Source organism: Corticibacter populi (assembly GCF_004217315.1).
GTDB lineage: Bacteria > Pseudomonadota > Gammaproteobacteria > Burkholderiales > Burkholderiaceae_C > Lampropedia > Lampropedia populi.
In genome coordinates, this window is the sequence record NZ_SGWR01000002.1 from 231757 (window position 1) to 693129 (window position 461373).

At 66.7% G+C, this 461373-nt stretch carries 404 protein-coding genes, 2 tRNA genes, 8 pseudogenes and 1 riboswitch (2 of these 415 cut by a window edge); of the genes and pseudogenes, 182 read left to right on the top strand and 232 right to left on the bottom strand.

Annotated features, from left to right (window positions below; genetic code table 11):
- Positions 1–170: the 3' end of a threonine ammonia-lyase, biosynthetic gene (gene ilvA / locus EV687_RS07240; protein ID WP_122230794.1), read on the top strand. Its footprint begins 1399 nt before the window's first position; only the last 170 of its 1569 coding nucleotides appear in the window; its start codon lies off the left edge, out of view; it ends in the stop codon at positions 168–170.
- Between the two features lie 147 nt (positions 171–317).
- On the opposite strand, the gene EV687_RS07245 is transcribed toward ilvA, so the two are convergent.
- From EV687_RS07245 to EV687_RS07270, 6 genes are all read right to left on the bottom strand, one after another.
- The gene (locus EV687_RS07245; RefSeq protein ID WP_122230796.1) at positions 318–2108 is read right to left on the bottom strand and encodes an acyl-CoA dehydrogenase; all 1791 of its coding nucleotides are present in this window, start codon (positions 2106–2108) and stop codon (positions 318–320) included.
- A 113-nt stretch (positions 2109–2221) separates the two neighbouring features.
- Complete coding sequence (locus EV687_RS07250; protein WP_122230798.1) at positions 2222–3166, bottom strand: electron transfer flavoprotein subunit alpha/FixB family protein; 945 nt, start codon at positions 3164–3166, stop codon at positions 2222–2224.
- Between the two features lie 18 nt (positions 3167–3184).
- Positions 3185–3937, bottom strand: coding sequence for an electron transfer flavoprotein subunit beta/FixA family protein (locus tag EV687_RS07255; protein ID WP_122230800.1), 753 nt, complete (start codon positions 3935–3937; stop codon positions 3185–3187).
- A gap of 163 nt (positions 3938–4100) precedes the next feature.
- Positions 4101–5516: a mechanosensitive ion channel family protein gene (locus EV687_RS07260; RefSeq protein ID WP_242612528.1), complete on the bottom strand. Its 1416-nt coding sequence runs from the start codon at positions 5514–5516 to the stop codon at positions 4101–4103.
- A 52-nt stretch (positions 5517–5568) separates the two neighbouring features.
- Entirely contained in the window at positions 5569–5769 is a 201-nt protein-coding gene (locus EV687_RS07265; protein ID WP_122230802.1) for a hypothetical protein, read from the bottom strand.
- Between the two features lie 44 nt (positions 5770–5813).
- Entirely contained in the window at positions 5814–6767 is a 954-nt protein-coding gene (locus EV687_RS07270) for a histone deacetylase family protein (protein ID WP_122230804.1), read from the bottom strand.
- Positions 6768–6910: 143 nt separating this feature from the next.
- Here EV687_RS07270 and EV687_RS07275 point away from each other — a divergent pair, with 143 nt between their 5' ends.
- The 4 genes from EV687_RS07275 to mltB are packed head-to-tail and all read left to right on the top strand — an operon-like array spanning position 6911 to position 12216.
- Positions 6911–7831 carry an AAA family ATPase gene (locus EV687_RS07275; RefSeq protein ID WP_122230806.1) on the top strand — a complete coding sequence of 307 codons (921 nt, stop codon included), beginning with the start codon at positions 6911–6913 and terminating at the stop codon, positions 7829–7831.
- Positions 7832–7833: 2 nt separating this feature from the next.
- The gene (locus tag EV687_RS07280) at positions 7834–8811 is read left to right on the top strand and encodes a DUF58 domain-containing protein (protein ID WP_122230808.1); all 978 of its coding nucleotides are present in this window, start codon (positions 7834–7836) and stop codon (positions 8809–8811) included.
- Positions 8812–8869: 58 nt separating this feature from the next.
- The gene (locus EV687_RS07285; protein WP_122231195.1) at positions 8870–10948 is read left to right on the top strand and encodes a transglutaminase TgpA family protein; all 2079 of its coding nucleotides are present in this window, start codon (positions 8870–8872) and stop codon (positions 10946–10948) included.
- Positions 10945–12216 carry a lytic murein transglycosylase B gene (mltB, locus tag EV687_RS07290; protein ID WP_122230810.1) on the top strand — a complete coding sequence of 424 codons (1272 nt, stop codon included), beginning with the start codon at positions 10945–10947 and terminating at the stop codon, positions 12214–12216. Before EV687_RS07285 ends, mltB begins: the two co-directional genes overlap by 4 nt.
- A 244-nt stretch (positions 12217–12460) precedes the next feature.
- Here the strand turns inward: mltB and bioB are convergent, their stop codons facing one another.
- Together bioB and EV687_RS07300 are read right to left on the bottom strand one after the other, a co-directional pair.
- On the bottom strand, positions 12461–13558 hold the full coding sequence (gene bioB / locus EV687_RS07295) for a biotin synthase BioB (RefSeq protein ID WP_122230812.1): 1098 nt from the start codon (positions 13556–13558) through the stop codon (positions 12461–12463).
- Between the two features lie 166 nt (positions 13559–13724).
- A complete protein-coding gene (locus tag EV687_RS07300; protein ID WP_242612582.1) occupies positions 13725–15014 on the bottom strand; it encodes a branched-chain amino acid ABC transporter substrate-binding protein in 1290 nt (429 codons plus the stop codon).
- 462 nt (positions 15015–15476) lie between these two features.
- Between EV687_RS07300 and EV687_RS07305 the strand changes: the two genes are divergently transcribed.
- Positions 15477–16235 carry a sulfite exporter TauE/SafE family protein gene (locus tag EV687_RS07305; protein WP_122230816.1) on the top strand — a complete coding sequence of 253 codons (759 nt, stop codon included), beginning with the start codon at positions 15477–15479 and terminating at the stop codon, positions 16233–16235.
- 17 nt (positions 16236–16252) lie between these two features.
- Here the strand turns inward: EV687_RS07305 and mrdA are convergent, their stop codons facing one another.
- The 4 genes from mrdA to EV687_RS07325 are packed head-to-tail and all read right to left on the bottom strand — an operon-like array spanning position 16253 to position 20918.
- Positions 16253–18337: a penicillin-binding protein 2 gene (mrdA, locus tag EV687_RS07310; protein WP_122230818.1), complete on the bottom strand. Its 2085-nt coding sequence runs from the start codon at positions 18335–18337 to the stop codon at positions 16253–16255.
- Positions 18334–18858 (bottom strand): rod shape-determining protein MreD, encoded by a 525-nt coding sequence (gene mreD, locus EV687_RS07315; protein WP_242612529.1) that lies wholly within the window; start codon positions 18856–18858, stop codon positions 18334–18336. The genes mrdA and mreD overlap by 4 nt, the downstream gene beginning before the upstream one ends.
- Positions 18858–19814 carry a rod shape-determining protein MreC gene (gene mreC / locus EV687_RS07320; protein WP_122230820.1) on the bottom strand — a complete coding sequence of 319 codons (957 nt, stop codon included), beginning with the start codon at positions 19812–19814 and terminating at the stop codon, positions 18858–18860. The genes mreD and mreC overlap by 1 nt, the downstream gene beginning before the upstream one ends.
- A 57-nt stretch (positions 19815–19871) precedes the next feature.
- The gene (locus EV687_RS07325; protein WP_122230822.1) at positions 19872–20918 is read right to left on the bottom strand and encodes a rod shape-determining protein; all 1047 of its coding nucleotides are present in this window, start codon (positions 20916–20918) and stop codon (positions 19872–19874) included.
- Between the two features lie 226 nt (positions 20919–21144).
- On the opposite strand from EV687_RS07325, the gene gatC reads away from it, so the two are divergent.
- The 7 genes from gatC to EV687_RS07360 all read left to right on the top strand — a co-directional run bounded on the left by gatC (position 21145) and on the right by EV687_RS07360 (position 28501).
- On the top strand, positions 21145–21444 hold the full coding sequence (gene gatC / locus EV687_RS07330; protein WP_122230824.1) for an Asp-tRNA(Asn)/Glu-tRNA(Gln) amidotransferase subunit GatC: 300 nt from the start codon (positions 21145–21147) through the stop codon (positions 21442–21444).
- Between the two features lie 85 nt (positions 21445–21529).
- The gene (gene gatA / locus EV687_RS07335; RefSeq protein WP_122230826.1) at positions 21530–23029 is read left to right on the top strand and encodes an Asp-tRNA(Asn)/Glu-tRNA(Gln) amidotransferase subunit GatA; all 1500 of its coding nucleotides are present in this window, start codon (positions 21530–21532) and stop codon (positions 23027–23029) included.
- Between the two features lie 16 nt (positions 23030–23045).
- Positions 23046–24497, top strand: coding sequence for an Asp-tRNA(Asn)/Glu-tRNA(Gln) amidotransferase subunit GatB (gene gatB, locus EV687_RS07340; protein ID WP_122230828.1), 1452 nt, complete (start codon positions 23046–23048; stop codon positions 24495–24497).
- 11 nt (positions 24498–24508) lie between these two features.
- Positions 24509–25402 (top strand): Imm49 family immunity protein, encoded by an 894-nt coding sequence (locus EV687_RS07345; protein ID WP_122230830.1) that lies wholly within the window; start codon positions 24509–24511, stop codon positions 25400–25402.
- 154 nt (positions 25403–25556) lie between these two features.
- The gene (locus EV687_RS07350) at positions 25557–26201 is read left to right on the top strand and encodes a DUF2621 family protein (protein WP_122230832.1); all 645 of its coding nucleotides are present in this window, start codon (positions 25557–25559) and stop codon (positions 26199–26201) included.
- 206 nt (positions 26202–26407) lie between these two features.
- Positions 26408–27172 carry a glucose 1-dehydrogenase gene (locus tag EV687_RS07355; RefSeq protein ID WP_122231199.1) on the top strand — a complete coding sequence of 255 codons (765 nt, stop codon included), beginning with the start codon at positions 26408–26410 and terminating at the stop codon, positions 27170–27172.
- A 342-nt stretch (positions 27173–27514) separates the two neighbouring features.
- Entirely contained in the window at positions 27515–28501 is a 987-nt protein-coding gene (locus EV687_RS07360; protein ID WP_122230834.1) for a Bug family tripartite tricarboxylate transporter substrate binding protein, read from the top strand.
- A gap of 94 nt (positions 28502–28595) precedes the next feature.
- Here EV687_RS07360 and EV687_RS07365 read toward each other — a convergent pair whose 3' ends face one another.
- Positions 28596–29150 (bottom strand): YaeQ family protein, encoded by a 555-nt coding sequence (locus EV687_RS07365; RefSeq protein WP_122230836.1) that lies wholly within the window; start codon positions 29148–29150, stop codon positions 28596–28598.
- A 152-nt stretch (positions 29151–29302) separates the two neighbouring features.
- Between EV687_RS07365 and EV687_RS07370 the strand changes: the two genes are divergently transcribed.
- Both EV687_RS07370 and EV687_RS07375 read left to right on the top strand, forming a co-directional pair.
- On the top strand, positions 29303–30538 hold the full coding sequence (locus tag EV687_RS07370; RefSeq protein WP_122230838.1) for an MFS transporter: 1236 nt from the start codon (positions 29303–29305) through the stop codon (positions 30536–30538).
- Between the two features lie 233 nt (positions 30539–30771).
- A pseudogene (locus EV687_RS07375) lies at positions 30772–31009 on the top strand (DUF3363 domain-containing protein); the annotation flags it as partial.
- Positions 31010–31070: 61 nt separating this feature from the next.
- Here the strand turns inward: EV687_RS07375 and EV687_RS07380 are convergent.
- Genes EV687_RS07380 through EV687_RS07410 form a run of 7 tightly spaced genes read right to left on the bottom strand, consistent with a single transcriptional unit; the run spans position 31071 to position 35238 of the window.
- Entirely contained in the window at positions 31071–31550 is a 480-nt protein-coding gene (locus EV687_RS07380) for a DUF2269 family protein (RefSeq protein ID WP_122230840.1), read from the bottom strand.
- A 22-nt stretch (positions 31551–31572) separates the two neighbouring features.
- Positions 31573–32226 carry a cytochrome b/b6 domain-containing protein gene (locus tag EV687_RS07385; protein WP_122230842.1) on the bottom strand — a complete coding sequence of 218 codons (654 nt, stop codon included), beginning with the start codon at positions 32224–32226 and terminating at the stop codon, positions 31573–31575.
- Positions 32226–32678, bottom strand: a complete 453-nt coding sequence (locus tag EV687_RS07390; RefSeq protein ID WP_122230844.1) for a c-type cytochrome — start codon at positions 32676–32678, stop codon at positions 32226–32228. The genes EV687_RS07385 and EV687_RS07390 overlap by 1 nt, the downstream gene beginning before the upstream one ends.
- Before the next feature lie 47 nt (positions 32679–32725).
- On the bottom strand, positions 32726–33898 hold the full coding sequence (locus tag EV687_RS07395) for an FAD-dependent oxidoreductase (protein WP_242612530.1): 1173 nt from the start codon (positions 33896–33898) through the stop codon (positions 32726–32728).
- A gap of 10 nt (positions 33899–33908) precedes the next feature.
- A complete protein-coding gene (locus tag EV687_RS07400) occupies positions 33909–34355 on the bottom strand; it encodes an anthrone oxygenase family protein (protein ID WP_122231203.1) in 447 nt (148 codons plus the stop codon).
- Positions 34356–34380: 25 nt separating this feature from the next.
- Positions 34381–34749, bottom strand: coding sequence for an antibiotic biosynthesis monooxygenase family protein (locus EV687_RS07405; protein WP_122230846.1), 369 nt, complete (start codon positions 34747–34749; stop codon positions 34381–34383).
- Between the two features lie 36 nt (positions 34750–34785).
- On the bottom strand, positions 34786–35238 hold the full coding sequence (locus tag EV687_RS07410) for a MarR family winged helix-turn-helix transcriptional regulator (RefSeq protein ID WP_122231205.1): 453 nt from the start codon (positions 35236–35238) through the stop codon (positions 34786–34788).
- 119 nt (positions 35239–35357) lie between these two features.
- Between EV687_RS07410 and EV687_RS19140 the strand changes: the two are divergent.
- Both EV687_RS19140 and EV687_RS07420 read left to right on the top strand, forming a co-directional pair.
- Positions 35358–35435: pseudogene (locus EV687_RS19140) on the top strand (LysR family transcriptional regulator); the annotation flags it as partial.
- 61 nt (positions 35436–35496) lie between these two features.
- A pseudogene (locus EV687_RS07420) lies at positions 35497–35780 on the top strand (transposase); the annotation flags it as partial.
- 54 nt (positions 35781–35834) lie between these two features.
- Here EV687_RS07420 and EV687_RS07425 read toward each other — a convergent pair.
- The 9 genes from EV687_RS07425 to EV687_RS07465 form a co-directional block, all read right to left on the bottom strand.
- Complete coding sequence (locus EV687_RS07425) at positions 35835–36581, bottom strand: carbonic anhydrase (protein WP_207226410.1); 747 nt, start codon at positions 36579–36581, stop codon at positions 35835–35837.
- A gap of 186 nt (positions 36582–36767) precedes the next feature.
- Entirely contained in the window at positions 36768–38012 is a 1245-nt protein-coding gene (locus EV687_RS07430) for a Zn-dependent hydrolase (protein ID WP_122230850.1), read from the bottom strand.
- 137 nt (positions 38013–38149) lie between these two features.
- Positions 38150–39406: an amidase gene (locus tag EV687_RS07435; protein ID WP_122230852.1), complete on the bottom strand. Its 1257-nt coding sequence runs from the start codon at positions 39404–39406 to the stop codon at positions 38150–38152.
- Positions 39407–39479: 73 nt separating this feature from the next.
- Entirely contained in the window at positions 39480–40508 is a 1029-nt protein-coding gene (locus EV687_RS07440) for an ABC transporter ATP-binding protein (protein WP_122231209.1), read from the bottom strand.
- A 121-nt stretch (positions 40509–40629) separates the two neighbouring features.
- Positions 40630–41631, bottom strand: coding sequence for an ABC transporter ATP-binding protein (locus EV687_RS07445; protein ID WP_242612585.1), 1002 nt, complete (start codon positions 41629–41631; stop codon positions 40630–40632).
- Positions 41632–41732: 101 nt separating this feature from the next.
- Entirely contained in the window at positions 41733–42662 is a 930-nt protein-coding gene (locus tag EV687_RS07450; RefSeq protein WP_122230856.1) for an ABC transporter permease, read from the bottom strand.
- Positions 42663–42666: 4 nt separating this feature from the next.
- Positions 42667–43620, bottom strand: a complete 954-nt coding sequence (locus EV687_RS07455; RefSeq protein ID WP_122230858.1) for an ABC transporter permease — start codon at positions 43618–43620, stop codon at positions 42667–42669.
- A gap of 182 nt (positions 43621–43802) precedes the next feature.
- Positions 43803–45476 (bottom strand): ABC transporter substrate-binding protein, encoded by a 1674-nt coding sequence (locus tag EV687_RS07460; RefSeq protein ID WP_122230860.1) that lies wholly within the window; start codon positions 45474–45476, stop codon positions 43803–43805.
- A 301-nt stretch (positions 45477–45777) separates the two neighbouring features.
- Positions 45778–46554: an IclR family transcriptional regulator gene (locus EV687_RS07465; protein WP_122230862.1), complete on the bottom strand. Its 777-nt coding sequence runs from the start codon at positions 46552–46554 to the stop codon at positions 45778–45780.
- Between the two features lie 254 nt (positions 46555–46808).
- On the opposite strand from EV687_RS07465, the gene EV687_RS07470 reads away from it, so the two are divergent.
- The 3 genes from EV687_RS07470 (at position 46809) to EV687_RS07480 (ending at position 48798) form a co-directional block, all read left to right on the top strand.
- Positions 46809–47774 (top strand): DnaJ C-terminal domain-containing protein, encoded by a 966-nt coding sequence (locus EV687_RS07470; RefSeq protein WP_122230864.1) that lies wholly within the window; start codon positions 46809–46811, stop codon positions 47772–47774.
- A complete protein-coding gene (locus tag EV687_RS07475) occupies positions 47771–48103 on the top strand; it encodes a chaperone modulator CbpM (protein WP_122230866.1) in 333 nt (110 codons plus the stop codon). The genes EV687_RS07470 and EV687_RS07475 overlap by 4 nt, the downstream gene beginning before the upstream one ends.
- Before the next feature lie 128 nt (positions 48104–48231).
- Positions 48232–48798: a DUF2799 domain-containing protein gene (locus tag EV687_RS07480; RefSeq protein ID WP_122230868.1), complete on the top strand. Its 567-nt coding sequence runs from the start codon at positions 48232–48234 to the stop codon at positions 48796–48798.
- A 51-nt stretch (positions 48799–48849) separates the two neighbouring features.
- On the opposite strand, the gene EV687_RS07485 is transcribed toward EV687_RS07480, so the two are convergent.
- A complete protein-coding gene (locus EV687_RS07485; protein WP_122230870.1) occupies positions 48850–50304 on the bottom strand; it encodes a sodium:solute symporter family protein in 1455 nt (484 codons plus the stop codon).
- Positions 50305–50411: 107 nt separating this feature from the next.
- Positions 50412–50544: riboswitch (TPP riboswitch) on the bottom strand.
- 68 nt (positions 50545–50612) lie between these two features.
- Entirely contained in the window at positions 50613–52187 is a 1575-nt protein-coding gene (locus EV687_RS07490; RefSeq protein ID WP_423201073.1) for an aminotransferase-like domain-containing protein, read from the bottom strand.
- 126 nt (positions 52188–52313) lie between these two features.
- Here EV687_RS07490 and EV687_RS07500 point away from each other — a divergent pair, with 126 nt between their 5' ends.
- Complete coding sequence (locus EV687_RS07500; protein ID WP_122230872.1) at positions 52314–52943, top strand: LysE family translocator; 630 nt, start codon at positions 52314–52316, stop codon at positions 52941–52943.
- Between the two features lie 93 nt (positions 52944–53036).
- Positions 53037–53636 carry a YqhA family protein gene (locus EV687_RS07505; RefSeq protein ID WP_122230874.1) on the top strand — a complete coding sequence of 200 codons (600 nt, stop codon included), beginning with the start codon at positions 53037–53039 and terminating at the stop codon, positions 53634–53636.
- Positions 53637–53695: 59 nt separating this feature from the next.
- Here EV687_RS07505 and EV687_RS07510 read toward each other — a convergent pair whose 3' ends face one another.
- Both EV687_RS07510 and pyrE read right to left on the bottom strand, forming a co-directional pair.
- Positions 53696–54343 (bottom strand): DUF4124 domain-containing protein, encoded by a 648-nt coding sequence (locus EV687_RS07510; protein ID WP_122230876.1) that lies wholly within the window; start codon positions 54341–54343, stop codon positions 53696–53698.
- A 56-nt stretch (positions 54344–54399) separates the two neighbouring features.
- Entirely contained in the window at positions 54400–55101 is a 702-nt protein-coding gene (pyrE, locus tag EV687_RS07515) for an orotate phosphoribosyltransferase (RefSeq protein ID WP_242612531.1), read from the bottom strand.
- 14 nt (positions 55102–55115) lie between these two features.
- On the opposite strand from pyrE, the gene EV687_RS07520 reads away from it, so the two are divergent.
- The 9 genes from EV687_RS07520 to rfbC all read left to right on the top strand — a co-directional run bounded on the left by EV687_RS07520 (position 55116) and on the right by rfbC (position 64222).
- Complete coding sequence (locus EV687_RS07520; protein WP_242612532.1) at positions 55116–55937, top strand: exodeoxyribonuclease III; 822 nt, start codon at positions 55116–55118, stop codon at positions 55935–55937.
- Positions 55938–56015: 78 nt separating this feature from the next.
- Positions 56016–57080, top strand: a complete 1065-nt coding sequence (locus EV687_RS07525; RefSeq protein WP_122230878.1) for an alpha/beta hydrolase — start codon at positions 56016–56018, stop codon at positions 57078–57080.
- Between the two features lie 47 nt (positions 57081–57127).
- Positions 57128–57766, top strand: a complete 639-nt coding sequence (locus EV687_RS07530) for an MBL fold metallo-hydrolase (protein WP_122230880.1) — start codon at positions 57128–57130, stop codon at positions 57764–57766.
- 8 nt (positions 57767–57774) lie between these two features.
- Entirely contained in the window at positions 57775–59205 is a 1431-nt protein-coding gene (locus tag EV687_RS07535; RefSeq protein ID WP_122230882.1) for an AmpG family muropeptide MFS transporter, read from the top strand.
- Between the two features lie 141 nt (positions 59206–59346).
- Positions 59347–60066 carry a response regulator transcription factor gene (locus EV687_RS07540; protein WP_122230883.1) on the top strand — a complete coding sequence of 240 codons (720 nt, stop codon included), beginning with the start codon at positions 59347–59349 and terminating at the stop codon, positions 60064–60066.
- 78 nt (positions 60067–60144) lie between these two features.
- A complete protein-coding gene (locus EV687_RS07545) occupies positions 60145–61377 on the top strand; it encodes a sensor histidine kinase (protein ID WP_122230885.1) in 1233 nt (410 codons plus the stop codon).
- Positions 61378–61606: 229 nt separating this feature from the next.
- The gene (rfbB, locus tag EV687_RS07550) at positions 61607–62695 is read left to right on the top strand and encodes a dTDP-glucose 4,6-dehydratase (protein WP_122230887.1); all 1089 of its coding nucleotides are present in this window, start codon (positions 61607–61609) and stop codon (positions 62693–62695) included.
- Positions 62692–63588 (top strand): glucose-1-phosphate thymidylyltransferase RfbA, encoded by an 897-nt coding sequence (rfbA, locus tag EV687_RS07555; protein WP_122230889.1) that lies wholly within the window; start codon positions 62692–62694, stop codon positions 63586–63588. The genes rfbB and rfbA overlap by 4 nt, the downstream gene beginning before the upstream one ends.
- An 85-nt stretch (positions 63589–63673) precedes the next feature.
- Entirely contained in the window at positions 63674–64222 is a 549-nt protein-coding gene (gene rfbC / locus EV687_RS07560) for a dTDP-4-dehydrorhamnose 3,5-epimerase (RefSeq protein ID WP_122230891.1), read from the top strand.
- A 56-nt stretch (positions 64223–64278) separates the two neighbouring features.
- On the opposite strand, the gene gmhB is transcribed toward rfbC, so the two are convergent.
- The 8 genes from gmhB to msbA form a co-directional block, all read right to left on the bottom strand.
- Positions 64279–64818 (bottom strand): D-glycero-beta-D-manno-heptose 1,7-bisphosphate 7-phosphatase, encoded by a 540-nt coding sequence (gmhB, locus tag EV687_RS07565; protein WP_122230893.1) that lies wholly within the window; start codon positions 64816–64818, stop codon positions 64279–64281.
- Positions 64812–65513, bottom strand: coding sequence for a nucleotidyltransferase family protein (locus EV687_RS07570; protein WP_122230895.1), 702 nt, complete (start codon positions 65511–65513; stop codon positions 64812–64814). Before EV687_RS07570 ends, gmhB begins: the two co-directional genes overlap by 7 nt.
- A gap of 1 nt (position 65514) precedes the next feature.
- A complete protein-coding gene (locus tag EV687_RS07575) occupies positions 65515–66099 on the bottom strand; it encodes a D-sedoheptulose 7-phosphate isomerase (protein WP_122230897.1) in 585 nt (194 codons plus the stop codon).
- A complete protein-coding gene (locus EV687_RS07580) occupies positions 66096–67124 on the bottom strand; it encodes a GHMP family kinase ATP-binding protein (RefSeq protein WP_122230899.1) in 1029 nt (342 codons plus the stop codon). Before EV687_RS07580 ends, EV687_RS07575 begins: the two co-directional genes overlap by 4 nt.
- A 20-nt stretch (positions 67125–67144) precedes the next feature.
- Positions 67145–70702, bottom strand: a complete 3558-nt coding sequence (locus EV687_RS07585; protein ID WP_122230901.1) for a glycosyltransferase — start codon at positions 70700–70702, stop codon at positions 67145–67147.
- A 36-nt stretch (positions 70703–70738) separates the two neighbouring features.
- Positions 70739–71611 carry a glycosyltransferase family protein gene (locus EV687_RS07590; RefSeq protein ID WP_147474994.1) on the bottom strand — a complete coding sequence of 291 codons (873 nt, stop codon included), beginning with the start codon at positions 71609–71611 and terminating at the stop codon, positions 70739–70741.
- A 72-nt stretch (positions 71612–71683) separates the two neighbouring features.
- Positions 71684–72484, bottom strand: coding sequence for a hypothetical protein (locus EV687_RS07595; protein WP_122230905.1), 801 nt, complete (start codon positions 72482–72484; stop codon positions 71684–71686).
- Positions 72485–72539: 55 nt separating this feature from the next.
- Positions 72540–74327, bottom strand: coding sequence for a lipid A export permease/ATP-binding protein MsbA (gene msbA / locus EV687_RS07600; RefSeq protein ID WP_162846645.1), 1788 nt, complete (start codon positions 74325–74327; stop codon positions 72540–72542).
- Between the two features lie 312 nt (positions 74328–74639).
- Between msbA and galE the strand changes: the two genes are divergently transcribed.
- The 4 genes from galE (at position 74640) to EV687_RS07620 (ending at position 78407) form a co-directional block, all read left to right on the top strand.
- Positions 74640–75680 (top strand): UDP-glucose 4-epimerase GalE, encoded by a 1041-nt coding sequence (gene galE, locus EV687_RS07605; protein ID WP_122230909.1) that lies wholly within the window; start codon positions 74640–74642, stop codon positions 75678–75680.
- A 63-nt stretch (positions 75681–75743) separates the two neighbouring features.
- Positions 75744–76553, top strand: a complete 810-nt coding sequence (locus EV687_RS07610; RefSeq protein WP_122230911.1) for a glycosyl transferase — start codon at positions 75744–75746, stop codon at positions 76551–76553.
- A gap of 10 nt (positions 76554–76563) precedes the next feature.
- Entirely contained in the window at positions 76564–77667 is a 1104-nt protein-coding gene (locus EV687_RS07615) for a glycosyltransferase (protein ID WP_122230913.1), read from the top strand.
- On the top strand, positions 77664–78407 hold the full coding sequence (locus tag EV687_RS07620; RefSeq protein ID WP_122230915.1) for a polysaccharide deacetylase family protein: 744 nt from the start codon (positions 77664–77666) through the stop codon (positions 78405–78407). The genes EV687_RS07615 and EV687_RS07620 overlap by 4 nt, the downstream gene beginning before the upstream one ends.
- Before the next feature lie 19 nt (positions 78408–78426).
- Here the strand turns inward: EV687_RS07620 and EV687_RS07625 are convergent, their stop codons facing one another.
- From EV687_RS07625 to EV687_RS07655, 7 genes are all read right to left on the bottom strand, one after another.
- Complete coding sequence (locus tag EV687_RS07625; protein WP_122230917.1) at positions 78427–79482, bottom strand: glycosyltransferase family 2 protein; 1056 nt, start codon at positions 79480–79482, stop codon at positions 78427–78429.
- A complete protein-coding gene (locus EV687_RS07630; RefSeq protein ID WP_122230919.1) occupies positions 79479–80627 on the bottom strand; it encodes a glycosyltransferase in 1149 nt (382 codons plus the stop codon). Before EV687_RS07630 ends, EV687_RS07625 begins: the two co-directional genes overlap by 4 nt.
- A gap of 29 nt (positions 80628–80656) precedes the next feature.
- Entirely contained in the window at positions 80657–80881 is a 225-nt protein-coding gene (locus tag EV687_RS07635; RefSeq protein WP_122230921.1) for a zinc-finger domain-containing protein, read from the bottom strand.
- A 98-nt stretch (positions 80882–80979) separates the two neighbouring features.
- Positions 80980–81393 (bottom strand): glycerate kinase, encoded by a 414-nt coding sequence (locus tag EV687_RS07640; protein ID WP_122231216.1) that lies wholly within the window; start codon positions 81391–81393, stop codon positions 80980–80982.
- 10 nt (positions 81394–81403) lie between these two features.
- Positions 81404–82837: a hydroxysqualene dehydroxylase HpnE gene (hpnE, locus tag EV687_RS07645; protein WP_242612533.1), complete on the bottom strand. Its 1434-nt coding sequence runs from the start codon at positions 82835–82837 to the stop codon at positions 81404–81406.
- Between the two features lie 62 nt (positions 82838–82899).
- Positions 82900–83745, bottom strand: a complete 846-nt coding sequence (gene hpnD / locus EV687_RS07650) for a presqualene diphosphate synthase HpnD (RefSeq protein ID WP_122230925.1) — start codon at positions 83743–83745, stop codon at positions 82900–82902.
- Between the two features lie 91 nt (positions 83746–83836).
- The gene (locus EV687_RS07655; protein ID WP_242612534.1) at positions 83837–84535 is read right to left on the bottom strand and encodes a GDSL-type esterase/lipase family protein; all 699 of its coding nucleotides are present in this window, start codon (positions 84533–84535) and stop codon (positions 83837–83839) included.
- A 193-nt stretch (positions 84536–84728) separates the two neighbouring features.
- Between EV687_RS07655 and proB the strand changes: the two genes are divergently transcribed.
- On the top strand, positions 84729–85898 hold the full coding sequence (gene proB / locus EV687_RS07660; RefSeq protein ID WP_122231220.1) for a glutamate 5-kinase: 1170 nt from the start codon (positions 84729–84731) through the stop codon (positions 85896–85898).
- Between the two features lie 137 nt (positions 85899–86035).
- Here proB and EV687_RS07665 read toward each other — a convergent pair whose 3' ends face one another.
- From EV687_RS07665 to EV687_RS07690, 6 genes are all read right to left on the bottom strand, one after another.
- Positions 86036–86326 carry an STAS domain-containing protein gene (locus EV687_RS07665; RefSeq protein ID WP_122230927.1) on the bottom strand — a complete coding sequence of 97 codons (291 nt, stop codon included), beginning with the start codon at positions 86324–86326 and terminating at the stop codon, positions 86036–86038.
- Positions 86327–86524: 198 nt separating this feature from the next.
- Positions 86525–87181, bottom strand: coding sequence for an MlaC/ttg2D family ABC transporter substrate-binding protein (locus tag EV687_RS07670; RefSeq protein WP_122231222.1), 657 nt, complete (start codon positions 87179–87181; stop codon positions 86525–86527).
- Between the two features lie 216 nt (positions 87182–87397).
- Positions 87398–88252, bottom strand: a complete 855-nt coding sequence (locus EV687_RS07675) for an MlaA family lipoprotein (RefSeq protein WP_162846646.1) — start codon at positions 88250–88252, stop codon at positions 87398–87400.
- 79 nt (positions 88253–88331) lie between these two features.
- Complete coding sequence (gene mlaD / locus EV687_RS07680; protein ID WP_122230931.1) at positions 88332–88895, bottom strand: outer membrane lipid asymmetry maintenance protein MlaD; 564 nt, start codon at positions 88893–88895, stop codon at positions 88332–88334.
- Between the two features lie 51 nt (positions 88896–88946).
- A complete protein-coding gene (gene mlaE, locus EV687_RS07685) occupies positions 88947–89729 on the bottom strand; it encodes a lipid asymmetry maintenance ABC transporter permease subunit MlaE (protein WP_122230934.1) in 783 nt (260 codons plus the stop codon).
- Entirely contained in the window at positions 89726–90571 is an 846-nt protein-coding gene (locus EV687_RS07690) for an ABC transporter ATP-binding protein (protein WP_122230936.1), read from the bottom strand. The genes mlaE and EV687_RS07690 overlap by 4 nt, the downstream gene beginning before the upstream one ends.
- Positions 90572–90857: 286 nt before the next feature.
- Between EV687_RS07690 and EV687_RS07695 the strand changes: the two genes are divergently transcribed.
- From EV687_RS07695 to EV687_RS07705, 3 genes are all read left to right on the top strand, one after another.
- A complete protein-coding gene (locus EV687_RS07695; RefSeq protein ID WP_147474995.1) occupies positions 90858–91436 on the top strand; it encodes a hypothetical protein in 579 nt (192 codons plus the stop codon).
- Positions 91437–91448: 12 nt separating this feature from the next.
- Positions 91449–91718, top strand: coding sequence for a translation initiation factor IF-1 (gene infA, locus EV687_RS07700; RefSeq protein ID WP_122230940.1), 270 nt, complete (start codon positions 91449–91451; stop codon positions 91716–91718).
- A gap of 180 nt (positions 91719–91898) precedes the next feature.
- The gene (locus tag EV687_RS07705; protein ID WP_122230942.1) at positions 91899–92183 is read left to right on the top strand and encodes an RNA recognition motif domain-containing protein; all 285 of its coding nucleotides are present in this window, start codon (positions 91899–91901) and stop codon (positions 92181–92183) included.
- Positions 92184–92361: 178 nt separating this feature from the next.
- Here the strand turns inward: EV687_RS07705 and EV687_RS07710 are convergent, their stop codons facing one another.
- Positions 92362–94425 carry a TonB-dependent receptor gene (locus EV687_RS07710; protein WP_122231224.1) on the bottom strand — a complete coding sequence of 688 codons (2064 nt, stop codon included), beginning with the start codon at positions 94423–94425 and terminating at the stop codon, positions 92362–92364.
- A gap of 435 nt (positions 94426–94860) precedes the next feature.
- On the opposite strand from EV687_RS07710, the gene EV687_RS07715 reads away from it, so the two are divergent.
- The 6 genes from EV687_RS07715 to EV687_RS07740 all read left to right on the top strand — a co-directional run bounded on the left by EV687_RS07715 (position 94861) and on the right by EV687_RS07740 (position 101223).
- The gene (locus EV687_RS07715) at positions 94861–97182 is read left to right on the top strand and encodes an NADP-dependent malic enzyme (RefSeq protein WP_122230944.1); all 2322 of its coding nucleotides are present in this window, start codon (positions 94861–94863) and stop codon (positions 97180–97182) included.
- Positions 97169–97654: a guanyl-specific ribonuclease gene (locus EV687_RS07720; RefSeq protein ID WP_122230946.1), complete on the top strand. Its 486-nt coding sequence runs from the start codon at positions 97169–97171 to the stop codon at positions 97652–97654. The genes EV687_RS07715 and EV687_RS07720 overlap by 14 nt, the downstream gene beginning before the upstream one ends.
- 188 nt (positions 97655–97842) lie before the next feature.
- Positions 97843–98310, top strand: coding sequence for a barstar family protein (locus tag EV687_RS07725; RefSeq protein ID WP_122230948.1), 468 nt, complete (start codon positions 97843–97845; stop codon positions 98308–98310).
- A gap of 112 nt (positions 98311–98422) precedes the next feature.
- Complete coding sequence (gene creB, locus EV687_RS07730) at positions 98423–99241, top strand: two-component system response regulator CreB (RefSeq protein WP_122230950.1); 819 nt, start codon at positions 98423–98425, stop codon at positions 99239–99241.
- Between the two features lie 36 nt (positions 99242–99277).
- Complete coding sequence (gene creC / locus EV687_RS07735) at positions 99278–100744, top strand: two-component system sensor histidine kinase CreC (RefSeq protein ID WP_122230952.1); 1467 nt, start codon at positions 99278–99280, stop codon at positions 100742–100744.
- 29 nt (positions 100745–100773) lie between these two features.
- Positions 100774–101223: a group III truncated hemoglobin gene (locus tag EV687_RS07740; protein WP_122230954.1), complete on the top strand. Its 450-nt coding sequence runs from the start codon at positions 100774–100776 to the stop codon at positions 101221–101223.
- Positions 101224–101229: 6 nt separating this feature from the next.
- On the opposite strand, the gene EV687_RS07745 is transcribed toward EV687_RS07740, so the two are convergent.
- Positions 101230–101892 carry a hypothetical protein gene (locus EV687_RS07745; protein ID WP_122230956.1) on the bottom strand — a complete coding sequence of 221 codons (663 nt, stop codon included), beginning with the start codon at positions 101890–101892 and terminating at the stop codon, positions 101230–101232.
- Between the two features lie 153 nt (positions 101893–102045).
- Between EV687_RS07745 and EV687_RS07750 the strand changes: the two genes are divergently transcribed.
- A complete protein-coding gene (locus EV687_RS07750; RefSeq protein ID WP_122230958.1) occupies positions 102046–103176 on the top strand; it encodes a 2Fe-2S iron-sulfur cluster-binding protein in 1131 nt (376 codons plus the stop codon).
- Positions 103177–103224: 48 nt separating this feature from the next.
- Here EV687_RS07750 and EV687_RS07755 read toward each other — a convergent pair whose 3' ends face one another.
- The 4 genes from EV687_RS07755 to dnaA form a co-directional block, all read right to left on the bottom strand.
- A complete protein-coding gene (locus tag EV687_RS07755; RefSeq protein WP_122230960.1) occupies positions 103225–104148 on the bottom strand; it encodes a DMT family transporter in 924 nt (307 codons plus the stop codon).
- Positions 104149–104274: 126 nt separating this feature from the next.
- Positions 104275–106878, bottom strand: a complete 2604-nt coding sequence (gene gyrB, locus EV687_RS07760) for a DNA topoisomerase (ATP-hydrolyzing) subunit B (protein ID WP_122230962.1) — start codon at positions 106876–106878, stop codon at positions 104275–104277.
- Positions 106879–107103: 225 nt separating this feature from the next.
- Positions 107104–108237, bottom strand: a complete 1134-nt coding sequence (gene dnaN, locus EV687_RS07765; protein WP_122230964.1) for a DNA polymerase III subunit beta — start codon at positions 108235–108237, stop codon at positions 107104–107106.
- Positions 108238–108439: 202 nt separating this feature from the next.
- Positions 108440–109981 carry a chromosomal replication initiator protein DnaA gene (gene dnaA, locus EV687_RS07770; protein ID WP_242612536.1) on the bottom strand — a complete coding sequence of 514 codons (1542 nt, stop codon included), beginning with the start codon at positions 109979–109981 and terminating at the stop codon, positions 108440–108442.
- Positions 109982–110478: 497 nt separating this feature from the next.
- Between dnaA and rpmH the strand changes: the two genes are divergently transcribed.
- From rpmH to yidC, 4 genes are all read left to right on the top strand, one after another.
- Positions 110479–110616, top strand: a complete 138-nt coding sequence (gene rpmH, locus EV687_RS07775) for a 50S ribosomal protein L34 (RefSeq protein ID WP_122230968.1) — start codon at positions 110479–110481, stop codon at positions 110614–110616.
- A 66-nt stretch (positions 110617–110682) separates the two neighbouring features.
- Entirely contained in the window at positions 110683–111243 is a 561-nt protein-coding gene (locus EV687_RS07780; RefSeq protein ID WP_242612537.1) for a ribonuclease P protein component, read from the top strand.
- Complete coding sequence (gene yidD / locus EV687_RS07785) at positions 111240–111530, top strand: membrane protein insertion efficiency factor YidD (protein ID WP_122230970.1); 291 nt, start codon at positions 111240–111242, stop codon at positions 111528–111530. The genes EV687_RS07780 and yidD overlap by 4 nt, the downstream gene beginning before the upstream one ends.
- The gene (gene yidC, locus EV687_RS07790; protein WP_122230972.1) at positions 111527–113218 is read left to right on the top strand and encodes a membrane protein insertase YidC; all 1692 of its coding nucleotides are present in this window, start codon (positions 111527–111529) and stop codon (positions 113216–113218) included. Before yidD ends, yidC begins: the two co-directional genes overlap by 4 nt.
- A 114-nt stretch (positions 113219–113332) precedes the next feature.
- Here yidC and EV687_RS07795 read toward each other — a convergent pair whose 3' ends face one another.
- Entirely contained in the window at positions 113333–113680 is a 348-nt protein-coding gene (locus EV687_RS07795; RefSeq protein WP_122230974.1) for a winged helix-turn-helix domain-containing protein, read from the bottom strand.
- Positions 113681–113933: 253 nt separating this feature from the next.
- Here EV687_RS07795 and EV687_RS07800 point away from each other — a divergent pair, with 253 nt between their 5' ends.
- Complete coding sequence (locus tag EV687_RS07800) at positions 113934–114146, top strand: TOBE domain-containing protein (RefSeq protein WP_122230976.1); 213 nt, start codon at positions 113934–113936, stop codon at positions 114144–114146.
- Between the two features lie 32 nt (positions 114147–114178).
- Here the strand turns inward: EV687_RS07800 and EV687_RS07805 are convergent, their stop codons facing one another.
- From EV687_RS07805 to EV687_RS07845, 9 genes are all read right to left on the bottom strand, one after another.
- Positions 114179–114994 carry an ABC transporter ATP-binding protein gene (locus tag EV687_RS07805; protein ID WP_122230978.1) on the bottom strand — a complete coding sequence of 272 codons (816 nt, stop codon included), beginning with the start codon at positions 114992–114994 and terminating at the stop codon, positions 114179–114181.
- Entirely contained in the window at positions 114991–115938 is a 948-nt protein-coding gene (locus EV687_RS07810; RefSeq protein WP_122231228.1) for a FecCD family ABC transporter permease, read from the bottom strand. The genes EV687_RS07805 and EV687_RS07810 overlap by 4 nt, the downstream gene beginning before the upstream one ends.
- A 116-nt stretch (positions 115939–116054) precedes the next feature.
- Positions 116055–117152, bottom strand: a complete 1098-nt coding sequence (locus tag EV687_RS07815) for an ABC transporter substrate-binding protein (RefSeq protein ID WP_242612538.1) — start codon at positions 117150–117152, stop codon at positions 116055–116057.
- Entirely contained in the window at positions 117149–117730 is a 582-nt protein-coding gene (locus EV687_RS07820; RefSeq protein ID WP_122230982.1) for a DUF2478 domain-containing protein, read from the bottom strand. Before EV687_RS07820 ends, EV687_RS07815 begins: the two co-directional genes overlap by 4 nt.
- Positions 117731–117774: 44 nt before the next feature.
- A complete protein-coding gene (locus tag EV687_RS07825) occupies positions 117775–119814 on the bottom strand; it encodes a TonB-dependent receptor plug domain-containing protein (protein ID WP_122230984.1) in 2040 nt (679 codons plus the stop codon).
- Between the two features lie 103 nt (positions 119815–119917).
- Positions 119918–120616, bottom strand: a complete 699-nt coding sequence (locus EV687_RS07830; RefSeq protein ID WP_242612539.1) for an ABC transporter ATP-binding protein — start codon at positions 120614–120616, stop codon at positions 119918–119920.
- Complete coding sequence (gene modB, locus EV687_RS07835) at positions 120613–121308, bottom strand: molybdate ABC transporter permease subunit (protein WP_242612540.1); 696 nt, start codon at positions 121306–121308, stop codon at positions 120613–120615. The genes EV687_RS07830 and modB overlap by 4 nt, the downstream gene beginning before the upstream one ends.
- Positions 121309–121454: 146 nt before the next feature.
- Positions 121455–122249, bottom strand: coding sequence for a molybdate ABC transporter substrate-binding protein (gene modA, locus EV687_RS07840; RefSeq protein WP_122231231.1), 795 nt, complete (start codon positions 122247–122249; stop codon positions 121455–121457).
- 152 nt (positions 122250–122401) lie between these two features.
- On the bottom strand, positions 122402–123760 hold the full coding sequence (locus EV687_RS07845; protein ID WP_122230987.1) for an NCS2 family permease: 1359 nt from the start codon (positions 123758–123760) through the stop codon (positions 122402–122404).
- A 175-nt stretch (positions 123761–123935) separates the two neighbouring features.
- Between EV687_RS07845 and EV687_RS07850 the strand changes: the two genes are divergently transcribed.
- Positions 123936–124847, top strand: a complete 912-nt coding sequence (locus EV687_RS07850) for a LysR family transcriptional regulator (RefSeq protein ID WP_122230989.1) — start codon at positions 123936–123938, stop codon at positions 124845–124847.
- Positions 124848–124919: 72 nt separating this feature from the next.
- Here EV687_RS07850 and EV687_RS07855 read toward each other — a convergent pair whose 3' ends face one another.
- Positions 124920–125789, bottom strand: a complete 870-nt coding sequence (locus EV687_RS07855; RefSeq protein ID WP_122230991.1) for a nuclear transport factor 2 family protein — start codon at positions 125787–125789, stop codon at positions 124920–124922.
- A gap of 96 nt (positions 125790–125885) precedes the next feature.
- Here EV687_RS07855 and EV687_RS07860 point away from each other — a divergent pair, with 96 nt between their 5' ends.
- The 3 genes from EV687_RS07860 to EV687_RS07870 all read left to right on the top strand — a co-directional run bounded on the left by EV687_RS07860 (position 125886) and on the right by EV687_RS07870 (position 127794).
- Positions 125886–126476 carry a TetR/AcrR family transcriptional regulator gene (locus tag EV687_RS07860; protein ID WP_207226411.1) on the top strand — a complete coding sequence of 197 codons (591 nt, stop codon included), beginning with the start codon at positions 125886–125888 and terminating at the stop codon, positions 126474–126476.
- 96 nt (positions 126477–126572) lie between these two features.
- Positions 126573–127169, top strand: a complete 597-nt coding sequence (locus EV687_RS07865) for an NAD(P)H-dependent oxidoreductase (RefSeq protein WP_122230993.1) — start codon at positions 126573–126575, stop codon at positions 127167–127169.
- A gap of 22 nt (positions 127170–127191) precedes the next feature.
- Entirely contained in the window at positions 127192–127794 is a 603-nt protein-coding gene (locus tag EV687_RS07870; RefSeq protein ID WP_122230995.1) for a TetR/AcrR family transcriptional regulator, read from the top strand.
- A 145-nt stretch (positions 127795–127939) separates the two neighbouring features.
- Here the strand turns inward: EV687_RS07870 and xdhC are convergent, their stop codons facing one another.
- From xdhC to EV687_RS07895, 5 genes are all read right to left on the bottom strand, one after another.
- Positions 127940–129016, bottom strand: a complete 1077-nt coding sequence (xdhC, locus tag EV687_RS07875) for a xanthine dehydrogenase accessory protein XdhC (RefSeq protein ID WP_122230997.1) — start codon at positions 129014–129016, stop codon at positions 127940–127942.
- Positions 129000–131438 (bottom strand): xanthine dehydrogenase molybdopterin binding subunit, encoded by a 2439-nt coding sequence (xdhB, locus tag EV687_RS07880; RefSeq protein ID WP_122230999.1) that lies wholly within the window; start codon positions 131436–131438, stop codon positions 129000–129002. Before xdhB ends, xdhC begins: the two co-directional genes overlap by 17 nt.
- 48 nt (positions 131439–131486) lie before the next feature.
- Positions 131487–133118 carry a xanthine dehydrogenase small subunit gene (gene xdhA / locus EV687_RS07885; RefSeq protein ID WP_122231001.1) on the bottom strand — a complete coding sequence of 544 codons (1632 nt, stop codon included), beginning with the start codon at positions 133116–133118 and terminating at the stop codon, positions 131487–131489.
- A 159-nt stretch (positions 133119–133277) separates the two neighbouring features.
- A complete protein-coding gene (locus EV687_RS07890) occupies positions 133278–134267 on the bottom strand; it encodes a PDR/VanB family oxidoreductase (RefSeq protein WP_122231003.1) in 990 nt (329 codons plus the stop codon).
- An 11-nt stretch (positions 134268–134278) separates the two neighbouring features.
- Positions 134279–135307, bottom strand: coding sequence for an aromatic ring-hydroxylating oxygenase subunit alpha (locus EV687_RS07895; protein ID WP_122231235.1), 1029 nt, complete (start codon positions 135305–135307; stop codon positions 134279–134281).
- A gap of 312 nt (positions 135308–135619) precedes the next feature.
- Between EV687_RS07895 and tsaA the strand changes: the two genes are divergently transcribed.
- Positions 135620–136111, top strand: a complete 492-nt coding sequence (gene tsaA / locus EV687_RS07900) for a tRNA (N6-threonylcarbamoyladenosine(37)-N6)-methyltransferase TrmO (RefSeq protein WP_122231005.1) — start codon at positions 135620–135622, stop codon at positions 136109–136111.
- Between the two features lie 259 nt (positions 136112–136370).
- Here tsaA and EV687_RS19375 read toward each other — a convergent pair whose 3' ends face one another.
- Genes EV687_RS19375 through EV687_RS07915 form a run of 3 tightly spaced genes read right to left on the bottom strand, consistent with a single transcriptional unit; the run spans position 136371 to position 140279 of the window.
- Positions 136371–136541 (bottom strand): hypothetical protein, encoded by a 171-nt coding sequence (locus tag EV687_RS19375; protein WP_423201084.1) that lies wholly within the window; start codon positions 136539–136541, stop codon positions 136371–136373.
- A gap of 40 nt (positions 136542–136581) precedes the next feature.
- Entirely contained in the window at positions 136582–137949 is a 1368-nt protein-coding gene (locus EV687_RS07910; protein ID WP_122231007.1) for an alpha/beta hydrolase, read from the bottom strand.
- Between the two features lie 8 nt (positions 137950–137957).
- Positions 137958–140279, bottom strand: a complete 2322-nt coding sequence (locus EV687_RS07915) for a FepA family TonB-dependent siderophore receptor (RefSeq protein ID WP_122231009.1) — start codon at positions 140277–140279, stop codon at positions 137958–137960.
- Positions 140280–140414: 135 nt separating this feature from the next.
- Here EV687_RS07915 and EV687_RS07920 point away from each other — a divergent pair, with 135 nt between their 5' ends.
- The gene (locus EV687_RS07920) at positions 140415–141488 is read left to right on the top strand and encodes a helix-turn-helix domain-containing protein (protein ID WP_165392813.1); all 1074 of its coding nucleotides are present in this window, start codon (positions 140415–140417) and stop codon (positions 141486–141488) included.
- A 179-nt stretch (positions 141489–141667) separates the two neighbouring features.
- On the opposite strand, the pseudogene EV687_RS07925 reads toward EV687_RS07920, so the two are convergent.
- The 3 genes and pseudogenes from EV687_RS07925 to EV687_RS07935 form a co-directional block, all read right to left on the bottom strand.
- Positions 141668–141917, bottom strand: a pseudogene (locus tag EV687_RS07925) (transposase); the annotation flags it as partial.
- 54 nt (positions 141918–141971) lie between these two features.
- Positions 141972–142361, bottom strand: a complete 390-nt coding sequence (locus EV687_RS07930) for a DUF4280 domain-containing protein (protein WP_122231013.1) — start codon at positions 142359–142361, stop codon at positions 141972–141974.
- A gap of 27 nt (positions 142362–142388) precedes the next feature.
- A complete protein-coding gene (locus tag EV687_RS07935; RefSeq protein ID WP_162846647.1) occupies positions 142389–142997 on the bottom strand; it encodes an OmpA family protein in 609 nt (202 codons plus the stop codon).
- A 198-nt stretch (positions 142998–143195) separates the two neighbouring features.
- Here EV687_RS07935 and EV687_RS07940 point away from each other — a divergent pair, with 198 nt between their 5' ends.
- Together EV687_RS07940 and EV687_RS07945 are read left to right on the top strand one after the other, a co-directional pair.
- A complete protein-coding gene (locus tag EV687_RS07940) occupies positions 143196–144236 on the top strand; it encodes an ABC transporter substrate binding protein (protein ID WP_162846648.1) in 1041 nt (346 codons plus the stop codon).
- Positions 144223–146145, top strand: a complete 1923-nt coding sequence (locus EV687_RS07945; RefSeq protein WP_122231019.1) for an ATP-binding response regulator — start codon at positions 144223–144225, stop codon at positions 146143–146145. The genes EV687_RS07940 and EV687_RS07945 overlap by 14 nt, the downstream gene beginning before the upstream one ends.
- Positions 146146–146356: 211 nt before the next feature.
- Here the strand turns inward: EV687_RS07945 and EV687_RS07950 are convergent, their stop codons facing one another.
- The 4 genes from EV687_RS07950 to EV687_RS07965 all read right to left on the bottom strand — a co-directional run bounded on the left by EV687_RS07950 (position 146357) and on the right by EV687_RS07965 (position 155005).
- Positions 146357–149944 (bottom strand): two-partner secretion domain-containing protein, encoded by a 3588-nt coding sequence (locus tag EV687_RS07950; RefSeq protein WP_162846649.1) that lies wholly within the window; start codon positions 149942–149944, stop codon positions 146357–146359.
- 13 nt (positions 149945–149957) lie between these two features.
- Positions 149958–151748 carry a ShlB/FhaC/HecB family hemolysin secretion/activation protein gene (locus EV687_RS07955; protein ID WP_242612541.1) on the bottom strand — a complete coding sequence of 597 codons (1791 nt, stop codon included), beginning with the start codon at positions 151746–151748 and terminating at the stop codon, positions 149958–149960.
- Between the two features lie 26 nt (positions 151749–151774).
- Positions 151775–153988, bottom strand: coding sequence for a CHAT domain-containing protein (locus EV687_RS07960; RefSeq protein WP_122231024.1), 2214 nt, complete (start codon positions 153986–153988; stop codon positions 151775–151777).
- Positions 153989–154273: 285 nt separating this feature from the next.
- The gene (locus tag EV687_RS07965) at positions 154274–155005 is read right to left on the bottom strand and encodes a response regulator (RefSeq protein ID WP_122231239.1); all 732 of its coding nucleotides are present in this window, start codon (positions 155003–155005) and stop codon (positions 154274–154276) included.
- 270 nt (positions 155006–155275) lie between these two features.
- Here EV687_RS07965 and EV687_RS07970 point away from each other — a divergent pair, with 270 nt between their 5' ends.
- The 10 genes from EV687_RS07970 (at position 155276) to tssE (ending at position 167827) form a co-directional block, all read left to right on the top strand.
- Entirely contained in the window at positions 155276–156277 is a 1002-nt protein-coding gene (locus EV687_RS07970; protein ID WP_165392814.1) for a TraB/GumN family protein, read from the top strand.
- A 49-nt stretch (positions 156278–156326) separates the two neighbouring features.
- Positions 156327–157772 carry a type VI secretion system baseplate subunit TssK gene (gene tssK / locus EV687_RS07975; protein ID WP_122231028.1) on the top strand — a complete coding sequence of 482 codons (1446 nt, stop codon included), beginning with the start codon at positions 156327–156329 and terminating at the stop codon, positions 157770–157772.
- A 34-nt stretch (positions 157773–157806) separates the two neighbouring features.
- Complete coding sequence (locus EV687_RS07980; RefSeq protein WP_122231030.1) at positions 157807–159180, top strand: DotU family type IV/VI secretion system protein; 1374 nt, start codon at positions 157807–157809, stop codon at positions 159178–159180.
- Positions 159181–159233: 53 nt separating this feature from the next.
- A complete protein-coding gene (locus EV687_RS07985) occupies positions 159234–162881 on the top strand; it encodes a type VI secretion protein IcmF/TssM N-terminal domain-containing protein (protein ID WP_122231032.1) in 3648 nt (1215 codons plus the stop codon).
- Between the two features lie 13 nt (positions 162882–162894).
- On the top strand, positions 162895–164007 hold the full coding sequence (gene tssA / locus EV687_RS07990; RefSeq protein WP_122231034.1) for a type VI secretion system protein TssA: 1113 nt from the start codon (positions 162895–162897) through the stop codon (positions 164005–164007).
- A 185-nt stretch (positions 164008–164192) separates the two neighbouring features.
- Entirely contained in the window at positions 164193–164726 is a 534-nt protein-coding gene (gene tssB, locus EV687_RS07995; RefSeq protein ID WP_122231036.1) for a type VI secretion system contractile sheath small subunit, read from the top strand.
- Between the two features lie 73 nt (positions 164727–164799).
- Positions 164800–166287, top strand: a complete 1488-nt coding sequence (gene tssC / locus EV687_RS08000) for a type VI secretion system contractile sheath large subunit (protein WP_122231241.1) — start codon at positions 164800–164802, stop codon at positions 166285–166287.
- 77 nt (positions 166288–166364) lie between these two features.
- Positions 166365–166856, top strand: a complete 492-nt coding sequence (locus tag EV687_RS08005; protein WP_122231038.1) for an Hcp family type VI secretion system effector — start codon at positions 166365–166367, stop codon at positions 166854–166856.
- A 16-nt stretch (positions 166857–166872) separates the two neighbouring features.
- Positions 166873–167364: a peptidoglycan-binding domain-containing protein gene (locus EV687_RS18925; RefSeq protein ID WP_162846651.1), complete on the top strand. Its 492-nt coding sequence runs from the start codon at positions 166873–166875 to the stop codon at positions 167362–167364.
- Position 167365: 1 nt separating this feature from the next.
- Positions 167366–167827 (top strand): type VI secretion system baseplate subunit TssE, encoded by a 462-nt coding sequence (gene tssE, locus EV687_RS08010; protein ID WP_162846652.1) that lies wholly within the window; start codon positions 167366–167368, stop codon positions 167825–167827.
- Positions 167828–167876: 49 nt separating this feature from the next.
- Here tssE and EV687_RS08015 read toward each other — a convergent pair whose 3' ends face one another.
- Positions 167877–169895 carry an ATP-binding response regulator gene (locus EV687_RS08015; protein ID WP_122231243.1) on the bottom strand — a complete coding sequence of 673 codons (2019 nt, stop codon included), beginning with the start codon at positions 169893–169895 and terminating at the stop codon, positions 167877–167879.
- Between the two features lie 35 nt (positions 169896–169930).
- On the opposite strand from EV687_RS08015, the gene EV687_RS08020 reads away from it, so the two are divergent.
- Positions 169931–170908: a PfkB family carbohydrate kinase gene (locus EV687_RS08020; protein WP_162846653.1), complete on the top strand. Its 978-nt coding sequence runs from the start codon at positions 169931–169933 to the stop codon at positions 170906–170908.
- On the opposite strand, the gene EV687_RS08025 is transcribed toward EV687_RS08020, so the two are convergent.
- On the bottom strand, positions 170892–171707 hold the full coding sequence (locus EV687_RS08025; protein WP_122231042.1) for a GntR family transcriptional regulator: 816 nt from the start codon (positions 171705–171707) through the stop codon (positions 170892–170894). The two genes, EV687_RS08020 and EV687_RS08025, sit on opposite strands and share 17 nt — an antisense overlap.
- Before the next feature lie 135 nt (positions 171708–171842).
- Here EV687_RS08025 and EV687_RS08030 point away from each other — a divergent pair, with 135 nt between their 5' ends.
- The 8 genes from EV687_RS08030 (at position 171843) to EV687_RS08065 (ending at position 186323) form a co-directional block, all read left to right on the top strand.
- Complete coding sequence (locus EV687_RS08030; protein WP_122231044.1) at positions 171843–172892, top strand: phosphate/phosphite/phosphonate ABC transporter substrate-binding protein; 1050 nt, start codon at positions 171843–171845, stop codon at positions 172890–172892.
- A gap of 257 nt (positions 172893–173149) precedes the next feature.
- Positions 173150–175033 (top strand): MltA domain-containing protein, encoded by a 1884-nt coding sequence (locus EV687_RS08035; protein WP_122231046.1) that lies wholly within the window; start codon positions 173150–173152, stop codon positions 175031–175033.
- Positions 175034–175215: 182 nt separating this feature from the next.
- Positions 175216–177054: a type VI secretion system baseplate subunit TssF gene (gene tssF / locus EV687_RS08040; protein WP_122231048.1), complete on the top strand. Its 1839-nt coding sequence runs from the start codon at positions 175216–175218 to the stop codon at positions 177052–177054.
- Positions 177055–177060: 6 nt separating this feature from the next.
- Entirely contained in the window at positions 177061–178185 is a 1125-nt protein-coding gene (gene tssG, locus EV687_RS08045; RefSeq protein WP_122231050.1) for a type VI secretion system baseplate subunit TssG, read from the top strand.
- The gene (tssH, locus tag EV687_RS08050) at positions 178176–180839 is read left to right on the top strand and encodes a type VI secretion system ATPase TssH (protein ID WP_122231053.1); all 2664 of its coding nucleotides are present in this window, start codon (positions 178176–178178) and stop codon (positions 180837–180839) included. Before tssG ends, tssH begins: the two co-directional genes overlap by 10 nt.
- Before the next feature lie 11 nt (positions 180840–180850).
- A complete protein-coding gene (tssI, locus tag EV687_RS08055; protein ID WP_122231056.1) occupies positions 180851–183196 on the top strand; it encodes a type VI secretion system tip protein TssI/VgrG in 2346 nt (781 codons plus the stop codon).
- Between the two features lies 1 nt (position 183197).
- Entirely contained in the window at positions 183198–183833 is a 636-nt protein-coding gene (locus tag EV687_RS08060) for a peptidoglycan-binding domain-containing protein (RefSeq protein WP_162846655.1), read from the top strand.
- A gap of 24 nt (positions 183834–183857) precedes the next feature.
- On the top strand, positions 183858–186323 hold the full coding sequence (locus tag EV687_RS08065) for a hypothetical protein (protein ID WP_122231061.1): 2466 nt from the start codon (positions 183858–183860) through the stop codon (positions 186321–186323).
- Between the two features lie 282 nt (positions 186324–186605).
- On the opposite strand, the gene EV687_RS08070 is transcribed toward EV687_RS08065, so the two are convergent.
- From EV687_RS08070 to EV687_RS08105, 8 genes are all read right to left on the bottom strand, one after another.
- Positions 186606–187526: an SDR family oxidoreductase gene (locus EV687_RS08070; protein WP_122231063.1), complete on the bottom strand. Its 921-nt coding sequence runs from the start codon at positions 187524–187526 to the stop codon at positions 186606–186608.
- A gap of 138 nt (positions 187527–187664) precedes the next feature.
- Complete coding sequence (locus tag EV687_RS08075; RefSeq protein WP_122231065.1) at positions 187665–188684, bottom strand: NADP-dependent oxidoreductase; 1020 nt, start codon at positions 188682–188684, stop codon at positions 187665–187667.
- A 68-nt stretch (positions 188685–188752) separates the two neighbouring features.
- Positions 188753–189178 carry a PaaI family thioesterase gene (locus EV687_RS08080; RefSeq protein WP_122231067.1) on the bottom strand — a complete coding sequence of 142 codons (426 nt, stop codon included), beginning with the start codon at positions 189176–189178 and terminating at the stop codon, positions 188753–188755.
- Positions 189179–189204: 26 nt separating this feature from the next.
- A complete protein-coding gene (locus EV687_RS08085; protein WP_122231069.1) occupies positions 189205–189999 on the bottom strand; it encodes an SDR family oxidoreductase in 795 nt (264 codons plus the stop codon).
- 106 nt (positions 190000–190105) lie between these two features.
- Positions 190106–190426: a Dabb family protein gene (locus tag EV687_RS08090; protein ID WP_122231071.1), complete on the bottom strand. Its 321-nt coding sequence runs from the start codon at positions 190424–190426 to the stop codon at positions 190106–190108.
- Positions 190427–190429: 3 nt separating this feature from the next.
- Positions 190430–192274: an acyl-CoA dehydrogenase gene (locus tag EV687_RS08095; RefSeq protein ID WP_122231073.1), complete on the bottom strand. Its 1845-nt coding sequence runs from the start codon at positions 192272–192274 to the stop codon at positions 190430–190432.
- Between the two features lie 237 nt (positions 192275–192511).
- The gene (locus tag EV687_RS08100) at positions 192512–192697 is read right to left on the bottom strand and encodes a DUF1328 domain-containing protein (protein ID WP_122231075.1); all 186 of its coding nucleotides are present in this window, start codon (positions 192695–192697) and stop codon (positions 192512–192514) included.
- 168 nt (positions 192698–192865) lie between these two features.
- Positions 192866–193372, bottom strand: coding sequence for a MarR family winged helix-turn-helix transcriptional regulator (locus EV687_RS08105; RefSeq protein ID WP_122231077.1), 507 nt, complete (start codon positions 193370–193372; stop codon positions 192866–192868).
- A gap of 187 nt (positions 193373–193559) precedes the next feature.
- Between EV687_RS08105 and EV687_RS08110 the strand changes: the two genes are divergently transcribed.
- Entirely contained in the window at positions 193560–194741 is a 1182-nt protein-coding gene (locus tag EV687_RS08110) for an MFS transporter (RefSeq protein WP_207226413.1), read from the top strand.
- A gap of 194 nt (positions 194742–194935) precedes the next feature.
- Here EV687_RS08110 and groL read toward each other — a convergent pair whose 3' ends face one another.
- From groL to EV687_RS08125, 3 genes are all read right to left on the bottom strand, one after another.
- The gene (gene groL / locus EV687_RS08115; protein ID WP_122231079.1) at positions 194936–196573 is read right to left on the bottom strand and encodes a chaperonin GroEL; all 1638 of its coding nucleotides are present in this window, start codon (positions 196571–196573) and stop codon (positions 194936–194938) included.
- Between the two features lie 112 nt (positions 196574–196685).
- Complete coding sequence (locus tag EV687_RS08120) at positions 196686–196976, bottom strand: co-chaperone GroES (RefSeq protein WP_122231081.1); 291 nt, start codon at positions 196974–196976, stop codon at positions 196686–196688.
- A 301-nt stretch (positions 196977–197277) separates the two neighbouring features.
- Positions 197278–199317, bottom strand: a complete 2040-nt coding sequence (locus EV687_RS08125; protein ID WP_122231083.1) for a lytic transglycosylase domain-containing protein — start codon at positions 199315–199317, stop codon at positions 197278–197280.
- Between the two features lie 16 nt (positions 199318–199333).
- Between EV687_RS08125 and EV687_RS08130 the strand changes: the two genes are divergently transcribed.
- Both EV687_RS08130 and EV687_RS08135 read left to right on the top strand, forming a co-directional pair.
- The gene (locus EV687_RS08130; RefSeq protein WP_122231085.1) at positions 199334–199906 is read left to right on the top strand and encodes a 5-formyltetrahydrofolate cyclo-ligase; all 573 of its coding nucleotides are present in this window, start codon (positions 199334–199336) and stop codon (positions 199904–199906) included.
- A 43-nt stretch (positions 199907–199949) separates the two neighbouring features.
- On the top strand, positions 199950–201242 hold the full coding sequence (locus EV687_RS08135) for a multifunctional CCA addition/repair protein (RefSeq protein WP_122231087.1): 1293 nt from the start codon (positions 199950–199952) through the stop codon (positions 201240–201242).
- 32 nt (positions 201243–201274) lie between these two features.
- Here EV687_RS08135 and EV687_RS08140 read toward each other — a convergent pair whose 3' ends face one another.
- The 5 genes from EV687_RS08140 to tal all read right to left on the bottom strand — a co-directional run bounded on the left by EV687_RS08140 (position 201275) and on the right by tal (position 205521).
- Positions 201275–202144: an SDR family oxidoreductase gene (locus EV687_RS08140; protein WP_122231089.1), complete on the bottom strand. Its 870-nt coding sequence runs from the start codon at positions 202142–202144 to the stop codon at positions 201275–201277.
- A 79-nt stretch (positions 202145–202223) separates the two neighbouring features.
- Complete coding sequence (gene lptC / locus EV687_RS08145; RefSeq protein ID WP_122231091.1) at positions 202224–202877, bottom strand: LPS export ABC transporter periplasmic protein LptC; 654 nt, start codon at positions 202875–202877, stop codon at positions 202224–202226.
- On the bottom strand, positions 202874–203431 hold the full coding sequence (locus EV687_RS08150) for a KdsC family phosphatase (RefSeq protein ID WP_122231093.1): 558 nt from the start codon (positions 203429–203431) through the stop codon (positions 202874–202876). Before EV687_RS08150 ends, lptC begins: the two co-directional genes overlap by 4 nt.
- A gap of 80 nt (positions 203432–203511) precedes the next feature.
- Positions 203512–204522, bottom strand: coding sequence for a KpsF/GutQ family sugar-phosphate isomerase (locus tag EV687_RS08155; protein ID WP_122231096.1), 1011 nt, complete (start codon positions 204520–204522; stop codon positions 203512–203514).
- Positions 204523–204573: 51 nt separating this feature from the next.
- Entirely contained in the window at positions 204574–205521 is a 948-nt protein-coding gene (tal, locus tag EV687_RS08160; RefSeq protein ID WP_122231098.1) for a transaldolase, read from the bottom strand.
- A 168-nt stretch (positions 205522–205689) separates the two neighbouring features.
- Here tal and EV687_RS08165 point away from each other — a divergent pair, with 168 nt between their 5' ends.
- The 11 genes from EV687_RS08165 to EV687_RS08215 all read left to right on the top strand — a co-directional run bounded on the left by EV687_RS08165 (position 205690) and on the right by EV687_RS08215 (position 216944).
- Positions 205690–206130 carry a DUF2069 domain-containing protein gene (locus EV687_RS08165; protein ID WP_122231100.1) on the top strand — a complete coding sequence of 147 codons (441 nt, stop codon included), beginning with the start codon at positions 205690–205692 and terminating at the stop codon, positions 206128–206130.
- 67 nt (positions 206131–206197) lie between these two features.
- Entirely contained in the window at positions 206198–207658 is a 1461-nt protein-coding gene (locus EV687_RS08170) for an FAD-binding oxidoreductase (protein WP_122231102.1), read from the top strand.
- Positions 207651–208478: a thymidylate synthase gene (locus EV687_RS08175; RefSeq protein ID WP_122231104.1), complete on the top strand. Its 828-nt coding sequence runs from the start codon at positions 207651–207653 to the stop codon at positions 208476–208478. The genes EV687_RS08170 and EV687_RS08175 overlap by 8 nt, the downstream gene beginning before the upstream one ends.
- Positions 208479–208861: 383 nt before the next feature.
- Positions 208862–210037 carry a branched-chain amino acid ABC transporter substrate-binding protein gene (locus EV687_RS08180; RefSeq protein WP_122231249.1) on the top strand — a complete coding sequence of 392 codons (1176 nt, stop codon included), beginning with the start codon at positions 208862–208864 and terminating at the stop codon, positions 210035–210037.
- Between the two features lie 72 nt (positions 210038–210109).
- Positions 210110–211039, top strand: a complete 930-nt coding sequence (locus EV687_RS08185; RefSeq protein WP_122231106.1) for a branched-chain amino acid ABC transporter permease — start codon at positions 210110–210112, stop codon at positions 211037–211039.
- A gap of 4 nt (positions 211040–211043) precedes the next feature.
- Positions 211044–212201, top strand: a complete 1158-nt coding sequence (locus EV687_RS08190) for a branched-chain amino acid ABC transporter permease (RefSeq protein WP_207226414.1) — start codon at positions 211044–211046, stop codon at positions 212199–212201.
- A complete protein-coding gene (locus EV687_RS08195; RefSeq protein WP_122231108.1) occupies positions 212198–212986 on the top strand; it encodes an ABC transporter ATP-binding protein in 789 nt (262 codons plus the stop codon). Before EV687_RS08190 ends, EV687_RS08195 begins: the two co-directional genes overlap by 4 nt.
- Complete coding sequence (locus EV687_RS08200; RefSeq protein WP_122231110.1) at positions 212983–213690, top strand: ABC transporter ATP-binding protein; 708 nt, start codon at positions 212983–212985, stop codon at positions 213688–213690. The genes EV687_RS08195 and EV687_RS08200 overlap by 4 nt, the downstream gene beginning before the upstream one ends.
- Positions 213691–213705: 15 nt before the next feature.
- Positions 213706–215019 carry an amidase gene (locus EV687_RS08205; RefSeq protein ID WP_122231112.1) on the top strand — a complete coding sequence of 438 codons (1314 nt, stop codon included), beginning with the start codon at positions 213706–213708 and terminating at the stop codon, positions 215017–215019.
- 21 nt (positions 215020–215040) lie between these two features.
- Positions 215041–216324: a M20 family metallo-hydrolase gene (locus EV687_RS08210; protein WP_122231114.1), complete on the top strand. Its 1284-nt coding sequence runs from the start codon at positions 215041–215043 to the stop codon at positions 216322–216324.
- 23 nt (positions 216325–216347) lie between these two features.
- The gene (locus tag EV687_RS08215) at positions 216348–216944 is read left to right on the top strand and encodes a cupin domain-containing protein (RefSeq protein ID WP_423201074.1); all 597 of its coding nucleotides are present in this window, start codon (positions 216348–216350) and stop codon (positions 216942–216944) included.
- 193 nt (positions 216945–217137) lie between these two features.
- Here the strand turns inward: EV687_RS08215 and EV687_RS08220 are convergent, their stop codons facing one another.
- The 5 genes from EV687_RS08220 to EV687_RS08240 form a co-directional block, all read right to left on the bottom strand.
- A complete protein-coding gene (locus tag EV687_RS08220; protein ID WP_122231117.1) occupies positions 217138–218280 on the bottom strand; it encodes a CaiB/BaiF CoA transferase family protein in 1143 nt (380 codons plus the stop codon).
- A 22-nt stretch (positions 218281–218302) separates the two neighbouring features.
- Positions 218303–218752 (bottom strand): PaaI family thioesterase, encoded by a 450-nt coding sequence (locus EV687_RS08225; protein WP_122231119.1) that lies wholly within the window; start codon positions 218750–218752, stop codon positions 218303–218305.
- Between the two features lie 115 nt (positions 218753–218867).
- Entirely contained in the window at positions 218868–219857 is a 990-nt protein-coding gene (locus EV687_RS08230) for a tripartite tricarboxylate transporter substrate binding protein (RefSeq protein ID WP_122231255.1), read from the bottom strand.
- Positions 219858–220206: 349 nt separating this feature from the next.
- A complete protein-coding gene (locus tag EV687_RS08235; protein WP_122231121.1) occupies positions 220207–221211 on the bottom strand; it encodes a Bug family tripartite tricarboxylate transporter substrate binding protein in 1005 nt (334 codons plus the stop codon).
- 194 nt (positions 221212–221405) lie between these two features.
- Positions 221406–223109: an acyl-CoA dehydrogenase family protein gene (locus EV687_RS08240; protein WP_122231123.1), complete on the bottom strand. Its 1704-nt coding sequence runs from the start codon at positions 223107–223109 to the stop codon at positions 221406–221408.
- A 163-nt stretch (positions 223110–223272) separates the two neighbouring features.
- Here EV687_RS08240 and EV687_RS08245 point away from each other — a divergent pair, with 163 nt between their 5' ends.
- On the top strand, positions 223273–224199 hold the full coding sequence (locus EV687_RS08245; RefSeq protein WP_122231125.1) for a LysR substrate-binding domain-containing protein: 927 nt from the start codon (positions 223273–223275) through the stop codon (positions 224197–224199).
- Positions 224200–224239: 40 nt separating this feature from the next.
- Here EV687_RS08245 and EV687_RS08250 read toward each other — a convergent pair whose 3' ends face one another.
- The 6 genes and pseudogenes from EV687_RS08250 to EV687_RS08275 all read right to left on the bottom strand — a co-directional run.
- Positions 224240–225226 carry a tripartite tricarboxylate transporter substrate binding protein gene (locus EV687_RS08250; protein ID WP_122231127.1) on the bottom strand — a complete coding sequence of 329 codons (987 nt, stop codon included), beginning with the start codon at positions 225224–225226 and terminating at the stop codon, positions 224240–224242.
- A 74-nt stretch (positions 225227–225300) separates the two neighbouring features.
- Positions 225301–226503, bottom strand: a complete 1203-nt coding sequence (gene pcaF / locus EV687_RS08255) for a 3-oxoadipyl-CoA thiolase (protein WP_122231129.1) — start codon at positions 226501–226503, stop codon at positions 225301–225303.
- A gap of 36 nt (positions 226504–226539) precedes the next feature.
- Positions 226540–227556: a tripartite tricarboxylate transporter substrate binding protein gene (locus tag EV687_RS08260; RefSeq protein ID WP_122231130.1), complete on the bottom strand. Its 1017-nt coding sequence runs from the start codon at positions 227554–227556 to the stop codon at positions 226540–226542.
- Between the two features lie 69 nt (positions 227557–227625).
- Positions 227626–228807, bottom strand: a complete 1182-nt coding sequence (locus tag EV687_RS08265) for an acyl-CoA dehydrogenase family protein (protein ID WP_122231132.1) — start codon at positions 228805–228807, stop codon at positions 227626–227628.
- A gap of 90 nt (positions 228808–228897) precedes the next feature.
- Complete coding sequence (locus EV687_RS08270; protein ID WP_122231134.1) at positions 228898–230100, bottom strand: CaiB/BaiF CoA transferase family protein; 1203 nt, start codon at positions 230098–230100, stop codon at positions 228898–228900.
- Positions 230097–231428: pseudogene (locus EV687_RS08275) on the bottom strand (3-hydroxyacyl-CoA dehydrogenase); the annotation flags it as partial. The pseudogene EV687_RS08275 and the gene EV687_RS08270, both read right to left, overlap by 4 nt.
- A gap of 201 nt (positions 231429–231629) precedes the next feature.
- Here EV687_RS08275 and EV687_RS08280 point away from each other — a divergent pair.
- On the top strand, positions 231630–232556 hold the full coding sequence (locus tag EV687_RS08280; RefSeq protein WP_122231138.1) for a LysR family transcriptional regulator: 927 nt from the start codon (positions 231630–231632) through the stop codon (positions 232554–232556).
- A 367-nt stretch (positions 232557–232923) separates the two neighbouring features.
- On the top strand, positions 232924–233157 hold the full coding sequence (locus tag EV687_RS08285; protein ID WP_130466472.1) for a hypothetical protein: 234 nt from the start codon (positions 232924–232926) through the stop codon (positions 233155–233157).
- A 201-nt stretch (positions 233158–233358) separates the two neighbouring features.
- Here EV687_RS08285 and EV687_RS08290 read toward each other — a convergent pair whose 3' ends face one another.
- Together EV687_RS08290 and EV687_RS08295 are read right to left on the bottom strand one after the other, a co-directional pair.
- Entirely contained in the window at positions 233359–234312 is a 954-nt protein-coding gene (locus EV687_RS08290) for a diacylglycerol kinase catalytic domain-containing protein (protein WP_122231143.1), read from the bottom strand.
- Positions 234309–235361, bottom strand: coding sequence for an SPFH domain-containing protein (locus EV687_RS08295; protein WP_122231257.1), 1053 nt, complete (start codon positions 235359–235361; stop codon positions 234309–234311). Before EV687_RS08295 ends, EV687_RS08290 begins: the two co-directional genes overlap by 4 nt.
- Before the next feature lie 141 nt (positions 235362–235502).
- Here EV687_RS08295 and EV687_RS08300 point away from each other — a divergent pair, with 141 nt between their 5' ends.
- Positions 235503–236234, top strand: a complete 732-nt coding sequence (locus EV687_RS08300) for an NUDIX hydrolase (protein ID WP_122231145.1) — start codon at positions 235503–235505, stop codon at positions 236232–236234.
- Positions 236235–236350: 116 nt separating this feature from the next.
- On the opposite strand, the gene EV687_RS08305 is transcribed toward EV687_RS08300, so the two are convergent.
- From EV687_RS08305 to sucC, 11 genes and pseudogenes are all read right to left on the bottom strand, one after another.
- Positions 236351–237520: a D-alanyl-D-alanine carboxypeptidase family protein gene (locus EV687_RS08305; protein WP_122231147.1), complete on the bottom strand. Its 1170-nt coding sequence runs from the start codon at positions 237518–237520 to the stop codon at positions 236351–236353.
- Positions 237521–237635: 115 nt separating this feature from the next.
- A complete protein-coding gene (locus tag EV687_RS08310; RefSeq protein WP_122231149.1) occupies positions 237636–238295 on the bottom strand; it encodes an alpha/beta hydrolase in 660 nt (219 codons plus the stop codon).
- 43 nt (positions 238296–238338) lie between these two features.
- On the bottom strand, positions 238339–239691 hold the full coding sequence (locus tag EV687_RS08315) for a PQQ-dependent sugar dehydrogenase (RefSeq protein ID WP_242612542.1): 1353 nt from the start codon (positions 239689–239691) through the stop codon (positions 238339–238341).
- A 203-nt stretch (positions 239692–239894) separates the two neighbouring features.
- Positions 239895–240791: an ABC transporter ATP-binding protein gene (locus tag EV687_RS08320; protein ID WP_162846656.1), complete on the bottom strand. Its 897-nt coding sequence runs from the start codon at positions 240789–240791 to the stop codon at positions 239895–239897.
- Positions 240788–241651, bottom strand: coding sequence for a hypothetical protein (locus tag EV687_RS18930; RefSeq protein WP_162846657.1), 864 nt, complete (start codon positions 241649–241651; stop codon positions 240788–240790). Before EV687_RS18930 ends, EV687_RS08320 begins: the two co-directional genes overlap by 4 nt.
- A gap of 11 nt (positions 241652–241662) precedes the next feature.
- Positions 241663–242400 (bottom strand): ABC transporter permease, encoded by a 738-nt coding sequence (locus EV687_RS08325; protein ID WP_130466473.1) that lies wholly within the window; start codon positions 242398–242400, stop codon positions 241663–241665.
- Positions 242401–242574: 174 nt separating this feature from the next.
- Positions 242575–242943 carry a hypothetical protein gene (locus EV687_RS08330; protein WP_130466474.1) on the bottom strand — a complete coding sequence of 123 codons (369 nt, stop codon included), beginning with the start codon at positions 242941–242943 and terminating at the stop codon, positions 242575–242577.
- Positions 242944–243057: 114 nt separating this feature from the next.
- A pseudogene (locus EV687_RS19035) lies at positions 243058–243157 on the bottom strand (prepilin-type N-terminal cleavage/methylation domain-containing protein); the annotation flags it as partial.
- Between the two features lie 607 nt (positions 243158–243764).
- Positions 243765–244406, bottom strand: coding sequence for an FHA domain-containing protein (locus EV687_RS08340; protein WP_162846658.1), 642 nt, complete (start codon positions 244404–244406; stop codon positions 243765–243767).
- Between the two features lie 593 nt (positions 244407–244999).
- The gene (gene sucD / locus EV687_RS08345; RefSeq protein WP_122231161.1) at positions 245000–245893 is read right to left on the bottom strand and encodes a succinate--CoA ligase subunit alpha; all 894 of its coding nucleotides are present in this window, start codon (positions 245891–245893) and stop codon (positions 245000–245002) included.
- Between the two features lie 13 nt (positions 245894–245906).
- Entirely contained in the window at positions 245907–247082 is a 1176-nt protein-coding gene (sucC, locus tag EV687_RS08350) for an ADP-forming succinate--CoA ligase subunit beta (protein ID WP_122231163.1), read from the bottom strand.
- 352 nt (positions 247083–247434) lie between these two features.
- On the opposite strand from sucC, the gene argC reads away from it, so the two are divergent.
- Both argC and EV687_RS08360 read left to right on the top strand, forming a co-directional pair.
- Entirely contained in the window at positions 247435–248367 is a 933-nt protein-coding gene (gene argC, locus EV687_RS08355; RefSeq protein WP_122231165.1) for an N-acetyl-gamma-glutamyl-phosphate reductase, read from the top strand.
- Positions 248368–248596: 229 nt separating this feature from the next.
- On the top strand, positions 248597–249319 hold the full coding sequence (locus EV687_RS08360; RefSeq protein ID WP_122231167.1) for a MarC family protein: 723 nt from the start codon (positions 248597–248599) through the stop codon (positions 249317–249319).
- Positions 249320–249475: 156 nt separating this feature from the next.
- On the opposite strand, the gene EV687_RS08365 is transcribed toward EV687_RS08360, so the two are convergent.
- The 3 genes from EV687_RS08365 to recA form a co-directional block, all read right to left on the bottom strand.
- Positions 249476–250039 (bottom strand): hypothetical protein, encoded by a 564-nt coding sequence (locus EV687_RS08365; protein ID WP_130466475.1) that lies wholly within the window; start codon positions 250037–250039, stop codon positions 249476–249478.
- A gap of 465 nt (positions 250040–250504) precedes the next feature.
- Positions 250505–251155, bottom strand: a complete 651-nt coding sequence (locus tag EV687_RS08370) for a regulatory protein RecX (protein ID WP_122232008.1) — start codon at positions 251153–251155, stop codon at positions 250505–250507.
- Positions 251155–252225 (bottom strand): recombinase RecA, encoded by a 1071-nt coding sequence (recA, locus tag EV687_RS08375; protein WP_122232009.1) that lies wholly within the window; start codon positions 252223–252225, stop codon positions 251155–251157. Before recA ends, EV687_RS08370 begins: the two co-directional genes overlap by 1 nt.
- Before the next feature lie 189 nt (positions 252226–252414).
- On the opposite strand from recA, the gene EV687_RS08380 reads away from it, so the two are divergent.
- The gene (locus EV687_RS08380) at positions 252415–252936 is read left to right on the top strand and encodes a MarR family winged helix-turn-helix transcriptional regulator (protein WP_122232010.1); all 522 of its coding nucleotides are present in this window, start codon (positions 252415–252417) and stop codon (positions 252934–252936) included.
- Positions 252937–253313: 377 nt separating this feature from the next.
- Here the strand turns inward: EV687_RS08380 and EV687_RS08385 are convergent, their stop codons facing one another.
- From EV687_RS08385 to EV687_RS08410, 6 genes are all read right to left on the bottom strand, one after another.
- Entirely contained in the window at positions 253314–259331 is a 6018-nt protein-coding gene (locus EV687_RS08385) for a hybrid sensor histidine kinase/response regulator (RefSeq protein WP_122231720.1), read from the bottom strand.
- 108 nt (positions 259332–259439) lie between these two features.
- Positions 259440–261608, bottom strand: a complete 2169-nt coding sequence (locus EV687_RS08390; RefSeq protein ID WP_122231841.1) for a methyl-accepting chemotaxis protein — start codon at positions 261606–261608, stop codon at positions 259440–259442.
- 20 nt (positions 261609–261628) lie between these two features.
- On the bottom strand, positions 261629–262195 hold the full coding sequence (locus tag EV687_RS08395) for a chemotaxis protein CheW (protein ID WP_122231842.1): 567 nt from the start codon (positions 262193–262195) through the stop codon (positions 261629–261631).
- 2 nt (positions 262196–262197) lie between these two features.
- Positions 262198–262572, bottom strand: coding sequence for a response regulator (locus tag EV687_RS08400; RefSeq protein WP_122231722.1), 375 nt, complete (start codon positions 262570–262572; stop codon positions 262198–262200).
- 14 nt (positions 262573–262586) lie between these two features.
- Positions 262587–262967, bottom strand: coding sequence for a response regulator (locus EV687_RS08405; RefSeq protein ID WP_122231725.1), 381 nt, complete (start codon positions 262965–262967; stop codon positions 262587–262589).
- Between the two features lie 103 nt (positions 262968–263070).
- Positions 263071–263241, bottom strand: a complete 171-nt coding sequence (locus EV687_RS08410; RefSeq protein ID WP_122231727.1) for a rubredoxin — start codon at positions 263239–263241, stop codon at positions 263071–263073.
- A 269-nt stretch (positions 263242–263510) separates the two neighbouring features.
- Between EV687_RS08410 and hemL the strand changes: the two genes are divergently transcribed.
- The gene (hemL, locus tag EV687_RS08415) at positions 263511–264809 is read left to right on the top strand and encodes a glutamate-1-semialdehyde 2,1-aminomutase (protein WP_122231729.1); all 1299 of its coding nucleotides are present in this window, start codon (positions 263511–263513) and stop codon (positions 264807–264809) included.
- A gap of 189 nt (positions 264810–264998) precedes the next feature.
- Here the strand turns inward: hemL and EV687_RS08420 are convergent.
- Positions 264999–265877 (bottom strand): annotated as a pseudogene (locus EV687_RS08420) (ZIP family metal transporter); the annotation flags it as partial.
- Positions 265878–266092: 215 nt separating this feature from the next.
- Between EV687_RS08420 and EV687_RS08425 the strand changes: the two are divergent.
- Positions 266093–266168 (top strand) — tRNA-Arg (locus EV687_RS08425).
- Positions 266169–266364: 196 nt separating this feature from the next.
- Positions 266365–267825 carry a DUF4139 domain-containing protein gene (locus EV687_RS08430; protein WP_207226415.1) on the top strand — a complete coding sequence of 487 codons (1461 nt, stop codon included), beginning with the start codon at positions 266365–266367 and terminating at the stop codon, positions 267823–267825.
- A 13-nt stretch (positions 267826–267838) separates the two neighbouring features.
- Here the strand turns inward: EV687_RS08430 and arsC are convergent, their stop codons facing one another.
- Both arsC and ppk2 read right to left on the bottom strand, forming a co-directional pair.
- Complete coding sequence (gene arsC, locus EV687_RS08435) at positions 267839–268210, bottom strand: arsenate reductase (glutaredoxin) (protein ID WP_122231844.1); 372 nt, start codon at positions 268208–268210, stop codon at positions 267839–267841.
- Positions 268211–268306: 96 nt separating this feature from the next.
- Positions 268307–269167, bottom strand: coding sequence for a polyphosphate kinase 2 (gene ppk2, locus EV687_RS08440; protein WP_423201081.1), 861 nt, complete (start codon positions 269165–269167; stop codon positions 268307–268309).
- Positions 269168–269424: 257 nt separating this feature from the next.
- On the opposite strand from ppk2, the gene ypfJ reads away from it, so the two are divergent.
- On the top strand, positions 269425–270285 hold the full coding sequence (gene ypfJ, locus EV687_RS08445; protein ID WP_122231845.1) for a KPN_02809 family neutral zinc metallopeptidase: 861 nt from the start codon (positions 269425–269427) through the stop codon (positions 270283–270285).
- A 69-nt stretch (positions 270286–270354) separates the two neighbouring features.
- On the opposite strand, the gene EV687_RS08450 is transcribed toward ypfJ, so the two are convergent.
- Complete coding sequence (locus EV687_RS08450) at positions 270355–271266, bottom strand: NUDIX hydrolase (RefSeq protein WP_165392815.1); 912 nt, start codon at positions 271264–271266, stop codon at positions 270355–270357.
- A gap of 123 nt (positions 271267–271389) precedes the next feature.
- Between EV687_RS08450 and EV687_RS08455 the strand changes: the two genes are divergently transcribed.
- From EV687_RS08455 to EV687_RS08465, 3 genes are all read left to right on the top strand, one after another.
- Complete coding sequence (locus EV687_RS08455; protein WP_122231735.1) at positions 271390–272307, top strand: SDR family NAD(P)-dependent oxidoreductase; 918 nt, start codon at positions 271390–271392, stop codon at positions 272305–272307.
- A gap of 78 nt (positions 272308–272385) precedes the next feature.
- Positions 272386–273342 (top strand): ribosome biogenesis GTPase YlqF, encoded by a 957-nt coding sequence (gene ylqF / locus EV687_RS08460; RefSeq protein WP_122231846.1) that lies wholly within the window; start codon positions 272386–272388, stop codon positions 273340–273342.
- A gap of 70 nt (positions 273343–273412) precedes the next feature.
- Positions 273413–273488 (top strand) — tRNA-Thr (locus EV687_RS08465).
- 307 nt (positions 273489–273795) lie between these two features.
- Here the strand turns inward: EV687_RS08465 and EV687_RS08470 are convergent.
- Positions 273796–275730 carry a sensor histidine kinase gene (locus EV687_RS08470; RefSeq protein WP_242612543.1) on the bottom strand — a complete coding sequence of 645 codons (1935 nt, stop codon included), beginning with the start codon at positions 275728–275730 and terminating at the stop codon, positions 273796–273798.
- Positions 275731–275733: 3 nt separating this feature from the next.
- A complete protein-coding gene (locus tag EV687_RS08475) occupies positions 275734–276441 on the bottom strand; it encodes a response regulator (RefSeq protein ID WP_122231848.1) in 708 nt (235 codons plus the stop codon).
- Between the two features lie 288 nt (positions 276442–276729).
- Here EV687_RS08475 and EV687_RS08480 point away from each other — a divergent pair, with 288 nt between their 5' ends.
- Genes EV687_RS08480 through EV687_RS08490 form a run of 3 tightly spaced genes read left to right on the top strand, consistent with a single transcriptional unit; the run spans position 276730 to position 280577 of the window.
- On the top strand, positions 276730–277431 hold the full coding sequence (locus EV687_RS08480) for a gluconate 2-dehydrogenase subunit 3 family protein (protein ID WP_122231738.1): 702 nt from the start codon (positions 276730–276732) through the stop codon (positions 277429–277431).
- A gap of 2 nt (positions 277432–277433) precedes the next feature.
- A complete protein-coding gene (locus tag EV687_RS08485) occupies positions 277434–279203 on the top strand; it encodes a GMC family oxidoreductase (protein WP_122231739.1) in 1770 nt (589 codons plus the stop codon).
- Between the two features lie 15 nt (positions 279204–279218).
- Complete coding sequence (locus EV687_RS08490; RefSeq protein WP_122231740.1) at positions 279219–280577, top strand: cytochrome c; 1359 nt, start codon at positions 279219–279221, stop codon at positions 280575–280577.
- Between the two features lie 117 nt (positions 280578–280694).
- Here the strand turns inward: EV687_RS08490 and EV687_RS08495 are convergent, their stop codons facing one another.
- Positions 280695–281126 carry a DciA family protein gene (locus EV687_RS08495; RefSeq protein ID WP_242612544.1) on the bottom strand — a complete coding sequence of 144 codons (432 nt, stop codon included), beginning with the start codon at positions 281124–281126 and terminating at the stop codon, positions 280695–280697.
- 78 nt (positions 281127–281204) lie between these two features.
- Between EV687_RS08495 and EV687_RS08500 the strand changes: the two genes are divergently transcribed.
- The 8 genes and pseudogenes from EV687_RS08500 to EV687_RS08535 all read left to right on the top strand — a co-directional run bounded on the left by EV687_RS08500 (position 281205) and on the right by EV687_RS08535 (position 291192).
- Positions 281205–282218 (top strand): M23 family metallopeptidase, encoded by a 1014-nt coding sequence (locus tag EV687_RS08500; protein WP_122231850.1) that lies wholly within the window; start codon positions 281205–281207, stop codon positions 282216–282218.
- Between the two features lie 279 nt (positions 282219–282497).
- Entirely contained in the window at positions 282498–285233 is a 2736-nt protein-coding gene (gene secA / locus EV687_RS08505) for a preprotein translocase subunit SecA (RefSeq protein WP_122231851.1), read from the top strand.
- 243 nt (positions 285234–285476) lie between these two features.
- On the top strand, positions 285477–286586 hold the full coding sequence (locus EV687_RS08510) for a hypothetical protein (protein WP_122231741.1): 1110 nt from the start codon (positions 285477–285479) through the stop codon (positions 286584–286586).
- A 144-nt stretch (positions 286587–286730) separates the two neighbouring features.
- The gene (gene argJ / locus EV687_RS08515) at positions 286731–287978 is read left to right on the top strand and encodes a bifunctional glutamate N-acetyltransferase/amino-acid acetyltransferase ArgJ (protein ID WP_122231742.1); all 1248 of its coding nucleotides are present in this window, start codon (positions 286731–286733) and stop codon (positions 287976–287978) included.
- 17 nt (positions 287979–287995) lie between these two features.
- Positions 287996–288865, top strand: a pseudogene (locus tag EV687_RS08520) (ATP-binding protein); the annotation flags it as partial.
- Between the two features lie 161 nt (positions 288866–289026).
- Complete coding sequence (locus EV687_RS08525; RefSeq protein WP_122231744.1) at positions 289027–289470, top strand: NUDIX domain-containing protein; 444 nt, start codon at positions 289027–289029, stop codon at positions 289468–289470.
- Positions 289471–289479: 9 nt separating this feature from the next.
- Positions 289480–289998, top strand: a complete 519-nt coding sequence (locus EV687_RS08530; protein WP_122231745.1) for a retropepsin-like aspartic protease family protein — start codon at positions 289480–289482, stop codon at positions 289996–289998.
- 39 nt (positions 289999–290037) lie between these two features.
- Positions 290038–291192, top strand: a complete 1155-nt coding sequence (locus tag EV687_RS08535; protein WP_162846674.1) for a tetratricopeptide repeat protein — start codon at positions 290038–290040, stop codon at positions 291190–291192.
- Here the strand turns inward: EV687_RS08535 and EV687_RS08540 are convergent, their stop codons facing one another.
- The 4 genes from EV687_RS08540 to EV687_RS08555 all read right to left on the bottom strand — a co-directional run bounded on the left by EV687_RS08540 (position 291193) and on the right by EV687_RS08555 (position 298069).
- Positions 291193–291504, bottom strand: a complete 312-nt coding sequence (locus EV687_RS08540) for a DUF2149 domain-containing protein (protein WP_122231747.1) — start codon at positions 291502–291504, stop codon at positions 291193–291195.
- A gap of 2 nt (positions 291505–291506) precedes the next feature.
- Positions 291507–292013 (bottom strand): MotA/TolQ/ExbB proton channel family protein, encoded by a 507-nt coding sequence (locus tag EV687_RS08545; protein WP_242612545.1) that lies wholly within the window; start codon positions 292011–292013, stop codon positions 291507–291509.
- A 66-nt stretch (positions 292014–292079) separates the two neighbouring features.
- Positions 292080–296099, bottom strand: coding sequence for a cobaltochelatase subunit CobN (gene cobN, locus EV687_RS08550; RefSeq protein WP_242612546.1), 4020 nt, complete (start codon positions 296097–296099; stop codon positions 292080–292082).
- Positions 296099–298069, bottom strand: coding sequence for a TonB-dependent receptor domain-containing protein (locus EV687_RS08555; RefSeq protein ID WP_122231749.1), 1971 nt, complete (start codon positions 298067–298069; stop codon positions 296099–296101). The genes cobN and EV687_RS08555 overlap by 1 nt, the downstream gene beginning before the upstream one ends.
- 77 nt (positions 298070–298146) lie before the next feature.
- On the opposite strand from EV687_RS08555, the gene EV687_RS08560 reads away from it, so the two are divergent.
- The gene (locus EV687_RS08560) at positions 298147–298368 is read left to right on the top strand and encodes a hypothetical protein (protein ID WP_242612547.1); all 222 of its coding nucleotides are present in this window, start codon (positions 298147–298149) and stop codon (positions 298366–298368) included.
- Positions 298369–298425: 57 nt separating this feature from the next.
- On the opposite strand, the gene EV687_RS08565 is transcribed toward EV687_RS08560, so the two are convergent.
- From EV687_RS08565 to EV687_RS08605, 9 genes are all read right to left on the bottom strand, one after another.
- On the bottom strand, positions 298426–299397 hold the full coding sequence (locus EV687_RS08565; RefSeq protein ID WP_122231853.1) for an arsenic resistance protein: 972 nt from the start codon (positions 299395–299397) through the stop codon (positions 298426–298428).
- Between the two features lie 38 nt (positions 299398–299435).
- Complete coding sequence (locus EV687_RS08570; protein ID WP_122231751.1) at positions 299436–300596, bottom strand: NAD(P)/FAD-dependent oxidoreductase; 1161 nt, start codon at positions 300594–300596, stop codon at positions 299436–299438.
- Positions 300597–300704: 108 nt separating this feature from the next.
- Positions 300705–300857 (bottom strand): type B 50S ribosomal protein L36, encoded by a 153-nt coding sequence (gene ykgO, locus EV687_RS08575; protein ID WP_122231752.1) that lies wholly within the window; start codon positions 300855–300857, stop codon positions 300705–300707.
- A gap of 32 nt (positions 300858–300889) precedes the next feature.
- Positions 300890–302908: a TonB-dependent receptor domain-containing protein gene (locus EV687_RS08580; RefSeq protein ID WP_242612548.1), complete on the bottom strand. Its 2019-nt coding sequence runs from the start codon at positions 302906–302908 to the stop codon at positions 300890–300892.
- A gap of 191 nt (positions 302909–303099) precedes the next feature.
- A complete protein-coding gene (locus EV687_RS08585) occupies positions 303100–304350 on the bottom strand; it encodes a hypothetical protein (protein WP_122231754.1) in 1251 nt (416 codons plus the stop codon).
- A gap of 237 nt (positions 304351–304587) precedes the next feature.
- A complete protein-coding gene (gene cysK, locus EV687_RS08590) occupies positions 304588–305508 on the bottom strand; it encodes a cysteine synthase A (RefSeq protein ID WP_122231755.1) in 921 nt (306 codons plus the stop codon).
- Between the two features lie 56 nt (positions 305509–305564).
- On the bottom strand, positions 305565–306131 hold the full coding sequence (locus EV687_RS08595) for a Dps family protein (RefSeq protein WP_122231756.1): 567 nt from the start codon (positions 306129–306131) through the stop codon (positions 305565–305567).
- Positions 306132–306332: 201 nt separating this feature from the next.
- Positions 306333–307325, bottom strand: a complete 993-nt coding sequence (locus EV687_RS08600; RefSeq protein WP_122231757.1) for a LysR substrate-binding domain-containing protein — start codon at positions 307323–307325, stop codon at positions 306333–306335.
- A gap of 24 nt (positions 307326–307349) precedes the next feature.
- Positions 307350–308117 carry a class II glutamine amidotransferase gene (locus tag EV687_RS08605; RefSeq protein WP_122231758.1) on the bottom strand — a complete coding sequence of 256 codons (768 nt, stop codon included), beginning with the start codon at positions 308115–308117 and terminating at the stop codon, positions 307350–307352.
- A 295-nt stretch (positions 308118–308412) separates the two neighbouring features.
- Between EV687_RS08605 and EV687_RS08610 the strand changes: the two genes are divergently transcribed.
- Positions 308413–309918, top strand: a complete 1506-nt coding sequence (locus EV687_RS08610) for a DEAD/DEAH box helicase (RefSeq protein WP_122231854.1) — start codon at positions 308413–308415, stop codon at positions 309916–309918.
- 108 nt (positions 309919–310026) lie between these two features.
- Positions 310027–311301: an MFS transporter gene (locus EV687_RS08615; protein WP_423201075.1), complete on the top strand. Its 1275-nt coding sequence runs from the start codon at positions 310027–310029 to the stop codon at positions 311299–311301.
- Positions 311302–311312: 11 nt separating this feature from the next.
- Here EV687_RS08615 and EV687_RS08620 read toward each other — a convergent pair whose 3' ends face one another.
- Complete coding sequence (locus EV687_RS08620; protein WP_122231760.1) at positions 311313–312119, bottom strand: SAM-dependent methyltransferase; 807 nt, start codon at positions 312117–312119, stop codon at positions 311313–311315.
- The gene (locus EV687_RS08625; RefSeq protein WP_122231761.1) at positions 312116–312727 is read right to left on the bottom strand and encodes a Maf family protein; all 612 of its coding nucleotides are present in this window, start codon (positions 312725–312727) and stop codon (positions 312116–312118) included. The genes EV687_RS08620 and EV687_RS08625 overlap by 4 nt, the downstream gene beginning before the upstream one ends.
- A gap of 124 nt (positions 312728–312851) precedes the next feature.
- On the opposite strand from EV687_RS08625, the gene EV687_RS08630 reads away from it, so the two are divergent.
- The 13 genes from EV687_RS08630 (at position 312852) to EV687_RS08690 (ending at position 324112) form a co-directional block, all read left to right on the top strand.
- On the top strand, positions 312852–313418 hold the full coding sequence (locus tag EV687_RS08630; protein ID WP_162846675.1) for a YceD family protein: 567 nt from the start codon (positions 312852–312854) through the stop codon (positions 313416–313418).
- 190 nt (positions 313419–313608) lie between these two features.
- The gene (gene rpmF / locus EV687_RS08635) at positions 313609–313794 is read left to right on the top strand and encodes a 50S ribosomal protein L32 (RefSeq protein ID WP_122231763.1); all 186 of its coding nucleotides are present in this window, start codon (positions 313609–313611) and stop codon (positions 313792–313794) included.
- 157 nt (positions 313795–313951) lie between these two features.
- Positions 313952–314956 (top strand): phosphate acyltransferase PlsX, encoded by a 1005-nt coding sequence (gene plsX / locus EV687_RS08640; RefSeq protein WP_122231855.1) that lies wholly within the window; start codon positions 313952–313954, stop codon positions 314954–314956.
- A 132-nt stretch (positions 314957–315088) separates the two neighbouring features.
- Complete coding sequence (locus EV687_RS08645) at positions 315089–316066, top strand: beta-ketoacyl-ACP synthase III (protein WP_122231764.1); 978 nt, start codon at positions 315089–315091, stop codon at positions 316064–316066.
- Positions 316067–316122: 56 nt separating this feature from the next.
- Positions 316123–317076: an ACP S-malonyltransferase gene (gene fabD, locus EV687_RS08650; protein ID WP_122231856.1), complete on the top strand. Its 954-nt coding sequence runs from the start codon at positions 316123–316125 to the stop codon at positions 317074–317076.
- Entirely contained in the window at positions 317073–317831 is a 759-nt protein-coding gene (gene fabG / locus EV687_RS08655) for a 3-oxoacyl-ACP reductase FabG (RefSeq protein ID WP_122231765.1), read from the top strand. Before fabD ends, fabG begins: the two co-directional genes overlap by 4 nt.
- Before the next feature lie 162 nt (positions 317832–317993).
- A complete protein-coding gene (acpP, locus tag EV687_RS08660; protein ID WP_122231766.1) occupies positions 317994–318233 on the top strand; it encodes an acyl carrier protein in 240 nt (79 codons plus the stop codon).
- 66 nt (positions 318234–318299) lie between these two features.
- Positions 318300–319544, top strand: a complete 1245-nt coding sequence (fabF, locus tag EV687_RS08665) for a beta-ketoacyl-ACP synthase II (protein WP_122231767.1) — start codon at positions 318300–318302, stop codon at positions 319542–319544.
- 65 nt (positions 319545–319609) lie between these two features.
- Entirely contained in the window at positions 319610–320107 is a 498-nt protein-coding gene (locus tag EV687_RS08670; RefSeq protein WP_122231768.1) for a hypothetical protein, read from the top strand.
- Positions 320108–320198: 91 nt separating this feature from the next.
- Positions 320199–320828 (top strand): RNA polymerase sigma factor RpoE, encoded by a 630-nt coding sequence (gene rpoE / locus EV687_RS08675; protein WP_122231769.1) that lies wholly within the window; start codon positions 320199–320201, stop codon positions 320826–320828.
- Between the two features lie 119 nt (positions 320829–320947).
- Positions 320948–321637, top strand: coding sequence for a sigma-E factor negative regulatory protein (locus EV687_RS08680; protein ID WP_242612549.1), 690 nt, complete (start codon positions 320948–320950; stop codon positions 321635–321637).
- A gap of 272 nt (positions 321638–321909) precedes the next feature.
- On the top strand, positions 321910–323424 hold the full coding sequence (locus EV687_RS08685; RefSeq protein WP_242612550.1) for a DegQ family serine endoprotease: 1515 nt from the start codon (positions 321910–321912) through the stop codon (positions 323422–323424).
- A 220-nt stretch (positions 323425–323644) separates the two neighbouring features.
- The gene (locus EV687_RS08690) at positions 323645–324112 is read left to right on the top strand and encodes a 2TM domain-containing protein (RefSeq protein WP_122231858.1); all 468 of its coding nucleotides are present in this window, start codon (positions 323645–323647) and stop codon (positions 324110–324112) included.
- Positions 324113–324148: 36 nt separating this feature from the next.
- Here EV687_RS08690 and EV687_RS08695 read toward each other — a convergent pair whose 3' ends face one another.
- The 6 genes from EV687_RS08695 to EV687_RS08720 all read right to left on the bottom strand — a co-directional run bounded on the left by EV687_RS08695 (position 324149) and on the right by EV687_RS08720 (position 331919).
- Complete coding sequence (locus tag EV687_RS08695; RefSeq protein ID WP_122231771.1) at positions 324149–325540, bottom strand: GspE/PulE family protein; 1392 nt, start codon at positions 325538–325540, stop codon at positions 324149–324151.
- An 87-nt stretch (positions 325541–325627) separates the two neighbouring features.
- On the bottom strand, positions 325628–328060 hold the full coding sequence (gene gspD / locus EV687_RS08700) for a type II secretion system secretin GspD (protein WP_122231772.1): 2433 nt from the start codon (positions 328058–328060) through the stop codon (positions 325628–325630).
- Between the two features lie 26 nt (positions 328061–328086).
- The gene (gspN, locus tag EV687_RS08705; RefSeq protein WP_341273251.1) at positions 328087–328905 is read right to left on the bottom strand and encodes a type II secretion system protein N; all 819 of its coding nucleotides are present in this window, start codon (positions 328903–328905) and stop codon (positions 328087–328089) included.
- Complete coding sequence (gspM, locus tag EV687_RS08710) at positions 328906–329412, bottom strand: type II secretion system protein GspM (protein WP_122231773.1); 507 nt, start codon at positions 329410–329412, stop codon at positions 328906–328908.
- Positions 329409–330659: a type II secretion system protein GspL gene (gene gspL / locus EV687_RS08715; RefSeq protein WP_122231774.1), complete on the bottom strand. Its 1251-nt coding sequence runs from the start codon at positions 330657–330659 to the stop codon at positions 329409–329411. Before gspL ends, gspM begins: the two co-directional genes overlap by 4 nt.
- A gap of 177 nt (positions 330660–330836) precedes the next feature.
- Positions 330837–331919 carry a Bug family tripartite tricarboxylate transporter substrate binding protein gene (locus tag EV687_RS08720; protein WP_242612551.1) on the bottom strand — a complete coding sequence of 361 codons (1083 nt, stop codon included), beginning with the start codon at positions 331917–331919 and terminating at the stop codon, positions 330837–330839.
- A gap of 32 nt (positions 331920–331951) precedes the next feature.
- Here EV687_RS08720 and EV687_RS08725 point away from each other — a divergent pair, with 32 nt between their 5' ends.
- The 4 genes from EV687_RS08725 to EV687_RS08740 all read left to right on the top strand — a co-directional run bounded on the left by EV687_RS08725 (position 331952) and on the right by EV687_RS08740 (position 335097).
- Positions 331952–332863: a M23 family metallopeptidase gene (locus EV687_RS08725; RefSeq protein WP_122231775.1), complete on the top strand. Its 912-nt coding sequence runs from the start codon at positions 331952–331954 to the stop codon at positions 332861–332863.
- 70 nt (positions 332864–332933) lie between these two features.
- Positions 332934–333542: a LemA family protein gene (locus EV687_RS08730; RefSeq protein WP_122231776.1), complete on the top strand. Its 609-nt coding sequence runs from the start codon at positions 332934–332936 to the stop codon at positions 333540–333542.
- Positions 333543–333583: 41 nt separating this feature from the next.
- Positions 333584–334534 (top strand): TPM domain-containing protein, encoded by a 951-nt coding sequence (locus EV687_RS08735; RefSeq protein ID WP_122231777.1) that lies wholly within the window; start codon positions 333584–333586, stop codon positions 334532–334534.
- Positions 334528–335097, top strand: a complete 570-nt coding sequence (locus EV687_RS08740; RefSeq protein ID WP_122231778.1) for a TPM domain-containing protein — start codon at positions 334528–334530, stop codon at positions 335095–335097. Before EV687_RS08735 ends, EV687_RS08740 begins: the two co-directional genes overlap by 7 nt.
- Here EV687_RS08740 and EV687_RS08745 read toward each other — a convergent pair.
- Positions 335071–337431, bottom strand: coding sequence for a heavy metal translocating P-type ATPase (locus tag EV687_RS08745; protein WP_122231779.1), 2361 nt, complete (start codon positions 337429–337431; stop codon positions 335071–335073). The genes EV687_RS08740 and EV687_RS08745 overlap by 27 nt on opposite strands.
- A 148-nt stretch (positions 337432–337579) precedes the next feature.
- Between EV687_RS08745 and EV687_RS08750 the strand changes: the two genes are divergently transcribed.
- Both EV687_RS08750 and cueR read left to right on the top strand, forming a co-directional pair.
- Entirely contained in the window at positions 337580–337780 is a 201-nt protein-coding gene (locus tag EV687_RS08750) for a heavy-metal-associated domain-containing protein (protein WP_122231780.1), read from the top strand.
- Between the two features lie 10 nt (positions 337781–337790).
- Complete coding sequence (gene cueR, locus EV687_RS08755; protein ID WP_122231781.1) at positions 337791–338294, top strand: Cu(I)-responsive transcriptional regulator; 504 nt, start codon at positions 337791–337793, stop codon at positions 338292–338294.
- On the opposite strand, the gene EV687_RS08760 is transcribed toward cueR, so the two are convergent.
- The 3 genes from EV687_RS08760 to EV687_RS08770 form a co-directional block, all read right to left on the bottom strand.
- Positions 338258–338953, bottom strand: a complete 696-nt coding sequence (locus EV687_RS08760; protein WP_122231782.1) for a response regulator transcription factor — start codon at positions 338951–338953, stop codon at positions 338258–338260. The genes cueR and EV687_RS08760 overlap by 37 nt on opposite strands.
- A gap of 140 nt (positions 338954–339093) precedes the next feature.
- A complete protein-coding gene (locus EV687_RS08765; RefSeq protein ID WP_242612552.1) occupies positions 339094–340290 on the bottom strand; it encodes a TFIIB-type zinc ribbon-containing protein in 1197 nt (398 codons plus the stop codon).
- A gap of 55 nt (positions 340291–340345) precedes the next feature.
- On the bottom strand, positions 340346–341416 hold the full coding sequence (locus tag EV687_RS08770; RefSeq protein ID WP_122231862.1) for an SPFH and helix-turn-helix domain-containing protein: 1071 nt from the start codon (positions 341414–341416) through the stop codon (positions 340346–340348).
- Positions 341417–341561: 145 nt separating this feature from the next.
- Here EV687_RS08770 and EV687_RS08775 point away from each other — a divergent pair, with 145 nt between their 5' ends.
- On the top strand, positions 341562–341975 hold the full coding sequence (locus EV687_RS08775) for an acyl-CoA thioesterase (RefSeq protein ID WP_122231783.1): 414 nt from the start codon (positions 341562–341564) through the stop codon (positions 341973–341975).
- 34 nt (positions 341976–342009) lie between these two features.
- Here the strand turns inward: EV687_RS08775 and lgt are convergent, their stop codons facing one another.
- Positions 342010–342822, bottom strand: coding sequence for a prolipoprotein diacylglyceryl transferase (gene lgt / locus EV687_RS08780; RefSeq protein ID WP_122231784.1), 813 nt, complete (start codon positions 342820–342822; stop codon positions 342010–342012).
- 104 nt (positions 342823–342926) lie between these two features.
- Complete coding sequence (locus EV687_RS08785) at positions 342927–343919, bottom strand: tripartite tricarboxylate transporter substrate-binding protein (protein WP_122231785.1); 993 nt, start codon at positions 343917–343919, stop codon at positions 342927–342929.
- A gap of 233 nt (positions 343920–344152) precedes the next feature.
- Between EV687_RS08785 and EV687_RS08790 the strand changes: the two genes are divergently transcribed.
- Positions 344153–345379, top strand: a complete 1227-nt coding sequence (locus EV687_RS08790; protein WP_162846676.1) for a GGDEF domain-containing protein — start codon at positions 344153–344155, stop codon at positions 345377–345379.
- On the opposite strand, the gene EV687_RS08795 is transcribed toward EV687_RS08790, so the two are convergent.
- The 4 genes from EV687_RS08795 to gph form a co-directional block, all read right to left on the bottom strand.
- Entirely contained in the window at positions 345321–346004 is a 684-nt protein-coding gene (locus tag EV687_RS08795; RefSeq protein ID WP_122231787.1) for a histidine phosphatase family protein, read from the bottom strand. The two genes, EV687_RS08790 and EV687_RS08795, sit on opposite strands and share 59 nt — an antisense overlap.
- Positions 346005–346108: 104 nt before the next feature.
- Positions 346109–346843 carry an alpha/beta fold hydrolase gene (locus EV687_RS08800; RefSeq protein WP_122231788.1) on the bottom strand — a complete coding sequence of 245 codons (735 nt, stop codon included), beginning with the start codon at positions 346841–346843 and terminating at the stop codon, positions 346109–346111.
- 17 nt (positions 346844–346860) lie between these two features.
- A complete protein-coding gene (locus EV687_RS08805) occupies positions 346861–348042 on the bottom strand; it encodes a patatin-like phospholipase family protein (protein ID WP_122231789.1) in 1182 nt (393 codons plus the stop codon).
- A complete protein-coding gene (gene gph, locus EV687_RS08810; RefSeq protein WP_122231790.1) occupies positions 348039–348818 on the bottom strand; it encodes a phosphoglycolate phosphatase in 780 nt (259 codons plus the stop codon). Before gph ends, EV687_RS08805 begins: the two co-directional genes overlap by 4 nt.
- A 105-nt stretch (positions 348819–348923) precedes the next feature.
- Between gph and rodA the strand changes: the two genes are divergently transcribed.
- The 4 genes from rodA to EV687_RS08830 all read left to right on the top strand — a co-directional run bounded on the left by rodA (position 348924) and on the right by EV687_RS08830 (position 353848).
- The gene (gene rodA, locus EV687_RS08815; protein ID WP_122231791.1) at positions 348924–350138 is read left to right on the top strand and encodes a rod shape-determining protein RodA; all 1215 of its coding nucleotides are present in this window, start codon (positions 348924–348926) and stop codon (positions 350136–350138) included.
- A 92-nt stretch (positions 350139–350230) separates the two neighbouring features.
- On the top strand, positions 350231–351754 hold the full coding sequence (tldD, locus tag EV687_RS08820) for a metalloprotease TldD (RefSeq protein WP_122231863.1): 1524 nt from the start codon (positions 350231–350233) through the stop codon (positions 351752–351754).
- A 46-nt stretch (positions 351755–351800) separates the two neighbouring features.
- Positions 351801–352811 carry an LLM class flavin-dependent oxidoreductase gene (locus EV687_RS08825; protein ID WP_122231792.1) on the top strand — a complete coding sequence of 337 codons (1011 nt, stop codon included), beginning with the start codon at positions 351801–351803 and terminating at the stop codon, positions 352809–352811.
- The gene (locus EV687_RS08830; protein WP_162846677.1) at positions 352808–353848 is read left to right on the top strand and encodes a phytanoyl-CoA dioxygenase family protein; all 1041 of its coding nucleotides are present in this window, start codon (positions 352808–352810) and stop codon (positions 353846–353848) included. Before EV687_RS08825 ends, EV687_RS08830 begins: the two co-directional genes overlap by 4 nt.
- Before the next feature lie 9 nt (positions 353849–353857).
- Here the strand turns inward: EV687_RS08830 and EV687_RS08835 are convergent, their stop codons facing one another.
- Both EV687_RS08835 and EV687_RS08840 read right to left on the bottom strand, forming a co-directional pair.
- Positions 353858–354163 carry a hypothetical protein gene (locus EV687_RS08835; RefSeq protein WP_122231794.1) on the bottom strand — a complete coding sequence of 102 codons (306 nt, stop codon included), beginning with the start codon at positions 354161–354163 and terminating at the stop codon, positions 353858–353860.
- A 130-nt stretch (positions 354164–354293) separates the two neighbouring features.
- On the bottom strand, positions 354294–355421 hold the full coding sequence (locus EV687_RS08840; protein ID WP_122231795.1) for a 3-deoxy-7-phosphoheptulonate synthase: 1128 nt from the start codon (positions 355419–355421) through the stop codon (positions 354294–354296).
- Positions 355422–355921: 500 nt separating this feature from the next.
- Here EV687_RS08840 and EV687_RS08845 point away from each other — a divergent pair, with 500 nt between their 5' ends.
- On the top strand, positions 355922–356455 hold the full coding sequence (locus tag EV687_RS08845; protein WP_122231796.1) for a c-type cytochrome: 534 nt from the start codon (positions 355922–355924) through the stop codon (positions 356453–356455).
- A gap of 182 nt (positions 356456–356637) precedes the next feature.
- On the opposite strand, the gene EV687_RS08850 is transcribed toward EV687_RS08845, so the two are convergent.
- The 5 genes from EV687_RS08850 to EV687_RS08870 form a co-directional block, all read right to left on the bottom strand.
- Positions 356638–357018, bottom strand: coding sequence for a roadblock/LC7 domain-containing protein (locus EV687_RS08850; RefSeq protein WP_122231797.1), 381 nt, complete (start codon positions 357016–357018; stop codon positions 356638–356640).
- A 74-nt stretch (positions 357019–357092) separates the two neighbouring features.
- Positions 357093–357494, bottom strand: coding sequence for a hypothetical protein (locus tag EV687_RS08855; RefSeq protein ID WP_122231798.1), 402 nt, complete (start codon positions 357492–357494; stop codon positions 357093–357095).
- Positions 357495–357607: 113 nt separating this feature from the next.
- The gene (locus EV687_RS08860; RefSeq protein ID WP_162846678.1) at positions 357608–358921 is read right to left on the bottom strand and encodes a phosphatase domain-containing putative toxin; all 1314 of its coding nucleotides are present in this window, start codon (positions 358919–358921) and stop codon (positions 357608–357610) included.
- Between the two features lie 11 nt (positions 358922–358932).
- The gene (locus EV687_RS08865; RefSeq protein ID WP_122231800.1) at positions 358933–359544 is read right to left on the bottom strand and encodes a GTP-binding protein; all 612 of its coding nucleotides are present in this window, start codon (positions 359542–359544) and stop codon (positions 358933–358935) included.
- Positions 359545–359583: 39 nt separating this feature from the next.
- Positions 359584–360042, bottom strand: a complete 459-nt coding sequence (locus tag EV687_RS08870; RefSeq protein WP_130466478.1) for a hypothetical protein — start codon at positions 360040–360042, stop codon at positions 359584–359586.
- Positions 360043–360286: 244 nt separating this feature from the next.
- Here EV687_RS08870 and EV687_RS08875 point away from each other — a divergent pair, with 244 nt between their 5' ends.
- The 5 genes from EV687_RS08875 (at position 360287) to pbpC (ending at position 371657) form a co-directional block, all read left to right on the top strand.
- Positions 360287–360787, top strand: coding sequence for an NUDIX hydrolase (locus tag EV687_RS08875; protein WP_207226416.1), 501 nt, complete (start codon positions 360287–360289; stop codon positions 360785–360787).
- A gap of 13 nt (positions 360788–360800) precedes the next feature.
- Positions 360801–362195, top strand: a complete 1395-nt coding sequence (locus EV687_RS08880; RefSeq protein ID WP_122231803.1) for an aminopeptidase P N-terminal domain-containing protein — start codon at positions 360801–360803, stop codon at positions 362193–362195.
- 158 nt (positions 362196–362353) lie between these two features.
- Complete coding sequence (locus EV687_RS08885) at positions 362354–362938, top strand: bactofilin family protein (protein ID WP_122231804.1); 585 nt, start codon at positions 362354–362356, stop codon at positions 362936–362938.
- A 231-nt stretch (positions 362939–363169) separates the two neighbouring features.
- Positions 363170–369277, top strand: a complete 6108-nt coding sequence (locus EV687_RS08890; protein ID WP_122231805.1) for an alpha-2-macroglobulin family protein — start codon at positions 363170–363172, stop codon at positions 369275–369277.
- A gap of 4 nt (positions 369278–369281) precedes the next feature.
- Positions 369282–371657: a penicillin-binding protein 1C gene (pbpC, locus tag EV687_RS08895; RefSeq protein WP_122231806.1), complete on the top strand. Its 2376-nt coding sequence runs from the start codon at positions 369282–369284 to the stop codon at positions 371655–371657.
- A 138-nt stretch (positions 371658–371795) separates the two neighbouring features.
- On the opposite strand, the gene EV687_RS08900 is transcribed toward pbpC, so the two are convergent.
- The 7 genes from EV687_RS08900 to EV687_RS08930 form a co-directional block, all read right to left on the bottom strand.
- Positions 371796–375314: a pilus assembly protein gene (locus EV687_RS08900; protein ID WP_122231807.1), complete on the bottom strand. Its 3519-nt coding sequence runs from the start codon at positions 375312–375314 to the stop codon at positions 371796–371798.
- Between the two features lie 18 nt (positions 375315–375332).
- Entirely contained in the window at positions 375333–376019 is a 687-nt protein-coding gene (locus tag EV687_RS08905) for a pilus assembly protein PilX (protein WP_242612553.1), read from the bottom strand.
- The gene (locus EV687_RS08910) at positions 376016–377098 is read right to left on the bottom strand and encodes a PilW family protein (RefSeq protein ID WP_122231808.1); all 1083 of its coding nucleotides are present in this window, start codon (positions 377096–377098) and stop codon (positions 376016–376018) included. The genes EV687_RS08905 and EV687_RS08910 overlap by 4 nt, the downstream gene beginning before the upstream one ends.
- A complete protein-coding gene (locus EV687_RS08915) occupies positions 377095–377490 on the bottom strand; it encodes a type IV pilus modification PilV family protein (RefSeq protein ID WP_242612554.1) in 396 nt (131 codons plus the stop codon). Before EV687_RS08915 ends, EV687_RS08910 begins: the two co-directional genes overlap by 4 nt.
- An 87-nt stretch (positions 377491–377577) precedes the next feature.
- Positions 377578–378255, bottom strand: coding sequence for a pilus assembly FimT family protein (locus EV687_RS08920; protein ID WP_242612555.1), 678 nt, complete (start codon positions 378253–378255; stop codon positions 377578–377580).
- A 15-nt stretch (positions 378256–378270) separates the two neighbouring features.
- Complete coding sequence (locus EV687_RS19275) at positions 378271–378717, bottom strand: type IV pilin protein (protein WP_170164191.1); 447 nt, start codon at positions 378715–378717, stop codon at positions 378271–378273.
- A 487-nt stretch (positions 378718–379204) separates the two neighbouring features.
- A complete protein-coding gene (locus EV687_RS08930) occupies positions 379205–380107 on the bottom strand; it encodes a LysR family transcriptional regulator (protein ID WP_122231810.1) in 903 nt (300 codons plus the stop codon).
- Between the two features lie 142 nt (positions 380108–380249).
- On the opposite strand from EV687_RS08930, the gene EV687_RS08935 reads away from it, so the two are divergent.
- Positions 380250–381488 (top strand): MFS transporter, encoded by a 1239-nt coding sequence (locus tag EV687_RS08935; protein ID WP_122231811.1) that lies wholly within the window; start codon positions 380250–380252, stop codon positions 381486–381488.
- A 57-nt stretch (positions 381489–381545) separates the two neighbouring features.
- On the top strand, positions 381546–382370 hold the full coding sequence (gene dkgB, locus EV687_RS08940; protein ID WP_122231812.1) for a 2,5-didehydrogluconate reductase DkgB: 825 nt from the start codon (positions 381546–381548) through the stop codon (positions 382368–382370).
- A gap of 71 nt (positions 382371–382441) precedes the next feature.
- Here dkgB and alr read toward each other — a convergent pair whose 3' ends face one another.
- Positions 382442–383569 carry an alanine racemase gene (alr, locus tag EV687_RS08945; RefSeq protein WP_122231813.1) on the bottom strand — a complete coding sequence of 376 codons (1128 nt, stop codon included), beginning with the start codon at positions 383567–383569 and terminating at the stop codon, positions 382442–382444.
- 211 nt (positions 383570–383780) lie between these two features.
- Here alr and lplT point away from each other — a divergent pair, with 211 nt between their 5' ends.
- Both lplT and EV687_RS08955 read left to right on the top strand, forming a co-directional pair.
- Entirely contained in the window at positions 383781–385091 is a 1311-nt protein-coding gene (gene lplT, locus EV687_RS08950; RefSeq protein ID WP_122231814.1) for a lysophospholipid transporter LplT, read from the top strand.
- 33 nt (positions 385092–385124) lie between these two features.
- Complete coding sequence (locus EV687_RS08955; protein ID WP_242612556.1) at positions 385125–385946, top strand: nucleotidyltransferase family protein; 822 nt, start codon at positions 385125–385127, stop codon at positions 385944–385946.
- Between the two features lie 34 nt (positions 385947–385980).
- Here EV687_RS08955 and EV687_RS08960 read toward each other — a convergent pair whose 3' ends face one another.
- The 3 genes from EV687_RS08960 to EV687_RS08970 form a co-directional block, all read right to left on the bottom strand.
- On the bottom strand, positions 385981–386886 hold the full coding sequence (locus EV687_RS08960; protein WP_122231816.1) for a formate dehydrogenase accessory sulfurtransferase FdhD: 906 nt from the start codon (positions 386884–386886) through the stop codon (positions 385981–385983).
- A 121-nt stretch (positions 386887–387007) separates the two neighbouring features.
- On the bottom strand, positions 387008–387301 hold the full coding sequence (locus EV687_RS08965) for a hypothetical protein (protein ID WP_122231817.1): 294 nt from the start codon (positions 387299–387301) through the stop codon (positions 387008–387010).
- A gap of 184 nt (positions 387302–387485) precedes the next feature.
- Positions 387486–388037, bottom strand: coding sequence for a DUF2478 domain-containing protein (locus EV687_RS08970; protein WP_162846679.1), 552 nt, complete (start codon positions 388035–388037; stop codon positions 387486–387488).
- A 114-nt stretch (positions 388038–388151) separates the two neighbouring features.
- Here EV687_RS08970 and moaC point away from each other — a divergent pair, with 114 nt between their 5' ends.
- Positions 388152–388691: a cyclic pyranopterin monophosphate synthase MoaC gene (gene moaC, locus EV687_RS08975; RefSeq protein ID WP_122231819.1), complete on the top strand. Its 540-nt coding sequence runs from the start codon at positions 388152–388154 to the stop codon at positions 388689–388691.
- Here moaC and EV687_RS08980 read toward each other — a convergent pair.
- Genes EV687_RS08980 through moaA form a run of 3 tightly spaced genes read right to left on the bottom strand, consistent with a single transcriptional unit; the run spans position 388668 to position 391069 of the window.
- Positions 388668–389483: a HesA/MoeB/ThiF family protein gene (locus tag EV687_RS08980; protein ID WP_122231820.1), complete on the bottom strand. Its 816-nt coding sequence runs from the start codon at positions 389481–389483 to the stop codon at positions 388668–388670. The genes moaC and EV687_RS08980 overlap by 24 nt on opposite strands.
- 36 nt (positions 389484–389519) lie before the next feature.
- Positions 389520–390074 carry a molybdopterin-guanine dinucleotide biosynthesis protein B gene (gene mobB / locus EV687_RS08985; protein WP_122231821.1) on the bottom strand — a complete coding sequence of 185 codons (555 nt, stop codon included), beginning with the start codon at positions 390072–390074 and terminating at the stop codon, positions 389520–389522.
- The gene (gene moaA, locus EV687_RS08990) at positions 390071–391069 is read right to left on the bottom strand and encodes a GTP 3',8-cyclase MoaA (protein WP_122231867.1); all 999 of its coding nucleotides are present in this window, start codon (positions 391067–391069) and stop codon (positions 390071–390073) included. The genes mobB and moaA overlap by 4 nt, the downstream gene beginning before the upstream one ends.
- Before the next feature lie 354 nt (positions 391070–391423).
- Between moaA and EV687_RS08995 the strand changes: the two genes are divergently transcribed.
- The 4 genes from EV687_RS08995 to mog are packed head-to-tail and all read left to right on the top strand — an operon-like array spanning position 391424 to position 394651.
- Positions 391424–391672 (top strand): MoaD/ThiS family protein, encoded by a 249-nt coding sequence (locus EV687_RS08995; RefSeq protein ID WP_122231822.1) that lies wholly within the window; start codon positions 391424–391426, stop codon positions 391670–391672.
- 10 nt (positions 391673–391682) lie between these two features.
- Positions 391683–392765 carry a molybdenum cofactor guanylyltransferase MobA gene (mobA, locus tag EV687_RS09000; RefSeq protein WP_242612557.1) on the top strand — a complete coding sequence of 361 codons (1083 nt, stop codon included), beginning with the start codon at positions 391683–391685 and terminating at the stop codon, positions 392763–392765.
- Between the two features lie 2 nt (positions 392766–392767).
- On the top strand, positions 392768–394036 hold the full coding sequence (locus EV687_RS09005) for a molybdopterin molybdotransferase MoeA (RefSeq protein ID WP_165392816.1): 1269 nt from the start codon (positions 392768–392770) through the stop codon (positions 394034–394036).
- Positions 394037–394051: 15 nt separating this feature from the next.
- On the top strand, positions 394052–394651 hold the full coding sequence (gene mog / locus EV687_RS09010) for a molybdopterin adenylyltransferase (protein ID WP_122231824.1): 600 nt from the start codon (positions 394052–394054) through the stop codon (positions 394649–394651).
- Here mog and fdhE read toward each other — a convergent pair whose 3' ends face one another.
- From fdhE to EV687_RS09035, 5 genes are all read right to left on the bottom strand, one after another.
- Entirely contained in the window at positions 394652–395551 is a 900-nt protein-coding gene (fdhE, locus tag EV687_RS09015) for a formate dehydrogenase accessory protein FdhE (protein WP_122231825.1), read from the bottom strand.
- On the bottom strand, positions 395548–396201 hold the full coding sequence (locus EV687_RS09020; protein WP_122231869.1) for a formate dehydrogenase subunit gamma: 654 nt from the start codon (positions 396199–396201) through the stop codon (positions 395548–395550). The genes fdhE and EV687_RS09020 overlap by 4 nt, the downstream gene beginning before the upstream one ends.
- Positions 396202–396212: 11 nt before the next feature.
- Positions 396213–397145 (bottom strand): formate dehydrogenase subunit beta, encoded by a 933-nt coding sequence (fdxH, locus tag EV687_RS09025; RefSeq protein WP_122231826.1) that lies wholly within the window; start codon positions 397143–397145, stop codon positions 396213–396215.
- Entirely contained in the window at positions 397142–400234 is a 3093-nt protein-coding gene (gene fdnG / locus EV687_RS09030; RefSeq protein WP_122231870.1) for a formate dehydrogenase-N subunit alpha, read from the bottom strand. Before fdnG ends, fdxH begins: the two co-directional genes overlap by 4 nt.
- Positions 400235–400837: 603 nt before the next feature.
- Complete coding sequence (locus tag EV687_RS09035) at positions 400838–401437, bottom strand: nitroreductase family protein (RefSeq protein ID WP_122231827.1); 600 nt, start codon at positions 401435–401437, stop codon at positions 400838–400840.
- A 473-nt stretch (positions 401438–401910) separates the two neighbouring features.
- Between EV687_RS09035 and EV687_RS09040 the strand changes: the two genes are divergently transcribed.
- Together EV687_RS09040 and EV687_RS09045 are read left to right on the top strand one after the other, a co-directional pair.
- The gene (locus EV687_RS09040) at positions 401911–402615 is read left to right on the top strand and encodes a tetratricopeptide repeat protein (RefSeq protein WP_130466479.1); all 705 of its coding nucleotides are present in this window, start codon (positions 401911–401913) and stop codon (positions 402613–402615) included.
- A gap of 74 nt (positions 402616–402689) precedes the next feature.
- Entirely contained in the window at positions 402690–403106 is a 417-nt protein-coding gene (locus EV687_RS09045) for a VOC family protein (protein ID WP_122231829.1), read from the top strand.
- Between the two features lie 51 nt (positions 403107–403157).
- On the opposite strand, the gene EV687_RS09050 is transcribed toward EV687_RS09045, so the two are convergent.
- Both EV687_RS09050 and EV687_RS09055 read right to left on the bottom strand, forming a co-directional pair.
- Positions 403158–404306: a M48 family metallopeptidase gene (locus tag EV687_RS09050; RefSeq protein WP_122231830.1), complete on the bottom strand. Its 1149-nt coding sequence runs from the start codon at positions 404304–404306 to the stop codon at positions 403158–403160.
- A complete protein-coding gene (locus tag EV687_RS09055; protein ID WP_122231831.1) occupies positions 404306–405688 on the bottom strand; it encodes a DUF898 family protein in 1383 nt (460 codons plus the stop codon). The genes EV687_RS09050 and EV687_RS09055 overlap by 1 nt, the downstream gene beginning before the upstream one ends.
- 380 nt (positions 405689–406068) lie before the next feature.
- On the opposite strand from EV687_RS09055, the gene EV687_RS09060 reads away from it, so the two are divergent.
- A complete protein-coding gene (locus EV687_RS09060; RefSeq protein WP_122231832.1) occupies positions 406069–407544 on the top strand; it encodes a mechanosensitive ion channel in 1476 nt (491 codons plus the stop codon).
- 207 nt (positions 407545–407751) lie between these two features.
- Entirely contained in the window at positions 407752–408546 is a 795-nt protein-coding gene (locus EV687_RS09065; protein WP_122231833.1) for a YoaK family protein, read from the top strand.
- Positions 408547–408703: 157 nt separating this feature from the next.
- Here the strand turns inward: EV687_RS09065 and EV687_RS09070 are convergent, their stop codons facing one another.
- From EV687_RS09070 to EV687_RS09090, 5 genes are all read right to left on the bottom strand, one after another.
- Positions 408704–409960 carry a THUMP domain-containing class I SAM-dependent RNA methyltransferase gene (locus EV687_RS09070; RefSeq protein WP_122231871.1) on the bottom strand — a complete coding sequence of 419 codons (1257 nt, stop codon included), beginning with the start codon at positions 409958–409960 and terminating at the stop codon, positions 408704–408706.
- A gap of 107 nt (positions 409961–410067) precedes the next feature.
- Positions 410068–411624, bottom strand: a complete 1557-nt coding sequence (gene rpoN, locus EV687_RS09075) for an RNA polymerase factor sigma-54 (RefSeq protein WP_122231834.1) — start codon at positions 411622–411624, stop codon at positions 410068–410070.
- 7 nt (positions 411625–411631) lie between these two features.
- Positions 411632–412426: an LPS export ABC transporter ATP-binding protein gene (gene lptB, locus EV687_RS09080; RefSeq protein ID WP_122231835.1), complete on the bottom strand. Its 795-nt coding sequence runs from the start codon at positions 412424–412426 to the stop codon at positions 411632–411634.
- On the bottom strand, positions 412423–413100 hold the full coding sequence (gene lptA / locus EV687_RS09085) for a lipopolysaccharide transport periplasmic protein LptA (protein ID WP_122231836.1): 678 nt from the start codon (positions 413098–413100) through the stop codon (positions 412423–412425). Before lptA ends, lptB begins: the two co-directional genes overlap by 4 nt.
- A gap of 145 nt (positions 413101–413245) precedes the next feature.
- Positions 413246–413905, bottom strand: a complete 660-nt coding sequence (locus tag EV687_RS09090; protein ID WP_122231837.1) for a thiol:disulfide interchange protein DsbA/DsbL — start codon at positions 413903–413905, stop codon at positions 413246–413248.
- 191 nt (positions 413906–414096) lie between these two features.
- Between EV687_RS09090 and EV687_RS09095 the strand changes: the two genes are divergently transcribed.
- Positions 414097–415503, top strand: coding sequence for an FAD-binding oxidoreductase (locus EV687_RS09095; protein ID WP_122231838.1), 1407 nt, complete (start codon positions 414097–414099; stop codon positions 415501–415503).
- Between the two features lie 52 nt (positions 415504–415555).
- Here the strand turns inward: EV687_RS09095 and EV687_RS09100 are convergent, their stop codons facing one another.
- On the bottom strand, positions 415556–417106 hold the full coding sequence (locus EV687_RS09100) for a M48 family metalloprotease (RefSeq protein WP_122231872.1): 1551 nt from the start codon (positions 417104–417106) through the stop codon (positions 415556–415558).
- 221 nt (positions 417107–417327) lie between these two features.
- Between EV687_RS09100 and EV687_RS09105 the strand changes: the two genes are divergently transcribed.
- Complete coding sequence (locus tag EV687_RS09105; RefSeq protein ID WP_122231839.1) at positions 417328–417756, top strand: DUF2721 domain-containing protein; 429 nt, start codon at positions 417328–417330, stop codon at positions 417754–417756.
- 15 nt (positions 417757–417771) lie between these two features.
- Here the strand turns inward: EV687_RS09105 and EV687_RS09110 are convergent, their stop codons facing one another.
- Complete coding sequence (locus EV687_RS09110; RefSeq protein WP_122231840.1) at positions 417772–419481, bottom strand: SulP family inorganic anion transporter; 1710 nt, start codon at positions 419479–419481, stop codon at positions 417772–417774.
- 327 nt (positions 419482–419808) lie between these two features.
- Here EV687_RS09110 and EV687_RS09115 point away from each other — a divergent pair, with 327 nt between their 5' ends.
- The 3 genes from EV687_RS09115 to EV687_RS09125 all read left to right on the top strand — a co-directional run bounded on the left by EV687_RS09115 (position 419809) and on the right by EV687_RS09125 (position 422706).
- A complete protein-coding gene (locus tag EV687_RS09115) occupies positions 419809–421221 on the top strand; it encodes a YncE family protein (protein ID WP_207226418.1) in 1413 nt (470 codons plus the stop codon).
- Positions 421222–421423: 202 nt separating this feature from the next.
- Entirely contained in the window at positions 421424–422455 is a 1032-nt protein-coding gene (trpD, locus tag EV687_RS09120; protein WP_122230565.1) for an anthranilate phosphoribosyltransferase, read from the top strand.
- 14 nt (positions 422456–422469) lie between these two features.
- Complete coding sequence (locus EV687_RS09125) at positions 422470–422706, top strand: hypothetical protein (protein ID WP_122230563.1); 237 nt, start codon at positions 422470–422472, stop codon at positions 422704–422706.
- Between the two features lie 7 nt (positions 422707–422713).
- Here the strand turns inward: EV687_RS09125 and dapB are convergent, their stop codons facing one another.
- Positions 422714–423526 (bottom strand): 4-hydroxy-tetrahydrodipicolinate reductase, encoded by an 813-nt coding sequence (gene dapB / locus EV687_RS09130; protein ID WP_122230560.1) that lies wholly within the window; start codon positions 423524–423526, stop codon positions 422714–422716.
- A 118-nt stretch (positions 423527–423644) separates the two neighbouring features.
- Positions 423645–424196: an outer membrane protein assembly factor BamE gene (locus tag EV687_RS09135; RefSeq protein WP_122230558.1), complete on the bottom strand. Its 552-nt coding sequence runs from the start codon at positions 424194–424196 to the stop codon at positions 423645–423647.
- A gap of 104 nt (positions 424197–424300) precedes the next feature.
- Here EV687_RS09135 and fur point away from each other — a divergent pair, with 104 nt between their 5' ends.
- The gene (fur, locus tag EV687_RS09140; protein ID WP_122230556.1) at positions 424301–424723 is read left to right on the top strand and encodes a ferric iron uptake transcriptional regulator; all 423 of its coding nucleotides are present in this window, start codon (positions 424301–424303) and stop codon (positions 424721–424723) included.
- Positions 424724–424886: 163 nt separating this feature from the next.
- Positions 424887–425678: a hypothetical protein gene (locus EV687_RS09145; protein ID WP_122230554.1), complete on the top strand. Its 792-nt coding sequence runs from the start codon at positions 424887–424889 to the stop codon at positions 425676–425678.
- Here the strand turns inward: EV687_RS09145 and hprK are convergent.
- The 3 genes from hprK to hpf all read right to left on the bottom strand — a co-directional run bounded on the left by hprK (position 425658) and on the right by hpf (position 427651).
- Positions 425658–426644, bottom strand: coding sequence for an HPr(Ser) kinase/phosphatase (hprK, locus tag EV687_RS09150; RefSeq protein ID WP_122230552.1), 987 nt, complete (start codon positions 426642–426644; stop codon positions 425658–425660). The genes EV687_RS09145 and hprK overlap by 21 nt on opposite strands.
- Before the next feature lie 29 nt (positions 426645–426673).
- Positions 426674–427153 carry a PTS sugar transporter subunit IIA gene (locus EV687_RS09155; protein WP_122230550.1) on the bottom strand — a complete coding sequence of 160 codons (480 nt, stop codon included), beginning with the start codon at positions 427151–427153 and terminating at the stop codon, positions 426674–426676.
- Between the two features lie 162 nt (positions 427154–427315).
- Positions 427316–427651 carry a ribosome hibernation-promoting factor, HPF/YfiA family gene (gene hpf, locus EV687_RS09160; RefSeq protein ID WP_122230548.1) on the bottom strand — a complete coding sequence of 112 codons (336 nt, stop codon included), beginning with the start codon at positions 427649–427651 and terminating at the stop codon, positions 427316–427318.
- Between the two features lie 306 nt (positions 427652–427957).
- Between hpf and EV687_RS09165 the strand changes: the two genes are divergently transcribed.
- A complete protein-coding gene (locus EV687_RS09165; RefSeq protein WP_122230629.1) occupies positions 427958–428866 on the top strand; it encodes a phosphoribosylaminoimidazolesuccinocarboxamide synthase in 909 nt (302 codons plus the stop codon).
- Between the two features lie 101 nt (positions 428867–428967).
- Here EV687_RS09165 and corA read toward each other — a convergent pair whose 3' ends face one another.
- The 12 genes from corA to EV687_RS09225 form a co-directional block, all read right to left on the bottom strand.
- Positions 428968–429951 carry a magnesium/cobalt transporter CorA gene (gene corA / locus EV687_RS09170; protein WP_122230546.1) on the bottom strand — a complete coding sequence of 328 codons (984 nt, stop codon included), beginning with the start codon at positions 429949–429951 and terminating at the stop codon, positions 428968–428970.
- Positions 429952–430273: 322 nt separating this feature from the next.
- Positions 430274–431125 carry a uracil-DNA glycosylase family protein gene (locus EV687_RS09175; protein WP_122230544.1) on the bottom strand — a complete coding sequence of 284 codons (852 nt, stop codon included), beginning with the start codon at positions 431123–431125 and terminating at the stop codon, positions 430274–430276.
- A complete protein-coding gene (gene rimI, locus EV687_RS09180) occupies positions 431122–431697 on the bottom strand; it encodes a ribosomal protein S18-alanine N-acetyltransferase (protein WP_242612558.1) in 576 nt (191 codons plus the stop codon). The genes EV687_RS09175 and rimI overlap by 4 nt, the downstream gene beginning before the upstream one ends.
- 102 nt (positions 431698–431799) lie before the next feature.
- Positions 431800–433074 carry an amidohydrolase family protein gene (locus tag EV687_RS09185; RefSeq protein ID WP_122230540.1) on the bottom strand — a complete coding sequence of 425 codons (1275 nt, stop codon included), beginning with the start codon at positions 433072–433074 and terminating at the stop codon, positions 431800–431802.
- Positions 433075–433140: 66 nt separating this feature from the next.
- Positions 433141–434067, bottom strand: a complete 927-nt coding sequence (locus EV687_RS09190; RefSeq protein WP_122230538.1) for an ABC transporter permease — start codon at positions 434065–434067, stop codon at positions 433141–433143.
- 338 nt (positions 434068–434405) lie between these two features.
- The gene (locus EV687_RS09195; RefSeq protein WP_122230536.1) at positions 434406–435476 is read right to left on the bottom strand and encodes an ABC transporter permease; all 1071 of its coding nucleotides are present in this window, start codon (positions 435474–435476) and stop codon (positions 434406–434408) included.
- On the bottom strand, positions 435473–437044 hold the full coding sequence (locus EV687_RS09200) for an ABC transporter ATP-binding protein (RefSeq protein ID WP_122230628.1): 1572 nt from the start codon (positions 437042–437044) through the stop codon (positions 435473–435475). Before EV687_RS09200 ends, EV687_RS09195 begins: the two co-directional genes overlap by 4 nt.
- Positions 437045–437225: 181 nt before the next feature.
- A complete protein-coding gene (locus EV687_RS09205) occupies positions 437226–438218 on the bottom strand; it encodes a BMP family protein (RefSeq protein WP_122230534.1) in 993 nt (330 codons plus the stop codon).
- A 146-nt stretch (positions 438219–438364) separates the two neighbouring features.
- Positions 438365–439021, bottom strand: coding sequence for a TetR/AcrR family transcriptional regulator (locus tag EV687_RS09210; RefSeq protein ID WP_122230532.1), 657 nt, complete (start codon positions 439019–439021; stop codon positions 438365–438367).
- Between the two features lie 11 nt (positions 439022–439032).
- On the bottom strand, positions 439033–439665 hold the full coding sequence (upp, locus tag EV687_RS09215; RefSeq protein WP_122230530.1) for a uracil phosphoribosyltransferase: 633 nt from the start codon (positions 439663–439665) through the stop codon (positions 439033–439035).
- A gap of 89 nt (positions 439666–439754) precedes the next feature.
- Positions 439755–441068 carry a DUF1688 family protein gene (locus EV687_RS09220; protein WP_122230528.1) on the bottom strand — a complete coding sequence of 438 codons (1314 nt, stop codon included), beginning with the start codon at positions 441066–441068 and terminating at the stop codon, positions 439755–439757.
- A gap of 10 nt (positions 441069–441078) precedes the next feature.
- On the bottom strand, positions 441079–442323 hold the full coding sequence (locus tag EV687_RS09225; protein ID WP_122230526.1) for a GTP cyclohydrolase II: 1245 nt from the start codon (positions 442321–442323) through the stop codon (positions 441079–441081).
- 293 nt (positions 442324–442616) lie between these two features.
- On the opposite strand from EV687_RS09225, the gene leuS reads away from it, so the two are divergent.
- The 7 genes from leuS to EV687_RS09260 all read left to right on the top strand — a co-directional run bounded on the left by leuS (position 442617) and on the right by EV687_RS09260 (position 450852).
- A complete protein-coding gene (leuS, locus tag EV687_RS09230) occupies positions 442617–445361 on the top strand; it encodes a leucine--tRNA ligase (RefSeq protein WP_122230627.1) in 2745 nt (914 codons plus the stop codon).
- 61 nt (positions 445362–445422) lie between these two features.
- On the top strand, positions 445423–445941 hold the full coding sequence (locus EV687_RS09235) for an LPS-assembly lipoprotein LptE (protein WP_122230524.1): 519 nt from the start codon (positions 445423–445425) through the stop codon (positions 445939–445941).
- A gap of 153 nt (positions 445942–446094) precedes the next feature.
- Positions 446095–446718 (top strand): HdeD family acid-resistance protein, encoded by a 624-nt coding sequence (locus EV687_RS09240; RefSeq protein ID WP_122230522.1) that lies wholly within the window; start codon positions 446095–446097, stop codon positions 446716–446718.
- Between the two features lie 51 nt (positions 446719–446769).
- Positions 446770–447855 (top strand): DNA polymerase III subunit delta, encoded by a 1086-nt coding sequence (gene holA / locus EV687_RS09245; protein WP_122230520.1) that lies wholly within the window; start codon positions 446770–446772, stop codon positions 447853–447855.
- 174 nt (positions 447856–448029) lie between these two features.
- On the top strand, positions 448030–449319 hold the full coding sequence (gene gshA, locus EV687_RS09250; protein ID WP_122230518.1) for a glutamate--cysteine ligase: 1290 nt from the start codon (positions 448030–448032) through the stop codon (positions 449317–449319).
- A 122-nt stretch (positions 449320–449441) separates the two neighbouring features.
- A complete protein-coding gene (gene rfbD / locus EV687_RS09255) occupies positions 449442–450332 on the top strand; it encodes a dTDP-4-dehydrorhamnose reductase (protein ID WP_122230515.1) in 891 nt (296 codons plus the stop codon).
- Positions 450333–450549: 217 nt separating this feature from the next.
- A complete protein-coding gene (locus EV687_RS09260) occupies positions 450550–450852 on the top strand; it encodes a hypothetical protein (RefSeq protein WP_122230513.1) in 303 nt (100 codons plus the stop codon).
- A 35-nt stretch (positions 450853–450887) separates the two neighbouring features.
- On the opposite strand, the gene EV687_RS09265 is transcribed toward EV687_RS09260, so the two are convergent.
- Entirely contained in the window at positions 450888–451847 is a 960-nt protein-coding gene (locus tag EV687_RS09265; RefSeq protein ID WP_122230511.1) for a homoserine kinase, read from the bottom strand.
- 105 nt (positions 451848–451952) lie between these two features.
- Positions 451953–452351 (bottom strand): hypothetical protein, encoded by a 399-nt coding sequence (locus tag EV687_RS09270; RefSeq protein ID WP_130466480.1) that lies wholly within the window; start codon positions 452349–452351, stop codon positions 451953–451955.
- A 95-nt stretch (positions 452352–452446) separates the two neighbouring features.
- Between EV687_RS09270 and polA the strand changes: the two genes are divergently transcribed.
- The 3 genes from polA to EV687_RS09285 all read left to right on the top strand — a co-directional run bounded on the left by polA (position 452447) and on the right by EV687_RS09285 (position 456752).
- Entirely contained in the window at positions 452447–455293 is a 2847-nt protein-coding gene (gene polA, locus EV687_RS09275) for a DNA polymerase I (protein WP_122230507.1), read from the top strand.
- Between the two features lie 74 nt (positions 455294–455367).
- The gene (locus EV687_RS09280; RefSeq protein ID WP_122230505.1) at positions 455368–456036 is read left to right on the top strand and encodes an HAD family hydrolase; all 669 of its coding nucleotides are present in this window, start codon (positions 455368–455370) and stop codon (positions 456034–456036) included.
- Between the two features lie 44 nt (positions 456037–456080).
- The gene (locus EV687_RS09285) at positions 456081–456752 is read left to right on the top strand and encodes a nitroreductase (protein ID WP_122230503.1); all 672 of its coding nucleotides are present in this window, start codon (positions 456081–456083) and stop codon (positions 456750–456752) included.
- 11 nt (positions 456753–456763) lie between these two features.
- Here the strand turns inward: EV687_RS09285 and EV687_RS09290 are convergent, their stop codons facing one another.
- From EV687_RS09290 to EV687_RS09300, 3 genes are all read right to left on the bottom strand, one after another.
- The gene (locus EV687_RS09290) at positions 456764–457885 is read right to left on the bottom strand and encodes a cytochrome-c peroxidase (protein ID WP_242612559.1); all 1122 of its coding nucleotides are present in this window, start codon (positions 457883–457885) and stop codon (positions 456764–456766) included.
- Between the two features lie 11 nt (positions 457886–457896).
- Positions 457897–460563, bottom strand: a complete 2667-nt coding sequence (locus EV687_RS09295; RefSeq protein ID WP_242612561.1) for a TonB-dependent receptor — start codon at positions 460561–460563, stop codon at positions 457897–457899.
- Between the two features lie 177 nt (positions 460564–460740).
- On the bottom strand, positions 460741–461373 hold the 3' portion of the coding sequence (locus EV687_RS09300; RefSeq protein ID WP_162846642.1) for a FecR family protein. 441 nt of this gene lie beyond the right edge of the window; only the last 633 of its 1074 coding nucleotides appear in the window; the start codon falls outside the window, past its right edge; it ends in the stop codon at positions 460741–460743.

Consider the following 461373-nt stretch of genomic DNA (forward strand, 5'->3'; position numbering starts at 1 on the left):
TGTTCCACTACCGCAACCAGGGCGCCGACTACGGCAAGATCCTGGTGGGCATCCAGGTGCCAGCCGAGGACGACGCGGCCTTCCAGGCCTTCCTCGACAGGCTGGGCTACCCGTACGTCGATGAGAGCGGCAACCCCGCCTACCAGCTGTTCCTGAAGGCTTCCGACTGAGAAAACCTTCGAGAGGTGTTCAATGCAAAAGGGGCGCTGCATGCATCATGCAGCGCCCCTTTTGCATTGGCATCCGGACTGCGTCGCACCGTGAGTGGCATCGGCGGCGCTGCCACTCAGCATGAGCGGGTCAACGCACCCTGCCCATCAGTACGCATCCATCGGCAGTTCCATCACGCTGTGGGCACCGCCGATGATGGCATCGCGCAGCGCGTGGGTGCGCGGCAGCAGATGCTCGGCATAGAAATGCGCGGTGGTGATCTTCGCCTGCATGAAGCCGGCGTCATTGCCTTTGGCCAGTTCGGCCGTGGCCACCAGCAGGGCCCGGCCCAGTTGCCAGCCAGCCACCAGGTTGCCCGCCAGCATCAGGTAGGGCACGCTGCCGGCAAAAGCGGCGTTGGGATTCTCCCGGGTGTTGGCGACGATGAACTCCACCACCTCGAGATAGCTCTTGCGCGCGGCCTCCAGCGCCTTGGCCACGGCCTGCGCCGGCTCGCCAGGCAAAGCCTTGAGTTCGGCTTCGGTCTTCTCGATCTGCGCGGCCACTGCCTTGGCGACCTGGCCGCCATCGCGGCTGGTCTTGCGGCCCACCAGATCGTTGGCCTGGATGGCGGTGGTGCCCTCGTAGATGGTCAGGATCTTGCAGTCGCGGTAGTACTGAGCGGCGCCGGTCTCCTCGATGAAACCCATGCCGCCATGCACCTGCACGCCCAGGCTGGTGACTTCCTGGCTGATCTCGGTGCTGTAGCCCTTGACCAGCGGCACCAGGAATTCGTAGAAAGCCTGGTTCTCGCGGCGGGTTTCGGCATCGGGGTGGCGGTGCGCGGCGTCGTAGGCTGAGGCAGCCGTGATGGCGGTGGCACGCGTGCCTTCGGTGAGGGCGCGCATGGTCATCAGCATGCGGCGCACGTCCGGGTGATGAATGATGGTGGCGCTGCCCTTGACCGAGCCGTCGACCGGACGGCTTTGCACACGCTCACGCGCATAAGCCACGGCATGCTGATAGGCGCGCTCGGAAACGGCGATGCCCTGCACGCCGACGGCGTAACGCGCCGCGTTCATCATGATGAACATGTACTCGAGGCCACGGTTTTCCTCGCCCACCAGGTAGCCGATGGCACCGCCATGGTCGCCGAATTGCAGCACGGCCGTGGGCGAGGCCTTGATGCCCAGCTTGTGCTCGATGCTGACGCAGTACGCATCATTACGATCGCCCAGCGTGCCGTCGGCGCCCACGAGGAACTTGGGCACGACGAACAGGCTGATGCCCTTGACACCCTCGGGTGCACCCTGCACGCGCGCCAGCACGAGATGGACGATGTTCTCGGCCATGTCATGCTCGCCATAGGTGATGAAGATCTTGGTGCCGAACACCTTGTAGCTGCCGTCGGGCTGCGGCTCGGCACGGCTGCGCACCAGCGCCAGGTCGGAGCCGGCTTGCGGCTCGGTCAGGTTCATGGTGCCGGTCCACTGGCCGGAGATGAGCTTTTCCAGATAGGTGGCTTTGAGCGCGTCGCTGCCGGCCGTGACCAGCGCTTCGATGGCACCATCGGTCAGCAGCGGGCACAGCGCAAAGCTCAGATTGGCGCTGTTGAGGATTTCCTGGCAGGCTGCGCCAATGGTCTTGGGCAGGCCCTGGCCGCCGTATTCGGGTTCGTGCTGCAGGCCTTGCCAGCCGCCTTCGGCGTATTGCTTGAAGGCTTCCTTGAAACCCGGCGAGGTGGTGACGACGCCATCCTTCCAGCTCGATGGCTGGGTGTCACCCACGACGTTGAGTGGCGCCACCACGTCCTCGTTGAACCGCGCACATTCCTCCAGCACGGCCTGGGCCGTGTCCAATCCGGCATCCTCACAGCCGGGCAGCTGGGCCACGGCCTCGATGTTCGCCAGGTGTTCGATGTTGAACAGCAAATCCTTGACAGGTGCTTTGTAGCTCATGGGAATCCTTGTGATGCTTGGTGAGAGTCTCTTGGTGAATCGGGCTCCGGCTTGAAAAAAAATGGCATCGCCAGGGATGCCATTTTTCAGTCGAGCCTGTACGCAGCAGTCGCTCAGAGCTTTTCGATCAGCTCCGGCACGGCAGTGAAGAGGTCTGCCACCAAGCCGTAGTCGGCCACCGAGAAGATCGGCGCTTCCTCGTCCTTGTTGATGGCGACGATGACCTTGGAGTCCTTCATGCCGGCCAAATGCTGGATGGCGCCGCTGATGCCCAGCGCGATGTACAGCTCGGGCGCGACGATCTTGCCGGTCTGCCCCACCTGCAGGTCGTTGGGCGCGTAGCCGGCATCGACGGCGGCGCGGCTCGCACCGATGGCCGCGCCCAGCTTGTCGGCCAGCGGCGTCAGCACTTCCTTGAACTTCTCCTCGCTGCCCAGGGCACGGCCACCGGAGACGATGATCTTGGCCGAGGTCAGCTCTGGGCGGTCGCTCTTGCTGACTTCGCGGCCGACAAAGCTGCTCTTGCCCGAATCGGCCACGGCGGCAACACTCTCCACCGGCGCCGAGCCACCGCTGGCGGCGGCCGCATCAAAGCCGGTGGCGCGCACGGTAATGACCTTCTTGCCATCGCTGCTCTGCACGGTGGCAATGGCGTTGCCCGCATAGATGGGGCGCTCGAAAGTATCGGTGCTCACCACCTTGATGATGTCGCTGATCTGCGCGACGTCGAGCTTGGCGGCCACGCGCGGCGCAACGTTCTTGCCCGATGCGGTGGAGGGAAAGAGGATGTGGCTGTAACCCTCAGCCTCATTTTCTACGATAGCCAGGACCTGCGCGGCCAGATTCTCGGCCAGGCCGTTTTCCAGCGCAGCGCCATCGGCGTGAATGACCTTGGCAACCCCGGCGATCTGGCTGGCGGCCTTGGCGGCTTCGCCGGCGTTGTGGCCGGCCACCAGCACATGCACGTCACCGCCAATGGCGGTGGCGGCGGCCACGGTGTTGAGGGTGGCGGCCTTGAGGCCGGCATTGTCGTGTTCGGCAATAACGAGTGTCGTCATGTGTGTGTCTCCCGTCGATCAGATGACCTTGGCTTCGTTCTTGAGCTTGTCGACCAGCGCGGCCACGTCGGGCACCTTGACGCCGGCGCTGCGCTTTGGCGGTTCGCTGACCTTGAGGGTTTTCAGGCGCGGCGTCACGTCCACTCCCAGATCCTCGGGCTTGAGATTCTCCAGCGGCTTCTTCTTGGCCTTCATGATGTTGGGCAACGTGACGTAGCGCGGCTCGTTGAGGCGCAGGTCGGTGGTGATGACCGCCGGCAGGCTGACGGTGATGGTCTCCAGGCCCGAATCGACCTCGCGGGTGACGGTGGCCTTGTCACCGGCGACCTCGACCTTGGAGGCGAAGGTGGCCTGCGGCAGGTCGGCCAGCGCGGCGAGCGACTGGCCGACCTGGTTGGCGTCGTCATCGATGGCCTGCTTGCCCATGATGATCAGGCCCGGCTGTTCCTTGTCCACCAGCGCCTTGAGCACCTTGGCCACGGCCAGCGGCTGCACTTCCTCGCTGGTCTCGACCAGGATGGCACGGTCGGCCCCGATGGCCAGCGCGGTACGCAGCGTCTCCTGCGCCTGCGGCACACCGATGGAGACGGCAATGACTTCGGTCACGGCGCCCTTTTCCTTCAGACGCACGGCCTCTTCGATGGCGATCTCGTCGAAGGGGTTCATGCTGTGCTTGACATTGGCGATGTCCACACCGGAGTTGTCGGATTTCACGCGCACCTTGATGTCTTTATCCACCACGCGCTTGACGGGTACCAGGACCTTGGTCATTTGGCTGTCTCTCCTGCTTGGTTGTTGCCTTGGGTTTTCGGAAGTATTGCAATCACAAACGTTCCATTCTAGTCACACTTGCCCGGGCCGCGAACGAGAGTGGCTCGCATTGGCCCGCCGGCACAGGCAGTGCGGCTTGCGCATGGACGGATGATGCGCACCATCATGTCCCCTTGGCGACACCTTTGACTGGCGCAGGCTGCTCCCGCTGCGGTTCAACGAGCGTAAGAGGTGCATCGGCATTGCCGGCCCAATGCAGTGTGCGCTGCGGGTACGGAATGGCCACACCATGAGCGCGCAAGGCCTTCAGAATGGCCAGATTGACCTTGGAGAGCAAATCCTCGTTGTCGCCATTGTGGGGATCGGCAATCTCGAACTCGATCTTGAAGCGCAGGCCATCGGCACCGAACTCCAGCAGCAGCGCCTCTGGCGCCGGTGCGGCCAGCACTTCGGGCACCGAGGCCACCGCCTGGGCCAGCAGCGCGCGCACCTGATCGACGTCGCAGTCGTGAGCCACCGAGACGGTGGTGGACTGCTCGGAGGCCCGGTGCTCGGACGACAGGTTCTCGACCATGGAATTGGTCATCAACTCGTGCGGCACGATGGCCTGGCGCCCGCTGGTCGAAACGATCGATGTGTAGCGTCCCGACATGTCCACGATGGTGCCCTGGAAACCATTGACTCGCACCACATCCCCTACACGCACGCTGCGCTCGACCATCAGCACGAAGCCGCTGACGTAGTTGGCCGCCAGCCTTTGCAGGCCCAGGCCGATGCCGACCCCGAGCGCACCGCCGAAAACCGACAGGGCCGTCAGGTCGATGCCGGCCATGTTCAGCGCCACCAGCATGCCGATCAGCAGCAGCACCGCCCGCACCATGGTGGTGATGACCTTGTGCACCGGCAGCCGCGCACCGATCACCGAATGCATCATGCGGCTCTCGATGGCGGACGAGACCCACAGGCTGATCAGCAGCGAGGCCACGGCAGTGACCAGCGCCTCGAGCAGCCGCCGCAGCGAAATCGTGCGCGCGCCGATGGTCCAGTGCACCTGATCGAGCTCGTGCATCAGCGTCGGCCCCAGGCCGGTGATCCAGGCCACCACGCAAAACCACATGAACCAGGAAAAGCTGCGCGCAATCGGCTCGAGCCAGGCTCGGCCCGGATAGGCCAGCCGCAACACCTTGATGCTCAGGCGGATGGCCAGCAGCGAGACCAGAATCGGCATGGCCAGCGGCCACAGATGCAGTGGCTGCAGGGGCGCCAGCAGGGGTTGCACCAGCCGCAACCCCGCCAGGCCCAGCAGGGGCAGCAGCACGCCATCGGCGCCATTGGCGCCGAACAGCACGGAATCGGCGTTTTGGTAGTTCAGGGCGGCACGCAGGCCGCGCAGCAGCAGCCAGATCAGCAGCAGCACGGCGGCGATCACCGCCAGTTCCAGCAGCGCGCGCGGGCCATCGAACTGGCGCAGCCAGTCGCCCAAGGTGGAGCCGGCCAGGGCCGTGCCCATTTCGGGAATCTGGGTCGCAGATGCAGCGGCAGCATCCGTATCGGTGGAGGCAGGCAGAACGGTCGGCATGACAGGGCAAACGGCTGCGCCCCACCACAGCAGTGGGTCGCGCCAGCAGAAATCAGGTGGATGGCGGACAAGCGGCAGACACTTGGCAAGCATCGCCGCACCGCACCGATGCTACCAGCGCGGCGGTGGCAATGCCCTGCACTTTGGCGATACGCGGCACCGGCAATTGGCGGAGGGTCAGCATCAGCCGGGCGCACTGGCGAAACAACGCCTCGTACCACGGCTGGTCGGGCTGGTCGGGCTGGGCAGCCATGTCCTTGGGGTTGTGTTCCGCGCAAAAGGCGCGCCCCGCCGGCTTCACAGTCCGGCCAGCACGCGCAGGTGGGCCTCGACGCTGCGCGCCAGCGCATCGGGCACATAGCCGCCTTCCAGGCTGGAGACGATACGTCCCGCCGCATGCCGGTCGGCGATGTCTTTGATGATCTGTGTCATCCAGGCATAGTCGTTCTCGCCCAGCTGCATCTGCCCCATGTCGTCCTCGCGGTGCGCATCGAAGCCGGCGCTGATGAAGATCAGCTGCGGCCTGAAGGCCTCCAGCCGCGGCACCCACATCATGTCGATGACTTCGCGCACGTCCATGCCTTTGGTGTAGGCCGGCAGTGCGATGTTGAGCATGTTCTCGCCCTTGGGCTTCTCGCCGCTGAACGGGTAGAACGGATGCTGGAAGAAGCCGACCATCAGCGCGCCGGCCTCGCCGGCAAGGATGTCCTCGGTGCCGTTGCCATGGTGCACGTCGAAATCGACCACGGCCACGCGTTCGAGCTGGTGGCGGTGCAGCGCGTACTTGACGCCCAGCGCCACGTTGTTGATGAAGCAAAAGCCCATGGCCTTGTCGTGCTCGGCATGGTGGCCGGGCGGGCGCACGGCGCAGAAGGCGTTGTCCAGCTCGCCGCCGAGCACCGCATCGGTGGCCGCCAGCACCGCGCCGGCGGCGCGCAGCGCGGCGTTCCAGGTGTGCGGGCAGAACTGGGTGTCCGGGTCAACCTGCGAATAGCCATCGCCTCCGGCGAGCAGTTCCTCCTGCATGAAGAGATCAAGCCCGCGCAACGCCGCCACGTGCATGCGCGTGTGCGCCAGTTCCAGGTCATGGATGGAGGCCTTGGGCGCCTCGCGCCGCTGCAGCATGTCCATGACGCCGGCGATCAGCAGCCGATCCTCGATGGCATCGAGCCGCGCCGGGCATTCCGGATGGGCCGCGCCCATCTCATGCAGCCAGCAGTCGCGGTGCGTGTAATAACCTGTCCCCGCCATTGTCTTGCCCCTGATGTCTTACCATTGATGGTTTTTAATTACAGGCCATTACACATCGGATGGATCGGATGCGTATGCGCCCCGCACCGGGCGCCAGCCGCACTCAGGCCTGCTTTGTTTTGTCCACCTACTGTACCTTCAAAATGGACCTGCACCAGAAAATCCGGACGACGCTCGAGCAGCTCAACCGGCTCGTCGTCGGCAAACAAGGGCAGGTGCTCGACTGCCTGACCTGCCTGGCCGCCGGCGGCCATCTGCTGATCGAGGACGTGCCTGGCGTGGGCAAGACCACGCTGGCCCACGGCCTCGCGCACAGTCTCGGGCTGCAGTTCTCGCGCGTGCAGTTCACCGCCGACCTGATGCCCAGCGACCTGACCGGCGTGTCGGTCTACGACCGGGTGCAGGAGCGCTTCGTGTTCCACCCGGGGCCGGTGTTCTCGCAGATTCTGCTGGCCGACGAGATCAACCGTGCCAGTCCCAAGTCGCAGAGCGCGCTGCTCGAGGCCATGGAAGAGCAGCAGGTCTCGGCCGAAGGCGAAACCCGCCCGCTGCCGCAGCCCTTCTTCGTCATTGCCACGCAGAACCCGCGCGAGCAGCTCGGCACCTATCCGCTGCCCGAGTCGCAGCTCGACCGCTTTCTGATGCGCGTCTCGCTGGGTTACCCGGACCGCGCCTCCGAACGCAGCCTGCTGCGCGACAACGGTCACCGCCAGCAGGCCCGCCAGCTGGTGCCGCAGCTCAGTGCCGAGGAGGTGCTGCAACTGCAACAGGCCGTCACCGCCGTGCATGCCGCCGACGCCGTGCTCGACTATGTGCTGGACCTGATCGAAGCGACACGCTCGGGCCTGTGGTTCGTGCAGGGCCTGAGTCCGCGCGCGGGCATCGTGCTGCTGCGCGCCGCCAAGGCTCGGGCGTTGCTCGAAGGGCGCGACTACGTCTCGCCCGACGACGTGCAGGCCATTGCCGTGCAGACCATGGCGCACCGCCTCACACCCCTGGCCAGCGCCGGCTTCGATGCCAGCGAGCAGGTGCGCGCCATGCTGCTGGCCACCCCCATCCGCTGAGCATGAGCACCCCTGCCCTGCCCGGCCGGCTGCGCCAGCGCTTCGGCAACTGGTTCGAGACGCGGCTGCCGCGCACCGACCACTGGGTGCTGACGCAGCACCGAATCTACGTGCTGCCCAGCCCGGCCGGCTGGTTTCTCGCGCTCACGGCGCTGCTGCTGCTGATCGCCTCGATCAATTACCAGATCAACCTCGGCTTTCTGTTCACCTTCATGCTGGCAGGCGTGGGCTTCATCAGCGTGCTGGTCGCGCATGGCAACTTGCGCGGCCTGCAACTTCAGCTGCGGGCGCCCGAGGCCGTGTTCGCCGGCCAGCCCGTGCCGCTGCACATCCTGCTGCAACATGCCGGGCGCCGCAACCGCTATGCCATCGTACTGCGCAGCCACGGGCCGGCAGCGCCGGTGCTGGTGGACGTGCCGGCCGGTCAGGCCGCCACTGCCACGCTGGCGCTGGCCGCCATGGCCCGCGGGCGCCACCTGCTGCCGCCCATCACCATCGAGACACGATACCCGATCGGCGCCTTTCGCGTCTGGTCGATCTGGCGCCCGGCCAGCGCCGTGCTGGTGTGGCCAGCCCCGGAACCCGACGCGCCGCCGCTGCCGCAGAGCCTGGCCGCCGGCCAGGCGGGTGCGGCCTCGGCGCGTACCCAATCCTTCGAGATGGACGGCTTTCGCGCCTACCAGCGCGGCGACCCGATCAAGACCATTCTGTGGAAGAAGACCGCCACGGCCATGACCACCGGCTCGGGCGACTGGGTGCGGCGCGACCCGAGCCAGATGCACGAGACGCAGCTGTGGCTGGACCATGCCGCCACCGGCCTCTCGCACCCCGAGGCCGTGCTGGCGCGCCTGTGCGCCTGGGTGCTCGAAGCCGACCAGCAAGGCATCGCCTATGGCCTGAAGCTGCCGCACACGCACATCGCCCCGGCCACCGGCCCGGCCCACCGGCACCAATGCCTGGAAGCGCTGGCACTGGCATGAGGCGCCTGGCATCCTGCATGACACCCGCCCGCCACCACGCTGATCCCCTATGCCGTCCATGCCGACCGCCCCGCTGACAAGCCGCCTGACCGCCCTGCCCCGCCCCACCCGCGACACGCTGTTCCTGCTGGCGGTGCTGGGCCTCATCGCGCTGCAAATGGCGCGGGTGCTGCCGCTGTGGGCTGCCGCGCTCGGGCTTGGCCTGCTGGCCTGGCGCGTCATGATCGCCGTGCGCGGCACGGCGCTGCCGGGCCGGCCCGCGCTGCTGGCGCTGCTGGCGCTGGGCGTGGCTGCGGCGCTCTACGAGGCGCGTGCTTCATCGATCTCCGGCGCCGCGCTGGCCTTTCTGCTGGTGCTGCTGGCCCTGAAGACGCTGGAGATGAACAGCCGGCGCGATGCCTTCGTGCTGTTCTTCCTCGGCTTCTTCTGCATCGTCAGCAACTTCCTGTACGTGCAGAGCATCGGCGTGGCGCTGGCGATGCTGCTGGCGTTCTGGGGCCTGCTGACGGCGCTGGTCAATGCACAGCGTCCTCTGGGGCCGGCGCCGCTGCGCGAATCGGCCCGCACCGCCGCGCAGCTGGTGCTGCTGGGTCTGCCGCTGATTGCCGCGCTGTACCTGGTGTTTCCGCGCTTTCCGCCGCTGTGGGGCCTGCCGGTGGCACCCGGCCAGCAGGGCATCACCGGGCTCTCCGGCCAGATGCAGGTCGGCAGCATCGCACAACTCGCGCAGGACCAGCGCGTCGCGCTGCGGGTGCGCTTCGACGCGGACAGCCCGGTACCGGCGCAGCAGCAGCTGTATTTCCGTGGCCCGGTGCTCTCGCGCCTCAATGGCCGCCAATGGACCGCCGAAGATCCCCTGCCCACCAGCGCCGAGGCCGCCCCCGGCAGCGCGCAGAATCCGATCGAGCCGCTGGGCGAGCCGCTGCGCTACGAGATGATGCTCGAGCCACACCAGCAACGCTGGTTGCTGCCACTCGATGTGCTGCCCGAGCCGCCCCAGGGCAGCCTGCGGGCCATGATGACGCAGGAGATGGTCTGGCTCTCCTACCGCCCGCTCAACGGCGCCACGCGCTATCACGCCAGCAGCTACACCCGCTATCAGAGCGGCCGCACCGCAGGCGGACCGGCACTGCAGCGCTACCTGCGCCTGCCCGCGGAGGACAACCCCCGCACGCGGGAATGGGCCCTGCAGCTGCGCCAGCAATTCGGCCTGGCGCAGGCCTCTGGCGGCGACATCTTGCAAAGCACCCGGCAGGACGCCCAGCAGGCCCTGATCGACCACGTGCTGGCCCGGCTGCGCGAGCAGGACTACCAGTACACGCTGGAGCCCCCCCTCTATGGGCCGGACACCGCCGATGACTTCTGGTTCACCCACCGCCAGGGCTTTTGCGAGCACATCGCCTCGGCCTTTGCGATTCTCATGCGTGCCGCCGGCATCCCGGCCCGCATGGTCACCGGCTACCAAGGCGGCGAACTCAATCCGGTCGACGGGGTCTGGACCGTGCGCCAGGCCGACGCCCATGCCTGGACGGAGGTGTGGCTGGCAGGCGAAGGCTGGCGCCGCATCGACCCCACCGCCGCGATCTCGCCCGAGCGCGTCAACCTCTCGCGCATCCAGGCGTTGCAGGGCGGCAATGGCGCTGCCAGTGGCCGCAGCGGGGGCGTGCCCGGCTGGCTCTGGCAGGCCCGCTCACTGATGGAGGCGGTGGACTACCGCTGGACGCAGTGGGTGCTCAACTACAACCAGGACGAGCAGCAGACCCTGCTGCAGCGCCTGGGCGTGGGCCGCCTGGACTGGGCCCAGTTGGCCGGACTGACGGCAGCGCTGCTGGTGCTCACGGCGCTGCTTTATCTTGCCCTGCCGCTGCTGCGCCGCCAGCGCCGCGACCCCTGGCTGCGCCTGCTCGAGCGCACGCGCGAGCGCCTGCAAGACGCCGGCCTGGCGCTGCCGGACAACACGCCGCCGCGCGCCATGGCACAGCAGGCGCAAAGGTTTTTCGGCACCGAGGCGGCCCCTGTATCACAATGGCTGATCGAGATGGACCGGCTGCGCTATGCGCAGCATTCCGACACCGATCTGGCCAGATTGGCGCGCCGCTGGAAAGCCTTGCCCTGGCCACGCGCCCCGAAAGCATGACCTTGCGACCACGCCCTTGCCCTGCCCCCACGCCGCTGCTGCAACGGCCCGGCCCCGCCCTCCGCCGCTGGTGGCTGCGCCTGACCCTGGCCTGCTGGGCCGGCGCCACCGGCCTGGGCCTACAGGCCCAGGGCAGCGCGCCACCGCAGCCCGCCGCACCTACAGCGCCCGGTACGCCTGCCACTCCAGTAGCACCCGGCGTCCCAGTCCCCAGCGCCTCCGACAACGGCGATGCCACCGAGGATGTGCAGTTGACGGCCGCCTCGCCCTGGCAAAACCAGCTGCACGCATTCGCCGGCAGCCTGGCGGGCGACCCCACGCTCAGCGCCAACTGGGTCGAGACCGTGCTCTCCCAGGCCCAGCACAACAGCCGCGTCAAGCGCCTGATGACGCCCGCGCCCAATGCCACCACCACGGTGCGCGACTGGCAGGCCTACCAGCGACGCCTGGTCACTCCCGCGCGCATCGATGCGGGCGCCTTGTTCTGGCGCACCCACCAGAGCACGCTGCGCGCGGTGGAGGCGCAATGGGGCGTGCCAGCCAGCGTCATCATCGGCATCATCGGCATCGAGACCTTCTACGGCCAGAACACCGGCAACATCCGCGTGCTGGACGCGCTGGCAACGCTGGCGTTCGACTTCCCAGCCACGCATCCGCGCGCCAGCGAACGCGCACGCTATTTCCGCCGCGAGCTCGAGCAGTTCCTGCGCCTGTGCCAGGCCAATGGGCTTGATCCGCTGGCGCTGCGCGGCAGTTTTGCCGGCGCCATGGGCATTCCGCAGTTCATGCCTTCGAGCTGGCTGCTCTATGGGCAGGATTACGACGGCAATGGCAGCAGCCACCTGATCGACAGCCCGGCCGACGCCATCGCCTCGGTCGCCAACTACCTCAGCGCCCATGGCTGGAAGAGCGGCAAGCCCGCCTACTTCGACGTCGATCTGCATGAGGCCGACGCCACCAGCCTGGCGATCCTGCTGGGACCGGACATCCTGCCGACCTTCGAGCAGGCCGCACTGCGCCAGTTCGGTGCTCAGCTCCTGCCGGTCGAGACGCACTATGGCGGTCTGCTGGCACTGGTCGAGCTCAAGAACGGGACGGCCGCGCCGCAATACGTGCTGGGCACCGAGAATTTCTACGCCATCACCCGCTACAACCAATCGAGCTACTACGCCATGGCGGTGCTGCAGTTGGGCGAGGCGGTCGAGCGCAAGATGCAGCTGCAAAGCGCGCTGCCACCTTCACCGCCAACCGCGCCGGCAGCGCCCTGAAGACCTGCGGGCAGACGGTGGCCGGCAGCTGGCCGCACTGTGCGTACACAGTGGGAACACCGTGCATACGCCACCACCCACCACGCCACCGGCCTGCCAAGTGCTTGCCGCTGAACCTGTTGACCATCTTTTACGGGGAAACCCGAGGGGCAGGAGGTCAAAAACGCACCGGGCCGCGTTGCCCGCGCCCAATGCATTTTCACCTCCTGCGTGAACCACGAAAAGATCGTCAGCAGGTTCTCAGTCAGGCGCCCGGCTGAGCTTGGCAGGCATCGATGCGGGCATGCGCGTGGGTGTGCGCATGGTGCTCGTCCTCGACCTGCGTGGGCCGGCCGTTGATGCCCAACTTGGCCAGCAGCCGCGCGTCGTCGGAGGCCTCGGGATTGCCCGTCACCAGCAGTTTGTCGCCATAGAAGATCGAGTTCGCGCCAGCCAGGAAGCACAGTGCCTGCACCGCCTCGCCCAGCTGCTGGCGACCGGCCGAGAGGCGCACACGCGCCCGTGGCATGGTGATGCGCGCTACCGCGATGATGCGCACGAAGTCGAGCGGGTCGACCGGATCGGAATCGGCCAGTGGAGTGCCCGGCACCGGCACCAGGCTATTGATGGGCACCGACTCGGGATAGGGGGCGAGATTGGCCAGTTGCGCGATCAGTCCGGCGCGATGCACCGGCGCCTCGCCCATTCCGATGATGCCGCCGCAGCACACGCTGATGCCCGCGGCGCGCACGTGATGCAGGGTGTCGAGCCGGTCCTGGTAGTGACGGGTATCGACCACCGACTCGTAGTACTCGGGCGCGGTGTCGAGGTTGTGGTTGTAGTAGTCCAGCCCGGCCTCGCGCAGCGCCACTGCCTGGTGCGGCTGCAGCATGCCCAGCGTGGCACAGGTCTCCATGCCCAGGCCCTTGACGGCGGCCACCAGCCGGGCCACCTTTTCGATGTCGCGGTCCTTGGGCGCGCGCCAGGCCGCCCCCATGCAAAAACGGGTGGCGCCAGCCTCCCTGGCCGCCCGCGCGTTGGCGAGCACCTCATCGACTTCCATCAGCTTCTGCGCCTTCACGCCGGTGTCGTACTCGGCCGATTGCGGGCAGTAGCCGCAGTTCTCCGGGCAGCCGCCGGTCTTCACCGACAGCAGCGTGGCCAGCTCCACATCGCCCTTGGGCCAGTGCGCCCGGTGCACGCTTTGCGCGCGGTAGAGAAGGTCCATGAAGGGCATGTCCAGAAGGGCCTGGACGGCGGCGACCGACCAGCGTTCGGGCAAGACTGCAGGCCTTGCGTCAGCCGTCGCGCGCGCGACCGGCCGATGAAAGACCAGGGGCTGGATGGTTTCGTCGTGTGGCATGGGCGTTGGTGTCCATCTGTCTATCTGAATCTGGAAACGATGGGGCGGCATGGCCGGCGCCTGCGGCGAACAGGCCAGGCGCCTGCAAAACCGAATCCCCGGGCGAGCTCATCGTCTCTCGCCACGCAGCCGCATGGGTTGCGCCGCGAGACTTCGAACACGGCCCTCAGGGCCGCTGCATCTGGCATTGATGCGACATCTGGGCCTGCTGCGGGCTGAGCGCGCGGATCACCTCGAAGCCGTAGCCGGAGCCCTCCACGTCGAAAGGCACGGCCTCGCTGCCGGCCTTTTGCATGCGGCCCACCAGCAGCGATTGCTGGAACTGGTGGTCCTCGCCCCGCATCCAGCCCTGCTGGCCAAAGAGTTCCACGCGCACGTTCTCGAGCGCCTCGGCCACCGCCTGCGGCTCGGTGCTGCCCGCCTGTGCAATGGCGCTGGCCAGCGCCTCGACCAGCAGTTGCATGCGCATGTGCACGTAGTCATCCTCGGGGCGCGGGAAGCGCTGCCGGAAGGATTCGTAGAACGCGCGGCTTTGCGCTGTCGGGTTGTTGGGGAACCAGTCGGCCACGGCGATCACCTTGCCGATGCCGGCATCACCAATCGCCGCCGGCGCGCCCAGTGCATTGCCGTAGAAGGTGTAGAAGCTGCCATCGAAGCCAACTTCATTGACGGCCTTGACGAACAGCGTCAGGTCATTGCCCCAGTTGCCGGTGATGACGGCCTGCGCACCGCTCGCCCTGATCTTGGCGCCATAGGGCGCGAAATCCTTGACGCGGCCGATCGGGTGGTATTCCTCGGCGACGATCTCGATGTCGGGGCGGCGCTCGGCCAGCTGGCGGCGCGCTTCCTGCAATACGGCGCGGCCAAAGCTGTAGTCCTGCCCGAACAGGTAGACCTTGTGCACCGAGGCGTCCTCCTGCAACACATCCATCAGCGCGTTCATGCGCATGTTGGCGTGCGCGTCGAAACGGAAGTGCCAGAAGCTGCACCGCTCGTTGGTCAGCGCCGGATCGACCGCCGAGTAATTGAGAAACAGCATCTTGTGCGCCGGGTCGCGCTGGTTGTTCTTCTCGATGGCATGGAGGATCGCCTCGGCCGTGGCCGAGGAGTTGCCCTGCAGGATGAACTGTGCACCGGCATCGCGCGCGGCCTGCAACGCGGCCAGGGCTTCCTCGGTCTGCCCCTTGCTGTCATAGCGCAGCAGCTGCAGCGGCCTGGCGCCGCCCTGGCTGTCCGGCAGCGGCACGCCGCCGCGCGCATTGACCCGCTCGGTGGCCCAGAGCAGGTTGCGGAACACCGCCTCGCCGGTATTGGCGAATGGTCCGGACAGGCTCTCGACCAGTGCCAGCTTGATGGGCGCGCCAACCGGTGCGGCCGCGGCACTGCCAGCTGCTTGCGCCATGCCGAGCACACCGGCACCGGCTGCCAGCAAGCCCCCGAGCAGCGCCCGGCGCATGTATTGAATGCTCTTCATTCCCTGTGACTCCATTCCGTGGTTTCCATGGCATTGCCGTGCCGAATGCATCCAGCATGCATGCAGCAATGGCCGCGATTGGCTCGCAAAAATTATGGACCGAGTCCCACAGAACACGCCAACCAGAACAAATGTGCAAAATTGCACAAAATAGTTTGCACAAATTAATATCAATTGGATCAATTTGATTGGCAATGACGGAAGATCGAAGACACAAGAAACCCCATTGATTTGCGGAATGGGGTCATGACAGCCATCATCCCCTCTCACCCATCCTCCAAAATAATTTGGCGACTTTTAGTGTCCCTTGACCGAGGTTTTGACTTCATCTTTGCCGCATACGCGGGATTGCCGGGATGGGGTGCGCCCCAGACCGCGTGCTTGCAGCCGCGCCCAGCCCCGCTTCGGCGCCACGAGATGGCACCAGCTCCATAATCTCGCCCCATGGAATGGATCATCGTCTCTCTGGCCTCGCTGTTCGCCGGGTTCGTGGATGCCATCGTCGGCGGTGGCGGGCTGATTCTGGTGCCCGCGCTGTTCGCGGTGTATCCCAATGCCGCGCCGGCCACGCTGTTCGGCACCAACAAGACCGGCTCGATCTGGGGCACCAGCTTCTCGGCCTGGAAGTATGCCCGCAGGGTGCGCTTCAAATGGATCGTCATCCTGCCGGCCGTGGCGGCCGCGTTCGGCGGCTCCATGCTGGGCTCGTGGGCGGTGACGGTGGCCTCGGCCGACATCCTGCGCAAGGCCTTGCCTTTCGTGCTGCTGGGCGTGCTGGTCTACACACTGGCCAAAAAGGACCTCGGGCAGCACCACCGACCGCTGGGCGACACTCGCCGGGAACTGGCACTCGCCTGCGCCATCGGCCTGCTGATCGGCTTCTACGATGGCTTCTTCGGCCCCGGCACCGGCAGCTTTTTCGTCTTTGCCTTCGTGCGTCTGCTGGGCTACGACTTCCTCAACGCCTCTGCCAATGCCAAGCTGCTCAACATCGCCACCAACCTGGCCTCGATCCTGCTGCTCGGTTTCAAGGGCTACATCTGGTGGCACCTGACCATCGCGCTGGCGCTGGCCAACATCGCCGGCAGCCTGCTGGGCACCCACATGGCGCTCAAATACGGATCGGGCTTCGTGCGCTGGATATTCGTCGCGGTGGTCAGCGTGCTGATTGCCCGCACCGCGTGGGATGCCTTCCTGCGCTGAAAACCCCCGTCCCGGGCTCAGGGCACCAGCGGCGGCACCGCGTCGCCATCCAGTATGTCATCCTCCTCGGGCAGCTCAGGCAAGGCTGCTGGCAGAGCCACCTCCGCGGACGCCCTCGGCGGCAATGGCGAGCGCTCGTCCCAGATCCGCCCGATCGGCATGCTGGCGCCGGGCAGCACCACGTCCTCGACGCGCCGCTGCACTCCGATGGGCGGGCCGGCCTTGCCCTGCCGCAGCGCGGCGATGTCTTCCTCGCTCGGATAGAGACCGGCCAGCCAGTAGTCCATCACGCGGCGCACGATAGGTGCGGCGTGCGTGGCGCCGAAACCGGCGTTCTCGACGATCACCGCCACGGCGATCTGCGGATTCTCAACGGGCGCGAAGGCAATGTAGAGCGAATGGTCGCGCTGGTGTTCGGCCAGCTTGGCCGCGTCGTAGCGCTGGCGCTGGCCCACGGTGGCAGCCTGCGCGGTGCCGGTCTTGCCGGCCGACTGGTAGGCTGCGCCGGCGAAAATGCGGCGCGAGGTGCCCTCGCGCGTGACACCGATCATGCCTTCGTGGATGACGCGGACGTTCTCCGGCCGGTAGCCGAGATCGACGCCCTCGGGCTGTGTCAGCAACGCAGGCTCGTTGTGCAGCGCGTCAATGCGCGCCTTGCCCAGGTGCGGCCGGTAGCTGGTGCCGCCATTGGCGAGCGTGGCCACCGCGTGCGCGAGCTGCAGCATCGTGAAGCTGTTGTAGCCCTGACCGATGCCCAGCGAGATGGTGTCGCCCGGAATCCAACTCTTCCTGCGCGGGTCGCTGAAGGCGTTGCGCTTCCATTCCCGGCTCGGCAGGATGCCGCGGCCTTCGCCAACGAGGTCAATGCCGGTGACCTGGCCGAAGCCCAGAGGCTTCATGAAGTCGTGGATCTTGTCCACCCCCATCTCGTAGGCCAGCGAGTAGTAGTACACGTTGCTCGAGCGCACGATGCTCCGGCGCATGTCCACCGGCCCGAGCGCATGGCCGCTGCGGTAGTTGTGGCCGCCGAAGGTCCAGGTGCCATTGTCCTGGATCACCTTGCTGGCATTGCGGGAGCCGGTTTCCAGCGCCGCCAGCGCCATGAAGGGCTTGTAGGTCGAGCCGGGCGGATAGGTGCCGCGCAGCGCGCGATTGAAGAGCGGGCGATCGATCGACTCGTTGAGCGCCTGCCAGCTTTCCTGGTCGATACCTTCGACGAACAGGTTGGGGTCGTAGGTCGGCATGCTGACCATGGCCAGGATCTCGCCGTTGTTCGGGTCCATCGCCACCAGCGCGCCGCGGCGCTGGCCGAACATGTCCTCGATCAGACGCTGCAGCTTGATGTCCAGCGACAGCACCACGGTGTTGCCGGCGCGCGCCGGCGAACTGTCGAGCGTGCGGATGGGCCGGCCGGAGGACGATTTCTCCAGTTGCTCGACGCCGGTGATCCCGTGCAGCTCACGTTCGTAGCTGTCCTCGATACCCTGCTTGCCGATGTGCGTGGTGCCGCGGTAGTTGGCCTCGTCGTCACGCTCCTCGATGCGCTCGAGATCCTGCTGGTTGATGCGCCCGATGTAGCCGATCACATGGCTGCCGGTACTGCCCATCGGATAGGTGCGAAAAAGCCGCGCGGCCACCTCGACGCCAGGGAAGCGGTAGCTCTGCGCGGCAAAGCGCGCCACCTCCTCGTCGGTGAGCTGGGTGCGGATCGGCAGCGAATCGTAGCGCCCGGCCTCGCTGCGCAGGCGCTCGAAGCGGCGCCGGTGGATCGGCTGGATGTCGATGATCTGCGCCAGCTCGTTGATGGTCTTGTCCAGGCTGGCCACGCGCGCCGGCGAGATCTCCAGCGTGTAGGCCGAATAGTTGGTGGCCAGCAGGATGCCATTGCGATCGACGATGTGGCCGCGGTAGGGCACGATGGGCACCACCGCCGTGCGGTTGGATTCAGCCCGCTGCATGAATTCGTCATGCCGCAGCACCTGCAGGTAGTAGGCCCGCATGCCCAGCAGCGCCAGCCCGAGCAGCACCACCAGCGCCACCACCCAGAGCCGGCGCACGAAGCCGGCAACCGCCACCTCCCCGTCCTGCAGCCGCGTCGTCATATCGGGCGGCGCTCCCGCGCCGACGGCGGGCTCATCTGCGGCACGAGCAGCAGGCGGCGCAGTGGTACCCACAGCAGGGCCTGCAGCAGCGGCGCCAGCAGCAGCCAGGGCGATGGCAGCACGCGGCTCGATGCCGCCCCCACAACGAACAGGCACAGATGCGTCAGCGCAAAGGGCAGCAGCAGCAACACGGCCTGCTGCCAGCCGCTCTGATACCACAGCAACCGGTTCTGCATGGCCTGCACCACGAACACCAGCACGCAGTAAGCCAGCGCATGCTGGCCCAGCAGGCTGGCGCCCTGCACGTCCATGGCCAGGCCCAGCATGAAGGCCACGCCAATGCCGATGCGCTGCGGCTGGTGGAGCGCCCAGAAGGCCAGCACCACCATCAGCACATCCGGCCACCAGGCCAGGTGCCCCAGCGGCAGCAGCTGCAGGCAAAAGCCCGTCAACAGGCTGACCACGATGAAACTGGGCCGGGCCGGGCGCAGGATCTGCTCGGCGCGCATGGATATGGCCATCAGCGGTTCCTCCCGGTAGTCCTGGCTGCCGGTGCGGCGGTGGAAGCCGCCGGAGCTGGCGTCGGCTCCTGCGCAGCGTCGGTTTGAGGCTCCGGCCCGTGCTCGCCCTGCAATCCCACCGGCTCGAGCACCACCACATAGCGCACGCTCACGGTCTGGGCCACCGGCTCGGCATAGATGCGCAGGAACGGCGTGTCATTGTGCGATTCGACCTGGCTGACCTCAGCCACCGGAATGCCCGGCGGGTAATAGCCGTCGATGCCACTGGTCACCAGCGCATCGCCGACCTGCACGTCCGCGCCGGTGGGCACGTAGCGCAACTCCATGCCGCTCCCCGGACGCGCCAGGGCCTCGCCAAAAGCCACCATGCGCATGCCGGTGCGCAGGTTCATCACCGGCACGGCCTGCTCACGGTCGGAGACCACCCGCACTTCGCTGGTGAAGGGATAGACCTGTGTGACCTGGCCGAGCACGCCGTAGGAGTCGAGCACCGGGGCCCCCAGGCGCACGCCGGCGGCCGCGCCCTTGTCGATCACCAGCCGATTGGTATAGGGGTCGGGGGCTTCGTAGGTCACCTCGGCGGTCAGCGAACGGGCCGAGGCGCGCTCGCGCAGACTCAGCAGCGCGCGCAGCTGCTGGTTTTCCTGCACCAGGTAGTCGATCTGGCCGGCCTTCTCCGAGAGCGCCAGCAACTGCCGCTGCGCCTGATCGGCCGCCTCGCGGGCCTTGCTGACATCCTCGAAATAGCTGCTGGCGGTGCGCACCAGCCGCACCGGCTGCAGCATCAGCCACTGCAGCGGGTAAATCGCCGCGCCAACGACCTGGCGCACTGGCCCGGTGATCTGGAAGCGGCTGTCAGCCACCATGAGAAACAAGGCCAGCGCACCATACACCAGCAGCTTGGACGCTGGCGATGGGCCATGGGCGAAGATCCGCGGTGTCCGGCGCTCAAACATGGGCTGGCAAGCACCGACTGGTCATGGGGATGAATGGGCTGGAGTGCGGGCGGGTGCTCAACCCTCGTCCGTGAAGATGCTGGCCATCTGGTCGATGGTGTCGAGCGCCATGCCGCAGCCGCGCACCACGCAGGCCAGCGGGTTCTCGGCCACCAGCACCGGCAGGCCGGTTTCCTCGGCCAGCAGGCGGTCGAGGTCGCGCAGCAGCGCGCCGCCGCCGGTGAGCATCATGCCGCGCTCGGCAATGTCCGCGCCCAGTTCGGGCGGCGTCTGCTCCAGCGCCGTCTTGACGGCCGAGACGATCTGGTTGAGCGGCTCGGTCAGGGCCTCGAGCACTTCGTTGGAACTGATGGTGAAGCTGCGCGGCACGCCTTCGCTGAGATTGCGGCCCTTGACCTCCATCTCCATGACCTGGCCACCGGGGAAGGCCGAGCCGATCTGCTTCTTGATGAGTTCGGCCGTCGGCTCACCGATCAGCATGCCGTAGTTGCGGCGGATGTAGTTGACGATGGCCTCGTCGAATTTGTCACCGCCCACGCGCACGCTGCCCTTGTAGACCATGCCTCCCAGCGAGATCACGCCGACCTCGGTGGTGCCACCACCGATGTCGACGACCATCGAGCCGCGCGCTTCCGAGACCGGCAGGCCGGCGCCGATGCCGGCGGCCATCGGCTCCTCGATCAGGTAGACCTTGGTGGCACCGGCCTTGAGGGCGGCGTCCTTGATGGCGCGACGCTCGACCGGCGTCGAGCCGCAGGGCACGCAGATGATGATGCGCGGGCTCGGCGCCATCATCGAGCGCGGGTGCACCATGCGGATGAACTGCTTGATCATCTGCTCGGTGATGACGAAATCGGCGATCACGCCGTCCTTCATCGGGCGGATCGCCTCGATGTTGCCGGGCACCTTGCCCAGCATGGCCTTGGCCTCGTGGCCGACGGCCTGGATCACCTTCTTGCCGTTGGGGCCGGCGACGTGGCGGATCGCCACCACCGAGGGCTCGTCGAGCACCACGCCCTTGCCGCGGGCGAAGATCAGGGTGTTGGCGGTGCCGAGGTCAATGGCAAGATCGGTGGAGAAATAGCGACGCAATGGTCCGATCATCGAAAAATCCTTTGCGGCTGCCGCCCGGAAATCGAGGAGCGCAGCCTCCTATGCGAAAGAGGCTTGTTCATGCCAATGCGCACAAACAGGCCCCCAAATATTCTGAACATACAGTAAAAGACAGATAATACCCCATCCCTTGCTTTTCACCGGTCTTTTGCCCCCCATTTCGGGCCTGCCGGGCACAAATTTACATTGCGCCGGCAGCCAGGCTGCACATCCCATCATGCCCCTATCCCTTCAAGACATCCAGCGCATTGCACAGCTTGGCAAGCTCGCCTTCCCGGCGGCCGAGAGCGAGCGCCTGCAGGGCCAGATCAACAGTTTCTTCGAGCTGGTCGAGAAAATGGAAACGGTGGACACCGACGGCGTCGAACCGCTGTTCCACCCGGTCTCCACCATCCAGGACATCACGCTGCGCCTGCACGATGACGTGGCCGATGCCACCGACCGGCGCGAGGCCAACATGCAGAACGCGCCCGAGGCCGAGGACGGCCTGTTCCTGGTGCCCAAGGTCATCGAGTGAGACCGTGAACCGGGGCCGTGCCAGCGCGCGGCCCACCTTCCGCACTCCACCGTCCCGCCGCACCCGACCGACCCCCATTTCCGCCATGAGCACAAGCCAACACCCCCTGCACGCGCAAGGCGTGCGCGCCCTGACTGCGGCGCTCAAGAACCGTCAGGTCTCCGCCACCGAGCTGGCCCGCCACTTCCTCGACCGCGCCCAGGCCCACCCCGAACTGGGCGCCTTTCTCGCCATCGACGAGGCGGTGACGCTGGCCCAGGCCCAGGCCGCCGATGCGCGCCTGGCCACCGGCAGCGCCGCGCCGCTCGAAGGCCTGCCGCTGGCGCACAAGGACATCTTCGTCACCAAGGATTTCCCCAGCACCGCCGCCTCGAAGATGCTGGCCGGCTACCGCTCGCCCTTCGATGCCACCGTGGTGCAAAAACTGGCCGAGGCCGGCGCCGTCACGCTGGGCAAGCTCAGCTGCGACGAGTTCGCCATGGGCTCGGGCAACGAGAACACCGCCGTACCCGCCGTGGGCGGCACGACGGCCCGGCCGGTGCGCAACCCTTGGCACCTGGAGCATGTACCTGGTGGCTCCTCCGGCGGCAGCGCCGCGGCCATCGCCGCAGGCCTGGTGCCAGCGGCGACCGGCACCGACACCGGCGGCTCGATCCGCCAGCCGGCGGCCTTCTGCGGCATCACCGGCATCAAGCCCACCTATGGCCGCGCCAGCCGCTACGGCATGATCGCCTTCGCTTCCAGCCTCGACCAGGCCGGCCCGATGGCCCGCTCGGCCGAGGATTGCGCGCTGCTGCTGAGCGCCATGGCCGGCCCCGATGGCAAGCACGACTCCACTTCGCTGGACGTGCCCGCCGAAGACTTCAGCCGCAACCTGAACGATGCGCTGGACGGCCTGCGCATCGGTATTCCCAAGGAGTTCTTCGGCGAAGGCCTGGCCGATGATGTGCGCGCCGCCATCGACGCCGCACTCAGGGAATACGAAAAGCTCGGCGCCAGGCTGGTGCCCATCAGCCTGCCGCGCACCGAGCTGTCGATCCCGGTCTATTACATCATCGCGCCAGCCGAGGCCAGCTCCAACCTCAGCCGCTTCGATGGCGTCAAGTTCGGGTTCCGCGCCAAGAACTACGGCGACCTCAACGACATGTACGTGCAGACCCGCAGCCAGGGCTTTGGCGACGAAGTCAAGCGCCGCATCATGGTCGGCACCTACGTGCTCTCGCACGGCTACTACGATGCCTACTACCTCAAGGCACTGAAGATCCGCCGCCTGATCGCGGGTGATTTCCAGAACGCCTTCAAGGAATGCGACGTGATCGCCGGCCCGGTGGCCCCCACCGTGGCCTGGAGGATCGGCGAGAAGAGCCAGGACCCGCTGGCCAACTATCTTGCCGACATCTTCACCCTGCCCGCCTCGCTGGCGGGCCTGCCGGGCCTGAGCCTGCCGGCCGGCTTTGGCGCCGGCGGCCTGCCCGTGGGCCTGCAGCTCATCGGCAACTACCTGCAGGAGGCGCGCCTTCTGAACGCCGCGCACCGCTTCCAGCTGGCCACCGACTTCCACCTGCAGCGCCCCGCCGGTTTCTGACGCCCACCGAACACCCATGACAGCAGCACCCAAACTCATCCAGGGCTACGAAGTCGTCATCGGCTTCGAGACGCACGCCCAGCTCGCCACCGAGAGCAAGATCTTCAGCCGCGCCGCCATCGGCTTTGGCGCCGCGCCCAACACCCACACCAGCGCGCTCGACTGCGCGCTGCCCGGCACCCTGCCGGTGATGAACAGGAAGGCTGTCGAGCACGCCATCCGCCTGGGTCTGGCGCTGAGCAGCACGGTGGCGCCGCGCAGCATTTTCGCGCGCAAGAACTACTTCTACCCCGACCTGCCCAAGGGCTACCAGATCAGCCAGTTCGAGATTCCCGTCGTGCAAGGCGGCGAAGTGGGCTTCTTCCTCGGCGATGAAAAGAAAACCGTGCGCCTGGTCCGCGCGCACCTGGAGGAAGACGCCGGCAAGTCCGTCCACGACCAGTTCCCCGGCGAATCGGGCATCGACCTCAACCGCGCCGGCACGCCGCTGCTGGAGATCGTCACCGAGCCGGACATGCGCTCCACCGAGGAGGCCGTGGCCTACGCCAAGGAACTGCACAAGATCGTCACATGGATCGGCATCTGCGATGGCAACATGCAGGAAGGCAACTTCCGCTGCGATGCCAACGTCTCGGTGAGAAAGCCCGGCGCCCCGCTGGGCACGCGCCGCGAAATCAAGAACCTCAACAGCTTTCGCAACATGCAGATCGCGATCGACTTCGAGATCCGCTGGCAGATTGAGCAGATCGAGGACGGCCACGAAATCCAGCAGGCCACCGTGCTGTTCAACCCCGACACCGGCGAGACCCGCGCCATGCGCACCAAGGAAGACAGCGCCGACTACCGCTACTTCCCCGATCCCGACCTGCCGCCGCTGGTCATCGCGCCCGAATGGATCGAACAGGTCAAGTCCGGCATGCCCGAGCTGCCGCGCCACATGGCCGAGCGCTTCGTCGCCGACTATGGCCTGCCCGAGTATGACGCCACCACGCTGACGCAAAGCCAGGCCATGGGCGCATACTTCGAAGCGGCCGCCAAGGCCTGCGGCCAGCCCAAACTGGTGAGCAACTGGGTGATGGGCGAGATCTCGCGCCGCCTGAACAACGAGGAAGTCGGCATCGAGGCCGCGCCCGTCCAACCGGCGCAGCTCGCCGCGCTGATCGGCCGCATCCATGACGGCACCATCTCCAACAACGCCGCCAGGCAGGTGTTCGAGGCCCTGTGGAGCGGCGAAGACCGGGAAGTGGACGCCCTCATCGAAGCCAAGGGCCTCAAGCAAATGAACGACAGCAGCGCGCTGGAAGCCATCATCGACGAGGTGATTGCCAACAACGCCGCCAATGTCGAGCAATACAAGGCCGGCAAGGAAAAGGCCTTCAATGCGCTGGTCGGGCAGGTGATGAAGGCCTCGAAAGGCAAGGCCAATCCGCAGCAGGTCAATGCGTTGCTGAAGGCAAGACTGAGCTGAACGGACTGCCCATGAGCGAGGAGGACAGCAACGACCACACACGCAGCGTCAAAGCCTCGCTGACCTGCCTCACCATGGAGGATATGGGGGCAGCAATGCTGCAGAACGAGGTCATCCCCAGTTACCGAAACGGCAAGGTCGCACAAACGGAATGCCTTGACTTCATCTGTCTGCTGTCCGAGGAACGGGCGCTGCGCGCTTGGTTCAGCGGCAAGGATCTGGCTGCGTTCAAACAGCAGGCCTTTGTGCTGGCCCAAGCACACATCATCAAGGAAAGAAACGACCACGCGGAATGTTCATGGCGCTGGGTGGAGAACCACACCTTCAGCCTGAAGGCGGTGTTCTGGGCTCTGGCCAGTGGGAACACCCAGGTGCTGGCATGGTGGCAGAATCACACGCCCCCAACGCCCCCATTGAATGACCCGATCATCAAGAAAAGAATCCGCACCTTCCCAAGCGTGCAGGCAACGATTGACGTTACCGCCTTGATCCGGCAGCAACTCGCGCTGGGGTTGAACGGCCGCTGGGACGCGCTACGGACATCCACCCAACAGTATTTCAGCGCGAATGGCTATGCCGCTGCCGGATACCGCCCGGTACTCGACTTTTTCGAAAATTTCCTGGCGGCCCTGGCAAGCCGGGATTCATCAAAGATGCAGACCATTCTGCAGCAGATGTGCTCGCCAGAACAGCGGGATATCGGCTATGGATATGAGCCAAACGGACAGGCTCGCGGCTTTCTGATGCTGTATGCCTGCACATTGGCCATGCTGGCATGGCACCATGGATTGGAAGTACATCCCGACACGCCATGGATTCCCAGCGAGTGGTTGCCGCGCACGTCCAATCAGACATACACGCTGCCTGATTGGCCCTTTCTCCAGGATGGCATAGTCCTGTTTTAACGGACCAGACTCGCCACCCACAAGAAAGAGTCCCTTTGCCTGTGGCAGCGCATATGATCTTTGCGTTCATCACAAAAACGCCCTGCCGACCGCCACGACATGGAATCGCGGCCATTCGGTGTCTGCCCATTCAACTCCGCTCGTGAGCCCCACCATGTTCTACGGCATCAGCCATCTCATCGTTCCGACCACCGACCTGGAACGCGCCGTCACGCTGTGGCGTGACGTTGTCGGCTTTGCCGAGGCGCGCCGTGGCGAGGGTTATGTCGACATCGACTCCGGCAACGTGCAGTTGCGGCTGATGCAGGTGCCGGCGATTGAAGCCAAGGTTTCGCTGCGGCTGAATGTGGGCGACGTCCGCAGCACCTGGCAGGCGCTGCTGGCCGCCGGTGCGGCGCCCCGCTATGCGCCGATGAAGACGCCCGAGCTCGAAGAAATGGCCTGCGTCACCGACCCTGACGGCCACAGCATTCTGCTGTGGCGCGCGTTGACGGAGGACGAGTGGGACTTCGTGCCCGAGCTGCCCAAGCAACAGGGCGAGTGGACGCCCGAGGCCGAGGAACTGCTCAAGCGCCTGCTGGCCCATGTGCCGGCGCTCTTTCGCATGCTGGCGCGGCGCAAGACCACACGCGTGATCGAGATGATGGCGGCCGAAGCCGGCAGCCCGGTCACGCGCGAACTCGTCATCCGCGGCTACATCACCTCGTCTGCCAAGGCCACGCGTTTCAGGCTGGTCGAGCCGCTGCGCGCCGAAGGCATCAACCCGGACGATTACCGCGCGGATTTCGATTACGAGTGAAGCCCCGACGGTGCGACGCACCGCCGGAGGTCGCAGCGTGCTGGTGGCGCGCGCCATCCATCTCGCGGGCCAGGTTGACGCCCTTCCGGGGATTACCCTAGACTGGACCAATGCACAGACTTTGTGCATTCCACGGGAAGCGCCGGAGGACTCAGAAAGTGCGAATGAACCCGACGCATCCCGTCCACTTCTGAATGGAGAGATTCATGGGACGTGTATCCGGTAAAGTCGCGCTCGTCACGGGCGCCGCATTGGGCATTGGCAAGGCCACCGCCGAACTGCTGGCGCGCGAAGGCGCCAAGGTTGTCGTCACCGACCTCAAGGAGGCCGAGGGCCAGGCGGTCGTCAAGGCGATCACCGACCAGGGCGGCGAAGCCATCTTCGTCAAGCACAACGCCGCCGACGAGGCCGAGTGGCAGCAGGCCATTGATGCAGCCTTCAAGGCTTTCGGCAAGCTCAACATCGTGGTCAACAACGCCGGCATTGCGCTGGCGAAGAACGTCGAGGAGACCTCGCTGGCGGAATGGCGCCACCTACAGTCCATCAACCTCGACGGCGTCTTCATCGGCACAAAGCTCGGCATCGAGGCGCTGAAGAAGAGTGGCGGCGGCTCCATCGTCAATCTCTCCTCCATCGAGGGCTTGATCGGCGATCCCGACCTCGCGGCCTACAACGCCAGCAAGGGCGGCGTGCGCATCTTCACCAAGTCGGCCGCATTGCACGTGGCGCGCGAAGGCTACAACATCCGCATCAACTCGGTGCACCCCGGCTACATCTGGACGCCGCTGGTGCAGGAGCTGGCCGAGGATGAGAACAACCCCAAGTACAAGCGCCTGGTGAGCCTGCACCCCATCGGCCGCCTGGGCGAGGCTGACGACATCGCCTACGGGATTCTTTACCTCGCGTCGGACGAGTCCAAGTTCACCACCGGCAGCGAACTGGTGATCGACGGCGGCTATACCGCGCAATGACGCCTGGCCGTCCCTGAGCCGCTGCGCCGCATGGCGCGGCGGTCACGTCACGGTCAGAAGGTCAGAGGCTGCGGCACTGGTCCTCCTTGTAGCCCTTGACGGCGTTGCCACCGCTGGCCGGGCCGCAACGGCTGGCCTTGCACTGGATGTTCATGGTGCTTCCCTTCCTGTCCTGCTGGTTGTAATGGTTGAACGGGCTGACTGGCGCCATATGACGAAGCGCATCAGGCCTCCACCGCCCCGCAGTCAGTATTTACCCCAGTGCGCATGGGTGGATTGAAGTCGCATACTGCTCGCCCTCATTCCAACCCACCGAGATGTTTTGTGACATCTCTGCCCGACATGAAACCATCCGCAGCCCTTCTCGCCTCCATCGCACTGACCGCTGGGAGCCTGCTCGCCACGCCAGCCCAGGCCCAGTCGGGCTGGCCCACGGAGCGTCCCGTCACCTTTGTCATCCCTTATGCCGCCGGCGGCTTCGCCGATACGCGCATGCGCCTGATTGCCCGCAAGCTGGGCGAGGAGCTCAAGACCACCATCGTGGTGGAGAACAAGGCCGGGGCCGGCGGCGTCATTGGCACGGCGTTCATCGCCAGGGCCAAGCCCGATGGCTACACGATCGGCAGCGGGCACCTGGGGCCGCTCTCGGTCAACCCCACGCTGGTGCCCAAAACCGTGACCTACGATGTCGCCAAGGATTTGACGCCCATCGTGCTGGTCGAAGAGGCTCCGCTAATCCTGAGCGCCAGCAACCAGACGCCCGCCCGTTCGGTGCAGGAACTGATTGCCTTGGCCAAAAAGGATCCGGGCGCAATTTCGTTCGGCTCGTCGGGCATTGGCGGCGCGCATCACCTCTCGGGGGAGATGTTCGCCCACGAGGCCGGCATCACGCTCTCGCATGTGCCTTACAAGGGCGGCGCACCAGCGGCGGCCGACCTGATGGCCGGCCATATCGCGATGATGTTCGAGATGGGCTATGCCGCCATGCCGGCCATCGAGGCCGGCAAGGTCCGTCCGCTGGCGGTGACGAGCAGCAAGCGCCTGGCACTGCTGCCGGATGTACCGACGCTGGACGAATCCGGCCTGACGGGTTTCGAGTCCTACAACTGGCAGGGCATCATCGCGCCGGCCGGCATTGCACCGGAAATCACGGCCCGCATCAATGCCGCCGTCAATGGCATCCTCCGGCAGCCGGATGTGGTGCAGCAGTTCGATGCGACCGGTGGCCAGGTGGCGGGCGGCACACCGGAGGATTTTGCCGGCTTCATCGCCACCGAGACCGCCAAGTGGGCCGACGTCATCCAGGCTGCCAATATCTCGAGCAATTGAGGGGATTGAAGGAATTGAGGGCAGCGGTGTCAGGGGCTCGCCCCAGGGCGGTAGAAAATTTCGTGCGGTCGACTATTTTTCGCCGTCCACGCCTCTAGCGATCAGCCGGCCCGCGCAAGACCTCCAGCGTGACGCTGGCATCGCCCCTGGTGCTGCTGACATAGGCGGTGCCATCCTGCACGCTGACGTGCAGCTCCATGTTGCGCTCGGCCAGTGCCGCCAGGGCCTGGGATGCCTCGGGCGCGACGGCAATCACCTGCAACCTGCGGGCCTTGGCGATCTTGCCGGCCACGCTCTTCCACCAGATCGGCACGGTGCGGCCATAGGCATAGACCCAGACCGCGTCGGCCTTGCCACAGGCCTTGAGCATGCGGCGCTCGTCGGGCAGGCCCAGCTCGATCCAATGTTCGATGGCGCCGGTGAGGTCCTTCTGCCAAAGATCGGGCTGCTCGGTATCACTCAGGCCCTTGGTGAACGCCAGCCGTTCCCCGGCATTGACGTGCAGCGCAAAAGCCAGCAGGCGCAGCATCAGGCGCTCGTCGGTCTCCGAAGGGTGCTTGGCCAGCGTCAGGCTGTGGCTGCCGTAGTAATGGCGGTCGTTGTCGGCAACATGCAGTTCGGCTTTGTGGATGGTGGCGTTGAGGGCCATGGCGACGTCTTGGAGCGGTGGCGGGGCTGCCACTGTACCCGACATGACAGGGATGGGCGGCGATGGGCGCGCCCTGCCCCTGATCGCCGGATCGACAAGCGCGCATGGCCGAAACTGCATAGACTTGCGGCTTCACATCACCGCCGCGCGCCATGCCATCCACCCCGCTCCCCCAGCCCCGCCAGCCCGTGCAGCAAGCCTCCAGCCGCCTGCTGTTGCTGATGGCCATTGCCTGCGGGTTGTGCGCAGGCTGCAACTACATCAACCAGCCGCTGCTGCATTCGATTGCGCACAGCCTGCAAGTAACCGAGGCACAGGCCGCCTACAGCGTGACGATCTCCCAGCTCAGCTATGCGGGCGGCCTGCTGCTGCTGGTGCCGCTGGGCGATTTGCTGGACCGGCGCGGCCTGGTCGTCGGCCTGATGGTGCTGGCCGCCGCCGGCCTGCTGCTGTGCGCGGTGACCGGGCAGATCGCGCTGTTCTGGTTCGGCTCGGCGATTGCCGGGGTGTTCTCTGTGGCGGCGCAAGTACTGGTGCCGATGGTGACGCTGCTGGTGGCGCCGCAGCAGGCCGGGCGGGCCGTGGGCATCCTGATGACGGGGCTGCTGATCGGCATCCAGTCCGCGCGCAGCGTCGCCGGCATCCTCTCGGGCACGGCCGGCTGGCAATCGGTCTACACGCTGACCGCGGTGCTGATGTTGCTGGTGGCCGCCGCCCTGTGGAAGCTGCTGCCCACACCTGCGGCACTGGGCGCGGCAGCGGCCACAGGCCGTACCGGCTATGGCGCGGCGATGCGCTCGATGGGACAACTGCTGGTCGCCGAGCCGCGCCTGCGCAGCCGCACGCTGATGGGCGCTTTCAGCTTCGCCAGCCTGAGCGTGCTGTTCTCCACCATGGCGCTGCTGCTGGGCAAGGCCCCGCACCATCTCAGCGACATGGGCATCGGCCTGATCAGCCTGGTGGGCGTCGCCAGTGCGTTGGTGGCCAAGCCGGTGGGCCAGCGCGCCGACCGCGGCCAAGAGCCGGCGACCTCGCTGGCCTTTGGCCTGGTGCTGGTAGCCATCTGGCCGCTGATGTGGCTGAGCACGCGCAGCATCACCGCCTTCGGCGTGGGTCTGCTGGTGCTGGGCGTGTGCATTGCCGCCATCCACATCAGCAACCAAAGCGTGATCTTCCGGCTGGCGGCGGCCTCGCGTTCGCGCGCCAATGCGCTCTACATGACGGGCTACTTCCTGGGCGCCTCGGCCGGCTCGGCGCTGGGCGTGGTGGCCTGGGATGCGGGCGGCTGGCCGGCCGTGTGCTGGCTGGGCCTGTTGCTTGCCCTCGGCGCGCTGGCCGCCACCGGCTATGACCGGCGCCTAGCGAGGCAGCAGCCCGCCATGGGCTGAGCCCACCCTTATCGTCCACCATGAAAAATGTCTGCTGTAAAGTCATTCGCGGGCAAAGCATCCGCGGGTAAAGGCCGTGAAGGAAAAGGCTATGTAGCGCGTATGGTTAGGGAAACTTTCAGGGCAGCGGGTACTTGGATGATCTGAGCATCAGGGGTCGCATAGCTGCATTGTCGTAGCAGGCATTGGCTCCATCTGCCGTGGGCTTGGAGCAAGCTGTGAATAACTGTCCGGCCCAAACCAGCCTGAAGCACCACCCGGTGGCGGACGGGCAGCGCGTGGCCGGGCATCTACCGGCGCTCCGTCATGCTCGCCAGCGGGCGTTACGCCATGCTCGATGACGGCATGGGCTTCAGCCTGGTGCCGTGGCGGCCGGTGATCGAGCAGCGGCTGGGGCAACAGATCGCTGCGACGGTGCGCGGCGGCGGGGTATCGTGGGAGATTGGTCGATCCAAAGGTATGGCCATTTGACGCAATCGCCCCGCAGTTCAGCGGGGCGATTCGGACATCAAATCAGGTTATAAGCAGAGACCTATGCGCTTCGCTGAAACTTCGGTTTGATCGTCGCCATGAATATCGCGGCAAGCGCAAAGAGAAGGTTTACACCGCCTAGAATGCTCTCTTTTAGCTTGACCGGCTGATAGGCATCCATCAAGTCACTATTGGCAGGAAGGTTCTTCGCTATGTCGAAAACTTCCTGACCCATCGGAATCAATATGGCTCCTGCATTGATGATGGCAAGGGCAGCAAGCACCATATGCGCAATAAGCCATTTGCGCTGCCCAAGCCCTTTTGATGTTTTTGCGACCATGAAAGCTCCGCTGATTGTCAGCAGGGCCAGCCCCGGAACCGTTAATGCCCATGTCGATATGTCGATCAATTGGCGCCCAACGAGGATCACGGAGTCGACCTCTCTCCCGCCAGGTACAAACCCCACCGTGATATGAATCGCAATACTGGCCATGAACATACAGAGGCCGATCAAGTGGGCATATTTCACATACTTATACATGGACGAATCTCAAATAGCTGGGTTAAATAAATTTCCTGGCTAGGGCGAGCAGAACGGCAGCCGCAACGACGATGGCAAACGCCGCAGCGGCAGGGGTGAATCGCAGTTCGGATGTACCTGATTGCACCGACTTCTTCCCTGAAAACATCGGCACGATCAGGTTTTCCCCGCGCAACATCCAATGCAGCAATACGGCGGCTATGTGGATCGCAACCAGGCCCGCGATGACGTAGGCCAAGGTCACATGCAGGCTGGTGACGGAATCAGATGCCACACGGCTAATCAAGTGAGCAAACGGGGCATCAAACCCGATGCCGTTGCTGGAGAACATGCCTGACAACGCCTGGACGAGTATGGTTGCCAGCAAGGCCAAGACCATCGCGGCCCCCAGGGGGTTGTGCCCAAGCGTCCTTGACTGGCCGGTGGCCAGATACGAGCGAATCGCGGATGGCCCCTTTGCGAAGTCACTGAATCGCGCTGTCTGACTTCCAATAAAACCCCATGCCAAGCGGAAGACCACGAGAACCCAAACAGCCTGCCCCATTGCGGCGTGAGCATCCATCCGTCCGGCATAGGCCGTCACGAAAAGCAATGTCATCAGCACGAACAACGCCCAATGGAACAGCCGAGTGGGCAAGTCCCATACGCGCATCTTGTGCATGTTCGGCTTGCTCATCAGCGCCCCTTCTTGTATTGCCGGTGGCAGGACACGCAACTGTCTTGGACTGCGCGCAGGCGCTGGGTCAGTACCCCGATGTCCACGTTATCAGCCCTTGCGGACGCTTCAAGCTGTTGCGAGCTGACTTGGAATGAATTTGCTTTCTGCGAGAAGTCTGGAAAGCTCTCCCAAATTTGGCCTTTGGCTTTCGAGAAGAATCCGCCCTTTGCATCTTCTGGATACAGGCTTGGAATCTTCTCTGCGAAGATGGCAAGCAACCTAGCCTGATCGGAAACCGTTAGTGCATCGCCTTTCTGGATGGCGTCTTCAATTCTCGCAATACTACGTTTGCTTTCCTTGAAGCCCTCGATGCGTTCATTCACCGGGTCGGCTGCACTCACGACAGGCACCAAACCAATTATCAGGCCCGCAGTCAAAAACGAGCGGAAGGTCAGGCTGCGTAATTTCATCGTTTGATCCTTTCAATGCGGATATGCCTTGCCACACAACCGCAGTTTCAATAGCCAGGAAACCTCTCGGCGCGCACGTCCGCCGGCTTCACGCCAGCATCCTTGAGCAGTTCTTCCATCGCAGACACCATTGCTGCCGGCCCTGCGACGTAATAGACGGGAGCGGTCATGTCGCCCACATGCTTGGAAAGCATCGCTGCCGTGATGTGGCCTCGCTCCACAGCGCCTTGCTGCGGGAGTGCGCTGTCTTCGGTGAATGTTGCGATGAACTTGAACCGTGGGTTCTTGCCTTCGAGTTGTCGCAATTCGGCTAGGAATGCCGCGTCCTCGGGCCTTCGGTTGCTGTAGAACAGGAACAGGCGATGCGGCAATGCGCGGTTCGTGGCGTCCAGGGCCATGCTGCGAAAGGGCGTGATGCCGATCCCGCCCGCAAGAAAGACCGCAGGGCGAGACGCATCCTCGTGCAGCACCAGATCGCCATAGGGGCCTTCAAGCTGGACGCTGGTGCCAGCGGGAGCATCGACCAGGTATCGTTTGAAGCTGCTATCGGTCTGCCGGGTCGCCATCTCCAGTTCCGAATCCTGCGGGGCGCTGGCGATGGAGAATGTTCTGATCTTTCCCTTGGCGTCCGCCGGTTTCAGGTCGGGGATGGTGACGTACACGGCTTGCCCGGCTGCGAACTCGAAGCCTTCGGGCTTGCTGACGCGAAACGCCAGCGTGCCTTTGGCGATTTCTTCCTGGCCAGCGAGGCGGGCCAAGTAAGTGGTAGCAGGCCGCAGGAAACTCTTGCGCCGCCATTGCGTAAGGGCCATCCCATCGCGCATGCTCAGGCCGAGCAGGGTGATATTCAACGCGCCAGCGGCCAGTTCGAGTGCCTGCACCGCATAGAACGCGATATCGAACTCTCCCGCCTTTGCCTTGGATGCGAGGAAGAATGCCGCCAGTATCAGCACCAGCAGGCCATTCGCGCCGATGAAGGGCATGCGCTTGAGCTTGACGCCGACCAACCCTTGCCGTTGCCCTTTCGACAGGAAGAAGCCAGAGCCGCCAGTCGCGGCCAAGGCCGGCACCAGCAGGAGAAAGCCCCAGGGGATCGCCGTCTTGACTGCGATCACCGTGGCCTGGGAGGCGAACAGTTCGGAGATGGCTGTCGAGAGCCAGAACGTCGCTATTGTGAGGATCGCGACCAGGCCGGCAAGTGGATGAATGATCCTTGGCATCGTGATTCTCCTAACGGGTGATGGCCACAATCCCAAGCACCGAAGCGACCAGTGCAAGAGCGATGCGGATGTTGTGCAGCAGCAGCCAGGAATCGAGCTTTGCGGACACCTGATCGAGCGCAATGGCCTTACCGGCAAAGGCTGCATTGCTCGGCACGAAATAGGCCATCGTGAAGGCGAGAACGGCAACGATGCAGGCGGCGGACGCAAGCCACAGTCCGCGAGAGGCAGGCACCTTCCAGTCGTGCCAGAGCGAGCCGGTCAGTCCGATCAGGGTCGGAACAACGACCAGCGGGATCGCGCGCATGACCAGGCTGCCATGTTGCGCGAACCAATCGAGGAACCCGGCAGGCGGCAGGCTTTTCCAGTAGCCGCCGAGGATCACGCCGATGGCGAGCATGACGCCTGCGAACATGGCCGATCCCGTGACCGCCAGGATTTGGAATAGAAGCCGCATCATCTTCTCCTGTCACGAACCGCGTTCAGACCGTGCAGATGCCGGTCACGGCAACTTTCTGGAACAGATGCGGGGCGGCAACGGCGGACGACGGATAGGCCGAGAGCTTGGCGATGAACTCGGGATGCGTGAAAGCTGCCCGGAACGCTTCGGTGGATTCCCACACCGCATAGTTCAGGTAGGTCGGGCTTTCGCCAATGGCGCGATGAAGCTGGGTGGAAATGAAGCCCGGCTGGCGCTTCATGAACTCTGCATCGTCCTTCCAGACATCCAGAAAGACCGGCTCGTCGGCCGCATCCAGTGTGAATACGTTGATGAGCACCACAGGCGCGGCCTCGATGCGTAGCTGACGTTGAATCGGGAACTTTTCATCCAGGGGCTTCATGAGAGACATGGGAAAACTCCATTCGTTAGAGAGCTTGTTGCAGGGTCATTCTTCCGGCCCGCGTCCATGAACCTGCGACATGGACGAGAGCACCCGGATTGCGGCATCCAGGTCGGTGGCACTGAATCCGGCAGCCATCTCCTGCACGTGCTTCTGCCATCGCTCGGTCAAGGCTTGATAAGTGGTCGCCCCCTTCTTGGTCAGTGAATACAAGGGCGAACGCTTGTGCATCGGATTGGGCTGGGGCTGGACTAAGCCCTCATCGACAAGCAGGTTGATCTGTTTCAGAACGCCTTGGCGGGTGACACCCATCGCCGCGGCTATCTGCGGGATGTTTGGAGGCTGCGGAGCCAGTGAGATTGCGCCTAGCACTTGCCAGCGCGCACTGGTCAGTCCGTGCGGTTGGGAGAACTGATTTCCCCACTCAATGAGCTGGCCGTTCAATCTGAAAACGGATAACGCGATGCTGGTCAACTTCTCTGCCTTGGTCGGATTCATATGCACCTCCAACATTGACAACCAGTTTACGTAATGGGAAACTGGTTGTCAATATCCGGTACGACTCGACTTGATCTATGCAGAGACGACTGATCTAGATCAAAGGAGGCGACGAGGATATGGAGCTTCCACACCTTCGCTGCTTCTTGGCCGTGGCCGAAGAACTGCATTTCGCTCGCGCAGCGGAACGGCTGCACTGGGCTGCTACCGGTTTCAAGGACACCTTGTTAAGGCGGAAGATGAAATTGGAGGTGGCAGATGGTCACGAGAAGGAAATTCAGTCGCGAGTTCAAGCTTGAAGCGGTCAAATTGGCCACCGAGCGCGGGGTGGCGGTGGCCCAAGCTGGCAAGGATCTGGACGTGCACGAGAACGTGCTGCGCAAATGGGTTCGTGAGCTGCGTGAGGAGCCCAAGAGGCGCTTCCTGGCAACGCGAAGCAAAGGGCCCAGGACGCGGAGATAGCGTGGCTGCGCAAGAAAGTGACTAAGATCAAGATGATGCGCGACATCCTGAAAAAACGCGCCATTGGCGCGTTGTGTGAACAGGTGCCGGCGCTTCGGTCGGCATGTCTTTCCTGGTTGGGCAGTGTCCCCGGTTCAGTCCGTGATCAAGCGGGCATTGAGCGGCTGCACCGGGCGGTTGTTGTGGTGCATGCGCTTTTCGAACTGGGCGAGCTGGCCTTCGCTCACGCTCAGCGGGGCCTTGAGCACCACCCAGGTCACGCCTTCCGAGCAAGGCGGTGTCGTCAACGAGCCGGAAAAGCGGTAATAGTCGTGGTTCTTCGGCAGCAGGTTGCTCAGATCCACGGGCTGCGTGAGCGCGCGGGCCGCATTTTCCTCATCGCTCAGCGCATTGAGCATGCCTTGCAGCTGCGGATTGTCCTGCCCTTGCTTGAACATGGCGGCGAGCACCAGCAGATTGCCATCGGCATCGGCATGCACAAAATGGCCTTCGAGCGGGAAGCTCAGGCCTTTGATCTGATTTTCACTGGGTGTGTGAAAATGGAATTGCTTGAGCGTGTAACGGTGATCGCCCAGCATCAGATAATCCGATTCATTGCCGATATTCACCTGAATCGTATGGCCGTTGTTGACGACCTCTTCCGGTGCAATCACATAGTGAAAGGACAGCGGATCAGCCGATGTCTTGTAGGTATGATCGATATTGACGGGGGACTGGTTCTTGCCGATTTTGCACGTGGCATATTCAGGCGATATTTCCGACCACTTTTCCGGATTGACATCGCCTTCATAACCCCAATGGGCACCGGCGTAGCAGGTTCCGAAAATGCCGATCAAGGCGGAAAATGCCGTCAGGCTTTGTTTGATTGTGTTTTTCTTCATGGTCTGTTTTGAATAGGGAATCGATTGATGCGAATCAATCGGGAGCGGATTCTATGCTCTGCATGGAAACCCGCTGCCCCCTATTCAAAAACCATGCGCATACCGTCTTTATTCCCCCACGCAGGCGTTGGCCGACAACACGGGCAGCAGGTCGGGCATGGCGTCCCGCCTGCCGGCTTCGGCACCTCAGCTGGCGTGCTTGAGCACCGCGTTGAGCAGCACGTGCGCGCCCGCGGCCAGGTGCTCGGGAGTCGCATCTTCCGCCTCGTTGTGGCTGATGCCATCCTTGCAGGGCACGAAGATCATGCCGGCAGGCGCCACGTCGGCCACGTAGACGGCATCGTGGCCGGCGCCGCTGACCACGTCCATGTGGCCCAGGCCCAGCGCCTGCGCGGCCGCGCGTACGCTCTCGATGCAGGCCTCGTCGAAATGGCAGGGAGGAAAATAGACGACCTGCTTCATATCGACCTGCAGGCGGGCATCGGCCTTCTGCAGTCCGGCGATGAAATCCTTGAGGTCGGCCTCCATGGCAAGCAGGTCGCCATCGTCGAGCGCACGGATGTCCACCGAGAATTTCACGGTGCCAGGGATGGTGTTGCGCGAGTTGGGCAGCACCTGCATGTAGCCCACCGTGCCGCGGCCATAGGGGGCGAAGTGCCTGCCCAGCGCGTTGACCTTCTCGACGATGCGGCTGGCCGCCAGCAGCGCATCGTGGCGCAGATCCATGGGGGTGGTGCCGGCGTGCGATTCCTGGCCGGTGACGACCACGTCGTACCAGCGCTGGCCCAGCGCGCCGGGCACCACGCCAATGGTCAGTTCATGGGCCTCCAGCACCGGGCCCTGCTCGATGTGCGCCTCGAAATACGCGCCGAACATGCCACCTGGCACCTGGCCTGGCGACACCTCGCCGGCGTAGCCGATCTTGCGCAGCTCATCCTGCACCGCCAGGCCGTCCACGTCGGTGGCGGCCAGCGCATGTTCGAGCGTGAAGGCGCCGGTGAACACGCCCGAGCCCATCATCACCGGCACGAAACGCGAACCCTCCTCGTTGGTCCAGGCGATCACCTCGATGGGCGCCTTGGTCTGGATGCCCTTGTCATTGAGAGTGCGCAGCACCTCCAGCCCGGCCATCACGCCATAGATGCCGTCGAACTTGCCGCCGGTGGGCTGGGTATCGATGTGGCTGCCCATGGCAATGACCGGACGGCTCGGGTCCGTACCCTCGCGGCGTGCGAAGATGTTGCCGATGGCGTCGATGCGCACCTCCAGGCCCGCCTCCTTGCACCAGTGCACGAAGAGATCCCGGCCCTGGCCGTCGAGTTCGCTCAGCGCCAGGCGGCACACGCCGCCCTTGGCCGTGCCGCCGATCCTGCCATGCTCCATCAGGGTGTTCCAGAGGCGTTCGCCATTGATCAGTAAAGGTTTGCTCATGTTGGTGGTCCTTTGCGTCGGTTGTCCGTGATTGGTTTTTCGTTGTGGCTCGTCCGTGGTGCTTGGCCTGTGGGGCGCATGCAGGCGCTGCGCCGATCCGGCGCCCATCCATCACCAAGGCGCGGGGAAAATGGCTATCAGCCTGCGGGCCTTGCCACGCCGGCCATGATGCGCGCGGCCAGCGCGATCAGCGACTGGTCGCTGCCGCGCGGTCCGAGCAGCGAGAAGCCGAGCGGCACACCTTCGATGCGCATCAGCGGCAGCGAAATCTGCGGCAGGCCCGCCAGACCCGAAAGGCACAGCATGTGGATGGCCTGGTTGCGGTAATCCTCCAGCTCGGTCTCGCTCTGGCTCAAGAGCGGCGCCACCTGCGGCATGGTGGGCATGAGCAGCACGCCGTCGCGCCCCAGCAGTGCTTCGAGGCGCTCGGTGAAGGCCTGGCGCAGCGCCAGTTGCGGCGCCACCTGCTCGGCCGTGATGTCCTTGGACCAGGCGAAACGGTCGCGCACGCCAGGGCCAAGCTGCAGGCCGTAGCGCTCGATCATCCCGCCCTGGCTGCGCCAGGCTTCCCAGCCCTGGATGATGCGAAACGCCCAGTACAGATCGATCGAGGGCATCAGCCAGGCATCGACCGGCTGCGGCTTCGTCCAGCCCACCCCTCCCTCGCCTTCCCCTCCTTGCGCGTCTGGCTTTCGCACCAGCTGCGCCAGCACGCCCTGCACGGCCGCCTGGACCTGCGTGTCGAGCGAGGCCAGGATGTCGGCCGCCAGCAGCAGCCGCGGCGCCGCCGGCAAGGGCTGCCGGTCTTCGCCCAGCAGCACCTCGCCGACCCTGGCGAACACTGCCATGTCGCGCGCGAACCAGCCGCAGGTGTCGAAGCCCGGCGCCAGCGGCATGCAGCCGGCCAGGCTGATGCGCCCGTGCGTGGGCCGCAGCCCGATCAGGCCGCAGTGGCTGGCCGGGCAGCGCACCGAGCCGCCGGTATCCGAGCCAATGGCGAAATCGCACAGGCCGTTGGAGACCGCCGAGGCCGAGCCGGAACTGGAGCCGCCCGGAATGCGATCGGGCGCGGCGCCGTTGCGCGGCGTGCCGAAATGCGCGTTTTTGCCGTTCATCGAGAATGCCAGTTCGTCGGTAATGACCTTGCCGGTGACGCGTGCGCCCGCCGCCTGCAGGGCCTGCACCACGGGTGCCGATTGCGTCTTGATGCCCGAGAGCGCGAGCGCATGCGGGTTGCCCCAGCCACTCGGATAGCCGGCCACGTCATAGATGTCCTTGACGGCGAAGTCGAGGCCGGCGAGCGGCCCTCCCCCCGCCGCTGGTGCTTTCTGCAGTGTTTCAGACGGTGCGGGATAAGGGATGAAGCAAAAGGCGTTGCTGTCGGCTTGGGTCATGGTCGGCGGTTCAGGTCAGCAGTTCAGATTGGAAGATGGCAGGAGTGAAAGGCGCAAGCAGGTCAGCTGCAGGTCATTCATGCAGGGCGGCATCGTCAGGCGCTGACGCTGGCGCTGGCGCTGGCGTGGCCGTGTCGCATTGCCACTCGTGCACACGGATGCACCGCACCAAGTGCTCGGGGCCGACCACCTCCGCCGGCGGTTGCTGCTCCCGGCAGGCGGGCCGAGCATGCGCGCAGCGCTCGGCAAACGCACAGCCCGGAGGCAGACGGGAGAGATCGGGCGGCGCGCCGCCGATGGTCTGCAGGCGCTGGCCCTTTTGCATGGCGCCATGGCTGCGGCTTTGCAGCAGCGCGTGGGTGTAGGGATGGCGGGGCTGGGTCAGCAAATTCACCGCCGGCCCCTGCTCGATGATGCGGCCGGCATACATCACCGCCATGCGGTCGGCCACCTCGGCGGCCGCACCGATGTCGTGCGTGACGAACACGATGGACAGGCCGAGCTCCTTCTGCAGCTCGCGCAGCAGCAGCAGGATCTGGATCTGCACCGTGGCATCGAGCGCCGTGGTGGGCTCGTCGGCCAGCAGCACCTGCGGGTTGCAGGCCAGCGCCAGCGCGATCATGGCGCGTTGGCGCATGCCGCCGGACATCTCGTGCGGATAGGCATCGAGGCGCCGCTCCGGGCTGGGAATACGCACCTTCTCGAAGAGCGCCAGCGCGCGCTGGCGCGCCTGCTGCCGGCTCACTTTTTCGTGGCGGAGAATGGTCTCGACGATCTGCTCGCCCACCGTGTAGACCGGATCGAGTGCCAGCAGCGGCTCCTGGAAGATCATCGCAATGGTCTTGCCGCGCAGGTCGGCCAGTTCCCTGCGGCCCATGCGCAGCACGTCGCGACCGGCTACCTCCAGCGCGCCGTGGTAGCGGGTGGAGCGCTCGTTGTGCAGCCGCATCATGGCCCGCAGCGTGACGCTTTTGCCCGAGCCGGATTCGCCGATCAGCGCCATGACCTCGCCCTGGCGCACATCCAGATCCACGCCGTTGACGGCCTGGACCCGCTTGTCCGGCGTGTGGAACTCCACGCGCAGTTCGCGCAGCGACACCATGGCCGGACGTGGCGCTGCGGGGTCCGCCCCGATCCCATCGATGCGCGTCTCGACGACGGTTTCGGCAACGACGCGGCCGTCGCCCGCGACGCCGATGGTCTCCGTGACCCGTTGGACGATGTCAGGCATGGCTCACCTCCTCGATCGGAATGCGGTAACCGGATCCGGGCTCATAGCGCAGGCAGGCCACGCTGTGGCCGGCGCCGGCCTCGGCAAAGGTCGGCTGCTTTTGTGCACACACGGCTTGCGCGAATGCGCAGCGCGTGTGGAAACGGCAGCCGCCCGGCGGGTTGATGGGGTTGGGCGGATCGCCCGAGAGCGGCGCCTCCATGGTGCGCTCGAGCGGGTTGGTGCTGGGCATGGAGCGCAGCAGCGCGGCCGTGTAGGGGTGGAAGGGGCGGTCGAACACTTCGTCGGCCGGGCCCACCTCGACCACCTGCCCGAGGTACATGACCAGCACGCGGTCGGAGATGAAGCGCACCACGTTCAGGTCATGGCTGATGAACACATAGGTGAGGCCAAATTCCTGCTTGAGGTCCATCAGCAGGTTCAGCACCTGCGCCTCCACCGATTTGTCGAGCGCCGAGACGGCCTCGTCCAGGATCACCAGCCTGGGCTCGAGCGCCAGGGCCCGCGCGATGTTGACGCGCTGGCGCTGGCCGCCCGAGAGCTCGTGCGGATACCGCCCGGCAAAGCGGCTGGGCGCCAGCCCCACGCGCGCCAGCAGGCTGTGCGCGCGCTCGAGCGCCTCCTGCGCCGGCGTGCCGTGCACGCTGGGCGCAAAGGCAATCGAATCCTCGATGGTCATGCGCGGATTCAGCGAAGAATAGCTGTCCTGGAACACCATCTGCGTCTGGCGGCGGAACTGGCGCAGCGGCAGGTCGGGGCCGCCGACGCTCTGGCCGTCGAAGATCAGCTCGCCACGGTCCTGCAGCGTCAGCTGCATCAAAAGGCGCGCGGTGGTGGACTTGCCGCAGCCCGATTCGCCCACCACGCCCAGCGTTTCACCCTTGAGGATGTCGAAGCTCACGCCGTCAACGGCGCGCACCGCCAGCCTCTCGCCGCGCCCGAAGCCGAAGCCCTTGCGCTTGATGGGAAAGTGCTTCTGCAGGCCGCGCACCATCAGCAGCGGCTGGGCCGGCCCGCCCAGGCCCTCGGCGCCAACGGTCGGGCGTGCTGGGCCGGGATTGATCAGCACCGGCTCCAGGGCATTCTTGAGCTTGCTCATTGCTTGACCTCCATGGCCGAGCGCAGGCCATCGGCCAGCATGTTGAAGGACACCGAGGTGATGAAGATGAACACGCCCGGCAGTGCCGCCACCCAGGGCTGGGTGTAGATGGCCGTGCGCAGCGTGTTGAGCATCAGCCCCCATTCGGGCTGCGGCGGCTTGACGCCCAGGCCCAGGAACGAGAGGCCCGATGCCAGGATCATCGCCACCGAGATCAGGCTGGTGGAATAGACGAAGATCGGCCCGACCACGTTGCCCAGCACATGCCGGCGCACGATGGTGAAGGCGCCGGCGCCCGAGGCGCGCGCCGCATCCACGTAATCGCTGCGGCGCACCTGCGTGGTCACACTCTCGGCGATGCGCGCGATCTGCGGCACGAACACGATGGTCAGCGAAATCAGCGAGTTGGTGATGCCCGCGCCCAACGCCCCCGAGAGCGCGATGGCCAGCAGCACCGAGGGAAACGCGTACAGCACGTCGATGCAGCGCATCAGCGCGGTGTTGACGAAGCCGCCCGCATAGCCGGCCAGGATGCCGATGGCGCTGCCGATCACGAAAGCCATGATGACGGGCGCGATGCCCATGAACAGCGACAGGCGCGCGCCCAGCATCAGGCGCGAGAGCAGGTCGCGGCCCAGCTCGTCGGTGCCCAGGAGGTGGCCCTCGGTGCCGATCGGCTTGAGGCGCTTGAGCATGGACGTGGCAAAGGGGTCGGCCGGCGAGATCCAGGGCGCGAAGATCGCCATCGCGACCAGCAGCACGATGATGGCCGCGGCCACCATGGCCACCGGATTGCGCACCAGGCGGCGCAGCACGTTGGCGCCATGTCCGCGCGAGCGTGCCACCGGGGCGTTCGCTGCGGCCGCGGCAGAGGTTGCTGCGGGCTTGACGGCGGCCGACAGGCCGGGGGTTGTTGCAGTGGTCATGGCCTCAGCCCCTTTCAATGCGTGGATCGAACACGGTCTGCAGCACATCGACCAGCAGGTTGAGCACCACGAAGAACAGCGCCAGCACCAGAATCGTGCCTTGCAGCAGCGGCAGGTCGCGCTGGAAGATGGCCTGATTGAGCAGGAAACCGGTGCCCGGCCAGGAGAACACCGTCTCGATCAGAATCGAGCCGCCCAGCAGGTAGCCCAGCTGCAGGCCCATCACGGCCAGCGCGGTGGGGGCGCTGTTCTTGACGACGTGCTTGAACACCTCCCACTCGCCCAGACCGCGGGCCCGCAGTCCCACCACGAACTCCTGCGAGAGGATGTCGGCCACCAGCGCCCGTACGGTGCGGGCGATGATGCCCATCGGGATGAAGGACATGGTGATGGCCGGCAGGATCATGTACTGGACATGCGCCCAGTCCCAGGCCCAGCTGTCGGAGCCGCCGGGCCCGGCACCGGTGGCCGGCAGCCACATCAGCTTGACCGAGAAGATGATGACCAGCACCATGCCCAGCCAGTAGTGCGGCATGCTCACGCCGATGATGGAGATGAAGGAGGCCAGCCGGTCCGCCCAGGAATTGCGGAAGTACCCGGCCACGAAGCCGAACAGGCTGCCAAAGAAGAAACCGATGGCGGTGGCCAGCAGGGCCAGCATCAGCGTGTTGCCCACCGCCTTCATGACCTCTCCGGTGACCGGGCGGCTGGTGGCGATGGAGGTACCCAGGTCGCCATGCAGGGCACGCCAGATCCAGGAGAGGAATTGCTCGGGCAGGCTGCGGTCGAAGCCGTAGAGCTGCATCATCTGCTGCTGCAGCTCGACCGAGGCATCGGCCGGCAGGATGGAAACCAGCGGATCACCCGGCGAGAGGTGCACCAGCAGAAAACACAGGAAGGAGACGCCCAGCATGATGGGCAAGGCATATCCCAGGCGTCTGAGCAGATAGGCAAGCATCGTGGAACCTCTGGGGGCTGTCTTTTTGATCGGCCGACCAATGCGCCGGCCGGGCCGGGCGGCAGTTGGTCAGAGGGAGGTCATGCAGGCACGGGCGGGGGCGGCAGGGCGAGGGGGTAACGGCCTTGCGGTCCTGCCGGCATGCCACCCGGTGGCACTGGGTGTCACCGGGTTTGCGACACTCAGTCCATCTGCATCGTCGCGATGTCGATGAACCAGCTCTTGGGCTGCACCACATTCTTGACCTTGGCGGACATGGCGCGCGGGCCCACGTCGTGCGCGACGAACAGGAACGGCGCTTCGTCCACGATGTACTCGTGCAGGTGGGCCAGCGCCACGTCGCGCTCGTCGGCATCGAAGGTGGTGCGGGCCTTGTCGACCAGCTCATCCATCTTGGGGTTGCTGTAGTAGCCCCAGTTGTTGGAGACCGGCGGCTGCGCCTTGGTGCTGACGAAGCGGACCATCGCGAAGAACGGATCCATGGTGGCGGCCGTCACATTGGTCGCGTGGGAGTTATGCGCGCCGGGGTCCTTGGCACCCAGGCGCCAGCCGGAGAACAGCGTGTTCCACTCCAGCACGTCGAACTCCACGTCGAAGTAGCAGTCCTTGAGGTTCTGCTGGATGAACTCGTTCATCGGCAGCGGCTGCATCTGGCCGGAGCCCGAGGCCGAGGTCTGGATCTTGACCTTGACCGGCTTGCTGGCCGAGAAACCGGCCTCCTGCATCAGCTTCTGGCCGGCCGGCACGTCGTACTTCACGTCGAAGGTCGGCTTGCCGTACCAGGGGTGTCCCTTGGCGACGATGCCCGAGGCCTCCTCCATCAGGCCGCCAAGCAGCACCTTGAGCGAGGCGCGGTCCACGCACAGGTTGGCGGCGTGGCGCACGCGCGCATCGGCAAACGGCGAATCTTCCAGGAAGGAGAACTGCCAGGGCCAGATGTGCGGCTGCGGGTTGGAGTACACGTTGAAGCCGCGGCCCTTGATGGCGTCGATGGCGTCGGGCGCGGGCGCCTCGATCCAGTCCACCTGGCCGGACATCAGCGCCGCCGTGCGGGCGCTGGGCTCGGGCAGCGGCAGCAGTACCACGCGATCGATGGCGGGGCGGCGCTTCTCGTCCCAGTAGGCCTCGTTCTTGACCATCTCGAAACGCTCGCGCGGCACGAAGCGCGCCGGCTTGAACGGTCCGCTTCCCGAGGCATCGGCGGCAAACGCGGCCCAGGCCTGCTTGCTGCGCTCGGCCGGATCCGTCACGGTCGCGGGCACGGCCTCGAACTTGGCCTGCCAGTGCGCGGGCGATGCCATGAAGAGGTTGGTCAGGTTGATCGGCAGGAAGGAGTCGGGCTCGGAGGTGACGAGTTCCACCGTCAGGTCGTCGATCTTGCGGGCGCTGCGCAGCGTCGGCATGCGCGAGGCGGTCGCGCCCACCTGGGCCGGGTCGTACTGCGGCGCATCCTTGCTCAGCACCTTGTCCACGTTCCAGACCACCGCATCGGCGTCGAAGTCCGAGCCGTCATGGAACTTCACGCCCGGGCGCAGCTTGAAGATCCATTTGGTCTTGTCCGCGTCGTCCACCGTCCAGGACTCGGCCAGGCCGGGGATCAGCACGCTCGGCTTGGTCTCGGAGCTCAGGTCCCACTGCGTCAGCGAGTCGTAGATCGGAATGCCGGTGAATCGGTTGCCCTCGAAGCCCTGGTCCGGCTGGCCGGAAGTGCGGGGAATGTCGCCGGCGGTCATGCCGATGCGCAGGATCTTCTCCTGCGCCATGGCCGAGGTGCCACAGGCTGCGGCCATGGCGGCCGTCAGCGCCAGACGGCCCAAATGCCGGGCCGAAAACTTCTTCGCGGGGGGACTGAACATGGAAACCTCCTGGGGGTTGTGGTGAGAGTTCCATGCTGCACAGCAATACACATGCCAATCGATTCACATGTATCGTTTATCGATTCCAAATATCATGAGCGCATTCAAAATCAATGCATTGCAAATCATCGGAAAATGCGAATCATCCTTGATTGAAGCCGATCATCGGCCCTTGCACCGCCTGCCATCGCTGCCTGCACCGTTGGCGCGCCTGTGCACGGACGCGCCACACCGCCATGCACCAATTGGCGGCATGCGACGAAAACAGGTCAAAACGGGTCAGCGCTGCATCGGAAATGCATCAGAAATGCGTCAGCGAACGGGAGATCGACCGCGCGCACTCCATCACCAATGGCGCCAGCCGCGCCACCGCCTCCTCGGGACTCCAGCGGCTCACGGCGGGCGAGACATGCACCGCGCCAAGCACCTGTCCGCCCGCCCCCGTGATTGCCGCGGCCACGCCCATGTCGCCCTCGAACAGTTCCTCGGCGTTGAGGGCATAGCCATGGCGACGGGCCTGCTGGATCAGCTGGAAAATCTTGCGGCGGTCGGTCTGCGTCGCCGGGGTGCGCGGCTCGATCTGCGAGGCATCGAGCACACCCCAGACCGGCTCGTCTCCGAGGCGGCTCAGATACGCGCGCCCGCTGCTGGTGCAATACATCGGAATGCGCATGCCCACCGGCGTGTGCACAGGCACATATTGCGTGGTCAGGAACTGCGAGACGTAGACCATGTCCAGCCCGCACGGCTCGGTCAGGCTGGCGGTCTCTCCGCTGGCGCGGCTCAACTCGGCCAGGTAGGGCTGGGCCAGCTGGATCATCGGGTGTCCGACCAGGTAGTTGAAGCCCAGCGCGACCACCTTGGGCAGCAGGTGGAACTGGCGGGTCTTGTCGCTCTTGCCCACATAGCCGAGCACCTGCAGCGTGTGCACCGAGCGCTGCGCCGAGGCCTTGCTCATGCCGGCGCGCTCCGCAATCTGCCCCAGCGACAGGCTTTTGTGGCCACCATCGAAGGCCGCCAGCACGGCCAGCCCCTTCTCCAGGGACAGGTTGAACAAGGGATCGCTGGGCAAGGGCATGGACGCAGGCATCTTCACAAGGGGTGAACCACGGGTCCGGGGGCCGGCCCAACACAGGCACCCATCATAGAGGACATGGCAGCGGCCTGCCGGCCGCCGCACCACCGCCAGCGCCTGTGCCAAAATCCGGGCAATGGCCGCCGCCCGGCGGGCCCGACCGGCACCACCCGGCACTCGACATCCGTCGTCCCCAAGGGCCACAATCGGGCCGAGGCTGACGCATTCAGCCACTGAAACTGTCTCAGAAAGATCGCATGGATTACAAGGACTACTACAAGATTCTCGGCGTGGCCAAGGATGCGACGCCCGACGACATCAAGAAGGCCTACCGGCGCCTGGCTCGCAAGTACCACCCCGACATCAGCAAGGAACCCGACGCGGCCGCACGCATGGCCGAGGTCAACGAGGCCAACACCGTGCTCTCCGACCCGGAAAAGCGCGCCGCCTACGACCAGCTCGGCGATGCCAGCCAGTTCCAGGGCGGTGCGGGCTTTCAGCCGCCGCCGGGCTGGGACGAAGGCTCGTTCCACTTCCGATCCGGCGGCACCGACGGCATGCCTGGCGGCGGCCAGGCGGGCGACTTCAGCAGCTTCTTCGAGGATTTGTTCGGCCGCGGTCAGCAGGCCCGCCGCCGCGGCCCGCCACCCGATGCGCGCGGCCAGGACCAGCACGCCAGCATCGAACTGACGGTGCCCGAGAGCTACAGCGGCGCCACGCGCGTGCTGCAATTGCGCGGCGTGGAACTCAATGCCGAAGGCCATGCCGTCGAGACGAACCGCGAGCTGCACGTGACCATTCCCAAAGGCGTCTACGAAGGGCAGATGATCCGTCTGGCCGGCAAGGGCCAGCCCGGCACCGGCAAGGGCGCGGCGGGCGACCTGCTGCTGCAGGTGCATTTCGCGCCCGATGCGCGCTGGCATGCCGAAGGCAAGGACGTCTACCAGCAACTGCCACTGACAGCCTGGGAGGCCGCGCTGGGCGGGCCGGTGAAGCTCGATACGCTGGCCGGCGCGCTGGAGATCAACGTCCCCGCCGGCAGCCAGCCAGGGCGCAAGCTGCGCGTCAAGGGCAGGGGTCTGCCGGCGCGCGAGCCCGGCGACCTGTACCTGGTGGTGCAGTTGGCCGTGCCAGCGCCGGTGACCGAAGAGCAGCGCGCCGCCTATGCGGCGCTGGCCAAGACCTTCCCCAACTTCAACCCACGACCAGGAGCGACAGCATGACCCAGACGCTCAATGCCCTGCCCGAACTGCTGGATGCGCAGTCGCTGACCATCACCGAAGTCGCGCGCGCCTGCCAGACCGATGAAGGCTGGATCATCCAGCGCGTCACCACCGGCGTGCTGCAACCCGACACCGACGCCACGCCGCCGAATGCGCAGGCCTGGCGCTTCAGTTCACGCGCGCTGCTGCGCGCGCGCCGCATCGCCGAGCTCGAGCGCACCTTCGACGCCGACCCGCAACTGGCCGCGCTGACCGCCGACCTGATGGAAGAGGTACGCGCGCTGCGCCGGCAACTGGCCTTCCATGGCCTGGACCTCAATGACCACTGAACGGCCACTGGCGCACTCCGCGCCGCCCTGGGGCCATCTGCCCTTTCCATCGCTGCTGCTGCCCTGTGCCGGCAGCGCGTGCCACGCAGCCCTCCAATCCGACCACTGACACGCCCAGGATCGCCCACATGCATGCCCCCTCCCCGCGCCGCCGCGCGCTGCCCGTCTCCATCACCCTGCCGGTCATCGCCGCAGCCACGCTCGCACTGAGCGGCTGCGCCAGCATGTCCAAGGAAGAATGCCTGAGCGCCGACTGGCGCGAACAAGGCATGCGCGCCGCGCTCGACGGCAAGCCGCGCTCGCACATCGAGGACGACCGCAAGGCCTGCGCCGATGTCGGCGTGGTGCCCGACCAGGCCCAGTACTTCGCGGGCTTCGCCGCCGGCATCACGCAATTCTGCACCGCCCACAACGGCGAGCAATGGGGCCGCCAGGGCAAGTACTACGCCCACAGCTGCCCGCCCGAGCTCGAAGGCCCCTTCCTCGAGCGCTACCGGTTAGGCACCAAGGTGAACGAGGCCGAAACCTCGCTGGAGCAGCTGCGCAACGAGCAGCGCGATGTGCAGCGCAAGCTGGAGAAGGCCAAGGACGACGCCGAACGCAACCAGTTGCGCGACCAGCTCCGCGAGCTGGACCGCCGCCTGCGCGATGCGCGCGACGACCTCGACCGCGCCGAACGCAATCTGCGCGGCTGAGCAGATCCGGCCTGGCTCCGCGCGTCCGGGCAGCCGCGCCTTGCGGCGCGGTCAGTCGGCCTGCGGCTGGTCAAGCCGGCGCACGCTGGCCGCCAGTGACTGCAGCTCGAACGGCGTGCGCCGTGGCCGCAGCAGGCGCAACAGGCCGACCACCAGGGCCGGCACCAGCGCGGCCAGCAGAAAGGCTTCGAGCAGGTGATCCATCGGCTGGCCCGGCCGCGGAAACACCAGCAGCCCTGCGGCCAGTCCGGCCAGCGTCGCCACGGTGGCATCGAAGCCATCGTGGCCTCGGCTGTAGAGTCCGAAGAACACCGGAAACGCCGCTGCCGCGCACAGCAGGTCCGCCAGCAGGAACAGGTACAGCACGCTGTAGCCCTGCGCCGCCACCACCATCACCGGGACGGCCAGCAACAGGATCAGCCAGCGCGCCAGGCGCATCAGCGTGGCCGGACGGGCCCGCGGCAGCAGGCGGCCGACATCGACCGCGATGATGCAGGAGACGGCACTGATGGTGGTGTCGGCGCTGCTCATCACCAGCGCCAGCCCGAGTGGAATCAGGGCCACCGCCATCCATACCGGCAGGCTGGGCATGACCACGCTGAAGAGCGCCACCGAGCTGTCGCCGCCGGGCGCCAGGGCCACGTAGGCCAGTCCGAACAGCCCCATCACGAAGATGAACGGCACCACCAGCACGCCGCCGAGCAGGAAGCCCCGGCGCATGTCGCCGATGCTGCGCGCCGAGTAGATGCGCTGCCAGTTGCCTTGATGGAAGATGCCCGTCAGCAGAATGGCCACGAAGAAGGTCAGCCCGGCCTTGATGCCCACCGGATCGGTAAGGTCGAGCAACTGCGGCGCCTTCTGCTGCAACCCCTCGATCACCGGCCGCGCCCCGCCCGCGGCATGCCAGCCGATGGCCACCAGCGCGAGCAGCAGCGGCACGATGATGACGATCTGTACCTTGTCGGTGAAGATCGAGGCACGCAGGCCGCCATAAGCGGTGTAGAGCAGCGTGAAGCCCAGCACGATGGCCGCCGTCAGCCACAGCGGCACGGGCGCCAGCAGCGTTACCAGCATGGCGATCGCGGTGATCTCCGCGGCCATCGCGATGAACATGTAGAACAGCATGATGAGCAGCGCCAGCGCATACATCGGGCGGCCATAGCGCGCCATCAGGAACTCGGTGAGCGAATGCCCGCGCGGCATCAGCTCACGCATGCGCTGGCCCAGCGGAATCATCGCCAGCCGGGGCGACATGGCGCCCAGCGCATAGCCGATCACCGCGGCCAGGCCGCCCCAGGTGGCGGCCTGCGGCGGCGAGAGCAGAATCCAGGCGCCCAGCGACGACGCCAGCAGCGTCAGCACCGTGGCCACCGAACCCTGGCTGTTGCGCGCGACGATGAAGTCCTCCAGGTCGCCGCGCACCCGCCGGGCATAGGCCATGCCGGCAAGGGCAAACCCTGCGGAGAAGAAAACGAGCCAGAAAAGCGCCGACGACGTGCTGAGCATCCATACCTCCCAATGAAAAGTCATGGGAAGGTGCGTGCCTGCGCTACCGCGCAATGCCGGATCAGCCGGCACACAGGCGAGGCAACCGCCTGGCCCCGGCGTGCGGCAAACCGCCTTGCATCCTTCCCTTCGCCGGCATGACCCGGATCAGGTTCAAAGGGTTACGGCGTGCCGCACACGCTCAAAGGCAGTCATGTGGCAACCGAGTCTCAGCCCGTCAGGGCACCCCCAGGAACGGCTGGATTATAGCGATCGCAACCGCTGGAACCTGTTGACGCCCGCATCGCCCCAACCCGGCTCAGCCCGACTCAACCCAGTGGCCGCTCCAGCAGCTCGCGCACGATCTGCCGGGTCGGTGCACTCTCGGCCAGCGAGACCGCAAAGCGCACATGCGTATCGGGTGCCTGCGACGGCGAGAACAGCCGCCCCGGCGCCAGCAACAGGTTGCGGGCGGCAGCACGGCGGGCGAGCTGCTCGCTGTCCTGCCGGCAATCGACCCACAGGAACATGCCGCCGACCGGCTGCGCTTCGATGCGCAGCCCCAGGTCGGCGAAGAAGCGCAGGCAACTGTGCCGCGCGGCATCCACCTGCTCGCGCACCCGCTGCAGGTGCCGCTGGTAGTGGCCGTCGGCCAGCACCTTCTGCACCACCCGCTCGGGCAGCTCCGGCGTCGTCAGGCCCGAGAGCAGCTTGAGGTCCGTCAGACTCCCGATCAAGGCAGGCGCCGCCGCCACGTAGGCCACGCGCAGGCTGGCCGCCAGCGTCTTGGAGAAGCCGCCGACGTGGATCACGCGCTCGAGTCCGTCGAGCGCGGCCAGCCGGATCGCGCCGCCCGGATGCAGCTCGCCATAGGTGTCGTCCTCGAACAGCAGAAAGTCGTGCCGCTCGGCCAGATTCAGGATGGCATGCGCCGAGCGTGCCGGCAGGCTATAGCCAGTCGGGTTGTGGATGGCACTGTTGATGATGAAAAGGCGCGGCCGGTGCTTGCGCGCCAGTTCCTCGAGCACCTGCAGGTCCGGCCCCGCCGGCGTGCGCGGCACGCCCAGCACCCGCACACCCGCGGCAGCCAGGCGCCCGAACACCAGGAACCAGGCCGGATCCTCGACCAGCACGGTGTCACCCGGGCGGGTGAAAGCGCGAAGTACCAGATCGACCGCATGCGTGACACCACTGGTGAGCAGCAGATGGCGCTCGCCATCTGCTGCGATGCCGATGCTTTGCAGCTGCGCAGCGATGCTGGCACGCAGTGGTGCATAACCCCTGGGCTGGCCATAGCCGAGCAGCGCGGCGTGCGCGCTGCGCCCGACGCTGCGCGTGGCCGCGGCCAGCAGTTCGGCATCGAGCCAATGGTGCGGCAGCAGCGCGGAACTGCCGGGAATGAAGCCGCCGCCCACGTCGCGCAGCGTGCTGCCCAGCAGCCAGGCCACATCGAGTTGGGGTTGCAGGAGCGGTGACGTGGCAGGCACCAGTGCGGCACAGGGTGGATCCATGCCAACCTCTCCGCCAACACCAACAGGAGCCGCGGTGTGTCCGGCCTCCCGCGCCTCCTGCGGCAGTTGTTGCAGTTGTTGCCCCTGAGACGCAAGCAAGCGCGTATCGATGGCTCCCCGGTCGGCAGGCACCGCACGGCCGCTGATGAAATAGCCGGCGCCCTGACGTGCCTGCAACCAGCCTTGCGCGACCAGCCGCTCATAGGCTTCCACCACCGTGAAGCGGCTCACGCCCAGGTGCTCGGCCATGGCCCGGATGGAAGGCAGTCGGCTGCCGGGTCGCAGCGCCAGCATGCCCAGGCGCTGCATGAGCATCGCAGCGATCTGATCGGTCAGCGGCATGTCGACATCGCGCCGTGGCGGCTCGAAGGCATCGACCAGCAAGGTTCTCATGATTTCCAACCAGTACAGTGAAATAACTATTCGAAAAATTGTATCGGTACTGTACAGGCATTCATTCCTATAGTGCGGGCATCCCGTGTTTCCACCTCTGCGGCCACGGCCGTGCACGAATTGCCCATGCCAGACTTCGCCCTTTTCTCGCCCCTTTCCCAGCAGACGACCAGCATCTGGCTGCCGATGGCTCTTTTCGCGTTTGCCTCATCGGTGACGCCCGGCCCCAACAACATCATGCTGGCGAGCTCCGGACTCAACCACGGCTTTCGCCGCAGCGTGCCGCACATGCTGGGCATCAGCGGCGGCTTCATGCTGATGCTGGTGGTGGTCGGTCTGGGGCTTGGCATGCTGTTCCAGGCCTGGCCCGCGCTGTATGACTGGCTGAAGATCGCCAGCGCGGCCTACCTGCTCTACCTGGCCTGGCGGATTGCCTCGGCCGGGCCGGTCACGGGTGAGGGCCAAACCAGCCGGCCACTGAGCTTCATGCAGGCAGCGCTGTTCCAGTGGGTCAACCCCAAGGCCTGGACGATGGCCCTGGGCGTGGTGGCGGTCTACATGCCGCAGACCGACTTCCTCGCGAACCTGCTCATCGGCGCGCTGCTGTGCGGCCTGGTCAACCTGCCCAGCATCTCCATCTGGACGCTGTTTGGCGTGGCGCTGCGCCGCTGTCTGCGCCAACCTGGCGCCGTGCGTGCCTTCAATATCGGCATGGCGCTGCTGCTGCTCGCATCGCTCTATCCGATGCTGCGGTAACGGGCCGGGATGACCGGGGACATGCGGTGGTCATGATTGCCATAGAATTCACCACCTTGCAATCCTGTCAAACCCGCACACCTCCACACCCCCATGTCCGACCCGAACCCGTCACGCCACTCTCCCCTGCGCCCGCTGCCGGCGCTGATCTTTGCCAGCCGCTGGCTGCAGTTGCCGCTCTACCTCGGACTGATCCTCGCGCAAGTCATCTACGTCTACCATTTCTGGGTCGAGCTGGTGCACCTGATCGAGGCGGCCTTCGGCAGCCAGGCAGCGCTTTCGGCGCTGGTCGAGAGCATCGGCTACAAACCCGACTTTCCGCCCACCAAACTCAACGAAACCATCATCATGCTGGTGGTGCTGGCACTGATCGACGTGGTGATGATCTCCAACCTGCTGATCATGGTGATCGTCGGCGGCTACGAGACCTTCGTCAGCCGCATGCACCTCGAAGGCCACCCGGACCAGCCCGAATGGCTCAACCACGTGAATGCCTCGGTGCTCAAGGTCAAGCTGGGTTTGTCGATCATCGGCATCAGTTCGATCCACCTGCTCAAGACCTTCATCAACGCCGACAACTACGCCGACCGGGTGCTGATCGCCCAGACGGCGATCCACATCACCTTCCTGCTCTCGGCCATGGCGATTGCCTTCACCGAGCGGCTGATGTCGCAAGGTCACGAGAAGCATTGAGCGCCCAGGCGGCCTGAACGGGCCCACGCGCCGGCCGCCGTGGCGGCCGCAAGGCTTCCCTAGCGCCCCCAGAGGGCCTTGAGCGCCCCGAGTTCGGCGTCATAGAGCGCGTCGATGCGGGCGAGCTCCTGGCGCTGCGCCTCGATGAAACGCTGCTGCTCCTCGACATCGCGGCGGTTGTTGTCGAACTGGCGCTTGAGGGCGTTGGGCGCCTTGGCCAGGTCGTTGCCATAGAACTCCAGCTCCGCATCGAGCTTTTGCCGGGCCTCTTGCAGCTGTTCCAGGCGCAGCTCGGAGCCGCGGATCACCGCCTGCACCTGCTCCTTGGCGATGGTGCGGGCCGCATCGTGGGCCTGCTGGTTGGGGTAGCGCATCAGCAACACGCGCTCGCGCTGGCGCTGGTCGCGCAGGCGGCGCTGCTCTTCCTGCCGGGCCTGCTGCTGGCGCTCGATTTCACGGCGCTCGGCCTCGGTGTAGCTGGGCGGCAGCACGCCCTGCTGGTGGCCGGTAACGCCATCGAGAATGCGCTGTTCACGGTCGATGCAGCTGGCGATCGGCCGGTCGGAGGTCAGGGTGCGGCCGCTGTTGTCGACACAGGTGTAGATGCGCTTGGCACCCGCCTGCTGGGCCAGAGCCGAAGGCGCCGGCAGCGCGCCCATCAGCAAGCCCAGGGCGAGGGCTTGGGCGGACCAGTTGCTTGTCTTCATGCGCGGCGATCTCCTCACTCCAGACTCTCAGATGGTAGCGGCCAAGGCGGCGTTGTTCACACGCCATACTGCTGACGGTAAGCCTGCACCCTGTCACGGTACTGCGCCAGATGGCCCGAATCCGCATCATGCTCGAGCACGCCCAGGATGTCGGCCAGCGTTGCGACCTTGCAGACCTGCAGGCCAAGCGCATTCTGCACATATTGCACCGCGCTGTGGGGTACATCCCGGCCATTTTCGGTGGCTTTCTCCTGCCGGTCGAGCGCGATGGCCAGCGCATACGGCGTGGCACCGGCGGCGCTGATGATGGCGATCGACTCTCGCACCGCGGTGCCGGCGGAAATCACGTCATCGATGATGAGCACGCGCCCTTCGAGCGGCGCGCCCACCAGCGTGCCGCCCTCGCCATGGTCCTTGGCTTCCTTGCGGTTGTAGGCAAACGGCACGTTGCGGCCCAGACGCGCGAGCTCCATGGAAACGGCCGCGGCCAGCACGATGCCCTTGTAGGCCGGGCCGAAGACCATATCGAACTGGATGCCGCTGGCGACAATGGCGTTTGCATAGAATTGCGCCAGTTGCAGCAGCTTGTGGCCATCGTTGAACAGCCCGGCATTGAAGAAATAGGGGCTCTGGCGGCCGGCCTTGGTGGTGAAGTCCCCAAAGCGCAACACGCCGCTGTCGATCGCAAACCGCACGAACGCCTGCGCAGGACTGATCGCCAGCATCCGGTTCGGTTCGTGCGTATGGCTGTCACTCATCGTTTTCTCATCCCATGCAAAAAGCACTGTTTCATCTCACCAGCCTCAATCTCAACGGCATCCGCTCGGCCATCAACAAGGGTCTGGAGGGCTGGCTCGAAGAGGCCAGGCCCGATTGTATGTGCGTCCAGGAAGTCAAGGCCCAACAGGCCGACATCGACAAGGCCGGGCTCGGCGAGCTCGCCGGCATGCAGGGCCACTTCCAGCTCGCGCAGAAGAAGGGTTACTCGGGTGTGGGCATCTACACGCGCCACACCCCCAGCGAGGTGATCCTCGGCTGGGACCGCAGCGAGTTCGATTCCGAGGGCCGCTACATCGAGCTGCGCTTTGACACACCGGCGCGCAAGCTCTCGATCATCAGCGCCTACTTTCCCAGCGGCTCCTCGGGCGAGGAGCGCCAGCTCGCCAAGTACCGCTTCCTCGACGGCTTCTTCCCGTGGCTGCATGCGCTGCAGCAGGAGCGCGACTTCATCCTCTGCGGCGACATCAACATCGCCCACCAGCAGATCGACCTGAAGAACTGGCGCAGCAACCAGAAGAACAGCGGCTTCCTGCCCGAAGAGCGTGCCTGGATGACGCGCCTGCTCTCCGACCAGGACAATGGCCGCACACCGCTGGTGGATGTCTACCGCCTGCTGCAGCCCGAGACGACCGACGCCTGCTACACCTGGTGGAGCAACCGCGGCCAGGCCTATGCGAAGAACGTCGGCTGGCGGCTGGATTATCATCTGGCCACGCCCGCGCTGGCAGCGCTGGCGCGCACCGAACACATCTACAAGGCACAGAAGTTCTCCGACCACGCCCCACTGACCGTTGGCTACGACTTTTCCCTGTGATGCGGCCCTGCCGCCAGCCACGAGGGTGGGCCGGCCATCATCCGGATCCAACCAGGCACCGCCGCCTTCCTCACCAACATGTCCTTCAGTGAACGTCCGTTGCATGACCATCCCAGCCAGCCATCGCGGCGGCGCCTGCTGCAGACCGGTGCCTGCCTTCCGCTGGCGCTGAGCCTGGCCGGCTGCGCCACCTCCACCACCATGATGTCCAGCCCTCCGCCGCTCTCCATTGCCGACCATCCCATGCACCCGACCCGGCTGCCACTCTCGGGCTGGCTGGACTGGGAAGACCCGCGCTCGGGCCACATCTGGCGCGTCTGGCTGCAAATGCCCGAGGCCCCGCCGCCGCCCGAGGGCTATCCGGCGCTGGTGGTGCTCGACGGCAACGCCATCTTCCCGCTGGCCGCGCAGTGGGCGCGCCTGCAGCAAACCCGGCCCGCCTATGTGCGCGGCGAACCCTGCGTCATCATCGGCATCGGCCACCCGGGCGACGCACTGTTCGATCCGGTCGCGCGACGGCGCGACTACACGCCACCAGCGCCCGGTGTCGAGCCGCCCGAAGGGGGCTCCGACGTGCTCCTGGACTTTCTGCAGCAGGTGCTGCTGGCCGACTGGGTGCAGCGCATCCCGCTCAACCCGCGGCGGCTCGGGCTCTACGGCCACTCCCTCAGCGGCCTGCTGGTGCTGCACACGCTGTTCACCCGCCCGGAGCTGTTCACGGACTACTACGCGGCCAGCCCGTCGATCTGGTGGCAGGACGCCTACCTGCTGCAGGAGCAGGCGTATTTCACGGCACATTACGCCACCCGCTATGCTGCGGCAGCACCGGCCGACGCGGGCGGCCGCGCCAACGTATTCCTGTATGCCGGCTCGCTCGAGGAGCCCAGCGGCGAAGCCCGTCCGGCCAACGCACCGCCCACCGGCCAGCGCCACACGGTGCGCCTGCAGATCACCCGTGCCCGCGAGATGGCCGCCGAACTGCAGGCGCTGCAATGGCCGGCGCTGCAAGCGCAGTTCCACCTGTGGCCGGATCTGACCCACGGCGACACCATGATGCCCTCGCTGATGCAGGCGGTGGGCAATATGAGCATGCCCAAGGCCTGGAAAGACGCCGACTACGGCCTGCGCCAGCCGGGCCAGTAGCCGCCCGCCAGAATCGCACGACCGCACAACCGGACACCCGACCGCCCATGCTGCAATACCTCACCGTCCCTGTCACCGCCTTTCAGCAGAACTGCTCCCTGGTCTGGGACGATGCCACCGGGCAGGCCACCATCATCGACCCCGGCGGGGACCTGCCGCACCTGCTTGCGCAAGTCGAACGGCTGGGCCTGAAGCTCGAACAGATCTGGCTGACCCACGCCCACATCGACCATGCCGGTGGCGCCGGCGAACTGGCTGGACAGCTCGGCCTGCCCATCATCGGGCCGCACCGCGAGGACCAGTTCCTCATCGACACCCTGCCTGAGCAGGGCGCGGCCTACGGCTTTCCACCGGCGTTGCGTTTTACACCCACGCGCTGGCTCGAGGAGGGCGACACGGTGCAGATTGGCGGCGAGACGCTCCATGTGCGCCACACCCCCGGGCACACGCCGGGACACGTGATCTTCCACGCCCCGCGGCGGCAGCTGGCCTTCGTCGGCGACGTGCTGTTTGCCGGCAGCATCGGCCGCACCGACTTCCCGCGCGGCGACCACCAGCAGCTCATCGAGAGCATCGTCACGAAACTCTGGCCGCTGGGCGATGCGACCCGCTTCGTGCCCGGCCATGGCCCCGAGAGCAGCTTTGCACGCGAACGTGCCGGCAATCCGTTCGTCGGCGGGACCTGATCGCTGCCATGGCCTCGACGCCACCGGCTGACGCAGTTACCACAGCCACCGCACCCTCCCCGCCTGCCGCGCCGCGGCGGCCCGGCCTGTGGACGGCGCTGCGCGTCTATCTGGAGCCCGCCAGCCTGCGCATGCTGCTGCTGGGCTTCTCGGCCGGCCTGCCACTGCTGCTGGTGGTGGGCACCCTGAGCTTTCGCCTGCGCGAAGCCGGCATCGAGCGCAGCACCATTGGTTTTCTGTCTTGGGTGGCGCTGGCCTACGGCTTCAAATGGGCCTGGGCACCGCTGGTCGACCATTTGCGCATTCCGTGGTTGACGGCACGGCTGGGACGCCGCCGCAGCTGGCTGCTGGCCGCGCAACTGGCCATCATGGCGGGCCTGGTCGGCATGGCGCTGAGCGATCCGCGCCAACAGCTCTCTGCCCTTGCGGGCTTCGCGGTGCTGGCCGCGTTCGGCTCGGCCACGCAGGACATTGCGCTGGATGCCTACCGCATCGAGTCGGCCAACACCACGCGGCAGGCGGCGCTGGCGGCCATGTACCAGGCCGGCTACCGGCTGGCCATGATCTGGGCCGGCGCCGGAGCGCTGTGGCTGGCCGCGCGCGGCGAGCTTGCCGGCGTGACCGGCTACCAGCAGGCCGCCTGGGCGTTTGCCTATCTGGTCATGGCCGCCTCGATGCTGCTGGGCATGCTGACCGTCCTGCTCTCGCCCGAGCCGGCACGCCCTTATGCGCCACCGCTGCATTCGGCCGAGGAGTGGCTGCGCGAGGCCGTGATCGCACCCTTCGCCGATTTCCTGCATCGCTACCGCCATCAGGCCCTGCTGATCCTGGGGCTGATTGCGCTCTACCGCATCAGCGACATCGTCATGGGCGTAATGGCCAACAGCTTCTACGTGGACATGGGCTACACCAAGGACCAGATTGCGTTGGTCACCAAGGTCTATGGCCTGATCATGACGCTGCTGGGCGCCTTCGTCGGCGGCTGGATCGCCATGCGCATCGGCGTGCTGCGGGTACTGATGCTCGGCGCGGTACTGTCCGCCTGCACCAACCTGCTGTTCGCCTGGCTGTCCACCTTCGGGCCGGAACTGGCCTGTTCGCGGGCACTGGCAAGTTTCTGGCCATGGCTGGCCACGCTGGGCGGCAACTTCCTGGGCCTGGTGCTGGTGATCTCGGCCGACAACCTGGCCGGCGGGCTCGCCTCGGCGGCCTTCATCGCCTACCTCTCGAGCCTGGCCAACGTGCGGTATTCCGCCACGCAGTACGCCTTGTTCAGCTCCATCATGATGCTGCTGCCCAAATGGCTGGGCGGCTTCTCCGGCGTGGCGGTGGACCAGATCGGCTACACGGCGTTCTTCATCGGCACGGCCTGCATCGGCCTGCCGGTGCTGCTGCTGATCTCGCTGGTGGCCCGCCACGCACCGCCCCGACAGCCATGACCGCCCCTCCATCCAGGCCATGGCTTTACGCCGGGTTTACATGCAGGCAAACTCCACGAGACCGGCGCCCCGCAAGCTTGTGTGCTTGAGGCCCCGTCCGGCCGGTTCACCTCCACTTCTTCCGTTCATACCGCATTGCACATGAGCACACCCATTCTGATGATCGAGGACGATGAGCGCCTGGCCAGCATGGTCTCGGAATACCTGGCGCAGTCGGGTTTTTCCGTCTCCCACCATGCCGATGGGCACAGTGGCCTGGCCGCGCTCGAGCAGGCCGGCAGCCAGCTGCCCGAGCTGGTGATTCTGGACCTGATGCTGCCCGACATCGACGGCCTCGATGTGTGCCGCCAGATCCGCACCCTGCCGACCGCGGCCAAGCACCTGCCGATCCTGATGCTGACGGCCAAGGGCGACCCGATGGATCGCGTCATCGGCCTGGAGCTGGGCGCCGACGACTATCTGCCCAAGCCTTTCGAGCCGCGCGAGCTGCTGGCGCGCATCCGCGCCATCCTGCGCCGCCGCCACAGCCATTCCGAGGCCAACCCGCCGGAGGACGTGCTGCGCTTCGGCTCACTGGAGATCGACCGCAATGCGCGCACCGTCACCGTGAACGACAAGCCGGCCGATCTCACCTCCTACCAGTTCGACCTGCTCGTCGCGCTGGCCGAGCGCGCCGGCCGCGTGCTCACGCGCGACCAGATCATGGAGGCGGTCCGCGGGCGCGAGCTCGAAGCCTTCGATCGCTCGATCGACGTGCACATGGGGCGTATCCGCGCTGCCATCGAGACCGACATCAAGAATCCGCGGCGCATCCTCACCGTGCGCGGTGTCGGCTACGTCTTCGCCAGGCAGCAGGACTGAACCGGGCCGGCCCCGTGCCACACCTCGCACCATGCCATCCACGCCAAGCCCCAGCCAGCAGATACCGCGACCCGACACATGGCCCTGAAGAACAACCCCTTCTCGCAGCGCATGTACCTGCGCATCTGGCTCGCCGTGGTGGGCTGCGTGGCGCTGCTGATGATGGCCATGGGCTGGGCCTGGAAGGTGGCCGAGGAGCGCAATGTCCAGACCCAGGTGGAGGAGCCGCGCGCCATCACCATCTACCGCAGCGACGGCAGCGAGCCGCCGCGCCAGGCGCTGGCGATGCGCCACCATTCCAGGCAGCCCGGCTTCGCGCTGGCACTGACGCTCGACGACGGCACCGACTACGTGCTGCAGTTCGATCCCCGGCATGACCGCCCCCCCCCGAAGCCGCGCGACGATGGGGCCTTCTGGATGCGGCCGCCTTTTGGCTTTCTCTGGCTGCTGGGGCTGGTGGGCCTGTCGGTCATCATTGGTGTCTTCCCGATCATCCGCCACCTGATGAAGCGGCTCGAGACCCTGCGGCTGGGCGTGCAGCGTTTTGGCGAAGGCGACCTCTCGGTGCGCATCCCCGACAACGGCCACGACGAAGTGGCCGAGCTGGCCATGCAGTTCAATGCCGCCGCCGCCCGCATCGAGACCCTGGTGCGCTCGCACAAGACCTTGCTGGCCAACGCCTCTCATGAACTGCGCTCGCCACTGGCACGCATCCGCATGGGCCTCGAACTGGCTGGCAATGTCCCCCCCTCGCCGGCCACGCGCCGCGAGATCCAGCGCAACATCGCCGAACTGGACCAGCTCATCGATGAAATCCTGCTTTCGAGCCGCCTGGACCTGGCCGAAGACACGGCACTGCGGCTCGAGCCGGTGGACCTCATCGGCCTGAGCGCCGAGGAGGCCGCCCGCGTCGGCGCCGAACTGGAAGTCGAGCAGCCCGACGACCCGGCCCATCCGCTGACCATGGAACTGCAGGGGGAAGCCAAGCTGCTGCGCCGTGCCATCCGCAACCTGCTGGAGAACGCCCGGCGCTACAGCGACGGCCCCATCGAACTGTGGCTGCGCCAGGCGCCTGGCAGCATCGAAATCCGCGTCGGCGACCGCGGCCCCGGCGTCGCCCCTGAACTGCGCACGCGCATCTTCGAGCCCTTCTTCCGCGTCCCCGGTGCCAGCGAGCGCTCCGGCGGCGTCGGGCTGGGGCTGGCCCTGGTCAAGACCATCGCCGAACGTCATGGCGGCAGCGTGCACTGCGAAGCCCGGCCGGGCGGAGGGTCGGTGTTCGTGCTTCGCCTGCCGGTCCGCATGGCCTGAAGCCGCACAGAGGAAGCAGTCGACGGTACGCAAAGCCGAGCGCCGAAGTGGGGCAAATGGGGATCTGGGGGCGCCCTCTTCTTCAACAGGTAGCGGAAAAATGCTGCCGTTCTTTCGTTTGCACCAAGCATCTGGCTTCGAATCGGCGAAGCATGGCTACAGGCCGAAGCATTGGAATCTCGGCCCATCGCCGATAATGGGACAAATCCAATCACACTGAACCAAGAAGATGATCCTTGTCACCGGAGGCGCCGGCTTCATCGGCTCCAATTTCGTCCTCGACTGGCTGGCCCAGCATGACGAGTCCATCGTCAACCTCGACAAGCTGACCTACGCAGGCAATCTGGAGAACCTGCGCTCGCTCGAAGGCGAGGCCCGCCACATCTTCGTGCACGGCGACATCGGCGACAGCACCCTGGTCTCCCGCCTGCTGGCCGAACACCAACCGCGCGCCGTGCTCAACTTCGCTGCGGAAAGCCATGTCGACCGCTCCATCCTCGGCCCCGGTGCCTTCATCGAGACCAATGTGGTCGGCACCCTCAACCTGCTGGAAGCCGTGCGTGCCCACTGGAGCGCGCTGCCCGCGGATGGGCAGGCCGCCTTCCGCTTCCTGCACGTATCCACCGACGAGGTCTACGGCACGCTCGGCCCCGGCGATCCGGCCTTTGCCGAGACCCACCGCTACGAGCCCAACAGCCCCTACTCGGCCAGCAAGGCCGCCAGCGACCATCTGGTGCGCGCCTGGCACCACACCTACGGCCTGCCGGTACTCACCACGAATTGCTCCAACAACTACGGGCCCTTCCACTTCCCCGAGAAGCTCATCCCGCTGATCATCGTCAACGCGCTGGCCGGCCAGCCGCTGCCGGTCTATGGCGACGGCCAGCAGATCCGTGACTGGCTCTACGTCAAGGACCACTGCAGCGCCATCCGCCGCGTGCTCGAAGCCGGCACCGTGGGGGACACCTACAACGTCGGTGGCTGGAACGAGAAAGCCAACATTGACATCGTCCGGGGCGTGTGCGCGCTGCTCGACGAACTGCGCCCGCGCGCCGACGGCAAGCCATACGCGGCACAGATCACCTTCGTCAAGGACCGCCCCGGCCACGACCGGCGCTACGCCATCGACGCGCGCAAACTGGAGAAGGAACTCGGCTGGAAGCCCGCCGAAACCTTCGAGACCGGCATCCGCAAGACCGTCGAGTGGTACCTGACCAATCCGGAGTGGGTCGAGCACGTGCAAAGCGGCGCCTACCGCGAATGGCTGGGCCAGCAATATGGCCATCGGCAAGCCCAGAAAGAGAGCACCAAGGCATGACCCAACGCAAAGGCATCATCCTCGCCGGCGGCTCCGGCACCCGCCTGCACCCGGCCACGCTGGCCATCAGCAAGCAATTGCTGCCGGTCTACGACAAGCCGATGATCTACTACCCACTCTCGACGCTGCTGCTGGCGGGCATTCGCGACATCCTCATCATCAGCACGCCACAGGACACCCCGCGCTTCGAGCAACTACTGGGCGACGGCAGCCAGTGGGGCATCCAACTGCAGTATGCCGTGCAGCCCAGTCCGGACGGGCTGGCGCAGGCCTTCATCATCGGCAAGGACTTCGTCGGCAACGATCCGGTCGCGCTGGTGCTGGGCGACAACATCTTCTACGGCCACAACATCCAGCAACTGCTGGCCGCGGCCGACCGCCAGAGCGAGGGGGCCACCGTCTTCGCCTACCACGTCAACGACCCGGAACGCTATGGCGTGGTGGCGTTCGACGCGCAGGGCAAGGCGGACAGCATCGAGGAAAAACCCACGAACCCCAAAAGCAACTATGCGGTCACCGGCCTGTACTTCTACGACAACGATGTCGTACGCATAGCCAAGGGCGTCACGCCGAGTGCGCGCGGAGAACTGGAGATCACCGCCGTCAACCAGGCCTACCTGGAAGCGGGCAAGCTCAACGTGCAGATCATGAAGCGCGGCTATGCCTGGCTGGATACCGGCACGCATGACAGTCTGCTCGAAGCCGGCCAGTTCATCGCCACGCTGGAGCAGCGCCAGGGCCTGAAGATCGCCTGTGTGGAGGAGATTGCCTGGCGCAGCGGCTTCATCGACGATGCACAGCTTGCGCGGCTGGCACAACCGCTGCTCAAGAACGGCTATGGCCGGTATCTGCGCCGGCTGCTCGACGACCGTGACCGATATACGGGCCTCTGAGCATCCCGCAGGTCATGGCCCCCCGCGCATCCCTGCCACCATTCATCCCCAGCTCCATGCCAAGGGAACCTGCTCCCTGCCAGACATGCAAATCATCCAGACCGCCATCCCCGATGTCCTCATCCTCGAACCCAAGGTATTCGGCGATGCCAGAGGCTTCTTCTTCGAGAGCTTCAACCAGAAGCTGTTTGACGCAGCCGTCGGCCGCCATGTGGACTTCGTGCAGGACAACCATTCACGTTCGCGCAGAGGCGTGCTGCGCGGGCTGCACTACCAGATCCGGCAACCGCAGGGCAAACTGGTGCGCGTGGCCCGCGGCAGCGTCTTCGACGTAGCGGTGGATCTGCGCCGCGCATCGCCGACATTCGGCCAATGGGTCGGTGTCGAGCTGAGCGAAGACAACCAGCGCCAGCTGTGGCTGCCCGAAGGCTTCGCGCATGGATTTCTGGTGACCAGCGACAGTGCGGACTTTCTCTACAAGACCACCGACTACTACACCCCCGAACATGAGCGCTGCATCCGGTGGGACGATCCGGCACTCGGCATTCAGTGGCCCGCACTGGAGGCTGACCCGCTGGTTTCCGCCAAGGATGCGCTTGGCGTCGCACTGGCCGAAGCAGACGTGTACACCTGATGCGGGGGGAACGGCCCGCCCGCCATCGAGCGGCATCAGGCCGACCGCGCACCAGCTCAACGCAGGTAGGGCAGAACCTGCGACAAGGTTTGAATCACGACAAAGTCATTTCTTGGCGAGGACTGCCCATCGCCGCGCACCAGCAGATTGGTGCCCACCCCCGCGGCCATCCCTGCCTGCATATCCGTCAGATTGTCTCCCACCATGATGGAATGTGGCAGGTCCAACCGCAGGTCCCGCTGGGCCTGCAACAGCATCCCCGGTCCGGGTTTTCGTGCATCCGAATGACGCCGATAGGGTCCTTTGCCGTGCTCCGGATGGTCAGGACAGAAATACACGCCATCAAGGCCCCCGCCCTGTTGCACGAACTGCTGCGCCACCCATTCCATCAGCGCAGTGAAGTCCGCCTCGCTGTAATAGCCTCGCCCGATGCCGGCCTGGTTGGTGACCACCACCACTTGGTATTCCCGGCTCTTGGCCTCGCGCACCAATTCGAAGATGCCTTCGCAGAACACGAAGTCCTCGACTTTGTGCACATAGGCCGTATCGACGTTGATGACGCCATCACGATCGAGAAACAAGGCCTTGTTCAACATGCCCGTTGCGACGCCACGCGCAGCAGCGTCTGCGCGCGTTCGTAGTCCTCTGGAATGCCGATGTCGATGAACAGGCCCTGGGTGACATGCGCCATGACGGCACCGCTGGCCACCAGGGGCTCCAGCACCGACTGCTCCAAGGAGAATGGCGCCGGCAGCAGGACATTGGCAAAGACATGCACGGGCAACACATAGCAGCCTGCATTGATCAGGCCGGGGCCTGAGCCCGACTTTTCACCGAAGGAGAGCACACGACGCCCGGCCAGGGCCACCTGCCCATAACGCGCTACGTCATCGACCTTCCGAGCCACGATGATGGGCTGCCCGAATTCCTGCCACAAGGCCTCCACATCACTCACTTCCAGGTCGAGGTAGGTATCTCCATTGAACACGAAAACATGGTCGCCGCTGATCTGCGTGATGGCCTGGCGCAATGCGCCACCGGTACCCAGCGGCTGAGGCTCCATTTCATAGACCAAATCCATGTCCTCGAAACGCGTGCCGAAGTGCGAACGGATGGCCTCCGCCTTGTAGCCAACCGACAGGATCACGCGATGGAACCCTTTGTTGGCCAGTAACGTCAGCAGTATCTCCAGAAAGGGACGTCCGGCGACAGGCGCCATGGGCTTGGGTGTATCGGGTACGACGGCGCGCAAACGGGTGCCCAGGCCGCCGGCCAGGATGATGGCCTCCATGCTATTGCCGCGCGCCAAAAATGGCCTGCTCCACCAGCTGGCACAGCGTGTGACCCAGCAGCAGATGGCCCTCTTGGATCCTGGGCGTGTGCGCGGAAGGCACGGCCAGCAGGTGATCACACAGTTCGAGCATCGCACCACCGCGATTGCCCGTCAGTCCGACAGTGACCAAGCCGAGACGGCGCGCCTCCTCGAATGCCTTGAGCACATTCGGCGAGCGGCCTGAAGTGCTGTAGCCGATGAACACATCACCACGGCGCCCCAGTGCCTGCACCTGGCGGGAGAACAGTTTCTCGTAGCCATAGTCGTTGCCAATGGCCGTCAGAATCGAGGTATCAGTGGTCAGTGCGATCGCCGGCAGGCCCGGGCGGTCGAATTCGAAGCGGCTGACGAACTCCCCGGCGATGTGCTGGGCATCGGCGGCACTGCCGCCATTGCCAGCCAGCAGGATCTTGCCGTCCTGACCCAGACTTGCGATGCAGGCCCGAGCCACCTTTTCCAGCGTGTGGTGCAGCGCACCGTCAGCCGCCATGGCGCTGATCAACGCCGCGCTTTGGCCCATGCATTTCTCTATGGCTTCAATCATTGGATACTCCAGGCTTGGGAGCCGTTCTTGGTGAAGTGGCAGTTCGATATCTGGCCGTCAAAGTCGCCGAGTGCGCGCACCACATTCATACGATGCTCCGGTGGCACGAAAAACACCATGAAGCCACCGCCACCGGCTCCCGAGACTTTCCCGGCCAACGCTCCAGCGGCGATCGCCGCGTCGTAAATGCCTTCGATGCGTGGAGTCGAGACAGTCGATGCCGAACGCTTCTTGCTCTCCCATCCCATGCGCATCGATTGGACGATGCCATCGAAGTCGCCCTTGAGCAGGCTTTCCTTCATGGCCAGCGCCTCTTTCTTGAGGCCCTGCATGGCTTCGATGGCTTGCGCCCGTCCGGACGAGACATTCTTGCTCTGATCAGCAATGATGCGCGCGGACTCTCGCGAAACGCCCGTGAAGAACAGGATCAGAGAGGCCTCCAGTTCACAGATGATGTGGTTCTTGATGCGCAACGAATTCACCACCGCTCGATTGTCCGCATAGAACTCCATGAAGTTGAAGCCGCCAAAACTGGCCGAATACTGATCCTGGCGACCACCTGCCAGGCCGCAGACCACGCGCTCGATGTCAAAGGCCAATGCGGCGATCGCATAGTCATCCAGAGGGATGTTGAGAAACTCGGTGAACGCCCGGATCATCGCCACCACCAGTGTCGACGACGCCCCCAGACCGGATCCGACCGGGGCATCGCAGTATGTCGTCAGCGACAGCGCGATGTTCTCACCACCATGGTATCGATCCATGAAATGGCGATAGACGGCGCGATGCAACATCAATGTCGGCGCCAGCTCCACTCGCTCGTTCAGCGGCAACACCACCTCCTGTTGCTGATCGGTCGCCGAAAAACGAATGGTGCTTCCATCGCTGGGCTGCAAAACGGCATAGGCATAGCGATCGATCGTCGCATTGAGTACGTAACCGCCATGCAGATCGCAAAAGGGCGCGACATCAGTGCCGCCACCAGCCAGCCCCAGGCGCAGCGGGGCCCGCGCACGAAATATCATGGAATTCCTCTCGATCACATTCAAACAGGCGTCTCGCGCGCCACAGCCAGCTTCGGATGGCTCAGCAGAGCGTCAAAGCCACGGATGTTGTCGGCAAAAAACGCGTCATAGGCCTGACGGCTGGCGCTGGCAAGTTCGTCAAGCAGCCGAGGGTTCTCGGCCACCTCGCGCAGCCCCTCGACCAGAGCAGCCAGCGTCTCGAACCGATGCATGGGGTGGGTTGCAGCCTCGATTCCCTTGGAGCCGAAACCCGTCGTCAGCAAGGGCACCCCATAGGCCATGGCCTGCACGGTTTTGACATTGATGCCGGTGCCCACGGTCACCGGGGAAACCAGCAGATCCATCTCTGCGTAGAACGAGGAGATATCGTCGACGAAGCCGCGCAGCACGATGCCACGGTCATGAAACAGTGCCGCATCGGCATCCGGCAATTGCCCCACCATGTCGGCGACCTGCCCTGCAATGTGCACCTCGAACCCACGCTCGCCCGGGCACTGCTGCTCGAGCACCTTGAGGAAAGCAACCACCAATGCCAGATTCACGGTGTTCGCGCTGGCGACCAGACCGACGCGCCGAACCACGTCATAGCCCCGGTCCAGATAGCGCGCAGGCTCGATATGCGGGATCACGATGGAACGCGACTGCCCCATGACCCGGTTGAAATACTCCGCCTCCTCACTGCGCCTAGCCACCACCACATCCGCACGGCGCAGGTAGCGTCCCTCATCGTCTTCGCTGCAGGAGAAGAATTCGAGCGGCAGGCCATTGCGGCGCAGCATGTCGTAGCGGCTGCCCATCTTGTCGTGCGTATCGATGACCTTCAGTACATGGGCGGGCACGTAGTCCAGCAGCTTGGACTGGAAGACATAGGAGCAGAACACCATATCGATGTCGTACTGGTGGCACCACCGCGCAATCCGCTCGCCCAGGCCCTCGACGTACCACGCATCGAACGCCAGTTCTCCCTCCTTCGGCACCGGGAGGGGACAGGCAGGAACGACATCCACGGAGTCCCAGGCCTGGCGCATGGCATTCAGCACCGTTTCGGACTGCCCTTCCTCATCGAGCAGCACGAAGTGCACGGCATGCCCATGCTGCTTGAAGTACGACGCGAATTGAAAGATCGTCGAGCGGTTGCCATGACTGGCCGGATGCGACGGATAGGGGCTGTAGTAGAGAATGTTCAAATGACCCGCGCGCCGACGCGCCAGCGCCCTGGCATCCAGCGTCCGCTCGCCGTTGGCCGCGGCCCTCTCCCAGCTGGTGGGCGGCAAATGACCGGCATCCAATGCATCCCGCCACTTCTGGGTGAGCTTGGCGATGTTCTGCTGCTGCAGGACCTTCGGCTTGTGAACCACCTGCTCGGCATAGGAGCCATGTTCGAAATGAATGACTTCCGAGCGGGGCTGGTACACCACCCTCAGTCCGGCGGCTCGCGCCATCATGGCCAGGTCGGAATCCTCGCAGTAGGCCGGTGCATAGCGCTCATCGAACCCGCCCACCTGATCCCAGAAACTGCGCCGGACCAGAATGGATGCGCCTGAAATGTAGTCCACTTCACGGGCAAAACAGAAGCTGGGATCAAAGCGCGGGAAACCGCGCCCCAGGTTAACGGCCGTGCCATCCCGGAACAGGCTGGCGCCGGCTTCCTGGATCAGGCCATCGGGATACAGCAGCTTCGACCCTGCGATGGCGACGCCGGCATCGGCTTCCAGCGTGTCATAGAGGGCATCCAGCCAGCCCGGAAACACGACCGTGTCATTGTTGAGAAACAGCAAATGGCGCCCACGCGCCTGCCTCGCGGCCGCGTTGCAGTTCCTCAGAAAGCCCACATTGCTGGCGCCACGCACAACGGTCACCGAGGGAAACAATTCCGCTGCCTGCCGCGTTTCATCCGTGGAGCCATCGTCGGCGAGCAGGATCTCCACGCACCGTTCGCACGTCTCCAATGCCATCAGCACCGAATACAGGCAGCGCCGCGTCAGATTCCACTGGTTGTAAACCGGCACGATCACCGACACATCGACATCCCCAGCGGCGGCCGCGTCATCATGCGGCAGCGCCGCACGCCAAGCTTGCGCGCGCAGCCCTAGTTCGATCGATTCCAGATACAGCGTCTGGTCGAGCACCTGCGCATCATTGAGCAATCGGGTGAATGCCAGGTGGTTGGCCTCTTCACCAAAGCGCCGCGCAACCAGCGCCCGGCCCGCCGTGGACAGACGCAGACACAGTGCATCGTCACGCAAGAGACGAGCCACGGCATCCGCGAAGGATTGCGGATCGTCGGCCACCAGAGCATCGACCTCGCCGGCTATGCCCATGCCTTCAACCGCAATCGTCGTGCAGGCCATGGGAATGCCCGCTCCCATGGTCGCCGCCACCTTGCCCTTGATACCGGCACCATAGCGCAGCGGGGCCACGCCGATACGGTAGGCTGCAAAGGCCTGATCGAGATCGCTGACGTACCCCACGAAATGCACGCCGTCTTCTTGCTGCAGCGCGATGACCTCCGGGGGTGCCTCCGCCCCCAGGATATCAAAACGCGCATCGGGACACTGCCGGCGCACCAGCGGCCACACCTGCCGGACGAACCAGATAACCGCATTTACATTCGGCGCGTGTGCATACCCCCCGATGAAGAAAATCCCCTGCCGCTGTGCTGCGACATAGGGACGATCCGTGACATCGACATACAAGGCATTGAACACCGAGAGCGACAGTCCGGGCTCGGCTTCGCGCAGCACCTCCGCTTCGGCGGCACTGACAACGACGGTGTGGTGGCTCAGCCGCATCACCTCCAACTCGCGATCACGGGTGTGTCGCGCCTGTGCCAACGCCTTGGCATCCTGGCTCAACTCGGCCTGGCGCATCTCGCGCAGGAAATACAGGTCAGGCGCATGAAAGATCAGGCGCGCCTGCGGCGCCATGCGCTTGATGCAAGGCAGCAACTGTTCGGCGACATCCACGCGAATCAAGTACATGCAGCCGAACACATGACCTTGACGGGAAAGGAACTCGGTTGCCGATCGATACCCCTGACGCGGACTCACCACCGTTACGCCCAAGGCCTCGAGTTCCACGCGGGATGGCTCATGTTCCTGCATGTCGCACGGCAGGAAGGTCACCTGGTAGCCCAGTCTCACCAGACTTCGGAGAATGCCCACCGTGGCGCGCTCCCCGGCCGACACATCGGCTCGCGGCAGGCGATAGTCACTCACCAGAATGCGTGTGCTGCCAATCGGCGGCACTCCATCCAGACCGCCACCACTGACCGCATGCCCGATGACCTGCGAGCGAATGGCCTTTCCGCCGGAGCGGCGGTAGGTTTGCCATACGGAGGAAAGCGCCTTCGACAGCCCGATTCCCGCCTCCAATTCCCGCGCCACGAGGAATCCGGCACACACCAGACTCTGCCAGACCGGTTTGCGTCTGACGAGGCGACGGCGGAGATGATCGGGATCGGACAGGACTTGGCTGTAGAAATCCGGATTCGATTTGCGCTCACGCAGCCATTCCCGGAAATTTCTGTAGTAATAGACGCTCGCGGGAAAGGCAAAAGCCGCGCTCAATAATCTCATTTAAAACTATTCTCATTTATGAAATGAGATCTCTGGCTAAAATCTGGACCGACAGTAATGCTCGTAAATTTTATCACGATCCCACCAGGACCTCAGCGCCTGCGGCCACGAAGCACTTCGGACCTGGCGCAGGTACACGGACGCATAGACCTCCCGCCTGGCAACAAATGGACTCGACTCCAACAACGGCAGCAAAGGCGGAATCGACGCCCCCGCCACCCGAATACCATAATCCCGCCACGCATCGTTCACATTCCTGAAGAAAATAGGCTCACGTCCTATTGACTTGGAAAAATCCGCCCATTTGAAGGGAACATCAATCTGCCCACTATCCCAATAACCAAAAGGTTTTCCATAGGCTGTCGCAGCAATGGCCCCATGCAACGCACCACAAAAAACAAAGGCACTCGAGAACACCGCGTCAATGAAATGCTCGACGTTCAAGTCCCCCCGTCCCACCGTGGCGCGCAACACCTCGTCGCAACCGGTCAGCGCGCGCAATTCCGCGTCACCGCGTGCATCCGAGCAATGCGGGATCACGACACGCTTACCCGCATAACGCACCAGGGTGCGCGGTCGGTAGACATGGGGAAGAAAAAAAGCCGGGTCGCCCAAGGGCACATCGCGTCCGAGCACCTCCCGCGACAAAGGGCCACGGACAGCGGGCACCTGCAACTGCGGCCATGCCTCGGGATGAAAGCCGTCGGGCGCGCGGCAACCACACCCCCAATACACGAGTTGATCGGTCGCATTCAGGTCCCACGTCCGGACATCCTGCCCGATCAGACCATCGTCGAGACAACTCCCGATGATGCGATACAGCACGCGCCCGTCTCCACCCACCTCATCGGCATGGAACAGGCGGCTGTATAAATAGTCGGTGAGATAGTCCCCGAAGTTCTGGATCAACTCACCTTGCCGCCAATAAACAAGATAACCCGTTCCCAATATTGCAATCCAAAATATCTGTTTCGCGCCATTCTACAGATACTTCTTGATATTCACCATTGCCTGTTCGAAACCAAAAGCATCTGATTGCCGCAAAAAGTTTTCCATTGTTTCGCGGGATTGGCTGGAGCTGTAGGTTCGACTCTGGGCACGATAACTGTGATCCACTGGCACCGCATCCACAATTCCCATTGTCAATCCATGGTGGGCCGCCTTGACGGGCCAGACCAGATCATATCCCCACCCCATGGGGCTGCTTTCATCGAATGGGAGCAGATTTTCGGCCGCCGCACGATCAAAACAGAAAAGGGGCCCGATTTCCACGAAATTGGTCTGCCGCGCCCGCACGCCTTTGTCTTGCAGACAGAATTTATGGTCCCGATAGCTGAAACGCGTCCGCGCGGGCTGGCTGATCGAAAATTTCAGGTCGTCGACCCAGGCCACATAGGCATCCACAAAATCCCGGCACAGCACGATGTCGTCGTCCGAGAAGAAAATCAAATCGTAATCGTCCGGTCGGCACGATTGCAGCAGACGATTGAGGACCTGGAACTTGGGCGTCGCTTCAGTGAGATGGCATGTGGTGACCGCCTGCAATGCCTCAGGCGGCCTGCTGCGTCCCAGCGCCACCCAGCGCTGTTCGACACGGTGATGGCGAGATGCCGCGAAATCGCGCGCGAGGCGTTCGCATTGGTTCTCATGATCGGTCAGGTAAACCCCCAGAACCAGGATCCTCTTGCCAGAGACTGGCCGGGCCGGAAGCGGTGCGCGGTACAAACCCGCCGAGAAAACGAGACGCCGCAGTGGGCGCGTGACCAAGGTCCAGTAGTTCATCTGTCATTCCATATGGCACCAAGGCCACGCGCCAAGGCACCAAATCGACGCCTCCCTATGCAGCCGTCGTCGCAACCACCTCTGGCTGAACATCCATCGCCATTTGCGCCGCCACCAGCCGGGCAAAAGCTCCATCCCTGGCCATCAGCTCGGCATAGTTCCCCATCTCGATGATGTGTCCCTGATCCATCACCACGATGCGATCGGCATGCTGAATGGTGGACAGGCGGTGCGCCACCACGATGGTGGTGCGTCCGGTGGTCAGGTTGCGCAGCGCATCCTGCACCAGCCGCTCGGATTCGGCATCCAGCGCCGATGTGGCCTCGTCCAGAATCAGCACCGGGGTATCCCGGTACAGAGCCCGTGCAATCGCCATGCGCTGGCGCTGCCCGCCCGAGAAGGTCTGGCCATTGTGCCCCATGCGGGTGTCGAGCCCGTCCGGCAGCCCCTCGACGAAATGCAGCAGGTGGGCCATCCTGAGGGCATGGCGCACCCGCTCCATGTCCACCTCGATGCCGTCGCCTTCCTGCACCAGTGCCACGTTGGCGGCCACGGTGTCGTTGAACAGCACCACGTCCTGGTTGACCATGGACATCTGGGCCCGCAGCGAATCCAGCGTCCAATCCCCGAGCGGTACGCCATCAAGACGGATCACGCCTTCGGTCGGTTCCAGAAAGCGCGGCAACATGTTGACCAGTGTGGTCTTGCCAGAGCCAGAGTGTCCTACGAAGGCCACGGTCTCGCCGGCCCGGATCTCCAGCGACAGATCATCCACGGCAGGGCGATCGGTATTCGGATAGCGCTTGCTCACGTGCTCGAAGCGGATCTCGCCACGGGCGCGCTCGGCGGTGTGCGTGCCCTTGTCTTCCTCCTGCTTCTCGTCCATCAAGGCGTAGATGCGCTGCAGCGCGATGGCACCGCGCTGGATGCCTGGCCACACGTCGCTGAGGGACTTGGCGCGCGGCACCGTCATGAGCATGGTGGTGATGTAGGCGGCGAATCCTCCGACGGTGAGGTTGCCATCGCTGGACTGCCGCAGCGCCATGGTGACGATCACCGCCACGGCCACCGACGTGGCCACCTGGGTCAACGGCGTCACCAGCGCGCCAGCCGCATTCATCTTGATGGCAGCATTGCGCAGGAAATGGTTAACCTTGTGGAAGCGCCCGTCCTGGCTCCTTTGCGTGCCATAGAGACGCACCACCCGGTAGGCGAGCACGTTTTCCTCCACCGCATAGGTCATCTGGTCCATGCCGACCTGCGAGGCCCGCATGATGGCAAACAGGCGATCGCGCGTGAAACGCACGATCACGGCCACCACCGGCAGCACGCACATGGCCACCAGCGTCAACTGCCAGTTGAGCCAGAACAAAAAACCCACCAGCGCGACCAGCGACAGGCCCTCCTTGACGAAGGTCTGCACCGAATTGACCAGCGAGTTCACCGCATTCATGGTCTCGAGCGAGATGGTGTTGATCAGCATGCTGGCGGGCTGTCGCTCGAAGAGGCTCGGGTCGGAATACAGGATGCGGCCGAACAGGCGATTGCGAATGTCTTCGACCATGCTTTGGGTCGAACGTGTCATGACATAGGACGACGCGTAGTTGACAAAGGCGCGCAGCGAGAAGACGCCAACGATGATCAGCGGCACCGCCCAGGCTGGATACTGAACATCCGGGGCCACGGAGCTGGCCACGGAATGGTCCAGCAGCTTGGCCATCAACGCGGGAATGATCGGCTCGATCGCGGCCGAAACGACGGAGCAGGCAAAGGCAATCCAGAGCCCGGACTGGTGGGGTTTGAGATCGCGCAGGAAGCGCTTGACATCGAAAGAGAATTTCACAGTAGGAATCTGCCTTGGGCGCTACGCGCCTGTTGCGTGTCGGTGAGCATCGGCAGCAGTCTGCGCATGCGTCACCGGACGCCAATGAAGCAGGCCGGGCCACACCACGGAGGCCAGGCCATCAGATGGATGGATGCGATGGCCGGATTGTATAGAAGCGCGCCGAGGCCAAGTCCCGCCCCGCCGCACCTGGCCAGGCCCATGTACCAGGGCACATACAATGCATGCACCCGCCCCCTCTCATCCGCCCCGGTGCCTGCCGTTGCCGGCAGGCAACCATCCATGCAGGCATCGACCAGACTTCCAAGCTCCATGAATGTCCTCGTCACAGGCGGCGCCGGCTACATCGGCGCCCACACGGTGGTAGAACTGCTACAGGCCGACCACCAGGTCACCGTGCTCGACAACCTCTGCAACAGCAGCCCGATTGCGCTCGAGCGCATTGCCCGCATCACGGGCCAGCGTGCGCACTTCATCGAAGGCGACGTGCGCGACACGGCGCTGCTCACCCAGGTGCTGCAAGAGCGGCAAGTCAATGCCGTGATCCACTTCGCCGGCCTCAAGGCCGTGGGCGAGAGCGTGCAAAAACCCATCGCGTATTACGACAACAACGTGACTGGCTCGATCAGCCTCCTCAAGGCCATGACTGCCGCGGGCGTGCGACAACTCGTCTTCAGCTCCTCGGCCACGGTGTACGGCCCGCTGGCACCCGTACCCTATCGCGAGGACATGCCGCTGGGCCAGGCCTCCAACCCCTACGGCAGCAGCAAGATCATGGTCGAGCAGATCCTGGCCGATCTCTGCCACGCCGATGCCGGCTGGTCGGTGGCGGCGCTGCGCTACTTCAACCCGATCGGCGCGCACGAAAGCGGACTGATCGGCGAAGACCCGCAAGGCATCCCGAACAATCTGCTGCCTTTCGTCACCCAGGTGGCGGTGGGGCGCCGGCCCGAGCTGGCCATCTTCGGCGGCGACTACGACACACCCGATGGCACCTGCATCCGCGACTACCTGCATGTGGTCGATCTGGCCAGGGGTCATCTCAGCGCGCTGCAAAAGCTGGGCCAGGCGACCGCTGGCACGGGCCTCGGCCTCAAGGCCTGGAACCTGGGAACCGGGCAAGGCACTTCCGTGCTCGACATCGTCAGAACCTTCGAGACCGTCACCAGCCGGCCCGTGCCCTATCGCATCGCGCCACGGCGCGCCGGCGACCTGGCGGCCTTTTGGGCCGATGCGGCGCTGGCGGCCAGCGAACTCGGCTGGCAGGCCACCCGCACCCTGGAAGACATGCTGCGCGACGCCTGGCGCTGGCAGTCGAAGAATCCCCAGGGCTACCAACCAGAGGCCAGCTGACCCAAGGCGGTCGCCCCGCTTCTCGTTCCCTTCCCGGCAGCGGCCCAGCCACCGCCACTCATCATGAAAAAACAAGTCATCTGCATCAATTGGGGCACCAAGTATGGCGCGCCCTTCGTCAACCGGCTTTACGCCATGGTGGCGCGCAACATCACCCCGCCGTTCTCGTTCACGTGCTTCACCGATTCCGACGTGAACATCCGCCCCGAAGTGGACTGCCAGCCACTGCCCGAGATCGACTATGAAATCCCCAGGACCCGCAAAGGCATCTGGCCCAAGTCCAGGCTGTGGGGCGAGCGGCTCGGCTCGCTCAGCGGGCCGGTGCTGTTTCTCGATCTCGATCTCGTCATCACCGGCAGCCTCGATGATTTCTTCAGCCACGGCGACCCGGACAAGGTCATCCTCGCGCGCAATGCCGCCAAGCCCTTCGAGCGCCTGGGCCAGACCTCGGTGTTCCGCTTCCCGGTGGGCAAGCTGCGTCCGATGCAGCAACTCTTCGCCAAAGACCCCCTGGGCATTGCAGAGCAATATGGCTATGAGCAGCGTTTCGTCACCCAGAACGCCCCCGGTGGCATCGACCTGTTCCCGGCGGCCTGGGTGCGGCATTACCGCTACCAGTGCATCCCCACCTTCCCACTCAATCTCTTCATGACGCCGCGCCTGCCCAAGGATGCGCGCATCCTCATCTTTCCCGGCGGCGTCTATCCGGACAGCGCCATCCGTGGCGGCTGGCAGGGACGCGAAGGCTGGACGCTGGGCCAGCACCTCAAGGGGCTCTTCACCTGGGACTGCAGCCGCGAAGGCGGGCGTCGGCGCTACCTGGCCCACTTCATGAAGCCGGCGCCATGGCTGGCCGATCATTGGCGCACATAAGGGGCGGCACATGAACGCGGCCGCCACGACCCGCCCATACCGCATCGTGATGGTGGCGCACAGCCACCAACTCGGCGGCATCGAGCGCCATGTGCTGATGCTCAGTGATGCGCTGGCCGAGCGCGGCCATGCCATCGCCTATGCGGGACCGCTGGACGGCTGGCTGGGCGAGCACATGCGCAGCCGCGGCCACGCCTGCGCGCCGGTGGCCATGCGCGGCATGTACGACCCGCTGTCGGCCTGGCAACTGCGCCGCTTCGCCCGCCGCTGGCGGGCGGATGTCATCCATGGCCATGCCCAGCGCGGCGCACGCTACGCCCATTGGGCAGGCGGGCAGCGCATTCCCAGCCTGGCGACGGCCCATGCCACCAATGCCCACAAATGGTTTGCCAAGGGGCAGCGCATCATCGCGGTGTCCTACGCCGTACAGGATTTTCTGCTGAGCCAGGGTTTTGCTGCCGGTGATGTGCATGTGGTGCACTCGGGGGTGCCGGATCTCGGCCCGGTCGCCCCTCCCGATGCGCGCCCCATCAGCGCCGATCGTCCACTGGTGCTGGCCATGATCGCCCGCCTCGACGCGGTCAAGGGCCATGACATTGCCCTGCAAGCCCTCGCCCGGCTGAAAGATCGCTGGCCGCTGCGACTGCTTTTCGCCGGTGCCGACGACACCCCCTGGGCGCAACAGATGCGCACCCAGGCCGAAACCCTCGGCATTGCCCACCAGGTGACTTTCCTCGGGCAGCGCAGCGACGTAGCGCAGGTGCTGGCGAGCGTGGACGTGCTGCTGGCGCCCTCACGGCGCGAAGCACTGTGCCTGGCACTGATCGAAGGCGCAGCAGCGGCCCGGCCAGGCATCGGCACCGACATTGGAGGCATTCCCGAGGTGATCGTCGACCAGCACACCGGCCTGCTGGTGCCTCCCCAGGATCCGGATGCGCTCGCCAACGCCATCGCCGTCCTGGCCGCAGACAGCGCAACGCGCATTGCCATGGGCCATGCCGCCCGGCATCGCTATGAGCAGCGGTTCACCTTGCCGGCCATGGTCCGCGGTGTCGAGGCACAATACGCCAGCCTGCAAGGCAACCCATCCAACGCGCCCCGGCCATCCGAATGAGCGGCATCTCCATCTTCATGTACCACCAGGTGGGCCGATTCCCGCCGATCCGCACGCATCGTGCCAGCTATTGCGACGTGGACCGCTTTCGCTGGCAGATGCGCATGCTGCGCCTGTTCGGCATCCAGGTGATCTCGATGAGCGAGGCCGCCGCAGCCCTGCGCGGCGAGGTGCCCGTGCCCGCGCGCGCCGCCGTACTCACCTTCGATGACGGCTGCGCCAACTTCCGCGAGCACGCGTTGCCCATCCTGGAGGAGTTCGGCTATCCATCCATCGTCTATGCCATCGCCGGCATGGTGGGCGGCTCGGCCGCGTGGCTGGCCGAATCCGGCCATGCCACGCCGCCACTGATGGACTGGGTCCAGCTGCGCGACATCGCCGCGCGCGGCGTCGAGATCGGCAGCCACTCGCTCCACCACATCCGCCTGGCAGAACAATCGCCCGAGGTGCAGCGGCACGAGCTGGCCGCAAGCCGGCAGTTGCTGGAGCAGGAGCTGGGCCGCCCGGTACTGCATGCCTGTTACCCCTACGGCTCACACGACCTGCACACACTCCAGGCAGCCCAGGCCGCCGGCTACGCCACCGCCGTAACCTGCCAGCGCGCGGCGGCAACCCCTGACTTCGATCCGCTCGCCCTGCCCCGCAAGGCCATCTCCTACGGCGACAATGCGCTGGGCTTTCTGTGGAAGCTCTACATGAAGGATGCCCCCAAGGGCGAGGCCATCCGCCGCATGGGTTGAAAGCCTGTTCAAGAAACCGTCAAGACGCAGCCTGCTGCGCAGCCTTCAGGTCGTCGCTCTCCAGCCAGCGACGGCCGCGCAGGTAGCGCATCCACCAACCGTGCCGCCGGTAGGCCTGCAGCAGCTGCTGTGGAGTCAGAGGGCTGCTGAGCAGGAAATCCTGGGCAAACTGCCGCGCCGCCTCTGCCACGCCCTCGGACTGCGGGTGCGCTGCAAGAAAGCGCATGGCACCCATGTAGTTACGCGCGCTCATGTGGCTCACCAGGAATGCAATGCGCGGCTGCCTCAGGCCGGGGTCCTCCTGTTGGGCCAGCACCAGTTCCTTGCTGAACACTCGCAGGGCGCCGGAGAGGTCGGCCGCCTTGCGCAGCGTCATGTTCGAGACGATGCTGCCTTCGCGCTGCCGGTAGGCCACCCAGACACTGGGCGCATAAAACCAGCTCCTGGCCCGCAGCAACAGCCGTGGCATCGTGGCCATGTCCTCGAAATAGGAGCCAGAAGGAAAGCGCAGGTCATCACCCCAGAGCGAGCGCCGCACCACCTTCGACCACGCATGCATCTGTCCCTTGCGGCACATGCCGGCCAACAGATCGGCACGGCTGTGCAACAGTTGTCCGGCAGGACCGGCAAAGCTGGCGCGGTGCGCCTCGCCACGCAGCCGGTGTTTCAGGCGGGGGTGGGCCCGCCACAATTGAAAATCGCACAGCACCAGCTCCGGGCCGTGGCGCGAAACGATGTCGCGCAACTCGGCAATGGCGCCCGGCAGCAGCTTGTCATCCGAATCGAGGCACCATACATAGTCGCCCTGGCACGCCGCCAGCATGGTGTTGCGGGCGGCGCTGAGCCCCTGATTGCGCGGGTGGGCCAGCAAGCGGATCCGGTCCGGCCAGCGCTGGCGCAAGGCTTCCATCAACAAGGCTGAACCGTCGGTGGAAACGTCGTCAAGCATCAACACCTCGACCCCGGCATCGGCCTGGGCCAGCACCGATTCCACGCACTCCTGCAGGTATGCCTCGACGTTGTAGACCGGGATCAGGATGCTGAGCCAGGGCCTGGACGGAATGGGTTCGATCATGCTTGGTGTGAATCGGTCAGCAGGCTGGCGAACAGCGCTTCGTAGTTGGCAGTCATCGTGGCCAGTCCGTAATGATCCATTGCATCCCGGCGGGCCTGCCCTGCCAAGGCCGCGGCATGCGCAGGATCGGTCAGCAGATCCTGCAGCGCATCGGCCAGCGAGGCGGCATCTCCGGGCTCTACCAGCAGGCCGTTGCGGCCATGCGCGATGACCTCCTGAATACCCGCGACCCGGCTGCCCACGACCGCGCAACCCGCCGCCATGCCCTCGATCAGCGACAGCGGCATGCCTTCGTAGTGGCTGGAGAGCACGCACAGCTGCTGCGCCATCAAAAGACCCGGCACATCAGGGCAATGGCCGAGGAAATGGACCTGCTCCTGCACATCGAGCCGGCGGGCCAGTTGTTCGGCCGCCTTGCGCATGCGGGCCTTGCCGCCCCCGGCCAGATGGAGCTGCGGCCTCAGTCCGCGCTGGCGCAACAAGGCCAGCGACTGGAGCAAGGTGGCGTGGTCCTTTTGCCGCGCAAAGCGTGCAGCCATCACGATGCCGGGCTGGCGCTGCGCCAGAGGCGATTGGTCGGCCTGCTCGAAAGGCTCGAGCCGGATGCCGTTGGGGATGCTGACGACCTTGCCGGCCGGAAACCCGAGGGCGAGCAGACTTTGCGCCACGCCTTCGGAACACCCCACGATGCGGTCGGTGCGCTCGCTCAGCCAAAGTGCCTGCCGCAGGCGACGCGGCGTGTAGCGCTCGCGCGAGTTGTGCTCGACGTGCACCAGATGCGGCACACCGGCGCGCAGGCCGGCGTAGCGGCCCCAGAGATGATCGCTGAAGCCATGCGCGACCAGGATGTCAGGGCGGAACTGCCGGCAGATGGCCGCGAGCTGCCGCACCGTGGCCCAGTGCGACCAGCCGGCAACCACCTGTACCGGTACACCCTGCGTCCGCAGGGCCTCGATGCGGGCCGGGTCGGTCTGGCGCTTGCGCCTGAGTACCAGCAGCGGCTCGAAGCGCCCCGAGCGCTGGTGTGCCTGCACCAGGTCCAGCGCCACCTGGGTCGCGCCCGAGAAGCCGCCGGTGACGAAGTGCAGCACCTTCGGCACGGCCCTGCCCCGTTCGAGCGAAGGGGCGACCACCTCATTCAGCATACTGCACTCATCGGCATACCACTGGAGACTCAATGCCCGCCGTGGACGACCTCGCCAGCCTTGAGGTGGTATTCGGTGCCGCAATAGGGACAGCGGGCGCTGCCGGTCTGGGCGATGTCGAGAAACACCCGTGGATGGGCATTCCACAGCTGCATGCCGGCCTTGGGATTGGGGCAGAACACGCCGCCATTGCCGTTGAGGTCTTTGGCCAGCAGTTCCACGCTGGCAACGGGTGTGGGAGATGGGCTGCTCATATCGTTTTTTCTGATGGTGACGAGAACGAAGGCTGGCGGCCCCGCATGGTCAAGACAGGGCCTGGCTTGCACAGGCATGGCCGCCGGTAAAACTGTGATTATGGGGCTTCCGCCTCCGTTTCGGGCCGCCCCAGCGACCACACCACCAGCTTGCCATTCACGAACTGGCAATCCACCCAGGCGCCGCCCAGATCGGTCCAGCGGTGGATTTCGGGCTGCACATCCAGAGGCGACTGCGGCACGCTCAACGACCGGGTCTGCTGCACCACCTGCAGCATGCTCATGCCGGGGCGCAGCCGCGCGTTGAGCATGACGGCACTGGAGATCACGCCCTTGGGCGTATTGGCGGCGATCCGCAGCACCCGCATCACCTTGGTAAAGTGCAGCAGGAAGAAGAAAACCACCACGCCGAACACGGCGAAGAAGCCGGTCCAGCCCTGGTTGACATAACCCGTGGTCAACACCAGAGTGATGACGGCGACGATCAAGACGCTTTTCAATCCAGAATGCATGGCGCGCATTCTAGGGCCTGTTCACGGCCGTCAGCGCCGCCGCTGCCTGGCGGCCGCTGATGACGGCGCCTTCGAGCGTGGCGGGATAGGGTCCCTCAACATAGTCGCCACACACCAGCAGCCCCGGCCACAGGGCGCTGGGCCGCTGACCGGGGCGCACCAGGCCCGCCGTGCAGGCGAAAGTGGCGCGTTTTTCGACGATGCTGGTGATGATGCGCGGCATGGCGCCATGGCCATGCGCCTGCAGCACCCGCCGGGCCTGCTGCAGCACCGTCTGTTCGAGGATGGCCCGCTCGATCACGCTGGCACTGGCGACAAAGGCCAACAGGCCGGCATCCTGGCTCAGCTGCTGCCGGTCGAACACGAATTGCGCACCCGCCACTGCCGCTGCTCCCAGCGTGGCAGCAGGTGAGGCAACCCCATCGAGCTGCAGCATCGGCCTGGGCAGCAAGGGGCGAGCCAGCTGGTCACGCGGTGGCGGTGGCACTTGCACATACACGGTGGTGATGGCCTCATGCGCCATGCCTTGCGCGGCCTGCAGCCAGGCCTGCCAATTGGGGGTAGCGGCGGTCTCAGGCGTGGCCTGGGCGAGGTCCTCCAGCAGGCGCTGCGCTTCCCACACCGGCGTGGCCAGGATCACCGCATCGAAGGCCTCGCCATCGATGCGCCACGGCGCCGCGCCCTCCGCTGCCGCGGTAGAGCTCGACAAGCCTGTTCGTCGCAACTGCATCGCGCGCGCGCCCAACCGCACCCGTGCGCCATGGGCCTGCAACCAGGCCAGCGCGGGCTGCGCCAGCAACTGGCCCAAGGGCACCCTGGGCAGCAAGAGATCCGAACTCCCGGCCCCGCCCTGAAGGCTGTCCTGCAACACCCGCAGGAACACGGCGGCACTGGCGCTCCGAAGAGGGGTATTCAGCGCGGCCGTGCACAGCGGTTCGATGAGACCGTGCACGACGGCGGGCGGCAGGTCTTCGCACAACTGCGCCACGGTGACCTGCGCGCCACAGGTAAAACCGGCACGCCGCCAAGCGGCCAGGCGGCGCAGCAGCGCCAGCCGGTCCGGCCACGTCCAGCCCCTGGCCGTCAAAATGCCGGCCACACCATTCCACGGGCTGGGAAGGCGCGGCAAGGCCAGGCCCCGGCCCTGCGCATCGCGCAAATCCAGCGGTGTGCGCCGCAACACCTTCGCGGGGTCGATGCCGACGCGCTGCATCAGCGCCAGCGACTGCGCGTATGCGCCGATCAGGATGTGCTGGCCGTTGTCGAGCACGGTCTGGACCCCGTTGGCCGCCGGCAGCAGCACGCTGCGCGCCCGTCCACCCGGTGCGCGCGCGGCCTCCAGCAAGGTCACCTGCCAGCCCGTCTCGATGGCATCGACGGCGGCGGCCAGGCCTGCCCAGCCAGCGCCGACGATGGCCACGCGCCGACCAGACGGCGCGCTCACGCGCACCCTCCCACGCATGGGAGTGGGGTCTGCACATTGTCAGGCCATGCCATGTGAGTTCCTCAGCGCGGCATGCGCCCGAGCGCCTGCACCTGCCAGGCCAGCCACAGCTTGCGCAGGGGCGTCAGCCGAATGCGCTGGTGCAGCACCTGGAACTGATCGCGCTCGATTTCCCGCAGCAACGTGCGGTAGATATTGGCCATCATCAGGCCCGGTTTCTGGCTGCGCCGGTCAGCTGCTGGAAGCAGTTGCAGGGCTTCGTCATAGAGTCGCTGGGCGCGCTCGGCCTGGAAGCGCATCAGCGCCGTGAAGCGTTCGGAGTACTCGCGCTTGCTGATCTCGTGCGCGCGCACATTGAACTGCTGCAGTTCATCCACCGGCAGGTAGATGCGCCCGCGCATGGCGTCCTCGCCCACGTCCCGGATCACATTGGTGAGCTGAAACGCCTGACCCAGCACGTGCGCATAGCGCGTGGTGCCTGGCTCGCTCTGCCCGAAGATGCGGGCCGAGACCTCGCCCACCACCCCCGCCACCAGATGGCAATAGCGCTGCAGGCTGGGGTAATCGAGGTAGCGGGTCTGCTGCAGGTCCATCTCGCAGCCTTCGATGATGGCCAGCAACGCCTCTTCCTCGATGCCATAGTCGGCCAGCGCCGGCTGCAGTGCCTGCATGGCAGGATGGCTGGGCGCGCCGGCAAAGGTCCGCTGTACCTCGCTGCGCCACCAGGCCAGCTTGGTGGCGGCCACTCCCGGGTCCGAGACCTCATCGACCACATCGTCCACCTCGCGGCAAAAGGCATAGAAGGCGGTGATGGCGGCGCGGCGCGGCGGCGGCAAAAAGCGGAAGGCGTAGTAGAAGCTGCTGCCGGACTCCGCCGCCTTCTGCTGGACGTACTGCTGTGGGGTCATAAATGCATGTTTTCAGTCAGCCGACATTGTCCCATGCACAGTGGCCGGCGCCAGGCCAGCATCGGTCCATCTGATCCGCAGCACCGGTAGCTCAAGACAGCATGCCGGCGGCGCGCAGACCCGCCTCGAGCCGCTGGGCGAACAGTGCATAGCCCCGGGTGTTGGCGTGCACCTGATCGGAGCGCAGGCGCTCATCGGCGAGGATGTCGGACCAGGCATCGCCCAGCAGCGGCAGCTTCTGCTCGCTGGCGATGCGCGCATACATGGCATGGTCGCTCAACACGCCAGCGGCGGCCAACAAGCCCAGCGCCGGCATCGCCACCAGCATCACCTGCGCACCAGCAGCCTGGCACTGCTGGCAGATGGCGCGGATGTTGGCCTCGGTCTGCTGCTGCGATTGGCGCTGCAGAAAATCGTTGCCACCGATGCCGACGATCACCAGTTCAGGCTGGTACTCCTGCAGCAGCCCGGGCAGCCGCGCAAGCGCCTGGGCCGAGGTATTGCCCGACACTCCGGCGTTGACGACCTGCCAGCCCGTGGCTTCGGCGAGCAGCGTGGGCCAGTCCTGCCGGGGTGCAGCACCCACGCCATGGGTGAGCGAATCGCCCAACGCCAGCACCACCGCGCCAGCGGACACCGGCGTCGCGCGGGGCTTGCTGCGACCGCAGCCCGCCAGCCCCAGGCCGGAGATCAGCGCAACCGCCGCCAGGCCTTGCCCGAGCAGGCGCCGACGCGCGGGCCCCAGCATGGCTGGCTGGACGGACAGGATCAAGGCATCGGGCGCAGACATGGGCGGACTCACAGGACGAAGGAGAGGATCAACAGGTTCCGAGGGAAGGCAGCGCCAAGGCCACGTTCACATGGCCCGATTCTGCCACCGCCAACGTGGCCTTTCGAGCTGTTCGGGCCGCCTCCCGGCCCCCGCTCGTCAACATGCTTTTATGCAAGAATGGCGGGTTTTCATTGCCTCAGCCACCTTCTTCATGATCAGCCCGACGTCCGCATCCAGCCATCCCTGGGACAACGTGCGCCTTGCGCGCCGTATCGTCGTCAAGGTCGGCTCCAGCCTGGTGACCAACCAGGGCCAGGGCCTGGATGCCCAGGCCATCGACGAATGGGCGCGCCAGCTCAGCCGCATCGTCCATGGCGATGCGCACGGCATGGGCCGGCGCGAGGTCATCATGGTCTCGAGCGGCGCCATTGCCGAAGGCATGAAGCGCATGGGCATGCAGCGGCGCCCGCGCGAACTTCATGAGCTGCAGGCCGCCGCCGCCGTCGGCCAGATGGGCCTGGTGCAGATGTACGAGAGCAAGCTGCGCCATTACGGCCTGGGCAGCGCCCAGGTGCTGCTCACCCACGCCGACATGGCCGACCGCGAACGCTACCTCAATGCCCGCGTGACGCTGCTGACGCTGCTCGCGCGCGGCATCGTGCCGGTGATCAACGAGAACGACACCGTCGTCAACGATGAAATCAAGTTCGGCGACAACGACACGCTGGGCGCACTGGTGGCCAACCTGGTGGTGGCTGACCTGCTGATCATCCTCACCGACCAGAATGGCTTCTACACCGCCGATCCGCGCAAGCACCCCGAGGCCGAGAAGGTGCAGCTGGCCCGCGCCGGCGATCCGGCACTGGAGGCCATGGCTGGCGGTGCCGGAACCAGCATCGGCACGGGCGGCATGCTCACCAAGGTGCTGGCGGCCAAGCGGGCCGCCCGTTCGGGCGCATCGACCATCATTGCCTGGGGGCGTGAGCCCGACATCCTGCCGCGGCTGATGGCCGGCGAGCAGGGCATTGGCTCGCTGCTCTACGCCCCCATGCACAAGCTGCAGGCGCGCAAGCAGTGGATCGCCGACCACTTGCAGTTGCATGGTGCGGTGGTGCTCGATGCCGGTGCGGTGCGCAAGATCGTCGCCGAAGGCAAGAGCCTGTTGCCGGTGGGCATTACCGCCGTCAAGGGCAGCTTCACGCGTGGCGAAGTCATCGCCATCGAGGACGAGGCCGGCCTGCAGATCGCCCGGGGCCTCGTCAACTACAGCGATCAGGAAGCGCGCAAGCTCTGCCGCCATCCTTCTGCCGACATCGAGGCCTTGCTGGGCTATGTGGCAGAACCGGAGATGGTGCACCGCGACAACCTGGTGCTGATCTGAAAGCCGCTTGTCACACGCAGCGTCCCCATCCGCCATGCAAAACGGCCGCGCAATATTGCGCGGCCGTTTTGCTTTTCAGAGAGCGCCAACTTCCGAGGGCCCCTGCGGCCTGACCCGAAGGCCCGGCGCAGGCGCAATCAGCGCGCCGCAGGCGGCGCGAACAGCTCCTCGATGCCGTAGACGTCGGCCAGCGACTGCAGCGTCGCCGACATGCCCGAGACGCCAAAACCGATGCCCTTGGCTTCGGCCTCGCGCCGCACTGCCAGCAGCGCGGCCAGCGCGGCCGAGTCGAACTGCTTGAGCGCCGAGGCATCGATCTGCAGCGGCTCGCCGGCAGACAGCGCCTCGGCCAGCGCGGACTGGGTGCTGCGGACCCAGCCCACAACTTCTTCACGGGTCAAACGAACGGGCAATTGCAGGATTGGCATGACGGTGTGGCAAAAATCAGATTCGGATCAGGACACGGCATCGCCTGCCGGGCCCTTGTCGATCCGGGCCTGACAGGTAATGACCAATGCATCATACCCGGTGAGCGTATGCCTTCGGCGCGAGGCGCGCCATTGGCGTATTCACTGTCACCATGGGCTGCTGACGCAAATAGCCCGGCGGCTCTTCAAAGGCGGCGCTCAGGAGGCGGCCGGCTGGTTGGCGCTGTTGCGGTTTTGCAGCGAACGGATCAGACCGTCGATGCCATTGGCATTGATTTCCTGCGTGAACTGCGGGCGATAGGTATCGACGATCCACGCCCCCATCACATTGACGTTGTAGACCTTCCAGCCCAGCCCCTCGCCCGGCGTTTTCTGCAGGCGGTAGTCCAGCTGCACGGGCGAATCGCCGCCACGCACCTCGGAGCGCACCAGCACGTCGGTGGCATCCGCAGGCTGCGCCCGCATCGGCAGGATGACCACGCGCAGGTCGCCGACCTGCTCCAGCGAGTTCGCATAGGTGCGGATGAGCATGCCCTTGAACGCCTCGATGAGCTGCTCGCGCTGCTCGGCGGTGGCGCCCCGCCAGGCCGGGCCGACGGCGGCTGCCGTCATGCGCTGGAAGTTCACGTTCGGCATCACGATGCGGTCGACCGCATCGGTGGCGGCCGCCACGTCGCCAGCCTTGACGCGCTCATTGTTGCGCAACTCGGTCAGCACATCGGTGGTGACGCGCTCGACCATGGCATTGGGCGCCAGGTCCTGCTGTTGCGCATGGACCAACGCCGGCACGGCAGCCATGAAAGAAGCGGCCAGGCCAATGGCGCTGCCCAGTATCCATTGTCGAATTCGGGTCATTTGCATCTTGTTGTTTCCTTCCTGATCGAGAGTGACTGGCTTGGGGCCCATCATGCTGGCAAAGTTCCGCCCCTGGCTGTCAGCCAATGGCGACTCATGCCGTCCCATGTCTCGCCGCATAACGCAGCAATAACGCAGCAGCCGGCCGCATTGATGACAGCAACCGCCGGTACCGCCCCAGACCAAGCGCTGCTCCTCTGCTGCCTGGGCCACCGCTCACTGCGCAGCCGCTGGTGCGGCCGCGCTCTCGTCCTCGTCCGGCAGCGCGCCTGCATCGGCGTCGTAATCATCGTCGAGCATGCCGTCGCCCCCCGAGCCGGGATTGCGGCTGCTCAGGTACAGATCGCGCGTCATCACATAGGGGTCCAGCGCGGCCTGGTCGAGCATGTCGCTGGCGCGCAGCAGGCGCGCACGCGCATCGACCAGGCGCAGGCCATAGAGGGCGTAGCGGTGCGAATCGGGGTTGAGGTGAAAGAGCGGATTGCCATATGCGTCGACCGGCAGCGCCGCCGCATCGCGAATCGAGGAGGAACCCCAGAACGGCAGCACCAGATACGGCCCGGAGGGCACCCCCCAGTGGCCCAGCGTCATGCCGAAGTCGGTCTTGTAGCGCTCCAGCCGCATCTCGGTGGCCACATCCAGCAGCCCGCCCAGGCCGAAGGTCGAATTGACGGCGACGCGGAAGAAGCTGCTCATCGAGGCTTCGCCCTTGAACTGCAGCACATTGTTGACGAAGGACCAGGCATCGCCCAGGTTGCCAAAGAAGTTGCCCACCCCGGTGCGCACCGGCGAGGGCACGGCCTTCTGGTAGCCCGTGGCCACCGGCCGGAGGATGGCGCGGTCGAGCCCGTCATTGAAGCTGTACATGCTGCGGTTGAAGGATTCGAGGGGATCGCGCGGATCCTGCCCGAACGCCTGCCCCTGCGGGCCGGTGCTGGCGCAGCCGGCCAGCATGGCCGCCGTCATGGCGGCAGCGGCAACCCGCGTCAGGTACTGGCGCTGCGCTGGCGCATCGGGACAACGGCGTTGAGCAGGACGAAGGGAGCGGCCGAAAGTGCGAGAGAAAGGCATGGGAATGGTCTCTGTCTGGTTCTGCGTGGTTCTACATGGGGTCAGCGGACTGATGATGGCGGAGGAGCTGGCCAGGCCCTCAATCGATGCGGCCATCATTGGCATTGGCGGGGGCGGCGGCGCCTTGGCCCGCCACGCTGCCGGAACCCGAACCATCGCCTGAGCTGCTGGCGGCACCGCCAGCCGGTTCGGCAGCCTTGCTGAACATGAAGGCGGAGATCAGATTCTCCAGCACCATGGCCGACTGTGTCGAGGTCACCGTATCGCCCTGCTTGAGGTTGGCATCCTCGTAGCCGGGATCAATGCCCACGTACTGGTCGCCCAGCAGCCCGCTGGTGAGGATCTTGAGCGAGCTGTCCTCGGAGAACTGGTAGCGCTGGTCCATGTCCAGCACCACCAGCGCGCGGTAGACCTTGTCGTCGAAACTGATGGCATTGACGCGCCCGACCACCACGCCGCTGCTGCGCACCGCGGCCTTGGGCTTGAGCCCGCCGACATTGTCGAAATAGGCCTTGACCTGGTAGGTGTTGCTGTTCCAGTTCAGCTGCAGCAGGTTGGCCGACTGCAAGGCCAGAAAGGCCAGCGCGGCAAAACCCAGCATCACGAAAAGACCTACCCAGAAATCGGTTTTGGAGCGTTGCATGTGTGTATTCTCTTCAAATCAAGTGTGAGGTGGTGCGTCAAATCGTGAGCATCAGATCGTGAACATCACGGCCGTCAGCAGGAAGTCCAGCGCCAGCACCGCCAGCGAAGCCATCACCACCGTGCGCGTGGTGGCCTGCGAGACGCCCTCGGGCGTGGGCTTGGCCACATAGCCTTGCAGCAGCGCCACGAAAGTGACCGTGACGCCGAACACGATGCTCTTGATGAGGCCATTGCCGAGATCGGCAAAAATATCCACGCCATCCTGCATCTGGCTCCAGAACGCGCCCTGGTCCACGCCCAGCATGACCACGCCCACCAGCCAGCCGCCGAGAATGCCCACGGCATTGAAGATGATCACCAGCAGCGGCATCACGAACACCCCGGCCCAGAAGCGCGGTGCCAGAATGCGCTGCACCGGATCGACCGCCATCATTTCCATGGCGCTGAGTTGTTCGCCAGCGCGCATCAGGCCGATCTCGGCCGTCAGCGAGGTGCCGGCGCGACCGGCGAACAGGAGCGCGGTGACCACCGGCCCCAGCTCGCGGATCAGGCCCAGCGCCACCACCAGCCCCAACGATTCGGCCGAGCCATAGCGCTGCAGGATGTAATGTCCCTGCAGGCTGAGCACGAAGCCCACGAACAGGCCCGAGACGGCGATGATGCTCAGCGAGCGGTTGCCGAGGAAGAACACCTGGTCGACCACCAGCCGCAGGCGTGCCAGCGCCGCCAGACCCGGTACCCACAGACGCGCGAACAGGCGCGCGGCAAAGCCCCAGTCGGCCGCCAGCCGGCGCACGGAAAAACCGATTTCGGACGGGTTCCACCACTTCATCGCGGACCTCCTTGCGGGCCGAAATCCTGCTCCAGGCTCGGCCCCGGGTATTGGAAACGCACCGGCCCATCAATGTCTCCATCGACGAACTGCCGCACCAGCGGGTCCTCGCTGCGCCGCACCTCGTCGGGCGTGCCTTGCACGGCAATGCCGCCATTGGCAAGAATCACCACATGGTCGGCAATGCCGAAGGTGATGTCCAGATCGTGCGAGACCAGCACGCTGGTCAGTCCCAGCGCATCGCCCAGACGGCGGATCAGCCGCGCCGTGGTGCCCAGCGCAATCGGGTCCAGCCCCGCGAACGGCTCGTCATACATCACCAGTTCCGGATCCAGCGCGATGGCCCGCGCCAATGCCACGCGCCGCGCCATGCCGCCGGACATCTCGCCGGGCATCAGGTCGCGCGCGCCGCGCAGGCCGACCGCGTTGAGCTTCATCAGCACCACGTCGCGCAGCAGGCGCTCGGTGAGACGGCTGTGCTCGCGCAGCGGGAACGCCACGTTCTCGAACACGGTCATGTCGGTGAACAGCGCGCCGAACTGGAACAGCATGCCCATGCGCCGGCGCAGCGCATAAAGCCCTTTCTGGTCCTGCACGCCCACATCCACGCCATCGAAGTGGATGCTGCCTGCAGGCGGCATGTTCTGGCCGCTGATGAGGCGCAGGATGGTGGTCTTGCCGCCACCGGAGGCCCCCATGATGGCCGTGAGCTTGCCACGCGGTATGTCGAGCGAGACCCCCGACAGGATCGGCCGCTCACCATAGGAGAAATTGAGATCGCGGATGGTCACCAATACGCCATGGTCGGCCTTGGCGGCGGATGCGACAGTGTCAAGGGGCATAAGCAAGAGGCATGAGAAGTATGCTTGGGCGGCTCGGCCATCGAGCCTGGATCATCGGGGTCGGGGAGCCGGTTGCCTGTGCAACCGGAGCTTGCTTACGTGCGCATCAATCCCAGCGCCCCCTGCCTCACGATCAGTCAGGAACAGGGGCAGGCACCCATGCCACATGGTCTGGGCCTGGGCCATGCCGCGCTGCGACCCTCGCGCCACGCCCACCCTTGGCAGGAGCAAGCGCGCCCTGCCGACGCACGCATCGGGCCAAATGGCGGAAATTGTACCGTAGCCGATGCACGCGCACCGCGCGTGCAAACGCGATCAACAGCAGATGGCTGCGCACGATTTGCGCAGCCATGCTAGAATCCGCAGTCTTTGCAGTTGCTTGCCCTGCAAAGCGCACCAACAGTGCAGAGATTTCCTGATTCAGGTTTGCCACGAGTCCCAGTCGATCCACACAAACCGACTCCTGCGCATCAACCGCGACTGCCCGATTGCCAACCAGCATGAGCGGCAGACTGTTTCTGCCAGCCTTCCGGCAAGTCTCCAAGGGTTGGCCCTCTGCCCGGGATTTCGTATCCCCGCAAGCCAGCCACACCAAGAGCCCAGCGGGCTCACCCTTCGTTTGCAACAACTTTCATCTTTGACTCTCGCGTTCACTTCAGGCCGGTATTCATTTACGCCCTTTGTCAACACCCATCCCCAGGCTGGCTTCATCGCGCGCCTGTCCATCCGCAGCGGCCAAGGCGTTTCCTCGCACGACCGCGTCCTAACCTTCTCCCCCCATTTCGGCACCGAAGCCTCGGCACTGCGCTATGCCTTCGAGCAGGCACGCCTGTGGCTGGGTGCGCGCGCAGGGAGCATTCATTGAGAGCACATCACCATGGCTAAAGAAGAACTCATCGAAATGTCGGGCAAGATCGACGAGGTCCTGCCGGATGCACGCTACCGCGTCACCCTCGACAATGGCCACGAACTCGTTGCCTATACGGGCGGCAAGATGCGCAAGCACCGCATTCGCATCCTCGCGGGCGACAAGGTCACCCTGGAGATGTCTCCCTATGACCTGACCAAGGGCCGCATCACCTTCCGCCACCTGGAGCAGCGCGCCGGTGGCGCGCCGCGCCCGCCCCAACGCAACCGCAGGCGCTGAAGCGTCGCGGGGCCGCGCCCCGCGGCCTGCAACGCCTGATTTCGCCCGGCACCGGCCACCCGCCCAAGCACGCCACCGGCGCCGCTTTGACGGATGTGCCATGTGCCGCCTTCAAGACCCTTCACCCCATGCCGAGCGGCACTCCGCCGCCCGGCCTCTCTACCCCCTGAAAGAATTCAGATGCAACACAAACTCTACGTTGGCAACCTGCCCTACTCCTTCCGCAACGACGATCTGGAGAACCATTTCTCCAGCTTCGGCTCGGTGCAATCGGCCATCGTGCTGTCTGACCGCGACACCGGCCGCTCCAAGGGCTTCGGCTTTGTCGAAATGGGCAGCGCCGAAGAAGCCGCGGCCGCCATCAAGGGCATGAACGGCAAGGAATTCGATGGCCGCGCACTGGTCGTCAATGAAGCCCGCCCGCAGGAAAAGCGCACCTCCGGCTACGGCAACAACCGTTATTGATCGGTGCGCGCGACGTCCAGAGCCGTACCGGCGCTGGACCGACCGCCCCGCCCCTCCCGAAGCGACCCGGCAGATTTGCCCGGTCGCTTTTTTGCGGCTGGGCGCTGGACATGCGCATGGATCGCCCGATGCACCCGATACGCCCGATACGTCCTATGGGTGCATGCGCTCCATGCGGTCAGAATGCCCAACTGGCCGTCACGCCGGCACTCCAGTTGCGCCCTGGCGCGGGTTCGAAGAAGCGGCCGTTGCCGTCATTGACGATGATGGAGCCGGCATAGCGCTTGTCCAGCGCATTGTCCAGGCGCGCAAAGGCACGCCACTCCCATACGCCCATCCGCCACACGTAACCGGCCGAGGCGCCCAGTACCGTGTAGGCCGCCGCTGCATCGCTGTTGACGTCATCGACCTGGATGTCCCCCTGGTGGCGCAGTTCGATGCCGGCCTGCCAGCCCTGCGGCGGCGCCCAGCCCAACGCCGCATAGGCACTCTGGCGCGGCACCCCCGGCAGGCGATTGCCCACCTGCCAAGGGTCCCCCGCCGCCGCCGTGCGGTATTGCGCCTTCAGCCAGGTATAGGCCAGATCGAGGCGCGCATGCGTGGCCAGCGGCTGGCTCCAGGCCAGTTCCAGCCCGCTGCGGCGGGTCTTGCCCGCGTTGCGGAAGCTGCTGCGGCCATTGCGGCTGCCGGCGCTGACGATCTCGTCCTCGGTGTCGGTGCGAAACAGCGCTGCAGTGGCCAGGCCGCCTGAGGCGGCACGCCACTTGGCGCCCACTTCCCAGTTGGTGCTGCGGGCAGGCTGCAGGTCCAGATTCAGCCCCTGGGTCTGGTCGGCACGGTAGGACAGCTCGGTGACGGTCGGCGTCTCGAAGCCCCGGCCGGCCGAGACATACACATTGAGCGCCTCGCTGGCCTGCCAGCGCAGCGCTGCCGAGGGCAGCCAGGCCCGGTAGCGGGCGCTGCCGCTGTCATCGCCATTGGCCAGGTAATGGTCGCGCGAGTCGAAACGCACATGGCTGTGGCGCAGACCCGCATCGAGCGTCCATCGGGGTGCCAGCAGCAGCGAGGCCTGCACATAGGGGTCGAGGTTCCACACGGTGTTGCGCTCGTTGCGGCGCAGGCCGCCCAGCACGCCATACACGGTGTCGCCACCGCTTTGCCGGTAGTTCCCGTAGCCACGCCGATCCTCGCGCAGGCGGTCATAGGCCAACCCCGCCACCAGCAGCACGTCGCGCCCGGCCCACTGCTGCGCACTGGTCAGGCGCAGTTCGGCGCCACCATAGCGCCGCCCCAGGTCGATGACGCCACCGGCATGGCCGGCATTGTTCTGTTGCGGCGCCAGTGGAATCGCCTGGTACTGGCGGGTTTTGCGGTCGCCCAGGTACACCACGGCGCGCAACTGGTTGTCGGCGTCGAGGCGCTTGTCCCACACCAGGCCGGCCTGGCTCTGGTGCACCGTCTTGCGGGTATCGAACTGCTCGGCCACCGCCGCGACGCTGCGCGGATCGGCCTCCATCTGCCCGCGCGAGAGCCCCAGCGGGTCCTGCGCGCTGATGTCGACGTGGTTGGCCACCAACTTGAGCGTGCTGCCATCGGCCAGGCCAATGCCCAGCCTGGCGTTCGCGATGCCGCGTTCGGCCTGGCTGTGCCGGCGATAGCCGTCGGTCTCGAAGCGCGTGGCGCTGAGCACGTAGTCCTGCACCCCCTGAACCACATCGCGCGCGCCCTGTGCCTTCAGGCCAAGGCGACGGGCCCCGTCGCTGCCGAAGGTGGTGCTGACCGACAGCGTGGCGGGCTGGTGCCCCTGCTCGGTCTCCATCTGCAGCACGCCACCGGAAGCGTTGCCATAGAGCGCGGAGAACGGGCCATTGAGCGCCTCGACGCGCCCCAGCGAGGCCAGGTCGATGTTGGACGTCTGGCTCTGCCCATCGGGCATGGTGGCCGGAATGCCGTCCACATAGATGCGGATGCCGCGCACGCCAAAGGTGGAGCGGGCGCCAAAGCCGCGCATGATGATCTGCAGGTCCTGCGCATGGTTCTGGCGGTTCTGTACCTGCAGGCCCGGCACACGCCCCAGCCCTTCGGAGAGATTGACGCCCAGGCCATTGGCGAAAGCCTCGCCGCCAAGCACCTGCACCGAAGCCGGCGCCTCCCAGACCGAGTCGTTCTGGCGTGTCGCGGTCACCGCCACTTCCCCCAGCATGGGCACCTCGGCAAGCGGCTGCGCCGCAGCTGCGGCCATGGTGCACCACACCCCCAACGCCACCGCCGCCGGCCGCCAGGCGGGCACGAACAATCCACCTCGATGGACATGTCGATATTCATGATGGCTCCGGCGCATGCCAATTCCCCCTCTTATCCGGCTGAAAACCGGGGCATTCTTTCACACTGCGGCTGGCCCTACTGAAGGCCCGGACAAGCCCACGCGGGCACTGACTTGCCCAGCCACCGGCGTCATGCCGCCGCCCGGCGTTCATTTCGCATTGCAGCCTCCATTCTTCGCATGACGGAATATGGGCAAATGCCTACAATGTCAGCCGCGCCGGGTCCTCGCGGTGGCCACTATTCGAACAAAGCCGCACCACGCGAACCGGTTTCGCCCATTGGCCAGACCGCCACACCCGATCGAGGCCCGCCGCCCCCTCTTGACCCCCTTGCCAGCAAGCCCGGAGACACCATGCCAGAAGACCAATCCACCGAATCCATCAACAAGCGCGCCTTGCTGCGCGATGCGGCGCTGGAATACCACGAGTTTCCGACCCCCGGCAAGATCTCGGTGGCGCCGACCAAGCAGCTGATGAACCAGTACGACCTCTCGCTGGCCTATTCGCCCGGCGTGGCCGTGCCCTGCGAGGAAATCCAGCGCGACCCGTCCACGGCCGCCCGCTACACCGCCCGCGCCAACCTGGTGGGCGTGATCAGCAACGGCACCGCGGTGCTGGGCCTGGGCGACATCGGCGCGCTGGCCAGCAAGCCGGTGATGGAAGGCAAGGGCGTGCTGTTCAAGAAGTTCTCGGGCATCGACGTGTTCGACATCGAGATCGACGAGAAGGACCCCCAGAAGCTGGTGGACATCATCGCGGCGCTGGAGCCGACCTTCGGCGGCATCAACCTGGAGGACATCAAGGCGCCCGAATGCTTCTACGTCGAGCGCGAACTGCGCAAGCGCATGAAGATCCCGGTGTTCCATGACGACCAGCACGGCACGGCCATCGTCGTTGGCGCGGCCGTCATCGGCGGCCTCAACGTGGTGGGCAAGAAAATCGAGGACGTCAAGCTGGTCGCCTCCGGTGCGGGTGCGGCGGCACTGGCCTGCCTGGGCCTGCTGCTCAAGCTCGGGCTCAAGCGCGAGAACGTCTGGGTCACCGACATCAAGGGCGTGGTCTACGAGGGCCGCACCGAGCTGATGGACGAGATCAAGGCCACCTATGCGCAAAAGACCGACAAGCGCACGCTGGCCGAGGTGATCGAGGGGGCCGACGTGTTCCTGGGCCTGTCGGCCGGTGGCGTGCTCAAGCCCGAGATGGTTGCACGCATGGCCGACCACCCGCTGATTCTGGCGCTGGCCAACCCCACGCCCGAAATCACGCCCGACGAGGTCAAGGCGGTGCGCAGCGATGCCGTGATGGCAACCGGCCGCAGCGACTACCCCAACCAGGTCAACAACGTGCTGTGCTTCCCGTACCTGTTCCGTGGCGCGCTCGACTGCGGCGCCACCTCCATCACCGACGAGATGGAAGTGGCCGCGGTGCATGCCATCGTCGAGCTGGCCCAGGCCGAGCAAAGCGAGGAAGTGGCGCGCGCCTACGTCGGCGAGAAGCTGATGTTCGGCCCCGAGTACCTGATTCCCAAGCCCTTCGATCCGCGCCTGATGATCAAGATTGCGCCGGCCGTGGCCAAGGCGGCCGAGGCCAGCGGCGTGGCCTCGCGCCCGATCGAGGACATGGCGGCCTACGTGCAGCGGCTGCAGAACTTCGTCTACACCTCCGGCACGATGATGAAACCCATCATCCTGGCGGCCAAGTCGGCACCCAACAAGCGCATCGCCTACAGCGAGGGCGAGGAAGAGCGCGTGCTGCGCGCCGCACAGATCGTGGTCGACGAGAAGATCGCCCGCCCGACGCTGATCGGCCGCCCGGCCATCATCGCCCAGCGCATCCAGAAGTTCGGCCTGCGGCTGCAGGAAGGGCGTGACTACGATGTCGTCAACGTCGAGCAGGACGAGCGCTACCACGACTTCTGGAAGACCTACCACCAGATGAGCGAGCGCAAGGGCATCACCGTGTCCATCGCCAAGATCGAGATGCGCCGCCGCCTGGTGCTGATCGGCAGCATGCTGCTGCACAAGGGCTACGTCGATGGCCTGATCACCGGCACCTGGGGCTCCAACCAGATGCACCTGGGCTACATCGACCAGGTCATCGGCAAGAAGCCCGGCGCACGCACCTATGCGGCGATGAACGCGCTGATCCTGCCGGGCCGGCAGGTCTTCCTGGTGGACACGCACGTCAACTACGATCCCACCGCCGAACAGCTCGCCGAGATCACCATCGCCGCGGCCGAGGAAATCCAGCGCTTCGGCCTGCGCCCGCAGGTGGCGCTGCTGTCGCACTCGAGCTTTGGCAGCAGCGACAAGCCCAGCGCCGTGAAGATGCGCGAGACCCTGGCGCTGCTGCAGGAGCAGGCGCCGTGGCTGGAGGTCGACGGCGAAATGCATGGCGACGTGGCGCTCGATGCCGCCGCGCGCAAGGCGCTGCTGCCCAGTACTACGCTGGAGGGCAACGCCAACCTGCTGGTGATGCCCAACATCGATGCCGCCAACATCGCCTACAACCTGCTCAAGACCGCCGCCGGACACAACATCGCCATCGGCCCGATCCTGCTGGGTGCGGCCAAGCCGGTGCATGTGCTCACGCCCAGTACCACGGTGCGCCGCATCGTCAACATGACGGCGCTGGCCGTGGTGGATGCCAATTCGCGCAACGATGCCAGCGCCTGACGCGCCCCGCCTCGGCAGGGGCGGTGCGCTGCGCCGGATCGGCGCTGCCGTGCTGCTCGGCGCAGCGGCCCTGGGCAGCGCCACACCGGCGCTGTCCGCCTGGCCGCTGGCCGCCACCCTTTTGCCGGCCGAGGCCGTGCGCGACCATCGCGCAGGCGGCGCCGCTGGCCGCACCGTCGAGCTGCGGCAGCTGCCGGCGCAGGCCCGCCACACCTACCAGCTCATCCTGCAGGGCGGACCCTTCCCTTACGAGAAGGACGGCAGCATCTTCGGCAATCGCGAGCGCCTGCTGCCTGCCCAGCCGCGCGGCCACTACCGCGAGTACACGGTGCCCACGCCCCGGGCGCGCGACCGCGGCGCGCGACGCATCGTCTGCGGCGGCACCCCACCAACCCGGCCGGCTGCCTGCTACTACACGGCCGACCATTACACGAGTTTCCGGCTGATCGTCGCGCCCACGGCTCAGCCGTGAAAATGGCGCATCCAAAGCGCGGCCAAAACGCATCCACGGCGCCTGCATCGGCCCGATGGCGCCGCCAGCGGCGCGCCTGCAGCACATACCCGACAGACGCATGGCCTATTTGCCATCGGCGCGGATTCTCAGGGACAATCTTCGGCAGACTGGCGCAGCCCCGCGCCACTGCCCTTTGCCGATACGCCATGACCGAACCCATCGCCACGCCATCCTCACCGTCTGACGCCACGTCCCCCGAGATCCGTGAACTGGCCAAGCGCGTGGAAAAACTGGTCCGGCCCAACATCGTGCAATCCATCCGGGCCTATCATCCGGCCGACCTGCAAGCCGTGGCAGCCTGCCTCGGACAGCATTTCCTCTACGCCGACCTGGCCGAAGCCACTACCAAGCAGCGCATCCTCGAGGAAATCGGGCGCCAGTTCATGCTGCCCGCCTACTTTGGCCGCAACCTCGACGCGCTCTACGACTGCCTGACCGACACCATCCTGCACGCCGGGGCGCAGCCGGGCTTCATCGTGGTGCTCGAACACATCCCGATCAGCATCAAGTTCGACAAGGAAATGCGCGAGCAGCTGGTCGACGTATTCCGCGATGCCGCCGATTTCTGGGCCGAGCGCAAGACGCCGTTTCGCTGCTTCTATTCGTTCTACTGAGCCCGCCCCGGCACCTGGCGGCAACACGCACAAGCGGCATGCGCATCACCAGCCGCCGGTGCCCAGGCCGGTGCCGGAGCCGGTCCCGAATTTGGAGTCCAACAGGAAAGCCATGACCGACCGGATCCTGATCGTCGATGACGAGCCCGCCATTGCGGACACCCTCGCCTTTGCACTGCAGCTCGAAGGATTTGCCACCGTCCATGCCAGCCTCGGCGGCGAGGCGCTGCACCTGCTGGGCCTCACGCCCCCATCCGAGCCGGACGCCAACGCATCTGCATTCACGGCCACGCCATCCGCAAGCGCCGAGCCGTTCGCGCTGGTGATCCTCGACGTGGGCCTGCCCGACCTCAACGGCTTCGAGGTCTGCCGCAGCCTGCGCCAGCATTCGGGCATTCCGGTACTGTTCCTGACCGCGCGCAGCGACGAGGTCGACCGCATCGTCGGCCTGGAGATCGGTGCCGACGACTACGTCTCCAAGCCCTTCAGCCCGCGCGAGGTGGCCTCACGGGTGCGTGCCATCCTGCGCCGCAGCCGGGGCCTGCTGGCCACCAGCGGCCCAGCGGCGGCTGCCGCGCCTGCAGCCCTCGCGTCCATGGCGGCAGCACCGGCGCCGCGCCGCTTCCGGCACGATGCCGAAGGCCTGCGCATTGCCTTCCAGGGCCAGTGGCTGAGCCTGACGCGCTACGAATACCTGCTGCTGGCTACGCTGCTCGGGCGGCCCGGCCGCGTGTTCAGCCGCGCGCAGCTGATGGAGCTGGTCTGGACGGACGCCGAGGACAGCCTGGAGCGCACCGTCGACGCCCACATCAAGACCCTGCGCGCCAAGCTGCGCGCCATCGACGAGGCCTGCGAGCCCATCGAGACCCATCGAGGCCTGGGCTACAGCATCCGCGCCACGGCGGATGCCGATCCTTCCATGAGCCGATGATGACCCGATGAGCGGCGAACACCGGAAGCGGCATCCATGAACATCGCCATCCGCCTCTTCATCGGCTATTTCCTGATCGTCGGGCTGGCGGCCTGGTTCGTGCTCGGTTTCTTCAGCCGCGAGGTCGAGCCCGGCGTGCGCCAGGGCACCGAAGACACGCTGGTCGATGCCGCCAACCTGCTCGCCGAGATACTCGCGCCGCAGATCGCCGCCGGCGGACTCGAGCACAGCACGCTGGTGCGCGCCGTCGCCGCAGCGCAAGTGCGCCAGCCGGCAGCCAACATCCACGGCAACGCCAAAGACAGCATCGACCTGCGCCTCTACATCACCGACGCGCAGGGCATCGTGCGTTTCGACTCCGAATTCAAGGATGTCGGCCGCGACTACAGCCGCTGGCGCGACGTGCTGCTGGCGCTGCGCGGCGAATATGGCGCGCGCAGCACCCGCGAAGACCCGGCCAGCGACCGCAGTTCGGTCATGTACGTGGCCGCCCCCGTCATCCACCAGGGCGCGCTGGTGGGCGTGCTGGCGCTGGGCAAGCCGATGCGCAGCGTCGAGATGTACGCCGACACGGCACGGCGGCGCGTACGCGAGCTGGGCTTCATCATGCTGCTGGCCTCGGCCGGCATCGGCCTGTTGTTCACCTGGTGGCTGACCCACTCGCTCAACCAGCTGCGCAACTATGCCCGCGCGGTGGCAGAGGGCGACAAGGTCCGCCCGCCCATCGGCGGTGGCCGCCAGCTCTCGGAGCTGGCGCGGGCGCTCGAGCACATGCGCGAGAAGCTCGACGGCAAGCAATACGTCGAGCAATACGTGCAAAGCCTCACGCACGAGATGAAAAGCCCGCTGACAGCCATCCGCGGCGCCGCCGAGCTGCTGCCCGAGGCGCCCGCCGCCGAGCAGCAGCGCTTCACCGGCCACATCCTCGAGCAGACCGAGCGGCTGCAGCGCATCATCGACCGGCTGCTGGCACTCGCGCGCGTCGAGCAATTGCAGGCACCCGCATCCATGAGTGCCAACACCACGCGGGCCCTGGTCGAAGCCGTGCTGGCGTCGCGCCAGACCCGCATCGATACCCGCCGCATCCAGGTCTCGGTGCAGGAGCATGGCGCCATGGCACTGACCGTGCATGGCGACCAGTTCCTGCTGCAGCAGGCGCTGGGCAATGTGCTCGACAACGCCCTCGACTTCACGCCACCGGGCGGGCGCATCGACATCCACATCGAGCCCGCGGCCAGCCCCGCAGGTGGCCGCCGCCAGCGCATCCGCATCCGCGACCATGGCAGCGGCGTGCCGCCGTATGCGCTGCCCCACCTCTTCGAGCGCTTCTACTCGCTGCCGCGCCCCGACACGGGCCGCAAGAGCACCGGGCTGGGCCTGGCCTTCGTGCGCGAGGTCGCGCGCATCCATGGCGGCACGGTGCAGATCGCCAACGCCACGGAAGGCGGTACCGGTGCCGAGGTCTGCCTCGTGCTGCCATTGGGCGCGGCCCCGCCGCACTAGGAACCATCCACCTCCAACCGCCAAGACCCATGCCCGATCCCGCCCTTTGCACCGAAGCCGACATCCGGAAACTGGTGCACCAGTTCTATGCCCGCGTGCGCGCCGACGCGCGCCTGGGCCCCATCTTCGATGCGCACATCGACGACTGGCCGGCCCATCTGCAACGCCTGTGCGATTTCTGGTCCAGCATCCTGCGCGGCTCGGGCCGCTTCACCGGCGCACCCATGCCCAAGCACATCGCGCTGCCGGATCTGGACGCGGCGCTGTTCGAGCACTGGCTGCAGCTTTTTCACGCCACCACCGCCGAGCAGGCCAACCAGGCCATGGCGCGCCAGGCCGACGCGGCGGCGCAGCGCATCGCGCAAAGCCTGTGGCTGGGCTACCAGAGCAGCCGTCGGGGCGGCAAGCCCGATGGCGCGCAGCGCCAGGCCATGCTGGCCCCGTTGCAGCTGCCCGCAACGATGAAGGCGGCGCCGTGAATCGGATCAGGGTTTGAGCCAGCGCGCAAACGCCCACCACTGGGCGCGCAGCAGGTAGTAATAGGCCAGCATCGCCGCGCCCTGGGCGAGCGACTGGCCGCGGGCGGCATCGGCGTCCACCCACCCCTGTTGCCCAGCCCATGCCGCCAGGCCATAGGCTGCCGCTGCCAGGCCGTGCCCCCAGGGCATCAGCACCCGGCGACGCCAGGCATCCGCCAGGCCATGCATGCCGGCACGCCACAGCAGCCAGACCATCAGCGCCAGCACGGCCAGCACCGCAATGGCCAGCAGCGGCACGGCAGCCTGCAACGGCAGTGCCGCGCCATCGAACTGCGGCCCCAGCCGGGGGGCGACCGCCAGCGGCGGCAGCCATACCGCGCCCCAGCGCAGCTCGCAGCCCAGCAGCAGCAACCAGCCCAGCGCCACCGTCCACCAGAGCCGGCGCTGGGCATGGACGCGCCGCCGCCAGGCCATGCCCAGCGAAACCAACACCGCCAGTATCGCCACCAGGTTCTGCCCCATCTCGAAGAAGCCGTTCTCCCAGCCCACGCGCACCGGCAGACGCCGGCACAACACATACAGCACCGGCACGAACACCAGTGCGGTGATTAGTTGCACGCTCTGCATGATGGTGCTGGCACGCGCCTGTGCGGGATCGACGATGCTCATGGCCTGAATGCTCCCCGGCCTGCCACAGCAGCACCGAATGTGAATGCAAAAGGCCGCCATTGTACGAAGCCCGCACCGGCCAGGCGGAACCCTGCGACATCGGCGACAATGTAACCAAGATCTACAAATCGCCTGCCCGACAGGTCCACGATCATGACCACCGAAATCCATTTCGAGGGACGCTGCGTCCACCCGCAAGCCGGCGAGACAGTGCTCGACGCGCTGCTGCGCGTGGGCATCGACACGCCGTTCTCGTGCAAGGGCGGCTCCTGCCACACCTGCATGCTGCACTGCACCGACGGTCCCATTCCCGAAAAAGCCCAGCGCGGCCTGTCCGAGCGGCTGCGGCAGTTGGGCTACTTCCTGCCCTGCCGCTGCGTGACCGAACACAGCCTGCGTATCGAGCCCCGGCAGGCCAAGGACATGGTCACCCGCTGCATGCTGGTCGAAGTCGATGGGCATGCCAGCGGCTCGCTGCGCATCCAGTTCGAACCAATGACCGCGCTGGACTATCGCATGGGCCAGAGCCTGCGCCTGGTGGACGGCAGCGCCCCGGAACAGGAGCCGCTGCTGATGCTCACCAGCGACCCGGCAACCAGCCCCGTGGCCGAAGCACGCTGGGTGCTGCAAGCCGGCCAGACCGTGCCCGACAGCCTGGCGCCCAGCGCCGAGTTCGGCCTGGAATTCGAGGTGCGCGGCCCCTTCAATCTCGATTACCAGGACCTGCCCGAGCAGCGTCCCGCGCCGCCGGCCGACCCGGCGCTCTGGCAAGCGCTCGAGGATGGCCGCAAGGCCCGGGCCATCCTCGACGCCTTCTACGCCAAGGTCTACGCGGACACCCTGCTGGCACCCTTCTTCGCCGGCGTCACGGCCGAGCGCGCCGCCAGCAAGCAATACAACTTCCTTCAGCAATTGATGACCGGCGAGAAGGTTTACTGGGGTGAGAGCCCGCGCAACACGCACCACTGGATGGTGATCCCGCACAGCCTGTTCGACCACCGCCAGGCCCTGATGATCGAGACGCTGCGCGAGCATGGGCTGGATGATGGCCAGATCGCGCGCTGGACGCGCTTCGAGGAGTACTTCCGCGCCGACATCGTCAAGGACCATGAATGGCCCAAGAAGATCGGCGACCAGATCTATTCCACCGAAGGCTTCGAGCGCGAGACCCTGCTGGAAGCCACGCTGTGCGACCAGTGCGGCGCCGAGGTGTCAGCCGGCACCGAAGTGCTCTACCACCGCCGCACCGGGCTCATCAGCTGCCCGCGCTGCGCCGGTCACTGAGAACCTGTTCACGATCCTTTCGTGGGCCATGCCGCAAAGCCGCGCGAATCAAAGCCCGACGCAGATCAGCACGGCCGCCAACGCCACCAGCGCCATGCCCCAGCGTTCGGTGCGGCGCAGCGATTCGTGCAGGATGCGGCGCGAGACCAGATAGCCGAACAACACCTCCACCATGCCCAGCGCCCGCACCGCGCCAGCCGTCTGCATCGCATAGGCACTGAACCACAACAGCGAAGCCAGCGCCCCCATGCTGCCGGCCAGCAGCGAGACGCGCCAGCTGCGCAGCGTCGCCATGAAGCCCGTGCGGTCACTCCAGAACAGCCAGCCGCCCAGCAGCAGCGACTGCAGGGCCTGCGCCAGCGTCACGCCCCAGGCTCCCGAAAGCCAGGGGCTGGCCGCATCCAGCGCCACCGCGCCAGCGCGAAAACCCAGTGTCGCCAGCGCGAAGCAGGCGCCGCACAGCAGGCCATAGAGTGAAGAGCGGCTCAGCCAATGACTCCAATGCCAGTGCTGGCGATCGGCCGGCATCGACAGCAGCCCCACGCCCAAGGTCGCCAACAGCGCCCCTGCCAGTTGCAGCGGCGTCGGCAGTTCCGCCAGCACGATGCTGGCAAACAGCACCACCTGCAGCACTTCCGTCTTCGAGAGTGTCACTGCCACGGCGAAATTGCCGCTTTGCATGGCCAGCAGCAACGCCGCCGTCGCGCCGACCTGGAACAAGGCGCCAAAGGCGATCCAGCCCACGTAGGTCCAGCTGAAATTCGGCCAGGCCGGCGCCTGTTCCGGCAGCACGTAGAGCAGCAGCAGAAAGAGCGCGGCAAATGGCAGGCCATAGAGAAAGCGCACGAGCGTCGCCGGCCAGGTGCCAAGGCCGTTGCTGAGCGAGCGCTGCGCCGTATTGCGCACCGTCTGCGCCGCCGCGGCCAGCAGCACGACGGGAATCCACAAATCGGTTTCGGACATGGAGGTCATTCGATCGGCTTGCCGCCAAGCCGACATGGTGAGAAGGGCCACCCATGGTAGTGCCAGATTGCGAGCCCCGCCCACGCAATGCGCGAGTGCAGGCCCAGGCATTGGCGGCGGCCCGCAGGCCTGCCGTCAAACGTCGATATTGGCGGCCTGCAGCGCGTTGGTCTCGATGAACTCGCGGCGCGGCTCGACCTCGTCGCCCATCAGCATTGTGAAGACCTGGTCGGCCGCGATCACGTCCTGGATCTGCACACGCAGCAGGCGCCGCACTTCAGGGTCCATGGTGGTCTCCCACAACTGCTCGGCGTTCATTTCGCCCAGCCCCTTGTAGCGCTGGCGGCTGGTGGTGCGTTCGGCCTCGCCCAACAGCCACTGCATGGCCTGGTGGAAGGTCTTGACGGCCACTTCCTTCATGCGCTCGCCCTCGCCGCGCTGCACCTTGGCGCCCTCGCCCAGCATGCCGTTGAAGGCAGTGGCGGCGGCGGACAGGGCCTGGTAGTCGGCGCCCCTGGCGAAATCCAGCGGGATCAGGCTGCTCTTGATGTTGCCGTGGTGGCGACGGCTGATGCGCCAGACCAGCTTCTCGGTACGAGGGTCCTGCACGGCCTCGACCGTGGCAGGCTCGGTCACGTGCGGATTGTCGTTGAGGCGTCGCTGCAGTTCAGCGGCGGTGCGCTGCATGTCTTCGAGCGTGTCGGTGTGCAGGTGCACGCCATCGGCGATCAATTGCAGTGCCTCGCCGTCCATCCACAGCGAGAGGCGGTCGATGGTCGATTGCGCCTTCTGGTAAATGGTCGCCAGCTTCGCGAGTTCTTCGCCCGCCAGCGGCTCGGCGCCTTCGCGCACATGCAGGCGCGCGTCCTTGAGCGCGATGCGAGTGAGAAACTGGTTGAGCGCCGGCGTGTCCTTGAGGTAGAGCTCCTCCTTGCCGGCCTTGACCTTGTAGAGCGGCGGCTGAGCGATATAGATGTGTCCGCGCTCGACCAGCTCGGGCATCTGCCGGTAGAAGAAAGTCAGGAGCAGCGTGCGGATGTGCGCGCCGTCCACATCGGCATCGGTCATGATGATGATGCGGTGGTAGCGCAGCTTGGCCACGTCGAAATCGTCCGCGCCGCTGGTCTTGCCGTCCTCGCTGGCCCCACTGCGGCCGATGCCGGTGCCCAGCGCCGTGATCAGCGTGAGGATTTCATTGCTCGAGAGCAGCTTCTCGTAACGGGCCTTCTCGACGTTGAGGATCTTGCCGCGCAGCGGCAGGATGGCCTGGAACTTGCGGTCGCGCCCCTGCTTGGCCGAGCCGCCGGCGGAATCCCCCTCGACGATGTAGATTTCGCACAGCGCCGGGTCCTTCTCCTGGCAATCGGCGAGCTTGCCGGGCAGGCCCATGCCGTCGAGCACGCCCTTGCGGCGCGTGAGTTCGCGCGCCTTGCGGGCCGCCTCGCGGGCCTTGGCGGCTTCGACGATCTTGCTGCAGATCATCTTGGCATCCTGGGGTTTCTCCAGCAAGTAGTCGGTCAGCGTCTTGGCCACGATGTCCTCGACCGGCGCGCGCACCTCGCTGGAGACCAGCTTGTCCTTGGTCTGGCTGCTGAATTTCGGCTCGGGCACCTTGACCGAGAGTACGCAGCACAGGCCTTCGCGCATGTCCTCGCCGCTGATCTCGACCTTGTCTTTCTTGGCCAGGCCGTTTTCCTCGATGTACTTGTTGATGACGCGCGTCATCGCCGCGCGCAGCCCGGTCAGGTGGGTGCCGCCATCGCGCTGCGGGATGTTGTTGGTGAAGCACAGCACGGTCTCGTTGTAGCTGCTGGTCCACTGCATGGCCACTTCCACGCCGATCTCGGTGCCGGGAATGCCGCCATAGGTGTCGGCCGGGCGGCTGCCGGCGGCATAGAAGGTGGTGGGATGCAGCACCTGCTTGCCCTTGCTGACGAACTCGACGAAGCCCTGCACGCCGCCGCTGCCGGCGAAGTCGTCCTCCTGGCCGGTGCGCTCGTCGAGCAGGCGGATGCGCACGCCGTTGTTGAGGAAGCTCAGTTCGCGCAGCCGCTTGGCCAGGATCTCGTAGTGGAACTCGCTGTTCTGCGTGAAGATCTCGGTATCGGGCAGGAACTGCACGCGGGTGCCGCGCCGCTCGGTCTCGCCGACGACACGCATGGGCGAGACCTCCACGCCATCGACCACTTCGACCTGGCGGTCCTGCAGCTTGCCGCGCGAGAAGTTCAGTTCGTAGATCTTGCCCTCACGGCAGACCTGCACGTTCAGCCATTGGGAGAGCGCATTGACGCAGGAAACCCCCACGCCGTGCAAGCCACCGGAGACCTTGTAGCTGTTCTGGTTGAACTTGCCGCCGGCGTGCAGCTCGGTCAGCGCGATCTCGGTGGCCGAGCGCTTGGGCTCGTGCTTGTCGTCGAGCTTGACGGCGGTCGGGATGCCGCGGCCGTTGTCGATGACGCTCAGCGAGCCATCGGCATGGATGGTGATGAGGATGTCGTCGCAGTAGCCCGCCAGCGCCTCGTCGATGGAGTTGTCCACCACTTCGAACACCAGGTGGTGCAGGCCGGTGCCGTCCGAGGTGTCGCCGATGTACATGCCCGGACGCTTGCGCACCGCCTCCAGCCCCTCGAGGATCTGGATGGAACCCGCGCCATAATCGCCCGCCGCCCCGCCCGCCGGGGCCGGTGCATGGGACGTGCCTGGCTGCTCGGGCTGCTGGGCTTGGGTGGATTCGCTCATTGGTGTTTCTTTCTCTCGGGATGCGCGGCGCCAGCGCGGCACCTGCATGGCGGCCGCTGCCGCCCCAAATGGCTGCGGCACCGGCTGGCGGTGCCGCAGAAAGACTCGCGCCTAACTCTCACAAGTGGCGGCAAAGCATGAAAAATCAATCGATGGCATCGTCATGGCGGGCTTGGCCGGCGACGCTGCTGCGGCAGCGCACCGGCCCTGGCGCTCAAAGCGACTTCATATCCGCATCGGCATCACGACGTACTTGAAGCCCGGCTCGCCCGGCACGGTCACCAGCACCGAACTGCTGCCATCCTCGAAGGCGATGCTGACCATGTCCTCGGAGATGTTCGAGAGCACATCCAGCAGGTAGGTGACGTTGAAGCCGGACTCGACCTTGGGGCCGCCGTAGTCGATTTCCAGCTCGTCCTGGGCCTCTTCCTGCTCGGCGTTGGCCGAACTGATGCGCAGCACACCCGGCTCGAAGTTCAGGCGCACGCCCTTGAACTTGTCGGTGGTCATGATGGTCATGCGCTGCAGGCTGGCCTGCAGGGCCTGGCGGCCCAGCGTCACCACATTGGAATAGCCGACCGGGATCACCCGGTTGTAGTCGGGGAACTTGCCCTCGACCAGCTTGGTGACGAATTCCAGCCCGTTGAAGCTGAGCTTGGCCTGGTTGTTGGCGAACTGGATCTGGATCAGCGCCGGCTCGGCCTTGTCGTCGCCATCCTTGCTGTCGCGCAGCAGGCGCTGCAGCTCCAGCACCGTCTTGCGCGGCAGGATCACCTCCTGCTTGGGCACGTCGACCTCCAGCGTGGCACTGGCAAAGGCCAGGCGGTGCCCGTCGGTGGCTACCAGGCTGAGGGTGCGGCCTTCGGCAACGAACAGGATGCCGTTGAGGTAGTAGCGGATGTCCTGCACCGCCATCGCAAAAGCGACCTGGCCGAGCAGGTGCTTGAGCACGCTTTGCGGCACCGAGAAGGCCGGCCCGAAGCTGGGCGACTCCTGCACCAGCGGGAAATCATTGGCCGGCAGGGACTGCAGCGTGAAGCGGCTCTTGCCGCCCTTGAGGACGAAGCGGTCCTGCGAGGATTCCAGCGTCACCGCCTGGTCGCCCGAGAAGGTGCGCAGGATCTCGATGAGCTTGCGCGCGCCGATGGTGGTGGCGAAGTCGGCGGCCGAATCACCGCCCAGGTCGGCGCTGGTGCGGATCTGGATCTCCAGGTCGCTGGTGGTCAGCTGCAGGGTGCCACCACTCTTGCGCAGCAGCACATTGGCCAGGATGGGCAGCGTGTGCCGACGCTCGACGATGCCCGCGATCGACTGCAGAACAGAAAGGACCTTCTCCTGAGGGGCTTTGAACACAATCACCTTGACTCTCCAATTTCTCTGTTTGCGGGACGCGTCCCAACGCGGCTGGCCAAGGCGCCACAGGCACTGTGCCGTCCAGGCTCAAAAGCTGCTATTTTCGCTGAAAAAAAACAAATTGCCACCAAGCTGCGCTGGCACCCGCGGCGCCCCCGGACAAGCCGGACGCAAAGCCGCGCCAGCGGCGCTGCAAGTCGGTGCCGGCTCATCGCTTGAGGGTCTGCTCCAGCACATGCAGTTGCTGGTTCAGTTCGGTGTTGGTGCCGCGCTCTTGGCCAATCTTGCGCACCGCGTGCAGCACCGTCGTGTGGTCGCGCCCGCCGAACAGCTCGCCGATCTCGGGCAGGCTTTTCTGCGTCAGCTCCTTCGAGAGGTACATGGCAATCTGGCGCGGCCTGGCGATGCTGGCCGGTCGCTTCTTGCTGTACATGTCGGCGACCTTGATCTTGTAGAAATCGGCCACCGTCTTCTGGATGTTCTCGACACTGATCTGGCGGTTCTGGATCGACAGCAGGTCGCGCAGCGCCTCGCGCGCGACCGGAATCGACACCTCCTTGTTGTTGAAGCGCGCATAGGCAAGCACCTTGCGCAGCGCGCCCTCGAGTTCGCGCACGTTCGAGCGCACGTTCTTGGCGACGAAGAAGGCGACGTCCTCGGAAAGCGTGGTGCCCTCGCTGCGAGCCTTGTTGATCAGGATCGCCACGCGCATCTCCAGCTCGGGCGGCTCGATGGCCACCGTCAGGCCCGCATCGAAGCGCGAGACCAGACGCTCGTGGATGTCGGTCAATCCCTTGGGATAGGTGTCGCTGGTCATGACGATGTGCGACTTCTTCGACAGCAGTGCCTCGAAGGCGTTGAAGAATTCCTCCTGCGTACGCTCCTTGCCGGCGATGAACTGCACGTCGTCGATCAGCAGCAGGTCCAGCGAGTGATAGCGCAGTTTGAATTCGTCGAAGGTCTTGCGCTGGTAGGACTTGACCACGTCCGTGACGAACTGCTCGGCATGGATGTAGAGCACCTTGGCCTCGGGCCGATCGGCCAGCATCTGGTTGCCCACCGCATGCATCAAGTGGGTCTTGCCCAGGCCCACGCCACCGTAGATGAACAGCGGGTTGTAGAGCTGGCCGGGCTGGTGCGCCACGTGCAACGCGGCGGCACGCGCCATGCGGTTGGCCGCCCCTTCGATCAGCGTCTCGAAGGTCAGGGCCGGGTTCAGGCGCGTGGGCATGGGCGCCGGCGCAGCGCTGGCAGCGCGCGGCGCCTCGCCAGCGGCGTGACCCGGTCCCTGGCCGGGCCGTCCCTGACCTTGCGACTCGTTGGCCAGCGCGGCCATGGCCGCCTCGGCGGTGGCCGCCCAGTCCTCCACCGCAGGCAGGATCTGTTGCACGGGCTGGGCCACTGCCGCACGGGACATGACCGGCCGCACCCTGGCCAGCGCAGCAGCGGCTGCCGCCGCACCACTGCTGGCGCCATGGTCACTGCGCGCCACGCGCGGAATCAGACTGAGCTCCACCATCAGCTCGCGGCCACTGATCTCGCGCAGCAATTGCGTGATGCGGTGCACGTAACGCGAGCGGATGTAATCGAGCGCAATGCGGTTGGGCACCTGCAGGCTGACCCGGTCGGCCTCCGGCGCTACCTGGACCCGCATCGGCTTGAGCCAGGCGCCGAACTGCTGCGGCGGCACTTCCAGCGCCAGACGCTCCAGGCAGTCCTGCCACCATCCCTGCTCCGTGTGCTCAGTCACAAGTCCTACTTCCATTTCGATACCCAACCTGGCCGCGGCAAGCGGCATACGGCAAACGCGCTCCAGGTATTCATCCGGGCTCCGCTGCGAACACCCAAATGGCCCTGGATCGGCCTGCCAGACAAAGCGGCTCATTATAGGCCGCCACCACCACAGCGCCGAAGTTATCCACAGGCCGCACTGCTTTGCTGCGGGAGCGCCGCCGGGCCGAGCGGCGCCTGCGCCAAGCATGCCTTGCCAGGGACATTTTGCACAAGCGTCCATACCATGCGATAATCTGCTGTTTACTTGTCCCTTGCCGCATCGCCTTTGGCCCGCGGCCGGGCATGCGGGTGCCTTGCCAGGCGCCTGGTGCCGCCGGTGATGCTGCCGGGACAGGTTGAAAGACGACGTCAACGACGTACATGCCTGTCATGTCCGCCAGCAATTCCGCGCCAGGGCGCGGCTGGCCGGGCTGAAGGCACTTCTCCAGACAGACGACACAAAGGTAATTTGCCATGAAGCGCACCTATCAGCCCTCGAAGATCCGCCGTGCCCGCACCCACGGTTTCCTGGTCCGCATGAAGACCCGCGGCGGCCGCGCCGTGATCAATGCGCGCCGCGCCAAGGGCCGCAAGCGCCTGGCCGTCGCCTGAGACGCCGGCCGTGGCGGCACGCCATCGCGGGGCTAGCAACGAGAACCAGGCCGGATGCCCGGTGGCATGAAACTGCACCACCTTCCATCCCGCCCGCAGTTCCAGGCACTGCTGGCGCAGCCTGCGGTGGCCAGAACGGCGCATTTCGCACTCTATCGCATGCCTGTCCGCGCAAGCTCCGCCAGCGCAGCACCACCGCCCGGCGCTGCAGCGCTGCTGCCTGTGGGCGGTGGCGAGCCGCCGCCCGGTGACATCTGGATCGCGGCCATGCTGCCCAAGCGCTGGGCGCGCAAGGCGGTGACCCGCAACCTGATCCGGCGGCAGGTCTACGCCGTGGCGCTGTCGCGCCTGCAGCGTGGCGCCTTTGACGCGATGCCGCAGCCCATGGCGTACCTGGTGCGTCTGCGCAGCAGCTTTCACCCACCGGTCAAGGCCTCAGCGGCCAAGGGCCAGGCAGCGCCTGTCCAGGCCACGCGTGGCTATCCGGTCTTTTGCAGCGCTGCCTCGGCGGCGCTGCGCCAGCATGTGCGCCAGCAGCTCGAAAAGCTGTTCGACCGGGCGGCGGAACAAGCCACCAACACTGCGGTGGCCCGGACACCACCACCCCCCACGGGAGCCCAGCCATGATGCGCCGGGCCCTGGTGGGCCTCGTCAAGCTCTACCGGCTCACGCTCAGTCCCTGGCTGGGCAGTGCATGCCGCTTCGAGCCCACCTGCTCGCAGTACGCCATCCAGGCCTTGCAGGCCCATGGCGCAGCGCGCGGCAGCTGGCTCACGGTGTGCCGGCTGGCGCGCTGCCACCCCTGGTGCGCCGGCGGCCATGACCCGGTGCCCGGCGTGCAGGCCCATGCTGCAGCCGGACCATTCAGCCGCCTGCTCTCCCCTTCCAATCCGTCTTCCGAGAAGTCCTCATGAACGACATTCGCCGCTCAATCCTGTGGGTGATCTTCGCTTTCTCGCTGATCCTGCTGTGGGATCGCTGGCAGATCCACAACGGCAACCGGGCCCTGTTCTTCCCATCGCCCACGGCCAGCCAGACCGCCACGCCCACGGCGGCGGCGGATACCGGCACGGCGGACATCCCCGCCGCCAGTGCCCAGTTGGCAGCAAGCGGCGAGAGCGCCGGTGTGCCGGCCCAGGTCAGCACCGCCCCTGCCGCCGCGGCCCAGGACGTGGTGGTCAGCACCGATGTGTATCGCCTGACCTTCAGCACCGAGGGCGGGTCGCTCAATCGCGTCGAACTGCTGAACTACGAGAACGACGAGAAGAACGGCCACGTGGTGCTGCTCGATCAGACCCCGCAGCGTGCCTATGTGGCGCAGACCGGCCTGATCGGCGGCGACTTCCCGAACCACAAGACCATCATGACGCTGGCGGGCGGCCCCCTGGCTCTGGCCGATGGACAGGACAGCCTGAGCGTGCGCTTCGAGTCGCCGGTACAAGGCGGGGTGCAACTGGTCAAGACCTGGACGCTCAAGCGCGGGGAGTACGACATCCGGGTACAGCACGAGGTCATCAACCATGGCCAGGCCCCGGTGGCACCGCAGCTCTACCAGCAGCTGGTGCGCGATGGCGGCGCCATCGCGGGTGGCGTGATGTTCACGGGCACCTACACGGGGCCGGCCATCTACACCGACGAACAGAAATTCGAGAAGATCCAGTTCAAGGACATCGACAAGGGCAAGATCGACTTCCAGGCCCGAAGCGCCACCGGCTACGTGGCCATGGTGCAGCATTATTTCGCCTCGGCCTGGATCCTGCCCGAGGGCACCGAGCGCGAGAACTTCGTGCGCCGCCTGGCCAACAACCTGTATTCGGTGGGCGCCATCGCCACCTTCCCGGCCGTGGCACCGGGCCAGCAGCAGCAGTTGGCCTCCAGCCTCTACGCCGGCCCGCAGATCGAGAAGCAGCTCGAAGCCATCAGCCCGGGGCTGGAGCTGGTCAAGGACTACGGCATGGTCAAGGTGCTGGCCAAGCCGCTGTACTGGCTGCTCGACAAGCTGCATGACTTGATTGGCAACTGGGGCTGGTCCATCGTGGCGCTGGTGGTTCTGCTGAAGATCGCGTTCTACTGGCTCAATGCCAAGGCTTATTCCAGCATGGCCAAGATGAAGGCCATCAACCCGCGCATCATGCAGTTGCGCGAGCGCCACAAGGACAACCCGCAGCAGATGCAGCAGGAGATGATGCGCATCTACCGCGAGGAAAAGGTCAACCCGTTGGGCGGCTGCCTGCCGATCCTGATCCAGATGCCATTCTTCATCGCGCTTTACTGGGTGCTGCTCTCCAGCGTGGAAATGCGGCAGGCGCCGTGGATCGGCTGGATCCAGGACCTCTCGGTGCCCGATCCGTGGTTCATCCTGCCCCTGCTGATGATGCTCTCCTCGCTGCTGCAGGTGGCGCTGAATCCGGCCCCGCCCGATCCGCTGCAGGCCAAGATGATGTGGCTGATGCCGCTGGTCTTCAGCGTGATGTTCTTCTTCTTCCCGGCCGGCCTGGTGCTGTACTGGCTGACGAACAATATCCTGTCGATCGCGCAGCAGTGGCTCATCAACACCCGCATGGGCGTGCCGCCGCAGTTCAATCTGCCCAAGTTCAAGTAGGCGCGGCACCCCTGCCCTGCACCGGAAAGGCCAGCGTGATGCTGGCCTTTTCTTTTGGCTAGGGACACCGCCGCACCGTGACGGCGACGACAATGGAGATGCTCAGGGTCAGGGTCAGGGCGCCAGCATGTCCGTCAACGCAGCAATGTCTGCGGCAGCGGCCTCGCGCGCGGTCCGCTCGATGGCCCGGTAATGGCCGATCAAACGCTCGCCCACCGCTGTCAGCACCGCGCCACCGCCACGTGCACCACCGGTGACGGTGGTCACGGCAGGGGCGTGCAGCGCATGGTTGAGCTCTTCCAGCAACAGCCAGGCCCGCCGGTACGACATGTCCAGCTGGCGCGCCGCTCCCGAGATCGAGCCGGCCAAGGCGATGGCTTCCAGCAACGCCACCTTGCCCGGCCCAATGGCGACGGTGTCTTCCCGATACACCCTCAAACGGAATCTGACCTTGGATTGCATGCTGCTTTCACCCACACGGATACGATCAGCAGCCATCTTAGAACCTGTTGACGATTTTTTCGTGGTTCACCCAGGAGGAAAAAACGCAGTGGGCAAGACGCCCGGTGCGATTTTTCCTCCTGCCCTTGGGCTCGCCCGCGAAAAAATCGTCAACAGGTTCTTATGATGATCCCGTCCACCAGGCGCCCGGTATTCGGCGTTCGGCATCCGGAGCCGCGCCAGTCGCCTTCCACCCCTTCGTCCAGGAGCCTCCATGAAAATCAGTGCCCGCAACACCCTGCCCGGCAAGATCATCGCCATCACCCGCGGCCCCGTCAGCACCGAGGTGGTGCTCGAAATCGCGCCAGGCCTGAGCATTGTCTCGACCATCACCACCCACTCGGCCGATCAGCTCGGCCTGCGGGAGGGCGGCCAGGCCTACGGCATCATCAAGGCCTCCAGCGTGATGGTCGGCGTGGACGACTGAGGCGGGCAGGCTGAATCGGGCCGCTTCCGCACTCATTCGGCCGGCGCGCGTGCCATGCGCTCGGACCAGCTGCGCGGCAAGCGCTCGATCAGCTGCTGCGCACTGACGCGGTAGAGGGCCGCCAGCCGCTGCACGGTGGCAATCTCCTCCACCGCGCCGGGGCCGATCAACCGGCCCTCGTGCAGCAAGGCCAGGCGGTCGGCCACGGCCAGCGCGTGCTCGGGCTGGTGGGTCGACAGCAGCACCGCCATGCCACCGTCACGCAGCCGCCCGATCTGGTCGAGCACCCGCTGCTGGTTGCCGAAATCGAGGCTGGCGGTGGGCTCATCCATCACCAGCAGCGCCGGTTGCTGCGCCAGCGCCCGGGCAATCAGCACCAGCTGGCGCTCACCACCGCTGATTTCGTTGTGGTTGCGCCCCGCCAGCTGCTCGACGCCAAGCAGGGCCAGGCATTGCAGCGCCAGCGCGCGGTCGGCAGCCTGCGGCTGCGCCAACGGCGCCAGCCGCGCGGCACGCCCCATCAGCACCATATCGAGCACCGCGTAGCCGAAATGGCTGGTGGTGGCTTGAGGCACATAAGCGATGCGCTGCGCCAGCGCGCGTCGCGGCCAGTCCGCCACGGCCCGGCCATCGAGCAGCAACTGCCCGCCCAGCGGCGGCAGCAAACCCAGCAGCGTGCGGAACAGTGTCGTCTTGCCGCCGCCATTGGGGCCCAGCAATGCCACGATCTCACCGGGTCCGATGGTCAGCGAAAGCCCGTCCGCCACCACGCGCCGCCCATGGCCGATGCGCAGCCCGCGCGCCTGCAGTCGCAGCGCTTGGCCGGACGGCGCGGCAGCGCCGTTCATGCGCGCCACCTGCTACGCGCCAACAACCACAGAAAGCACGGCGCACCCACCAGCGCGGTGACCACGCCCAGCGGCAGCTCGATGCCGGCGGTGCTGCGCGCCAGCGTATCGGCCAGCACGACGAAGCCCGCCCCCAGCAGCAGCGCAACCGGCAACAGGCGCCCGAACTCCGGGCCCACCAGCAGGCGAGCGGCATGCGGCACCATCAGGCCCACCCAGCCGATGATGCCGGTGATCGAGACGGCCGCAGCCGTCATCAGCGTGGCCGCGATCACCAGCAGCAGCCGCAGGCGGAGCACATGCACGCCCAGCGCCTGGGCCTCGTCGTCGCTGAGGCTGAGCAGGTTCACCCGCCAACGCAGCAGCACCATCGGCACCAGGCCGACCAGCATGAGCGGGCCGGCGGCACGCAGGTCGGCCAGCGTCACGGCATGGAGCCCGCCAAGCAACCAGAAGGTGATGGCCGAAAGCTGCGTGTACGGATCGGCCAGGATCTTGAGCAGCGAAATGCCCGCGCCCAGCAACGTGCCGACGGCCATGCCGGCCAGCACCAACACCAGCACCTGATCATGGCGGCGCACCGCCATTGCCAGGACCAGCACCGCAGCCACGGCCAGCAGACCGCCACCAAACGCCAGCAGCTGCACCAGCACGATCGAGCCGCCGAGGAAGATGCCCAGCGCCGCGCCCAGGCCGGCACCGGCGGAGACGCCCAGGATGTCGGGCGAGACCAGCGGGTTGCGGAACATGCCCTGGTACGTCGCGCCAGCGGCCGCCAGGGCCGCCCCCACCAGCGCCCCGGTCAGCACCCGTGGCAGGCGCACTTCCCAGACGACAATGGCGACCGCTGCTTCGGACGCTGCCGCCCTGTCCGGCCAGACCAGCGCCTGCCACAGCTGGCCCAGCGTCAATGGGTATTTGCCGCTGGTCATCGCCAGGGCCATGCACCCCGCGCAGAATGCCAGCGCCACCAGCACGGCCGGAATGGTGCCCAGCAAGCCCGGGGGGAGCACTGCGGCACCGGGGGCGGCAGGCGATGCCCGAGGCGCCGCCTCCACGGTCACGGCAAAGCCCCCGAAGGCCAGACCGCATCATCTGGCGTGCCGTAGAACAACGCGCAGAAATGGCGGGCCTGCGCCTCGAATGCCACCGACCTGACTGGCCCCTCCGGCGCTGCGGCATCGGCGGCGACGCCGTCTGCCGCAAGGCCATCGAGCACCGCCGCGAGCCAGCGCAAGCCGATCAGACGGTTGATGCCGGGTGGCCCGTCGACCCAGCCGAATGGCAGATACGGAACCTGCAGCACCTGCCGGCTGCGCACGGCACGCAGGCTGCGCCATGCCGGCACCTGCAACAATTGCGCGGCCAGGCCTGGCTGCTGTGTCAGGATCAACTCCGGATCCCAGTTCAGCAGTTGCTCCAGCGAAACCTGACCCACATGGCCGAGATTGCCGCCACCACCGGAGTCGGCCACGTTGCGCATGCCCATCAGCTCCAGCAGCTCGGCGTTGATCGATCCTGCCCAACCGGTCTCCAGGCCGTCGACACCCCGGGCCAGGTAGGCGGCCACTGGACGGCGGCCGGCCTGGGCGCGGTAGTGCCGCGCCAGGGCCAGTGTCTCGTCGGCATAGCGGGCCAGTGCTTCGGCACGCCCAGGGACGCCCAGCCATTGCCCCAACTCGCGCAGCTGGCGGGGGCTTTGCGCCAGACGGCCATCGACCAGCACGTAGGGAATGCCGGTCTGCTGCGCCACGCGCGCGGCGGTGGAACGGTAGTGCTCATCGACCGTACCGGCATCGACAATCAGATCCGGCTGGAGCGCCAGCAGAGCCTCGATGGACAAGGTGCTGCCCCGCCCGGCCAGACGCCCAGTGACCGGCAGGCCTGCCAGGGTGGTGGACAGCATGCCGCGCGCCTCATCCGTCAACTTCTGCGGCCAGCCCAGCAAGGCCTGCGGGGCCAGTGCAGCCACCAGCACGGCCGCCGGAGGACCGGCGGCAAACACGCGGCCAGGCCGCGGCACCACGGCGGGACCGAACGGCGAGAGCAGCGACGGCGCCTGGGCCTGCGCACCATGGGCACAGCGCAGCACACCGGCGAACGGCGCCAGCAGGCCGGCCGCGAGCAGGCCGCGGCGGCGCATCAAAAGTGGCTTCATGGAACGCACCATTGCAACACCTGGGTCTGGCGCCCGGCCAGGCGATCCTGCCACCAGGCATCCAGCGCCTCGTCCGTGGCAGGCAGGACATTTGTCAGACCGCCGGTGAATGCCTGCCAATCGGACAGGAAGGCGTCCGCCGTCACCAGCGGCAGTCCGGCCTCGACCGCAACGGCCATCTCCTGGCGAAGGCCCGAACCTTGCGCCTCCAGCCTGCCGAAGCGGTTGGTCACGATCAGGTCGGGCCGCTCCGACAGCGCGCGGCGCAGCACGGCGCGGGCTGCCACCACGCCATTGGCGCTGAGGCAACAGGACAGCGAGCCCGGCCCCGGATCCTGGGAGATGACCCCGCGCTGACCCGGCGCCACATCAACCAGCTCCATGTCGCGCTGGCAGCCCGGCTGCGCAGACTGCGGCTGAGGAGCGCAAGCGGGGTCAGAAGCGGAAGCCGGCAGCGGGGACTCCTGTCGCAGCCCACGCACACGCCAGCCTTCCCCCGCCACCCGTGTGACGAAAACCTGCGGAATGGGCTCGGCCACGGTGTGGCCGATCGTGGCCCGGGGCAGCTTGGTGTTCATGTCAGTGTCCGGCTTGCACCGTCCGTGAGCGCCCGGCAGGCGCTTCAGAACGGCACGTTGATGTTGACGAAATAGTTGCGTCCGGCCATCGGATAGCCTTCACTGTAGGCGTAGAGCCGGTCGAACAGGTTGCGCACGCCGGCTTCGATCTGCATGCCGCTGCCCAGCGTATAGCCGGCCTTGAAGCCATAGACCGCAAAGCCATGCGCCACCTGCTGGCCGTTGGAGGACGAGTAGCGCTGCGAGGCGGCCTCGACGTTGCCGGTCAGCTTCCACGGTCCGTGGCTCCAGCCCACGCTGGCAAACAGCTTGTGCCGGGGCGTGTCGGTGGGCCGCACGTCGGGGGCACTGAGATTCTTGCGGCGCAGCCAGGTGTAGTTGCCCATCACCTCGATCGGTCCGACCTCGCCCTGCAGGCCCAGCTCCAGCCCGACATGGCGCGCCCTGGCGACGTTCTGCGGCTGCTCGCAGGCGCTGCTGGTGCAGTCGCCCTGCTGTGCGATGGTCACATTCTGGATGGAATCCCTCACATCGCTGCGGAACACGGCCGCATCCAGCAGCCAGCCGCCCGCCAGCGGGCCGGAATAGCCCAACTCGTAGTGCCGCGCACGCTCGGCCTTCAGGTCGGGATTGGGGATGACGGTGCCAAAGCGGGTCGAATAGCGCTCCATCATGGTGGCGAAGCGGCTGCGACTGGCAAAGCTCAGCCGCACCTGCCCGCCCGCGCCGACCTGCCGGAACAGGCCCAGCTGGTAGTTGACGGCACTGTCATCGCCGCCGGGTTCGTCGTACAGCGAAGGCGTGGAGGGCGAGCCGGCATTGGTGCCGTAATTGCGGGTCGACAGGCTCTTGCGCTGGTTGTAGGAGACGCCACCCACCAGCGTCAGCCCATCGGCCAGCGTGAGCGTGTCCTCGAAGGACAGCGCCTGGGTGCGGTCCTTGAAATGCGTCCATGGCGTGCCATCGTCACTGGAGCGGTGCACATCGTCCTTGAAGTGGTAGGCCACCCGCAGCAAGTTGCGGCTGCCGAGCGCGAAATCGCCCTCCAGCGACAGGCCGGTGCTGTCGTCGTCGTAGCGCGAGGGAAAGCCGGACGACACGCCGCCGACCACTCCATTGGCATAGTCATACCCGACCAGCGTGTTCTCGAACACATCGTGGTAGAGCCGCGTGCGAATCACATGCTCGCCCAGTTCCGTGCTGCTGCTGAAGTAGTAGCTGGTCTTGTCCCACTGCGGCCATTCCCACCAGCGGCGGCGGCTGCCCGAGCCCGAACCGGACAACGGCAGCTCCCCGGCATAGGTGGGCTGGCCCTTTTCGCCCTGCTGGCGCACGTAGCCGAACACGTATTCATCACCGGCATTGGGCGTGAGCGCCAGCTTGAGGCTGAGCTTGTCGTCCTTGTGGCGGCTGTTCTCACGCTGCCCCTCGCCCTGCTGGACGTTGGTGGGACGAAAGCCCGAAGGCAGCTCGAAACTTTCGGTCTTGAGGCGCGAGACACCGGCCTGGAACCACCAGCTCTCGTGCTTGCCACCCAGATTGGCGTGCACGCGGTGGTTGTCGAGGCCGCCATCGTCACTCAAGCCAATGCCGCCGCCCACCTCGCCCTCGAAGGCCCTGGTGGGTCGGCGCGTGATGAGGTTGATGGCGCCGCCTAGCGCATTGGGGCCGTAGATCAGCGAGGAAAAGCCCTTGGCCACCTCGATGCGCGAGAGGTCGTAGGTGGTGAAGTGGCCCAGGTCGATGCGCCCGTCGTACGGCACGTAAGTGGGAATGCCATCGATGTACACCGGCACCTGCAGGCGGTCGAAGCCGCGCACGTAGAACACCTGTTCGCCACGCGCCCCAGCGTAGGCGGAGTGCACGCCGGCGGCCAGATTCAGCGCCGTGCCCACCGTGTCCTGGTTCTGCTCGCGCAAGGCCTGCTGTGTCAGCACGCTGCTGCCGGCCAGTTCGGCCTGGTCTCCCGGCGCCGTGATGGTGATCTCCCCCAGCGTGAAGACGTCCGCCTGCGCCATGGCGCACGGCAAGGTGCCCAACTGCACCAGGCATGCACCCCAGCCTGCCCACTCCCACTGTTTCATCGTCCTATCCTTTACCTTCCTGCCTGAGTTGATGGCATCGTTGTATTCATTGATATATATCGATCCACGCGGCGGCATGCATGAATCATGCCTGCCTGACGCGTCAATCCATTCTGACGGTGCGGCCCTGCACCTGACCCAGCCGCACCACCTGGGCCTGCAGGGCCACGCGGTCCTCCTCGTCGTGCGAGACCATCAGCAGCGGGATGTCCAGCTCCTGCAGCAGGCTGGCGACTTCCTCGCGCATGCCCTGACGCAGATCCGGGTCGAGCGCGGAGAACGGTTCATCCAGCAGCAGGACCCGGGGCCTGAGGATGGCCAGCCGCGCCAGCGCAACGCGCTGCTGCTGCCCGCCCGAGAGCACATAAGGACGTTGGCGCGCCAGATCGGCGACGCGAAAACGCTCCAGCCAATACATGGCTTCGTCCTTTTGCACACGGCTCAGGAATCCCCAGGCACCACGTCGCAGACCAAAACCGACATTGCCCAGGGCCGTCAGGTGCGGCAGCAGGGCATAGTTCTGGAACAGAAAGCCCACCCGCCGCTGGCGCGAGGGCACGTTCAGACCGGTGGCACCATCGAACAGCCGCTCGCCACAAAGCTGCACATGCCCGGCATCGGGGCGCATCAGTCCGGCAATGGACTGCAGCACCAGCGTCTTGCCAATGCCCGAGGGGCCCATCAGCACCATGCGCGGGTGGCGCGCCTGCAGTTGCACGTCCAGCGCGAAGCTGCGCCCGGCCGACTGCAGGTGCTTGCGCACATCGATATCGCACCAGGAGGCGGTATCCGGCATGTTCATGATCCCCGTATCTCCTGGCGGCCCGGCGTCAGCCATGTGGCCAGCAGCAGCAAGGCCACGCACACCGCCGAAATCACCAGCGCCAGCACATGAGCCTGCCCGTCGCGGCCGGCCTGCACCGCCTCGTAGATGGCGATGGAGAGCGTCTGCGTCTTGCCGGGGATGCTGCCGGCGATCATCAGCGTGGCGCCGAACTCGCCCAGCGCCCGCACAAAACCCAGCATGATGCCGGCCATGATGCCGCGCCAGGCCAACGGCAGGCTCACGCGCAGCAGAATGCCCCATTCGCTGACACCCAGCACGCGGCCGGCCTGCTCCAACTGCGGCTCGATGGATTCGAACGCGGCGCGCGCCGGCTTGAAGACCAGCGGAAAGCTCACCACCGTGGCGGCCACGATGGCGCCGCCCAGGCTGAAGATCAGGCTCACGCCCAGCGAGTCCTTGAGCCAGCGCCCCAGGCTGCTCTGGCTGCCGAACAGCACCAGCAGGTAATAACCCAGCACGGTGGGCGGCAACACCATCGGCAGCGTGCAAACGGTGTCGAGCACATTGCGCAGCCAGCAGCGGCTCTTGGCCAGATACAGGCCCAGCGCCGTTCCCAGCACGCCGCTGACCAGCGTGGCCCAGAACGCCACCTTCAGCGAGAGCACCAGCGGCGTGACGATGCCGCCCCAGTCGGGCCAGTCACTCACCGGCGTCTCCTCGCAGAGCGTTGGCCTCCATCGCGGTCTCACTTGCGGCCGCGGTTGTGGCCCCTGTGGAGCCTGTCGACCCGCAGCGCACGGCTTGCCTCATGGCGCGCATCCCCCGTCTGCCTTGCCGATGGCGCGTGCCGCGATCAGCGTCCGGCCGGCGGCAGGAAGCCATAGCGCCCCAGCACCTGCTGCCCGGCGGGCGAGACTACCAGATCCACGAAGCGCTGCGCCGCCTGGAGCTGTGCCTCGGGCTGGCTGCCGCTCTTGAGTACGGCGATCGGATAGCTCACCGGCTGCTCGACCGGCACGGTGTAGGCGATCTTGACCTTGTCCTTCATCAGCGCCGCGTCAGTGCCATAGACGAAGCCGGCATCCACTTCACCGCGAGCCACGTAGTCGAGCGACTGGCGCACGTTCTGCGTGAAGATCAGCTTGGGCTGCAGGGCGTCCCAGCGGCCGGCGGCCTCCAGGGCGCCCTTGGTGTAGCGGCCCACGGGCACGCTGTCGGGGTTGCCAATGGCGATGCGCGCCACGGCATCGGTCTGCAGGCCATCGAGCCCGGTGATCGCCGCGCTGCTGCCCACCGGCTGGATCAGCACCAGACTGTTGAGCACGAAACTCTGGCGGCTGCCCGGCACCAGCAGGCCCTTTTGCTCGGCCTGGTCCATGGTCTTCTCATCGGCGCTGGCGAACACATCGACGGGGGCGCCCTTGTCGATCTGCTGCAGCAGCGCGCCCGAGGCGCCGAAGTTCAGCTGCACGCTGTCGCCGGGGTGCTGCGCCTCATATTGCTGGGCGATCTCCTTGAAGGCGTCGGAGAGGCTGGCGGCCGCAGAGACGGTGATCGTCTCGGCCGATGCGCCCTGCGCCAGCAATGCCAGCGAGAGCATGGAACATGCGGCCACCGGCCGCAACAGGGCTTGAAATCGTTTCTGCATGATGATCAACTCCTTTGAAGCGACGAAGTATATGGGCGGATATAGCGGTTTTCTGAAAAACAGCCCGGCCCCCCCTTCATCCGGGCTGTGGGGCACGGGCGCCGCAAGGGCCGGCGCGCGAAGCCTCCTCGTTTGGGAACCTGTTCGGACCGTCAGTTGACCGCGAAGAACACCATGAAGGCCAGCGCCAGGGCGCACAGCGTCCAGGACACATCCTTGAAGCGGCCCGAGGCCAGCTTGATGCCGACGTAGCTGATGATGCCCAGGCCGATACCGGCGGCGATCGAATAGGTCAGCGGCATCGCCAGCGCGCAGATCACGCCCGGCACGTATTCGGTGGTGTCGTCCCAGTTCATCTCGGTGAGGCCGCGCGCCATCACGCAGGCCACGTACAGCAGCGCAGCGGCGGTGGCGTACTGCGGAATCATGCTGGCCAGCGGCGAGAGAAACAGCGCCGCCAGAAAGCACAGCGCGACCACCACGCCCACCAGACCGGTGCGCCCGCCCACCGCGGTGCCCGCCGCGCTCTCGACATAGCTGCCGGTGTTGGAGGTGCCCAGCATGGCGCCGACCACGGTGGCTGAACTGTCGGCCAGCAGCGCCCGCTTCATGCCCGGCAGATTGCCCTGACTGTCGAGCAGGCCGGCACGGTGCGAGACGCCGATGAGCGTGCCAGCGGTATCGAACAGGTCCACGAACAGCATGGTGAACACCACGACCCAGAAGCTCAGCTCCACCGCGCGGGAGAGATCCAGCGCCAGCCAGGTCGGCGCCAGGCTGGGCGGCATCGAGACCAGGCCATGGAACTGCGTCAGCCCCAGCGGCAGCCCGATGATGGAAATGCCGATGATGCCGATCAGCGTGCCCCCCAGCACCCTGCGGTGGTTGAGCACGGTGATGGCGATGAAGGCCACGATCATCAGAACCACCGGGGTGGAACTCAGATCGCCCAGCGTGACCAGCGTGGCCGGATGCTGCACCACCAGACCGCCGCTTTGCAGCGCGATGATGCCCAGAAACAGGCCGATGCCGGCCGAGGTTGCCATCTTCAGTGGCCGTGGAAAGGCGTTGATGATGGCCTCGCGCACTTTGAGCAGGCTCAGCAGCACGAACAGCACGCCCGAGGCCAGCACGCAACCCAGCGCCTCCTGCCAGCTGTACTGGTAGGTCAGCACCACCGTGAAGGTGAAGAAGGCGTTGAGGCCCATGCCCGGCGCCAGCGCGATCGGATAGTTGGCCCACAGCGCCATGATGAGCGTGCTGATGGCCGCGGCCAGGCAGGTGGCGACGAACACCGCGCCACCGTCCATGCCGGCCTGCCCCAGGATCTGCGGATTCACGAAGATGATGTAGGCCATCGTCAGGAAGGTGGTGATCCCGGCAATGACTTCGGTGCGCACATTGGTGCCGCGCTCATGGAGATGGAAACGGCGCTCCAGCCAGCCATGCAGGCCGGTTTGTGGCGGCGCGGTGCCGGCCGGTGTGGAAGCGGGATTGGAGATTTCTGGCATCGTGGGACTTCCCTCGCAGCGGGGCGAAAGCGTGGACGGAATGGACGGAATGGGGAAGAAAGGACGCCTGGGGCGGCCCATGCCGCTTTGCGTCGGAGGCAACTTTAGGGAGAATGCCCGTTGCCGTCCATCAGAGATACTTCATCCATCCATTGCAGAATTTGCAACACACGCAATGCAGCCATTCACCCGCTTCGCCCATTACTTCCTGGAGATCGCCCGCCAAGGCAGCCTGCGCAAGGCCGCCGAGGTGCTGCACATCTCGGCCTCGGCCATCGACCGCCAGCTGCTGCTGGCCGAGCAGGAGCTGGGCGTGGCCCTGTTCGAACGCCTGCCCGCCGGCCTGCGGCTGACCGCCGCGGGCGAGTTGCTGCTGGCCGACCTGCGCCGCTGGTCCAAGGACTACGCGCGCACGCTGGAGCGTTTTGGCGAGCTGCAGGGCCTGCGGCGCGGGCACGTCACGCTGGGTCTGATCGATGCGCTCAGCAGCGGCCAGATTGCACAGGCCATGGCCGGGCTGTGCGCGGACTATCCGGGCCTGTCGTTCTCGCTGCGTTTTGCCGACAACCGCCATCTTGCACAGCTGGTGACCGACGCCGAAGTCGATGTCGCACTGATGCTTGGTCACCACGGCCCGGCCGGGCTGGAGGCGCATGCGCTGCGCAAGGTGCCGCTGGGCATGGCCATGCGGTCCGACCATCCGCTGGCACAGGCTCGCCAGCTGGCTCTGGGCAAGACCATGGGCTGGCGCCACATCGTCGCCGCCGCGCCGCTGATGATCCAGCCGCACGTGGCGGCACTGTATGCACGCTGCCCGGTGCCGGCCGGACAGACGCTGGACTGCAACGACGTGCGCATGATCCGCTCGCTGGTCGCCGCCGGCGTGGGCATTGCGGTGCTCAGCGAACTGGACGTCGCCAGCGATGTGGCGCGCGGCGAACTGGTCTTCGTGCCGCTGGCGCAGCACCAGCTCAAGCCGCTGCAACTGCTGCTGTGCACCGCGCCACAGCGCCAGCTCTCACGGGCCGCGCAAACCGTGATCACGCAACTGCGCCAGGCGCTGGAAGCGGCGCAACCGGCACCGTGACACGCCTCATCCGCGCGCCCGAAACCACTGGGAACAGATGAAGCGGCCATCTCCTGATGGCCGGACACCGGCCTACTCGCCCTCGTTGCGCGCCAAGGTCGCCCTGGCCACCGCATGGCTGTCCTCCAGCATGCGATAGCGCACGATCTGCCCTTGCCTGACGGTCAGTTCGAAGGCGAAAGCCGTCTCGATCACCCTGCCGGTGGCGCGCACCCGCGAGGCCAGCTCACCCAGCGCCACGGCGGTCTCGCCGTCGGCCAGCACGCGCTGCACCTCAAACCGCACCGGCTCGATGCGGGTCACCAGTTCACGGTAGAACGCGGCCACGCCATCGCGGCCACGGCGCGGGCCAATCCAGGGCACGGCAGCGAGATCGCCCGGAATATCCCAGTCGACCGCCTCGGCAAACAGTGCAAGAATCGCCGCCAGCGCTTGCGGATCATCCGGTGCCGCCCAGAAGGCCGCTACCCGCTCGAAATAGCGCGCAGCAACTTCGCGCGGCGTCGCCGCCGGCGCCTGGCCACGATACAGCGCGACGCGCCGCTGGTCGTCATTGGTGAAGTCGGGGTCGACATAAATGAAGGCCCTCTTGATCAACTCTCCCTCGAACTCGAAGACATTGCAGAAGCGCCCTTGCGAGATCTCGCCATCGGGCCAGGCCCGGCCGCTGGCAGTCACACCCCATTCGCGGCCCTCCACCGCAATGCGATCATCATCCACCGTGAAGACGAACCCCTCGATGTCATGGGACAGTTGCGCGGCCTCCTCGGCAATGCGCTGCGCGAAGCGCGCCAGCGTCGCCTTGCCATGCGCCACGCCGAACTTGGGGAAGAAAAATGCAACATCCTCGGTGAACAGGTCGAGCAGCGAAGCATCCTTCGCGTCGACCTTGCGGAAGTAGTCGCGAATCGCCTGGATACGGGATGCGGACAGGTCAGACATGGGAGCGCTCCATTTATGTAAATATAATTACATTATTTGGACGTACTCCAGATGGCGTCAAGAATTTTATAGTTATTACTACAGAAAGGATTCCGCATGACCCGCGGACGCCCCCGCAGCTTCGACCGCCAGACCGCGCTCCGGCAGGCCATGGAAGTCTTCTGGGCCAAAGGCTACGAAGCCACCCAACTGGCCGATTTGACGGCGGCCATCGGCATCAACCCGCCCAGCTTCTATGCGGCATTCGGCTCGAAGGAAGCGCTGTACCGCGAAGCCATCGATTTGTATCTCTCCACGGTGGGTGCGGGCAGCATGCAGGCATTGGCCCAGGATGGGCCTGTCCGCGATGCCATCGAGGCCATGCTGCTGGCCAGCCTGGACATCGCGCTGGCCAGCCCTTCTGCAGGCGGCTGCATGGTCAGCCTCGGGATGGTCAACTGCCAAGTGCAGAACATCCCCTTGCGCGCGCATCTGCGCGAGTTGCGGCACGCCACCATGCTGCGGATAAGCGAGCGGCTGCAGCAAGCCGTCGCGGCAGGTGAGCTGGCCGACGACGCGGATGTCACGCGTCTGGCGCAATACTTCGCCACCGTCATGCAAGGCCTTTCGCTGCAGGCGCAGGATGGTGCCGGACGGGACACGCTGCGCGGCATCGTGGCAACCGCCATGACGGTGCTGGATGGCTGAAACGCGCCAGACCGCCAACGGGCTCTCCACTCCGCAGGCGATATGTACCAAAAGTAAATTACTATTGGTACATATAAACTCCTGCTGGAGATCAGCATGCACGCACTCATCGTCCTCGCCCATCCCGCCCCTCACTCTCTCACCCACGCCATGGCCGCGGAAGTTGCCAACGGCATCGCCGCATGTGGTGCTTCGCATTCGAGCGAGATCGCCGACCTGGCCGCCGAAGGCTTCGATCCGCGCTTCACCCGGGCCGATCTGGCCGTGCATCTCCATCAGGCCGGGCCGCCCGCAGACGTCGCCGCCGAACATGCCCGGCTCGAACGCGCCGATGCGCTGGTGCTGGTCTACCCGATCTATTGGTGGTCCTTGCCGGCGCTGCTCAAGGGCTGGATCGACCGGGTGTTCACGCAGGGCTGGGCCTATGAGGACGATGCCGGCGGCAAGCTGGTGAAGAAGCTGCAGCGCCTGCAGGTTCACCTGATCGCCAGCGGCGGCGCGGACCAGCGCACCATGGCCCGGCATGGCTACTTCGGCGCGATGAAGACGCAGATCGACCATGGCATATTCGGCTATTGCGGCGCACGCGTGGCAACATCCGAGCTGCTGCTGGCATCCGATGCCGGCTTCCCCGGCGCACACCTCGATGCGGCCCGGGCCATCGGGCGCCGCATCTTTGCGCCACAGTCGTAACCCGTCCCGGAGACATTCACCCATGACATCCGCCCCCGCCCGTCCAGCGACCCGGCAGCGCCTGCCCCGCGAACAGCGCGCACGCCAGCTGCTGGACGCCGCCTGGGCACTGGTCCGCGATGAGGGCTCGGACGCCCTGACACTCGGGCGCCTCGCCGAAGCGGCAGGCGTCACCAAACCGGTGGTCTACGACCACTTCGGCACCCGCAACGGGCTCCTGCTGGCGCTCTACCAGGACTTCGATCGGCGCCAGACCGCGATCATCGACGCGGCCATCGCTGCAGCCCGCCCCACGCTGGAAGCCAAGGCGCAGGTGATCGCCTGCCGCTACGTCGCATGCGTGCTGACGCAGGGGCGCGAGATTCCCGGCGTGCTGGCCGCGCTCGGCGGCTCGCCGGAACTGGCGGCCGTCAAGCGCCAGTACCAGCGTGCTTTCATCGAAAAGTGCCAGGTGATCCTCGCGCCATTCAGCGGCCCCCAGGGCATTGCGCCGGCAAGCCTGTGGGCCATGCTGGGCGCTGCCGATGCACTCTCGGACACCGCCATCGCCGGTGACATCACCGAAGAGCAGGCCCGGGATGAACTGGCGCAGACCATCCTCGCCATGGTCGGGCGCAGCCATTGAGGCGATGGCCGGTCCGCTTCGCCGGATGACTTGGCGGCACTGCCCTCGGAACCTGTTCAAAATCTTTTCGTGGGCCACCCAGGAGGTCAAAGAGGCCGTGGGCAGGGCGGGCAACGTGGCCCGCGAAAAGATCGTGTACGGGTTTTCAGCGCGACTGCAGCAGCTGCGCGGCAATCGCCACGGCGATGACTTCGGGCTCCTTGCCCTCGATGCCGGCCACGCCCACCGGACAGGTCATGCGCGCGATCTGCGCGTCATCGACACCGCGCGCGCGCAGGCGCTGCGTGAAGCTCAGGCGCTTGGTCTGCGAGCCGATCAGGCCGAAGAAGCGGAAGTCGCCACGTGCCAGGATGCGCCGGCTCAATTCGAAGTCCAGTGCGTGATCGTGCGTCAGCACCACGAAGGCGGCGCCTGGCGGCGCCGCGCCGACCTCGTCTTCGGGCGTATCGGTACAGCAGACCTGGATGTGGGGCGCCACCTGCGCCGGAAACGCCTCGATACGGCTGTCCACCCAGCTCACGCGCATGGGCAGACCGGCGAGTATCCGCACCAGCGCACGGCCGACATGACCGGCGCCAAACAGCCACACCGGCATGGGAGGCTGTGGTGCGCAATCCAGCAGCGTCCAGCCGGTCCCGGACTGCGGACCGAACAACAGCGCCGGATCGGCCGGTCCTTCTCCGCTGGCAACCTGCAGGGATGCGAGGGCCTGCTGCAGGGCTGCGGGAAGACCGTGCAGCGCCGCAGTGTCATCGAGCGCCAGCACGCGCACCGGCATCGGCTCGCGCATTGCGTCCTGCCCTGCCATCCCGGCGCCCTGCACCACCCTGCACCAGCGCACGCCGCAGCGCTGCCACTGCAGCGCCTGCTGCAGCCAGGCCAAATCGGGCGGTCCCAGCCGCTCGAACAGCAATCGCACCGCACCGCCACAGCACTGCCCGAGGCTCGCGCCCAGCGCAAAGCGCTGCAGTTGGGGTGTTGGAGGAAGGGATGACAAGGCCTCGGTAGCCGTACCGGCCTGTGCCAGCATCCGGCGTGCCTGCTGGATGGCCTGGTATTCCAGATGACCGCCGCCGATGCTGCCCGACAGCCCGCCTGCGCCCACCAGCAGGTGCGCCCCCGCCTCGCGCGGCGCCGAGCCGGTGGTGGCCGCCACCGTCACGAGCACTGCCGCCTGGCCTTGCTGTGCCAGCGCGAGCGCCGACTCAAGCCAGTCGTTCATAGTGCAACGTGACGCCGGGCGCCTCGGTCACCCCGGCGCGCACGGCATCGACGGCATCGAGAATGGCCTCGGGGGTGGCCGGCGCGCGCAGCGGCGGCTGCACGCGGTGCCCGCCCACGCTGGAGACGGCATCGCGCAGCGCCATCAGCACCGAGAACGGCAGCAGCAGCGGCGGCTCGCCGGTGGCCTTGGAGCGCAGCACGGTCTCCTGCGGGTTGGGCCGCTGGAACAGCCGCGTGCGGAACTCGGCCGGGCAGTCGTGAATGGCCGGGATCTTGTAGGTGGAGGGCGCATGCGTGGTCAGGCGCCCTTCGCGGTTCCAGACCAATTCTTCGCTGGTGAGCCAGCCCATGCCCTGGATGAAGCCGCCTTCGACCTGGCCGATGTCGATGGCCGGGTTGATGGAGTTGCCCGCGTCGTAGAGCAGATCGGTGCGCAGCAGCCGCCATTCGCCCGTGAGGGTGTCGACCAGCACCTCGGAGACGCCGGCCGCATAGGCGTAGTAGTAGAACGGGTTGCCGGTGAGGGTCCTGGCATCCCAGTGCAGGCCCGGCGTGGCGTAGAAGCCGTCGGACCAGAGCTGCACGCGCGCCAGATAGGCCTGGGCCACCACGTCGGCAAACGGCAGGCTGCACGCTCCCTGCGCGCCGTGCAGCGCCACGGCGCCATCGGCAAAGCGCACGCGCGCGGCATCCTCGGCGGCACCGCCCAGCAGCGGCGCTGCAAAGGCGGCCAGGCGCGCGCGGATCTGCCGCGCCGCGTCCTCGGCGGCCTTGCCGTTGAGGTCCGAGCCGGTCGAGGCCGCCGTGGCCGAGGTGTTGGCGACCTTGCTGGTGTCGGCCGCGCTGGCGCGCACCTGCGCCAGCGGCACGCCCAGCGTGTGCGCCACCACCTGCGCGACCTTGGTGTTGAGGCCCTGGCCCATTTCCGTGCCACCGTGGCTGACGAGCACGGAACCGTCCGTGTACACGTGCACCAGCGCGCCGGCCTGGTTGAAGTGCGGCACATTGAAGGAGATGCCGAATTTCACCGGCGTGAGCGCCAGCCCTTTCTTGAGCACCGGGCTGCCGGCGTTGAAGCGGGCGATGGCCGCGCGCCGCGCGTGGTAGTCGCTGGTGGCGACCAGTTCATCGACCATCTCGCCGATGATGTTGTCCCGCACCACCTGCAGGTAGGGCGTGACATTGCGCTCGGTGGTGCCGTAGAAGTTGATGCGGCGCACCGCCAGCGCGTCCATGCCCAGCTGGCGGGCAATGCTGTCGATGATGTATTCCATCATGATGGCGCCCTGTGGCCCGCCAAAGCCGCGAAACGCCGTGTTCGACTGCGTGTGGGTGCGGCAGCCGAAGGCGCGGATGTCGGCATCGCCAAGGTAGTAGGCGTTGTCGAAGTGGCACACGGCGCGGGTGATGACCGGTGGCGTCAGATCGGTGGAGAATCCCGCGCGCGCGGCCATCTCCACCTTCGCGGCGAGGATACGGCCGGTGTCGTCGAAGCCCACCGCGTAGTCGTAGACGAAGTCGTGGCGCTTGCCGGTGATCATCATGTCGTCGTCGCGGTCGGGCCGCAGCTTGACGGGCCGGCCAAAGCGGCGCGCCGCCAGCGCCGCGATGCAGGCGAAGATGCCCGACTGCGATTCCTTGCCCCCAAAGCCGCCGCCCATGCGGCGGATCTCCACCACCACCTGGTTGCTCGCCAGCTGCAGGCAATGCGCCACCAGGTGCTGCATTTCGGTGGGGTGCTGGGTGGAGCACCACAGCTGCATGCAACCGTCTTCGCGGGGCACGGCGTAGCTGATCTGTCCTTCCAGGTAGAACTGCTCCTGCCCGCCCACCGACCAGGTGCCGCGCAGCACGTGCGGCGCGCTGGCGAGCTTCTCCTCGGGGCTGCCACGCACCAGCACCAGCGGCGGCACCACCAGCTCGCCGGCGGCCTTGGCGGCGCGGATGTCCAGCACGGCCGGCAGCTCCTCGTATTCCACCCTGGCCTTGCGCGCGGCGCGCCGCGCCGCTTCCTGGCTGGTGGCCACCACCGCGAACATGGGCTGGCCGACGAACTTCACCACACCATCGGCCAGGATCGGGTCGTCGTGCAGGATCGGCCCGCAATCGTTGCTGCCGGGGATGTCGCCGGCCTGCAGCACGCCCACCACGCCGGGCATGGCCTGCACTTCGGTGAAGTCGATGGCCAGGATGCGCGCATGCGCCTTGGCCGACATGCCGATGGCCGCGTGCAGCGTGCCGGCCAGCTCGGGCATGTCGTCCACGTAGGTGGCGCTGCCACTGACGTGCAGGTGCGCCGATTCGTGCGCCTCGCTGCGGCTGTAGAGCACCCGCGGCTTGGTTGCCGCGTCGGGCATGCCGGCGCTTTCCGGGCTGATCTCGGGGGGCGCGGGAAGAAGGGCTTCCTGGGGTTGGTTCATGGCGTGCCTCTTGTACCTCTTGGGCCTCTTGGCGGTTGTGCGGTTTACTCAGGCCTGATTGGCGAGTCCGGCGAGGCCGGTGCGATCGGCAATGTCCGCGAATACGTTCACGGCCTCGGCGGGCAGCGCCGCGTGCTGCCGGGTCTCCAGGTAGAAGCGGCGCAGCAGGTTGGCCGCCGCGCGCTGGCGATAGGCGGCGCTGGCGCGCATGTCGCCCAGCGGCCGGTAATCCTGCGCCAGTGCAGCGCAGGCCTGCTCCAGGGCGTCCTCATCCCAGCGCCGGCCGCGCAGCGCGGCTTCGGCCTGCGCGGCGCGGCGCGGGGTGGCGGCCATGCCGCCAAAGGCGATGCGCGCCGCACCGATGCGGCCATCGGGCGCCAGCACCAGCGCGAAGGCGCTGCAGACCGCCGAGATGTCGCTGTCGTAACGCTTGGAGAGCTTGTAGGTGCGAAAGCGCAGGCCTTGCGCACGCGGCGGGATCTCGACGGCGGCGACGATCTCGTCGGCCGCCAGGTCCTTCTTCATGTAATCCAGGTAGAAATCCTCCAGCGCCAGCACCCGCTCGGCGCGCAGGCTCTGCAGCACCACGCGGGCGCCCAGAGCAATCAGCGGCGGCATGGAATCGCCGATGGGCGAGCCATTGGCGACGTTGCCGCCGAGCGTGCCGGCATTGCGCACCGGCGTGGAAGCAAAGCGCTCCCACAGCTCGGCCAGCTCCGGGTAGCGCCCGGCGATGGCGGCATAGGCGGCATTGAGGCTCACGGCCGCGCCGATGCGCAGGCCGCCATCGGCAGCGGTGGTCATGGCCTGCAGCTCGGCCACTGCGCCGGTGTGGATCAGGTCGCCCAGTTCGCGGAACTGCTTGGTGACCCACAGGCCCACGTCCGTGCCGCCAGCCACCAACGTGGCCTGCGGCTTCTGTGCGCGCAGCGCCAGCAACTGGGCCAGGTTTCGCGGCAGGTGGCAGTGCGCATCGGCGGCCTGGTAGTCGAGCGCGGCCGCCGCGCGCCGCTGACGCAATGCCAGCAGGGCAGCACGGATGGCCGCACGGTCGAGGTGCACGGCGGGCTCGGCAAACATGGCTTCACCCGCATCCAGAATCGGCCGGTAGCCGGTGCAACGGCACAGGTTGCCGGTCAGCGCGCTGGCAATCTCGGCGCGGGAGGGCGGCTGCCCCTGTGGTCCAGGCTGCCCGGCCGATGGGCCGCAGACCTGCTGGCCCGCGCAACCGCCTGCACAGCGTGCGCCACCGGACGATGGGCTGGCGGGCGCATCTTCGGGCCGGCGCTCGTAGAGCTGCCACAGCGACATCACGAAGCCCGGCGTGCAAAAGCCGCACTGCGAGCCATGGTGCTCGACCATGGCCTTTTGCACCGGGTGCAGCGCGCCATCGGCCAGTGCGCGCAGGTATTCCACCGTGAACACCGCCTTGCCATCGAGCGTGGGCAGCAGCTGGATGCAGGCGTTGACGCTGGCCAGCTGCAACGCATCGCCCTGCGTGGCATCGAGCGCGCCGACCACCACCGTGCAGGCGCCGCAGTCGCCCTCGGCACAGCCCTCCTTGGTGCCCTTGAGGCCGCGCTGGCCGCGCAGCCAGGCCAGCAGGGTCGTGGTCACCGGCAAGCCGTGGATCTCGACCGGCTCGGCGTTCAGGAGAAGGCGGATGGGCGGGTTCGTCATGGTTAGTTTTTTTCTGTTCGGGATGATCGGCGGCACCGGTGCCGCCAGCTGCCATCACACATCGGAGGGCGTTGACGCAAAATCCTGCAAAAACGATGCCAATGTACCTTGGTGCCAGATCCAAGCAGGCCTGGCTTGCATGCTCGCGACGTCACGACGTCACAACTGCAGTACCAGTCTGGCGGAACGGCTGCGCGAACAGCACAGGGCAATCTGCTGGCATGGCGCGGATTTCTCCGCCTCACTCTGCACGCCGTCCCGGTGTTCGACGTCGCCGGCACTGACCGGCGTGAGGCAGGCGCCGCAGATGCCCATCTCGCACGACAGCGGAATCTCCACACCCTGGGATTGCAGAACGGACGCAATGCTCTGCCCGGGGGGAACCACGAATGCCTGGCCGGTCGATGCCAGCTCCACCTCGAATGGCGCTTCCTCCTCTGCCAATCCGGATGATACGGCGGCGGCCGGAAGGCCGAAGGCCTCCTGGTGCAACTGATCCATCGGCCAGCCGGCGGCGTGGGCCTGTGCCTGCACATGGTCCATGAATCCGTGCGGCCCGCACACATAGAGGTGGGTGCTGCAGCCGGGTGCGGCCAGGCATGCCGGCCGCCCGGCCCGCAGCGAATCGCCCTCCGCGCTGCAGTGCAGGTGAACGGTGCCGTGCCTGAAGCCTCGGCCCCATTGCCGCGCAAAGGCGGCCTCGCTGCGCCGGCGCACGTAGTAATGCAGTTCGAAGGACTGGCCGCCCTGCTCCAGCGCCCAGGCCATGGAGAGCAGCGGCGTGATGCCGATGCCCCCGGCCATCAGGATGCTGTGCGCGGCAGGCTCCAGCCTGAACAGGTTGCGTGGCGCGCCGATGCGCAACCGGTCGCCGACGCGCAGGCGCTCATGCACATACCGGGAGCCTCCGCGCGAGGCGCCCTCCTTGCGAATGCACAAGGTGTAGAAGTCCCGCTGGTGGGGGGCACTGGCAATGGAGTACTGGCGCGTCATTCCGGTCGGAAGGTGCAGATCCACATGGGCGCCGGCATCGAATGCCGGCAGCGGCCCGTGGCCTTCGGGCGGGATCAGCCGCACGGCCAGATTGCCCTGCCCCTGGGCCACGAGCGCATCGACCTGCACGTCGATCAGCGAGGAACTGGTGCTCATGTGTTCCACCTTCAGACCAGGAAGAAATCGCCAAAACCCAGCCGCTTGAGGCCGCGGCGGTAGGCGATCGAACTGCGGTCGGCCGGGATGTGGGCCTCCAGCGTCAGATCCAGCGGCAGGCGCTCGGGCTTTTGCACTTCGACCATCTCGCGATCCTCGCTGAACACGCGCAGGTTGAAGGCCTTGACCTCGTCCTGCGGAATGTGCTTGTTCACATTGCGGACGATGGGCACGAACAGCCGGGTCTTGCGGGCCGACACGGGAGACGCGGCATTCATGATGTGCTGCAGCTTGCCGTCGGGGAAATGGATGTTGAGCACCGCCACGAACGGCAAATGCACGACGAAATGGCGCAGCCACACGAAGTCCTGCGGCTCATCGAAGCCCGAGCCCTTGGGGTAGTTGGACATCCGGCTGTAATAGTGCGCCTCGAAACCGTCCGGTGTCTCGCGGGTCTGGTAGTCGGGGACTTCCTGATTGTCGGGATCGGCAAAGGTGGCCGTATGGATCCACGCGAAATGGGCCACGTCGATGAAACCTTCGATCTGCCGACCGGCAAAGCCGGCAATGTCGAAGGACGGGCAGACCACCTGGACGAAATCGGGATCGTCCCAATGCGGCAACTCGGGGATCGCTGGTGCGTCCTGGCCATCGGGAGCCAGGCAGGTCCAGACCAGGCCATACCGTTCCACGGCCGGGAAGGTCATCAGGTTCAGCTTGGCCGGCACGGCCTGCCGGGGGCTGGCGGGAATGCGGTTGCACTTGCCGGCAGCGCCGAAACGCAGGCCGTGATAGGGGCAGACCAGTCCTTCGCCATCGTGCCGGCCCATGCTCAACGGCACGCCCCGGTGCGGGCAGACATCGCGCGCGACGACCAGCGCATCGCCCACGCGATAAGCCACCAGCGCCTCATCCAGCAGCGTGGCCTTCAGCGGCGCCGGCCCCACCTCGCTGGCCAGGGCGATCGGGTACCAGAAGCGTGCCAGGCGATGCCAGTCCTCCGGTTCGAAGGAGCAATGCGGGGGCAACGGGCCAGGCATGGCTGGCGTGTGCACAATGGGCGCGACAGGTGCGGCGGGCACGCCCGGCCTGGCGGTCGGTGTGGACAAAATGTTCATTGGGGGCCTGTTCTCGGAAATTGCTCTTGTGCGAAGGCTTGTTCAAGGGCTTGTTCAGACACACTGTAGGCGGCACCTGCGTTGCAGTCCATAAGAGATAATTCAATATACCGTTCTATAAAAAAGAACAGATTCCGCGCACCATCGCCCACACGCGCACGTCATTGGGTGCCGCTTCACCTCCTGCGACCCAGGCGGGCCGCAACCCGCGACACCACCCCGACCATGCCGCCCATGTCCCCCACCGACCGCATCACCTGCCGCCCGATCGGCTTCATTCGCAGCCCCTTCACGGACACCGCCGGCATGCCGATCCAGACGGCCGGCGCTCCCGGCGAACGGGGCACATTGGCCGTTCTGCCGGAATTCGTGCCCGGTCTGCGCGACATCGAGGGCTTCGAATACCTGCTGCTGGTGACGCATCTGCACCGCGTCGCGCAGGAGCGGCTGGAGGTGACGCCATTCCTGGATGATCAAAGCCATGGTGTCTTCGCGACACGGGCGCCGGCCCGACCCAACCGCATCGGCCTGTCCATCGTCAGGCTCGAAGCACTGGAAGGGCCGCTGCTGCATTTCAGCGGCAACGACATGCTCGACGGCACGCCGGTGCTCGACATCAAACCGTACGTACCGCAGTTCGACGTCCGGGCGACGGAGAGGATCGGCTGGTTCGCCAAACGCGTGCACGCGGTCGGCACAACGCGCTCGGATCACCGGATGGATTGAGCCACCAGCGCGCAAAGACAACCAGAAAGCGGAGAGGGGGCGCCTGGGCCCAGCACCTGCTCACGCTCCCGGCCGGCATCCGGTGGTTGGAACGCGTTGGCCGAGCGGCATCAAAGGCCGGGACTGAACAGCGAGTGTCGCGAATCGGAAGTTGGCCTCATAAAGATGCCGGGAATCGCCGCCATGCTGCGTTACCAATAGGGTTTGAAGCGGACGTATTTGCGGTGTTTTGCCCGCTTTGGGCATGCTGCAGACGCACTCATGCCTGCAACGTCGGCAAAGTTCGCCGCACCATCCATGGATTGGCCAGCGCAAACATCACCTGTCGTTTGTTGTCGTTCCTGGCGATGCCAGGAGTGTCGTACAGTGCCTCTTCCATGGTCGGGCCCGAGCGGTTGAACCATTGCTGCAGGAAGTGAATGCGCAGCATGGCAGCGATTCCCGGCATCTTTATGAGACGACCTTCTGATTCACGACGCTAGCATTTCACCCAATAGTTGAGGCAGGGCGGTGGCCAGCACATCCTGCCAGATCAGGTAGTCGTGCCCGCCGGGGCTTTCGTGATAAGTCAGCGCGTAGCCGCGTTGCGCCAGCACATCGCGCAAGCGCCGGTTGTCCTCCAGCAAGCCGGGGCCGCCATCCGCACCACGCTCCAATACACCCACATCAAGATAAAAGCGAATGGGTTTGCGCGGTTGGGTAGCAAACTGCTGTGTCATCCAGCCGGTTGATGCCGCCGCAGCTTCGGCAGGGCTCCACCAGTAAGAGCCGGACATGCTCAGCACATTGCCGAACAGTTCCGGGTGCTGCCAGGCGACCCAGCTTGATGCCAGCCCGCCAAGGCTGGATCCCGCTACCACCACCTGCGCGGGATCGTGTGTGACGTTGTCAACCTGTGCATGCAGCCAAGGCAGCAGCTCTTGCGCCATGAAGTGAGCGAAAAGCATGTTGGGCGCCAGCTCACGCGCCCGGTTCACGTTGCCAATCAACACGGCGGCTGTTGGTGGAACTGCCCGGCTTTCGATCAGCTGATCCAGCACAGTAGGCGCCGATGCGCGTTCCACATACTCCTGCCCGTCGAAAAGAATCAGCAGGTTCAACGGCTCTGCAGTTGCCAAATGCTGGCGCGCTGGCAGGTAAATGGCGACATCACGCACATTACCCAGCACTTCGCTGTGCAAGCGGTAATGCTGCAGCGAGCCCTTTGGTGCGTGGCGTTGCGGTGGCAGCGCATCCGGCGGTGCGCCAGGCAACCGCATGACGGAATAGGTCGTTCCCGATACACCTTCGCCGTTGGGTGGAGGCGGCCAGATGTTGGGGTTCAGCACATCCTGGCTGGCATGCATTCGCATCCATTCTCGCAAGGCGCGACGTTCGCCCTTGGGCAGTTTCGGCCCGGCCGCGAGCTGGTAGCCCATCTTCACGCCTGGTGGCAGCACGGCCGTGTAAAAGCGCAGCCCGGTATTGCCCAAAGTGCGCAGCACGGCCGTGTTGTGCTGGCGCACCGGTGCCAGCAGCCGGACTTCCTGAGCCGCCGTGTTCTGGTCGGCAGCTTCCCGCCAAAGAAAGGTCACCAAAACCGCCGCGGATTGGTTGTTGGCCTGCCGCTCGACCAGCGGGCTGCCGCCCTGTGCCGCGACTTCCGCCCAGAACTGTGCAATGACGTTGCTTCTCGCATCCTCACCCTGTGCAGCCGTGAACTGGCGCTGCAGTTGTGCAAGCCGAGGGCTGGTGATGGCGGCACCATCAGCGTCCGTTTCGTCGGCCCGCACCAAGCCGGTTGCCCAAGCCAACATGCTGGCGACGGCAGTTTTGATGAAGCTGCGTTTGTTGTGCATGGCCTCGTTCAGAACGTGCCAGTCAGGCTGATAAAGAAGGAGCGGCCATGTTCGTTATAGGTGCGTGCGCCTGCACGGGTCAAATTAGTGTCAGTAGTGCTGGTGCTGCCAACGCCGTAAGTCAGCCCTTCACGGTAGAGCTGTTTGTTGAAGAGGTTGTTGACACCCAGTCGTAACTTGAAGCTGCGGCTGACCTCATAGCCGCCACTGACGCCTACCAGTGCATAAGGGTTCAAGCCAGGGCGCACCAGAATTTCCATGTCGCGGCGTACGTCGTGGGTGGCCGCTTCCTGTTTGCCGTACCAGGTCACTGTGCCCTGCAATGACAGTTTGTCAGTGACCAGCCAGTCCAGTGTGGAATTGACCGTGTATTTGGGAATGATGCTCAGCGGTTGCCCGGTGGATTTGTCCTCGGATTCAATCATGTAAGTGAAATTGGTGTTCCAGTCCAGCAGCGGGGTCAGCGGAATGAATAAATTGCCTTCCAGCCCCTGCACCACGGCTTTTGGCGTGTTTTCCCATTTCAGAAGGTGTATTTGCTGAGATGTGCCCAGCACGCCCGCACCACCGCTCAAGGTGCCGTAAGAAGCGGTTCCCGCAGATATCTTGTTCTTGTAGTCGTTGCGGAAGTAGGCCACGCTGGTGCGTAGGCCACCCGCATCGTAGGCGATGCCGATTTCCTTGTTGATGCTGGTTTCTGCCTCCAAGTCCGCGTTGCCCTGCAAATAGCAGGGGCGAGCCTCGGCCCTGCAGCCGGTGCCTTGGCTGAACAGCAGATAGTTGGGATTGGCCTGGTAAAGGCTGGGAGTCTTGTAGGCGCGGGCAATACCACCCTTGATGGTCCAGGCACGATTGAGGGCGTAGGAGGCCGTCAGGCCCGGGCTGGCATTGAAGCCGAACTCCTTGTGGTAGTTCAGCCTCAGAGCGGGCGTGAGAATCAGGTTTTCCACCAGCTCGATATTGTCTTCCGCATAGACGGCCATGCTGCTGAACGACTTTTTGGAACGCCCATCACGTCCTGGCAGCTCGTCTATCGGCTCGAAAGAGGAGTTGGTGCTGGCGAGTTGCAGGGTGCGGGTGCTGCCCGCATCGTCCAGCGATTCATGCATGATCTCAGCGCCCAGCGTCAGGACCTGTTGCTTGCCCCACCAGCGGCCCGGCAGGTTCACTTCGCCGTCCAAGCGCAGCTCCTTCAATTGGGCGACGTAGCTGGTTTGCTGATCGCCCATGGCAGCTTCTGAGAGGAAAGCGCCCTCGGGACCGCCAAACAGTCCTTCGCTAGTGCGGGCATTGCGGGTGTAGCCGTACGTCAGGCTGGCGCGCGAGTCACCCCAATCCCAGTCGCCTCGGTGCGTCAGGCCAATGCTGCTGCGATGCACAACGGTGGTTTCCGTGCCGTACAGATCGGTCACGGGAATGAAGTTGACGTTGCTATTGTTCAGGCTTACGTAGGCATTCATATTCTGTGAATCGCCTGAATAAAGGTCGCTCTTGCGGCTGTAGCCCAGGTTCAGTTCCAGCTTCTGCTGCGCGTTGATGTCCAGCGTGAACAGTCCATTGATGTTCTTGTTGCGGTTGCCGGTCTTGCCTGCGGCGGCGGCCACGCCATTGGATTCAAAGGATTGGCCGGCATTGATGTTCAGTGCGTCCGGCTCAGTTTTGGAATATCCGCCATACACGCGAAAGGCCAGCCGATCGCTTATTGGACCGGACAGGCTGAAGTTGGCGCGCCGGCTGTCGCCCTCCTTGGGGTCTTGCTGAAGATTGGTGTAATAGGTCAGGCTGCCACTCAAGCGATCTGTCGGTCGCTTGGTAATGATGTTGACCACGCCACCCATCGCGCCCGAACCATAGCGTGCCGCCGCCGGACCACGCAGAATCTCGACACGCTCGATCATCTCCGGCGGCACCCACGCCGTATCGCCGTCACTGTCGCGCTCACCCGTCCAGCCCTGGCGCGAGGCATTGCGTGATGATGCGGGTTGCCCATCGATCAGCACCAAGGTGTTGTCCGGCCCCATGCCACGGATGTCGAGCTGGCGGCGGTTGCCGCGCATGCCAGAATTGGCGCTGCCCGTGAGGTTCACGCCCGGCTCCTGGCGCAGCACTTCCGACAGATCAGACGCAGGCGGGCGCTTGGCGAGGTCTTCGGCTGTGATGACCGACACCCCCAGCGACTGCTTGACCTCTTCCTCAGCGGTGCCGAGCACCACCACCTCATCAAGTACCTGTTCTGTGGCTTGGGCATGGGCGATGCCACTGCCTGCCAAAGCAAAAATCGCCCAAGCGATTTGGGTGGTGTGAAATGTGCGCTGGTGTGAAGTCAACATAGAAAGCGAGCTCTTTTCAATAAGGAAAATTATTCGCATTTATTCTATGAATCACGCTTCAAGCAACTTTTGCTTGCGCGACAATTTCGTTTGAATTCCCTGCCCGCCCAAACGCTACGCACCCGCCACACCAACATGCCTTCACCACGCTCAAAGTTACCGGTGACTGCCGCCCCTGCAGCGGGCGAGATCGCGCGCCCGGTGTACCGTCAGGACATTGAGCAGTTCGTGCAGCGTTTTGATGGCGGCTTGACGACCGACTATCGGTTCAAAAATCGTCAACCGCTGTCCTCCGAGCCTTTGCTGGATGGTGTTTTTGAAACATTGGCGCTTGATGGCCTGTTTCTGCATTGCGTGGATGCGCGCGATCTGGCCGACCGGGTTACGGAAAGCGCCTTGCAGCCTGGAATCAAGGCCGTGCTGCTGTGTGCAGGCAATACCGACGTCGTCTATGGCCAGCACCGTTATTGGCTGGGTAACCGAGCGGACAACAGCGGGCGCACGATCAATGAGGCGGCGTTGGTCTCCTATGCCGAGCCGGATGTGTTCCGGCGTTACTGGCGGCATGGCCGTACGGAGCGAAAAATCAGCCTGACGATCACGCCGGACTGGCTGCAAGAGCACTTGCACGAATTTGCGAACAACAGCGCCATGGCCGAGCCACTGCGCAAGTTCCAGCAGCTGCACATGGCAACCACGCCTTGGCAGCCTTCTGCATACGCGCTGAATCTGGCCCAGCAACTGCTCGCGCCGCCCGTCTTCTGCGCGAGCATGCAACGGCTGTACCGGCAAGCGCGCACCTATGATCTCGTACTGGAGGTGCTGTCACGCTTTCTCTGTACCGATAGCGCCGTGCAGTCAAAAGCCATGACGGCGCGGTTGACGGCACGGGAGCTGCGCCAGGTCAGCCAGCTCACCGAGCTATTGAGAACCGAAGCCGTCAACGGCCTCTCCATGCCGGAAATCCTGCGCATGGCAGGCATCGGCAGCAGTCGTATCCACCGCCATTTCCGTCAAGTGCACGGCTGCAGCATTTTTGGCTACATGCAGCAACGCCGCATGAACAAAGCCTACGCCGCCCTGCAAAAGGATGGCGTATCTGTTGCCCTTGCGGCTGAGCTGGCTGGTTACGCTAGCGCTGCCAATTTCTCGACCGCTTTCAAGCGCATGTTTGGCATAACACCGCGCCAAGCCTGGACGAGGCGCTGACGCTGGACATCAATCATCCAGCAGTCGGGGCTTCAAACGGTCGTATTTGCGGTGTTTTGCCCGCTTTGGGCATGCTGCAGACGCTCTCATGTCTGCAACCTCGGCAAAGTTCGCCGCACCATCCATGGATTGGCCAGCGCGAACATCACCTGTCGTTTGTTGTCGTTCCTGGCGATGCCAGGAGTGTCGTACAGGGCCTCTTCCATGGCCGGGGTCCGAGCGGTTGAACCATTGCTGCAGGAAGTGAATGCGCAGCATGGTCTCGATGGCAAAGGGCGGGCGACCATTGTCCTTGGCTGGCTGATGGGGCTCGATCAATGCCACCAACTCACACCAAGGCACCACCCGCTCCATCTCTTCAAGGAACTCGCGCTTGCGCGTTCTCTTGCTGCTCAGCTCGAATCCACCGGCAAGACTCATTTGTTTCAGGGTCGTACCATCTCAGCTCAATGGCGCTCGCGGCAGGAGTTTTGCGGAGCTTCCCTAGGGTATCCGCACCGTCACCTGTCCCGGCGCGGCCACGCTGACCACGCCCCCCCAGGTGCATAGGCAGCAGGAGGTGTCGTTGAGCGCCGGCATCCGGTCGATCAGCACCGTGGGCGATCCGGGCTGCCATGGCGCGATGGTCACCGGCACGCAGGGCATGGGCGTGAGGACGCCCAGGGCCGCGGCGGTGGCACTCGCCACGGCGGGGTTGGCTGGACAGGCGCACATGCCGAAGGCCGGAATGTTCACCAGCGGCTGATGATCGAGCACGTTGGCGGCCGGTTGGCCCCCGGCGGTGGTCCGGTGCACCGGCAGTACCGACAGGAACCCCGGCGCGGCGCCAAAGCTGCACCGCAGCATCGCTGTGTTAACCACCTGCATGGGCATGCCGCGCTCCGCTGGTGCAATGGCCGCTCAGCCGCCGGCGATGATTTCCACCCGGCGATTGGACGCTGCGCGCGGATTGCCTGGATCGAGCAGCTCCGTATAGCCTTTGCCCTCGGTCTTCAGGCGCGTGGCCGCCACTCCACCGCGCACCAGATAGGCCTTGACCGAGGCGGCCCGGCGCTGCGACAGGCGCAGGTTGTATTCGGCCGAACCGACGCCGTCGGTATGGCCGACGACCGTGAACTGGCGGCCCTCCAACTCGGGCGAGGCCAGTGCCAGCGCCAGGTTGTCCATTGCCTGCGCCGAGGCCGGCGCGATGCGGTCGGAGCCGAACTCGAACTGGATCTGCATCGAGATGGCCGGCGCGGCGGCGGCCGGCGGCGGCTCGGCGACCGCATCCACCGCCGTGGCCTGCGCCGCCGCACCGGGGCGCAGGGCGCGGGTGCGGACTCCTTCGACGGCGCTGCCCTGATCCTCCTGAAGATTGGAGATGATGTCCTTGACGGAGGGCGTGTCCGAGCCGAAGTCGGCGCCGTGCACCGTCGTGACGGCCATCAGGGCACAGGCGCCAAGCCACGCCAGCGCGCTGGGGCGCAAGTGCCTGCCGCACCGCGGGAAAGAGTCGGATTCACGCATGATGTCACTCCTTTGACCCGTTGCCGCATGCCGGCCGGGTTCCGACAGTGTGCAGAATTCACCAAGGCTTGGCGATAGACCATCGGACATAGGATCGCCGCGGTGACGGAATACGCCCTAAGCGCTATCGCAGGCGGCAGGGCTCTTTGCGAACATTCGGGCATGCGCTGGCTCAAGCACTCGATCCCCCCTGCTCCCGTGGCATTGACATTGGCACTGGGGGCGGTGCTGTACCCGGCCGGCGCCAGCGCTGGCGATCTGCAGCTGATCACCCAGCGCGGCAGCCCGACGGCCAGCGACAGCTATGACGGCTTCGTCCAGCAGTTGCGCACGCTGGTGGCGCAGCAGGGCGAGACCGGGGAGCGCGTGCAGGTCATCGATCTCGGCAGCCCCCGGCTGCCACAGGCTGGTGACGGCGACAGCGTGCTGGGAGGTGTGCGCACCCGCAGCATCCCCGCGCCGCGCCGCGCCGCCGCCGGGGGCGGCCCCGCATCGCCGGCACCAGGCCCGGCGTCAGGCTCGGGCTCGGGCCGGGATGTCCAGATTGCCGTCGGACCTCGCGCCGCTCGCAGCCTGCTCGATGCCGGAGACGGCTCCACCCCGCTGCTGCTGGCACTGCTCAGCCGCATGGAATACGAAGCACTGCGCCAGCACCCGGCATTGCTGGCGCCGCGCCGGCCCATCGCCATCCTGCTGCGCGACCCGGCCCCGGCGCTGCAACTGGCGCTGGCGCTGGCCATCCTGCCCGCCGATGCCCGGCTGGGCGTCGTTGCCAGCGCCGATATCGATCCGCTCGTGCAGGATCTGCTGCAGGCGGCCGGACCGCGCGACCTCGTCATCGGCTATGCGGCGTCGGCCAGCGAACTCGCCGGTGTCCTGCAGGAGGTCTTCCAGCAGGCCGATGCGCTGCTGATCCTCTCCGAACGGCTCGGCAACGATGCCAACGCCGGACTGAGCATCCTGCATGCGGCATCGGCGCAGCGCAAGCCCGCGTTCGCGACCAGCGAGGCCAGCGTGCGCGCCGGCGCGCTGGCCGCCGCCGCGCCGGACCAGCGGCAACTGGCCGAGCAGGCGCTGGCGCTCGGCCGCCGGCTGGCTCGCGACCGGCCGGCCGGCGGGCCCTGGCTGGAGTATGCGTACCCGGTGAGCGTCTACACCAACCCCAGCGTGGCGACCCGCCTGGACATCGCGCTACCGGACGCCGCACAGTTGAGTGAACATCTGCATGCCGCTCGCTGAGTCCCCCCTGCCAAGGCTGCTGCGCGCCACCGGCGCCGCGCCGGGCGTCCTCGCGGTCACGCTGCTGACAGGCTGGTTCACCCATGCGCAGTTGCGCCAGATGGAACAGGCCTTCTACGCCGGCAACCAGGCCGTCGCGCAGCAGATTGCCACCGCAGCCGATCTCAGCCTGTATGCCGGCGACACGGCCAGCCTTCACGCGCTCGCCAGCGGCATGGTGGCCGCGCAATTGGCCCAGCGCGTGGAAATCAGCAATCATGCCGGCATCTTCGTCCACGCCGGCACATTACCCGACATGACAGCGTCGCTGGCAGTCGCTACTGCGCCGGTGCGGCTGGCCCGGATCATCTATCTGTCGGACTACCCCGATGCCACCGAAACGGCCAGTGCCTCCGCGTCCGCGCAGAGCGAGCCGCTCGGCATCGTGCGCATCTACCGCGCCACCGCGCCGTACCGCCAGGCGCGCCTGCATGCCCTGCTGCAAAGCCTGTTGCCCGGCAGTGTGTGCGTGCTGCTCATCGTGCTGCTGACCGGCCGCGCCACACGCGGCCAGCAGCGGCTGCTCGGCCGCATCCATGCGACGCTGGCGCGCCTGCAGCCGGACCCGCCGCACGCACGGGACGCAGAGCCCGAACGACAGTCCCCGGACCTGGCCCTGCTGGCCGCCGAGGCGGACCGCCTGGCCGCCGACCTGCAGGAACGCGCTGCCGAGGCAAGCCGCCAGAACCGCCAGGCCCGAGAGGAAGCGCTGCACAGCATCACCCGCATGGAGCAGGCCTCCCGGGCCAGGGCGCGCTTTCTCGCTTCCGCCAGCCATGACCTGCGGCAACCGCTGCATGCCATGGGCCTGTTCATCGACGGACTGCGCGCCGCCGACCTGCCCGAACAACGCCCCGCCCTCGCCCACCTGCAGGAGGGCATCGACATCATGGGCCTGCTGCTCGATGACCTGCTCGACATCTCGCGCCTGGACGCCCATGTTCTCAAGCCCAGCCATGCACCGCTTCGGCTCGACACGCTCTTCGCCCGAATCGATGCCATGCACGGCGCGCGGGCCGCGGGCCAGCGCATCCGGCTGGCGTGGCGCGGCGGCGACCGCACCGTGCTGGGCGACCACATGCTGCTCGCACGCATGCTGGGCAACATGGTCATGAATGCCATTCAGCACAGCCGCGGCACGGTGATCCTGGTGACGGCCCGGCGCGCCCCGTGCACCGCCGACGGCACGCCTTGCGTGCGCGTGCAGGTGCGCGACAACGGACAGGGCATCGCGCCGCTGCACCACGACCGCATCTTCGAAGAGTTCTTCCAGGTCGCCAATGCCGGGCGCGATGCCCGCAAGGGTTTCGGGCTGGGCCTGTCGATCTGCGCGCGCATCGCCCGGGTGCTGGGCACCAGCATCCAGGTGCGCTCTGGATTGCAGTGTGGCAGCGCGTTCTCCTTTCTGCTGCCCTGCGCGCCACCCGGAGCCATCCCGCCGCCATCGGTCGCGCCGCCAGTGCCGCCCGGCGTGCCGCTGGACGGTCTGAACTGCCTGGTGATCGACGATGACGCGGCCATCCGCGAAGCCAGCGCCATGCTGTTGCGCCAGTGGGGCTGCCGGGTGGACCTCGCGGCGCAACGCCAGGAGGGCCTGTGGTGGCTGGGCAGTCCGGACAGGCGCTACGACGTCATACTCTGCGACCTCCAACTGCAAGAGGTGCAGGATGGACTCTCCATTCTGGAGGCAGCCCGCCTGCACCAGCCCCGGGCCATGCAGGTGCTGGTCTCCGGTGCCACCGCGCCGGACGTCCTGCGGCAACTGCGCGAGGCCGGCGTCATGCTGCTGACCAAGCCCGTGGCACCGGCACGGCTGCGGACGCTGCTGGCGCAGGCGGCGCGGCGGCGCGGCATGGCTTCCGGCGCATGAGAACCTGTTCACGATCTTTTCGAGGGTTACGCAGGAGGTCGAAAATGCACTGGGCAAGACGCCTGCAAGACGCCTACCGGAGCCCAGACTGGCCGTCCGGGCAAGGCGGGCAGCGCGGCCCGCTGCGTTTTTGACCTCCTGCCTGTCGGGTTGCCCGGCAGGCGCGCTGCAGTGTGACAAATCCTCGCCGGGCCGCAGGCTTGGGCGTGACTCAGAAATCCGCACAGCCATTGCGCTCGTCGGCGACGGCAACACAGTTGCTCAGATGCGGCCGCGCGCGCACCCTGGCCCACTCCCGCGCCAGCACATCCCCATCGGCACCGCTGCGCGGCTCCAGCAGATTGCTGGAAGCCAGGCAGATGGGCGCCTGCACGATGTTGCGGTCATACAGATAGGTGTCCGGGGTCTGCCTGATCACATCCGGCGGGACCGGCATGCTGTAATCGCGCACCAGCAGGACACCTGGATCGACGCGCAGCAGATAGCCCTCGGCGGACTGGAAGCTGCCCTCGATGGCGTAGCGGCCCGGCGGGCTGGCCTGCGTGGCGGTCGAGGTCACAGTGCCCGTGATGCCCTGCCCCGTATCGCCGAGCACCAGGCCGCTGACTGCATGGCCGAAGGCCGGATCGGGCTGGCCATAAGGCCGCGAGGCGTCACCGATGGTGATCACGGCCAGCGGCTGCCTGGCATAGATGAAGGTATTGGCATCCGCCGGCAGCGAGACGCTGCAAGTGCCCAGGTAGCTGCAGCCATACAGGTTCGGGCGCGCGCCGGTGCCCGACAGGCCGCCGCGCTGCTCGCCCTGCCAGTCGCCAGCCCAGATGCGCCAGCCGGAGCCCGCCTGCACGCCGACAGCGGCAGGGTTCTGGAAGGTGCCGGCCGCAACCAGGTCCACGCGACCGGCCGCGCGCACCGGCGCCAGCAGCGACAGATTGCCCGCCTCGGTACGTGCCTGTACCGACTGGCCGGCAAGGCCTTCCACCACAATCGGCTGCAACTGCTGGGCCGCCGCAGCCACGCCCACACCGGTGCCATCGACGATTTGCAGCGGCCCGGCGCTGGCGAAGGCCAAGGCAGCGCCAGCCTCGGCCGCGAGCCGCTCGACCCGGTGTACGCCGCCGTCGGCCAGGGCCACGCTGCCGCCGGCGCGCACGACCAGATCCCGTGCCTGCAACCCGGCCTGCGGACCGTTCTGGCGCACGTCGCGGCCGGCCGCCAGCGTCAGCCGCTCGGCCTGCAGCGGCGCCTGCAGGAGGATATCGGCGGCCCCCGTGTTCTGCAGGCTCAGATTGCCGGAACGGCGCACGGCGCTGGCCACGGTGATGGTGCCCTGATGCCCATCGCTGCCGATCACCAGTTCCGGCGACGCCACGCGCTCGAGCTCCGCAGCCGAAAGCGCGAAGCCCGCTGCCGCGCCATCCTCCAGCCGAATCGGCGCGGCCACGGCATCGGTGGCGGCGCCAGCGGCGTCCACCGCGCCAGGCCGCAAGTTGACCCACTGGCCGCCCCGCACCGTGCCGTCCAGCACGATGGCGTCGCCGCCACCGCCATTGCCGGCGCGCAACACCACGCCCGCGTCGCCAGCAATGGCGCTGCCGGTGTCAACGACCAGCCCGGCGCCGTCGGCGTAGCCCGCCACATCGACCAGCCCGGCACCGCCAGCCAGCCGCGCGCCCGATGCCAGCACCACCCCTTGCCCCTGCGGCATACCAGTGGAGGCTTCGCCGCGTCCGCGCAGTTGCAGCGCGCCGCTGCCGGTTCCGATCAGCGCCGCCGCGCCGGAAGCAGCCCCCGCATCCAGCCAGACGCCGCTGCCGTTGCCGGAACTGCCATGCACCAGCACGTCGCCGGTGGACGTCTGGATCTGCACGCCCGCCACGTAAACGCCAGCCGATCCCGCCGCCACGCCGGCCGAACTATGGCCTTGCAGAACCACGGCACCGCCCTCGCCGGCGTCGCTGCGTCCCTGCCGTGTGTCGATGGTCCCCCCATCGAGGCAGACGCTGCAGCCATGGTTGGAAGGATTGGCCCAGGCCCCGCTCATGCGCACATCGCCGCCATTCGTGTGGATGTCCCCGCTGTAGCTGACCTGCCCGCCGCCGGTGGCGGCACCACCGCCATTGGCATCGGCCTCGAAGATCACGTGCAGCGGCCCGCCATTGCCGGTGGACTCGATCACCACGTCGACGTCGCTGCGCACGCTGCGGTGCGCCTGCAGCTGCAGCGTTTGCTGGCCCCGCGCCTGGTCGTAGACGATGCGCGTGCCCGCGTACATGACGATGTCGCCACGATAGAAGTCGCCTGTTCCGGCGTCGCCCGTACCGATGCTGACGCTGGTGCCGCCATTGAGCGCGGCGCTCAGATCGCCGTCCTGCAGCACGGTATCGGCCAGCGGCGGACTACCCGTCAGCGCCGAGAGATCGCCGCTGGCATTGCCCGGCCGGATGGTGATGTCATGCGGATCGATGCGCCAGGTCCCGGCGCGGCCAACCCCTGCCGACGCGTCGACGCCGATGCCATCCACATGCAAGGCGGCGGCCGAGGTCTCGATCAGGCCTCCATTGCCGCCTTGCGCACCGCCGCGCGCAGACAGCTGCCCATAGGCGTGCAGGCGATCGGCGCTGATGACATCGATGCGCCCGCCATCACCCTGCGCGCCACTGGTGTCGGCCGAGAGCTGCACCCCACGGTCAAGCGCCAGCAGCTCCCCGGCGCGCAGCCCGATGGTCCCCCCCTGCTGGACTCCGTCCACGCTGATGCGTGCCTCGGACGACCCGCGGATGTCGCCATCGATCAACATGGACTGCGCATTCGCCGTCACCGTGCCGCCGCGCTGGCCGCTGGCGAGTACCTGCGTGCCAAGCAACTGCAACGTGCCGGCCTCCAGCGTGATGCTTCCGCCATCGGTGCCGGTGGCCAGCGCCGAAGCGTCCAGCGTGCCGCCCAGCCCCATCCGGCCATCGCCCGCGCTGAACACGATCTCGCCGGCGCGCTGCTCCAACGAACGCGCCCGCACCACCCCGCTCTGGCTGACGACCAGCCGCGCCGCATCCGTCTCGTGGGCCAGCACCGCCACGCGTCCCCCATCGGCCTGCAGCAGGCCGCTGTTGAACACATCGGCCTCCAGCGGCGTGCCACCCGCCTCCAGGCGAAAGGTCGTCAGGCCGTCGCCGTGGAAATCCAATTCCACCTGGCGCGCCGCGGCCAATGCGACGGTACCGCCATCGGCCACGATCTGGCCCGTGTTCTCCACCCGCTGCCCGAGCAGCGCCACCGTCGCGCCCTGCGCAGCGCGGATGCTCCCGGCATTGGCCACCTGCGCATCGGACACGAAGCCGGAGGCCCCCGGACCGAACACATAGCGGCCCGCCAGGAAATCCTCGTTGCGGATATCCAGCGTGCTGGCCACCAGTCCGCCAACGCTGATCTGCGCCCCCGCGCCGAACAGCACGCCGTTGGGGTTGACCAGGAACACCTGCCCGTTGGCCAGCAGGCTGCCGGCGATTTCGGAGGCGCCATTGCCCGTCACCCGGTTGAGCAGCACACTGCCGGCCCCCATGGACTGGTTGATCTGCACGGTGTTGCCGGCGCCGATCGAGAAGCCGGCCCAGTCGACGATGGCACTGCCGCTGGACTGCTGCAGCGTCATCGTGTTGCCGACCGTCTGCGGCGCGCCAATGTCGCCGTGCACACGCTCGAATCCGGTCGGCAGCTGCGCCCAGCACAGCATGGGACCAAGCAGGGCCACCGCCAGCGCCACGGGCCGCAGGACAGGATGGATGGATGGTTTGCGGTTCATGCGCGCCTCCGGTTCAAAACACTTTTTGCAGTTGCACATACCAGCGCGGCTTGCGGTCACCGCCGTCGGTCTGGCCGGGCGGGCTGTTGAGCCGCCAGGCCAGCGTGCTCGTGAGCGAGAAATCACCCGGGCGGGACCAGACCAGCCCGACTCCGGCACCGCGCAGGCTGCGCCGCACCGGACCTTCGAACGCGGTGGGGCGCCGCGCCAGATCGCCGCGCGCGGCATCGCCGAAGACGAAGGGCGTGAGTTCTTCGGTCGCGGCCCAGCGCCACTCCAGCGTCGCCACCTGGCCCCGGTCCACCAGCACCTCGCCGCTGGCATAGGCCCGCACCGCGCGCGGCCCGCCCAGCGAAATCCGCTCCGCGGCATCCAGGTTGCCGCTGGCGAACTGGCCGCTGACCGAGGCGTACAGCAGCTGGCGCGGCGCCAACACCTGCAGGCGCGAGAGCTGCCAGCCGAGTTTGGCAAACCGGCCTTGGGTGTCGCGCCCGGCGGGCGGACGGTCCAACAAGGCGGTCAGCGCATCGCGAATGCGCAGGCGGCCCAGATAGGCCGTGCCGGTGCTGGCCCAGTAGCCTCCGCCGCCCCAGGCGTCGCGCCGCTCCCAGGTCCAGCCCAGCGACACGCCGTGGATGCGCTTGCGCGCCGTGTAATCGAGTGCGCCCATCTCGTCGCGCAGATGCTTCACGTCTGCCGCGGCACGCAGAAACAGGTTCTGCGCGCGCTGGCGGATCAACGGATAGTTCAGCGAGACATCCACGACCCGCGCCACCCCCTGTGCGCCCAGCGCGGCATAGGCGCCACCGAGCTCGTAACGCGAGCGCGCCAGACCGACACCGGCGCGCAGCCCGCTGGCGCCCAGCGGCGCCTCCCATGCCAAGCGACCGAAGTTCAGCGCATTGCCCTCTGACAGCATCAAGCGTGCATCAAGGTTGTCTCCCAGCCCCAGCGGACTGGCGATGCGCAGGGTGCCGCCAGCGCGCACGCGGCCGGATTCGCGCACGCCGTGGTTGTCCACGTCGGCGGCGACGCGCACGCGCCGGTCCGCCGCCACCTCAAGCACCAGATCCGTGGTGCCCGGCTGGGCGCCGGCCTGCAACCCCGAGGAGACCGCGATGCCCGGCTGGTCCGACAGCAGCAGCATGGCCCGCTCATAGTCCTGCGCGCGCAGCGCCTGCCCCGGCACGAGTCCCGCCAGCATCGCCCGCAGCCGCGGCTCGGCGATCGGCGCGTCTTCCGCCAGCTCAAGGCGGATGTGCCCCAGCCGGCCCTCGATCACGCTGATCTCGACCTGCCCCTCGCGGATGGTCTGCACCGGCACGAAGGCCTGTGCCAGGAAATAGCCCTGCGCGCGGTAATGCGCGGCCACCTGCGCGGCCAGTTCCTCCAGTTGCGCCAGGCTGACGCGCTGGCCGATGTAGGGCTGTGCCAGCCGCTGCAATGGCGCCGCGGGCAAGGCCGCCACACCGGCGAAGCGCACCCCCCGCAGTGTCACCTCCGCTGCGGCGGGGTCTTGCGGCCCCGGCACGGCACCCGCACGCACGCGCGCGGCATCGCCCTCGTCCTGCTGCGCATCGCGGATCAGCTCGAGCTGGCGGGCCTGCCCCGCCGCGGCGCAATCGGCCTGCGGGCGCAGGCAGGCGGGCGCGCCCGCCGCCGCGCCCGGCACCTGCATGCCATCGGGCGACTGTGACAACGCCGCGCCGCTCGGCACCAGGAGGAGGATGAGCAGCGCGGCCGGCAGCAGTGCGCGCCGGTATGGCGTCCGGCATGGCAGCTCGATGGTCATTGAATTCGGCATGGATCGGTTGCTCCTGATGGACCGGGTCACGGAATCGCGGCGGCCAGCGCCTGCCGGTCGGCCGCGCCAAAACGCAAGCGCCAGTTGCCGATCAGGTTGAACGGCGCCCAGAAGAACGGGTGGGACATGCGGGGCTCGGCCAGCACTGCCAGCTGTCCGGCGCGCATGGCCTGCTGCACGTCCTGCCCCTGCGCCAGCGCCTGGTACAGGGTGCCCATCAGCACCGCTGTGGCGTCGTCCGAGACGGGCCAGAGCGAAGCGATCAGACTGCCCGAGCCCGCCGACAGGAAGGAGCGCGTGAAGCCCAGCACCTCATCCCCCTGAGCCACCTTGCCAAGTCCCGATTCGCAAGCCGAAAGCGTCACCAGCGCGGTGCCCCGCAAATCCATGTCCAGGATCTCGTGTGCCTCCAGAAACTGCGTGGGCGCCGGCGGCTGGCCGGGCACCCCGGCCAGCAGTACGCGCGAGTAAAGCGGATCGACCAGGTCGGCCTGGGCATGCGCCGCCACATGCAGCACCGCGGCGCGCCCGGCCGCCTGCGCAAAAGCCTCCTTGGTGGCCGCCGCGCCAACAAACAGCTGATGGCGCGGGAACAGGCCGGCCAGCGTACCCACCTCGCGCTCGGCGCCCGGCAGGTCATACTCGTCCGCGATGCGGGGATTGCCGAACGCCACCAGATCGGCGGGGGCGCCGGCACCAGCCGCCGCCAGACGTGCCGCGATGCTGGCCGATGGCACCACCGACACCGGGTTGCGCTCGATGAGATATTGGTCCCGCACCCGCAGCGCCTGGAACGGCAGGTAATGGAGCGCGCCATGCGGCACCATGACGAGGCGCAGCCCCGGCGCCAGCCCGAGCGGCTCGATCAGCAGGGTGCCGAGCTGGTCGGCCGCGCCCACGGCGCCGCGGCGGCCCTGGATGATGGCGTCGCGGAACGCCTCGACCACGCTGACCAGCGCATCGCGCCCGACGGCAATCCGGTGCGCCGCGATGGCGTCGGGCGAGACCACCCACACCAGCAGCGCGTCCGGCAGCGTGTGGAACTGCACGATCCGCTCGTCGGCACGCAACGTCTGCTGCAGCGTGGCCAGCGCCAGCGGCTGCTCGAGCGACTGCGCAGCGGCACTGGCACGCCCGCGCACTGCGTCAAGCAGCGCCCTGGAGCGACTGCGCTCGCTGGCCTCGAAGGCGCCGGCCGGGTTGCCCAGCTCCGTCTCGAGCGCCACGGTCTGCTCGAACAGACCCTGCAGGTCCGAGAACAGGCCCATCTTGAACTCATCGCTGCGAAACCGTGCGCGCACGCCATCGAGCTGCAGCAATGCCTGCTGCAGCGCCTGCGCCGCCGCCGTGCGGTTGCCCAGCATCAGATCGCTGCGGGCCATGCCCTCCAGCGCCCATATGCGGTAATAGCCAGTGTCCGTGCCGCCGCGCATGGCGGCCAGCTCCGCGTAGGCGGCACGGGCCTGCTGCGGATGCCCCTGCGCCAGCAGCAGGCTCGCCCGGGTGCGGTGCAGCTGCAGTGCCAGCGCGTCATCCTGCGGCGGCGCGATCTGCGCCAGCAGCGCCGCCGCGCGCGCCGTGTCGCCGGTCGCGATCAGGGCATTCGCCAGCGACGCTTCGACCAGCGGCCGGTAGCGCGGCGAACTCAGCGGCAGGGCGGCCTCGTAGCTGCGCACCGCGGCGGCGGCCTCGCCCTGCCGCATCTGCACATCGCCCAGCACCTTGCGGGCCGGCCCGGCCACCTGGCCGGCATCCTGCACCGGCACCGCCAGCGCCTCGTTGGCAAACTGCGCGGCCTTGTCCAACTGCCCAGCGTAGCTGAAGACGATGGCCAGGTCGCGCAGCGCCCGCCCGAGCAGTTCGGGATCATCGTTCGCCTGGGCCAGATGCAGGGCCTTGCTGGCCGCGCGCAGGCTCTGGCGGAACTCGCCCTGCTCGGCCAGCGCCACCGCCTGGCTGCAGTACTGGTAGCCGGTGAGCTTGACGGCGTCCTGCCCATACAGGATCGCCCCCTCGGTGGTCAGGCCCAGCAGCGTGTCGGCATCATCGAGGCGCCCCCGGCTCTGCTGCACCAGCGCCAGTGCCGGTGCCGGTGCCGGTGCGGTAGCGGCGGCCACCGGCGCCGCTACCGGCTGGGCCAGCGCGCCGGCGCTCCACCAGAAACCGACGCAGGCGAGCCAGCACAGCGCCCCCTGCCACCGCCGATCTGCTCGGCGTTCCTGCCTGCCCTCATGTTCCATGCTGCTTCCCTTTGGACTGAACGGACCGGCGGCCCGGCACCGCCACGGGTGCCGCACTGGTCAACGTCTGCAGTCTAGGGTGAGCCCACCGCCGCGCCTATTGGTTGAAGGAGATAGAACGAACGCCGTATGACAGCAGCACCGGCGCGGCGACAAAGGCAGGAGCTGCCACGGCAACGCGGCACCACGCCGCGTGCCCCTGCGTAGCGCGAAGCCAGCACGCCTGACGGCACGCCGGCTTGCCTGCCGTGTTTTGCAAGCCCCTTCTTGCCCCACCCGGGGGCTTCACGCCCAGGGAAACGAAGTGCCGTGGTGCAGCGGGGGCGACGGCGCGTCGCCGTTCTCCTGGGCGGCGGGCTGCTGCGCCATCAGCTGCTGGGCCACCACCACCGCCTCGGTGCGGTTGCGCACGTTGAGCGCCCGGAAGATCGCAGCCAGATGGATCTTCACCGTGCCTTCGCTGATGCCCAGGCTGCGGCCGATCAGCTTGTTGGGCTTGCCCTGCGACAACAGTCCCAGCACTTCGATCTGCCGGCTCGTCAGCATCTGGCGCACCCGGTCAATGGAGATGCCCGAGCCCGTCGCCGCCGCGCCGGCAGCCACCGTCCCCGGCGCCCCGGCCGGACCAGCCGTCAGCAACGCCGGCGGCACATACACGCCGCCCGCCAGCACCAGGCGGATGGCCGAGAGCATCACCTCGGCCGAATACGCCTTGGGGATGAAGCCGAGCACCCCCGTCTCCAGGGCTGCGCGCATCAGCGCCGTATCGGCCGTGCCGGAGAGCACGATGATCGGCAGCGACGGACTGCGCTCGCGCAGCTCGCCAACATGCCTCAGGCCCTGCGCGCCAGGCATGCCCAAATCGACCAGCGCCAGGTCGAGCGTCTCCAGGTCGACCTGGCGCAACTCCTGCAGCGTGGCGGCAAGCACGAACTCCATGACGGCGTCCAGCTCCATCAGCTTGCCCCGGACAGCGTCCACCACCAGGCGATGGTCATCGGCAATGAGAATTTTCATGGCAGCAAGTAGCAGCGTTGTGACATTGGGGGCACCGGAGCCGGCCAGCCCGTGGAGGGTCTGCGCAACCATAGCAACGAAGTGCCACAGGAGCAAGGCGTACGCACATGCCCTACGCCATAGGCCAAGGGCATAGAACGAGCGGAGTATGGCCGCAGCGCGGCCATTTTGAAAGAATCCGTCACATCTTTCGCCCGGAGGTTTTCGCCCATGCCACAGCCAGACGCCGTGCGCCATTGCGGGTGCCAGCCGGAAGCCGCCCCCACTGCCATGCACCGACGGGTTTCCGGTCCTGCGCGCCGCCATGAAAAGGGGCCGGCGCGGCGACGGCTGCAGCGGCGCATGCTGTCGCTGGCCGCCGGCATGTTGCTGGCCTTGCCGGCCACGCATGCCGGACCGCCTGCGGCGGAGCCCGGCGCCGCCCTCTCCTGGCGCCAGTGGCGCGGCGTGCTGTTTCGCGTCGTTGCGCCGGCGCCAGCCACGCCCAGCCGCGACCGCCCGGTCAGCTTCCTGCTGGGCACCCTGCACTTCGGCAGCGTCGAGGAGTTGCATCTCGATGCGGAGTTGCTGCAGAACGCCATGCGTCACACCCGCCTGTTCATTGGCGAGGTGCCGATGTCCGCACCGCGGAGCGCGCAGCTGGATGGCCACCGCCGGCTGCCCGCCCAGCGCAATCTGCGTGACCTGCTGGGCCAGGCGCCGTTCGACGCCCTGCAGCGCCTGTTGCCGCAGCTGCCGGCCGCACAGCTGCTGCATGCCAAGCCATGGCTGGCACTGGCACTGCTGGAATCGCGCGGCGAGACCGTCTCGGAGCAAACGCTCGACCGCCAGCTCGCGCAATGGGCTGCCCGCGAGGGCCTGCCGGCCTTCCACCTGGAGACGCTGGCGGCGCAGCTGCAGGCACTCGACTGCGTGCCCGCCGAAGAGCACGCGCAGGTGCTGCGCCAGCGGCTGGCCATGCCCTGGCTGTTCGAAGAGCAGGCGCAGCGCGTGCTGGAGTACTACCGCGCCGGAGACCTGCCGGCCTGGCTGGATGAAATCGACGCCATGACAGGCCTGGACGCGCAGGCGCGCCCCATCGAACAACGCGCGCGCCTGTGCCTCATCGAGGCCCGCAACGCGCTCTGGATGGACCAGCTCGACCCGTTGCTGCGCGCCGGCAGCGCCTTCGTGGCCGTGGGCGCGATCCACCTGACCGGCGAGGCCGGCCTGCTCGCCAGCCTGCACCAACGCGGCTTCTCCATCGTCGCCGAGCCGCTGCCGCTGCAATGAACCGGCGGCCATCCCCGAACTTCACCACGTCCATGACCAGGCAATCTCCATGACCACTTCGCAACAAGTCTTCTGGGGCCAGGGCGCCTTTCTCGCGCCGCAGCATCTGCAGGCGCAGGACGACTGGCAGCGGGCCTACGCCGCACAGCTGCTGCGCCTGATCGCGCCCTTCGCGTACGGCTTCGAAACGCTTCAATGGTCCGAAACCGCGCTGCAGAACGGCATGGTGGAGATCGAGCGTTTCGCGCTGCTGACCGCCGACGGCCAGTGGCTGCACGGCGGCACCGCCGGCCACGGCGCCGGCGCCAATGCCAGCGTGGCGGGCCGGAGCCTGCTGGAGCTGCCGGTGACCGACAAGACGCCGATCACCTTGTACCTGGCCCTGCGGCGCGAGCAGACGCTCGACGGCCTGGCCAGCACCGCCGGCAGCGGCGCCGCCTTGCCTGCACGCCACACGCTGCGCAGCACCCTGGCGGCCGACCCCTACGACCCGCAGGCGCCCGAGGCTGAAGTCCAGCTGCTGAACTACCAGCTGGCCATCGTCACCAGCCTCGACGAACAGGCCGCCGCCCTGCTGCAGGCGGCCGAAACCCACGCCTTCGCCGAAATCGTGCCGGACGGCCCGGGGCGCTTCAAGCCCTCGCCCAGTTTCATCGCGCCATGCCTGCGGCTGGATGCCTCGGCCAATCTGGCGCGCTGGAGCCGTGGCCTGCGCGACCTGCTGCTCTCGCGCGGCCTGGACTTCGCGGCGCACAAGCGCCAGCGCGGCATCCGCTCCGCCTCCACCAGCGCGCAGGAAGTCATGCGCGCGCTGATGATGCAGACCTTCGCGCGCCACTTGCCGCGCTGGCAGGAGCACCTGCGGCTGGGCACGACCTCGCCCTGGGGGCTCTACCAGGACCTGCGCGAGATGGTGGCCGAGTTCTCCGTCTTCTCCGAGGACATTGGCTACTTTGGCGCACGGCGCGCCAGCACCGGCGAACGCGGCGCACCGGACGCCGCCGAGTTGCCCGATTACGACCACCACGACCTGCGACGCTGTTTCCAGCTGGCCTTTGCGCGCGCATCGGAACTCATCAAAGGCTTGACGGTGGGCGCAGAGGTGGGCATCGCGCTGACCTACGACGGCCGATTTTTCAAGGCCGACCTGCCCGAGAGCCTGTTCGCCTCGGACCGCATGCGCTTCTACCTGGCCTTCGAGTCCGACCTCGGCGGCCAGGAACTCGCCGAGCGCCTGCAGCGCACCGGCAAGATTGCCTCGCTCGAAGACATGCCCCGGCTGCTGCAGGCGGCGCTGTTCGGCCTGAAGATCGATCTGCTGCCGGTGCCGCCCGAGGAACTGCCGCAGAAGACGCCCAACACCACCTACTTCCTGGTGGACACGCGCCACCCGTTCTGGCAGTTCATCCGCGACCGCCGCAACATCGCCGTCTACACCGGCACCCCCGCCGAGGAGACGGTGATCCGGCTCTACCCCGTAGACCCCGCCGAATAAGCCTCCCCACCGACCGCCCCGGACCCATCGCACCATGCCACGCCTGATCCACCACTTCCTGCCCTTTTTTTCCTTTGGCTTGGAGCTGGACGAGGCCATTGCCGCCCAGCGTGTCAAGGCACCGCTCGACAGCGTGCAGCAGCGGGCCCGCGAGCTGCTCGAGCAGGCTCGCCAGAACGCCCAGGCCGATGGCAAGCGCGCCGAACAGGTGGAGTCGGCCGTCTTCGCCTGCGTGGCCTGGTTCGACGAAATCGTCACCCGCAATCCCGGCTGGTGGGGCGCGGCCTCACCGCTGCAGGTGGCACTGTTCAACACCAACAACGCCGGCAACGAATTCTTCCATCACCTCTCGGCGCTGCGCGCCGGGGACGACGAGGTGCGCGAGGTCTACTACCACGCGCTGGTGCTCGGCTTCGTTGGCCAGTACTACTTCGAGACCGGCGACAACGGCGAACTGGGCAAGATCAAGGAACTGCACGGCCGGCAGTTGCCGGTGGCTCCCGCGCCGCTGCACACGCTGCGCGAAGAACCCATCACGCCACAACCTTACCAGATCGCCGCGCCGGGACCGGCGCGCTATCCGCGCCAGTGGGACCGGCTGCTGCTCAAGGCCGCCGCCCTCGTGGCGCTGCTGATTCCACTGGGTTACCTGGCCTGGCTGCTGCTGGCCGCCCCCCGCGAGAGCGGCCCCACGCTGGCCGAGCGCATCGAGCGGCAGCTGCAGACCTACGGCTGCTCGGACCTCGCCGCCAGGCTCGACGAGAGCGGCGGCGTGACCATCACGGGCCACGTCTCGCGGCCCGACGACATCGCCCGCGTCCAGCAGGACGTGCAGGCCATCGACGGCGTCAGGCGCCTTGCCACCGAGATCGGCACGCGCATCTGGCCACACTGCGAAGTGGTGGCGCTGCTGGGCCCCTACCAGCAACGCAGCATCGAACAGCGCAACGGTCTGCAGGTCACCCCCACTACCGGCCATTCGGACCGCTTCAGCGAAGGCGAGCGCGTGGTCGTCAAGCTGATCCAGGCCCACACCGATGGCTACCTGTACGTGGACTACTACACCGTGGACGGCTCGGTCATCCACCTCTACCCGAACCGGCGCGAACCCGACAGCGGCCGCGTGGTGCGCGCCGCCGAACAGTTCAACGTCGGCCAGAAGAGTGCCGAAGGCTGGATCGTCGGCCCGCCGTTCGGGCAGGAGCTCATCACCGTCATCAGCTCGCCGACACCCCTCTACGAAGGCGAACTGCCCGAGTACGAACCCGCCTCCAGCTATCTGCCGCAGCTACGCACGCTGCTCGACACCCAGCGCGCCAACCCGGCGCTGGCCGCGCAGTTCCTGTTCCTGCAGACCGAACCGGCCAGCGCGCCGGCGGCGCCCCCTCTCGCCGCGCCGGCCCGGTGAAACCGGCCACGCCAGCCTCGCGCCCCAACCGATCCACCCCTTGCCATCGCGCCATGAAACCCATCATCCATATCCTGCAAGGCTGGGCCAGCCTGATCCGGCTGCCCGGCCCCCCCAAGGGCGCGCTGCGCCTGACACTGGCGGCCATCAGCCTGCTCCTGCTGCTGGGCTTGCTGGGCTGGCTGCTGCTGGGCGGCACGCGCTGGCTGCCGGCACGCTTCTGGCAACTGGCGGCGCTGTGCACCATCGCGCTGGGCGTGCTCTGGTGGTTCCTGGTCGGCGCGCGGCGCCTGTCGCGGCGCGGCCTGGCCCGCAAGCATGCGGGCGACCTCGCGCCCGGCGACGTGGCGCAGGAGACTGCCACGCTCGAGGCCATGCGCGCGTCCGTCCGGCAGGCCCGCCAGACCATCCTGCGCTCGCCCGAGATCGGCAAGGGGCGCGAGCCGCTCTACCGCATTCCCTGGCTGCTGTTCGTCGGTGACGCGGCGGCCGAGGTACACGGCCTGCTGCAGACGGCTTCGGCCAGCTCGCCCTTTCCGGGGCCGGCCACCGCCGCCGCGCTCGCGCCGCAGCGGCAGCCCTGGCAATGGTGGTTCTTCAAATCGATGATCGCCATCGAGACCGCGCCGGAGCTGGTCTGCGACAGCAGCGCCCGGCGCGAGCGCGGCATCTGGTACCACGCGCTGCTGCAACTGGCGCAGGAGCGCGAGCACCTGCCGCTCAACGGCATCGTGGTCTGCGTGGGCGCAGCCACGCTGCAGGCCGGTACCAACGCCATCAAGCCAGTGGCGATGCGGCTGCGCCGGCTGGTCGACGAGACGCTGGAGCATCTGCAGCTGCAACTGCCCGTCTACCTAGTCGTCACCGGGCTGGAAAAGCTGCCCGGCTACACCCCTTTTCGCGACATGCTGCCGCCCGAGGCGTTGCAGCGCGCCCTTGGCCACTGCCTGCCCGGACAGCAAGCCGTGAGCGCCGCCACCAGCGCCGAGCTCGATGCCGTGTTCGCCCCGATTGCCGAGCGCCTGCACGCGCTGCGCCTGACGGCGCTGCGCCAGCAGCATGAGGCCGCCGGGCGACGCGCCATCTTCGAGTTCGTGCGGCAGTTCGGCGACCTGCAAAGTGGCCTGCAATCGCTGGTGCAGCTGATGCTGGAAGACAACCCCTTCCAGCGCACACCGCGCTGGCGCGGCCTGTACTTCACCGCCGCCGGGGCGGAGCAGGCCGGCCAGGCGCCTGCCGGCGGTGCCTTCACGGCCGATTTGTTCACCCGCTTTCTGCCGGCCGACCAGCCACTGGCCAGCGCCAGCCTCAAGGGCCGCGCCGGACGGATGGGCGTGGCCGCCATCGGGGTCGCCGCCATGCTGGGCTTTTCCACGCTGCTGGCGCACAGCCTGCAAGGCGTGCGCCAGGACGACAGCGCATTGCTGGCACAGACCCGCTCGGCCTGCCTCGAACCCAGCGACGCGGGCGCCAGCAGCCGCATCGCCTGGGTGGCCCACTGCGGCCGCGCGGTGGAGCAGCTCGAAGCGGCCCAGCAGCATTCCGGCCTGGGCTTCGGCCTGCGCCGCGCCGACCAGTCCATCGCCAGCACCAAGCAAACCCTGTTGCGCGACTTCTCCAACCTGATCCTGGCGCCCTACGAACAGGTCATCGAGGCGGATCTGGCCCGCGGACTGGCCGGCGTGGAACACCTGCTGGCCATCAGCCAGCGCCTGCGCCTGCTGGAAAACTGCCGCCAGCGCACCGACGCCTGCGGCACCATCGAGCTGGTCCACAACACGGCCTTCGATCCGCGCGCCAGGGTCTACAGCCCTTTTCTGTCGGGTGAACAGGACGTGGGATTCAGCCGCCGCCAGGCTGACGCCCTGTTCACCACCTATCTGGGCTACCTGCGCTGGCAATCCCCCGGCGCACTCGATGCGGAAACCCGCCGGCTGCAAGCCGTGCTCGCACGCCTGCTTGCCCACCGCATCCCCAGCGTCGAGCAGTTGCAGCAGTGGGCGCAAGCGCGTTTCGACGACGTGCAGCTGCGCGATTTCTGGCTGCCCGAGGACCGCGTCGTCGGCAGCGACGAGGCGGCGCTGGCGCGCGTCAGCGCCGCCTTCACGCTGCCTGTCTGGCAGGGCCACATGCAGCCCATGCTGGCTACCGCCAGTCGGGCCAGCCCGCAGCATGCCGCCGCGCTGGCCGCGCTGCGCGGCGACTACCTGCACGCCTACCAGCGTGCCTGGGGACAGTTCAACGCGCGCTTCCAGGATGGCCAGCAATTCTGGCGCGGTGCGCACGAGCAGCTCGTCGCGCGGGCCGCCCAGCCCCGGGACAATCCCTACCACAAACTCGACCAGGCGCTGCAGGAGCACGTGCTGGCCCTGCCGCTGCAACTGCCGCTTGCCTCCTACTGGCAAACCCAGTGGGCGCAGGCGCGGCAAAACTGGCTGGGCGCATGGCGGCCGCTGGGGCGCTTCATCGGCCAGGGCAGCGCCAGCGTCGCCAATGGGCTGACCAGCCCGTGGTGGACCGAACCGCGCCAGCCGCCCGCAGCCTGGGTGCCGGCCTGGCTGGAATCGCGCGCCGCACTTGACACCGAGGCGGTGCGCAACGCCACCGCCCGCAGCTACCTGCGCCTGGCGCAAAAGGACAATGCCGCCGAGCTCTACCAGGACACCGCCGGCCTCTTCCGGTCCCTCGCCGGCGGCGCGGCCGCCATCCCCGGGCAGGCCATCACGTCACCGGGCGCGCAGGATCTCGCACTGCTCCTGCTGGCCGCCGAGAAACCGCCGGATCGCTATGCCACCCGCTTCTCCGGCGACGACCTGCAGGCCTGGAGCATCGTGCAGGGCCCCGCGCGTCTCGTGCTCTCGCTCGCCATGCAGCGCACCGGCAGCTATCTGCAGGCGCGCTGGCGGGAGAGCGTGCACGACCCGCTGCAGGGCTTGCCACCGCCACAACGCCGCGAACAGCTCAACGGCCCCAACGGCCGTCTGGCGGCCTTCACCAAGGACTGGCTGGCGCCCTTCGTGACCGACACCGAGCACGCGCCGCGCCAGGTGGCCGGCGTGCAACTGCCGCTGGCCCCGGCCTTCGTCGGCATGCTCGCCGCGGCTCGCCAGTTCCAGCCCGCCGATCCGCTGCGCGCCTTCCCCGCCGGCTTCGTGCAGTTCCAGGGACCGTCCCGGTTTGGCCGTCAGAGCGAAGGTACCGGCGGCTCGCAGCTGGAGATCGTCTGCCAGGACCGCAGCTTTGGCGCCACCAGCCAGGGCGAATCATTGGCCGATGGCCGCACGCAAGTCTTCTGGGCGCCGCAGTCCTGCCCGCAAGTGCGCCTGCGCATTGCCCTGCCGGACCCGCCACCCGGGCCGGCCGCGGACCCTGCCGCCGACGATGGCCTGGCCGGAATGCCCTCCGCGCAGACCGCCACGCCGGCCGCCCAGGCGCCGCGACTGACCCTGCTCTACCAGGGCACCGACAGCTTCCCGGCATTGCTGCGCGATTTCAGGAGCGGTAGCCATACCTTCACGCTGGCGGATTTCCGCGACTCCTACACCCCGGCGCAATGGGCGCAGTTGCAGCCGGCGCTCGCGCTGGCCGGCATCACCCAGGTGCGGGTCTTCCTCAGCGTCGTGCCCACTGCCGAAATGGAGCGCCACCTCGCCGGCGCCGGCCTGGCCACCGAACTGCCCGAAAACATCCTCGAATCCTGAGAAAGCCCATGCCATGACGATCGATGTCGCCCCCCTGCTCGCGCCCATCTCCGAAGCCCGGCCCGCAGGCGAAGACTTGCGCTTCGACGATCTCTTCGACCGCATCCGCGAGGCGCGCCGCGCCGACGACCCGGGCCTCGACCAGGGCGACTGGCAAACCGAGCTGAAGGTGGCCGACTGGCGCCTGGCCGCCGAGCTGGCCGGACAGGCGCTGCGCGAGCGCTCCAAGGATTTGCAGGCCGCCGCATGGCTGGGCGAAGCCTGGCTGCAACGCCAGGGCCTGGCCGCCGCCGCGCCCGCCTTCGGATTGCTGCAGGGCCTGCTGGACAACTTCTGGGACACGCTGCACCCCCAGCCCGAAGGCGGCGACCTCGAAGAACGCGCCAGCCGGCTGGTCTGGTTCAACAACTACGCCAGCGCGGCATTGAGCCAGTGGCCGCTCACCAGCGGCGCGTCGGCCTTCAGCCTCAACGACTGGCAAACCTCCCGCGAGGTGGACAACCTCGCCCGCCAGAACCGCGAAGCGCACGAAGCCGCGCTCGCCGAAGGCAAGCCCGGCGGCGAGACGGTGGACGCAGCCCTGGCCGCCAGCGGCGGCGCGCACATCCGCGGCCTGCTGGCCGAGGTCCGGCAGGCGCAGGCAGCCTTCACGCCATTGCAAGAGAGCACCGAGCGCCACTTCGGTCGCGAAGCCCCCAGCCTGACCCGCCTTGGCGACACCCTCAAGCGCATCGAACAGGTGCTGGCACGCACCGCGCAGTCGCTGGGAGTGCAGGCGCCCTCGGCCGACACCACGGCCGACACCACGGCCAATGGTTCAGCCAATGGCTCGGCCAGCACGCCGGCACAGGCCTCGGCCCCGTCCAGCGGCAGCAGCGCCGCAGCCGGTCCGGTCGTCAACCTGCAGGAAGGCAACCAGCGCGCCAAGGCCGACGCCCTGCGGGCCCTGCAGGACATTGCCGCCTTCTTCCGCCGCACCGAGCCACACAGCCCCGTGCCCTCGATGCTCGAACGCGCCATCGCCTGGGCCGACATGCCGCTGGAGCAATGGTTGCAGGAAGTGGTGCGCGAGGAAGGCGCGCTGGCGGCGATCCGCGAGCGCATCGGCCTGCCGCGCCAGGAATGAGCCTGCGGCGGGAGCGCGGCGGCCGCCCACGCCGCCGCGGCGGTTCCTATCGCCAATGGCCTATCCCCTCGCCTGCACTTCTGGACAGTTCCCGCCGCCGCGGCGCACTTCTAGACTGACCCCATCGCAATCCTTGCTGCCGCAGCGGCTGCGCAACGTCCATCGACCCTAGCAGGAGCATTCACATGGCCAGAGAAAGCACCCAGCACAAGCTGGACCGGGTGCGCGCCCCGCGCGTGCAATTGACCTACGACGTCGAGATCGGCGACGCCATCGAGAAGAAGGAACTGCCCTTCGTGGCGGGCGTGCTGGGCGACTTCAGCGGCCAGCCCGAGGAGCCGCTGCCCAAACTCAAGGACCGCAAGTTCGTCAACGTGGACAAGGACAACTTCAACGACGTGCTCAAGGGCATTGCGCCGCGTCTGCAGTTCCAGGCCGACAACACGCTGGCCGGCGATGGCAGCCGCATCGGCGTGGAGTTGAAGTTCCGCAGCCTGGCCGATTTCGAGCCCGAACAGGTGGCCCGTCAGGTGGAACCGCTGCGCAGGCTGCTGGAGGCGCGCCAGAAGCTCGCCGACCTGCGCAACAAGATGGCCGGCAACGACCGCTTCGAGGAACTGCTCTCCGAAGTGCTGCAAAGCACCGACCAGCTCGCGCGCCTGAGCCGCGAGGTCGGCCAGCCGCCCGCATCCGACGCGCCGCAGGAACCCGCGGCCTGAAGCCGCCCCCGCTGCGGCCGACGCCCCGGACCGCCAGCAGCCAACGCCCCATTCATTCAGCGGAGATATGCCCATGTCCGACGCCCCCCAGACCGCCGCCACCGCGGCCGCCGCCAGCGCCGAGGCCCAGCCCTCGCTGCTCGATTCCATCCTCTCGCAAAGCCGCATCGCCCGCTCCGATGGCGAGAAGGACCGCGCCCGCGACCTGATCGCCGAGCTGGTCGAGCAGATATCGGCTGGCACGCTGAGCATCTCCCAGGACGCCATCGCCTCCATCGATGCGCGCATCGCGCAAATCGACGCCGTGCTCTCCGAGCAACTCTCGGCCATCCTGCATGAGCCGTCCTTCCAGCAGCTCGAAGGCAGCTGGCGCGGCCTCAAGTACCTGGTCGACCAGTCCGAGACCAGCACCACGCTCAAGATCAAGCTGTTCAACGCCAGCAAGAAGGATCTGGTGCGCGACCTCAAGAACGCCTCGGACTTCGACCAGTCCGCGCTGTTCAAGAAAATCTACGAGGAAGAGTACGGCACCTTCGGGGGTGCGCCGTTCGCCACGCTGATCGGCGACTACGAGTTCACCCGCCACCCCGAAGACCTGTACCTGCTGGAGGAGGTCTCGCACATCGCCGCCGCCGCCCATGCGCCCTTCCTCTCCGCGGCCTCGCCCGAACTGTTCGGCTTCGAGTCCTTCACCGACCTGTCGGGCCCGCGCGACCTGGCCAAGATATTCGACACGGTCGAGTACGCCAAATGGAAGTCCTTCCGTGCCTCGGAAGACTCCCGCTACGTCGGCCTGGCGCTGCCGCACGTGCTCGGTCGCCTGCCCTACGGACCGGAGACGGCTCCGGTGGAGAGCTTCAACTTCCAGGAGGACGTGACCGGCAAGGATCACTCCAAGTACCTCTGGAGCAATGCTGCCTACGCCCTCGGCGCGCGCATTACCGACGCCTTCGCCAAGTATGGCTGGACGGCCGCAATCCGCGGCGTCGAAGGCGGCGGGCTGGTCGAGGGCCTGCCCACCCACACCTTCGCAACCGACGACGGCGAAGTGGCGCTGAAATGCCCCACCGAGATCGCCATCACGGACCGGCGCGAAAAGGAGCTGGCCGACCTGGGCTTCATTCCGCTGGTGCATTGCAAAGGCACCGATTACGCGGCCTTCTTCTCGACCCAGTCAGCGCAGCGTCCCAGGGAATACAACACCGACGCCGCCAACGCCAACGCGCGCCTGTCCTCGCAGTTGCAGTACATCTATGCCGTCAGCCGCATCGCCCACTACCTGAAAAGCATGATGCGCGACAAGATCGGCAGCTTCGCCTCGCGCACCAGCGTCGAGCAGTTCCTCAACACCTGGATCACCCAGTACGTGCTGCTCGATGACAACGCCTCCCAGCAGGCCAAGGCGCAGTATCCGCTGCGCGAGGCCCGGGTCGACGTGGCCGAGATTCCCGGTAAGCCCGGCGCCTACAAGGCCGTGGCCTTCCTGCGCCCGCACTACCAGCTCGACGAGCTGAGCGTGTCACTGCGGCTGGTCGCCGACCTCCCCGCCCCGGCGCGCTGAACGCCTGGCGCGGTGCGCCCGACCTCTCCTCACACCTTCCCCCCACCTCCGGCAACCATTGACAGGAGCACAGCACCATGAGCAATTCAGACTTCTTCCTCGACCTCGACGGCATCGAAGGCGAAAGCACCGACCAGGACTTCAAGGGCAAGATCGAAATCGAGACCTTCAGTTTCGGCGTCTCCAACGAAGGCACCATGGCCAAGGGCGGTGGCGGCGGCACCGGCAAGGCGCAGTTCCAGAACATCTCCATCGGCAAATCGCAGGACAAGGCCTCGCCCAAACTCTTCAAGGCCGCCGCCACCGGCGACCACATCAAGAAAGCCGTCATCAGCGGCCGCAAGGCCAGCGGCAAGGGCAATCAGTACGTGTACCTGACCTACACGCTCGAGGACGTGATGGTCACCGGCTACAGCACCTCGGCGACGCAGGGCGACGCCGTGGTGCGCGAGCTGGTGACGCTGGACTTCGCCCGCATCAAGGTCGAGTACAAGCCGCAGAAAGCAGACGGCACGCCCGAAGGCGCCGTCGCGGCCGGCTACGACCGCGCCATCAACAAGGCCAGCTGAAGCCGCAGGTGGCGCCATGGAAACCTTCCAAGCCCCCAACACAGGCAAGCGTGTCTGGAACCTCAGCCGCAGCGTCGGCTGGGGCTACGGCTATCTCGTCTGGGATGCCAAGTTGGTGCAGTACCTGCTCAACGTGGCCCGCACCTACTACCTGGATCGCCATCACACCACCCTGTTCGACAAGCCGCTGGTGATCGACGGCAAGGTCGGCGCCCGCACGGACGAGGCATTGCGCGCCTTTGCCCGCCGCAGGGGCATCACGCGCTCGCCCGGCGTGGCCTCGCGCATCCAGGTCTCTGGCGGCGACCCGACCAGCTTCAGGCGGTATGCCTTCTGGCTGCTGCTGTGCTGCGGCTGCGACGTCAGAGATCCCGGCGGCAACGCCGGCAGCTACAGTGCCAGTGCATTCAGCTTCGACCTGTTCGACAAGCCGATGCCGCCCAAGTACCCCGGCGTGCCGCCGGACCTGCGCAGCTACCTCAAGGCGCGCTGGGAGGCGGGAGCCTGAGATGCTGCGGCCAGGTCATGCCACGCGCCCGGCGGACGCCCCGGCCGGGCTGCTCGAGCGGCTGGACGAGATGCAGGCGGGCATGCGCACGCCCGAACTGCGCACCGCGCTGGCACGCGATCTGGAGCAGTTGCTCAACACGCGCTCCGAAGCGGCGCGGCTGATTCCCGCCGCGTTCCCGGAATGCCGGAAATCCTCGCTGACGTATGGCATCCCGGATTTCTCATCCTTCAGCCTGTTCAGCCCGCAAGACCGCGACCGCATCCGGCGCACGCTCGAGCAGGCCATCATGCTGCACGAACGGCGCCTCACCCGGGTCCGGGTGACACTGGAGCCGCAGCGCCAATACAACCGCGTGCTGGCCTTCAAGGTAGAGGGACTGCTCGCGCTCGGCCGCGCGCGCGAGAAGGTCCAGTTCGATGCCGTGCTGCAACTGCACACGCAGGCCTATCAAGTCATCTGAGCGCGCTGGCGCGCGGCCCACCCGGGCTGGACGGCACCGCACCGCCCGGTCAGCCGGCCGGACGGCATGGCGACCGGGCGCAGGCCGCCTCCGCGATGCGGCAGCGCAGCAGCCACGGCGGCACGGGCTTGTGCAACACCATCACCGCGGCGCTGGCAATCTCGCGCAACCGGTCCGCACTGGTCTCACCCGTCACCAGCAGCACACCCGGCGGGTCCGCCTGCCATGGCGGCAGCTGCCGCAACACCTGCAGCACCTCCAGGCCGCTGTCGCCGGCGCCCAGCAGCAGGTCGCACACCACCACATCGGGGCGCCGCTCGCAGAACCGTGCGAGCGCCTGCGCGCGGTTTTGCGCGGTCACCACTGTGGCTCCATCCTGGCCCAGCACCAGTTCAAGCCCTTCCAGAATGGCCACCTCGTCATCGATGACCAGCACCGTCAGGCCGGCCAGGCCGTCAGCGCACCGTTGCACCGCCGCGGGTGGCGTCGCCGCGTCATCGCCGGCCTCGGCGGCGGGCCCGGCCGTCAGCGGTGACGCGGCTCCCCCCACCTCCAACGAAACCATCGTGCCATGCCCCGGGCGGGAGCGAAGCCGCACCGGTATGTCCAGCAGTTGCGACAGGCGACGCACCGTCGCCAGGCCCAGCCCCAGGCCCCGCTCGGCGCGCGATGCCAGTGCATCGACCTGGTAGAACTCCTCGAACACCTGCTGCTGATGCTGCTCGGCGATGCCGATACCGCTGTCGATCACATCGATGCGCACCCTCTCGCCGCGCCGCCTGGCCACCACGAGCACGCCGCCGCACACGGTGTAGCGCAAGGCGTTGCTGACCAGGTTGTTGAGCATGCGCAACAGCATCACGTAATCGCAGCGTACCCGCACATCGGTTTTGCGCACCACCAGCCGCAGGTCCCGCTCCTCGGCCATCGCACGGAAGTTGCGGCTGAGCTCATCGAACAGCGCATCCAGCGCGAAGGTGCGCACCACCGGCTGCATGGTGCCCGCGTCCAGCTGCGCCAGATCGAGCAGACCGGTGAACAGCCGGTCGAGCGCATCCACGCATTCGCGCACCCGCGCGACGCGCTCGATACGGGCCGGATCGCTCTCGCTGCTTTGCAGCGCATCGGTGAACAGCGTCAGGGCATGCAAGGGTTGGCGCAGGTCATGGCTGGCCGCCGCCAGCATGCGGCTCTTGGCCTGATCGGCGGCCTGCAACTGGACATTCCTGAGCTTGATCTGCGCGGTCGCCTGCCGCACCTGTCGCTCCAGTTCGCTGCGCTGGTGCGCCAACGCCAGCGCAGCCCGGTTGAAGCCCCGCTGAAGACGGCCAATTTCCGCCGTGCCGCGATTCTCCACCTGCGCGGCCTCGCCCTGTGCCAGCTGATCGACCGCCGCGGCCAGTTCGCACAGTGGCGCGCTGACCCTGCGCGCCACCCACCAGCCGGACACGCCCACCGCCAACAGCCCCCCCACGAACAGCGATCCGCAAGTCCACCAAAGGCTTCGGCTGACCTGTCTGAGCGCCGCGCCATCGCTGCGCACCACGACCTGGCCGATCGGCATCCCGGATGCCTCGTGCAGCACCGGATGCATGATCTCATCGCCCCCTGCATGCACGGCGTCGTGGGCCATCGCTTGCGCCAGGATCTCTCCGTCCGGCGAATGCACCTGTGCCAGCTGCATGCCGGGCTGCGCCAGCGCGGTCCGGGTCAGCACCATCAGCGCCCGCCGATCCATTTGCTGCAGCGGCGTGGCAGCGGCCCGCGCCATCTGCTGCGCGACGATCTGGGTGTTGCGCAGCGCCTGTTCGGACACATCCTGCAGGTAGCGATTGGCCATGATGCCAAGCACCGCCAGAATCGACAGGCTGCTGAACGCCAGCACGAGCAGCACCAGTTGCTGCACCAGCGACAGCCGCAAACGGAACCAGCGGCGCACAATGGCACCGTTTCCCTGCGGGCGCGCATCCGCAGCGGAACCGGCCTGCGGCGCCCGCGATGCTGGCGGCCTCGCATGACCGAACAGCGGCTCATGACGCACGCCCGGCAGAGGCTTCCCGGCTATCATGGCCACGCCCTCCCCAAGACCGCAACCCACCGCCCATGCCAGCGTCTGCCCCCCGCACCCCGCCCGCACCCCGCATGCTGATCATCGGCAGTTTCGTGCAGGCCCATTGCTGGTACATGGACCGGCTGCCGCATTCCGACGAAAGCCAGCTTGCCAGCCGGTTCGCACAGGAGGCCGGCGGCAAGGGGCTGGCGGTGGCCATCGGTTGCCACCGGCTGGGCACGCAGGTAGCACTGGCGCTGGCCGTCGGCGCTGACGCCGCGGGCCGCGCGCTGGTGGAGCTGCTGCACGCGCAAGGGATTGGCACCGGCCTCGTGCAGTCCTTTGACGGTCATTCCGGGCATGGCGCGGGACTGATCGATGCGGCAGGCCATACGCTCATCAGCGTCCATCCCGGCGCCAATGCCCGTATCGCGGAGGTGCTGTCCCAACCTGCGGCGCAGCGCGCACTGCGGACCGCCTCGCTGGTCTATGCGCAGCTGGAGGTGCCGGCGGCCAGCGTCGCGCAGGCCCTGCAGGCGGCCCATCGGCTGGGCATTGCCACGGTGCTGAACCCGTCGCCGTGGCAGGCACTGCCGCCGGCTCTGCTGGCCGCAGCCGAGATACTCGTGGTCAATCGGGTCGAAGCCGGCGCCCTGCTGGGCGGTGGCCCCGGCGAGTGCGCTGACACGGCCCGCCTGCTGGCCTGGCTGGAGCGCCGCTTGCCCGCCTTCTGGGCAGACTGGCCGGGCCGCTGGCTGGTGGTCACGCTGGGCGAACATGGCTGCCGGGCCTACGGCCGCGATGGCAGCCGCCACGCCGAGGCCGCCCATCCGGTGTGCCAGCCACAGCCCATCGGCGCTGGCGACGCGTTCAGCGCCGGGCTCTGCCACGGCCTCGCCGCCGGCCTGGCGATGCCCCACGCACTGGCCCTGGCCAATGCCTGCGGCGCGCTGGCCGCCAGCCGCGCCGGCATCCTCGACGCCTTGCCGCAGCGCCACGAGGTCGATCACCTGCTCACCCCTGCAACCTGAGCCGGTACACATAGGCATCCCCCCGGAACGTGCCTTCCACGTATTCGATCAGCCGGCCATCGGCATCATGGCTGCTGCGCTTGAGCAGCAGGCACGGCCCCGGCTGGGCAAAGCCGAAGGCCTGCGTCTCCGCTGCCGAGCTGAGCACCGCCTCGATCGACTGCTGCGCCCAGGCCAGCCCGATGCCGCAGCGCTCGCGCAAGAAAGCGTAGGCCGAGCCCTGCCCGTCCCAGTCGGCCAGCGCGGGCGCGGCGGCCAGGTCATACCAGGCGATCTCGCGCGACATCGGCACCGCATCGCCAAAACGCAGCCGCACCAGTTTCAGAAAGGAGGCGCTGGACGTCTTGCCGAAGATCGACGCCACGGTGCGCTCCTGCACCACGGCGCACTCCAGCACGCGCGTGGACGGCTCCAGCCCCATCTCGCGCATTTCGTCGGTGAATCCCTTGAGCATCGACATGACGGGCGAGATGCGCGGCGCGGAACTGCGCACCAGCGTGCCACCCCGTCCCTGGGTGCTGACCAGGGCACGCGTCTCGCGCAGACCGTCATAGCCGCGTTTCACAGTGCTGCGGCTGACCTGCAGAATGTCGGCCAGTTCGCGCTCGGACGGCAGGCTGTCGCCATCGGCCAGCGCACCGCTGTCGATCAGCGCCTGGATCTGCCGTTGCAACTGCCGGTAGTACGGCTCCACCGTCGCGTCGCTCAGTTGCAGGCGCTGGCGCAGCAGGGCCGATACGGCGTCGGCATCCTGGTGTCCGGGATCGGCGGCCAAGGGGGTGAGCGACAGGATGGGCATGCTGTGAACGGAGCCGGAAGCAATGATTTGAATTCAGACCAATATTACTATAATGGACTTCAAAAAAAGCTTTTTTAACATTTTTGGACTTTAAATATCAGTCCATAAATCAAACCATTTCCACTGCCCATCGCCATGCCTTGTGCACGCCCGATCGCCACGCTCTGCCGACATCTCTGGCGCATCCTCCGGCCACAGGTGCTGATGCTGCTCACGCTATCCTGCGCGTACGCATTCGACGGAGCGAATCCGCCTGGCCGCACCGGCAGCCAGGCGCTCAGCTTCGGCGTCCTGCCATTGAGCGGGCCGCTGGAATCACGCCGCGACTGGCAGCCGCTGATCGACGAAATGGGCACCGCCATCGGCCAGCCCATCCGCATGCTGTCGGTCACCTCCTATGAAGCCCTGGAAGCGGCCATCCAGCGTCAGGAAGTGGACATCGCCTTTCTCTCTGGCAAGATGACCCTCAACGCCGTCACGCAGCATGGCATGCGGGTCATCGCCCAGGTCACCCGGGATGACGGCCTGCCCGGCTACCGCGCGGTGCTGCTGGCCCGCCGCGGCGGACCGGTCACGCGCGAAAACCTGTACGAGTCACCCGGACGATGGCGGCTGGCACGCGGCAGTGACCTGTCGATGTCCGGCTACGTGGTGCCACACCTGCAACTCTTTCTTCCCCACGGCATCCAGCCGGAGCGCTACTTCCTCAGTGAAACCATTGCCACCCATCAGGACAATGCGCTGGCGGTGGCGAACGGCGAGGCAGACCTGGCCACCAACAACACGGCCGACCTGGAGCGCTTCCGCAGCCGCTTCCCGGCCGAGTACGAGCAACTCGAAGTGCTCTGGGAGTCGGAGCTGATTCCGCACGCGCAGATCGTCGTGCGCAGCCAACTCCCCTCGACGCTTCGGCACAGCATCGCCCGCTTCCTGCTCCACTACGGCCAGTCTCCAACCCCCGAGAGCGAACGCCAGCGCAAGGTGCTGCAGCAGTTGCATGGCTTTGCCGGTTTCCTGCCGGCGGACGGCCAGTCTCTGGAGAGCACCGCCAGCATCAATCATGCGCTGGCGCGCCAGAGCGCCCTCAAGAGCCAGTGGGTCAGCACGCAGGCCCTGCAGGAGCGCTTGCGGCGTCTCGACGATGCACATCAGGCCTTGCTGCAGCAATTGCGCAGCGAGCCGTAAGAACCTGTTCACCAATTTTTCGTGGGTCACGCAGGAGGTCAAAAATGCAGTGGGCAACGTGGCTCGCGAAAAGGTTGTGAACAGCCTCTAAGAGCGGATTCGAAGTCTCGGTGCGCTTGCCGTTGTGCCTGAGAAATCGTGGCGGCAAGGCGCCAGTCCTCGCCGGGTCCGCCCAGTCGGCATAGCGCCAACGGGATATGGTCACGTCCGGCCGGCAACGCGACACTGCCGGCATGCCAGCCCACAAGGAGCACCGCATGCCCCGGTTTTCATGCCCGCCGTCGCCCACGCACGCCAAGCGCGCACCGGCCGTCCTGCCGCACCTGCTGGCCTTGCTGCTGACCGCCTGCAGCAGCCTGCCCGATCCCGCCGTCACGCCTGCGCCAGCCGCTGCCAAGCAGGCGGTGCCGGCGGCATCCGCTGCGCCTGCAGGCGCTGTGACGCAGCCTCCCGTCCCGGCCCTTGCCGCCGCGCCGCCGCTGGTCAGCGCCAGCACTGCCGCGCCATTGGGCGAGCCGTTCAACACCCGCCACGCCCGCTTCGAGCCCATCGCCTTCGCCGCCCTTCCCGGCTGGAGCGACGATTCGGTGCGTGAAAGCCTGCAGGCCTTCCAGCAAAGCTGCATCGCGCTGCGCAGCAAGACCGTCTGGCAGCAGCTCTGCCCACGGGTCCAGCGGCTCGATAGCCAGAACGAGGCCGCGCTGCGCCGCTTCTTCGAGGACAACTTCTTCGCCTATGCCGTGCGGGATGCCGAGCAGGCCAGCGACCAGGGCGTCATCACCGGCTACTACGAGCCCATCCTCAACGGCAGCCGGCAACGCAACAGCCGCTTCGCCCACCCGGTGCATGGCGTGCCGGCAGACCTGTTGTTTCTCGACGCCCGCCAGGTGCAGGACGGTCAGCACGCCTGGCTGCGCCTGAACGGGCGCCAGCTCGTGCCGGCTGCGATGCACGACCCGGGCGCGCAGCGCTATGCCATCCAGCTCGGTGGCCTGAGCGCGGGCATCCGCGACAAACGCTACCGCGTGCGCATCCAGCAGCAAGGCACGCAGCCCGAGATCGTGCCGTACTGGAGCCGCCAGCAGATCGAGCAGCGCGCGCTCGACGCGCAAGTACTCGCCTGGGTGGATGACGCCTTCGCGCTCTACTCCATGCAGATCCAGGGCTCGGGCAAGATCCGCCTGGCCGAGAGCGACGAAATCATCCGTGTCGCCTATGGCGAGCAGAACGGCCACCCGTTCCTGCCCAGAGTGTCGCGCCGCGACAGCGCCACCGTCAGCAGCGCCGTCAAGACGCGCGGCCTTTATGTCGGCGCGGCCGCGGATGCCGGCGTGACGGCAGGCGCCACCACGATGGCACCGTCGCCCGCGGCCGCCCCGGCCGCCCCGGCCGGGCAGGACGCTGACGTCGCCCGCATCATCGCCGCGCTCGGCGGCCGGCCCGCCAGTGCCGCCCCGCCCCGCGCCGCGTCGGCGCTTCCCGCTGCGGCAGCCGCCGTGCCAATCGCCGCGCCGCCTCGTCCCGGCTCCGCGGCCAGCGGCACCAGCCGCAATGCCGAAGTCGACGCGATCATCGCGGCCTTGCAAGGGCGGTCCTCCGCCGCGGCCGCCGGGCCCTCCGGCGTCGGCGTGCCCGCCGTTGGCGCCGGCACGGTGCAGCAAGACTCGTCGGACGGGTCTGCCGCCACAGGCGCGAGCACCGGCATCCCGGATCCGAGCTACGTGTTCTTCCGCCTCATCCCAGACGGACCGCACGGCCCGCTGGGCGCTTTGGGCGTGCCGCTGACGGCCGGCCGATCCATCGCGGTGGATCCGCGCACCACGCCGTTGGGCTACCCGGTGTTTCTCTCCACCACGCACGGCGGCAGCGACAGCGCCATCAACCGGCTGGTCTTCGCACAGGACACGGGCGGCGCCATCCGCGGTTCGGTCCGCGCCGACTACTTCTGGGGCACCGGCCAGCAGGCAGGTCAGCGCGCCGCCACGATGAAATCCCCCGGCCGGATGTGGCTGCTGCTGCCGCGCACGCTGGAAGTCTCGGCCCTTGCCACCATGCGCACCCGCAGCCTGGGCGGCCTGCCTGCAGCCGGGCCGCTGCCCGACTGCGTGGTGGCCGACCCGGAAAACTGCGTGGAAGACTGAATCCCGCCAGCTGGTGCCGCGCCGACACGCCCGTGACGCCATGTCCCCGCCCCGCGCAAAGACCGCCCACAGGCGCTCAGTCATAGGCCATAGTCCGATCAGCCAATGGCGCGGCCGGAGCTGCCTGCATAGACTGGTGGCAAGCGAACACCTGCACCGAACACCCCAACGGACTGCCCGCCATGCTCGATGAACTGCTGCCCTATTACGAGGAGGAACTGAGTGCGCTGCGCCAGCAGTCGCGGGCGTTCGCGGCACAATACCCGAAGATTGCCGCGCAACTGATGCTCGATGGCGAAGCCTGCGAGGATCCCCATGTCGAGCGCATGATCGAGTCGTTCGCCTTCCTGGCGGCACGCGTGCACAAGAAGCTCAACGACGACTTCCCGCAAATCAGTGCGGCACTGCTGGAAGTGCTCTACCCGCATTTCCTGCGGCCGGTGCCGTCCATGTCGATCGTGCAGTTGCTGCCGGCCGCCGGCGTGGACCTCAGCGGCGTGCAGACCGTGGCCAGAGGCACCATGCTGCTGACGCGTCCGATCAAGGGCATGCCGGTGCGCTTTCGCACGGCCTGGCCGGTCGAGGTCGCGCCCATGGAAGTGACACAGGCGCGCTGCGAGGCCTTGGAGCGCGGCGGCTTCGGCCCGGCCACGCCGGGCAATGCCTTTGCCACGGTGCGCATCCAGCTGAGCGCCTCGCCCGGCCAGAGTCTTGCCAAGCTCGGTCTGACACGGCTGCGCTTCCATCTCGATGGTGAAAGCGCCATCGTCCACGCCCTGCACGAGATCCTGCTGAGCAGCGTCGATCACATCAGCATCGCCGGAGCCGAGGACGCCGCGGCGCCGCTGCGACTCGATGCCAGTCACCTGCGCGGCGTCGGGCTGGACGAGGGCGAGGGCCTGCTCGAATACGGCGCCCGCTCCTTCGGCGGCTATCGCCTGCTGCAAGAGTACTTTGCGCTGCCGGAGAAGTTTCTGTTCATCGAGCTCGACGGGCTGGATCTCTCGCGCTTCGAGCGCCGCATCGAGATCCGCCTGCACCTGCGTCCCTTCGGGCGGGCAGAGCGGCTGGCTCGACTGGAGACAGCCGTGCAGGCGAGCACCTTCCGGTTGCATTGCACCCCGGTGGTGAACCTGTTCACCCAGCAGGCCGAGCCGGTGCGGATCTCCCAGCAGGTGCACGAGTATCCGGTCATCCCGGACGTGCGCCGCCCGCTGGGGCTGGAGGTGTACTCCATCGACGCGGTGCGCCGCCACCGCCGGGGCGAAGGCAGCGAACAAGTGGGCACCTACGCGCCGCTGTATGCGATTGCCGCGCCAGGCGACCCCGCCCGCGACGAGGACTCGGTGTGCTGGATGGCGCGCCGCAGCGCATCCCAGCAAGGCGGCGACGCCGGCACCGATGTGCACATCGCACTGGTGGACCGTGCACTCGAGCCGCGCCTGCCGGTCGCCGACACCCTCTCCATCGCCTTGACCTGCACCAATCGGGACCTGCCGGCGCATCTGCCATTCGGCGGCGAAGACAGCTTTCTGCAACTGGAGGAAGCGGGCGCCATCGCCAGCGCCAGACTGCTGCGCAAGCCCACCGCACCCTCGCGCGCGGCGCTGCGCCACGCCAGCCAGTGGAAGCTGATCTCGCACCTGGCGCTCAACCGCCTCTCGCTCGTCGATGGCGGACGCGAGGCACTGCAGGGCATTCTGGGGCTGTACGACTTCAGCGGCTCGGCCAGTCTGCGCAAGCAGATCGCGGGCATTGTCGACGTACGCAGCGAAGTCGCCACCCTGCAGGTCGGCCGCGCGCCGCGCCAGGCCTTCGTGCGCGGCACCGAGATCACCCTGACCTTCGACGAGGACCAGTACGTGGGCAGCGGCATCCATGTGCTGGCCCAGGTGCTGGACGTGTTCTTCGGCCTTTATTGCGCCGCCAATTCGTGGACGCGGCTGACCGTGCTCAGCCGCCAGCGCGAGATGCCGGTGGCGGTGTTTGCGCCCCGCTCGGGCGCGCAGCCATTGGTGTGACCGGGCATGCCGCGCCAACCCGATGCCCCCTTGCAACGGCTGCTGCGGCAGCCGGAAGTCTTCGGCTTCTTCCAGGCCGTGCGGCTGCTGGTGCTGGCGCGACAGCGGCCGCACGGCCTGGAAGAAGGGCTGGCACGAGCCAGCGACGCCGCGGTGCGGCTGGGCGCGTACGCATCGATGGCCTTCCCGGCCGCGGAAATCCAAAGCCTGCACCTCATGGAAGAGGCGGGGCCGCCGCAGTTGCGCGTCAACTTCCTGGGCCTGTACGGCCCCAGCGGGGTACTGCCCAGCCATTACACGCAATGGCTGATGCGGCAACGGCAGCAGCGCAACGAGGGCGCCGCCGCATTCCTGGACATCTTCAACCACCGTGCGCTGCTGCTCTTCTGGCTGGCCTGGGCTCGGCACAACCCGGCGGTGATGCAGGAGCTGGCGGATACCAGCGGCATCGTGCACCACGTGTATGACCTCATCGGCATGGGCACACCGGGCCTGCTGCCGGGCCGATCGGCGCGGCAGCAGGCCCGGACACCAGCGCACGGCCAGGCCGGCACGCCAGCCGCCGCCGCGCCCTCCGGCTGTCCACCCGCCGATGCACTGGGCTACTACAGCGGCCTGATCGGCCAGCGCCCACACGGCAGCACGGCCATGGCACAAATCATTGGCGACTACTGCGGCGTGCCCGCCAGCGCCCAGCCCTGCCTGGGCACCTGGCAGCCGGTGCCGCAGCGCTCGCGGCTCGGCAGTGCTTCCGCGAAGCTGGGCCAATCGGCGCTGCTCGGCAGCCGCTACTGGGACCGCCAGGCCACGCTGCGGCTGCGCCTGGGGCCCCTCAGCCAGGCACAGTTCGAGGCGTTGCTGCCGCACCGGCCGAAGTTGGTCAAGGCGGTGGCACTGGCGCGGTTCATGAGCGCAATGGCACCCGATCTGCGCCTGCAGCTGCGACTGGCCGCCCGCGAAGTGCCGGCGCTGCGGCTGCAGGCGCCCCCCGGGACAGCCGCCCCTGCCTCGCCGCCCTCGCCACCGGCCCGCCTGGGCTGGAACACCTGGCTGGCGGGCCGCCGCAAGACCACACCGGCCGATGACTGCGAATTCCACTTTCCCGCAACCGGAGCCCCGCCATGGCGCTGAACCTCAACCTGCATGCGCTGGTCGCGCGCATGAACCCCACCACCCGCAACGCGCTGGAAGCCGCTGCAGGCCTTTGCCTCTCGCGCGGTCACCAGGAGGTGGACATCGAGCACGTGCTGCTCAAACTGCTCGAACACGAGAACACCGACGTGCAACGCATCCTGCGCCAGTTCGAGATCGGCCGCGCGCAGCTCGAACGCGAGCTCGACCGCAGCCTGGCCACCTTCAAGGGCGGCAGCGGCCGCACGCCGGTGCTCTCCGAGCGGCTGCCGATGTGGCTGGCGAGCGCCTGGCTGCTGGCTTCGGTGCAATTCGGCCAGGCCCGCATCCGCAGCGGCCACCTGCTGGCCGCCCTGCTGGCCGATGCGGCACTGCGCCGCGCCATTGCCGCACCCCTGCCGGCGCTGGCGGCCATCAACGTGGAGGGGCTGCTGCAGGACTTGCCGGCCATCACCGCCGGCTCGATCGAAGCAGCCGAAGCACCGGCGCTGGCCGAAGGCGGCCCAGCCACCGCCGGCGGCGGCGCAGACGCTGGCAACGCCGCCACCGGTGCGCCTGGAGCCACGCCCCATCTGGACAAGTACTGCACCAATCTCACCCAGCGCGCCCGCACGGGTGCGCTCGATCCGGTGCTGGGGCGCGATGCGGAAGTGCGCCTGATGGTGGACATCCTCACGCGCCGCCGCCAGAACAACCCCATCCTCACCGGCGAGCCGGGCGTGGGCAAGACGGCGGTGGTCGAAGGCCTGGCCGCGCGCATCGCCGCTGGCGACGTGCCACCGGCCATCGCCAACGTCGAACTCTACACGCTGGACCTGGGCCTGCTGCAGGCCGGCGCCAGCGTCAAGGGCGAGTTCGAAAACCGGCTCAAGGGCGTGATCGACGAGGTCAAGAAAAGCGCCACGCCCATCATCATGTTCATCGACGAGGCACACACATTGATCGGCGCGGGCGGCCAGGCCGGGCAGAACGACGCCGCCAACCTGCTCAAGCCCGCGCTGGCACGCGGCGAGATGCGCACCATCGCCGCCACCACCTGGAGCGAGTACAAGAAATACTTCGAGAAGGACCCGGCGCTGGCACGGCGTTTCCAGGTCGTGAAGGTCGAGGAGCCGGACGATGCGACCGCCGTGACCATGCTGCGCGGCGTGGTGCCGGCGATGGCGGCACACCACGGCGTGCGCATCCTCGGCGAGGCCGTGCGCGACGCCGTCAAGCTCTCGGCCCGCTATGTCACAGGCCGCCAGTTGCCCGACAAGGCCGTGAGCGTGCTCGACACCGCCTGCGCGCGCATTGCCATCACCCAGAACGCCAGTCCGGCCGCGCTGGAGGCGCTGGGCCGCGCGCTGGACGACCTGGCCGCCGAGCGCGCCATGCTGGCGCGGGAGCAGGCCAGCGGCAGCGACCATGGCGAGGCCCTGGCCGCCATCGAGCAGCGCAGCGGGCAGCTCGCCACCGAGCGGGAGGCGCTGCAGACACGCTGGCAACAGGAGCAGGCGCTGGTGCGCCAGCTGCAGCAACAGCTCGACGCCGTGGAAGCCGCGGAACCCGGCAGCGCCGCGCATGCCGGCGCGCTGCAGACCCTGCAGGCCACGCGCGCCGCACTGCAGGCCGCCCAGGGCGAACTGCCCATGGTGCTGCCGCTGGTCGATGGCCATGCGGTGGCGCAGGTGATCGCCAGCTGGACCGGCATTCCGCTCGGGCGCATGCTGGCCGACGAGGTGCAGACCATCCTGCACCTGGAGCAGGCGCTGGGCGAGCGCGTGATCGGCCAGGACCACGCCCTTGCCGCCATCGCGCAGCGCGTGCGCACCTCGCGCGCCAACCTGGAAGATCCGAACAAGCCCAAGGGCGTGTTCCTGCTGGTGGGCACCAGCGGCGTGGGCAAGACGGAAACCGCCATCGCGCTGGCCGACACGCTCTATGGCGGGGAGCGCAACATGGTCACCATCAACATGAGCGAGTACCAGGAGGCGCACACCGTCTCCAGCCTCAAGGGCTCGCCGCCCGGCTATGTCGGCTATGGCGAAGGCGGCGTGCTGACCGAGGCGGTGCGCCGCCGCCCCTACAGCGTGGTGCTGCTCGACGAGGTGGAAAAGGCCCACCCGGACGTGCTGGAGCTGTTCTTCCAGGTCTTCGACAAGGGCGTGATGGAAGACGGCGAAGGCCGCGAGATCGATTTTCGCAACACCCTGATCCTGCTGACCTCCAACGCCGGCACCGACACCATCATGCAGGCCTGCCTGGGCGCGCCGCAGGTGCCGTCCACCGAGGCGCTGCTGGAGCTGCTGCGCCCCGGTCTGCAGGAAGTCTTCAAGCCCGCATTCCTCGGGCGCTGCACCGTCATTCCCTATTACCCGCTGCAAGATGCCAAGCTGCGCCACATCGCCCGCCTCAAGCTCGGCAAGATCGCCCGGCGCATCCAGGCCAACCATGGCGCGGCCTTCGAGTGGGACGAGGCGGTGGTCGAGGCCGTGACGGCGCGCAGCACCGAGGTCGACTCCGGCGCGCGCGCCATCGACGGCATTCTCAACGGCGGCCTGCTGCCGCAGATCGCCACCGAGGTACTGGCACGCATGGCCGCACGCGAGCCGGTGCGCCGCATCCGCGCCGCGCTCGATGCGGGCGGACAGATCGTCTTCGCCATCGAGTAGGACGCGCGACCATGGCCCAGACCACCGACGCACGCCTCTTCAGCCTGCGCACCGCGCTGGCGGACGATACCCTGCTGGTCGCGCGCTTCCGCGGCGAGGAGGCGCTCTCGCGCCTCTACCGCTTCGAGCTGGAACTGGCCTCCGACCGCCCCGACATTGACGCGCTGGAGCTGATCGGCAAACCCGCGCACTTGCTCTGTGAGCGCGACGGCACGCACGAAGACGGCCTGGAGGACCGCGTATGGAGCGGCTTCGTCTGCGCCTTCAGCCGCACCGGCCAGACCAGCCTGCAGCACGAAAGCGAGAACACGCAGACCTTCTACCGCATGGAAATCGTGCCCTGGCTCTGGTTCATGCAGCACCACGAGGATTCACGCATCTTCCAGAACCTCGCCGTGCCCGACATCGTCGAGAAGCTGTTCGAGGAGTTCGGCTACGCCGACTACGAGCTCAAGCTCAACGCCAGCTATGCGCCGCTGGTGCACTGCACGCAGTACCGGGAAAGCGTGTTCCAGTTCATCAGCCGGCTGCTGGAGCAGGCAGGCATCCACTGGTTCTTCCGCCACGACGAGCAGGGCGTGATGCTGGTGTTGACCGACCACGCCGGCAGCCACCCGCCCCTTGGGGCCGAGGACGATGCGCTGCGCTTTCACGAACAAGACATGAGCGCCGGCATCGACACCGTCACCGGCCTGGCGCGCGCGCAGGAACTGCGCACCGGCCGCATCGCGCTCAACGACTACAACTTCGAGCGTCCCGGCATCGACCTGCAGGTCGGTCTCGACTCGGTGGTGCATGCCGGCGACAACGCCGACTACGAACGCTACATCCACCCCGGCGGCTACGAGGACCGCGACGGCGGCGACCAGATCGCCCGCCTGTTGATAGAGGCCGAGGAAGCCCGCCACGAGACCCTGCACGGCCAAAGCCATGCGCGGCGCATGGGCGCGGGCCTGACCTTCACGCTGGAAGACCATCCGCAGGATGCGCTCAACCAGCGCTACCTCATCACCGGCGTCACGCACGAGGGCAGCAACAACCTCGGCGGCGCAGCCGGCGGCGAGGCAGGTGACTACCGCAACGACTTTGCCGTGCTGCCGCTGCGCGTGCCCTACCGGGCGCCGCTGGCCACGCCACGCCCGCGCATCGCCGGCCCCCAGACCGCCGTGGTCGCCGGCCCCGATGGCGAGGAGATCTACACCGACCCCTACGGCCGCGTCAAGCTGCACTTCTTCTGGGACCGCCGCAGCCGCCGCAACGACAAAAGCTCCTGCTGGGTGCGCGTGGCACAAATGTGGGCAGGCCGCCAATGGGGCGCGATGTGCATCCCGCGCATCGGCCAGGAAGTCGTGGTCGAATTCCTCGAAGGCGACCCGGATCGCCCGCTGGTGACCGGCACGCTCTACAACGGCGATAACCTGCCGCCCTACGCGCTGCCGGGCCACGCCACCGTCACCACGCTCAAGAGCCAGTCCAGCAAGGGCGGCAAGGGCTTCAACGAGTTGCGCTTCGAGGACAAGGCCGATGCGGAACAAGTCTTCCTGCATGCGCAGAAGGATCTGGACCTGCGCGTCCTCAACGATGCCCGCAGCTGGGTCGGGCAGGACGCGCACCGCATCGTGCAGCGCGACGCGGTCAGCGAAATCCATCGTGACCAGTCCGGCTACATCAAGCGCGACCGGATCACCGAGGTCGGCCGCGACGATGCGCTCACCGTCCACGGCAAACAGGCGATTGCCGTCGGCGGCTCGCGCTCGCTGAAGGTCGATGGCGCCGTCGGCGACGCCTTTGCCTCGCACAGCGAGAGCGTGCAAAGCGACTACTACCTCAACGCCGGCACCAATGTCGTCATCGAGGCGGGCGCGATGATCACGCTGAAGGTGGCCGGCAGCTCCATCACGCTCTCGGCCGCGGGCGTGACCATCGACGGACCGCTGGTGGGCATCAACAGCGGCGGCGCCCCCGGCGCAGGCATGGCCGCCTCGCTGGTGCCGCCCGCCGGAGTGCTCACCGCGTCCGTGGCCGATCTGGCCGAGCCGGGCCAGATCGGCCGCGACCCCGGCGCCGCCCACTCGCCACTGGCGCGCATGCGCGGCGCCAGGCCGCCCGAGCGCGCCACCAGCCACGACCCTGGCAGCGCGGCCAACAAGGACAAGCCGCACACCATCGAAATCCTGCTCAACGATGAAAAAGGCGACCCGGTGGCTGGCGAGCCGGTGCGCATCGAACTGCCCGACGGCTCCATCAGCAACGGCAGCACCGACGAGCAGGGCCTGCTCAAGGTGACCGGCATCGATGCAGGCAACTGCACCATCCGTTTCCCCAACCTCGACGACAACGCCTGGGAGGAAGCCTGACATGCGCGAGGACACCGGCCGCAACCACACCATCGCCAGCGGCGACAGCATCACCGCCATCGCGCGCGAGAACGGCTACCTCTGGAGCACGCTCTGGGACCACCCGCGCAACGCCGCGCTGCGGCAGAAACGCCAGAACCCCAACCAGCTCGTTGCCGGCGATGCGCTCTACCTGCCGGCCAAGGGCGGCAAATCGGTCAGCAAGCCCGTTGATGCGCGGCATGCCTTCAAGCTGCGCGGCGAGCCGACGCGCTTGCAGCTGCAGCTCAAATGCCTGGGCGAGCCGCGCGCCAACGAGGCTTACACCATCAGCTGGGGCGACCAGGTGGTGCATGGCAGCACCGACGGCCAGGGGCGCATCGACGAGACGCTGGCAGCCCAGGTGCGCAGCGTCACGCTGCAACTCGACGGCGGCGCCGAAAGCTACACCCTGGCCGTCGGCGAGCTCGAGCCCGTCAGCGAACTGCGCGGCCTGCAGCAACGTCTGACCAACCTCGGCCACGGCCGGTGCGGCAGTGGCGAACTGGACGATGCCACCCGAGCCGCCCTGCTGTCCTTCCAGCGCGCCGAAGCGCTGCAGGAAACCGGCGAACCCGATGCCGCCACCCGCGCCCTGCTGGAACAACGACATGGCTGAGCGCCCGCACGCAGGAGAGACGACATGAGCATCCTCGGCGAGGCCGGCAGCGCCGCGCAGACCCTCACGGAGAAAGCCACCGGGAACCCGCTGGGCAAGGCCCTTGACGCGCTGGCCGGCGGCCTGGCCGGTAGCGGTGGCAGCGCCGCCGCCGGCACGCCGCGCTTCGTGCAGGCCGGGCCCGTGGGGCAGGCCCAGCGTGTCAGCGCCTTCGCGCTGCAATCCATCACCAAGGGCATGCCGCCCCCCAAGACCGACCTGACCCTGCAGATCGACCGCCAGCTCCAGTTCCTGCACCTCTGCCATGCCCACCGCGCCGAGCCCGGGGACTTCCCCGGCGGTGCCACCGCACAGGGCACGGCCATGCGCGACGCGCTGGTGCGCGAGGCCGTGCTGCTGCATTCCTTCGTGCGCGGCACGCAAAATGTGCTCGCCAAGGTCAAGGCCAGCAAGGGCGCCGCCGGCGCGATGCTCGACACCGCCGCTGCGCTGGCCGGCGGCAGCACGCAGGCAGCGCCCGGGCCCGAAGCGTTCGATGCCCTGCTGGCGAGCATCCGCGCCGCCATCGATCCGGTCAACCAGGCCGGCTTCGGCTATCCGGCCATTCACGCCGCCGGCGAGGCACTGGGGCAGACCGCCGACGCCTATCATGCGCAGTGCAAGCCTGCGCTCCAGGCCGGCCAGGGCGGCGGGGCGGGTCTGCCCTCCATCCCCGGCCTCAGCAACGCCCTTGGCAAGGCCGGCGTGCCCAAAGTCATCGAGAAAGTGCCGCAGTGGCTGTTCAAGGTGCAGGACGCCTACCTGGCCCTTCATGCCGCCACGCGCGAGGCCTATGAGTGGCCGCTGATGAAAATCAGCCATGACTACTCGCTGCAGGCCATCCGCGGACGCTGGCAGCCCAGTTACGACATCTGGCGTCTACGCAACCACGAGGCCACCGAGGCGGCCGTGCAGGACGACCCCAGCCTGGCCGAGAACCTGCTGGGCAACGGCATCGGCATGCTCGAGGACAAGCCCATCAACAACCGGTATGGCTTCAGCGACATTCCCGGCCAGGGCCGCGACGCCAATGGCGACCCTGAGGACGGCAGCGTCATCGCATCACTGCAGAAGGCCCAGGGCGCCATTGCCGACAAGCGCCATGACGCGCAGGACAAAATGGCCGATCTCGTCGGCCTGCTGGCCACCGCCAGGGATGCCCAGGCCGACATGCCGCCCGAAGCCGTCGCCGCGCTGGCCCGCGCCTGCGCGCTGCTGCGCGGCGCGGGCCAGCAGGGCGATGCCAAATCCGCCGGCCTGCCGCCATTGGGCGAGGTGATCGCCAGCGCGCTGGGCCAGTCGCTGTGCAGCGGCAACTTGCCGGATTTCATGCGATGGTGGTGCGGCAGAATGGGCGGCATCACCACCGACCTGCTCGAAGGCGTGCTGCAGGCCGTGCATGGCAGCGCCAGCGGGCCGCATCCGGTGGTGGTGCTGACAGCCGTACACCACACCCTGGCCGACCAGCTGGTGGGCCTGCTGTTCGAGCTGGTGACGGGCCGCAAGCCGGGCGAGAACGACATGGGCGCCCAGCAGCAGGATGCCCGCTCGGCGGTGGACGACCTCGGCCAGCTCGATGTCGACGCGGCCTTCCGCAAGGCCCGCACGCTGGTGCCCGACAAGGACCAGGCGAGCAACCGGGCCGCCGACCTGCTCGGCCAGTTCCTGGCTGGCCAGGGCCGGCATCTTGACGGCATCGTCTTCTTCGTCGCCAGCGAGTTGCACGAGGAACTGCTCGACGCCTGGATGGAAACCCGTGGCAAGAACGCCATGAGCATGGAAGCCTATCTGGGCCGCCTGCCCATGCTGGCCGCCACGCTCGCGCGCAACCTGATCTTTCCGGTGTTCAACCTGCTGCTCAAGGCCTTCGGCCTGGGCGACAAGCTCGCCGGCGCGGTGTGGGACCCCGTCAGCCAAGGCATCGGCCGCGTCGCCGACGCGGTCCAGACCGCCAAACAGACCAAGGATGACATCAACCAGGCCGGCAAGGACATCCGGGGCGCGAGTGAGCGTGTCGACGAGCAATTGTTCGGCGACGATGAAAACAGCACCATGAACCGGCTGGACGGCCACCGCAAGAACCTCAGCAGTGTCGACCAAACCGATGCCGCCGAGGGCTTCGACAGCAAGGACAAGCAGCTCGGCGACCTGGTGACGGACCTCAAGAACACCCCCGACGATGTGGCCCGCGCCGCCAAGGGCGAGCCCGATGCGCCGGCCGCTGGCGCTGGCGCTGGCGCCGGCTCCGGGCCAGCCGGCAAGGCCAACGGACCGCTGTCGGCGATGCGCGAGTCGGCCGCGCAGGCGCAGCCCGTCACCAAGGCGCAACTGGACGGGGTCCGCACGCTCGCGGCAATGGCCGAGGCGGATTTTCTCCGGCTGCGCAAAGCGACCACACCGGCCCAGCCGCCACCGCCTGGATCACCCGCACCAGATCTGCCGGGCTTCTGAGAACCTGTTCAAAGTCTTGGCATGAGAGCCGTTGTGGTTGAAAGGTTGTGGCTGCAAGGCGCAAAACGCAGCCGGGCTGGTGGCCCGGCGAGGCTTTGCAACGCCGCAGACGCAGCATTTCAGCCGCACCCCACAGGGCATGGCGTTGCCATGCGGATCCATGCAGAGACTTTGAACAGGTTCTAAGAGCGTATTCAAAGTCTCGGCGCGCTTGCCGTTGTGCGTGAAAGCTCGTAAACAGGTACTCAGAAGCCGCAACAAGGCCTGCCGCGCGTTCAGCGTTCAGCCTCCGGCCCGCAACTGCGCCCGCAGCTGCTCGCCCAGTTCCGGCTTGTGCGCGAACGGGTCGGTCGGGTTGCGCGCCTGCACCACGTCTTCCAGACGGGTCTGCACCGCGCCCAGCGCCTGCGGGTGGCTGTAGATGTAGAACTGGTCGGCCTCGAGTGCATCGAAGACCTTTTGAGCAACCTCTGCCGCACTGACCTTGCCCGACTGGATCGCCTTGCGCGCCATGGCTTCGCCGATCAGCTGGCTTTGCGTCGGCTGGTGGGAGGCCAGCGCATCGGGGCGGTTGCGCTCGCTCTGGCCGATGCCGGTGGGCACGAAATACGGGCACAGCACGCTGGCGCCGATCTGCCCGGTCACCAGCCGCAGGTCCTGATAGAGCGTCTCGGTCAGCGCCACCACGGCGTGCTTGCTGACGTTGTAGATGCCCATGTTGGGCGGGGTCAGCAGGCCGGCCATGCTGGCGGTGTTGACGATGTGCCCGCGCCAGGCCGGGTCGGCCCGGGCGGCGGCGAGCATCATCGGCGTGAAGAAGTGCACGCCATGCACCACCCCCATCAGGTTCACGCCCAGCACCCAATGCCACTCCTGCAGGCTGTTCTCCCACACCAGGCCGCCGGCGGACACGCCGGCGTTGTTGAACACGAAATGCGGCGCGCCGAACTGCAGTTGCACCGCCTCGGCCAGATCCCGCATGGCAGCGGCATCCGACACGTCCACCCGGCGCGCCAGCAGCTGCGCGCCGGCCGCCTGCAGCTGCGGCTGCAGTTCGGCCACGGCCTGGTCCAGCGCATCCTGCTGCACGTCCACCAGCACCAGGTTCATGCCGCGCGCGGCGCCAATGCGCGCGCATTCCAGCCCGAAGCCCGAGCCGGCGCCGGTGAGCACCGCCGTGCGGCCCTGAAATTGCTTGATCATCTGTTTGTCTCCTTGTGGTTTTTGTTGTGCCTGTGCCTCCGGCGCCGCCCGGCCGACTGGATATCGGCAGCGTCAGTGGCGGCATCAGAACCTGTTCACGGTCTTTCCGTGGTCCACCGAAAGACCGTGAACAGGTTCTCAGATCAGCTTCACGAGCTGCTTGCCGAAGTTGCGGCCCTTGAGCATGCCGAGGAAGGCCTGCGGCGCCGCTTCGATGCCCTCGGCGACGGATTCGCGCGGGCGCAGTTTGCCGGTAGCAACCAGTTCGCCCAGTTCCTTCAGGGCCGGTGGCCAGACGTCCATGTGCTCGCTGACGATGAAGCCCTCGATGCGCATGCGGTTGATGAGGATCAGCGCCGGATTGGCCATCGGCAGCGGCTGGCCGTCGTAGCCGGCGATCAGACCGCACACCGCGATGCGCGAGAAGGCATTGGCGCGCAGCATGACGGCATCGAGGATCCAGCCGCCGACGTTCTCGAAGTGGCCGTCGATGCCGTCGGGGCAGGCGTCCTTGAGGGCCTTGGCGAGGGAGCGCACGTCGCCATCGTGGGCCTTGTAGTCGATGCACACGTCAAAGCCCAGCTCCTGCTCGGCATAGCGGCATTTCTCCGGCCCGCCGGCAATGCCGACGACACGGCAGCCGCGCGCCTTGGCCAGCGCCGCGTAGGCGCTGCCGACAGCGCCCGAAGCGGCGGTGACGGTGACGGTCTGGCCGGGCTTGGGGTCGATGATCCTGACCAGGCCGTAATACGCCGTCACGCCCGGCATGCCGACCGCGCCCAGGTAGGCCGAAAGCGGCACGCGGCGGGTATCGACCTTGCGCAGCACACCGGGCTGGCCGGCATCGACCACGCTGTATTCCTGCCAGCCGCCCATGCCGACCACGGCATCGCCCGGCGCATAGTCCGGGTGGCGACTCTCGGCGACCTCGCCAACGGTGCCGCCGATCATCACCTCGCCGAGCGGCTGCGAGGCCGCATAGCTCTTGGAGTCGTTCATGCGCCCGCGCATGTAGGGGTCGAGGCTGAGATAGTGGTGGCGCACCAGCACCTGGCCATCGGCCAGTGGCGGGGTTTCGGTGGCCACCAGCTTGAAGTTGGCGGCGGATGCTTCGCCCTGCGGGCGGTTGTCGAGCAGGATCTGGCGGTTGCTGGGCATGGAGTCTCCTTCGGTGATGGTGGTGGTGATGCGATGCGTGGTGGGTGAGGCCGGACCGGCCCCGTCGATCAGGCGGCGATGCCGCTGCCGGTGCCAAGCTCGGCCGGCGCCGGCCGCGGGCGCAGCGTGAAGGTGCCGGTGGCGTGGGCGCAGACCTGGTCGTCCCCGTTCAGCACGGAGGCCTCCAGAAACACCAGCGAGCGCGTGCGGTGCAACACCTGGCCCCGCGCGCTGAGCACGCCGATGGCCGGACGCATGAACGAGGTCTTCATCTCGATGGTGATGCCGCCGATGCCCGGCTGCGCCGGGTCCATCGCGGCGACCGCCATGGCCACGTCCAGCAGCGTCATCACCGCTCCGCCGTGCGCCATGCCGTAGGAGTTGCCATGCTCGGGCCGCGGCGCGAAGCGCAGCAGCGACCGCCCATCGCCGAATTCGACAATTTCAAGGCCCAGGTGCTTGACGAACGGAATCTCGAAACCGGCTTGCGACATGGCTGCTCCCGTGGTGGTGCGCCAGCTCAGGCGCCGCCGACGGCAGAGACGCCGCCATCGACGGCCAGCCATTGGCCGGTGATGTGCTTGCCGGCATCCGAGGCATAGAGCAGCGTGATGCCCTTGAGGTCCTCGTCGTCGCCCAGGCGGGCCAGCGGCGCATGACCCGCCACCGCGTCGGCGCCGCCCATGGCCTGCAGCGTGCCGGCCGTCATCTTGCTGGGGAAGAAGCCCGGGCAGATGGCGTTGACGCGGATGTTGTAGCGGCCCCATTCGGCCGCCAGCGCGCGGGTGAAGTTGAGGACGGCCCCCTTGGAGGTGTTGTAGGCAATCGTCGTCATGCCCGACGGGTTGCCGCCCAGCCCGGCGATCGACGCGATGTTGATGATGCTGCCGCGGCGGCGCTCGATCATGCCCTGCCTGGCCACCAGCTGGCTGAGCAGGAAATAGCCGCGCACGTTGAGGTTCATGACCTTGTCCCAGGCTTCGAGCGGGTGGTCCTCGGCCGGCGCGCCCCAGGTGGCGCCAGCGTTGTTGACCAGCACGTCGATGGCACCGAACTGCGCATGCGCATGCCCGGCCAGGCGGGCCAGATCCTCCGGATTGGCGGCATCGGCGGCCAGCCAACTCGCATCGATGCCGGCGGCCTGCAGCTCGGCGGCGGCCTGCTCCAGGTCGTGCGCCTTGCGCGAGCTGATCAGCACCCGCGCGCCGGCCTCGCCCAGCGCATGGGCCATTTGCAGCCCGAGGCCGCGCGAGCCGCCAGTGACGACGGCGGTCTTGCCGGAGAGATCGAACAATTGCTGGACGGTGCGGGTCATGGTGTGTCTCCTGATGGTTCTTGGTCGTTGAGGGTCTTGATGATGGTCATGCACGCGGCGGCGGCGACGGCCGCGGCGCGCCATGCCGCGGGGCGCGCAGGTCAATTCATGACTCGTAATCCATGCACTGGCGCGCCTCGCGCACCGCGCCGATGAAGCCCTTGATGGCAACATGCTCGGGATGGTCCTGGTAGGCGTCGAGCGCGGCGCGGTCGGCGAACTCGCTCAGCAGGATCACGTCATAGGTGGCCTCCAGCCCCTTGGCGGCGGCGTCGGCAGCCGTGGCCACCTCGAAGCGCAGCGTGCCGGGCACCAGGTCGGCGCAGGCCAGCAGCTTCTCCTTCATGCGCTGGATGTTGGTGGCCTTGTCGGCGCCTTCGGCCTGTTCGTGCAGCTTCCAGATGACGATGTGCTTGATGGTACTCATGGTTCAAAATCCTTCTTCGATGAGGTCGACACAAGTGGTGTCGCCCGTTTGTACCACTTGCAGCCAGGCACCGATCTTTGGCAGCTCGTAATGAAAGAAAAACCGCGCGGCGGCCAGCCGGCCCTGTGCGCGGACATCGCGGGCATCGCCCTCCTGCTCCAGCGTGGCGCAGGCCACGTCCAGCCAGATCCAGGCCAGCACCACGTGACCGAAGGCCTGCATGTAAGGCACGGCATTGGCCAGCGTGCGGTTCGCGTCGCCCGTCACACCGGCCCAATGCCAGGCCTGCTCGGTAGCCTGCAGCACCGCGTCCCAGGCCTGCCGCAACTGCTGCCCGTAGCCGGCCAGCGGCGCATGCGCGCCGGCCCGTTCCGCAGTGGCCTGTATGCGCGCGGTCAGCAGCTGCAGGCCCCGGCCACCGGCCATGCGCACCTTGCGGCCCAGCAGATCGTTGGCCTGGATGCCGTGGGTGCCCTCGTGGATCATGTTCAGGCGGTTGTCGCGCCAGTATTGCTCGACCGGGAAATCGCGCGTATAGCCGTAGCCGCCATGGACCTGGATGGCCAGCGAATTGGCCTCCAGGCACCACTCGCTCGGCCAGCTCTTGGCGATCGGCGTGAGCAGCTCCAGCAGCAGCCCGGCCTCGGCCGCAGCAGCCGCTTCGCCGCTGTGCTGCTCGTCCACCAGCCGCGCCGCATAGAGGTTGAGCGCCAGCGCGCCTTCCGCATAGGCTTTCTGCGCCAGCAGCATGCGCCGCACGTCGGCATGGCCGATGATGGGCACCTGTGGCGCCGCGGCATTCTTGCCGGCCTCGCCCAGCAGGCGCCCCTGCGGGCGGTTCTTCGCATACTCCAGGCTGGCCTCGTAGCCGGCAAAACCCAGCATGGTCGCGGCCATGCCGATGGCGATGCGCGCCTCGTTCATCATGTGGAACATGTAGCGCAGGCCTTCGCCCGCGTTGCCGACGCGATAGCCGATGGCGCCAGCCGCACCGCGCACGGGGTAGCGGCCCTCGCCGAAGTTGAGCAGCGTGTTGGTGGTACCGCGCCAGCCCAGCTTGTGGTTCAGGCCGGCAAGCGCCACGTCGTTGCGCTCGCCGGTGAGCTGGCCATCCACATCCACCAGCTTCTTGGGCACGATGAAGAGCGAAATGCCCTTGACGCCAGGCACCAGCCTGCCGTTCGCGTCCGGGATCTTGGCCAGCACCAGATGCACGATGTTCTCGGAGAGCTCATGATCGCCCGAGGATATCCACATCTTGTTGCCGGTCAGCCGGTAGCGTGGGCCGAGCGGGTCCGACTCGTAGTCGGCACCATCGGGCACGGCGCGGGTGGCCACGTCGCTCAGCGAGGAGCCGGCCTGCGGTTCCGATAGGCACATGGTGCCAGTGAATCGGCCATCGAACTCGTTGCGCGCAAACACCTGTTTCTGCAACGCCGAACCATGCGCCATCAGCAGGTTGGCATTGCCGCTGGTGAGCATGTTCGAGCCGATGCTGATCGAGGCCTTGGCAAAGAAGGTGTTGGCAGCCGACTCGACAACGAACGGCAATTGCATGCCGCCGATATCGTAGTCCTGCGCGGCGCTGAGCATGCCCGACTCGGCATAGGCACGGCGCGCCTCGCAGGTGGCTTGCGGCAGGATCACCTTCTCGCCATCGAAGCGCGGCTCCTCGGTGTCGACCAGCCGGTTGAAAGGTGCGAACTTGTCGGCAGCGATGCGCGCGCAGGTCTCGAACACCGCGTCGAAAGTCTCGCGCGAATGCTCGGCATAGCGCGGGCGCTGGTTCAGGCGCTCGGCATCCAGCCATTGGTAGAGCAGGAAATCCAGGGTGGCGCGCAGGCTCATGGAACGACCTCATGTCAACAGATTGGCGGCCATGCTACTGCGCGCCGCCTCCATTGCCAGTCACCTGTGCAACGCACCGCGGGCCTTGCCCTTGCTCCAACCCCCGTCGCTGCCTCTGCGGCCATGAAAAAGGGGGGCCCTAGGCCCCCCTTTGCCGATAGACCTGCCGGCCGGCTTGAAGACCGCCCGGCACACATTCCGGTACCGGCTGCGGACCAAACGGCTGGCTGGCGCTGGCTACTTCATGATGCTGTTGACCGCGCCCACCCCCAGCAGCGCCAGCACGACGAAGATGGCGGCGATGACCAGGAACAGCACGAAGAGAAACTTGGCGATGCCGGCGGCACCCGCGGCAATCCCGGTAAAGCCGAAGGCACCGGCGATCAGCGCGACAACGGCAAAGATGATGGCCCATTTGAGCATGGCTGAACTCCTTTTCTGAACGGGGGAAGGAAAAGATGGCCTGCCGCATTGCAGCCCATCAGCTGGGCTCCAGCATAGGGCGACACGGGGGGCCGGTGCGTCATCGTCCCGATGCACGCACTGTAGGCCGAAGCTGACAGCACGGCGCGCCAGCGCCAGCTCAACGAATCAAAGCCCGTCCGGCTTCTGCATCAATCCACCGATCAACTTGGACAGCAGCGCATCCAGTTGTACTTGCTCCTGCGCGCTCAACGACGCCAGGGCCTGCTGCTCGTTGGCGACGTGCAGCGGCAACATCTGCTCAATCAAGGCCAGTCCAGCAGGCGTGAGCCGAACCTGAATGCTGCGCCGGTCGGCGGGCGAAGGCTGGCGCTCGATCAACCCATTGGATTCGAGCCGATCGATGCGGCTGGTCATGGCCCCGGAAGACAGCATCAGGCCTTCATACAGCTCGGTGGGTGTGAGCATGTAAGGCTTGCCAGCGCGCCGCAGCGTGGCAATGACGTCGAACTCGCCCTTCTGCAACTTGAATCGCGCCGCAAAAGGGGCCAGCCATTCACGCTCCATGAGCTGCGCGGCCTCCAGCAGCCGTCCTGCCGTGGCCATGACCTTGGCGTCGATGCCTGGCCATTCCCGGCGCCACTCCTCCTGCATCCGTTGTGCGCGATCTGTCATGCGTCGTTCGATAGCTGGGTTGTTCAGTATTGAATTGTTTGATAGCAAGCATGGTAAGCCAAGGCCAGACCTCCCAGCCGGTTCTCCCAGCCGCTTTCACGGCAACGGACCGATGCCTCGTGCGGCGCATGCGGCCATCATAGTATTTTGATATAAAGATACTTTTTATAAAGACAAATAAATACCCATGCAGCGTTCATCGCTTCTGCTCGCCATCCTCGCCGTGCTCGGCTTGGCGCTCAACCTGCGCCCGGCCCTGGCGGTCATCGGCCCGCTGCTGGACATGATCGAGGCCGCCACAGGCCTCAGCCACACCCAGGCGAGTCTGCTGACCACCTTGCCGGTTTTCGTCATGGGCCTGTGCGCGCTGGGGGGCATGCGCATCACCCATTGGCTGGGCGAGCGCAATGGCGTCAGCCTCGGGATCGCGCTGATCGCCATGGCCTGCGCCGCGCGGTACGACGCAGACGGTGGCCTGCAGTTGCTGACCACTGCCATCCTGGCCGGCATCGGCATTGCGCTGGTGCAAACCTTGCTGCCGGCGTTCATCCAGCGCCGTTTCGTGGCCAACGCCGCCAAGGTCTTCGGGCTCTACACCACCGGCATCATGGCTGGGTCGGCCATCGCCGCCACTTCGGCAGCCGGGTTGGCACAGTGGTGGGGGTGGCCCGCAGCCCTGGCCATCTGGGCGCTGCCGGCGGTGCTGGCACTCGCCTTGTGGCGCCTGGCCACACCGCCGCTGGTGCAGCATGGCGCGGCGGCCGCCTCTGCTCCTGCCATTCCACAAGCGGCGTTCTGGCGCAATCTGCGTGCCTGGGAGTTGATGGTGTTCTTCGGCATCGGCACCGGCGCCTACACGCTGGTGCTGGCCTGGCTGCCGCCGTTCTATACCAGCCTGGGCTGGACGCCCGCCGCCGCAGGCCTGATGCTCGGTGGCCTGACGGTGATCGAGGTGGTTGCCGGCCTGGTGGTCTCGGCCACCATCGGACGCTTCATCGACCGGCGTGGCCCCCTGCTGCTGGTGCTCGCGATGCTGATGGCCGGATTGATGTGCCTGATCATCGCGCCACTGTCGCTGGCCCTGCCCGCATGCCTGTTGCTCGGAGCGGGCATTGGCGCGCTGTTTCCGCTGTCCCTGATCGTGGCGCTGGACCACGTCAAGGAGCCGGCCCGCGTGGGCCGCCTCGCGGCCTTCGTGCAGGGCGGCGGCTACATCATCGCCAGCGGCATGCCGCTACTGGCCGGCCTGCTGCGCGACCGCTTCGCCGACCTTTCCCATGCCTGGGTCGCCATGCTCGTGGGGACACTTTTTCTGCTGGCACTGTGCTGGCGCTTCTCGCCGGCCTCGTATGTGCGAATCGATGCATGAGGGCAGGCGTCGCAGGATGCACCGGGGGATGTTCACCTGACCGGAAGGCATGCCCGGCCGCGCCATGCAAAACGGCCTCGCTGGTGTGCGAGGCCGTTTCGTAGCATTTCGAGCGGTCGGTGGACGACCGCCAATGACTGTCGTCGGCCCTTGCGGCACCGACTGGCCGGGCAGATTGCCCGGCCCAGGTTTCATCAGAAGCCGCCCATGCCGCCCATGTCGGGCATGGCAGGCGCTGCCGGAGCGTCTTCCTTCGGCGCCTCGGCGATCACGGCTTCGGTCGTCAGCAGCAGCGAAGCCACCGATGCGGCGTTCTGCAGAGCCGTGCGGGTCACCTTCGTCGGGTCCAGGATGCCCAGCTCGATCAGGTCGCCGTAGCTGTCGTTGGCCGCGTTGAAGCCGAAGTTGCCTTCGCCTTCGAGCACCTTGTTGACCACCACGGAAGGCTCGCCACCGGCGTTGGCGACGATCTCGCGCAGCGGTGCTTCAATGGCCTTGAGGATCAGCTTGATGCCGGCTTCCTGCTCGGCATTGTCACCCTTGATCTTGCCGAGCACGGCAGCCTTGGCGCGCAGCAGGGCCACGCCACCACCGGCAACGATGCCTTCTTCCACTGCAGCGCGGGTGGCGTGCAGGGCGTCTTCGACGCGGGCCTTCTTTTCCTTCATTTCGACTTCGGTGGCAGCGCCAACCTTGATCACGGCCACGCCACCGGCCAGCTTGGCCACGCGTTCCTGCAGCTTTTCACGGTCGTAGTCGCTGGTGGCTTCCTCGATCTGGATGCGGATCTGCTTGACGCGCGCCTCGATGTCCTCGGCCTTGCCGGCACCGTCGATGATGGTGGTGTTTTCCTTACCGATCTCGATGGTCTTGGCTTGGCCCAGGTCAGCCAGCGTCACCTTCTCCAGCGACAGGCCGACTTCCTCGGCGATCACCTTGCCGCCGGTCAGGATGGCGATGTCTTCCAGGATGGCCTTGCGGCGGTCGCCAAAGCCGGGGGCCTTGACAGCCACGACCTTCAGGATGCCGCGGATGGTGTTGACCACCAGCGTCGCCAGGGCTTCGCCCTCGACGTCCTCGGCGATGATCAGCAGCGGACGGCTGGCCTTGGCCACGGCTTCCAGCGTGGGCAGCAGGTCACGGATGTTGCTGATCTTCTTGTCGAACAGCAGCACGAACGGGTTGTCCAGCACGGCAACTTGCTTGTCCGGGTTGTTGATGAAGTAGGGCGAGAGGTAGCCGCGGTCGAACTGCATGCCTTCGACGACATCCAGTTCGTTTTCCAGGCTCTTGCCTTCCTCGACAGTGATCACGCCTTCCTTGCCGACCTTGTCCATGGCTTCGGCAATGATCTGGCCGACGTTCTCGTCGCTGTTGGCGGAGATCGAGCCGACCTGGGCGATTTCCTTGGAAGTGGTGATGGTCTTCGACTGGGCCTTCAGTTGCTCGACCAGCGCCACGACGGCCTTGTCGATGCCGCGCTTGACCTCGATCGGGCTGTGGCCGGCGGCCACGAACTTCAGGCCTTCGCGCACGATGGACTGGGCCAGCACGGTGGCGGTGGTGGTGCCGTCACCGGCGATGTCGTTGGTCTTGGAAGCGACTTCCTTGACCAGCTGCGCACCGATGTTCTGCAGCTTGTCCTTGAGTTCGATTTCCTTGGCGACGGAGACACCGTCCTTGGTCACCGTGGGGGCGCCGAACGAGCGCTCGAGCACCACGTTGCGGCCCTTGGGGCCCAAGGTCACCTTGACCGCGTTGGCCAGGATGTTCACACCTTCGACGATGCGCGTGCGTGCATCGGTACCGAAAACTACGTCTTTTGCTGCCATTTTGAATAGCTCCGAAATTGTTGAAACAGGGAATGCGCGCGGCTCCAGGGCCGTGAATCAGCCCGCCAGGCGGACTGCTGCGCGCAGGAATAACCGGGTGACGATGCGATGCTTACTTCTCGACGATCGCGAAGATGTCGTCTTCCTTGAGGACCAGCACTTCCTGGCCATCAACCTTGACGCCCTGGCCGCTGTACTTGCCGAACAGCACGCGGTCGCCGACCTTCACGTCGGGGACGATGTGCGCACCCTTGTCATCACGCTTGCCGGGGCCGACAGCCAGCACTTCGCCCTGGTCGGGCTTTTCAGCGGCGTTGTCGGGGATCACGATGCCAGAGGCGGTGGTGGTTTCATTTTCCAGACGCTTGACGATCACGCGATCGTGCAGAGGACGCAATGCCATTTTTCTCTCCTGAGAATCAAGTAGGTTGACAATGTTGGGTGGCCCTTGACGGGCCTTGCATTGGCAGATGGCCGCCAGCCAGCCGGGGCTTCCAGACTGTTAGCACTCACCTGCAACGAGTGCTAATGATACGGATGAATTTGACGGTTTCAAGACCACTGGCGTGAAAATCTGCAATTTTTTGAATCATGCCCGCTGGCAGCGATGCCACAGAGGCGCAGGACAGCAATCGGCCTTTGGATGCACGGCACCCGACTTGCGTGGACCGTTCCGCAAGTGTCCTGGCGCGCGTCCCCGGGAGTCAGGGCAGGTCCGCGACCGCCACCGGATCGGCCGCGCTGCGCGGGCCGATGGTGCTGCCCAGGCGGGCCTGCAGCGACTGAGGCTGCCCGCTCAGGATCGCGCCATACACGGTGGCATTGGCCAGCACCTTCTGCACATAGTCACGTGTTTCGTTGAACGGGATGTTCTCGGCCCAGATCGCGGCATCGAGCGTCGGGCCGTTGCGCCAGTTGCGCGGCCGGCCCGGTCCGGCGTTGTAGGCGGCGGCGGCCAGCGGCATGGAGCCGGCAAACTCGTCGAGAGCCAGTTTCAGGTAGGCGGTGCCGATGGCGATGTTGGTCTGCTTGTCGTTGATGTCGCCCGGCTTGAAGTCGGTCAGGCCGATCTTGCCGGCCGTCCAGCGCGCGGTGGCGGGCATGATCTGCATCAGGCCGGAGGCGCCCACCGATGAGCGCGCGTCCATGATGAAGCGGCTCTCCTGACGGATCAGCCCATACACGTAGGCCGGGTCCAGCGCGATTTCCTCGCTGCGCTGCACCACCGCCTCGCGGAACGGCATGGGGTAGCGCTGCGCAAAACTCGTGACGCTGCGGGTGCGCTCGCTGGTGTTGATGCAGCGGTCCCACACTTCATGCTGGCAGGCCAGATCGGCTGCGGCCAGCAGTTCGCGGTCGGACATGCCGCCCGCCTCATGCAGGTTGGTCGCGTAGTTCCACTCGCGCACGCCTTCGCTGCGCAGCCCCGCCTGGATGGCGTAGATGCCGCGCAGCAGCGCCGGGTTGGTGCGCGCGCGGGCTTTTTCATCTTCGCTGAGCGGATCGGGTTCGGGCAAGACCGCGACCTTGCCCCCCAGCCAGTGATAGGCCATTTGCTCGTAGAAGCCGGTCAGGCCGGCAATGCCCTGCAGCATGCGCTCGGCCGTGGCGTGGCCCGCCGCATCCTGCCCGGCCAGCAGGGCGCGGGCACGCCAGTACACCCAGGCGCTCTCGCGTTGGCCCTCGGGGCTCATCGCATCGATGGCCTTGCCAACGGCGGTCCAGTTGCCAGCGCGCAATGCGGTGCGCACCTTCCATTGCAGTTGCTCGTCGAGCAGGTTGCCGTCGTCGCCTACCTTGGCGAAATAGCCCGCCGCACTGGGCGAGAGACGAATGCCGGCCCAGCGGCCGATGGCACCCCACACCCAGTCGCGCTCGGCGGGCGTGAGCTTGGCGCTCCAGCGAGCTTCCATCCGGGCTGCGGCATCGGCAAAGTCATTGCTGGCCAGCCGCGCCAGCGCCAGCGGCACCAGCGCACGCCGCGCCGGATCGGTTTCCGTGGCCTTGTTGTTCAGGAAGGCGGAGGATTTGTCCATGGCGTTGGCGACGTGCGCCAGCGATTGCGGCGCCACGATCTGCACGGCCGAACGCACCACCGCCGGGCGGTTGTTGTGCGCGCCGATGCGCGCGCGCTGCCAGATCTGGTCGGCCTTGATGCGGCCATCGGCATAAAGCTCGGAGACGGCGTGGGTGCAACCGTCGTCGGCATTGCGCTGCCCCCACCAGAGCGACAACAAATGCTCCGGCAGGTCGGGCAGCGACTGCCCCTGGATGTCGTCGATCAGCAGGCTGTAGCACTGCACCTGGGCATCGTCCTGCATGCGAAAGCCCTGGTGGTAATGCGCAAACTCCGACCACGCGCGGCGCTGCCCCAGCAGCAGCAGCCAGTCGTTGCGCAAACGGTCTTCATAATAGGTGCCGCGCCAACGCGCCAAAAACGCATCGACTTCCGGCCGCTGCGCCTCGCGCAGGCGCGCCGTCAGCTCCCAGTAGGCAGCCCAGCCTTCCAGCGGGTGCCCCTGCACGGCGGGCAGCAGGCGGCTGAGCCTGGTGGTGTCCTTCGCGGTGAAGGCAGCGCGCATCTCCAGCAAGGCGGCATCACCGGCGGCCTGGGCCGCCTGCGCAGCCGGACTGGTCGCGGCTGGCGACAGGGCCGCCACCTGCAAGGCCGGCTGGGCCTGCAGGGCCGGTGCGGCAAGGCATGAAAGAGCGCAAAGTGGTGTCAGAATTGTGGCGAGTCGCATAACGGGGGATTATGGAATGGACAAGGCAAGCCTGCGTAAATATCTGGTGGAGCGTCGGGTCAATATGGACGGCCGCGCCGAGAAGAACGCCCAGCTCCAGCAGGTCATGCGGTTCTGGCTGGTCGAGCGCACCGACCGGGTGATCGGCGCCTACTGGCCCATCAAGGGCGAGTTCGACCCGCTGCCCGCGCTGCACCGCTGGAAGGAAGATGGCGAGCTGCTCGAAGAGCCGGCGATGCGCCGCATCGGCCTGCCGGTGGTGGACAAGATCACCAAGACGCTGCGCTTTCATGCCTGGTACCCCGGCTGCCCAATGGAGGAAGATGCCTACGGCATCCCCAAGCCCAAGGACACCGAGATCCTCGAACCCACCTTGCTGTTCATCCCCTGCGTGGGCTATGGCGCGGGCGGCTACCGGCTGGGCTATGGCGGCGGCTTCTACGACCGCACGCTGGCAGAGCTGACGCCCCGCCCTTTCACGGTCGGGCTGGGCTACACGGACGGCTTCGTCGACGACTTCCAGCCCCAGCCGCACGACATCCCGCTCGACACCATCCTGAACGACAACGGCATCGTCTGGCCGGTTTGATCCTCCGCCTCACCGGCCCCTGCCAAGCCTCGCTGCCCGCGCCATGCCCGATTCCGCCGCCCTGCCCGCTCCCGCCCAGGTCTTCATGGTCGGTGGCGCCGTGCGCGACCGACTGCTGAGCCGGCCCGTGCACGACCGCGACTGGGTGGTGGTGGGCGCCACGCCGGCGCTCATGGAGCAGCATGGCTTCGTACCAGTCGGCAAGGACTTCCCGGTGTTCCTGCATCCGCTGACCCACGAGGAATACGCGCTGGCGCGCACCGAGCGCAAGAGCGGCCACGGCTACAAGGGCTTCGTGGTGCATGCCGCCCCCGACGTGACGCTCGAGGAGGACCTGGCGCGGCGCGACCTCACCATCAATGCCATCGCACAGGGCGAGGATGCCGGCGGCCAGCCGGTGCTGCACGACCCGTATCACGGCCAGCGCGACCTGCAGGCCAAGGTGCTGCGCCACGTCACCGGCGCCTTCCGCGAGGACCCGCTGCGCATCCTGCGGCTGGCGCGCTTTGCCGCCCGCTTTGCCGATTTTTCCATCGCCCCCGAGACCCTGGCGCTGATGCGCGAGATGGTGCAGGCCGGCGAAGTCGCCCACCTGGTGCCTGAGCGCGTCTGGCAGGAACTGGCGCGTGGGCTGATGGAAGCAGCGCCGACCCGCATGTTCGAAGTGCTGCGCGCCTGCGGGGCGCTGGCCGTCGTCCTGCCCGAGCTGGACCGGCTCTGGGGCGTGCCGCAACCGCCCGAGCACCACCCGGAGATCGATACCGGCGTGCATGTGATGATGGTGCTGGACATGGCCGCCCGCAGCCAGGCACCGCTGTCGGTGCGCTATGCCTGTCTGGTGCATGACCTCGGCAAGGGCGACACGCCCGCCGGCATGCTGCCGCGCCACATCGGCCATGAGGCGCGCAGCCGCCAACTCGCCAACGCCGTGGCCGCACGCCTGAAGGTGCCCAGCGAGCTGCGCGAACTGGCCGCACTGGTCGCGCAGGAACACGGCAACATCCACCGCAGCGAACACTTCTCGGCCGCCGCCGTGGTGCGCCTGCTCGAGCGCTGCGACGCGCTGCGGCGCCCGGAGCGTTTTGCCCTGGCCCTGTGGGCCTGCGAATGCGATGCGCGCGGCCGTCTCGGTCTGCAGGATCGCCCCTACCCCCAACGCCAGCGCCTGCTGCAAGCCCTGGCCGCCGCGCGCAGCGTGGACACGGCGCAGCTCGCTGGCGAAGCTGCGGCACGCGGGTTGCGCGGCGAACGCATCGGCCAGTTCATCCAGGCCGCCCGGATCGCCGCCGTGCAGGCGGCCCAGCCATCCATCGAACCCCGCCCCGAAACAAACTGAGGCGGACTGAGGCGGACGGCCCCTGCCCTCGTTCAGGGCTGCGGCCCGCCCTTGTCTTGCCCATCGCCAGGCGTCTTGCGCGGCTTGCGGCCACGGCCGGCCAGGGCCCAATCGAACAGCCAGTCGGGCAGCACGCGCAGCAGCCGCGCCAGCCAGCCCATCTGCCAGGGAATCACCACATAACTACTCTGGCGGGCAATGGCCGCCGCGGCTTGGCGGGCGAAGGCGTCGGCAGGCATCAAGAACGGCATAGGAAACGGGTTGTCCCTGGTCATTGCGGTGTCGATGAAGCCGGGGCTGATGGTCGTGACCTTCACGCCGCTGCCGCGCAGGTCGCCGCGCAGGCTCTCGCAATAGGCCAGCACCGCCGCCTTGCTGGCGCTGTAGCCGGCGTGGCCGGGCAGGCCGCGCACGCCCGCCACGCTGGCAACGCCCACCAGACTGCCGCTGCCACGTGTGCGCATGGGCCCGATGAAGGGAATGAAGGTGGCGGCCATGCCCAGATTGTTGGTCTGCCAGATCTGCTGCATGGCAGGCAGATCTTCCCAGCACCCGGTATCAATGCCATGGCTGATGCCGGCGCTGGCGATCACGACCTGCGGCAGGCCTTGCTGCGCCAGGCACTGCTCGGCCGCGGCGCGGATGCTGGCAGGTTCAGCCACATCGGCGGCATAGAGGCGGCACTGCCAGGGCGGCAGTTGCAGGTGCTCGCACCAGGCCTGCATCACGCTCAGCCGTCGCGCCACCAGCGCCAGGCGCCAGCCTTGCCGGGCATAGTGTGCGGCCAGGGCCTGGCCCAGCCCGCTGGAGGCGCCGGTGATGAACACCAGGGGCGCATTGGCATGCGCGTCGGTGGCGGCAGCAGTGGTGGGGGTGGAAGCGCCGGTTGGGTCGGTGTTCATGGCGGGCCTTGGCAGGTTCTGACGGCGCCCACGGCGCTCGCCATCGAAGATGGATACGGCAGCCTCGGCCTTCGGATCATCAGGGTGCGGGAGCCGAGGGTGCTGACGGTGCCGGCTGGATGGTGCTGCGCACCCGTCCGCTCAGGTCCATGCGCTGCTGGCGCTTGTCGTAGTCGAGCTGGTCGCCGGTCATGCGGTCCTGGCCGCGCAACAGCACCACGGGCTTGTCGCTGCGCACGCGCTCCTGCTCGGGCCAGACCTGCAGTTCCTCGCCCCGGAACTCCTGGCGCGGCAGGGCTCCCAGCGCATGCTGGATGACCACGGCATTGCCATGCAGGCTCAGTTCCGAGCCATCGGCATTGCTGGTGCCGGTGTCGGCGCTGGCGGTGGTCAGGCGCCCGTCGTCGCCAATGGCACGGATGCGCACCTGCTCGACCTCGAGCGTGTCCGTATCGGGCCGGTGGCGTGCCACATCGCCCATGATCTCGCTGCTCATCGCGCCGCCGGGCGTGTAATTGCGGATGACGAAATCGAACAACTGGTAGTCAGGTTCGCTGCCAGGCGCGCGCTGCGGCGCATCCTGCACCGTTGGCGGCACGCTGCGCGCCAGCCAGAAAGTGCCCAGCGCCAGCACCGCCATGGCGATCATCGGCAGGTAGACCGAGAGCTTGTCGATGCGGTAGCGCAGGCCGCGTTTGCGCCGGCCGGATGGGGCGGTCAGGCTTGCGTTCATGCGTCCAGGGCCTCCTGCAGCAATGCACCATAGCGGCCGCTGGCATGCAGCAGCAGATCGCAGAATTCACGCACCGCGCCATGGCCGCCAGCCAGGGAGGTGACATAGTCGGCTTCGGCCAGCACTTCGGCGTGGGCATTGCCGGGCGCGCAGGCGAACGCGCAGCGGCGCAGCACGGCCAGATCGGGCCAGTCGTCGCCCATGGCGGCGGCCTGCGACCAGTCCAGCCCCAGCGTGGCGAGCAATTGTTCGGCCGCCGGGCGTTTGCGCTCGGTGCCAAAGACGGCATGCTCGACGCCCAGCGCCTTCAGGCGCAGGCGCAGCGCCGGACTGTCGCGGCCGGTGATGACGGCCGGCACGATGCCGGCGCGCGCGATGAGCTTGATGCCGTGGCCGTCGAGCGTGTGAAAGCGCTTGATGCCCTCGCCTTCGGCATCGATGTAGAGGCCGCCATCGGTGAAGACGCCATCGATGTCGAAGAACACCACCCGCACCGGCGCGGCGCGGTCGAGCAGGGTGTCATCGAAGCGTTGGGCAATGGCGGTGACGGGCATGGCTGGGGCTCTCGCAAAAGGACGGGAAACTGGGGAAAAGAGAGGCTCGCAAGAGGCTGGCGCGGCTTTCGAACAGGTTCTCAGATCACCTTGGCGCGCATAAGGTCGCCCACGTGCACGGCACCGATCAGCACGCCCTGCTCGTCCGTGACCAGCAGGCTGGTGATGTGGTGGCGCTCCATCAGCTCGGCGGCCTGGGCCGCCAGCGCGGTGGCGGCGATGGTGCGCGGCGCCGGGTGCATCAGCTCGCCGGCGGTCTGCTGGCGCAGGTCGACGCCGGCCTCGATGTGGCGGCGCAGATCGCCATCGGTGTAGATGCCGGCCACATGGCCCTGGGCATCCACCACTGCGGTGGCGCCCATGCCCTTGGCGGAAATGGCATGCACCAGCTCGCCAAACCCGGCATGCAGACCCACGCGCGGCACGTCATCGCCGCTGCGCATCACGTCGCCCACATGCGTGAGCAGGCGCCGCCCCAGCGCGCCGCCGGGGTGCGAGCGCGCGAAATCCTCGGTGCGGAAGCCGCGTGCATCGGCCAGCGCGATGGCCAGCGCGTCGCCCAGCGCCAGTTGCACGGTGGTGCTGGCCGTCGGCGCCAGGTTGAGCGGGTCGGCCTCCTGGTCGACACGGCTGTCGAGCACGATGTCGGCGTGCAGCGCCAGCGCCGAATGGAGCTTGCCGGTGATGGCGATGATGGGCGCGCCCAGGCGCTTGATGATGGGCAGGATGCCCACCAATTCCTCGCTGGCGCCGCTGTTGGAGATGGCCAGCACCACGTCCTGCGCGGTGACCATGCCCAGGTCGCCATGGCTGGCCTCGGCCGGGTGCAGGAAGAAGGATGGCGTGCCGGTCGAGGAGAGCGTCGCGGCGATCTTGCGGCCCACGTGGCCGCTCTTGCCCATGCCGGTGACGATCACCCGGCCCTGGATCCGCAGCATGCAGGCGACGGCCTGGGCGAAGTGTCCATCCAGGCGGCCATACAGCGCCTGCAGCTGCTCGATCTCGATCTGGATGGTGCGGCGGCCGATGTCCTGCGCACGGGAGCCATCGAAATTGGCCGGTTTGTCGGCCAGTGGGGGGGATGCGATCATCGGCGCATTTTACCTGTCATGCCCCTGCCGCGCCGGGCCATGCCCGGGCCCTCAGAACCTGTTCACGATCTGCTCGAGCTTGACGGCATCGGCCGCGAAGGCGCGGATGCCTTCGGCGAGCTTCTCGGTGGCCATGGCATCGGCATTGAGGGCGTAGCGGAACTGGGCCTCGTCGTAGCTGACATGATCGAGCCGCGCGGCCTTGGCCGCGTCCGCATCGAGCTGGCGCGTGACCGCGCCCTCCGTCCTGGCCAGTTGCTCGAGCAAGTCGGGGCTGATGGTCAGCAGGTCACAGCCGGCCAGCGCCAGGATCTGCCCCACATTGCGGAAACTCGCGCCCATGATCTCGGTGCGGATGCCGAAGTGCTTGAAATACTCGAAGATGCCCGCCACCGATTGCACGCCGGGATCGTTGACGCCGGCGCGGGCCGCCTCGTCCCAGTTGGCGCCAGCCTGCTTCTTGTACCAGTCGTAGATGCGGCCGACGAAGGGCGAGATCAGCTGCACCTTGGCTTCGGCGCAGGCCACGGCCTGGCAGAACGCGAACAACAGCGTCAGGTTGGTACTGATGCCGCGCTGCTCGAGCTCGCGCGCGGCCTGGATGCCCTCCCAGGTGGCGGCCACCTTGATGAGCACGCGGCGCGTATCCACGCCCTCGGCCTGGTACAGCGCGATCAGGCGTTCGGCGCGCGTCAGCGTGGCATTGGTGTCGAAGCTCAGGCGTGCATCGACCTCGGTGGAGACGCGCCCCGGGATGATGCGCAGGATCTCGCTGCCAAAGCGCACGATGAGGCGGTCCATGCGCTCGTCCAGCGCGAGCGCGCGCGTGTTGCCCAGCACATCAGCCACCAGCGGCGCATATTCGGGCTTTTGCACGGCCTTGAGGATCAGCGAGGGATTGGTGGTGGCATCCTGTGGCTGGAAGGCCTGCAACTGGTGAAAGTCGCCGGTGTCGGCCACCACGGTGGTGTACTGCTTGAGAGCGTCGAGCTGGGTCATCTTGAAAAGGTGGAATGATGGCGATCCACGGCCTGCGTGCGATCTGCGGTTAGGCAGGCGCCCCGACCGGGCCAGCGCGCCTGTGCAAGGAGCCGAGTGTAGACCGTTTCCCAGCGCATGCCCCTGCATGCCCTTGCCATGCGGCACAGGCCGTAGAATGGCCCGCCTATGCCAGCCGCCCCGATCCGCTCTCCGTCCTCCACGGCCGATGCCGCACTGCCGCGCTGGATCGCGCGCTGCCGCCTGCTGGTGGTGGGAGCGGTGCTGGCGCTGATCGTGCTGTGCGTGGGCTGGGAGCTGTTCTGGGCCCCGATCGGCACCGGCGGCTCGCTGCTGGCACTCAAGGCACTGCCACTGTGCCTGCCGCTGGGCGGGCTGCTGCGCAACCGCCTCTACACCTATCGCTGGCTGAGCCTGCTGATCTGGCTCTACTTCACCGAAGGCGTGGTGCGCGCCACCACCGAGGCCGCGCCCGGCGCCTGGCTGGCCGCGCTGGAAGTGTTGCTGAGCCTGCTGGTGTTCGGCGGCTGCGCCGCCTACGTGCGGCTGCGCCTGCGCAATGGCCAGCGCCTGGCCCGGGTTGGCAAGGCGGGAGATAATCCGCGCTGACGGTTCACCGACGGCCCGCCAGGGGCCTACTGCCGCCCCATCATTTCCTCCATTTCATCCAGATACCATGCCAAGCAACGCTCTCATCGCCAAACTGCAAGCCATCGTGGGCAACGAACACACCCACACCGATGGCGACCTGTCGCTGTGGGAGCAGGACTGGCGCCAGCTCGCCAGGGGCAAGGCGCTGGCCGTGGTGACACCCGCCAGCACGGCCGAGGTGTCTGCCGTGGTGCAGGCCTGCGCCGCCGCCAAGGCCGAGGGTCTGGATGTATCCATCGTGCCGCAGGGCGGCAACACCGGCCTGGTGCTGGGCAGCACGCCCGACGATTCCGGCCACCAGGTGGTGCTGAGCCTGCGCCGCATGCAGGGCATCCGCGCCATCGACCGTGCCAACCTCAGCATGACGGTGGACGCCGGCTGCATCCTGCAAAACCTGCAGGATGCGGCGCGTGCCGAAGGCCTGCTGCTGCCGCTGAGCCTGGCGGCCGAGGGCAGCTGCGTGATCGGCGGCAACCTCGCCACCAATGCCGGTGGCACCCAGGTGGTGCGCTATGGCAATGCCCGCGAGCTGTGCCTGGGGCTGGAAGTGGTGACCGCCGACGGCCGCGTCTGGAACGGCCTCTCCGGCCTGCGCAAGGACAACACCGGCTACGACCTGCGCAACCTGATGATCGGCAGCGAAGGCACGCTGGGCATCATCACCGGCGCCACGCTGCGGCTCTACCCGCAGCCGGCCGCCACCAGCTGCGCGTGGCTGGCCGTCGATTCGCTGGAATTCGCCGTTGAACTGCTGTCGCTGAGCCAGAAGCACCTGGGCGCCGGCCTGACCGGCTTCGAGGCCATGGAGCAGGACGCGCTGCGTCTGGTGGAAAAGCACATGCCGCAGCTGCGCCTGCCCATCGACGCCACTGCCGGGCAAGCCTTCATCCTGCTCGAGTATTCGGACGACGAGAGCGAGGAGCGTGCCCGCACCCGCCTGGAAGCGCTGCTGGAGCAGGCCTTCGAGGCCGGCCTGCTGCTCGACGGAGCAGTGGCGCAAAGCCTCGACCAGGCCCAGCGCATGTGGGACATCCGCGAGCACATCCCGCTGGCACAGGCGCAGGAAGGCGTCCACCTCAAGCACGACATCTCCGTGCCCTCCTCGAGCATCCCGTCCTTCGTGGCACGCGCCAAGGCGGCACTGGCGCAAAGCCACCCGAGCGCGCGCATCATCAACTTCGGCCATCTGGGCGACGGCAACCTGCACTTCAATGTGCAAGCCCCCGAAGGCGCCGATGCCCGTGCCTTCGTCACCAGCGAAGCCCAGGCCGTGCAATCGGTCATCTACGACACCGTGGCCTTTTATGGCGGTTCCTTCTCGGCCGAGCACGGCGTAGGCCGCCTCAAGCCCGCCGAGCTGCTGCACTACAAGGACCCGGTGGCCCTGTCGCTGATGCGCGCCATCAAGCAGGCGCTGGACCCGCAGGGTCTGCTCAACCCGCGCGCCGTGCTGCCCATGCCTGCCCAGGAGCCTGCCCATGCCTGAGACCCCCGCCGCCACGCGCCCGGTGCGCCACCAGTATGAAGACCTGCTGCGCCACGTCTTCGAGCACGGCACGCCGAAAGGCGACCGCACCGGCACCGGCACGCGCAGCGTGTTCGGCCACCAGATGCGCTTCGACCTCGCCGAGGGATTCCCGCTGGTGACCACCAAGAAGGTGCACCTCAAGTCCATCATCTACGAGTTGCTGTGGTTTCTGCGCGGCGAACGCAACGTGCACTGGCTGCAGGAGCGCGGCGTGAGCATCTGGGACGAATGGGCGCGCGCCGACGGCGACCTCGGCCCCGTCTACGGCGCGCAGTGGCGCAGTTGGCCCACGCCCGATGGCGGCCACATCGACCAGATCGCGCAGGTCATCGAGACGCTGCGGCAGAACCCCGACTCGCGCCGCATCATCGTCAGTGCCTGGAACGTGGCCGAGCTCGACCAGATGGCGCTGATGCCCTGCCACGCCTTCTTCCAGTTCTATGTGGCGGACGGCAAGCTCAGCTGCCAGCTCTACCAGCGCAGCGCCGACCTGTTCCTGGGCGTGCCCTTCAACATCGCCAGCTACGCGCTGCTCACGCACATGGTGGCGCAGCAGACCGATCTGGCGGTGGGCGACTTCATCTGGACCGGCGGCGACTGCCACATCTACGACAACCACGTCGATCAGGTGCGCGAGCAGCTCTCGCGCACGCCCCTCCCGTACCCGACGCTGCACGTCAAGCGCCGGCCGGCATCGATCTTCGACTACGCCTACGAGGATTTCGAAGTGCTCGGCTACCAGCACCATCCGGCCATCAAGGCGCCGGTGGCGGTGTAACCCCCCCCTGCGCTCACCCCGGTCCTGGCTGGAAGGTGTCCATGCCAGCGGCCTTGCCGGGGAACCTGTCCGCACCAAAATGAAACATGCCGCGCCACGATGTGGCGTGCGCTGTGCCCGGGCCGCCGCCATTCTCCACCTGGCGCAAGGCCAAGGCGGCACCAAGATGGCGCCAGACCGGGCCCACTCCGCCAGCATTCCCCCCTTAAAGCCTGCTGAGCCGCTGTAGCACCGCAGCATCCACTCCCCGTCGACGATACGGGCACGGTACTTGCTTGACAAAATTCAAGCTACTTGAATGACATGCATATTGCTTGCATGAAAATTCAAATGGCTTGAATGCAACGCCGTATTTCGCTGTATTTACCTCGAAGGGGAACCAGGTGCAAAAGAAACATTCCGTCATCGCGGCCGCGATGCTGTCCGCCTCCGCCAGCCTGCTTTTGGCCAGTACGCCCGCAGTGGCCAAGGATGTCGTCAAGATTGCCTTCGTCGGCCCGCTCACCGGCGGCGTATCGGCCATTGGCCTGGGTGGCCGCAACTCGGCGGATCTGGCTGTTCGCCTGCGCAACGCAGACCCGCAATCGAAATACACCTACCAGCTGGTGACCCAGGATGACGAGTGCCGCCCCAACGTCGGCGTCCAGGTGGCCACCAAGGTCGCGACGGACCGCAACATCGTCGCGGGGGTGACGCATTTCTGCTCCGCCGTGGCCATGGGCACCGTCGGCGTCTACCAGCGCTTCGGCCTGCCGGTGGTGGTCTGGGGCGCCGTTCTGCCCGAAATCACCTATGCCAACGACTTCAAGGAAATCCACCGCGTCAATGGCACCATGATCAACCAGAGCGAAGTGGCGGCGAAATTCGTCACCGACCTCGGCTACAAGACCTGGGCGATCATCCACGACACGACCGACTACGGCAAAGGCCACAACAAGTACTTCAGCGAGTACCTGACCAAGAACGGCGGCACCATCGTCGGCACGTTCGGCGTCACGGCCGAGCAGCAGGACTTCACGTCCGAGCTGACCAAGATCCGCGAGCTCAAGCCGGACGTCATCTACTTCGGCGGCCTCACGCCCCTGGGCGTGCGCATCCGCACGCAGATGGAGAAGCTGGGCATTCCGGCGCAGTTTGAGGGAACGTCCGGCATCATGTCTGACGCCTATATCCAGGGCGTGGGCGCAGATCTCGCCGAGGGTTCGCTGGCCTTCCTGGAAGGCGCGCCGCTGGAAAAACTGCCGGGCGGCCAGTTCTTTTCCGAGCAATACCAGCAGCAGAAGTACAGCGAGCCGCCCGAAGCCTATGGCCCGTTCGCCTTCGCCGCAACCAATCTGATCATCGACGCCGTGGAGAAGGTCGGCCCCGATCGCAAGAAGGTGCGTGACGAGCTCAACGCGACCAGCGAAGTCGACACCGTCATCGGCAAGGTGACCTTCGACGACCACCGCCAGAACATCGTGCCGCTGGTGACCAAGTACGTGGTGGACGGCGGCAAGTGGGTGATCTGGGAAGACAGCGCGTATGCCTCCGGCGCCAAGAAGCTGAGCGGTCTGTAAACACCTGTGCGAGGAATGCGGCTGCGGCCGGCCGGAGCGGCCGGGCCGTCCGCAGCGCCAACGGGAGACACCATGAGTGAACTGGGACAATACATACTCAACGGGCTGATGCTCGGCATCATCTATGCCATGGTCGCCGTCGGTTTCACGCTGTTCTTCGGCGTGCTGGACGTGATCCAGTTCTCGCATGGCGATGTGCTGATGATCGGCGCCTTCGCCGGACTGGCCACCGCCATCGGGATGACCATGCTGGACATCGGCTCGCCCTGGCTCCAGCTGGCGGCGGTGGTGATCGCCGCCATCTTCGTGACCGGCCTGCTCGGCGCCGGCATCGCCAAGTTCCTGATCCTGCCGCTGCGCAAGGCGCCGCCGCTCAATACGCTGCTCGCCACGTTGATGCTGGGCACCGTCATCCGGGAGGCGGTCCGCCTGTTCTATCCGGACGGCTCCAACCCCAAGCCCTTCCCCCGCCTGCTGCCCACCAACGTGATCGAGATCGGCGGGCTTGCCGTGCGGCTGGACAACCTGATCCTGCTGGTCGCCGGTGCCGCCGCGATCGTCGGCGTGCACCTGCTCATCACGCGCACCCGCCTGGGCAAGGCCATCCGCGCCGTGGCGCAGGACGGCGAGACCGCGCGCCTGATGGGCATCAACTTCGAAGCGGTGGTGCTGCTGACCTTCGCGCTGGGCTCGGGCATGGCGGCGCTCGCCGGCGTGATGAACGGCCTCTACTACAACGAGATCAACTTCAACGTCGGGTTGCTGCTAGGCGTGATCGGCTTTGCCGCGGCCATTCTCGGTGGTCTGGGCAACATCTACGGCGCCATCATCGGCGGCTTCCTGTTTGCCGCATTGCAGGTGCTGGGCAGCGCCGCGCTGCCGGCGCTGGTGCCCGACATTCCCAGCGCCTACAAGGATGTGTTTGCCTTTGCGGTGGTCATCATCCTGATGGCCTGGAAGCCAACCGGCCTGATTGCCGAAAAATCCAGCGAGCGAGTCTAACGCCATGACCAGACCAACACGCAAGCCCGCCCTGGTGCTGGCCCTCGCCAGCATCGCGCTGACCTTCTACATGTGGCTGTTCCTGCATGCCGAAACCCAGGCCGGCATCGCGGCACTGCTGGCGGTGGCCGCCATTGCCGTGGCCCTGGCGCGCAGGACCGGCATCGCCGCACGGATCGAAGCCGCCGGCACCGGCCGCCCCGCCCTGGCACGCCTGCTGGCGGCCGGCTCGGCGCTCGCGTTGATCGCGCTGTTCCATGACCAGCATTTCGTGCTGCTCATGATCTGCGTGGTGCTGCTTTACGCCACCGCCGGCCTCGGATTGACCTTGCAGTTCGGCTTCTCCGGCGTTGCCAACTTCGCGGGCGCCGCGTTCTTCGGCATCGGTGCCTACACCACGGCCGTGCTGGCTGCGCACACGGGCATTCCGCACCTGCTGATCGTCGTGATCTCCGGCTTGATCGCCGCCGTCATCGGCTCGGTGCTGATCACCCCGGTGCTGCGCACGCGCGGCCACTACGCCGCCCTGGTGACCATCGCCTTCGGCATCCTGTTCAAGACCTTCATCGAAGTCAACGACGTCCTCGGCGGGCCGCAAGGCCTGCAGGTTCCCGGCATGGAACTGTTCGGCTACGCGTTCAACGACGGCTTCTCCATCTTCGGCCACGAAGTCTCGTTCTATGTGAGCTACGCGGTGCTCAGCCTCGCGGTGTTTGGCGGCATTTTCCTGATCGTCAAGGCGCTGGAGCGTTCGTGGATCGGCCTGAGCATGGACGTGGTGCGTACCGACGAGACCGCCGCGGCGACGTTCGGGCTGCACATCGCCCGCTGGAAGGTCATCGCGTTCATGATGGGCAATTTCTTCATCGGCATCGCCGGCAGCGTGTATGGCATGGTCACCAGCTTCGTGGCGCCCAACAACTTCACCTTTGCCGACTCGCTGCTGATGCTCTCGATCGTCATCCTCGGCGGGCTGGGCAATGCCGTCGGGCTGATTCCCGCCGCCGTGATCGTGCTGATGCTGCCGGAGAAGCTGCAGTTCATCCAGGAGTACCGCTTCCTGCTCTATGCGGCGCTGGTGATCGTCATCCTGCTGTTCCGCCCCGACGGCCTGCTGCCGCGCAAGACACGCCTGTTCTTCAGCCAGGAGGCCCCGCGATGAACCCGACGAAAACACTGGTCGATGTCCAGGACCTGACCATGCGCTTCGGCGGCCTCACGGCACTGGACAGGCTCGACATGACGATCCGCGAGGGCGAGGTGCTGGGCCTGCTCGGCCCCAACGGCTCTGGCAAGACGACCTTCTTCAACGTGCTCACGGGCCTGTACAAGGCCAGCGAAGGCGCGATCCTCTACAACGGCCACGACGTCATCGGCAAGCGCCCCCAGGAGATCTACCGCAGCGGCGTGGCGCGGACCTTCCAGCGCTCGCGCCTGTCGCTGCCCCTGACGGTGTTCGACAACATCGTGATCGGTGACTACCAGCACATGCACCACGGCCTGGTGTTCAACCTCTTTCGCCGCAAGGCCTTCCGCGCCGAGTACGACGCCTATGTGCAGAAGGTGCGCGAATTGCTGGGCATCTTCAGCCCGCCGCTGGTGGACCGGATGTTCGAGCCGGTGGAGACCTTCACCATGATCGACCGCCGCCGCATCGAGGTCTGCCGCGCGCTGCTGAGCCGGCCCAGGCTGCTGCTGCTGGACGAGCCCTCGGCCGGCATGACACATGACGAGACGCACGCGCTGATGGGCGACATCCTCGACGTGCGCAGCAAGCTGGGCAATCTCACGGTGGTGCTGATCGAGCATGAGATGAACGTGATCGAGCGCATCACCGACCGCTGCGTGGTGCTGAACTACGGCAAGAAGATCGCCGAGGGCACCTACGCGCACATCACGTCCGATCCGGCCGTGCAGACCGCCTACCTGGGAGAGGAAACCACATGAGCGCTTTGAGCGTCCAAGGCCTGAGCACCGGCTACGACAAGGTGAACGTGCTCCATGACGTGTCCATCGAGGTCGCGCCCGGCAAGATCACCTGCATCCTGGGCGCCAATGGGGCCGGCAAAAGCACCCTGATCCGCGCCATTCTCGGCCTGACCCCGCCACGCCAGGGCCGCATCCTCTGGGATGGCCGGGACCTGGCGGGCGAGAAGACGCACCGGATCGTCGCCAGCGGCATCTCCTGCATTCCCGAGGGCCGCAAGGTCTTTCCCCGCATGACGGTCGCTGACAACCTCGCGCTCGGCGCCTATCTGGAAAAGGACGCGGCGGTGGTGCGCAGGCGCCTGGAAAAGGTCTACGCCGTTTTTCCGCGCCTGCAGGAGCGCGCCGAGCAGCTGGCCGGCACCATGTCCGGCGGCGAGCAGGCCATGGTCTCGATCGGCCGCGGCCTGATGGCCGAGCCCAAGCTGCTGGTCATCGACGAACCCTCGCTGGGCTTGTCGCCGCTGTACGTGAAAGAGAACTTCAACGTCATCCAGCAGATCAACACGCTGGGCATCACGGTGCTGCTGGTCGAGCAGAATGCACGCCAGACGCTGGCGATCTCGCACCATGGCTATGTGCTGTCCCAGGGGCGCGTGGTGGCCGAAGGCAGCGCGGCGGCACTGGCGGCCAACGATGAAGTGAAGGCCGCCTACTTCGGCTGAGCCCGCAAAGATGCCATGAACGATTGCCTCAGCTGGTCTGCACGGGACCTGATCACCCGCCTCCAACGCCGCGAACTGCCGGTGCAGTCCGTCGTACAAGCATGCATCGAACGCATCGAGGCCGCCGAACCCGGCATTCTCGCCTGGCAGCACTTCGACGCCGCACAGGCGCTGGCACAGGCCCGCGCGCTGGATGCGGGTGCCACCCGCGGCTCCCGGCACGGGCTGCATGGTCTGCCCATTGGCGTGAAGGACCTGATGGACACGAGCGACATGCCGACCACGTATGGCTCCCCCATCTACGCCGGATATCGCCCCGCCGTTGATGCCGCATGCGTGGCCATGGCCCGCAGCGCCGGTGCCGTCATCATGGGCAAAACCGTCACGACCGAATTCGCCACCTTCCAGCCGGGCCCGACCCGCAACCCCCGCGCCCCCTTGTCCGTCCCCCGCACCCCCGGTGGTTCGTCGAGCGGCTCCGCCGCCGCCGTGGCAGCGGGCATGGTGCCCGTCGCATTCGGCACCCAAACCGCCGGCTCCATCATCCGACCGGCCGCCTACTGCGGCGTGGTGGGCTACAAGCCCACGCACGGCACGCTGCCGCTGGCCGGCATCAAGCCGCTGTCGCCCAGCCTGGACACGGTGGGCGCGCTGGCGCGCAGCGTGGACGATGCCGCCTTCTTCGTGGGCACGCTGGCGCGCCTGCCTCTGCCCTCGCTGGCGCCTCTGCCGCAAGGCCGCCCGTCTGTGGCTCGCCTGCGCGTGGCCCTGTGCCACACGCCATATTGGGATCGGGCCACCGGCGACACGCGGCAGGCCCTGGCAACAGCCGCCCGCCTGCTCGAACACCATGGCGCGCGTCTGACAGACCTTTCCCTGCCCGCGCACTTCTCGGCACTGAACACTGCGCAGATCGACATCATGGCCTACGAGGCGGCGGCGGCGTTCGCCCCCGAAAGACGCACCGCAGCCGATCGCTTCAGCTCAGCCTTTGCCGCCGTGCTGGCCCAAGGCCAATCCATCGACGGTGAGCACTACTTCGGCGCACGCATCGAAGCCCATCGTGCCCGCCATGCGCTGGACGCCATGTTCGCGGATTTCGACGTCATCCTGGCCCCCAGCACCGAGGGCGTGGCCCCCGAAGGATTGCAGGGCACCGGCGACCCGGTGTTCAACCGCATGTGGACCCTGCTGGGCAATCCATGCGTCCACGTTCCCGTCGGAGCGGGCCAGGACGGCATGCCGGTCGGCGTCACGCTGGTTGGGCGAGCCTTCCGGGATACCCAGCTCCTTGCCGCAGCCCATGCACTCGAATGCAGCCTGGCATAACCCTTACCACAGAGATACACCGTGAATCAGCCCCTCTCCCGGTCCGCCGAGCAGGCCCAGGACGCCATTGACAACGAACGACTGCAATCATCCATCGCGGCACTGGCGACCTTTGGCGGCCGCCCGGATGGCGGCGTCTCGCGCGAGACGCTCACCAGCATCGATCTCGCCTCGCGCCATTACCTGATCGAGCAGGCCCGCGCACTGGGCTGCGAGGTCATGGTCGACGACTGCGCCAACCTGTTCTTCCGGCGGGCCGGGCGCCGCAATGAACTCCCCCCGGTACTGACCGGTAGCCACGGCGACACCCAGCCCGTGGGAGGCAAGCTCGATGGCGCGTATGGCGTCGTCGCGGGGCTCGAGATCATCGCCGCGCTCAACGATGCTGGCATCGACACCTTGCGCCCCATCGAGGTCGTGGCCTGGACCAACGAGGAAGGCAGCCGCTTCGGCCCCGGCACCATGGGATCGAGCGCATTCGTCGACCCGTCGCGCCTGGCAGGCTACCTGGACGCCGTGGACCAGAGCCGGGTCCGCTTCGGCGACGCGCTGCAGGCAGCCCTGGACAGCATTCCGGGCGTCCCCCGCTGCGAGATGCAACGCCCGCTCTCGGCCTGCGTCGAGCTCCACATCGAGCAGGGCCCGGTCCTCGAGCGCGCCGGCATCCCCCTGGGCGTTGTGACCGGCATTCAGGCGGTCCGCTGGTTCACCGTCACCTGCCATGGTGCCATGGCCCATGCGGGAACCACCCCCATGGACGAGCGCCGCGACGCCATGGCGGCCGCCGTGTCCCTGGCGCAGAAACTCTACGGCTTCGCGGCAACGCACGCCGCCGACCAGTTGCGCCTGACGCTGGGGCGGTGGCAGGTCAGCCCGAATTCCGTCAACACCATCCCCGGTCAGGTGGAGTTCACCGTCGATGTGCGCTGCCTGGACGACAGTGTGCTCGACCGTTTCGAGGCGTTTCTGCGCGGCCTGGCGGCCGACGCGGGCGGCTCGGTGAGCCTGGAGCGATTCTTCCAGCGCGCGCCGACCCATTTCCCCCGGCCCATGCTGGACCTCATCCAGGCGGCGGCCGGGCGCGCCTGCGCACAGGCGGGCCTGCCCGCGCCGATGCCCATCACCTCGGGCGCGTTCCATGATGCGATGTATCTTGCCGACCATTGCCCGACCGCGATGATCTTCGTGCCGAGCAAAAATGGAATCAGCCATAACGCTGCGGAAGCGACCGACCCGCACGACCTGTTTCTGGGCGTTCAGGCACTCGCCTATACTGTGACTGCTCTGGCGAATCAAGAGACATGAACCCCATACCGCGATAGCGCCCCGTGACGACCGACACCGACTACGCCCAGCACCATCCCTCGAAAGAGCACGCCAACCCCACCAGTTCCCTGGGCGTGCGTCTGCGGCATGCCCGCCTGGTGGCGGGCTACACCCTGCTCGAACTGGCGCGCAGGGCCGAGTGTTCGGAAAGCCTGATATCCAAGATCGAACGCGGCTACGCCACCCCCTCGCTGACCATGCTGCACCGGCTGGCGGTGGCACTCGACACCAACATCGCGGCACTGACCACCGAGGGCGCACCGAGCACCGGTCCCGTCTTGCGGGCCGGCGAACGCCCCGTCATCCGCTCGGGCGACATTGCGCTAGAACGCCTGGTACTGCCGCAGCGGGGCGGCTTGCTGCAAGCCAACATCCACATCATGGAGCCCGGCCAGGCCAGTGACGGGCTGATCGAGCACACCGGTGAGGAGTTGGGTTATGTACTCGAAGGCTCGGTGGAACTGCAACTGGCCGACGAGCGCTTTGTCGTCCATGCGGGCGATGCCTTCGCGTTTTCCAGCCATGTGCCGCACGGCTACACCAATGTGGGCGAAGGGGTCGCACGCATTCTCTGGGTGAATTCGCCGGCGACGTTCTGACAACCTTGTTCACGATCTTTCCGTGGATCACGCAGGAGTTCAGAAATGCCGTGGGCAGGACGCCCGCCTTGTGCGTTTTTGACCTCCTGCCCTTCGGGCTGTCCCACGTATTGCCGGTCCGCCACCGCGGCCCGGATACCACCGTCAGGCCATCCGGTCGCACGCCCGTCTGGCGCAGCAGCCCGCGCCAGAATCAGACGCCAGGCTCTCCTTGCGGCAGGAAACCGGCCCCAGGTGTCAGTGGCGCGTGCCGATAGCTCGCCGGTGTGCGGCTGAGCTTGACGGGCGCGCCCAGGCCCTGGTAGTCGCCCATCTGCACCACCATCTCGCGGTGCTGCGTATGCGGATGGGTGAGCGCCTGCGGCACGTCGAGCACGGCGGCGGCAGGCACGCCACTGGCCATCAGTTGCTCGGCCAGCAGTTGTGCATCGGCGCCAGCCAGCCGTTCCTGCAGCAGCACCTTGAGCGCCGCGCGGTGGACCGAGCGCTGCTCGTTGCTGCGGTAGTCGTCCTGCTCCGCCAGCTCCGGCATGCCGATGGTGCGGCAAAAAATGGCGAACTGGCGGTCATTGCCCACCGCCAGGAAGATCGGCCCGGTGGCCGTATCGACGGTGTCGTACGGGTAGATATTGGGGTGGCCGTTGCCGGTGCGCTGCGGCGTGCGACCGCTCATGAACCAGTTGGCCGCATGCGGATGCAGCAGCGACAGGCCGCTGTCGTAGAGCGCGGCCTCCACCAGCTGGCCCTTGCCACTGGCCTGGCGCGCCTGCAGCGCCAGCAGCACGCCAATCACGGCGTTCAGGCCGGTCACCATGTCCACCACCGGCAGGCCCACGCGCAACGGGCCGCCCTCAGCCTCGCCATTGATGCTCATCAGCCCGGACATGGCCTGCACGGCCGCGTCGTAGCCGGGCAGGCCGCCAAGCGGCCCATCGCTGCCGAAGCCGCTGACGCGGCACCAGATCAGGCGCGGAAAACGCTCGGCCAGTTGCGCGTAGCCGATGCCCCACTTCTCCATGGTGCCGCTCTTGAAGTTCTCCACCAGCACGTCGGCATCGGCCATCAGCTCCAGCAGACGCTGGCGCCCCGCTTCGGTGGAGAAATCGAGCTGCTGCACGCGCTTGTTGCGGTTGAGGCCGTAGTAGTAGGAGGCCACGCCATCACGGAACGGCGGACCCCAGGTACGCGTGTCGTCCCCTTGCGGCGGCTCGATCTTGAGCACGTCGGCGCCGTGGTCGCCCAGCACCTGGCCGCAGAACGGGCCGCCGAGGATGCGCGAGATGTCGAGCACGCGGATGCCCGCCAGCGCGGAAGGGTTGGAAATGTGGGGGGTCATCGGAGCTTCTCCCTGTCGGTTTTCATGGGCCTGGCGCAGCACCTGGTGCCGGGCCTGCGGGGGTGCGCTCCACCAGCTTGAAGGTGCCGGTGGCCAGCGCCAGCAACTGCCCGCTTTCGTCGTGCACCTCGCCACGGGCGAAGCACATGGCACGGCCGCGCCGCTCGCAGGTGGCACTGGCGATCACATCGCCGCGGCCCGGTGCCAGGAAATGCACGGTGAGGTCCAGCGTGACCACGCCAAAGCGCCCCGGCTCGTGGGCGCGGCAGGCACTGGCCAGCGTGCAGTCGAACAGCATGGAGAGTGCGCCGCCATGCACCTCGCCGCGGCTGTTGGTCCAGGCCGGGTCGTAGGGCAGCAGCACCTTCGCCTGCAGGCCGCCGATCTCCAGGCCGCGCAGGTCGAAGCTGCCGGCCATCGGCATGGGCAGTTGGAACAGGATGCCTCGCGGCTCGGGTACAGGGGTCTTCATGGGTCGTTCTCCTCGTCGGGTTTGGGGCGATCGCGCCGCCGGCCATGCGGACGGCGGCACCGCGCGGCGGACGCACAGCATAGCCGGACATGCCGGGTGCGCAATGGCCGGCAAGTCAGTCCAGTGCGCCCGAAGCCTTGAGCTGCTCCATGCGGCCCTTCTCGCGTGCGAAGGCGTCCTTGGCGTACTGCGCGAATGCCTCCGGGCCGCGGTAGTTCAGCGGCTGGTTGAGTTGGTCGAGGATCTTGCGCCCCTCGGGCGACTCCAGCGCCGTCTTGAAGGCGTCGTGAAGAATGCGCACCTGCTCGGGCGACAGGCCCTCGGGCCCGGCAATGCCGTAGGGCGACTCCACCACGGCATTGACGCCCAGCTCGCGCAGGGTCGGCACGTCGGGGAACTGCGGCACGCGCTCGGGCGTGAGCATGACCAGGTAGCGCAGGCGCCCGGAATGGATGTGCGACGAAGCCACGCCGGAGAGCACGCCGGCGTCGATGTGACCGCCCAGCAGATCGGCCGCCTGGTCGGAATCGCCCTTGTAGGGCACGCGGTTGAGGTCCAGCCCGGTGAGCTGCATAAGTTCATTGACCACGATGTTCGGGGTCTGCACCGGCCCGGCCGCGCCCACCGAGATCTTGCCCGGGCGCTTTTTCACATCGGCGGCGAAATCGTCCCAGCTCTGCCACGGGGCATCCTGGCGCACGGCCAGCCCGAAGGTGTAGTCGGTCATGCCGATGATGTAGGTCAGCCGCAGCGGATCGAAGGCCACGCGGTTCAGCCAGGGCTCGCGGTACACGCTGGCGGGCAGCACGGCGATGGTGTAGCCATCGGGCTGCGCGCGCGCCAGCGCGGCGGCGCCAAAGGTGCCATTGGCGCCCGGCTTGTTGTCGATGATGACCGGCTGGCCCAGCACCGCTGAGGCCTGCTGGGCCACCACGCGCAGATGCGCATCGGTGGGTCCGCCGGCGCCATAGGGCACGATGAGCTGGATCGGCTTGCTCGGGAAGGGTTCTGCGCCATGCGCCGGTGGCGTGGCCAGCCAGGCCCCGAGGCCGGCCAGCAAGGTGCCGGCCATCAGCCGGCGGCGGTTCAGATGGAAGGGGGTCATGCTTGTCTCCTGTTGTTGTAAGAACCTGTTGACGATCTTTTCGCGGGCCACGTTGCCCCGCCAGGCGATGCGATGCAAGGCGCGAACCGCAGTCGGGCCGGTGGCCCGACGAGGATTTGTAACGCCGCAGCGCGCGCCTGCCGGGACAACCCGCAGGGCAGGAGGTCGAAAACCCACCGGGCGGCGTTGCCCGCCTTGCCCAGACCCCCAGTCTGGGCTGCGACGGGCGTCTTGCCACTGCATTTTTGACCTCCTGCGTGACCTACGAAACGATCGTGAACAGGTTCTAGGAACCCGTGCCGCACGACTTGCCTCGCATGGGCTGGCCTGCAGCCGCGCGGCTGCGGCATCAGTCCAGCCTGGCGCCGGCTTGCTCGACCACGGCGTGCCACTTGTCCAGCTCGCTGGCGATGAAGCCCGCCAGGTATTCCGGTCGGTAGTCAGTGCTCAGTTCCAGGCCCTGGTCGCTCAGGCTTTTGCGCACCTTGTCGCTTTGCAGCACCTGCGCGAAGGCCTGGTTGAGCCGCCCAATGCGCTCGGGCGGCGTGCCCACCGGAGCGACGACGCCAAAGAACACGCTGACGTCATAGCCAGGCAGCCCCTGCTCGGCGATGCTGGGCAGCTCCGGCGCAACCTGCGAGCGCTGCGCGGTGGCCACGCCCAGCGGCTTGACGCGGCCCGAGCGCACATAAGGCATGGCGGTGAGGATGTCGGTGAAGCTCATGTCCACCTGGCCGGCCAGCAGGTCGTTGAGCGCCGGGCCGGTACCGCGGTAGGGCACATGCTGCAGGTCGGTACCGGCCATTCCGTTGAAGAGCACGCCCGCCAGGTGCGAGGAGGCACCATTGCCCGACGAGGCGAAGTTCAGGCTGCCCGGCTTGGCCTTCTCGAGCGCGATCAGCGCCTGCACGCTGTCCACCGGCAGGTCCTTGCGCACCACCAGGATGTTGGGCAGGTGGCCCACATAGATGATGGGCGCGAAGCTGGTGCGGGGGTCGTAGTCGACCTTGCTGTAGAGGCTGTGGTTGATGGCCAGCGGGCCGGATGTGCCGAACATGATGGTGTAGCCATCGGGGGCGGCGCGTGCCACGGCTGACGCGCCGATGTTGCCGCCAGCGCCGGCGCGATTGTCCACCACCACCGACTGGCCCAGCAACTGCCCGACCCCGGCGGCCAGCGTGCGGGCCATGGCATCCGTCGGCCCGCCGGGCGGGAATGGCACGACGAAGGTGATGGCCTTCTCCGGGAATTCCCCGGCCTGCGCGGTGTTGACGGCCGCAGCCGCCAGGCCAGTGGCCAGCAGGCCGGCGCTCAGTGCCCGCAGCATGCGGCGGCGGTTGAGGTAGTTGTTCATTGGTTTGTCTCCTTGCTTGTTGTCTGGTCCGGCCTGGTCCGGCCTGTTCCGGCCGGTCATTGACCCGTTCACTCACCCGCCCCGGCCGACCGGCACCGGCATCAGCAACGGCATCGGCCGGCGCAATGCCTCCAATCAGCCGCCGGCCAGCCCAGGCAGGGTTCGTCCGATGTGTGGTTCAGCCGCAGCCAGCCTCAGGCCTGCACGGTGGAGGCGGCCGAGGCGGCGTTCCAGCCCGCCGGGATGGTGTCTTCCTGCAGCGGATCGCGCGGCAGCACCCGGTGCAGCAGTGCCAGCTGGGCCAGCCGCAGGCGCTCGGCGCTGCCGGTGTGCCCGGCTTCCCAGGCCATCGCGGTGGCGCTGGCGCAGTGGTAGAGGCCCGAGGCCGCCTGGCGGGCCAGCCGGTCGCCGCCGGCTTCGGCGGCATGCGCGGCCAGTGCGGCGGCCCGCTCGAAGGCGGTGCGCAGCGCGGCGGCAAAGGCCGGCGCGATGCGCGCATCATCGAGCAGCGCCACGCAATGCTGCTGCAGCACCGGCAGCGAGCCCTCGCGCCGGATGGCCCGCAGCACGTCGAGCGCGACGATGTTGCTCGTGCCCTCCCAGATCGAGCCCAGATGCGCGTCCCGGACCAGGCGCGGATCGCTCCATTCCTCGATGTAGCCGCAGCCGCCGCGCACCTCCATGGCGTCGCCGGTCAGCTTACGGGCGTCGCGGCAGGCGCGGAACTTGATCAGCGGCGTGAGGATGCGCAGCAGCGCGTAGGCCCCCTCCTCGCCGCCGTCCGAGCGCTGCAGCGCCCGCGCGGTCTGGAACACCATGCTGCGCGCCTGCTCGGCGGGCACGCGCAGCTTGTCGAGTTGGCGCTGCATCAACGGCATGTCCTGCAGTGCCTTGCCGAAGGCATGGCGCTCGCGGGCGATGAACTCGGCCTCGGCGACGGCGCGGCGCATCATGCCGGCCGAGCGCACGCCGTTCGACAGCCGCGAGTTGTTGACCATGTCGGCCATCTGCACGAAACCCCGGCCGGGTTCGCCGACAAGATGCGCGATGGCCCCTTCGAGACGGATCTCGCCGCTGGCCATCGAGCGCGTGCCGAGCTTGTCCTTGAGGCGGATGATGCGGTAGTGGTTGTGGCTGCCGTCCGGGAGGTCGCGCGGCAGCAGGAACAGCGAGACACCCTTCATGCCGGCCGCCCCGCCCTGCATGCGGGCCAGCACCATGGCGAATTCGGCATCCGGGTTGGAGCAGAACCATTTGTCGCCATGCAGGCGCCAGCTGCCGTCCGCGGCCTGCTCGGCCAACGTTTCGGTATTGGCGATGTCCGAGCCCGCGGCCTGCTCGGTCATGAACATGGCGCCCTGGGCCATGTCGTCCACGTCCATCTGCAAGAGGCGCGGCAGGTAGCGCTGCACCAGCTCGGGCGAGCCGAACTTCTTGAGCGTGCGCGTGAGCGAGTCGGTCATCGACAGCGGGCAGCACAATCCGAACTCGGCCTGCACGAAGAGGTAGGTCAGTGCGTACTTGGCCAGCGGCGGCAGCTTGCCCTGCCAGCCCAGCACGTCGTCGCGGTGCGAGATCACCGAGAGCGCAAACTCGTTCCAGGCGATGTGCTCCATCTCCACATAGGCCGGATGCTTGAGGATGCGCTGATCATCCTGGCCGCTGCGGCTGCGCAGCGAGAGCACGGGCGGATTCTTGTCGGCGATGCCGGCGAGCTCGTCGAGCCGCCCGCCGGCGAGCTGCCCCATGCGCTGCAGCCAGGGCTGCAGGTGCGCGTTGACGTCCTCCGGCAGGTACAGGCGCAACAGTTGCTGCATCTGCAGGTCGCCGGCATAGAGATTGCTGCCGTGGCGGTCCGGCACGGGGTGGCGGGTGCTGGCAGGGTTGGGATCGGGCATGGTGTTGTCTCCTGTTGGCGCTCTTGGCAACCGGTCAAGACCGGATGGCGGCCTTGATGCATGGCGCTGTCATGCGGTCATTGTGCGCAGGCAATCATTCAAGTCAAATATCGATTAAATCTTGTACGATACTTAAAAAATATCAAAAAGGAGGCACGGAAGCATGGAACTCAGACACCTGCGCTACTTCATCGCACTGGCCGAGGAACTGCACTTCGGCCGGGCCGCGCAGCGCCTGGCGATCTCGCAGCCACCGCTGAGCGTGGCGATCCGCCAGCTCGAGGAGGACATGGGCGCACGCCTCTTCGAGCGCAACAGCAAGGAGGTGCGGCTGACCGCCGCGGGCGAGCACCTGCTGCCGCGCGCGCACCAGCTGCTGGCCGACACCAAGGAGATCGCCGCCGAGGTGCGCGGCGTCGCGCAGGGTCAGGGCGGCCACCTGCGGGTGGGCTTCGTCGCCTCGTCGATCTATCGGGGCCTGCCCCAGGCCTTGCAGCAGTTCCAGCGGCAGCACCCGCAGGTGCGGCTGGACATCACCGAGCTCAACACCAGCGAACAGGTCACCGCCATCTCGGCCGGCCGGCTTGATTTCGGCCTGGTGCACGGCAGCCACCTGCCGGGCAATCTGCACAGCAGCCTGCTGGTCAAGGAGCCGTTCCTGTGCTGCCTGCCCGCAGGCCATCCGCTGGCCCGGCAAGACCCGATCGACCTGCGCAGCCTGGAAGGCGAGCGGCTGATCCTGTTCTCGCGCAGCGCCTCGCCGCTCTACCACGAGCAGGTGCTGGGCCTGCTGCGCAGCGCCGGCGTCGAGCCCGAGCACCTGCACGAAGTGCGCCACTGGCTGACGGTGGTGGCACTGGTCTCGCGCGGCCTGGGCGTGGCGCTGGTGCCGTATGCCATGCGCCGCACGCGCCTGCCGGGCACCGTGTTCCTGCCGCTGGCCGGGCGCCACCCGCCCTCGGCGACGCTGGCGATCTGGCGCAAGGGCCCGGCCAACCCGCTGATCGAGGTGTTGCTCGATGCCATCCGCAGCGCCCTGCAGCAACTGGAGGCGCCGGCGCAGGAACTGCCTCTGGCGGACCAGGACTGACAGCCGACGATTGGCGGCTGACGGCTAGCGGCATGCCGGATCAGTTCACTAGCCCTTGCGCGCGCAGGTATTCGACGCGGCCTTTCTCCCGCTCGATGGCCTGCCGCGCATAGTCCGCATAGGCCTGCGGTGCCATGTAGTTGAGCGGCTGGTTCAGGCTGGCCAGGGCCTGGCGCCCCTGCGGCGATTCGAGCGCGGCCTTGAAGGCATCGTGAATGCGCTGCACGTGCGCGGGCGGCATGTCGGCGGGGCCGGCCAGGCCAAAGGGCGAGTCGACCCAGGCCTCCACCCCCAGGTCGCGGAAGGTCGGCACGTCCGGGAACAGCTCGGCACGCTCGGCGGTGAGCATGGCCAGGTAGCGCATGCGGCCCGAGCTGATGTACTGCACCGCGGTGCCGGTCATTGCCGCGGCATCCACGTGCCCGCCCAGCAGGTCGGTGGTCAGTTCGCTGTCGCCCTTGTAGGGGATGAAATTGAAATCCAGCTGCTTGGCATCGGCAATCTCGCCGAGCACGATGCGCGCCGTGCCGGTGGCGCCGGCCATGCCGACCGAGATCCGGCCGGGCCGGCGCGCGGCATCCTCGGCGAGTTCCTGCCAGCTCTGCCAGGGTGCATCCTGGCGCACCGCCAAGCCGAACACATAATCGGTCAGGCCGATGATGTAGGTGAGCTTGAGCGGATCATAGGGCACCTTGGCGAGAAAGGGCTCGCGGAACACCGTGGCCGGGATCACCGCGATGGTGTGGCTGTCGCGGGCGCGCGCCAGCATGGCCGCGCCAAAGGTGCCATTGGCACCCGGCCGGTTCTCGATGACGATGCTCTGCCCGAGCTGCTGCGAAGCCTGCGTTGCCAGGGTGCGCAGCAGCGCGTCGGTCGGCCCACCCGCGCCATACGGCACGATGAGCTGGATGGGCTTGTCCGGGTAGTCGGCGGCGCTGGCCATGGGCGCTGCCGCCAGGCCCGCCAGTCCCAGGCCGGCCAGCAGCGTCCGGCCGATGAAGCGGCGTCGGGTGTCATTGGTATGCATGCTTTGTCTCCTTCTCATTGTCTTTGTCCGGGTCACACCGGCTGCCGTCCCGGCCGCAGCCGACGCCCTGCCGATCAGACTTTCTCCAGCACCAGCGCAATGCCCTGGCCCACGCCGATGCACATGGTGCACAGCGCATGGCGCCCGCCCGTGCGGTGCAGGCGACTGGTGGCTGTGGTGGCCAGGCGCGCGCCGCTGGCACCCAGCGGATGTCCGAGCGCAATGGCGCCGCCCCAGGCGTTGACACGCGCATCGTCATCGGCCAGGCCCAGCTCGCGCAGCACCGCCAGGCCCTGCGCGGCAAAGGCCTCGTTGAGCTCGATCACATCCATCTGCGCGAGTGACAGGCCGGTCTGCGCCAGCACCTTGCGCACCGCAGGCACCGGGCCGATGCCCATGACGCGCGGCGCCACGCCGGCCACCGCCATGCCGACCACGCGTGCCCGGGGCGTCAGACCATGCTGGCGCGCCGCCGCCTCGCCAGCGAGCAACAGCGCGCAGGCACCGTCGTTGACGCCGCTGGCGTTGCCGGCTGTCACGCTGCCATCCGGGCGCACGATGCCCTTGAGGCGCGCCAGCGCCTCAAGGCTGGTGGCGCGCGGATGCTCGTCGTGTGCCACCAGCACCGCCTCGCCCTTCTTCTGTGGCACGGCCACCGGCACGATCTCGGCGGCCAGGTGCCCCGCCTGCTGCGCAGCCACGGCGCGCTGCTGGCTGGCCAGCGCCAGGCGGTCCTGCGCCTCCCGCTCGATGCCGAAGTCATCGGCGACGTTCTCGGCCGTCTCGGGCATCGAGTCGATGCCGTACTGCGCCCTCATCAGGCGGTTGACGAAGCGCCAGCCGATCGTCGTGTCGTACACCGCGTTGCTGCGGCTGAAGGCGCTTTCGGCCTTCGGCATGACGAAGGGCGCGCGGCTCATGCTCTCGACGCCCCCGGCAATCATCAGCGCCGCCTCGCCAGTGCGGATGGCGCGCGCGGCCGAACCCACCGCATCCAGGCCAGATCCGCACAGGCGGTTGATGGTGGCACCCGGCACGTCGATCGGCAGCCCGGCCAGCAGCGCGGCCATGCGCGCGACGTTGCGGTTGTCCTCGCCGGCCTGGTTGGCGCAGCCGTACAGCACGTCGTCCACCGCGGCCCAGTCCACGCCGGGGTTGCGGTCCATCAGCGCCTGGATGGGCAATGCCCCCAGGTCGTCGGTGCGGATGCTGCTGAGCGCGCCACCATAGCGCCCGATGGGGGTGCGGATGGCGTCGCAGATGAAGGCTTGGGTCATGTCGTCTCTCCTGTGTTCGGGTTCATTCGGCGGGATTCATTCGAGGGTGATGCCGGCCTGCCGGATGACCTCGGCCCATTTGGCGGTCTCGGCGGCGATGAAGGCATCGGTCTCGGCCGGGCTGCGTCCTTCGGGGAAGGTGCCCATGTCGTGCAAGGTGGCGCGGGTGGCCTCGCTCCGGATGATCTCGGCGGCGGCCTGCGAGAGGCGCTGCACGATCTCGTCGGGAACACCGGCTGGCGCGATCAGCGCCGCCCAGGTGCTGCCGCTGACGCCATCGATACCCTGCTCGGCAAACGTCGGCACATCGGGCACAGCCGGCAGGCGCTGCTCGCCGGCCACGCCGATCAGGCGCACGCGGCCCTGGCGGCCGCCCTGCTCGATCAGATTGGTCGGCGCATCGAGCAGCACCTGGATGTGCCCACCCATGAGGTCGGCCAGCGCCGGCGCCGCGCCGCGATAGGGGGCATGCACCATGTCGATGCCGGTGCGCCACTTGAGCAGTTCGCTGGTCAGGTGTGCCGACGAACCATTGCCCGAGGAACCGTAGCTGATCGTGCCCGGATGGGTGCGCGCGTACTCCACCAGCTCGGCCGCGGATTGGAATGGCGCATCCCTGGAGACCGCCGCCAGCAGCGGCGAAACCCCCAGCAGGGAGACGCCCATGATGTCCCTGGCAGGGTCGTAGGGCAGCTTCTTGTACAGGCTGGTGTTGGCCGCATAGGCGGCGATCACCACGCCGAAGGTGTAGCCATCGGCAGCGGCGCGGGCCAGTTCGCCGACGCCGATGATGCTGTTGCCACCGGGTTTGTTGTCCACCACCACCGGCTGGCCCAGGCGCTGCTGCAGGCCCGGTTGCAAGAGTCGCGCCATCTGGTCGGTGAAGCCGCCCGGCGCGTAAGGCACGATGAGACGGATGGGCTTGGCGGGCCAGTCTGCGGCACCGGCAGCGTGGGCGGCTCCCACCGTCAGTCCGGTCAGTCCGGTGAGGCCGAACGCCAGCGCGGCAGCCAGGGCCAGGTGCCGCCTTGTGCGGTTGATCCGATTTGTCATGGTGTGTCTCCTTGCCTTCTTTGTTTTGCGTTGTCTTTTGCTTTGTCTCGCCTTCTTTCTGTGCGCTGCTCAGCCTGGTGACGGCCCCACCAGCGCGCGACCGATGATGATCTGCTGGATCTGGCTGGTGCCCTCGTAGAGCCGCAGCAACCGCACGTCGCGGTAGAAGCGCTCGACGGCGAACTCGTTGATGTATCCCGAGCCGCCATGGATCTGCACGCCGCGGTCGGCAATGCGGCCCAGCGCCTCGGTGACGAACAGCTTGGTGGCCGAGGCATGCAGCGCCACCTCGGGGTCGCTGCGGCCGGCGCCGACCAGGCCCGCCGCCGCCGCGTCGTAGCGGCGCGCGGTCTCCTGCACCAGCGCCCAGCCGGCCAGCAGCTCGGCCTGGCTGTCGGCCAGCATGGCCTGGATGAGCTGGAAGTCGCCGATGCGCTGGCCGAACTGGCGGCGCTCGCGCGCATAGGCGATCGATTCGTCGAGGATGCGCCGCGCCTGCCCGCAGGCCACCGCCGAGATGTGCAGGCGGCCGCGGTCGAGCACCTTCATGGCCGTCTTGAAGCCCTTGCCCGGCACGCCGCCGATGATGTTGGCGGCCGGCACCCGCACGTTGTCGAGAATCACGTCGGCCGTCTTGGTGCCGCGCTGGCCCATCTTCTTGTCGGGCAGGCCGATCGTCAGGCCCGGCAGCCCGGCCGGCACGATGAAGGCACTGATGCCGCCCGCGCCGGCGCCATCGGTACGCGCCATCAGCGTGAAGGCGCCGGCGCGCGGCGCGTTGGTGATGAAGCGCTTGGTGCCGCTGAGCAGGTAGTCGTCGCCATCGCGCACGGCGCGCAGCTTGAGCGCGGCGGCGTCGGAGCCGGCATCGGGCTCGGTCAGCGCGAAGGACATGATCAGCTCGCCGCTGGCGACGCGGGGCAGGTAGTCGCGCTTTTGCGCCTCGGTGCCATCGATCAGAATGCCCTGCGAGCCGATGCCCACGTTGGTGCCGAACACCGAGCGGAACGCCAGCGCCGTGTAGCCCAGCTCGTAGGCCACCTGCACCTCCTGCTGCATGTTCAGGCCGATGCCGCCCCACTCCTCGGGGATGGAGAGGCCGAAAAGGCCGAGCTGCTTCATGTCCTCGACGATGTCGGCGGGCACCTCGTCGAGTTCTTCCACCACGCGTTCGGCGGGCATCAGCCGCTCGCGCACGAAGCGCCGCACCGAATCGCGCAGCAGGCCGAAGGTTTCGTCATCCAATGCCATGGGGTCTCCTTGTTCCCTTGATTCCTGTCAATCCCGTGTTCCGTGCTCCGTGTTGGCCGTGTCGGCAGGGCTGCCACCCGACTGCCCGAGTCAAAGCACGCCCTGGCCGCGCAGCTGCGCCAGGCGCTCGGCATCGATGCCGAGCAGTTCCTGCAGCACATCCGCCGTGCCCTCGCCGAGGAAGGGCGGCGCGCGCCGCACCGGCGGGCGCTCGCCGTCGATGCGAAACGGCGGCGCCAGCACATGGGCCTGGCCGCCCTCGGCATGCGGCATCTGCCGCACCAACCCGCCGGCCCGGGCGCGCGGCGACTGCAGCGCCTCCAGCAGGCCCAGCACCTCGCCGCACGGAATGCCGGCGGCCGCCAGCCGCTGCAGCAGCACCGCACGCGAGCGGCTGCGCAGCGCGGGGCCGATCTCGGCCATCAAGGCCTCGCGGTTGACGCCGCGCAGCAGGTTGGTGGCATAGCGCGCGTCCTCGGCCAGGTCGGGACGTTCGATGACCTCGCGGCAAAAGCGCTGGAATTGCGCGTTGTTGCCCACGGTGATGACCAGCGGTCCATCCGCGGCATCGAACACGCCATAGGGCACGATGGAGGGGTGCGCATTGCCGTAGCGCGGCGGGTCCCCGCCCTGCAGCAGCGCCTCCAGCCCGTAGTAGGCGGTGAGCATCAGGCCGCTGTCGAACAAGGCCATCTCGATGTGCCGGCCGGCGCCGCTGCGTTCGCGGTCGAACAGCGCCGCCAGCACGCCCTGCGCGGCGTACATGCCGGTGAACATGTCCACCACCGCGACACCGAACTTGAGCGGCGGCTGGGTGGCCTCGCCATTCATGCCCATCAGGCCGGCCTCGCCCTGCACCACCAGGTCGTAGCCGGGGCGGCCGGCCTCGGCGCCGGTGCTGTCGTAGCCGGAGATGGAAACGTAGATGATGTCCTCGCGCACCGCGCGCAGGTCTTCGTAGCCCACGCCCAGCCGCGCCGCGCCGCCGTGCTTGAAGTTCTGCACCACCACGTCGCACTGCGCGGCCAGCTCGCGCACCAGGCGCTGGCCTTCGGGGTGCTGAAGGTCCACCGTCACCGAACGCTTGTTGCGGTTGACACTGTTGAAATAGGCGGTCTGCGTGGAATTGACGCGCAGGCCCCAGTCGCGCGTATCGTCGCCACGGTCGGGATGCTCGACCTTGACGACCTCGGCCCCCAGGTCCCCCAGCGTCATCGCGCACATCGGCCCGGCCAGCACGCGCGAGAGATCGAGAACGCGCACGCCTTCGAGCGGCAAGCGGGCGCCGCTCATGCCGCGGCTCCGGTCGCGCCGTGGACGGCACCGTCGAGGCTGGCAAAATCCTCGCCGCGTGCCACCAGTTGCTCCAGCAGCGGCGATGGCCGCCAGAACAGCGCGTCCTCCTCCGCATAGCGGCGGATGTCGGCCAGCAGCGCGGCCAGACCCTGGCCGTCGGCCCAGAACATCGGGCCGCCCGTGGCGCGTGGAAAACCGTAGCCGTTGACCAGCGTCACGTCGATGTCGAGCGGGCGCAGCGCAATGCCCTCGTGCACGATGTTGGCGCCCTCGTTGACCATCGCGGCCAGGTAACGCCGCACGATTTCCGCATGGCTGAAGCTGCGCGGGGTGATGCCGGTGCGCTGGCGCTCGGCCTCGATGATGGCCAGCACCTCGGGGTCGGGGGTGCCGGTGCGCGCGCCTTTGTCATACAGGTACCAGCCGCGCCCGGTCTTCTGGCCGAACCAGCCGCGCTCGCACAGGCGGTCGGCGATCTGCACATAGCGAGCGCGCGGATCGCGCGTGGCGGCACGGCGCTTGCGCGTGGCCCAGCCGATGTCGCCACCGGCGAGATCGGCCACCTGGAACGGCCCCATCGCAAAGCCGAATTCGCGCAGCGCCTCGTCGATCTGGTAGGGCGTGGCGCCATCCTCCATGGCGAACTCGGCCACCTGGCGGTACACCGCCAGCATGCGGTTGCCGATGAAGCCGTCGCACACGCCGGCACGCACCGGCACTTTGCCCAGCAGGCTGGCCAACGCAAAGGCGGTGGCCACCACATCATCGGCCACCTGCGCCGGCACGACGATCTCCAGCAGCTTCATGACGTGCGCGGGGGAGAAGAAATGCAGCCCGATGACATCCTGCGCGCGGCCCGTCTGCGCGGCAATCGCGTCGATGTCCAGGTAGGAAGTGTTGGTGGCCAACACCGCGCCGGCTTTGCACACACGTGCCAATTCGGCAAACACGGCATGCTTGACGGCCATGTCCTCGAAGGCCGCCTCGATCACCAGATCCGCCTCGGCGAGCGCGGCGTAATCGCTGCCACTGGCAAAGCGCGCCAGGATGGCGGTCTGCTCGGCCGCCTCCAGGCGCCCTTTGGCGACCATGCTGGCGAACACCTTCTCGACATTGGCGCGGCCCCTGGCCGCAGCCTCGGCATCGCGCTCGACCATCTGCACCTGCAGGCCGGCACGCAGCAGCGCCACGGCAATGCCCGCGCCCATGGTGCCGCCGCCGATCACGCCCGCATGGGCCAATGGGCGGGGTGCCACAGCTTCGAGGCCAGGCACCAGCGCGGCCTGCTGCTCGGCCCAGGCAATGTGCGCCAGGCCATCAGACTGGCGGGCGGAAGCGGGCTGCGAATCCTGGCGTGAATCCGGATGCATTTGCGGCATGCGGCTGTCTCCTTGTCATTCTGTGTTGCTGAACGACTGCAGTGTAGGCTGGCAAAAATGGCTTGACAATACAGACTATGATTGACATAGAGTCAAGTAATACTTGACATCCACCATACCGCTACCCGCACCGCGAATCCGCTCCACATGGATCCTTCCGCCCTGACCCTGCTGGTCGAAATCCTCGACGCCGGCAACCTCAGCCGCGCCGCCCGCAAGCTCAAGATGACGCGCGCCAACGTCAGCTACCGCCTTGCCCAGCTCGAAAAGCAGGTCGGCGCGCAGCTGATCCGCCGCACCACCGTGCTGGCCGAACCCACCGAGATCGGCAAGCGCCTCTACGAGCACGGGCTGGTGATCCGCAACGAACTGCTGCTGGCCGAGGAAAGCATTGCGCGCCTGGGCAAGGAGCTCGAAGGCCGCGTGGGCCTGAGCGTGCCCAGCGGCTACGGACAGATGGTGATGGCGGACTGGCTGATCGAGTTCAAGCGCCGCTACCCCGGCATCGTGCTCGACGTGGTATTCGAGAACCGCATCGACAACCTGGTGCGCGACGAGATCGACATCGCCATCCGCGTGCTGCCCGAGCCACCGCCGCACCTGGTGGCGCGCGACATGGGGCCGGTGCGCTACGTGGCCTGCGCCACGCCGGCCTGGGCCCAGGCACATGGCGGCATGCCACAGGCGCCGGGTCAGCTGGCGCAGCTGCCCATCATTACTTCCGGGGTGGTCGGCGAGAAGGTACGGCTGCGCGCCTACCCGGCCAGCGGCGCGTTCCATGAGGTGCCGCTCGCGCCCACCTTGGTCTCGGAGCACTTTCCCTTTCTGCGCGAAGGCATTCTGGCAGGCCTGGGCATCGGCCTGGTGCCGGACTACGTGGTCAAGGACGCCATTGCCAGCGGCGCGGTGCTGACGGCGCTGGGCGACTACCGCCTGAGCATCTTCGGCAACTGGCTCTTCATGCTCTACATGCCCGGGCGCCATCAGACCCGCGCCATCCGCACCTGCATCGACTACCTGCTCGAATGCTCGCAGGCGGCGCAGCGCCCCCTTCACACGGGTGTCACGGGATGAGGATGGAATGCTGCGCGTCGATGCCGGACGAACGGCTACCGGCGATGGGCAAGAACCTGTTTACGATCTTTTCATGGGTCACGTTGTCCCGACAGGCGATGCGATGCAAGGCGCAAACTGCAGTCGGGCCGGTGGCCCGGCGAGGATTTGTCACACCGCAGCGCGCGCCTGCAGGGGCAACCCGAAGGGCAGGAGGTCAAAAACGCACCGGGCGGCGTTGCTCGCCTTGCCCACTGCGTTTTTGACCTCCCGCGTGACCCATGAAAGGATCATAAACAGGCTCTAACTGGTAACAGTTCGCAAGTACGCGGCACTTTCCGCCGCCAGCCCCATCTATTGGCCTGAGTGTCCCGAAAAGGAGAACCCAATGTCCAAATCCAAAGTGAACCGATTGACTTTCGACGCCCACAGCGTGCTGCTGTTTTCCGCCCTGGTGCTGGCCGGCCCGGCCTCGGCGAGCAACAATGCCGCGCAACGCGCTGGCAGCAATGCCGCCACCCTCAGCAGCAACCAGCCCGTGCAGGTCCAGGCACGCGCTGCAACCGCCATCCCGGGCACGCTGCAGGCGCAGAACAAGCGCCGCCAGTCCGGCGACCAGTAATCCCATCTTCTCCCCCATCCACTGCCGGCGCGCCATGCCTGCACTGGCATGACGGATTCTTCAGAGCGTCTTCACAGGTTTGCCACGCAGCCGCATGGCTGTGCCATGCCCTTCGGGTTGCACCTGAAAAACCGGGTTCGCGCTTTGCAGCCACGATTTTTCAGGCACAGCGGCAGGCGCGCCGAGACTTTGAAGACGCCCTCACTGCACCAGCAAGCCCTGGGCCGACGATGGTGCAATCACGGCCTCGACGCCCGCCGAGAAGCGCAGGAAATCGGCTTCGATCCCGTCGGAGAAGATCACGCCGCCATCGGGCATGCGCGAGCGCAGGCGCAGCGGCTGCTGCGCATCCACCTTGCCGAACACCACCGTGGCCTGGGAGCTGCGGCTCGGAAACGGTTCCCGAACGGCAAACAGCAACTCCTGCGCATCCCAGGGCAGCGGCGTGTAGCCACCCTGCTGCTCCGGGTGCGTGGCCGGGGCCACACCGGTGGCAGCGGCAATCGCCAATGAGCCGGTCACCACGCTCTTCATCCAGGCCGTCGATCCCAGCCCCGTCGAGACGATCAGGCCCGAGGACGACTGCGCCTCATGCTGCCCCGCGAACTCCAGTTCGTACAGCGCCGAGGTGTGGCTGCGCGGCCCGATGAAAAGATCATTCACGGCACGCAGCACCTGACCGTCACTCAGGCGTGCCTCGGCCATGGTGACCTGCCGCAAGGCCCGCCGCTCGTGCGCGACCTGCGCCAGCAGATGGCCCAGCACGCCCGGCTCGAACGGCAGCAACAGCCCATCCCAGCGCCGCGCGTCCGGATTCAGCCCCACCAGCGGCTGGCCGTCGAGGTACTTGAGCGTGTTGGCCACCAGGCCATCCTGGCCGAGCGCGACCACGATGTCGCCGGGCGCAAAGACGAAGTTGGGCAGCATGGCCCGGTCGATCACCTGGTGGCGGCCCCAGGCCTGCAGCGTCGCAAGCGTGGTGTGCAGGCTCGCCGCATAGGCTTCGTCCTCGCGCAGGTAGTCGCCGAAATCCGCGCCGAGGTGCTCGACATAGAACTTCGCCTGCGCGTAGGTGTTGTGCCGCACCACCAGCTCGGCCAGCCGCGTGCGCCGCGTCACCAGCACGACACGCCGCTGCAGTCCGGCCGTGCTCATCTCGCCCTCCTGCTGCCGGCGGCAGTGGCAGCAGCAGGCGCGGCATCCCCCAGCAGACCGCTGAGCAGTTCGGGCGAGACATTGAGCTGGCCGATGCGCTCGGCGCGCTCGGCCAGCCCGCCGAAAGCCTGCGCAATGAGCTGGCCCGGCTGCATGCCGACCGCCGCCAGCGCCTGCACGACGCGCGGGTCAGCCTGGTCCAGCGCGGTCATGATGGCGCGCACGCGGTGCGCCTCCGCCTCGGCCAGTGCGCGGGTGTTCTCGGCCTGGCTGGTCACCAGTTCCTTGCGGCTTTGCTCCAGTTCCACATCGGCCGTCATCTGCTCGCGGCGCAATGCATTCTCGCGCTGAACCAGCGCGGCCTGGGCGTCCATGCGGGCGGCCTGGATGTCGCGCTGCTTCTCCTCCACCGCCACTTCGGTGTCGAGCTCGTTCTGGCGGATCGAGCGCTCGTTCTCCACTGCAGCCATGCGGCGCTGGTAGATCGCATCATCGGCAGCCTTGAGATTGGCCTCGCGCGCCTCGGCCTCCAGCGCGCGGGCAATGTCCTGCGTGGGCTTGATGGCGACGATCGAGACGCCCAGGATCTCCAGCCCCAGCGCCTGGACTTCCGCCTGCGCGCCCAGTTGCGCCTGGGTCTCGCGCGCAATGCGCGCTGGCGCCCGGAGCGCATCGCGCAGGTCCAGTGCCTGGATCGCCTGCTGGATGATCACCTTGGCCTGCACCACCACCCGCTCACGCAGGCGTTCGGCATCTTCCGAGGCGTGCTTGCCATTGGAGCGCAGCGAGAAGTCCATCAGCGCCACGGTGCGCTTGGGATCACCGACGCGGAAACTCACCTCGCCCTGCACGGTGACGGCCTGGAAGTCGCCTGTCACCAGTTCCAGCATGAAACCGGCCTCCTGGCTGGCCATGGGTACCGCCACCAAAGTGCTGGCCGGCGCGTAATAGAAGAACGACAGCCCCGCCCCCTGCCGCACGAGCTGCCCCTTGTGGAACTGCATCAGATAGGTGGTGGGCTGGGCCTTGATGTAGCGGACGCCGAACATGCTGAACTCCTTTGCTGCGCTGATGCGCATGATTAAGTTGTACTATACAACTTATATGGGTTGCATAATACAACTTTCAAATCCTGCGTCAAGTCCCTGCGGCAATCCGGTCACGACGCCCATCCAAACGCCGCCTTCCGCATGTCCCGCAAAACCGCTCCGTCCGCATTCATGCCGGCACTCGCCTTCCCGCGGCCCCTGGTCTCGGTGGACGTCGTCATCTTCACCGTGGTGCAGGACGCCCTGCGCGTGCTGGTGACGCGACGTCCCGAGACGCCGGGCGAGCCCTTCCCGGGCGCCTGGTGCTTGCCCGGCGGCTTCATCGACATCGAGCGCGACGCCACGCTGCTGGACTGCGCGCTGCGCAAGCTGCACGAGAAAACCGGCTGCAGCACGCCCTACCTCGAACAACTGGCAAGTTGGGGAGATGCACGGCGTGACCCGCGAGGCTGGTCCACCACGCATGCCTATTTCGCCCTGATCCCGGCGCCGCAGGGCGGGCCGCAGGCGAGCTGGCTCGCCGCCGACGCCGCCTGCGAGGCGGAACTGGCCTTCGACCACCAGACCATTCTGCGCACCGCGCTGGCGCGCCTGCGCAGCAAGGTGGAATACACCTCGCTGCCGGCCTTTCTGCTGGACGAGCCCTTCACGCTGCCGCAGTTGCAGCGCGTCTATGAAACCGTGCTGGGCCGCGGGCTAGACAAAAGCGCCTTCCGCAAGCGCATGCTCGATTCGGGCCTGCTGCGCGAGGCCGGCGCGGTGCCCGGCGGCCTGGGGCGCAGCGCCATGGGCTACCGCCTCAGCCAGCGGCAGCAGGCCGTGGTGTTCCCGCGCACCTTTCGCTCGGGCGAGCCAGGCGAACCGAGCGATTGAAGCAGGTGGGCGTCAGCACCCTATGCGGTGCTCCGCCAGGAGCGCCCCCTCGCAACTGCGTCTGCTCCACCTGCTGCGGGGGTTCGGATGGCACGCTGTTTGTGCTTGCTATGGGCTTACTTCACCCACAACCGCATCGCATCCCACATGCGGCCGAAGAAGCCGGCTTCGCCCACGTCCTCGAGCGCGACGACCGGCACTTCCTTGATGACCTCGTCACCCAACGTGACCTTGAGGCGGCCGATCGACTGGTCCAGATGCACCGGCGCGATGAGCGGATCGGGGCGCTCGATGCTGGTCTTGATCTGGCCGGCCGCGCCGGTCGGGATGGCCAGGAACACCGCGTCATGGCTACCGATCTTCACGGTGTCTGCCGCGCCCTTCCAGATTTCGGGCGTCTCCATCGGCTGTCCGGCGTCGAAGAGCTTGACGGCATCGAACGCGGTGTAGCCCCAGTTGAGCAGCTTCTGGCTCTCGTTGGCGCGAGCGTTCTCGCTGTCGGTCCCCAGCACGATGGAGAGCAGCCGGCGCTTGCCGACATTGGGCATGTCGCGCTGCGCGGTGGCCACCAGGCAATAGCCGGCGGCATCGGTATAACCGGTCTTGAGGCCGTCCACCGTCGGGTCGCGGAACAGCAGCAGGTTGCGGTTGTTGCTGTTGGCCGCCGGCGTGCCCTCGTAGCGGTACTGCTTGGTGGCGTAGTAGTGCATGTACTCGGGGAACTCGCGCATCAGGCTGGTGGCCAGCGTGGCGAGGTCGCGCGCGGTGGTCAGGTGGCCAGGCGCGGTCAGGCCCTCGGGGTTCTTGTAGCTGGTGTTGTTCATGCCCAGCGCCTGGGCCTGGTCGTTCATCAGCTTGACGAAGTGATCGACGGTGCCGCCCACGCCTTCGGCCAGGGCGGTGGTGGCATCGTTGCCGGACTGGATGATCATGCCGCGCAGCAGGTCGTCGACGGGCACTTGCATCTTCGGGTCGATGAACATGCGCGAGCCGGGCATCTTCCAGGCCCGCTCGCTCACCGGCAGGCGCTGTTCCAGCGTGATCTTGCGCGCACGCAACGCGTCGAAAACGATGTAGGCCGTCATCAGCTTGGTCAGCGAGGCCTGCTCGATGGGCGCATCGATGTCCTTGGCCGCCAGCACCTGGCCGGCCGTCACGTCCAGCAGCAGGTAGTTGCGCGCGGCAATCTCGGGAGGCTGGGGCAGTTGCGCATGGGCCGCGGCCGCCAGCAGGCAGCCACTCACGAACCCGACGACGCGGGTCCATCCAGATCGGAACAGTTTCATGATCTCAAGCAATCCAAACGAAAAAAGAAACGAGGAAGTACACCCAACCCAAAGCACAAAGCCGCCCGATGGCGGCAACGTGGGTGCATGGCCGGGGCTGCGGGCAATTCCCTGCTCAGGGCTCCTGCGGCAAGGCCGCCACCCCCAGCATGTGGCGCACCACCAGCTGTTTGAGCAGCACCTGCTTGCCATGGAAGAAATGCTCGCAGCCGGGTATGACCATCAAAGGCAGCGACTGTTCCCGCGCCCAGTCCAGCACCGGTGCGATGGGCACGGTGTCGTCCTGCTCACCATGGATGGCCAGGCTGCGGATGTGCAGCACCGGCGGAATCGGTGCGACCTTGAAGCGGCTGGCCGCCGTGCCCACGAACACCACGGCGCGAATGTCGCGGCCAGCGTGCAATTGTGCCAGCACGCGGCTGATGACATAGGTGCCAAATGAAAAACCTGCAAGCACCAGTGGCCCTTCGGGGGCCACCTGCTCGATGACTCGCAGCAGGTCTTCGGCCTCCCCTGCGCCATGGTCGTGAACGCCTTCGGAAGAGCCCACGCCACGGAAGTTGAAGCGGTAGCTGTCCCAGCCGGTGGCCACCATCGCGCGCGCCAGGGTCTGCACCACCTTGTTGTTCATGGTGCCGGCAAAGAGCGGATGCGGGTGGGCGATGATGGCTGCGCCAAGCGCGGCGGTGCCTTCCGGCTGCTGCGCCGCATCGCGCAAGGCCTCGACGGCGCCTGCCGCGCCCGTCAGCATCAGACGTTCGGTTTGTGCGTTCACGGGTTCAGTCGATTCAATCTGCCGTACGGAAGATTTCAAGGGTTCATGGTGCGGCAGGCGCCGGGGGTGGCTCCACCGTGTTGTCGCGGCTGCCGCCATCCGCATTGCCGGACACGGCAGGCGGGCTGGCCGCCCCATCGGCCGGACTGGCCACAATGCCTTCGACATGGTCCAGCGGCTCCACCGTCACCACCGGCTCGGGTGCCGGCGGCGGCTCGGGCGGATTCACCCTCAGCAGGCGGCCATTGCGGCTGTCCGTCAGCAGGTACAGCAGGCCATCCGGGCCCTGGCGCACGTCGCGGATGCGCTGGCCGCGGCCCAGCAGCAGGCGTTCTTCCTGCTGCACCTGGTCGCCGGCGACCTTCAGGCGGTGCAGCGTGCCAAACTTGAGCGAACCGATGAAGAAGCTGCCCAGCCACTCGGGGCCGTAACGGTCGCTCGTCAGGAAGGCCATGCCGGAAGGAGCGATCGACGGTGTCCACTGGTGCACGGGCTGCTCCATGCCATCCTTGGCCGTGCCCTCGCCAATGCGGGTGCCCAGGCCGTAATTGCGCCCATAGGTAATGACCGGCCAACCGTAATTGCCGCCGGGGCGGATGTGGTTGAGCTCATCGCCGCCCTGCGGACCGTGCTCGTGCATCCACAGCTCGCCATCGGGCGTGATCACCGCGCCCTGCGGGTTGCGGTGGCCCCAGCTCCAGACCTCCGGCAGGCCGCCCATGCGGCTGCTGAACGGGCCGCCCGCCGCCGCATGCCCCTCCGGCGTGAGATGCACGATGGTGCCCAGGTGGTTGGTGGTGCGCTGGGCCTGGTCGCGCGCAATCGACCGCTCGCCCAGCGTCAGGAACAGCGAGCCATCGCCCGACTGCGCAATGCGGCAGCCGAAGTGCTGGGCGCTCTTGAGGCGCGGCATCTGGTGGAAGATCACCTGCACGTCCTCGAGCCGGTCCTGCCGCTCCGACAGACGCGCCGAGGCCAGGGCCGTGCTGCTGCGGCTGCCCGAACCCGGGTCCGGCTCGGCGAAGCAGAAGAACAGCCGCCGGTTCTGCGCGAAATCGCGGTCCAGCACCAGGTCAAGCAGGCCGCCCTGGCCCTCGGCCGCCACGGCGGGCACGCCTGCCAGCGGCAACCCCACGCGGCCCTGCGCATCGACGACGCGCAAAGTGCCCGGGCGCTCGCTCACCAGGAAATTGCCATCCGGCAAAAAGGCCACCGCCCACGGGTGGTTGAGGCCGTAGGCGACCTCGGTCACGGCCAACGGTCGGGCCTCATCGTCGGATTGCGCCTGCGCCGCTGCGGCGCCACACAGCAAGGCGGCCATGCCCCAGGTCCGCAGGCGGCCGGCGCGCCCAGTGCGCGCCCGGCGCAGCGAGGCGGTCGAAAGGAAGTCAAGCATCGATCCAGCGACAGGCAACGACCCAGGCGTGCCAACGCAAGTCCGCGCATGGCGCAGTGCGGCATCGTCCATCAGCATTGCCCTGCCAAACAGTTCAACATCGTGCGCATCCTACCGTAAGCGTTTGCTTTTCGCGGTAAAAAAACCTTGCGCAAGGCCGAGGCTCTTGGATCGCCCTTGCACAGGCACGCCCATTGCATTGCTCACGCGGAGGCTGCCACCAGATCCACGAACATCTGCTCCAGGCTCAGGCCCTGGTGCACGTCAATCAAGGTTCCGTTCGATGCCTCGATGGCGTGCAGGGTCTGCCAAAGCTGCCCGGCAGGAATTTGCGCACGCCAGATGTCCGTGCCATCGCTGGCAAAACCCGGCAAGGGCTGGCCAACCAGGTGGTAACGCAGCACCAAGCCCCCCTTGTTCAGAAGCCCCTGCAGCGGCTGATCGGCCTTCAGCTGGCCTTTGTCGATCAGCAGCACTCGGCTGGCCAGCCGCTCCACGTCATTGAGGATGTGCGAGCAGAAGAATAGCGTGCCACCTCCCTCCCGGTAAAGCTGCACCTCGTCGGCCACCAATTTGCGACCCACCGGGTCCAGTCCGGACATCGGCTCATCCAGCACCAGCAGCCGGGGCTCCAGCGCCAGCGCATGGGCCAGCGCGGTGCGCTGCGTCATGCCCTTGGAGAGGTTGCGCACGCGCTTGTGCGCCGCATAGCCGATGCCCATGCGCTCAAGCCACTGCATGGCGCGTTGCGCCGCCTCCCTACCCCTGGCCCGGCCGTGGATCTGCAGGCCCATGGTCACGATCTCCAGCGGCGTGAGGTAATCGTAGAGATACGGGTTCTCGGGCACGTAGCCCACGCCCTGACGAGCCCGCTCATCGGCGGCCGGCCACCCCATCAACAAGGCCTCCCCTTTATCCGGGCGCAGCATGCCCATCAGCATCTTCATGCTGGTGCTCTTGCCCGCTCCATTGGGGCCGACGAAGCCGATCGCCTCTCCCGCCCGCACGGAAAAGCTCAAGTCCTGCACCGCCGGCTGGCGCCGGCCCTTGAGTTTGAACGATTTGTTCACCCGCACGAATTCGATCAGCGTATCCGTCATTGTCCATTCCTCGAAAGCGCCAACTGCGGCACGCCCTGCGCATCCAGCACATAGCCGATCCGTAACGGATCCGGTGGCAAGGCCGGCAGCAACCCGGCATCGAGCAAATCCTGCAGACGCGTCGGCGAGTGCCCGTATCGCGCCTGGAATCGTGCAGCGGCCTCGCGCAAGACCTTGAGTCCCTGCAGACGCTGGATGCGCGCATCCAGCAGCGGCAACACCTTGGCATCCAGGTTCAACTGCTTGATGCGCTCTATCATCTCGATGGCCTGATCGGGGTCGTCGCCGCGCTCGTACCACTTGGCGGCCATGGTGCGCAAGGCAGTCGCATTGGGCTCGCCCACACGCTGCGCAGCCTTTTCCGCCCATTGCCCGGCTTCATCGTAAGCATGCTCGAAATAGGCGGCATTGAAGGCGTAGAAGAACGGTGGCATCATGTCCCAGGGCCGCGCATCGCTGGCCAGCCGCAAGATATCCTGCGCTTCGGCCACATAACCCTGCCAGGGCACGATGGCCGCCGCAATATAGTAATTGTCCTCGTGCCGCGGGTTGAGCCGCGCGGCATCGAGCTGGATCGCGGCCTGGATGCGATAGGTTTCCCCATCCGTCACGCTGCCGCCCACGGTGGCGCTGCGGATCACGTTCAGGTCTGCCGCAAGGTAACGGTCTCCCCCTGCCTGGAACACCTGCAGCAACAGCGGCAAACGCACACGCAGCACATCCTCCTGCTCAGGACGCGGCAAAGGTGCCAGATGCCACACAGCTAACGCATACAGCAGCAGCGCCACCAACGCGCCCAACCACAACGGAAGGCGCGGAAAGCCTTGTACCGAACGATGGGCGAAAGCCTGAAAGCGCATGTTCGCCCCCATCAGATGAATTCGCGGCGCTTGAACTTCCAGGTCGCCAGGGCCAGCAGCAGGCCGCAATAGCCCAGCGCCATCAGCGCCGCCCAACCCAGCGCGGCCCAAGGCACCGGCAGGCCGTACAGCGACAGATCGCGCCAGTCCAGCCGCGACAGGTCGGGCAACAGCCATTGCGCCACATTCAGTACCGGCAGCAGATACGTGGCCTCCGCCGTGCCCTCGGCCCCGGGTGCCAGCAGGTACTGCAGGCTCACCCCCAGCGAGCGCGCCGCCAATGCAAAAAAGCAGCCCAGAATCAGCGGCAGGAACGGCGTGGTAGAGAGGCTGCACAGCAGCAGCGCAAAGGCCGCGATCACCAGCAGATCGAGCCAGATGCCCAGCAACACCAGCGCATAGGCGCCGCCCAGATGAATGGGGGTCGGCTGGCTGTACGACACCGGCAGCACGCCCAGCACCGCTCCCAGCGCCAGACCCAGCACCAGCACGCCCAGCGCCAGCAGGGCCGCCACGGCAAAAAAGCGGCTGGCCAGATACACGCCGCGCGAGACAGGATAGGCCAGCACGAAATACAGCGACTTGCGCTCGATGTCCTTGCCGAGCAGTTCCTGTACCCAGAACAGCGCCATCAGCATCAGCACCAGCCGGATACCGGAGAGGCCGACGTCCAGCGCCACGGTAGCGGGCTGCCGGGCGGAGAAATTCGCGGCCAGCCATGCAATGAAGATGACTGCGGTGGCAATCATCAGCAACCAGCGGATACTGTGCGAACGGATGCCTGAGATCCAACCTGAGCGCATCAATTGCCACATGCAAAAAAATCCTGAATCTGCCTGATCATGCGCTCACATTAACACGCATTCTCCCAAGAAAAAGCGCGCCAATGGCGCGCTTTTTACTGACACTTCAATGAGAACTCATCAAGCGCCGCAACCATTGGCATCGTCCGCATCCAAGCTCAGCGTGGGAGCTGACGGAGCCGTGCTACCCGTGGTCGGATCGCCACAGGCGGCAACCGAACCACCTTCGCTGGTGCCAGTGAAAGCGTTACGGCCACGGGTATTGTACGTACCTACAGCGATGGCAGTCTCATTCTGCGAATAGCCCAGCCCGACGTTGGACGACAGGGTGTACTTGAAATCAGACACAACGAATTCACTACCATCAGTCGCTGCTGTAAAGTCGTATGTTGCCGATGCGGCAGCAGGCTCTTGCGAGCCGGTTGTGTCCGCAAACACCGAACCGGAAGCGCAAACCAGAGCCAGGAATGCAATTTTTGCCTTGTTCATGATAAAACTCTCCTAATTCGAAAATGGATTACTTGACGGAGTTTGCAACAGCAGACGTCAGGAAATTCTTGGCGTCGGACTGGGCGGACTTGTCTTGCGCCTTCTTCTGGTATTCGCTGTACTGCGGAATGGCAATGGCAGCCAGAATGCCAATGATCGCCACGACGATCATCAGTTCGATCAGGGTGAAACCCTTTTGCAGGGAAGCCTTCATGGTGAACTCCTCGTAGGTAACAAAGGCCCCAACGGCCTTGGACGAAGACAGTTGAGCAAGCCCTGTGCCACCCTTCCAACCACTCTGGATTGTCAAGAATGCGTCAAACAACCACTTTTACTTGACAATCATCAAGCAATTTTCGTCACACTTCGTTTCGATTGATCAATTTTTGCATCATCATTGCCAAAAATTGGCACATAGCCTCAAGCTATGTCAATTCTTGCTCCGCCTCTCGCCCCTTCTGCGCGGCGCATGCAGGAGAGATTGCGCCAAGGCATGCTGGTGCTGGGTCAACCCCATGGCACAGCTATGACCATGGCAACATGCCAGTACGACCAATGGCTCGCATACCATCCATGACCGTCGGTTCGACAAAGTCCCTGAGAAGACGCTCCATCAGCCCCGCGACGGCGGGAACTCAGCGGTAACTGAGCTGGAGAACCGCCCACTTTTCAGTCGCCATCCTTCCGGGTCAAGTCCGCAATGGCGGTGCAAGGTGAGTCGCATGGCCATGCATGCATTGCATTGGTGCCGTCAACGCCTGACACTGCTCAAACCAAAGCGGGCGAAATCAGGGGCACTTGTTCAGCGCCCCCGCCCTGCCTCAAGCCTGCTCCAGCCGGAACACCATGCCGATGCTGGCCATCTGGATCTTGTCGCCATCCTTGAGCTTGACGCTGCCTTCAATGGGCTGGCCGTTGAGGGTCACCGGGTCTTCCCCTTCCACCTTGGCGAGCAGGAAGCCGTCGAGCCGGTGCGTCAGAGAGATGACGCCGACGCCCGGCGTGCCGATGGTGGTGACGACCTTGGTGAGCGGCAGATGGCGCCCGGCATTGGGGCCAGCGGTGATCTCGATGAAGGCCGTTTGCTGTTGGCCGAGGACGCCGCGCGAGGTTTCCTGGAAGTAGGTCGGCATGACAGAGGGTGCAGAGCCTGCGTTGGCCCAGGCGTCCTGGATCTGCAGTTGCAGGCTGATGCGGTAGGGGCCGATGACCATGCGGTCGCCCAGTTGCAGCTCCTGCCGGGCGATGGGGTCGCCATTGACGTAGGTGCCGTTGGTGCTGCCCAGGTCCTCGATCTCGACTTCGTCGTCCTGCACGCGGATGATGGCGTGCTTGCCGCTGACGGTTGGGTCTTCGAGCACCAGGTCATTGTGCGGGCGGCGGCCCACCAGGGTCTGACCTGCCGGCAGCAGGTGCTCTTTGAGAACGCGGTCGTCCTTGCTGATGATGAGCTTGTATGGCATCGCAGTTGCTCCTTCTGGTGCCGTGGATCTGGCCATGGGCAAGACCCCTGGCTGTGGATTCTTGCGACGACCGGATGAAACACTGTTTACAAAATATGGGGATTCCTTCGGTGCGCGATGATAACGGCTTCAGACGCATCCCACCATTGGTGATTCAACGCCACGAGTCGAGACACATTTGAAATCACATTTATTTGCATTTGTTTACAATACCCTCTTCGGTTTCCTTGTCGGTTTCATCATGCCAGCCAGCGACATAACCCAAAACCCCCTTCAGAAGCCTCGCTTGCAAGCGGCAGGTGCTGCGGGCGTCCAGGGCAAAGCGGCATCGACCATGCCTGACTTGTACAGGCATGGGGTGTGGACGGAGACACGCAGCCGACAAGACCGGGGATATCCGGTACGGACTGGCCCGCACCAACCGCGATTTGCCTGACAGAGACAATGAGAGGGCGGTGGTAGGCCTAGGGTGTGTCAGGTCACGCGTTTCGGCATGTTTCGAGGAATCGCGAAGGCATGAAAAAACCGCCAGCAATGCTGGCGGTTTTTTCATGCCGGCGGCGCTGATGCGCGCCGCCAATGCCTGATGCGCATCAGAGCAGTGCTTTCAGCAGCCGACCCATTTCGGACGGGTCGCGCGTGACCTTGAAGCCGCACTCTTCAAGAATGGCAAGCTTGGCATCGGCCGTGTCCTCGCCGCCGGAGATCAGCGCGCCGGCGTGGCCCATGCGCTTGCCGGCCGGGGCAGTGACACCGGCGATGAAGCCGACCACGGGCTTCTTGAAGTTGTCCTTGCACCAGCGGGCGGCTTCAGCCTCGTCGGGACCGCCGATCTCGCCGATCATGATGACGGCGTCGGTGTCCGGGTCGTCATTGAAGGCCTTCATCACGTCGATGTGCTTGAGGCCGTTGATCGGGTCGCCACCGATGCCGACGGCGGTCGATTGGCCGATGCCCAGCTCGGTGAGCTGCGCCACGGCTTCATAGGTCAGCGTGCCGGAGCGGCTGACGACGCCCACGCGGCCCTTCTTGTGGATGTGGCCGGGCATGATGCCGATCTTGATCTCGTCAGGCGTGATGATGCCCGGGCAGTTGGGGCCGAGCAGCAGGGTTTTCTTGCCGCCAGCGGCTTCCTTGGCCTTCATCTTGTTGCGCACTTCGAGCATGTCACGCACCGGGATGCCCTCGGTGATGCAGATGACGAAGTCGAGGTCGGCCTCGACGGCTTCCCAGATGGCGGCCGCGGCACCGGCTGGCGGCACGTAGATCACCGAGGTGGTGGCACCGGTTTCCTTGGCCGCTTCCTTGACGGTGGCGTAGATCGGCACGTCGAAGATTTTCTCGCCGGCCTTCTTCGGGTTGACGCCGGCAACGAAGCAGTTCTTGCCGTTGGCGTACTCGATGCACTTCTCGGTGTGGAACTGGCCGGTCTTGCCGGTGATGCCCTGGGTGATGACTTTGGTGTCTTTGTTGACGTAGATGGACATGGCAGGTGGTTCCTTACTTGACGGCGTTGGCGTTGACGGCGGCAACGACTTTTTGCGCGGCTTCGGCCATGGTGTCGGCGCTGATGATGGGCAGGCCGCTCTCGGCCAGCAGCTTCTTGCCCAGTTCCTCGTTGGTGCCCTTCATGCGCACCACCAGCGGCACGGAAAGCTGAACCGCGCGGCTGGCGGTGATGACGCCGGTGGCAATGGTGTCGCACTTCATGATGCCGCCGAAGATGTTGACCAGGATGGCCTTGACCTTGGGGTTCTGCAACATGATCTTGAAGGCTTCGGTCACCTTCTCGGGCGTGGCGCCGCCGCCAACGTCGAGGAAGTTGGCCGGCTCGCCGCCGAACAGCTTGATGGTGTCCATGGTCGCCATGGCCAGGCCCGCACCGTTGACCAGGCAGCCGATGTTGCCGTCCAGGCTGATATAGGCCAGGTCGAACTTGGAAGCCTCGACCTCCGCCGGGTCTTCCTCGTCCAGATCGCGCAGCGCGACGATCTCGGGCAGGCGGTACAGGGCGTTGGAGTCGAAGTTGAACTTGGCGTCCAGCGCGATGATGTTGCCCTTGCTGTCACGGTTGAGCGGGTTGATCTCGACCAGCGAGGCATCCGTCTCCATGTAGGTCTGGTAGAGCTTCTTGAAGACATCCACGGCCTGGGCGGTGGAGTCGGCCGGGATGCCGATGCCGTCGGCCAGTTCCTTGGCCTGCGCGTCGGTCAGGCCCACCAGCGGGTCGACGAACACCTTGATGATCTTCTCGGGGTGGCTGTGCGCCACTTCCTCGATGTCCATGCCGCCTTCGCTGGAGGCGATGAAGGCAACCTTCTGGCTGGCGCGGTCGGTGACGACCGAGACATAGTATTCCTTCTGGATGTCGGCTCCGTCCTCGATGTAGAGGCGGCGCACCTTCTGGCCTTCGGGACCGGTCTGGTGCGTGACCAGTTGCATGCCGAGGATCTGCTCGGCCAGCGTCCTGACCTCATCGATGCTCTTGGCCACCTTGACGCCGCCGCCCTTGCCACGGCCGCCGGCATGGATCTGCGCCTTGACGACCCAGACCGGACCGCCGAGCTTCTGTGCCGCCTCGACGGCTTCCTGCACGGTGAACGCAGGAATTCCACGGGGCACAGGCACCCCAAACTTGCGCAAGATTTCCTTGCCTTGGTACTCGTGAATCTTCATGAGGAGTCTCTTTGAGAGGGGGAGGAATGGAAAGCACTCTGGCACCGGACGGGGTCTGCGCCCCTGCTGGCATGCGGATGAAGCGCCATGGCACTCGGGCAGGTCGGCGAGAAGGACTGCCGCCGCCTAATGTATCATGCCGCTTGGGTCCGGTCCGGCCGCTGGCACAGCGGCTTTTGCCGGGCCCTGACCCGCGTCAAAGCGCGCCCATTTTAACGGCCCGGCCCGCCGCTTGTGCAAGCGCACAATGGTTTTCATTCAGGGTAAACCCGGAAGAACATGGCGATTTCGTGGCTTTGCGTGCCCCGCCCGGAAGGCCGGCACCCAGCCCCTGATCGAGAAGGAAAGCAGCATGTCCAAAGTTTTCATCGATGGCGAAGCCGGTACCACCGGCCTGCAGATCCGCGAGCGCCTGGCCGGCCTGCCGGGCGTCGAGCTGGTGAGCATTGCGCCCGAGTTGCGCAAGGACGCACAGGCCAAGCGCGACCTGATTGCCGCCGTGGATCTGGTGGTGCTGTGCCTGCACGACGATGCCGCGCGCGAGACGGTGGCCCTGGTCGAGACGGTGGAACAGCAAGACGGCCGCAGCATCCGCGTCATCGACGCCTCGACCGCGCACCGCACGGCACCCGGCTGGATCTATGGCTTTCCGGAGCTGGTGCCCGGCCAGGCCGAGGCGATTGCCAAGGCCAGCCGCGTCGCCAACCCCGGCTGCTACGCCACCGGCGCCATCGCCATGTTGCGCCCGCTGGTCGACGCCGGTATCGTGCCGCACGACTTCGCCGTGCATCTGCCGGCCGTCAGCGGCTATTCGGGTGGTGGCCGCGCCATGATCGAGGCCTACGAGGCCGGCCAGGCGCCCGCCTTCGAGCTGTACGCGCTGGGCCTCACGCACAAGCACATCCCCGAGATCATGGCCTGCGCGGGCCTGACCACCCGGCCGCTCTTCACGCCATCGGTAGGCAACTTCCGCCAGGGCATGCTGGTGCAGTTGCCGCTGCAATTGGACACGCTGCCCGGCCAGCCCACGGCCGAGGACCTGCACGATGCGCTGGCCGCGCACTACGCGCGCACCAACACCCCCGGCCAGTACGTGCGCGTGCTGGCCCCGGATGGCAGCGGCAAGCTCGATGCGCTCGCCCTCAACGACACCAACCTGCTGGAGGTCCGCGTGTTCGGCAACGAGCAGTACCGTCAGGCGGTGGTGGTGGCGCGCCTGGACAACCTCGGCAAGGGCGCCAGCGGCGCGGCGGTGCAGAATCTGCAGTTGATGCTGGGGCTCTGAGCAAAGCCTTGGTGTCACGTTAAGCCTCGATTGTCGGTCTGCACTTGCCCTCGAACCGAATCGCCGCGTTGCAGTCTTTGCCCAGACGTCCAGCCTGGGCAGCGGCCTGTGCCTTGCGCTCCGATCCGATGGCGGCGTACGGTCTGCGACACCGGATGGTTGACGCGGCACTGGTCTGCGGCAGACCATGGCCTGCCTCTTTCCCCTGCCTGATCGTCCGACCGAACGCATGAACATCTCCAGCTACCTGCTCGCCTTTGGCACCAGCGCGCTGGTGGCCATTGCCGCCTTGCTGCCGATCGCCAATCCGCCGAGCACGGCACCGATCTTCCTGTCGCTGACCGAGGGCGCCTCGCTCAAGACGCGGCACGAACTGGCCCGCCGCATCGCCCGCAATGTGTTCCTGCTGATGCTGGGGGCGGCGCTGCTGGGCTCCTTCGTGCTGGACGTGTTCGGCATCTCGCTGGACATCGTGCGCGCCGGCGGCGGGTTGATCGTCATCAATATCGGATGGCGCCTGCTGACCACCAACAGCGCCGAGTCGCCGCGCGCGGCCAAGATCGCCGAGAACTACACGCCGGAGATGATCCGCTCGACGGCCTTCTTCCCGCTCTCGTTCCCGATCACCTGCGGACCCGGCACACTGGCGGCCACCATCACGGTTGGCGCCAGCCTGGCCTCGCCCTCGATCACACTCTCGGCAGTGCGCACGCTGGGCGCGGTGCTCGGGCTGGCGGTGGTGGCCTCGATCATCTACATCTGCTACCGCTATGCCGAATACCTCACCCGCTTGCTAGGCGAGACCGGCACCATCGTGTTCCTGCGGCTGTCGGCCTTCATCCTGCTGTGCCTGGGCATCCAGATCTTCTGGGACGGCGCCGGCAGCCTGCTCAGCGATGCCATCCGCGCCGGTGTCCATGCACCGGCCACCGTTACAACGCCAAACTCCTGATCTGACGCAGCTTGCTCAGAACCTGTTCACGATCTTTTCGTGGGTCACGCAGGTGGTCAAAAATGCAGTGGGCAAGACGCCCGTCGCCGCCCAGACTGGGTGTCTGTGCAAGGCGGGGCAACGTGGGGCTCTCGAAAAGAGATCTTGAACAGGTCCTCAGGCCTCTGACAGCGGCTCGGAGACAAGCATGCCGGACTTGTCCGGTTTGGAGGACTTGGCCGAGCGCAAGGCATCGTCCAACGCCATCAGCAGGCGCCCGAGTTGGCTGGCGTGGCGCAGCATCTGTGAACTGGCATGCCGCGCCCGCGCCGCATCGCCACCGGCAAACGCATGGAGTGCGGCCCGACGCGTTTCATGAAAACCTTGATGCTCGGCACACAATGGCTCGAAGAGATGCTGGGCTGTCGCGCCAGCGGCTGTCACCTGCGCCAGTGCCGGCCCTTCCAGCCAGTCCCGCAGACCACAACCGAGTTCCGCCCATTCTGCAACAGGCGGGTGCCCCTCCTCCAGCATGGCATGCAAACGGTTCATGTCCTGGACATGCAGGTTGAGCTCATACAGCAAAAAGCCCTCTTCGATGGATTTGTCAGACGCCATGCTTCCCTCTTCTGGAATGTTGGAATGTTGGAATGTTGGAATGGAAGCAGCCTGAAGCACACCGAGCGAAGGTGCCTGCCAAGGCCTGCACCACCCTGGAAATGGCCCCAGGCTGCTGCTCATTTCCAATATGCAGCACAGCACCCCGGCAGCTTTTGCGCCAAGGCAAACCTGTCTCATTTCGGGATCCATCCGCAGCTGGTACGGGAGAAACGTCCGTTTTGAGCCACGAAATGGCTGGGTCGCCAATCCAGGCTGTCGCATTGGATGGTTGACACGGCACCAGGGCGTGCCATCAGTGAAAACGCGGGACAGGTTCTAAGAACCTGTTTACGATCTTTTCATGGGCCACGTTGTTCCGACAGGCGATGCGATGCAAGGCGCAAACCGCAGTCGGGCCGGTGGCCCGGCGAGGATTTGTAACATCGCAGCGCGCGCCTGCCGGGACAACCCGAAGGGCAGGAGGTCAAAAACGCACCGGGCGGCGTTGCCCGCCTTGCCCAGACGCCCAGTCTGGCCTGCGACGGGCGTCTTGCCCACTGCATTTTTGGCCTCCTGCGTGACCCATGAAAAGATCGTAAACAGGTTCTAAGGCAGCAACTGTCGCACCACATCCATCGCAAAGCCCCGCGTCAGTAGAAAACGCATCTGCTTGGCGCGCATCTTCTGCTGTTCGGGCCAAGGCAGGGCGGCCAGATCAACGCCGCCGAACTTGGCCTGCCAGACCTGACGGGCACGCTCCAGTTCGGTTTCCTGCAAGGGCGCGAGAGCCTCTTGCACCAACTCCTTGTCAAGGCCCTTGGCCTGCAGCGCCTGGCGCAGGCGCACCGAACCCATGCGCGGGGCTTTCTGGCGCACCAATGCCTCGGCAGCCCGTTCGTCGCTGAGCAGGCCACGTGCCTGCAGTTTGTCGAGCAAGGCTTCGAGTGCATCCGGGGTGTCGGGCCCAGGCCGCTCGGCAGCCGCCCCTGTCGCATCATCGCCTTCCGCCTGCACATGGAGTACAAGCTTGCGGCGCAGTTCGGCACGGCTGTACTCGCGACCGGCCAGGGCCCGCAGCGCCCGCGCCTGCAAACTGAGGCCGGTGCCCTTCAAGGCATGCTGCTGGGCTTCGCGGGCACGTGCGAGGGCGCGGGCATGCGCAGCAGCGCCACCGGCCTGGGGCTGCGGCCGGGACTCGCCATCCTGGCCGCTGGGGCCCTCATGCCCCGGCGCGTCGTTGCCGTGCTCCACCGTCATCAATCTTCCTGCAGCACGCCGTCCTCATCGACGCCAGCGGGCAGCTCGGCGATGTTGGCAGCCACCACGCCCAGGTTGGCGCGCACCTTGTTCTCGATCTCGCGGGCCAGCTCGGGATTCTCCTTGAGGAATTCCTTGGCGTTGTCGCGGCCCTGGCCGATCTTCTCGCCGTTGTAGGAGTACCAGGCACCGGCCTTCTCGACGATGCGGGCGGCCACGCCCATGTCGATGACCTCACCCTCGCGCGAGATGCCCTTGCCGAACATGATGTCGAATTGCGCGGTCTTGAACGGCGGCGACACCTTGTTCTTGACGACCTTGACCTTGGTTTCGTTGCCGATGGCCTCGTCACCCTTCTTGATCGTGCCGGTGCGACGGATGTCCAGACGCACCGAGGCGTAGAACTTGAGCGCATTGCCGCCGGTGGTGGTCTCGGGGCTGCCAAACATCACGCCGATCTTCATGCGGATCTGGTTGATGAAGACCACCGTGCAGTTGGTTTTCTTGATGGTGGCGGTGAGCTTGCGCAGCGCCTGGCTCATCAGCCGCGCCTGCAGGCCGGGCAGTTGATCACCCATGTCGCCCTCGATTTCGGCCTTGGGCGTAAGGGCCGCGACCGAGTCGATCACCACCAGGTCCACCGCACCGGAGCGCACCAGGCTGTCGACGACTTCGAGGGCCTGTTCGCCAGTGTCCGGCTGCGAGATCAGCAGATCCTGGACGTCCACACCGATCTTGCTGGCGTACTGCACGTCGAGCGCATGCTCGGCATCGACGAAAGCGCAGATGCCGCCGAGCTTTTGCATCTCGGCAATGACCTGCAGCGTCAGCGTGGTCTTGCCGGAAGATTCCGGTCCGTAGATTTCGATGACGCGGCCGCGCGGCAGGCCGCCGACGCCCAGCGCCACGTCCAGGCCGAGCGAGCCGGTGGAGACGACCTGGATGTCCTTGATGACCTCGTCCTCGCCCAGGCGCATGATGGTGCCCTTGCCGAATTGCTTCTCGATCTGGGCGAGCGCGGCCTGCAGGGCCTTGGCTTTTTCACTGCTGATGTTGGTGGCTGCGTTCATGGAATGCTCCTTGTCACTGAAGGGGTTGGACTGCAGCGGCTTGGCGAAGGATCCAGTCTGAATCGGCACTGCGTCTGTGGCCATGCGTCTGCGATAGGCGCTAGTTTACGGGGCAATACATTCGAAAAACACCGATTAATAGTCAGTTTGATTGACTTTATAGTCAAGGTTGTGGGTATGATGCGGCGCATGAAAGACATCGAGACCCACTGGGAAGAATCCGCCAGCATCAGCGGCGCCACACCGCCAGCCGATGCCTGGCGCCAGACCCACCTGGGGCGCCTGCTTGGCCACGCGCTGCGGCGCTTCGACGAGCGGGTGCTGCACCTGATGGCGCACGATGCGGAGGTGCCGCTGGCGCTCTCGAACCTGGCGGCACGCAACAAGATCAGCGCGGCGCACATCCACATCACGCGGCACCTGTCGCTGCGCGGTGACCGCATCACCACGCTGGCGCAACGCGCCGGCATGAGCAAGCAGGCCATGGCCACGCTGGTCGATCAATGCGAGGCCTGGGGACTGGTGCGGCGCGAGCCTGACCCAAGCGACGGACGCGCCAGCCGCGTGGTCTTCTCGGAAACGGGCCTGGCATGGCTGGCGGCGTTCGAGCGCGCCGTGCGGCAGGCCGAAGCCGAATTCGAGGCGGATGTGGATCCCCAAGTGGCGCTGGTGGTGCGCATCGGGCTGGAGAGCTACGCCAGCGGGTATTGAAGCAGCATCACCACCGAGCCGCGCAGCCCGCCCTTCCCTGGCTTCGCCCGCGCGCCCCCTTGGTGATTGATGACACGCCCGCCCTAGCCTTGCAACCTTTCAGGTTCTTAGAACCTGTTCACGATCTTTTCGTGGGCCACGTTGCCCCGGCAGGCGATGCGATGCAAGGCGCAAACTGCAGTCGGGCCGGTGGCCCGACGAGGATTTGTAACGCCGCAGCGCGCGCCTGCCGGGACAACCCGAAGGGCAGGAGGTCAAAAACGCACCGGGCGGCGTTGCCCGCCTTGCCCAGACGGCCGGTCTGGGCTGCGACGGGCGTCTTGCCCACTGCATTTTTGACCTCCCGCGTGACCCACGAAAAGATCGTGAACAGGTTCTTACGCCTGCGCTGTCGAGGTCTGCTCCGTGTACTGCCGCACCAGCGCCAGCAACTCGGCATCCGAATAGGGCTTGCCCAGGTAATGGTTGGCACCCAGTTCGTCGGCATGGTCGCGGTGCTTCTGGGCCGTGCGCGAGGTGATCATCACCACCGGCAGATGGGCCAGCGAGGCCTCGGAACGGATGTAGCGCAGCAACTCGAAGCCGTCCATCTGCGGCATCTCGATGTCCGAGAGCACCACGGCGGGCGTTTCTTCCTTGAGCCGTTCGATGGCCTGCAAGCCATCGGCCGCCAGCGCGACCCGATAGCCCTCGCGCTTGAGCAGGCGCTGGGTGACGCGGCGCACGGTGATCGAATCGTCCACCACCAGCACCAGCGGCAGGTGCGCGGCCGATGCGGCGCTGAACGCCAGCGGCTGCAGCAGGGCCGGCTGGGCCTCGGCGCCCTCCCCGGTTGCGCCGGCCGCGCCGTCCGCCTCGCGCGATTGGCCGAGATCCTGCAACGCATAGGCCTGCGCGCCGTACACATTGGCCAGCGCGATGAAGTTGTAGACCAGCAGCACCGCGCCCGAGGCCAGCACCGACATGCCGGCGAGACCGGGCAGGTGCGAGAGCTGCGGGCCGAGATTCTTGACCACCACTTCCTGGTTGCCCAGCACCTCGTCCACATGCAGCGCCACGACCTGCGAGGCACTGCGCACAATGACCACCGGCGTGTTCTTCTCGTCGTTGGGCTGCGGCCGGCTCGAATGCTGCAGCAGCGCACCCGACCAGTAGAACGGTGCGTCTACGCCATCGACCTCCAGCGTGCGCTGCGCGTAGCACTCGCCAACGGCGCCGGCATCGAGGTGCAGGATGTTGCTCACCAGATTGGCCGGAATGCCGAAGGAGAGCGCGCCGACACGCACCAGCAGCACCTGGGTGACGGCCGTGGTGAGCGGCATGACGAGGCGGAAGGCGCTGCCCTCGCCGGTCTTGGTGCTGGTCTCGATGCGGCCGCCCAGTGCGTTGATCTCGGTGCGCACCACGTCCATGCCGATACCGCGGCCGGCCAGGCCGGTGAGCTTGGAGGCGGTCGAGAAACCGGGCAGGAAGATCAGGTTGGCCAGATCCTCGTCCGAGAGGGTCTGTTCCGGCTGGAGCAGGCCGCGCTCGATGCCCTTGTGGCGGATCGCTTCCAGATCGAGGCCGGCGCCATCGTCGCGGAAGGTGACGGCAACGTCATTGCCCTCCTGCGCGACGCTGATGGTGATGTGGCCGACCTCGGGCTTGCGCAGGCGCTTGCGCTCCTTGGGCAACTCGATGCCGTGGCCGACGCAGTTGCGCAGCAGGTGCTCGAAACCGCCCATCATGCGGTCGAGCAGCAGGCGGTCCATTTCGATGCTGCCATTCTCGATGTCCAGCTCGACCTGCTTGCCCAGTTCCTCGGCGGCCTGGCGCACCAGCGCATGCAGGCGCTCGGAGACGCTGTCGAACTCCACCATGCGGGTGCGCAGCAGATCACGCTGCAGTTCGCGGCCCTTGCGCTCCTGCGCGACCAGGTCGTCCTCGGTGCCGATCATGGCCGCCTGCAGGGTGCGTTGCACGGTGGCCACGTCGTTGACGGTCTCGGCCATCATGCGGGTGAGTTCCTGCACGCGGGTGTAGCGGTCGAATTCGAGCGGATCGAAGTCCGAATGCTCCTTGCCCAGGCTCATGCGCGACTGCATCTGCGATTCGGCCTGCACTTCCAGCTCGCGCAATTGCTGGCGCAAGCGCTCGAGGTTGACGGTCATGTCGTCCAGCGAGGCATTGAGCTGCTTGAGGCGAGACTCGGCACGGCTGCGCGAAATCTGGATTTCGCCGGCCTGGTTGATCAGGCGATTGATCAGCTGGCTGCGCACGCGCACCGTCTGGCGGCTCTCGCGCGCGGTCTGCACCACCAGTGCGGTTGGCCCGGGCAACTCGCCGCGGTACTCCGCGCCCAGTTGCTCGGTCTGCATGGCATCGGAGCCATCGGGCACGGCATGCTCGCCGTCCGCAGGCACTGCTGCCGCAACGGCAGCGGCGACGCTGTCGGAAACCGCGTCACCCAACCCGCCGGTTGCCGCATCGGCAAGGGTGCTCGATTCGAACGCGGGCTCGGCCGGCTGGTCGAGCGTCTGGTTGACGCGCGCGCTCAGTGCATCGAACAGGCTTTGCAAGTCGTCATAGCGCTTGAGCGTGGCATGCACTTGCGCACCGTTGCCCGGCTTGGCCTCGATCGCTTCGATCTCGGATTCGAACTGGTGGGCCAGCTCGCCCATCTGGCGTGCACCGGCCAGCCGCGAACTGCCCTTGAGCGTGTGCAGCACGCGCAGTGCCTCGCTGCGCGCCTCGAACGAATCGGGTTGCTGGGACCATTGCCGCAACGCGCCGATCAGGCGCGGCAGCAAATCGGCGGCCTCTTCCTCGAAGATGGGGAAGAGGTCCAGATCGACTTCGTCGAACGGCACCGCCAGACGGGATTCACCGATCGCATCGGGGGCCTCGGCCGCCTCGGGCGGCAGGTCGTAGAACGCCGCGCGCCCTGCCGCGACCAGATCGCGGCTGGGCAGCGGCGCAGGCGGCTGGGGACGGGCCAGGCGCACCAGCGCCTCTTCCAGTGCCTGCAGGCGCTCCTGCATGGTCTGTGCAACCCGGCCATTGCCGGTACCGGCCACGATGCCATCGAGCACCGACTGCACTTCCTGCATGGAGTCCTGCAGGATGTCGAGATCGGGGTGCGCCTCCGTCAGCGGCATGTCGAGCAGGCGCAGCAGCACCGACTGGAAGTGCTGCACGAAGCGTGCAAAACCGGCATCGACGTCGAGCAGCGTGGCTGTCTCCACCAGTTCCTGCGCCGGCTGCGCGAGGCCCGCGGGCAGCACCGGGTCGCCGCTGAAGGACCAGCGCAGCAGTTCGGCCTCGATGTCCTGCGAGAGCTGCAGCGCCTGCAGCAGATGCTGCTCGCGCTCGGGGGCCTGCGCCACCAGCGCGGCTTCCGCGGCAGTGTCGATGACGGCCACATCGACCACCGAATCATCCTCGGACGATTCCGCTGCCACAGCGCCCTCCTCCAGCGTCTCGGACGCTGGCGGTGCATCGGCATCGCCGGGCTCGACCACCTCGGCAGTCACTTCCTCGACCGCTCCCTGCTCCTCCGGGGCATCGGCTGCTTGCTGCGGCGCGGCCTCTTCGGCCTCACCGCCATCCTCCACGACCTCGGTCAACAAGGCCGGCTCACTCGGCGGCGGCACCAGCGGCGGCAGATCGCCGAGCGCATCGAGATCGGCCTGCAATTGGGCGTCATCGCCAAACGCCACGGCCGGTGGCGTTGCGGCCTGTTCTGCGCCGCCCCCCTCGGGCAGGCGACCGAGACCGGACTGGAGTTCCGTGGCCTTGAACGGGATGTTCCAGCGCTCGGCGTTCTCCGGCGACTCGGAAATCTGGTTATCCAGTTCGTGCAGGAAGCTGTCGAGCACGGTGGCATCGTCGAAATCGGTGGCCGGCACGTCTTGCGAAGACACCGTGGTGTCCTGCGCTGCTTCCTGCGGCACAGGCAGCTGCGCCGGCGCCTCGTCGGAAAGATCGGCGGGTTCGAGCGGGATGTAGCGCCCTTGCAGGCGCATCGCGTCGGCCGAGCGCTGGAAGGCTTTGGCGGACCAGTGCGCATGATCACGCAGATGGATGTCGGTGACCCAGCCGTCCATCGCGATCAGCGCCTTGCCGCACAGAGCCAGGATGTTCGCATCGAATGGCTTTTGCTCGGCCAGCCAGGCGTTGAGCAACTGCTCCATGGCCCAGGCCGCTTCGCCAAAGACGTCCAGCCCGACCATGCGCGAGCTGCCCTTGAGGGTATGGAAAGCCCGGCGCAGCGTGGTCTGCTGCGCCATGTCGCCCGGCGCCGCCTCCAGTTGCTCGATCGCCTCGCGGCCGCTGTCGATGACGCTTTGCGCCTCTTCCAGGAAGATGTCGAGCAGGTCGCCATCGTCCTCGTCATCTGCCGCGGCGGTGGCGGCAACCGGCGCCGCCAGCGGTGCGGCAACCGTCTCGAACTGGGCCAACTCGGTGGCAGGCGCTTCGGCGGGTACCGGTGCAGGCGCAGCAGGTGCCGAGGGCACGGCGGCAGGAGTCGCCGCGTCCGCACCGGAGCTCGACGCCTGCGGCAACGCCGCCGCTTCGGTCGCCGGGGCTTCCTGCACGGCATCGAAAATATCGCGACCACCGATCTGGTAGGCCTTCAGACGCCCCATCAGTGGCTTGAGCAGAGCCTTGTCAGCGTCATAGACGAACAGTTCCTTGGCCAGGGCCGGCTGGTAGGCCAGCATGTCCACTTGCAGGCCCAGCGCGCCCAGGTTGCTGCCGATGCGCTCGAAGCGCGGATCGTCGGCGGACAGGGGCTCGGCCCCTTCCTGGGCATGGTGGTCCAGGAAGGCCTCGATATCGTGCCCGATCTGCTGCAAGGCCCGGATCGCGGCATCGAGCCCCAGCACCGACAGCACCCCCTTGATGCGCCCGAGCATGCCCGGGACGTTCTTGAGCTGCTCGGCATTGGCGGGGTTGCGGAAGAACTGGTCGATGCTGTTCTCGGCTTCGCTCAGGCTCAGGCGCAACTCGCCCACCACATTGCCCATGGCGGCGGCATCGCTAGCGCGGCTGTAGAGGTCCTCCATCCAGGCGGCGATCGGCTCGGCCTGGCCGGTCTCGGCCACCTTGCGCAGGCGCTGCGAGAGTTCCTGCATGCGCTCGGGCGAATGGGCGGCGCGCACATGCATGTCGCCCAGCATGGCCTGCAGATACAGTACCGTGGTGGCCACCTCCATCGCCAGTTCGGCCGATGGCAGCGTCTGGTGCTGCGCCAGGGCGCCGACCACGGCATTGAGTTCCTCGACCAGTTGCGCGGTCTCCGGCACCTGCGCCAGCAAGGCCTGGCCCAGTGCCGCGAATTGCTGTGCCATCGGCTGCAGCCGGGCTTCGTCACCCTCGGTGATCTTGGCCCAGCCATCGGCGACAGTCTTGAGCTGGTCGAGCAGCCGCTCCTTCTCGAATGGATCGATCAGGCTGAACGGGTTGTGCTCGTAGTCCAGCGGCTCGAAGGCTTCGAGGCCAAACGCCGCGCGCACGGCACGCAGCACCGGCGCGGCCACCGCCCTGGGCGGGCGCGCCTGCGCGCAGAAGAACAGCAGATCCTGCATCCAGCGCGCCGTGACCATGGCATCGCCCTGGATCAGCGATGCGTACTGCACGAGCACGCGGGTGGCGGCACGCTTGACATAGACGTCGTTCGGGATCAACTCCAGCGCCAGGCCCTCGAAGAAGCCGGCGGCCACCTTCCAGAAGGTGCGCTCGCGGAAATCCGCGGTGCCAGCGGCAAGCCCCAGGCAGAGCTTGATCAGGTCTTTCTCGGCCCGCACGCTGCCGGCCCCCTGTACGGTGCGCAAAATGGCCTGGTCGAGCGCCAGACGAACGCGATCGCTCGGCTCGATGGCCTTGACGGGCATGGTCAACTGGGGCTCGGAGAGCTCGCCCTCGAGATGCCACAGGTCGGCCGGGCTGACCGGCTGCGCACTGCCGGTCAACGCATGCACGTCACGGTAGGCGGGAAACAGCAGCACCGGCGAGATGCTGGCATCGTGCAGCAGGTTCTCGAGGTATTCGCCCACCGCGATGCCAGCCTGGGTCAGCACCTGGACCGCCTGCGAATCGCACTGCGCGGGGTGCTGGGCCAGATGGGCCACGGCGGTCTCGGCCTGGCGCAGCACGAAGGCGGGGATGAAGGCCCCGACCATCTCCAGCGCGCCGCAGGCCTGGTGGATGTGCTGCCTGGCCTGCTGCAGCTGGGCAGCCTCGTCGGCCAGGGCCTCGACCGGCCGGCTCTCGCTCTCGGCATGGCTGACAAAGGTCTGCAGAATGCCGACGGCCTGCCGGTATGACTGACGCATTTCACCGAGCACCCAAGCCAGCGGCCCCAGATCCTGCTCCATCAAACTGCGGTCATTGCGGACGGTGTTGTTCATAGGTCTTCACGGCCAGGGCCGGTTATGGTCGGGCGGACGGCCCAATCGATGGACAAATGCGCCAGTGCCTGCCGGCCTGGCGCATCCAGTCGTTGGGATCCGACGTCATTACTGAATCTTGAATCGGGCGATCGACTGGCGCAATTCCTGCGCGATGTGCGAGAGCTCGCGCACCTGCTGGGCGGTCGAGCGCGTGCCATCGCTGGTCTGCTCGGTCACGGCGAAGATGTGCTGGATGTTCTCCGCCACATTATTGGCCAGCCCCGCCTCCTTCAATGCGGTCTGGGAAATCTGCTCGACCAGCTCCGAGAGCTGGCGCGAAACCTGGTCGATCTCCGAGAGCGCCACACCGGCGCGGTCGGCCAGGCTGGCCCCTTCGACCACACCCTGCGTGGAGCGCTCCATGGCCGCCACCGCATCCTGCATGTCGGTCTGAATTGTGCGGATCAGCTCGGCAATCTGGCGCGTCGCATCGGCCGAGCGTTCGGCCAGGCGCTGCACTTCCTCGGCCACCACCGAGAAACCACGGCCCGCCTCGCCCGCCGAAGCGGCCTGGATCGCGGCATTGAGCGCCAGCACGTTGGTCTGCTCGGTAATGTCCGAGATCAGTTCGGTGATCTCACCAATTTCCTGTGACGACTCGCCCAGGCGCTTGATACGCTTGGAGGATTCCTGGATCTGCATGCGAATGGCGTTCATGCCGCCGATCGAGTCCTGCACGGCGCGCAGGCCCGACTCTGCGGCCTGGCGCGACTGGCGCGCCACCGAGGCCGAGCCCTGCGCCTTGCCCGAGATGTCGTTGATGCGCTGGGCCATCTCCAGAATCGCGCGGCCGGTCTCCTTGATCTCGCGCAGCTGCTCGGTGGACGTGGCCAGCAGTTCGGTGGACGTCGCATCCACCTGCAGCGTGGTGCCGGTCACCTTGTTGGCCGTCTCCTGCACGCTGGCCACCAACTGGCGCAGCTCTTCGATGGTGTAGTTGACCGAGTCGGCAATGGCGCCGGTGATGTCCTCGGTCACGGTCGCCTCCTGCGTCAGATCGCCTTCGGCGATCAGCAGCAGTTCGTTCATCAGCCGCAGAATGGCGGCCTGGTTGGCATCATTGAGGCGCTTGGCGTCCTGCTCCCGGTCGTAGGTGGCCTGGAACATCTGCTCGGCCTGCCTGAAGCGGTTCTGCCCCTGCCGGATATAGGCCTGCGCCATCAGCCAGCCAGCCAGCGCCATCAGCAGCACGCCGGCGACGATCAACAGCGCCTGCCACCATTGCCAGCCGGTCATCGGAGCCAGTTCGTCCTCGATGGCCTGCAGGGACTCGGCCAGCCCGCTGCTGTTGTAGATCAGGCTGAGCAACGCTTCGCGCGCCTTCTGCAACTGCGGCAGGTCGTCCAGCATCACGCCAATGGTGCCGTCGGCATCGCCCAGGCGGTTGCCCAGGCTCTGCAGGATGTCCTGCAGATCGGCATCGGCCGTGCGGAACTGCTGCTGGCGCACCGTCTCCTGCGCCGATGCCAGATCCTGGCGCAGCGCCGCGAAGGCGTCCAGGTCGATGCTCGTCATGTCCTTGAGGCCATGCGCCATGCCGCCCAGGGCACGCAGCTGCAAGAACAGTTGCTGCAAGCTGGCCGCGCTTTGCTGGGAGGCGGCCAGTTCCTGCTGCAGCTCGTCCGCCAAACCGGCAATCGTGTCCAGCCCGTTGTTGCGGTCGATCAGCACGCCGCGCGTCTGCGCCAGGCTGGCTGCCGCCTCGCGCAGTTGCGCGGCGCTGGCCAAGGTCACATCGCCCTGCCCGGCCTGCTGCAGCCCTTCGATGTCATCGGCCAGCGCATTGGCGGCGTCAAGGGCCTGCTGCAGTTGCTGCGAAGACAGATTGCCGGAAAACACCAGCGATGCGACCGCATCGAGCCGCTGCACCTCGGCACTGGCCTGGATGCTGAGCTGGTACTGCTTCACCGCCCGCTGCGACTGCCACAAGCCCAGCAACAGACCGACGAGAAATAGCACCACGCCAAGCAACAGCAGGGGCCAGAGGCGGCCCACCTGCCGCCGCAGTGATGCGCTACCCAGCAGCGGCAGGCTCACCACCCCGGGATCAACCACCGACGTCCCGCCGGCAGCGCCATCCTCCGCGGCCAGTTTCAGGCCGGCATCTGCGGCACTGGCATCGTCCGGGGAATCCTGCGCAAGATCCGCCGGGTGCTGGATGGTCGCGGCGGTGTCCGCATCGGCCGGTTCATCTGCGGTGGTGCCGTCATTGAAACGGGCGTTCATGTTCGTCATGGTGCGATCCATCATGAAAATCAAAGCCGAATGGAAAGAAAGCGCGAATCCTGAGACAGGCTCTGCAGATTGAGTTCCCGCCAGATTCGTCCGGCCGTGTCGCGGTAGGCATTGCCCAGGAAAGGCTGCTGGTCCGAATCCGCAGGCGCAGGCGCATATGCCGTGGAGAAATCATTCACGCTCTTGAGACCGGCAACGCGGTCGATGAGCAGGGCCACGTTGATCTCCAGCACCGGATTGAAGGTCAGGAGCTTGCATTCGGCCAGGGACTGCTCGGTGCGGCGGGAAGCGGCATCTCCGATGAACAGGCCCAGATCGACCACGCCCGTGAGCTCGCCCCGCAGGTTGGCGGCCCCCAGGAACCAGGGCTGCACATAGGGAACCGGGTGCGGCATCTGCCAGGGGAACAGCTCGGAAGCGTGGTTGAGCGGCACCAGGCAGGAGCGGGCGCCAATTTCCACAGCCAGCCAGGAAGGCAGGGCCTGCTCCCCCTGGCTGGCCTGCCTGATGCGCTTGGCCAGGCGCTCCTGCAACGCCTGGTCATTGGTCTGCGCGATATCCTCAGTGCGTGCCGTGTTGCTGGACATGATCAACCCTGCTGCTGCAGGCCAGCGATGGCGACATCAAGCTCCTGTGGATCGACCGGCTTGACCAGATAGCCGCGCGCGCCCTGGCGCAGACCCCAGACCTTGTCGGTGGCCTGCCCCTTGCTGGTGCAGATGATGATGGGAATCTCGGCGTACTGCGGATCCTTGGTGATCGCGCGGGTGAGCTGGAAGCCATTCTTGCCGGGCATCACCACGTCCATCAGGATCAGGTCCGGCCGCTCGGCGGCCAGGCACTGGTAGGCCTCGTCCGCGTTGCTGGCGGTACGCACCTGGATACCCTTCTTCTGCAGCATGCCGGCCAGGTAGGCCTGCTCGGTCCTGGAGTCGTCCACCACCAGCACTTTCTGAATCGTCATTGCGTCACTCTCCTTCAGGCTGCGGGGCAGAATTCATGCACCGCCCTGAGCAATTGGTCTTTGGTAAAGGGTTTGGTCAAATAATCTTCGCTGCCGACCATGCGGCCCCGGGCCTTGTCGAAAAAGCCGTCCTTGGACGAAAGCATGATCACCGGGGTGTCGGAGAAGCGGGGGTTGCGCTTGATGATGGCACAGGTCTGATAGCCGTCGAGCTTGGGCATCAGGATGTCGCAGAAGATGAGGTTCGGCTCGTAGTCGTTGATCTTCGAGAGGGCATCGAAGCCATCCTCGGCCAGCAACACCTCGTAGCCACCTTGTTTCAGGAAGATCTCGGCGCTGCGGCGAATCGTGTTGCTGTCATCGACCACCAGCACCTTGATAGTTGGTTCACCCATATCTGTTCATACCTCAAGACATCGTGTCTGGCCAAGGGAACTGGCGCTGGCGCCAGGCCGCTGCAAACGGGCATACCGGCCGCAGCGCACCGGCGCCTTCACATCAAATCTCCACCATCTCGAAATCGTCCTTGCGGGCGCCGCACTCCGGACAGGTCCGGTTCAGTGGCACATCATCCCAGCGCGAACCGGGCGCGATGCCGTGTTCGGGTGCGCCGGCCGCCTCCTCATAGACCCAGCCACACGTCAGGCACATCCAGGTTCTGGGATCCATCGGGACTTTGTCAGACAATTTCAAGCCAGCGGCAATTGTATCGAGTTGTAGTGGCAATACTGCATCCAAAACACCACGAATGGATCCGAATTTCAACCAAATGTTGCGCATTTAATCCAGATCAAAGCCCAAGTCTGCCGAAACCGTGCAGTGGAGCGACCAACAGGACCCAGGGCAAGGTCGTCACGCCAGATGCTGCCCCAGTTGAGCCACCGATTTGGGCTATGGTTACGCCTTCAACCGCATCTTCGTCACAGGAATCAGACACCATGGATCGCAACCAGGAATTGTTTGCCAGGGCCCAGCAAAGCATCCCCGGCGGGGTCAACTCCCCCGTGCGGGCCTTCAAGGCCGTGGGAGGCACGCCGGCCTTCATCGAAAAAGCGCAAGGCGCCTATCTGTGGGATGCCAATGGCCAGCGCTACATCGACTATATCGGCTCCTGGGGCCCGATGATCCTCGGCCATGGCCACCCCGAGGTGCTGGCGGCGGTCGAGCGCGCCGCTCGGGAAGGACTCTCGTTTGGCGCCCCCACCGAGCGCGAGATCGAACTGGCCGAGGAAATCCTCAAACTGGTGCCATCGATGGAGATGGTGCGGCTGGTCAACTCCGGCACCGAGGCCAGCATGAGCGCCATCCGCCTGGCGCGCGGCGCCACCGGCCGCAAGAAGATCGTCAAGTTCGAAGGCTGCTACCACGGCCATGCCGATGCCCTGCTGGTCAAGGCCGGCTCGGGCCTGGCCACCTTCGGGCACGCCACCAGCGCCGGCGTGCCCGAGGAAGTCGTGCAGGACACGCTGGTGCTCGAATACAACAACCCCGCACAGCTCGAAGAGGCATTTGCCCGGCACGGCAGCGAAATCGCCTGTGTGATCATGGAGCCGATCGCCGGCAACATGAACTTCGTGCGCGCCAGCATTCCCTTCATGCGTGCCGCGCGCCAGCTCTGCAGCCAGTCCGGCGCACTGCTGATCATCGACGAGGTCATGACCGGCTTTCGCGTCGCCCTTGGCGGCGCGCAAAGCTTGTACGCCCAGGCCATCGCCGGCTTCGCGCCGGACCTGACGGTGCTGGGCAAGGTCATTGGCGGCGGCATGCCACTGGCCGCCTTCGGCGGGCCGCGTCATGTGATGGAGCAACTGGCCCCGCAAGGGCCGGTCTATCAGGCCGGCACCCTCTCGGGCAACCCGGTCGCCACCGCCTGCGGGCTGGCCACGCTGCGGCTGATCCAGGCCCCCGAATTCCACGCCCGGCTGGCCGAACGCACCCGGCAACTGGTCGAAGGCCTGCGCCAGGCCGCCGCGGACGCCGGCATTACGCTGAGCGTGGACAGCGAAGGCGGGCTTTTCGGCTTCTTCCTGCTGCCCGAACTGCCACAAAACTATGCCGAGGTCATGCGCAGCGATTCGGCCCGTTTCAACCAGCTGTTCCATGGCCTGCTGCGCCGCGGCGTGTACCTGGCTCCGGCACTGTATGAAGCCGGCTTCGTCAGCGCCGCGCACACCGAGCAGGACATTGCCGCCACCATTGCGGCCGCCCGCGACGCCTTTGCCGACATGGCGGCCTGAGAACCCAGCCCCGAACCAGCAGCCCGCCCTCGGGGCCGGCCATCAAGGCTGCCCGGCAGGGCGAGGCAATGGGCGCAAGTTGTCGATGTGCAGCGGATGCTGCCTGCCAAAGCCCGGCGGAGACGACAAAGCCTCCTCTTCGGCCGAATGCACGTGTTCATGCACATGCGCATCGGCAGCGCCATGCGGGTGGGCATGTTCATGCTGCAACGCATGGCTGACCACGCCGACCAGCAGCATCCCCGCCAGCAGCCAAGCCACCTGCACCAGCGCCTGGCGCGCGCCAAGCTGCATCTGCAGTTGCGGAATCAGATCAGCCAGCGCCACATAGATGAAGCTGCTCGACGCCACCACCAGAAAGAACGGCAGCCAGCGTTCGCTGAGCTGCCCCAGCAGCAAGTAGCCTGCCAGCCCGCCGAGCATCGTCACCGAGCCGGCCACCGATACCTTGAGCAGCGCCGCTGAGCGCCGCTCGCTGTGGCGTCCTCGCACCGTCTCGGCCAGCACGATCAGATCCCCGATGTGATGCGGCACCTCATGCGCCAACACCGACAGCGCCGTCAGCAAACCAATGCGCCAATCGACGATGAAGGCCGAGGCAATCAGTACACCATCGCCGAAGCAATGCACGCTATCGCCCGCCAGAATGGTCCACCCCCCGATGGGCGCACGGTGCCCGTGGGCATGGACATGCGGGGTATGCGCATGGGAATGGCCATGCGCCTGCGCGGCACCGGCATGCACATGGTCGGCATGGTCGATGGCCACCGATTCGGCATGTTCATGGCCATGATGCCAGAGCTCGGCCTTGTCCAGCAGGAAGAACACCACCAGGCCAATCAACAGCGCCATGAACAGCGTGTGCTTGCTGATGCTGCTCTCCATGGCTTCGGGCAGCAGATGCACAAAGGCGGTGGCCAGCAACGCGCCCGCCGCAAAACTCAGCAAGTGATGGCCCTGAAGGCGCGAACTGGCCCCGCCCACGCCAAAGCGGATCAGGCTGGCGGCCAGCCACACGCTGCCGACACCAGCCACCAACGTGGCCAGCAAGATGTAGAAAAAGGTCATGTACCGTGTCAGGCAGCGCGTGTCTGTGATCGATTCAAGGATCCATCCAGGCAGACAGGCAGCCATTCATTTTTATCAATAATAGACACTCATTATATGAAGCGCCCGCGCACATTGCTGGCGGGCAGTGCTTCTCATGCGATAATGCACGCTTGCCTTCGCACGGCCACAAGCGTTGGCAAAATCTCAAGATGCCTTGCGCATCGTCCCTCTCAGCGGCTGTAGCTCAGTGGATAGAGTATTGGCCTCCGAAGCCAAGGGTCGTAGGTTCGATTCCTACCAGCCGCGCCACATCCCCCATTCAATCAACGACTTGACCACTGCGGAGACCGGCAGTGTTGTGCGCGTGTGGGCTTTTTTTGCATGCCTGGTGCGGCAGGATTGCCCCACGCGGAGCGAAACAAATCGTTGCAAACTGCTCGACCCGATCGGCTGCCGCGCTGCGTACAAATACCATCATTGACCGCCAAACCGAGGAGCGACTTTCATGGTACACATGCCTTCCCATTTCAAGTTTGTCCGCAGCCACCAGGCCTTGCTGGCGCTGATGGCCGTTGCCGGCGCCGCCGGCGCCGCGCCGGTGCAGGAGAAAGTCAGCGACGCGGGCAGCCGCCAGGCGCTGGCCGTGACGATTTACAACGAGTCGCTGGCGCTGATCCGGGAGGAACGTCAGCTGCCACTGGACAAGGGCCTCAATCGCATCGCGCTGCGCGAGGTGTCGGGGCAAATCATGCCCCAGACGGCCAGTTTGCGCAGCCTCTCGGGTGATCCGCTGCAGTTGCTGGAGCAGAACTTCGACTTCGACCTGCTGGGCAGCCACGCGCTGCTCGACAAGTACGTCGGCCGCACCGTGACGGTGATCCGCACCCATCCTGCCACCGGCAAAGAAACGCGCGAGCCGGCCACCGTGCTGGCCAACAACGACGGCGTGGTGCTGCAGTATGCGGACCGCCTCGAAACCGGGCTGCCCGCCGATGCCCGCATCTCTTTCGATGAAGTGCCGCCGAACCTGCGCGACCGCCCGACGCTGGTGGTCGAACTCGAGGCCGGCCGCGGCGGCACGCAGGCGGTGGACCTCTCCTATCTGACCGGCGGCCTGTCCTGGCAGGCCGACTATGTCGCCACGCTGGCTTCGGACGAAAGCAGCCTGGATCTGGCCGGCTGGGTCACCCTCACCAACCAGAGCGGCACCGCCTATGAGAACGCCGCGCTGCAGTTGGTGGCCGGCGATGTCGGCCGCGCGCCGCAGGCCCACGACATGGTGAAGCTCGCCGCCCGCATGGAAATGATGCCGGCACCGGCCGCCGCCGTGCAGCAGGAGGCGCTGTTCGAGTACCACCTCTACACGCTGCCGCGCCCGACCACGCTGCGCAACAACCAGACCAAGCAGGTGGCGCTGCTATCGGCGCAATCGGTGCCGGTGCGCAAGGAATACCGCCTGCAGGGCCAGGCCAGCTGGTACGGCCGCGCCCGCGGCGACAGCCCCGAGCTGGGCGACAAGCGCAAGGTGGACGTTTTCGTCGAGTTCGACAACAAGGAAGCGGCGGGCCTGGGCATGCCGCTACCCAAGGGCATCGTGCGCGTCTACAAGGCCGACAGCCAGAAACGGGCGCTGTTCATTGGAGAGGACCGCATCGACCACACCGCCAAGAACGAGGTCGTTCGGCTCAAGCTGGGGAGCGCCTTCGACCTGAACGGCACCTGGAAGCATCTGGGCACCAAAGTGCTTGCGGACAACCTCTACGAAATGGCCTTCCGCATCGAGCTGCGCAACGCCAAGGACGTACCGGCCACCATCACGGTGGTCGAGCCGATCCCGGGCGACTGGACCATGCTCGAGGAGAGCATCGCCCACAGCAAGCCCACGGGCGGCTTGGCGCAGTGGCAGGTGCCGGTGCCGGCCAATGGCAACGCGGTGCTGAACTACAAGGTGCGGATCCGGTACTGATCAGCCTGCGGCTTCAGGCCATAATCTCCAGCGCCTTCTCGACCGGTCGCGCCAGCCGCGTACCCTGCGCGGTGGTCACGAACGGCCGATTCAGCAGCACGGGGTGCGCGGCCATCGCATCGAGCAGCGCGGCATCATCGGCATCGGCCAGGCCCAGCTCCTGATAAAGGGGTTCCTTGCTGCGCACGGCCTCGCGCACGCTCAGGCCGGCGGCCTCGATCAGCGCGGCGATCTGCGCGCGCGCCAGCGGCGTCTTGAGGTACTCGACGATGGTCGGCTGATAGCCATGTTCGCGCAGCAGTTCCAGCGTCTTGCGCGAGGTGCTGCAACGGCTGTTGTGGTAGATGGTGGCCGCGTGGGCGGCCTTGGCGGGAGAAGCTGGCATGGTCGGGGCGCCAGGCGGGCGCATGATCAATGGGTTGCGCGAAGAATCGCGAAAGCGCCATTGTGACGCGCCCCGCCGCGCCGGCCTCGCCAAGCGTCAGTAGATGTGCGGAACCTTCATGCTCTCGGGCACGGGGTGGCGAATATAATCGTCATGGTGCACGCGCGGCGGCAGCACGACCGGCTGGTGCGGCACCTCGTCATAGGGAATCCGGCTGAGGAAGTGGGCCATGCAGTTGAGGCGTGCGCGCTTCTTGTCGTCCCCCTCGACCACCCACCACGGGCTGTCGGCGGTGTGCGTGCGCTCGAACATGACTTCCTTGGCGCGGGTGTAATCCTCCCAGCGGCGGCGCGACTCCAGGTCCATTGGCGAGAGCTTCCACTGCTTGAGCGGGTCATGGATGCGCATCAGAAAGCGCTTGTTCTGTTCCTCGTCGGAGATCGAGAACCAGTACTTGATGAGAATGGTGCCCGAGCGGATCAGCATGCGCTCGAACTCGACCACGCTGCGGAAGAACTCCTCGTACTCGTCGTCGGTGCAAAAACCCATCACCTTCTCGACCCCGGCGCGGTTGTACCAGCTGCGATCGAACAGCACGATCTCGCCACCGGCAGGCAGGTGCGAGGCATAGCGCTGAAAGTACCACTGCGTGCGCTCACGCTCGTTGGGCGCCGGCAGCGCGGCGACGCGGCATACGCGCGGGTTCAGGCGCTGCGTGATGCGCTTGATGGCACCGCCCTTGCCGGCCGAGTCGCGGCCCTCGAACAGCACCACCACCTTGAGCTTCTGGTGCACCACCCAGTCCTGCAGCTTGACCAGTTCGCCCTGCAGGCGCAGCAGTTCGCTGAAGTAGCGCGCCCGTGGCAGGTCGGTGCCGTCGTCCGGGCCTGCATCCACCAGCGCATCGAGCCGCCGGTCGTCCATCTCCAGTTCCAGCTCTTCATCCAGGTCATCCATGATGTCCGCCTGGAATTGCTGAATCTGCGTCGTCAGGTTCTCTTCGCCTGGGAAATGGCCTTTGTCCATGCTGGTTCTGCCTCTGTTGCCGTGGTTGCATCGCTGCCCGAAGTGCCGCAGCGTATGCCGAAATCATGACAGATTCATGACGCAAGAAGCGTGCGCACGCGCTGCAGTCATGTGGCCACCGATGCCGGGACGGCCGATTGGCCGTACACTTTGCGGCCATACATCAGCAGGGTTCGCAGGAGAAGCACATGCGTTGGGAAGGCAACCGGCAATCGCGCAACGTGGAAGACCGCCGATCCGGTAGCGGTGGCCTGGGCGGGCGCAGCCTGGGCATCGGCTCGATCGTCATCGCGCTCGTGGCCGGGTGGATCTTCGGCATCAATCCGATGACCATCCTCGGCTTCATGGAAAGCGCCACGCCGCCTGCCACCCAGCAGCAAAGCACTGTCACCACCGATCCGCTGGACGACCGCATGGGCCAGTTCGTCTCGACCGTGCTGGCCGATACCGAGGACGTCTGGAGCGACATCTTCCGCCAGGCCGGCGCTACCTACCAGGAGCCACGCCTGGTGCTGTTTCGCGATGCCACGCCCACGAGTTGCGGCACCGGCCAGGCCGCCATGGGACCGTTTTACTGCCCGGCCGATGGCACCGTCTACATCGACCTGAGCTTCTACGAGGAGCTGAAGAACCGTCTGGGCGCACCGGGCGAGTTTGCCCAGGCCTATGTGATCGCCCATGAGGTGGGCCACCACATCCAGCGCCTGATGGGCACCACGCAAAAGCTCGACAGCCTGCGCAGCCGCATCAGCCAGGCCGAGTACAACCAGCTGAGCGTGCGCCTGGAACTGCAGGCCGACTGCTACGCCGGCGTATGGGGACACCACGCCGACCGCCAGCGCCAGATCCTCGAAAACGGCGACATCGAGGCCGCCATGAACGCGGCCGCCAGAATCGGCGATGACGCGCTGCAGCGCTCGGCCGGCCAGGTGGTGCGTCCCGAGAGCTTCACCCATGGCACAAGCGCGCAGCGCCAGCGCTGGTTCCAGCGTGGCCTGAGCAGCGGCGACATGGGCGCCTGCGACACCTTCGCCACCCAGGCGTTGTGAATTGAAGGGGCTTGAAGGGGCAAATGGGCCTCAGCACACCGACTGCGCACTGAGCACTGAAGCGGCCCGTCACCCGTCCAGCAACGTCTCCCACCCCCCCGGCGGCACGAAACGGCCATCCCGCAGCACCAGCCGGGTGGGCCCGGGCATGGCCGCCACCGGCTGCGGATGCAATGCATCGCCCGGGAAGCACACCATGCGTTCGCCCTCATGCTGCAGGCTGACGGGGGCAACCAGATGAGGCGCCTGCTCACGTGCATGCTGCTGCAGGTTCTGCAGACTGGCAAAGCGGGCCAGGTGCGCCAGCGTCATGATCTGCGGCGGCGCCAGCGCCACCTCGCCCGCCACATACTGCTGCAGCAAAGCGGCCGGCGAGGCCCACACCAGACGCTGGGCCTCCTGGCCATCGGCCCGGGCTTGCTGCCCCTCGGGCATCAGCGCCAGAAAGAACCAGGTGTCGAAGCGCTTGACGCTCATGTTGGGGGACAGCGGCGTGATCCAGCGCGAAAACGGCTCCATGCCCTGCACACTGGTGTGCAGTTGCCATTGCGCGCAGATCTGGCACCAGTCACCACCGCTGGCGAGTTGCCGGCGCAACAGCGGCAACAGTGCCGGCTGGTTCGGGCGCGATTGGGACGGCTGGAATGATTGGGCCGGGCGAGGCGCATCGGGCTCCAACCACAGCAGCCCGGCCTCTTCCGCCGTCTCGCGCAGCGCCGCGCCATACAAGGCGGCCATCGCCTCGCGTGTCAGGCCGTGCCCGGCCAGACGCGGCGCCAGGGCCTGCCAATGCCGGTCGAAGCCGCTGGCAGCGGCAATCGCGGCATCACCCGCTTCCACCTTGCCGCCGGGAAACACCAGCGCCCCGGGGAAGTTGCTGGCGCTGGCGTGCCGCTCCATCAACAGCACCTGCAGCGTGCCATGCGCTGAGGCAGGCACTTCACGCACGATGATCAGGCTGGCGGCAGGGTTGGCAGGCAAGGAGGAGTTGCTGGGCATGGGTCGCAGGCAGGACGCCGATTGACGGGGTGGATCACTATGATCGCCGGGCCGGCCACAGACCTGTCGGCGGCACACCATCGGAATCAAGCAAGGAGAACCATCATGGCATTGGATTTTCAAGGGCGCGTAGCCATTGTGACAGGCGCCGGCGGCGGCCTGGGCCGCGAACACGCACTGGCTCTGGCGCGGCGCGGCGCCAAGGTGCTGGTCAACGACCTGGGCGGCAGCGTGCATGGCGAGGGCGGCTCCGGCGGCGCCGCGCAGGCCGTGGCCAACGAGATCACCGCCGCCGGCGGCACGGCACTGGCCAATGGCGCCTCGGTCACCGACTTTGCCGCCGTGCAGGCCATGGTGCAGCAAGCCATCGACGCCTGGGGCCGCATCGACATCCTGGTCAACAACGCCGGCATCCTGCGCGACAAGACCTTCTCGAAGATGGATCTGGCCGACTTCCGCCTGGTCGTCGAAGTGCATCTGATGGGTGCCGTGCACTGCAGCAAGGCCGTCTGGCCGCACATGGCGGCGCAGCAGTATGGCCGCATCGTCATGACCACCTCTTCGTCAGGCCTCTACGGCAACTTCGGCCAATCCAACTATGGTGCGGCCAAGCTCGCGCAAGTCGGGCTGATGCAGACCCTGGCCCTGGAAGGCGCCCGGCACGGCATTCACGTCAACGCACTGGCCCCCACCGCCGCCACCCGCATGACCGAGGGGCTGATGCCCGCCGAAGTACTGGCACAATTGAGCCCCGCCGCCGTGGTGCCCGCCATGCTGGTTCTGGCCCATGAAGAGGCGCCCACCCGCACCATCCTGTGCGCCGGTGCCGGCAGCTTCGAGGCCGCCCACATCACGCTGACGCAAGGCATCCATCTGGGCCTGGGGGGCGACACCGACACCGAACTGGCCGCGCGGCTGGCCCAGGTGCTGGACCGCGAGGGCGAGCAAGTGCCCGGCAGCGGCCAGGCCCAGGGTCAGCTCGAAGTGGGCAAGGCCCTGGCCGCACACCGGCGGTCCGACTGACGACGGATCATTGAACCGCCGGAAACCTGAGAGCAGTTGACCGCCCCGGGCCCATCCAACAACGAAGGCATTCTCCCCATGAGCATCCAATGGTTTCCCGGCCACATGCACCTGACCCGCAAGGCCATCGGCGATCGGGTCAAGACCATCGACGTGGTCATCGAGATGGTGGATGCCCGCCTGCCCGCCTCCAGCGCCAACCCGATGCTGCGCGAGCTGCTCACGCGCAAGCACAGCCTCAAGGTGCTGAACAAGGCCGATCTGGCCGACCCCGTGCGCACCCAGGAGTGGCTGGAGTGGTACCAGCAGAAGGAAGGGACGGCGGCCATTGCCATGGACAGCCACCACAGTGCGCCGGCGCGCGCGCTGATCGAAGCCTGCCAGCAACTGATGCCCAGCCGCGGCAGCATGGACAAGCCCATGCGCGTGCTGATCTGCGGCATCCCCAACGTCGGCAAATCCACGCTGATCAACACCATGGTCGGCAAGCGCGCCGCCAAGGCTGCCAATGAGCCCGGCGTGACCCGCCAGGAGCAGCGCTTTGCGCTGCAGGACGGCTTCTACCTCTTCGACACCCCCGGCGTGCTGTGGCCGCGCATCATCGTCGCGCAAAGCGGCTACAACCTGGCAGCGGCCGGCTCCATCGGCCGCAATGCCTTCGATGACGAGCTGGTGGCGCTGGAACTGCTGGCCTACCTGCAAAGGCACTACGGCGGCGCCCTGCTGGCACGCTACCCGGTCGCCGAGAACGAGGCCGAACTGCGCGCCCTGCCCGACCACGAACTGTTCGAGCGCATCGCCCGCAAGCGTGGTGCGCTGCTGCCGGGCAACCGTGTCAACACGCAAAAGGCTGCCGAGCTGGTCCTGCAGGACTTCCGCTCGGGCGCCATCGGCCGCATCACCATCGAAACCCCCACCGAATTCGAAGAGTGGCTGGCCACCGGCGAGCGCCTCGATGCCGAACGCCAGCTGCGCAAGGAGCAGTACCAGCAGGAGCGCCAGCAGCGCAAGTCGGGCCGCCGCACGCAGCGCTGACCGAACCCCGCGCAAGGGCCCAAAGGTTATTGCCGGCGTCCCGGCAAACCGGGTTAGAATGCGCGCCTTCGCCGGTTTAGCTCAGCTGGTAGAGCACCCGCCTTGTAAGCGGTAGGTCGTCAGTTCGAATCCGACAACCGGCACCATCCATGAAACCCCGCATGCCAACGCATGCGGGGTTTTCTTTTGAATATCAGATGGTTCTCCTGAAATCATGGGCAAGCATGCCCGCACAGGAACCCATGCAACGCTGAACTCCTGTATCCGTCCACGCATCCCTGTAGAAGAAGATCGAACTCGGGAACGCAGGCAGGGATAGACCATGAGACGCAGCGGAATCAGATGCAAACAAAGCTGTCGCATCCTGCATCGGACCTTCAACGCTGCGCTCCAGCCTTTCCAACTCATGGTCCGGTCGGCTTTGTCCTCATTCGTTGAGCCCATACCGCAAACTCATTGCGGCCGCCAGTCGCTCGGCTGCAGCCTCAGCTCCACCAACACCACAGTGGCGCCCGGGCTGGAATCCACCGTGAACCGGGCGCCCAGACGCTCGGCACGCGCTGCCATGCTGCGCATGCCGACCGACTGACCGGCACGCTGCACGTCCTGCAGATCGAAGCCTATGCCATCGTCCTCGATGCGCACGCACAGCTGCTCGGCGTCAGGCTGTTCGACCTTCACCCACACATGATGGGCGCGGCTGTGCCTGATGACGTTGGAGAGCGCCTCCTCCACCATGCGGGTGAGCAGCAGGCACTGCAGGGCACTGGGGCGCCCATCCTGCTCAAGCGCGCCTAGCCATTGCGGCGCAATGTGCCACTCGGATGCGATGCCGATTTCATCCAGAATGCGCGTGATGCGATGGCGCAGCGGAGCAATCCATTGCAGCGGGGTCTGCGGCACCAGCGCCGCCGCACTAGAGCCATGGTCGATCAACTGGTTGAGATCGTCGCGCAGGCCCTTGAGCAGAGACAGCACGCGCGCGCTCGGCAACGTCGGCGGTGACTGCTCCACCAAGGCCATACTGCGCACCAGGCTGCCGCCAAGGCCGTCATGCAGGTCATGGGCCAGTTGGATGCGCTCCTGCAGCTTGGCGTGCTCGACCGCCTGCGCCTGTTCTCGCGCCAATGCCTGCGAAAGTTCGGCGCGGGCCTGCTCCACCCGTTCCCTGAGCTCCAGATTGAAGCGCCTGACGTTGCGCAACTGCCGTGCGAATCGCCCACCCAGCAACAGCATCAGCAAGCCGATCACCAGCACTCCGCTGAGTGCCGCCCAGTCGCGCGCCACCTGCCAGCGATCGAACACGGAGAAAAAACTGTTGAACGCCACCACCGCGAACACCAGCCAGCACACGGCCAGCGTCATGTGCTGCAGGTTGCGGCCCTGGCGCTGGGGGCGCCATGCATGCCACTGGAATTGCAGGCAGTTGAGGAGGAACACCGCCATGGAGCCCTGCCAGACCAGGCCAAACCATTGGCCCGCATGCTCACGCGGCGCCAGCACCGCCATGACCGTGCCCAAAACCGCCAGAGACCACAGCACCCGCTCCACGCGCGGCAGCCTCTGCCGGCCGAAGCGGAACGTGAACATGCACACGGAGAGCACATAGAACACCAGCGCGACCAAGCTGAAGCGGCTGCGCGTCAATGAATCCGGCCAGGGCCATTGCGTGTATGCCAGGTAGGTGCTGAGATAGGCCATCCAGCACAGGGCCATCAATCCGAACCAGCCGTAGGCACGCTCCTGCCGATTGAGAACCCATATCAGCAGAAACAGCACGCTGGCCATGGCACACAGCACGGCGTTGATGAAATACACCGTGCGTTGCCGCCACAGGGCCTGTCGGTACTTCTCGGACACCGCCGTGGCACTGCCCAGCCGCAGCGCCCCCATGCCCGGCGAGAGTGCCGGCATGCCCACCGCGCGCACCCACACGGTGTTCACCCCTTCGCGCAGGGCCGATTCGGGCAGCAACCACCAGCGCGGCACATTCCAGCTGCGCGAGAGCGGCTCGGCCAGCGACGCGTCGCGCCACAGCAGGTCATCGTTGATGTATACCTCGCCTGCCACGCTGATGCCGTCAATGCCCAGCGCCAGCGGCGCACTGGCGGTACCACCGGTACCGGCCGCACAGGTGCGCTCCCAATCGATGCGGTACCATGCCGATCCATCGTGATGGGGCCAGCGGCGCGCCCACATATCAGGGAGCGTCACCTCCTCCCAGCCCGCGGCCGGGCGGGCGTTGGATGGTCCTTCGGCTGGTGCCGCCTCCGTGCGCAACACCCGCGGCGCGCACTCCTGCTGCAAATCCTGTGGCGAATCGGGCGCCTCCGCCCATGCCGGCAGCCCAACCAGCAGCAGTAGCAGCCACAACACGATACGACGCACCGGTCAGCCCTCGCCGACCATTCCACGCGCACGCGCCTCCCGCACGGCCATCGTGCGGGAGGAGACTGCCAGCTTGCGGTAGATGCGTTTCACATGGGTTTCGACCGTGTAGCGCGACAGATGCAGGCGCTCGGCGATCTCGCGATTGCTCAGTCCATCGACCACCAGACGCAGGATTTCGGTTTCGCGCGCGCTCAGCATCGCGTCCGGCATCGTTGGCGACTCGCTCAACCCGCTCGATGGCGCAGGCCTGGGCGCAGCGAGAAGCTCCAGAATGCGCCGCGCAATGAATGGGTCGATGGGGGCGCCACCACGCAGTACGCTGCGGATCGACAGCATCACCTCGACATCGTCGCGCTGTTTGAGCACATAGCCGGTGGCACCAGCCCGCAGCGCGCTCAGAATCAAGTCCTCCGAACTCCAGGCCGAGACGACCAGGATGCGCAGCCCGGGATCATCGCCGCGCAAATGTTCGATCAGCGCGAGCCCGCTGCCATCGGGCAACTGCAAATCCACCAAGACCAGCGCCACCGGCTGCTCGGCCAGCACCGCATACGCCTGCGCCAGCGACGCGGCGAACACCAGCGCATCATCTCCATACCCCAGTTGCCGCAGGATGCCGCGCAAGCGCTGCTGCAACAACGGTTCGTCCTCCACCACCAGCACGGGTGCCGGGAGCGCCGCATCTTTGGCAGGCAGGGGCAAGTCCATCATGGGAAGCGTACCCTGTGCACCAGGGTTCTAAGTGGCAGATGCCGCATCGTATTCCACTGGGCCGCTTTCGTTATCCCGGAAACCGGGTAATTGAGGCCGCGCAGCCACATCCTGCCCGCGTAGCGGCTGTTGCATATGCAGTCGCCATCGAGGCGGACATCCTCGCGCGACCAATGACCGCCAGCGATTGCAGCGAACTCGGCCGCCGCCAGCACGAAATCGCCAGGCCGCATAAAATCCGCCCCGCCTCACTATCAAAGAAAGCCCCACGAGGGCCATAACGGAATGTCAGACCCCCACGGATATCAAAATCGCCGCAATTTCTTGAAGGCGTCGGCCGCCGGCGTGGCATTGACAGGTGTACCTGTCGCGCTTCACGCCAAATCCAAAGAGCCGCCAGTTCCCCTCGATCAGTACAAGACCGAGTACTTCACCGCCGATGAATGGGCCTTCGTGCTCGCCGCCACGGCCCGCCTGATCCCTTCCGAAGGCGATGGCCCGGGCGCCATCGAGGCGCGCGTGCCGGTCTTCATCGACCGCCAACTCGCCGGCGACTATGGCCGTGCCGATGACTGGTACATGGTGGGCCCGCATGATCCGACGGCAGAGCCGGCGCGCGGCTGGCAGACGCCGCTGAACCCGGCGCAGCTCTACCGCCAGGCCATCCCCGCCTTCAATGCATGGTGCGAAGAGAAGTACGGCAAGTCCTTCACGGTGCTGGAAGCCGCGCAGCAGGACGAGGCCCTGACCGCCCTGCAAAAGGGCGAGGTGGCGATGAACCCGGAACTGAGCATCTTCTTCACCACCTTGCTCGCCAACACCAAGGAAGGCTACTTCGCCGACCCGATCCACGGCGGCAACCAGGGCATGCAATCCTGGAGCTACATCGGCTTCCCGGGCGCGCGCGCCAGTTACAAGGAATGGGTTGACCAGCACAACGTGAAATATCCACTCGGCCCCGTGTCGATCAGCGGTGAAAGGGCCTGAAGATGGCACGTATCGAAAAGAAGAAGGACGTCGTCATCGTCGGCCTGGGCTGGACCGGCTCGATCCTGGGCATGGAACTGGCCCAGGAAGGCCTTGACATCATCGCGCTCGAACGCGGCCGCGACCAGAACACGGTGCCGGATTTCAAGTATCCGAACCAGATCGACGAGCTGAAGTACGGCGTGCGCTTCAAGAACATGCAGCACCCCAGCCAGATGACGGTGACGGTGCGCCGTGACGAATCCGAGACGGCGCTGCCCTACCGCTCGCTGGGCTCGTTCCTGCCGGGCAATGGTGTGGGCGGCGCAGGCACGCACTGGAACGGCCTGAACTGGCGCCCGCAGCCCGAGGAGCTGAAGCTGCGCACCCATGTGCGCGACAACTGGGGCGAGAAGATCATCCCCGAGGACATGACGCTGCAGGACTACCCTGTCAGCTACGATGATCTCGAGCCCTTCTTCACGCAGTTCGAGCAGGTCGCGGGGATCTCTGGCAAGGCCGGCAACCTCAACGGCCAGATCCAGGAAGGCGGCAACCCCTTCGAGGGCTGGCGCTCGGCCGAGTTCCCGATGCCGGCCATGCCGTCGACCTACGACTCGACCAAGTTCCGCGACACGGTCAAGGCCATGGGCTACCACCCCTTCCCGGCACCGGCAGGGATCGCCTCGACCTCATACACCAATCCCTATGGCATGCAGATGGGGCCGTGCAACCTGTGCGGTTTCTGCGAACGCTTCGGCTGCTACCAATACTCCAAGTCCTCGCCGCAGACGACGATTCTCGATGCCCTCAAGCGCATGCCCAACTTCAGCTATCGCACGCATGCCGAAGTGCTGCGCGTCGAGATGGCTGCCGACGGCAAGACGGCCACCGGCGTGACCTATTTCGACGAGGCCACGCAGGAAGAGGTGTTCCAGCCCGCGGACATCGTGATCCTCTCGTCCTACCAGCTCAACAACGTGCACCTGATGCTGCTCTCGGGCATCGGCCAAGCCTACGACCCGGCCACGGGCGAGGGCGTGACCGGCAAGAACTACGCCTACCAGATGAACGGCGGCGTGACGATGTTCTTCCGCGAGGACCACTTCAACCCCTTCATCGGGCATGGCGCCAACGGCATCTGCATTGACGACTTCAGCGTCAACCAGAACGACTACGGCGCGCTGGGCTTCATCGGCGGCGCCTATTGGCGTTCGGGCTCCTTCAATGGCCAGCCGATCCGCTCGATGCCGCTGCCCCAGGGCACACCCGGCTGGGGAGCCGACTGGAAGAAGGCGATCGGCGAATGGTACGGCCACGCAATGTCGATCGGCACGCACGGCTCGCACATGTCCTACCGCAGCAACCACCTCGACCTCGACCCGGTCTACAAGGACCGCCATGGCCGCGCGCTGATGCGCATGACCTTCAACTGGAATCCGAACGACCTGCGGATGAACCAGTACATGAAGATCAAGGCCGAGGAAGTCGCCCGGGCCATGAACCCCGACAAGTGGCAATCCTCCTTCAAGGGCCTGGGCGCCAAATACGATGTGCGCCCCTACCAGACCACGCACAACACCGGCGGCCACATCATGTCGGCCAACCCGCGTGAAGGCGCCGTCAACCGCTACTCGCAGGCCTGGGACAAGCACAACGTGTTCATCACCGGCGCGGGCAACTTCGTGCAGAACACGCAGTACAACCCCACCGGCCTGGTCGGCGGCCTGGCCTACCACACGGCACACGCCATCCGTACCCTGTATCTGCGCAATCCGCGCCCGCTGGTTTAAGAAGGGAGAGCCACGATGAAGAAAACTCTCCGCATTCTGGGCGGCCTGGTGGTGCTGGGCGTCCTCGCCCTGCTCGCCTTCATTTTCGTGCCCGTCAAGCTCACGCCCCCCAGCGAGGTACTGCCGGCCGACTGGAAGGCCGAACCCGGCCGGGGCGAGTACGTCATGCGCGCCTCCGACTGCATGGCCTGCCACACCGCCGACGGCGGTGCGCCCTTTGCCGGCAGCCGCCCGATCCACAGCCCGCTGGGCACGATCTGGACGAGCAACATCACGCCCGACAAGGAAACCGGCATCGGCAACTGGACGCTCGACCAGTTCCGCGCCGCCATGATCGACGGCATCAGCGCAGACGGCTCGCACATCTACCCGGCCATGCCGTACGAGAACTACCGTCTGATGACCGAAGGGGACATCCGCGCCCTCTACGACTATCTGATGACGGAGGTCGAGCCAGTGAAAAACCAGGTCGAGGAAACCCGCCTGTCCTTCCCCTTCAACCTGCGCTTCGGCCTGCGCGCCTGGAACTGGCTGGCGCTGCGCCACGACGCCGGCTTCACCCCGGCAGGCACCTCACCGGCGCAGGACCGCGGCCAGTACCTGGTCGAAGGGCCGGCGCACTGCGCCGCCTGCCACAGCCCTCGCACCACTTTCATGGCCCAGAACGGCATCCAGCTCACTGACGCGAAGTTCCTCACCGGCGGCGTCGTCGACGGCTGGGATGCGCCCTCGCTGCGCGGCGCCGGCTCGACACCGCAAAAGTGGAGCATCGCCGAGATGGCGGACTACCTGGCCACCGGTCGCAATGCCCACTCCACCGCCAATGGCGAGATGACCCTGGTCATCGAGCATTCGCTGCAGTACCTGAGCGACGACGACCTGCACGCCATTGCCGCCTTCCTCAAGGGCATCGATGGTGCCAAGGTCGAATTGCCAGGGACCGCCGTGGCAGCGGCAGGCCCCAGCGCCCAGCCCGCCGCCGAGGCGGATGCCGCCGGCGCCGAGACCGCCAGGATGCTGACCGCCGCCTCGCCCGAGATGCCACTGGGCGCGCGCCTGTACCTCGACAACTGCGCGGCCTGCCACTTCGTCACCGGCAAGGGCTCGCCAGGCATCTTCCCCGAACTGCAGGCCAACTCGATGGTGGTCGGCTCCGAAGTCAGCCCGCTGATCTCGGTGATCCTGCACGGCGCCAGCGTGCCATCGACCGAACGCCGCCCGATGCGGCTGGTGATGCAGGGCTATGCCGATCGCATGGATGACGAGGAAGTGGCCGAGCTCGCCAACTTCCTGCGCACGGCCTGGGGCAACAAGGCTTCCGCCATCACGGCCGCCGATGTGGGCAAGGTCCGCAGCGCGCCGCTGACGCATTGATGGCATAACCGGAACCTGTTCGCGGTCTTTTCAGGAACAGGTTTCACCCCGCAGGAGTCGGCACCGGAGCCCGGTCCTGCCTTTGCTCCGTCCACGAAGCGCCGCAACTGCGGCGCTTCATTTTTGTTCGCCGGCTACCGGTGGCTGGCCCTGCGCCGAGCCGATGCGCAGGCGAAGCTGCGTGATGCGTGGCAGGGTCGGCAGCGCCGAGGCAGGGTCCTGACCCGGCGCCGATGCAGCCCTCTGCGCCTGCCAATGCGCCTGCAAATGGGCCAGCAGATCCGGCGACAAATGGCGCAATTTGGCAGCCGCCGCCGAATTTGGCACAATCAGGCACCATTGCTCCCCCTCCACGGGCCCGGCCTGCACCGTGCTTCGCAGTGCCACCGGCAGGAGCGGCCGTACCAGTTCCAGCAGCCGGGCGGCCTGCCCTGCCTGCTGGGCCAGTTGCGCCAGCAGCGGGGAGCGCTGCACGATCTGCTCCAGACGCATGTCGACTTTCTGCGGTGCGCGTGGCCCATGGGCTGCGTTGCGGAAGTTTTTGGCCATGGCCTGACGCTTCTGGAAGATGTTCAACGGATGCCGGCGCCAGCCTCTGTGCTGGCGCCACCCTGTGTGGAAAACACAATGCAAGTGATTATTGCCGATGCCCGGCTGGGGCGCAGCTACACGCTGAACCTTTCGCTGGTCACGCTGGTGCTGCTGACCCTGGCCGCGCTACTCACCGTCGGCCTGGCCGCCCAGGCCTGGCTGCTGCCGCAGCGGCCGGCCGCCGATGCCACCGTCCAGACCTCGCTGGTCTCGCAGCACGCGGGCGCGGGCAGCCGCGCCGCCTCCGCACTCGAAGAAGAGCGTGCCCAGATGCGCCAGAGCATGGACGACATGGCCCGCAAGGTCGGCGAAATGCAGGCCAAGCTGGTGCAGTTGCAAACGCTCTCCGAGCGGGTCTCCGACCTGGCCGACATCGAGGTGCCGGCCGAAGCCACCGAAACAAGCGAGGCCACTGGGGCCACGGCCCAGGCAGGGATGGCAGAGATCAATGCCGGCGGCACCGGCGCCGGTGGCCCGCTGGTGGCCGAGACGCCGCTGGCCTACCAGGAGGTGCTGGACATCCTCAGCAGCGTCGAGGCCCGCCTGACGGCCCAGACCGACTTCTTCACCGTGGCCGAGGCGCAGCTCTTCAATGACTTTCTGGAGCGGCGCATGATCCCGACCCAGGCGCCGGTGCCGGGTCGGCGCGTGGGCTCGCCCTTCGGGCGCCGCATCGACCCCATCACCGGCCGCGGCGCCACGCACACCGGGTTGGACTTCCAGGCCCCCAAGGGCACGCCCATCCTGGCCGCCGCCGGCGGCGTCGTCATCACGCAGGAATACCACCCGGCCTACGGCAACATGCTGGAGATCGACCATGGCAACAACCTGATCACGCGCTACGCCCATGCCTCCAAGCTGCTGGCCAAGCGCGGCGACGTGGTGCGCCGCGGCGAGAAGATTGCCGAAGTCGGCTCGACCGGCCGCTCCACCGGCGCGCACCTGCACTTCGAGGTGCTGGTCGCCGGCCAGCAGCAGGACCCGCAGAAGTTCCTCAACGCCGGCCAGAACGCCGACTGGAGTGATCTGCTGGCCCAGCAGCAGCGCTGAACGCCCGCCGCACCGCTTCAGGGCTGGCGGCCTGGCGCAGCAATGCCGCGCCAGTGCTTGAAACGTCCGCATGCCGCCACCATCTGCCAGCCTGCGGCCCTGCCTTTGGCCCCTCTGCGCACCATCTGCGGCACGCGCAGGCAGCGCGTTAGAATGCCGCATGCCTTGGCCGGCCGGATTTCCCCATGGTACCGAGAAGGGGTCCGGCACTGGCTTTGATCGACACTGAAAAGAGAGAGGACGAACCGCATGTCCGTGACGGGCATGTCGGTTATTTTCATGGCCACCAATTTTTTCACCAAGCTTTTCGGCAGCCGCAATGACCGGCTGCTCAAGCAATACCGCAAGACCGTTGCCCAGATCAATGCCTTCGAACCCGCGCTGGAAAAGCTCAGCGATGACGAACTGACCGGCAAGACGGCCGAGTTCAAGCAACGCCTGGCCAATGGCGAGACGCTCGATGCGCTGCTGCCCGAGGCCTTTGCGGTGGTGCGCGAGGGCTCCAAGCGCGTGATGAAGATGCGCCATTTCGACGTGCAGCTCATCGGTGGCATGGCGCTGCACTACGGCAAGATCGCCGAAATGCGCACCGGCGAGGGCAAGACGCTGACCTCGACGCTGCCGGTCTACCTGAACGCGCTGGCCGGCAAGGGCGTACACGTGGTGACGGTGAACGACTATCTGGCACGCCGCGACGCCGAGTGGATGGGCCGCCTCTACAACTTCCTGGGGCTGACGGTGGGCATCAACCTGCCCAACCTGCCGCGCGAGGTCAAACAGGCCGCCTACGGCGCCGACATCACCTACGGCACCAACAACGAATATGGCTTCGACTACCTGCGCGACAACATGGTCTACGACGCGCGCGAGCGCGTGCAGCGCAAGCTGCACTACGCCATCGTCGACGAGGTGGATTCGATCCTGATCGACGAAGCCCGCACGCCGCTGATCATCAGCGGCCCGGCCGAGGACAACACCAAGGTCTACCTGGTGATGAACACCATCGCGCCGCAGCTCACCCGCCAGGAGGGCGAGGCCGACCCGCGCACCGGTGAAGGCGTGATCACGCCGGGCGACTACACCGTCGACGAGAAAGCCCGCCAAGTCTACCTGACCGACCAGGGCTACGAGACCGCCGAGCGCATCCTCACCGAGAAGGGCCTGCTGGCCGAAGGCTCCTCGCTGTACGACCCCGGCAACATCATGCTGGTGCACCACCTGTACGCGGCACTGCGCGCGCACACCCTGTTCAACCGCGACGAACACTACGTGGTGCAGAACGGCGAGGTCATCATCGTCGACGAGTTCACCGGCCGCCTGATGGCCGGGCGCCGCTGGAGCGACGGCCTGCACCAGGCCGTCGAGGCCAAGGAGAAGGTCAACATCCAGGCCGAGAACACCACGATGGCCTCGATCACCTTCCAGAACTACTTCCGCATGTACGAGAAGCTGGCGGGCATGACCGGCACGGCCGACACCGAAGCCTACGAGTTCCAGGAAATCTACGGGCTCGAGACCGTCATCATCCCGCCCAACCGCAAAAGCCTGCGCGAGGACCAGCTCGACCGCGTCTACAAGACCACCAAGGAAAAGTACCAGGCGGCGATTGCCGACATCCAGGAATGCCATGACCGCGGCCAGCCGGTGCTGGTGGGCACCAGCTCGATCGAGAACTCCGAGATCATCTCGCGCCTGCTCGACGAAGCCAAGCTGCCGCACCAGGTGCTCAACGCCAAGCAGCATGAGCGCGAGGCCGACATCATTGCCCAGGCCGGCCGTGCGGGCATGATCACCATCGCCACCAACATGGCCGGACGCGGCACCGACATCGTGCTGGGCGGCAACATCGAGAAGAACATCGCCACCATCGAGGCCGACGAGAGCCTGACGGCCGAACAGAAGCAGCAGCAGGCCGAGCAGCTGCGCGCCCAATGGCAGGAAGACAACGCCAAGATCAAGGCGCTGGGTGGCCTGCGCATCATCGCCACCGAGCGTCACGAGTCGCGCCGCATCGACAACCAGCTGCGCGGACGCTCAGGCCGCCAGGGCGATCCGGGCTCCTCGCGCTTCTACCTCTCGCTCGACGACCCGCTGATGCGCATCTTCGCCGGCGAGCGCGTGCGCGCCATCATGGACCGCCTGAAGATGCCCGAGGGCGAGGCCATCGAGGCCGGCATGGTCACGCGCAGCATCGAATCGGCGCAGCGCAAGGTCGAGGCGCGCAACTTCGACATCCGCAAGCAATTGCTGGACTACGACGACGTCTCCAACGAGCAGCGCAAGGTCATCTACACGCAGCGCAACGAGATCCTCGATGCGCCCGACGTGGCCGACATCATCGCCTCGATGCGCGAATCCACCTTCACCGACCTGGTGCACCGCCACGTGCCGCCGGAATCGATGGAGGAGCAATGGGACATCGCCGGGCTGGAGGCCGAACTCGCGCAGGAATGGGATCTGCAGCTGGGCCTGGCCGCCGAGGTCGAGGGTTCGGACACCATCACCTCGGAAGACGTGCTGGAAAAGGTGCTGGCCGCCGCCAACGAGATGTACGAGTCCAAGGTACGCATTGCCGGGCGCGAACAGTTCAACAACTTCGAGCGCGTGGTGCTGCTGCAGACCTTCGACAGCAACTGGCGCGACCACCTCAGCGCGCTGGACTATCTGCGCCAGGGCATTCACCTGCGCGGCTTCGCGCAGAAGCAGCCCAAGCAGGAATACAAGCGCGAGGCCTTCGAGCTGTTCCGCATGATGATCAACAGCGTCAGCACCGAGGTCTCGCGCGTGATCCTGCGCGTGCGCATCCAGGATCCGGCCCAGGTCGAACAGGCTGCCCAGCAGCTCGAGGAGGCCGCCGAAGCCGTCAACCAGCGCGCCATCGACCAGAGCCAGAACGCCGCCAGCGCCGGCGCCGATGGCGACGACAACGCGGCCGTGCCGCGCGTCGGGCGCAACGACCCATGCCCATGCGGCAGCGGCAAGAAGTACAAGAACTGCCACGGCCAGCTGCATTGAGCCGTGCCGGCAAGCGCTTTCGAGCGGTGTTTTCGAACGGCCCTCTTTAACGGCGGCCCTCTCTAACGGCGCTTGCTGACAGCCTTTGCCGGCAGTTCGTTCGGACAACCTTCAGACCGCCCTTTCGGGCGATTCTTTGAACGATCTCCGGACGCTCTTCTCGATCCATGCCCGACCGGGTTCCCGCCCGGCGGCCCAACCCGCAACCGACCACATCCCCCTTTCACCTGAGGAGACAATGACATGAAACGCACCCTCGTGGCCGCCCTCATCGGCGCCTCGCTGGCTGGCGGCGGCACCGCCTATTACTTCACGCAGCACCGCGGCGCCGGTCATGCGCAGCTGCCGGCCAACGCCTCGGCATTGACGCTCGGCAACCTGCAAAAAGGCGAGATCCGCCAGGCCAGCGCCATCAACTACGGCGATGGCACGCGCAGCGAGCTCTACCGCCTGCGCGCCGAGAAGGGGCAGGAGTTCGAGATTGATGTACGCGGCGCGCTCGACGCCAGCATCACCGTGGTGCGCGACGGCTTCCTGCTGGCCAGCTCCTCGCAGGATAGCGGCTACTGCAACGACACCGACAGCGCCACCACCGGGAACCTGCTCAAGCAAAGCCGCCTGCTGTTCCAGGCCGATACCAGCGGCGACTACGTGGTCGCCGTCAACGGCTCCGGCCCCTACGCCTTCGGCCCTTACGAGCTGCAGGCGCGCCAGCTGACTGCCAGCACCGGGCCGGCCGCACTGACCATCGGCCAGACCGTTGACGGCCGGGGCCTGGGCTCCGACATCAGCCACGCGCTGACCATCGAACAGGCCGGCCTCTACACCATCGACCTGCAGAGCTGCCATTTCGATGCGTTGCTGGAACTGCAGGGTCAGGGCGTCGACCTGAGCGACGACGACGGCGCCGGCAACGGCACTAACGCGCGCATCATCACCTGGCTGGAGCCGGGCAACTACACCGCCCGGGCCAAGAGCGTCGGCAGCGGCCCCCGCGGCGAGTACCGCATCGGGGTCACGCAGCAAAGCCTGCCGGCGGGCGTGACGCTGCAGCGCGGCGGTGTGCTTGAGCCGGGCCAGCCCATCACCGGCCTGCTCAGCCAGGGTGACAGCCCGCAATACCAGGTCCGGCTGGCGCAACCGGGCCGGCTGACGGTGCGCCTGGCCAGTACCGAGTTCGACCCCTACATGAACATCAGCGGCGGTGATCAGGAGCTCTACGACGACGACAGCGGCGGCGGCCGCAACAACACGGATGCGCGCATTTCGGAGTCACTGCCGGCAGGCGAATACACCATCAGCGTCTCCGGTTATGGCAGCGGCCTGTTCACCCTGTCGGCCGAGATCGAGTGAGCCGGTAAGCACCTGCAAAGAGGGAGTCGAGCGGCGGCAGCAGCCCTGCCCGCCATCTTCCGCGGAAGGGCCGCCCCGAGCGGACGCGGCCACGCCAGTTGCCACATAATTGGCGCTTTGTTGTTTTGACGATGAGGTGAACCAGTGGCCGTACAACTCCCCGCTCCCCAGGCCCAGGATCTGCTGGCCATTCCCGGCGTGCGCATCGCCGTCGCGGAAGCCGGCATCCGCAAGGCCAATCGCAAGGACCTGACGGCCTTCGTGCTGGAGCCGGGCAGCAGCGTCGCCGGGGTCTTCACGCAGAACCGCTACTGCGCCGCACCGGTGCAGCTGTGTCAGGCCCATCTGCAGGCCGGCAGCGCCATCCGCGCCTTCATCATCAACACCGGCAACGCCAATGCCGGCACCGGCGAAAGCGGCCTGGCCAATGCCCGCGCCACCTGCCTGGCAGCCGCGCGCCTGCTCGGCGTGGACGAACAACAGGTGCTGCCCTTCTCCACCGGCGTCATCATGGAGCCGCTGCCCGTCGAGCGCATCGAGGCGGCGCTGCCCGCGCTGCTGGAGCAGACCGCGCAGCCGGCCGCTGCCAGCGCCGCCGCCTGGCTGGCCGCCGCCCACGGCATCATGACCACCGACACGGTGGCTAAGGCCGCCAGCGCCAAGGCCGTGGTGGGCGGCAAGACCGTGCACGTCACCGGCATCAGCAAGGGAGCCGGCATGATCCGCCCGAACATGGCCACCATGCTGGGCTTCGTCGCCACCGACGCGGCCATCGATGCGGCGCTGCTGCAACCGCTGGTCAAGCGCCTGGCCGACGAATCCTTCAACCGCATCACCGTCGACGGCGACACCTCCACCAACGATTCCTTCCTGCTGGTGGCCACGCAGCAGGCCGGCAACGCGCCGGTCAACGCGCTCGACTCGTCCGATGGCGTGGCCCTCTACGCCGCACTGCGCAGCGTGGCCCAGCAGCTCGCCCAGGCCATCGTGCGCGATGGCGAAGGCGCCACCAAATTCATCACCATCCGCATCACCGGTGGACGCGACAAGGATGAATGCGCCCAGGTGGCCTACGCCATCGCGCATTCACCGCTGGTCAAGACTGCCTTCTTCGCCAGCGACCCGAACCTCGGCCGCATCCTCGCCGCCGTCGGCTACGCCGGCATCGGCGATCTGGACCAGAACCGCATCGCGCTCTACCTGGACGATGTGCACGTGGTCGAACATGGCGGGCGCCGCGCCGAGTACCGGGAGGAAGACGGCCAGCGGGTGATGAAGCAAACCGACATCACCGTGCGCGTCGACCTGGGCCGCGGCGAGGCCGAGGACACCGTGTGGACCTGCGACCTCAGCCACGAGTACGTGACCATCAACGCCGATTACCGCTCCTGAACCATCGCATAGCCGCCATGAACGAACAGTTCACCCGCCTGCTCGCCAAGGCCGAGCGCCTGATCGACCGCCTCGATGCCATCCTGCCCCGACCGCTGGCCGTACCCGAAGACTGGGGCAGCGCCATCGCCTGGCGCTACCGCAAGCAGTCCGGGGGCAGTGGCGTGCTCGAGCCGGTGCGCCATATCGCCTCCATCGGCTTCGACGACCTGATCGAGATCGGCGGGCAGAAGGAAAAGCTCTTCAACAACACCCGGCAGTTCATCGCCGGACAGCCGGCCAACAACGTGCTGCTCACCGGCGCGCGCGGCACTGGCAAGTCCTCGCTGATCCGCGCCTGTCTGCAGCACTTCGCACCGGAGGGCCTGCGCCTGATCGAAGTGGACAAGGATGATCTGGTGGACCTGCCGGACATCGTCGCGGTGATCGCCGAGGCGCCCTGGCGCTTCATCATCTACAGCGACGATCTGAGCTTCGACGAAGGCGAGAAGGGCTACAAGGCGCTCAAGTCCATTCTGGACGGCTCGGTGGCCGCCGCCACGCCGAACGTACTGGTCTATGCCACCAGCAACCGCCGGCACCTGCTGCCCGAGTACATGGCCGAGAACCTCACCTACAAGCACACGCCCGATGGCGAAGTGCACCCCGGCGAGGTGGTGGAGGAGAAGATCTCGCTCTCCGAGCGCTTCGGCCTGTGGATCAGTTTCTACCCTTTCAGCCAGGACGAGTACCTGGCCATTGCCGAGCAATGGCTGCGCACGCTGGGCTGCCCGCAGCGCCTCTTCAAGGAGGCGCGCCAGGAAGCGCTGGTGTGGGCGCTCGAACGCGGCTCGCGCAGCGGCCGCGTGGCCTACCAGTTCGCGCGGGACTACATCGGCCGGCACGATGCGGGCAGGAAACCCAAGGCGCCGAAGAAGGCCGCCACCGGAACAGCCAGGCCTGCCAAGACAGGCAGGACAGGCAGGACAGGCGTTCGTACCGGCGAGCAGGCCGCGCCAGCGGCCAGACCCGCCAAACCATCCGCCAAGTCCCAGCCCCGCAAGAAAACATGAGCCACTCCACCAGCACCCCTGACAAGCGCGTCGAAGTCGCCGTGGGCATCCTGCTGCAAGGCACGCCCGGCCAGGAGCAGTTCCTGCTCGGCACCCGCCCTGCCGGCAAACCGTATGCCGGCTACTGGGAATTCCCCGGCGGCAAGATCGAGGCGGGCGAGAGCGTCGAGGCTGCACTGTGCCGCGAATTCGATGAGGAACTGGGCATTTGCATCGACCCGGCTGCCGTGGAAATCTGGCGCACCACCGAGCACGACTACGAACACGCCAGGGTGCGCCTGCACTGGTGCAAGGTGCGTGCCTGGCAAGGCGACTTCCAGATGCGCGAAGGCCAGCAGGTGGCCTGGCAGGGACTGCCGCCGACGGTCAGCCCCATTCTGCCCGGCGCGTATCCGGTGCTGGATGCGCTGGCGGCCGAACGCGCCCACGCCATGGAGTGACCCAGGCGCATGGCAAGGCAAGCGGCCCCCACCTCTGCAACCCGGCCCTGGTTGCTCTGGCTGGTCTGGATTGCGGTGATCGGCGCGCTGTACCTGGTGATGAACCAATTGCTGGCACCGCCCGCAGCGATCTACCGCGCGGCCGATGGCGGCGAGCTGCAGTTGCCGCGCCACCGTGACGGGCATTTCTACGTGGATGGCAGCGTCAACGGCGTGCCGGTGCGCTTCATGGTCGATACCGGCGCCAGCATCGTCTCCGTCAGTGACGCGGTGGCCCGCGCCGCCGGTCTCGAAGGCGGGCGCAGCATCACCTTCCAGACCGCCAACGGCCCGCGCGAAGGTCGTGTGGTGCGCGCCGAAAGACTGAGCCTGGGCGCAGCGCCAGACGGCTTTACGCTGCAAGGCATCGAGGTTGGCACCGGTCTTGCCATCGGCTCCAGCGACGAGGCCCTGCTGGGCCAGAACGTGCTGCGGCATTTCGACGTCAGCATCGACCGCCAGGCCATGGTGCTGCGGCCGCGCCGCTGAGAAACGGCACATATCACAGACACCTACACGACAATGAACATGCGCATCATTCTCAGAACTACCATTCTTACAATTTTTTATTTTTGTTTTTGGGGAATCGTGAACGCCGGTGACACTCCTCCTTCAGAGTGGAAAGTACTGAGCAGGGAAGCCATCCGTCTTCATGAACAAAGAGAATTCCGGCAGGCAGCCGTTCTGTCGCAACGCGCTCTGGAAGCCGCCGAGAAAAACCTTGGAACCGAACACCCTGATGTGGCCAGCCTCCTCGACAATCTGGCCCAGCACCACTTCATGCTGGGCGACCACCGCAGCGCCGAAACGCTCTACCTGCGCGCCCTGGCGATCCGGGAAAAGGAGTCTGAAAGCACCCCGTTGGCCCTGGCCAATGCTCTCAACAATCTGGCCGTGCTCTACTTCCAGCAAAAAGAGTACGCAAAGGCAGCGCCGCTCTACGAGCGGGCACTGAAAACCAAGATGGAGGCCCTGGGCCCTGAACACCCCAGCGTCGCCACCAACCTGAACAACATCGCGGAACTCCTGAGAGTCCAGGGGTATCACGCCAAAGCAGCATCGCTCCAGCAGCGCGCGTTGGCAATCAAAGAAAAAACACTGGGACCGAACCACCCCGATCTGGCGGCAAACCTCGATATCCTGGCCAGACTTCAATACCTACAGGGGGATTATGCGCAGGCAGCAGCACTGCTTGAGCGCGCGCTGCACATATGGGAAGCACTGCCGCCCGAACAGCACGCAAGCAAAATACCCGACATATTGACAGGTTTGGCGGCGTGCAGTCTCTCGTTAGGTGACCCTGACACCGCGGAGCGACACATCAGAAAGGCCTTGCACCTCCAACAAAACACATTCGGTGCCCTGCAACCCGAAATTTCCAGAAGCCTGCACATTCTGGCGTCGATTCATGCCCGCCGCGGTGAGTATGCCGAAGCAGAACGCCTCGTCACGCAGGCGCTGAGTATCCAGGAAACTGCACTCGGTCCCAATCATCCCTCCGTAGCGAAAAGCTTGACAAAGCTGGCCCAGCTCCAACGTGCGCAAGGGGCATACGCCAAGGCAGTACCCTTGGTCATACGGGCGCGTGCAATAGGCAGAATGCACGTTGCAAGCCAGCAAACCATCGCACCCGTATCCTATGCAGATCCGGCTGAGACCCCGTGGGAGATCTTGCCGCAGTAGTCATGGCCCCTCCGGCACATAGACCATGCGGCCATCGTCGAGCCGGTAAGTGATGCCGGCCTTGACGCCCTGCCCTTCGCCGATCGCGCCGCTCGATTCGTAGCGCGTGAGCTCCTCGCCCTTCTTGATGGTCATCCGCATGTCGGCCTCGCCAGGGTTCTCGATCACCACCACGTCGTTGGCGGCAAACGGGTTGAGCGGATTCTTGGCAATCACGACCATCAGGATGCCGATGACGACCAGAAACACATCGATCAGATTGACGACCGAGAGGATGGGGTCGTCCGCTTCGTCGGATTCGAGGAATCGCATGCTCATGCCTCCTCTGCCGCGCCGGCCTCGCCGGCCTCGCGTTCGATGTCGCGCAGCTCCTGCAGCAGCCAGCGGCGCCGCACCGTCAGTACCCAGAAGGTGATGCTGGCAGCCACCAGCGCCAGGATCACGGCGGAAAAAGCCGTCACCAGGTTCTCGCCCACGCTGGCCGCATCGCCGCGGCCCAGCGCCAGCAGCGCCGGCCCCATGGGGATCATGGTGGCGATCAGGCCGAGCATCGGCGCTGTGCGCGAGGCCAGCCGCAGCAGTTCGAGGCGGCGCATGATCCACAGCTCCAGGTCGTCGGAGCCGGCGCCGCTGGCCAGCCGGTAGGCTGCCAGGGCCGAGCGGTGACGGCCGCCGCGGCGCTGCCACCATTCGACGGCAAAGCCGCCCAGCGCGGCAAAGGCATAGAGCAGCGCCAGCAGGATCAGCAGCAGCACCGGCACCAGAAACAGGCCGGCGAGTTCATAGAGACTGGATTCGAGGAAATGCATGGAAAGTGCCATCAATGAAGCAACAAGAGGATGAAGCAAGGGGATGAAACGGGCGACAGGGCATGGTCGGCAAGGCGCTCAACGGGGCGCCGCCTGCCGGGCCTGGTGCCAGCCACCGGCGAACACGCTCAGCAGCAGTACCGCCAGCGCCAGCCAGGACAGCCAGCGCGGCAGCGGTTCGGCCGCGGCGACCGGCTCCATCAGTTGGCCGGTGACCGGCATGGCTTCGCCAGCGGCATCGCTGTCGGCGGCCGCATCGGTGGGCGCCTCCTGCGGTGCCGCGGCTGGCGGCCCTGCCGGCTTGGCAGGCGCTGCGCCTGCCTGCAGCCCAAAGCCCTGCGCCAGGGCGGCGATGTATTCGCGGGTACGCGGCGCGCCGGTGTCCACATCGAACTGCTGCTCCAGTTCCTGCCAGCGCTGCACCAGCGCGCGCTGCGTCTCCTCGGAAGCCTCCCAGTAGCCCTTGCGCATGGCCTCGGCCATGCGTTCGAGGATCTGCGCCTGCGCGGTCGGGTTGTCGCGCTCGAACCATTCGCGCGTGCCCAGTTCACGGGTGTCGCTCACGTAGGTGTCGAACAAGGCCTGCCACTGGTCGTCCCGCACGGTGCCGGGGTCCATGACCTGCCAGCCGAACAGGTTGTTGGTGACATTCAACACCTCCAGCGTGCCGGCATAGCCCTGCTGCTGCATGGCGGCGATCCACTGCGGGTTGAGGTAACGTGCACGCAGCTCATCGGCCAGGAAACGTGCCAGGCTGGTGGTCCTGACACCACCGCCGCTGCTGCGCAGGTCGGTGACCAGCAGTTGCGGGGCCTGGCCGTCGAGCTGGCGCACCGCCGCCGAAAGCCCGCCGAGGAATTCGAACGGGTGGTCGGTGGAGAGCACACCATGCAGGTTGGACGAGCGCGCCAGCACGGCTGCCTGGGCGCCGCGCAACTGCTCGGCCAGCAGGTTGGCCGGCGCGGTGCCATCAGCGGCGGCACCGGTCCCCGCAGTGCCACCGGCATCACCCCAGACGCCGCTGCCATAGGCGTAGCGGCTGCTGGCAAGGAACTGCTGCGCCAGCGCCGCATCATCGTCCCATTCGGCCGATTGCAGTGCCAGTTCCGTCACGCCCGTACCGTACGCACCAGGCGCATTGCCGAAGATGCGGTGGCGCGCGGCAGCCTGTGCGGACTCGGCCGGCAGGCCCTGCTGCTGCAGCACCGCGGCAATGCGCCGGTTGTTGGCGGCAACGGGATTGCCTGGCTCATCCAGCACGGCCAGGCGCGCGATGGCCTCGTCCAGCAGACGCATGAAGCCGTCGAACTGGTCGCGGTACACGCCGGTGACCTGCACCACCACGTCGGTGCGCGGACGGCCCAGTTCGGCCGCCGGGATGATCTCCAGCGCGGTGACGCGCCCGCCCGCATCCCAGACCGGCCGCAACCCCAGCGCATGCAGGATCTGCGCCTCGCTCACGCCCAGGTGGCGGATCGCCTCGGACGACCACAGGCTGAAGGCCAGCTTCTCGGGCCAGGCGCCGCCGTGCTCGGCGCGGAACGCTTCGACCAGTTGCGCATAGGCCGTGGCGGCCGTCTCGTAGGCGGCGCGCGCCGGGATCTTGTCGGCCTCGAAGGCATACAGGTTGCGCCCGCTCGCCACTTCGGGGTTGCGCACCGGGTCGCCACCGGCACCAGGGGCGATAAAGCGGCCCGCCAGGCCGGCCAGCAGCGCCTCGTTCTCCTGCGTGTCGCGCAGGTGCCGATCGAGTTCCCGCGCGCGCTCGATGAAGGCGGCCACGCCCTCGGGCAGTGACGGTGCACCGCTCTCGGCGGAATCTGGCACCAACATCTGCCGCACCGCGCGATAGGCAAGCGTCTCCGGCAGGCTGGCCTGGTCAGTGGCGAACAGTTCCTGCTCGTCCATGCCCAGCGCCGCATAAAAAGGCTGGCCGAGCTGCTGCACCACGGTACTGATGCGGTGCGCTGCGCTGGCCGGTTCGCCGAAGGTGTGCAAACCCAGCGGCATGGCGCTGCGCGCCAGCTCGTGCAGGTGGTCGTGCAGCTGCGGCAGGAACCGGTCGAAGTCCTGCTCGGCCTGCGCTGCGGTGAAACCCAGGTCCGTGTGCATGTTGGCGGCGATGGCAGCGCTGCGCAGCCGCGCGCCGACTTCCTCGCGCACCATGCCGCCATCGAGCTGCTGGTATTCATGGATCAACTGGTGCAGGTCGCGCAACTGGTCGTACAGCCCGGCCGGTGCGAAGGGTGGCGTCTGGTGGCTGACAGTGACGGCGCGGCCGCGCCGCTTGGCCTGGATGGCCTCGCCCACGTTGTCCTGGATGTAGGGGTAGAACACCGGCAGGTCGCCCACGGCCAGGAACGGGTAGTCGGCAGCGGCCAGGCCCCGGTCCTTGCCGGGCAGCCATTCCTGCGTGCCGTGCGTGCCCAGATGCACCAGTGCGTGCGCACCATGGTGCTGCTGCAGGTAGAGGTAGGCGGTCATGTAGAGGTGATCCGGGGCGCTGGCGGTGTCGTGGTAGTGCTCGCCCGGGGCGCCGCCACGCGGCATCTGCGGCATCACCAGCAAATGGCCGAGCTGCCAGCGCGGAATGATGAACTGGCGCTGGCCTCCCACCTCGCGCACCGCCCAGTGCCGGGCTGCCTCGCCGCCGCGGCGCAGCTCGGCCTGGCGTGCTGCCGGCAGCGAAGCCAGCCAGCGCTCGTAATCGGCCACCGGCAGCGTCGCGGCCATGCCCTCGGCGAGCAATCCCTCCAGCGGCACGCTGCCATACAGCGCGCCCAGCATGCGCTGGCCGGCCGCAATCACCTGCGCTTCGGCCACCGGCGCGCCTACCGCATAGCCATCGGCCGCCAGCGCCGCCTGGATCGAGACGATGCTGCGCGGGATGTTCAGGTTGGAGGCGCCCAGGTTCTTCTCGCCGGCCGGGTAGTTCCAGAACATCAGTGCCAGCTTCTTGTCAGCCGGCGGCGTATGGCGCAGCGCCACCAAGGCCTGCAGCTTGCCGATCAGCGCATCGGCCTGCGCCGGCAGCAGCTCTTCGATGCCGGCGGTGCTGGCCGAGATCACCAGTGGATCGCTGATGCCCCAGCCTTCGGGCTGTGCCAGAAACACAGCCGCAGTGCGTGCCGCCACACCGCTGGGTGCCTGCGGCCAGTCGGCCGCCTCGCCCTCGCGAAAGCGCAGTGTCTGCAGCACCGGCACATCGAGCGCCAGAAAGTCGCGGCTGCGCGCGCTGCCGTTCTGCAAGTGCGTCAGATTGACCAGTGCATCGAAATGCCCCTGCCCCAGCAAGCCGGGCAGGCCCATCGGGTCGCTGGCGTCGAACCAGAAGGCCACGGCCTGCAGTCCGGCCACCTCGCTGCGGGCGATCAGCTCGTCGATCTCGCGGGTGAGCAAGTCGGCCACCACGCCCTGGTGGATCAAAAAGGCCACGCGGCCACGCCCTGTGCGCGCGCCATCTGGCGCCGCGCCGGCCCAGGCCAGATAGGCATCCAGGCTGGCGAACACGCCCGGCGCACGGGGGTGGTAGAAGCCGGCGGCGGGCAGGCGCTCGGGCGCGGCCAGCAGGGCCGGCGCGGGCTCCTCCCGCTGCTGCAGCGCGCGTGCCAGCGCAAAGAAACGGTGGAAATTGGCGGCGCCTCCGGCGCTGTACAACGCCGCCATCGCCGCGGCAGCATGGGCCGGCAACTGCGTCCACTGCGGCGCACCGCCGCCGATGGTCAGGCTTGGCAATGCCACCGGCGGTGTCAGCTGTTCCAGGCGCTCCGCCAGCATCGCCCGGTCATTGGGCCGCGGCCCGTCCAGCACCAGCAACGTGGCCTCGGCGATGGCCTGGCGCAGCGCCGCATCATCGGCGCCTTCCACATCGAAGTGCCGCAGGCGCACGCCTTCGCGCTCGGCAAAGACCTGCAGTCGCTGGAACTTCTCGGCCGAGACGAAACGGTTGTGCAGTACCTGCACCAGCGGCCCCGGCGCGGACGCGGCGTCCTGCGCGACGGCCTGCGCAAGGGCCGGCCAGGCCGCCGCCAGCGCCAGCAGGACCAGCAGCACCCGCGTGCCACGGCGCAGCCGCGCCATCAGGTTCTCCAGCCGCATCAGAAGCTCACGTTGAGACCGACGAAATAGCGCCGGCCTTCGTCGGCACGGCTGTAGACGCTGACATCGTCATTGGCCAGGCGCTTGTCGGTGAGGTTCTCGATGCCGCCCTGCAGGCTGACGCGCGGGTTCAGGGCGTAATCCAGATACCAGTGCAGCAGTGTGTATGCCGGACGGTCCGATTCGGTGGCGGAGCGATACTGCGAACCGGTGTATTCCACCCGCAGGCGTGTACTCAGCGCATCCAGCGCGGCCCATTCCAGCGATGCATTGGCGCTGTGGCGGGCGCGTTCGGCCAGGCGCAGGCCGGTGCTGCGGTTGGTCGCATCCAGCCAGGTGTAGTTGGCATCGAGCCGCAGGCGGCCGGGCAGCAGGGTGGAAGCCGTCAGCTCCAGCCCGCGCAGGCGGGCGCGGCTGATGTTTTCATACTCCAGGCAGATCTTGCCTGCCTCGAAGCAAGTGGGCTGGCGCACCGTCTCGACCAGGTTTTTCACGTCGTTGTTGAACAGCGTGGCACTGGCCTGCCAGCTGCCGCGATCGAGCGCAGCCCCGAGTTCGAAGGACTGGTTGGTCTCCGGCCTGAGCGCTGGGTTGCCACGGATGATGCCGCGTCCGCCAATGGCTGCGCGCGACTCGTATTCAGACGAGAGCTGCTTGAGGGTGGGGGCCTTGAAGCCCCGGCCCACGCCGACCTTGATGGTCCAGGCTTCGCTGGGACGGTAGAGCAAATAGGCCCTGGGGCTGGTTTCCCGCCCGAAGTCCTCATGCTGGTCGAAGCGGCTGCCCAGCACCAGCTCCCACTGCTGGCCAAGCCGGATCTCATCCTGTGCAAACAGCGCATAGTGGTTCTGCGCCTTCTTGCCGGCGAGGTTCACGGTAGGGTCTTCCAGCCTTTCGCGGCGTGCCTCGGCCCCCAGCGTCAGGCGCTGGGTGGTGCCCACCGCCAGCGAAACCTGGCCATCGAGCACCGTGTCCACAAAATGGTTGGGCCCGGTTTCCGTGCCGCCATCGCTGCGGCTGGCCCGGCGGTCGAGCGCGCTACGGTAGATGCGCACCCGGCTGCTGCCCCAAGCCCATTCGCCCGTGTGGGACAGTGCGTAGCGGCGGCGATCGGCCCGGTTCTCGGTGCGGTAGACGGCACCCGCCGTGCCGGCACGCTCGCCATCGAGTTCTTCCTTTCCTGCATCGACGGAGAGGTCAATGCGCTGGCGGGAATCCGGCGTCCATGTCAGGCCCACATGACCCATGCTGGCATGGTTCTCGTCGAGCGCAGTCAGCGCCGTATTGCCGGCCGCGCGCAGGGCGTTGCGGCGCTTGAACTCGCCCCACGCGTTCAGGCCCAGCGTGCCCGGCACCAATGGCCCGCCCACATAAAGGCCGCTTCGGAAGCGGCTACCGCTGCCGCTGCGTCCGGTGGTCAACGCGGTGCTGCTCCACTCGCCATGCCAGGCATCGGTGGCGCTGCGGGTGATGGCATTGACCACACCGCCCAGCGCCTCCGAACCATAGAGCGAGGACATGGGCCCGCGCACCGCTTCGACCCGCTCGATGGCCACCGCCGGCGTCCAGCCCAGCTCGAAGTCCGAATGTGCAATGGCCGCCGAAGAGGTGCTGATGCGCTGACCGTCGACCAGCACCAGGGTGTGCGACGGATCCATGCCCCGGATGGAAATGCCGCGCCGCCCCAGACCGACGCTGTCGTCAATGCGCAGGCCGGGCAGGCCGTCGAGCGCATCGGCGAGGTCATGCACCGGACGCTGGCGCAATTCGGCGCCGTCGACCACCGACACGCTGGCCGGCGCATCGGATAGCGCGCGCGCACCGGTCGTGGCGGTCACGACGATTTCGTCGAGGGCGGCCGGCGCAACCGCCTGCTGGGCATGCACGCCGCAGGAAGCCAGCCCCAGGCTGCAGGCCAGAAGACGGGAAGCCGCACGGCGCGGACGGTGGCACAGGGATCGAGAGAACATGGGGTGGATGGCATAAATTAACGATAACTTGATATCATATACAAAATTTGATTTCTAATTATCAATAAATGACCGGCATGCCACCTGCTCCCGTGATTCCCCGCTCCTATGCGCAATGGCGCCACTGCATCGTCCACGAATGCGGCCTGACGCTCACAGCGGCCTACATCGCCGAACGCCTGCAAGCGCTGAACCAGGCCGATTCGCAGGAAACGCTGCGCTTCAGGCGGCTCTATGGGGATGCGCACTGGCAGGCCGTGTGCGGCTGGTTCGCCCAAGCCCGGCAGGAAGCGGGCTAAGAACCTGTTGACGATCTTTTGACCCGCCAGAGACGGCGCGGTCCGAGCACAGTCCCGTCAACCGGCTGCAGCGGGTCGCAGGCAACGCGCCGGATCGCGCAGCAACAGATGACGCAGCAGCGTCAGGTGCGGGAACTCCAGCAGCATGCCGATGATGATGGCGGCATGCACCAGCGGCTGCCCAGGCAGCGCCGCCATGGTCACGGCCAGCATCAGCGGCGCGTTGCGTGCCGCCATCGTCATGGTCAGCAATGCATGCTCCGGGTGTTCCAGATGCGCCAGCCGGCCGAGCAGCTCGCCCAGCATGAAGGTGGCGATGAAGAACAGAAGCACCGCCAGCAACAGCCAGCCGAGCATGCCGCGTTGCGCCAGCAGCGTCTCGACGTTGGCAGCGAAGATTTCCGCCACCAGCAGCGCAATCACCCAGGGCGTGACGGCGTCCACCCGGGCCAGCAGCCGCTCGAAGCACGCCGGCCCCAGCAGCGCACGCAGCGCCTGGTGCGCGGTCATGGCCACCGCCAGCGGCAGCAGGAACCACTGCAACAGGGTGGTACCGATCACGCCGCCGTCGACCGGCACGACATGGCGCGTCACGAGGTGCAGGTAGAGCGGATAAAGCAGCAGCTGCAGCACCATGTTGATGGGGATCAACGCCGTGCCCAGCGCCACATTGCCCCGGGCCAGCCGGGTGAAGCCCAGGAACCAGTCGGTGCAGGGCGACATGAAGTAAATCACCAATCCGACCATGAAAAGCGGATGGTCGGGGAGGATGGCGCGGGCGATGCCCCAGCCGATGCAGGGCACCAGCACGAAGTTGGCCAGCAGCGCCAGCGCGATGAAGCGCAGGTGCCCGAGCGCACGCGCGAGGGCATCGAAACGCACACCGAAGAACAGCAACCCGATCAGCAGCAGCAAGGTGAGATCGACCTGCTCACCCAGCCAGGCACCTTGCTGCGGAAGGACATGGCCGATGGCCGCACCCACCGCGATGGCCGCCAGCAGCAGCACGGAGATGCCCCCAGCAGCCATGCAACGCCGCAGCCCCGGCCAGTTCCCCGCCAGCCGCATCAGCATTCGCAGCCCTCGCAGCAGTCACTGTTGCCGAACGGCCCCCAGGCGCCGCCGCTGCCCTGCAGCGCAGTGGCCTCGAGCCCCTGGCGCTCGGCAATGGCGCGGGCAACCAGGCCGAAGCGCTGGCGGAACTTGTAGATGAAGCAATAGATGCGCTGGTCGTGGCGCACCTGCGGTCCGACCAGAAACAGCCCGGGCGCGCGTGTCGATTCATCGCTGGCGCCCAGGCGGATGCGGCCCTCCTCGTCCCAATCCCAGAGGTCGGCGATCTGCCGCGCGCCGCCGCCCTTGAGAAACCCGGTGCCCAGGACGGGCGGCTGCGCCGTCTCCCAGTGGCGGCCATCGGCAGCACGGATGCGCCAGTTGCCGACGCTGCCGCGCACCACCTTCACCACGTCCGCACCGAAGACGATCTCCAGCCGCCCGCTGTCCATGGCCGCATAGAGGCGCTCGCGGCTGTAGGGCGAGAGCGACAGGCTGGGGTCGTAGGGACCATCCGGATCCCAGCTCGGCTTGCGCGCCAGCAAACGTACGCGGCGGCCCAGCCGCACCAGGTTCACGGCGGCATCCACACCGCTTTCATAACCACCGATGACGGTGCAGGCAGCGGCCGCGACATCGTCCCAGCTCGTCACCTGCGCGTAGTGCGGACAATGCTCGGCACCGGGGAATGGCTGGAGGTCAGGAAACTGGTATTCGCCGGTGGCCCAGATCAGATGGCGGGTCTGCAGCAGGCCCTTCTCGGTCTGCAGCGTAAAGCCGCCGGCGGGCAGGGCCTCGACCTGCCGCACCCCGCAGCCGCTGGCGATGGGCAGCACATGCGCCTTGGCAATGAACGCCAGATAGTTCGCATACTGCTCGCCGCTGAGGTGCTCGGCACCGGCGAAAATGGCGGGCGAACTCAGTTCGTTGACGGCGTTCAGATCCGCCAGCCCGAACGGGTTGCTGTGAAAAGAGGGCGTGATCAGCCGCGTCTGCACCGGCCAGCGCCGGAACGACTCGCCGATGCGATCCCGCTCGAGCACGCCATAGCGCAGCCCCGGCAGCTTGGCGAGGGCCAGCGCCATGCCGATGCCGGCCGCGCCGGCACCGACGATCACCGCATCCAGACGGGCGATGTCCCCATCCGGCCCGGCAAACTCCTGCGCCTCTGTCATGGCCTGTATTGCCTTCCCTTTGGAACCTTGTTGACTGTGGCTTTGCCAGGCGGGGCAGCGATCAGTACCGCTGCGGCAAGACCGATGGCGAGACCGATCGGCAAGGCTTTACCGGCCCTTGCGCTTGTTCTTGGCGCCTCCCTGGCGCGCATTGAAGCGCGGGTTGGATTTGCAGATCACGTAGATGCGGCCGCGGCGGCGCACCACCTGGCAGTCGCGGCTGCGATTCTTGGCTTCCTTGAGCGATGAGAGTACTTGCATGGTGTGGGTCTCCTTGAAGATGGATGAAAGGATCAGAAATCGAACTTGACGCCCACCATCAGGTTGCGCCCCCGCAGCGGCGAGGCATCCTTGACGAAGGAACTGTGGTTGAAGGCGAGCTTGTCGAGCGCATTGCCCAGGCGTGCATAGAGTTCATAGCCTTGGCCGGAATCGAGCCGGCCCTGCCAGGCCATCTGCAGGTTCAGCATGTCGTAGGCCGGGGTGCGGGTTTCATGGTCGGCAATGCGGTTCTGCGCAAAGCTCCGGTACCACTCGGCGCCAGCCGTCCAGGGCCCCGCGTGCCAGGCGACATCCAGCCCAAGCCGGTGCGACGGGATGCGCGGCACCTTTCCGCCATCGGTGAAACTGGCGCGCACGGCATCACCGAACACACCAACGCGCCACTGGCTGGTGAGCTGGTGGCTGATGCGCGCCTCCAGGCCCTTGAAGCTGGCGTCGCGCTGACGGTAGTCGATCAGGCGGAAGCTCTCGTGGCGATCCGTCGTGCTGGCGTAGATGTAGTTGCTGATGCGGTTGTAGAACGCCGTCAGCTCATAACGGGTGGCACCGCTGGTCTTGCGCAGGCTGATGTCGATGTTGTTCGACCGCTCGGCAGAAAGATCCGCGTTGCCCCGCTCCCAGGTGTTGGACGCCAGGTGGATGCCACTGGCGAACAGTTCCTCTGCGGTGGGCGCGCGCTCCGACCGCGAGGCACTGACGGCCAGCACGTGGCCGGGTGTGAAGTTCCAGCTCGCGCCTGCCGATACCGAGCCCATGCGGTGCCTGACGGTGCCGCGCCGGGTGCTGCCGTTCAGGAAGATGCTCTGCCATTCATAACGGCCGCTCAGCTCGAGGCGCCAGTCGCCCAGGCGATATTCCTCCAGCGCGAAAACGGCGCGGTTCTTCGTGTCGGTGGGCTCGACATAGGCTTCCTCACCGGTGGCGCTGAATTCGCGCCGGCTGTGCTGCGCGCCGACGAGGCCACGCAACTGCCCGGCCCCGAGCGCGATGCGTTGGTGCTCCAGTTCCAGGCGGGCATCGTGCGCCTGGTTCTTGAAGGTGGTGCCGATCTCGCCGTGATCGATTTCGTCATGGCGGTAATCGGTGATGCCCGCGCGCAGGCGCGCCCGCGCAAAGCCCGGCAGCGGATCGCGCCACTCACCGCGGATGTCCCAGCGCCGGGTGTCCATATCCACCAGCGCAACTTCCTCTTCATGGCCATGTTCGTCGGTGCAATGCAGTTCGGTGCCATGCCAGTGGCAATCGCCGGAGGTGTCGCCTGCATCGTCCTCGCCGCAATGCAGTGCGTTGCCATGCAGGTGGCAGTCCTCGTATTCGTGGCTGTGGCCGGGCAGGCCGTACTTGCTGCGCAAACGGCTGTAGGCCACGCCCAGGTAGCCGCGCTCATGGATGAACGACGCCCCCACGCTGCCGTACCAGGTGCGGTTGAAGGAGCCATCGACGCGTTCCTCGCTCCAGCCGCTGCCGACGCGGTAATCCTGTGCCGAGCGCTTGAGGCCCTCGACATGCAACGCGATGGGGCCGCTGCCACCGGTGAGCGAGAACAGGCCCACGCCTTCCCTGGCGGCCGTGTCCTTGCGCAGCTCCACGCTGCCTTCGGCGCCCTTGGCGGGAATCGCGGTGGGCACGCGGGCATCGCGCACATTGACGAGCCCGCCGGTGATGCCGCCGCCATACAGCAAGGTGGACGGCCCGCGCAGGATCTCCACCTCGCTCGCCAGCATCGGCTCGATGGCCACTGCATGGTCAGGACTGGAAGTGGAGGCATCCTGCACCTCGCTGCCATCCGAGAGGATGCGCACCCGCGCACCATCGGCACCGCGAATCACCGGCCGTCCGGCTCCGGCACCATAGTTGTTGTTGCGCACGCCGGGCAGGCCTTCGAGCGTCTCGCCCAGCGTGGCGGCACGGCGCTGCAGCAGATCCTGCGCATCGAGCAGTTCCACCGGCGTGGCCGATTCTTCCAGTGGCACATCCAGCACGCTGCCCGTGACGCGGACTTCGGACAGTTCGGGCGTTCGGGGGGACACGGCCTCGGCCTGCTGCGCCCAGGAAGTGCCGGCAGGTACGGCACAGGCGATCGCACAGGTGAGGGCCAAGGGATGGCATCGGATGCGTGGCTTCATGGTATTGAACGAATCAACGGATCAGGGGAAGGATCAGGTCGGGAAGGCGGACGCATGGCGCCACACGGGTCGTGCGCGCTGGCACAAGGGCTGCGTCAGTGTTCGTGCTCGTCTTCGTGTTCGTGCGCGGCCATGCCCAACCACACCACACCGGTGGGCTTGAAGTTGAGCGGAATGCTGCCTTCGAGCTCGGCGTCGGCCATATGGATGAGATGCAGCTTCTGGCCCTGCGGATCGCTCAGCCAGACCTTGTCCTGCGCGCCACTGGCCGCAAAGGCCGGATAGGGCGCAGCCGCAGGCATGTCGGCGATGGCCGCGTCGATCTCGGCACGCTTGCTCCAGTCGGCGGTGGCAAGAATGTGCAGATCACCCTGCTCATCGAGCAGCAACAGGTTCTCGCCCTCGGCATCGAGCGCGTGGGCGCGATGGGTGCGTCCCTCGGCCCAGTTGATCGCCGTGATGCTGGCAGCAGCCGGATCGATCTCGAAGACGGCACCGCCGCTGCCCAACCCGACGAAAGTGGCCAAGTGTTCATTGCCGATGATGGTGCTGATGCGCTGGCCATGCCCGATCTTGCTGGCGGTGAGACTCTCGCCTGCCTGGTGCACCACCAGCACACCGTCTTCACAGCCAAAGACCGTGTAGCTGGAATTGGAATGGCTGCCATGCAAACCCGGGCAGGCCACATCCAGAACACCTTCGTCGTGGAAATGATCGCCATGCAGGTGATACAGCTCCACCTGCGTCGGCGCGTTGCCATCGGCGGCACGCCAACTGCTGATCACCCAGTCGCCCCTCGGCTCTGCCGCGCCATGCATGGGCGTGCGCAGCGCCTGGCTGGCCAATGCCGCCTGGCCACTGCCGATGCTCGCATCACTGAGCAGGGTGAAGGACGCATTGGCCGCGCTGCTTGCATCGCCATCGAAGAAGACGGCGCCCAAACCATCGTGCGCCGAATAGTGGGTTGGCCGCACGCCGCTCAAGCGCAGGTTCAGCAGGGCAGGCGCTTCCTGGTAGTCGTGCGTGTGGTCGCCATGCTGCTCCAGCCAGATGCCACCGTCGATGAATTGCACCTGATTCTGCGTCCGCTGGAACAGCAGCGCATAGCGCCCCTCAGGGCTCGCATAGATGGCAGAGGGTGCGTTGTCCGCGGCGAAACTCGTCAGCACGCTGCCGTCATCGAGCTCCACCACATGCACCTGCGCGCTGTCTTGCTCCAGTACCACGAGACGGCCGGCCGTCTCGATGTGGCCATGGCCGTCGTCATGTTCCTCGCCCGTGTCGTCTACAGGTGCCGTGATGTCCTCGACATCACTGCTGCCACCACCACAGGCTGCCAGAGCCATTGCGCAGGCTACCGTCAAAAAGCCCTGTTTCCATTGTGCCGACGAGATTCCCACGGTGCTTCTCCTTGCATGTCACTGAAATCGAAGCGTGGATTAGATCATATTGATAGATCAATATCAATAATATGATGCATTTTTGCAGAAAGGGGCCGGGCAACCGCTCCCGACCAGCCACAAAAAAGCCACTGCCGCGCAGATGGCACAGGCAGTGGCTGGCGGTGGAAACGAGGCCGGGGATCAGGCCGTCGGCAAGAATCCCTCGACCGAGAGGTAGCGTTCACCCGTGTCGTAGTTGAAACCCAGCACACGCGTGCCAGCAGGCAGCTTGGGCAGTTGCTGGGCGATGGCCGCCAGCGTGGCTCCCGAGGAAATGCCCACCAGCAGGCCTTCCTCCGTCGCGCTGCGGCGCGCGTATTCCTTCGCGGCCTCGGCCTCGACCTGAATCACGCCGTCGAGCACGCTGGTGTCGAGGTTCTTCGGCACGAAGCCGGCGCCAATGCCCTGGATCGGGTGCGGTGATGGCTGGCCGCCGGATATCACCGGGGAAGCCGCCGGCTCCACGGCAAACACCTTCAGCGCAGGCCACTTCGCCTTGAGCACGCGCGCCACACCCGTCAGGTGCCCGCCAGTGCCCACGCCGGTGATGATGGCGTCGAGTCCTTCGGGAAAGTCCTGCAGGATTTCCTGCGCCGTGGTGTTCTCGTGCACAGCGATGTTGGCCGGGTTCTCGAACTGCTGGGCGATCCAGGCACCGGGCGTCTGTGCCTTGAGTTCCTCGGCACGGGCGATCGCGCCCTTCATGCCCTTCTCCTTGGGCGTGAGGTCGAAACGCGCACCATAGGCCAGGAAGAGGCGCCGCCGCTCGATCGACATGCTCTCGGGCATCACCAGAATGAGCTTGTAGCCCTTGACAGCCGCCACCATCGCCAGGCCAACGCCGGTGTTGCCGGACGTCGGCTCGATGATGGTGCCGCCGGGCTGGAGCTCGCCGCTTTGCTCCGCGGCCTCGACCATGGCCAGGGCGATGCGGTCCTTGATGGAACCACCCGGATTGGCCCGCTCGGACTTGACCCACACCTGGGCATCGGGGCCGAACAGACGGTTGATGCGGATGTGTGGCGTGCGGCCGATGGTCTCCAGGACATTCTGATAAGGCATGCGGTACTCCTGTTTGTGATGACTTTGGGGCTGATTTCGGGGTGAAGCCGCCAGCTTCACTGCTCAACCAGCAAGGAACGAAGCATCCACGCGGTCTGTTCGTGCACCGCCAGGCGCTGCGTCAGCAGGTCGGCGGTGGGCTCGTCGCTGGCCTGGTCGGCCAGCGGGAACAGCTCGCGCGCCGTGCGGGCCACGGCTTCGTGGCCCTTGACGAGGATGCGCACCATCTCCAGCGCGGCGGGCGGCTGCTGCGGCACGTCGTCCAGCGAGGTCAGGCGACCGAACTCGGCATACGAGCCGGGTGCGAAATGGCCCAGCGAACGGATGCGCTCGGCGATCGGATCGACGGCATTCCACAGTTCGGTGTACTGGGTCTCGAACATGGTGTGCAAGGTGTTGAACATCGGCCCGGTGACATTCCAGTGGAAATTGTGCGTGGTCAGGTACAGCGTATAGGTGTCGGCCAGCAGACGCGACAGGCCCTGTGCAATGGCTTCGCGGTCCTTGGCGGCAATGCCGATGTTGATGGATGGCGCGCCCTTGTCGGTGAGGGCGGCGGTCGGGGCGATCCTGACGGCCTTGGCCGCTTTGCCGGTCCTGGTTGTCTTGGTGGTTCTGGACATGGTGAACTCCCTTTCAATGTGAATGTGTCAATGCAGATATCAGGTTCGTCTGGTTCGATTCGAACCCGGGCACACCGCCCTCGAACCTGTTTGCGGTGTGCCGTTTCTTCATTGTGGGGACTGCCTGGCCATTCTGCCAGTTGATCTTTTGCATGGTGCCGATAGACAGCATCGGCGCCGGTGGGATTGCGCCGTGGCGGCCTATGTCTCGGTCAGCCACTTCACGCCGCGCAGGTCGCAGGCATAGATGGCGTTGCGCAGCGCGGCGATGGCCTCGTAGCGGGTGAAGCTGCGGCGCCAGACCAGCACCACCCGGCGCGCGGGCGCGGCGTGCCGGCCGTCATCGATGATGTGCAGGTAGCGGATGTGCGGCTCGTTGCCCGGCTGCGAGGAAGCAGGCAGGCCACCATCGGGATGGCTGTCGGGCACCAGTTCGTCGGGCACCGCCAGCCGCGGCACCAGTGTCACCCCCATGCCGGAGGCCACCATGTGCTTGATGGTCTCCAGCGACGAACCCTCGAAGGACTTCTGGATGCCCTCGCTGCTGTCGGAAAAGCGCGCGAACTCCGGGCAGACCTGCAGCACGTGATCGCGAAAGCAATGACCCGTGCCCAGCAACAGCATGGTCTGATTCTTGAGTTCCGAGGTGGAGATCGAGCTGCGCGCGGCCAGCGCGCTGCTGCTGGGCACGGCAGCGAGAAAGGGTTCCTCGTAGAGCGGCGCCACAGCGAGGTTGGTGTCGGGGAACGGCTCGGCCAGGATGGCGCAGTCGAGCTCGCCCAGGCGCAGCATCTCCAGCAGGCGCTGCGTGAAATTCTCCTGCAGCAGCAGCGGCATCTGCGGGGTGCGCTCGATGACGTTGCGCACCAGTTGCGGCAGCAGATAAGGGCCGATGGTATAGATCACACCCAGGCGCAGCGGGCCGTCGAGCGGATCGTTGCCGCTTTGCGCGATCTCGCGCAGCAGATGCGCCTGATCGAGCACGTTCTGCGCCTGCGCCACAACCTTCGCACCCAGCGGCGTGACGGTGACCTCGCCCGAGCTGCGCTCGAAGAGCTTGATGCCCAGTTCGTCCTCGAGCTTCTTGACGGCCACCGACAGCGTGGGCTGCGAGACGAAGCAGGCCTCGGCAGCGCGCCCGAAATGCCGCTCGCGCGCAACGGCAATGATGTATTTCAGTTCGGTGAGGGTCATTGCGATGGGCTGCAGCGGGCGGCCTCAAAGGTTCTGGTGTACGCCATCGACGAAGACCTTGAGCTCGCCGCTGGCAAAGGGAGTCCAATGCTCATCCTGCGTCAGCGGTGCCGTCACCACGATGGCCGTCTGGTCATCGCGGCCATTGCGCTCGGAGAAGTCGATGCTCAGGTCCTCGTCGCTGAGCGTGGCCCGCGAGAAAGGCCATTGGCGCTCCAGGTAGAACAGGCTGGTGGTGGCATGCGCCCACAGCGCATCGCCATTGGAGAGCAGGAAGTTGAAGGTGCCGTACGGGGAAATGCGCGCAGCCAGCTCGCGTAGCGTCAGCGTCATCTCGCGGATGCTGGGCACCCCCACGTGCGACTTGCACAACTCCTGCATGATCCAGCAGAAGGCGTGCTCGCTGTCGGTCGTGCCGACCGGGTGGAAATGGCCGTGCAGTCGGGGCTTGTAGTCCTTGAGATCACCGTTGTGCGCGAACACCCAGTAATTGCCCCACAGCTCGCGCACGAAGGGATGGCAGTTGGGCAGGCTCACCACCCCTTGCGTGGCCTTGCGGATGTGGGCAATGACGTTGGTGCTCTTGATCGGATAATTGCGGATCACCTCCGCGATCGGCGAACGGATGGCGCTGTCATGGTCGACGAAGTGCCGCACGCCATGCTCCTCGAAGAAGGCGATGCCCCAGCCATCGACGTGATCGCCCGTCTTGCCGGCGCGCTGCGCGAACCCCGTGAAGCTGAAAGTCAGATCCGTGGGCGTCTTGGCGTTCATTCCGAGTAGCTGACACATGGTGATTGACGATGGATGGCAGGAAATGTGAACGGCGGGCGCTCAATGATGGGCCGCATGTGAAGCAAAGGCCGCCCCCACCTGTCCGCAGCTGGCACAGGCGGCACGCAGACAGACAGCCCATGTGTTCGATGATACCGCCTCGCCAACTCCCTGCGGCGCTGTCCGCATGCGGCGCCAACTGTTGCGGGAAATCATCAAACCCGCCAGTGAACCCGGTGCGAAGGCCCGGCAGCCATGGCTGGGGCGCGGTTTTTCGGCATATTTTCCGCAGCAGTGCCACAATGCCGGGTTCATGAGCAAACAATTCTCTACCCTTCTGCTGGCCGAGCCCATCCAGCATGCCATCGCCGACATGGGCTTCGTGGACATGACCCCCATTCAGGAGCAGGCCATTCCGGTGGTGCTCGCTGGCCAGGACGTCATGGGTGCGGCGCAGACCGGCACCGGCAAGACCGCAGCCTTCACGCTGCCGCTGCTGCAGCGCATGCTCGGACACGAGAACGCCTCGATGTCGCCGGCGCGCCATCCGGTGCGTGCGCTGGTGCTGCTGCCGACACGTGAGCTGGCCGACCAGGTTGCCGGCCAGGTCGCGCAGTTCGCCAAGCACACCAAGCTGCGCAGTGCCGTAGTCTTTGGCGGCATGGACATGAAGCCGCAAGTTGCCGAACTGAAGAAGGGTGTGGAAATCCTGGTGGCCACGCCCGGCCGCCTGCTCGATCACCTGGAGGCCAAATCCGTCTCGCTGGGCCAGGTCGAATACGTGGTGCTCGACGAGGCTGACCGCATGCTCGACATCGGCTTCCTGCCCGATCTGCAGCGCATCCTCGCGCACCTGCCGCAAAAGCGCACCACACTGCTTTTCTCGGCCACTTTCTCTGCCGAAATCAAACGCCTGGCCGAGAGCTACCTGCAGAACCCCGTACTGATCGAGGTGGCCCGGCCCAACGCCACGGCCTCATCCATCGAGCAGACCTTCTACCAGGTCGGCGAGGACGACAAGCGCCGCGCGCTGCTGCAGCTTTTCCGCCAGTATGGCGACCAGCAGGCCTTCGTGTTCGTCAACAGCCGGCTCGGTTGCGCGCGGCTGGCCCGCTCGCTCGAACGCGATGGCGTGCGCACCGCTGCGCTGCATGGCGACAAGAGCCAGGACGAGCGCCTCAAGGCGCTCGAGGCCTTCAAGGTCGGCGAGGTCGACCTGCTGATCTGCACCGACGTCGCTGCGCGCGGCCTGGACATCAAGGACGTGCCGGCCGTGGTCAACTTCGACGTGCCCTTCCATGCCGAGGACTATGTGCACCGCATCGGCCGCACCGGCCGGGGCGGCGCATCGGGCCTGGCCATCACGCTGGCCACCCCCCACGACGAGCGGCAGTTGCGCGAAATCAGCAAACTGATCGGCAAGCCGGTCGAGCCCCAGTCCCTCCCGCTCGAGCGCGGCGGTCGCCCCGAACGCCGCAGCGCCAATGCCCAGGGCGATGCTCCACAACGCGACAGCCGTGCGCCAGCGGGGGAAGGCCACGAGCGTGAGGCACGCGAGAATCGGGCCGGCAAGACCGACAGCCGCGAAAACCGTGAGCGCGACACCCGCAGCCGCCGCAACGACGACCGCACCGCCTACCGCCGTCCGGCGCAGGCCAGTGCCCGCGACCCCTTCTTCGACAAGCCCTACGAGCCAAGCGCCGATGAGGCCGCCACCGCCCACTGGGAGATCGACACCCGCCCCGCCGCCGCAACCCAGCGCCGCTCAGGCAACATCAAGCCCAAGAAAAAGGTCGCCGCGCTGCTCAAGGCCTCTTGAAGGCAAGAAGGCAACGGCAGCCACATAAAGCCTCGCGCGCATGACGGCGCCTGCCGACACGGACGGTGGCGGCCCCCAGCGCCCAGGCTGTGCGCATCTCCGAACACCGTGCCCTCCTCCCCGACCTCCACACAGCGTGCCGGCGTGCTCCGGGTGCCCGGCTTCGCCGCCTTCGTGCTGGCACGTCTGGCGGCAGTACTGGCCATGCAGATGCAGGCCGTGGTGGTGGCCTGGCAGGTCTACGACATCACCCGCGACCCGATGGCGCTGGCCTATGTCGGGCTGGCCCAGTTCATCCCCATGCTGCTGTTGCTGGTGCCTGCCGGCGACTGGATCGACCGCTTCAACCGCAAGACCGTGCTGGCGCTGAGCTGGGTGGTCGAGGGAATCTGCAGCGCCCTGCTGCTGTGGCTGGCCCTGCACCCGCAGCATGGCATCGTCTGGGTGTACGCGGTACTGGTGCTGTTCGGCTGCGGGCGTGCCTTCACCGGCCCGGCACTGCAAAGCCTGCTGCCGCAAATCGTGCCGCGCGAGCAACTGGCACAGGCCCTGGCCACCAACAGCATGCTGATGCGCGCCGCCACCATTGGAGGTCCCATCATCGGCGGCCTGCTCTACAAGCTCGGCGGCGGCTCGCTGACCTATGGCGTCTGCCTGGCCAGCTTCAGCCTGGCGCTGGTGCTGCTGCCGCTGGTGCCAACATACCGCGCCACCACCGCATCGGCGCACACCTCCGGCGATCTGCGTCACATGTGGCAGCGCTTTGGCGAAGGCGTGCGCTTCATCCGCGCGCACCCCATCGTGCTCGGCAGCATCTCGCTGGACCTTTTCGCCGTGCTGCTCGGCGGCGTGGTGGCACTGTTGCCGATCTACGCCAATGAGGTGCTGCAGGTCGGCCCCGAGGGGCTGGGCCTCTTGCGCAGCGCCATCGGCTTTGGCGAAATCGCCGCCGGCCTCTACCTGAGCCGCCGCCCGTTCAACCAAAACGTCGGCATCACCATGTTCATCGCCGTGCTGGTCTTCGGCCTAGCCAATCTGGTGTTCGCGTTCTCGAGCTGGTTCTGGCTGTCCTTCGCCTGCCTGCTGGTGGCGGGTGCCGCCGACATGGTCAGCATGTACATCCGCTCGGCCCTGGTGCAGTTCTCCACGCCCGACGGCATGCGCGGCCGCGTCAATGCCGTCAACATGCTGTTCGTCAGCTCTTCCAATGAGCTGGGCGAATTCCGTGCAGGCACCAGCGCCAGCTGGGTCGGCGCCATGCCCGCCGCAGTGCTCGGCGGCATCTGCACGCTGGTGGTGGCAGGCCTCTGGATGAGGCAATTCCCGACGCTGCGCCGCGTCAAGCAGTTCGAAGAGGCCGGACACACCGCCTCAAGGCGCTGAGAGCCTGCGCATCAGCAGCCCAGCGCGAACACCGCCGGCGTCCTGCCATCGGCCGGACATGCCCCGCCACGCTTGCGCCATTGCGCCACGCTGCGGCTCTCGCTGCGTGCCTGCGGCAGGCTCAGCCCCGCACTGACCGACAGCCAGGTATCCGGCTGCAGTTCGGCCAGCAAGGCCTGCCACAGCTTGCCGTTGCGATAGGGCGTCTCGATGAAGATCTGCGCCTGCCCGCTGCGCCGAGCATGCGCTTCGATCTTGTGCAGCTGTGCGGCGCGCGCGCCCTCCTCCTGCGGCAGATAGCCGATGAAGGCAAAGCTCTGGCCGTTGAGCCCGCTGGCAGCCAGTGCCAGCAGCAGCGACACCGGGCCGCTCAATGGCAGCACCGCCATGCCCAGTTGGTGCGCGCTGCGCACCACCGATGAGCCGGGATCGGCCACGCCCGGCATGCCCGCCTCGCTGACGAGGCCCACATCGTGCCCCTCCAGCGCAGGCCGCAGCAACTCGCGCGCATCGAAACCGGCCACGCCGCCTTTGCCACCGGCATGGTCGCCCTGCTTGTGCACCGCACGCGGCAGCTCGGCAATGTGCAGCGCCTGCAGCGGCTGGGCGAGCGGGTACAGGGCATCGACGCGCTTGAGGTAGGCCCGCGCCGTCTTGGCGTTCTCGGCAATCCAGTATTGCAGCCGCGCCGCTTCGCGCAGCGTGCGCGCAGGCAATACGTCCTCAAGCGGCACGGGCTCGGCACAGCCGAAATCCAGCGGCGCCGGCACCAGCAGCAGACGGCCCGGCACCACGCCGGGCGACAGCGGCGCGCTCATGGAATCTGCAGCCCGGCGTCCCGCAGCATCGCACAGGTGCGAATCAGCGGCAGGCCGATCAAGGCCGTCGGATCATCATTGTCGATGGCCTCGAGCAAACTGATGCCCAGGCCCTCGCTCTTGGCACTGCCGGCGCAGTCGTAAGGCCGTTCGGCCAGCAGATAGCGCTCAATCTCGCTGGCCGACAGCGTGCGAAAGCGGGTGCGGACCTCAGCCACCTGGCGGGCCTCCAAACCCAACGCCTCGCAGACCACCGCCACAGCCGTGTGGAACACCACCGTCTGGCCGCTCATCTGTTGCAGCTGCGCAACGGCACGTGCATGCACGAGCGGCTTGCCCAGCGGCTGCCCATGCAGGTCGGCGACCTGGTCCGAACCGATCACGATGGTCTCTGGATGGCGGCGCGCCACATCGCGAGCCTTGGCCAAGGCCAGGCGTTCGGCCAGCGCGCGCGGCGCCTCGCCCGGTTGCGGCGTCTCGTCCACCTGAGGGGCCTCGCAATCGAATGGCAGGCCCAACCGCTGCAGCAATTCGCGTCGGTAGCGCGAAGTCGAACCCAGAATCAGGCGACGCGGCAGCTCTGGCCGCGGTGATGCATCGAATGTCATGCGCGCTATTGTCATACGTTTTGCGCCGCGCTCCGGCGCCCGATCGGCCCTGGCGGCTTTGCGCCGGCACCCATGCGAATGTCCTGGCCGGCACCCGCGCACGGCCACCATTACACTTGGGGGAATGGACAAGTCATTCAATCTCAAGCGCCTTGACGTCAAGGCCTTTGCCCAGGCTGGCGAAGACGCCACCGGCACGACTCCTCTGGCCGATTTCCCGCGTCTGGCCGAAGAATCGGTCAGGCCGGCACCGGCGCAACCCGTGCACTGGCGCCTGCACGGCGAACTGCGCCATACCGCAGCCGGCGACGCCCAGCCCTGGCTGCTGGCCGAAGCCAGTACCCGCCTGCCGCTGCAATGCCAGCGCTGCCTGGAGCCCGTCGACACCCCGATCGAGACACACCAGTGGTTCCGCTTCGTCGCCACCGAGGAACAGGCCGAGCAGGAGGATGAACTGGCCGACGAGGATGTGCTGGCGCTGGACGGCCCGTTGAACATGCAGCAGGTGATCGAGGATGACATGCTGCTGGCCCTGCCGGAGGTGCCGCTGCACGACAACTGCCAGCCACCCGCCGCGCTGCAGCAGGAAACCGAGGGCTTTGCCGAAGCCGGCTCCACCCGGCGCAACCCCTTCGCGCAGTTGGCCGGCCTGCGTGGCGGCCCAGCCCGCGGCGGCGAGAATGCCGACTAAGCAGGCCGCTACAGGCGCTTCCCGAAACGGCGGCATTTGCATTTGGGCGGCCGTCACATATAATGGTCGGCTTTTGCGCAAAAGGCCAGTCTTGCCCTGTAAGGCGTGTGTCTGCAGCAAACCCTTTTCCAACCGTGTTGAAGCGGCCTGCCAGGCAGGGCGCTTTTGCTGATTTTTCCAGGAGCCGACCATGGCCGTTCAACAAAACAAAAAGTCTCCTTCCAAGCGCGGCATGCACCGCTCGCACAATGCGCTGAAGAACCCTGGCATCGCCATCGAGCCGACCACCGGTGAAGTGCACCTGCGTCACCACATCAGCCCGGAAGGCTTCTACCGTGGCCGCCGCGTGCTCAAGAACAAGTCGACCGAAGTCTGAAGCCGCACGCGTGTCCTGTCCTGCCGCTCTCGAAGGCTCTGCCCTGCCGGAGGGCATTGCAGGATGCGGCGTGTCGCATTGCCGATGTCTCGTGCATGCTGCGTTGCCACGGCAGCGCGCTTGCTGCTCGATGAAAGCGTAATCCGTGTCGCAGAATGTGACCACTCTCGCCGTTGACTGCATGGGCGGCGATTTCGGCCCGGCCGTCACCCTGCCGGCCTGCCGCCGGCTGCTGGACAAGCGGCCCGATGTTCGCCTGCTGTTGGTCGGACAGCAGGATCTGCTCGCCAGCTTTCAGCATCCCCGCGCCGAGATCGTGCACGCGGCGGAAGTCGTGGCCATGGACGACCCGGTCGAGGTCGCCATGCGGCACAAGAAGCAGTCGTCGATGCGCCTGACCCTCGAACAGGTCAAGAACGGCCGCGCCCAGGCCGCCGTCTCGGCCGGCAACACCGGCGCGCTGATGGCCATCGCCCGCTACCTGCTCAAGACGCTCGACGGCATCGAGCGGCCCGCCATCGCCTACCCGCTGCCCAACGTCAAGGGCGGCGCCACGACGGTGCTGGACCTGGGTGCCAACGTCGACTGCACCGAGCACCACCTGCTGCAGTTCGCCGTACTCGGATCGGCACTCGATGCCGCGCTCAAGTCACGCGACAACCCCTCGGTGGGGCTGCTCAATGTCGGCTCCGAAGCCATCAAGGGCAGCGAGATGATCAAGCGCGCTGGCGAACTGCTGCGCCAAGCCGGCCAGTCGTCGGTGATCAATTTCTACGGCAACGTCGAGGGCAATGACATCTTCAAGGGCACGACCGACATCGTCGTCTGCGACGGCTTCGTCGGCAACGTCACCCTCAAGGCCACCGAAGGGCTAGCCTCGATGGTCTCGACGCTGCTCAAGCAGGAGTTCTCGCGCAACCTGCTGACCAAGGCGGCCGCGCTGGTGGCCCTGCCGGTGCTCAATGCCTTCAAGCGCCGGGTCGATCCGCGCCGCCACAATGGCGCGGCTCTGCTGGGCCTGCGCGGGCTGGTCTTCAAGAGCCACGGCTCGGCCGATGCCATGGCTTTCGAGTATGCCTTGGGCCGCGCGCTCGACGCCGCCGACAACCAGTTGCTGGACAAGATCCAGCGCCGTGTCCAGCAGGCATCGGCGCTGTTCTGAGCCCATGCCCGAAGAGTTCTGGTCCCGTGTCTGCGTATCTTGACGTCCCCGTTCTTTCCATGAATGCTCATGGAACCCGGGCTTGCGTCCATGCCGTGCGCCAATCCCTTCCTTGACCGTCGTCGACCATCCATGAGTACTTTCTCACGCATCACCGGCACCGGCAGCTACCTGCCACCGCGCAAGGTGACCAACCACGAACTGGCCGCCCAACTGGCCGAGCAAGGCATCGAGACTTCCGACGAATGGATCGTGGAGCGCACCGGCATCCATGCGCGCCACTTCGCCGAGCGGGACGTGCCCAGCAGCGAGCTGGGCCTGCACGCCGCGCGCCAGGCCCTGCAGGCCGCCGGCCGTGCGCCACAGGACATCGACCTGATCATCGTCGCCACCTCGACGCCGGACATGGTGTTCCCCTCGACGGCTTCGATCCTGCAGCACAAGCTCGGTGCCAATGGCTGTCCGGCCTTTGACGTGCAGGCCGTCTGCAGCGGCTTCATCTACGCGCTGACGGTGGCCGATGCGATGATTCGCGCCGGCACGGCCCGCTGCGCCCTGGTGGTGGGCGCCGAAGTGTTCAGCCGCATCCTCAACTTCCAGGACCGCACCACTTGCGTGCTGTTCGGCGACGGCGCTGGCGCCGTGGTGCTGGAAGCCTCCGAACAGCCCGGCATTCTGGCCAGCGACATCCACGCCGATGGCCAGTACCGCGACATCCTGTGCGTGCCCGGCAATGTCTACGGTGGTGGCGTGATTGGCGAGCCGCTTCTGCACATGGACGGCCAGGCCGTCTTCAAGCTGGCCGTCGGCCTGCTCGACAAGGCCGCCCGCGCCGCGCTCGACAAGGCTGGCTTGGAACTCTCCGACATCGACTGGCTGGTGCCGCACCAGGCCAACATCCGCATCATGCAAAGCACCGCCCGCAAGCTGCACCTGCCGCCCGAGCGCGTGGTGGTCACCGTCGGCGAGCACGGCAACACCTCGGCCGCCTCGATCCCGCTGGCACTCGATCACGCAGTGCGCAGCGGCATGATCCAGCCCGGCCAGCGCTTTCTGATGGAAGGCGTCGGCGGCGGCTTCACCTGGGGCGCCGTGATCGCGCAGCTTTGAGCAAGGCCTGCGCTGCCTGCGACCAACGCCCCTACCATTTCGTTTCGATGACTGCCATGACTTCATTCGCATTCGTTTTCCCCGGCCAGGGCTCGCAATCCGTCGGCATGCTCGATGCCTGGGGCGACCACCCCGCCGTGCGCCAGACCCTGCAGGAAGCCTCCGACGCGCTCGGCGAGGACATCGCCCGGCTGATCCACGACGGCCCCAAGGAGGCTCTGGCGCTGACCACCAACACCCAGCCCGTGATGCTGGTTGCCGCCGTCGCCGCCTGGCGCGCCTGGAAGGCCGAGGGCGGCGCCGACCCTGCGGCCATGGCCGGCCATTCGCTGGGTGAATACTCCGCGCTGGTGGCTGCCGATGCGCTGACCCTGGCCCAGGCCGCGCCGCTGGTGCGCCTGCGTGCTGCCGCCATGCAGGAGGCCGTGCCCGTCGGTGCCGGCGCCATGGCGGCCGTGCTGGGGCTGGAGGCCGCGCAGGTCACCGCCATCTGCCAGCAGGCCACTGCCGAACTGCAGGCCAAGGGCACGCAGGACGTCGCCGAAGCTGTCAACTTCAATGACCCGACGCAGACCGTGATCGCTGGCACCAGGGCGGGCGTGGAAGCCGCTGCCGAGGCCCTCAAGGCGGCCGGCGCCAAGCGCGTGCTGCCGCTGCCGGTTTCCGCGCCGTTCCACTCCAGCCTGATGAAGCCCGCCGCCGACAAACTGCGCGTGGCACTCGAGGCAGTGGCCATCCAGGCGCCGCGCATTCCCGTCATCAACAACATCGACGTAGCCGAGGCCGGCGACGCCGCCGCCATCCGCGACGCCCTGTACCGCCAGGCCTTCGGCCCGGTGCGCTGGGTCGAGACCGTGCAAGCCATCGAGGCGCGCGGCATCACCCACATCGTCGAGTGCGGGCCCGGCAAGGTGCTGACCGGCATGGCCAAGCGCATTGCGCCCGCACTGAGCGCCGCCGCCCTGTACGACCCGCAAACCCTGCAAGCCGTCAAGGAGTCCCTCGCATGAGCACTGCAAGCACCCCATCCCCCTCCGTCCAGATCGCCTTGGTGACTGGCGCCTCGCGCGGTATTGGCGCGGCCATCGCCGACGAACTGGCCAGTCAGGGCTACACCGTAATCGGCACCGCCACCAGCGCCGCCGGTGCCGAGAAGATCACGCAGAGGCTCGGCGCCATCAACGCGGCGTCGCGCGGCGCGGTACTCAACGTCAACGACGCTGCCGCGGGTGACGCGCTGATCGAACAGATCGTCAAGGAATTCGGCGCGCTGCACGTCCTCGTCAACAATGCCGGCATCACCCGCGACACGCTGGCCATGCGCATGAAGGACGACGACTGGAACGCCGTGCTCGACACCAATCTGAGTGCCGTTTTCCGCCTCAGCCGTGCGGCCATCCGGCCGATGATGAAGCAGCGCCAGGGCCGCATCATCAGCATCACCAGCGTGGTCGGCGCCATGGGCAACATCGGCCAGGCCAACTATGCGGCCGCCAAGGCCGGCGTGGCCGGCATGACGCGCGCGCTGGCACGCGAGCTGGGCAGCCGCGGCATCACCGTCAACTGCATCGCGCCGGGTTTCATCGCCACCGACATGACCGATGCGCTGCCCGAAGCGCAGCACGAGGCGCTCAAGAGCCAGATTCCGCTGGGCCGCCTGGGCAGCCCCGAGGACATCGCCTATGCGGTCGCCTACCTGGCCTCGCCGCGCGCCGCCTACGTGACCGGGCAGGAGCTGCATGTCAACGGCGGGATGCTGATGTAATGTATAAACAGGGGGTGCTGGCGCCGCTTTCGGCCCGATTGCATCTCCATGAGATTCCCTGCGTGGCAGGGCGCCGCATTGCCCGGGCGGCGGGTTTTTCCCACAATGGATGTGGGAACGACTAGAATCCCGGGTTCATTGACTACCCTCAGAGGGACCTACATGAGCGATATCGAAGCACGCGTTAAGAAAATCATTGCTGAACAGCTGGGCGTTGAAGAGTCCCAGGTGACCAATGAAAAGTCATTCGTGACTGATCTGGGCGCTGATTCCCTGGATACCGTGGAGCTGGTCATGGCGCTCGAAGACGAATTCGAGATCGAGATTCCGGACGAAGACGCCGAGAAAATCACCACCGTCCAGGCCGCCATCGACTACGCCAACGCCCATCACAAGGCCTGATTGCGCGGGCTGCCCCCGTGTGGGTGGCACCCATCCGGCATTCCTCTTTCTGAAAGATAGCAACGCATGAGTCGCCGCAGAGTCGTCGTCACCGGGCTGGGTTGTGTCAGTCCGGTCGGCAATACGGTTTCCGACGCCTGGTCGAATCTCCTGGCCGGCCAATCCGGTGTAGGCCCCATCACCAAGTTCGATGCCTCGACCTTCTCGACGCGCATTGCCGCAGAGGTCCGCGATCTGGACATCAGCCCCTATATCAGTGCCAAGGAAGCCCGGTCAATGGATACCTTCATCCATTACGGCATCGTGGCAGCTCATCAGGCCTGGGCGGATTCAGGCTTGCCAGTGGGCGAGGCCCTGTCCGACGAGCTTTCCGAACGCAGTGGCGTGGTCATTGGCTCGGGCATCGGCGGGCTGCCGTTGATCGAGAGCAACTATGCGGAGTTCATGAGCCGCGGGGCCCGACGCATCTCACCCTTTTTCGTGCCCTCGACCATCATCAATCTGGTCGCTGGCCAGGTCTCCATCCGGCTCGGGCTCAAGGGCCCCAACCTGTCGATGGTCACAGCCTGCACCACGGGCCTGCATTCCATCGGCGAGGCCGGCCGCCTCATCGAATACGGCGATGTCGACGTGATGGTCGCCGGCGGTGCCGAATCGACCGTCTGCCCACTGGGCATCGGTGGCTTTGCCGCAATGAAGGCCCTCTCCACCCGCAATGACGATCCGCAGGCCGCCTCCCGCCCCTGGGACAAGGACCGCGATGGCTTCGTGCTCGGCGAAGGTGCCGGCGTGCTGGTGCTGGAAGAATACGAGCATGCCAGGAAGCGCGGCGCCCGCATCTATGCGGAGCTGGCCGGATTCGGCATGAGCAGCGATGCCAGCCACATCACGGCGCCCAATGTCGATGGTCCGCGCCGCTCCATGATCAATGCACTGCGCAACGCCGGTGTGAACCCGGAAGATGTCGACTACCTCAATGCCCACGGCACCTCGACGCCGCTGGGCGACATCAACGAGTCCAACGCCATCAAGGCCGCGCTGGGCGAGCATGCGAAAGGCATCGTGGTCAGCTCCACCAAGTCCATGACCGGTCACCTGCTGGGTGGCGCAGGCGGGCTCGAGAGCGTGTTCACGGTACTGGCGGTGCACGAACAAAAGATTCCGCCGACCATCAACCTCGACAACCTCGATCCGGAGTGCGATCTGGACTACTGCGCCAATGTAGCCCGCGACGCCCGCGTGGACGTGGCCGTCAAGAACAACTTCGGCTTCGGCGGCACCAACGGCACTCTGGTCTTCAAACGCATCTGAGGCCACGGCAAGGCAGGATCAGGTGCCCGTGAATCACGGGGGCTGTCCTGCCTTTTACGCACTCCATGCCAGGCCGCCATCATGCCCCCGCCTTGCACTATCCGGTGCAACGCAGCCGTCGCCTTGGCGTGCTGCTGCTGGCTTGCAGCTCCGCCTCGCTGATGGCACTTCTGGCATGGATCTGGCCACGCATCAGCGCGGCCAGCGCCAGTGAGACCGCCCCGATGGTCCTGGCGATGCTGCTGTGGCTGCTCGGCAGCGTTGCCATCGCACGGCAGTGGCGCCGCAGCCCCCATGGCACGCTATGCTGGACCGGCCATGGCTGGCAGTGGATCGACGGCTCCGCTGCGACAGGTCATGACTGCATTCCCACGCTCGCCTGGGATTGGCAACACGCCATGCTGCTGCGCTGCCAGCATGCCACGACTGATGCAGCGGCGAACGCGGCCACCACGCCGCTGCCGCAATGGCTCTGGCTGGAGCGGCAGACTGCGCCCGCGCGCTGGCCAGCCCTGCGCCGTGCGGTATATTCCCATGCGGATGGTGCCGAGCCGGCGGCCTGAACGCCACGAGCCGAGCACATGGTAGCGGCGCGCGCCGGCTGCACCGGCCCATTGGCTCCACCATTCCCCTCTTTGCACACACCACTTTCTCATGACCGACAAGCAAGCCGCCAGCCGCGATGACGCCAGTGACCTGCAACTGGTCGAGCGCACACTGGCAGGCGATCAACGCGCCTATGAGCTGCTGGTCGTCAAGTACCAGCGCCGCATCGAGCGGCTGATTGCACGCATGGTGCGCGACACCGACCTGGTCGAGGACATCGCGCAGGAAACCTTCATCCGCGCCTATCGCGCGCTGCACCAGTTCCGCGGCGATGCGCAGTTCTACACCTGGCTTTATCGCATCGCGGTCAACACCGCCAAGAAGACACTTAGCGACATGAAGCGCGACCCCACCATCAGCGAGAGCGCGCTGCGCCCGCGCGAGGGCGACGACGAAAATGGCCCCAGCCTGATGGAACTTACCACGGCAGAAACACCCGAAACGGTGATGGCGGCCAAGGAGATTGCCGCTGCGGTCAATGCCGCCATGGAAGACTTGCCGGAGGATCTGCGCCAGGCGGTGACGCTGCGCGAGATCGAAGGCCTGAGCTACGAGGCGATTGCCGAGGCCATGGACTGCCCCATCGGCACCGTGCGCTCGCGCATCTTCCGCGCCCGCGAGGCCATCTCGGCGCGCGTCAAGCCGCTGCTGGAGAACCGCAGCGGCAAACGCTGGTGAAGCATGCTGGTAAAGAATGGTAAAGAAAATGGCTGGATCGAGTGAACCAATGCGGTATTTGTTCGTCCAATCAGCCATACGCAATGTCGATACGGTGATGATGAGTTTTTGAGGTAGCCATGCAAGCGCAACAACATCCCCAGTCCAACATGCATGTGCAGGCACCTGCTTCTGCGGTCGCCACGGAAGAATGGCTCTCGGCCCTGGTCGATGGAGAGCTTTCCAAGCGCGAGTGTGAAGCGCTGATGCAACGCCTTGACGCACTCGATGCGCCGGACCATGCGGCATGGAGCCGCTACCACCTGATCGGCGATGCGCTGCGCTCGCAGAACCATGTCTATGTTGCCGACTCCGCGGCATTTCTGACGCGGTTGCGCGGGCGTCTGGCCGAAGAGGCGCAGCCTGCGGCCCTGCAGCCCGCGCCGGCACTGCAGGCCGTGACGGCGCAGCCTGATCTCCCTGCCGCCAATGCCTCGGTGTTCCGCTGGAAGATGGTCGCGGGCTTTGCCTCGCTGGCGGCCGTGACGGCCATCGGCTGGCACAGTTTCGCCAGTCTGCCGGGCGCAGGCAATAGTGGGGAAGGCATGCAGCTGGCTGCAGCGCCCGGCGGCAATGCTCGTCAGAATGGCCCCATCCTGGTGGCGGAATCCTCGCCGCCGACGGTCAGCCAGGCATTGGCCGCCGGCGAGATCATTCGCGACCCGCAACTCGATGAACTGCTGGCCCGCCAGTACGCCAACACGAATGCCCTGCAGGCACCGGCCCCCTTTCTGCGCAACGCCAATTTCAACTCAGGCCGCGCGCAATAGCGCTGGCGCAGGCCTTTGCGGAGAGACAGGGGCCTCTGTCCAGCCACCCTGCTGCGATGTGACCAAACCATCCAACCCTGCCCTGGCAGGGTTTTTCTTCGTCTGTACAGCATCTATGCCACCACGGCATGCGATATGCGTCATCATGCGGAACCAAACGGAGACCAATCGCTTCTTAGACGGGGTACGTTCCGGTCCATGGGCAGGCCAGTCCATCGCGGACAGCACAGCAAGGCCTACTCACCGGCATGCTTTGAAAGGTATACGCAACCATGAGCACATCTGCAAGAACTTCGAAACTCTGGGCCGCCACCGCAATGGCCCTGGCCATGTCGTCCGGGGCAGGGCTCGCCACCTTCTATGCCGCACCATCGGCAGCGCAGGAAGCGCCCGCAACCACTGCCCCCGTGAGCCCGGCCGCCCCGGCCCTGGCGGGCCTGCCCGACTTCACGCAACTGGTCGAGGCCGTCGGCCCATCGGTGGTGAACATCCGTACCACCGCGCGCGTGAACAACCGCAACCCGCGCCTGCGCGGCATGGATGAGGACATGCTGGAATTCTTCCGCCAGTTCGGCATTCCGGTGCCGGGCCAGCCCGGCCAGCAGGGTGAGCCGCAGCAACCCGAATCGCGCACCGTGCCACGCGGCGTCGGCTCGGGCTTCATCCTCAGCGCCGACGGCTACATCCTGACCAACCATCACGTCGTCGAGGACGCTGAGGATGTCATCGTCACCCTCACCGACGAGCGAGAATTCAAGGCCAAGGTGATCGGCTCCGACCAGCGCACCGATGTGGCCTTGCTCAAGATCGAGGCCAGCGGCCTGCCCGCCGTGCGCATCGGCAATATCGACCAGCTCAAGGTGGGCGAGTGGGTGATGGCCATTGGCTCGCCGTTCGGCCTGGACAACAGCGTCACGGCCGGCATCGTCAGCGCCAAGCAGCGTGACACCGGAGAGTACCTGCCCTTCATCCAGACCGACGTGGCCATCAACCCGGGCAACTCGGGCGGCCCGCTGATCAATCTGCGCGGCGAGGTGGTCGGCATCAACAGCCAGATCTATTCGCGCTCGGGCGGCTTCATGGGCATCTCGTTTGCCATCCCGATCGACGAGGCCATCCACGTCAGTGATCAGCTCAAGAAGAGCGGCCGCGTGGTGCGCGGGCGCATCGGCGTGCAGGTCGGTCCGGTGAGCGGCGAGATCGCCGAGTCACTGGGCCTGGAAAACCGCTCCACCGGGGCGCTGGTCTCGGCAGTGGAAACGGATTCGCCGGCGCAGAAGGCCGGCGTCCAGGCCGGCGACATCATCACCCACTACAACGGCACGGTCATCAACCGCGTCTCCGACCTGCCGCGGCTGGTGGGCAACACGGCGCCGGGCAGCAAGGGCACCATCACGGTGTTCCGCCGCGGCAAATCGCTTGAGCTACCGGTCACAATCGAAGAGATCAAGGATGCCAGCAGCGCCTCGGCCAGTGACGGGCCGGCCGCCAGTGGCGAGGCCACCGCCAAGGCCGACGCGCTGGGCCTGACGGTGCAGGACCTGCCGGCTGCCCAGAAGCAGTCTCTGGGCGTGCGTGGCGGTGTGCTGGTGCAGGCGGCCAGCGACGCCGCGGCCCAAGCCGGCATTCGCCCCGGCGACGTGGTGCTGGCCGTCGGCCAGACCGAGGTGCTGGATCTGGCCAGCTTCAACGCGGCGATCCGCAGGCTCGACAGCAAGCGGCCGGTGAGCGTGCTGGTGCGGCGTGACGAATGGGCGCAGTATGTGCTGATCCGTCCGCAAAAGTAAGCACCCGCCATCAACGGCAACCAGCTAGGCCAGCCTTTGTGGGCTGGCCTGGCTTTTTCCTTTTGGATGGAGAAATCGCTCTCCTGCACGAGAATGGATGGCGCCGGGCCCGTATCTGACCTGCCGTTGTCGGGCCGGTGTCGGGTGCCTGTCATGCCCATGTCGTTGCCGCTGCGGTCGAATGCCCCCAGACTGACGCTGGTGAAACCAAGGAATGCCCATGCTTGTCCAAAAACTCAGACTTCAACGCGGATGGTCGCAACAACAGCTTGCGCAGTTGTGCGGACTCAGCGTCCGGACCATTCAGCGGATCGAGCGGGGCCAGCCGGCCAGCATGGAAACCTTGAAAGCACTGGCCTCGGTCTTCGAGATCGAGTTTTCCGCCATCAGCAACGAGGACAACATGGCAACAGCAACCGCCCCCGAACTGGAAGAGCAGCATGCCTTCCTGCAGGTGAGAAAGCTCAAGGGCTTTTACATCCACCTGACCCAGTACTGCCTGATGATACCACTGCTGTGCATCATCAATCTACTCACCAACCCCTCCACGCTGTGGTTCATCTGGCCCGCCCTGGGATGGGGCATCGGGCTACTGGTCCATGCGGCGGCGGCATTCGAGGTGACGCCATTTCTCGGCGCACAATGGGAAAAGCGCCAGGTCGAGAAACGCCTGGGCCGGCCGCTGTAAACGGCGCTGGCGCGAGGATGCCAGCCTCGCCGGGGTTCACTCGCGCGTGACGCGCAGCACCTCTTCGGGGCTGGTGATGCCTTCGCGCACCAGCCGCTGGCCATCGTCGCGCATCAGCTGCATACCGCCGGCCAGCGCCAGTTCGCGAATGCGCGATTCGGCACCCTCGCCGTGGATCTGCGCACGAATGGCCTCGTCCACCACCAGCAGCTCGAACACGCCGGTGCGGCCGTGGTAGCCACTCTGGTTGCAGCGTTCGCAGCCTTGGCCGTGGCAGTGCAGGCAATACTTGCGCACCAGGCGCTGCGCCAGTACGCCCAGCAGTGAAGAGGACAGCAGAAAGGGTTCGACCCCCATGTCGATCAGCCGCGTGACGGCACTGGCCGAATCGTTGGTGTGCAGTGTCGCCAACACCAAGTGGCCGGTCAGCGAGGCCTGGATGGCGATCTGCGCGGTCTCGAAGTCGCGGATTTCACCGATCATGATGACGTCCGGGTCCTGGCGCAGGATGGCGCGCAGCGCGGTGGCGAAATCCATCTCGATCTTGCTGTTGACCTGGGTCTGGCCAACGCCGGACAGCTCGTACTCGATAGGGTCTTCCACCGTCATGATGTTCTGCTGGCGCGCATCGAGCCGGTGCAGGGCGGCATACAGCGTGGTGGTCTTGCCCGAGCCGGTCGGCCCGGTCACCAGCAGAATCCCATGGGGCTGGTGGATGAGGCGCTCGAAGCGTTGCAGCGTCTCGCCCTGCATGCCAACCGCCTCCAGACTCAGGCGCCCTTCGCTCTTGTCCAGAAGACGCAGCACGGCGCGCTCGCCATGTGCATTGGGCAGCGTGGAGACGCGCACGTCGATGGCGCGGGTGCCCAGCCGCAACGCAATGCGGCCGTCCTGCGGCAGGCGCTTCTCGGCGATGTCCAGGTCCGCCATGATCTTCAGGCGCGATATCAGCGCCGCATGCAGCGCGCGATTGGGCTGGACGATCTCGCGCAGCGTGCCATCGATGCGCAAACGCACGCTGGAATGGCGTTCGTAGGGTTCGATGTGGATGTCGCTGGCGCCATCGCGCGCGGCCTGCGTCAACAGCGCATTGAGCATGCGGATGATGGGCGCGTCATCGGCGGTTTCCAGCAGGTCCTCCACCGCCGGCAGCTCCTGCATCATGCGGGTGAGATCGGCCACACCCTCGACTTCGCTGACCACGGTGGCGGCGCTCGATTCGCTGCCCGAATAGGCGGCACTGATGCGCTGGGCCAGCTGCGCGGCATCGATGACGCGCAAATCCTGCACCGGATGCTTGCGCAACACCTCGCCCAGCGCGCTGGCGTTGGGGCTGGGCGCATGCCAGAGTGTCAGGCCGCCCTGTCCGTCGTCCTCCAGCAGCAGCTGGGCGGTGCGGGCAAAGGCATAGGGAAGCGGGTGGTGCATGGGAAATCCAGTGCCTGCATGGCAGGGTTCGGCCCTGCCGGGTCATTGCTCTCTCGGAACGCGCGGCCGATGTCCGTTCATCGCCAATCAGTAGGCGCCCCAACTGGCGTCACCGGACTGCACATCACGGATGTCCACGGCGCGCCGCACGGCCGGCTGGGCCGCTGGTGCCAGCTGGGCTGCGGGCGCCGCCGGCGTGGCTGCGGCGGGCTGCGGCTGCTCGAAGGGCGCCACCAGCGGGCGCGGTACAGCACCGTCTTCCGCAGTCAGTTGTGCCGCGTTCGGGTACTCGGGCAGTACCGGCCCGGTGTTGACCGACAGCACGCTACTCGGCCGTGGCTGATCCTGGATCTGCAGCGTGCGGATCATGTCGTAGCGGTCGAGTGCCAACCGGTCCATGCTCTGGCTGTCCTGCAGGATCACCGGGCGCAGGAACACCATCAGGTTGGTCTTGCTGCGGCTGCGGCTCTGGCTGCGGAACAGCCCGCCGATCAGCGGCAGGTCACCCAGCACCGGCACGGAGCTGTTGGTGATGTCGAGCTGATCCTGGATCAGCCCGCCCAGCACGGCGGTGTTGCCGTCCTGCACCAGCACTGTCGAGGCAATGGTGCGCTTGTTGGTCACCAGGTTGGTGGAGTCCGTCGTGCTGGAGCCCAGCGAGCCCGAGATGCTGGAGACTTCCTGGTAGATCTGCAGCTTGATGGTCCCATCGGCATTGATCTGCGGACGGATGTTGAGCACCAGCCCCACGTCCATGCGCTCGTAGGTCGTGTAGGGATTGACCGTGGAGCTGGAGCCGGTGGTCGAATACGAACCGGTGGCCACCGGCACGTTCTGGCCGATGGTGATCTTGGCTTCCTGGTTGTCCAGCGTCAGCAGGGTTGGCGTCGAGAGGATGTTGGCATTGGTCTTGGTCTCCAGTGCACTGGCGAGCACCGCCAGCGAGCCTTTGTAGAGACCGATGTTCATGCCTTGCCCAAGACTCATGCCGGTATAGTTCTCCAGCGCGTAGTTGGCCGCATTCGTCACTAGGTTGCCGGTGGTGCCGAAGTTGGTGCCGCCACCGATGTAGCCATTGCTGTCCGATGCCAGCCCCAGCCACTGTACGCCCAGGGCGCTGGTATTGTCGGCCGCCACTTCGGCAATCAAGGCCTCGACATAGATCTGCGCGCGCCGCGTGTCGAGCTGGTCGATCACGGCCCGCATCTGGCGGTACAGCGGCGCCGGCGCGCTGATGATCAGGGCATTGTTGACGGGGTCGGCCTGGATCTGCCCGCCGGTGCTGGTCTGCTGGACACCACCCAGCAGATTGCTGCCGGTCGGATTGGCAGAGCTGCTGGAGCCCGAGACGCCGCTCGATGAGGTGGCACTGCCACCCTCGCTGACGGCCGTCAGTCCGCCACCGGAGGTTTGGCCGCCGCTGGCATTGCCGGCCCCCGCGCCGGCGCCGCCGCCCGTGGTCTGGCTGGCAAAGCCGGGATCGGCCGCAATGGCCGCGCGCAGGGTGCCGGCCAGTTGCACCGCATCGGCATTGCGCAGGTACACGACATGGATGTTGCCGCTGTCGGTCTCGGCGGTGGGCCGGTCGAGCCGGGCCACCAGCGAGCGTACCAGCGCCGCGCGCGCCGGATTGGCCGCCCGCACCACCAGACTGTTGCTGCGCGAGTCGGCCAGCACCGCGGTGCGGTAGAGATCGCCGCTGGCGACGGCATTCTGGGCGCCGCCGGCAGCGGCGGACACGGCACTGGCACCACCGCCCTCGATCAACCGGTTCACCAGCACGGCCAGGTCGGTGGCAATGGCGTGCTGCAGCGGGATCACATCGATGTCGCTGGCATTGCTGACATCCAGCGCGGCCACGATCCGCGCAATGCGCGAGAGATTGTCGGCATAGTCGGTGATGACCAGCGCATTGGTGCCGGGATTGACGTTGATGGTGTTGTTGGGGCTGATCAGCGGCCGCAGCGTGGGCACCAGGTTGGCGGCATTCTCGTGCTGCAGGCGGAATATTTGCGTGACGATCTGGCCGCCCGTCGGTGCCCGCGTCGGAAAGGCCCCCTCGGTCACGTTGACCACGCCGGTCTGCAGCTTGGCGTCGGCCTCGGGCACCACCTTGTAGAGGCCGGCGGCTTCGACCATCGTGAAACCCTGCATGCGCAGCGCCACCATGAACTGGTCCATCGCCGTCTGTGCCGAGACCGGATGGCCGGTCACCAGGTTGATGGTGCCGCGCACGCGCGGATCGACCACCACGTTGCGGCCGGTGATGGTGGCCATGGCCCGTGCCACTGCCTCGATCTCGGCGTTCTCGAAGTTGAGCGTCACCGGTTCACCCTGGCGGATGCTGGGCTGCCCGCCGGCGCCGGAGCTGGCATTCTGCGCCCAGGCCGCGCCGCTGCCCTGCATGGCCACCAGCAGCGCCAGCGCGGCCTGGGCGCAGAACGCCAGCCCGGACCGGTGGGCGCGCAATGGCTGCTGCGGTCGCGTGGCCCGGGCCGGGACGTCGGAGAGGGTCGTCATTCGTTTGGAGAAATGCATAAACGGCTTCAGAAATTGAGAATGGCGCGTGGCCCATCGCGGCGACCCAGCAGACTCAGCAGATTGGAGAGCGCGGGCAGGTGCTCGGGTGCTGCGCTGGCCTCGCCGGCAAAGCGCAGGCGGCCGCCCTGCCACTGCCCACTGCCACTGAGCTGCAGCGGCCCGGCATCGGTGCTCAGCGTCAGCTCCACCGTCTCGGCCCCCCGCATGATAAGTCGATAACTGCCCATGGGGCGGATGGTGGTGAGGCTGGAACTGGCATTGCGCAGCGACAGCTCGGCCGTGCCGCGCAGCAGATCGCGCCCCTGCACCGATTGCCAGCCGAACTGGCGCAGCTGCAGGGTCAGCGTGCCATCGAGCTGCAAGGTGTTCCAGGGTGCGCCCAGGCCCTGCAGCAGGCTTGCCGGCCACTGGCTGGCGTGGTCCTCCACCGTGACCGCCACACGCTGCCAGCCCAGCCGCAGCCGGGCCGCCAGCGGCGCGCTGGCGCAACAATCGGGCAGCAAATGCACATCGGCGCCCAACCAGGCAGGCCGGATGCGCCAATCGAGATGACCCGGCAGCACCATTTGATCGCGGCTGCCCGTGCCACCGCTGAGCACCAGTTGCGCCGTGCCATTCCAGACGGTGCCCCGCGCATCCTGCAGCAGCACCTGCTGGCCGCTGGCGGCGGCCACGGCGGCCGCCAACCAGCGCGCCGGGGCAAACAGCAGCAGTGCCAGCAGCATGCCCAGCAGCGCGCCCAGCACCGCCCAGCGCCGCAGGCCAGGGGTGCGGGAAGCGGCAGCGGCCGCCCGCTGGGGACGCACACGTTGGCGCATTGCCATCTACGGTGCCGCCGCTGGCAGGGCCAGCACCACCGTGCCACTCCAGACCAGCGGCGCGCCGTCGCCACCGGGCGCGTGGCGAATGTCCACCTGTACCGGCTGACTGCGCGCGCCCTCGCGCACCTCCTGCAGCCAGGCCTGCAGCGCAGGCGCCGGCACATTCTGCAGGCGCACCGTGCTCTGCTCGCCCACGGTGGTGAGCTGCGCCGCATCGCCCAGCAGGCGCGTGGTGGCGGCCTGGATGTGGCGGCCGGCAGCGGCCGGGCTCACATTGCTGGTCTGCTCGCGGTACTGCAGCGCTTGTTGGCGCAGCCGCTGCATCTGCTGGACCTGCGTATCCAGCGCGCGGCTGGCGGCATCGAACCCCCGCGCGGTCTGCAGGGCCGGCGCGAGCGCCAGCCACCAGACCAGCGCGGCCAGCACCACCAGCACCGCGCCCGCAACCAGCCTGCGCTCGCGCGGCTGCATACCCTGCCATTGCTGGCGAATCTGGGTGCGCACGCTCATGGACCTTCTCCGGGTCGCAGCGCGATGCGCACTGCCGTATCCTGCCAATCGGCCTGCAGACCGCGCTCGGCCAGCGCAGCCTGCCAGAGGGCAAAGGCTGCGTCATCGAGCGTCAGCCCGCCCAGCAGCAGGCTTTGGCCTTCGTATTGCAGGGTCTGCGGCAACTGGCCGGCCGGCAGCGTTGCGCCGACGGCGGCGGCCAGCACCTCGAAGGAGCCGTGCGTGAGCGCGCCGCTTTGCTGCTGCAGGCGTTGCAGTTCACGGCGCATCTGCAGCGGCGCATCGACCACCACCGGCACGCTCGGGAAAGTGGTGGCGAACAGGCTGTTGATCTGGTCGCGCTTGTCATCGAGCTGCTGGCGGGCCTGCCAGGCCCAGACGTTGACTCCCAGCAACTGCGCCAGCACCAGCACCAGCAGGCCCCAGCGGGCCGGACGCCACTGCGGAGCGCGCAGCAGGTTCTGCGTGCCGCTGGCCAGGCCCTGGGCCAGCCGGTCACGGCCGGAATTGGCGAACTGGAACTGCGCCAGACTCCAGGCGCCACCGGCGGCCTGCAACAGGCGGTCGCCGGTTTCGAACAGGCGCACTGGCCGGCCCAGGCGCTGCTGCGCCAGTTGATAGACGGCCGGCTCGGCATCGACCACGGTCTCGGGCGAGAGCGCCGCCACCAGATCCATGGCGCCAGCCGCCGGCGTCAGCGGCAGGGCCAGCACCTGGCCATCACCGTCGGCGCCGCGAATCACCAGCCAGGGGGCATCTTCGGTACCAAGCGCCAGCAACCGAGGTGTGACAACGGCATCCTCCTGCGCCGGGGCTTCGGGTGCGAAGGCCGGCACGATGCGCTGGACCACCAGACCGGCTGCGGCCAGCACATCCAGCGCGGATTCCAGCCAGGCCACGCGGCACACCGACACCCAGCTGGCCTGACCGGCGGCGGCATCCGGAGCCAGCGAAAAATGCAGCTGGCTGACGTCGTCGAGCAGTTGGTCCTCGAGCAGGCCCTGCAGCACGGCGCGCAGACGTTGGCGGTCCTTCAGCGGCACCTTGGGCAGCTTGATGCGATGCCACGACAGCAATTGCACGGGCACCACCAGCACCACCTGCGTGCCCTTGCCGGGCCGCGGCAGGAGGGCAGCAAGGCCCTGCCCGGCCTGCTCCAGCGTCTGGCCATCGCCGCTGAAGGCAAAGGCCAGGGGCGTTTGCGCCGTGATGTCACGCGGCGGGGGTTCGATGATCAGAAGGGGCATGCTGCAAAAAACGTCCGGTGTGCGGCCCAGCCGCGGCAATCATGGACGGGCTGCGGACTCCGGGAAGTGGCCGCTATTGTAGAAGGCAAAGGTAGCAGGATTTGATGACAGTTTTGTCATATTCGACCAGGGCAGAGACCCACGGGCGGGCCTCGCGGGGCCCTGCCAGTCAGACCATCAGTTCGGCCGGATGCCCAGGCGCTCGAGTACCGGGCCCCACTCGGCCCGCTCGGCGGCGATGCGCGCGGCAAAGCCCTGCGCGCTGTCATGGTATGGAATGGAGCCCTGCGCGGCCATCGTGGCCACGAAGGCCGGGTCGGCAACGGCCTCGCCAATCACCTGATTGAGGCGCGCCACCACCGCATCGGGCGTATCGCGGTGCGTCACCACACCGAGCCAGACCGCGCTTTCGAAGCCGGCAAAGCCTTCCTGCTGCAGCGTCGGCACATCGGCAAAGGTCGGACTGTCCACATGCGGGCTGACGGCCAGCAGCTTGAGCCGCCCGCTCTTGACGAGCGGCTCGACCAGCGCCGTGCCGGCCCAGTAGACCTGGGTGTCGCCGGCCACGGTGGCGGTCAGCGCGTCAGGACCGGTCTTGAATGGCACGTGCACGATGTCGACGCCGGCCTGCTCGCGCAGCACCTCGAAGAGCACGTGCGGCGGGCTGCCGTTGCCGGAGCTGGCGTAGTTGAGCACGCCCGGCTCGCGCCGCGCCAGCGCCAGCAGTTCAGCCAGATTGCTCACCGGCAGTTGCGGGTTGACCGTCAAGGCCATCGGCAGCACCGCCACCGGGCTGACGGGCTTGAGGTCGACGGCAGGGTCATAGGTGAGCTTGGGGAATACATAGGGGCTCCAGACCGCATGGGCATTGGTGACGATGGCCAGCGTGTGGCCGCTGCCATCGCTGTCCTTGAGGTGCTGCAAAGCCACCATGCCACCGGCGCCGGGCCGGTTGTCCACCACCACCGGCTGGCCGAGCGCGGCGTGGAGCTTTTCGGCCAGCGGACGCGCGAAAATGTCCGGCAGGCTGCCGGCACCGCCGTTGACGATGATCGTCATGGTGCGGCTGGGAAACGCGCCGGAGAGGCCCGGATCATCCACCGCCGCGCCCGCCACTGGCGCCGCCTGTGCCTGGACTGCCAGCGGCAGTGCCAGCACCGCCAGCGCACCGAGCAGTGCGCTGCACAGCGCACGCCTGCCAACACCGGTCTGCACTACACTCAGGCCCTGCGCCACCGATCGCCATTCCCGTCTTGTCATCGTACACCTCGCCTCATGGGCAAAAAACACGCATGTCCATCTTGAATTCCTGCGCGAAGAATAGCATCCACCGCCGCTACGGCCGCCGTATTGTGGCGTGGTGCGCCCGCCGGCCGGCCGGCGCGCTGCTGCTGGCGCTCAGCCTGGGCCAGACCGGCGCGGCGCTGGCGCAAGCTGCGCCGGCTGCCGATGCGCGCCTGGCGTTTCCGGCCAGCGTGCAACAGGGCTCGATGGTCATCGGCAGGGTGGTGCCGGGCAGCACGGTGCGCTACCGCGACCGCACGCTGCGCACCACGGGCTACGGCACGGTGGTGTTCGGCGTGGGACGCAACGAGACCGGCCCGGCCGTGCTGCAGGTGCAAAGCCCCGATGGACAGGCCAGCAGCGTCAGCATCGCCGTGACCGGCCGCGACTGGCCTACCGAATACGTCAATGGCGTGCCGCCCAAGACCGTCAACCCGCCAGCGGCGATTGCCGAGCGCATCCGCCGCGAGCAGGCCCAGGTGACGGCCGCGCGCGAGCGCGACGACGACCGCGCCGATTTCGCCCAGCGCTTCATCTGGCCGGTGCAGGGCCGCATCAGCGGCCGGTTCGGCAACGCGCGGGTCTATAACGGCCTGCCCAGCGGCAGCGGCCACTCCGGCATGGACATCGCCGCGCCAACGGGCACACCGGTCAAGGCACCGGCGGCCGGCATCGTCACCTTCGCTGCGGACAACCTCTACCTGACCGGCGGAACGCTGCTGCTCGACCATGGCTTTGGCATCAGCTCCAACTTCCTGCACCTCTCGCGCATCGACGTGAAAGTGGGCGAGCGCGTCGAGCAAGGCCAGGTGATCGCCGCCGTCGGCGCCACCGGCCGCGCCACCGGGCCCCACCTGCACTGGGGCATGAACTGGTTCGACGTCCGCATCGACCCGCTGCTGGTGCTCGAACGGCCCTGACCGGGCCGGTCCCTGGCGAACCCCGAACCGCGTAGAATTTTCCGGATCACCCATTCGAGGAGAAACACACATGCAACGCATCTGGCTCATGCTCGCCGCCAGCCTCACCCTGCTGCTGGGCGGCTGCGGCTATAACGACTTCCAGCGCCTGGACGAGCAGGCCAAGGCAGCCTGGAGCGAGGTCGTCAACCAGTACCAGCGACGCGCCGACCTCATCCCCAACATCGTCGCCACCGTGCAGGGCGAGGCCAACTTCGAGCGCGACACGCTCACGCAGGTGATCGAAGCCCGCGCCAAGGCTACCTCGATCCAAGTCACGCCCGAGACGCTGCAGGACCCGCAGGCGCTGGCGCGCTTCCAACAAGCCCAGGGCGAACTCTCGGGTGCGCTCTCGCGCCTGATGGCGGTGGCCGAGAGCTACCCCACGCTTCAGGCCAACCAGGGCTTTCGCGACCTGCGCGTGACGCTCGAAGGCACCGAGAACCGCATCACCGTCGCCCGCAACCAGTACATCCAGGCCGTACAGGAGTACAACGTGCTGCGCCGCAGCTTCCCGACCAACCTGACGGCCCGGATCTTCGGCTATGACGAGAAGCCGGCCTTCAGCGTGGCCAACGAAGCCGCCATCGCGACCCCGCCGAAGGTCGACTTCTCGGGCGGCCAACCGGCTGCGCAGTAAGCAACTGCTCACCGCGCCACCAAGGCCCGCCGTCACAACCCATGCCTCGCCTCACTCTGCGCCATCTGCTGCCATTGCCGCTGCAGGCTCTGCCGGCAACCCTGCTGGGCCTGTTGCTGGGCCCGTTGCTGTGCCTGACGCTGGCCTGGCCGGCGGCCGGCGCGGCGCAGACCGGGCTGCAGGCCATCCCGGCGCTCAGCGGCCGTGTCATCGACCAGACCGGCACGCTCGATGCCGCCGCGCAGCAGCAGATCAGCACCCAGCTCGCCGGCATCGAGACGCGCTTTGGCACGCAGGTGGTGGTGCTGATGGTGCCCACCACCCAGCCCGAGGACATCGCCGCCTATGCCTATCGCGTCGCCAGCGCCTGGAAGATCGGCCGCCGCGACGTCGGCGACGGCCTGCTGCTGCTCATCGCCAAGCAGGACCGTGCGCTGCGCATCGAGGTGGCGCGCGCGCTCGAGGGCACCGTGCCCGACATCGCCGCCGCGCGCATCATCGACAACGTGATGGTGCCCCACATGCGCCAGGGTGACTTTGCCACTGCCATCAGTGCCGGCATCGATGCCGTGGCGGCCCGGCTGGCCGGTGACGACAGCCTGCCCGCACCTGCGGCGGCATCACCTTCGGGTGGCTCGTCCCATAGCCCCATCAACTGGGAATCGCTGCTCGTGCTGGCCTATCTGGGCATCGTCGTGGGCAGCGCGGTGCTGCGCCAGCTGCTGGGCCGCAAGCTCGGCGCACTCGCCAGCGGCGCCGCCGTCGGCGCGGTGCTGTACTTTGCCACCACCATGCTGCTGGTGGCCATTGGCGGCGGCATCGTCACCGCCTTGCTGGCCTTTTCGGCAAGCGGCAAGGTCGGTCTGGGCAGCACCGGCTCCGGCCGCGGCGGCTGGGGCGGCGGGCGCAGTGGCGGCAGCAGTGGAAGCGGTGGCTTTCGCTCCGGTGGCGGCGGCAGTTTTGGCGGCGGGGGCGCCTCGGGACGATGGTAGGCGATCGGCACACGCCATCCGGCACGGCTGCGGCGCCCGCTGCGGGCTGGCCGGGCAAGCTGCTGCGCCTGTGGCGGCACCGCTGGCATGATGGCGCTGCGCGCCGCCTCATGACGCCGGCACTGCAACAGCATCTGGCAGAGAAAATCGCCGCGAGCGAAGCCACGCACCAGGGCCAGATCTGCATCTACGTCGAGGGTGGTCTGCCGGCGCATTGCATCTGGTCGGGCGAGAGCGCACGCGCACGGGCCATTGCGCTCTTTGGCAAGACCGGCGTGTGGGACACCGAGCACAACAATGGCGTGCTGATTTACCTGCTGATGGCCGAGCACGCCATCGAGATCGTCGCCGACCGCGGCCTGCGCCAGCGCGTCGATGCCAACGCTTGGCAGGATGCCGTCGCCCACCTGGCCGAGGCGCTGCGCAGCGGCCGCTACGAGGCCGGGCTGGATCTGGCCATCGACGAAGTCTCGGCCCTGCTGGCCGCGCACTTCCCTGCGCCGGACGGCCGGCTCGGCCAGCCCGGCGGCAACGAGCTACCCGACGCGCCGCGCTTTCGCTGACTCCGCCTGTGGCGCAGTTGCCGGCGCCGCCCTCGGCCGCCAGCGCGTCAGCAGCAGCGCATTGGCCATCACGCTGACGCTGGAGGCGGCCATCGCCGCACCCGCCACCACCGGACTGAGCAAGCCGAAGGCCGCAAACGGAATACCGATCACGTTGTAGGCAAAGGCCCAGAACAGGTTCTGGCGGATCTTGACCACCGTGCGCTGCGACAGCTCCAGTGCCTGCGCCACCAACATCAAATCACCGCGCATCAGCGTGATGCCGGCGGCCTCCATGGCCACGTCGGTGCCATTGCCCATGGCGATGCCGATATCGGCCGCCGCCAGCGCCGGCGCATCGTTGATGCCGTCGCCCACCATGGCCACCACCACGCCGTCCTGCCGCAGCGCCTGCACGCGCGCGGCCTTGTCGGCCGGCAGCACCGGCGCCTGCACGTGCGCGGCATCGATGCCCAGTTGCGCCGCCATCGCCAGCGCAGCCGGCCGGTTGTCGCCCGAGATCATGACCACCTCGCATCCCTGCGCACGCAATGCCGCCAGCGCCGCACCGGCATGGGGCTTGGGCAGATCCCGGAATGCCAGCAGGGCCACCGGTGTCGCCTCAGCCGTCATGGCATCCGCTCCGCCATCCGCCAGCGGTGCGCCAAGCCGCAACAGCGCCGAAACCGTGGCGCCAGCAAAGGCAGGCCGCTGCAGCAGCGCCGACGGCACCGCCACGCCCAGTTCCTCGCACCACGCCAGGCTGCCCAGCGCCCACCATTGGCCGTCGATGCAGGCCTGCACGCCCCGTCCGGCAAGCACGCGCGCATGGCTGACGGCCACGGGGGGCACCTGCTCGCGCTGCGCTTGCTGCTGCACGGCCCGCGCCAGCGGGTGGCTGCTGCCCTGCTGCAGGCCGGCGGCCAACGCCAGCAAGGCGGATGCCGGCAGCACGGCGACGCCTGCCGCCTGCGGCAGTGGCTCCAGTGCCACCAGTTCCGGTCGTCCCAGCGTCAGCGTGCCGGTTTTGTCGAAGGCCACCAGCCGCACCCGGTGTGCCGTCTCCAGCGCCTGGGCATCCTTGATCAGAATGCCGTGGCGCGCGGCCACTCCGGTGCCGGCCATGATGGCCACCGGCGTGGCCAGCCCAAGCGCACACGGACAGGCAATCACCAGCACCGCCACGGCATGCAGCAGCGCCGGCTCCAGCCCGCTGCCGGCCAGCCACCAGCCCAGGCCCGTGAGCAGCGCCAGCACCAGCACCACCGGCACGAACACGGCCGCCACCCGATCGACCAAGCGCTGGATCGGCGCCTTCTGCGCCTGAGCATCCTCGACCAGGCGGATGATGCGCGCCAGCACCGATTCGGATCCCACCGCCGTGACCGCGATCACCAGCCGGCCCGAGCCGTTGACGGCGCCGCCGGTGACCCGCTCGCCCGGCTGGCGCACCACCGGCAGCGGCTCGCCGGTCAGCATCGATTCGTCGATCTCGGAGGCACCCTCGACCACCGTGCCATCGGCAGGAATGCGCTCGCCGGCGCGCACGGCCAACCGGTCGCCCACCACCACCTCATCGAGTGGAATGTCGCGCTCGGCCGGCAAGTCCACCAAATGGGCGACATCCGGCCGCAGCTGCTGCAAGGCCGAGATGGCCGAGAGGGCCTGGCGCTTGGCACGCGCCTCCAGCCACTTGCCCAGCCGCACCAGCGCAATCACCACCGCCGAAGCCTCGAAATACAGGTGCAGCGGCGTGTGCACCGCATGGGGCGACTGCGGCGCCTGTGCATGGCGCCACCACAGCCACAGCGACAGGCCATAGGCGGCACTGGTGCCGATGGCCACCAGCAGGTCCATGTTGCCGGCGCGCGCCTTCACAGCCTGCCAGCCGGCCCGATAAAAGCGCGCACCCAGCACGAACTGCACCGGCGTGGCCAGCAGGAACTGCGCCCAGGCCGGCAGCATCCAGTGCAGGCCGAAGGGCTGCAACAGCATCGGCAGCACCAGCGGCGCTGCCAGCAGCAGGCCCAGCGCCACCGGAGCGAAGCCCTGCCAGGGCGATTCCGGCGCGCTGCCGCGCTGCTGCGCCGCCACCAGGCGCGGCGTGTAGCCAGCATCGCGAATGGCGCGCTGCAGCCGCGCCTGCAGACCCGCCGGCGCCGTGACGCGGGCCGACTCGGTGGCCAGGTTGACACTGGCCTGCGCCACGCCCGGCACCTTGGCGAGCGCCCGCTCGACCCGCGCCACGCAGGAGGCGCAGGTCATGCCATCGATACCGATGTCGTACTGCTGCGCGACAGCACCGGGCGATTGAGGTGCGCCAGACGGATGAGAAGAAGATACGGAATGGTCCATGGGTTCGGCAGCATAAACCCTGACATGCTGTCACAGTCAAGGCAGGCGCCAAGCGTGTTGACATTGACATGGTGTCAGACTCGATAATGGCATCCGTACCATCTGGGTTTCCATATCTGGAGTCCCATATTTCAACAAGGAGATCGCCATGAACCAGACCTTCAAGATCCTCGGAATGACCTGCGAGCACTGCGTGCAGGCTGTGCAGAAAGCCATTTTGCAGACCGACAACACTGCCAAGATCCAGATCGATCTGGGCACGGGCCTCGCCAGCATCAACAGCGAACAGCCACGCAGCACGCTGATCGCCGCGATCAAGGAGGCCGGCTACGACGTCACCAGCCTCTGAGCCGGGCCGGATGGCAGGCAATCTGCAGCCCATTGGCGAAGCCGCGCGGCAAAGCGGTGTCTCGGTGCGGATGATCCGCCACTACGAGCGCCTGGGCCTGCTGCCGGCGGTGGCCCGCACCGAGGCGGGCTACCGCCAATACGGCCGCGCCGAGGTGCACACGCTGCAGTTCATCAAGCGCAGCCGCGAGCTGGGCTTTTCGGTGCCGGAGATCGCCCAGTTGCTCGAGTTGTGGCAAAACCGCCAGCGCAGCAGTGCCGACGTGCGCTCGATTGCCCAGCAACACCTGCTGATGCTGCGGCAGCGCATTGCCGAGATGCAGGCCATGCACGAGACGCTGGCAAGCCTGGTGCAATGCTGCCAGGGCGATGCACGCCCCGAATGCCCGATTCTCGAAGACCTGGCCAGCCCCCGGCACCGCAAGGCCCCTGCCCCTTCAAAGGCGACGGCGGAGGTCCCAGCCGTCCGCCACCACCCTCATTCCTGCGCGTCGCCGCAGGCCTCGAGGCGGTAGCCGACACCATAGACGGCATTGACCACGTAGCCATTCTCGGGCGTCAGATCGAGCTTGGCGCGCAGCCGCGAGACATGGGTGTCGAGCGAGCGCGAGGGCACCTGGAACAACTGGCCCCAGACCATCTCGCGCACATGGTCGCGCGAGAGCAGGCGGCCGACGTTCTGGAACATGAAGAGCGCCAGATCGAATTCGCGCGTCTTGAGATCGATCGGCTGGCCGCGCACCTCCAGCGTGCGCTTTTCGGTGTTGAAGCGGTAGATGCCGAAATGGAGTTCATCCGAATGCGTGGCCGGATAGGCGCGGCGCAGCAGCGCGCTCATGCGCGCCACCAGTTCGCCCACGCGCACCGGCTTGGTCATGAAATCGTCGGCGCCGCTGCTGAGGCCCTCGACGATGTCCTCCTCGGTATCGCGCCGCGTGACGAAGAGAATCGGCATGTTCGAGCCAATGCCTTGCCGCACCGACTCGACGACCTTGGGACCATCCATGTCCGGCAGGTACCAGTCCACGATCAGCAGATCGAAAGTCTGCCGCCGCAGCTCCTTGAGCAGGCTAGCGCCATCGCTGTAGACATAACAGCTGTGGCCCATGCCTTCGACGGCAGCGCGCTCAATTTCCTGCACCAGTGGATCGTCATCCAATATCGCGATTCTCATAAGTTGTATTCACAATCAGCTATTCGTTATTCAATTCCGCATTTCCGTGGATTATATGAATGGCATCCAATGGCACTGTGCGCTGCATCAAGCAAGCGGCTCAGGCGTGGCAGCATACCAACGTCTGGCGCCCCTGGCGCTCACTGGCGCAGCAGCAGCCAGCCCAGCGCCACCAGCAGCAGCACCGCACACACGGCCAAGGCGATCTTGCCCCAGCTGTATGGCCGCTCGCCCGCCAACTGGCCAGTGTAGCCATTGCCGAGAATCTGGAAGCTGCGTGCGCCATAGGTGTAATGCACCAGCCAGACCGGCACCAGCACATGCTTGAAGGTGCGACCCTGGTACCGGGCATCGACCACCAGGTTGCGCTGGGTATCACCAGGAACCTGCTGGGCGCACATCTGGCGCAGCTGCGCCTGCATCTGCTCCTGGCCGATGGCGGCGGCGCGCCGCAGATCGACCTGGTAGCGCTCCACTGTCCAGCCGCGCACATATTCGGGCGCATAGGGCTTGAGGTCGGTGCGGGTCGGGAAAGGTTCGATGCGGCGCAGCAAGGCGGCATGCGCGCCCACCGTGCCGGGCACCAGCGCATCGTCGAAGAAATGCTGCAACTGTCCGGACGCTGGCACCCAGCGCACCTGCCGCACCTGGCGGGTCTGCATGCGGCCCTGGCTGTCGCGATAGCGCTCGGTGGTGTAGTAGTAATGGCCGGCCTCGGCGCGCCAGCGTGCGCTGGCATGGGCATCGAAGGTCCAATATGGCAGGTACACGCCCTTGAGCGTGTCGGTCAGCGCTGCCTTCTTCAGGCGCCCAGGCGCGAACCAGCGCGAGCCGTACCACTGGCGAATCCGCTCGCGCATCTGCACGTCGCTGATCCGGAACGGCAGGAGGCTCTGCGGTGTGATGGCGTCCTGCAGTTCCTCGTGCGCGACGATGGCCGGCGAGCCGCAGAAGTCGCAGCGCTGCGCCACCCGGCCGTCGACGAATACCGAAATGGCACGGCAGCTCTGGCATTGCACCTCGCGCCGCTGCGCACCCCAGTCGCGCCCATCGACCGGTACGCGCAAGGCCGCTTCAAGATCCTGCTCGATGACGGGCTGGCCGCCCTCGCCCGCCACATCCGCGGGGTGCGCAGGCTGCCATGGCGCCACGGTACCGCAATACGGACACACCAATGCCTGACGGGCAGCGTTCCATTCCAGATTGCCGCCACATTCCGGGCAAGGGTGCCGGCCGATCGCGGTGGTGGTCGCAGCGCCGGGCGAGCCCGTGGTCGCCGGGGCGCTGGCACCAGCGGCCACGGATGGGCCAGCCTGGCTGGGACGGGCCTCTGTCATGGCTGGTGGATACCCTGCACTGAATGCCTTGATCCGACGGCCTGATCCGCCGGCATCAGCCGCGCAGGAACTCCTCCAACGCACTCCTGGCAATGCGCCAGGCGCTGCCGATCCGGCGCGCCTTCAGATCCCCCGCGTCGATCGCGGCCATCACGTCCTCCGGCGCGACGCCCAGCAGCTGCGCGGCCTGCTCGGGCGTGAGCACCTCCAGCACCGGCACGGCCACAGGCGACGGCCCTCCCGCTGGCGCGGACGTGCCGCTGGCGGGCTGCTGCATGCTCTTCATCATTTCCTGCGCCAGCCCAAAGCCCATGGCCATCTGCGCCGGCACGGCAGCCGCCGCGCCAGCCTCGCCGCCCTCGCCCATCGCCACACCCATCTGGTATTTGACGTAGTCGTTGAGGTTGCCGATCACGCCCATGGAGGAACGCTTGTCGATGGCCTGCTCGACTTCCGGCGGCACCGAGACATTCTCCAGGATGAAGCTGCTGACCTCCAGCCCATACTTGTCACGGATCGCCGGGTTGATGATCGGCAGCAGCGCATCGCCCAGCTCCGAGTAGCGCTGGGCGATGTCCAGCACCGGCACATGGGCCTTGGCCAGCGCCTCGGTGAAGACGCTGACGATGCGCGAGCGCATGGTGTCGTTGAACTCGTCGAGGCGGAAGTTCTGATCCGTGCCAGCGACCTCCTTGAGGAACTTCGGCGCGTCGACGATGCGGAAGTCGTAGGTGCCGAAGGCGCGCAGGCGCACCACGCCAAAGTCCTGGTCGCGCATCATCACCGGGTTGGAGGTGCCCCACTTGTTGCCGGTGAAGAGGCGCGTGTTCAGGTAGTACACGTCGCACTTGAAGGGCGACTGGAAGCCATACTTCCAGCCCAGGATGGTCGAGAGGATGGGGATGTTCTCGGTCGAGAGCGTGTGCTTGCCGGGATTGAACAGATCCGCGAACTGGCCGGCCGCGACGAACTGCACCTGCTGCGACTCGCGCACGATCAACTGCGCGCCGTTCTTGATTTCCTTGTCCTCGTCGGGCCAGCGGAACGACAGCGTGTCGCGCGAATCATCGGTCCACTCGATGACCTCGATCAACTGGTTTCTGACGAGATTGAAGATGCGCTCCATGACCATTCCTTCAGCAAGGGGTTGACGGTGGCCGCATTCTAGCGAACGCGGCCGTGCCGCACGCACGCATACAATGGGGCTCTTTCGCACCATCGGCCCCGGCCCCGGTTCATCCCCTTCTTTTCTGCAAACGCTTTTTGACGCCATGACGACACCGGTAGCCCTGCCCCAGGACATGGAATTGGTCCTCAAGGTCGCGCCCATGCCCAAGGACAGCAACATCAACGGCGACATCTTCGGCGGCTGGGTGATGGCGCAGGTGGACGTGGCCGGCTCCATCCTGCCGGCGCGCCTGGCGGGCGGGCGGCTGGCCACCGTGGCGGTCAAGGAATTCATCTTCAAGCAGCCCGTGCAGGTGGGCGACCTGCTGTCCTTCTATGCCAAGGTCACCCGCATCGGGCGCACCTCGGTACAGGTCTTCGTCGAGGTGTTTGCCGAGCGCCGCTACCAGCACGGCCAGTATGTCAAGGTGACGGAGGCCACGCTCACCTACGTCGCCATCGACGACAACGGCCGCCCCCGTCCGCTGCCGACTGGCGCCGAAGGCATCCGCTGCTGAAGGGTGCGGGTCGGCACTGAACCCATCAGGCCGGTCAAGCCGCCTGGCGCCGTCCGGCCCAGATCCACACCGCCGCGCCAGCGGCAATCATCGGCACGCACAGCCACTGTCCCATGCTCATGCCCAGCGACAGCAGGCCCAGGAAATCATCCGGCTCGCGGAAGAACTCGGCGATGAAACGCAGCGCGCCATAACCCATCAGGAACACGGCCGCCACGCGGCCCCGGGCCCGTTCACGCCGCGCATACAGCCACAGGATGATGAACAGCAGCACGCCTTCGAGCAGGAACTGGTAGAGCTGCGAGGGATGGCGCGGCAGCATGCTGCCGCTGTGCGGGAACACCATGCCCCAGGGCAGATCGGGCGGCGCAAAACGCCCCCACAGCTCGCCATTGATGAAATTGCCGATGCGCCCCGCCGCAAAGCCCAGCGGCACGCAGGGGGCAACGAAATCCGCCACCTGCCAGAACGGCCGGCGGCGCGTGACGGAGAACCAGACCATCGCCACGATGGAGCCGATCAACGCGCCATGAAAAGCCATGCCGCCCTTGTTGATCATGATGATCTCCAGCGGATTGTGCAGGTAGTACCCGGGCTTGTAGAACAGCACATAACCCAGCCGCCCGCCCAGGATGATGCAGACCACGCCGATGAAAAGCAAGTCCTCGACATCGCGCTTGTGCCAGAGCCCCTGGGCCACCAGCCGGTCAAACGGAGGCTGGCGCAGGCGCAAGCGCCCCAGCAGGATGAAGAGGGCAAAGCCCACCAGGTAGGTCAGGCCATACCAGTGAATGGCCAGCGGCCCGAGCTGCAGGGCCACCGGGTCGATTTGGGGATAGGTCAGCATGTCTGGGGTTGCTTCTTCATTGCTTGATAGGAGGCGGGCGCCGCAGGCCGGCCCTCACCGTGAATCATCATGGCATACGCATTGGAGCCATGCATGACAGCCCCTCATTGCGGCTGGAAGCCACTGGCCTCGATGATGCGCGACCAGGCCTGGCTGTAGGCCTGCTCAATGGCCTCGAACTGGCGGTGATCCATGTAGCGCACGTCGATGGCCCAGGCCTGCATCTGCTGGCGCACTTCGGGCACGGCCAACACCTGCTGCGTAGCCTGTTCCCAGCGGGCAATCTGCGCCTCGCTCCAGCCCTTGGGCGCGAAAATGCCGTAGAACGGCGTGTCCCTGAAGCCGCGCACGCCCAGTTCCTCGAAAGTCGGCACCTCGGGCAAGGCCGTCTGGCGATCGCCGCCGAGCACCGCCAGCACGCGCAGGCGGCCCGACTGGTGCAGTTCCAGGAATTCCTGCACCGAGCCGATGCCGGCATGGATCTGGCCTGCCAGCAGATCGCCGATCATCGGCGCGCTGCCTCGGTAAGGCACCGGCACCAGACTCAGATCAAACTGCCTTGCCAGCACCCCGACCAGGAATTCCGGCGTCGATGCCGGCGCCGGAATGCCGATGGCACCGGCATCGGCGGCCTGCTGGCCGCGCACCCAGTCGATGTACTCGGCCAGGCTGTGCGCCGGATGGCCACCGGTCACCGCCAGTGCATTGACGAAGGTGCCCAGCCCCGCCACCGGCTGGAAATCGCGCCGGGTATCAAAGCCTGCATCCCTGACGACCTTGGGCAGGATGCTGACCGTGTGGTCGTGCGTCAGAAACACCGTCTGCCCATCGGGCGCGGCCGCCTTCAGGGCCTGCGCGGCAATCTGTCCGCCAGCGCCGGGCCGGTTGTCCACCACGATGGCGGTACCCAGCGCCTGTTGGAGATGCGCGGCCAGCAGCCGCGCCAGCATGTCCGTGCCGCCTCCGGGCGGAAAACCCACCAGCATGCGCACGGGCGCCGATGCCCAGGCACCGCGCCACTGCGCGGCGGCAGCCAGCGCCGCGACCCCGTGCAGGCCGCCGGCCAGCCATTGGCGGCGGTTGATGGTCTTGGACATGCTTTCCTCCTGAACTGCGCGCAAGTGCAAGTGCAAGTACCACCGCGGCCACCGCGTGGCATACAGCTTGCATAAAGCGGAAATTGTAGGGGAAGAGCCTAGCCCCGCCCGCCAGCAGGGTGGGCGCACGGCCCATGCAAAAAAAGCCACGCCGCACCGCCATCTGTATAGAATGGAACAAAAAATACCTTTTGTTACACTCATCCTTCCCTTGGTCTGCGTCAGGAGAAAGATTGTCGCCTCAGAACATCCAGTACTTCGGACTGATCGTGCCGGCCTGCATGCTGCTGCTGGGTCTGACCCTGCAGGCCTGCTGGATGGTGCTGCGCGAGCAGCGTTTCCTGCTGTGGATCGCGGCGGGCTACTTCCTGCCATCCGTCGCCCTGGCAGCCCAGTCGCTGATGGACAACGCGCAATTGGCGCGCTGGTCCATGCTGGCGGGCACGTTTTATCTCATGGGCAGTTGGGCATTGGCACACGGCATGGCCAAACGCCAGGGCGGCCGCGCCTTCGGGGCCCTGGCGCTGGCCATCGGCGTGACCTGCATGGCCGCCATGGCGTATTACACGCTGGTAGACGAACAGCTGTGGATCAGGACCTTGTGGCTCAACAGCTCGATCTGCCTGCTCTATGCGCTGGGCTTGCCGAGTGTGCTGCGCTCGCCCAATGCCAAGGATCCGTTCGAGCGCGCCTTGCGCTGGTCCTATGTCAGCATCGTCGGGCTGGCCCTGCTGCGGCCGATCCTGGTCCTCAACTGGGTGCCGGGTGACCAGTTGGAGCGCCTGACTGCATCTCGCTTCTGGTTCCTGCTGCTGGCCATCACGCTGCTGCTGGGACTGTGGTTCATGGTCGTGTTGCTGGCCTGCACCTTCCGCGACGTCATGCGGGTGTTCGACGATGAACGCAACCGCGACCCGCTGACCCGCCTGTCCAACCGCCGCCGCTTCTTCGAAGCGGCGACGCGCTGCCTGCAAATGTCCCGGCTGCAACCATGGACCATTCTGCTGTGCGATATCGACCACTTCAAGAAAATCAACGACCGCTGGGGCCACGCAATGGGCGACAAGGTGCTGCAGCAATTCGCCGAAGTGCTCGAATCGTCCGTACGTAGCGGCGATCTGGTGGGGCGCCTGGGCGGCGACGAGTTCGTGCTGCTGCTCAACCGCTGCGACCCGGAGAGCGCGCAGCTGGTATACCAGCGGGTGCGAAAGTGGCTGCAGGAGCAGCCCATGCTGCCGGCCGGGCAGTGCATTACCACCAGTTTCGGCGCCGCTGCCATCGATTCTGCCCACGCACTGCCGCAAGCGATGGAGCAGGCCGATACGGCGCTCTATCGCGCCAAGCAGGCCGGGCGCGACTGCATGCACACCATGGGCGATGGGCTCAGCGCCACGCTGCGATTCACGCCATCGTCACCAGCTCCGCCCATTCCCTTGCCGCCAAGTGCGGGATGGCATTGAAGCTGTGCAGGTTGATGCGCCTTGGCGTGATGCCCAGCTCCGTGATGGCGGTGTTGCGGATGCGCATGTTCAGGCCAATGGCCTGCTCCGGCGCGGTATCGAGCACGGCGGCCACGGCCGTGGAGATCGGCCCGCCGCTGGAGACGACGAGCACCTGCTGGCCCACATGCTGACGGCGCAGGGCCTGCAGCAGGCCGGTGATGCCATCCTGGAACGCCTGCCAACTCGGCATGCCAGCCGGGCTGATCGTGCCGCCCATCCACTGCTCCAGCGCCGCGCACAGGCTGCGAAAGTGCTGGCGCGCCTGCTCGGGCGCCTCGGGCCGCGGCAGGTTCACGTTCAAGGCCGCCAGCAACGCGTCGCTGTCATACTCGTTGAGTTCGGACTGGAACGTGTGCAGCTGCTGAACTTCCTCGGGCGTCCACTGCATGCCGCGGGCGATCGCCTCCAGCGTCTGCCGGTGGCGTCGCAGCGTACCGGTGTAGACCGCATCGAAACGCATGCCGTGACCATGCCACCACTGTCCCAATTGCTCGCCCTGGCGGTAGCCCTTGTCGCTGAGTTGGTCATAATCGGCCGCACCAAACGATGCCTGACCATGCCGTACGAGGTAGATGGTTCCCATGGCCGCGATTGTGAAGAGCGGCGGCGCCCGCGCATGTCGCCGCCAGGACTGCGGGCCATGCAGGACTTGGCAGGATCATCCGGTTGGCGCAGACAGCCCGGCGGTCAACCCGCTTGCGCCGGCAGCACGCGGCGCTGCAGCCAGTCCAGCAGCACGGCGGTGACGGCCTCGGGCTGCTCCAGCGTACTGAGGTGGCCACAATCGGCGATGGTGCGCAGCTCGGCGCCCGGAATGCCGGCGGCCATCTCGGCGGCCAGCTCGGGCGGGGTGAGCTGGTCCTGGTCGCCCACCACAATCAGCGACGGGCACGCGATGGCAGCCAGCGTGGGGCGCGCATCGGCGCGCTGCATGATGGCGTGCTGCTGGCGCACATAGGCGTCCACGCCGGTGTCCTCTGCCATGTCCCGGGCAAGGCTGCGCAGCCCGGAGTCGGCGGCGCGGCGCGGATGCACCGAGCGCGGGAAATTCAGTTCGGTGACGAGCGCCAGCTTGCCCTGCCGCGCCAGCTCGATCATGCGCAGGCGTTTCTGCGAAGCCTCCGCGCTGTCCGGCCGCGCCGAGGAATTGAGGATGGCCAGGCCCGCCACCCGCTCGGGCGCCTGGCGCAGCATCTCGAAGGCGATGTAGCCCCCCATCGACAAACCAGCCAGCGCAAAACGCGGCGGCGCCTCGCGCAGGATGGCCGCCGCCAGTGCCGCAATGCGGTCATGGCCGGTCGTGGCTGCGACGGTAACGGCACCAATGCGCCACAGCGCCGGCAGCTGCGGCGCAAACAGGCGCGGCGAGCAGGCCAGGCCTGGCACCAGCACGGTGGGCAGGGACGGGGTGGATTGGGGCATCGCGGATTTTCCCGGGTTCACCGAATGGATGGTGGTGGCACTGGCGCACCGGTCACACCGGCCTCAACAGCGGCACTGGCCTCACTGGCCTCGTTGGCCTGGAGCGTCGGCAACACCCGCTCCAGCGTCTCGCTGGCGCAGCGGTAGCCGATCTCGATGATCTCGCTGGCGCGGTCGAACTCCATGAAGCGGATGTCGCCCAGCGGCGGCTGGATCAGCACCTGCGGCGCCTCGTACACGAGGTTGATCGCGGTCAGCCGCGCCTGCGTGATGTAGAGCGAGGCCAGCAGCGTCTCCAAAATGCCCGGCAAAGGCGGCTGGTAAGCCTTGGCAGCCACTGCCGAAGCGGCGGCATGATCACCGGCATCACTGGGGCTGCTGCTCCAGAGCCAGCTCGAGACCTGCTGCGCCAACGGATGGCGGGCCTGCTGCATCAGCACTCGCAGCCGCTCCAGCACGGGCGGCTCGACCGCCGCGGGCATCGTTGCAGCCGCGTCGGGCGTGGATTCAGCCAAGGGGGCCGCCTGGGGAGCCAGGTTGCGGGCAATGCGCTTTTGCACGATGTCGTGGTTCAGGTCCACCGCCACGACCAGCCGCGCCCCCATGGCCCGTACGGTGCTGACGGGCACCGGATTGACCAGGCCGCCATCGACCAGCACACGCCGCCCACGGCGCACCGGCGTGAAAAGCCCCGGCACCGCAAAGCTGGCATGCACGGCCTCAACCAGCCGGCCGCTGCCGAGCGTTACCTCGTCCCCGCTGAGCACATCGGTGGCGACAGCGCGAAACGGCACCGGCAATTCATCGAAATGCTCGGTCGGCAGCATCTGCGCCAGAAAGCGCTCGACCTTTTTGCCGTCGAGCAGACCCGAGCGCGGAAACACCGGGTCGAGCAGCGCCAGGATGCCCCGCCAGTCCATGGCCCGAAAGGCCGCTTCCAGATCCCCCGCCTTGCCTGATGCCACCATCGCACCCACCAGCGCCCCCATGCTGCATCCGGCGATCGCTTCGACCTGGAGACCGGCCTGCTGCAGCGCCCGCAACACGCCAATGTGTGCGAGGCCTCGCGCCGAGCCGCTGCCCAGCGCCAGGCCGACCCGCCTGGCCTGCGGCGCGGCCTTCACCGGGGAGCCGGCGCCGGGCAGCGGCTCGGCGGCGGCCTCGCCCGCAGGCGCGCCGGTTCGGCGTGGGTTGTTCATGGCTGGCCCGGCTTGGCGCCGGCGGGGGGGCGCGCCGGCAACTGCCGGGCAATGGCGTCGATCGAATCGAAGTAACCGTCGGCGTCCACCGTCTCGATCGGCAGGCCATGGTTGAAGCCATAGCGCATCAGCACCACCGGGCAGCCGGCCGCGCGTGCCGCCAGGGCGTCGTTGCTGGAGTCGCCGATCATCAATGTCCGCGCAGGTGACGAGCCCAGGCGCTCGCAGGCCTTGAGCAGGGGGTACGGATCGGGTTTGCGCTTCTCGAAGCTGTCGCCGCCATAAAGAAACTGTACCCAGGGCGCCAGTCCCTTGGTCGCCAGCAGCGGCTCGGCCAGGCGCAGTGGCTTGTTGGTCACGACCGCCATCGGAATGCCCTTGCCGTGCAGCACGCGCAAGCCATCCAGCGCGCCGGGGAACACCGTGGCCAGTTGGCCGTCGACCTCGCCATAGCCGGCGTAGTAGCGGGCCATGGCATCCGCGAAACGCGCCTCGACCGCCGCCGCATCGTTTGCCCGCCCGGCACGCCCGAGCGCCAACGCCAGCACGCTGCGCACCAGATGTTCGGAGCCCTTGCCGATGATGCGGGCAATCTCGTCCTTGGCCACCGGCGGCAGGCCCATGCCGCGCAGCATGTGCGCGAGCGCCACGTCGAACTCGTCGAGCGTGTTGATCAGTGTGCCATCCAGGTCCAGCAACACGGCCTCGGCAGCCCATTGCGACAGGTCCAGCCGCCCGGGCCGGTCAGCCGACAACGCGGCAGTCACAGCAGTCATTCCATTTCACCTTCCCATCGAAAACCCGCCGCCACGGGACGGATACCGCCCAATGGTGCCATATCCGCATGGCGGCCAGATGCAATTGCCAACGATAATACGGCCATGTCCGTCACCCTCGACAAGACTCCCTGGCATCGCCATTTCATCGGCCTTTTCCTGCGCTTCGATGGCTGGCTGATCCTGGCCATCCTGTTCCTGGCCGGACTGGGCCTGCTGGCCATGTACTCGGCCGGCTACGACCACGGCACACGCTTCATCATGCACGGACGCAACATGCTGCTGGCCGCCGGCATCCTGTTCGTGGTGGCGCAGATCCCGCCGCAGCGGCTGATGCAGCTGGCAGTGCCCATCTATCTGGTGGGCGTGCTGCTGCTGCTGGGCGTGGAGTTCTTCGGCATCACGCGCAAGGGCGCGCAGCGCTGGGTCAACATCGGCATCGTCATCCAGCCCAGCGAGATCATGAAGATCGCCATGCCGCTGATCCTGGCCTGGTGGTTCCAGCTGCGCGCCGGCCAGTTGCGCTGGCCGGACTTCATCGTCGCCGGCCTGCTGCTGATGGTGCCGGTGGGGCTGATCCTGCACCAGCCGGACCTGGGCACCTCGCTGCTGGTGCTGGCCGCCGGCCTCTCGGTGATCTTCTTCGCGGGGCTGTCCTGGAAGCTGGTCGCGCCGCCCGTCATCCTCGGTGTCGTCGGCATCGTGCTGATCATTCTCTACGAGCCCTCGCTGTGCCAGGCAGGCGTCGACTGGGTGGTGCTGCACGACTACCAGAAGACCCGCGTGTGCACCCTGCTCGACCCCTACCGCGACCCGCTGGGCAAGGGTTTTCACATCATCCAGGGCATGATCGCCATCGGCTCCGGCGGCCTGTGGGGCAAGGGCTTCATGGCCGGCACGCAGACCCATCTCGAATTCATCCCCGAACGCACCACCGACTTCATCTACGCGGCCTATGCGGAAGAATTCGGGCTGGTCGGCACACTGGCGCTGATCATAGGCTTTCTGTTCCTGATCTGGCGGGCCATGGTCATCGCCGCGCGCGCCAAGAGCCTCTTCGGGCGCCTGCTGGCCGCTTCAATCGCCATGATCTTCTTCACCTATGCTTTCGTCAACATGGGCATGGTGATGGGCGTGCTGCCGGTGGTGGGCGTGCCGCTGCCTTTCATCAGCTATGGGGGCACCGCCATGGTGACGCTGGGGCTGGCGCTGGGCATGCTGATGTCGATCGCCCGCGAACAGGTGCCAGAGAAGCCCAGCCTCGAATGGGGCGCGGGCATGCCGTCGGCGCCAGCGGCCCGCCGGCGCCTGCGGGCCTGAGCGTCCGGCCCGGACGCCAAACGCCGCCACCGCGCCCGTGGTTGCCGCCGGCGCGCCGGGCAGCGCCAGGGCATCCATCCTACAATCGGCGCATGAGCACCTTCCATGCCCCCAGCCTGCAACACGGCACCGCAGGCACCAGCGCATTTGCCATTGCCGCCGAACCCCACGTGACCAGCACCGAGGACCGCCTGGCAGTGGCCAGGCGCGTGCTGCTGGCACCCTATGGACTCGACGAACAGCATCTGCGCCGCGCACTGACCGAGATTCGCCGCCGCCGCGTCGATGACGCCGACATCTACTTCCAGTACACCCGCCATGAGAGTTGGAGCCTGGAGGAGGGCATCGTCAAGACCGGTGCCTTCGGCATCGACCAGGGCTTTGGCGTGCGCGCAGTCGCCGGCGAGAAAACCGCCTTTGCCTATTCCGACGACATCTCCGAGGCCGCCCTGCTCGATGCCGCGCACACCGTGCGCAGCATCGGGGCAGCGGGCGGCCGGGCCCGCGCCGGCCGCCACCGCCTGGCCGCCAGCCGCTCCCTCTACCCCGCGCTGGACCCGATCACCACCCTGGGCAGCCAGGACAAGGTAGACCTGCTCGGCCGTGTCGAGACCCTGGCGCGCGGGCGCGATCCGCGCATCGTACAGGTCATGGCCGGCCTGGCCGCCGAATGGGACGTGGTGCTGGTGGCCCGCGCCGACGGCACGCTGGCGGCCGACGTGCGGCCGCTGGTACGCCTGTCGGTGACGGTGATCGCCGCGCAGAACGGCCGTCGCGAGATGGGCTCGGCCGGCGGCGGCGGCCGTTTTGGCCTGGCCTACTTCGACGATGCGCTGATTGCCGGCTACGTGGACGAGGCCGTCGGTGCGGCACTGACCAACCTCGAATCGCGTCCGGCCCCGGCCGGCGAGATGAGCGTGGTGCTCGGCCCCGGCTGGCCCGGCGTGCTGCTGCACGAGGCGGTCGGCCACGGCCTGGAGGGCGATTTCAATCGCAAGGGCTCGAGCGCCTTCAGCGGCCGCATCGGCGAGCAGGTCGCCGCCCGGGGCGTGACGGTGCTCGACGACGGCACGCTGGCCGACCGGCGCGGTTCGCTCAACATCGACGACGAGGGCCACCCCAGCCAGCGCAACGTGCTGATCGAAGACGGCATCCTGGTCGGCTACATCCACGATGCGATGAACGCCCGGCTGATGCGCTCCGCCCCCACCGGCAACGGCAGGCGCGAGAGCTATGCGCACATCCCGATGCCGCGCATGACCAATACCTACATGCTCGGCGGCGCGCACGACCCGCAGGAGATCATCGCCAGCATCGACCGCGGCCTCTATGCCAGCAACTTCGGCGGTGGCCAGGTCGACATCACTTCCGGCAAGTTCGTCTTCAGTGCCAGCCAGGCGTGGTGGGTCGAGAAGGGCCAGTTGCGCTACCCGGTCAAGGGCGCCACCATCGTCGGCAACGGCCCCGAAGTGCTCAAGCGCGTGAGCATGATCGGCAACGACCTGCAACTCGATAGCGGCGTGGGCGTGTGCGGCAAGGAAGGTCAGAGCGTGCCCGTCGGCGTGGGCCAGCCGACGCTGCGCATCGATGGTCTCACCGTCGGCGGCACCGCCTGACGGCACACAAAAGATACAAAAAAAAATACGCAAGAAAGCACACATCATGGCCGTCTCCCGCCAACCCCGCCTGTCCATGCTGGACCTGGTCACGGTGCGCCAGGGCCAGGGCGTCGCCCAGGCCATCGACGTGACCGTTCGCACCGCGCAGCTCGCCGAATCGCTGGGTTTTGCCCGCTACTGGCTCGCCGAGCACCACAACATGCCGGGGATCGCCAGCTCGGCAACTGCGGTTCTGATCGGCCATGTCGCCGGACAGACGCAGCGCATCCGCGTCGGCTCTGGCGGCATCATGCTGCCCAACCACGCGCCGCTGGTGGTGGCAGAGGCATTCGGCACGCTGGAAGCGCTGTATCCGGGCCGCATCGACCTGGGTCTCGGCCGCGCGCCGGGCACCGACCAGCCCACCATGCGCGCGCTGCGCCGCCATCGCATCGAAAGCGAGGACGATTTTCCCCGCGAGGTGCAGGACCTGCTGGCGCTGCTCGATGAGCCCCGCCCGGGCCAATCCATCGTCGCCACACCTGGCGCGTCCAGCCACGTGCCGATCTGGCTGCTGGGCTCGAGCCTTTTCTCCGCGCAGCTCGCCGCGCACCTGGGCCTGCCGTATGCGTTCGCCTCGCACTTTGCGCCACGCTTTCTCTACCAGGCCATCGCGATGTACCGCGACCGGTTCCAGCCCTCCAAGCACCTCGCACGGCCTTACGTGATGATCGGGGTGCCGGTCATCGCCGCCGCCAGCGATGACGAAGCCCGCCTCCTCGCCAGCAGCACCTACCAGCGCATCCTGGGCATTCTGACCAACCAGCGCGGCCTGCTGCAACCACCCACGCCCGGCTATCTGGAGAGCCTCGAGCCCGGCGCCCGCAAGGCCATCGAGGACTTTCTGGCCATCGGCATCATTGGCAGCCCGCAAACCGTGCAGCAAGGCCTGGTGCATCTGGCCGAATCGACCGGGGCGGATGAATTCATGCTGGTCACCGACATCTATGACGCGGACGCCCGCCTGGAATCCCTGCGCATCACGGCCAGCGCGCTGGCCGGGGAGGCGCCTTGACCGCTGTCATCAAAAAGCGCCTCAAGGCCGCGCTGTTGCTGCCATGGCATACCGCCGTGCTGGCGACGCCGGCTAAGAGCTTCCGTGACAATCCGGTAATCGGCAACCGGGTCCTCAATGCGCTGGGCCTGCACGTCATCCGGCTGGTGCTGGCCCACGCCGTCTTCGGCCTCAAACTGCGTCTGCTGGCGCCGCTGGCCCGGCGGGACGAACGGGAGACCTACCGCCGCGACGGCTTCATCCTGAAAAGGGACTTCCTGCCAAAGCAGGCCTTCGAGGCGCTCCGGCAGGAAGCCCGCGACTATTCCGGCGAAGCCTGGCAGTGCGTGCAGGGCAACACCATCACCTGGCGCGCGCTGATCGACGAGGACATGCTGGCGCGCAGCCCCGCGACGCGCGCGCTGGTGGACAACCGCCTCTTCGCACGGCTGCTCAAATACACCTCCGGCCGCAATGAGAGACCGCTGCTGTACATCCAGCAGATCCAGAACGGCCACGCCAACAGCCAGGCACCGGACCCGCAGAAGGTGCTGCATGCCGACACCTTTCACCCCACCATGAAGGCCTGGCTGTTCCTGGAGGACGTCGGCCCGGACAATGGCCCCTTCACCTATGTGCGCGGCTCCAACCGCCTGAGCTTCAAACGCATCTGCTGGGAATACCGGCGCTCGCTGCGCGCCCGCTATGTGCATGACGGCTACTCTGAGAAGGGCTCGTTCCGCATTCAGGACGATGAACTCGCCGAGCTGGGCTTGCCGCTGCCCGAGAGCCTGGCCGTGCCGGCCAACACGCTGGTGATTGCCAATACCTGCGGCTTCCACCGCCGCGGCGACACGCAGCAGCCCCAGGCCACCCGGCTAGAGATCTGGGCCATGAGCCGCACCAACCCCTTCAACCCGTTTCCGGGCCTGGGCATTGGCGCGCTGGTACGCTGGCGCGATCGCATCTACCGCGCCTATCTGCGCCGCACCGACCGGCAGGCCCGCGCGCGCGGCCGGCGGGCCAGTTGGCATGCGGCCCCCGGCCAGCCCAAATGAGACCCGGGCTCAGCTGCTGATCGTCGACGTCAGCACGTCGATACGCACCACCGACTTGCCCAGCGCGGCGATCACCGCGGCGGCAAAGCGCCCGGCCCAGTCGGCATCGCCCAACTGCCGGGCGCCTGCCGCGTCGGCAACGGCCAGTACCTTGTCGACCAGCAGCACCTTGCCGCTGGCGCGCACTGGCTGGCAATCGAGCTCGACGAACTGATCATCCAGCCAGCGCCGCGCCTCATGGGGCTCCAACTGCGCATGCGGGATGAGATGAAATTCCTGGTCGGCCCCCAGAACCACGGTTACTTCGCTGTGCACGGCATGTCTCCTCGGAAATCGACGAATGGCGGCCAGCTTAGCGGCGGCGGCGCCAATCGCCTATAAGGGAAACGCTGAGCGGCCGCAGCAAACCGGCCGTTGCCCTCCCACGCATCCGCTTAGGACCTGTTCAGGCCTGTCGGCGGCGCGCCAGCACGGCTGCCGAGAGGGTCTTGAGAATGTCCTCGGACTCTTCCCAACCCACGCAGGCATCGGTGATGCTCTTGCCGTATTCCAGCCGGGTCGGATCGTCCTCGCCCGGGTTGAATTTCTGCGCCCCGGCATTGAGGTGGCTCTCGATCATGACACCGAAGATCTGCTGCGAGCCATCGGCGATCTGGCCAGCAATGTCACCGGCCACGACATGCTGCAGTTCATGCTTCTTGCAGCTGTTGGCATGCGAGCAATCGACCATCAGCGACGGATGCAGACCCACTTTCTCCAGGTCGGCACAGGCACTGGCGACATGCTCGGCCTGGTAGTTCGGTGTCTTGCCGCCGCGCAGGATCACGTGGCAGTCGGTATTGCCTTCGGTGACGACGATCGCCACCTGCCCGCTCTTGTGCACCGAGAGGAAGTGGTGCGGACGGCTGGCCGACATGATCGCGTCGGTGGCGATGCGGATGTTGCCGTCGGTGCCATTCTTGAAACCGATCGGCGCCGACAGGCCCGAGGCCAGTTCGCGATGCACCTGGCTCTCGGTGGTGCGCGCACCGATGGCACCCCAGGCAATCAGGTCGCCGATGTATTGCGGCGAGATCACGTCCAGCATCTCGCTGCCAGCCGGCACGCCCAGGCGGTTGATGTCGATCAGCAACTGGCGCGCAATGCGCAGGCCTTCGTCGATGCGGTAGCTCTGGTCGAGGTAGGGATCGTTGATCAGCCCCTTCCAGCCCACCGTGGTGCGCGGCTTCTCGAAATATACGCGCATGACGATCTCCAGTGAATCGCGATACTGGTCCCGCACGCGCTTGAGCCGCCTGGCATATTCCACCGCCGCCACCGGGTCGTGAATGCTGCAAGGGCCGATGACGACCAGGAGGCGGTCGTCCTGGCCGTTCATGATGCGGCGAATGTGATCGCGCGTATCAGCCACCAGCCGCTCGACGCGTGTGCCCTGGATCGGGAAGAATCGAATCAAATGCTCGGGAGGAGGCAGCACGGTGATGTCCTGAATTCGCTGGTTGTCTGTCTGGCTGGTTTTTTCGACAGAGTGATACCAGCGCCCGGGCGGTTGGTTCGTGATGTCAGCGGTCATGGGGTCCTCGTTGCTGAATGGAAGAAAGTGGATCGGTCAGGGCAAACGCTCGAACTGGGGTTCCAAACACAAGCCATGAAAAAACCGCCGAGCTTTGCGGGCATCGGCGGTTCTTGGTAATCGAAGCTTGCGTGATCTGCGCGTCTCGACCTCTCATCCGCCAGGGACAGAGAAGTAAAACCAGAAAAAGTAGGAACGCGCAATCTGCATGCCGCAAACTCTAGCACAGATCTTCCCTCTGGCAATGCGGCAGCCGCAAAAATCGCCGTGCCGGCACCTGCTCTTGTCGCTGGAGGCGACGGGACGATGCGGCCTAGACGGTTGCCGCGCTGGCGCCAAGCCCAATCCGAAGCACAACTGATCCAGCACAAACATTCCCGCAAAAAACGCCGCCTTCAGGAACGACGCAGGCAAGGCCTGCAACGCGCTCACCGGCGCTGCCTATAATTTCCCAGGCCCATTGCCGCCCATGGCAGGCCCACAATAATTCGAGGTTCCCCATGAGTGCAAGCGTTCAGACCGGCGAGAGCCACACCGGCCCGACCGAATCATCCAGGCAATCCCTGCTGGCCACTGCATACGCGGTGCTGCTGCCACTTTTCATTCTCTGTGCGCTGGCCTATTACGCCATCTCGACGCACACCCGCGCCAACAGCGACTCGCAGCAGTTGGCCGCCACCGATGCGCGCATCAGCAAGGTCGGCGGCATCGAGATCCGCGACGCCAACCGCCCGTTGGTCGGCGGGCAAGTGGTCTACGAGGCCCAGTGCGCGGCCTGCCATGCCAGCGGCGTTGCCGGCGCCCCGACATTCGGCGATGCCAGCGCCTGGACGGCGCGCATCGACACCGGCTTTGACGCGCTGGTGAAATCGGCCCTCGAAGGCAAGGGCGCCATGGCCCCACAGGGTGGCGGCAACTTCAGTGACCTGGAGATTGCCCGCGCCGTGGCCTACATGACCCATGCCGCCGGCGCCTCCTTTGCCGAACCCGATCCCGAAAGTGGCGAAGGCGAATCAAGTACGCCGGCACCATGAATGGATCGCCGTGCAGGCGCATCCGTCCAGGGTCTGTGGAACAGGTTCCGGAGCCGCAAATTAGAAAACGCCGGGCAGTTGCCCGGCGTTTTCAGTTCCTGGTTTGCAGTGCCATCCGCGAAATCAAATCGACTGGACAGCACTCCAGAAGAATCGGCGACAGCGATTGGCAGGAAAAAAATTCACTGGTCGGCCAACGCCGCCAGTTGCAAGGCCTTCTGACGGGCCTCAAGCAGCACCCGCCCCAGATTGGCCCCGCTCTCTGCCGACAAAGTCAGCGCGCGGCCCGGACCGGCTTCGACCAGCAGCATGACGCCACGGCTCCCGCCCAGGATGACCTGCTTGAGATCGCCCACGTCCACCTCCTTGGCAGCACGGCGCGACAGCGCCAGCAGCGAGGCGCACATGGCGCCGATGCGATCGGCATTGACCTCCGCATCGGAAACCGAGGCCAGCACGAAGCCGTCGAAGGAAACCCATGCTGCCAGTTCGATCTGGCCGGAATTGGCCCGCAGCTCCCGCAAGATGCGGCGCGCCTGGGAACCCGTGACTTCTGACAGCATTCAAGCTTTCCAAAAACACCCCGACGGGACCGCGCCATGGGCATGGCCGGCACCTCTCCCGCAGGGATACGGCATCAAAGCGAGGTTTCGATCGCAGGCATCGCCATGCGGGCCTTGGTCAGCACCATGCCCAGGTTGGCGCCCTTGCGACAGACGAAAGTGGCAACCTGCGATTGCTGCTTGCCACGGATGAAAACGTGCAACAGGTTGTCGCTGTTGACAATGATTTCCTGGAAATAGTGGCGACCATCTTCCTGCACGCCACGCACGCGGCGGAAGATCTTCTCGATCGCCTGCACGTTGGGGCCCTGAAACAGGTCGGCCGTGGCGGCCGACAGCAGGTCGATCACTTCCTGCGCATGCGAATCGACGGTCTTGATGGCCAGCAGCATGCCGGACTCAAGGTCCACGTAGCCAGCGGCCACGCAATCGGGAATGGAGGTAATGGCCTTCTGGAGGCTGGCATCGAGTGACATCGCGGTATCTTCCTTGTGGTGAATCGAACGGCATCAATGACGGTGAAGGCCAAGCCTGCCAATCATTACGCACTGCAATAATTGTAAGGAAAATAAAAAAAATTTGTGCTGGATCAAGAAAAAGTAACACTTTCCAACAAGAACCGTTGGAATTGCGCCAGAAAGATCCGCTGCGCCTCGGACTGGATCCAGCCGGTATCGATGCGTCGCATGGCGCGCAGGGCCTGTTCGCCCGACCATTGACCCTTGGAACGCCACATCAGGTACATGCCCAGCACCGTGCCGGTGCGGCCCTGCCCGGCCTTGCAGTGCACGGCCACACAGGCTCCCGCAGCCAGTTTCCGATCCAGCAGCGCGCAGATGTCGACAGCCTGCTCCAGGCTCGGTGCGGCCATGTCCGGCATCGGCGTGAAGCAGCATTCGATCCCATACTGGGCAGCCAGCGCCGCATCGAACGGGGTCTCGGTGAGATTGAGCAGGGTGGTGATGCCACTGCCTTGCAGGCCTTGCAAATCCTGCTGCACATCGGCCAGCAGCCCGGGCATGGCCACGCCTGCCAGCTGGTCCGGCACCACCCAGCGAAACCGATTGGGCTGCAGGGCGTGGCCACGGCCATGCCCGGGCCTGCGCCCGGCCTGCAGGGCGGCCATCGCCATGGCGATGCGATCGCTGGTCTGCGCCGGCTCCTGCGCCGGCTCGGCGCTTTGCTCCGGCAGGGTGCCATGGGCGAGAAAGTAGCGCGCCTGCTCGCTTTGCGGCGCGGCGAAGAACCGCGCCGCCGGTCCTGCTTCGATCACGCGACCATTGCCCATCAGAATGACTTGGTCTGCCACCACCCTGGCCTCGCCGAGGTGATGGGTAATCATCAACAGACTGGCGCGCAGCGCGAGTGCCCGTACCAGTGCCAGCACTCGCCGCGCGGCGGCTTCGTCCAGGCCGGCCGTGGGCTCGTCGAGCAGGACCAGGTTCGGCTGCAGCGCCGCCACTTTCAGCAGGTTGAAGCAGATCCAGTCGGCTTGCGCCAGGGCGGCGCATTCGTCGAACAGCGCCGGCAGCCATTCGCGGCAATCCAGCTCCGCGAACAGGCTACGCAACTGCTGCAGCACGGTGGCCGCATCCTCGGCCCGCCCCTCACAAAAGAACTGCAGGACAGTGCCAGCCGGCCGCGCCGGTTTCTGCAGCACCGCCGCGCAGCGCAGCGGCGCGTGGCGCGTGGCGCCGGTACAGGCGGCGCGCCAGTCGCCCTCGTCCACCTGCAGGACGCCTGCTGCCGCCTGGCCCAGCACGCGGATGCTGCGCAGCAGGGTCGACTTGCCCGTGCCGGACGGGCCCAGGATCACGCAGCAGCCCCGCTCCGGCAGCGCCACATCGGCGCCGAAAAGAACCTGTCTATCCGCATACCAGGCATCGAGTCCTTCAATGGACAACAGGCACGGCCTCATGCCTGGGTGCCTGTGAGGACGTGCATGCGCTCGTGCAGCAGGGAACTCGGGTAACGGTGGAAAGACTCCAGCAGCGCCGTCATCACCACCAGCAACACGGCCACATCCTGCTGCTCGCGCGCGTCACACCACAGTATGGGCGGATGGCAGAGGCTGCAGGTACAGGCCGAGCGCTCGGCGAAGTAACGCTGGTAGATGTCCAGGCTGCGCGTCTCGGCATCGTCCGCATGGGTGATACCGATGACCACCGGGAAATCGGTGCCGCCCTTTTGCGCGTGCACTGCCTCGATGTAGGCATTGAGGTCCGCCCGCGGATCAGGGCGGCTGTGGTCGAGGAAGATCACCGCGCCCTTGGCCTGCTCGAGCAGAATCTCCCACATGAAGTCGAAACGGTCCTGGCCGGGCGCGCCATGCAGGCGCAGCCGGTCGCCGTTGCCCAGGTCCATCACCCCCATGTCCATCGCCACAGTGGTGGTTTCTTTGAGGGCCAGGGTCTCCTCGTCGGAAGCCCTGACATCGGTATCAACGACCTCGATGTCGCTGATGGCGCGAATAGCCGTGGTCTTGCCGGAGCCGACCGAACCAAGAACTGCAATATTCCATTCCATGGCAGAGATTGTCCTGTAATACGCGATCCGGTTCGGCCCTCAGGCCACCAATTTCTTCCACAAACGATGCAGGAACGAGCCTTCCGGCGAGGATGGCGGCCGCATCGCATCGGCCGCTGTCACCGTCGGTGCGGGGGCGGCGCGTTCCGATGGAGCAGCAGGCTGTTTCGGCAAGGCTGGCGCGGCTCCGTCGGGGGCCGCCGCCGAGGGCGTGGGCGCCGCCTGGAATATGCCGATGCAGCCGGCATCGAACAGTTCCTGCAGCATGGTTTCAACTTCATAGCTGGGCAGGTCTACCGCGCGATGGACCAGGAACCCCACCGTGGGCTTGCGCGAGAGCAATGCACAGATGCGCGCGATGTCGCCAATCCGTGAAATGTCGTATTGCAGGGAGAAATCCGGCCATTGCCGGATATAGAGGAGCCGCGCACGAACGCTCTCGTCGAACGCACTGGGTGTAGAGCCGAATGACATCTTGCTTTGCCCTTTCTTCTTCATGCGCACGTCAGGCGCCCTGCCAACCATCCCGCATGCCGAGAAGCCACCTTCAGCGAAATGCAAGAATATTGTTACACATGTTTCAACAATTCAAACAACTGCCGCGATTATTCCGCTTTTGCCAACGGTCTGCTGGCACCTCCTCCGGCAGGCCCTGCCCCAGCAGGGTTTCCAGGCCCCATGCATGCGCCGTTCATTGTCCATGTTCCAACCCGATACAGGCGGTCAATAGATAATAGGGCGCATGCAAAACCGCTGGAAACCCAATGTCACTGTCGCCGCCGTCATCGAGCACGGTGGCCGCTTTCTGCTGGTCGAGGAAGACACGGCCGATGGCATTCGCTACAACACCCCAGCCGGGCACCTCGACCCGGGCGAAGACCCGATTCAGGCCTGCCGCCGCGAAACCCTGGAGGAGACCGCCCACGACTTCACGCCCACGGCGCTGGTCGGCATCTACCTCAACCGCTTCACGAGCAGCCGCAGCGGCGCCGATGTCACCTACCTGCGCTTTGCCTTTCGCGGCGAACTGGGTCAGTTGCACACCGATCGGCCGCTGGATACCGGCATCCTGCGGGCCGTGTGGATGAGCCTCGACGAGGTGCGGGCCTGCCATGCCCTGCACCGCTCTCCAATGGTCTTGCACTGCATCGAGGACTATCTGGCCGGTCAGCAGTACCCGCTCGCGCTGATCCACGCCGACCCGAGCATCTATCACCAGCCCCAACCCAGTCTGGCCGCCTGAGGCGACCCGCACCATGTCTTCCAGCACCTCCGTTTACGCCCAGCGACGCCAGCGCGCCGCCGCCCAGATGCAGCCGGGCAGCATCGCCATCATTCCCACCGCACCGGAGCGGCTGCGCAACCGCGACAGCTACTTTCCATACCGGCACGACAGCTACTTCTACTATCTGACCGGCTTTGCCGAGCCCCATGCCGTGCTGCTGCTCGATGCCGGCGGCCACAGTACCTTGTTCTGCCAACCCAAGGATCTCGAGCGCGAGATCTGGGATGGCTACCGCCTCGGCCCGGCCGCCGCCACCGAGGTGCTGGGCGTCGACACGGCCTGGCCGATCGGCGAGATCGACACCCGCCTGCCCACGCTGCTGGAAAACCGCGAGGCCGTCTGGTACCCGTTTGCCACTCACGAGGGACTGGCGCTACGCATCGAAGGCTGGTTGACCAAGGTGCGTGCCCGCGCGCGTTTCGGTGCCAGCTGCCCGCAATCGCAGCACGACATCTGCGCCATCCTCGACGAGATGCGCCTCGTCAAGGATGGGCACGAGATCGCGCTGCTGCGCCGCGCCGGCGCCATCAGCGCGCGCGGCCATCTGCGCGCCATGCAGCGCAGCGCCCGCATGCTGGCCGCTGGCGACGATGCCCGCGAATACCACCTGGAGGCGGAACTGCTGCACGAATTCCGCCAGCAGGGCGCGCAGTTTCCCGCCTACAGCAGCATCGTCGCCGCCGGAGCCAATGCCTGCGTGCTGCACTACCGCGCCGGCGATGCCCCATTGCGCGCCGGAGAGCTGGTGCTGATTGACGCCGGCTGCGAATTCGACAGCTACGCCGGCGACATCTCCCGCACCTTTCCTGCGGACGGCCGCTTCGGCGCCGCCCAGCGCGATCTCTACGATCTGGTGCTGGCCAGCCAGCAGGCCGCCATCGACGCCACGCAACCGGGTGCGCGCTTTACCGACCCGCATGACGCCACCGTGCGCGTGCTGGCGCGCGGCATGCTTGACTTCGGCCTGCTCGATGCCAACCGGGTCGGCACGGTCGACGACGTGATCGAGCAGCGAGCCTATTTCCGCTTCTACATGCACCGCACCAGTCACTGGATGGGCATGGACGTGCACGACTGCGGCAGCTACAACGAGCCGGGAGAGCAGGGCCAGGTGCAGGAGCGCCGCGATGCGCTCTCGGGCGAGATGGTGCGGCAGCGGCCGGCACGCATCCTGCGCCCCGGCATGGTGCTGACGATCGAGCCAGGCATTTACGTGCGCGCCGCAGACGACGTGCCCGAGGCCTTCCATGACATCGGCATCCGCATCGAGGACGACGCCCTGGTCACCGAACAGGGCCACGAGCTGCTGACCCGTGACGTGCCCGTCGAGGCCGATGCCATCGAAGACTTGATGCGGCAGGACTGAGAACCGGCTCACAGGTTCATACTCCTGCGGTTGCAGTCTGAAAATCATGCAAGAAAACGAAAGAAACCCGATCTTTACGCGCCAATATGGCAAAAACAGCGCATATTTCACGTAAATTCAGCATCGCAACCCCTGATTTTTACTGAAGGATTATTCAAATGGGCGTCCAATCCAACTTTTTCGGCAAACGCGATTCGGGCAAGACCGAACCCAGCAGCGCCCCCGCAACACCTGCCACCAGCGCCGCGCCGCTGACACCGGGCGCCGCCAAGCCCGCCGGCTTTTTTGGCGCATCGGCACCATCGGCCACTCCGCCGTCGGCCACGGCAGCGCCCTTTGCCGGGGCTCCCGCCGCCAGTGTCCCCGCAGCCGATGCGGCAGCGCCCAAGCAAAGCAAGCTCACCGTCGGCCCCAACATCAAGCTCAAGGGCGTCGAAATCACCGACTGCGATGTGCTGTTCATCGAAGGCGTGGTCGAAGCCACCCTGGACTCGCACCTCATCCAGATCGCCCAGCAGGGCTCGTTCAATGGCACGGCCAACATCGACATTGCCGAGATCCGCGGCACTTTCGAGGGAGACCTGACGGTGCGCGACAAGCTGACGGTATTCTCGACCGGCAAGGTGCAGGGCAAGATCCGCTACGGCAAGCTGGTGGTCGAGGAAGGCGCGACCATCACCGGCGAGATCAGCGCCAGCGGCACGGGCGGCGCGAGCAGCCCCGCCAGCACGGACAGCAACTGAAAACGCCCGCCGGCGCTGCCTGCCACTGAATGGTGGGAAGCCCCCTCGGGGCCAGTGACGCCAAAGTAACGTTTGCAAACGCTTGTGCGGGCTGGCCTCGGCCGGCCTGCAAACAGACTGCCCCATAATGCAGCACCACTGCGGGGCGGTTCCCTTCAAGCCAAGCCCGAAGCTCAGCCAGCACCGGGACCGACCTTCGCCTGATCAATCCGTGTCTTCAAGAAGGTTGGTATGGCTCCCCCTCTGCACCGCCCTCTGGGCCTGACCGCGGCCGCCTTGGCCATAGTCTGTACGGCCCTGATTTGCACCGCGGCCCAGGCCGCCCAGATTCAATCGATCACGCCCTCCGGCAGCGTATCCTCCGACACTGCCCAGGTGGTGGTGAACCTGCGACAGCCCGCCGTGGTACTGGGCCGCCCCGATGCCCCGGCGCCCGTTGCGATTGCCTGCGAAGGGGTGCAGGTCGAAGGCCAGGGCCGCTGGGTCAACGAAAAGCGCTGGGTGTTCGATTTCAACACGCCGCTGCCTGGTGGCGTGCGCTGCACCGTCACCGCCGACCCCAGCTTCCGTGACCTGGAGGACACCTCCATCACCGGCGCCAAGCCGCACCGTTTCGACACCGGAGGTCCGATCGTCGAACGCATCCGCCCCTACACCTGGTCGTCGGCCATCGACGAGGAACAGCATTTTCTGCTGAGCACCAATGGCGCGGTGGATCTCAAGACCCTCAGCGGCAAGGTGTGGTGCCAGAGCGCCGATGTCGGCGAGCGCATTCCGGTGCGCCTGCTCGATGACCAGGAACGTGCCAAGCTGCTGCAAAGCACCGGCATGGGCCGCGCGGACGACTATGACGCCGACTACGAGGCCGATGACGGGGAGGGAGACGCCCCGGAGCCAGGCACCAGCGCCGCAGCCGACCCGCGCCGTTACATTGCGCTGGCATGCCAGCGCCGACTCACGCCCGGCACCGATGTGCAACTGGTCTGGGGCAAGGGCATCGCCTCGCCCGCAGGCGTGGCAACGGACGAGCCGCAGCGCTTTTCCTACACGGTGCGCAAGCCCTTCGAGGCCAACTTCAGCTGCCAGCGCGAGCAGGCCGACCGCAAGTGCATTCCGGTGCTGCCGATGCGCTTGCAGTTCAATGCGCCGGTCGAGGCCACGCAACTGCCGAAGATCAAGCTCCGCGCCGGCGGCCAGGAATGGCCAGCCCGTGCGCAGGCGGGCGACGACTATGGCTATGCCGATGGTGACTTGTTCGATGCCGCCGCCGTGCTGGCCGATCCGGCCCGCTTCGAAGGCCGGCAAATCCACAGCGTGGTGTTCGAGGGGCCGTTCCCCGAGAACACCCGCATGAGCCTGGAGCTCGACGGTGCGCTCAGCGACGATGCTGGCCGGCCGCTGAGCAACGCCGCGTCCTTTCCACTGGCCGTGGCCACCGACCGCGCACCGCCGCTGGCCAAGTTCCCCACCGGCGAATTCGCCGTGATCGAGCGCTTTGCCGAGGGTTACCACGAACCGGCGCTGCTGCCGGTGAGCCTGCGCGCCGTCGAAGTGCCGCTGCCCATCCAGACGCTGCGGCTGGGCGCCGATGCCAGCGACGCCGACATCATCGACTGGATGTACCGCACCGAGAAATACCAGCCCGGCCGCTATGTCAGCCGCAAGCAGGCCGGCGAGGACGGCATCCGCAAGCTGCCCACCTTCGTGCCCAGCGAGACGCGCGACCGCCACGAAAGCTACCTGGAGACTCGCGCGCTGTCGCTGCTCGATGGCGCCAGCCAGGTCTCCCAGCAAACTATTCCGGCCCGCAAGGACAACCCGGACCGCGAGGCCACCGAAGTCGTCGGCATTCCGCTGGAGCCGGGCTTCCAGGTCGTCGAGATCGCCTCGCCGGCCCTGGGCGAGGCGCTGCTCGCGCCCGACTATGAAGGCCCGCGCACACTGTATGCCCGCACCGCGGTGCTGGTCACCAACCTGAGCGTGCACTTCAAGCTCGGCGCCGCCAACTCGCTGGCCTGGGTGACCTCGCTCGACAGCGGCAAACCAGTGGCCGGGGCGACGGTGCGCGTCAACAGCTGCGAAGGCCAGCAGGTCGCCGAAGCCACCACCGATGCCAACGGCGTGGCGCGCTTCGATGACATCTCCGGCCGGCCCCAGTGCCGCCGAAACGGCGACTACTGGCACGACCGCGCCTACATGGTCAGCGCCCGCTCGCCCGACGGCCAGGACCTGGGCCTGGTCTGGACCGACTGGCAGCGCGGCATCGAACCCTGGCGCTTCCAGGTGCCGACCGACTATGCGCTGCAGGGCGACAGCGAACTGGCCCACACCGTGTTCGACCGCACGCTGCTGCGCGCCGGCGAGACGGTGTCGATGAAGCACTATGTGCGGCTGCCGGTGCTCGCCGGCATCGATGGCAAATCCTTCGGTCCGGACGAGCTGCTGATCCGCCACAACGGCAGCGGCCAGGAATTCACGCAGACGCTGGAGTGGTACAAGACCAGCGGCGGCGGCCTCAGCGCGGATTCCTCGCTGCAGTTGCCACGGCTGGCGCCGCTGGGCAGCTACAGCGTCATCCTGCGCGACAACGAAACCAATGACGATCTCTACACCGGCAGCTTCCGCGTCGAGGAGTTCCGCCTGCCGGTGTTCGAGGGCTCTGTGGTTCCGGTCGGCGGCCAGGCCCTGGTAGGCGTCGAGCAGATCGACATGAACCTGCAGCTGGGCTACGTCAGCGGCGGCGGCGCAGCCCACTGGCCGGTACAGGTCTCGGCCATGCTTGAACCATTGGCGGTGCGCTTCGCCAACTACGAGAACTACCGCTTCGACCCGCCCGCAAGGCGCGATGACACGGCCGATGAAGCGCCCATCCAGGAGCAGGCCTCCCGCAAACTGGTGATGGACAAGCGTCCTCTCAAGCTCGACGCACAGGGCAACACCCGCTTCAGCATCGATGCCAAGGACCGCAGCGACCGGCCGCAGAACCTGCGCATCGAAGCCACCTTCGAAGATCCCAACGGCGAGATGCAGACCATCACCCGGGTCGAGCCGGTCTGGCCGGCCGCAGTGCTGGTGGGCCTGCGAACCGACTACTGGATTTCGGTGGACAAGCCGCTGGCCGTGCAGGCCGTGGCGCTGACGCCCGATGGCAAGCCGGCGGCTGGCACGCAGGTCAGCGTGCGCGCGCGCAGCCACACCACGCTCACCACCCGCAAGCGCATGGTGGGCGGCTTCTACAAATACGAGCACCAGTACGAAAGCAAGGACCTCGGCCAGGTCTGCGGCGGCAAATCCGATGCCGCAGGACGCATCGAATGCAAGGTCCAGCTCGAGGAGCCGGGCCAGATCGAACTGATCGCCAGCGCCAGCGATGGCAGCGGCCGCGACTATGCCGCCGCCACCAGCGTGTGGGTCACCCGCAAGGGGGAAGTGTGGTTCGACGGCGAAGCCTCGGACCGCATGGACGTGCTGCCCGAGAAGCCGTTCTACGAGCCAGGCGAGACGGCACGTTTCCAGGTTCGGATGCCCTACCGCAAGGCGCAGGCGCTGGTCGCCGTCGAGCGTGAGGGCATCCTCGAGACCCATCTGATGGAGCTCTCGGGCAGCGACCCGAGCTTCACCCTCAAGGTTGGCGATCAATGGAGCCCGAACATGTACGTCAGCGTGCTGGCCGTGCGGGGACGGCTGCGCGAAGTGCCCTGGTACAGCTTCTTCACCTGGGGCTTTCGCTCACCACGCGTCTGGTGGCAAGCCTGGCGCAACGACACCGGCGAAGCCGTGCCGCCCACCGCACTGGTCGACCTGAGCAAGCCGAGCTACCGCTTCGGCGTCGCTGCCGTCAAGGTGGGCCATGCCAGCCACCGCATCAACGTGCAGGTCAAGGCCGACAAGACCCGCTATGCCACACGCGAGAAGGCGGTGCTCGACATCCAGGCCACACTGCCGGGCGGCAAGCCCGCCGCGGGTGCCGAAGTGGCGCTGGCGGTGGTCGACAAGGCCCTGCTGGAGCTGGCGCCCAACCAAAGCTGGGACCTGCTCTCGGCCATGATGCGCGAGCGCAGCTGGAGCGTGCAGACCGCCACCGCGCAAATGGAAGTGGTGGGCCGCCGCCACTACGGCCGCAAGGCCGCCCCGGCCGGCGGTGGCGGCGGTGCCGATGGCGCCACCCGCGAGCTCTTCGACACGCTGCTGCTGTGGCAGCCGCGCGTGCAGCTCGATGCCCAGGGCAAGGCCCGCGTCGAAGTGCCGCTCAATGACAGCATCACCACCTTCCACGCCGAGGCAGTAGCCGACGCCGGTGTGCAGTTCTTCGGCTCGGGCAGCGCCGAACTGAAGGTTGCGCAGGACCTGCAGATCATCAGCGGCCTGCCGCCAGTGGTGCGCGAAGGCGATGTGTTCGACGCCCGCTTTACGATCCGCAACAGCACCGACGCGCCCCTCAAGGCCATCGTCGAGGCGGCCATCCAGAGCGGCGATGTGCTGCCCAATGGTGCCGCGCCGGCACTGGCGCCGCAAACCGTCGAGATCGCCGCCGGCTCGGCGCAGACCGTGCAATGGCGCGTCACGGTGCCCTACCTCGGCCAACCCGAACCCGAGGCGCGGCAGACCTGGACGCTGTCGGCCCGTACCGAAGGCGGCAAGGTGGTGGCGGAAGACCGCATCGAGCTGCCACAAACCATCGTGCCGGCCATCCCGGTGACGGTGCGCCAGGCCAGCCTGCGCCAGCTCACCGAACCGCTCGAATTGCAGGTGGGCATGCCGGGCGATGCCCTCGAGGGGCGTGGCGGCATTCACATCGATGCGCAGGCCTCGCTGGGCGGCGACCTGCTGCCTGGCCTGACGCGCTGGTGGCGCTACTACCCCTATGCCTGCCTGGAGCAGCGCTACGGCAAGGCCATCGGCCTGATGGATACCAGCCTCTGGAAGGGCGTGGCCGACGACCTGCCGGCCTACCTCGACGATGACAGCCTGGCCAGCTACTTCCCGCCGCGCCGTGGCGACGATGGCAGCGTGTTCCTCACCGCCCACCTGCTGGCCGCCGACGCCGCGCTGGCGGCGCTCGGCGAGACCGAACTGCGCATCGACGAGGGCTCGCGCCAGCGCATGATCGAGGCACTGACAGCCTTTGCCGAAGGGCGCCTGCAGCGCGAGGTCTTCGCGCCGCGCAACGACCTGCCGATCTACAAGCTGATGGTCATTGCCGCGCTGGCCAGCCATGGCGCCGCCGAGCCGCGCCTGCTCGAGAGCATCCAGATCACGCCGCAGCGCTGGCCCACCCATGCGGTGCTCGACTGGCTGCAGATCCTCAAGAAGCTGCCCAATCTGCCGCAGCGCGCGCAGCGCCTCGAGGAAGTCCAGCAGGAACTGCTCAGCCGCATCCTGCAGACCGGCGCACAGGTGCTGTTCACCACCGAGAAGACCGACGACTGGTGGTGGATGATGCAAAACGGCGACACCAATGCCGCCCGCCTGCTCTACCTGACCGCCGACATGCCGGAATGGAAGGACGAGATGGGCGGCCTGGCCAGCGGCCTGCTGGCGCGCCAGCGCCAGGGCGCCTGGAGCACCACCACCGCCAACCTGTGGGGCCAGCTGGCAGTGCGGCAGTTTGCCCGCATCCATGAATCGGTGCCGGTGACCGGCACGCTGGCCGCCGCGCTTGGCGCCGAGCGACAAAGCGCCGACTGGCCGGCGCAGGCCGCCGCCACTGGCAGCGACACCGCCAGCCGGCCTGTCAACACCAGTACCGACAAGCTGCATCTGGAATTTGGCTGGCCCGACGCCATCGCGCGGCTGGGCGATGCCGAGAATGCCTCGCGCCTGGCCATCACGCAGCAGGGCACCGGTGCGCCCTGGGTCACCATCAGTTCACTCGCGGCGGTACCGCTGAAGGCGCCGGTGCATTCGGGCCTGCGCCTGGAAAAATCCATCACCCCCATCCAGCAGGCCGTGCCCGGCCAGTGGAGCCAGGGCGACATCTACCGCGTGCGCCTGGTCATCCACAGCAATGCGCAAGTGGGCATCACGGCGCTGACGGACCCGATTCCTTCTGGCAGCACCATCCTGGGCGGCGGCCTGGGCCGCGACTCGGCCATCGCCACCGAGGGCGAAGCGCAGCAGCGCGGCTATGCCATCGCCTGGGAAGAGCGCAAGATGGACATGATGCGGGTCTACTACTACGCCATCTGGCCCGGCTCCACGCAGTACGAATACACCGTGCGGCTGAACCAGCCCGGCGAATTCTCGTTGCCGGCCACGCGCGTGGAAGCCATGTACATGCCGCATGTCTTTGGCGAAGTGCCCAATGACGCGATGCACATCGGCCCGTTGCCGCAGTGAGGCAATGCGCAGCCTGCGGCGGCTGATCGCCACCGCGGCGCTGGGCGCTGGCGCCCTGTGGCTGGCCGGGCCCAGCGCTGCATGGGCGCAAACGCAAGCACAGGCGCAAACACAGAGGCAATCGCCTAGGCAGGCACAGACGGAAGCGCCGGCAGTGCTGCCTGGCTTCGAGGCGGTACGGCAGGACTGGCGCGCCTCGGAGACCTGGCTGCTCGATCGCCACGGCCAGCGGCTGCAACGCGTGCGCACCGACTTCTCGGTGCGGCGTGGCGACTGGGTGGCACTGGAGGACATGTCACCGGCGCTGCTGCACGCCATCGTGCTGACCGAGGACAAGCGCTTCTACGAGCACAGCGGGGTGGACTGGAGCGCCGTCTCGGCCGCTGCCTGGAGCAACCTCTGGAACGAGCGCACCCGCGGCGCCTCGACCATCACCATGCAGCTGGCCGGGCTGCTCAATGAATCGCTGCGCAGCCGCGCGGGCGGGCGCAGCTGGCAGCAGAAGTGGCGCCAGCTCTGGTCCGCGCGCGACCTCGAAGACCTCTGGAGCAAGGCCGAGATTCTCGAGGCCTACCTGAACCTGGTGCCGTTCCGTGGCGAAATGGTCGGCATCGACGCCCTCTCGCGCAGCCTGTTCGACAAGGCGCCCGACGGCCTGGACCTGCGCGAATCGGCCATTGCCGCGGCGCTGCTGCGCGCGCCCAATGCCCCGGTGGCCACCGTGGCGCAGCGCGCCTGCCTGGCACTGCAGCAAGGCGGCTCGCACTGGGGCGGGGACTGCAAGGCACTGGCGCTCTACACCACCGCAGCGCTGCAGCGGCGGCACTTCAACCCGGTCAGCGGGCCGGCGCCCCACTTTGCGCACCACCTGCTGGCCCGACAACGGCAGCCAGCAGCCGGCCAGGCGGAGGACGGTCATGCCGAGCAAAGCATCGTCACCAGCCTGGATGCCCGCATCCAGCGCCATGCGCTGCGCAGCCTGCACACCCACCTGGGCGCGCTGCAGGGCCGCAACGTGCAGGATGGCGCGGTGCTGGTGCTCGACAATGCCAGCGGCGAGGTGCTGGCCTGGGTCGGCTCCTCCGGTCAGGCGCTCAGCCGCGCCGCCGAGGTCGATGCGGTGCTGGCGCCGCGCCAGCCGGGCTCGACGCTCAAGCCGTTCCTGTATGCCCAGGCCATCGCCCAGCGGCGCCTGACGGCCGCTTCGCTGCTGCACGATTCCCCTGCGAGCATTCCGACCGAATTCGGCATCTACGCACCGCAGAACTACGACGAAGGCTACAAGGGCTGGGTGTCGGTGCGGCAAGCGCTGGGCAGCTCGCTCAACATTCCTGCCGTGCGGGCCCTGCGCATGGTCTCGCCCGAGGCCTTCTCGCAGCAGCTGCGCGCGCTCGGCCTCTCGCTGCCCGAGCCCTCGGGCTACTACGGCTACAGCCTGGCGCTCGGCGGCGTGGACGCCAGCCTGCTCGAACTCACCAACGCCTATCGCACGCTGGCCAATGGCGGCTGGCACAGCGATGTGCGCCTGACTCCCCGGCAGGCACGGAACAGCGCAGAAGACCAGGCGGAAAACCGGGCCGACGACACCGGGGGCCAGCGCGTGCTCGATGCCGCCGTGGCCTTCATCGTCACCGACATGCTGGCCGACCGCCATGCCCGCGTGCTCACCTTCGGCACCGACAGTCAGCTCGCCACGCGCTTCTGGAGCGCCGTCAAGACCGGCACCAGCAAGGACATGCGCGACAACTGGGCCATCGGCTTCACGCCCCGCTTCACCATCGGCGTGTGGGTCGGCAATGCCGACGGCTCGCCGATGCAGGAAGTCAGCGGCGTCTCCGGCGCAGCGCCGGTCTGGGCCGACGTGGCCGCCTACCTGCACCGCCTGCAGCCCGCCCATGCGCCCGCGCCACCGGCCGCTCTGGTGCACCAGGCCGTGCACTACGACATCCCCGCCGGCAACGCGCGCGAGCGCTTCCAGGAGGCCGACCGGCTCGAATGGTTCCTGCCCGGCACCGAGCAGGCCGTGTTCAGCCTGAACGTGCCGGATGAGGTGCCGGACGAGCCCCCAGCCGACACCGTGACCGGGGGTGCCGAGGCCGCGCGTGCGCGCATCCTGCGGCCCGACAGCGGCACCATTCTCGCGCTCGACCCCGACATTCCGCCGCACAACCAGATGCTGCGCCTCTCGGCCAGCCGCGCCGACGTGCGCTGGTACGTCAACCAGCAGCCCGTCACCGGCCTGACCGACGCGCGCAACTGGTATTGGCCACCCATGCCGGGACGCCACCGCATCGAACTGCGCAGCGCCGATGGCGAGCGCCTGCTCGATGCGGTGCAGATCGAAGTGCGCGGCGCCAGCCTCAAGACCAGCGGCGAATGAGGCGCCGACATCAAAGCGCACCAACCCAGCTTTGCCTGACCCAGGCGGACCACAATGTCCCCAAGGCAAGGATGCCCGACACACGAGCAGCGGACAAGTGGCGAGCGCGCGCTTCAGCGCTATCTTTTGAACAGATTCTCAGTCAATCAGCTCGCGCCAGGATATGCGGCGAGCGCGCTGGATGGCAGCCGTCGCATCCGATTGCCCGGCATCTTCGACCGTGCTGCCGCCTGAGCTGTCCCTGACCAGAACCTTGATGCTGCCGTCGCTGGCAGTGACAACGGTAAGGCCGACGATCAACGAATCGGCGCTAAACTGCTCGGCCGTGACTGCACCGCTGCTGATGGTGAAGTAGTACAACCATGACGCGCCGCCGGATGAGCAGACGTCACCACTGGGGATGGCCGTAGAGACGATCAGGCGCGAGCCCGCCCACTCCGCCGCGACGAAAACGCGCTCGCCTGCCTGCGGGAAATCAAGCCACCAGCCAGCACCGCTGCTCCAGCTCACCGTTCCCACACTGGCGTTGCTGGCCGCGGTGCCATTGATGGTGATGTTCTGCTCGACGAAGTCGCCGCTGGTGCGCACCACGCCCCAGCCGGTGGCGGTCAACGGGTCACGAATGGCTGCAATCGACTGTACCTGATCGTCAGCGATGTCACTGGTACCGAGATAGCGTCCGGTGGTCACCACCACGACCGGCTGCGAGGATATTTCGCGCAGCTTTGGCTCGGTTGTGATGGGCTGACCGTTGCCACTGGCATCCTGCATCTGCGCCAACAGCAACGCGGACTGGTATGGCTGCACCAGATCGTCTACATCAAAGCGCCAGACGTTGCCCAGCATGTCGCCGCCATAAAAGCGCAACACGGTATTGTCGGCACTCGATGACACCCAGGCGTTGAGCTGGGCCAGCCCACTCGGGGTGTCGGGCGATCCTGCCGTGGTGGCGATGTTCCGCAGGATTTCGCCGCTCCTGGCCGAAACCACGTAGAGGTGCCCCTTGCCATCCCCGGACGTATTGTTGTAGCCTGAAGAGAAGGCCACCACCCAGGTGCCGTCGGCCAGTTTGGTGACGATCGGCACGCCGTAGCTCAGGCCGAGGTTGCTGTCGGTAAACTCCCACAGGAGCTTGGGCGACTCGGGAGAGGTGATATCCAGCGCGTAATAGGACTGGCCGCCGGCATTGAGACCGCCGACCAACATGGTGCGCCATTCACCATCCCAATACACATCGGCCTGCACGGTCTTGCCGTCGACATAATAGCGGTGCGGATAGCTGCTGTTGGTACCGTAGTTCTTGTCGGCAAGGTAATAGAGGTTGGGAATCACCGCAGTGGGCACATAGGCCCACTGTTCCTTGCCGGTATTGGCGTTGAAGGCATGGAGCATGCCATCGTTGGCGCCTGCGTAGACCATCGGCGTGCGGCTGGCCTGTGCGGTCTTGAAGGCGGTGTAACCGCTGTCCGTATAGCTGAACGGCGGTGCGCCCACATAGATGGGCTTGCTATTGATGATGTCCCCCAGCAGGCTGTCGCGCGTGCGGAACAGCGGGCTGGTGCTATTGCTGGCGACTTCGTAGCTGCGCTGGCCACGCAGGAAGTTGACCACATGCTCGCCATTGTTCAGCAAGGTCTTGTTGCTGCTGCTGAGCGAGCTGCATTGCGAAAGTTTCAAGCTGCTGCAAAGACTCGCGAAACTGCTGGCGTGACTGCCCTGAAGGTTGGCCCAGGTGAAGCTGGTGAGGTTACCGCCTTGATTGAACCAGATGGTGCGGCTCGAATAGCTGGTACTGGCCAATTGGGTGGCGGCGGACCAGATGGCATCGCCATCAACTTCAGCGGTGGTGCCATCGATGGGCCAGGCCACGACATCCCCGCTCCATACCAGGGTGGTGTAACTGGCCTCGTAGGCCACGTTGTCGCTGCCCGCAACCAGGTCCAGGGTGCTGGTCGACGCGCCGGAGGCAGAGCCAGTGGATTGCTGCACGGCCGAGACCACGCCCTGAATGGCATCGGTCAGGGCGCTGGCATTCATGGCCGAGTAATACTGGCCACGGCCATTGACGGCGGCATGCCAGAGGTCGTCGATATTGGTCGCGTTACCTCCTCCGTTGGAAGAGCCCAAGTTATATCCATACGGCACAGGCCAGCTTTTGGTGCCGTTGCTCAAATCCACATAGTCGCCCGACGTCTGGTTCAGGTAGTCCGCATCATAGGACAACGTTCCATTGACGCCCAAGCCAACGGTATAGGTGGTCATGTGCTGGTGAGTCGCCGTGTCGCGCCCCGACGTGGGCACAACATCGTCCAGATCGCTGCGCAAGTCGTTCTGATAATAGTAGAAGGCAACATCAGCGAGGGTGTTGGCGGTCTTGGTGGCATCCCGCAGCGGCAGACCCACATCCGAGCCCGAGTCCATATCGCCAACATAGGTGCTGCCATCCAGTTTCACGCCATAGTCGCCGTTCCAGTAGCCATCGGTAGTCAACAGCGCGAAGTTGCGCTGACATGCATACTCCATCGGATCGTAGGACTGCCCCGAAATCTTCTTGGCGAAATAGCGTCCTGCCCTGGACAAGGCCACCCGTGATGGCGTGGTTCCATACGTGGTGGTGCCATAGAGGCTGCTGTAGAAATTGCTCTTCCAGGCAGTATCGAAATCCTGTATGTCCCGGAACGTTGTGCCATTCGTAATGCCGGTGCGGCCAAGAGTCATGAAGCCGACCCGGTAGCTGTCGTCCAGTTCAGTGAAGGCCTGCCCAACGGCCGTGCGCATCAGTTGCAGCCGCGTGCGATAGTAGGAATACCAGTTAGCGTAATTGGTGGCCTCGGACGAACTGGAAGTGACTGTCACTTTCGTGAACACACTGCTGCTGGAACTCGCAGAGGTCATGCACTCCTTGTAGAAAGTGGTGCTGGTGTTCACCGATCCAGAACTGCCGTAGGTCCAGTCCATCGCCGTCTGACTGCCCGTATAGGTGTAGTAAGTCTGACCGCTGCCCTGGGTGGTCACCGTCCAGTTGCCGGTGCCACTCGAGGAAAAACCGCTGAGACTGACGACCAGGGTGTAGGTATTGCCCGATCTGGTCCAACTGGTCACTGTTCCACTGTAGGAAGTACCATTCCCACGCCTGACCGTCACCGTGCTGCCTGCCGTGAAAGTGGACGTGCTGACGCCACTGTTGAAGGTCAAAGTTGCGCTCGACCCGCTCGAAGACGAAAGGCTGCTGGCCGTGTAGGAAGATCCCGTGCCCTGAAGATTGACCGTGCTGCTCTGCGTATAACCGTCACTCCAAGCTGCGGTGAAACTGGCGTCGGGGTAGGAAGTTCCATCCGCATACAACGGCGCCGTGTAAGTGTAGGCGGGGTCATAGGCTACACCATTACATTGGGCTGAGTAGTAGCCGTAATAGCTGGATCCGCTCATGTTGTCCGGCATGTAGGCCCGGTTCATGCTGGTCGAGTCGTCCAGGATGAACATCAGGTTCGGCTTGGCCTTGACCTCGGTCATGCTGATCAGCGGCTCGTCGGCAATATCCGTCTCGGCGGCCTGTGCCGGCAGCCAGACCAGCGCAGACAACAGGGGTACAAGCGCGCGGATGGCAAGTTGTCGGCCTGGGATGGCGGCGCGCGCAAGGCAGGGCAGGAAATGCATGGATGTCGTCCTAGCGGCTCAGAAATGCACGATGGTCTCGGTGTAGCTGACGGTGTTGCGCGGCCCCTTGGTGCGCACCAGGATGCGGTAGTAAGGGCTGGAAGCGGTGCCCGCGCAGCCTGTTCCCTGGTTCTCGTAGTTGATGGCACCCTGGCAATCCCCTGTGCTCGCGGCGCTGGATGCGGCCGCACAGGTGGCCTCGCCGCTGCCATAGGAGCCGGATGCGTCACAAAGCCGGAAGACGATCCAGCCGGCCTCATTGCCGTTGATACTGACAGTGCTCGCACTGGGGGTGTAGGCGCAACTCGCGTAGGAGGAATAGCCGCTGCAATAATCACTGTCCCACTGAATGAGCCGACGGCTGCTGGCATCGTCCGCACGGGCGTAGCCGGTCGGATCAAGGTGCCCATCGGTGCTGGCGTAGTATCCGATGTCCGGCAGATCCGCATCGAGGCTGTCGGCGTCCGCGGCGAGCCGGGCATAGAGCACGCTGATGGCTTGCTGTGCGGCGCGATCGGCCGTAACGGTGGCGTCCTGCTTGAATGCCAGGTTGCCGGCCACCAACGCGCCGGTGTTGACCGAGCGGACCAGGGCCACACCGGCCAGTATCAGCGCCAGCAGTACCAGCAGCGCGAAGATCAGAGCCATGCCGCGCTGCTGTCCGCCGCACATGCCCTGACCTGGCGGCACGACAACGGGGGTCATCCGGCATTCCATAGCAGGTTCCTCATCGGAATCATGGTGTCGAGCAATTGATAGCGGTAGTGCTGCCAGTCATCCCCGACATGCTCGAGATCGAGGCTCAGGCACTGGCTTTCGGCATCGCCGTTGCAGGCATGGGCGCCGCTGACGGTAGCGCTGCCGAGAACCCACTCGGGTGCGTCCGTGGTGACGGCCTCCTTGTCGTAGTGCGGACTGCGAGCCACCAGCACCAGGCGCACGGCCAGCACATTGCCCCAGTCGGATACCGATGGCTGCGTGGCTTCGTAGGTGTCGATGGTGGCGTCACTGTTGGTGTCCTTGCCATACAGCGCCCGCATCAGCACGATTTCAGGATAGGCATCCACGGCGGAAGGCGCGGTCGTAGCCAGATCCGTCATTTGCAACACCGCGCGATCGGCATCGATGCTCCAGCGCCGATAGACGGGAATGGCCCCCAGGTCGGAAAGCACACTGCCATCCGCGAAAGCAGCCATACCAGAGGCGTGCCCAAGGCTGTACTGGCTACCGATGGTGGTGATACTGCCGAGTTGGAACACCTCGCAGGTGCTGCCATCAGTGACAAGCATCCAGTCGCTGGCACTGAGCCCGGCGGCCGTGGCGGTGATGAAGGCGGTGCCGCTGACCGCATGGTCCTCGGCCAGTTGGATCGGCATGGCGGCATCGCTGCTGCCGCTGGCGAGAACCGTCACCGCATCGGACGGGTGGTCACTGTCGCCCGGCGTGATCACAACAGGTGCCAACACAGTTCCGGACAGACCGACCTTGGCAGCGTCGCTGGAGTCTTCCGTCTGGCAACCCAGCCAGTCCCGCGGACCCAGACCATAACCGGCCTGGCGGATGTCGCGCTGCAACGCATCCAGCGCCAGCACGCCATTCACATGCGCGTTGGCACCGCTGGTGGGAATGCGTCGATACTGTTCCGACACCAGGAAAACCTGCGTGATGACCAGCACGGTCAACAGGCCGATGGCCATACCGACCAGCAGTTCCACCAGCGAGACACCATGGGCACCATTGACTGGCTGCGGCAGGCAGGAAGAAGAAGTTCGATACAAGCTCATTCCGTGTAGCTCTCGGCGATCGTGGTCGTGGTGACGTAGCGGTGCTGATCTCCGTTGGGCATGGTCCAGAAAACGGTGATCTCAACATCGCTGCCGTTGGCGCCCGAACCATCGTTCAGCGCGTTGATGTCGATGATGCACTGCCCCCCGGGCAGCCGTTCGGCGACCTTGTCGGTCCAGCGCATGCAGGCAGCGGCATTGCAGTCACCATCTGCATCGGCCTTCGCATAGTTCGAGAGATGGGCGATATCCGCCCACATCAGGCCGACCATTTCCTGCGCCAGGTATGCCGCATCGGAGCGCATCTGTGTTTGGGTCAATTCGCGCGTCATGCTGACCTGCAGTCCGACCAGGCCCAGGATTCCGATGACGAACAGGAGGATGGCGACCAATGATTCCAGCAACGCAAACCCGCCTTGGCGGCTGCACTGTGGCAATGACAAACGGTGAACATGTGGCATGACAGGCTGCTTGTACGGTCAGGACGGGCAACGGCGTGGGTCGGTGCCGGTACTGCTCAGCGCCGGGTCGCACAGATGGATCGCACCCGTGCCGGAAATCAACAGGCGCAGGCGGCGAAAGGTGTCGGTGGCGTCACCGCTGTTGCTGGCATCACTGGAGTCTCGAATGTCGATGCGGGCAATGGCACTTGCGACGCTGGAGCTGGCGATGCGACCATAGCCATCGAAGCGAAGGCTGCTGGCGGCGGAGCCGCCTGCATTAACGGCAGCCACCGATACGGAGGCAGCGCCCGCCACCTCTTTATCGACCACCATCGGCGCCTCGGTCGCGGATGGCTCGGAGGCGCATTGACCAGCAGGGTCGGAGACGCTCACTACCCAGGAGCCGCTGCTGGCCGAGAGTTGGCAGTCATCATCCATGGCACCCTGGGTATTACCCGCCGCAACCAACCAGAAACCGACTGGCTGGTTACGGCGCATGGCCTCATGGCGTGCGATCTGCAGGCCGTTTTGCAAGCTTTGCGCCGTATTGCGGATATTCTGGTTGCGCATCCAGTCGCGCATGTCTGGTGCCACGGCCAGCGCCAACAGCCCAACAATGGCCAATACCACCATCAGTTCCAGCAGCGTAAAACCAGCACCACGGCCGGGCATGCCGCCATTCACATCAGGGCCGAGGCTTCGTCTCCGTTGCATTTGAGGAGACTCCGTTCAGCAACTGGCCGAGCGCAGTAGCCAGCAAGAAGCAGTCACCACGTTGCCGGCGTACATCGTCGTTTTGCGCGTCCCGGACTCATTGACGCTGTAGTTGTAGCCAGACGTCAGGCCACCGGAACCACTGGCCGCGAGCGTATAACCTTGCGCATCAGAATCCAGAGTACATTGAAACGAGAAATAATTACTCTGTAACGATGAGGCAGAGAGGCGACACGTGCTCTCACCGTAGTTGCGATTGTCTTGATAAGACTGCTCCATCTTCAACTGATAGCTGGACATCTGGGAAAACGCATCCTGCAGTTGACCGCGCCGCACATAGGACTGGTAGGATGGCACCGCAATGGCCGCAAGAATGGCAATGATGGCCACCACGATCATGACTTCGATCAGCGTGAACCCACGGTTGACGGCCGTGCAACCCATCTTGGGCGATAGCATCATCGCGTTTTTTCTCCATCGTCGGCTAAAACAGCCATTCCCACAGGCATTCTGATTGGCGTGTCAGTGTCCATTCATGGCACGCACCAGTCAGCCTCGGCACGTCCAGCCGATTGGACCGCCCCGTCGATGAAAATGGCAATTAATTTATTGGATATTAATATCCAGAACCAATTAAAGCCAACACCAATATTTCATTTACAGATAATTTACGTAAACATCGATAATATTTACTGAAACATTACTTTATTGATTTACTTTAACCTATTATTCATCCATATCGATCCGGTTTTATTGTGTTGCCGCGCAACTCCACAAAGCCCAATGACGATTCGTTGACGAAAACCCAAATGCATGCTGTCTTATGCGCATGGAAAAAGAGAGGTAGCGCCTCCACCCTCGCCTCAAAAAGAACATCATCTGGCGTTTGGCCACACGACCTGGCACGCCATGACCGGACGGAGATGCCGGCAGCGGATGTGCGACCGAATCACATGCCCCAAGGCGCAGCACGGATGGCACCAGCCAGGTGGTCGACGAAGGAGGCGATGCGGGCCGAGACGGCGGTGTTGCGGTAGTACACGGCGTGGATGGGCTGCTGCATGACCAGTGTCTGCTGCGGCAGCACCTGCACCAGCCGGCCCTGGGCCAGATCCTGCCAGGTCATGAAGTCCGACAGGCAGGCGATGCCCGCGCCTGCCAGTGCCAGCTGGCGCAGCGTCTCGCCATTGGTGGAAACCATGCTGGGCACCACCTGCAGCGGCAGGCCGCCCGGACCTGGCAGCGGCCAGGTGTTGAGCGACTCGGGCTGGCTGAAGCCCAGCCGCTCGTGCGCGTCGAGCTGGCCGGGGCGCTCTGGCATGCCGTGCCGCGCCAGGTAGCTGGGGCTGGCCAGCACGCGCAGGCGGCTGCGGCCCAGCAGACGGCTGCGCAGCGTCGAGTCCTTGAGCGCGCCGATGCGGACCGCCACATCGGTGCGCTGCTCGAGCAGATCGATGAAGCCCTCGTTGCTGCTCAGCGCCAGTTCCACCAGCGGAAAGCGCGCACGATACGCCTGCACCAGCGGCGCGATGACGTGCAGCATGAACGGCGTGGCCGCATCGACGCGCAGCGGCCCCGAGGGCTGGCCGCGCCGCTGCGTCATGCGCGCCTCGGCCTGCTCGACGGCGGCGACGATGGCGCGCGCATCCTGCAGGAAGGTGCAGCCCTCGTCGCTCAGATCGAGGCGCCGCGTGGTGCGGCGCAGCAAGGTGGTCTGCAGCTTGCCCTCCAGGCGCGCCAGCAGCCGGCTGGTGGCCGAGACGGTCTGCCCCAGTTGCTGCGCGGCAGCGGTCAGCGAGCCGGTGTCGACCACCGCGAGAAAGGTCTGCAATTCGTCGAAGGTGACTTTCATTCTTGCGATTATTTCAAAAGTCTTTCCATGGAGAGGCGATTAATCCGCAAAAGTGAAAAGCGCATACTGGCGGCCTTGCAAGACGCCCTGGAACAGCCGGGGTGCGCTTCTCCCATCGTTCATCGCCCCTTTTCCACTCCAGATGCAACACGCTCCCTCCCATACCGAAGCGCCCCAGGCCACCCAGGCCGTGCCGGCCGGCGCTTCGGACCATCCGGGCCATGCCGGCCTGGCCCTGCTGGCGCTGGCCATCGGCGCCTTTGGCATCGGCACCACCGAATTCGGCCCGATGGGCTTTCTGCCGATCATCGCCACCGGTGTCGATGTCTCGATTCCAACGGCCGGCATGCTGGTCTCGGCCTACGCGTTCGGCGTGACGATCGGTGCGCCGCTGATGACGCTGCTGCTGGCACGCTGGCCGCGCCGCCAGGCCCTGATCGCGCTGATGGCCATCTTCACGCTGGGCAACATACTCTCGGCGCTGGCGCCGGGCTATACCTCGCTGCTGCTGGCACGGCTGGTCACCAGCCTGAACCATGGCGCCTTCTTCGGTTTGGGCTCGGTGGTGGCGGCCAGCCTGGTGCCGCGGGACAAACAAGCCAGCGCCGTGGCCACCATGTTCCTGGGCCTGACAGTCGCCAACATCGGCGGCGTGCCGGCCGCCACCTGGCTGGGCCAGACGATCGGCTGGCGCATGTCGTTCGCGGCCACCGCCGGGCTCGGCGTGCTGGCCATGCTGGCGCTGCGCCTGGCCCTGCCGCCAGGGGCGCGCGGCCGGGTGCCCAACGTGCGCGCCGAGCTGGCAGTGCTCACGCGCCGGACCGTGCTGCTGGCGCTGGCCACCACGGTGATGGGGGCCAGCGCCATGTTCACGCTCTACACCTACATCGCGCCCACGCTGGAGCAGCTCAGCGGCGCTTCGCCCTCGTTCATCACGGCCATGCTGGTGCTGGTGGGCGTGGGCTTCACGCTCGGCAACATGGCGGGCGGGCGGCTGGCCGACCGCTGGCCTAATGGCAGCCTGATCGGTTTCCTGACGCTGCTGGCGGTGGTGATGCTGGCCTATCCGTGGCTGGCGGCCAGCCGCACCGGCACGGCTGCCGCGCTGCTGGTCTGGGGCATGGCCGCCTTCGCGGTGGTGCCGCCGCTGCAGATGCGCGTGATGCGCGCCGCGGCCGAGGCACCGGGGCTGGCTTCCTCGGTGAACATCGGCGCCTTCAACCTGGGCAACGCGCTGGGCGCGGCCATTGGCAGCGCGGTGCTCAAGGCCGGCCTGGGCTACCAGGCCGTGCCGCTGGCCGGCGCGGTGGTGGCCCTGCTGGGCCTGGCACTGGCTGTGGGGCAGGCCCTGCAGCAGCGCCAGGATCAGAACGGGTTCTGACACCGCGCTGCACCAGCCTCTTCCATTCCCATTCGACAATCACAGGAGAACATCGACATGAGCACACGCATTCCCGCCTTCGGCCTGGGCACCTTCCGCCTCAAGGGCCAGGTCGTCATCGACTCGGTACGCAACGCGCTGGAGCTGGGCTACCGGGCCATCGACACGGCGCAGATCTACGGCAACGAGGCCGAGGTCGGCCAGGCCATTGCCGACTCGGGCGTGGCCCGCGAGGCGCTGTTCCTGACCACCAAGATCTGGACCGACAACTACAGCCGAGCAAAGCTGGTGTCCAGCCTGCGCGAGAGCCTGGAGAAGCTGCGCACCGACCATGTCGACCTGACTCTGATCCATTGGCCGGCACCGGCGCAGCCAGTGCCGCTGGCCGAATACATGGAGGCGCTGGCCGAGGCCAAGGCGCTGGGGTTGACGCGGCAGATCGGCATCTCCAACTTCAACATCGCGCTGACCCGCCAGGCCATCGGGGTGGTGGGCCAGGGCGAGATCGCCACCAACCAGATCGAACTCAGCCCTTATCTGCAAAACCGCAGGCTGGCCCGCTTCCTGCAGGACGAGGGAATCCAGGTCACCTCCTACATGACGCTGGCCTACGGCAAAGTGCTGCAGGACCCGGTACTGGCCGCGATTGCCGCGCGCCACCAGGCGACCACCGCACAGGTGGCGCTGGCCTGGGCGATGCAGCTGGGCTATGCGGTGATTCCCTCCTCGACCAGCCGCGAGCATCTGGCCAGCAATCTGCAGGCGCAACAGTTGCGCTTGAGCGATGCGGAAATGGCCGAGATCGCCACGCTGGAGCGCGGCGGCCGCGAGATCGACCCGCAGGGCCTGGCGCCCGAATGGGACGTGGACACGGCAGCCTGAACACCCGTCCGTCCGGCCAACCGCTCGGCCGGACGGACAGACCAGGCCAAGGGCCGTCAACGGGCCGCGGCTCAGTCCTGCAGCGGCTCGATCTCGAAGGGCACGCGCGGCGCCACCGCGCACATCAGCTCATAGCCGAGTGTCTGCGCATGCGCGGCGACCTCGTCGATGGGCAGCCACTGGCCGCCGTGCGTGGCGCTGGCGCGGCCCCACAGCACCACCTCGCTGCCAAAGCCGCTGGCGTGACCGGCGGCAATGGGCGCCGTCAGATCCACCGCCAGCATGTCCATGCTGACGCGCCCGAGCGTGCGCGTGCGCACGCCATCAACCAGCACCGGCGTGCCGGTATCGCAGATGCGCGGGTAGCCGTCGGCATAGCCGCAGGCGACGATGCCGATGCGCATCGGCACCTCGGCCGTGAAGCGCGAGCCATAGCCCACAGTGTCGCCCGGCTGCAGCTGTTGCGTGTCGATGATGCGGCTGCGCAGGCTCATGGCCGGCTGCAGTCCCCAGCGCTCGATGCTGCCGGCCGGGTAGTCGGGCGAGCTGCCATAGAGCGCGATGCCGGCGCGCACCCAATCCTGGCTGACGCCGGGCTGCGCGCCAAAACGCAGGATGGCGGCGCTGTTGCAGATGCTGCGCTCGCCGGGCAGGCCGTCGGTGGCCTCGCGGAACACCGCCAGCTGCCGTTCGATGCCGGGCTCGCCGTCGGCATCGCTGAAATGCATCATCAGCGAAATCTCCTCGACCTGCGGCAGTGCCGACAGGCGCGCCCAGGCGGTGCGGTAACGCGCCGGCGTGAAGCCCAGCCGGTTCATGCCGCCATTGAGCTTGAGGAACACGCGGTGCGGCGCATGCGTCTTGTGCGCGGCCAGCCAGTCGATCTGCTGGTCGCAGTGCACGGCATGCCAGATTCCCAGCCGCGAGCAGATCTCCAGGTCGCGCGGCTCGAACACGCCTTCGAGCAGCACGATGGGGCCACGCCAGCCGAGCGCACGCACGCGCTCGGCCTCCTGCAGATCCAGCAGTGCAAAGCCGTCGGCGCCGCGCAGCGGCTCGTAGACCCGTTCGATGCCATGGCCATAGGCATTGGCCTTGACGACCGCCCAGACCTTGACGTCCGGCACCTGCCGGCGCACCGCTTGCAGGTTGTGGCGCACGGCGCCCTGGTGAACGATGGCTTGGATGGGACGGGGCATGATGGCAGGTGGTCCGAAAGACTGGGCACGGGAACAGACGCTGCGGCCGGTGCAGCAACCGGTGCGGAAACAACGGCGTGGACGCGCTTGCAAACCGGCCGCGGGCGCCTGTTCAAAACCCGAAATGGCGACAGGCGATATTGTGCACCCGGTCATGGCCGCGTGATATAACCGAACGCTTTGCTCACCACAGCTCCCCCATCCAGCCTCGATGAAGCCCGGTTTCTCCACCATCATGTCCGCCCAGTTCTTCAGCTCGCTGGCGGACAATGCCTTGTTCGTGGTGGCCGTCGAGCTGCTGCGCCGCAGCGCCGCGCACGAATGGCAAAGTGCCGCGCTGGTGCCGATGTTCGCGCTCTTCTATGTGTTGCTGGCCCCTTTCGTGGGCGCCTTTGCCGATGCGCGCCCCAAGGGCGGCGTCATGTTCATGAGCAATACCATCAAGCTGGTCGGCTGCCTGCTGATGATGTATGGCTCGCACCCGCTGCTCTCCTACGCCATCGTGGGCCTGGGCGCGGCGGCCTACTCGCCGGCCAAGTACGGCATCCTCACCGAGCTCTTGCCGCCCTCGCTGCTGGTCAAGGCCAATGGCTGGATCGAGGGTCTGACCATCAGCTCGATCATCCTCGGCGTGGTGCTCGGCGGCCTGCTCGTCAGCGACAGCCTCTACCTGTGGCTGCTGGAGCTGGGCATCCCCGGCTTCACGCTGGCCTTCCACGATTCGGTGCAGGCAGCGCTGGGGGTGATCGTGCTGATCTACGCGCTGGCCGCCGGCATCAACATCTTCATCCCGCGCACCGCCGCCCGGCTGCGCCCCATGTGGAAGGGCAGCAACCTGGGCGTGGTCGGCAGCATGCAGGCGCTGATGCGCGACTTCCTGCACTCCAACAACCGGCTCTGGCAGGACAAGCTCGGCCAGATCTCGCTGGCCACCACCACGCTGTTCTGGGGCGCCTCGGGCAATCTGCGCTACATCGTGCTGGCCTGGAGCGCGCTGGTGCTGGGGCTGAACACCACGCAGTCGTCCTCGCTGCTGGGCGTGGTGGCCATCGGCACCGCTGTCGGCGCGGTGGTCTCGTCGGCCCGCGTCAAGCTCGAACACGCCACCAGCGTGCTGCCGGTGGCCACCGCCATGGGCCTGGTGGTGATTCTGATGCACTGGGTCGACAGCCTCTACCTGGCCATTCCCATCCTGGTGCTGGTGGGCGTGCTCGGCGGCTACATGGTGGTGCCGATGAATGCGCTGCTGCAACACCGGGGCCACTCGCTGATGGGTGCCGGCCGCTCCATTGCCGTGCAGAACTTCAACGAGCAGGCCTGCATCCTGCTGCTGGGCATCGTCTATGCCACCGCCACGAAGCTGGGCCTGTCGGCGCGTGCGGCCATGACCTCGTTCGGCGTGATGGTGCTGCTGCTGATGATGGGCATCGACCTCTGGCATCGCCGCAACCTGCGCCGCCATGGCGAGGCCATCTCCCATGACCTGGAGATGATCCGCCAGGACCACCATCGCCAGGATTGAGCGGCCCCGCACAGCCCTTCGCCCTCCCGCTCCATGTCCACACCGCTGCCTCCCCTGCATCCACCGGCTGCCGCGATGATCCTGGCCGCCGGCCGGGGCGAGCGCATGCGGCCGCTCACCGACCACACGCCCAAGCCGCTGCTGGCCGTGCAGGGCAAGCCGCTGATGCAATGGCACCTGGAGGCGCTGCAGGCCGCAGGCATCGCATCGGCCGTGATCAACACCGGCTGGCTGGGCCAGCAGGTGGCCGAGCGCTGGGGCGCAGGCTTCGGCACAGACTTCGGCGCAGCCCATCCCGATCACCCGGCATTGGCGCTGCACTACTCGCGCGAGGAACGCGATTTCGGCGGCGGCATCGAGACCGCCGGGGGCATTGCACGCGCGCTGCCACTGCTCGATGACAGCTTCTGGCTGGTGGCGGGCGATGTGTTCGTGCCGCAATGGCGCTTTGACGAGGCACTGCGCCGCCGCTTCGCCGCCGGCGAGGCGCTGGCACACCTGTGGCTGGTACCCAACCCGCCGCACCACCCGCGCGGCGACTTCGTGCTCGGCGCCGACGGACTGGCACGGCCGGCGCATGGGGCGTCAAGCCACGAAGAAGCGGCCAGGACCAGCCCGCCCAGCCTCACCTACAGCACCATTGCGCTGCTGCGCAAGGCCTTGTTCCAGCCACCCTGGTGCAGCATCCCGGCCGGCAATCCGGCCGGCGTCGCCGCGCCGCTCGGGCCGCTGCTCTTCAAGGCGGCAGCGGCCGGCCGCGTCAGCGCCAGCCTCTACACGGGCGACTGGACCGATGTCGGCACGCCCGAGCGCCTGCAAAGCCTCGATCTGCAGACTCCCAGCCACGGCCGCTGAACAGCAGGAGCGGCGCGACGCGGCGCAAACCCGCTCAGCGCGTGTATCGCAGCGCGCGCGGCTCGCGCGCCAGGCCCCACAGCTGCAGACCGGCCGTCTCGGCAACCTGGATGGCCAGCGAGGTGGGCGCCGAGATGGTGGCGAGCAGAGGTACCGAAAGACGGGCGCATTTGCGCACCAGTTCGTAGCTGGCGCGGCTGGACATGACCACGAAGCCCCGCTGCGGCCAGGGCTGGCCGCCTTGACCAACATCGCCGGCCATGACGCGGGCGCCGAGCAGCTTGTCGAGCGCATTGTGACGGCCCACGTCTTCGTACACGGCCACCAGCTCACCGTCGATGCCGGCATAGGCAGCGGCATGGACGGCACCGGTCGCGCGGTTAAGCACCTGCCACGCCGGCATGGCCGCCAATGCCTTGAAGATGGTCTGCGGCGTGATCTGTGCCAGCCACGGCGGTGGCGTGCGCGGCTCGGGCACCAGGTCGAGGGCCTGCAGGCTGTCAATGCCGCAGACGCCACACCCGGTGCGCCCGGCCAGGCTGCGGCGGCGCTCCTTGAGCCGCATGAAGGCGCTGCTGGCGATCTCCAGCCGCACCTCGACGGCAGGCACCTCCACCTGCTCAAGCATCGCCTGTGGCCCTTGCGGCGCATCGCCGCAGGCATCGACACTGGCCACCTCGATGCCATAGCAATCGGCGGGGCGCTCGATGATGCCTTCACTGAGCGCAAAGCCCAGCGCCAGCTCGGGCAGGTCCTGCGGGGTGCACATCAACACCACATGCGAAATGCCGTTGAACACCAGGGCCACCGGCACCTCGGCAACGACCTGATCATCCGTCCAGGGCGCGACCTCGTCGCGAACATGGCGCTGTACCGGCACCGTCACCAGCGGGGGCGGCAGCGCCGCGGCATCTTCCTCGGTCAAGACGGCATTCTCCATGCAGGGTCGGCAAAGTGGTTGATCGAAGGGCGATTGTCGCACTGCCCTCCCGATCTGCGCTGCCGGTCTGCCATGTGCCCCGGCACGGCGTCGGCATACGCGGAGCCTGCCCAGGCAGGGCTCACGAACCGCTTTCCGCGGTCCCGGTGTTGGCCGGGGCGCCCTCGCCATCGCCCGATCCCGGCGCCGGCGCTTCCGCAGGCGGGGCATTCTGCAAGTCGTCCGGCGCGCTCGGGTGGGTGGTGCCGTCTTCGCCGGACTGCTCCGGTGCTGGTGCTGGTGCGGGGACGGTCTTGGGAGCTGCCGGTGGCTCCGGCGCCACGCTGCTGGAATTGCTGCCGTCGCAGCCAGCCACAGTCAGCAATGCAGCGGCGGATGCCGCCGCCAGCGAGCGGGAAAGCGTGAAAAATGCCATGGAAAGACCTCCTGTGCGACGGCGCCGGCCGGGCTGGCGTCCGTGCGGTTGTTGAAACCGAAGCTTGATCTGTTCACGGCCAGGCGCGGAATCGCTGCCGGGCGGCCCGCGAAAAGACCGTCGGGAGGTTTTAACTGCCTCGGCCGGTTTTGGCCACCTTGCCGGCGCGATTGCCGGCATTGGCCTACACCGATGCGCCTGTCTGGCGCGCCGCCAGCTGCGCCAGCCACCACCGCTGCAGGGCCGGCACCTCGGGCGGCAGGGTCTGCCCCAGTTCGGCGGCAAACTGCTGCCACTCGCCCAGGAAACGCCGGTCCAGCGCGGTCAGCAGCGGCACGCCCGCCTCGACCACGGCGGCCATTTCCTGGCGCAGTCCCCCGCCTTCCACCTCCAGCTTGCCGAAACGGTTGGCGACGACCAGATCCGGCCGTTCAACCAGCGCGCGCCGCAGCACCGCGCTGGCCTCGGCCACGCCGGCCGCGTCCAGGCAACAGGATGCCGAACCCTTGCCGAGCGACTGGGAAATCAGGTAGCGCCGGCCCTGCTCGATGTCCACCAGCTCCATGTGGCGCTGGCACTGACCGCCCGATACCGGATCGGGCAGTTCCACCTCCGAGACCTGCAGCAACCCGCGCACGCGCCAGCCCTGCCGGCGCGCCCATGCGACGAAGTCGTGCAGCACGGGCTCTGCAATGCCATGCCCGTCATGCAATACGGCAGCCAGGGATGCTGTCATGGAACGCCTTTCTGGAGTCGGTTCTGCCCGGAATGTTACGGCGAAAAACGCTCGTCGGCGCAAAGCGGCATCTGCTACAGTCGGTCGGCCCGCAGCCCTCCCGCACCCACGCGCATGACTTCCCAGGATCCCCCCAAGACCGCTCCGGCCACCCAGCCGCTTTCCCATTTCGATGCCCAGGGCCAGGCCTGGATGGTGGATGTGGGGCACAAGAGTGCCACCCACCGAAAGGCCGTGGCCGAAGGCAGCATCCAGCTCTCGGCCGCCACCTTCGCCGCGCTGAAGAATCCGCAGGATGCCAGCCCCAAGGGCGACGTGCTGGGCGTGGCGCGCATTGCCGCCATCCAGGGCGCCAAGCAGACCGCCGCCCTCATTCCGCTGTGCCATCCGCTGCCCCTGACACACCTGAGCGTCGCCTTTGCGCTGGACGAGGTACAGCAGCGCGTGCGCATCGAGGTGACGGCCGAGACCGTCGGCAAAACCGGGGTGGAAATGGAAGCGCTGACCGGCGCCTCGGTGGGCCTGCTGACGATCTACGACATGCTCAAGGCCATCGACAAAGGCATGGTGATCGAGCGCATTGCCCTGGTGAGCAAGCAAGGCGGCAAAAGCGGCGCCTGGGCGCGGGACTCAGGCCCCTCGGACCCCGCCTGAAGCCTGCGGAGCCGCTTGCGCCGGCAGGGGCGACGCGCCAGCGGCCTCCCGCGCGCCGCACACCGGGCAGCCCGGCTGTCTGGTCAAGCCCAAGCTCTGCGTACCGGTCTCCAGCGCATTGAACAGCACCAGCTGCCCGCAGGCCACGGTGCCGATGCCCAGCAGCAACTTGAGCGCTTCGGCGGCCTGCGCGGTGCCCACCATGCCCACCAGCGGCGCGAACACGCCAAAGGTGGCGCAGGCGCCATCGTCGGCCAAGCCCTCGCCGAACAGGCAGGCGTAGCATGGCGAATCGACACGACGCGGCTCGAATACGCTCAGTTGCCCTTCGAAGCGCGTGGCCGCCCCCATCACCAGCGGCGTGCCGGTGGCCACACTGGCGCGGTTGATGGCATGGCGCGTGGCGAAGTTGTCGCTGCAGTCGAGCACCACGTCGCAATTGGCCAGCAGCTCGCGCAGCCGGGTCTCGTCCAGCCGCTCGACCAGCGCGCGCAGCTGGATGTCCGGGTTCTGCCCGGCCAGGCGGCGCGCCAGCACCTCAGCCTTGGGGTGGCCGAGATCCTGCGGTCCAAAGAGAATCTGCCGCTGCAGGTTGGAGGCCTCCACCACATCATCGTCGGCCAGCCAGAGCCGCCCGACGCCACTGGCGGCCAGATAGGCCGCCGCGGCATGGCCGAGGCCGCCGCAGCCCACCACCAGCACCGTGCTGGCCAGCAGGCGTTCCTGCCCGTCGATGTCGATGCCATCGAGCAGGATGTGGCGCGCGTAGCGCAGCAGTTGCTTGTCGTCCATGATTGCCCCCGTGCGTCGATGCGTCCGGCTCGCCCGTCAGCGTGGGGCCAGGCCCTGGTGGCGGCAGATGAAATCGGCCACGGCCGCCACCTCGTTGAGCGGCAGCCAGGCCAGCGACTGTGGCGCGCCGGGCAGCCGGGGGCCATCACTGGCGACGGCGACGCAGTCGAAGTCCGGCTGCGCATGCAGCGGCGGCTGCCCCAAGGCGGGCCGGAACACCTCGATGCGCGGGATGGCTTCCTGCTTGAAGCCTTCGACCAGCGTCAGATCGGCCGGAGCCAGCCGTGCCAGTTGCTCGGCCAGGGAGGGTTCGGGCCGGTCGCGCAGCTCGTGCGCGATGGCAAAGCGATAGGGCGAGGCGACCATCACCTCCTGCGCGCCGGCGGCGCGGAAACGGGCGCTGTCCTTGCCCGGCGGCTCGAGCGGGATGTCGTGGTGGCTGTGCTTGATGACATTCACCCGCAGGCCGCGGGCCAGCAGAATGGGCAGCATGGCCTCGATCAGCGTGGTCTTGCCGCTGCCCGAGCGGCCGGCCAGACCGAACACACCGGCCAGGCGGGCCGCATCCACCGATTCGCGCGCCACGTTCATCCTCCGGTCTGCGACATGAAGCGCACCACGCGCTCGCGCCGGGTGTTGAACTCGTGGCGTTCGGGCTTGGCGGCAATGCCGGCCTCGATGGCTGCCAGCAGCGCCGCATCGTCGGCGCCCGCGCGCAGCAGGCGCCCGAGCGGCACGCTGTCCTCCTGCCCCAGGCACAGGTGCAGCGTGCCATCGACCGTGAGGCGCACGCGGTTGCAGGTCTCGCAGAAGTGGCGCGACATCGGTGTGATGACGCCCAGCACCGACGGCCCGTCGTCCCCGGCCGTCCAGTAGCGGGCCGGGCCGCTGTCGCTGGTATCGAGCGCCGGCACCAGATCAAAGCGGGCCGCCAGCTCCGCGCCCTGCCTGGTGAGGTCGGCATGCTGGAACTGCTGGCCGGTGCTGCCGATGGGCATGTTCTCGATCAGCCGCAGGATGAAACCATGCTCGAGCGCATAACGCAGCAGGCGGATCATCTCGGCCTCGGGCATGTCGGAATTGACCACGCAATTGAGCTTGATGGGCGCAAAGCCGACACGGACGGCCTCGCCCAGGCCTTCGAGCACATCATGCAGGCAGTCGCGCCCGGTGATGGCCGCGTATTGGGCGACATCGAGCGTGTCGAGGCTGACGTTGAGCCGCTTCACGCCAGCGGCCCGCAGGCTGGCCGCATGGCGCTTGAGGGTGGTGCCATTGGTGGAGAGCGACAGGTCGCGCACCTGCGGCATGGCGGTGATGCGCGCGGCCAGCTCGGCAATCCCGCGGCGCATCAAGGGCTCGCCACCGGTCAGCCGCACCTTGCTCACGCCCAACTGCACGAAGAGCCCCACCAGTCGCGCCATTTCTTCATGGCGGAGCCAGTGGGCAGGCTCCTCGAAGCCCTTGAAATCCTTGGGCATGCAATAACTGCAGCGCAGATCGCAGCGGTCCGTGACGGAGACGCGCAGATAGCTGATCCGGCGACCATAGGTGTCGATCAGTTGCGCAGTGGGGGCATCCATCATCGCTGGCATATCTTCCGGACCGGCCTGCCGATGCAGCGAGACCGGCATTCTGTGGATTTCGTCTGGCTTCCCTGGTCTTGCGGCAGGTTCTTGTCGTGGGCTGTCGGGGCAGTGCTGCCAGCTAACGGCAGAGCCGCCAGTGTAGCGGCGGCCGGGTGGTTCCGCGCTGCGCGACATGCAAAACCCCTTGTACAACCAGCGATAAGCGCCCGTTCAACGAGGAGGGACCACGCTGTCTCCACACGAGAGCATCTTCACGATCTTCGGGAGGACAGGTTCCGGGCGCCACGGCCCTTGGCGACCGATGGCAAAATTGGCCTGCACCAGCCATCCGCAACCAACCCCTGCTCCCCAATGATCACCATCACCTACTTCGGGCCGCTCAAGCAGTTGCAGCCCGCCGGCACCGAGACGCTGGACTGGCCCGGCGGCAGCACCGAGGAACTGCTGGCGCAACTGCGCCAGCGCGGTCCCGACTGGGCCGAGGCGCTGCAGCCCGGCCGCATTTTCAAACTCGCGCTCAACCAGCAGCTGCTGCACGCGCCCGCGCTGGTGCGCGACGGCGATGCGGTGGCGATTCTGCCGCCGGTGACCGGTGGCTGAGGGCGGCGCGATGTTCAGCGTGCGCATCCAGACCGAGCCGATCGTGCTCGATCACGCCTGTGCCGACACCAACCCTGGTGCCGGGCCGGCGCGTTGCGGCGCGGTGGTGCGCTTCGTCGGCCGCGTGCGCAATGACGCGCGCGGCGCGGCGCTCAGCCACCTGGTGCTGGAGCACTTTCCCGGCGTCACCGAGGCCGAGATCGAACGCATCGCGGCGCAGGCGTGCCAGCGCTGGCAGTTGCAGCGCGTGCAGGTACAGCACCGCGTCGGCCGCATTGGTGTCGGCGAGGCCATCGTGCTGGTCGAGACCGCCAGCGCGCACCGGCGCGACGCCTACGAGGCCAATGCCTTCGTGATGGATTACCTCAAGACCGAGGCACCGTTCTGGAAGCAGGAGTGCTTTGCCGACGCCAGCGCGCACTGGGTGGAGGCCAAGACCAGCGACCAGGCCGCGCGGCAGCGCTGGCAAACCGGCGCGCGCCGCATCGGCGCGCTGGTGCTGGCCGGCGGCGAAGGTCGCCGCATGGACCGCCGCAACAAAGGCCTGCAGTCCTTGCACGGCCAGCCGCTGGTGCGGCACGTGGTGCAAACCCTGCGCCCGCAGGTTGACTGGCTGGCCATCAGTGCCAACCATGACCTTGCCGCATACCAGGCACTGGGCCTGCCGGTCTTCAGCGACGAAGCGGCGCTGCTGGGCAAGGGCCCGCTGGCCGGCCTGGCCAGCGCATTGCCGCACATCCCTCCCGACCTGGACGCGCTGCTGATCGCCCCTTGCGACACACCGCTGCTGCCGACGCAACTGGTGGCCCGGCTGGGGCAGGCGCTGTTCGCGCCCGGCGCGCCGCCGGCCGTGATGGCCGCCACCGCCGACGGCCCGCACCCGAGCATTCTGCTGCTGCGGCCGGCGTTGCTGCTGAGCCTGCCCCGGCACCTGCAGCAGAGCGAGGACCGGAGCCTGCGCGGCTGGCTCGCGCACAGCGGATGCGCCCGCGTGTTCTTCGATGACGCGCAGGCCTTCATCAACATCAACGACCTGCAGACGCTCGCGCACCTGCAGACCACCGCTGCGGCGGCACCCCTCTCCCATCCATGACCATGTCACAAGACCTGCTCGACTACCACGACGCGCTTGCCACGCTGCTGCAGACGCACCGCCCGATCTCCCGCACCGAGCAAGCCCCGCTGGCCGAACTCAATGGCCGCGTGCTGGCGCAGGATGTGGCCGTGCGCTTCGACGTGCCGACCTTCGACAACAGCGCGATGGACGGGTACGCGATCCATGGCGATGACCGCCGGCACTGGCAGGTGCAGCACCGCATCGCCGCCGGCGATGCCGCCACCGGCCTCACGCTGCAGCCCGGCAAGGCCGCGCGCATCTTCACCGGCGCGCCAGTGCCCGCCGGCACCACCTCGGTGGTGATGCAGGAGCACGTCGCACGCGGCGCTGACGACCGCATCACGCTGATCGACGGCACGCGCATCAAGCCCGGCCAGCACATCCGCCGCCAGGCCGAGGAGTTGCAGACCGGCACAACGCTGCTGCGCCAGGGGCAGCGCCTAAACCCGGCCACCATCGGTCTGCTGGCGATCCAGGGCTACACGCACGCGCCGGTGCTGGCGCGGCTGCGCGTGACGGTGTTCTCCAGCGGCAACGAGCTGGTGCCGCCCGGTCAGCCATTGCAGCCCGGCCAGATCTACGACAGCAACCGCATCATGCTCATCACCTGGCTGCGGGCGCTGGGTTTCGAGGTGCACGACGGCGGCGCGCTGCCCGACCAGCTCGCCGCCACCCGCACCGCGCTGCAGCAGGCCGCGCAACACAGCGACACCATCCTGTGCTCGGGCGGCGTCTCGGTGGGCGAGGAAGACCACCTGAAGAACGCGCTGACCGAGGTTGGCACACTGATCCAGTGGCGCCTGTTCATCAAGCCGGGCAAGCCCTTCACCTGGGGTCACATCGGCAAGGGTAGCGGCCATGGCAATGGCAATGACAATGACAATGGCGACGGGGCCTGCCGGGTGTTCATGCTGCCGGGCAACCCGGTCTCCAGCCTGGTGACCTTCCAGCAACTGGCACTGCCGACGCTACGCCGGCTGAGCGGCCTGCCCATCGAGCAGGCCCGGCCGTTGCAACTGCAGGCCAGCGCCGACTTCCGCCGCGACGAACCCGAGCCGAGGCGCGAGTTCGTGCGCGTGGTGCTGCGCCAGCATGAGGCCGGCTGGCAGGTCACGCCGGTGGCGCAACAGGGCTCGAACATGCTCTCGGGCGCCGCGCACGCCAACGCGCTCGCCGAAACCCCGCCCGGCGCCCGCGTCGCCCCTGGTGACCGGCTGACGGTCTACCCGCTCTTCGAGTTGCTCTGAGGGGGAGGACGCGCGATGAACACTTCCACCGCTCCCGCCCCGACGCTCGCCACCGTGCGCATCGGCCTGGTCTCGACCAGCGACCGCGCCAGTGCCGGCGCCTATGTCGACGAAGGCATTCCCGCCCTGCGGCAATGGCTGGGTCAGGCCGTGCGCAACCCGCTGCACTTCGAGGAACGCCTGATCCCCGACGAACAGCCACTCATCGAGGCCACGCTGATCGAGCTGGCGGACCGGGCGCATTGCGATCTGGTGCTGACCACCGGCGGCACCGGCCCGGCGCCGCGCGACGTCACGCCCGAAGCCACGCTGGCGGTGGCCGACCGGCTCATGCCGGGTTTTGGCGAGCAGATGCGCCAGATCAGCCTGCACTTCGTGCCGACCGCCATCCTGTCGCGGCAGGTCGGCGTGATCCGCGGCCGCACGCTGATCCTGAACCTGCCCGGCCGCCCGCGCGCCATCGCCGAGACGCTGGGCGGCCTCAAGAACACCGAAACGGGCGAGGTGATCGCCCATGGCATCTTCGCGGCCGTACCCTATTGTCTGGACCTGATCGGCGCGGCCTGCATCGAGACCATACCCGAGGCCTGCCAGGCCTTCCGGCCCGGGAAGTGATCAACCCGGCAGTGCGAACGGGTTGAAGCCGCTGCGGCCGAAACCCTCGGTCTGCGCGGCATCGTCGAGCACCAGCGACGCCAGATCATCGGCGACCACCTCGGCGTGCTGGTCGCGCTCGCAGGAGATGACCTTCAGGTAGCCGCCGCAGGCACCACAGGCCTCGGCACGGATGCTCGCCTCGGGGCTGTCGAAGCTCAGGTAATCGAGTTGACCGGCGTCACCACAGTTTGAGCACTTGGCCCGCACCATGTGCCACTCGCACTCGCACATCGCGCAGTGCAGGTAGCGCAGGCCTTGGCGTTCGCCGGTGTGAATGAGGCTGGCAACCGGTGCCGTGCCACACACCGGGCAATGGGCCGACTCCTGCTCTGCGGGGGCGGGCAGCGCAACCTGCCGGGCCGCCTGCGCCACCGCCAGCGACAGCGCAGCCCAGAGAAACGGCGCAATGGCCTGGTCGACCTCGGCAAACGCCCCTTCGGCAAGGCGAACCGCGGCCTGCCGACGCTCGGCCTCTGGCATGGCCGCCAGCGCATCCAGGTGCGCCGCAGCCGCAGCCGGTGCCTGCGGGCGCACACGTGCGATCAGCCGGTCCAACAGCGCGGGCCAGTCGCCGCCGCGGGCGATGGCAGGCAGATCCACTGCCGTGGTGACAGCCGCCGGGGCGGTGTCCGAAGCAGCGGAAGGCACGGGCACGGGTTCTGCAGCCTGCGCCGCTTGACCATCGGCCACGTCGGCGGCAAGACGCAGATAGTCGGCCAGCTCATGGCCCTTGGCCAACTCGCGCAGCCGGGCCGCGCGCCGGGTGTAGAGCGCCGCCAGTTCGGGGCGCAGGATGGGATCGAAATGGCGGGTGGCCTCTTCGAGCGGGATCGCGGTGCGCAGAGGCACCTCGCTCATGCCTTGCTCCCGCGCGCCTTGGCCTCTTGCGCATCGAGTTCCTCGGCCCAGCGGTCATGGTGCTGGCGCACCCAGGCCCTGGAGACATAGCCGGTGGCCATGCCGGTGATGGAGCCACGCACCCAGATGGCCAGGTAGATATGGCCGAGGATCAGCAGGATCAGCCCGATGCCGGCAATCGAGTGCGCCAGGATCGCCAGGCGCAACACCGGGATCGGGAAGAATTCGGCGAAATAGGCCCGCCACATGATCAGCCCCGAGGCCAGCAGCACCACGATGGAGAGCATGATGAGCCAGAACAACACCTTCTGGCCGGCGTTGTACTTGCCGATGCGCAGCGGCTGCGCATGGTTGTTCAGGATCACACCCTTGACGTTGCGAAACCAGATGCCGTCGGTCTTCGCCGGCAGGTTGTACTTGACGAAACGCACGAACATGAAGCACAGCCCGGCGAACACCGCAATGCCGAAGAACGGGTGCAAAACGCGCGCCATCTGTGGTGTGCCGAGAAAGGCGCTCAGCCACGAAAAGGTCGGGAAGAACCATGAAATCCCCGAGGTGGCGGCCAGGAAGAAGCAGAACACGATCGCCCAGTGGCAGAGCCGTTCTGGGAGCTTGGTGCGCAGGATCCGGTCTTTTTTGCTGCTCATGGTCTTGCTCCTCATTGCGCGGGATCGCGTGCCAGCGGCTTTGCATCGTCCCCGGCGGTGCCCTCGGGGCTGCCATCGGGCTGCTCATCCTCATTGATGCTGTTGGGGCCGACACCAATGAAGTGCGCGGCCATCGCACCCACCGCCACGGCGCCGGCCACGGCGGCGGCGGGCTTGAGCACGTCTTTCCAGCCCTCGACCACGGAACTGATCTTCGGGTCCTTGGGCAAGCCGGCATAGCGCTGCGGGTCGTCGGCATGCTGCAGCACGTACATCACGTGCGTGCCGCCCACGCCCTGCGGGTCGTACAGGCCGGCGTTGTCAAAGCCGCGCTCGTTGAGCTCGGCCACGCGGGTCGCGGCCAGGTCCTTCATCTCCTGCTTCGAGCCGAACGAGATCGCGCCGGTCGGGCAGGTCTTGGCGCAGGCCGGGGCCTGGCCGACTGCCAGGCGGTCGGAGCACAGCGTGCACTTGTAGGCCTTGTTGTCCTTCTTCGAGATGCGCGGCACGTCGAAGGGGCAGCCGGCCACGCAATAGCCGCAGCCCACGCACAGGTCGGACTGGAAGTCCACCACGCCATTGGCGTACTGCACGATGGCGCCGGGCACCGGACAGGCCTTGAGGCAGCCCGGGTCTTCGCAGTGCATGCAGCCGTCCTTGCGGATCAGCCACTCGAACTTGCCGGCCTCGTCTTCATGCTCGGTGAAGCGCATCAGCGTCCAGCTGTCGGGCGAGAGGTCGCGCGGGTTGTCGTAGACGCCCACGTTTTCCTCGACCTCGCCGCGCAGGTCGTTCCATTCGTTGCAGGCGACCTGGCAGGCCTTGCAGCCGATGCAGGTCGTCACGTCGATCAGCTTGGCGACCTCCATCTGGTGGTCGCGCACATGCGGGGCGGGCGTCAGCGCGTTGGTGGCCGAGCGGCGCACGATGTTCTGGGAGTTCATGCCAGCGCTCCTTCCAGTTTCTCGACATTGACCAGAAAGGCCTTGAACTCGGGGGTCTGCGAGTTCGCATCCCCCACCCCCGGCGAGAGGGTATTGGCCAGATAGCCCTTGCGGGTCTCGCCCTCGAAGCCCCAGTGGCACGGAATGCCGATCTGCTGCACTTCCTGCCCGGCGACATTGAGCGTGCGCATGCGCTTGGTGACCACTGCCTTGGCGGTGATGTAGCCGCGCTTGGTGGTGACCTTGACGGTATCGCCGTGGCGGATGCCCTTCTCCGCCGCCAGCTTCTCGCCGATTTCGATGAACTGCTCGGGCTGCAGCATAGCGTTGAGGTGGCTGTGCTTGGTCCAGTGGCGGAACAGTTCCGTCACCGAGTAGGTCGTCGCCACGTACGGGTAGTCGTGGCGGTTGCCCATGCGCTGCGCGTCGTTCTGGAAGATGCGCGCCGTCGGATTGTGCGTCACGCTCGCATGCAGCGGATTCTTGGCGATCGGGCTTTCCACCGGCTCGTAATGCTCGGGGAAGGGGCCGTCGTTCATGCCCTTCTCGGAGAACAGGCGTCCCAGCCCCTCGGGCAGCATGATGAAGGGTGCCGCAGGCGCGCCGGGCGGGATGTTGACCGGGAAGTCAGGCACGTCGGAGCCCACCCATTTCTCGCCGTTCCAGTGCAGGATCTGGCGATCCGGATCCCACGGCGTGCCATCCACGTCCATCGAGGCGCGGTTGTACAGCAGGCGGCGGTTGGCCGGCCAGGCCCAGGCCCAGCCCGGCGTATTGCCCAGACCGCTGTCGGTATTGTCCCGGTTGGCCATCTGGTTGCCTTTTTCCGTCCAGGAGCCGGTAAAGACCCAGCAATAGCTGGCGGTGCTGCCGTCATCGCGCAACTGGGCGAAGCCATCGAGCAACTGTCCCTTGCGCAGGAGCAGCCGGCCGCTGTCGTCGTACACGTCCTCGAGCGCGTAGCCGTTGGCCTCCTTGGCCATCTCCTCGGGGTGCGGGAAATAGGGATCGTGGTAGGTCTCGTGATCCCAGGTCATGTGCAGCACCTGCTCGGGGCAGGCGCCGCCCTCCTCCTCGTAGAGGCGGCGCAGCTCCATCATGATGCCGCCGAGGATCTGCGGGTCGTGGCGCGCCTCGCCCGGCGGCTGCTGGCCGGCGAAGTGCCACTGCAGCCAGCGACCGGAGTTGACGATGGCGCCATCTTCCTCGGCAAAGCAGTTCGAGGGCAGGCGGAACACCTCCGTCATGATCTCTTCGGTCGGCACGTCGTTGAATCGACCCTCGTTGCGCCAGAAGTTCGAGGTCTCGGTCACCAGCGGGTCGATGACGACCAGGAACTTCAGCTTCGACAGTGCCTTGGAGGTCTTGTTCTTGTCGGGCATCGCCGCCAGCGGGTTGAAGCCCTGCGCGATGTAGCCGTTGACCTGGCCGTCGTACATCATGTCGAAATAGGCCAGCATGTCATAGCTGCGGTCCCACTTGGGCAAGAGGTCGAAGTCGAAGTCGTTGTCCTTCGTCGCGTGCCTGCCGTACAGGTTCTTCAGCAGCGAGATGAAGAACTTGGGCGTGTTCTTCCAGTAGTTGACCTGGCCGGGCAGCATGTCCTTGGGCGTGGTCTCCTCCAGATACTGCGCCAGCGTCTGCTGGCTGTCGGAGGGCAGATTCATGTAGCCCGGCACCCGCAATGACAGCAGGCCCAGGTCGGTGTAGCCCTGGATGTTGGAATGCCCGCGCAGCGCATTCACGCCGCCGCCGGCCATGCCGATATTGCCCAACAGCAACTGGATCATCGCCGAGCCGCGGATGATCTGCGCGCCGCCGGTATGGTGGGTCCAGCCCAGCGCGTACAGCCAGGTCAGCGTCTTGTTGCGAGCCGAGCAGGAGCCGATGATCTCGGCGATCTGCAGGAAGTCCGCTTTTTTCACACCGGTGATCTCCTCGACCATCTCCGGCGTGTAGCGGTCCACATGCTTCTTGAGCAGTTGCAACACCGAGCGCGGATGCGTCATCGACAGGTCGCGCAGCGCATCGCCACTGGCATCGCGCTCATAGGTCCAGGATGACTTGTCGTAGACCTTGGTGGCCGCATCGAAGCCCGAGAACACCCCCTCGTCAAAGCCGTAGTCCTCACGCACGATCAGCGTGGCATTGGTGTAGGCACGCACGTACTCGTGCTGGATCTGGTCGGTCTCGAGCAGATAGCGCACCACCCCCATCAGGAAGGCGGTGTCCGAGCCGGCACGGATCGGTGAGAATATGTCGGCCACCGAGGCCGTGCGGTTGAAGCGCGGATCGACCACGATCACCTTGGCCTTGTTCTTGATCTTGGCCTCGATCACCCACTTGAAGCCCACCGGGTGCGCCTCGGCCGGATTGCCCCCCATCACGATCACCACATTGGCGTTCTTGATGTCGACCCAGTGATTCGTCATGGCGCCGCGCCCAAAGCTCGGCGCCAACGCCGAGACAGTGGGCGCATGGCACAGCCGCGCCTGGCAGTCCAGGCCCAGCATGCCCAGCGCGCGGGCGAACTTGAAATCCAGCACGCCGGTCTCGTTCGATGCTGCCGAAGAGGCCAGAAAGCCCGACGACAGCCAGCGATTGACCAACTGCCCCTTCTCGTTGCGCGCGATGAAATTCGCGTCGCGGTCATCCTTGAGCAGGCGGGCAATGCGCTTCGTGGCATCCTCCCACGAAATCTTCACCCACTCCTTCGAACCGGGCGCGCGGTATTCCGGGTGCGTCAGCCGGTTCTTCGAATGGATCATATCCAGCAGCCCCGCCCCCTTGGGGCACAGCGAACCACGGCTGACCGGATGGTCCGGGTCGCCCTCGATGTGGAAAATACGCGGCTTCGCGTTCTTGGCGCCATCACCGAGCGAATACATCAGGATGCCGCAGCCAACCGAACAATAGGTGCAATTGTTGCGGGTTTCCTTGGCCCGCAACAGCTTGTAGGGCCGCACCGAGGCAGAAACCTGTGCTTCTGCCGTCGAGAGCCCCATTGCCGAGGCCGAGAGCGCCGCCGCTCCCGTTCCCAGGATTTTCAGAAATTGCCGCCGTCCGAGGTGGAATTTATTGCCATGCATGCTGACCACACCTGTTTTGCTGATGTTCTTGTGCACCATGGCACATCGTGGGCAGTGGCGTCGTACATTCTGGCAAACGGAATCGGACGGCCATTTATCCGCAGCAAAATGGCAATTCATTCAATAAATCGCCACGGATATCTTCCAAAACCATTTTCCAGGCGCACAAACACGCTCACCGGGGATATCTATTTTTAATATGCAACGTGGCGCGCACAATATCTGCAGGAAGACAGAATCGGGCATCACATTCGATGCGAATGATTGTCATCCATAATGATGCCGTTTTGGCCGCAGATCGGTGCGGGCTGTTTGCGCCGCAATTATATACATCCGAGTGTAACAATATCCCCGCGGGCCACTTGCCATGGCCCGGCCGCCGACCCGCGTCAGACCCCTGGCATGCCAGGAGCCGGGGCGGGGCCGGCAGTGGCCACACGCAAGAGCGCCTTGTTGTCCTGCCAATGCGCTGACACTGGCCGGGCGGCGCCCGCATGCCGGGATGATGCGGGTGCGCGCCGTTCACCCAGTCGTGCCGGCCCCATCGACTCCATCAATGAGCCAGGGCCAGGTCAAGCCGGAGCCGGGCCGAACACCTCCGCATCACGCGAAAACGCGGAAGCGCTCGGCATCGTCAATGAAGCTCTTGTCGCCAAAGCCTGCTTCGTTCGAGCCGAACGGCATCTGCGCGCGCAGCTTCCAGCTCGCAGGCAGGTTCCACTCCGCGGCCGCAGCGGCGTCGGGCAGCGGGTTGTAGTGCTGCAGGCTGGCACCGATGCCGGCGTTGGCCAGCGCCACCCAGACCGCGAACTGGGCCATGCCACCGGACTGCTCGGACCAGATCGGGAAGTTCTCGGCATAGGCCGGGAATTGCTGCTGCAGGCTCTTGACCACGTCCTGGTCTTCGTAGAACAGCACGGTGCCGGCGCCGGCGGCAAAGCCGTCGATCTTCTTCTCGGTGGTCGGGAAGGCGTCGGCCGGTACGATCTGGCGCAGTGCATCCTTGACCAGTTCCCAGAACCGCACGCTCTGCGCGCCATACAGGATCACGGCACGCGAACTTTGCGAGTTGAACGAGGACGGCGTCAGGCGGATGGCCTCCTGGATCAGCGCGGTGACATCCTGCTGCGGCAGCGGCAGCGATGGGCCCAGCGCGTACTGGGTGCGGCGGACTTTGATGGCATCAATCAACGAGTTGCTCATGGTTCATTCCCTTTCGATGGCAGAAACCGCCAAGCTTCGCCGCCGCCCCGATGGACGGCGGGATGAAGCCGGTGGACTTCAGATAACGGTCAATGGCGCCGACAATGCGGCATCACCGTCACTATATGGCTTGCCGGGATTAAATAAACCAGGCCATCCGAGTCACATCGTCTCACTTGCCGATCCAATCTGGCCGGCGGCCCATGCCTCATGGCCTCCCGCCCACGCTCTTTTCGCGGGCCACCACCTCCAGCGGTTCGGCTGGGCCATGAACAGGTTATTACACCCCTGCAGGACCATTGGGATTAGTATGGCTGGCAGTGCCAAGGCCCTTGAACGCACTGCATACTCATCGCCACCGGCACAATCATCATCACTCAGAAGGTTCATCGCGCATGTGGGATCGCATCAAACAGCTCTGGCACCGCAAAGCGCCACAGGCGTTACAGCTGTCTGAAGGCGAACAACGGATCATGCTGGAGCAGGCCACCCAAGCGCTGGCTGCTCAGCAATACGAACGGGTGGAGAACTTCGCGAACCGGCTGGTTGCCTCGGAATTCCCGGACATCGCCCAGAGCGGGCTGCGATTGATGGGCCTGCTGTATTTCCACCAGCAGCAGTTCGACCTCGCCCTGCCGTTCTTCGAGAAGCTTGCGCCGCAGACGGGCAACGCCAGTGACTGGTTCAACGTGGTGACGGCCGCCACGCTGGCGGGCGACCAGCCGCGTGCCGAGGCCGCCTTCGAGCAGGCCACCAAGGCCCACGAGAGCGGCGGCGAGGCGCAGGCGCTGAGCGTCCCGATGATGCACCACCTCTATGCCTGCGCGCTGCGCGACAAGGGCGGGTATGCCCAGGCCTTTGAACACGTGCAGGTGTTGCGCGCCATCTACGAGAAGCTGCACAACACCGATCCTCGATTCCTGGCGCTGCGCAACCTGCCACAGCTCGATGCCGTGCTGGAGATGATGGTGGACGTGCTGGCTCATTCGGGCGACATTCCCGAGGCCGTCGAATGGCTGCAGACCTTCGGCAGCCAGCTTGATGCCAATGGGCAGCAACTCGCGCTGCAGGCGATTGCGCGCCTGCAGGCCGTCACCAAGGCTGCGCCGCCCACCCGCGGAGCCGCTGCGGCAGGCCCGGCGCCAGAGCAGGAACAACAGCAGCCCCAGTCATCCTGATGCCGCTGGCGCTGGCGCTGGCGGCGTGGCGTCCGCTGTCATGGACAGCTTCCATAGAAAAGCGAGACCATTGAATGGATCAAAGAATCAGCATGATCACGCTCGGGGTTGATGACATCGGGAAATCCGCCTCGTTCTACGAAAACGGTCTGGGATTGCCGCGCCTCGAATCATCGCCAGAAGTGGCATTCTTCTCACTGAATGGCACCTGGCTCGGATTGTTCGGCAGGGAGGCCTTGGCCGAAGACGCGCAGGTCGCCTCCAAGGGCGATGGCTTCCATGGCTTCACCCTGTCCCACAATGTCGGATCTCCCGAAGAGGTCGACGCCCTGATGGACCAGGCACTGCAGGCCGGTGCGAGGCTGGTCAAAAAGCCCGGGGCAACCGCTTGGGGCGGTTACAGCGGATATTTCTCAGACCCCGATGGTCATCTGTGGGAGCTTGCGCACAACCCTCACTTCTGGATCGGACCGCCTGCGTCCGGTACCTAGGAGACTGGGAACCCGCTCCAAGCATGCACGCGGCATTCAGGCCGGCGCCGCTCAACGCAGGCGGCCGGTGGCCATGTCGCACTGCAAGGACTCGCCGCGCTGGAAGCCCGCCACACGCCCGCCGGCATCCGGGTGGGTCGACAGCCAGTCCAGCGCGCTGGCACTGCGGGACTGCGCCGTCTCTGCATCAACCTGCGTCATGCGCCCGAGAAGGCGTGCCAGCGGTAATGGAGAGAGCCGCTGGTGGCGCAGCAGGGCCAGCGCAAAGCAGTCGGCCTCGCGCTCGTGCCGGCGGCCATAGGCCAGTGACGTCAGACCCGTACCGGCCAGCGCCACCCAGCCGGAGACATCGCCCATGGCCAGGCTCAGCATGCCGCCGAGCACGCCCTGCTCGATCAGCTGGCGGCTCGAGTGGCGATGCAGCACGTGGCCCATCTCGTGCGCGAGCACACCCATCAAGGCCTCGTCGCCCAGGCCTTCGTGCTGCGCCAGCTCGACCATTTCGTCGGTCAGGATCATCAACCCCCCCGGAAACGCCAGCGCATTGGCGCCCAGGCCACGACGAAACTCCATGCGCCAGACCGGCTGGTAGCTGCCGTAGCGCTTCAATTGCGGCGGCACGGCCTGGCGCAGCGCCTCGAAGCGCGCCCGCAGCTGCTGCTGGCGCGAAGGCTCCAGACGGCTCGGCGCCAGGACATGGACATCGAGCCGGGTCAGGGTTTCGTCGGTGAGGCGTGTCTCCCAGCCGATGGGCACCAGGCGCGCCAGCTGCGTGGCCGCCGCCGGCGTGCCGTAGCGCAGGAACACGAATACGGCCAGCAGCGCCAGCGCCGTGAAGCCCAGCAGCACCCGCCAGCGCGTCTGCAGCCGTTCGGCCATGCGTGGCCGTCCACCGGCCTGCGCATAGGCGGCGTGCCACTGACACGCGTTCTGCACTTCCAGACTGCCATGCGCGCCCAGATCAACGGTCAGACGCTGCTGCATGTCGCCCTTGCCATAGGTCTGCGGCCACTGCACCTGCGCGTGGGCCAGGCGCAGGCCCTCGGCGCCCGGGGCCAGCGCCTGCACCAGCAACTGCGGCCCGGCCGCATGAGGCTCCATCATCAGCAGCACCGGCTGGCCGGCGCTGCTCAGGCCATCGAACCACAGGGCCCGGAGGGCCCGGCCTGGCGTGGTGGTGGCTTGCTGCGCGTGCACCATCAGCCCACGATGTCGAAGCCGGCGAAATCGGCGATCGCGTCGGCGAAGGCGCCGCCCTGCTGCTGAATCACCAGCAGGCTCTTGACCTGCGTGACGCCGCCGCGGATGTGCACCGAGGTGGAATCCCACTTGGCACGGTACTCGCGCACCCGCGCGAACGGGCGATACAGGCCCAGCGTCAGCATGGTCAGCAGCCAGTTCTGCAGGCGCAGCCAGACGAAGCCCCACACCCCCAGCGTGCTGCGAAAGCGCGCCAGATCGCTGATGCCAACGCTGCTCCAGACCAACCGGTGCACGCGTGCTTCCCGGTAGGCCAGTGCCACGGCGGCAGCGAAATAGAGCATGAAGAATGCGATGAGCACCACCACCAGCACCAGAAAGACCAGCTGGCGCCACCAGCCTTCGACGCGCTGGTGCAACGTGTCGTCGCCCTCATCCCACGCATCGCCCCCCTGTCCTGCCGAGGCCCCTTCCAGCGCGGCCTCTCCATCGGCACCAGGCGGCTGGCGGCCCGGTGATTGCAGCGCCGTCTCGTCTGCCACCAGCCACTCCATCAGCACCTCATGGACCTGCGTGGCGCGGGTGAGGTGATACAAGCCCACTCCCAGGCTACAGAGCACGCCGGCGAAGATCAGTGCCGTCACCAGCCAGATCCTGACGAAATCGGCGTAGCGCGCCTTCCAGACGCCGCCTTCCTCGCCCAGGTAGGTGCGCTGCACCAGCAGGCGCCGATAGTTGTAATCCACCCGCACCAGGCACAACCAGCTCACCACCGCAGCCAGCGCCACCAGCGTCCAGCCGACCGCGCCCATGCGGATGGCCGGCTGCTCCTGCGGGTCCTCCAACAGGCTCGGGGCAGTGAAGGCCTGGATCATGTCGATGCCCACATAGACCAGGAACCAGCTGGCCGCGATAACGAATACCGGCCAGCTGGCCCAGTAGATCTCGCGCCAGCTGGTGCCAAAACGCAGCCGCAGGCCGCGCCAGCGCGTCGAGGTGATGCGAAAGCGCTTGGCACTGCCCCAGAGGAACGGCACGGCCAGCGCGACGCCCAGCAGCGCGGCGAACACCATGAAGGTGCTCTGGCTGTCGATGGCACGCCGAAACAGCAGGTAGAGGCCCACGAAGATAAAGAAGCCGATCACCATGCGCCGGATGCTGGCGGCGAACTCCAGCGGGCTGCGCGCGATCACGCTGTGGCCGAAGAAATACTCGGCGGTGCGCTTGCGCGCCCAGGGCGTGTAGATACCCAGCGTCAGCAGGGTCAGGATGACGTTGACGAACCAGACCCGGAAGTACTGCGGCCCCGAGCCGGTGAACTTGAGCGGGTAATCCTTGACGATGGCCTTGGGCGCAGCCGGTACATGGGCAGCAGGCGGCATGAGCGACGATCCTCCCTCCGCGCGGCGTTGGAATCGGTTTGTGGTGTGGCCACGCGCCCGCCAATTGTAATAAATCGTAGAAATCTTTTACAAATTCCCATTCATCCCAAGGGCATTGGCATGACCGGGCAGCAAACTGACACAACTGTGCCCAATTCGTTTAGCATCGGTGCGTTCGTGCATCAGGCGAAGAATTTCGGTTCATGACCTCTTCTGCCTCGCTATTGCTCTGCGGCATGGAGCCCATGCAAAGGGGCCGTGGACTTCTTGCGCCACCACAACCAGAGCCCGCATCACCGGCCACCACGAATCCGCTGGATGACTGGCAGCGCAACGCTTGCCATCCTTTCACACGGTTTTTCCGACAACAGGGAGTATTCATGAATCCATCCATCGCTGACCAATTGCGCCTCAGCCTGGGCAACTACCTGCCACTGCTGCTGGGCGCCATCGCCATCCTGCTGGTCGGCCTGGTGCTGGCGCTGCTGGTCAAGGCCGGCATCCGCAAGGCCCTGACGCTGCTGCGACTCGACGAGCGCCTCAACCAGCAGACCGCCACGCCGATCCAGTTCAGCGCCATCGCCGCCGCCACCGGCTTCTGGTTCATCATCCTGCTGACGCTGCTGGCCATGTTCAGCACGCTGCGCTTCGATGCGCTGTACCTGCCGTTCTCGTCCCTCGCCTCCGAGGTGATGCTGTACCTGCCGCGCATCTTCCTCGCCGGCGTGCTGGCGCTGATCGCCTGGGTGCTGGCCATCGTGCTCAAGCTGGCCATCAACAAGCTGACGGCCGCCACCCTGCTCGACGAAAAGCTCTCCGAATCCGCCGGCGTCAGGCCGATCGGCCTGATCCTGGGCGACGTGGTGTTCTGGCTGGTGCTGCTGCTGTTCCTGCCGGCCATCGTCTCGGCCCTGCAGATCGAGGGATTGACCGCCCCGCTGACCGATCTCACACAACGCTTTACCGCGACACTGCCCAACATCTTTGCCGCCGCCGTCATCGGCTTTGCCGGCTGGCTGCTGGCCAAGGTGTTGCGCGGGCTGACCACCAACCTGCTGGCCGCCGCGGGCGCCGACGGCCTGGGCCTGCGCCTGGGGCTGCCGGCCGACATCCGCGTCTCGCGCCTGGTGGGCACGCTGGTGTTCATCTTCGTCATCATCCCCACCATCATCGCGGCGCTGGATGCGCTGCGCATCGCCGCGATCTCCGACCCAGCCGTGGGCATGCTGGCACAGTTCATGGCCGCCGTGCCCAACATCTTTGCCGCCGCACTCATCCTGCTGGTGGCCTGGCTGGTGGGGCGCGCCGTCTCCAGCCTGCTCGCGCGCCTGCTGGACAACCTCGGCTTCGACCGTCTGCCCGAGCGCCTGGGCCTGCGCGTCTGCACCGATGCGCAGGACGGCTGCCACCGCTACCGCCCTTCTGAACTGGCCGGACGCCTGGCCTGGTTCTTCATCCTGCTGTTCGCCAGTGTCGAGGCCGCCAACCGGCTCGACTTCACCGGCGTGCGCGACCTGCTGGTGGTGTTCATCGACTTCGGCGCCGATGTGCTGCTGGGCAGCGTGATCCTGATCGTCGGCTACTGGCTGGCCGAGCTGGTCGCGCGCGCCATCGTGCAGGCCAATGCGCAAAACGTGGTGCCCGCACGCATCGCGCGCATCGCCATCCTGGCGCTGGTGCTGGCCATGGGGCTGCGCGCCATGGGCATTGCCGATGACATCATCAACCTCGGCTTCGGGCTGATCCTGGGTGCGGTGGCCGTGGCCATCGCGCTGGCCTTCGGTCTGGGCGGACGCGAAGCCGCCGGCAAGCTGGCCCAGCGCTGGGTCGACAAGTACCTCGGCGGCAAGGACTGAAAACCGGCATCGCCCAAGCCAAGCCCTGCACCCGCAGGGCTTTTTTGTGTGCATGGCGGCACAAAACGCCGCCGTGCCCCCCGCACCGGCAACCCCCGCCATTGCTGGAACAGGCCAAACTGTTCAGAATGGCAGGTTGCGCCCGAGGAGCTGCCGATTGCGGCCGATGCGGGCCGGCAGGATGGCTGGTGGAGGCAGTTTCTTTCCGTGAAATTCTCAAACTCTTGGCATTACGTGCGGCGGCTCACCGGACGTAACCGGACCCCGCACAACAACCGCACGCTCGGCGTGGTACTGGCCTTCGTGGCCGGCGCGGCCAATGCCGGCGGCTTTCTGGCGGTGCAGCAGTACACCTCGCACATGACCGGCATCGTCTCGACCATGGCCGACGCCATTGCGCTGGGCACCTATGAGCTGGTGTTCTCGGGCATCGGCGGGCTGTTCTCCTTCATCGCCGGCTCGGCCTGCACGGCCATCATGGTCAACTACGCGCGGCGCCACCGCCTCGAGAGCGAATACGCCATGCCGCTGCTGCTCGAGGCATTGCTGCTGATCATCTTCGGTGCGCTGGGCACCCGCCTGCATGGCGTGCAGGGGCCGCTGTGGGTGCCCATCACGGTGGTGCTGCTGTGCTTCATCATGGGCCTGCAAAATGCCGTGGTCACCAAGCTCAGCGGCGCCAAGATCCGCACCACCCACGTCACCGGCATCGTCACCGACATCGGCATCGAACTGGGCAAGATGCTGTACTGGAACCGCTCGCAGTTCTCCGACGAGCGCCGCCGCGTGCGCTCCGACCATGCCCAGCTGAACCTGCTGGTGCGCATGCTGCTGAGCTTCTTCGCCGGCGGCGTGGCCGGCGCGCTGGGCTTCAAGCACGTCGGCTACATCTCGACCGTGCCGCTGGCACTGATCCTGGTGCTGCTGGCCTTTGCCCCGGTGCTCTACGACCTGCGCATCGCGCTGCGCCACTGGCGACACTGGCGCAGCTGGCGGCCCTGAGAGGCTGTTCACGATCTTCCGTGAGTCACGCGGGAAGTCAAAATGCAGTGGGCAAGGCGGGCAAGGCCGCGGACGCGGTTTTCAGGTGCAATCCGAAGGGCATGGCGAGACTTTGAACACACCCTGAGGGCCTCTCATGCCAGTTTGCGCGCCACCATCAGTCACCCTGCTGGCGAGGGCTGGCTGGCCCGCGCGCCGTCAGGTCAAAGCGGAACAACCGGCATTCGATCGGGCCATTCCACATCGGCACCCGGCGCGTTTCCTTGAGCCGCAGCTTGCCAGGCAGCTTGAGGTCCGGCGTGAGCATCCAGGCCGTCCAGCCGCCGTAGCAGGTTTTCCAGTGACTGGCGAGCTGAGCGAAAAATTCGCCGCCATCGCCACCGTCGGTGAACTCCCGCGCGGTGAAGCCGAGTTGCCGACGCTCGGCGAGATTGTGGCCGGCCTGGCCGGCTGCGGCAATGCGCTCTCCATAAGGCGGGTTGAGCAGCATCACGCCCGGCGTGGCCACCGGCGGCTGGCGCTGCAGCGCATCGCCGCCGCGCAGCTGCAAGACCTGCGCCACACCGGCCCGCTCGGCGTTGCGCCGCGCGAAGTCGACCATGCGGTGCGCGATGTCACTGCCGAAGATGCCGACTGGCGCGCTTTGCTCGGCCGCCCGCGCCTCGGCCTTGAGCTGCTGCCAGAGCGCCGGCTGGTGCGGCAGCAGGCGCTCGAACCCAAAACGCCGGCGCAGGCCCGGCGCAATGCGGCAGGCGATCTGCGCGGCCTCGATGACGATGGTGCCGCTGCCGCAGCAGGGGTCGTAGAGCGACTGGGGCTGCTCGCCATGCGGATCCCAGCCGGTGGCGGCGATCATCGCGGCGGCAAGGGTTTCCTTGAGCGGTGCATCGCCCTTGTCCTCACGCCAGCCGCGCTTGAAGAGCGGCTCGCCGCTGGTGTCCAGATACAGGGTGGCCTGCTCGGCCTGCAGATGCAGGTGGATGCGCACGTCCGGCCGCTGCGTATCGACGCTGGGGCGCTGGCCGCAGCGCTCGCGGAACTGGTCGGCCACGCCGTCCTTGATGCGCAGCGCGGCAAAATTCAGGCTCTTGAGAGGGCTTTTCTGCGCGGTCACCTCGACCTTGATGGTCTGCGCCGGCGTGAACCAGGCGGCCCAATCCACACCGGCTGCGAGTGCATAGAGATCATCCTCGCTGCGGTACGGCGCCTGCGCCAGCTCGACCAGCACGCGCTGGGCGATGCGGCTGTGCAGATTGAGCTGCAGCACATGCTGCCAGCGCGCCGCCGGCAGCTGCACGCCGCCGCGCAACACCCGCACGGCCTCGCCTGCGAGGCCGGTGATGCGGCGCACCTCGTCACCGAGCAGAGGCTCGACCTGGCCGGCACAGGGAAGAAAAAGCGGCAGAGAATCCATCAGGGGCATGACTGGGCGCCAGCGGCGCATCGGAATGGGGTGTTGAAGGAAATGGCGGAAGGCCGGCCACGCAATGCCTGGCCGGCGGGCCGGCAGGAGCCCATCGCTCACAGGCTCTTGCGCAGATTGGCCGGGGCGATGCGCATGGCCTCGCGATACTTGGCCACCGTGCGGCGCGCGCATTCGATGCCTTGCTCCTTGAGCAGGTCGGAGATCTTGCTGTCCGAGAGCGGCTTCTGCGGGTTCTCTGCAGCGATGAGCTGCTTGATCAGCGCCCGCACCGCCGTGCTCGAGGCACTGCCGCCAGTCTCGGTGTCCAGGCCGGAGCCGAAGAAGTACTTGAGCTCGAAGGTGCCGTGCGGCGTGTCCATGTACTTGGCGGTGGTCACGCGCGAGATGGTCGATTCGTGCAGGCCCAGCTCGTCGGCGATCTCGCGCAGCACCATCGGGCGCATGGCCATCTCGCCATGGATGAAGAAGTTCTTCTGCCGCTCGACGATGGCCTGCGAGACCCGCAGGATGGTGTCGAAGCGCTGCTGGATGTTCTTGATGAACCAGCGCGCCTCCTGCAGGCGCTGCTGCAGCTCGCCGCCGCCGGCATTGCCGCGCAGCGCGTTGGCGTAGACCTCGTGCACCTTCAGGCGCGGCATCACCTCGGGGTTGAGGCGCACGGTGAACTCGCGACTGGCCGCGCTGCCGCGTCCGCTCGGACGCACGATCACGTCGGGCACGATCACATTGCGCTCGACATCGGCAAAACGCCGGCCCGGCTTGGGTTCGAGCCGCGCGGTGAACAGCAGCGCAGTGCGCACCTCGTCCTGGCTGGCACCGGTGAGCTGCGCGAGCTGGCGGATGTCGCGGCGCGCCAGCAACTCCAGCGGCTGCGCGCAGACCAGCCGGGCCACCTCGAGCGCCCGGAAGTCGCCCTCGAAATCCTCGGAGCGCTCGATGGCGCGGATCTGCAGCTGCAGGCACTCGGCCAGACTGCGCGCGCCGACACCGGCCGGCTCCATGTTGTGCAGCAGGTTCAGCGCCAGCTGGAAATGGTGCAGCAGTTCGTCGACCTCCTCGACGCTGCGCGCCAGCGGCAGCGCCAGATCCTGCAGATCGTCCTCCAGATAGCCGTCCTCGTTGAGCGATTCAATCAGGTAGTCGAGTGCGCAGCGGTCGGCCGCATCGAGGAAGAATTCGCCCGCCTGGGCATGCAGGAAATCGGTGAGCGAGACATGCGCGCCCTTGATGTCGGCGGCATCGACGTCCTCGTCCGAACCGCCGGAGCCCGACGAGCCGCTGCCACGCGCCAGCGCATCGCCGCCCCACTCCCCATCATCGGCGGCCACGTCGATGGAGCCGTCGCCTTCCCAGTCGCTGGGCAGGTCGGTCGTCGGCGTCTCCGCCTCGGCCGCCTCGCCACTGCGTTCGGACTCGCCGGCACGCTCGCTCAACTGTTCCCCGGGCACCACCGGCGCATCGGCCTGCGCCACGCCAAAGGCCTCCGTCTCGGCCGCCTCATCCTGGACTTCGAGGAACGGATTCTCGTCGAGCATCTGCTCGACCTCCTGCTGCATCTCCAGCGTCGAGAGCTGCAGCAGGCGAATGGACTGCTGCAGCTGGGGCGTCAGCGCCAGATTCTGCGAGGTGCGCAAGGAGACTCCCAGCTTCATGGGCGGCTCACATGCGGAAGTTTTCACCCAGATAGACGCGTCGCACCTCTGGGTTGTCGATGATTTCCTGGGCGCTGCCATGCGCCAGTACCGTGCCTTCGCTGATGATGAAGGCGCGATCGCAGATGCCCAGGGTCTCGCGCACGTTATGGTCGGTGATCAGCACCCCGATGCCGCGCTCCTTCAGAAAGGCGATGCTGCGCTGGATCTCCATCACCGCAATCGGATCGACGCCGGCAAACGGCTCGTCCAGCAGGATGAAACGCGGTTGGGTGGCCAGTGCGCGGGCGATTTCGACACGCCGGCGTTCACCGCCCGAGAGCGCGATGGCCGGCGAGCTGCGCAGATGATCGACGCGCAGTTCCTTGAGCAATTGCTCGAGCCGCTGGTCGGTCTCGGCGCGCGGCAGGCGCCGGCCATCGGCGCCGACCTGCAGTTCCAGCACGGCCCGCACGTTTTCCTCCACCGTCAGGCGCCGGAAGATCGAGGCCTCCTGCGGCAGGTACGACAGACCGAGGCGCGAGCGCTGGTGGATCGGCAACGCGGCAATCGAGTAGCCATCGATGAAGATGTCGCCGGCATCGCTGCGCACCAGGCCGACGATCATGTAGAACGAGGTGGTCTTGCCCGCGCCATTGGGACCCAGCAGGCCCACCACCTCGCCCTTCTGCACATCCAGCGAGACGTCCTTGACGACCTTGCGGCCGCCATAGGACTTTTGCAGATGCACGGCCTGCAGCCCATGGCCATGCCCGGAAGCAGCCAGGCTGACGGCGGTGGCGGACTCGGTGACGGCATTCATTGCGGCTGTGCCTCCTCGCCGGATCCGAGCACCGAACTGGGCGCCAGCGCCGCAGGTGCATTGGGTGCAGTTGGTGCGCTTGCCGCAGCGGCAGCATCTCCACCGGCCGCGCCCGCTCCGCTGGTGCCGGTGGTGTTCGAGCCGATGACCGCGCGCACGCGCTCGCCGCGGCCCGCGCCACCCTGCGCCGCGCCGTCGACAGTGAAGACGCCGGTGCTGTTGTGGTAGACGATGACGGCGCCATTGATCACATCATTGAGCTTGCCGCCCTGGTAGCGGCGCAGTTCGGCGTTGCCCGCCAGGCGCACGCGATCAGCCTGGCTGTCGTATTCGATGCGCTGCGCTTCGGCCTCGACGGTCTCGGCCGGCGCGCCACGCTGCGTGTCGCGCTGCTGGCTGAAGAATGCGCGCTGCCCCGCTGCGGCCTCGATGGTGCCGTGCTGGCTGCCATCGGCAGCCTGCTTCACCGTCAATGTCTCGCCGCGCAGCACGATGGAGCCCTTGGTGAGCACTACCCGGCCGGAGAACACCGTCACCTGGCTGGCATCGTCATGCCGCAGGCTGTTGGCTTCGATGTTCATCGGCTGGTTGCGGTCGGACGCCAGGCCGAACGCTGCCGGGCTCAGCACCGCCAGCGACAGGCACCAAAGCAGGGCGAGAAAGGATTTTTGCATGGACGGCATGATTCTTGCTGTGGGTCGTTGGCCCATTGTAGCCGCTGATGTGCGGCATCCACGCCGCCAACATCAAAAGACCCGTCAATGACGGGTCCGTCGCGTTTGCTGTGCCCGGGGCCCGCAGGCTGCCGGGCAACCGGCATCAGCCAGCTTTCTGGCGCTCGATGGCCAGCAACTGCTCGGTCACGTCCAGCATCCGGCCCAGGCTGCCGGCCATCGTCCCATCGACGTAGTAGCGTCCGGCCACACCCAGCGAGGGCACACCCTCGATACGGAAATCGTTCTGCAACTGCGTGGCACGGCGCACCGAGTTGGCCACCGTGAAGGAGTTGTAGGTCTTCTTGAACTCCTCGACGTCGATGCCCACGCTCTTGGCCCAGTCGAAGATGGCCTCGTCCGAGTTGAGGCGCTTGCGTTCGCGGTGGATGGCATTGAAGGCTGCCGTATGGAAGCGGTCGAGCAGACCGAGGCCTTCGAGCGCGTAGTACAGCTTTTGCTGCGGCACGAAGTTGGCGTTCTGCTGGAAGGCAATGGGCACGCGGCGCACCGCCACGTCATCGGGCTGTGCCTTGACCCAGTTCGCGAATGTCGGCTCGAAGCTGTTGCAGTGCGGGCAGGAATACCAGAAGAACTCCAGCACCTCCAGCTTGCCCTGCGGCACATTGGTGTTGACCGGCTGGGACAGGCGGATGTAGTCCTTGCCCTCCTGCGGCGCCGCGCCTTGCGCCCAGGCCGGCACGGTTGCGAGCGCGCCGGCCGAGCCCAGCAACAAGGTGGAGAGGGAAAAATCGCGGCGATTCATGGAATAAGGGCTCCTCATCAAGGTCATTGGACGGCAGATGCCGGCGCCAAACATATGGCTTCGGCTCAAAACCTGTTCATGGAGTATGGCACCGGCACAAAAGTTCAGCGCACCACACCAGACCACAAGCGCGCTATTATCGGCGACCTGCAATGCTCCATGGGCCTGTGCAGCGCCACGGGCCATACTCCATGACTTCCAATCCCACATTTCCCCCACCACGCCACGCCACGCCCGAACTGCTGGCGGCGCTGCAGGCACGTTTTGCCGAGCAATTCTCCACTTCGCAAGCCGTGCGCGAACAGCACGGCCGCGACGAAGGCTCGACCGACGCACCGCCGCCCGATGCCGTGGTGTTCGCCGAGAGCACCCAGGACGTCGCCGACCTGGTGCGCCTGGCCGCCGCCCACAATGTGCCGGTGATCCCCTATGGCGCGGGCTCCTCGCTCGAAGGCCATCTGTTGGCCACCGAAGGCGGCATCAGCCTGGATGTCAGCCGCATGAACCGGATCATCTCGGTCAACGCCGATGACCTCACCGTGACCGTGCAACCGGGCATCAGCCGCAAGCAGCTCAACGAGGCCATCAAGCACACCGGCCTGTTCTTCCCGATCGACCCCGGCGCCGATGCCTCCATTGGCGGCATGGCCGCCACGCGCGCCTCGGGCACCAATGCCGTGCGCTACGGCACCATGCGCGAGAACGTGCTGGCATTGGAAGTGGTGAGCGCCAGCGGCGAGGTCATCCGCACCGGCACGCGCGCCAAGAAATCCAGTGCCGGCTACGACCTCACGCGCCTGTATGTCGGCAGCGCCGGCACGCTGGGCATCTTCACCGAAGTGACGATCCGCCTCTACCCGCTGCCCGAGGCCGTTTCGGCAGCGATCTGCTCCTTCCCCAGCATCGAGGAGGCCGTGCGCACCGTCATTACCACCATCCAGATGGGGGTGCCGATCGCGCGCGTCGAACTGCTCGACGCCCACACCGTGCGCCTGGTCAACCAGCACAGCAAGCTCAGCCTGCGCGAGGAACCCATGCTGCTGATGGAGTTCCACGGTTCGCCCGGTTCCGTTCAGGAGCAGGCCGAGATGGTGCAGGCCATTGCCGGCGAGCAAGGTGGTCAGGCCTTCGAATGGGCCAACACGCCCGAGGAGCGCACGCGCCTGTGGACGGCGCGCCACAATGCCTACTTTGCCGGCATCCAGTCGCGTCCCGGCTGCCGCGCCGTCACCACCGATGTGTGCGTGCCGATCAGTCGGCTGGCCGACTGCCTGCTCGAATCGCTGCAGGAGGTCGAGTCCTCGGGGCTGCCGTACTTCCTCGTCGGCCATGTCGGCGACGGCAACTTCCACTTCGGCTACCTGATCGACCCGGACAAGGACGAGGAACGCACCCGCGCCGAGGCACTCAGCCACCAACTGGTGGCGCGCGCCATCCGCATGGATGGCACCTGCACCGGCGAGCACGGCATCGGCACCCACAAGATGGACTTCCTGGTCGAGGAGGCCGGCGCGGGCGCCGTGGCGGTGATGCGCAGCATCAAACATGCGCTCGATCCGCAGAACATCCTCAACCCCGGCAAGATCTTCACCTGGTGAGCGCGTGTGCAAAGGCCATCCCCGCGGGACGGCCTTTGCAGGAGACCATCGGCTATTTGCGCTGGGCAGCCGCCAGGCGCTCGCGGTTGAGCTGCTCGACGGCGGCCAGCCGGCTCTGGATGATGGAGGCGTCGACATGGTCGGCGCGCGCGCCGAGTTCACGCACCATCGCCTGGCCGGCCTTGAAGCGGTCGATCGCCGCCTCGTAGTCCAGCCGCGCCACCTGCGCCTCGGCATCGGCCCGGATGGCACGCAACGGCTGGCCCTGCGCATTCCAGAGCCTGCCGAGCTGCTGCCAGGCACCAGCGTCGCGCGGGTGGACGCCCAGCCAGCGCTGCCATTGCTCGGTCAGCCGGGCATCGGCCTGGTGCCGGCTGATCGCATACTCGGTGCGCAGAAAAAGCTCCGGACGGGCCAACGCCGCGTCATCGAGCGCCGCATAGGCGGCATCGGCCCAGACACCGTCCTGCGCGGCCAGCGCAGCCTCGAGCGCCAGCAACTGCGCCAGGCGGCTGGCGCCGGCATCACCGGCTACCCAGGCCGGCAGGCGCTCCGCCCATTGCCGGGCGGCGGCGAAATCGCGCAATTGCAACGCCGCCAGCACGCCGCCATAAAGGCGTCCGGCCTGCTCGGCACGCTGCCCGGGATCGGTCGCCAACTGCTCCGGCACCCCCTGCGCGGCCAGCATGAAGCTGCGCAGATTGTCCACCTGCCCGCGCGAGAGCACGCGCGAGCGCGCAACCACCAGCGCATGCTCGGGCAACAGCGGCGCGGCAGCGACGCTGCGGCTCCCGGGGGTGCGCGACTGGATGTCCGAGAGCCGCTGCGAGGTCAACGGGTGGGTGCGCAGATAGGGATAAGCGCCGTCGTCATTGAGCCGGTTGGCTTGGTAGAGCCGGTCGAACATGCGCACGAACCCCTGCGGATCGAAGCCGGCCGGCTGCATCAGGCCATAGCCGATGCGGTCGGCCTCCTGCTCCATGCCGCGCGTGAAGTCGATCGAGTTCTGCGCGGCCAGCGCGTGGCCCCCGGTCATCACGGCCTGCCCGGCCTCGGGGTTCTTCGAAGCCGCCAGTGCGCCCAGGATCATGCTGGCGATGATCAGCGGAGTCTGCCGACTGTTCTGCGCCATCATGCGCGAAATGTGGCGCTGAGTGACGTGCGTGAGCTCGTGCGCCATTACCGAGGCCAGTTCATCCCTGCTGCCGACCACGTTGATCAACCCCAGGTGCAGCCCGAAATAGCCGCCCGGCAGCGCAAAGGCGTTGACCGAGCGGTCCTTGCCGAGCAGCACCTGCCAGGCGAACTGCTCGTCCAGCGAATCGGCCAGCTGGCCTTTGTCGCGCGCAGCCTGCAGCAGCGACTGCCAGATGCCGTCGACATACTCCTGCAGCACCGGGTCGTCGATATAGTCCGGATCGCGGTAGAGCTGGCGCACGATCTGGTCACCCAGACGGCGCTCGTCGCCCACCGTCAGGCCATCGATTTCACCGAGCGCCGGCAGGCCCTGCGCCATCAGCGCCTGGCCTGCCGCCGTCAGTGCCACTGCCAGACACAGCACGCGGGGCCAATGCCGCAGACGCGATCGGGAAAAGGGATTCATGGTCAAGTTCTGCATGTCCTGCCTGGGATCACCGCTGGGTGGATTTGGTTCACTGCCGATGCATGGACCGATCCGCATCGGCCGCCATCGGGGACGCCGGCTCCGCAGCGCCAAGGCTTGCCGGAGCGCCCGCGCCAGAGCTTACCAAACCCGGGGCCGCCGCTATACTGCCATGCACCATTCCGCCACACGGCCTTCTCTGCAGCCCTGCACCTCGCCCCATGGACGTCTCCACCCCCGCCCTGCTGTTTCCGGCCATCTCGCTGCTGCTGTTGGCCTATACCAACCGTTTCCTGGTGCTGGCGCAGGTGATCCGCCAGTTGCATGCTTCGCCGCAGCACGACTCGCCACTGGTACGGCGCCAGTTGCCGGGCCTGCGCCGGCGCATCGCGCTGATCCAGTACATGCAGAGCTTTGGCGTGTTGAGCTTTCTGATCTGCGCGCTGGCCATGTTCGCCATCTATCTGGAGGCCCAGACGGCCGGCAAGGTGCTGTTCGGCATCAGCATCGTGTCGCTGGCGCTTTCGCTGCTGCTTTCTCTGGTGGAGGTGCTGATTTCCACCAATGCGCTCTCCATCGTCGTGGCCGACATGGAGCAAGGCCACGATGCTGCGGCGGCCAGCCCGTTCGGCGCCACGCGGCCGGACTGAGGCCTTCCGCGTCGATCAACGCGCCTCAGTCGCGCCATCGGGGTGCTGCAGCTGCGCCAGCGCCTGCACGGTCTGTGCATCCGTCTGCAGCACGCGCACATGCGCGGCATCGCCGAGCAGGCCGGCCTGGCGCAGCCGCGTCTCCAGCGGCAGCTTCATGCCGCTGAGGTAGAGCTGGCCGCCGCGCCTGGCGGCCAGTTCGCGCAGGTGGTAGAGCGCCTCCAGCCCGGTGGCGTCGATGTTGGTGATGGCCCCTGCCACCAGGCAGATGCTGCGCAGTTGCGGGCGCGCATCCCATTCACGTTCCACGCGCTGCGTCAGCGCGCTGGCGGTCGCGAAGTCCAGGCCGGCATCCAGCCGCAGCGCCAGCACCTCCTCGGCCAGTGGCGGCAGATGCCAGAGATGGCGGTCGCGCAGGCGGCCGTCTTCGGGATAGCGGCCAACCTCGATGATGCGTGGGTGCAGACGCTGATACATGAAATAGGCCAGATTCGCCAGCAGGCCGGCGAGCACGCCCCAATAGATGCGCGGCGCCGCCAGCAGCGTGACGACCAGCGTCAGCACCGCGATGCCGGCCTCGACCCGGGAGAAGTTCCACAGCCGCGCCAGGGCACGTGGCTTGATGAGCCCGCTGACCGCAGTCACCACCAACGCCGCCAGCAGCGCCAATGGCACATGCCGCAGCAGCGGCGTCAGCCACAGCGTGGCCAGCAGCACCAGCAGCGCCGCAAACAGCGCCGACCAGCCGGTGCGCGCACCGGCATAGTGGTTGACGGCCGAGCGCGAGAACGAGGCGCTGGTGGCAAAGCTGCCGGCCAGGCCGGCGGTGATCTTGCCCAGTCCCTGCGCCAGCAGGTCCTGATTGGGATTCCAGCTGGTGCCGGCCAGCGCATGCTCGGTCCTGGCCGAGGGCGTGACCTCGACGAAGCTCATCAGCGCAATCACCAGCGCCGGCAACACCAGTTGCGCGAGGGTGCCCAACCCCACCCCATGGGGCAGCGCCAGTCCCTGCCAGTGGGCGTGCAGTTCGCCGATCACGGCGCTGCCGCTGGCGGCATAGCCCGTCAGCCAGCTGATGGCGGCACCCGTCGCCATCACCAGGGCCGCCGACGGAATGGTCGATGCAAAACGCCGCGTCAGCACCAGCGCCGCAATGCCCGCCAGGCCGAACACCAGGGCACGCCCATCCATGGCCTGCAGCAGCCATCCCAGCTCGGCCGGACTACGGGCCGTCAGCCAGGCGTCCCAGGACACGCCGGTGAGGGCCGGTACCTGCGAGGCCATGATGAGCAGCGCGGCCGCCTGTGTAAAACCGCTGAGCACCGGTGCGGTGACGACGCCCAGCAGCCAGTCCAGCCGCGCCAGCCCCAGCAGCACCTGGAACAGGCCGGCCAGCAGCGCCAGCCAGACCGCCAGCGTGACCCAGGCCGGGCTGGCCGCCTGCGCCATGGGCGCCAGTGCCGAGGCCACCATCAGCGCCGTCAGCGCCGTCGGCCCCGTACCCAGCAGCGGGGAAGATGCCAACAAGACCATCACCACCAGCGGCAGCATGGAGGCATACAGCCCGGTCTCCAGCGGCATGCCCGCCAGCGCCGCATAGGCAATCGACTGGGGCACCAGCATCAGGCCGACCGTCAGGCCGGCAAAGGCGTCCTGGCGCAGGCTGGCCGTGGTCGGGCGGGGCCAGTGCAGGCATGGCAGCCATCGTGAAAGAGCGTTGCGCATCGTACGATCGGGCGTCGGGCGGAAAAAGTGCCGCCATGCTATCACCGCCGGTCAGCACCATCCTGCGACGCGGCCTGACAGGGGCCTGCCCGGCGGGATGGCCGCTTGGCGATGCAAGGCCACGACAAATAATGAGAATGGTTTCTGATATTATCCGGACCGGCATCACGGATCGGTGGCGCTCGTCTTGACCGCACCCGAAAAGATCACGCCGGAACGGGCCCGAAACCGGCCCCGAGACAATGGCCGCCTGAGCAAGGCCGGCAGGCCGAGGCCCAGTGGGCCAGGCGATGCTGGCTTCCCGTTTTTTTTCGACAGGAATCTTCAATGAAAACAAGCTTTGCCTTCACCTCCCGCCTGGGTCGCCTGGCCCTGGCGTCGACCGCAGCGGCCGCCTTGGCCGCCTGTGCATCGGCACCCCAGTTCGCCCAGCCCGATGCCAACTTCGAAGGCCGTGTGAGCGTGGTGGAAACACCCGTCGTCTACGCGGGCAGCACGGTCAAGCTGGCCGGCAGCAACTTCAAGCCGGGCCAGCAGGTACAGTTCTTCTACGAAGGCCAGTCGATCAGCGGCAGCCCGGTCACAGCCGATGCCGAAGGCAAGTTCACTGTCCAGACGGCCATCCCCGCCCAAGCCGCGCCGGGCCGGCACCCGGTGGTGGTCAGCGTCACCGATCCGGCTGCCGCGCTGGTCTACCCGCTGAAGGTATCCCCGAACGTGCCGCTGTCGGGCGCCGAACGCTTCGAAGTACAGACCGAGAAGCTGGTACCCGGACTCTACCAGTCGGCCTACAGTGCCAAGAACAACACGGTGTTCGTGACCTCGGCGGTCGGCCGTCCGCCCGTGACCCGCTCCGAACTGGTCAAGCTCAATGCCGATACGCTGCAGATCGAGAAACGCGTCTCGCCAGCCGAGGCTCCGGCACGCCGGGGCCGTGACGGCACCGCCCAGCCTGGCGGCCTGTTCGCCGTCTATGGCGTGGGCGTTGACGATGCCAACGGCAATGTCTGGGTCACGGTCACCCGCCAGAACACCGTGGCGGTATACCGCCAGTCCGATCTGGCTCTGGTCAAGCAGTTCGAGCCGGGCGCGGCATCGCACGCGCGCGATGTGGTGATCGACGAGCGCCACGGCAAGGCCTTCATCAGCGCCGCGCGCAGCCCGAACGTCGAAGTGTTCGACACCAAGACGCTGCAGAAGACCGCCTCCATCGTGCTGGAGAGCGGTGTGCGCGGCCCCGCCGCCCAGCCCTTCGCGACCATGAGCCTGGCGCTGGATGCCGCCTCGAACCAACTCTTCGTGGTCAGTGCCGGCGGCGAGGTCGCCGTCATCAACACCGCAACCAATGCGGTCGAGAAGGTGCTGCCGGTCAAGGATGCGTTCTCGGCCTCGGGCGTAGCCTATGACGCCGCCACCGGCCGCCTGTTCGTGGCTGCGCAGGGCTCGGACAACGTGGTCATCCTCGACGCCAAGAGCGGTGAAGTGCTCCAGAACGTTCTGGTCGGCGCCGGCGCGCTCAACGTCGCCTTCGATCCGGTCAAGCGCCTGGCCTATGTCAGCAACCGCGGCTCCGGCACGCTGACGGTGCTCGATGTCGATGGCAACATCGTCGCCAACCTTGACAACAAGCCGCTGCCCAACCACGTCAGCGTCGGCCCCAACGGCGTGATCTACGCCGTCAACAAGGGTCCGGCCGACCATGAGGACAGCGACAACATCAAGCGCATCCAGCCCAAGTAAGCGGCAGGGCACCGGATTTCCGGGTCCGCCCAAAGCAAAGCGGCCGCCTTGAAGGCGGCCGCTTTGCTTTGGGCGGACCCGGAAGCGTGATAATGCCCCAGACCGTCTTCAACGGTGCCCCCCAAAAAACACCGCTGAAGACCTTTCGTACCCGTCCCTTCATCTGCCCTGGCGGCCGCCAGCCGCGGCCGCGCCGAATGCCATGCCGATCACACCCCAGGAAGCCCTGCAACGCACCATCGAACACCGCGAGATCTTCCACGATGAAATGCTGCACCTGATGCGGCTGATCATGAACGGCGAGATCTCACCACTGATGACGGCGGCCATCGTCACGGGTCTGCGCGTCAAGAAGGAGACCATCGGCGAGATCACTGCCGCCGCCTCGGTGATGCGCGAACTCTCCAACAAGGTGACGGTGGCCGACCCGGCCAACCTGGTCGATGTGGTCGGCACCGGCGGCGACGGCGCGCACAGCTTCAACATCTCGACCTGCGCCACCTTCGTCATCGCCGCGGCTGGCGCCAAAGTCAGCAAGCATGGCGGACGCAGTGTCTCGAGCAAGAGCGGCAGCGCCGATGTGATGGAAGCGCTGGGTGTCAACATCAACCTCGCGCCAGCGCAGATCGCCGAGAGCATCGAGGCCACCGGCATCGGATTCATGTTCGCCCCCAATCACCATCCGGCCATGAAAAATGTCGCGCCGATCCGCAAGGAGATGGGCGTGCGCAGCATCTTCAACATCCTGGGCCCGCTCACCAATCCGGCCGGTGCGCCCAACATCCTGATGGGCGTCTTCCATCCGGACCTGGTCGGCATCCAGGTGCGCGCGCTCGAACGCCTGGGCGCCAGCCATGCACTGGTGGTCCACGGCAAGGATGGCCTCGACGAGATCAGCCTGGGCAGCTCGACGCTGGTGGGCGAACTCAAGGATGGCCAGATCCGCGAATACGAGATCCACCCCGAGGACTTCGGACTGGCCATGGCCAGCACCCGCACCATTCGCGCCGAGTCGCCGGAGCAGTCACGCCGGATGCTCATTGACGTGCTCGAAGGCGCCAGCGGGCCGGCGCGCGACATCGTGGTGCTCAACGCCGGAGGCGCACTCTACGCGGCCAATCGCGTCCGCGACATCGCCGAGGGCATAGCGCTGGCGCGCGAGGCCATCGACAGTGGCAAAGCCAGGCGCAAGCTCGACGAACTGGTGCAGTTCACCCAAGCGGTTGCGGCCTGAACCAGGGTGCGCAGATGACGACCGCCCTCTGGAACCATCCGGGCACCTGGATCGCGCTGGGCATTTCGCTGCTGTTCATCGTGGTGGCCATCGCCATGCACCTGGTGTTCGTGCGCATTCTGAAAGCCGCTCCACCCGAGGCGAGTCGACCCGCGGCTCCGGCCATGGTCGCGAATGGCATCTCCACCCCAGCGCACCCGCCCGCCACGGACAGCCCGGTCGAGGGGACGGACAGCGGCGGCGGCCGTTAGAACCTGTTCAGCGCAGGCCCAGCACGTCGAACATGTCGTACAGGCCGCTCTCGCGGCTGGCCAGGAAGGCGGCGGCGCGCAGGCTGCCCTGGGCGTAGCCGGCCCGGCTCGACGATTTGTGGCTGATCTCGATGCGCTCGCCGGTGCCGGCGAACATCACCGTGTGATCGCCCACGATGTCGCCGCCGCGGATGGTGGCGAAACCGATCGAGGACGGGTCGCGCTCGCCGGTGTGACCGTAGCGCTCATAGACCGCGCAGTCCTTGAGATCGCGGCCCAGCGCCCCGGCGATGATCTCGCCCATCTTGAGTGCCGTGCCCGAGGGCGCATCGACCTTGTGACGGTGGTGCGCCTCGATGATCTCGATGTCGTAGCCGGTGGAGAGCGCCTTGGCGGCCATCTCCAGCAGCTTGAAAGTGACATTGACACCCACGCTCATGTTCGGCGAGAACACGATGGCATGGCGCTGGGCAAAGCCGGCGATCTGCGCCTTCTGCGCCGCATCGAAACCGGTGGTGCCGATCACCGCCTTGACGCCCAGTTCCGCGCAGACCTGCAGGTGTTCGAGCGTGCCATCCGGACGGGTGAAGTCGATCAGCACATCAGCGCCCTGCAGACCGTGCGCCACATCGTCGGTAATGGCTACGCTGCTGGTCTTGCCGAGGAATGCGCCAGCGTCCTGACCCAGCATGGCGCTGCCAGACCGGTCGAACGCCCCCGAGAGGCGCAGCGCGGGGTTGTCCAGCACGGCCTCGATCAGCATGCGGCCCATGCGGCCGTTCGCACCGGCAATGGCAATGTTCAGGACGGAATCGGTCATGGTGGTGTCAATGGGTGGGAAACGGGGAAATGGCGCACGAGCGGACAGAAGGCAGCGGCTCTCACCAAGGAGACCTCTGTGCATGCAACCGGGGCACCCACAGGTCTCAGACAGCCGTTCAGCGCTCGAGCGGTGGGTAGCTGCCGGCCGGGCGCGGCGCCGGCTCGGCGGCTGCCGCAGCCGTCGCACCGCCCTCATCCGGCTTGGGCGCATAGCGCTCAAGCTGCTCGGGCGAGGCCTCGAGCTTGGGAACGCGCGGCTTGGCGTTGCGCGAACCGAGTTGGGCCACGAACTCGGTTTCGGCCGGCATTTCGTCGCCCTCGACACATTCGAGCACGAAGCCGCTGAAGTACACCGTCAGGCGCTTGGTTTCGATGTCCCGGCCCTTGCGCCGCATCGAGAACACATAGTCCCAACGGTCGGCGTGAAACAGGCTGGTGACCAGTGGCGTACCGAGGATATCGCGCACCTGCTCGCGCGACATGCCAGGATGCAGGGCCTCGACCTGTTCACGCGAGACGAAGTTGCCTTGCACGACCTCGACCTGATAGGGCGTGATCGCATCAACCAACTGATGGCTGGTCCGATTGAAGCTGCTGCAACCGGCCAGCAACGCAACAATCACTGCCGCCGCCAGAGTGGCCGGGCCACGCGTAGAAGTTTGAATCATTGCTGGGAAATCTTTGACCAGAGAGGATATGATGCATGCATTGTAGCGGCAGCATCCCTGCCATTGAGGGCCGGCAATGGCCTTAATTGCTGACAGGATTTGGCATGACCAACAATATCGAGGAACTCAAAAGCACCGGGCTCAAAGCCACTTTGCCCCGACTCAAGATCCTGGAGATTTTCCAGCGAGCCAAGCAGCGCCACATGACGGCCGAAGACGTGTACCGCATCCTGCTCGACGAGCGTTCGGACATCGGCTTGGCCACCGTCTACCGCGTGCTCACCCAGTTCGAGCAGGCCGGCATTCTCGACCGCCGCAACTTCGAGAGCGGCAAGGCGATCTACGAACTCAACGAAGGCCAGCCGCACGACCACATGGTCTGCACCGCGACCGGCAAGGTCGAGGAGTTCTATGACGCGGAGATCGAAAAGCGCCTGCGTCAGATCGCCGAGGAGCGTGGCTGGGTCGTGCACGACCATGCCATCACCATCTATGGCACCTGCCCCGAGGTCAACAGCAAGGGCTGAGGTTGCGGCCCCAGCCAGCAACGCGCCAGCCATCCGCCCGAAGCGCCCTTAGGGGCCCTCGCGGCAACACCTCTCCCCCAGCAGCAATCACCTGACCGGCCTTCCTGTCGGCGCGCGCCTGCGTGCCCCGGCCCCATTCCCATCCCAGGCCCATCGCGCCATCATGTTGCTGCTGCTCAAACTCACGCTGGTGCCACTGTGCATTGCCGGCATCACGCTGGCGGGCCGCCGCTGGGGGTCGGCACTGGCCGGACTGCTGGGCGGTTGCCCGATTGTCGGCGGCCCCATCGTGATCTTCATTGCCGCCGAGCAAGGCCTGGCGTTTGGCGCCCAGGCCGCCACCGCCGCACTCTATGCCGTCGTCTGCCTGCTGGCCTATGGCACGGCCTATGCCTGGGCAAGCCTGCGGTGGCCGTGGCCGGGGACGCTGGCAATCGGGCTGGTGATCTGGTTCCTGGCGGCGGCAGCGATGACGCGGCTGCCGCAGGCGCCCTGGGCTGCCACGCTGGCGGCACTGCTCGCGCTGCTGATCCTGCCGGCCTTGCAGCCGCGCGTGCCTGCCTCGACGCGGGCGCCCACGCGCAGCATCCGCGACCTGCCCTATCGCATGCTCACGGCAACCTTGCTGACGCTGGCGGTGACCGGCGCGGCCAGCATGCTCGGCGCGGTCTGGAGCGGCATGCTGGCGGCTTTTCCGATCGTCAGCCTGACCCTGGCCGTGTTCACACACGCCTTCCAGGGCAGCGCACAGGTGGTCGCCATGTTCCATGGCATGACACGTGGCCTGGGCTCTTTCACGGCATTCTTCCTGGTGCTGGCGCTGGCCTGGCCCGCACTGAACCTGTGGCAGGGCAGCCTGCTGGCCATCGCCGTGGCACTGAGCATGCAACTGGTGCTGCGCGCCATCGCACATTGGCGCATGGCGGGACGCCGCTCAGTCGAACGCGGAGTCTGAAGGAGCACCGTTCGGGGGCGCCGTGGCACGCGCCATGGCCTGGCGCTGGCGCTCGGTGAATTCGCGGTAGGTGTCGATGCCACGCACTTGCAGGATGTAGTTGCGCACCGCCGCCTCGACCAGCACGGCGATGTTGCGGCCGGCCATCACCTGGATGATGGCCTTGCGCACCGGCACGCCCAGCACGTTCTCGGTCAATGGCTCGTGCGGCAGGCGCTCGTAGTCGCGCTCGAGCGTCTCGCGCCGCACCAGATGCACGATCAGCCGCAGCCGCATGCGCCGGCGCACCGCCGTCTCGCCGAAGATCGTCCGGATGTCGAGCAAGCCGATGCCACGCACCTCCAGCAGGTTCTGCAGCAGCTCGGGGCATTTGCCCTCCAGGGCGTTCTGGTTGATCTGCACGATGTCGACAATGTCGTCGGCCACCAGACCATGGCCGCGCGAGATCAGCTCCAGTCCCAGTTCGCTCTTGCCCAGGCCGGACTCGCCGGTGATCAGCACGCCGATGCCCAGGATGTCCATGAAGACACCATGCATGGTGGTGCTGGCGGCGAACAGCTTGAACAGATAGCTGCGCAGCACATCGATCACATAGGCCGATGGTTCGTCGGTGGCGAACATCGGGATTTGCGCGCTTTCGCACAAATCGATCAGTTGCCCCGGTGCCTGCTGGCCATCGGCCAGCACCAGCAGCGGCGGCTCCAGCGTGGTGATCCGGGCGATGCGGCGGCGGCAGTCCTCGGCGGTGGAATTGGTCAGGTAGGCGATTTCGCGCTCGCCGAGCACCTGGGCACGAAACGGATGGATGTAGTTGAGGTAGCCAACCAGATCGGCACCAGCGCGCGCCGAGCGCAGGGCGTTCTCATCGAAACGGCGCGCATAGGCGTCCCGCCCGGCCACCCAGCGCCATTGCAGCATGGTGCTGAATTCGTCGAAAAGCAGCTGGGCACTGACGGTGTTGCTCATGCGGCGCCCGCCTCTCATCCAGGGCCTGCTCAGGTCTCGAGCGGCTGGGGCTGCGCTGATTGCCATTCGGCGATCATCGAATGCAGCGTCTGAGCGTCCGTGCAGTGGATCAGGGCTTCGCGCAGAGGGGCGTTGCTGAGCAGTTCGGCGATCTCGGAGAGGATCTCCAGGTGCTTTTCGGTAGCCGCCTCGGGCACCAGCAAAAAGATCATGAAGCTGACGGGCAGCTCGTCGGGCGCATCGAAGCCGATGGGCTGCGCCAGCTGGAACACCGCCGCCATGGGCGTGCGCAGGCCCTTGATGCGGCCATGCGGAATGGCCACCCGATGGCCCAGACCCGTCGAACCAAGACGCTCGCGCGCGAACAGGCTGTCCGTCACCACGGCGCGGGAGAGGCCATGCAGGCTCTCGAACAAAAGCCCGGCTTCCTCGAATGCCCTCTTCTTGCTGGTGACCTCGACGTTCACCAGCACCTGCTGCTGCGGAAGAATGGATGCTAAACGGTTCATAACTGGGCGTTGATTATGCACGTGTGGGCGGCTGGCACGCTTGAAAAGCCGTATTTTCGAGGATGTTCCGCAAGATTGCGGTTTTCTGCATGAAAAATGCCAGCCCACAGCATGTGGCTGGCATGGTGTGCACCACCGCGCCGCATCGGCGCGGTGCCTTGTTCAGGCCGACAGGGTCTTCTTGTGGGCCTCGTAGTCGTGCTCCTTGAGCTTGTCCTTGTGCTTGACGACCTGGCGGTCGAGCTTGTCGATCAACTCATCGACGGCAGCGTACAAATCCTCGTGGGTGGTCTTGACATGGATGTCGCCGCCCTTGAGCAGCATGGTGCACTCGGCACTTTGGCGGCTCTCCTTTTCCTTGGTATTTTCCAGCGACAGCAGCACCCGCACATCGATGACCTGGTCGAACCGCTTGGCCACCCGGGCCATCTTGCTGGTGACGTAGTCACGCAGCGCCGGGGTCACTTCCAGATGATGTCCGCTGATTGTCAGATTCATATACCCATCTCCTTGTCACGCGCCATGGATCGGATGTCCGCGCCGCTGGCATGACAGATGACAGCGGACCGCAGACGCCACGCCGGCCACCCGCGACAGGCCACTTGGCGCCTGGCCCTGCAGGGCCGCCGAATGCGGTAACCGGCGGAACCACTATGCGCTGGCCCCGGGCTTTGCGCAAGCCCAACCGCAAGCCCTGTGCCGGCTTTGTCAGGCAATTCCAAACGGGGGTGAATTTTGGGCACAATGGTGGATGCTGCCGGCGGGCGCCAGCAGCATTCGTGCCTTTCATTTCCTGCCACCGCCATGACCACCGCCCTTCACACTTCTTCCCTGACCTCTCTTCCCCTGCTGGCGCGGGGCAAGGTGCGCGACAACTACGCCGTTGGCGAAGACCGCATCCTGATGGTGGCCAGCGACCGCATCTCGGCATTCGATGTCATCATGGGCGAGCCCATCCCCGGCAAGGGCGTGCTGCTCACGCAAATGGCGCTGTTCTGGTTCGACAAGCTCACCGGCATCTGCCCCAACCACCTGACCGGCGATGCACCCGAGAGCGTCGTCACCGAGGCCGAAAAGGCCCAGATCAAGGGGCGCTCGATGCTGGTCAAGCGCCTCAAGCCCATCCCGATCGAGGCAGTGGTGCGCGGCTACCTGGCCGGCAGCGGCTGGAAGGAATACCAGCAGAGCCAATCGGTCTGCGGCGTGCCGCTGCCGGCGGGACTGAGCAACGCCGCGCGCCTGCCCGAGCCGATCTACACGCCGGCTGCCAAGGCCGAGATGGGCGAGCACGACGAGAACATCAGCTTCGAGAAGACGGTGGAGATCGTCGGCGACGAACTGGCCGCACAGATCCGCGACATCAGCATTGCGCTCTACAAGAAGGCGGCCATGTTCGCCCAGACCAAGGGTATGATCATTGCCGATACCAAGTTCGAGTTCGGGCTGGACGAGAATGGCACGCTGACGCTGATGGACGAGGTGCTCACGCCCGACAGCTCGCGCTACTGGCCGGTGGAAGGCTACGAGGCCGCGTTCCGCGCCGGCCAGAACCCGCCCAGCTACGACAAGCAGTTCGTGCGCGACTGGCTCGAGCAAGTGCGCATCAACGGTCAGCCTTGGGACAAGACGCCACCGGCGCCGCGCCTGCCGCGCGAGGTCATCGAGAAGACAGCTGCCAAGTATCAGGAAGCGCTCGAGCGGCTCAAGGCCTGAGCCCAAGCCAGCCGCCCGTGCGCGGGGGGGGGCGCGGGCCGCCGCAGAAGACAAAGGGCTGCGCAATGCGCAGCCCTTTGCCGTCATGGAGCCAGCCCTGCTTACTTGAGCCAGCCCTTGCGGCGGAAGTAGATCATCGGGATGGCCGCGCTGGCCAGCATCAGCCCGAGTGCATACGGGTAGCCATAGGCCCAGTCCACCTCCGGCATGAACTTGAAGTTCATGCCGTAGATGCTGGCAATCAGCGTCGGCGGCAGCAAGGCCACGCTGGCCACCGAGAACAGCTTGATGATCTTGTTCTGGTTGATGTTGATGAAACCGACGGTGGCATCCATCAGGAAGTTGATCTTTTCAAACAGAAAGGCCGTGTGGCTGTCCAGCGACTCGATGTCGCGCAGGATCTGGCGCGCATCCTCGAACTGCTCGGCACTGAGGATCTTGCTGCGCATCAGAAAGCTGACGGCGCGGCGCGTGTCCATCATGTTGCGGCGGATCTTGCCGTTCAAATCCTCGTGCCGGGCGATGCTGCCCAGCACCTCGCCGGCCTGCTCGTCATTGACCTCACCCGAGAGGATGCGCTGGCTGGCCGAGTCAAGCTCGTCGTAGATGGTCTCGAGCGCGTCGGCCGAGTATTCGGCATCGGTGTCGAAGAGGCTCAGCAGCACTTCCTTGCAATCCTCGATCAGCCCCGGCACGCGGCGCGCGCGCAGGCGAAAAAGGCGGAACACCGGCACATCCTCCTCGCGGATGGAGAACAGCACGTTGTGGCTGCGCAGGTTCGGGTTCTGCAGATTCATGATGAAGGCCACCCGCACGTAGCGCGGATTGTCGTCCTCGATCAGGAAGTCGCTGCGGATGTGCAACTCGCCGTTGTCTTCCTCGTAGAAGCGGGCCGACTCCTCGATGTCGTCATCGACCGCATCGTCGGGAATGAGCAGCGAGAAGTGTTGCTTGACCCAGAACTTCTCCTCGGGGGTGGGCGACTCCATGTCGACCCAGACAGGCTGGAACTGGGTGAGATCGTGCAGGGTGTCGATTTCCTTCTGCACGAGCCGACCATTGACCAATGTAAACACGTTGAGCATGAAACGCGCTCCTGAGTGGCGAAGTTTGCAAGAAAACGGGGGATCTGGGTGTGCTTTCAGCCCCCGCTCGCATTACTGCCCGGGCGCTGAAAGCGACCGACTCGGGTCAGCTTCCATGGTGATTGCTCCTGCTGAAAACGCATGGCTGATAGGGGATGGCGTGGGGTGCGGCCCCGTTGCCATTGCTCTTTGAGGCCATCGCATGCCATCGTGGCGCGCTCCTGCGCACCACATGAGAGCGGCGATTATCGCACCAGCACAGCGCACGCGGCGTCAAGTGGCACAGGTTTCCGGTGCCAGCCAACGGTATTTCGCCGGCGCCTCAGCCGGCCGCCGAACCACCCAGCAGCGCCATGGCGCGTTGCAGGTCCTGCCAGGCGCCTGCCTTGGCATGTGCGGCGCGCAGCAGGTAGTTGGGGCTGTAGGTCACCACCACCGGCAGGCTGCCGAGCTGGTGCCGGGCCCGCCGCAGCACCCCCAGTGGCTCACGGGTCTGCAGCAGTTGCTGCGCCGACGCCCGTCCCATCACCAGCACCACGGCAGGTGTCACCTGCGCGATCAGCTCGGTCGCCATCACGCTGGCCAGGCCATCGGCAGGCGCCTTGCGTGTCCAGCTGCACCAGATCCGGGACTGTCCATACAGGCCCATGGCGCGCAGCATGTTGTCGAGCAGGCGGCGCGCCTGCTCTGCGTCATCGCCCAGCTCGGCGGGGTCGTCAACCACCAGCAGCCAATTGCCGCCGGCCGACTCCGCCGCACTGTCCCCGGCGGCGGCATAGAGCGCCTGCGCGGGCGCCAGATGCCAGCTGGGAGCGGCATCGGCCAGACCCTGGACGGCGCCTTGCGGCGCGGCGATCTGCGGGGCGCGCGGGGCAGGAGCCGATGAAGGTGGTTGTGCGGGGGTCCAAGCCAGCGTTGGTTCTGGCGCCGGCACCGGTTCGACCTGACGGGTTGCCGGAGCGGGAACCGGTGCCTGCTCCGCCGCGACGGGAGTGGGCGTCACCGGGCCCGCGGCCGTCTGGGGCAATGCCGCCGCAGTTACCCCTTTAGGCTCTCCTTTGAGAGGGTTGAGTGGTCGCGGCTGCCACCACAGCTCCACGCCCATGGCCTTGAGCATGGCCTGACGCCGCTCGTCCAGTTCCAGGCCGGCCGACACGCTCGCTGGATGACTCATGTGCCAGCCCCCACTTGTGCCTGATACGCATCAGGTACGTCATCAGGTGCGTCATATGGCAGCAGCTTGCGCATCACCAGTGCATCCTCACGCTGTTGACCATCGAGCGGGTAATAGTTGCGCCGCCACGCCACCTCCTCGTAACCAATGTCGCGATACAGTGCCTGCGCCGCCCCATTGCTGCGCCGCACCTCCAGCCAGATCTGCAGGGCCGGCAGGCGCCGCGCCCACCATTCCAGCGCGGCCATCAGCACGCGGCCCAGCCCCTGGCGGCGCAGCCCCGGCGCAACCGTGACGTTGAGCAGGTGCACCTCGTCCACGCCGGGCATGGCGACGAAATAACCCAGCAGCACATCACCGCGCAGCAGCAGCGGAATGTGGAAACCGCCCTTGAGCGAATCGCTGAAATTGCCGCGCGTCCATGGATGGCTGTGGCTGGCCTGCTCCAGCACCATCACGGCATCCAGATCGGCCAGCCCCATCAGGCGCCATTGCAAAGGCGCGCCAGCTTCCCCGACCGCCGGGCCTGGACCGGGCGACAGAGTAGGGAAATCGGTGGAGAGGTCGAGCATCGATAGACTGTCTGCAAACGGGAAATCTGCAAGCGGGAAAAGGGCAAGGCCGAAAGTATAGGGCAGCCCTCCACGGCAGGTGCCGAATGCAGCCAGGGCCGGTCAGCCGGCCAGCGGCGAGACGCTGCCCGGCCGGCCGGGCAGGTGCAGGCTGGCCACCGGCGCGGGCGTGCTGGCGATCAGCTTGCCCGCCTTCCAGACCTTCAACCGCGTCGCGCGCAGGCGGATCGCCTCGACCGGATCGCGCGCCTGCAGCAGCACGAAGTCGGCCTTGGCGCCGACTTCCACCCCGTAGCCCTGCAGGCCCATGATGGCTGCTGGCGTGGTGGTGACCGCCTCGAAGCACTGGCGCATCGCCGCCTGGCTGGTCATCTGTGCCACGTGCAGGCCCATGTGGGCGACTTCGAGCATGTCGCCGCTGCCGAGGCTGTACCACGGGTCCATCACACAGTCCTGGCCAAAGGCGACTGGAATGCCGGCCGCCAGCAGCTCAGGTACGCGCGTCATGCCGCGGCGTTTCGGATACGTATCGTGGCGGCCTTGCAAGGTGATGTTGATGAGCGGATTGGCAATCGCCGCGACGCCTGCCTCCCTCATCAACGGCAGCAGCTTGGAGACGTAGTAGTTGTCCATGCTGTGCATCGAGGTCAGGTGCGAGCCGGCGATGCGGCCCTGCAGACCCAGGCGCTGCGCTTCATAGGCCAGGCTTTCGATGTGGCGGCTGAGCGGGTCGTCGCTTTCGTCGCAGTGCATGTCCACGCGCAGGCCGCGCTCGGCCGCCAGCTCGCACAGCCAGCGCACGCTCTCGGCGCCGTCTGCCATGGTGCGTTCGAAATGCGGGATGCCGCCGACCACGTCCACGCCCATGTCGAGAGCGCGAATCAGGTTGGCCTTGGCGCCGGGGCTGCGCAGCAGGCCGTCCTGCGGGAAGGCAACGAGTTGCAGGTCGATGTAGGGCTTGACGCGCTCCTTGACGTGCAGCAGCGCCTCGGTCGCCAGCAGGCGTGGATCGCACACGTCCACATGGCTGCGAATCGCCAGCAGCCCGCGCGCCGCTGCCCAGTCGCAGTACGCCAGCGCGCGCTCGATGATGGCGTCTTGCGTCAGCAGCGGCTTGAGCTCACCCCACAGCGCAATGCCTTCGAGCAGCGTGCCGCTCTGGTTGACGCGCGGCAGGCCGTAGCTGAGCGTCGAATCCATGTGGAAGTGCACGTCGACGAACGGCGGCGCAAGCAGCAGCCCGCTGGCGTCGGCCTGCTCGGCGGCCTCGGCCTGCAATGCGGGCTCGATGGCGGCGATGGTGCCATCCTGTACGGCCACGTCCTGGCCAGTGCGACCATCGGGCAGGTTCACGTTTCGGAGGATCAATTCGAACATTTCAACGCTCCTTGGCGCGCAGTGAAAGAAGGCGGAAGCGGTGCAGCCGCCCGGGGGATGTCGCTATCATCGCTCCCCCTTGCGGTAGGGTTTCATCAAGGCCTGCGGGTAGCTGGCGCGGCGCGCCATCACCACCAGTGCGACGATGGAGAGGATATACGGCAGCATCAGGTAGAGCTGGTAGGGCAGCAACCCGCCGCCGCTGCCTTGCTGCAGGCGCAGTTGCAATGCATCGAAGAAGGCAAAGAGCAGCGCGCCCAGCAAGGCCTTGCCGGGCCGCCACGAGGCGAATACCACCAGCGCCACGCAGATCCAGCCGCGGCCGTTGACCATGTTGAAGAAAAACGCATTGAACGCCGCCAGGGTCAGGAAAGCGCCAGCGACACCCATTAACGCCGAGCCGGCCACGATGGCGCCGGTGCGCACCCACGCCACCGGAATGCCCTGGCTTTCAGCCGCCTGCGGGCTCTCGCCCACCATGCGCACTGCCAGCCCCAGTGGCGTGCGCATCAGCCCATAGGCCAGCAGCGGCACCAGCAGCAGCGCCAGCAGCGTCAAGGGCGTTTGCGCATTCAGCACCGGAATCGGCAGCCAGTCCATGGCCGCGAAGGGCGTGATGGTGGGTGGCGTATCGACGCGCGGGAGCTGCACGCGGTAGGTGTAGTACGCCAACGACGTCGCCAGCATGGTGATGCCCAGGCCCACGACGTGCTGCGACAGCGCCAGGCCGACGGTCAGCGCCGCATGCAGCAGGCCGAGAACGGCACCGGTCAGTGCAGCGGCCAGCACGCCGGTCCACAGGCCGTGGCCGGCATACACGGTGAGCCAGCCGACGAAGGCGCCGGCGACCATGATGCCTTCGATGCCCAGGTTGAGCACGCCAGCGCGCTCGCACAGCAGCACGCCCAGTGTGCCCAGGATCAGCGGCGTGGCGATGCGCAATACCGCCACCCAGAATGGCAGGCTGATGAGGGTGTCGATCAGTTCTTGCATGGGTTGTCTCCAAACCTGAGCGTTGGTGGTTTGGCTGAGGTCCGAGGCCGGGATGTGCGCCCGGGTGGCCACCTGCTTTCTTTGCTTCGCCAAAGAAAGCAGGCAAAGAAAGGCGACCCCATCGTCGGGTCCCGCTTCGCGGGATGCCTTGCGCTTCTCGGTCCGGGCGGGAACCTTCGGAAACTCGCTGCACTTTCCTTCGGAAAGCCCCGCTCAGACAGCCGAAGGTTCTTTTTCCGCCCGGCCCTGCGATGCTCAGCCCGACAGAGGGGGGAGGAGAGAGCCATGCCACGTTGGTTCGCACGTGACAGGCCTTGTGGCTGTTTGCTTGCGGCCATCTACGCTGTCCTGCCAAAACAAAAGCGGTACTGCGTCAGCAAGCCCGCCACCAGCACCGCCAGCAAGGCCACCGCGACGATCACGTCGGCGATGTAGGTGGGCACGCCAACGGCGCGGCTCATGCTGTCGGCGCCGACCTGCACGCCGGCCACGAAAATCGCCGCCAGCACCACGCCGGGCGGGCGCAGGCCGGCCAGCATGGCGATGACGATGCCGGTGTAGCCAAAGCCGGGCGACAGATCCAGCGTCACGTAGCCGGTGCGGCCGGCCACCTCGACGGCGCCGGCCAGGCCCGCCAGCGCGCCCGAGATCAGCGCCGCCCAAACCACCGTGCGCAGCGTGCCGACGCCAGCAAATGCCGCCGCGCGCGCATTGGCGCCGGTGGCGCGGATATCGAAGCCCAGCACGCTGCGCTCGAGCAACAGCCACAGCAGCAGCGCCAGGCCCACTCCCCACAGCAGCCCGGTATGCAGCCGCGTGCCCGTCAGCAGACGCGCCAGCTCCAGTTCCGGCTGTAAGGCGACGGTCTGCGGCCAGCCCATGCCCATCGGGTCTTTCATCGCGCCATCGAGCAGCGCCGAGACGGCCAGCAGCACGATGAAGTTGAGCAGCAGCGTGGTCACCACCTCATCGACGCCCAGCCGGGCTTTCAGCAAGGCGGGCCCGAGCAGCAGCACGGCACCGGCCAGCGCGGCGGCCAGCATCATCAGCGGAAACAGCAGCCAGGGCGACAGCGCCAGCCCGCTGCCACCATGCAGGCCGCCCACCGCGACGGCCGCCAGCGCCCCGGCATAGAGCTGCCCTTCGGCGCCGATGTTGAACAGCCGCGCACGAAACGCCACCGCCACCGCCAAACCAGTCAGCATCAGCGGGATGGCGCGCGTGAGCGTCTCGCTCCAGGCGAACTTCGAACCGAAGCCGCCTTGCAGCAGCAATGCAAAGGTCTGTCCCACGGGCTTGCCGGCCCACAGCACCAGCAACGCCGCCACCAGCAGCGTGAACATGATCGCCAGCAGCGGCGCCACCGCCATCGCGGCGCGCGAGGGGCTATTGCGTTTCTCCAGCCTCATGCGCCCACCCTTTCAACGCTGGGCGCGGCGGTGGCAGGCGCGTGGCTGCCCGCCATCGCCAGGCCGATGGTGTCCCGCGTCCACGCCCCGGCCGGCAAGGCTTCGGTCAGATGGCCGGCGTGCATCACCGCGATGCGGTCGCCCAGCAGCATGACTTCATCAAGGTCATCGGAGATCAGCAACACCGCGGCACCGGCATCGCGCGCGGCCAGCAACTGCTGCTGCACATAGGTGACGGCGCCGATGTCCAGCCCCCAGGTCGGCTGGTGGGCGACGATCAGGCGCGGGCGCTGCGGCTGGCCATCCGCACCGGTGGCGGCCAGCACGCGGCCCAGAATCAATTTTTGCATGTTGCCGCCCGAGAGCGAGCGCGCTGGCACGTCCAGCCCACCGCCGCGCACGTCGAACGCCTTGGCAATGCGCGCGGCCTCGCTGCGCGCCGCGCCGCGCCGCACGAAACCCCAACGCTTGAGTGGGCCGGGGCCGGCATGCAGGCGCTCGGCGATGGCGTTTTCCCACACCGGCAGATCGCCGACCACGCCGGTGCCATGGCGGTCCTCCGGGATGCGCGCGACGCCGTGGCGCACCAGCCAGGCCGGGTGGGTGCGCAAGGGCTGGCCCAGCAGTTGGGCCTCGCCGCGGCTGGCGGCAGTGGTCCCGCACAGCAGCGCCGCCAGCGCTCCCTGGCCATTGCCGGAGACGCCGGCGACGGCAACGATCTCACCGGCGCGCAGCGCCAGGCCGACGCCCTGCAAACCGTCGGCCGTGTGCACGCCCGCCAGCGTGCAAACGGTCTCACCCACCTGCCGGGTGGGTTGGCGCACCCCTGCCGTGACAGGGTGGCCCACCATGGCGCTGGCCAGTTGCATCTGCGTGGCGCCCGCGGCCGGCATCTCGGCCACCAGCTTGCCGCCGCGCAGCACGGCAATGCGGTGCGAGACGCGCAGCACCTCGGCCAGCTTGTGGCTGATGAAGACGATGGCGAGGCCTTGCGCGACCATCTGCTGCAGCGTGTCGAACAGCGCCTCGCTCTCCTGCGGCGTCAGCACCGCAGTCGGTTCGTCGAGGATCAGGATGCGCGCACCGCGATACAGCGCCTTGAGGATCTCGACGCGCTGGCGCTCGCCCACGCCCAGGTCGGCCACACGTGCCTCGGGCGCGACCGGCAGGCCGAACTGCGCGGCCACCGCCAGCAGCTTGTCGCGCGCGGCACGGCGTTTCGATTGCGGCGCCAGCAACGGCTCGGTGCCAAGCACCACGTTGTCGAGCACGCTGAGGTTGTCGGCCAACGCAAAGTGCTGGTGCACCATGCCGATGCCCGCGGCCAGCGCAGCCCGCGGGTTGCCCGGTGGCAGCGGCTGGCCGAAGGCTTCGATGGTGCCGGTATCGGCCACGTAATGGCCGAACAGGATGGACATCAGCGTGGATTTGCCCGCGCCGTTCTCGCCCAGCAGCGCCAGCACCTCGCCAGCATGCAGTTGCAGGCTGATGTCCTGATTGGCCTGCACGCTGCCGAAGCGCTTGCTGATACCCGTCAGGCGCAGCACTGGCGCGGCCGTGGAATTCATCATGTCCATTCCGTGCCTCTTTTCAACGCCCATTCGCAGCACACCAGGCGCATCGCATGCAATGGGCGCATGCCAGGACCAGTGACCGAAGCGCAACGGGCTTTGCCAGACCGCTGGCGGCACCTCCCTTCCCGCGCAGCGGGAGAAGGGGTGGGGGCGGCGCAACCGCACGGGGCATGCGTCATGGCTTGGGTTGGGCGTCGTTGATCTCGACCGTGAAGGTGCCGGCCAGGATCTCGGCCTGGCGCGCCGCCACCTTCTCCTTGATCTCGGCGGGCACCTTATCCTCGAAAGTGCCCAGCGGCGCCAGCGACGAGCCCTGGTGCTTCATCATCGAGAACGGGCCATACTCCTCGGCCTCGAAGGTGCCGGCCTTGACGCGTGCGATGGCCTCCGCGGCAGTCGGCTCGTAGTGCCAGATGGCCGAGGCCACCACCGTCTCGGGGTACTGGTCCTGCGTGTTGACGACATTGCCGATCGCCAGCACGCCGCGCTCCTTGGCCGCGTCGCTGACGCCAAAGCGCTCGGCGTAGAGCACGTCGGCGCCACCGTCGATCATCGCGAAGGCGGCTTCTTTGGCCTTGGGCGGATCGAACCAGCTGTTGATGAAGGTGATGGTGAACTGGGCGTCGGGCCGGACTTCCTTGACACCGGCGATGAAGGCGTTCATCAGGCGGTTGACCTCCGGGATCGGAAAGCCGCCGACCAGGCCGATCTTGCCGGACTTGGTCATCCCGCCTGCGATCAACCCGGTCAGGTAGGCCGGCTCCTGGATGTAGTTGTCAAAGGTGCTGAAGTTGGGCGCCTGCGGCTTGCCCGACGAGCCCATCACGAAGGCGGTCTTGGGAAAGTCCTTGGCCACGCGGCGCGCCACCGTCTCGACCGCGAAGGCCTCACCGAAGATCAGCTGGTGGCCGGCATTGGCGTATTCGCGCACCACGCGCTCGTAGTCGGCGTTGGCAATGTTCTCGGTGGCCACATAGTCGATCTCGCCGCGCTCCTGCGCGGCCTGCAGCGCGAGGTGGATGCGGCTGACCCACTGCTGCTCGAACGGCACGGTATAGGCAGCGGCGACCTTGATCTTGTCCTGTGCCAGCGCGGGGGTGGCAAGCGATGCAAAAAGGGCGGCAGCGGCCAGGGCGGCCACGGCCGTGCGGCGGGTAAGGAAGGTCATGACGAAGGTCCTTTCAGGGTGACGGAAGGGGGTGGAGCAAAGCGGGCCCCGGCTCCTGCTCACAGGGCCGGAGGCGGCAAGCTGGGGCACATGCGAATCGCGTGCCAGCTTCGGTCCGCCTGAGGCGCGGCGGGTTTCCGCGGGTGTCATGGCGGCGGCGCCTCATCTTGCAGGCCGCAACTGCGCAGCACCACCTGGCGCACATGCGCGGTGGCACGCTGCCAGGCGGCGGCATCGAGGCGCTCGCGGCGTTGCAGGCCCAGCACGGCGGCCACCTGCACCTCGAAATCGGCATAGGTCTGCGTCAGCGCCCAGATCGAGAAGAACAGGTGCGTGCTGTCGAGCGGCGCGATGCGCCCCTGGGCGATCCAGCCGTCGATGACGGCAGCCTTGGCCTGCACCAGCGCGCGCATGGCGCCGCGAAAGTACGCGTCCAGGTGCGGGCCACCCTGCAGCAGCTCGGCGGCGAACAGGCGCGAGGCTTCCGGCTGCTCGGCGGCCAGCCGCATCTTGTGATCGACGTAGGCCAGCAGCGCCGCGCGCGGCTCGGTCTCGGGCACAATGACTTCCAGCCCTGCCAGCCAGATCTCCAGGATGCCCTGCAGCACCCGCTGGTAAAGCAATTCCTTGCTGCCGAAGTAGTAGTGCAGGTTGGCCTTGGGCAGGTCGGCCTGCCGGGCAATCTGCGCCATGCTGGCGCCGGCGTAGCCCTCGCGCGCGAACACCTGCGCGGCCGCGCGCAGGATGCCGGCTTCGTTGGCCGCGCGGATGCGTCCCTTGCGCGCAGCGGCATTGGCAGGCATGGCGCAGCCGCTCAACGCGTGCCGAAGATGCGATCGCCCGCATCGCCCAGGCCCGGCACGATGTAGCCATGCTCGTCGAGGTGACTGTCGAGCCCGGCCAGCGTGATCGGCACATCCGGGTGGGCCTGCTGAACCGCGCGTACCCCTTCGGGCGAGCCGAGCAGGCACACCAGCTTGAGGGTCGTCACCCCCGCCTGCTTGAGGCGGGTGAGCGCGGCCACGGCGGAATTGCCGGTCGCCAGCATCGGATCGACCACGATCACCAGGCGATCGCCGATGTCATCGGGCACCTTGAAGTAGTACTCGATGGGCTCAAGCGTGGTCGGGTCGCGGAACAGGCCGACATGGCCAACGCGTGCGGCTGGCAGCAAATCGATCATGCCGTCGAGCATGCCGTTGCCGGCCCGCAGGATGGAGACCAGGCACAGCTTCTTGCCACTGATGACGGGTGTCTCGCATTCGGCCACCGGCGTGGTCACGCGGATCGGCTCGGTCGGCAGGTCGCGCGTGACTTCGTAGGCCAGCATCGCGGCAATCTCGCGCACCAATCGCCGGAAGGTGTCGGTGGTGGTTTCGGCCATGCGCAGGTAACTCAGCTTGTGCTGCATCAGCGGGTGGTCAACCAGTTGGAAGGCAAGGGTCATGGCATGCTCCCGGGTCAGGGTGGGGTGGGATGGAGAGGAGAGGAAACGATTCGTGGCGATGCCGGTCGCAATGACGGTCAAGACGGCACTCAGAACACCGTGCCATCGCTGTCGATGGATACTGGCGGCCCGCCGCCCTGGCGCTTCTGCGCGGCGATGCGCCGGCCCGCGGACCAGGTGCCGCCCTCGAGCACCCGCGCCAGCGGAAACGCCTCGGCCGAAAGGCCCAGTTCGCTGCGCACCAGCGCGGCAATGTGGTCGAGCGCGACCACGGTGGCGGCGCGCCACTCGATCACCGCCGGATCATCGACGCGCAGCGGGCGCTGGTGAAAATCAGCATCGCGCGCGGCCAGCAGGCCCATGTCCAGCAGCAGGCCGCCGTTGCGGTATTCCGGCAGACCGGTGAGCGCATCGAGCCCGGTGACCTCCAGCCCCGCGTCCTCCAGCGCCTCCAGCAGCGAATAGGTCAGCCACTGCGTGAGCTTGTGAAACGGCATCAGGCCCTGCGGCGCCCCCGGGTGCACCCAGCAATCGCCCAACGACACGCCGTCCAGCGCCACGCGGCCGGGCCACACCGGCCCCAGCGCCAGCAGCAGCGTGCGCAGCACCTCGCTGGCGTCGATCTGGCGGCTGCCAGCCGGGATGCGCGCGAGCAGGTAGTCCAGCAGATGGCCCAGCCGCGCCGGCTGGCCGAACACCGCCGGTGTGGCCTGCATCACCTCGCCCAGGCGGCGCAGCAGTTCGGCCCGCCCAGCCAGCCCCACCAACGGATTGGCCGCGCCGACCTGGAAGGTCCGCGCGATGCGCTCGGGCGTGATGGCCACCAGCGCCACACCATCGCTGCGCAGCGGCGCGCGAGCGGGGTCGGCCGAAAACGCGCCTTCGGTGAAGAGCTGCAGGCTGGCCACGCCCAGGCCTTCGGAGCGCGCCAGTGTCTGGCCGGTCGCGGCATCATGGTAGCGCCAGTCGGGGCCGGCGCCGGCATCGAGCAGCACCGAGGGGATCACCAGGTCGATGCGCACGCGGGCACGTTCGAGCCGATCGGCATCCTCCATGGCCTGCAGACCGGCCCTGGCGGCCAGAGCCGCCCAGCGATCGACCCCGCCAGCCTCGAAATGCCGCCAGCGGCTGTGGTAGGGCACCTGCAAATCGGGGTAGTTGTGGCGGATGGTCTCGGCCACGTACTGCGCGGTGGGCAGCAGGCGCTCGCTCTGCCAGGTGAAGTGTTCGGATTCGCCCGCCTCGATGCGCGCCATCAGCGCCGCCGCATGCCGGCGCACCGCCGCGGCATCGAGCAGGCCCAGTGCGGCATGGCCGGCTGGAACCGGCGTGTGCCAACCCTGGCCGGCATCGGCTGGCACATCGGTGGTACCGGGGGTCACGGTCTCTTCGGTATCGTTCATGTCTGCTCCCTCACTCGTTCAGCCCGCGGCCCTTGGCCTGCGCCAGTTCGTTCGCATCGGGCACCCAACTGGAGAAATAGCCGGCCGCCACCTTGGCATCCATCTCGACGCGCGCATCGGCGGGAATCAACGCATCGGGAATCGGCACCCGCTCGACCACCTCGATGCCTTGCTGCACCAGCGCGTCGTGCTTCATGTTGCTCATCGAGGCCCAGCGGTCGATGCGGGTGATGCCCAGCCAGTGGAACACGTCGGGCATCAGCTCCTGGAAGCGCATGTCCTGCACGCCGGCCACGCATTCGGTGCGGGCGAAGTAGGTTTCGGCACGGTCGCCGCCCTGCTGGCGCTTGCGTGCGTTGTAGACCAGGAACTTGGTCACCTCGCCCAGCGCGCGGCCTTCCTTGCGGTTGTAGACCACCAGCCCCACGCCGCCCTGCTGCGCCATCTCGATGCAGACCTCGATGCCATGCGCCAGATACGGGCGGCAGGTGCAGATGTCGGAGCCGAACACGTCCGAGCCATTGCATTCGTCGTGCAGGCGGCAGGCCACGCGGGTTTCGGGCCTGCCCAGTTGCGCCACATCGCCGAACAGATACAGCGTCATGCCGCCGATGGGTGGCAGGAACACCTTCAGATCCGGGCGCGTGACCAGTTCGGGGAACATGCCGGCGGTCTGCTCGAACAGCGCACGGCGCAGCGCGCTCTCCTTGATCTGGAAGCGCTCGGCCACGCCCGGCAGGTACCAGACCGGGTCGATGGCCGCCTTGGTCACCTTCACATCGCCATTGGCGTTCAGGATGTCGCCATCCGGCGTGAGGCGCCCGGCCGCGATGGCGCCCAGCAGCTCGGGCATGTTGATGTGCGCCTTGGTCACGGCAATGGTGGGGCGGATATCCTCGCCGGCGGCGATGCGCTCGGCAAATTCCGCGGCCACCAGATGGCCCCAGGGGTCCATCGAGACGATGCGTTGGGCATCCCGCCACTGCGGGTGCGGGCCGATGGCCGCCGCCGGGCTGGTGTCCGTCAGGTCCGGGCGGTGATCCGCCTGCAGGCGTCCGGCCGCAATGGCCAGCGCCCGGTACACCGCATACGCGCCCGAGTGCGAGCCGATGGCGTTGCGCTGTGCCGGGGTCGTGAGGCTCGCGATGATGGGCCCGCGCTCGGCGGCGGTGGAAGCGCCCCAGTGAATCTGCGTGCCTGTCAGCGCATTGCGCTGCGTCTGCGGATGGGAAGTGAGGACGATATGGGAAGACATGACGCGCTCCTGCACGGCGAGGCCGTGAAACTTGACCGATCGGACAAGTTTCGTAAAGCAGCTTGCGTGCCAGCCTGCCGCCAGGCCCTGGAAACCACGACCAGTCACCGAAACCGTGCAGCACCCCGTACCGACGCGCTCTTGCGGTGCATCACCGCACCGAAAGACGCCAAGGCAGGCCGAGGACCGCCAGGCAGGGCCTCGGGCCTGTCGCAGCGAACCATGCAGATAAAATGATGCGTTCGCCCGCAGCGGTCGCTGCCGGCAGCCTCCTGCCTTCCCCCAGCTTTGCCATGCAAGAAAAATACGATCACTCCGCGGTGGAAGCCGCTGCCCAGGCCCACTGGAACGCGTCCGACGCCTACCGCGTCAGCGAGGACGCGGGCAAGCCCAAGTACTACGCCTGCTCCATGCTGCCCTACCCCAGCGGCAAGCTGCACATGGGCCATGTGCGCAACTACACCATCAACGACATGCTCACGCGGTCCTTGCGTATGAAGGGCCACAACGTGCTGATGCCGATGGGCTGGGACGCCTTCGGCCTGCCGGCCGAGAACGCGGCGCTCAAGAACAAGGTGCCACCGGCAAAGTGGACCTACGAGAACATCGCCTACATGAAGGGCCAGATGCAGGCCATGGGCCTGGCGATCGACTGGAGCCGCGAGATCGCCACCTGCCAGCCGGAGTATTACCGCTGGAACCAGTGGCTGTTTTTGAAGATGCTGGAAAAAGGCATCGCCTACCGCAAGACCCAGGTGGTCAACTGGGATCCCGTCGACCAGACCGTGCTGGCCAACGAGCAGGTCATCGACGGGCGCGGCTGGCGCACCGGCGCGCTGGTCGAGAAGCGCGAAATCCCCGGCTACTACCTGAAGATCACCGATTACGCGCAGGAGCTGCTCGACCACGTGCAGATCGGCAACGACAAGGCCACGCTCGATGGCTGGCCCGACAAGGTGCGGCTGATGCAGGAGAACTGGATCGGCAAGTCCAGCGGCGTGCGCTTTGCGTTCACGCACGACATCCAGGACGCCAATGGCCAGTTGATCCAGGATGGCCGCCTCTACGTCTTCACGACACGGCCGGACACCATCTTCGGCGTGACCTTCTGCGCCGTCGCGCCCGAGCACCCGCTGGCCGCGCACGCCGCCGCCGGCAACGCGCGGCTCGCCGCCTTCATCGCCGAATGCAAGAAGGGTGGCAACACCGAGGCCGAACTCGCCACCAAGGAGAAGGAAGGCCTGCCCACCGGCCTCTTCGTCACGCACCCGCTGACCGGGGAGCAGATCGCGGTCTGGGTCGGCAACTACGTGCTGATGAGCTATGGTGACGGCGCCGTGATGGGCGTGCCCGCGCACGACGAGCGCGACTTTGCGTTTGCGAAGAAATACGGTCTGCCGATCCAGCAAGTCATCGCGGTGGAAGGCGAGACCTTCTCCGCCGACGCCTGGCAGGAGTGGTATGGCGACAAGCAGCGCTCGGTGTGCGTGAATTCGAACGTGCTGGACGGCCTGACCTACAAGGACGCGCTGGAGAAGGTGGCCGAACTGCTGGCCGCCAAAGGCCTGGGCGAGAAGCAGACCACCTGGCGCCTGCGCGACTGGGGCATCTCGCGCCAGCGCTACTGGGGCACGCCCATCCCCATCATCCACTGCGAGGATTGCGGCCCGCAGCCAGTGCCCGAAAAGGACTTGCCGGTGGTGCTGCCCGAGGACCTCGTGCCCGATGGCTCCGGCAACCCGCTGGTCAAGAGCGCGGCCTTCCATGCCGGCGTGGTCTGCCCGTGCTGCGGCAAGCCCGCGCGGCGCGAGACCGACACCATGGACACCTTCGTCGATTCGTCCTGGTACTTCATCCGCTACTGTGACCCGCACAACGCCGAGCAGATGGCCGATGGCGGTGCCGACTACTGGATGCCGATGGACCAGTACATCGGCGGCATCGAGCACGCCATCCTGCACTTGCTGTATGCGCGTTTCTGGACCAAGGTGATGCGCGATATCCGGGTGAAGGGCCCCGGAGATTCCGAAGCCCGTGGCCTGGTCAAGATCGACGAGCCCTTCACCCGCCTGCTCACGCAGGGCATGGTGCTCAACCACATCTACAGCCGCCGCACCGCCAAGGGCGGCAAGGACTACTTCTGGCCCAAGGACGTGGAGAACGTCACGGACGAAGGTGGCAAGATCATCGGCGCCCGGCTCAAGGTTGCCGTCGACAGCGGCGACGGCCTGCTGCCGGTGGACACGCCCATCGACTACGAGGGCGTGGGCACCATGTCCAAGTCCAAGAACAACGGCGTCGACCCGCAGGAGCTGATCGCCCGCTATGGCGCCGACACCGCGCGCCTCTACACCATGTTCACCGCGCCGCCCGAGCTGACGCTGGAGTGGAACGACGCCGCCGTCGAGGGCAGCTACCGCTTTCTGCGCCGCGTCTGGGGCTTTGGCGCCAAGCTGGCCGAAGGCGGCTTCGGCAGCGCCATCGCGGCACTGGACAAAACCGCCGCGCCCACGGCCACCTTCGGCAAGGCCGCCAAGGCACTGCGGCTGGAGATTCACACCGTGCTCGGGCAAGTCGATTTCGACTACCAACGCATGCAATACAACACCGTGGTGTCCGGCGCGATGAAGATGCTCAACGCGCTCGAAGGCTTCAAGCCCGAGGGTGATGCCTGCAGCGAGGCCGAACGCACCGCGGTGGCCGAATCCTTCGGCATCCTGCTGCGCGTGCTCTATCCGGCCACGCCGCACGTCGGCCACGCGCTGTGGCACGCCCTGGGCTATGAGAGCGTCTTCGGCGGCCTGCTCGATGCGCCGTGGCCACAGGCCGATGCCAAGGCCCTAGAGCAGGACGAGATCGAGTACATGCTGCAGATCAACGGCAAACTGCGCGGTGCCATCACCGTGCCGGCCGATGCCGACAAGGCCGCCATCGAGGCCGCCGCGCTGGCCACCGAAGCCTTTGCGCGGCAAGCCGCGGGAGCCGCGCCCAGGAAGATCATCGTGGTGCCCAGGAAGCTGATCAACATCGTGGTGTAAGCTGGCGGCCCGATCCTCCTGTAGACAGTCCGGAGAAAATCTGGAGAAAGTGCCCATTCGCATGCAACGGCGTTCATTCCTGCACGCGGCCGCTGGCGCCGCCCTGGGCACACTGGCGCTGGGCGGCCTCAGTGCCTGCGGTTTCAAGCTGCGCGGCCAGGCCAGCATTCCATTCCACTCGGTCTACTTCCAGGCCGCCGAGGATTCGCCGCTGGCGCGCCAGCTGCAGCGCGCACTGCAGGACAGTGGCGTGACCGTGCTGCGCCCGCCCGCCACGCCGGACCAGGCCGAGCGGATCTTCGAGTTGCTGGGCGAACAGCACGAACGCTCGATCCTCAGCCAGTCGGCCACCGGCAGCGTGCGCGAACTGCAACTGCGCCTGCGCGTGCGCTACCGCCTGCGCGACGGCCGCAGCGCCGGCCTCGCCAGCGATGCCAGCGTGGTGGAACTGCTGCAAAGCCGCGACCTGAGCTATGACGAAAGCCTTGCACTGGCCAAGGAGGCGGAGGAAGATATGTTGCTGCGCGACATGCAGAACGATCTGGTGGCGCAAATCCTGCGCCGGCTGGCAGCGAGTTGAAGGCAAGTTGAAAGCATCACGATTGCTGTTCCGTGTTGCCTCAAGCATGCAGACGGCCGCCCAGGGGTAGCCGATGCGTACCGGACTCTGGCATGCTGTCCTCCGGTGAGGCCATCGCCCCGCCACATCACGTCCATGTGAAAGGAAATCACCATGAGCAATCCTTCTGAGCAATCCCCTGCAAGGCAATCGGCTGTCGGGCAATCGCCTGTCGAGCAATATCTCGCGGGCGTGCTCTCGCGCAGCTGGTGGCTGCTGCTGCTGCGCGGCATCGCGGCCATCGTGTTCGCCATCTTCGCCTGGCTGCAGCCGGAAATCACGGTAGCCGTGCTGGTGCTGCTGTTCGGCGCCTATTCGATGGCCGACGGCATCCTGGGCATCTGGACGGCGATCTCCGGCCGCAAGGACAACGCCTACTGGTGGGTGCTGCTGCTGTGGGGGCTGGTGGGCATCGGCATCGGCGTGCTCACGGTGATCGCGCCAGCCGCCGTCACGCTGGCGCTGCTGATCTACGTGGCCGTGTGGGCCATTGCCACCGGGGTGCTGCAGATCATCGCCGCCGTGCGCCTGCGCAAGGAAATCGAGGGCGAATGGCTGCTGGGCCTGGCCGGCGTGCTCTCCGTCGTGTTCGGCATCCTGCTGGTGGCCCAGCCGGGCCTGGGCATTCTGACGCTGCTGTGGCTGCTGGCCGGCTACACGCTGGTGTTCGGCATCGTGCTGATCGTGCTGGCCTTCAAGGCCCGCAGCTTCGGCCACAAGTCCGGCAGCCACGCCTGAGATCGCTACCGACACCCGCGCCTGCCCCAGCACCTGCACCACCGGATCACCATGCAACTGAACCAGAACCAGCTCGCGGCCCAGTTGGCCAAGGGCCTGGCGCCGCTTTACGTGCTGCACGGCGACGAGCCGCTGCTGGAGCAGGAGACGCTCGAGGTGATTCGCCGCACTGCCCGCCAGCAGGGCTTTGGCGAGCGCACCGCCTTCGTGGGTGCGGCCACGCAGTTCGACTGGTCGGCGGTGCTGGCTGCCGCCGCCAGCCAAAGCCTGTTTGCCGAGCGGCAGATCGTCGAGATCCGCCTGCCCACCGGCAAGCCCGGCAAGGAGGGCGGCCAGGTGCTGCACAAGCTCGCCGAGCAGGCGGCGGCCAGCAGTCAGGGCGGCCAAGCCAGTGATACGCTGCTGATCGTGCTGCTGCCGCGCGCCGACCGCACCATGCAGCAAAGCCCCTGGTTTGCGGCGCTGGAGAAGGCCGGCGCCGTGGTGCGCATCGACCCGGTGCCGCGCCGCGACATGCCCGCCTGGCTGGCCCAGCGCCTCAAGGCCCAGGACCAGGGCGTGCCCGCCGGCGACGAAGGCATGCAGGTGCTGGCCTTCTTCACCGATTGCGTCGAGGGCAATCTGATGGCCGCGCACCAGGAGATCCAGAAGCTCGGCCTGCTCTACCCGCCCGGCGAACTCAGCCGCGCGCAGATCGAAGCCAGCGTGCTGAACGTGGCGCGCTACAGCATCAACGACCTCTCCGAGGCGGCGCTGTCGGGCCAGTTGCTGCGCAGCCAGAAGATCCTCGACGGCCTGCTGGCCGAAGGCGAAGCGCCGGTGCGGCTGCACAGCGTGCTCGCCGGTGACGTGCTCAGCCTCTATCGCGCCCGCCAGGCGCTTGACGAGGGCACGCCCATGCCCCAGGCATTGCGCCAGGCGCGCGCCTGGGGGCCGAAGGAAAAACTGTTCGAGCGGGTGCTGCCGCGCCTGCGCCTGCCGCCCATCTCACGCGTGCTGCAATCGGCCCACACCGTCGACGGCATCTGCAAGGGCTTGAAAAATCCGGCCTGGCCCACAGATGCACCGGGCGCCCTGCAGCGGCTGCTGATGCAGCTGTGCCGGCTGACCCAGCCCACGGCCCAGGCCCGGCGCTGACGCCAGCGCGGACAGTGCCACTGGCGCATCCGGCCCATCGCCCGGCCAGTGCCGGCGTTCCCGAACCACCCGCCTCCGCCGTATCCGCCTGCGCGCCGTGCCTGCTCATCACGGCGCCGGGCAATCCGTGCGGCAGCTCTCCTACAATCGGTCCATTCAAACTCGAGGACACCCATGGTCCCCCATCTCGTGACTGCCCTGACGGGCCCCATCAGCGAACTGGAACAACGCATTCTCGAATCCGTGCCCGCGGTCGAGCGCTGGTTCCGCCTCGAATGGATGGAACACACCCCCCCCTTCTACAGTTCGGTGGACGTGCGCAACGCCGGCTACAAGGTCGCGCCGGTGGACACCAACCTGTTTCCGGGCGGCTGGAACAACCTATCGCCGGAGATGCTGCCGCTGGCGGTTCAGGCCGCCATGGCCGCCATCGAAAAGATCTGCCCGGAGGCACGCAACCTGCTGCTGATTCCCGAGAACCACACGCGCAACAACTTCTACCTCGCCAATGTGGTGCAATTGCGCCGCATCTTCCAGGCTGCCGGCCTGAACGTGCGCATCGGCTCGATCAACCCCGAGATCACCGAGGACACGCTGGTGCGGCTGCCCGGCGGCGAGGAACTGCTGCTCGAGCCGGTGATCCGCAGCAAGTACCGGCTGGGCCTGAAGAACTTCGATCCCTGCACCATCCTGCTCAACAACGACCTCTCGGCCGGCACGCCCGGCATCCTCGAGGACATCCACGAGCAATTCCTGCTGCCGCCACTGCACGCGGGCTGGAGCGTACGGCGCAAGTCGCACCATTTCAAAGCCTACGAGGAAGTGGCCAAGCGCTTTGGCAAGATGCTGGGGATCGACCCCTGGCTGATCAATCCGGTGTTCGGCCACGCTGGAAACGTGAGTTTCGCGCAGGGTCAGGGCATCGAGGCGCTGCAGGAAACCGTGCACACCGTACTGGGCAAGATCCGCCGCAAGTACAAGGAGTACGGCATCGCCGAGAAGCCCTTCGTCGCCATCAAGGCCGACAATGGCACCTACGGCATGGGCGTGATGATGGTGCAGGACGCCGCCGAGCTCGCCAGCATCAACCGCCGCACCAAGAACAAGATGTCGGTCATCAAGGACGGCCAGCAGCTCAGCGACCTCCTCATCCAGGAAGGCGTGCCCACCATCGAGACCATCCAGGGCGCCACCGCCGAGCCGGTGGTCTACATGATGGACCGCTACGTCGTCGGCGGCTTCTACCGCACCCATGCCAGCAAGGGCGCCGACGAGAACCTCAACGCCCCCGGCGCCACCTTCCTGCCGCTGGCCTTCGAGCCCGAGCACATCCTCGACGCCCAGGGCCACCCGACCGAGCCGCTGCCCAACCGCTTCTACATGTACGGTGTGATCGGCCGCCTGGCCATGCTGGCCGCCAGCTACGAGCTGGAGCAGACCAACCCCGAAGCCGAGGTGTACTGAACGGGCCCTGACGGCCCATGGTGCCTTGTGCGGCATGTTGCATGCCTCGCGGTACACTGCCCCGAACGCACCAGCCCGCCACCAGGCCAGCCACACCCGGCCACACCCATACGGAGGACGCCATGAAGATTCTGCTGTTCGGCAAGAATGGCCAGCTCGGCTGGGAGCTCCAGCGCAGCCTGGCGCTGCTGGGCGAGGTAGTGGCGCTGAGCCGCGAAGACCCCGGAGGCGACCTGGCGCAGCCCGAGGCACTGCGCCAGGCCGTGCGGGCCGTGGCACCCGACGTCATCGTCAACGCCGCCGCCTACACCGCCGTCGACCTGGCCGAGCGCGAGCCGCAGCAGGCCGAGGCCATCAATGCCCTTGCGCCCCAGGTGCTTGCCGAGGAGGCGCTGTCGCTCGATGCCTGGCTGGTGCACTACAGCACCGACTATGTGTTCGACGGCAGCGGCAACCGCCCCTGGCGCGAGGATGACGCCACCGCACCGCTGTCGGTCTATGGCAGCAGCAAGCTCGAAGGGGAGCGGCGCATCCGCGCCAGCGGCGCCAAGCACCTGATCCTGCGCACCAGCTGGGTGTATGGCGCACATGGGCAGAATTTCCTCAAGACCATGCTGCGCCTGGGCACCGAGCGCGAGCGCCTGACGGTGGTCGATGACCAGATCGGCGCACCCACCGGCGCCGAATTGCTGGCCGATGCCACCGCCCACGCACTGCGCCAGGCCACGCTGGGCAGCGCCGCTTTCAGCGGCCTCTACCACCTCACCGCCAGCGGCGAGGCCAGCTGGTTCGATTACGCCCGCCACGCGTTGGCGAGCGCGCACGCCATCGATCCGGCGCTGCGCATCGCCAATGTCGAGCCCATCCCCACCTCGGCCTACCCGACCCCGGCGCGGCGCCCGCTCAATTCGCGCCTGGACACCAGCCACTTCCAGCAGATCTTCGGCCTGCACTTGCCCGATTGGCGGCAAGGTGTCGACCGCACCGTCACCGAGCTGCTGGCGCGGCGCTGAAAGCCCTGCCGCGCGGCATGGACCAACACATGCCCATGCCCCGGCGCAGCGGCTCGCCAGGACGGCCCGAAGTGCCGGCAAGACGCACAAAAAAGCGGCGCGCAATGCGCGTGAAGCACCGGTAAAAATCCGGTAAATCCCCCTGTGGCGCCTGTGCAAGCGTGGGGCGGACGCAGACAATGCGGCACTCCATTCATCACCCATGCAAGGGAAATCCATGTCGCGCTACACCGTCGGAACATCCATCGCCGCCACCTTCGCCAGCATTCTTCTGGTGTCCACCCATGCATTCGCCCAGCCCAAGGGCGATGACAGCCCGCGCGCCCCGCGCCAGGAAGCCGTTGACGCCTGCGTGGGCAAGACCGCCGGCACCGAGGTGCAGTTCACCGTCAAGGGCCGGGATGGCGAAAGCCGCACGATGACCGGCACCTGCCAGGAACAGAATGGCAAGCTGGCCGCACGCATGCAGCGTCCGCCGCATGAAGGTGGCGAACGCGGCGAGCGCCCTGCCAGGGACTGAACCAGCACACCGCCGCTCACGCGGCGGCCGGCACATCAAGCCAGGGCTGAGGCCAGGTCGCCGGTGAGCCGTGCCCGCAGCACCCGCTCGAAATGCCCCGGATCGTGGGGCTTGAGCATGCTGGCCTGGCGTGGCAGGTAGAAATCCCACAGCCGTGAAACCCAGAAGCGCAGCGCTGCCGCACGCAGCATGTCGGGCAACAGTGCCCGTTCAACGGCTTCGAGCGGGCGCACCGCCTCGTAGGCCCGCAGCAGCACCTGCACGCGAGCGGCATCGAACCGGCCGCTTTCCAGCTCGATGCACCAGTCATTGAGCACCACGCCCAGGTCGAACATCCAGGTATCGACACCGGCGAAGTAGAAGTCGAAGATGCCGCTGAGCCGGTCGCCGACGAACATCGCGTTGTCGCGAAACAGGTCCGCATGCACCGGCCCGCGGGGCAGCCGGGCATAGTCGGCGCTGGCGGCCACCGCGTTCTGGTGTGCCAATTCCTGCTGCAGCAACTGCGCCTGCGCGGCATCCAGGTGCGGCAGCACCTGCGGCACCGTGGCATTCCACCATGGCAGTGCACGCAGATTGGGCTGCTGCAACGCAAAGTCGCGCCCGGCCAGGTGCATGCGCGCCAACATGCCGCCCAGCTGCGCACAATGCACGGGCTGAGGCGCAAGCTGGCTCTGCCCCTCCAGCTTCTCGACCACGGCGGCCGGCTTGCCGCACAGCGCAAACAGCAGCTGACCGTGGCAGTCCGGCTGCGGGGCCGGCACCGGAATACCCTTGTCGGCCAGGTGGCGCGTCAACTGCAGATAGAACGGCAGCTGCTCGGCCGTGAGCCGCTCGAACAGGGTCAGCACATATTCGCCACGCGATGTGGTGACGAAGTAGTTGGTGTTCTCGACCCCGCCCTCGATGCCCTTGAGCGCCTGCAAGCTGCCCAGCTCCAGCTGGTTCAGCAGCAACTGCGCATCGGCTGCGCGAACCTCGGTGTAAACAGCCATCGGGGCAATCGGGAAAATCGGGACGAACAGGGAAATGGGAGCGCGAAAGAGGCAGTCACCGGGAGAAAACCTTGGCCAGCCAAGTCTGCCGGTGCCAGGGGCCGATCAGAACTGCTTGATCTTCCAGACCCGCGGACCATTGGTGCCATCGCTGGAATGGCGGCCGGAATCGCCACCGAACGACTGGCTGTTGGTGGGCCGCACCTGATAGCTCGGCATGGTGCCGGCAGGCGTGACGGTGATCTCCCGCGTCTCGCCACCCACGCGCAGTTCCTCGACGCGCGAGCCCGCATCCTCCTGGTAGATACGCACCGCACTGCGCGGTGGCGAAGCCGGCTCGGCAGACGCGTCGACCGCGGGCGCGATGTCGGGCCCGGAGACCACCCGCTCTTCGACCGGCTGCGGCACAGCGGCGGGATCGCCCGCCTGGGCGATCGCAGGCGCGAAAGGCGCGGCGCCGACCAGCAAGGCCAGCAGCAAAGTGGAAGTGAGGTTTGCAGGCATGCGCACATTGTAGGGCCAACGCCTGTGTCGATCCAAGCACCATCTGCCGTGTTTGTCGGGCGTGCGGCCGCATCTCTCCATGCACAATACGAGCCATGACCGAATCCAAGACCCTTGTGCTCGTCGACGGCTCCAGCTATCTGTACCGGGCCTTCCATGCCATGCCGGACCTGCGCGCCGTGCCCGGCGACCGCCACAGCGCGCCGACGGGAGCCATCCGCGGCTTCATCAACATGCTGCAGGCGCTGCGCAAGGAGGTGCGGGCCGACTATGCCGCCTGCGTGTTCGATGCCAGCGGACCGACCTTCCGCGACGCGCTCTATCCGCAGTACAAGGCCAACCGCTCGCCCATGCCCGATGACCTGCGCAGCCAGATCGAGCCGATCCACACCGCCACCGAACTGCTGGGCTGGCCGCTGCTGGCCGTCGAGGGCGTGGAAGCCGACGACGTGATCGGCACCCTGGCGCGCCGCGCCGCCGATGCCGGCCTGCGGGTGGTGATCTCCAGCGGCGACAAGGACCTGGCGCAGCTCGTGGACGAGCACATCAGCATCATCGACACCATGAGCGGCAAGCGCCGCGATGTGGCCGGCGTGAGCGCCGAGTTCGGCGTGGCACCCACCCAGATGATCGACTACCAGACGCTGGTGGGCGATGCCGTGGACAACGTGCCGGGCGTTGCCAAGGTCGGGCCCAAGACCGCCGCCAAGTGGCTGGCCGAATATGGCTCGCTGGAGCAGCTCATCGCGCATGCCGGCGACATCAAGGGCGCGGCCGGCCAGAACCTGCGCGAGGCGCTCGGGTGGTTGCCGACCGCGCGCGAACTGGTGACCATCAGGACCGACGTGGCCGAGTTGCCCGCCGTCGAGGCGCTGCCGCTGCAGGCCCCGGCCTACCCGGCGCTGGCCAGCTTCTATCACACCTACGGCTTCAAGACCCTGGCGCAGCAGCTGCAAACCCAGCACCCGGAGGTGGCCGCCGATGCCGCAGCGGCATCGGCACCTGCCCATGGCCAGAGCGGCGACCTGTTTGCCGCCGGCACGGGAGCGGCTCCCGCAGCCACAGCAGCAACCGGCACCGGCGATGCGCCCGATGCCCATGACGCAGCCCGGCGCGAGGACGCGACCGGCTTTCACGGCACGCCCGCCTACCGCACCATCCTGAGCTGGGAGGACTTCGACGCGGCATTGGCCCGGTGGCAGCAGGCACCGCTGGTGGCCATTGACACCGAGACCACCTCGCTGGACCAGATGCAGGCGCAGATCATCGGCGTCAGCGTCAGCGTGCGCCCCGGCGAGGGCGCCTACATCCCCCTCGGGCACGACTACGCCGGTGCCCCCGCACAACTGCCGCGCGATGCGGTGCTGGCCCGGCTCAAGCCCTGGCTGGAAAACCCCGACCACCACAAGCTCGGACAGCACATCAAATACGACCGCCACGTGTTCGCCAACCACGGCATCGAGGTGCATGGCTATGCACACGACACCATGCTGCAAAGCTATGTGCTCGAGGCACACAAGCCGCACGGCCTGCAAAGCCTGGCCGAGCGCCACACCGGCCGCCAGGGCGTGAGCTACGAGGACCTGTGCGGCAAGGGCGCCGGGCAGATCCCGTTCAGCCAGGTCGATGTCGAGAAGGCCGCGCACTACGCCTGCGAGGATGCCGACCAGACCTTTGACGTGCACCACCTGCTGTGGCCGCAGATCGAGGCCGACGAGAAACTGCGCGGCATCTACGCGCTGGAGATCGCCACCAGCGAGGTGCTGTTCCGCATGGAGCGCGTGGGCGTGAAGATCGACGGCGCGCTGCTGGCGCGGCAAAGCCACGAACTGGGCGAGCGCATCCTCGCCGTCGAGCAGCAGGCCTACGCGCTGGCCGGCCAGCAGTTCAACCTGGGCAGCCCCAAGCAGCTCGCCGAGATCTTTTTCGACAAGCTCGGCATGCCGGTCGTGAAGAAAACCGCCACCGGTGCACGCAGCACCAACGAGGAAGTGCTCGAACGCCTGGCCGAGGACTATCCGCTGCCCGCGCGCATCCTCGAGCACCGCGGCCTCGCCAAGCTCAAGAGCACCTACACCGACAAGCTCGCCCAACTGGCGCTACCGGCCACCGGCCGCGTGCACACCCACTATGCACAGGCGGTGGCGGTGACCGGGCGCCTCTCCAGCACCGACCCCAACCTGCAAAACATCCCGGTGCGCACACCCGAGGGCCGGCGCATCCGCGAGGCCTTCATCGCCGAGCCGGGCAACCGCATCGCCAGCGCCGACTACAGCCAGATCGAGTTGCGCATCATGGCGCACCTGAGCGGCGATGAGGCCTTGCTCAAGGCATTTGCCGAGGGCCGGGACATCCACCGCGCCACCGCCTCGGAGGTGTTCGGCGTGCCCATCGACGAGGTCTCCTCCGAGCAGCGCCGCTACGCCAAGGTCATCAACTTCGGGCTGATCTACGGAATGGGCGCCTTTGGCCTGGCCAAGACACTGGGCATCGACAACACCGCCGCGCGCAACTACATCGAGCGCTACTTCGAGCGCTACCCTGGCGTGCGCCGCTACATGGACGAGACCAAGGCGCTGGCCAAGGAGCAGGGCTACGTGGAGACGGTGTTCGGGCGGCGCCTGTACCTGCCCGAGATCAATTCCCCCAATGGCCCGCGCCGCGCCGGCGCCGAACGCGCCGCCATCAACGCGCCCATGCAGGGCACGGCCGCCGACCTGATCAAGAAAAGCATGGTGGCCGTGCAGGCCCTGCTCGATGCCCGGAATCCGCGCGTGAAGATGATCATGCAGGTGCACGACGAACTGGTGTTCGAGCTGCCCGAGGACCAGCAGGACTGGCTGCGCGAGCAGATTCCCGCCACCATGGCCGGCGTGGCCGAGTTGCGCGTGCCGCTGGTGGCCGAGGTGGGCATCGGCCTGAACTGGGAACAGGCGCACTGAGCGCGTGTGCCCGAGAGCCTGCTCAAAGTCTTCTCATGACACCATCCACAACCCTTTTTTCACCTGATACCCCCATGCGTTTTGAAGCCGTACTGTTCGACTGCGATGGCGTGCTGGTCGACAGCGAACCCATCACCAACCGCGTGCTGCGCCAGATGCTCGAGGAGGCCGGCTGGACGCTCAGCTTCGAGGAGTGTTTCGCCATCTTCCTGGGCAAGGCAGTGCGCGACGAGCGCGCGCGCATCGAGGCCCACACCGGCCGTCCGCTCACCGAGGACTGGATGGCCGAGTTCTATGCGCGCCGCAACGAACAGTTGCAGGCCGAGTTGCTGGCCGAGCCCGGCGCCCTCGATGCCGTGGCGCACGTCAGTGGCCGCTTCGGCCAGCGCATCGCCTGCGCCTCCGGCGCCGACCGCATCAAGCTCGGCCTGCAGTTGCGCAAGGTGGGGCTGTGGGATTACTTCGACGGCCGCATCTTCAGCGGCCAGGAAATGCCGCGCAACAAGCCATCCCCCGACGTCTACCTGGCTGCCGCCGGCGGCCTGCAGGTCGCCCCCGAGCGCTGCGTGGTGGTCGAGGACTCCGTGCCCGGCATCCGTGCCGGCGCCGCCGCTGGCGCCACCGTCATCGCCTATGCGCACACTCCGGGCCGCGAAGAGGCCCTGCTGCAGGCCGGCGCGCGCAGCATCATCCGCCACATGCAGGAACTGCCCGCCCGCATCGAGGCGCTGGCCGCTGCCTGAACATCGCTACATCGCACCAGATCGCCACCTGCCGGAGCCCTGCCATGTCCGTCCTCTCCGCCTTGCAAGACCGCTTCTCCGCCCGCGCCTTCACCGCGCAAGAGCCCGACGCCCGGCGCGTGGCCCAACTGCTGGAGCTGGCCGCGCTGGCGCCCTCGGGCGGCAACCTGCAGCCCTGGCGCGTCATTGCGCTGCGGGGCGCGCCGCTGGCCGAACTGGTGCAGGCGGTGGAGGCCGGCGCACCCGATGAGGACGGTGCCACGCTCTCCTACCCGCCCAATCTGTGGGAGCCCTACCGCAGCCGCCGCTACGAAAACGGCGAGGACCTCTACCGCAGCCTGGGCATCGGCCGCGAGGACAAACCCGCGCGCCTGCGCCAGCTCGCCCGCAATGCCAGCTTCTTTGGCGCGCCAGTGGGCATCTTCATTTGTGTGGACCGGCGCATGGGCCCGGCCCAGTGGGTTGACCTGGGCGCCTACATGCAGTCGCTGCTGTTGCTGGCGGCCGAGCAAGGCCTGGCCACCTGCGCCCAGGGCTTCTGGCGCCGCTACCAGGCCGTGCTGAGGCCGCGGCTGGCGTTGCAGGGCGAGGACGAGATCGTCGCCTTTGGCATTGCGCTGGGCCATGCCGACATGGACGCACCCATCAACCAGTGGCGTTCAAGCCGCGCGCCCGCCAGCGAATGGCTGCAGCTGCGCGGTTTCGAGGCCGACTGACCCGCACCCGCTCAAAGCACCTCCAGAAACGCCGCCAGCGCCGTGATTTCCTCCGGCGTCAGCTGCAACGAGCGCAGCAGCGACGAAGGCGCGGGCGCGGGCGGCTGCGGACCCTCGCCGCCGCGCCGGGGAAAGCCCGCCTCGATCAGGTTGTACATGCGCACGATGCCCTCCAGCGAGGGCATGATGCCGTTGTGCATCCAGGGGCCGCCGCGCGAGACGTTGCGCAGGCTGGGCGTGCGAAACGTGCCCAGATCCTGCGGATCGCGGGTGAATTCGAAGCGGCCGAGGTCCTGGTTGCGGCGGCCGAAAAAGGACAGGTTCAGGTTGTGAAAGCCCAGGTCCGTCAGCAACGGGCCATGGTGGCAGTGCATGCAGCGCGCCTTGGTGCGAAACAGGTGCAGGCCCAGCAATTGCCGGTCATCGAGCGCATTGCGCCGACCCGCCAGGAAGTCATCGAAGGCGGTCGGTGCCGGGCGGATGCGGCGCACGAAGGCCGCCAGCGCCCGCGTGATGCCGGCCGCCTCCGGCTGCGGCCTGCCATAGGCGGCCTCGAACAGCGGCGCATACTCCGGCAGCGCCGCCAGGCGCTGCACCAATTCAGGCAGCGTATGGTTCATCTCGCGCGGATGCGCGATGGGCATGGCCGCCTGCTGCTCCAGCGAGGCCGCGCGCCCGTCCCAGAACAGCCGCGGCGCGAACGGTGCGGCCAGCAGGGTCTGGCTGCGGCGCATGCCCATCAGGCCGTCCTCGCCAATGGCCAGCGGCCGGCCATCACCAAAGGCCTTGTCCGGCTGATGGCAGGAGGCGCAGGCCACCTGCCCCTTGCGCGAGAGGCGCGGGTCGAAGAACAGCCGCTCACCCAGCGTGCTGACGGCATCGGGTGCAGGCGCGGCAGGCGCCGGCGCCATCTCCTGCCAGGCCAAGCCGGCATCGATCTGCGGACGCGGCCAGTCGACGGGGGCCCCGCTGTAGCGCGCGCGCAGGCAGGCGGTGTCCCACTCGCCGCGCTCGCGCTGGCAGGGGTCGGCAGCCATGTCAGCGGCACCGGAGCCGACCGCGCCGGACGCTCCAGCCTGGGCCATCAGCAACACCAGCCCGGCCCACGCGATCCTGCTGCGCCATGCCTGCATGCGTGTCTCGGTCAGAACTGGTAGCCGACCTGCAGCCAGATCTCCCGGCCGCTGCGATACAGATCACGGTTGGTGCTGTAGATCGGACTGGTGGGCACCACCACCGGCTGCTTGTCGAGCAGGTTCAGCACTTCGAGGGTCAGCTCCAACCCCTTGGCCTGCCGCGGCGCCCAGGAAATGCTGGCATCCCAGGTCCAATGCGCGGGCACGCGCGTCGACTCATAGCGTTCGAGCCGCTCCGGCGCCGCACCCAAGCCCACATAGGCGATCGCGTCGCGCGCGCTTTTCCAGGTCAGCGCATTGTTGAGGGTCACGCCATGCCCGCCCCAGCGGGTCGACACGTCCAGTCGCGCCTGCGAGGGCCGGTTGAACGCCACGCCCGGCTTGTCGGCACGCAGGATTCGTTCGCCGTTGTAGATGATGTACGGGTCGTCGCTCGTCAGGCCCTCCTGGTAGCCTTCGCTGAGGTTGCTGTTGGTGCGGGTCCGTTCATAGCTGGCGCTGGCCTGCAGGCGCCACTGCGCGCCCAGCCCGTGCCATGGCGTGGCATTGGCCAGCCCCAGCGACCAGGAGTGGGTGCGCGAGCGGCCCAGGTTGTTATAGACATAGGGGTTCGACTCGGTGCCGCTGCCGGACTGGGCGATCTGGTCGCGACCGTTGCGATGCACATAGCCCAGCCGCGCCTCCATGCCGCCGAAGCGCTGCAGCAACTGGAATGCCCATTCGTCATCGTAGGGCGTGCGCAGATCCTGGTAGCGCGTATAGCTCGGGTCATAGCGGCCATTGTTGACCGACACGCCCGAGCTGTTGATGATCAGTTCGCGCAGCGTATTGATGTTCTCCTGCAGGCCCATCTGCAGGATGCTGTCTCCGTAATAGCGGTTCCAGCCCGCGCTGAGCACCGTGTTGCCGTTGCCCAGCGCGTCCCAGTCCAGGCGCGTGCGTGGCGAGATATTGCCGTTGTCGATGAAGGTTTCCCTGTCATAGCGCAGGCCGAGATCCAGCGTGAGATTGCGCCAGGTCATGCGGTCACTGAGGTACAGGCCGTAGGTCTGGTAGTCCAGATCGACCGTGCCGGCGTGGTAGAGGCTCTTGGAGCGCTCCTGCGTGCTGCCATCGGCCAGGTAGCGCAACTGGTAGCTGTAGGCATCCTGGTGGCGCTTGAAGCGCGCACCGATGTGCTGCACGTCCAGGCCCGCATAGGGGGTGTGCGTGATGGCACCGGTTTGCAGCGCATCCCATTCGATGCGGTTCTTCACGGTCCAGGTGTCGCGCGAGGTCTCCTCCCGGCCAAAGCCACCGCTCGTGTAATTGCGGCTGGTCTGTCCCACATAGAAGCTGGTGACCAGCTCATTGCCATCCGAGTTGCGATCGCTGAGGAAACGGTCGTAGCCCACCGTCAACTTGTAGCGCCCCCCCGTGAAGGCGTGGCCAAGATCCCAGGCCAGGCCATAGGCATTGTGGTTGTAGTCCCAACGGGTGTCGCGGAAGAAGTCGTCGACCAGTTGCTGCTTGCGCGCCGAATACTTGATGGTCAGGTCACTGGTGGTCTGCGGAGAAATTCGCAGACTGAACTTGCTCAGCAGGTTGTCCACGAGATCATCCTGAGAGCCCTCGCGCAGGCTGGCTTCGCCGGCATCATCGACGCTCATGCCATAGCGCTGAATGCGCGACTGGCGCCGCGAGAGGCCGAACACCACACCCAGATCCTCGCTGAAGTTGTATTCACCCGTTGCCGAGATGAAATGCTTGCGCCACTTGGGCGAATACCCCACGGCGCCGTTGGCGAAGTCTGTCTCCAGTGCCTCGCCCACCTTCTGCCGGGTCAGGCCGGAATTGTTGAAGCGATAGGAGAGTTTGAGCCCATTCTGGCCCGAAGCGCGGCGCAGCCGCGAATCAACCACCCCGCCATTGAAGCGCCCATATTCGGCCGGCACGAAACTGTCGAACACCTTGACCTCTTCGAGCAGGCTGGTGTCGACGAAATACGCCTGGCTGTTGCTCGGCACATTGCCGATCTGCAGATTGAGGTTCTTGTTGGCCGGATTGATGTTGTTGCTCGCATCCATGCCATCGATCTGGAACAGGTTCTGGTACGGACTGGCCCCATGGAAGGAAATGTCCGCCACATCCATCGAGCCGCGATTGCCGCCGGCATTGGCGGCATTGTCGATGCGCACGGCCGGGTGGTTCTCCAGCAAACCACTGAGATCGCGGTTGCTGGCAGGTGTGTTGGCGATCTGCTCGCGGGTATAGACCGTGGCGCCCGCCATGGGCTCCGGCTCCAGCGTGCCAGCAGCCACCGTCACTTCCGGCAGCGCCGCGGAAACCACCGACGGTGCGGCACGGTGGATCACCACCTCGTTGCCATCAACCTGCGCCGCCAGGCCGCTGCCGGCCAGCAGACGCTCGAGCGCCTGCCGGACCTCCATGCGGCCCGACACGGCCGGGGCCTGCCTGCCAGCCACCAGCGTCTGGCTGACGACGATCTGCAGGCCCGCCTGCTGTGCCAGCGCGTTGAGCGCATCGCCCAGCGGCTGCGCCGGGATCCGGAGGGTGGCCGCGCCTGCGGCCGCTTGTGCCCCGCCGTCCGCGGGCTGCGCTTGCAAGACACCCGTCGCCAGCGCCAGCGAAACAGCCAGCGCCAGCGGCGCCGGACGCAATATCTGGAAAACCATGTTCTTCCCGCCTCTTCTAAGAACAAACCATGAGAATCATTACGACTCTCATAGACGAACCGGAAGAAGAAATGCCGGATAGGCGCCGCCTCTTTATTTGAAACAATATGTTTCAATACATCAAACGCCAAGCATCAAGCCCCAGGTGCCGAGGGTCTTGCGAGGGGTTCTGAGGGATCAAGGCACGGCCGCACGAATGCGGTAGCCCTCGCCGTCGGGTTCCAGGCGGATCGGCAGCGCACCGGCCAGCAGGCGCCGCATGGCCTGTGCATCGCCGCTGCGGAACGTGCCGCTCAGGCGCAGCTGGGCAGCACGCGGGTCCATCGAGGTGATGCCGGTATCGGCATAGCGCTCGAGCTCCGCGACGGCCTGCGCCAAGGGGGTGTCGCTGAAGCTGACGCGCCGCTCGCGCCAGTTGGCAAATTGGTCCGGCCTGATGCTAGCCAGACTCGGCGCTCCCGCCTGTCCATCCCAGACCAATTGCTGCCCCGCCGTCAGCGCATGCGCGGGCAGCGCCTCCTCCGCCTGCCAGCGTCCCAGCAGGTCGAGGCGTCCGCCTTCGACCCGCACCTCGCCGGACGCCACCGCCACCTCCGGCGCGGCGCGGCCTGCCTGGTCAGGCGTGTGCCGCACCGAGAAGCGCGTGCCGGTGACGGTGACGCGCACCGACCCGGCGACCACCCGGAACGGCCGCTGTGCATCGGGCACCACGGAAAACACCGCCTGCCCCTGGTGCAGGCGCAGTTCGCGCGCATCGGCGTGGTAGCGGACTTGCAGTTCGGTGGCGGTATCCAGCATCAGCTGGCTGCC

Excerpts from the sequence above, each read along its gene's own strand:
- EV687_RS07640 (WP_122231216.1), bottom strand. The coding sequence starts at position 81,393 with ATGCATTCTGGATTGAAAAGCGTCTTGATCGTCGCCGTCATCACTCTG.
- EV687_RS08745 (WP_122231779.1), bottom strand. The coding sequence starts at position 337,431 with ATGGACCATTCCGTATCTTCTTCTCATCCGTCTGGCGCACCTCAATCG.
- EV687_RS09060 (WP_122231832.1), top strand. The coding sequence starts at position 406,069 with ATGAATCCATCCATCGCTGACCAATTGCGCCTCAGCCTGGGCAACTAC.
- pbpC (WP_122231806.1), top strand. The coding sequence starts at position 369,282 with ATGCGCAGCCTGCGGCGGCTGATCGCCACCGCGGCGCTGGGCGCTGGC.
- EV687_RS08900 (WP_122231807.1), bottom strand. The coding sequence starts at position 375,314 with ATGCATTTCCTGCCCTGCCTTGCGCGCGCCGCCATCCCAGGCCGACAA.
- EV687_RS07690 (WP_122230936.1), bottom strand. The coding sequence starts at position 90,571 with ATGCCCCTTGACACTGTCGCATCCGCCGCCAAGGCCGACCATGGCGTA.
- gph (WP_122231790.1), bottom strand. The coding sequence starts at position 348,818 with ATGACTGCTGTGACTGCCGCGTTGTCGGCTGACCGGCCCGGGCGGCTG.
- EV687_RS09260 (WP_122230513.1), top strand. The coding sequence starts at position 450,550 with ATGTCGCGCTACACCGTCGGAACATCCATCGCCGCCACCTTCGCCAGC.
- EV687_RS07635 (WP_122230921.1), bottom strand. The coding sequence starts at position 80,881 with ATGAGCAGCCCATCTCCCACACCCGTTGCCAGCGTGGAACTGCTGGCC.
- EV687_RS08770 (WP_122231862.1), bottom strand. The coding sequence starts at position 341,416 with ATGGAGCGCATCTTCAATCTCGTCAGAAACCAGTTGATCGAGGTCATC.
- EV687_RS08560 (WP_242612547.1), top strand. The coding sequence starts at position 298,147 with ATGCCACCTGCTCCCGTGATTCCCCGCTCCTATGCGCAATGGCGCCAC.
- xdhA (WP_122231001.1), bottom strand. The coding sequence starts at position 133,118 with ATGACGAACCCGCCCATCCGCCTTCTCCTGAACGCCGAGCCGGTCGAG.
- yidC (WP_122230972.1), top strand. The coding sequence starts at position 111,527 with ATGAACGACATTCGCCGCTCAATCCTGTGGGTGATCTTCGCTTTCTCG.
- EV687_RS07625 (WP_122230917.1), bottom strand. The coding sequence starts at position 79,482 with ATGATCGAACCCATTCCGTCCAGGCCCTGGCTCAGCATCCTGATCCCG.
- EV687_RS08620 (WP_122231760.1), bottom strand. The coding sequence starts at position 312,119 with ATGAGCGCGCCGCTGTCGCCCGGCGTGGTGCCGGGCCGTCTGCTGCTG.
- gatA (WP_122230826.1), top strand. The coding sequence starts at position 21,530 with ATGAGCACAAGCCAACACCCCCTGCACGCGCAAGGCGTGCGCGCCCTG.
- EV687_RS07280 (WP_122230808.1), top strand. The coding sequence starts at position 7,834 with ATGAGCACCCCTGCCCTGCCCGGCCGGCTGCGCCAGCGCTTCGGCAAC.
- mobA (WP_242612557.1), top strand. The coding sequence starts at position 391,683 with ATGTTCAGCGTGCGCATCCAGACCGAGCCGATCGTGCTCGATCACGCC.
- EV687_RS08320 (WP_162846656.1), bottom strand. The coding sequence starts at position 240,791 with ATGACGGATACGCTGATCGAATTCGTGCGGGTGAACAAATCGTTCAAA.
- EV687_RS07720 (WP_122230946.1), top strand. The coding sequence starts at position 97,169 with ATGCCAGCGCCTGACGCGCCCCGCCTCGGCAGGGGCGGTGCGCTGCGC.
- rimI (WP_242612558.1), bottom strand. The coding sequence starts at position 431,697 with ATGCTCGACCTCTCCACCGATTTCCCTACTCTGTCGCCCGGTCCAGGC.
- tssK (WP_122231028.1), top strand. The coding sequence starts at position 156,327 with ATGACCACTTCGCAACAAGTCTTCTGGGGCCAGGGCGCCTTTCTCGCG.
- EV687_RS09165 (WP_122230629.1), top strand. The coding sequence starts at position 427,958 with ATGACCACCGCCCTTCACACTTCTTCCCTGACCTCTCTTCCCCTGCTG.
- EV687_RS07510 (WP_122230876.1), bottom strand. The coding sequence starts at position 54,343 with ATGAAGACAAGCAACTGGTCCGCCCAAGCCCTCGCCCTGGGCTTGCTG.
- EV687_RS07805 (WP_122230978.1), bottom strand. The coding sequence starts at position 114,994 with ATGAACGGCGCTGCCGCGCCGTCCGGCCAAGCGCTGCGACTGCAGGCG.
- EV687_RS09280 (WP_122230505.1), top strand. The coding sequence starts at position 455,368 with ATGCGTTTTGAAGCCGTACTGTTCGACTGCGATGGCGTGCTGGTCGAC.
- EV687_RS09155 (WP_122230550.1), bottom strand. The coding sequence starts at position 427,153 with ATGAACCGTTTAGCATCCATTCTTCCGCAGCAGCAGGTGCTGGTGAAC.
- EV687_RS08380 (WP_122232010.1), top strand. The coding sequence starts at position 252,415 with ATGAAAGACATCGAGACCCACTGGGAAGAATCCGCCAGCATCAGCGGC.
- EV687_RS07410 (WP_122231205.1), bottom strand. The coding sequence starts at position 35,238 with ATGAATCCGACCAAGGCAGAGAAGTTGACCAGCATCGCGTTATCCGTT.
- lptA (WP_122231836.1), bottom strand. The coding sequence starts at position 413,100 with ATGCAAAAATCCTTTCTCGCCCTGCTTTGGTGCCTGTCGCTGGCGGTG.
- mrdA (WP_122230818.1), bottom strand. The coding sequence starts at position 18,337 with ATGACGACGCGGCTGCAGGACGGGGAGGTGGCGGTTGCCGGCTTCGTG.
- EV687_RS08070 (WP_122231063.1), bottom strand. The coding sequence starts at position 187,526 with ATGATCAAGCAATTTCAGGGCCGCACGGCGGTGCTCACCGGCGCCGGC.
- EV687_RS08495 (WP_242612544.1), bottom strand. The coding sequence starts at position 281,126 with ATGGCCAAAAACTTCCGCAACGCAGCCCATGGGCCACGCGCACCGCAG.
- recA (WP_122232009.1), bottom strand. The coding sequence starts at position 252,225 with ATGAACGCAGCCACCAACATCAGCAGTGAAAAAGCCAAGGCCCTGCAG.
- EV687_RS07675 (WP_162846646.1), bottom strand. The coding sequence starts at position 88,252 with ATGCCTTTCTCTCGCACTTTCGGCCGCTCCCTTCGTCCTGCTCAACGC.
- lptC (WP_122231091.1), bottom strand. The coding sequence starts at position 202,877 with ATGAACGCAAGCCTGACCGCCCCATCCGGCCGGCGCAAACGCGGCCTG.
- EV687_RS08280 (WP_122231138.1), top strand. The coding sequence starts at position 231,630 with ATGGATCCTTCCGCCCTGACCCTGCTGGTCGAAATCCTCGACGCCGGC.
- EV687_RS08535 (WP_162846674.1), top strand. The coding sequence starts at position 290,038 with ATGCGCATCATTCTCAGAACTACCATTCTTACAATTTTTTATTTTTGT.
- EV687_RS07365 (WP_122230836.1), bottom strand. The coding sequence starts at position 29,150 with ATGGCCCTCAACGCCACCATCCACAAAGCCGAACTGCATGTTGCCGAC.
- EV687_RS08735 (WP_122231777.1), top strand. The coding sequence starts at position 333,584 with ATGCCTCGCCTCACTCTGCGCCATCTGCTGCCATTGCCGCTGCAGGCT.
- EV687_RS07710 (WP_122231224.1), bottom strand. The coding sequence starts at position 94,425 with ATGGCCGCAGCTGCGGCGCAGCCGCTTGCCGAGGTGCCCATGCTGGGG.
- EV687_RS09045 (WP_122231829.1), top strand. The coding sequence starts at position 402,690 with ATGGATCAAAGAATCAGCATGATCACGCTCGGGGTTGATGACATCGGG.
- yidD (WP_122230970.1), top strand. The coding sequence starts at position 111,240 with ATGATGCGCCGGGCCCTGGTGGGCCTCGTCAAGCTCTACCGGCTCACG.
- EV687_RS09110 (WP_122231840.1), bottom strand. The coding sequence starts at position 419,481 with ATGCGCAACGCTCTTTCACGATGGCTGCCATGCCTGCACTGGCCCCGC.
- EV687_RS08150 (WP_122231093.1), bottom strand. The coding sequence starts at position 203,431 with ATGCCCGTCACCGCCATTGCCCAACGCTTCGATGACACCCTGCTCGAC.
- rodA (WP_122231791.1), top strand. The coding sequence starts at position 348,924 with ATGTCCGTCACCCTCGACAAGACTCCCTGGCATCGCCATTTCATCGGC.
- rpoN (WP_122231834.1), bottom strand. The coding sequence starts at position 411,624 with ATGAAGCTGGGAGTCTCCTTGCGCACCTCGCAGAATCTGGCGCTGACG.
- EV687_RS08870 (WP_130466478.1), bottom strand. The coding sequence starts at position 360,042 with ATGAAGAAGAAAGGGCAAAGCAAGATGTCATTCGGCTCTACACCCAGT.
- EV687_RS08980 (WP_122231820.1), bottom strand. The coding sequence starts at position 389,483 with ATGGACGACAAGCAACTGCTGCGCTACGCGCGCCACATCCTGCTCGAT.
- EV687_RS08140 (WP_122231089.1), bottom strand. The coding sequence starts at position 202,144 with ATGAACACCGACCCAACCGGCGCTTCCACCCCCACCACTGCTGCCGCC.
- gshA (WP_122230518.1), top strand. The coding sequence starts at position 448,030 with ATGGTCCCCCATCTCGTGACTGCCCTGACGGGCCCCATCAGCGAACTG.
- EV687_RS07985 (WP_122231032.1), top strand. The coding sequence starts at position 159,234 with ATGAAACCCATCATCCATATCCTGCAAGGCTGGGCCAGCCTGATCCGG.
- EV687_RS07725 (WP_122230948.1), top strand. The coding sequence starts at position 97,843 with ATGACCGAACCCATCGCCACGCCATCCTCACCGTCTGACGCCACGTCC.
- polA (WP_122230507.1), top strand. The coding sequence starts at position 452,447 with ATGACCGAATCCAAGACCCTTGTGCTCGTCGACGGCTCCAGCTATCTG.
- EV687_RS08295 (WP_122231257.1), bottom strand. The coding sequence starts at position 235,361 with ATGTTCGGCGTCCGCTACATCAAGGCCCAGCCCACCACCTATCTGATG.
- ppk2 (WP_423201081.1), bottom strand. The coding sequence starts at position 269,167 with ATGGATGACCTGGATGAAGAGCTGGAACTGGAGATGGACGACCGGCGG.
- EV687_RS08265 (WP_122231132.1), bottom strand. The coding sequence starts at position 228,807 with ATGGCATTGGATGACGAAACCTTCGGCCTGCTGCGCGATTCGGTGCGG.
- lplT (WP_122231814.1), top strand. The coding sequence starts at position 383,781 with ATGAAGCCCGGTTTCTCCACCATCATGTCCGCCCAGTTCTTCAGCTCG.
- EV687_RS08890 (WP_122231805.1), top strand. The coding sequence starts at position 363,170 with ATGGCTCCCCCTCTGCACCGCCCTCTGGGCCTGACCGCGGCCGCCTTG.
- EV687_RS08285 (WP_130466472.1), top strand. The coding sequence starts at position 232,924 with ATGTCCAAATCCAAAGTGAACCGATTGACTTTCGACGCCCACAGCGTG.
- EV687_RS07860 (WP_207226411.1), top strand. The coding sequence starts at position 125,886 with ATGACCCGCGGACGCCCCCGCAGCTTCGACCGCCAGACCGCGCTCCGG.
- EV687_RS07405 (WP_122230846.1), bottom strand. The coding sequence starts at position 34,749 with ATGTCTCTCATGAAGCCCCTGGATGAAAAGTTCCCGATTCAACGTCAG.
- EV687_RS09040 (WP_130466479.1), top strand. The coding sequence starts at position 401,911 with ATGCTGGAGCAGGCCACCCAAGCGCTGGCTGCTCAGCAATACGAACGG.
- EV687_RS08325 (WP_130466473.1), bottom strand. The coding sequence starts at position 242,400 with ATGATTGCCACCGCAGTCATCTTCATTGCATGGCTGGCCGCGAATTTC.
- tsaA (WP_122231005.1), top strand. The coding sequence starts at position 135,620 with ATGTCCCCCACCGACCGCATCACCTGCCGCCCGATCGGCTTCATTCGC.
- EV687_RS09125 (WP_122230563.1), top strand. The coding sequence starts at position 422,470 with ATGACGACCGCCCTCTGGAACCATCCGGGCACCTGGATCGCGCTGGGC.
- EV687_RS08930 (WP_122231810.1), bottom strand. The coding sequence starts at position 380,107 with ATGAAAGTCACCTTCGACGAATTGCAGACCTTTCTCGCGGTGGTCGAC.
- ykgO (WP_122231752.1), bottom strand. The coding sequence starts at position 300,857 with ATGCAAGTACTCTCATCGCTCAAGGAAGCCAAGAATCGCAGCCGCGAC.
- EV687_RS08625 (WP_122231761.1), bottom strand. The coding sequence starts at position 312,727 with ATGACATTCGATGCATCACCGCGGCCAGAGCTGCCGCGTCGCCTGATT.
- EV687_RS08165 (WP_122231100.1), top strand. The coding sequence starts at position 205,690 with ATGCCAGCCGCCCCGATCCGCTCTCCGTCCTCCACGGCCGATGCCGCA.
- EV687_RS07370 (WP_122230838.1), top strand. The coding sequence starts at position 29,303 with ATGCCATCCACCCCGCTCCCCCAGCCCCGCCAGCCCGTGCAGCAAGCC.
- EV687_RS07345 (WP_122230830.1), top strand. The coding sequence starts at position 24,509 with ATGAGCGAGGAGGACAGCAACGACCACACACGCAGCGTCAAAGCCTCG.
- secA (WP_122231851.1), top strand. The coding sequence starts at position 282,498 with ATGGCCACCAATTTTTTCACCAAGCTTTTCGGCAGCCGCAATGACCGG.
- EV687_RS08360 (WP_122231167.1), top strand. The coding sequence starts at position 248,597 with ATGAACATCTCCAGCTACCTGCTCGCCTTTGGCACCAGCGCGCTGGTG.
- trpD (WP_122230565.1), top strand. The coding sequence starts at position 421,424 with ATGCCGATCACACCCCAGGAAGCCCTGCAACGCACCATCGAACACCGC.
- EV687_RS07500 (WP_122230872.1), top strand. The coding sequence starts at position 52,314 with ATGCCAGACTTCGCCCTTTTCTCGCCCCTTTCCCAGCAGACGACCAGC.
- EV687_RS08855 (WP_122231798.1), bottom strand. The coding sequence starts at position 357,494 with ATGTCACTCGATGCCAGCCTCCAGAAGGCCATTACCTCCATTCCCGAT.
- ypfJ (WP_122231845.1), top strand. The coding sequence starts at position 269,425 with ATGCGTTGGGAAGGCAACCGGCAATCGCGCAACGTGGAAGACCGCCGA.
- EV687_RS07385 (WP_122230842.1), bottom strand. The coding sequence starts at position 32,226 with ATGAGCAAGCCGAACATGCACAAGATGCGCGTATGGGACTTGCCCACT.
- EV687_RS09240 (WP_122230522.1), top strand. The coding sequence starts at position 446,095 with ATGAGCAATCCTTCTGAGCAATCCCCTGCAAGGCAATCGGCTGTCGGG.
- EV687_RS08135 (WP_122231087.1), top strand. The coding sequence starts at position 199,950 with ATGCCCGATTCCGCCGCCCTGCCCGCTCCCGCCCAGGTCTTCATGGTC.
- EV687_RS07615 (WP_122230913.1), top strand. The coding sequence starts at position 76,564 with ATGAACGCGGCCGCCACGACCCGCCCATACCGCATCGTGATGGTGGCG.
- EV687_RS08120 (WP_122231081.1), bottom strand. The coding sequence starts at position 196,976 with ATGGCATTGCGTCCTCTGCACGATCGCGTGATCGTCAAGCGTCTGGAA.
- EV687_RS09205 (WP_122230534.1), bottom strand. The coding sequence starts at position 438,218 with ATGACCTTCCTTACCCGCCGCACGGCCGTGGCCGCCCTGGCCGCTGCC.
- EV687_RS07850 (WP_122230989.1), top strand. The coding sequence starts at position 123,936 with ATGCAGCCATTCACCCGCTTCGCCCATTACTTCCTGGAGATCGCCCGC.
- corA (WP_122230546.1), bottom strand. The coding sequence starts at position 429,951 with ATGCTCAACGTGTTTACATTGGTCAATGGTCGGCTCGTGCAGAAGGAA.
- EV687_RS08680 (WP_242612549.1), top strand. The coding sequence starts at position 320,948 with ATGCAAGCGCAACAACATCCCCAGTCCAACATGCATGTGCAGGCACCT.
- EV687_RS08885 (WP_122231804.1), top strand. The coding sequence starts at position 362,354 with ATGGGCGTCCAATCCAACTTTTTCGGCAAACGCGATTCGGGCAAGACC.
- EV687_RS08795 (WP_122231787.1), bottom strand. The coding sequence starts at position 346,004 with ATGGGAACCATCTACCTCGTACGGCATGGTCAGGCATCGTTTGGTGCG.
- EV687_RS08015 (WP_122231243.1), bottom strand. The coding sequence starts at position 169,895 with ATGATAGCCGGGAAGCCTCTGCCGGGCGTGCGTCATGAGCCGCTGTTC.
- EV687_RS07935 (WP_162846647.1), bottom strand. The coding sequence starts at position 142,997 with ATGCGTGAATCCGACTCTTTCCCGCGGTGCGGCAGGCACTTGCGCCCC.
- EV687_RS07795 (WP_122230974.1), bottom strand. The coding sequence starts at position 113,680 with ATGCAATCCAAGGTCAGATTCCGTTTGAGGGTGTATCGGGAAGACACC.
- EV687_RS08935 (WP_122231811.1), top strand. The coding sequence starts at position 380,250 with ATGCAACACGCTCCCTCCCATACCGAAGCGCCCCAGGCCACCCAGGCC.
- EV687_RS08300 (WP_122231145.1), top strand. The coding sequence starts at position 235,503 with ATGTCCCGCAAAACCGCTCCGTCCGCATTCATGCCGGCACTCGCCTTC.
- EV687_RS08175 (WP_122231104.1), top strand. The coding sequence starts at position 207,651 with ATGCCTGAGACCCCCGCCGCCACGCGCCCGGTGCGCCACCAGTATGAA.
- EV687_RS07745 (WP_122230956.1), bottom strand. The coding sequence starts at position 101,892 with ATGAGCATCGTCGATCCCGCACAGGCGCGTGCCAGCACCATCATGCAG.
- EV687_RS07800 (WP_122230976.1), top strand. The coding sequence starts at position 113,934 with ATGAAAATCAGTGCCCGCAACACCCTGCCCGGCAAGATCATCGCCATC.
- EV687_RS07490 (WP_423201073.1), bottom strand. The coding sequence starts at position 52,187 with ATGAGAACCTTGCTGGTCGATGCCTTCGAGCCGCCACGGCGCGATGTC.
- EV687_RS08005 (WP_122231038.1), top strand. The coding sequence starts at position 166,365 with ATGAGCAATTCAGACTTCTTCCTCGACCTCGACGGCATCGAAGGCGAA.
- EV687_RS07585 (WP_122230901.1), bottom strand. The coding sequence starts at position 70,702 with ATGAGATTATTGAGCGCGGCTTTTGCCTTTCCCGCGAGCGTCTATTAC.
- argC (WP_122231165.1), top strand. The coding sequence starts at position 247,435 with ATGTCCAAAGTTTTCATCGATGGCGAAGCCGGTACCACCGGCCTGCAG.
- EV687_RS08595 (WP_122231756.1), bottom strand. The coding sequence starts at position 306,131 with ATGTCCAGAACCACCAAGACAACCAGGACCGGCAAAGCGGCCAAGGCC.
- EV687_RS09090 (WP_122231837.1), bottom strand. The coding sequence starts at position 413,905 with ATGAATCGCCGCGATTTTTCCCTCTCCACCTTGTTGCTGGGCTCGGCC.
- EV687_RS08475 (WP_122231848.1), bottom strand. The coding sequence starts at position 276,441 with ATGGACTTGCCCCTGCCTGCCAAAGATGCGGCGCTCCCGGCACCCGTG.
- EV687_RS08200 (WP_122231110.1), top strand. The coding sequence starts at position 212,983 with ATGAGCGCTTTGAGCGTCCAAGGCCTGAGCACCGGCTACGACAAGGTG.
- EV687_RS08555 (WP_122231749.1), bottom strand. The coding sequence starts at position 298,069 with ATGTTCTCTCGATCCCTGTGCCACCGTCCGCGCCGTGCGGCTTCCCGT.
- EV687_RS08170 (WP_122231102.1), top strand. The coding sequence starts at position 206,198 with ATGCCAAGCAACGCTCTCATCGCCAAACTGCAAGCCATCGTGGGCAAC.
- EV687_RS09185 (WP_122230540.1), bottom strand. The coding sequence starts at position 433,074 with ATGTTCGAATTGATCCTCCGAAACGTGAACCTGCCCGATGGTCGCACT.
- EV687_RS07870 (WP_122230995.1), top strand. The coding sequence starts at position 127,192 with ATGACATCCGCCCCCGCCCGTCCAGCGACCCGGCAGCGCCTGCCCCGC.
- holA (WP_122230520.1), top strand. The coding sequence starts at position 446,770 with ATGCAACTGAACCAGAACCAGCTCGCGGCCCAGTTGGCCAAGGGCCTG.
- EV687_RS07380 (WP_122230840.1), bottom strand. The coding sequence starts at position 31,550 with ATGTATAAGTATGTGAAATATGCCCACTTGATCGGCCTCTGTATGTTC.
- EV687_RS08845 (WP_122231796.1), top strand. The coding sequence starts at position 355,922 with ATGAGTGCAAGCGTTCAGACCGGCGAGAGCCACACCGGCCCGACCGAA.
- EV687_RS08960 (WP_122231816.1), bottom strand. The coding sequence starts at position 386,886 with ATGGAGAATGCCGTCTTGACCGAGGAAGATGCCGCGGCGCTGCCGCCC.
- fdhE (WP_122231825.1), bottom strand. The coding sequence starts at position 395,551 with ATGAGCGAGGTGCCTCTGCGCACCGCGATCCCGCTCGAAGAGGCCACC.
- EV687_RS07360 (WP_122230834.1), top strand. The coding sequence starts at position 27,515 with ATGAAACCATCCGCAGCCCTTCTCGCCTCCATCGCACTGACCGCTGGG.
- gyrB (WP_122230962.1), bottom strand. The coding sequence starts at position 106,878 with ATGAGCGAATCCACCCAAGCCCAGCAGCCCGAGCAGCCAGGCACGTCC.
- EV687_RS07480 (WP_122230868.1), top strand. The coding sequence starts at position 48,232 with ATGCATGCCCCCTCCCCGCGCCGCCGCGCGCTGCCCGTCTCCATCACC.
- EV687_RS07930 (WP_122231013.1), bottom strand. The coding sequence starts at position 142,361 with ATGCCCATGCAGGTGGTTAACACAGCGATGCTGCGGTGCAGCTTTGGC.
- EV687_RS07445 (WP_242612585.1), bottom strand. The coding sequence starts at position 41,631 with ATGGTGCGCGGCCTGCAGAAGCACTTTCCCATCAAGCGCAAGGGCTTC.
- EV687_RS08400 (WP_122231722.1), bottom strand. The coding sequence starts at position 262,572 with ATGACGATTCAGAAAGTGCTGGTGGTGGACGACTCCAGGACCGAGCAG.
- gatC (WP_122230824.1), top strand. The coding sequence starts at position 21,145 with ATGCCCCTATCCCTTCAAGACATCCAGCGCATTGCACAGCTTGGCAAG.
- EV687_RS08125 (WP_122231083.1), bottom strand. The coding sequence starts at position 199,317 with ATGCGACTCGCCACAATTCTGACACCACTTTGCGCTCTTTCATGCCTT.
- hpnD (WP_122230925.1), bottom strand. The coding sequence starts at position 83,745 with ATGACCCCACAGCAGTACGTCCAGCAGAAGGCGGCGGAGTCCGGCAGC.
- EV687_RS08920 (WP_242612555.1), bottom strand. The coding sequence starts at position 378,255 with ATGCAACGGAGACGAAGCCTCGGCCCTGATGTGAATGGCGGCATGCCC.
- EV687_RS08100 (WP_122231075.1), bottom strand. The coding sequence starts at position 192,697 with ATGCTCAAATGGGCCATCATCTTTGCCGTTGTCGCGCTGATCGCCGGT.
- EV687_RS07655 (WP_242612534.1), bottom strand. The coding sequence starts at position 84,535 with ATGTCTGCGCCCGATGCCTTGATCCTGTCCGTCCAGCCAGCCATGCTG.
- EV687_RS08035 (WP_122231046.1), top strand. The coding sequence starts at position 173,150 with ATGCCCCGGTTTTCATGCCCGCCGTCGCCCACGCACGCCAAGCGCGCA.
- EV687_RS08725 (WP_122231775.1), top strand. The coding sequence starts at position 331,952 with ATGTCCATCTTGAATTCCTGCGCGAAGAATAGCATCCACCGCCGCTAC.
- EV687_RS07300 (WP_242612582.1), bottom strand. The coding sequence starts at position 15,014 with ATGCGCCGGGCGCTGCTCGGGGGCTTGCTGGCAGCCGGTGCCGGTGTG.
- EV687_RS07955 (WP_242612541.1), bottom strand. The coding sequence starts at position 151,748 with ATGCCGAATTCAATGACCATCGAGCTGCCATGCCGGACGCCATACCGG.
- EV687_RS08670 (WP_122231768.1), top strand. The coding sequence starts at position 319,610 with ATGCCAGGCCGCCATCATGCCCCCGCCTTGCACTATCCGGTGCAACGC.
- EV687_RS09265 (WP_122230511.1), bottom strand. The coding sequence starts at position 451,847 with ATGGCTGTTTACACCGAGGTTCGCGCAGCCGATGCGCAGTTGCTGCTG.
- EV687_RS09285 (WP_122230503.1), top strand. The coding sequence starts at position 456,081 with ATGTCCGTCCTCTCCGCCTTGCAAGACCGCTTCTCCGCCCGCGCCTTC.
- EV687_RS07425 (WP_207226410.1), bottom strand. The coding sequence starts at position 36,581 with ATGAAGAAAAACACAATCAAACAAAGCCTGACGGCATTTTCCGCCTTG.
- EV687_RS08610 (WP_122231854.1), top strand. The coding sequence starts at position 308,413 with ATGAGCAAACAATTCTCTACCCTTCTGCTGGCCGAGCCCATCCAGCAT.
- EV687_RS08850 (WP_122231797.1), bottom strand. The coding sequence starts at position 357,018 with ATGCTGTCAGAAGTCACGGGTTCCCAGGCGCGCCGCATCTTGCGGGAG.
- EV687_RS07845 (WP_122230987.1), bottom strand. The coding sequence starts at position 123,760 with ATGCCAGAAATCTCCAATCCCGCTTCCACACCGGCCGGCACCGCGCCG.
- EV687_RS09035 (WP_122231827.1), bottom strand. The coding sequence starts at position 401,437 with ATGAGCAACTCGTTGATTGATGCCATCAAAGTCCGCCGCACCCAGTAC.
- EV687_RS07520 (WP_242612532.1), top strand. The coding sequence starts at position 55,116 with ATGCAAAAAGCACTGTTTCATCTCACCAGCCTCAATCTCAACGGCATC.
- EV687_RS07255 (WP_122230800.1), bottom strand. The coding sequence starts at position 3,937 with ATGACCAAGGTCCTGGTACCCGTCAAGCGCGTGGTGGATAAAGACATC.
- EV687_RS09020 (WP_122231869.1), bottom strand. The coding sequence starts at position 396,201 with ATGAGCAGCAAAAAAGACCGGATCCTGCGCACCAAGCTCCCAGAACGG.
- EV687_RS09095 (WP_122231838.1), top strand. The coding sequence starts at position 414,097 with ATGACTTCCAATCCCACATTTCCCCCACCACGCCACGCCACGCCCGAA.
- EV687_RS07305 (WP_122230816.1), top strand. The coding sequence starts at position 15,477 with ATGGAATGGATCATCGTCTCTCTGGCCTCGCTGTTCGCCGGGTTCGTG.
- EV687_RS08430 (WP_207226415.1), top strand. The coding sequence starts at position 266,365 with ATGGTACACATGCCTTCCCATTTCAAGTTTGTCCGCAGCCACCAGGCC.
- cobN (WP_242612546.1), bottom strand. The coding sequence starts at position 296,099 with ATGCGGCTGGAGAACCTGATGGCGCGGCTGCGCCGTGGCACGCGGGTG.
- EV687_RS07670 (WP_122231222.1), bottom strand. The coding sequence starts at position 87,181 with ATGACCCGAATTCGACAATGGATACTGGGCAGCGCCATTGGCCTGGCC.
- EV687_RS07855 (WP_122230991.1), bottom strand. The coding sequence starts at position 125,789 with ATGTCTGACCTGTCCGCATCCCGTATCCAGGCGATTCGCGACTACTTC.
- creB (WP_122230950.1), top strand. The coding sequence starts at position 98,423 with ATGACCGACCGGATCCTGATCGTCGATGACGAGCCCGCCATTGCGGAC.
- EV687_RS09055 (WP_122231831.1), bottom strand. The coding sequence starts at position 405,688 with ATGCCGCCTGCTGCCCATGTACCGGCTGCGCCCAAGGCCATCGTCAAG.
- EV687_RS07455 (WP_122230858.1), bottom strand. The coding sequence starts at position 43,620 with ATGCTTGCCTATCTGCTCAGACGCCTGGGATATGCCTTGCCCATCATG.
- fur (WP_122230556.1), top strand. The coding sequence starts at position 424,301 with ATGACCAACAATATCGAGGAACTCAAAAGCACCGGGCTCAAAGCCACT.
- mlaD (WP_122230931.1), bottom strand. The coding sequence starts at position 88,895 with ATGCAACGCTCCAAAACCGATTTCTGGGTAGGTCTTTTCGTGATGCTG.
- EV687_RS08025 (WP_122231042.1), bottom strand. The coding sequence starts at position 171,707 with ATGCCCATCCTGTCGCTCACCCCCTTGGCCGCCGATCCCGGACACCAG.
- EV687_RS08455 (WP_122231735.1), top strand. The coding sequence starts at position 271,390 with ATGGCATTGGATTTTCAAGGGCGCGTAGCCATTGTGACAGGCGCCGGC.
- EV687_RS07325 (WP_122230822.1), bottom strand. The coding sequence starts at position 20,918 with ATGATCGGACCATTGCGTCGCTATTTCTCCACCGATCTTGCCATTGAC.
- EV687_RS07435 (WP_122230852.1), bottom strand. The coding sequence starts at position 39,406 with ATGACCCAAGCCGACAGCAACGCCTTTTGCTTCATCCCTTATCCCGCA.
- EV687_RS08290 (WP_122231143.1), bottom strand. The coding sequence starts at position 234,312 with ATGAGCACGGCCGGACTGCAGCGGCGTGTCGTGCTGGTGACGCGGCGC.
- EV687_RS07705 (WP_122230942.1), top strand. The coding sequence starts at position 91,899 with ATGCAACACAAACTCTACGTTGGCAACCTGCCCTACTCCTTCCGCAAC.
- EV687_RS08965 (WP_122231817.1), bottom strand. The coding sequence starts at position 387,301 with ATGGCATTTTTCACGCTTTCCCGCTCGCTGGCGGCGGCATCCGCCGCT.
- rpmH (WP_122230968.1), top strand. The coding sequence starts at position 110,479 with ATGAAGCGCACCTATCAGCCCTCGAAGATCCGCCGTGCCCGCACCCAC.
- EV687_RS09200 (WP_122230628.1), bottom strand. The coding sequence starts at position 437,044 with ATGAATTCCACGGCCGCGCCAGTGCTGCGCCTGACGGGTATCAGCAAG.
- EV687_RS08340 (WP_162846658.1), bottom strand. The coding sequence starts at position 244,406 with ATGCCATACAAGCTCATCATCAGCAAGGACGACCGCGTTCTCAAAGAG.
- EV687_RS08330 (WP_130466474.1), bottom strand. The coding sequence starts at position 242,943 with ATGAACAAGGCAAAAATTGCATTCCTGGCTCTGGTTTGCGCTTCCGGT.
- lptB (WP_122231835.1), bottom strand. The coding sequence starts at position 412,426 with ATGAATGCCGTCACCGAGTCCGCCACCGCCGTCAGCCTGGCTGCTTCC.
- EV687_RS09220 (WP_122230528.1), bottom strand. The coding sequence starts at position 441,068 with ATGAACGATACCGAAGAGACCGTGACCCCCGGTACCACCGATGTGCCA.
- EV687_RS08740 (WP_122231778.1), top strand. The coding sequence starts at position 334,528 with ATGGTAGGCGATCGGCACACGCCATCCGGCACGGCTGCGGCGCCCGCT.
- xdhC (WP_122230997.1), bottom strand. The coding sequence starts at position 129,016 with ATGAACGACTGGCTTGAGTCGGCGCTCGCGCTGGCACAGCAAGGCCAG.
- EV687_RS09135 (WP_122230558.1), bottom strand. The coding sequence starts at position 424,196 with ATGATTCAAACTTCTACGCGTGGCCCGGCCACTCTGGCGGCGGCAGTG.
- EV687_RS08480 (WP_122231738.1), top strand. The coding sequence starts at position 276,730 with ATGTCAGACCCCCACGGATATCAAAATCGCCGCAATTTCTTGAAGGCG.
- moaC (WP_122231819.1), top strand. The coding sequence starts at position 388,152 with ATGACTTCCCAGGATCCCCCCAAGACCGCTCCGGCCACCCAGCCGCTT.
- EV687_RS08600 (WP_122231757.1), bottom strand. The coding sequence starts at position 307,325 with ATGACCCTCACCGAACTGAAATACATCATTGCCGTTGCGCGCGAGCGG.
- EV687_RS18930 (WP_162846657.1), bottom strand. The coding sequence starts at position 241,651 with ATGCGCTTTCAGGCTTTCGCCCATCGTTCGGTACAAGGCTTTCCGCGC.
- EV687_RS07820 (WP_122230982.1), bottom strand. The coding sequence starts at position 117,730 with ATGAACACCAAGCTGCCCCGGGCCACGATCGGCCACACCGTGGCCGAG.
- gatB (WP_122230828.1), top strand. The coding sequence starts at position 23,046 with ATGACAGCAGCACCCAAACTCATCCAGGGCTACGAAGTCGTCATCGGC.
- EV687_RS07610 (WP_122230911.1), top strand. The coding sequence starts at position 75,744 with ATGAAAAAACAAGTCATCTGCATCAATTGGGGCACCAAGTATGGCGCG.
- EV687_RS09190 (WP_122230538.1), bottom strand. The coding sequence starts at position 434,067 with ATGCAAGAACTGATCGACACCCTCATCAGCCTGCCATTCTGGGTGGCG.
- EV687_RS08875 (WP_207226416.1), top strand. The coding sequence starts at position 360,287 with ATGCAAAACCGCTGGAAACCCAATGTCACTGTCGCCGCCGTCATCGAG.
- EV687_RS08410 (WP_122231727.1), bottom strand. The coding sequence starts at position 263,241 with ATGGATCCCAGAACCTGGATGTGCCTGACGTGTGGCTGGGTCTATGAG.
- EV687_RS08785 (WP_122231785.1), bottom strand. The coding sequence starts at position 343,919 with ATGTCCAAGACCATCAACCGCCGCCAATGGCTGGCCGGCGGCCTGCAC.
- EV687_RS08065 (WP_122231061.1), top strand. The coding sequence starts at position 183,858 with ATGAGCATCCTCGGCGAGGCCGGCAGCGCCGCGCAGACCCTCACGGAG.
- EV687_RS08760 (WP_122231782.1), bottom strand. The coding sequence starts at position 338,953 with ATGAGAATCGCGATATTGGATGACGATCCACTGGTGCAGGAAATTGAG.
- EV687_RS08080 (WP_122231067.1), bottom strand. The coding sequence starts at position 189,178 with ATGTCGCAAGCCGGTTTCGAGATTCCGTTCGTCAAGCACCTGGGCCTT.
- modA (WP_122231231.1), bottom strand. The coding sequence starts at position 122,249 with ATGCAGAAACGATTTCAAGCCCTGTTGCGGCCGGTGGCCGCATGTTCC.
- hemL (WP_122231729.1), top strand. The coding sequence starts at position 263,511 with ATGGATCGCAACCAGGAATTGTTTGCCAGGGCCCAGCAAAGCATCCCC.
- EV687_RS07270 (WP_122230804.1), bottom strand. The coding sequence starts at position 6,767 with ATGGCGGGGACAGGTTATTACACGCACCGCGACTGCTGGCTGCATGAG.
- EV687_RS08090 (WP_122231071.1), bottom strand. The coding sequence starts at position 190,426 with ATGAGTACCATCAAGCACATCGTCATCTGGAAGCTGCACGAACAGGCC.
- EV687_RS08190 (WP_207226414.1), top strand. The coding sequence starts at position 211,044 with ATGACCAGACCAACACGCAAGCCCGCCCTGGTGCTGGCCCTCGCCAGC.
- EV687_RS08385 (WP_122231720.1), bottom strand. The coding sequence starts at position 259,331 with ATGAACAACACCGTCCGCAATGACCGCAGTTTGATGGAGCAGGATCTG.
- EV687_RS09290 (WP_242612559.1), bottom strand. The coding sequence starts at position 457,885 with ATGCAGGCATGGCGCAGCAGGATCGCGTGGGCCGGGCTGGTGTTGCTG.
- EV687_RS07715 (WP_122230944.1), top strand. The coding sequence starts at position 94,861 with ATGCCAGAAGACCAATCCACCGAATCCATCAACAAGCGCGCCTTGCTG.
- EV687_RS09005 (WP_165392816.1), top strand. The coding sequence starts at position 392,768 with ATGTCACAAGACCTGCTCGACTACCACGACGCGCTTGCCACGCTGCTG.
- fdnG (WP_122231870.1), bottom strand. The coding sequence starts at position 400,234 with ATGCATGGCAATAAATTCCACCTCGGACGGCGGCAATTTCTGAAAATC.
- EV687_RS07450 (WP_122230856.1), bottom strand. The coding sequence starts at position 42,662 with ATGACCACTGCAACAACCCCCGGCCTGTCGGCCGCCGTCAAGCCCGCA.
- EV687_RS07580 (WP_122230899.1), bottom strand. The coding sequence starts at position 67,124 with ATGATATTTCGTGCGCGGGCCCCGCTGCGCCTGGGGCTGGCTGGTGGC.
- EV687_RS07830 (WP_242612539.1), bottom strand. The coding sequence starts at position 120,616 with ATGAACATGCCGGATACCGCCTCCTGGTGCGATATCGATGTGCGCAAG.
- EV687_RS07400 (WP_122231203.1), bottom strand. The coding sequence starts at position 34,355 with ATGCGGCTTCTATTCCAAATCCTGGCGGTCACGGGATCGGCCATGTTC.
- EV687_RS08775 (WP_122231783.1), top strand. The coding sequence starts at position 341,562 with ATGACGACACCGGTAGCCCTGCCCCAGGACATGGAATTGGTCCTCAAG.
- EV687_RS09050 (WP_122231830.1), bottom strand. The coding sequence starts at position 404,306 with ATGGTGCACGCGCAGCAAGCCACCACCACGCCAGGCCGGGCCCTCCGG.
- EV687_RS08720 (WP_242612551.1), bottom strand. The coding sequence starts at position 331,919 with ATGACAAGACGGGAATGGCGATCGGTGGCGCAGGGCCTGAGTGTAGTG.
- EV687_RS19375 (WP_423201084.1), bottom strand. The coding sequence starts at position 136,541 with ATGCTGCGCATTCACTTCCTGCAGCAATGGTTCAACCGCTCGGGCCCG.
- EV687_RS18925 (WP_162846651.1), top strand. The coding sequence starts at position 166,873 with ATGGAAACCTTCCAAGCCCCCAACACAGGCAAGCGTGTCTGGAACCTC.
- sucD (WP_122231161.1), bottom strand. The coding sequence starts at position 245,893 with ATGTCCATCTACGTCAACAAAGACACCAAAGTCATCACCCAGGGCATC.
- EV687_RS07355 (WP_122231199.1), top strand. The coding sequence starts at position 26,408 with ATGGGACGTGTATCCGGTAAAGTCGCGCTCGTCACGGGCGCCGCATTG.
- EV687_RS08805 (WP_122231789.1), bottom strand. The coding sequence starts at position 348,042 with ATGAACAACCCACGCCGAACCGGCGCGCCTGCGGGCGAGGCCGCCGCC.
- EV687_RS08030 (WP_122231044.1), top strand. The coding sequence starts at position 171,843 with ATGCCTTGTGCACGCCCGATCGCCACGCTCTGCCGACATCTCTGGCGC.
- EV687_RS07390 (WP_122230844.1), bottom strand. The coding sequence starts at position 32,678 with ATGAAATTACGCAGCCTGACCTTCCGCTCGTTTTTGACTGCGGGCCTG.
- EV687_RS08245 (WP_122231125.1), top strand. The coding sequence starts at position 223,273 with ATGGAACTCAGACACCTGCGCTACTTCATCGCACTGGCCGAGGAACTG.
- tssH (WP_122231053.1), top strand. The coding sequence starts at position 178,176 with ATGGCGCTGAACCTCAACCTGCATGCGCTGGTCGCGCGCATGAACCCC.
- mreD (WP_242612529.1), bottom strand. The coding sequence starts at position 18,858 with ATGGCCATATCCATGCGCGCCGAGCAGATCCTGCGCCCGGCCCGGCCC.
- EV687_RS08205 (WP_122231112.1), top strand. The coding sequence starts at position 213,706 with ATGAACGATTGCCTCAGCTGGTCTGCACGGGACCTGATCACCCGCCTC.
- EV687_RS08510 (WP_122231741.1), top strand. The coding sequence starts at position 285,477 with ATGAAACGCACCCTCGTGGCCGCCCTCATCGGCGCCTCGCTGGCTGGC.
- EV687_RS08690 (WP_122231858.1), top strand. The coding sequence starts at position 323,645 with ATGCTTGTCCAAAAACTCAGACTTCAACGCGGATGGTCGCAACAACAG.
- EV687_RS08225 (WP_122231119.1), bottom strand. The coding sequence starts at position 218,752 with ATGAAGACCCCTGTACCCGAGCCGCGAGGCATCCTGTTCCAACTGCCC.
- tldD (WP_122231863.1), top strand. The coding sequence starts at position 350,231 with ATGAGCACCTTCCATGCCCCCAGCCTGCAACACGGCACCGCAGGCACC.
- EV687_RS08840 (WP_122231795.1), bottom strand. The coding sequence starts at position 355,421 with ATGACCGCTGACATCACGAACCAACCGCCCGGGCGCTGGTATCACTCT.
- EV687_RS08240 (WP_122231123.1), bottom strand. The coding sequence starts at position 223,109 with ATGCCCGATCCCAACCCTGCCAGCACCCGCCACCCCGTGCCGGACCGC.
- EV687_RS08645 (WP_122231764.1), top strand. The coding sequence starts at position 315,089 with ATGAGTACTTTCTCACGCATCACCGGCACCGGCAGCTACCTGCCACCG.
- EV687_RS07245 (WP_122230796.1), bottom strand. The coding sequence starts at position 2,108 with ATGAGCTACAAAGCACCTGTCAAGGATTTGCTGTTCAACATCGAACAC.
- EV687_RS09115 (WP_207226418.1), top strand. The coding sequence starts at position 419,809 with ATGAAAACAAGCTTTGCCTTCACCTCCCGCCTGGGTCGCCTGGCCCTG.
- hprK (WP_122230552.1), bottom strand. The coding sequence starts at position 426,644 with ATGAGCAACACCGTCAGTGCCCAGCTGCTTTTCGACGAATTCAGCACC.
- EV687_RS19275 (WP_170164191.1), bottom strand. The coding sequence starts at position 378,717 with ATGATGCTATCGCCCAAGATGGGTTGCACGGCCGTCAACCGTGGGTTC.
- EV687_RS09235 (WP_122230524.1), top strand. The coding sequence starts at position 445,423 with ATGCAACGGCGTTCATTCCTGCACGCGGCCGCTGGCGCCGCCCTGGGC.
- EV687_RS07545 (WP_122230885.1), top strand. The coding sequence starts at position 60,145 with ATGGCCCTGAAGAACAACCCCTTCTCGCAGCGCATGTACCTGCGCATC.
- mlaE (WP_122230934.1), bottom strand. The coding sequence starts at position 89,729 with ATGAAGTGGTGGAACCCGTCCGAAATCGGTTTTTCCGTGCGCCGGCTG.
- EV687_RS08085 (WP_122231069.1), bottom strand. The coding sequence starts at position 189,999 with ATGACCCGCACCGTCCAGCAATTGTTCGATCTCTCCGGCAAGACCGCC.
- EV687_RS08955 (WP_242612556.1), top strand. The coding sequence starts at position 385,125 with ATGTCCACACCGCTGCCTCCCCTGCATCCACCGGCTGCCGCGATGATC.
- EV687_RS07595 (WP_122230905.1), bottom strand. The coding sequence starts at position 72,484 with ATGAACTACTGGACCTTGGTCACGCGCCCACTGCGGCGTCTCGTTTTC.
- EV687_RS08060 (WP_162846655.1), top strand. The coding sequence starts at position 183,198 with ATGCGCGAGGACACCGGCCGCAACCACACCATCGCCAGCGGCGACAGC.
- EV687_RS07350 (WP_122230832.1), top strand. The coding sequence starts at position 25,557 with ATGTTCTACGGCATCAGCCATCTCATCGTTCCGACCACCGACCTGGAA.
- EV687_RS08540 (WP_122231747.1), bottom strand. The coding sequence starts at position 291,504 with ATGCGATTCCTCGAATCCGACGAAGCGGACGACCCCATCCTCTCGGTC.
- ylqF (WP_122231846.1), top strand. The coding sequence starts at position 272,386 with ATGAGCATCCAATGGTTTCCCGGCCACATGCACCTGACCCGCAAGGCC.
- EV687_RS08105 (WP_122231077.1), bottom strand. The coding sequence starts at position 193,372 with ATGACAGATCGCGCACAACGGATGCAGGAGGAGTGGCGCCGGGAATGG.
- mreC (WP_122230820.1), bottom strand. The coding sequence starts at position 19,814 with ATGTTTGAGCGCCGGACACCGCGGATCTTCGCCCATGGCCCATCGCCA.
- EV687_RS07910 (WP_122231007.1), bottom strand. The coding sequence starts at position 137,949 with ATGCACAACAAACGCAGCTTCATCAAAACTGCCGTCGCCAGCATGTTG.
- EV687_RS08020 (WP_162846653.1), top strand. The coding sequence starts at position 169,931 with ATGCCAGCGTCTGCCCCCCGCACCCCGCCCGCACCCCGCATGCTGATC.
- tssB (WP_122231036.1), top strand. The coding sequence starts at position 164,193 with ATGGCCAGAGAAAGCACCCAGCACAAGCTGGACCGGGTGCGCGCCCCG.
- EV687_RS08865 (WP_122231800.1), bottom strand. The coding sequence starts at position 359,544 with ATGGAATGGAATATTGCAGTTCTTGGTTCGGTCGGCTCCGGCAAGACC.
- EV687_RS07755 (WP_122230960.1), bottom strand. The coding sequence starts at position 104,148 with ATGACCTCCATGTCCGAAACCGATTTGTGGATTCCCGTCGTGCTGCTG.
- EV687_RS08485 (WP_122231739.1), top strand. The coding sequence starts at position 277,434 with ATGGCACGTATCGAAAAGAAGAAGGACGTCGTCATCGTCGGCCTGGGC.
- EV687_RS08695 (WP_122231771.1), bottom strand. The coding sequence starts at position 325,540 with ATGCACCACCCGCTTCCCTATGCCTTTGCCCGCACCGCCCAGCTGCTG.
- EV687_RS07460 (WP_122230860.1), bottom strand. The coding sequence starts at position 45,476 with ATGTTCAGTCCCCCCGCGAAGAAGTTTTCGGCCCGGCATTTGGGCCGT.
- EV687_RS08370 (WP_122232008.1), bottom strand. The coding sequence starts at position 251,155 with ATGACGGTGGAGCACGGCAACGACGCGCCGGGGCATGAGGGCCCCAGC.
- EV687_RS09175 (WP_122230544.1), bottom strand. The coding sequence starts at position 431,125 with ATGAGTCATCCAGCGAGCGTGTCGGCCGGCCTGGAACTGGACGAGCGG.
- EV687_RS07265 (WP_122230802.1), bottom strand. The coding sequence starts at position 5,769 with ATGGCTGCCCAGCCCGACCAGCCCGACCAGCCGTGGTACGAGGCGTTG.
- EV687_RS08970 (WP_162846679.1), bottom strand. The coding sequence starts at position 388,037 with ATGACAGCATCCCTGGCTGCCGTATTGCATGACGGGCATGGCATTGCA.
- EV687_RS08685 (WP_242612550.1), top strand. The coding sequence starts at position 321,910 with ATGAGCACATCTGCAAGAACTTCGAAACTCTGGGCCGCCACCGCAATG.
- EV687_RS08530 (WP_122231745.1), top strand. The coding sequence starts at position 289,480 with ATGGCAAGGCAAGCGGCCCCCACCTCTGCAACCCGGCCCTGGTTGCTC.
- EV687_RS07695 (WP_147474995.1), top strand. The coding sequence starts at position 90,858 with ATGCACGCGCACCGCGCGTGCAAACGCGATCAACAGCAGATGGCTGCG.
- EV687_RS07960 (WP_122231024.1), bottom strand. The coding sequence starts at position 153,988 with ATGGAACATGAGGGCAGGCAGGAACGCCGAGCAGATCGGCGGTGGCAG.
- EV687_RS07630 (WP_122230919.1), bottom strand. The coding sequence starts at position 80,627 with ATGCTGAATGAGGTGGTCGCCCCTTCGCTCGAACGGGGCAGGGCCGTG.
- EV687_RS07740 (WP_122230954.1), top strand. The coding sequence starts at position 100,774 with ATGCCCGATCCCGCCCTTTGCACCGAAGCCGACATCCGGAAACTGGTG.
- pcaF (WP_122231129.1), bottom strand. The coding sequence starts at position 226,503 with ATGACCCAAGCCTTCATCTGCGACGCCATCCGCACCCCCATCGGGCGC.
- EV687_RS07430 (WP_122230850.1), bottom strand. The coding sequence starts at position 38,012 with ATGAGCAAACCTTTACTGATCAATGGCGAACGCCTCTGGAACACCCTG.
- EV687_RS09070 (WP_122231871.1), bottom strand. The coding sequence starts at position 409,960 with ATGGATTCTCTGCCGCTTTTTCTTCCCTGTGCCGGCCAGGTCGAGCCT.
- EV687_RS08130 (WP_122231085.1), top strand. The coding sequence starts at position 199,334 with ATGGACAAGGCAAGCCTGCGTAAATATCTGGTGGAGCGTCGGGTCAAT.
- EV687_RS08095 (WP_122231073.1), bottom strand. The coding sequence starts at position 192,274 with ATGAGCCTGCGCGCCACCCTGGATTTCCTGCTCTACCAATGGCTGGAT.
- acpP (WP_122231766.1), top strand. The coding sequence starts at position 317,994 with ATGAGCGATATCGAAGCACGCGTTAAGAAAATCATTGCTGAACAGCTG.
- bioB (WP_122230812.1), bottom strand. The coding sequence starts at position 13,558 with ATGCCACACGACGAAACCATCCAGCCCCTGGTCTTTCATCGGCCGGTC.
- gspL (WP_122231774.1), bottom strand. The coding sequence starts at position 330,659 with ATGCCCCTTCTGATCATCGAACCCCCGCCGCGTGACATCACGGCGCAA.
- lgt (WP_122231784.1), bottom strand. The coding sequence starts at position 342,822 with ATGCTGACCTATCCCCAAATCGACCCGGTGGCCCTGCAGCTCGGGCCG.
- EV687_RS08395 (WP_122231842.1), bottom strand. The coding sequence starts at position 262,195 with ATGTCCAGCAACACGGCACGCACTGAGGATATCGCGCAGACCAATGAC.
- EV687_RS07465 (WP_122230862.1), bottom strand. The coding sequence starts at position 46,554 with ATGCCCTTGCCCAGCGATCCCTTGTTCAACCTGTCCCTGGAGAAGGGG.
- rpmF (WP_122231763.1), top strand. The coding sequence starts at position 313,609 with ATGGCCGTTCAACAAAACAAAAAGTCTCCTTCCAAGCGCGGCATGCAC.
- tssF (WP_122231048.1), top strand. The coding sequence starts at position 175,216 with ATGCTCGATGAACTGCTGCCCTATTACGAGGAGGAACTGAGTGCGCTG.
- leuS (WP_122230627.1), top strand. The coding sequence starts at position 442,617 with ATGCAAGAAAAATACGATCACTCCGCGGTGGAAGCCGCTGCCCAGGCC.
- EV687_RS07285 (WP_122231195.1), top strand. The coding sequence starts at position 8,870 with ATGCCGACCGCCCCGCTGACAAGCCGCCTGACCGCCCTGCCCCGCCCC.
- EV687_RS08730 (WP_122231776.1), top strand. The coding sequence starts at position 332,934 with ATGCAACGCATCTGGCTCATGCTCGCCGCCAGCCTCACCCTGCTGCTG.
- gmhB (WP_122230893.1), bottom strand. The coding sequence starts at position 64,818 with ATGTTGAACAAGGCCTTGTTTCTCGATCGTGATGGCGTCATCAACGTC.
- fabD (WP_122231856.1), top strand. The coding sequence starts at position 316,123 with ATGACTTCATTCGCATTCGTTTTCCCCGGCCAGGGCTCGCAATCCGTC.
- EV687_RS07540 (WP_122230883.1), top strand. The coding sequence starts at position 59,347 with ATGAGCACACCCATTCTGATGATCGAGGACGATGAGCGCCTGGCCAGC.
- dkgB (WP_122231812.1), top strand. The coding sequence starts at position 381,546 with ATGAGCACACGCATTCCCGCCTTCGGCCTGGGCACCTTCCGCCTCAAG.
- EV687_RS07620 (WP_122230915.1), top strand. The coding sequence starts at position 77,664 with ATGAGCGGCATCTCCATCTTCATGTACCACCAGGTGGGCCGATTCCCG.
- hpf (WP_122230548.1), bottom strand. The coding sequence starts at position 427,651 with ATGAATCTGACAATCAGCGGACATCATCTGGAAGTGACCCCGGCGCTG.
- EV687_RS07780 (WP_242612537.1), top strand. The coding sequence starts at position 110,683 with ATGAAACTGCACCACCTTCCATCCCGCCCGCAGTTCCAGGCACTGCTG.
- gspD (WP_122231772.1), bottom strand. The coding sequence starts at position 328,060 with ATGACGACCCTCTCCGACGTCCCGGCCCGGGCCACGCGACCGCAGCAG.
- EV687_RS08185 (WP_122231106.1), top strand. The coding sequence starts at position 210,110 with ATGAGTGAACTGGGACAATACATACTCAACGGGCTGATGCTCGGCATC.
- galE (WP_122230909.1), top strand. The coding sequence starts at position 74,640 with ATGAATGTCCTCGTCACAGGCGGCGCCGGCTACATCGGCGCCCACACG.
- groL (WP_122231079.1), bottom strand. The coding sequence starts at position 196,573 with ATGGCAGCAAAAGACGTAGTTTTCGGTACCGATGCACGCACGCGCATC.
- cysK (WP_122231755.1), bottom strand. The coding sequence starts at position 305,508 with ATGCCTTATCAGAATGTCCTGGAGACCATCGGCCGCACGCCACACATC.
- EV687_RS08230 (WP_122231255.1), bottom strand. The coding sequence starts at position 219,857 with ATGACCCCCTTCCATCTGAACCGCCGCCGGCTGATGGCCGGCACCTTG.
- EV687_RS07895 (WP_122231235.1), bottom strand. The coding sequence starts at position 135,307 with ATGCCTGGCCCGTTGCCCCCGCATTGCTCCTTCGAACCGGAGGACTGG.
- gspN (WP_341273251.1), bottom strand. The coding sequence starts at position 328,905 with ATGGCAATGCGCCAACGTGTGCGTCCCCAGCGGGCGGCCGCTGCCGCT.
- EV687_RS08905 (WP_242612553.1), bottom strand. The coding sequence starts at position 376,019 with ATGACCCCCGTTGTCGTGCCGCCAGGTCAGGGCATGTGCGGCGGACAG.
- EV687_RS09210 (WP_122230532.1), bottom strand. The coding sequence starts at position 439,021 with ATGCCTGCCAATGCCGCTGCGCGCAAGGGACGCATCCGCGCGGCCAAC.
- fabF (WP_122231767.1), top strand. The coding sequence starts at position 318,300 with ATGAGTCGCCGCAGAGTCGTCGTCACCGGGCTGGGTTGTGTCAGTCCG.
- infA (WP_122230940.1), top strand. The coding sequence starts at position 91,449 with ATGGCTAAAGAAGAACTCATCGAAATGTCGGGCAAGATCGACGAGGTC.
- EV687_RS07570 (WP_122230895.1), bottom strand. The coding sequence starts at position 65,513 with ATGGAGGCCATCATCCTGGCCGGCGGCCTGGGCACCCGTTTGCGCGCC.
- EV687_RS07890 (WP_122231003.1), bottom strand. The coding sequence starts at position 134,267 with ATGAGCACCAGTTCCTCGCTGATCGACGTGCAGGTCGATGCGCTCGTG.
- EV687_RS07915 (WP_122231009.1), bottom strand. The coding sequence starts at position 140,279 with ATGTTGACTTCACACCAGCGCACATTTCACACCACCCAAATCGCTTGG.
- gspM (WP_122231773.1), bottom strand. The coding sequence starts at position 329,412 with ATGAGCGTGCGCACCCAGATTCGCCAGCAATGGCAGGGTATGCAGCCG.
- EV687_RS08110 (WP_207226413.1), top strand. The coding sequence starts at position 193,560 with ATGCAGCGTTCATCGCTTCTGCTCGCCATCCTCGCCGTGCTCGGCTTG.
- EV687_RS07825 (WP_122230984.1), bottom strand. The coding sequence starts at position 119,814 with ATGAAACAGTGGGAGTGGGCAGGCTGGGGTGCATGCCTGGTGCAGTTG.
- EV687_RS08315 (WP_242612542.1), bottom strand. The coding sequence starts at position 239,691 with ATGCTTGACTTCCTTTCGACCGCCTCGCTGCGCCGGGCGCGCACTGGG.
- EV687_RS08305 (WP_122231147.1), bottom strand. The coding sequence starts at position 237,520 with ATGAAACTGTTCCGATCTGGATGGACCCGCGTCGTCGGGTTCGTGAGT.
- EV687_RS07395 (WP_242612530.1), bottom strand. The coding sequence starts at position 33,898 with ATGCCAAGGATCATTCATCCACTTGCCGGCCTGGTCGCGATCCTCACA.
- EV687_RS07260 (WP_242612528.1), bottom strand. The coding sequence starts at position 5,516 with ATGCCGACCGTTCTGCCTGCCTCCACCGATACGGATGCTGCCGCTGCA.
- EV687_RS08605 (WP_122231758.1), bottom strand. The coding sequence starts at position 308,117 with ATGTGTCAGCTACTCGGAATGAACGCCAAGACGCCCACGGATCTGACT.
- EV687_RS08500 (WP_122231850.1), top strand. The coding sequence starts at position 281,205 with ATGCAAGTGATTATTGCCGATGCCCGGCTGGGGCGCAGCTACACGCTG.
- EV687_RS08490 (WP_122231740.1), top strand. The coding sequence starts at position 279,219 with ATGAAGAAAACTCTCCGCATTCTGGGCGGCCTGGTGGTGCTGGGCGTC.
- rpoE (WP_122231769.1), top strand. The coding sequence starts at position 320,199 with ATGACCGACAAGCAAGCCGCCAGCCGCGATGACGCCAGTGACCTGCAA.
- EV687_RS07470 (WP_122230864.1), top strand. The coding sequence starts at position 46,809 with ATGGATTACAAGGACTACTACAAGATTCTCGGCGTGGCCAAGGATGCG.
- EV687_RS08565 (WP_122231853.1), bottom strand. The coding sequence starts at position 299,397 with ATGGCTGCTGGGGGCATCTCCGTGCTGCTGCTGGCGGCCATCGCGGTG.
- EV687_RS07950 (WP_162846649.1), bottom strand. The coding sequence starts at position 149,944 with ATGAACCGCAAACCATCCATCCATCCTGTCCTGCGGCCCGTGGCGCTG.
- sucC (WP_122231163.1), bottom strand. The coding sequence starts at position 247,082 with ATGAAGATTCACGAGTACCAAGGCAAGGAAATCTTGCGCAAGTTTGGG.
- rfbC (WP_122230891.1), top strand. The coding sequence starts at position 63,674 with ATGCAAATCATCCAGACCGCCATCCCCGATGTCCTCATCCTCGAACCC.
- EV687_RS07475 (WP_122230866.1), top strand. The coding sequence starts at position 47,771 with ATGACCCAGACGCTCAATGCCCTGCCCGAACTGCTGGATGCGCAGTCG.
- EV687_RS09105 (WP_122231839.1), top strand. The coding sequence starts at position 417,328 with ATGGACGTCTCCACCCCCGCCCTGCTGTTTCCGGCCATCTCGCTGCTG.
- EV687_RS08880 (WP_122231803.1), top strand. The coding sequence starts at position 360,801 with ATGTCTTCCAGCACCTCCGTTTACGCCCAGCGACGCCAGCGCGCCGCC.
- EV687_RS07750 (WP_122230958.1), top strand. The coding sequence starts at position 102,046 with ATGACCACCGAAATCCATTTCGAGGGACGCTGCGTCCACCCGCAAGCC.
- EV687_RS07440 (WP_122231209.1), bottom strand. The coding sequence starts at position 40,508 with ATGGTGTCGCTGCGCGAACTGCGCGTGGAGTTCCACACGCCGGACAAG.
- tssC (WP_122231241.1), top strand. The coding sequence starts at position 164,800 with ATGTCCGACGCCCCCCAGACCGCCGCCACCGCGGCCGCCGCCAGCGCC.
- EV687_RS07535 (WP_122230882.1), top strand. The coding sequence starts at position 57,775 with ATGGCCTCGACGCCACCGGCTGACGCAGTTACCACAGCCACCGCACCC.
- rfbB (WP_122230887.1), top strand. The coding sequence starts at position 61,607 with ATGATCCTTGTCACCGGAGGCGCCGGCTTCATCGGCTCCAATTTCGTC.
- EV687_RS08260 (WP_122231130.1), bottom strand. The coding sequence starts at position 227,556 with ATGACAAATCGGATCAACCGCACAAGGCGGCACCTGGCCCTGGCTGCC.
- EV687_RS07530 (WP_122230880.1), top strand. The coding sequence starts at position 57,128 with ATGCTGCAATACCTCACCGTCCCTGTCACCGCCTTTCAGCAGAACTGC.
- rfbA (WP_122230889.1), top strand. The coding sequence starts at position 62,692 with ATGACCCAACGCAAAGGCATCATCCTCGCCGGCGGCTCCGGCACCCGC.
- EV687_RS09225 (WP_122230526.1), bottom strand. The coding sequence starts at position 442,323 with ATGTCTTCCCATATCGTCCTCACTTCCCATCCGCAGACGCAGCGCAAT.
- alr (WP_122231813.1), bottom strand. The coding sequence starts at position 383,569 with ATGCCCCGTCCCATCCAAGCCATCGTTCACCAGGGCGCCGTGCGCCAC.
- EV687_RS07525 (WP_122230878.1), top strand. The coding sequence starts at position 56,016 with ATGTCCTTCAGTGAACGTCCGTTGCATGACCATCCCAGCCAGCCATCG.
- rfbD (WP_122230515.1), top strand. The coding sequence starts at position 449,442 with ATGAAGATTCTGCTGTTCGGCAAGAATGGCCAGCTCGGCTGGGAGCTC.
- EV687_RS08630 (WP_162846675.1), top strand. The coding sequence starts at position 312,852 with ATGGACAAGTCATTCAATCTCAAGCGCCTTGACGTCAAGGCCTTTGCC.
- EV687_RS07980 (WP_122231030.1), top strand. The coding sequence starts at position 157,807 with ATGCCACGCCTGATCCACCACTTCCTGCCCTTTTTTTCCTTTGGCTTG.
- mobB (WP_122231821.1), bottom strand. The coding sequence starts at position 390,074 with ATGAACGTGGCGCGCGAATCGGTGGATGCGGCCCGCCTGGCCGGTGTG.
- EV687_RS07575 (WP_122230897.1), bottom strand. The coding sequence starts at position 66,099 with ATGATTGAAGCCATAGAGAAATGCATGGGCCAAAGCGCGGCGTTGATC.
- upp (WP_122230530.1), bottom strand. The coding sequence starts at position 439,665 with ATGACCCTTGCCTTCCAACTGGTTGACCACCCGCTGATGCAGCACAAG.
- EV687_RS07920 (WP_165392813.1), top strand. The coding sequence starts at position 140,415 with ATGCCTTCACCACGCTCAAAGTTACCGGTGACTGCCGCCCCTGCAGCG.
- mltB (WP_122230810.1), top strand. The coding sequence starts at position 10,945 with ATGACCTTGCGACCACGCCCTTGCCCTGCCCCCACGCCGCTGCTGCAA.
- EV687_RS08585 (WP_122231754.1), bottom strand. The coding sequence starts at position 304,350 with ATGGCTCTGGCAGCCTGTGGTGGTGGCAGCAGTGATGTCGAGGACATC.
- EV687_RS07665 (WP_122230927.1), bottom strand. The coding sequence starts at position 86,326 with ATGCCAATCCTGCAATTGCCCGTTCGTTTGACCCGTGAAGAAGTTGTG.
- EV687_RS08250 (WP_122231127.1), bottom strand. The coding sequence starts at position 225,226 with ATGCATACCAATGACACCCGACGCCGCTTCATCGGCCGGACGCTGCTG.
- EV687_RS08390 (WP_122231841.1), bottom strand. The coding sequence starts at position 261,608 with ATGACGAACATGAACGCCCGTTTCAATGACGGCACCACCGCAGATGAA.
- pyrE (WP_242612531.1), bottom strand. The coding sequence starts at position 55,101 with ATGAGTGACAGCCATACGCACGAACCGAACCGGATGCTGGCGATCAGT.
- EV687_RS08195 (WP_122231108.1), top strand. The coding sequence starts at position 212,198 with ATGAACCCGACGAAAACACTGGTCGATGTCCAGGACCTGACCATGCGC.
- EV687_RS08235 (WP_122231121.1), bottom strand. The coding sequence starts at position 221,211 with ATGAACAACTACCTCAACCGCCGCCGCATGCTGCGGGCACTGAGCGCC.
- EV687_RS08800 (WP_122231788.1), bottom strand. The coding sequence starts at position 346,843 with ATGCCCCAATCCACCCCGTCCCTGCCCACCGTGCTGGTGCCAGGCCTG.
- moaA (WP_122231867.1), bottom strand. The coding sequence starts at position 391,069 with ATGATGGATGCCCCCACTGCGCAACTGATCGACACCTATGGTCGCCGG.
- EV687_RS08155 (WP_122231096.1), bottom strand. The coding sequence starts at position 204,522 with ATGATCGCATCCCCCCCACTGGCCGACAAACCGGCCAATTTCGATGGC.
- EV687_RS08750 (WP_122231780.1), top strand. The coding sequence starts at position 337,580 with ATGAACCAGACCTTCAAGATCCTCGGAATGACCTGCGAGCACTGCGTG.
- dapB (WP_122230560.1), bottom strand. The coding sequence starts at position 423,526 with ATGACCGATTCCGTCCTGAACATTGCCATTGCCGGTGCGAACGGCCGC.
- EV687_RS09270 (WP_130466480.1), bottom strand. The coding sequence starts at position 452,351 with ATGCCTGCAAACCTCACTTCCACTTTGCTGCTGGCCTTGCTGGTCGGC.
- EV687_RS09145 (WP_122230554.1), top strand. The coding sequence starts at position 424,887 with ATGTTGCTGCTGCTCAAACTCACGCTGGTGCCACTGTGCATTGCCGGC.
- arsC (WP_122231844.1), bottom strand. The coding sequence starts at position 268,210 with ATGCCAGCTTCTCCCGCCAAGGCCGCCCACGCGGCCACCATCTACCAC.
- tssG (WP_122231050.1), top strand. The coding sequence starts at position 177,061 with ATGCCGCGCCAACCCGATGCCCCCTTGCAACGGCTGCTGCGGCAGCCG.
- EV687_RS08825 (WP_122231792.1), top strand. The coding sequence starts at position 351,801 with ATGGCCGTCTCCCGCCAACCCCGCCTGTCCATGCTGGACCTGGTCACG.
- EV687_RS07810 (WP_122231228.1), bottom strand. The coding sequence starts at position 115,938 with ATGGCCCTGGCGATGACCAGCGGCAAATACCCATTGACGCTGGGCCAG.
- mog (WP_122231824.1), top strand. The coding sequence starts at position 394,052 with ATGAACACTTCCACCGCTCCCGCCCCGACGCTCGCCACCGTGCGCATC.
- EV687_RS08570 (WP_122231751.1), bottom strand. The coding sequence starts at position 300,596 with ATGACAGAGGCGCAGGAGTTTGCCGGGCCGGATGGGGACATCGCCCGT.
- EV687_RS07505 (WP_122230874.1), top strand. The coding sequence starts at position 53,037 with ATGTCCGACCCGAACCCGTCACGCCACTCTCCCCTGCGCCCGCTGCCG.
- xdhB (WP_122230999.1), bottom strand. The coding sequence starts at position 131,438 with ATGAACCAACCCCAGGAAGCCCTTCTTCCCGCGCCCCCCGAGATCAGC.
- EV687_RS08910 (WP_122231808.1), bottom strand. The coding sequence starts at position 377,098 with ATGAGCTTGTATCGAACTTCTTCTTCCTGCCTGCCGCAGCCAGTCAAT.
- tssI (WP_122231056.1), top strand. The coding sequence starts at position 180,851 with ATGGCCCAGACCACCGACGCACGCCTCTTCAGCCTGCGCACCGCGCTG.
- EV687_RS08525 (WP_122231744.1), top strand. The coding sequence starts at position 289,027 with ATGAGCCACTCCACCAGCACCCCTGACAAGCGCGTCGAAGTCGCCGTG.
- tal (WP_122231098.1), bottom strand. The coding sequence starts at position 205,521 with ATGACCCAGCTCGACGCTCTCAAGCAGTACACCACCGTGGTGGCCGAC.
- EV687_RS07815 (WP_242612538.1), bottom strand. The coding sequence starts at position 117,152 with ATGAAGCCACTTTTGATGCGCCGCCGCGGCCTGCTCGCGGCCGGCCTG.
- EV687_RS09195 (WP_122230536.1), bottom strand. The coding sequence starts at position 435,476 with ATGAGGCTGGAGAAACGCAATAGCCCCTCGCGCGCCGCGATGGCGGTG.
- EV687_RS09295 (WP_242612561.1), bottom strand. The coding sequence starts at position 460,563 with ATGGTTTTCCAGATATTGCGTCCGGCGCCGCTGGCGCTGGCTGTTTCG.
- EV687_RS08220 (WP_122231117.1), bottom strand. The coding sequence starts at position 218,280 with ATGACCCCCCACATTTCCAACCCTTCCGCGCTGGCGGGCATCCGCGTG.
- tssE (WP_162846652.1), top strand. The coding sequence starts at position 167,366 with ATGCTGCGGCCAGGTCATGCCACGCGCCCGGCGGACGCCCCGGCCGGG.
- EV687_RS07945 (WP_122231019.1), top strand. The coding sequence starts at position 144,223 with ATGCCGCTCGCTGAGTCCCCCCTGCCAAGGCTGCTGCGCGCCACCGGC.
- fdxH (WP_122231826.1), bottom strand. The coding sequence starts at position 397,145 with ATGAACTCCCAGAACATCGTGCGCCGCTCGGCCACCAACGCGCTGACG.
- EV687_RS07250 (WP_122230798.1), bottom strand. The coding sequence starts at position 3,166 with ATGACGACACTCGTTATTGCCGAACACGACAATGCCGGCCTCAAGGCC.
- proB (WP_122231220.1), top strand. The coding sequence starts at position 84,729 with ATGATCAGCCCGACGTCCGCATCCAGCCATCCCTGGGACAACGTGCGC.
- EV687_RS08075 (WP_122231065.1), bottom strand. The coding sequence starts at position 188,684 with ATGCCCAGCAACCGCCAGATCCTGCTCGACAACCGCCCGCAGGGCGAA.
- EV687_RS08545 (WP_242612545.1), bottom strand. The coding sequence starts at position 292,013 with ATGGCACTTTCCATGCATTTCCTCGAATCCAGTCTCTATGAACTCGCC.
- EV687_RS08405 (WP_122231725.1), bottom strand. The coding sequence starts at position 262,967 with ATGGGTGAACCAACTATCAAGGTGCTGGTGGTCGATGACAGCAACACG.
- EV687_RS09100 (WP_122231872.1), bottom strand. The coding sequence starts at position 417,106 with ATGAATCCCTTTTCCCGATCGCGTCTGCGGCATTGGCCCCGCGTGCTG.
- creC (WP_122230952.1), top strand. The coding sequence starts at position 99,278 with ATGAACATCGCCATCCGCCTCTTCATCGGCTATTTCCTGATCGTCGGG.
- EV687_RS07865 (WP_122230993.1), top strand. The coding sequence starts at position 126,573 with ATGCACGCACTCATCGTCCTCGCCCATCCCGCCCCTCACTCTCTCACC.
- EV687_RS07485 (WP_122230870.1), bottom strand. The coding sequence starts at position 50,304 with ATGCTCAGCACGTCGTCGGCGCTTTTCTGGCTCGTTTTCTTCTCCGCA.
- EV687_RS08765 (WP_242612552.1), bottom strand. The coding sequence starts at position 340,290 with ATGACAGAGGCCCGTCCCAGCCAGGCTGGCCCATCCGTGGCCGCTGGT.
- tssA (WP_122231034.1), top strand. The coding sequence starts at position 162,895 with ATGACGATCGATGTCGCCCCCCTGCTCGCGCCCATCTCCGAAGCCCGG.
- EV687_RS08995 (WP_122231822.1), top strand. The coding sequence starts at position 391,424 with ATGATCACCATCACCTACTTCGGGCCGCTCAAGCAGTTGCAGCCCGCC.
- EV687_RS07965 (WP_122231239.1), bottom strand. The coding sequence starts at position 155,005 with ATGAAAATTCTCATTGCCGATGACCATCGCCTGGTGGTGGACGCTGTC.
- EV687_RS08270 (WP_122231134.1), bottom strand. The coding sequence starts at position 230,100 with ATGAGCGGCGCCCGCTTGCCGCTCGAAGGCGTGCGCGTTCTCGATCTC.
- EV687_RS08365 (WP_130466475.1), bottom strand. The coding sequence starts at position 250,039 with ATGAGCAGCAGCCTGGGGCCATTTCCAGGGTGGTGCAGGCCTTGGCAG.
- EV687_RS07970 (WP_165392814.1), top strand. The coding sequence starts at position 155,276 with ATGCACCGACGGGTTTCCGGTCCTGCGCGCCGCCATGAAAAGGGGCCG.
- fabG (WP_122231765.1), top strand. The coding sequence starts at position 317,073 with ATGAGCACTGCAAGCACCCCATCCCCCTCCGTCCAGATCGCCTTGGTG.
- cueR (WP_122231781.1), top strand. The coding sequence starts at position 337,791 with ATGGCAGGCAATCTGCAGCCCATTGGCGAAGCCGCGCGGCAAAGCGGT.
- EV687_RS07275 (WP_122230806.1), top strand. The coding sequence starts at position 6,911 with ATGGACCTGCACCAGAAAATCCGGACGACGCTCGAGCAGCTCAACCGG.